We start from the raw sequence: 461,373 nt of genomic DNA, 5'->3' as shown, positions 1-461,373 counted from the left end.
TCGTCGTCGACCGCATCGGTCAGTTCGGTGCTGCGCTGCCGGGTGCGGGTCATTTCGGTGGCGACGCGTTCCTTGAGCCGTTCGGTCGTCATGCCGTCCACAGTGCTCACCTCGGGTCTCAGCATTGCTCTCAGCATTGCGCTGCCGCGCACCGCCCGGCGACGAACGTCGCCAGCCGGCGGGCGACGGCTTCCACACCTTCCACTTCGGACATCCTGCGCCAGGCCAGGTGCAGCACCGGGCGCACCAGCCGCGCCAGCACCGGGTCGGCGAGGCCGTCGCGTGCGGCCTCGGTCCACCGCCCTTCGGCGGGGGCGGTGATCTCGCGCACGGTGTCGACCGTGTCCTCCTCGCGGAACAGCGCTGCCAGCACGGCCACCGGCAGCATCCAGTCGTGCCCGGGTTGGGCGTCGAGGTAGCGCACCTCGAAGTAGCCGTGCGGCCGAACCGGGGGGAACACGGTGGTCAGGTGGTAGTCGAGGTCCTCGGGAACGGGGGCGCGGTCGATCCCGGCGCGGTCGGGGCCGAGCCACTCCGCGAGGCTGATGCCGGCGGGCACGCGCCAGTCGCCGCTGTCGCGGCGGACGCAGATGAGTTCGGTGTCGAGCATCCGCCGCGCCCAGTCGCGGGCGGGCTGCGGGGTCAGCCGCTCCGGCGGACCGTCCCGGGAGGGGTTCATCCGCAGCAGCGAGCGCATCCGCGCCGAAGCCCACCCGGTGCGGGCGCGGTGCAGGCGCGGTGAGTTGGCGAACGCGGCGATGAGCACCGGACCGAGCGTGTGCAGCGCGGCCCACCGGGCGGCGGAGCGGTGCTGCTCCCCCGCGTCCAGGCACACGTGGATGCCGGCGGTGCCGTGCATCATGAGCCGTCCGTGCCGGCCGACGCGGTCGAACGTGCTCGCCAGCGCCGCGTACCGCGGTGCGCGCAGCACGGCGCGCGGCAGCCGCCAGGCGTCCATGGCCTCGTCGGCCATCGCCAGGTCGCAGCGGGCGAGGCGTTCGCGCAGGTAGGCGGCGTCGGCGGCGACGTGGGCGAGCAGCTGCCCCAGATCGGCCGCGGGTGCGCTGGAGATTTCGACCTGCCCGCCGGGTTCGAGGGTCAGCGTCGAGCCGTGCGGCAACGGCCGGTGCGGGCTGTCGTCGACGAGCAGCGCGGGTGCGTGCGGGCCGAGGGCGGTGGCCAGCGCCGCGGCGTCGAGCGGCCGCCGCGGGTCGCGGCGGTGGTGGACGATCCACTCGAGCTCGACGCCGAGCAGTTTGGGCGGGCCGTGCCGCAAGCTGTTCCGGGCGATGCGCTCCTCCGCTTCGCCCCGGTCGCGGACGACCGCTCCGGCGGGATCGCAGGTGCGCGGCAGCGGTATCACGTGCCGGTCGGCCTGCTGCTCGGTGGATGCGGCCATGCGGTCACCGCCAGACGGGGTGTGCGTTGCGGAGAAGTGGGGCCGACAGCGGGCCCCTGCGGACAGCCTCGCCGTGCCACGGGCGGGACGACAGTGCCATTTACGGTGATACGCGAGCACGAAAAGTAACAGTACGTACGTACGGATTGCACTTGTTAACCGCGTGCTGCAAGGATCACCCCATGCCACGGGTCAGTCAAGATCACCTGGACGCGCGACGTCGCCAGATCCTCGACGGCGCCCGCACGTGCTTCGCGCGATTCGGCTACGAAGGCGCGACCGTGCGGCGGCTGGAAGACGCGACCGGGTTGTCCCGCGGCGCGATCTTTCACCACTTCAAGGACAAGGAGTCACTGTTTCTGGCCCTGGCCGAGGACGACGCGGCACGCATGGCCGACGTCGTCGCCGAGCAGGGCCTGGTGCAGGTCATGCGCGACCTGCTCAGCCGGCCGAACGGGCACGACCGCACCCCGGGAGCCGACTGGCTGGGCACCCGCCTGGAGGTCTCACGCCGGCTGCGCACCGACGAGGAGTTCCGCGAGCGCTGGGCCCAGCGCTCCGAACAGCTCACCGCGGCGACCAAGGCCCGCCTGCGCTGGCAGCGCCAGTCCGGGAACCTCCGCGACGACGTGGACGTCGACGTGCTCACCTCCTACCTGGAACTGGTCCTCGAAGGTCTCGTCTCCCACCTGGCGATGGGTTTTCCCGCCAATGACCTGGGACCCGTTCTCGATCTCGTGGAGGAGAGCGTGCGGCGCCACCGCAACAGCTGAGCGGGCCCCACCCGACGCGCGGGAAGAGGCCCCTCGGCGGGCCAGGTGACCGCGCAACGTCAGGGCAATGCCGGGGCGGTGTCGCGGTAATGTCGGGGCCACGGACAGCCGGGGCCGCAGCGACGGCGACGGAGAGGAGCGCGACCGGATGTGGAGCGAGTGGTGGAACCGCTTCCTCGCATCCGATCCAGCCCTGCGGCGGCTGCGCACCGCCTCCCGGGTCGTCCTCGCCGTCGGCGCCGAGCTGCTGGTGATGCTGCCGCTGCTGACGTGGTGGGGGCAGCCGCCGCCCATGGCCCTGGTGGGCGCGGTGGTGGCCATCAACGCCACGCTCGGCGTGCACGACCCGGACCTGCGCCAGCAGCGGATCACCACCCTGCTCATGCCGCTGCCCGCCGGCGCGTCGCTGACGCTGTCCACCTTCCTGAGCCCGTGGCCGGTGGCCCGCATCATCGCGTTCCTCGTGATCATCTTCCTGGCGACGTACGTGCGGCGGTTCGGATCGCGCTACTTCCCGCTCGGGCTGGTCGCGTTCATGGGCTACTTCTTCACCATGTTCCTGCAGCCCCAGCTCGCCAACGTGCCCGCGCTGCTCGCCGCGGCCGTCTGCGGGGCGTTGACGGCCTACGTCATGCGCTTCCACGTGCTCAGCGACGCACCGGAGGGCGTGCTGGAACGCGGCCGGCGGACGCTGCGCGCGCAGGTGCACGGGCTGCTGCACGCCGTGCGCGACGTGGCCGTGCAGCCGGACGTCTCCCGCAGGCGCAAAACCCTGCACAACCGGCTGGTGCGGCTCAACGAGACCGCGGTGATGCTGGAGAACACCGTCCAGCAGCTGAGGCCGCTGGACCAGGCCGGTGAGGAACTGGTGCGGCAACGCGTCCTCGACGTCGAACTGGCCGCGGAGAACCTGCTCACGCCGCTGCTGCAGCTCGTCGACCACCCCAGCGGCGGCACCGAGACCGCCCGCGCCATCGACTCGCTGCTGGTCGTGCTGCGCACCGAACCGGGCGAGGTCCGCGAGGCCGCGCAGTCGGTCGCCGACGGGATCGAACGCTCCGGATCGGTGCAGGTGGCCATGGGAGTGCGCAGGCTCGGCGCCAACCTCGCCGACCTCGCCGACGCCACCGGGGAGCTCGGCGCACACCGCGCGGGCACGTCCGCGCGGACCGAGGACGCCGACTCCGAGCAGGAGGACGAGCAGGACACCGCCACCGGCCTGCAGCGGCTGGAGACGCGCCTGGCCGTGCAGGTCACCACCGCCGCCGGCGCCGCCATCCTCGCGGGCCAGCTCGTCTCGCCGAACCGCTGGTACTGGGCGGTGATCACGGCTTTCGTCGTGTTCATCAGCACGCGCAGCCGGGGTGATCTGCTCGTGCGCGCGTGGCAGCGCACCGCGGGGACGCTGCTCGGCGTCGTCGCGGGCATCTTCGTGGCCATCCAGATCGGCGGCAACCAGACGGCGCAGGTCGCCGTGCTGCTCAGCTGCCTGTTCCTGGCGTTCTACTTCGCCGGCTACTCCTACGCCGCGATGACGTTCTTCATCACCACGCTGCTCGGCGCCCTCTACGACATGCTCGGCACGTTCAACATCAACGTGCTCGAGGTGCGGTTGGCCGAAACGGCCATCGGCGCGGGCGCGGGCATCCTGTCCGCGCTGTTCATCCTGCCGACCCGCACCCGCGACCAGGTGCGGGACAACATCGAGGAACTGCTGCTGTCGCTGCGGACGTTCCTGCGCGGGACCGGCACGAGCATCGACGAGGAAGGCGGCGTGTCCAGCCTGCGCGGATCCGTCCGCGACATCGACGACCGGCTGCAGCAGGTGGTCACCAGCGCGCGCCCGCTGACCACCTACCGGTTCCGCTCGCGGCGCAGCGACCTGCAGCGCTCGGTGACCGTCCTGAGCGGGTGCGCCTACTACGTGCGCAACCTCGCCGTGTCGCTGCCACCCACCGTCGACATGACCGACGCGGACACGCGCGGGCGGCTGGCCGAGCTGCTGTGGGCACTGGCCGATGCCGCCGAGGCGCTGACCACCGAGGCCCAGCAGGAGTTCGGCTCGGCGCAGGAAGCCGCCCGCAACGCCGCGAACTCGCTGCACGACCTGGCCGAAGCCCTGCCCTCCGGCCCCACGTCGCTGCACCGCAGCCTGCACTGGCTCGACCGGATCGAGCAGGTGCTCGAGGACCTGGACGAGGAGCTGTTCGCCCCGGCCCAGCGCTCCGCGGCGTCGCGCACCTGATCCGCGACGCCGCGGGTGATCGACTACGCTGCGGCGCGAGTCGATCACGCACGCCGGAGGGGCAGCCCGTTGTCACGTTCAGCACTCGCCAGGATCGGTTCCGGAATCGCCGCGGTCGCGGTGGCCGCGAGCCTGACCACCGCACCGGCCCAGGCCGCGCCGGACCGGGACGGGCAGCCCCCGCCGCCGGCGGACTTCGGGGCGTGCCCGCAGGACCTGGCCGAGCAGTACCCGCAGCTGCAGTGCGCGCGGGTGGACGTGCCGGTGGACTACGCCAACCCCGGCGGCGAGCACATCCAACTGCTCGTGTCCCGGCTGCCCGCGCGCGATCCCGCGCAGCGCCGGGGCACGCTCGTGGTCAACCCCGGAGGCCCGGGCGGGCCGGGTGCCGCCTTCGCCGGCCAGCTCGCGGGCGAGGTTCCGGGCGCGGTGCGCGACCACTACGACCTGGTCGGCTTCGACACCCGGCACACCGCGCACAGCGCTCCGATCAGCTGCGTCGATCCGGAGGAGTACTGGACACCGCCGCTGCCCGATCCGGACTCGCCCGCCGACCGCGCGCAGAACTGGCAGCGCGCCGAGGACTACGCCGCGGGCTGCGCGGAGCGGGCGGGCCGGTACCTGCCGCACATGACCACGCCGAACAACGCCCGGGACATGGACCGGGTGCGCGCAGCGCTCGGCGAGCAGCGCATCAGCTACCTCGGGTACTCGTACGGGACGTACCTCGGCGCGGTCTACGGTGAGCTGTTCGGCCAGCGCGTCGACCGCATGATCCTGGACAGCGCGGTGGACCCGACGCGCGAGCAACTCTGGTACGACACGATCCTCGACCAGGACGTCGCCGTGCAGCACCGCCTGCAGCGGTACTTCCGCTGGGCCGCCGAGCACGACGACGCGCTCGGCCTCGGCGGCAGCGCCGCGCAGGTGCGCGAGCACTGGCGGGGCGTGCTGCAACAACTGCGGCAGCGGCCGCACGGCCCGCTCGGCCCCTCGGAGTTCATCGAGACCACGTTCAACGCCCTCTACGGCGAGAGCGACTGGGCGCCGCTGGCCGAGGCGATCGGCCGGTTCCGGCAGGGCGACGACCGGCCGCTGGTCGGCATGGTCGAGCCGAAGGACCGCGCCGCGGAGAACGCCAACGCGATCTACAACGCCGTCGAGTGCGCCGACAGCCCGTGGCCGGCGCGCCGCGCCGAGTGGGAGCGCGACGCGGCCGAGATGGCCGAGGAGCACCCGCTGGCCGCCTGGTACAACAGCTGGACCGTGGCGCCCTGCCGGACGTGGGACGCGCCCGCGCGGGAGCCGGTCGAGATCACCGGCGAGGACCTGCCGCCGGTGCTGGTGGTCAACTCCGAGCACGACGTGGCCACCCCGTACGAGGGGGCGCGGGCCATGCACCACGCGCTGCCCTCCTCGGTGCTGATCACCGAGGAGGACGCCGGCAAGCACGGGGTGTTCGCGCTGGCCGGCAACGCGCAGGTGGACCGCATCGGGACGGACTACCTGGTCGACGGGACGGTTCCGCCGCACGACCGCAGCGTGCCCGGGCACTCCCCACCGGATCCCGGCGGGGACTCCGCCAGCGAGCGGTCGGTGGACCTGCCGCTGGTGGGCCCGCTCGGCTGAGCAGCGCGGGTGCCGGCTCATCCGGTCGGCACCCGCTGTGACGCGCTCAGAGCACCCCGTGCATGTAGCGCTTGATCGTCCGGGAGGCGATGAGCAGCAGCACGGCGCAGGCGACGGTGGCCGCGCCGATGAAGCCGAAGTACGCCTGCTGGTTCTCCACGGTGAAGTGGCTGACGACCTGGGCGCCCAGTCCCTGCCCCATCGCCGGGGCGAGGAAGTACAGCGCCATCGCCTGCGAGGAGAACGCCGCCGGCGCGAGCTTCGTGGTCACCGACATGCCCACCGGGGAGAGCATCAGCTCACCGATGGTCATGATCACGAAGACCGCCGCGAGCATCAGCGCGAAGTGGTCGCCGCTGCCAGCGGCGGTCTTGGACAGCACCACCCACAGGAACGCGATGCCGACGAAGGCCAGGCCACCGACGAACTTCTGCGGCGTGTTCGGCTGCCGGTCGCCCATCTTCACCCACAGCGCGGCGAACACCGGCGCCAGCACGATGATGGACAGCGCGTTGACCGACTGGAACCACGAGGCGGGGATGTGGAACAGCCCGAAGAAGCCGAGCTGGGTGTCCTCCTTGGCCAGCGTCGCCAGGGTGTTCGGCTGCTGCTCGAACAGCAGGAAGAACAGCGCCGTGGCCAAAAACAGCGGGATGTAGGCGACCATCCGCTGCCGCTCGGTGCGGGTGATCTGCTTGCTGGAGAGGATCACGGCGAAGTAGCCGATCGGCAGCACCGCGGAGAGCACGCTGATCAGGTCGACCAGCCCGTTGAGGTCGAGCACGCCGGTCGCGGCGAGGCCGCCGAGCACGGCGACGAGCAGCACGACGATGCCGACGACCCGGCCGAGCATGCGGTTGGTGCGTTCGGCCGGCAGCGGGTTGACCGGGTGCAGCCCGGAGGTGCCGAGGTTCTTGCGGGTGAGCACGTACTGGATCAGGCCGAAGGCCATGCCCACGGCGGCCGCGCCGAAGCCGGCGTGCCAGTGGACCTTCTCCCCCAGCCAGCCGCAGACGAGCGGCGCGATGAAAGCACCGATGTTGATGCCCATGTAGAAGAGGGAGAAGCCGGCGTCGCGGCGCGTGTCGTGCTCGCCGTAGAGGCCGCCGACGATGTTCGAGATGTTCGGCTTGAGCAGTCCGCTGCCGAGCACGAGCAGCAGCATGCCGAGCAGCAGGGTCGTCAGACCGCCCGGCAGCGCGAGGCAGACGTGGCCCAGCATGATGATGAAGCCACCGTGGAACACCGAGCGCTGCGAGCCGATCAGGCGGTCGGCCAGCCACCCGCCGAGGATGCCGGACATGTACACCGAGGCGCCGTAGCCGCCGACCACGGCCAGCGCCGTGGACTGCGGGATGCCGAGGCCGCCATCGGAAACGGCGGCGTACAAGTAGTAAGCGAGGATCGCCCGCATGCCGTAGTAGGAGAAGCGCTCCCACATCTCGGTGAAGAACAGCGTTTGCAGCCCGCGGGGATGCCCGAAGAATCCCCGCTGCGGCGCGTCCGCAACCGTGGTGCTCACGATCACGTCCTCTCGTGTCATCAGCGGCGGTAGCCGCCTGTCAGTTCTGCCGCCTGTCGGCTCGGTCCGGCCGCGCCCGAGCTTTTGGACTAGACCACACCGGTCGGTTCACCGCCGGCTCACGCACTCAGGCTTGGTGTGCTGCGTGCGCCGCGGCGCCCCCGGAGCGGCCCGGCCGCACCGATCAGTGATGCCCAGCGGGCACCCCGCAGTCGCGGGGAAGCCCGAGGGGATCACGCAGCGTACTTATACGGTGTGATCAATCCGATTTGTACCCCTGCACGAGTGAGAGAGCTTACTCTGCGCATCGGGCGGACTGTACGCGGCGTTCGGGCAGCCCAGGTTGCGGGGCGGCGGAGATCTCGTAACCGCCCCGTAGAGACGCACCGCAGAGACGCACCGCAGAACGCGACCGCGACGCGTTTTACGCGTCGGACTTTCCCGTTCGTGCACGCCCTATATACTGGGCTCGGACCTCTTCGCCCTTTTCCCGACCCCTCTTCCGACCCCTTGTTCCGACCCCTTGTTCCGACCCCTTATCCCGACAAGGAGTGACAACGTCAGTGCCCGAGGCACCATCCCCGGACGGGGGCAGTACCAAGCCGGGTCATAGACCCGGCGCCCCCGCGATTCCGTCCCGCGCCCTCCCGCGAGGTGGCCGGTGATGGACATTCTCATAGCGATCGGCGGCCTGCTCTTCGTCGTCGTGCTCACCCTGGGCACGGGCGCAGCAGTGGCCGCCGAGTTCTCTCTCACCTCCCTCGATCGCAGCACGGTGGACGCGAACGTCCGCCAGGTCGGCGACCGCCGATCCCGCTCCGTGCGCAAAGCGCACGAAAGCCTGTCGTTCCAGCTCTCCGGCGCCCAGGTCGCGATCACGATCACCACGTTGGCCACCGGTTACGTGGCCGAACCGCTGATCGGAGACCTCATCCGGCCGGTTGCACTGGCCGCGGGCGTGCCCGCGGCAGCAGCGGGAGCCGTGTCACTGGTGCTGGCGATCCTGCTGGCCACGGGGCTGTCGATGGTCTTCGGCGAGATGGTGCCGAAGAACATGGCCATCGCCCGCCCGCTGCGCACCGCCCGCCTGGTCTCCGCCTACCACGGCGGGTTCTCGCACCTGTTCCGCTGGCTGATCAACAGCATGAACAACAGCGCGAACTGGGTGGTGCGCCGCTTCGGCATCGAACCCCAGGAGGAACTGCGCTCGGCGCGCTCCGCCGACGAGCTCGGGGCGATCGTCCACTCCAGTGCCGAACACGGCACTCTCGACGCCGCCACCGCACAGCTGATGGACCGCTCGCTGCGCTTCGGTGACCGCACCGCGGAGGAAGTGATGACCCCGCGCGTGCGCGTGGAAGCGCTGTCCACGGATGCGAGCGTCGTCGAGCTGCTGCAGACCGCGCGCCGCACCGGCCACTCCCGCTTCCCCGTGCACAGCGGGGACCTCGACGAGGTCCACGGCGTCGTCCACGTCAAACAGGCCTTCGGCGTGCCCGCGGCTCTGCGCGCGCAGACGCGGGTGGGCTCGCTCGTGCGGCCCGTGCCGCGCGTGCCCGAGAGCCTCGACGGGGACTCGCTGCTCAACCGCCTGCGCGGCTCCGGCCTGCAGGTCGCCGTGGTCGTCGACGAGTACGGCGGCACCGCCGGCATCGTGACCCTGGAGGACGCGGTCGAGGAGATCATCGGCGACGTCCGCGACGAGCACGACAGCGGGGAAACCTCCCCGGTGCGGCGGCTCGGGGAGAACACGTGGCTCCTCTCCGGACTGCTGCGCCCCGACGAGCTCGCCGAATCGACCGGGTTCACCATGCCCGACGGGGACTACGAAACCGTCGCCGGTCTGATCCTGGCCGAACTCGGACGCATCCCGCACGTCGGTGACTCCGTGGCGATCGGTGACTGGCGCCTGACCGTGCGCCGCATGGACCGCAACCGGGTGGATCGCCTGGCGCTGACCCGAGTCAGCGCACCGGTCCCCGCGCAGGCGCAGGAGGTGCGATGAACACGGCGTCCACGATCCTGCTCGCGCTGGCGCTGCTGCTGCTCAACGCCCTGTTCGTCGGGGCGGAGTTCGCCCTGCTCTCGTCCCGGAAGGACCGGCTGGAAGCACTGCGCGACCAGGGCGTCAGCCGCGCCCGCACGGTGATCAGGGCGAGCCAGGAGGGCTCGCTGATGCTCGCCAGCGCCCAGCTCGGCATCACGCTGTGCTCGCTCGGGCTGGGGCGGCTGGGTGAGCCCGCCGTGGCCGCCCAGCTGGAAACGGTGCTCGGTCCGCTGGGGATCCCGGCGGCGGCGTTGCACGCGATCGCCTTCACCGTCGCCATGGCGCTGGTGGTCGTGCTGCACGTGCTCATCGGCGAGATGGTGCCGAAGAACCTCGCCATCGCCGATCCGGAACGGCTCGCGCTGTGGCTCGTGCCCGCGCTGGTGGGCTTCACCAAGATCGCCCGGCCGCTGATCGCGGTGCTCAACACGCTCGCCAACGGGGTGCTGCGGCTGCTTCGGATCACGCCGAAGGACGAGCTGGAAACCGCCTACACCTCGGAGGAACTGGCCGAACTGCTGGTGCAGTCCCGGCGCGAAGGCCTGCTGGAGCAGGCCGAGCACCGGCGCCTGGCCCAGACGCTGTCCTCGGTGCAGCACCACGTCAGCGACGTGGTCGTGCCGCTGGACGACGTGCGCACGCTGTCCGAGCGGCCCACCCTCGGCGAGGTCGAGCGGGCCGTGTCCGAAACGGGGTTCTCCCGCTTCCCCGTGCGCGGACCCCGCGGCCGCCCCCGCGGGTACCTGCACGTCAAGGACGTGCTGGACCAGGTCTGCAGCTCCGCGGAGACCGCCGTGCCCGTGGAGCGGATCCGGCAACTGCCGACCGTGTCGGCCGGCTCCCGGCTCAACGAGGCCCTGGCCGCGCTGCGCCGAACCGGCAGCCACCTGGGCATCGCCGTCGACGAGGCCGGCACGATCACCGGCGTCGTCGCGCTCGAGGACCTCGTCGAGGAGTACGTGGGCACCGTGCGCGACGGCACGCACGTGGCCGGTGCGGCCGCGGTCTGAGCCGCGCCGCAGGCACCGCCGGGTGCACCACCGCGAAGCAGGGGTGCACCCGGCGAGCCGCGGCCCTTCGCCGGCCCCCGCGACCGGCCGGTCCCCGGGCCCGCCGCCGCGGAGCCCCGCCTAAGCTGGAGGGCGATGCGGGTGCTGAGCGAATCCGACTGGCGCGCGCGGCAACAGGCCCACGGTCAACGCGTCGAGCAGTGGACGCGGCCGCACCGCGAACGGCGGCGCCGCGGCGAGAAGCACCCGATCTGGGACTTCCTCTGGACCTACTACTCCTACCGCCCCGCCAGGTTGGAGCGGTGGCAGCCGGGGGTCGGCATCGCGCTGGCCGGCGGTACCGAGTTCCTCCGACGCTCGGGCTTCACCGAGCTGCCCGAGGGCGTGGCCGTGGACCCGGCGGCGCTGACCACCAAACGGCTGAAAACCGTCGAATTCGTGCACGGCCTGCTGTCAGCCACGTCCGCGCGCCCGGCACGGTTGGGCTGCTTCGGCTTGCACGAGTGGGCCATGGTCTACCGCACGCGGCCCGGCGAGAAGCGGCACGCCGACTGGCCGCTGCGGCTCGGCCACACCGGTACCGACGAGCTCGTCGAATCGATGCGGATCACGTGCACGCACTTCGACGCGTTCCGGTTCTTCACCGAGCAGGCGCGTCCGCGCAACGAGTACCAACCCAGCCGCGCCGACCAAGTCGAGCTCGAACAACCGGGTTGTCTCCATGCGAACATGGATCTCTTCAAGTGGTGCTACAAGATCGACCCGTTCGTGCCGGCGGAGTTGACCGCGGACTGCTTCGATCTGGCGATGCGCGTGCGGGAGCTGGACATGCGCGCCAGCCCGTACGACTTCCGGGATCTCGGGTTCGACCCGGTGCCCATCGAGACCGCTCAGGGGCGTGCGGAGTACGTGCGGCGGCAGCAGGCCTTCGCCGAGGAGGCCGACGGACTGCGGCGGCGGCTCATCGCCACTTGCGCGGACATCCGCACGTGGGCGGAGCACAGCACCCTCGGCTGAGCCCACCCGCGTCCTGGGCCCACCCGCGTTCTGGGCCGACGCCCGCCCGCCGTGGCGCACCGGCCGCACATCGCGCCCCGGACGGGGTGCGCGGTGGCGGGCCGGTGCGGGGAGGCCGTCGGCGGCGCTGCCGGCGGCAACACGCCGCCGACGGCCGGTGACGTCAGTGGTGTCAGTCCTCGCGGACGGCCAGGCTCAGCTCACCGTTGTCGTCGCGTTCCGCGTCGAGCGTCTTGTCCGAGAGCACGGAAGCAGCGTGCTGTTCCAGGAAGACCCGGACCCCCTCCCGCTCGACCACCTGGTCCTGGGCTTCGGGCTCGTTCGCGACCGCGGCCTGCAAACCCTCGCCGCTGGCCGCGATGCGCAGCCCGGAGCCTTCCGGAGAGTCACCGCCGATCAGGACCAGCTTGATGACCTCCGCGGCACTCTCACTGATGGTGAGCATGATTCGCCCCATTCCTATCGGAGCCGTCACGTGAAGGAGCAACCGTGGCATGCTCCGCGTGCCGCACGCAAATCGTCCGCGCGGAGGAATCCGGGATCACCCGCCGGGGCGGGACGCGTGCGCGGAATCCCTGGACAACCGCCTGCACGCGCCCCGCGGGCGCGTCAGCTCTCGTAGGCCGACAGCGGCGGGCACGAGCAGACCAGGTGGCGGTCCCCCCGCGCCCCGTCGACGCGGCGCACCGCGGGCCAGACCTTGGAGGTCACGTTCGTGCCCATCGGATAGGCCGCCTCCTGCCGGGCGTAGGCGTGCGGCCAGTCACCGGCCAGCGAGGCGGCGGTGTGCGGCGCGTGCACCAGCGGGTTGTCCTCGGCGGGCCACTGACCGGCGACGACCTTGTCGATCTCGGCGCGGACCTGGATCATGGCTTCGCAGAACCGGTCGAGTTCCTCGAGGTTCTCGCTCTCGGTCGGCTCCACCATGAGCGTGCCGTTGACCGGGAAGGACATGGTCGGCGCGTGGATGCCGTAGTCGGCGAGCCGCTTGGCCACGTCTTCCACCGAGATGCCGCTGCTCTTGCTGATCTGCCGCAGGTCGAGGATGCACTCGTGGGCCACGTACCCGTCCTTGCCGGTGTAGAGCACCGGGAAGTAGTGGTCCAAGCGCCGCGCCACGTAGTTCGCCGCCGCCACCGCGGTCAGCGTGGCCCGGCGCAGCCCGTCGGCACCCATCATCCGCACGTACGCCCAGGAGATCGGCAGGATCGACGCGCTCCCCCACGGGGTTTCGCTGATCGGGCCGATTCCCGTCTCCGGGCCGGCCTGCGGCTGCAGCGGGTGGTTCGGCAGGAACGGGGCGAGGTGCTCGCGCACCCCGATCGGCCCCACGCCGGGACCGCCGCCCCCGTGCGGGATGCAGAACGTCTTGTGCAGGTTCAGGTGGGAGACGTCCGCACCGAACTCGCCCATCCGAGCCAACCCGATGAGGGCGTTGAGGTTCGCCCCGTCGACGTAGACCTGGCCGCCTGCCTCGTGGACGAGATCGCACACCTCCCGCACGGTGTCCTCGTACACGCCGTGCGTGGACGGGTAGGTGATCATGATCGCGGCGAGGTCCGCAGCGTGCTCGGCCGCGAGCTCCCGCAGGTGCTCCATCTCGATGTTGCCAGCTTCGTCGCAGCGCACGACCACCACGCGCAGACCGGCCATGGTGGCGCTGGCGGCGTTCGTGCCGTGCGCGCTGGCCGGGATCAGGCAGACGTCCCGCTGCTCCTGGCCGCGCTGCCGCTGGTAGGCGCGGATGGCCAGCAGGCCGGCGAACTCGCCCTGGCTGCCCGCGTTGGGTTGCACGCTCACCGCGTCGTAGCCGGTGATGTCGGCCAACCAACGCTGCAGGTCATCGACGATGCGCAGCATCCCCTCGGCGTCCTCCGCGGGCGCGAACGGGTGCAGACCGCCGAACTCGGGCCAGGTGACCGGCTCCATCTCGGTGGTGGCGTTGAGCTTCATCGTGCACGAGCCCAGCGGGATCATGCTGCGGTCCAGCGCGACGTCCTTGTCCGAGAGCTCCCGCAGGTAGCGCAGCAGCGAGGTCTCCGACTGGTGCCGGTGGAACACCGGATGCGTCAGGTACTCGGAGGTGCGCTCGAGCGGATGCGGCAGGGCGTCCGCCGTCTCGGCGTCCAACCGGTCGAGCTCGTCGAGACCGGTGGTGAGCCCGAACGCGGCGCACACGCTGCGCAGGTCCTGGCGGGTCGTCTTCTCGTCGCAGGCGATGCCCACGTGGTCGGCATCGGCCTTGCGCAGGTTGACACCTTCCGCGCGTGCGGCGGCCACGACCTCGTCGGCGCGGCCGGGCACGCGGGCCAGCACCGTGTCGAAGAAGGCGTCCTCGACGATCCCGATCCCGCCCTGGCGCAGGCGGGCGGCCAGCACGGACGCCATCCGGTTCACCCGGGCGGCGATGTTCCGCAGGCCCGTCGGTCCGTGGTAAACGGCGTACATGCCCGCCATGACCGCCAGCAGCACCTGCGCGGTGCAGATGTTGCTCGTGGCCTTCTCGCGGCGGATGTGCTGCTCGCGGGTCTGCAACGCCAGCCGGTAGGCCTGGTTGCCGTCCGTGTCGACGCTGACGCCGACCAGGCGCCCCGGCAACTGCCGCTCCAAGCCCTTGCGCACGGCCATGTACCCGGCGTGCGGGCCGCCGAACCCGAGCGGCACGCCGAAGCGCTGGGTGTTGCCGACGACGACGTCGGCGCCGATCTCGCCGGGAGCGCGCAGCAGCGTCAGTGCCAGCAGGTCGGCGGCGACCACGGCCATCGCCCCGCGCCGGTGGATCTCCGCGATGACGTCCTGCTGGTCCCGCACGGCGCCGGAAGCGCCCGGGTAGGCCAACAACGCGCCGAAGAACTCGCCGTCCGGCAGCCCGCTCGCGCCCTGCGACAGGTCGGCGACATCCAGCTCGATGCCGAGCGGTTCCGCACGGGTGCGCAGGATTTCCACGGTCTGCGGCAGCGTGTCGGCATCGACGACGAACCGCGGCGACTTGGCCTTGCCGCCACGCCGCACGAGGGTCATGCCCTCGGCGGCCGCGGTGGACTCGTCCAGCATGGAGGCGTTGGAGACCGGCACCCCGGTCAGGTCCGAGACCATCGTCTGGAAGTTCAGCAGGGCTTCCAGCCGTCCCTGCGATATCTCCGGCTGGTAGGCGGTGTAGGCCGTGTACCAGGCGGGGTTCTCCAGCACGTTGCGCAGGATCACCCCGGGGGTGATCGTGTCGTAGTAGCCGAGCCCGATCATCTGGGTGCGCGAGGTGCAGCGCTGCGCGAGACCGCGCAGCTCCTCGAGCGCCTGCGGTTCCGTGGCCGGTTCCGGCAGCTCGAGCTGCAGGTCCTGTTCATGGATTCCGCCGGGCACGGCTTTGTTGGCCAGTTCCTCGAGGGAACCGACCCCCACCACGTCGAGCATCCGGGCGAGTTCCGCCGGCGTCGGTCCGACGTGTCGATCGGCGAACGGGGTCCCGTGCTCCAACGCGGCGAGCGGAATGCGGTCGTGGGTCACGTCGGTCATCGCCCAACCTCAATCTTCGCGGCGAACAAGGGGGCGGCAACACCAGCGTGCTGCCGACTCTCCCCCTCTGTCACTGTCCGCTGCGCGAACGCCTGAGAGCTTCGCCCGGCGCTCCGGCCGGACTTGCACCGTCGGCGGGGTGCGCCGCCGTCGCCGCACCCTCTTTCCAGAGGCATCTCGCCCGCGCGGTCCAGTGGCCTGAGAGGTTGATGGGGAGATTTGCTCCTTCGGCGCCGACTCGATCGCTCGAGCCGAACTCTCCCGCACGGGGTCGGTGATAGTGCGTAGCGTACCCGATCAGGCGCTCGTGCCCGAGGGGCTGTCGGCTGACGCACACCTGCTTGACGTCAAGCTCACCCGGTGCGCCGGTCCCGCCGCCTGCGGGAGAGTTCGTCCTCCTCGACCGGTTCGATCAGCGCGCCATCGGCACGTTCGGCGGGGAACTCGTGGATCGTGCCGGTGATCTCGCGCATCGCCCCGCTGACGGCGATGCCGAAGACGCCCTGCCCGCCCTGCAGCAGGTCGACGACCTCTTCCGGGGACGTGCACTCGTAGACGGTGGTTCCGTCGCTGAACAGCGTGAGCCCCGCCAGGTCGCGCACTCCCCTGCTGCGCAGGTGGTCCACGGCCAGCCGGATGTTGTGCAGCGACACTCCCGTGTCCAGCAGCCGCTTGACCACCTTGAGCACGAGGATGTCCTTGAACGAGTAGAGGCGCTGCGATCCCGAGCCGGTGGCACTGCGGATCGACGGCCCCACCAGCTTCGTCCGCGCCCAGTAGTCCAATTGGCGGTACGTGATGCCCGCGATCTGGCAGGCCGCCGCTCCCCGGTACCCGACGAGCTCGTCGGAGACCGAGTCCGCCGGCAGCGTCTCGCCGGCCCGGTGCGCGGACGGCTCGGCCGCACCGCCCCCGTCGACCGCCGGGGGCGCACCGGTCGCAGCGATCCCAGTGGACGGCGCATCCGGCGACTCGTCCCCTCCCCCTGCGGAACCCCGCTCGGGCGCTTGCTCGACCACGCCTGCCTCCCCTCGTCCGGCACGCTGCCGACGAATCCGGTCCGGTGCGTTCGGCGAATCGGCTCCCGCCCACCATCCTGGTGACCCCGCGACTGCCAGCGAAAACGGCACCGGAGCGATTCGCGCAATTCGACAGTAGGCCCCCGGGTGAGGGCGGTCAACGCGACGCGCGGGCCGCGCCGAAGAAGATCAACAACGGGTGGACGTCCCCGCCCGCCTCGAGTCCTCCCGGCCCGCTCCCCGGCGCGCACGAGGACCCGCCGCGCACGACAGCCCCGGCGCACGACGACCGCGCACGACAACGGGGCCCTCGACCGTGCCGAGGGCCCCGTCGCGCCGCAACCAGTTCCGCGCGGTTCACGTGTCCGCGCCGCGGAAGTCCTCCGGCGAAACCGAATCCAGGAACTCGCGGAACTTCTCCACTTCGTCTTCCTGCTCGTCCGGGATGATCAGACCGGCCTCATCCAGGACCGTCTCATCGGCGTGGATGGAGACCCCGGCGCGCAGGGCCAGAGCCACCGAATCGCTCGGCCGCGCCGACACCCGCACGTCCCCGTCGAAGACGAGTTCGGCGAAGAACGTCCCCTCCTGCAGGTCCGTGATCCGGATCTGCTCGACCTCACGCCCCAGGGCGCCGATCACGTCCTTGAGCAGATCGTGCGTCAGCGGACGCGCCGGCCGCACACCCTGCTGCTCCAGCGCGATGGCGGTCGCCTCCACCGAGCCGATCCAAATCGGCAGGTACCGCTCACCCTCCGTCTCCCGCAGCAACAGGATCGGCTGGTTGGCCGGTAGTTCCACGCGCACGCCGACGACGCGCATCTCGCTGCTCATCGTCACATCGCCTCCTCCAGCGCGCCGAAGCGTGATATCCCGTCGAGGATCGCGCACCGACGCTTCCGACGCTACCCGCGATACGGCGGACGCGCCCAGCTGTCCGTCATCCACCGCGCCCGCCCCGACGGTAGACGCGGATCAGCCGCAGCGCCCACCTCTCGGCGGACAGCCGCGGTTTCCGGGGCCGACGGCAGCACCGTCGACCCGCACCGCCGCGCGACCGGGCTCCGCTGCGAACGCCGACCGCGCCGCGCCGCTGCGCGGCGACCCCGCATCGGACGTCCGTCTGTGCCGCCCCGCGCGCAGGCCCGCTGCCGCTCAGCGCGCGTTCTGGCCCCCGTCGGCGGGCCCCGTCAGGAACACCAGCCGGAACTTGCCGACCTGCACCTCGTCACCGTTGGCCAGCACCGACGTGTCCACCGGTTCCCGGTTGACGTAGGTGCCGTTGAGGCTGCCCACGTCGACGACGACGAAGTCGTTTCCCTCGCGCCGGAACTCGGCGTGCCGGCGGGACACCGTGACGTCGTCGAGGAAGATGTCGCTGTCCGGGTGCCGTCCCGCGCTGGTGGTCTCCCGATCCAGCAGGAACCGCGAACCCGCGTTCGGACCGCGCTTCACCACCAGCAGCGCCGACCCGGCCGGCAGCGCGTCGACCCCCGACCCCGCGGACTCGGCCTGAGGGGCGCTCTCGGTGCCGTCCTGCTCCGAGAGGAAGGGCTTGAAGACCGAGGTGGTCTCCGGTGACTGCTCCGGTGGGACGTCACCGGAGCCGCTGTTCTGGCTCACCTGAGCTCTCCTCTACGCGGATAGATCGTGCCAACGAGATTCCAACGTACCGCGCCCGCACCAGCTCCAGTACGTGGGACTCCCGGTGTTCGCCTTGATCAACGCGCGGGGCGGCGCGATCATTCCTGCTCGATCAACCGCTGGTAGGCCTCGGCATCCAGCAGCCCGTCCCACTCGGCGGCGTCCGCCAGGCGCAGCTCAACGATCCAGCCCTGTTCGAAGGGGTCGCTGTTGACCAGCTCGGGTTGGTCCTGCAGCGCCTCGTTGCGGGCGGTGACGACCCCGCTGACCGGGGCGTAGAGGTCCGACACGCTCTTGGTCGACTCGACCTCGCCCATCGTCCCGCCGGCTTCGACGCCCTCGTCCACGTCCGGCGCCTGCACGAACACGACGTCACCGAGTTGCTGCTGCGCGTACTCGGTGATGCCCACGCGCACGGTGTCCGCGCCGGTGCGGCGCACCCACTCGTGCTCCTGGGTGTACCTGATCTCCTCCGAGGCCACTGGTCCGCCTTCCTGCTCGGGATCGCTGTCCAGCCCGGCACCGGCCGGAATCCCAGATCATCCGGCGGCGGGCAGCGTATTGCGCGCCGGTGCAGCCCCGCAACACGGTGCAGTTGCGTCGGCGCGGCCGCGCCGGCGCCGTCGCACATCATGCGTCACCCGCGCACAGCGCGCGCGGCCTGGCGCACCGCGGCGACCACCTGCCCCAGGTAGAGCACACCGGCCCAGAAGTACAGCACTCCGCCCCAGCAGGTCAGCGCGTACGCGATGGGCCGCAGCACCTCGCTGGCCGCGAAGTCCCCCTGCACCAGCAACAGCATCGGGAAGGCGTACATCAGGCAGAACGTGGCCGCCTTGCCCAGGTAGTGCACATCCGGCGGCTGGAATCCGCAGAAGCGCAGCACCGGAACGCACAGCGCCAGCACCACGTCCCGCCCGACGAGCACTGCGGCGATCCACCAGGGGACGATGTCGCGCAGCACGAAGGCGACCAGGGTCGCGACGATGTAGAGCCGGTCCGCCACCGGGTCGAGGACTTCACCGAGACGGCTGTACTGCCCGAGCCACCGCGCGAGCTTCCCGTCGAGCCAGTCGGTGATGCCGCTGGCGATGAGGACGAGCAGTGCCAGCAGATCCGCCTGCGGGCCGAGCAGCAGCCACAGGAACAGCGGCACTCCGCCCAGGCGGATCGCGCTGAGCAGGTTCGGCACGGTGAACCACGGGTCGTGCCAGAGGCCGACGGCGACCTCGCGCATCCGTTCGATGCCGGGTTCGATCGGCACGCCCTCGTCGGAGGCAGCGCTGGCGCCGTCCGCCCGGTCACCGGAGCCGGTGGAACCGTTCGTCGATCCCTCCGGTTGCTCAGCAGGCTCTCGCGCGGTGCCGTTCGTGGTGCTGTCCGCGTCGTGCACCACGTGCCTCCCCCTGTGTCGCGCCGCCGCCGGTACCGAGCACGCCGGTACGACGTCTGCCCCGATGAGGATCGCACATGCGGCCCGCCACCCCGGCGCGGGACCGAGGTGCCCAGTGCGACCGCGAGGGGAATGGACCGCCGTGCGCATCGGCCCCGCCGATGCGCAGCCCCGGCCGCGCCATCCCGCACCACGCCGCCCGGGATCCGTGCGGCCGGGTTCGATGCGGCCGGGTTCGATGCGGTCGGATCAGCGGGACCGAATCAGCGCCGTCAGGCCGCGCGGGCCCGCTGCACGGTGAACCCGCGGCGCCGCAGGTCGGCATCGGTGAGGAAGCACGGCCGACCGCGGTCGTCGACACCCGCCCAACGGGCTCCGCTCAGCCTCTCGAGCACGTAGGCGTGCCCGTGGCTCCACACCACGCTGTACAGCGCAGTGGGTAGGTCGTCGGCGACCCCGCTCTCGTCGACCTCGCTCCCGTGGCTCCCGGAGGCGTCGCGGGCTCCGTCACCTGTCATTGCGGAAACCTCCCGTCCGTACTCACCGGCGAAAGTCGCGGCGCCGAGACCGCACTCCCGTGCGGTGCCGGCCTGTCGCGGAACACCCGCGGGCATCCCACCGCCGATTGTGCGGAGTCCGCCGCCGCGTGTCGCGCCACCGACACGCCCAGTCGCCGTGCGGTCACTGCGCGTCGCCGAACGCGATCACGGCGCCGCTCACGCGAGCGCCGGGCCGAACAGCCGCGCCGAACGGCCGACCGGAGCCCCGCCACCGGCACTGCCGGTGGCGGACGTGGTGGCGCCCCGGCGGACAGGCCGACACCCCTGGCATTACCCGCAGGTGTGCGGTAGGACACGGGCATCCGTTCCCACCGTCCCGCGGAGGTTGTCGATGGCGGGTTATGCCGATCTGCACCGTGAAAGCCTGCACGCCCCCGAACTCTTCTGGCTGCGCGCGGCCCGGGCGATCGACTGGGACGCCGCGCCGACGCGGGCGCTCGACGACGAGAACCCGCCGTTCTACCGCTGGTTCCCCGACGGGCGGATGAACACCTGCTTCAACGCCGTCGACCGGCACGTCCGCGACGGCCGCGGCGACCAGCCCGCGGTGGTGTGGGATTCGCCGGTCACCGCGGCGTCGGAGACCTGGACCTACCGCGAGCTGCTCGACCGGGTCGCGCGGTGCGCGGGCGCGCTGCGCGAGCGGGGAGTGGGCCACGGCGACCGCGTCGTGCTCTACCTGCCGATGATCCCCGAGGCGATCGTGGCGATGCTCGCCTGCGCGCGGATCGGGGCGGTGCACTCGGTGGTCTTCGGCGGGTTCGCCCCGGACGAGCTGGCCGCGCGCATCGAGGACGCGCAGCCGAAAGTGATCATCGCCGGTTCGTGCGGGATCGAACCGCAGCGGGTGGTGCCGTACAAACCCATCGTGGACGAGGCGCTGAGCCGGACGACGCACCAGCCGGACCGCGTGCTGCTCGTGCAGCGCCCGCAGTGCCCGGCCGATCCGGGGCCGCGCGAGCTGGACTGGGAGGAGGCCCTGCGGCAGGCCGAACCGGCCGAGTGCGTTCCGGTGGCGGCCACCGACCCGCTGTACGTGCTGCACACCTCGGGCACCACGGGCCGGCCGAAGGGCATGGTCCGGGACAACGGCGGGCACGCGGTGGCGCTGGTCTGGTCGCTGCCGAACGTCTACGACATCCATCCCGGCGACGTGTTCTGGACTGCTTCCGACGTGGGGTGGGTCGTGGGCCACTCCTACATCGTCTACGCGCCGCTGCTGGTCGGGGCGACCACGGTGCTCTACGAGGGCAAGCCGGTGGGGACCCCGGACGCGGGCGCGTTCTGGCGAGTCATCGCCGACCACGGCGTGCAGGTGCTGTTCACCGCGCCGACGGCGTTCCGGGCGATCCGCAAGGCGGACCCGGACGCCGAACTGATCCGGAACTACGACCTGTCCAGTCTGCGCAGCCTCTTCCTCGCCGGTGAACGCCTCGACCCGGAGACGTACCACTGGGCCTGCGAGAAGGTGCGCGTGCCGGTGGTCGACCACTGGTGGCAGACCGAGACGGGCTGGCCGATCTGCGCCAACCCGCGCGGGCTCGAACCGATGCCGATCAAGGCCGGATCGCCCACGGTCCCGCTGCCGGGCTACGACGTGCGGGTGCTCGACGAGTCCGGTGCGGAGGTGCCCGCGGGCACCGAGGGGGCGCTGTGCCTGCGGCTGCCGCTGCCACCGGGCACGGCACCGACGCTGTGGGGCGATGACGAGCGCTTCCGCGCGTCGTACCTGGCGAGCTATCCGGGCTACTACGCCACGGGCGACGGCGGCTACATCGACGAGGACGGCTACGTCTTCGTCCTCGGCCGCACCGACGACGTGATCAACACGGCCGGCCACCGACTCTCACCCGGGGCGATGGAGGCCGTGCTGGCCGAGCACCCGGCGGTGGCCGAGTCCGCGGTGATCGGGGTGCACGACCCGCTCAAGGGACAGGTGCCCTACGGGTTCGTGGTGCTCAAAGCCGGGGCCGCGGCCCCGGCGGAGACGGTCGCCGCGGAGTTGGCGGAGAGCGTGCGCAACCGGATCGGCGCGATCGCCACCCCGCGCGGGGTGGCCGTCGTGGACGCGCTGCCGAAGACCCGCTCGGGCAAGATCCTGCGCAAGTCGATGCGGGAGATCGCCGACACCGGGCAGGCGGCGGTGCCGTCGACGATCGAGGATCCCGAGGTGCTGCAGGCGCTGCGACCTGCGCTGCGTGCCGCCCAGCAGACCTGAGGCCCCGCCGCGGCCCTGCCACCGCCTCCGGTGGTGGGCCGCGGCGGAACGTGCGCGCGGAGCAACCGGGATCCGACCGCCTGCAACGGGCTCGCGCGGCGCTGCGCGGCACCGCGCCGGACTCGGTGCTGCGCGCCACCGCGCCGGCTCAGAGCCCGAGGACCTCCCACCACTGGCGCAGCGTGGTCGTCTCGCCGAGATCGGCGAAGCCGACCTGCACGCCCCGGGCGCGCAGCTTCTCGACGAGCGTCATGATCCGCATCGAGTCGAGGCCCCAGTCGAGCAGGTCGTCCTCGTCGCCGATCTCCTCGGCGTTCTCCTGCAGCAGTTCGGACACGTGCTCCCGCACCTGCCGGCGGGTCAGTGCACCCGTGTCCGCGGTCCCGGACATCTCGCTCCTCCTCTCGTCGATCGCTCAGGCACGCTGCCCGGCGACGGGTCGCCCGTGTCCGGTGCACGCGGCGGCACCGGCGAGTTCATCGCTGAGCCAGCCGGTCGATGCCACGACGGCGCAGCGCTTGGCCGCGTAGTCCAGCGCCATGCGGTGCTCATGCGCGGAGAAGTCCGCGATCCCGTCGGCGACGAGGAACGCGGGCAGGTCCAGCTGGAAGGCTTCGGCCGCGGTGAGCAGGCACCCGATGTGGCCGTAGATGCCGGTGACGATCAGCTGGTCGCGGCCCCACTGCCGCATCCGCTCCGCCAGCGAGGTGTGCTGGAACGCGCTGTAGCGCCACTTCGTCAGCAGCACGTCGGACTCGTCCGGGGCGAGTTCGGGGATGATGTCGGCCTCGTCGCTGTCGGCCAGGCCGGGCCCCCACCAGTCCCACTGCAGTCCGCGCTGCTGGCGGGTCTGCCCGCCGGGCTGCGCGCAGTACACCACGGGCACGTCGTGCCGGCGGGCCTGCGCGCGCAGCCGTTGGATGTTCGGCACGACCTGGCGCAGCGGGTCGGCGTCCCGTTCGAACGCGCCGACGAAGTGCTGCTCCATGTCGTGGACCAGCAGGACGGCGCGGGCGGGGTCGGGGCGCCACAGGACCCGGCTCGCCGGCAGCTCGTCGGGAACCGGGTACGGTGCGATCCTCGGCAGCGCCACGCTACTTCCTCTCCCGTTCGGCGGAGCGCTGCAGCACGGCTGGCAGCAGGTCCCGCTCGATCACCTCGCGCAACTCCTTCTTGCTGATCTTGCCCACGCCGGTGTGCGGGAACTCGTCGACGAACTCGACGCGGTCCGGCACCTTGTAGCCGGCGAGTCCGCGCTCGCGGACGAAGGAGATCAGTTCGCGCCCCTTCGGCGGGCCGGCGCGAGCGATGACGAACGCGCAGGTCCGTTCACCCAGGTACTGGTCCGGCATGGACACCACGGCGGCATCGCGCACCGCTTCGTGGGCCAGCAGGTGGTTTTCGACCTCCTCGGCGGCGATCTTCTCGCCGCCGCGGTTGATCTGCTCCTTGGCGCGTCCGGAGACGACGATGTTGCCGCCCTCGGTCAGCCGCACCAGGTCGCCGGTGCGGTAGAAGCCTTCCGGGGTGAACGTGCGGGCGTTGTGCTCCTCGGCGCGGTAGTAGCCCCGGATCGTGTAGGGACCGCGGGTGAGCAAGTGCCCGACCTCCCCGGTGGGGACCGGCCGGTCCTCGTCGTCGACGACGAGCACTTCGTCGTCCGGGGAGATCGGACGCCCCTGGGTGGTGCGCACGACCTCCTCCGGGTCGTCCAGCCGCGTGTAGTTGACCAGTCCTTCGGCCATGCCGAAGACCTGCTGCAGTTGCGCACCCATCGCGGGCCGCACTCGGCGGGCCAGTTCCTCGGCGCACTTGGCTCCGCCGATCTGCAGCACTTCCAGGCTCGACAGGTCGTGTTCGGTGGTCTCGGCGGAGTCGAGCCACACCGCGGCCAGCGGCGGCACCACTGCGGTGAGCGTGACGCGCTCGTCCTCGATGAGCGCGAAGGCCACGTCCGGACCGGGTTTGCGGGCGAGCACGACGCGGCCGCCCGCGTGGAACACGCCGAAGCTGCCGGGCGAACTCATCGGGAAGTTGTGCGCCGCGGGCAGGGCCACGAGGAACACCGTCTCCGCGGTCACGCCGCAGATGTCGTTGCTCGCGCGGAACGAGTAGATGTAGTCGTCGTGGGTGCGCGGGATGAGCTTCGGAACTCCCGTGCTGCCACCGGAAAGTTGCAGGAAGGCGATGTCGTGCGGGCGCGGTTCGGGCATCCCCGCCGGTTCGGCGTCCACATCGGACAACTCGTGGAACTCGTGCTCACCGACCTCGCCCGCGATGATCACGTGCCGCAGGCCGGGGACTTTCGCGCGCACGTCCGCCGCCAGGGTGCGGTGGTCGAACCCCGCCTCGTGGTCGACGGTGATGTAGGCCGCGGCTTCGCTGTGCTCGCAGAAGTAGGCGATCTCGGTGATGCGGTGCGCGGGCAGCGCGAAGACGGGCACCGCGCCCGTGCGGAACAGCGCGAAGCACACCTCGAACAGCTCGGCGATGTTCGGCAGCTGGACCACCACGCGGTCGCCGGCGCCGATGCCCAGCTCGTGCAGCCCGGCCGCCAACCGTTCGGCGCGTGCGGCGAGTTCGCCGTAGGTCAGCCGGCGGTGCTCATCGGTGATCGCCAGTCGCTGCGGGTGCTGCGCCGCGCGTTCGGCGAGCATCCGCGGGAAGGTCTCGCCGCGCCAGTAGCCCTGCTCGCGGTAGTAGCGGGCGAACTCCGCCGGCCAGCTCGGGCAACCGGGCAGAACGTCCGGGACGGTCATCGTGCTCCTCGCAGTGCTTCGTGCGTGCCTGGGCCGTGTTCAGCGGGGACGGGGTCACATCGGCGGCGCGTCGCTCTCCCCCTCGAGCCCCACCGCGGACAGCGCGGTCCGCAGCTTCGCGGTGGTTTCGGCGAGTTCCGCGCTCGGATCCGAACCGAGGACGATCCCGGCGCCGGCGAACAGGCGCAGCACCTCGGGTTCGATGTCGGCGCAGCGGATGGCGATCACCCACTCGCCGTCGCCGTCGGCGTCGCACCAGCCGACCAGACCCGCGTAGAAGCCGCGGTCGAACGGTTCGGCGGCGGAGATGGCCTCGCGGGCCTTGTCCACCGGCGTCCCGCACACCGCCGGCGTGGGGTGCAGGGCCGTGGCCAGTTCCAGCGAGCTCACGGCGGGGTCGGCGAGTTCACCGGTGATCTCGGTGGCCAAGTGCCACATCGCTGGGGTGCTGACCAGCTTCGGCGCGGCGGGCACGTCGAGGCTCGTGCAGTAGGGGCGCAGTGCTTCGGCGACCTGCTCGACGACGGCCGCGTGCTCCCGCTGATCCTTGTCCGATGCGGACAGCTCGGTCGCCAGGCGGTGGTCTTCGGCCGCGTCCGCGCCGCGCGGCCTGGACCCGGCCATGGGCTGCGACCGCACGGTCATGCCCCGGCGGGACACGAGCAGTTCCGGGCTGGAGCCGGTGAACGTGCGCGTCAGGTTCGGCGTGGCCACGCCCGAGCGGGTGCCGTCCTCGCCGCGGGCCGGCAGGTCCACGGCGAAGGTGTGCCCGGCGGGGTTGGCCAGGGCGAAGTTGCGCAGCACCCGGCGTGCGTCGACCGCCTCGCGCGTGTCCAGCTCCAGCGAGCGCGCCAGCACGGCCTTGCTCAGCTCGCCGTGCTGCATGCGGGAGAGCACCCGCTGCACACCGCGTTCGTACTCAGCTCCGGACGGCACTTCCCGCGGCGTGCAGCCGGACACGGCGGCGAGCGCCTCCTGCGGCACCACGACGTTCAGCGGTGGTGACCGCACGAGTTCGGTGGGCATCACCAGGTGCGCGGGCAGGTTCTCGCCGAAGGGGATCGCGCCCATCACCACCGGGTTGACCCGTCCGAACTCCCGCGCAGCGGTGAGGAATTCGCGCACCCGGCCGGGCAGGTCGGCGCGTGCGCAGGTCAGTTTGGGCACGGTCGCGTCCACGCCGCGCCCGAGCAGCACGCCTTCCTGCGAGGCGAAGAAGACGGATCCGCCGGGTTCGTACAGCCCCAGCAGGCGCAGTGCTTGCTCGTCGGCGGCCAGTTCGTCGGGCACGGGCCGGTCCTGCTCGGTCGTGGTCGTCATGCGTCCCCTCGTTCTCGCGCCGGTTTCCCGGGGGCCGTCCTCGGTGTGGTCAGACACGGGGAGTCGTTCCCCCATCGACGTAGAGGTCCTGCAGCGTGACGTGCTCAGCGTGCCGCGACACCAGGAACACCACCGCGTCGGCGACGTTGTCCGGCGTCGCGAGACGCCCCAGCGGAATACCGATCTTGTAGGTCTCCGGCGAGCCGGCGATCACCTGGCGCGCGCCGTCCTCGTCCGCCCACAGCGACCGCTGCATGTCCGTGTCCGTCGGCCCCGGGGAAACGACGTTGCACCGGATGCCGTGCTCGGCCAGTTCGAGACCGAGCGATTTGGTGAACTGGGTGGCTGCGGCTTTCGACGCGGCGTAGGCGGCCATGCCGTGCCGGGGAACCCCCGCGGCGTTCGACCCGACCGTGACGATGGCCCCCCGCTGCCGCGGCACCATCCGATCGGCGGCGGCCCGGCAGGTGTGGAACACGCCATCGGTGTTGACCGCGAAGACATGCTCCCAGTCCGCATCGGTGAAGTCACGGACCCGGCCTGCGCGCATGACCCCCGCCACGTTGACCAGGGTGTCGAGCGGGCCACACTCCTGCTCGACCCGGGCGGTGAGATCCTCCACGACGGCGGAGTCGGTGACGTCGGCCGGGTAGTCACGCACCGTGCAACCTCGCTCGCGGGCGGCGGACCCCACCGCCGACAGTCCCTCGGCGTTGCTGTCGACGGCCGCGACGGTCGCCCCGCGCTCGGACAGCGCCCGCACGACGGCCGCTCCGATGCCTTGCGCGGCGCCGGTCACCAGCGCCACGGTGCCACTGATCCCCGAGTCGTCCATGCTTCCTTCTCTAGTCAGGCTAGCCTAACCTTTGTCAGGTAAGCCTGAGTTTAACCCGTCAGAAGGGACACGCCAGCCCCCTTACCAGGTGGCATTGATCACCAGGTGTGTTCACGCGCCGGCAGCGCCGGCGCCACCACCGTGCACCCGGGCAAAACCCAGCTCGGCGAGGTCCTGCGGACGCAGCCGCATCCACCCCGCCAGCTCACCGACCTCGTCGGCGGGGCGTTTGAGGATGCGCGCCGCCGACTCCGGCGCGATCACCGCGAAATACGCCTCCGGTGCGATCCACGTGCACCCGGGCGCGCACAGCGCCAACGCGCCGCCGGAACCGCCCTCGCCGACGACGAGGCTGGTCACCGGCACCCGCGTTTCGGCGACCGCGGTGAACGCCTCCGCGATCGCCGGACCGATCGCGGCGTCCTCGGCAGCGGCGTCGTTGGCCGCACCGGGGGTGTCCACGAGCGTGAGGAGCGGCAGCCCCAGCCGGTCGGCGAGCCGGACCAGGCGCGCGGCCGCCCGGAACCCGGCCGCGGTGTTGGCCGTGCCCGTCTGCGCCGCGTAGGCGACCGGCCGACCGCCGCGTTCGCCGATGCCGCAGCGCATGCCGGGATCCCTGCCGCCGGCCCGGTCGCCGCCGAGTTCCAGCCGGGCGTCGAAGTGCGCGCGGAGGTAGTCCTCGGCGCGGGGCCGGTCCTGCGCGCGGGCGCGCACGACCGCCTCCCACCCGGTCTCCGGCGGCTCCGCACTGCCCAGCACGGCGGGCAGCTCCGCCGGTTCCGGCCGCGGCGGCACCGCGCCCGGGTGCAGCAGGTGCACGCACTGCCGCAGCACCTCCGGCAGATCCGCGTCGGTGACCACCTGGTCCACCTGGCCGGTGGCGAGCTTGCCCTCCGCGGTGAACGACGCCTCCCCCTCCTCCGAGCCGGCACCGCGCGCCCGGCTGCCGCCGAAAGCGACGAGCGCACCCGGCGAGGCCAGCACCACGTCGGCCGAGGCCGCCAACGAAGCCCACATGCCGCCCGTGGTCGGCTGCCGCAGCAGCGTGACGTGCGGGATCCGGTCGCGCCGCGCCCGCAGGCAGGCGTGCGCGATGTGCTGCAGCTGGCCCAGCGCGACGATCCCCTCCTGCATCCGGCTCCCACCGGAGGCCACCAGCGAGACCACCGGAAGCCGCAGCTGGCGCGCCCGGTCGAACGCGTCGACGATGCGCGCTCCGGCACCAGCACCCACGGAACCGCCGAGGAAGGCGAAGTCGAACGCCACGAGCACCGCTTCCCGCGCCCCGAAGCGCCCCCGCCCGCAGCGCACGGACTCGGCGTGGCCGGTGCGTTCGGCCGCGCGATCCCGCTGCTGGGGATAGCCCGGCCAGTCCAGCGGGTTGTCCGCCCCGCTCGCGGTCGGGGCGGGGAACTCCTCGAACCCCCGGCACACGGCGGCGATCAGGTCGTCGGTGGCGGAGCGCGCGGCGTCCTCAGCCATGCGCCAACGCCTTCTTCTGCACCTTGCCCAACTCGTTGCGGGGCAGCGCGTCCACGAACCGCACCGCACGCGGGCGCTTGTGCGGGGTGAGCAGGCGGGCGACGTGCTCGGCCAGCTCCTCCTCGGCGGGCTGCCGCTCGCCCGCGACCACCCAGGCCACGATGCGCTCGCCCAGGTCCGGGTCGGCTTCACCGGTGACCGCGACCTCGGCGACCTCGGGGTGCTCCAGCAGGGCGTTCTCGATCTCACCCGCACCGATCTTGTAGCCGCCGCTCTTGATGATGTCGGTGGCCTTGCGCCCGACGATGCGGATGTAGCCGTCGGCGGCGCGGGTGGCCATGTCGCCGGTGCGGAACCAGCCGTCCTGGAAGGCCTCCGCCGTCGCGTCCGGCCGGTTGAGGTAGCCGGAGAACAGGTTCGACCCGCGCACGAGGATCTCGCCGACCGTGGCGTCGTCGCTGTCGTCGATCACGGCGCCCTCCTCGTCGACCAGCGCGACCTCGACACCGCCGAAGGGGCGGCCGACGTAGCCGGCGCGGCGGTCGCCGTCGGCGCGGACACCGGTGTTCATGATCGTCTCGCTCATCCCGTAGCGCTCGACGACGCGCTGGCCGGTGAGCCGCTCGATCCGCTCGTGCTCGGTGGCCGGCAGCGGCGCCGAGCCGGACACGAGCAGGCGGGCCCGGCCGACCGCCTCCCCGATCCACGGCTGCTCCTCGGCCGCCTGGGCCAGCCTGCGGTACATCGTCGGCACCCCGAACATCATCGTCGCCGGCCCCGACAGCTCCTCCGCCATCCGCTCGGCGTCGAACCTGCCCAGGTGGTGCACCGCGCCGCCGAGCCGGACCGGGCCGAGCGTGCCGAGGATCAACCCGTGCACGTGGAACAGCGGCAGCGCGTGGGCGAGCACGTCGCGCTCGGTCCACTGCCAGGCCTCGGCGAGCGCGTCCAAGTTCGCCCGGATCGCGCGCCGCGGCAGCACGACGCCCTTCGGCGCCCCCGTGGTGCCGGAGGTGTAGACGATGAGCGCGGGCGTTTCCTCGTCCGGTTCGGGCTTTTCGGGCCGGCCCTCGGCGTGCGGGTCGACCTCGTGCCGCGGGATGCCGGTCAGCGCCTCGGGCGGCTCGAATCCGGGCCCGGCCAGCAGCACCTCGGGTTCGCTGTCGCCGACGATGTGCTCCAGTTCGCGCGTGCCCACCTTCGGGTTGATCGGCACGACCGTCGCGCCGGCGAGCAGCCCGCCGAGCGCGGCCACGCAGGTGTGCAGCGTGGGTTCGGCCCAGACCGCCACCCGGCGGGCCGCACCCGCGCGCGCGGCGACGGCACCGGCCGCGCCGGCGAGTTCGCGGTAGGTCAGCACCCCCTCGGCGAACCGCACCGCCTCGGTGTCGTCGGGTTCGTGCAACTTCGGAAACAGCACGGGTGTGCTGTCCATGACCACCTCCACGTCGCTTGCTCGTCACACCAGCCCGGGAACGACGAACACCAGCCACACCAGCGCCGGCCCCAGAGCGGTGATGGCCGCACCATAGATCAGCAGCTGCCGGAAGAACCGGTCCCGATCCACGCCCTTGGCGTTGGCCAGCACGATCGCCCCGTTCGTGGAGAACGGGGAGACGTCCACCACCGTGGACGCCAGCGCCAGCGCCACGACCATGCCGATCGGGGCGACCGCGCCCTGCTCCAGGAACGGGATCGCCAGCGGGATCAACGCCCCCATGATCCCGGTCGAGGAGGCGAACGCGGACACGATGCCGCCGATGTAGCACAGCAGCAGCGCCCCGACCAGCGGGACGCCGATCGCGGCGACCGCCTGGCCGGCGTAGTCGATCGTGCCCATCTCCTGCAGCACACCGACGTAGGTGAGCACACCGCAGATGAGCAGCACCGTGGACCAGTTGACCTCGCTCGGGGCGTTCTTCGCCGAACGCGGCCACAACAGGGTCAGCACCAGGCCCACCGTGATCGCGGCGAAGCCCACGTCGAGCCCGAAGGCCAGAGTCGCGACCACGAGCGCGACCAGGCCGAGCAGCGTGCCCAGGCGCTCCACGTTCAGCGGCACCTTCTCGAAATCGGTCTCGGCGGACTCGGCGGAACCGGTGCGCGCCGCGGCGCCGGGACCGCCGAAGCCGCCAGTGCCACCGGCCCCTCCACCGGGGACCGCACCGGTCCTGGGACGCTCGGCGCGCAGCAGGCGCATCCCGCCGAAGGCGACGTAGACGAGCGCCGCGAGCGCGAGGTTGAGCACGAAACTGCCGAAGAACAGCGTCAGCGGGCTGCTCGGCAGGTCGTTGCCCTCCACGACACCGTTGACGATGACGCCGAAGACGCTGATCGGCGAGAAGCCGCCCGCCTGCGTGCCGTGCACGACCATGGCCCCCATGAGCAGCGGGCTGATGCCGTGCTTGAAGGCGAAGTTCAGCGCGATCGGCGCGATGATCGCGCACGCGGCGGGACTGGCCGCCCCGATCGCGGTCAGCACGGCGGCGATGCCGAACATCACCCAGGGAACGGCTCCCACGCGGCCGCCGACGAGCCGGACCGACCAGCTCACCAGCCAGTCCGTCGTGCCGTTGGCCCGGGCGATCGCGAACAGGTACGTCACACCGACCAGCACGAGGAAAATGTCGCCGGGGAAGCCGGCGAAGATCTGGTCGTCGTCGAAGCCCGCGACGAACTGCCCGACGAGGAACGCGGCGGCGAAGGCGACCACGCCCATGTTCACCGAGATGGTCGTCGCCACGACGAAGCAGCCGACGAGCGCGAGGATCGAGATGATTTCGGGCGACACTGCCCCTCCCGCTGCAAACCTGGGACGCTCCGGGTGCCCCGGAGCGCGTTGGATCGCTGGCTCGTCGGGTGCGCCGAGTCAGCGAGTGTTCTGGATCACTGGTCGAACCACTGTCCCGGTGACACGCCATCCAGTCAAGCGCACGTGGTAGGACTGGTTCATCCAGTACACCTCGCTACGGGGACCTGGCTACGGTCGGTGCTACCGCACCGCCGTCGGCCCGGCGGCCCGCCCACGGCTCGAGGAGAAGGGCGAGGAGAAGATGGCGTCCGAAGCCTTCCGCCCGCTGGCGCGCACGCGGCTGTACGAGCAGGTGGTCGCGCGCCTGCGCGAGCACGTCACCGCGGCCGGGCTGCGCGCGGGCGACCGGCTGCCCTCCGAACGCGAACTGGCCGAGCGCTTCGGCGTCAGCCGCGCCTCGGTGCGCCAGGCGATCGCGACCCTCGAAGTGCAGGGTGTCGTCGAGGTGCAGCACGGCGGCGGCACCTACCTGCGGCGCGACACGGTCGAGACCGAACCCGTGGACGAACTGCTCGCCCGCCGGGACCGCCTGCCCGACGTTCTCGACGCGCGCGAGGCGTTGGAGACGAAGCTCGCCGAACTCGCAGCGCAGCGGCGTTCCGAGCAGGACCTGGCGGCGATCGATGCGGCGCTTGACCGGATGCGCGCAGAGATCGCCGAAGGGGAGTTCGGCCTCGACGGGGACCGGCGGTTCCACACCGCCGTCACCGCCGCGGCGCACAGCGAACTGCTGGCCGAATTCATGCGGCGGCTCGACGAGGACATCGCCGAGAGCCGTGCGGAGTCGCTGCGCCAACCCGGGCGTCCGCAGCGCTCGCTGGGCCAGCACGAACGCATCGCCGAGGCCATCCGCACCCAGCGCGGACGTGCGGCCGCCACCGCGATGCGGCGGCACCTGCGCACCGTCAGCCGCGTCCGGTTGCTGGCGTGGGACCCGAACGTCCCGGAGCAGTCGGACGCGCAGGAGCCGCCGGGCACCTCGGAGTGGCCGGGCACCTCGGGCCAGCCGGGCACCTCGGAGTGGCCGGGCGCCTCGGAGTGGCCGGGCGCCTCGGAGTGGCCAGGCACCTCGGGCCAGCCGGACACCTCGGAGTAGCCGCGGCCACACCGCGGCCTCGCACCTCCGAGCGGCAGCAGCGCGCCCAGTAAGCTCCCGGCACGCACGGACCCCTCGCTGGTCTCCACCCCTGGAGTTCGCAGATGCACCGCTCACCCGCCCCGCCGCCGCGGCTGGCCACGTGATGCCGGGGTGGTTGTTGGCCACCGCGGGCACGGCCGCGCTCGGCAGCGTGTTCCCCCTGGTCAACATCGAGCTCTACCTCATCGGCGTGCTCTCGACGGTGGACGGGTTGAGCTGGTGGCCGCTCGCGCTGGCCGCTGCGGTCGGCCAGGTCGCGGGCAAGACCCTGCTGTACTTCGCGGGTCGCGGCAGCATCACCCTCGGCGAGCGGTTCAGCCAGCGGATGCGGCGCGGGCGCCGGGGACGCTGGTCGGACTGGTTCGACAGGTTCCAGCGGCGCACCCAGCAGCAGCCCTGGTGGGGCGCCGGCGTGCTGATGATCAGCGCGGTCCCCGGGCTGCCGCCGTACTCGGTGATGTGCCTGCTCTCCGGCGCGGCGCGGCTGCCGCTGGTGGCGTTCCTCGCCGCGAGCCTGCTCGGCCGCTCCGGGCACTTCCTGCTCGTGGCCGCGGCTCCGGAGGTGGTCTCCGAGCTGCCCGTGTTCGGGTGAGACCCGTGCCCGAGTGGTGCCCCGTGCTCGAGTGACACCCCGTGCCCGAGTGGCGCCCTGTACCCGAGTGGTGCCCCGTGCCCGAGTGGCTCCCCGTGCCCGAGAGACATGCCGTGTCAGAGTGACGACCCGTGTTCGAGTGACGGCGCGGAGGAATAACAACCTCGGCAGCGGGAAATCCCATCCGTGGAGACTGCAATCACAAGCCGCGTGAAGGGATGCGCAATGGCAGACGGCTCGAACGATGAGAAGCACCGCCAGCTCGACGAGGTCCGCAAGGATCCGCAGGACACCCACCTCACCACCCAGCAGGGCGTGCAGATCGACCACAGCGACGACGCCCTGACCGCGGGGGAGCGTGGCCCCACGCTGCTGGAGGACTTCCACAACCGTGAGAAGATCACGCACTTCGACCACGAGCGCATTCCGGAACGGGTCGTGCACGCTCGGGGGTCGGGGGCCTACGGCTTCTTCCAGCCCTACAGCGGGTGGTTGTCGGACTACACCGCCGCCCGGTTCCTGACCGATCCGCAGGAGCAGACCCCGGTATTCGTGCGATTCTCCACCGTGCAGGGCTCCAAGGGCTCCAACGACACCGTGCGGGACGTGCGCGGGTTCGCGACGAAGTTCTACACCAGCCAGGGCAACTACGACCTCGTCGGCAACAACATGCCGGTGTTCTTCATCCAGGACGGGATCAAGTTCCCGGACTTCGTGCACGCCGTGAAACCGGAACCGGACACCGGCATCCCGCAGGGCGCCTCGGCCCACGACACGCTCTGGGACTTCGTGCAGCTGCAGCCCGAGACGATGCACATGATGATGTGGCTGATGTCCGACCGCGCCATCCCGCGCAGCTACCGGATGATGCAGGGCTTCGGGGTGCACACCTTCCGGTTCGTCAACGCCGAGGGCAAGGCCACGTTCGTCAAGTTCCACTGGAAACCCGTGCTGGGCACGCACTCGCTGGTGTGGGACGAGACCCAGAAGGCCGCGGGCAAGAACCCCGACTTCAACCGGCAGGACCTGTGGGAGGCCATCGAGGCCGGCGAGTACCCGGAGTGGGAGCTCGGGGTCCAGCTTGTCGACGAGTCCCGGGAGTTTGACTTCGACTTCGACCTGCTCGACGCCACCAAGATCATCCCGGAGGAGGAGGTGCCCGTCCAGCCGGTGGGCAAGCTCCAGCTCAACCGCAACCCGGACAACTTCTTCGCCGAGACCGAGCAGGTGGCCTTCCACACGGCCAACGTCGTGCCGGGCATCGACTTCACCAACGATCCGCTGCTGCAGGCGCGCAACTTCTCCTACCTGGACACGCAACTGATCAGGCTGGGCGGGCCGAACTTCTCGTACCTGCCGGTCAACCGCGCCATCACCGAGATCTCCACCCACCAGCGCGACGGTTTCCAGCAGAACCGGATACACACCAGCAAGGCGACGTACCACAAGAACAGCCTCTCCGGCGGGTGCCCGGCGATCGCCGGTGACGAGGAGGTGTTCCGGCACTACCAGGAGAAGGTCGAAGGCGCCAAGATCAGCAAACGCAGCGAGAGCTTCCAGGACCACTACAGCCAGGCCACCCTGTTCTGGAACAGCATGGCCCACTGGGAGAAGGACCACATCATCGCCGCGTTCCAGTTCGAGCTGGGAAAGGTCGAGCACTTCCACATCCGCGAGGGAGTCGTCGAGCACCTCAACCACGTCGATCACGAGCTGGCCAGGTCGGTCGCCGAAGGCATCGGCGTCACACCCCCGGCCGAGGCCGTCCGCACTAACCACGGCAAGAGCTCGCCGGCGCTGAGCCAGGCGAACTCGGTGATGGACACCGTGGCCACGCGGCAGGTCGCGGTGCTGGCCGCCGACGGCGTCTCCGCCGGCGAGGTGGCCGCGATGCGGGACCGGCTGGCCGCGCGGGGCGCGCACGTGCAGGTGCTCGCACCGCACGAGGGCACGCTGAGCGGCGCTGACGGCGACGAAGTGGGTGTGGATGTCGGCGTGCACACGACGGCTTCGGTCGTCTACGACGCGGTGTTCGTGCCCGGTGGCGAGGAGAGCGTGCGGACGCTGTCCGGCGACGGGTACGCGGTGCACTTCATCGCCGAGGCGTACCGGCACCACAAGCCCGTGGCCGCCAGCGGCGCGGGCGTCGCACTGCTTCGGCAGGCCACTGTGGACACCACTCGCACGGCGCAGACCGGCAGCGACGGCGTGGTCGTCGACCAGGGCGCGGTCACCGCCTCGGACACCGGCGGCAGCCTGCCGGACCAGTTCACCGAGGAGTTCATCAGCGCGCTCAGCGGACACCGCGCGTGGGACCGCAACACCAAGCCCGTGCCGGCCTGACCGGCGGCGCACCGGGTTCCGCGCAACGCGGCTCCGCGAAACTCGTCGGCCCCTTCCCCACCGCGGGGAAGGGGCCGACGTCTGCGGTGAGAAGTCGGGGCGCGCCTCGCCGCGCCGGCAGATCGCCGCCGGCGCCGTCGCCCTCGGCTTCGTCGTCTTCTCCGCCAGCGCGCGCTAACCCGCTCGAGGAACCTCCCCGAGCCGGAACACCACACAGGCCCGTCCGCCGGGACCCACCGCTGGCCTGCGCGCCTTGCCCGCGTGACCTACGGTTCCGATGTGGATCTGCTGCGCACGCTCCCCGTCGAGGACGTCCTGGAACGCACCCGCACCGGCACGCTGGTGCGCCGCCTGCGCGGGCGCGACCTCGTCGGGTTCGGCGTCGGCATCATCGTGGGCACGGGCATCTTCACGCTCACCGGTGTCGAGGCGAAGCAGCACGCCGGTCCCGCGGTGGTGCTGTCCTTCCTCATCGGCGGCGTCGTGGCCGCCCTCGCTGCGCTGTGCTACGCCGAACTCGCCTCCTCCGTACCGACCGCCGGCAGCGCCTACACCTACGCCTACGCCACGCTCGGCGAGATCTTCGCCTGGATCATCGGCTGGGACCTGCTGCTGGAGTTCGCGCTGGGTGCGGCCGTGGTCTCCCGCAGCTGGTCGGCCTACGTGGCCAACCTGCTGAACCTGCCGCAGGAGTGGTTCGGCGAGGACGCGGCCGTCAACCTCGGCGCCGTCGCGATCCTCGCCGTGCTGGCGAGCGTCGTCGTCACCGGCATCCGGCAGTCCTCGTGGGCGACCAACTTGCTCGTGGTCATCAAGGTCGCCGTGTGCGTGCTCGTCGTCGTCGCCGGGCTGTTCTTCGCCCGCGCCGCCAACCTGGTGCCGTTCATCCCGCCGTCGCGCCCGGCCCCGGAAACGGCCACGACGCTGGGACAGCCGCTCATCGAAGCAGTGCTGGGCATCGGGCAGACGATGTACGGCATCGGCGGGGTGCTCACCGCCGCCGCGATCGTGTTCTTCGCCTACACCGGGTTCGAAGCGCTCGCCAACCTCGGCGAGGAGACCCGCAACCCGCGCCGCGACCTGCCCGTGGGCCTGATCGGCAGTCTGGCGCTGTGCACAGCGCTGTACATCGGGGTCTCGCTCGTGCTGACCGCGATGGTGGACTACCGCCGCATCGACGAGGGCGCGCCGCTGGCGGCCGCGTTCGACGCCGTCGGCCAGCCCTGGATGGCGGCGGTGATCGCGCTCGGGGCGGTGACCGGCCTGACCTCGGTGATGCTGGTCCAGCTGGTCACCATCGGCCGCATCGGGTTCGCCATGGCCCGCGACGGCCTGCTGCCGCGGCCGCTGGCGCGGGTGCACGGCCGGTGGGGCACGCCGCACCGCGTCACCATCGGCGGCACCGCGCTGGTCATGCTGCTGGCGGGTTTCGTGCCGATCTCCGAACTCGCCGACATGGTCAGCATCGGCGCGCTGTCCGGGATGCTCATCGTGGCCCTGGCGGTGCCGGTGCTGCGGCGGACGAAACCGGACATGGAGCGTCCGGTGCGCATGCCGCTGTCGCCCTGGCTGCCGATCGCTACCGCGCTGGCGTGCCTGTACCTCATGCTCAACCTGGACGTGCTGACCTGGATCCGCTTCGCCGCGTGGCTGGTGCTCGGTCTCGTGCTGTACCTGGCGTACGGCTACCGCAACGCCCGCCTGGGACGGCACGACGACGCTTGAGGCGCTACTGCGGATACGGCCGCACGCTCGCCCGGCTGCCCTTGACGAGGTCCACCACGGCGACGACCAGCGCCGCGGCGACGAACGCCACCGACACCCACAGCCCGTGCGTGATGGCCGTGGTGTATCCGCTCGTGCCCAGGGAGTAGAAGAACACTCCGGAGGCCGCGGCGATCCCCAGGGAGGATCCGATGCGCTGCCCGGTCTGCTGCACCCCGGCTGCCGTGCCACCGGAGGCCGGGTCGATCTCGCTGAGCGTGACCGTCTGGTTCGGCGAGATCACCAAGCCGCTGCCCGTGCCGGCCACCAGCAGCGGCAGCGCGACGGCCCAACCGGCCCACGGGCCCGGGGCGAAGGCCAGCACCGCGTCGGTGACGAGCAGCCCCAGCAGCGCGCTGCACAGGCCGACCGCGACGAGGCGGCGCCCGAACCGCGCGACCAGGCGCCCGCCGATGACCGACGACACCGAGGAGCCCACGGCGAAGGGGGTCAGGGCCAGCCCGGCCAGCAGCGCCGAGTAGCCCAGACCCCGCTGGAAGTACACGGCGAGCACGAAGAAGATCCCGGTGAACCCGGCGAAGTACAGCAGCGCCAGCAGCGTCCCGAACGAGTAGCTGCGGATGCGCAGCAGCCGCAGGTCGACCAGCGGGGAGTTGCCCGCCAGCCGGAAGCGGTGCTCCCAGACGACGAACGCGGCCAGCAGCAGCGGCGCGGCCACCAGCAGGTACCACGGGGTTCCGCCGCCGCTTTCCAGCTCGACCAGCGGCAGCAGCAGGCACACGAGTCCGGCGCCGAGCAGTGCCACGCCGATGATGTCCAGCGAGTTGCCGCTCGTGCTCGGTCGGTCGCGCGGCAGCACCCGCAACCCGTAGAGCAGGGCTATCGCGCCGATGGGCAGGTTGACGAAGAAGATCCAGCGCCACCCGTTCTCCGCGCCGGCGAGTTCGATGATGAGTCCGCCGAGCATCGGGCCGATCGCGGTGGACACACCGATGACCGCGCCGAACAGCCCGAAGGCCTTGCCGCGCTCGTGCCCGTGGAACAGCTGTTGCATCAGCCCGAGCACCTGCGGGTTGAGGATGCCGCCGGCGGCGCCCTGGGCCAGACGTGCGAGCACCAGCCACAGACCGTTCTGCGCGAAGCCGGCGGCAGCGCTGGCGAGGGTGAACAGCGCGAGCGCGAGCAGGAACATCCGACCGCGCCCGTGGTCGTCGCCGATGCGTCCGGCGGGGACGAGCACCAGCCCGAACGTCAGCGCGTAACCGGAGACCACCCAGGACAGCGCGCTGGCCTGGGTGTCGAGCCCCTGCTGGATGGACGGCAGGGCGACGTTGACGATGCTCACGTCCAGCAGGGTGATGAACCCCGCTGCCAGGCAGAGCACGAGCACCGGCCAGCGCTTCGCACCCGTTGCCGTGTCCTCGCGTTCCCTGCCGAACAGCATCCCGGTGTTCCCTTCGCTCGGTTCGCACGTCCGGTCCAGGATCATCCCAACCGGGATGGCGCGCACAGGGCCGCCCGGTCACCGGCCACGCGGCGACCGGACGGCGCGGTCCGGCACGGCGGCGGTGTCAGCGCACCGCGGTGCCCTCCCCAGCTCCGCTGGGCTGCACATCGGAATCCTCCGCATCCAGGGTTTCACCGGCGCCGCGATCCGCCGCGGCGTTCCCGGCGCCCTCGGTGACCCGCGGGTGGTGCGCAGCCGGACCGTCCTCGACCGCGTTGTCCGCCGCCGGGCCCTGCGCCGTGCTCGGCGACTCGGTGCCCGCGCGGTGCTGCGGCGCGGTGTCGATCACGCCGGAGCGCTCGTCGGCCTGCAACGTCCGCCAGAAGGACACGGCGACGAGGGCGAGCACGAAGATCAGCGGGAACGCGGTGACCACGGACAGCGTCTGCAGCGCGTCCAATCCCCCTGCGTACATCAGCACCACGGAAACGCCGGAGAGCACCACGGCCCAGAACACGCGGTGCCAGCGCGGCGGATCGGCCTCGCGCGGCAGGTCCCGACTGGCCGCAGCGGCCATCGTGTAGGCAGAGGAGTCCAGGGTTGTGGCCAAGAACACCATCAGCAACAGCAGGAACACCCCGAGCGCGATACCGCCCCAGGGCATCGCCTGCAATGTCGCCACGATCGCGGCCGTGTCGCCCTGCTCGGACACGATGCCGGCAACCGGCAGGACGTTGCGGAGCTCGTAGAACAGGCCGGTATTGCCCATCAGCATGAACGACAGCCAGCAGCCGAGGCTACCGCCGAAGCACATGGCGGCGATCGTGCCGCGCACCGTGCGGCCCTTGGAGATCTTGGCGACGAACAGGCCGACGAACGGGGCGTAGGAGATCCACCAGCCCCAGTAGAACACCGTCCAGTCCTCCTCGAAGCCGGAGCCCCCGACCGGATCGGTGTAGAAGCTCATCTCCACGAAGTTGTTGAGCAGGAGGCCGACGCTGTTCGTCATCGTGTCCACGATGAACACCGTGGGGCCGGCAACGATGAGGAAGACGGCGAAGAACCCTGCGAGCCCGAGATTGAGGTTCGCCAACCGCTTCAGCCCGCGCTGCAGTCCGAAGTAGAGGCTCGCCCCGAAGAGGATCGTCCACACGGCGATGACGCCGATGTCCAACGCCAACCCCTGATCCACGGGGAAGATGGTGGCCACGCCTTCGGAGACCACCGGAACCTCCAGTCCCAGTGAGGTACCGGCGGCACCGATGACGCCGATGACGAACAGTACATCGATCACCTTGCCGGGCCAGCCGTCGACCCGGTCGCCGAGGACGGCGCGGCATGCCTCGCTCAACCGCAGCGTGTGCCGCTTGCGCACGTGGTACAGGTACGACAGGGCGAGCGCGGGCAAGCAGAACAGCGCCCACGCCGTGGGGCCCCAGTGGAACAACGGGTAGGTGGCCGCCCAGTGCGCCGCTTCGACGCTGTGCGGCTCCATCTGGCGCGGAGGTTCATTGTAGTAGTACGCCCACTCGATGATGCCCCAGTACATGATGCCGCCGCCGATACCGGCGGTGAAGATCATGCTGAGCCAGGACATCAACGAGTAGTCGGGACGGTCGCCGGCATCGCCGAAGCGGACCCGTCCGAAGCGGCTGAAGCCCAAGCAGGCCAGCAGTGCGGCCACGGCGGCGCCGAACAACAGGTACAGCCAGCCGAACCGGCCGCTCAAGAAGCCGAGCACCACGTTCAACGCGTCTGTCCCGCGCTGCGGTGCGAGCATCACGGGGACGCACACGATCGCGACCAGGATCAGCGCGATCCAGAAAACCTGTCTGTCGATCCGGACTTTCCCGGTCCCTCTATCGATGGCTTCCTCCCAGGTCTTCCCTGGCGGGACGGTCCCACCAGGGTGTCTCGCGCCACCGCCCGTCCGGCGTTGCGAGTCGACTGATGAATCAGTCATCAGATCGCACCAGACTGTGAACCTGCCGCCCGGATTCGGTCAATCCAGAAGAAGCATCGGTCACACCAGGAGCGTTACTGGTGCAACACCTCGGCGGCAGGCCGTCAGGCGCGGCACGAGTCTGCACCGGCATTGCGATAATCGCAATACCCTTGCTAGGCTCATCCACCGTGCAGGACACGACAGCCGAACTGCGCCACCGCGTCCGGTGGGTCTTGCGGACCTACCCCGGCAGCCAGCGGGCCTTCGCCGGCGAAGTCGGGCTCGACCCGACGAAGCTGTCGAAGTCCCTCGCGGGCACCCGGCGGTTCACGGCGACCGAGCTCAAGCAGATCGCCGAGGTCGGTGACGTCACGGTCAACTGGCTGATCAACGGTGCCGACGACGTCGAAACCGTCGCGGCCGCCCCGCAGCGCACGGCCCGGGGGGACGGAAATCCCGACGGCCTCGCCGAAGCCGGGCGCTACCAGCAGATCCTCGACGCGGCGTGGACGTTGCTCGCCGAGCGCGGCTTCCACGCGGTGCGCGTGGCCGATGTGGCGCGCGCGTGCGGAACCTCGTCGGCGACGATCCACTACCACTTCCCCGGTCGGGACGACCTGCTCACCGCGACGCTGCGCTACGCGGTGCGGCTGGCCTTCGACCGGCAGGTCGCGGAACTGCACACCATCGCCAACGCGCACGAACGGCTGCTGCGGCTGGTCGAGCTGCAGCTGCCCACCCCGGGGCTGCTCCGGCAGGAGTGGTCCATCTGGTTGCAGGTCTGGAACGAAAGCGCGCTCAATCCGAACCTGCAGGTCCTGCACAGTGACTCGTACTCGCGTTGGCACGACACCATCGCGCGGACCATCCGGGAAGGGCAGCAGCAGGGCGTGTTCGTCGAGCGGGACGCCGACGGGCTCACCACCGCGTTGGCGGCGCTCATCGACGGCCTGGGAATCCAGGTGATGACCGGTCGTCCGGGGCGTTCCGTGGACGGCATGCGCGCAATGCTGCGCGATTTCGTCGAACGCGACATCGTGCGGCACTGAGGCCACCGCACGTTCGGCGAAACACCCGACGATCCGCCACCGCAGCACGAACCGACCGAATCCCGCTTCGGCCGGCAGACCACGTCGTATCCAAGGAGGTCCACCATGGACAATCCCGTTATCCTGACAGCCGCGCTCACCGGCGCCGCCGACACCACGAAGAAGAGCGAGCACGTTCCCGTCACGCCGGAGCAGATCGCCGCGTCCGCCGTCGATGCGGCCAACGCCGGTGCCTCGGTGGTGCACATCCACGTGCGCAATGTGGACACCGGGCAGGGTTCGCGCGAGGTCTCGCTGTACCGCGAGGTCGTGCGCCGCATCAAGGAAACCGGCGTCGACGTGGTCATCAACCTCACCGCCGGCATGGGCGGTGACCTCGTCATCGACCAGGAGGACCCGCTCAAGCCGGTGGACGGCACCGACCTGGTCAACGGGCTCGACCGGCTGCCGCACGTGGAGGAGCTGCTGCCGGACATCTGCACGATGGACTGCGGCTCGATCAACTTCGGCGAAGGCAGCCAGCTCTACATCTCCACCCCGGACATGCTCCGCGCGGGCGCGCGCCGCATCCAGGAACTCGGCGTCAAACCCGAACTCGAGATCTTCGACACCGGCCAGCTGTGGCTCGCCACCCAGCTGATCAACGAAGGCCTCATCGACGACCCCGCGCTGTTCCAGCTGTGCATGGGCATTCCGTACGGCGCCCCGGCCGACCCGGCCGTGCTGCAGTCCATGGTGAACATGATGCCCGCCGGGGCGAACTGGGCGAGCTTCGGCATCGGCCGCAACCAGCTGCCCTGGGTGGGCCTGACCGCAGCGCTGGGCGGCAACGTCCGCGTCGGCCTGGAGGACAACCTGTACCTGAGCAAGGGGGTCAAGGCCACCAACGCACAGCTCGTCGAGCGCGCAGTGACGATCGTCGAAGGCATGGGCGGAAAGATCGCCTCCCCCGACGAGGCCCGCACCAAGCTCGGTCTGCCCCGCGCCTGAGGCCCAGCCCGTTCCCACCGAAAGGAAAGCACGTGTCCGACAACACTCCCGCCGCGGCGTCGGTGCGCCGCATCGCCTGCATCGGCGCCGGCGTCATCGGCGGCGGCTGGGTCGCCCACTTCCTCGCCCGCGGCTACCAGGTGACCGCGTGGGACCCGGCCGACGACGCCGAAGCCAAACTCACCCGGCTCGTCGACGCGGCCTGGCCCGCGCTGACCGAACTCGGACTGGCCGAGACGGCCTCGCGGAAGAACCTGACGGTTGCGTCCACATTGGAGCAGGCGGTCGCCGACGCCGAGTTCGTCCAGGAAAGCGCCCCGGAAGACCTCGAGCTCAAGCGGGACCTGCTGGGCCGCATCGACGCGGCAACCCCGGCCGGCGTCGTCATCTCCTCGTCCACCTCGGGCTACGGGATGTCCGAAATGCAACCGGACAGCCCCCACCCGGAACGGCTCGTCGTGGGACACCCGTTCAACCCGCCTTACCTCATCCCGCTCGTCGAAGTGGTGGGCGGCGAGCGCACCGAGCAGTGGGCCGTTGACTGGGCCGGTCGCTTCTTCGAGATCGCAGGCAAGTCCGTGATCACCATGGACCGCGAGGTCCCCGGCTTCATCGCCAACCGACTGCAGGAGGCGATCTGGCGCGAGGCCCTGCACATGGTGGCCAACGGCGAGGCCACAGTGGACCAGGTCGACCGGTCGATCACCGAAGGCCCCGGCCTGCGCTGGCCCCTGTACGGGCCGTGCCTGACCTTCCACCTGGCCGGCGGAGAAGGTGGAATGGCGCACATGCTCGACCACTTCGGGCCCTCGCTGCAGTCCCCGTGGACCCGGCTGCAGGCCCCGGAACTCACCGCGGACCTGCGCGACCGCATGGTCGCGGGCTGTGCCGATGCTTCCGGTGAGCGCAACATCCCTGAGATGGTGGCCGAGCGCGATCGCGCCGTGATCGCCGTGATGCGCGCGATCGGACAGGTCCGCGAACACCCGGGCAAGCAGGAGGACGCCGCATGACCGGACTGGAACGGTTCCACCAGCAGGTCCGTCCGGAGTGGATCGACTACAACGGCCACTTGACCGAGGGCTACTACGGCGTCGTGTTCGGCCACGCCACCGATGCCGTGCTGGAGCAGCTCGGCTTCGACGCCGAGTACCGCGAGCGCACCGGCTGCTCGCTGTACACGGTGGAGGCGCACGTGCGCTTCCTGCGGGAGGTCCCGCCTGCTTCGGACCTGGTCGTGGCCAGCCGCGTCGTCGGCACGAGCGGGAAGAAGCTGCACGTGTGCCACGAGATGCACGCCGCCGAGCAGCTGCGGGCCACCCAGGAGGCCATGCTCGTGCACGTGGACAGCGCCGCGGGCAGAGCGGCACCGTTCCCCACCGGGATCGCCGAGGAGGTCGCGCAGCACGTCGAGTCGCTGCCCGACTACGCGGGCCGCTCGATAGGTTGAGCCCGCGCCTGTTGCGGCTTCCGGCCGGGGTGCGCGCTCCTCGTGCGGAAAGCGCACACCCCGGCCTCACTCGTTCGGACGTCGATCGCCTCCGGCTCGGCAGTTCGCTACCGTGACGGCAGGAACCGCCACCGAGAGGAGGGCTGATGAACCCGGAAACCCCCGAGGCCGACGCCGCCGAGCAGGCGCGCGAGGAACAGCTGTTCTTCAACGACGAGGAGACTCCCGGCAGCGTGCCCGAAGGCGTGGACGCCGCGGACATGGCGGACCAGGAGCGGACGATCCCCGCCGAAGACGACTACGACTACTAGCCCGAACAGCGGAACATCGGGTAGCCCCGGCCGTCCGGTAGCTGCCCGGCGAGCTCGTTCAGGGCGCGTCGGGCAGCACGCGGGACGGGTTCAGGATCCCGCGAGGATCGAGCGCCAGCTTGATGCTGCGCTGGACGTCCAGCCCCGCCTCGTCCAGCTCCTCCGCCAGCCAGCGGCGCTTGAGGCGCCCCACCCCGTGCTCGCCGGTGATGGTCCCGCCCAGGCGCAGCCCCAGCTGCATGATCGCGTCGAAAGCGCGTTGCGCCCGGGCCGTTTCGGACGCGTCCGTCGCGTCGAAGGCCACCACCGGGTGCATGTTCCCGTCGCCGGCGTGCCCGGCGCACAGCACCCGCACGTCCTGTTCGGCGGCGATGGCGTGCAGTCCGTCGACGAGGTCCACCAGGTGCTTGCGCGGCACGCACACGTCGTCGACGAGCAGCGAACCCAGCAGTTCGTGCGCGTCGCCGACGAGGCGACGGGCACGCATGAGCATCTCCCCCTCGGCAGGATCGTCGGCGACGATCACCTCCGAGGCCGCGTGCTTGCGCGCAACGCGGTCGAACTCCGCCAGTTCGCTCGGTGCCTGCTCGCCCCGGTCGGACTGCACCAGCAGCATCGCCGCCATCTCCTCGGGGAATCCGAGGTCGGCGACCCGCTGCACCGCCTGCACCGTGGGTCGGTCCATGAACTCCAGCACCGAAGGTCGGTGCCCGGTGGCGAGGAAGCCGGTCACGGTGCGGCAGGCGTCCTGCAGCGTCGGGAAGAACGCCACCGCGGTCAACGGCTGCGCAGCGGCCGGGCGCAGCGCCAGCGTCACCTCGGTCACCACGCCGAGCGTGCCTTCGGACCCCACGAGCAGTTGGGTCAGGTCGTAGCCGGCGACGCCCTTGGCGGTGCGCCTGCCGGTCCGGGTGACGCGCCCATCGCTGAGCACCACTTCGAGACCGCGCACGAAATCCCCGGTCACGCCGTACTTGACGCAGCACATCCCGCCGGCGTTGGTGGCAACGTTGCCGCCGATCGTGGACAGCGACTTCGACCCCGGGTCCGGCGGGTAGTGCAGGCCGTGCCGGCCCGCCGCCGCCGCGAGATCGCCGTTGACCACACCGGGCTGGACCACCGCGACCTGCTCGTCGGCGTCGATCTCGACGATGTCGTCCATCTTCTCCAGCGACAGCAGCACGCAGTCGTCGACGGCGTTCGCCGCGCCGGACAGACCGGAACGCGCGCCCTGCGGCACGACCGGGACGCCGTGCTCGTGGGCCCAGCGCATCGTGGCCGCGACATCGGCCGTGCTGCGGGCGCGCACGAGCGCCGCGGGCGTTCCCGCGGGGCAGAACGTCGCGCGATCGGTGCTGACCGCGCCGAGCACGTCGGGATCGATGGTGACCGCGTCGGCACCGACGCGGCTGCGCAGCTCGGAGACGTCAGCGGTGCCCACGTGGTCGCACTCCTCCCGTTCACCGGGCGCCGTTCGGGCGCCGTTCGTGACGGGTGCACGTGCGCCGCGCCCGCCACCGGACCGTGCGGGCATCCTAGTGCCGAGGCGCGTGCGCCGGTCAACACAGCGCACCCGGACAGCGCACCCGGTCGGCCGCCGGCTCATCCCACCCGACCCACAACGCCAGCCGATCCGCGGACTCTCCCGGTTCGACTTATCCGGGCCAGAGCCCGAACATCGACGCGAACCCCTCCCGCCAGCTCGGCCACGTCGGCCGCCAGCCCGCCGTTTCCCGCAGGCGGAAGTTGCTGGCGCCGCGCTGTTCGGACAGTTGGTGCACGGTCCACCAGGACAGTTGCGCGTCCGCCTGCTCCCGGCTGAGCACCACCGGTTCCGGCGCGCCGATCATGCGGGCGTAGGCGGGCAGCCATTCGCCCGACTCCGCGGGCTCGTTGTCCACGACGTTGTACGTGCCCACGTCCACTCCGGCGAGCACCTCGACGATCGCACCGGCGGCGTCGTCCACGTGGGTGAACGAGGTCATGCCGATGCCGCCCTCGACCAGCGGCAGTTCGCTGCCGCGCACCTGCTCGTACTGGACACCCCCGGCTGCGAACCCGGTGCCGGGCCCGTACAGCGCGCCGAAGCGCAGCACCACGCCTTCGATGTCCGGGCTGGTCAGCACCGCGTTCTCCACGTCGGCCACGGCCCCGACCATGTCGCCCCACTCGTGCGGTGCGTCGGTCCACAGCGGTGAGTCCTCGTCGAGCACGTCGTGCCCTTCCGGGCGGTAGGCCGCGGTGAGACCGTGCGTGATGATCCGGCGCGCCCCCGTCGCGATCGCGGCCTGCGCCAGGGTCAGGCTGCCGGTGCCGCGCACCCTCGCGGTGCGGCGGGCCCGTTCGGCGGGATCGCCGCTGCCGCAGTCGCTGAGCAGGTCGACGACCACGTCCGGGCTGGCACCGAGGACGGCGGCGCGCAGGTCGTCCGGCGCGGTGGCATCGGCGATGACGACCTCGTCGGCACCTTCCACCTGCCCGTCCCGGTTCCGGAGCAGCGCGATGACCTGGTGGCCCCGTTTCCGCAGCAGTGGGACGAGCGCGGAGCCCACGACCCCGGTCGCACCGGCCAGAAGAATACGCAGCGGCACACCGACCTCACTTTGTGTTGACAACACCGCGTTCAGGGTAACCATTCGCGCCGGCGGCGCCCGACCGGTCCGCATCCGGCGTGCCCGCTCCCCGCGGCAGCCCTCCGGCGGATCGGTGACGGAGCCGCACCGGCTGCGCGCCCGTCTTCTAGGCTGGTCATGCCGCCGCACGACCGAGGCCCACCGCAATCCGCGGGAACGGCTCCCGAGATCGGCATCGAGCTGGGAGGATGCAGGATATGAGTCAACCGGGATCGCTCGCGCAACCGAACGCACCGCAATCCGACACACCGGGCACTCTGGACCAGGCCGAGCAGCAACGGCTGATCCAGGAGATCGGCCGCCTCGTCGTGCACGCGCTCCCTCCCGGCTGGCAGGAAACGCACGTCGAATACCGCGCCGCCGGTGTGCACGACGAGGTTTCGGCCGTGCTCATCGCGCCCAACGGCACGCAGGTGCCGCTGGCGGCGCCAGTGGACGTCAAGCGGTTGTTCGTGCGCCTGCGCGAGGGGATGTACCAGCCCGAGCGGGGCACCTGGGTCAGCGCCCTGTACCGGTTGCAGCGCCCCGGCAGCTACGCGGTCGACTTCAACGGCGATCACGAACCGACGTGGCAGAACCCGCCACCGCCGCAGGCCTACATCGACGAGCTGCGCATGTTCCCGCGTCCCCCCGAGTCCACACCGGACTGGCTGGCCCGCTACGGCGGCGCGCCGAACGGGGTTTCCGCCGGCGCGCGCCCGGCCGCGCTGCGCACCGCCGATGCCTTCGACGAGACCGGCCGGCCGATCACCGCGCGTCCCGCCGTACCGGCGGCCGAGCGCGAGGCGCTGCTGGCCTACTTGGAAAGCGCCCCCGCGGTCATCCCGGCTCACGATGCCGATGCGGACCGGTTGGCGCCGGAACGCGGCGCGGTCGTGCCGCTGTCGTTCCACACCGACGGCACCTGGGTCTGGCCCGCGGCGGTGCCGTACTACCTGCGGGAGTACGACGCCGCGCCGGATCCGGAGCTGGTCGAGCACGCGCGCAGCAACGACTTCCGCCCGCCGGAGGTCGACGCGGCCACGCGCGACGATGCGGTGGCGCTGATCACGGGCGAACGAGCGCGGTGACCTCCGAGCCAGGACTGCGAGAATGACCGGCATGCGTTCTTCGCACGCCGACGTCGCGTTCCTCGGCGGACCTGTGGCCACCATGGACGCCGCCCGCTCCTGGACGGACGCGGTGGCGGTGCGCGACGGACGAATCGCCGCGCTGGGGCGGACCGCCGTGGACGAGCTCGTCGGCCCGGGCACCGATCTGGTCGACCTGCGCGGCCGGTTGCTCATCCCCGGCTTCTTCGACGGGCACGCACATCCGGTCTACGGCGGGTTGCAGCGGCTGCGCTGCGATCTCACCGACAGCGCCGACGCGCGGGACGCGCTGCGCCGCATCCGTGACTACCTGCGCACGCACGATCCGGACTGGTTGCTCGGCGGCGGCTGGGATCCGGGCCACTTCCCGGCAGGCACGCCGACGCGCGAGACCCTCGACGAGGTCACCGGGGACCGTCCCGCCTACCTCGTCAACGGCGACCAGCACGGCGCGTGGGTGAACACGGCCGCGCTGCGACTGGCCGGGGTCGACCACGCCACGCCGGACCCTCCCGACGGCCGAGTGGAGCGCGACGAGCACGGCCACCCCAGCGGAACGCTGCACGAGGGCGCGACGCGGTTGGTGGCCCGCGCGCTGCCGACGACCTCCACCGAGGAGTACCTCGCCGCGCTCGTGGAGGGCCAGCGCTACCTGCAGGCACGGGGCGTGGTGGGCTGGCACGACGCGATCATCGGTGCCTACCTGGGCTACGAAGACACGCTGGAGACCTACCTCGCCGCCGATCGCCGCGGGCTGCTGACGGCGAAGGTGCGCGGCGCGCTGTGGTGGGACCGCCGGCGCGACATCGAGCAGATCGACGAGCTCCGGCAACGCCGCGAGCGCGCCCGCGGCGAGCGGTTCCGCGCGGACGCGGTGAAGATCATGCAGGACGGCGTGTGCGAGAACTTCACCGCGTCGATGTTGCAGCCGTACCTGGCGCAGCGGGACACGGGGATGGCCTTCGTCCCGCGGGAGACGCTGCTGCGCGCGGTGCCGCAGCTGGACGCCGAGCAGTTCCAGCTGCACTTCCACGCGGTGGGCGACCGGGCGGTGCGCGACGTGCTGGACGCGATCGCGCTGGCCCGGCAGAGCAATTCCTCCGCGGCGCGGCACCAGATCGCGCACGTGCAGGTGGTCCACCCGGACGACCTGGTCCGGTTCCGGGGACTCGGGGTGGCCGCGACGGTGCAGGAGGCCTGGGCGGTCAACGACGCCGCGATGACCGAGCTGACCGTGCCGCACCTGGGCTCGCGGCGCTCGCGCTGGCAGTACCCGTTCCGGTCGCTGCGCGCGGCCGGGGCGGTGCTCGCCGCGGGCAGCGACTGGCCGGTGTCCGAGGCGGAACCGCTGCGCGCGCTGCACGTCGCGGTGAACCGCACGGATCCGGACGTGCAGGCGGAACCGTTCCTGCCGGAGGAGCGGCTCGAACTGGTCGACGCGCTCGCGGCGCACACCGCTGCCACCGCCTGGGTCAACCACATGGAGGGCGGCACCGGCACGGCCGAACTCGGCAAGGCGGCCGATCTCGTCGTGCTCGACCGCGACCCGTTCACCACCGACGCCGCGCACATCGCCGACTGCCAGGTCGATCTGACCATGGTGGACGGGCGCGTGGTCTACGAGCGCCGCACCGGCTGAGCGGCGCTGCCCGGCTCCGCCCTGTCCACCGGTTCGGCCCTGTCCGCCGGATCGGCCTTGCCCTCCGGCTCGACCCTGTTCGCCGGATCGGCCGGGAGGTGCCGCGGTGGCAGCGCGGCGAAGGCCGCGCGCCCGATCCGGGCGATGTGGGTGCACGCGGCGCGTTCGTCGTCGAGCCGGTCGGTCAGCACGGCCACGACGCATTCGGGCTCGTCCCTGCCGAGCAGCGCCACGTCGTGGCGGTGGCCGGCGATTTCACCGGTTTTGTTCCAACTGCGGGCGTGTTCCGGCAACTCGGCGGGCAGCCGGTCGCGCACGTGCTGGCGCGACAGCGTGCGCAGGGCGTAGCGGGCCGCTTCCGGACCGAGCGCGTGGCCGGTGGCCAAGCGGTCGAGCACGCGCGCCTGATCGAGCGCGGTCGTTTCCAGCACGCCCGGCTCGTCGGTGGTCATCAGGTGCCGCTGCGCACGCGTGTCGTTGCATCCGAGTTCACCGGCGAGCTCGTCGACGGCGGTGAAGCCGACGAGGTCGAGCACGGCGTTGGTGGCGGTGTTGTCACTGATCGCGATCATGAGCGTGAGCAGGTCGGCCAGCGGCAGCCGCCGGCAGCGGAGGTCTTTGAGCACACCGGAGCCGCCGACGCGCGCGGTGGGCACGGGCACGTCGGCGCTCAGGCTGAGCTCGCCGCGTTCGACCGCGCGCAGTGCGGCGATCAGCGGCAGCGTCTTGATCGTCGAGGCCGCGTGCACCACCCGCTCCTCGTCCAGCAGCACCGGTTCGCGTTCGCGCAGGTGCCAGGCCGCCAGCGCGAGACGCCCGGGAAACCCCCGCCACGGCGCCTGCTGCACCAGTGCTTCCGCGAAAGCCATGCCCCACTCCGATGTCGACTGCACGTCCCGCGCGACGACCACCACACGAACGAGTGATGCTCGTGGCAGGTGCTTCCGCACCACCCGCGCACAGCCCGCTCCAGCTCGCCCCAACCACGCGGTTTCCCGGCCACGCAGCAGCACCCGCACGGGGCGGAATCGCGAAATCATGCTTCTGGCGCTCCGCGCAGGTCCCCGAAAGGCTATACGGTTCCCACGAGGAGGCGCGCGAGGAGGCTTGCCCCCGTTCGACAGGAATGAGGTGCCCCGGTGCAGTCGACAGTACGCTCCGTAATCGGTACCGACCCGTCCGCCACCGCGCCGGTCGACCGCTATACCTCGTACAACCCGGCGAACCTGCAGGACACGGTCGCCGAAGTGCACCTGGACGGCCCCGCGGAACTCACCCGGGCCGCTGAGGTCGCGCAGCGGGCGCAGCGCGACTGGGCACGCACGCCCGCCCCCGTGCGCGGCCGCGCCGTCGCCGCTTTCGGCCGGCTCGTGGAATCCAACAAGCAGGCCCTGGCCGCGATCGTCACCCGCGAGATCGGAAAACCCCGCACCGAGGCGCTCGGCGAGGTGCAGGAGATCATCGACACCTGCGACTTCTTCGCCGGTGAGGGCCGCAGGCTCTACGGCCACACCGTCCCCTCGGAGATGCCGGACAAGCAGCTGTTCACCTTCCGCGCCCCGGTCGGCGTGGCCGCGGTGATCACCGCCGGGAACTTCCCCGTGGCGGTTCCGTCCTGGTACCTGGTGCCGGCGCTGCTGGCCGGCAACGCCGTGGTGTGGAAACCGGCGGAGTACGCAGCGGCGACCGCGCGGGCGCTGGCCGAGCTGCTCTGGCGCGCGGGGATTCCGCACGGCGTGCTGAACCTCGTCTTCGCCGCGGGCCACGATGCCCAGGAAGGGCTCGAGCAGGCGCTGCAGGCCGGCCACGTGCACAAGGTCGGTTTCACCGGCTCGACCGCGGTGGGCTCGAAGATCGGCGAGCTGTGCGGGCGCCACCTGCAGAGCCCCTGCCTGGAGCTCGGCGGGAAGAACCCCATGGTGGTGGCACCGGACGCGGACGTCGACCTCGCGGTGCAGGGCGCGCTGTTCTCCGGCTGGGGCACCGCGGGCCAGCGCTGCACCTCGCTGGGAAACCTGATCCTGCACCGCGACGTCCACGACGAGTTCCTGGGCAAGCTGGACGCCGCCCTGCGCGCGGCGACGCTGGGCGAGCCCACCGGCGACGTGCTCTACGGCCCGCTGCTGGAGCGCAAGTTCGCCGAGCGCTTCGAGAAGACGCTCGAGACCCTGGGCGAGCACCACGCGGTGCTCGGCTCGGAGTTCACCGGTCGGATCACCGGCGAGGCCCCGCGTGCCGGTTTCGCCGGCGACCCCGCCACCGGGCTGTACTACCACCCGGTGCTGCTGTCCGGGATGCGCACCTCCGATCCGGTCTTCCAGCAGGAGACCTTCGGCCCGATCGTGGGCGCGATCAGCTACACCGCGCTCGACGAGGCGATCGAACTGGGCAACGCGCCGGGCTACGGCCTGTCAGCGGCCGTCTACACCAACGACCCGTCCACCGCGTTCCGCTTCCGGGAGGGCATCAGCGCCGGGATGGTCAGCGTGAACAACTCGACCTCCGGCGCGGAGGTGCACCTGCCGTTCGGCGGCAACGGCGCCTCCGGCAACGGCAGCCGGCTGTCCGGCACGTGGGTGCTCGACCAATTCACCCGGTGGCAGTCGTTGAACTGGGACTTCTCCGGCAAGCTGCAGAAGGCGCAGATGGACGTGTCCACCGTGGAGCCGGAGTGGGACTACGCGTTGCCCACCGAATTCGGAGGTGTGCGGTGATTCCGGCCAGGCGAGGAACCACTCCCCCGCTGCCCGAGCGGACCGACGTCGTGGTGATCGGCGGCGGCGTGGTGGGCGTGAGCATCGCCTTCCACCTCGCCGAGGCCGGCGTCGGCGTCGTACTGGTGGAACGCGACGAGCTCGGCAGCGGCAGCTCGAGCAAAGCCGCCGGCGGCGTGCGGGCGCAGTTCTCCGATCCGGTCAACATCGAACTGGGCAGACGCAGCCTGCAGGCCTTCGAGCAGTTCCACCGGCGCCCCGGAGCTGAGATCGACCTGAAGCAGCCGGGTTACCTGTTCCTGCTGTCCACGGCGGCCGACACCGCCGCGTTCGAACGCAACGTCCGGCTGCAGAACGAGTGCGGCGTGCCCAGTCGCATGCTCTCGGTGACCGAGGCCTGCGATCTGTCGCCGTACGTCTCGGCGGACGGACTGCAGGCCGCGGCGTACTCGCCCACCGACGGGCACTGCACCCCGGAAGCGGTCGTGCAGGGCTACGCCGGCGGTGCCCGCGCGCACGGGGCGGTGCTGCTGCAGCACTGCGCCGCCACCGGCGTCGAACTGCGCGGTGCGGAGATCACCGGAGTGCACACCGAACACGGCACCGTCCGCACCTCCGCGGTGGTCTGCGCCGCGGGCGCGTGGTCGGCGCAGGTGGGCGACTGGGTCGGCATCGACATCCCGGTCCGACCGCTGCGGCGCCAAGTACTGGTGAGCGAACCGATCCCCGAACTACCGGCGGACCTGCCGTTCACGGTGGACTTCGCCACGAGCTTCTACTTCCACGAGGAAGGCCGCGGGCTGCTGATCGGCATGTCCGATCCGACCGAGAAGTTCGGGTACAACACGAGCACCGACGACGGATGGCTGACCGGACTGTCCACAGTGGTGTCACATCGCGCGCCGCTGCTGGCCGAAGTGGGCGTTGCGCACGGCTGGGCGGGCCTGTACGAGGTCACCCCGGACAACAACGCCGTGCTCGGCCGCTCGTCCGCCGTCAGCGGGTTCTGCTACGCCACCGGCTTTTCCGGCCACGGGTTCCTGCAGGCACCCGCGGTCGGCGAGGTCGTGCGCGATCTCGCCCTCGACCGCACCCCCGCGGTCGACGTCACCGGACTCGGCCTCAAGCGCTTCGCCGATGCCGAGGTCCGGCCCGAGCACAACCTCGTCTGACCGGTGTGGATCGATGCGGGAAGCCCGGCGCAGGAGCCCCCGGAGCGCTGCGGTCACACGGGCGGGCCGAAGACCTTGCCCGGGTTGAGCACGCCGTGCGGGTCGAGGGCGTTCTTGACCGCGTCGTGCATGTTCACCACCGGCGCGCTCAGCTCGGAGTGCACGCCCTTGAGCTTGAGCAGGCCGACCCCGTGCTCACCGGTGACCGTGCCGCCGAGGGCGAGCGCATCGGCCACGATCTCGTCGAAGGCGCGCTGCGCGCGCTGCCGGGCGGGCTCGTCGTCCGGCGGAGTGATGATCAGCGGGTGCAGGTTGCCGTCGCCGGCGTGCGCGATGTTCGCGATCGTCGTCTCGTGCCGCCGGGCCGAGCTCTGGATCCGCTCGAGCATCTCCGGCACGGCCGCCCGCGGCACGCACACGTCCTCCGTGAGCACCGGGCCGAGACGTTCCAGCGCCGGATACGCCAGGCGCCGGGCGGAGAACAGCATCTCGGACTCCTGCTCGTCGGTGGAACGGGTGGTCCAGGTCGCGCCGCCCTTGTCGAAGCAGTCGAGCAACGCCTGCGTCTCCGAGTCCCCGGCCGCGCCCGGCGAGTCGGTGCGTCCGAGCAGCAGCACCTCCGCCTCGTCGGACAGGCCCATGTTCTTCCACTCGTCGACCGCGCGCAGGCAGTGCCGGTCGAGCAGTTCCAGGGCCGAGGGCACGATCCCGGCCGCGGCCACTTCCGCCACCGCGTGCCCGGCGTCCACGAGCGAGTCGAAGTAGCCGACGACGGTGCGTTCGGCGGCGCGCTGGCCGGGCAGCAGCTTGACGGTGATCTCGGTGATCACGCCGAGCGTGCCCTCGGAACCGACGAGCAACCCGCACAGGTCGTAGCCGGCCACTCCCTTGGCGGTGCGGCGGCCGAGCCGCACGACCTCGCCGGTGCCGGTCACGACCTGCACCTCGAGCACGTAGTCGCGGGTGACGCCGTACTTGACGCAGCACACCCCGCCCGCGTTGGTGGCGGTGTTGCCGCCGATGGTCGACCAGGGCGAGCTGGCCGGGTCCGGCGGGTACCACACGCCGTGCTCGCGGCAGGCCGCGCGGAACTCGTCGTTGACGACTCCGGGCTGGACCACGGCCAGCTGCTCGCGCGGGTTGATCTCGCGGATGGCGTTCATGCGCTCGAACGAGAGCATGACGCAGCCGTCGAGCGCGTTCGCCCCGCCGGACAGGCCGGTGCCCGCGCCGCGCGGCACGACGGGCGCGCCGGTGCCGATCGCCACCCGCACCACCTCGGCGACTTCCTCGGTCGTGGTGGGGCGAACCACCGCAGCGGGTGTGCCGTGCGGAGCCCACTCGGCGTCGTCGTGGGCGTAGCGGGCCGTCGAGTCGGGGTCGGTCAGCAGCGCCGCGGCGTCCAGCTTCTCCTCCAGCGCCGTCAGCAGCCCGGTGGATCCCGGCATCGTGCCCTCCCGTGCGTGGCCGTTTTCCGCCACCGTATCCCACGGGCGGAGGCATGCCGTCCGGTCCCGAGCGGCCCGCCTACGCCGTCGCGAAGACGCCGTCGACCAGTCCGAGATCGCGCACCACTTCCAGCGTGGCGCGCGACCGGTTGAGGCTGTGGAAGTGCAGGGCGGGCACGCCTTCGGCGATCAGCCGCTCGCACAGCCGCGTGCTGATCTCGAGGCCGGCGGCGCGGAAGTCCGCCGGCTGCTCGCGCAGCGGATCGAGCCGGTCGGACACCTCGGGCGGGATCGGCACGCCGGCGAGCCGGGTGAACTTGTCCAGCACTCGCGGCGTGGTGATCGGCATGATGCCGGGCAGGATCGGCACGTGGCAGCCGCGCTGCGCCAGCCGGTCGCGCAGCCGCAGGAAGTACTCCGGCTGCAGGAACAGCTGCGCCACGGCGTAGTCCGCTCCGGAGCGGATCTTGTTCAGGGTGTGCCGCGTCTCGGTCTCCACGTCCGGCGAGTCCGGGTGCGTGTGCGGCGTTGCGGCCACACCGGTGGAGAAGTTGCCGCATTCGCGCACGAGCCGCACGAGCTCGTCGGCGTGGCGCGGCCCGCCCGGGGTGGACACCCACTCGGCTTCGGGCCCGCCGGGCGGGTCGCCGCGCACGGTGAGCAGGTTGTGCAGGCCTTCGGCGGCGAACGAGCCGAGCACGTGGCGCAGTTCACCGACGGAGTGCCCCGCCGCCGTCAGGTGCCCCACCGGCAGCAGCGTCGTTTCCCGCGCGATGCGGCTGGTCGTGCGCAACGTGCGTTCGCGGCCGCGGGGTTCGGACGGGTAGGTCACCGACACGTAGGCCGGGTCGAGCGGTTCGAGTTCGCGGATGGCCCGCCACAGCCCGCGTTCCTCGTCCGCGCTGCGGGGCGGGGAGAACTCGACCGCGAACGCGGTGCGTTCCGGGGTGAGCCGGTCGATCACGTTCGTCATGCGCGCTCCTCGACGCCGTCGTCGACATGCGGCGAGCAGTGGTCATCCGCCCGCGCACGCGGACCGGCCGCCCGCACCCGCGTCCGCCGCAGCGGCTGCGGGGTGCGAGCGGCCGCGTGTCAGGCGGAGTGCGGGGACCAGTGGTCCAGCATCTCCGCGAAGGTGTCGAATGCTGGCTTGGAATAGCCGTACGGCGCTTCCAGGTGCAGGCTCATGCCGAAACCGAGCCCGTGCACGCCGTCGACGACCCGCTTGTACAGGTCCACCAGCTTCTTCTTGCGGTCGGCGAAGGACAGCTCGGTGAGTTCGGCGACGAACCGCTGCTCGGCCTCCACCGCCGGGTTGCCCGGGTCCTGGATGAGCCAGTCGATGAGCTTCTTGTCGGACTCGAAGCTCGGCACGAACCCGAACGAGAGCAGGACGTCCGGCCGGTGGTCGGTGGTCTTCGCGAATTCCTGCAGGAAGTCGACGATGGCTTCCGAGTACAGCAGCTGGGTCATGCCGAACGTGGCCCCGCTGTTGCACTTGAAGTCGAACCGCCCCTGTTCCCCTTCCCGGGTGGGGATGAGGATGCAGCCGCGGTTGGGCACCGTCTCGCGGTAGCGGCCGAGCGCGTCCGTGGGCGCGACGAGGCCCTCACCGTCCTGCATGGTGCGCGGCACGCCGACGAAGATGATGCCTTCCATGCCGGCCGCGCGTAGGTTCCGCACGCGCTCGTCGAGCTGCTGCTCGTCGTGGAACGGGGTCACCTGCGTGCACAGCGCCCGCACGTCCCCGATTTCCGGCTGCACCGCGCGCCAGAAATCGATCACGTCCATTTTCTGTTTGATGTCGACCGGGCGGTCGTCGTCCTCCGGAATAATTCCGGGCATCATCAAGTGGTCGATCTGACCCGCGAGCCCTGCGGCAGCGCTGTTCTCAGCGACCTTGCGGCCTTCCTCCACGGCCCGCTGCGGACCGCCATCCAAATCAGGCGGAACCAATTCGAGTGCGATCGTGTCCATGTCGGCCTCAGGTTTTCCTTTTGTCGACGTCGGTCACTTCAAGCAGGGACCGTCTTGCTCACCCGTCCGCACAATACGTGCGCGGGACGGGATTCCTGACCAAACGAAAAGCGGTGTCGAAAAGCATACCGGATCTGCCCGGTGCGGTTCGAGCGTCGGCACCGGGATCGACGCGTTGCTCGCACCGGCGTGCTCGCCGTGGCGCGGCGGCGGGGTGGCCGCCGCCGGTGTGCCCGGCGGCGGCCACGGCCACCGCAGCGGAGGCCGCTGCGAGAACCAGTGCGATCAGTAGCGGTAGTGCTCGGGCTTGTACGGGCCCTCCACGTCCACGCCGATGTACTCGGCCTGCTCCTTGGTGAGCTTGGTGAGGTTGACGCCCAGGGCGTCGAGGTGCAGCCGTGCGACCTTCTCGTCGAGGATCTTCGGCAGCATGTAGACGTCCTTGTCGTACTCCCCGGCCTTGTTGAACAGCTCGATCTGGGCGATCGTCTGGTTGGTGAAGGAGTTCGACATCACGAAGCTCGGGTGGCCCGTGGCGTTGCCGAGGTTGAGCAGCCGGCCCTCGGACAGCACCAGGATGGAGTGGCCGTCGCCGAAGGTGTACTCGTGCACCTGCGGCTTGATCTCCTGCTTCTTGACGCCGGGGATCGCCTCGAGGCCGGCCATGTCGATCTCGTTGTCGAAGTGGCCGATGTTGCCCACGATGGCCTGGTGCTTCATGCGCTTCATGTGCTCAGCGGTGAAGACGTCGAAGTTGCCCGTCGTGGTGATGAAGATGTCGGCGAAGTCGACGACCTCTTCCATGGTCTTGACTTCGTAGCCCTCCATCGCGGCCTGCAGGGCGTTGATCGGGTCGATCTCGGTGATGATGACCCGGCAGCCCTGGCCGCGCAGCGACTCGGCCGAACCCTTGCCGACGTCACCGAAGCCGGCGACCACGGCGACCTTGCCGCCGATGAGCACGTCGGTGGCGCGGTTGATGCCGTCGATGAGCGAGTGGCGGCAGCCGTACTTGTTGTCGAACTTGGACTTCGTGACCGAGTCGTTCACGTTGATCGCCGGGAACAGCAGGTCACCGGTCTTGACGAGCTCGTAGAGCTTGTGCACGCCGGTGGTGGTCTCCTCGCTGACGCCCTTGATCTCCTTGGCCGCCTTGGTGAACCGCTGCTTGTCGCCCGCCAGGCTGTCGCGCAGCACCTCCAGCACGACCTTGAACTCGGCCGGGTCGTCCGCGGTGGGCTGCGGGACCGCACCCGCGTTCTCGAACTCGGCGCCCTTGTGGACCAGCATGGTGGCGTCGCCGCCGTCGTCCAGGATCATGTTCGGACCCTGGCCGCCGGAGAAGCCCTGGAACAGCTGGTTGGTGCACCACCAGTAGTCCTCGAGGGTCTCGCCCTTCCAGGCGAACACGGACACGCCCTGCGGCTTGTCCGCGGTGCCGTTCGGGCCGACGACCACGGCGGCCGCGGCCTCGTCCTGCGTGGAGAAGATGTTGCAGGACACCCAGCGCACCTCGGCGCCGAGCGCCACGAGGGTTTCGATGAGCACCGCGGTCTGCACGGTCATGTGCAGCGAACCGGCGATCCGGGCACCCTTCAGCGGCTGCGACGCGGCGTACTCCTTGCGCGTTGCCATGAGGCCGGGCATCTCGTGTTCGGCCAGCCGGATCTGGTGCCGGCCCTGCTCGGCCAGGTTCAGGTCGGCGATGGCGAACTCGAGACCGTTCACCTGTTGCAGCTTCGCGGTCATGATTTCCTTTCTCTGTTTCCCCAACCGCTTTTCGGCGATCTCGCTGTCCCGGGAGGAAGGTGCGAGCGGTTTCGGTCAGGTGTTGAAGTACTTCGCCTCCGGGTGGTGCAGCACGAGCGCGTCCGTGGACTGCTCGGGGTGCAACTGGAGCTCATCGGACAGTTCGACGCCGATGCGTTCGGGCTCGAGCAGGTCGATGAACTTCTGGCGGTCCTCCAGGTTCGGGCACGCGCCGTAGCCCAGCGAGAAGCGGGCACCGCGGTAGCCGAGCTTGAAGAACTCCTCGACGTCGTCCGGGTCTTCCGCGGCCACCGACTGACCGGAGGTGAACTGCAGGTCCTGGCGGATGCGGCGGTGCCAGTACTCCGCCAGCGCCTCGGTCAGCTGCACGCTGAGACCGTGGATCTCCAGGTAGTCGCGGTAGTTGTTGTTGGCGAACAGCGAATCGGCGTAGTCGGCGATCGGCTGGCCCATCGTCACCAGCTGCAGGGGCAGCACGTCGACCTGGCCGGTCTGCTCGGCCCTCTCCCGCGACTGGAAGAAGTCCGCCAGGCACAGCCGGCGCTCCCGCTTCTGCCGCGGGAACAGGAAGCGCGTGCGCTCCTGCGCGTCGGGCTCGTCCTTGTCCAGCACGATCAGGGAGTTGCCCTCGGAGACGACGGGGAAGTAGCCGTATACCAGCGCCGCGTGCTGCAGGATGCCCTTCGTGGACAGCTCGTCCATCCACGCGCGCAGCCGGGGACGTCCGTCGGATTCGACCAGTTCCTCGTAGGTCGGCCCGTCGCCCTTCTTCGTGCCGCGCAGGCCCCACTGGCCGAAGAACGTCGCCCGCTCGTCCAGCAGCTGCAGGTAGTCGTTCGCCGACAGGCCCTTGACGACCTGCGAACCCCAGAACGGCGGGGTCAGCGCCGGCAGGTCCGTGGCCACGTCCGAGCGCACGCTCTCGTCGTAGAGGTCCGGCTCCGGGCCCTGCTCGGCCTTGCGCTGCTCGGCGATGCGCTCGGAGCGCTTGCGCCGCTCCTTGCGCGCCTGCTTCTTCTCCTTCTCCTTCTCGGACTCCTCGACCGCTTCGCCGCGCTTGATGGACATCACCTGGTCCATCAAGGACAGACCCTCGAAAGCGTCCTTGGCGTAGCGGACGTCACCCTGGTAGACGTCGTCGAGATCGTTCTCCACGTAGGACCGGGTGAGCGCGGCGCCGCCGAGCAGAACGGGGTACTTCTCGGAGATCCCCTTGGAGTTCATCTCCTCGAGGTTCTCCTTCATGATCACCGTGGACTTGACCAGCAGACCGGACATGCCGATCGCGTCCACCTCGTTCTCCTCCGCGGCTTCGAGGATGTCGTTGATCGGCTGCTTGATGCCGATGTTGACCACGTCGTAGCCGTTGTTGGAGACGATGATGTCCACGAGGTTCTTGCCGATGTCGTGCACATCGCCCTTGACCGTGGCCAGCAGCAGCTTGCCCTTGCCGCCCGAGTCGTCCTTCTCCATGTGCGGCTCGAGGTGGGCCACCGCGGTCTTCATGATCTCGGCCGACTGCAGCACGAACGGCAGCTGCATCTGCCCCGAGCCGAACAGGTCGCCGACGACCTTCATGCCCGCGAGCAGGTGGTCGTTGACGATCCCCAGCGGCTTCTTCTCCTGCATCGCCGCGTCCAGGTCGGTCTCCAGACCGTTGCGGGCACCGTCGACGATGCGCTTCTCCAGGCGCTCGAACAGCTCGAGCTCGGCCAGTTCCTCCTCGATCGAAGCGCCCGAGGACGATGCCGACTTGCCCTCGAACATGGTCATGAGCTTCTGCAGCGGGTCGTAGTCCTCGCCCCGCCGGTCGTAGACCACGTCGAGCGCGACCTGGCGCTGCTCCTCGTCGATCTTGTGCATCGACAGGATCTTCGAGGAGTTCAGGATCGCCGAGTCCAGGCCCGCTTCCCGGCACTCGTTGAGGAACACCGAGTTGAGCACCTGGCGCGCGGCCGGGTTGAGACCGAACGAGACGTTGGACAGGCCCAGCGTGGTCTGCACGCCCGGGTGCCGGCGCTTGAGCTCGCGGATCGCCTCGATCGTCTCGATGCCGTCCTGGCGGACCTCCTCCTGACCCGTGGTGATCGGGAAGACCAGGCAGTCGATGATGATCGCCGACTCGTCCAGGCCCCACTTCTCGGTGACATCGGAGATGATCCGCTCGGCCACCCGCAGCTTCCAGTCGCGGGTGCGGGCCTGGCCTTCCTCGTCGATGCACAGGCCGACGACGCTGGCACCGTGCTCGGCGACCATGTCCATCACGCGCTGGAAGCGCGAGCCCTCGCCGGCGCCGTCCTCGTAGTTGATCGAGTTGACCGCGCAGCGCCCGCCGAGGTGTTCCAGGCCGACCCGCAGCACGTCGTACTCGGTGGAGTCGACCATGACCGGCAGCGTCGACGAGGTCGCCAACCGGCTGGCCAGCTCCTGCATGTCGACGGTGCCGTCGCGGCCCACGTAGTCCACGCACAGGTCGATCAGGTGCGCGCCCTCGCGGGTCTGCGCCTTGGCGATCTCGACGCAGTCCTCGTAGCGCTCCTCGATCATCGCCTCGCGGAACGCCTTCGACCCGTTGGTGTTGGTCCGCTCGCCGACGTTGAGGACCGTGTTCTCCTGCTGGAACGGCACGGCCTGGTACATCGACGACACCGACGGGACGATCTCCGGCTGCCGCGTCTTCGGCGGGAGCGAGGAGACCGCCCGCACCGTCGCGCTGACGTGCTCCGGCGTGGTGCCGCAGCACCCGCCGACCAGCCGGGCACCGTAGTCGTTGACGAACCCGGCGAGCGCCTCGGAGAGCTCCTCGGCCTGCAACGGGTACCAGGCACCGTTCGGGCCCAGCTGCGGCAGGCCGGCGTTCGGCATCACCGAGATCGGCACGGTGGCGTGGTCGGCGAGCACGCGCAGGTGCTCGTGCATCTCGTCCGGGCCCGTCGCGCAGTTCATGCCGATCATGTCGATGCCCAGCGGCTCGAGCGCGGTCAGCGCGGCGCCGATCTCGGAGCCGACCAGCATGGTGCCGGTCTGCTCCACCGTCACCTGCGCGATGATCGGCAGGTGGCGGCCGGTCTGCTCCATCGCCCGCTTGGCGGCGACGATCGAGGCCTTGGTCTGCAGCAGGTCCTGCGAGGTCTCGACCAGCATGACGTCGGCGCCGCCCTCGATCAGCCCGACCGAGGCCAGCTGGTACGCGTCACGCAGCTCCGCGTACGGGGCGTGGCCGAGCGTCGGCAGCTTCGTGCCGGGCCCCATCGAGCCGAGCACGAACCGGGGCTTGTCCGGTGTCGAGTGCTCGTCCGCCTCCTCGCGGGCCAACGCCGCGCCCTTGTGGGCGAGGTCCTGGATGCGGTCCTCGATGCCGTACTCACCCAGGTTCGGCAGGTTCGTACCGAAGGTGTTCGATTCGATCGCGTCCGAGCCCGCCTCGAGGAACCCGCGGTAGACACCGCGGACCACGTCCGGACGAGTCTCGTTGAGGATCTCGTTGCAGCCTTCGAGCTGGTTGAAGTCGTCCAGCGACAGGTCGTAGGACTGCAAGGCCGTCCCCATGCCGCCGTCCGCGACAAGGACACGTTCGTCGAGCGCCCTGAGGAATCCGCTCGGATCGTTGTTCCGGTCTTTGTTGACCATGACGCTGTTAGCTCTCCCGTCTCAGCGAAGCTTCGACTCGACCTCGGCCGCGGCCGCGTCGCCGTAGGCCTCGGCGAAGCGCGCCACGAACGACCCGCGCTCGACCTCGTACTCCTGCGGCCCGTCGGTTTCCAACGAGACCGTGGCCAACGTGCAACCCAGCTGCAGCGAGCGCTCCAGGCCGAGCTCGTGGTTCAGCCCGGCCAGGAAGCCGGCGCGCAGCGCGTCGCCGACACCGGTCGGGTCGCCCTTCTGCTTCTCCTTCGGCGGTTGCACGCTGACAGTCGCGCCGGTCTTGGACTCCACCTGCACGCCCTCCGGGCCGAGGGAAGTCACCCAGGTGCCGACGCGGTCGAGGACCTCGGCCTCGGACCAGCCGGTCTTCTGCAGCAGCAAGCTCCGCTCGTACTCGTTGGTGAACAGGTACCGGGCATCGTCCACCAGCTTACGGATGTTCTCGCCGTCCATGATCGCCAACTGCTGGCCCGGGTCGGCGAGGAACGAGTAGTTGCGCTGACGCGCTTCCTCGGTGTATTGGACCATCGCGCCCGGGTCGTTGGCGGAGATGACCACCAGGTCGACCCCGCCGAGGCGGTCGGCGATCGTCTTCAGCTCGATCTGCGTGGCCTCGGCCATCGCGCCCGGGTAGAACGAGGCGATCTGGTTGTTGTCCTGGTCGGTGGTGCACACGAAGCGCGCTGTGTGCTTGCGCTCGGACACGTGCACCGAGGCCGTGTCCACGCCGTGGCTTTCGAGCCACCGGCCGTAGTCGTCGAAGTCGCGGCCGACGGCTCCGACCAAGGTTCCGGAGATACCCAGTTGCCCCAGTCCAAAGGTGATGTTGCCGGCGATTCCGCCTCGACGGACTTCCAGTTCGTCGACCAGGAACGACAACGACACCGAGTCCAGCTGGTCGGCGAGGATCTCGTCCTTGATCCTGCCGGAGTAGGACATCAGATGGTCGGTGGCGATCGAACCGGTCACCGCGATCCGCACTGTTCGACTCCTTCACATGGGGCGGGGCGGCCTCGAGGGCCCGTCGGCCGCGAAAGGTGTTTGTGGCACTTCGCACGGGCCGCCCGGCCGCGGTACTGGGTTGTCTGCGTTGTCACGATTGTCGGTGGCGGCGCCGGTCCTGGCCACATGCCGGGAGCCGGCGCCGCCCGCCGACGTCGGGGGCTACGTGCGGATCACAGGCCCGCGGCGCTCTTCAGCGCGGCCACGCGGTCCGTGCGCTCCCACGGCAGGTCCACGTCGTCGCGGCCGAAGTGGCCGTAGGCGGCCGTGGACCGGTAGAGCGGGCGCAGCAGGTCCAGGTCGCGCACGATCGCCGCCGGACGCAGGTCGAAGACCTCGTTGATCGCGGCCTGGATCTTGACCGGGTCCACGTTCTCCGTGCCGAAGGTCTCGATGAACAGACCCACCGGCGCGGCCTTGCCGATCGCGTAGGCCACCTGCACCTCGATGCGCTCGGCCAAGCCCGCCGCCACGGCGTTCTTGGCCACCCAGCGCATCGCGTACGCCGCCGAGCGGTCCACCTTCGACGGGTCCTTGCCGGAGAAGGCACCGCCACCGTGCCGGGCCATCCCGCCGTAGGTGTCCACGATGATCTTGCGGCCCGTCATGCCGCAGTCACCCATCGGACCACCCACCACGAACCGGCCGGTCGGGTTGACCAGCACGTTCATGTCGCCGTTGTTCAGGCCGACGCGCTCGATCTCGGGGTTGATGACCTTCTCGCGGATGTCCTTCGCGAGCATGGTGTCCAGGTCGACGTCCTCGGCGTGCTGCGTGGACAGCACCACCGTGTCCAGCCGCACCGCCTGGTCACCGGCGTACTCCACGGTCACCTGGGTCTTGCCGTCCGGGCGCAGGTACGGCAGCACGCCCTCCGTGCGCACGTTGGTCAGCCGGCGCGAGAGCCGGTGCGACAGAGCCAGCGGCAGCGGCATGAGCTCGTCGGTGTCGTTGCAGGCGTAGCCGAACATCAGCCCCTGGTCGCCGGCACCCTGCTTCTCGATCTCGTCCTCGGAACCACCGACGCGGGTCTCGTGCGCGTCGTCGACGCCCTGGGCGATGTCCGGCGACTGCGCGTCGATGGCCACGTTCACACCGCAGGAGTTCCCGTCGAAGCCCTTGGCCGAGGAGTCGTAACCGATCTCCAGGACGGTGTCGCGGACGATCTGCTGGAAGTCCACGTTCGCCTTGCTGGTGATCTCACCGGCGACCTGCACCTGGCCGGTGGTGATCATGGTCTCGGCCGCGACGCGGGACTTGGGGTCCTTGGCGAGCAGCGCGTCCAGGATGGAGTCGCTGATCGCGTCGGACATCTTGTCCGGGTGACCCTCGGTCACCGACTCGCTGGTGAACAGCCTGCGGTTGATCTCACTCACGACTACTCCTCACCTCACAGCTGACTGCTGTTTCGATCTTTGCGTTCACGAACGTCTGTGTCGTTGCGGGTCGGCCGGTCCGGTCCCGCGGACCTCCCGGCCCGGTCGAGCGCTACGGGGTCAGGCGCGGGCGTGGATGATGCCCCAGGCGAGGTTGCCGCTCTTGCCGCCCTCGACCCAGTTGCGCAGACCGACCTTCATCCGACTGCGATAGTCCTCCCCGATGCGGTCCGCGAGTTCGCCCTCGCGCTTCTCCAGCTCCTCCAGCACTCGGCCGTAGTGGAGGGTCAAGTAGTCTGTCAAGTCCTCGAACTCGACGTTGGTGAGCCCGAGCTTGGACAGCTCCCGCTTGTAGAACTCGGGCGAACCGAGGCTGTCCAAGTGCAGCCGGTCCAGGATCGGCTGCAGGCCCTTCCGCTCCGCGTTGTTCGCCGCCATCGGGTCGGTGAACACGAAGGAGCCCTTCGACTGCAGCACGCGGGTCACTTCCTCCAGCACGCGCTCGCGCTCGCCGCTGTGCAGGATCGCGTCCTGCGACCAGACGAGATCGAAGGCGTTGTCCTGGAACGGGAGGTTCTCGAAGGAACCTTCGTGGACCTCGATCAGCTCGTCGAGCCCCTCCTGCCGGTTGAACTCCCGGTTGCGGTCGTTCTCGACCTCGCTGAGGTTCAGGCAGGTGACCTTGCACCCGTAGGTGCGGGCCAGGTGCCGAGCGGCACCACCGTAACCGGCTCCGATGTCGAGCACACGGGTGTCCGGTGTGATCTTCGCCTTGCTCGACAGGTGCTCCACGGTGCGGTGCGACGCGACGTTGATGTCCTCGTCCTGCGTCTTGTACAGGCCCACGTGGAAGTGGTTGCCACCCCACACGTGGAAGTAGAAGTTGTCCGCGTCCTCGGAGTTGTAGTAGTCGCGGGCCGTGTGCACCGCACCCGAGTACATGTTGGACAGTTCGTCGTCCGGGGTGTACTTCTTCTCCGCGATGTGGATGAAGAAGTCCGGCTCGTCGTCCGAGTAGGTCTCCTGGAAGTCCCCGTAGGTGTCGATGCGCTGGAAGCCCACCTCGCGCAGCAGGCGCCGCGTGTAGTTCTTCCGGAGCGGGAACATGTTCAGGTAGTACTCGGACTTGTCCGGGAACACGTACTTGAACCGGGCGAGGCCGTCGTCGACGTGGTCCGGGTCGGCGGACACGTCCTCACCGGCGTAGTAGTACGTGTGCTTGCTCGAGAACCCGGAGTCCAGGATGGAGTCGTAGTTGCGCTGGTCGATGATCAGCACACCGTCGTGGTTGAGCATCGCGTAGAACTCCGCGAGCGCCTTGCGACGGTCCCGCTCCGAGAACAGGTGGGTAAACGAGTTACCCAGGCAGATGATCGCATCGTACGTGCCGTGCACGTCGCGGTTGAGCCAGCGCCAGTCAGCGTTCACGACGCGCAGGATGTGCCCGCCGTAGGCCAGCCCGTTGCTGAACGCCTGGGCCAGCATCTGCGGGCTGCCGTCTGCACTGACCGTCTCGAAGCCTTCCTCCAGGAGCCGCACGGAGTGGAAACCGGTACCGGTCGCCGCGTCCAGGACGGACTTCACCCCGCGGGCTTTGAGCTGGTCAATGAAGAAGCGGCCTTCGCTCTCCGTGCGCGCCTTCCAGTCGATCAGGTCGTCCCACTTGTCGACGAACCCGCCGACGTACTCGTGCGTGTAGTGATCCGACTCGCGCACTTCCAGCGGGTTGTCGCCGAAGACCTGCTCCTCGCGATGCACCGGATCGATGTCCGCCTCCGACTGATCACTCTGGGCAAGGTCGTTCACGCTCTTGGCCATGCTTCACTCCCACCACTCGCGTTGGTCATGCGCCTCCGCACAACTCGGGTTCGCACGATTCAGTGCCCGAGTCTCGACTCGTGGCCGTGCGGGTCGCCGCTGCGAAATAAGGGCAACTCTTGACCGACCTGGGCGGCCCGAATCAACGGCCGCGCACCAAAGTCGATCCCCGTGCGGTCAGCTTCGTTGCCGACCTCGACGCGAAATCTCTGCGTCGAGTACCCAAACTAGATGAAAAAGATCCTGAAGCAAGCATTTTGCTGCGTGACCCTAATCACACAACTGCGTTGATTGCATGATTCGGCTGGTCGCCGCCGGCGAAAAAACGCCCCATCACCTGCGAATTCGCGGATCTTTTCCCCGCGGCGCAACGATCGCGTAAGTGCATCGGGACACAGGCTTGTGTATACGCGCGCGCACTATTTAACACATTCGGCGCGAAAAAATCAACCGGACGCGCGGGTGACCCTGCACAACCACCGCGCCACCCGGTGGCGCAGAAGTCGGGATCTTGCCTGCTCACCCACTGCATCGCCACCGGCGACCGCAGCGTTACTCCCCCGCGCCGGCGCAGCCGGGAGATCGGGGGGACACTTCCGCCGCTCCGCGACTGAATCGATTACCCCCAGCGCACAGGAACCTCCTGCGGGGAATCCGGCAGCCGGTTGCGCCCCGCGTCCCGCACGTTCGCGGGCATCATGTTTGCCGCTTCGCCGCGATCCAGTCGAACGGCTGTTGACAGCGCTGTCAACCCCGAAAAATCCCACACGATTTTTGCTCCCCGCCGTCGCGACGTCGGGTTGTCGACAAAACAACAAGCCGGGAATCCGTCCGCAGAATCGTGAATCCAGCGAAGATTATCGGCATGCGGAAGAGATTGGCGGGGCGTGTTGCGCAATCAGCAAATCGCGCAGGAGGTGCCGGTCGCGCATTCGTCGGAATTCGGCGCGAGCAGCTCGGTGGCCGGATGCCGCGCCGTCGCACCCGACCAGCGCGGCTGCTCCTCCGGGGCCCGTCCGCAGGAGGTGCGGGAGCACCGGCGGGAGGAACTCGTGCGCGACGTGTTCTCCCTGGCCGACGTCCTGGGGTGGGAGCGCTTCGAGATGCTGCAGGACGTCTCGCACCGGGTCCCGGAAGAGGTCCCCGAGGAGTTCAACCGCCTGCTGCTGCAACACCTGCACGCCCACCCGGGATGACCGGTGGTGCGTTCCTTGCCGATCCGCCCCGCACCCGAGCAACATGGGACCGGTCCGCGCTGACCCCTCCCGCGAAGGAGCAGCTCTTGAAAGGTTCCGAGGGCCTGCTGGCGACGGCGCACGCGGCCGGTGTGCGCACGTGCTTCGCCAATCCGGGCACGACGGAGATCCCGCTGGTCGAAGCCTTCGACGAAGCACCCGGTGTGCGCCCGGTCCTGGCCTTGACGGAAGGAGTCGCCACCGGTGCCGCCGACGGGCACACGCGGATGACCGGCACACCGGCGCTGACCCTGCTGCACCTGGGGCCGGGGCTGGCCAACGGTATCGCGAACCTGCACAACGCGCGCCGCGGCTTCTCCCCCGTCGTCAACGTCATCGGTGAGCACACCAGCTGGCACCAGGCAGCGGATCCGCCGCTGGCCAGCGACATCGACTCGCTCGCCGCGCCCGTCTCCGGCTGGGTGGGGCGCAGCACGTCCCCGAGCGACACCGCACGCGCGTTCCTGGCAGCCCACGAGCAGGCGCTGCGGCTACGCCTTCCCGCGACCCTGATCGCCGCGGCCGACCACATGTCCGGCGAAGGCGGTGCCGTTGCCGACGTGCCGGCTCCGACCGCTCGTCCGGTGGTCGAGGCCGAACGGATCACCGCCGTCGCGAAGCGGCTCACCGGCAACGGCGGTGCGACCCGTCCAGCCCTGCTGCTCGGTGATTCCGCATTGCACCCCGCCGCCATGACCGCCGCCGGGCGGATCGCGGCCGCGTGCGGGGGCGGTGTGTTCACCGAACGCGGCTCCGCACGTGTCGACCGGACGCCGAACCTGCCCGTCTGCCGGGAACTGCCCTACTTCCCCGAGGACGTGGTGGACGCGCTCGAGAGCTACACCGATCTCGTGCTCATCGGGGCGCGCACCCCGGTGTCGTTCTTCGGTTACCAGGGGCGGCCGAGCTATCCGCTGCCGCCGGAGATGCGGGTCCACACGTTGGCCGAACCGATCGAGGACGCCACCGCGGCCGTGCACGAGTTGGCCACCGCGACCGGCAGCGAGTCCGTCGACCCGGTTCGCGCGAAAGCACCGGAGCTCGCGCCGCCGGAGGGCACGCTCACAGCCCAGGACGTGGCGCGCGCGATCGTGTGCACGCAGCCGGAGGACGCGATCATCGTCAACGAGGGGGTCTCGGGCGCCGCGGCCTACCCCGCCCTCGCAGCGTCCGCCCCGCCGCACACCGAGCTGGGTCTCACCGGTGGCGCGATCGGCGGCGGTCCTCCGCTGGCGACGGGCGCGGCCGTGGCCTGCCCCGACCGCCCGGTGATCGACTTCCAGGCCGACGGCAGCGCGGCCTACACCGTCCAGGCGCTGTGGACGCAGGCTCGGGAGGGGCTGAACGTCACCACGGTGGTGCTGGCCAACGCGCGCTACCGCATCCTGGAGGCCGAACTGGACCGCCACGGGGTCGCCGAACCGGGGGTTTCGGCGCGTGACCTGACCGAACTGACCGGCCCCGCCATGGACTGGACGAACGTGGCGCGCGGGTTCGGAGTTGCGGCCGTGCGCGTGACCACCGGTGCGGAACTGGTCGCGGAACTGCGCAACGCGCAGCTGACCGCCGGGCCGCGGTTGATCGAGGCGGTGCTGCGCTGAGCAGCGCGTGGCCGCGCAGACGTGCCGCGGGGCGATCACTGGCCCGTGCGCGTGGCCGCGCCCAGTTCGGGCGCGGCCGCGGGAGTAGTCACGCTGCGGTCCGGACGCCTTCAGACGTTCCAGGTGTCGTTGCCGGTGAGCAGCTTCTGCAGGTCGGCCTGCTTGTCCTGCGCGGCTTCGGCCACCTGCGCGCGCGCCATGTCGTCGTAGGTGTCGCGCGGCACGTTGCGGAAGATCCCGGTGACCGTCGGGTTGAGGTCCTGCCCGCCCAACCGGGACAGCGCGAACGCGTACGACGGGTCGGGGTTCGCCGCGTCGTGCACCACCACGTCGTTCTCGTCCACTTCGGACAGCTTGGCCACGCGCAGGCCCGCGGCGCCGTCGGAGACGACGCCGTAGCGCTCCTCCTCCGGCCCGAAGACGACGGGTTCGCCGTGCCGCAGCGGGATGATCCGCCGCTGCTTCTCGTCCCCGTCCTTGAGGACGTCGAACGCGCCGTCGTTGAAGATCGGGCAGTTCTGGTAGATCTCCACCAGGGCGCTGCCGCGGTACTCGGCGGCGGCGCGGAGCGTCTCGGTCAGGTTCTGCCGGTCCGAGTCGATGACGCGGCCCACGAAGCCGGCCTCGGCTCCCAACGCCACCGACACCGGGTTGAACGGGTGGTCCAGCGAACCGACCGGTGTGGACTTGGTGACCTTGCCGACCTCGCTCGTCGGCGAGTACTGCCCCTTGGTGAGCCCGTAGATCTGATTGTTGAACAGCAGGATCGTCAGGTTCACGTTGCGCCGCAACGCGTGGATGAGGTGGTTGCCGCCGATGGACAGCGCGTCGCCGTCACCGGTGACCACCCACACCGACAGATCGGGGCGGCTGGTTGCCAGGCCGGTGGCGATCGCCGGCGCGCGCCCGTGGATGGAGTGCATCCCGTAGGTGTTCATGTAGTACGGGAACCGGGAGGAGCAGCCGATGCCCGAGACGAACACCATGTTCTCGCGCTTGAGCCCGAGCGACGGCAGGAAGCTCTGCACCGCGTTGAGCACGACGTAGTCGCCGCACCCGGGGCACCAGCGGACTTCCTGGTCTGACTTGAAGTCCTTCGCGGTCTGCTTCTCGTCGGTGGTGGGAACTTCGGCCAAGCCGCCGAGTTCCGGCATTCCCAGATCCGTGGTAGTCACGCGGAAACCCCCTGCACGACATCGGTGAGCACGTGCTGCAGTTCTTCGGCCTGGAACGGCAGGCCGGCCACCTTGGTGTAGGACTGCACGTCCACGAGGTAGCGCGAACGCAGCAGCATTGCCAGCTGGCCGAGGTTCATCTCCGGCACCACGACCTTGTCGTAGGAGCGGAGGACCTCGCCCAGGTTGTTCGGCATCGGATTGAGGTAGCGCAGGTGCGCCTGGGCGACGGGCATGCCCTCGCCGCGCACGCGGCGGCAGGCGGCGCCGATCGGGCCGTAGGACGAGCCCCACCCCAGCGCGAGCACGCGGGCCTGCCCGCTCGGATCGTCGACCTCGACGTCGGGCACCGCGATGCCGTCGATCTTGCCCTGCCGCAGCCGGACCATCTGGTCGTGGTTGTCCGGGTCGTAGGAGATGTTGCCCTTGCCGTCGGCCTTCTCCAGGCCGCCGACCCGGTGCTCCAACCCGGGCGTGCCCGGGATCGCCCAGTCCCGCGCGAGCGTTTCCTGGTCGCGCTGGTAGGGCCAGAACTCCCCGGAACCGTCGGACGCGTTGGCCTCGGAGGCGAAGTCGACCCGCAGGTCGGGAAGCTCGTCCACGTTCGGGATCAGCCACGGCTCGGAACCGTTGGCGACCGCGCCGTCGGACAGCAGCAGCACCGGCGTGCGGTAGGACAGCGCGATCCGCACCGCGTCCAGCGCGATGCCGAAGCAGTCGGCCGGCGAGCAGGGCGCGATCACCGGCACCGGCGATTCACCGTTGCGGCCGTACAGCGCCTGCAGCAGGTCGGCCTGCTCGGTCTTCGTGGGCAGCCCGGTGGACGGACCGCCGCGCTGGATGTCGCACACCAGCAGCGGCAGTTCCAGCGCCACGGCCAGCCCGATCGTCTCGGACTTCAGCGCCAGCCCCGGCCCGGACGTGGTGGTCACGCCCAGCGAGCCGCCGAAGGAGGCGCCCAGCGCCGCGCCGATGCCGGCGATCTCGTCCTCGGCCTGGAAGGTGGTCACACCGAAGTTCTTGTGCTTGGCGAGTTCGTGCAGCACGTCCGAGGCCGGCGTGATCGGGTAGCTGCCGAGGAACACCGGCAGCTCGCTGCGCTGCCCCGCGGAGACGATGCCGTAGGCCAGCGCGGCGTTGCCGGTGATCTGCCGGTAGGTGCCCTGCGGCAGCTGCGCCGGTGCCACTTCGTAGGCCACGGCGAAGGACTCGGTGGTCTCGCCGTAGTTCCAGCCCGCGTGGAAGGCGAGGACGTTCGCCTCGGCGATCTCGGGTTTCTTGGCGAACTTCTCCCGCAGGAACTGCTCGGTGTTGTCGGTGGGCCGGTTGTACATCCAGGACAGCAGGCCCAGCGCGAACATGTTCTTGCACCGCGCCGCGTCCTTCTTGCCCAGCGAGGTCTCGACCAGCGCACCCTGGGTGAGGGTGTTCATCGCGACCTGGTGGACCGTGTACGGTTCCAGCTCGTCGGTTTCGAGCGGGCTCTGCTCGTAACCGACCTTCGACAGGTTGCGCTTGCCGAACTCGTCGGTGTTGACGATGAGAATGCCCCCGTGCGGCAGGTCGCCGATGTTCGCCTTCAGCGCCGCCGGGTTCATCGCCACCAGCACGTCCGGCCGGTCGCCCGGTGTGAGGATGTCGTAGTCGGCGAAGTGCAGCTGGAAGCTCGACACGCCGGGCAGCGTGCCCGCGGGAGCGCGGATCTCGGCGGGAAAGTTCGGCAGCGTCGCCAGGTCGTTGCCGAAGGCGGCCGCCTCGGAGGTGAACCGGTCGCCCGTCAGCTGCATGCCGTCCCCGGAGTCACCGGCGAACCGGATGACCACCCGGTTGAGCTGCCGGATCCCATCCTGCGCGCCGTCACCCCGGTTCGTGGCCGTCGCTGTGGTCGGTGAGCCCGAATCCGCGGCTGCGGACCGGTGCCCATTCGTCGTACCCACGTTGCCCCGTTCCCTTTCCCTGCAGGTGTATGCGTCCCACGGCGAACGATACTCCGCCCCGCGGTCGTTCTTACCCACAGTAGGGTTCGGGATCAACCGCGTCTTCGCCCCGCACACGGTCGCGCGGGGGGCGTGCTGCGCCCCGCCCGAACTCGTCGAAGGCGCCGGACACGGCTCGCGAAACGCCCTATCGCCCCAGGTCACGCGGGAAACGCGCGGTGAACTCAGGCGGACGGGCCGCCCGCGGCGCCCGTGTGCCGCACCGTGCTCGGCACGCTCGGTCCCGCATCGGCGCGGCGGGCGGGTGCGCTACGACACATCCCAGCATGCGAGAGCCCCGCGCGGTGCGGCGGTTCAGCGCTGCTGCCGCTTCCGCTCGTACATGTCGAGGTCGGCGAGGTGCAGCAGCTCGGTGGCCGACTGCTGCGGATCGCGGGTGCTCGCCAGCCCCACGCTGGCCTGCGTCCCCATCATCACTCCGGCGACGGTCAGCTCCGTGTCCAGGTACGACGCCACCCGCTCGCGCAGTGCCGCGGCGGCCTCCTCGTCGGGCACCAGGCTCAGCACCACGAACTCGTCGCCGCCGAGCCGCGCAACCGTGTCCTCGGAGCGCACCGCGCGCTGCAACTGCTGCGCAGCGGCTATGAGCAACTGGTCCCCCTGGGCGTGGCCGTAGCGGTCGTTGACCGGTTTGAGCCGGTCCAGATCGATGACGAGCAGGCCGAGCACCGGACGGTTGCCGCCGACCTGCTTGAGGTACTGCTCCAGCCGGTCGTCGAGCAGCACCCGGTTCGCCAGGCCGGTCAGCGGGTCGTGCAGCGCCAGGTGCGCCAGGCGCGCGTCCACCAGGCGCCGCTCCCCGAAGCTCTCGTACTGGCTGATGATGAACGCCGGGGAGCCCTCGGCGTCGGGCACGACCGTGGCGCGGATGAACATCCAGACGGGGCGGCCGTTCTTGCGCCGGAAGCGCCGCTCGACCGTCGTGGTGTCGACCTGCCCCTTGATGAGTTCGTGGAACTCGTCGCGGCCGCGGTCCTCGTCGAGCTCGTGGCTGATGTCCCAGACCGACACGCCGACGAGCTCCTCGCGCTCGTAGCCGAGGGTCGCGGCGAGTTCCTCGTTGACCGTGATCCACCGCCCCTGCAGGTCGAGCACGGCCATGCCGATCGGGGCGTTGGCGAAGCTGCGGCGCCACAGCTCCTCCAGCTCGCGGCGTTCGGTGATGTCCTGGATCTGCGACAGCAGGTGCGTCACCGTTCCGGAGGAGTCGCGGACGTAGGCGCGGGAGACGAGCGTCCAGATCACCGAGCCGTCGCTACGGATGTAGCGCTTCTCCAGCGGGTCGTCAGCGGCGACGGGGCCTTCCAGGTCGACATCATTCGGATGGGTGAACTCGCGGTAGTCGCGTCCGCACAGGCGTTCAGCCGGATAGCCCAACAGCTCGCACAGCGCCGGATTGACGTGTTCGTACCGGCCCTGCATGTCGATGATCGCCAGTGGAGCGGAGGCCTGCTCGAAAACCTGGTGCCAGAACCCGTCCTGCACTGCTACACCCTCAGCCGCGGACATGGAGTGGTCAGAATAGCGCCGACGCCGCTCCACCCGCAGCGGACCCCGGCCGAGGAGTGCCACCGCCGCACGGCGGAGAAGGCGGGCCGGCCGCGCGCCGCGCGGCACACCGGCCGTCCGGTGGGCGGGCACCGCCGAGCTCGCAGTGAGCTCGACCACACTGCGCTGGGCCGAGCGCGAACACGACGCCGAGGATTGCGAGCATCCCCGACCATCCGCCGCGCTGCGGCGGCATTGCCCGCGAGGAGGCCTTTTGACCACCGAACCCAGGGTCCGCTGCGCCGTCGAGGACCACATCGCCGAGGTCCGGATGGACCGACCGGACAAGCTCAACGCCCTCGACGCGGACATGTTCCACGAGCTCCTGCGCACCGGACGGGAACTCGCCGAGGATCCCGCGGTGCGCGCCGTGGTGCTGCACGGTTCCGGGCGCGCGTTCTGCGCCGGCCTCGACTTCTCCGAGTTCGCCCGCATGGCCGACACCTCCGGCGGCGAGGAAAACCGCCTCGCCGCCGCGGACGCGGAACCCGTCGGCCCGGCGCGCGCGTTGGCCCAGCAGGTCGTGTGGGTGTGGACGACGCTGCAGGTTCCGGTGATCGCCGCGGTGCACGGCGTCGCCTTCGGCGGCGGACTGCAACTGGCCCTGGGGGCCGACATCCGGTTCACCACCGCCGATGCGCGCCTGTCGGTCATGGAGATCAACTGGGGCATCATTCCGGACATGACCGGAACGCAGGTGCTGCCCGAACTCGTCGGCCGGGACGTGGCCAAGGAACTCGCGTTCACCGGGCGCGAGGTCACCGGCACCGAGGCGGACGAACTGGGCATGGCCACCCGCGTGGTCGACGACCCGCTCGCCGAGGCGCGGCGGGTGGCCGGCGAGATCGCGGGCAGGTCCCCGGATGCCGTCCGCCGCGCGAAACGGCTGCTCGAACAGGCCGGGCGCGTCGACCTCGAGGAGGGCTTCGCCGCCGAGCAGCGCGCGATCGGTGAGCTCGTGGGCGGCGCGAACCAGCTCGAGGCCGTCTCCGCCAACTTCGACGAACGCCCGCCGCGGTTCAGCGATCCGGCACGGCCCAACGGCCGGTGAACTCGGGTTCGGTGCCGCCGGTGAACGCCTCGCGCGCGCTGGCGGCGTCCTCCGTGGCGAAGTTGACCGCCTGCGCGCGCGCCTCGCCGCCCAGAGCTTCGGCGAAGCTCTGCTGCGCAGCGGTGTGCAGCAGGTCCTTCGCCTGCGCCACGGCGATCGGCGGCGCCTGGGCCAGCGATTCGGCGGTGGCGGCGGCGAACTCGTCGAGCTCGTCGTCGCCGCGCACCCAGGTCACCAGGCCGAGATCCGCGGCCTCGGAGGCACCGACGAACTCACCGAGCATCATCAGCCGCTTGGCCTGCTGCATGCCGACGATCCGGGGCAGCAGCCAGGAGCCGCCGAAATCGGGTGACAGCCCGCGACGCGCGAAGATCTGGCTGAACCGGGCGGTTTCGGACGCGGCGACGACATCGCAGCACAGCGCCAGGTTCCAGCCCGCTCCGACGCACGCTCCGCGCACCTGGGCCAGCACGGGCTTGGGCAGGTGGAACACCGCCTCGGCGACCGAGTTGACCAGCTCCATGCGGCGCAGCGGGTGCTGTCGACCGGCTCCCGCTGTCAGATCGGCCCCGGCGCAGAAGTCACCGCCCGCGCCGGTCAGCACGACGGCGCGCACCTCGTCATCGACCTCGGCGCGGCGGAAGGCGTCCCGCAGCACCGTCCACGCGCCCGCGTCGAGCGCGTTCTTCCTCCGCGGACGGTTGAGCACCACCGTGAGCACGTTCCCGACGACCCGCGTGAGAACGGGATCCTCCCCGGCCACCTCGGTCGTTTCGTCCGCTGTGGACATTTCGTCCTCCTTGTTCGCGTGGATCACGCCCGACTCCCCCGGCACGGCCGCAGGAGCTGCCCCCGGCGGTGGCCGGAACGTTCCGGGCAGGGCACTTCCGCGACGCGAGTAGATTGGTGCCGGGTTGCGGCCCCGCGGTCCGACCCTCCCGTCGAGGAAAGCGAGCACGATGACCGAGTACAGACAGGCCCGGTTCACCCTGCCGAACGGAGCGACCGACCTGCTGCTCGTGCGGCACGGCGAGTCGGAACCCGCCCGGGCGGGCGCACCGTTCCCCCTGCTCGACGGCCAGAGCGATCCCGCGCTGGCGGAGGCCGGGCAGGAGCAGGCCGAACTGGTGGGTGCGCGGTTGGCCGAGCAGCGGCCCGACGCGGTTTACGTGACGCCGCTGCGGCGCACGAACATGACGGCGCTGCCACTGCTCACCCGCACGGGACTGGACTCGGAAGCGGAACCGGAACTGCGGGAAGTGCACCTCGGTGATTGGGAAGGCGGGGTGTTCCGCCGCAAAGTCGCCGAGGACGACCCCGTGCTGCACCAGATGTACGCCGAGCAGCGCTGGAACGTGATCCCCGGTGCCGAATCGCCGGAAGCCCTCGCCGAGCGGGTGCGCGCGGCGATCGTGCGGATCGCCGCGAAACACCCGAACCAGCGAGTCGTCGTGTTCACCCACGGCGGGGTCATCGCCGAGGCGATGCGCCAGGCCGCCGACGCGCGGGCGCTGGCGTTCCTCGGGGCGGACAACGGTTCCATCTCGCAGATCGTCATCGACGGCTCGTCGTGGATCCTCCGGCGTTTCAACGACACCGCGCACCTGCACTCCGCACCGGACGTTCCAGCAACCCCGCTGAGCTGAGCCGCCCTGAGCTGAGCCGCCCTGAGCTGAGCCGCACTGCGCGGCAGCAGCAGCGGCCCTCCCGATCAGCGCCGCCCCAGCGCGCGCACCGCCGCAGTCGGATCGCCCGGGGCCACCAGCGCGACGACCGGCGTGGTCACGCCGTTGTCGACGTAGGACTGCACGCGTTCGCGGCAGTGCTCCGCCGGCCCGTGGATCACGAGATCGTCGACGACGTGGTCCGGGATCGCCGCCAAGGCACCCTTGCGGTCCCCCTGCTCCCACGCCTGCCACATCGGCGCGAGCTCCTCGCGACCGAGCCATTCGTGGAACTTCCGGTACACCGGCACGTTCAGGTATCCGGCCAGGTGGCGCTTGGCGATCCCGCGCGCCGTGTCCGCATCGGTGTCCGGGATGACGAAAATGCGGGCCGCGATTTCCTTTCCCGGGCCGCCTTCGTGCACGTACGGCGCCACCGTGCGCACATCGGCGGGGGAGAGCATGTTCAGGATCGCGCCGTCGCCTTCCCTGCCGGCCAGCCGCAGCATCCCGGGCCGCAGCGCCGCCACGAGCATCGGCGGCGGGATGTCCGGGACCAGGCCCGGGCGAAAGCCGTTGACGCCGAACGTGTCGTACTGCTCGGTGACCTTCTCCCCGGTGAACGCCGTGCGCAGGAAGCGCAGCGTGTCCCGCACCCGCTTGAACGGCTCGGTGAAGGCGATGTCGTTCCAGTCCTGCACGATGATGTCCGAGGACGTGCCCAAGCCGAGCGTGAACCTCCCCGGTGCGGCGGCGGCCAGCGTCCCCGCGCTCATCGCCAGCGTCGCCGGCCCGCGCGTGAACACCGGGACGATCGCCGTGCCCAACCGCAGGCTCGGCGCCCACGAGGCCGCGAGCGCCAGCGGCGTGAACGCATCGGCCCCGTTGGCTTCCGCGGACCACACGTCGGTGTAGCCGAGATCGGGCAGCTCGGCGATGAGACTCCGCTGCTCGGCCAGCGGGATCTCGGCGAATGGCACGGTGATGCCCCAGCGTTGTGTCACGGATACCTCTCTTCGTCGGGGATTCCTCTCGGGCAGCAGCGGGCGGCGGGATCACGCCTGCTCGGTGTAGCGCTGCCGCAGCTGCTTCTTCAGGAGCTTGCCCGTGGGAGTGCGGGGCATCTCCGCGGTGAAATCCACGCTGCGGGGCGCTTTGTAGTGCGCCAGGTGCGCGCGCACGTGGTCGATGACGGCGCGTTCCAGATCCGGCCCGGAGCGCTCCGGCACCGACGGGGAGACCACCGCCTGCACGAACTCGCCCATCTCCGGGTCGGGCAGGCCGAACACGGCCGCGTCGAGCACCTCGGGGTGTCCGAGCAGGACGTTCTCCACCTCCTGCGGGTAGATGTTCACCCCGCCCGAAATGATCATGTAGCCCTTGCGGTCGGTGAGGTAGAGGAAACCGTCCTCGTCGAGATATCCGAGATCGCCCACGGTGGCCCAGTTCTCGTGCACCGGGTGCCTGCTCGAACGGGTCTTCTCGGGATCTCCGAGGTATTCGAACGGCACCTCGTCCCGGGCGAAGTAGACCGTGCCGATCTCGCCCGTTCCGAGTTCGGTGCCGTCCTCGTCGCACACGCGCGGCTCGCCCACGACCGCGCGCCCGACGGATCCGGGCTTGGTCAGCCACTGCTCGCTGTCGATGAGCGTCATCCCGATCGCTTCGGTCGAGGAGTAGTACTCGTACAGGATCGGGCCCCACCAGTCGATCATGGCGCGTTTCACGTCCGGCGGGCACGGCGCTGCCGCGTGGATCGCGACCCGGTGCGTGGACAGGTCGTAGCGCTCGCGCACCTGCCGGTCGAGCCGCAACATGCGCACGAACATCGTCGGCACCCACTGGCTGTGCGTGACGCCGTAGCGCTCGATCGAGGCCAGGGCGGTCTCCGGCTCGAACCGGTGCATGAGCACCACGGTCCCGCCGAGGGAGTGCACCGCCGTGCTGTAGCGCAGCGGTGCCGCGTGGTAGAAGGGCGCGGGTGACAGGTAGACGCTCGACGCGTCGATCCCGTACACGCCGCCGAGCAGTTCCAGCAACGGATCGGCGAACTCGCCGAGCGCGCATCCGGGCAAGCGCGGCTTGATGCCCTTGGGCAGCCCGGTGGTGCCGGAGGAGTACAACAGCGGCGCGCCCTGCGGTTCGTAGTCCGGTTTCCGCGGCGAAACCTCCGCCAGCGCCTCGTCGAGCGGGCGGTACCCGGCGACCGCGCCGCCGTAGCTCAGCCGCAGGGTCACCGCGGGCAACCGATCGGCGACCGCTTCGGCCACGTCGCGCAGGGCCGCGGACACGACGAGCGCGCGCGCCTGCGCATCGTCGACGATGTAGGCGACCTCGTCGGCGGTCAGATGGCTGTTCACCGCGCACACGTACAGCCCGGTGCGCACACCGGCCCAGTGCACCTCGTAGCCGCGCGGATCGTTGTCGGTGAGCACGGCGATGGCGTCGCCTTCGGCGAGCCCGTGCTCGCGCAGGAGTTCGGCCAACCGGCGAGAACGGTCCTCGAGCGCGCCGTAGCTGAGGATCTCCCCGGTTTCCGCCGCGATCACGGCGGGACGGTCGGGGTTTTCGGCTGCGTGGATTCCTGGGTGCATCACGACCTCCGCGTCATCGCCGAGTTCGGACGTTCCGCCGAGCACGACCGGTTCACCGGCCCGCCTCCCCGCCCCGCGGTCGGCACCGGGGCTCGCCGCTCATTCGCCCCGCCAAACCGGCGCGCGCTTCTCGGCGAAAGCGCGCGCGCCTTCCTGGGCGTCGGCGGAGGCGAACACGGGCGCGACCGCGTCGCGCTGCCGGGAGAACGCCTCCGCGTCGGTCCACTGCGCCGCGTCGGCGACGACGCGTTTGGTGGCGCGCACGGCCAGCGGCCCGTTGCTGGCGATGCGCGCGGCCAAATCCTGCGCCTCCGAAAGGGCTTGGCCGGATTCCGCGAGGGCGGCGACGAGGCCGTGCTCCGCGGCGAACGGAGCGGTGAACGACTCACCGGTGAGCGCGATGCGCATGGCCAGCTGGTACGGCAGCGCCTTCGGCAGCCGCAGCAATCCGCCCGCGGCGGCGACGAGACCGCGTGCCACCTCGGGCAGGCCGAACCGGGCGTCGCGGGCTGCGACGACGAGGTCGCAGGCCAGGGCCATTTCGCAACCGCCGGCGAGCGCCCAGCCCTCCACCGCGGCGATGAGCGGTTTCTCCGGTGGACGTTCGGTCAGCCCGCCGAAGCCGCGTCCCGGCAGCGAAGGCCGTTCGCCGTCGCGGCTGAAGGCTTTGAGATCCATGCCAGCGCTGAACGTGCCGCCCGCCCCGGTCAGGACGCCCACCACGGCATCCGGGTCGGCGTCGAACGCGTCGAGCGCGCCGGCCAGCTCCTCGGCGGTGGCGCGGTCGACGGCGTTGCGGGCACGCGGGCGGTCGATGGTGATCACCGCGACGCCGGCGCTCGTCGTCGTGCGCACGTTCCCCGGTTCATCCTGGTGCCGCATCGCCTCGCCCACATCCCCTCCTGGATCGGATGCCGATGCGGACCGGGCGAACGCGGACACCCCTGCACGGCCACCCGGACCGGACAGACCGACCGTCCGGTCTGCCGACGTCAGCTTGACACGCCGCCGCGGTGCGGTACAACACATCACGCCGGTCGACGAGCGCGCCTACCCCACCGCGCACACGAAACCGGGTGCGCCGGAAGGAATCCGACGCACCCGGTGCACCCCGCCGCGGAGGGGCCTCACTTCATCGGGCGGTCCGCGGGTCCGACGGGCGCCGGCAGCACGTCCCGGCCGGTGAGGTAGCGGTCCACCCCCGCCGCCGCCGCGCGGCCCTCGGAGATCGCCCACACGATCAGCGACTGGCCGCGGCCCATGTCACCGGCGCTGAACACGCCGTCGACCGAGGTCATGAACTGCTCGTCGCGCGCCACGTTGCCGCGTTCGTCGAGGTCGACGCGCAGCTCGTCGAGCAGCCCCACCCGTTCCGGGCCGGTGAAGCCCATCGCCAGCAGGGCCAGCTGCGCCGGCAGCTCCCGTTCCGTGCCGGCGACGGGTTGGAAACCACCGTCGACCCACTCCACGTCGACGACGCCGAGAGCACGCAGCCCATCCCGCTCGTCACCCCGGAACTCCCGGGTGTTGACCGAGTACAGGCGCTGCCCGCCCTCCTCGTGCGCCGAGGAGACGCGGTAGACCATCGGGTAGGTCGGCCACGGCTGGTCAGCCGGCCGCGATGCGGGCGGCGTGGACATGATCTCCAGCTGGGTCACCGAGTTCGCGCCCTGGCGGTGCGCCGTGCCGAGGCAGTCCGCACCGGTGTCACCGCCGCCGATGATGACCACGTCCTTTCCCGCGGCGCTCAACGGCGGTTCGGTGAGGTCGCCCTCCTGCACCCGGTTGGCGAGCGGGAGGAACTCCATCGCCTGGTGCACACCGTCCAGTTCCCGCCCGGGCAGCGGAAGGTCGCGCGCCTGCGTGGCACCGCCGGCGAGCACGACCGCGTCGCACCCGGCCCCGAGCTGCTCGACGGTCACGTCCACACCGACGTCGACACCCGGGCGGAACTCGGTGCCTTCGGCGCGCATCTGCCCGAGACGGCGCTCCAGCCGCCGCTTCTCCATCTTGAACTCGGGGATGCCGTAGCGCAGCAGACCGCCGATGCGGTCGGCCCGTTCGTACACCACGACTGCGTGCCCCGCACGGGTGAGCTGCTGCGCGGCCGCCAGCCCCGCGGGTCCCGAGCCGATGACGGCCACGGACTTGCCGGTCCGCGTCCGCGGCAGGTGCGGACGCACCCAGCCTTCCTGCCACGCGCGGTCGATGATCTCGATTTCGACCTGCTTGATCGACACCGGGTCGTCGTCGATGCCGAGGACGCAGGCCGCCTCGCACGGCGCGGGGCACAACGTCCCCGTGAACTCGGGGAAGTTGTTCGTGGCGTGCAACCGCTCCGCCGCGGTGGCCCAGTCCTCGCGCCGGACGAGGTCGTTCCACTCCGGAATCAGGTTCCCGAGCGGACAGCCCTGGTGGCAGAACGGGATACCGCAGTCCATGCAACGTCCGGCCTGCTCGTTGAGCTCGGAACCGTCGAGTTCGAGGTAGACCTCGCGCCAGTCCTTGATCCGCACGTCGACGGGCCGACGCTGCGGGTTCCTGCGGGGTGTGGTGAGAAAGCCCTTGGGATCAGCCATGAGCGGCCTCCATGATCGCCTCGTTGACGTCGCGCCCGTCACGTTCGGCCTGCTGGCGCGCGGTCAGCACGCGCTTGAAGTCGCGCGGCATGACCTTGCCGAAGCGTTCGACCGCGAGGTCCCAGTCGGTCAGCAGGTCGTGGGCCACCGCGGACCCGGTCTGCTCGAAGTGGCGGCGAACCGCGTCGTGGAGCAGTTCCCGGTCCGATTCGTCGAGCGGGTCGATGTCCACCATGGCCGTGTTGACCCGGTGCACGTCCAGGTCGAGCACGTAGGCGGTGCCGCCGGACATGCCTGCGGCGAAGTTCCGCCCGATCTCACCGAGTACGACGGCGCGCCCGCCGGTCATGTACTCGCACCCGTGGTCGCCGACGCCTTCGACGACGGCCGTCGCACCGGAGTTGCGCACGCAGAACCGTTCACCGACAGCACCGCGCACGAACAACTCCCCGCCGGTGGCGCCGTAGAGGAGCACGTTGCCCGCGATCGTGTTGCGCTCGGCCGCGAACGCGGCCTCGGCACCGGGCCGGACGACGACCCGCCCGCCGGACAGGCCCTTGCCGACGTAGTCGTTGGCATCGCCGTGCAGGCGCAGCGCGACACCCGCCGGCAGGAAGGCGCCGAACGACTGCCCGGCCGAACCGGTGAACGTCACGTCGATCGTGCCGTCCGGCAGGCCGGAACCGCCCCAGCGGCGGGTCACCTCGGCGCCGAGCATGGTGCCGACCGTGCGGTTGACGTTGTGGATCGGCATGTCCAGCCGCACCGGAGCGCCGTCGCGCAGCGCCCCTTCGCACAGCTGGATGAGCGTGTTGTCCAGCGCGCGCCGCAGGCCGTGGTCCTGCTCGGTGGTGCAGTGCAACGGGGTTCCTTCCGGCAGTTCCGGCATGCGCGTGATCGCGCTGAGGTCGAGGCCCGCGGCCTTCCAGTGCCGCACCGCTTCCGAAGTGTCCAGCAGCTCGGAGTGCCCGACGGCCTCCTCCAGCGAACGGAAGCCCAACTGCGCCAAGTACTCCCGCACCTGCTGGGCGATGAACTCGAAGAAGTTCACCACGTGCTCCGCCTTGCCGCTGAACTTCTCCCGCAGCTTCGGGTTCTGCGTGGCCACGCCCACCGGGCAGGTGTCCAGGTGGCACACGCGCATCATCACGCAACCGGACACCACCAGCGGAGCTGTGGCGAAACCGTACTCCTCGGCACCGAGCAGGGCGGCGACGACCACGTCACGTCCGGTCTTGAGCTGACCGTCGGTCTGCACCGCGATGCGGTCGCGCAGCCGGTTCGACAGCAGCGTCTGCTGGGTTTCGGCCAAGCCCAGTTCCCACGGGGCGCCCGCGTGCTTGATCGACGACAGCGGGGACGCGCCGGTGCCTCCGTCGTGACCGGAGACGAGCACCACGTCCGCGTGCGCCTTCGACACACCGGCCGCCACCGTGCCCACGCCCAACTCGCTGACGAGCTTGACGTGCACCCGAGCGCGGTCGTTGGCGTTCTTCAGGTCGTGGATGAGCTGGGCCAGGTCCTCGATCGAGTAGATGTCGTGGTGCGGCGGCGGGGAGATCAACCCCACTCCCGGCGTGGAGTGCCGCGTCTTCGCGATCCACGGGTAGACCTTGCCGCCCGGCAGCTGACCGCCCTCGCCCGGCTTGGCCCCCTGGGCCATCTTGATCTGCAGGTCATCGGCGTTGACCAGGTACTCGCTGGTCACGCCGAACCGGCCGGAGGCAACCTGCTTGATCGCCGAGCGGCGCGAGTCGCCGTTGCCGTCCGGGGTGAACCGGTCCGCGTCCTCACCACCTTCGCCGGTGTTGGACTTGCCACCGAGCCGGTTCATCGCGATGGCCAGCACCTCGTGCATCTCCTGCGAGATCGACCCGTAGGAGATGGCGCCGGTGGCGAACCGCCGCACGATCGTCGAGACCGGTTCGACCTCCTCGAGCGGGACCGGTTCGCGCACCCCGGTGCGCAAGCGGAACAGTCCGCGCAGGGTCATCAGCTCGCGCGACTGCTCGTCGACGGCGTCGGTGTACTCCTGGAACGTGTCGTAGCGGCCGGCACGGGTGGCGTGCTGCAGCTTGAACACCGTCTTCGGGTTGAACAGGTGCGGCTCGCCGTCGCGCCGCCACTGGTACTCCCCGCCGTCCGGCAGTTCGCGGTGCGGTGCCGTGACGCCGTCGTCCGGGTGGGCCAGCCGGTGCCGGTGGGCGACCTCCGCGGCGAGCTCGTCGAAACCCGCACCGGCGAGCCGCGAGGTGGTGCCCGCGAAGCACCGCTGGACGACCTCCTCGCCCAGGCCGACGGCCTCGAAGATCTGCGCTCCGGTGTAGGAGGACACGGTGGACACGCCCATCTTCGACATGGTCTTGCGGACACCCTTGCCCAGGGCCTTGATGAGGTTGTCCGTGGCCTGGTGCGCATCCGGCCCGCGCAGCGCGCCGTTGTTGACCCGGTCCTCGACGGCGGCCATCGCCAGGTACGGGTTGACGGCCGCCGCCCCGTAGCCCAGCAGCACCGCGACGTGGTGCACCTCGCGGACGTCGCCGGCCTGCACGATCAGGCCCATCCGGGTGCGCTTCTTCTCCCGCACCAAGTGGTGGTGCACCGCACCCGTCGCCAGCAGCGACGGGATCGGGGCGCGCTGCTCGTCGGCCCCCTTGTCGGAGAGCACGAGGATCCGAGCGCCGTCCTCGACCGCGGCCGAGACCTCCTCGGCGATCCCGTCCAGGCGGGTGCGCAACGCCGCACCTCCGCCGGCGACGGGGTAGGTGATGTCCACGACGGCCGACCGCAGGTGCTGGTACCGCTCGTCGTCGCGCAGCGCGGTGATCTTGGCCAGCTGGTCGTTGTCCAACACCGGGTAGGGCAGCACGAGCTGGCGGCAGGAGTCCGGCTGCTCGTCGAGCAGATTGCCCTCCGGCCCGACGTGGGTTTGCAGCGAGGTCACCAGCTCTTCCCGGATGGCATCCAGTGGCGGGTTCGTGACCTGCGCGAACAGCTGCGTGAAGTAGTCGAACACGGCACGCGGGCGCTGCGTGTAGCCGGCGAGCGGCACGTCGTTGCCCATCGACCCGACCGGTTCGGCCGCGTCGCGGGCCATGGGGTCGAGCAGCACGCCGAGCTCTTCCTGCGAGTAGCCGAACAGCTGCTGGCGCTGCACCAGCGAGTCGTGGCGCACCGGCTCGTGCTCCGGCTCGGGCAACTCGTCCAGCCGCACCAGACCGTCGTCCAACCACTGCTGGTACGGCGCTTCCGCCGCGAGGCCGCTCTTGAGCTCCTCGTCGTCGACGACGCGGCCCTGCTCGGTGTCCACCAGGAACATGCGCCCGGGCTGGAGCCTGCCCTTGCGCGCCACCCGCTCCTCAGCGATGTCCAGCACGCCGACCTCGCTGGCGAGCACCACCAGACCGTCCTCGGTGATCCAGTACCGCCCCGGCCGCAGGCCGTTGCGGTCGAGCACGGCGCCGATCTGCGTGCCGTCGGTGAACGCGACCAGCGCAGGTCCGTCCCACGGCTCCATCAGGTAGCTGTGGTACTCGTAGAACGCGCGCCGGCTCGGATCCATCTCGTCGTGGTTCTCCCACGCTTCCGGGATCATCATGAGCACCGAGTGCGGCAGGCTGCGCCCACCGAGGTGCAGCAGTTCGAGCACCTCGTCGAACGTGGCCGAGTCGCTGCCGCCCGGCGTGGCCACCGGGCAGACGCGCTGCAGGTCGCCGGGGATGAGATCGGTGTCGAGCAGGCTCTCCCGCGCCCGCATCCAGTTGCGGTTGCCGCCCAGCGTGTTGATCTCGCCGTTGTGCGCGACGAACCGGTACGGGTGCGCCAACGGCCACGACGGGAACGTGTTCGTGGAGAACCGCGAGTGCACCAGGCCGATGGCGCTGGTGAACCGCTCGTCGGTCAGGTCCGGGTAGAAGTCGGGCAGCTGCTGCTCGGTGAGCATGCCCTTGTACACCAGGGTCCGTGCCGAGAGGCTCGGGAAGTACACGTCCAGTTCGTGCTCGGCGCGCTTGCGGACGCAGAAGGCACGCCGGTCGAGGTCCAGCGCGGTGCGGGAGGTCCGTCCCGCGTGTTCGTCGGCACCTTCGTCGGCGCCTTCGTCGGCACCGAGGAAGAGCTGCCGGAAACGCGGCATGACGCCGCGCGCCAGCTGTCCGGCGCGGTCCGCGCGGACCGGCAGCTCCCGCCAGCCGAGGACGCGCAGGCCCTCCTCGGCTGCGATGCGCTGCACGTCCGCGACCGCGGTGTCGGCGGCGTGCGCATCGTCCGGCAGGAACGCCGTGCCCACCGCGTACGACCCGGCGGGCGGGAGGGGGAAGTCGACGATGTCGCGGAAGAACGCGTCCGGGACCTGCGTCAGCAGGCCCACGCCGTCACCGGTCTCCGGATCCGCGCCTTTGGCACCTCGGTGCTCCAGGTTCCGCAGCGCGGTCAGGGCTTGCTCGACGAGCTCGTGGCTTCGTCGTCCGCGCAGGTCGGCGACGAACGCGACACCGCACGCGTCGTGCTCCCGCCGGGGGTCGCGGAAACCCCCGGACGTGCGCGGGGGCATCGCGTGTTCCGAATGCTGCGAGTGGGGCATCGAACCTCCCGAAGTCAGGCCGTGCCGCGCGCGCTTCAGCGCGCGACACAAAATCCAGGGGGCACTGACAAAAGGATGCGCCGTTGCACTCTTGGCCAGTTCCGAGGACTGTACAGATCACCTCCCGCGAACACCATGGGTCGACGAACTCCGATCGACCCAGCACCCGAACGCGCCGCACCTCCAGCGGGAAACCCGGAGTGACCTGCGATGCAGCTGCGATTCAGGGGACGGGCGAAAGCACGGCCGCGCGCGTGCGGCACATCACCGGCCGCGCGCCACGCCCCCAGCAGAGCAAAATCGGGCAGAATTGTTGGACGGCGGAATTCTTCCGCCGCATTTCCGCAGCGGCAACATCCATTGTTTCTGCGCCATGCGGCGGACCGAACGAATCCGGCCGCATCGGACGTTCGCGCGGTGGGAGCACCGCGCCCTCGCCCGACACGGCCGGTCGGTCGGTCGTCGACGTGCTGCGCGCAGCTTCAGGACATCCGCACGTCCGGGGACTCCGCGCTCGAGCCGACCACCGGGGCGCGGGAACGGGCCCCGGTGAACCAGGCCCGCAGCCCCAGCAGCGCCACCAGCAGCGCTCCCCAGAGGAAGTAGGGGTTGCCCACCAGGTGCTGGGTCTTGGTCCACGGGTCGCTCCAGGGCACGTACGTGAACGTGGCGCTCAGCGTCAGTGCCAGGGTGATCGCGGCGACCGCCCACCAGCCGATGCTGCGCCCGCGCACGGCGTAGCCGATCATGACCAGCAGCGCGGGGGCGCACCAGACCCAGTGGTCCGACCACGACGTCGGCGAGACCAGCAGCGACATCAGCGCGGTGGACAGCACGCCCAGCACCGGGTCGAGCCGGTGGACGGCGAAGGCGACGACCGCGACGCACACGAGGCAACCCGCGGCCCACAGCAGCAGCTCGGTGCCCTCCGGCATGCCCAGCCGTGCCAGCGCACCGCGGAAGGACTGGTTGGTGTGGAACGCCGAACCGTTCACGCCGCTGGCCGGGCCCGCGCCGAACCAGTACGCGACGGAGGCCTTCCAGTCCAGCGCGAATCCGAGCAGCGTGCCGGCGGCCGCCGTCACCACGGTCACGACGGCGGCCCGGTAGCGCCGGTTGATCACGAAGAACAGCAGGAACGCCGCCGGGGTGAGCTTGATCGCCGCTGCGATGCCGACGAGCAGTCCGCGCGGCCAGCGGGGCGCGCGGGCGAGGCAGTCGACCGCGACCAGCCCCATGAGGGCGATGTTGACCTGGCCCAGGCCGAACGAGGCGTAGACCGGCTCGAGGAAGGGGGTGAAGGCCAGGGCGCTCATCGCCACGGCCGCGGCGCCGCGCGCGCCGACGCTCGGCCACATGTGCCGGGTCACCAGGTACAGGGTGCCGCCGATCGCCAGCAGGTCGATGAGGAACAGCGCGACGAGGCCGGCCTCGAACGGCAGCAGCCCGAACGGGGCCAGCGGCAGCAGCGCGAACGGCGGGTACACCCACGGCAGGGGTTGCCCGCTGCTCACCACGGGTGCGTTGCCCACGAGCTCACCGCCGGATACCCAGGTCTCCACCGCCCACCGGTACACCTGGTAGTCGATCCCGTAGTCCGCGGAGAAGCCAGCGCGTCCCCACGCCATCATGAGGGCCATCGCCCCCAGGAGCACCGGAACGCTGGCGATGATGAGGGCGTTCGCGTACCGCGTCACGAACCCGCGCATCCGAGCCCGCTCCCCGCCTTTCGGCTCGGGGAGCGCACGGCTCGGCTTGACGTCCACCGTGGCCACCTGTGTCGTCCTCTCGGTCGTCCGCCCGCCCCAGGAACATCCGTTCACGGTCCGTCGACCGGCGGGCCCTGAAAATCACCGTGGAAACCGACAAACTCTAACCCACAGGACGTCCGCGGACGCATCCGACCTGGCGCGCGTGTCCGCACCGCAACCCGCACTTTCCCGCTGCTCGCACGCCTGTGCGCAACCGGTGCCGCGTCCTCGGTCGCCGGCGGCCACGGCGGTGGCCGCCGGGCGAGTGAGAAGCGGCACCAGCGACGGGGCCGGGTCGGGCACCGTCCGCGTTGTCGCAATCACCCGGGGTGTTGGCAACCGCGGATCGACGTGCTCACCACGGGTCGACGGCGACGCGCGCGTGCGGATTGACCCACCCGGTGCGCGGGACGGCCGGCAGCGCGGACAGAACCCACGAACGCGTCTCGGCCGGGTCGATGACCTCGTCGATCTCCAGGTGCGTCGCCGTGTTCAGCGCCCCGCCGAGCTCGTACAGCTCGGCGACGAGCTGTTCGTAGCGGCGCTGCCGCGCATCCGGATCGGCGATGGCCTCGAGCTCGCGGCGATACCCCAGGCGCACGGCACCTTCCAGGCCCATCCCGCCGAACTCGCCGCTCGGCCACGAGACGGTCGCCGCCGGGTTCGCCAGTGACCCCCCGGCCATGGCCATGGCGCCCAATCCGTAGCTCTTCCGCAACACCACCGTGACCACGGGAACGGTCAACCTCGCACCGCGGACGAACAGCCGCCCGAACCGGCGCACGGTCGCGTCCTCCTCGGAGCGCGGTCCGACCATGAACCCCGGGGTGTCGCACAGCGACACGATCGGCAGCCCGAAAACCTCGCACAGCTGCATCAGGCGCGCTACCTTGTCCGCGCCGTCACCGTCGATCGCCCCGCCCGCGACCGCCGGGTTGTTGGCGAGCACCCCCACCGGCCGGCCACCGATCCGCGCCAGCGCGGTGACCACGCAGGTGCCGTAGCCCGGCCGCAGCGGCAGTACCGAGCCGGTGTCGCACAGCAGCTCCACCGCCGCGCGCACGTCGTAGGCGCGAGTGCGGTCCTCCGGCACCACGTGCCGCAGACGCCGCTGGTCCGGCTCGGTGAACCCGGCCAGCTCCCCTTGGAAGTAGGCGAGGTAGCGCCGGGCGGCCTCGGTCGCTTCGGCTTCGTCCTCCACCGCGATGTCGACGACGCCGTTGCGCGTCTGCACACCGATCGGCCCGATCTCCTCCGGGGAGAAGGTGCCCAGGCCCGCACCTTCGACCATGGCGGGACCGCTCATGCCGATGCTGGCGTCGCGCGTGGCGATCACGACGTCGCACGTGCCCAGCAGCGCCGCGTTCCCGGCGAAGCAGCGACCGGCGGCGATGCCCACCGTGGGCACGCGGCCGCTCAACTCCCCCAAGGCGCTGAACGACTTCACGTCGAGACCGGCCACCCCGGGCGCGTCCACGTCGCCCGGCCGGCCACCACCGCCTTCGGCGAACAGCACCACGGGCGTGTCGCGTCGCCGGGCGAGATCGAGCACCCGGTCCGTCTTGCGGTGGTTGGCGAAGCCCTGGGTCCCGGCCAGCACCGTGTAGTCGTAGGCCAGCACGGCGCACGTGCTCGCACCGGCGTCGAACCACGTGCCGTTGACGCTGCCGAAGCCGGTCACCATCCCGTCGGCGGGGGTGTTGACGGCGAGGTCCTCGGCGTCGCGCCGACTGCGCTGCATCGCCACGGCGAACCCGCCGTGCTCCCGGAACGTGCCGGGGTCGACGAGGGCGGCGACGTTCTCCCGCGCCGTGCGCATGCCGCGGGCGTGCCTGTTGTCCACCGCCTGCGGCCGGGCCGCGTCGAACCGCAGCGCGCGCCGGTCGAGCACGCGGCTCAGATCACCGCGCACGTGCTCGGGATCGGGCTCGCTGTCGACGACCTCCTCCGCGGCCCGCTCCTCCGTCGGTTCGAGCACCAGCAGCGGCCGGCCGACGTCCACGACGTCCCCGGCGGCGCACCGCAGCTCGGACACCACGCCTGCGCGGTCGGCGGGCACGCCGTGGCGCATCTTCATCGCCTCGAGCGCGACGAGCTCCTGGCCGGGCCGGACGTGATCGCCCGGTTGCACCGCGAGCGCGGCCACCGATCCGCTCAGCGGTGCCGTCACCGCGTTCGGCACCTCCTCGTGCGCGACGGCCTCGGCCGCGGAGCCGGCGCCCTCGGCGGGGGTGAGCTCTTCGGCCGCCGCGTACTCCTCGGCAGCGGCGAGCAGCTGCGCGAGTTCGGCGTCGACGAAGTCGGTGCGGCACTGCCGCTGCCGGAACGTGCTGCTGTCCAGGATCGCGCGCTGCAGCGCGAGGTTGGTCCCGACGCCGGTCACCGCGGCCTCCGCCAGCGCCCGCCGCGCCGACCGGACGGCTGCGTCGAAGCCCGCCGGGTCGTGCACGACGATCTTGGCCAGCAGCGAGTCGAAGCGCGGGTTGGTGCGCTGCCCTGCACGCACCCCCGATTCCACGCGCACGCCGCGCCCGCTGGGCATGCGCAGCCCGGTCAGAGTTCCCGTGTGGACGGTCGCACCGCCGCCGGGAAGCGGTGTTTCACCGTTGACGCGCACCTGCAGCGCCGCCCCGCGCGGTCGCGGCGGTCCTTCGGCGCATCCGAGCTCGTCCAGGCTCGCGCCGCCGGCGAGGGCGAGCTGGAGGCGCACGAGGTCGATGCCGAGGATCTCCTCGGTGACGGTGTGTTCGACCTGCAGCCGCGGATTGACCTCGCAGAAGACGAACCCCTCACCGGAGACGAGGAATTCGACCGTGGCCACGCCGCGCAGGCCGACGTGCCGGGCCAACCGGGTGGCGGCGTCGAACATGGCCTCCCGCAACTGCTCCGGCAAGTGGTCGGCCGGGGCGGTTTCGAGGAGCTTCTGGTGCCGCCGCTGCACGCTGCAGTCGCGATCCCAGAGGTGCACCGCGTGCGTGCCGTCACCGAGGACCTGCACTTCGATGTGCTGCGCGTCCGGCACCAACCGTTCCGCGTACAGCTGCGCGGAACCGAAGGCGGCCTGCGCCTCCGCCCTGCACGCGGCGAACGCCGCGTCCACCTCGTCGCCGGAGCAGAGCACGCGCATGCCGCGCCCGCCTCCGCCGGAGGCCGCTTTGAGCACCGCGCCCGCCGGTGACTCGGCGACGAACTCCCGCAGCTGCTCCGCCGAAACCGGTGCGGCCGTCCCCTCCGGGATCGGGATTCCCAGTTCCGCGGCGACCTCGCGCGCGGCGGACTTGTCCCCGAACAGGTCGAGCACGTCCGCGGCGGGACCGATGAACGTCAGACCCCGCTTGCCGCACTCGCGGGCGAACTCCGCGCTCTCCGAGAGGAATCCGTACCCGGGGTGGACCGCGTCGGCGCCGCTGCCGAGCGCCGCGTCGAGCAGTTCCGCGATGTCCAGGTACGCCTCCGGACCGGCCTGCGACAGCGCCGCGGAACGGTCACCGCTGCCCGCGTGCGGGGCGTCCGCATCATCGGTGGAGTGCACGACCACGGTCTCCAGCCCGGCGACCTCGGCCGCGCGGGCGATGCGCTGTGCCACTTCGCCGCGGTTGGCGATGAGCACCCGGCTGAACCCTTCCGCGGGCATCGCTCCTCCTCCGGTTACACGCACACCGGCCTCGGCTGCACCCACACCGGCCTTGCCGGCGTGGGCCGCTACTCGCCCAACCGCTCGGCGCGTTCGAGCAGCTGACCTTTCTTGATCTTCCCGGTCGCCGTCATGGGCAGCTCGGGCACGAGCTCGACCCGCGGCACCTTGTAGCCCGCCATGTTCTCCCGCGCCCACCGCGTCAACGCGGCGGCGTCGGCAGCGGCGCCCCGTCCGAGTTGGACGAACGCCACGGGTACTTGCCCGCAACGGGAATCCGCCGCGGGCACGACCGCCGCCCCGAGCACGTCGGGGTGCCGGGCCAACAGGGTCTCCACTTCGGACGGGAAGACGCTCATCCCGTTGACCTTGATCATTTCCTTGTTCCGGCCGAGGAAGTGCAGGCAGCCGTCCCCGTCGACCACGCCGACGTCGCCGGTGCGCAGCCACCCGTCCCGCAGCACCTCCGCGGTCGCTTCCGGATGCCGCCAGTACCCGGTCAGCAACGACGGGGTGCGGATCGCGATCTCCCCGCGGCTGCCCAGCGCGAGCGGCTCGCCATCGGACGGGTCGACCACCATGAAGTCGGTTCCGGGCACCGGCAGCCCGCAGAACACCGGTTCGCCGTTGAGGTCCGCGTCGGCGTCCTGGAACCCGTACGTGATGGTGTCGGCGGTGTGCGTCTCGGTCATGCCGTAGGAAGCTTCACGCAGCACGCTGTGCTCCCCCACGGCTTCGCGCCACTCGCGCCGCAGTTCCGGGGTCAGCTTCCGCACGAACGACATGGCGCGCGGGCAGTCGAGGCTGGACAGGTCGTGTTCGGCGAACCGGGGGTGCCGCATCAGCTCGGCGTAGTTGTCCGCAGTGCCGATCATGTCCGTGACGCGGTGGTGCTGCACCGCCTCCAGCACGGCGTCGGCGTCCCAGCGCGTGAACAGCACCACGGTGTGCCCGTGCACGAGGGGCACGAGGATGCCCATGTCCTCACCGGCGATCCAGAAGACGGGCACGTGCACGGCGCAGACGTCCGGGCCGCTGTGCCTCCGCGGTGGTCGGGCGGCACCTGCCGTGGCCGCCGTGTAGAGCATGTTCCGCTGGGTGTGCACGCATCCCTTCGGCATCCCGGTCGTGCCGCCGGTGTAGTTCAGCGCGGCGGGCGCGTCGAGGTCGGCCTGCACCGGTTCGGCCCGCGGGGACCGGTACACCCGCCACCACTCGTCCTGCCAGGCGTGCTCCGGCGGGGCCCGCAGCGCTTCCGGAACGGGCGTGCGGGGTTCGTCCGGCAGGAACGCGCCGGGGTCGGTGGGCAGGATCGTGCGCACGTTCGTGTTCGCCCTGATCTGCTCCACCGGATCGAGGCGGTCGAGCGCCGCGACGAGCACCGCGGCGGCGGAGTCGGCGAGTTCGTGCTCGAGTTCGTGGTGCTGGAACATGGGGTTGACCGGCACGTGCACCGCGCCGAGCCGCAGTGTTCCCATCATCGCGATGGTGAACTGCGGGCAGTTCGGCAGCAGCAGCGCAACGCGATCGCCGGGGCGCACTCCCACCGAGTCGAGCCAGGCGGCGAACCGGTCGGACAGCTCGTCGAGTTCGGCGTAGTCGATGCTCCGGCCGTAGAAGATGATCGCTGCGCGGTCGGGGGCGTGCGCGGCCCAGTGGCCGAGATGGTCCGGAACCGGGATCTCACCGAGGGGGTAGTGCACCTGCCGCGGGACGTCCGGTGGCCACACCTCGCGCTGCCGGGCGTGGACCTCGTCGAGGTAGGCGGAAACGTCCATGCCACCCTCCCCTTCATACCGACCAGTCGGTCGAGACTCAGCCTGCCCACCGCGCCACGGCGTGTCAACAACACGTCCGCCTGCGGAAACCCGCGCGACCGGTGACCGCTGCGCGCGGGAGCACCGCATCGGCCCGGGGTACGCTGTGCGCATGTCGGCGAGCAGGAACCGTGCGCGGTCGTGATCGAGAAAGTGCTGCCGCCGGGCGTCGCGGCGGCCGAGACCACGGCCGATGCCGAAAAGGCGCACCTGTTCCCGGAGGAAGAGCAGGCCATCGCCCGCGCCGTCGCCGAACGGCGGCGGGAGTTCACCACCGGCCGCTGGTGCGCCCGGCTGGCCATGGCACGCCTGGGGATCGCGCCGCTGCCCGTACCGCGCGGGCACCGCGGAATGCCGGTCTGGCCGCCGGACGTGCTCGGCAGCATCACGCACTGCACCGGTTTTCGGGCTGCGGCCGTCGCCCGCAGCGAGCAGTTACCCGACGTCCTCGGCATCGGCATCGACGCGGAGCCGCACGACGCCCTGCCAGGCGGTGTGTTCGACGTCATCACCACGACGCGCGATCGCGCCCTGCTGCACGAACTGTCTCTTCAGGACAGTTCCTTCCACTGGGGACGAGTGCTGTTCTGCGCCAAGGAGGCCGTCTTCAAAGCCTGGTACCCGGCGACGCACCGCTGGCTCGAGTTCGACGAGGCCGACATCGACCTCCACGAGCGGGGTTTCACGGCACGTCTCCTGCGCGCCCCGGACCACGGAACCCGCATCGAAGGCAGGTGGTTCGTCGAGAACGGCCTCGTCCTCACCGCACTGCTGCTGCCCCGCGCCGCGCTCGCCCGCTCCGCGCCGCCGGACGCGCCCGAGCCGTAGGACATCGCCCGGCATTCCGCCCGTCGCAGCGCTGCGACGGGGATTCAGGCGCGCTGTCGCGCGACGTCGGCCATCCGCATCTGCGACACGCCCGCCTCGGCGAACTCGTCGCGAATCGCGCGGGCGATCTCCACGGCGTTCGGACGGTCGCCGTGCAGGCAGATGGTGTCCGCGCTCACCGGGATGCTCGTCCCGTTGACCGACGTCACCGTGCCGCTGAGGATGTCGAGCGTCTGCTGGGCGCACCGTTCGGCCGACTTCGGCTCCGGAACCGGTTCGATGATGATCTTTCCCGAGTCGTCGTAGTCCAGATCGGCGAAAGCCTCCCGGATCACGGGGAATCCACGCCCGGCCACGTGCTCGGCCGTTTCACCCGCGAGGAGAACGACGGGAACCTCCGGAGCTGTTGCCGCGAGTTCCTCCGCGATCGCGTCGGCCACCGAGTTGTCCCGGAGCGTGAGCCCGTAGAACGCGCCGTGCGGCTTCAGGTGCGTCAACTCCACCCCGAGGCTGTTCGCGATCGCTCGCAGCGCGCCGAACTGGTAGAGGCACGCGTCGGCGGCCTCCCGCGGCGTCATCGCCAGGGCCCGGCGACCGAAACCGGCCAGGTCCGGAAAACCGGGGTGGGCGCCGACAGCGACATCCGCCTGCTGGGCCAGTTCGACCGACCGCCGCATCGTCGCCGGATCGCCCGCGTGCCATCCGCACGCGACGTTGACGGAGTTCACCAACGGGATGAGGTTCGCGTCATCACCGAGCTTCCACCGACCGAAACTCTCGCCCGCATCGGCATTGAGATCAACCACTGTCTGCAACTCCGACACCTCCTGCTAGCGCGTCTCCGCGATTGTCATCCTCCCGTAACAGGCTTATGATCACACGACGCATTCCCAGTTCGAAGACTTCTCGTGACATACTGACTCGATAGGGCGGTTTTCCGGGTTCGGCTCCGACGCAATCCTGCGGTTGCCCGCCGCACGGGGCATCCTCAGTCGGGGCACACCCTCATCGCCGAGGAGGTCGTCATGGCGGAAACGACGGTCGGGCTCCCGCCAGCGCGGTACACCTACGGTGGCGACGAGTTCGTCTCCGTCGAGTTGGACCGGGAAATGAGCCTGGAGGCCAATTTCAAAGCGATGGCGATCACCGGCGCGCTGCGCGAGCAGAACATAGACGGAGTGATCGACATCTGCCCGTCGAACGCGTCGTACATGGTCCGCTTGGACCCGGATCGCCTCCATCCCGCAGAACTGGTCGACGAGCTGCGCCGACTGGAGGAGTCGGTCGGCGACCTGCCGCGGGATTACGTGATCTCCACGCGCGTCGTCGACGTCCCCGTGCTGTTCCAGGACGACTGGACCCACGAAACGCTCATGCGCTTCCGCGACCGCCACCAGGACCCGGAAGCCAGCGACCTCGAATACGCCGCCCGCATCAACGGATTCTCCACCGTGCAGGCGCTGGTCGATGCGATCGGCGCGGCGCCGTTCATCGTCACCATGCTCGGGTTCGTCGCGGGACTGCCGTTCTGCTACCAGATGGTGCCGCGGGAGCAGCAGATCGAAGTGCCCAAATACGTGCGTCCGCGCACCGACACACCCGAACGGGCGTTCGGCTACGGCGGAGCTTTTTCCGTGGTCTACCCGGTACGGGGAGCCGGCGGTTACCAGCTGTTCGGGATCGCCCCCGCACCGGTGTTCGACGCCGCGCAGTCGCTGCCCGACTTCGCCGACGGCATCGCCTTCCCGAAACCGAGCGACATCCTGCGCTACCGACCGATCGACCGCAGCGAGTACGACGAGGTGCGCGGGCAGGTGGAGGCCGGCACGTTCCGGTACCACCAGCGCCCGGTGGAGTTCTCACCGACCAGGTTCCTGGCCGATCCGCACGGCACGAACCGCGAGCTGCTGGAGGTGTTGTACCGATGACCGAGCTGATCGTGCGCTCCGGCGGCCTGTCCACGACGGTGCAGGATTCCGGGCGCCACGGGCACTACGCGATCGGCATGCCGCCCTCGGGCGCGATGGACCGGTTCGCCCACGCCGTGGCGAACATGCTCGTCGGCAACCCCGACGGGGCAGCCGTGCTCGAAGCCACCTACCTCGGCCCGACGCTCGAGTTCACCGACTCCCGCGCAGTGGCGGTGACCGGGGTGCGCTGCACGCTGACGATCAACGACGAACCCGCCTCCCCGTGGGAGACCCTGCACGTGGCGGCCGGCGACGTGCTCGGATTCGGCCCGCTGCAGGCCGGGGCCCGCCCCTACATCGCGATCAGCGGCGGGATCGGCGTATCCGAGTACCTCGGTTCGCGATCGACCTACATGCTCACCGGGATCGGCGGTTTCGACGGACGTTCGATCGCCGAGGGCGACCGGGTGCCGCTGGGCACCGCGACCGGCGCCCCTCCTCCGCGGGGCACGGCCGTCCCCGACGAGTTCCTGCCCGATTTCCCGGATGTCACCGAACTGCGCGTGGTCATCGGGCTGTGCTCCTACCGGATGACCGAACGCTCGATGAACTCGTTCCTCGACACCACGTGGAAGGTCACCAAGGACGCCGACCGCGTCGGTTACCGCCTGCGCGGCGGGGAGATCGAATTCATCGAGCGCGAGCAGCCGTTCGGTGCGGGCAGCAATCCCGCCAACGTCGTGGATCTCGGCTACCCCATCGGTTCCATCCAGATCCCCGGCGGCGACGAACCCATCGTCCTGCTCAACGACGCCGTCACCGGCGGCGGGTACGCCACCATCGGCACCGTCATCTCCGTCGACCACGACCGCATCGCGCAGACCCGCACCGGCAGCCACGTGTCGTTCCGGCCCGTCGACATCGAAGACGCGCTCGCCGCCCGCCGGGAACACCGCGACCGCATCCGAGGCGCCCGCGAAGCGTTGTCCGTCCAGCACGCGTGAGGAGGCAGCTCATGTCCACGGTGAACTCAGAACTGCCCGGTCTGTTCTACCGGCGCCCCGCTCCCGACCAGGAGCCCTACATCGAGCCGGGAACCGTGGTCGAGCCGGGGCAGACGCTCGCGCTGATCGAGGTCATGAAGACCTTCAACGAGGTCAAGGCGGACCGGTCGGGGCGGATCGCCAAGGTCCTGCTCGAGGACGGGGACGAAGTGGAAGCGGGCCAGGAGATGTTCGAGGTCGAGGAACTATGACGCAGCTGCGTCGCGTGCTCATCGCCAACCGCGGCGAGATCGCGGTGCGGGTCATCCGCGCCTGCCACCTGGCAGGGGTGGAAACCGTCGCCGTCCACTCCGACGCCGACAAGAACGCCCAGTGGGTCCGCATCGCCGATCACGCGGAACACATCGGCAAATCGCCCGCCGCGAAGTCCTACCTGGACCGGGAAGCGATCATCGCGGCGGCGAAGGACTCCGGTGCCGATGCCGTGCACCCGGGGTACGGCTTCCTCTCCGAGGACGCCGCGTTCGCCCGGGCGGTGACCGACGCCGGGTTCGCCTTCGTGGGGCCGCCCGCCCAGGCGATCGAGCTCATGGGCGACAAGGCGCGGGCACGCAGCGCCGCCGAGGAGGCGGGCGTGCCCGTGGTCCCCGGCAGCTACGCGGTGACCGGTCTGGAGGACGCGGAACGCGCAGCCGCCGAAGTGGGATACCCGGTTCTCGTCAAGGCAGCGGCGGGCGGGGGCGGCCGCGGCATCCGTCCGGTGCAGGACCGCGCGGAACTGGCCGAAGTGCTACCGGCCGCGCAGGCGGAGGCGCGGTCGGCGTTCGGGGACGGCACCGCCTACGTCGAACGCGCGATCCCCCGGGCGCGGCACATCGAGGTCCAGGCGCTGGCCGACAACCGGGGCAACGCCGTCCACCTGTTCGAGCGCGACTGCTCGATGCAGCGGCGGCGGCAGAAACTGATCGAGGAAGCCCCCGCTCCCGGTTTGCAGGCCTCGACGCGGGCCGCGCTGAACGAAGCCGCGGTGCGGCTGGTGCGGCACGTCGGCTACCGCAACGCGGGCACGGTGGAGTTCCTCGTCGACCTCGACGAGAACTTCTACTTCATCGAGATGAACACCCGCGTGCAGGTGGAACACCCGATCACCGAGGCGATCACCGGCGTGGACATCGTGGCCGAGCAGCTGCGGGTGGCCGCGGACGAACCGCTGTCGATCGCGCAGGAGGACGTCGTGCCCACGGGCGCGGCCGTCGAACTGCGCATCAACGCCGAGGACCCCGCCAACGGCTTCGCCCCCACCCCCGGTGAGGTCACGCGGTTCGACCTGCCCGGCGGCCCGGGTGTGCGGGTGGACACCTGGCTGACGCAGGGGGATCGCATCACGCCGTTCTACGACTCCCTCGTCGCGAAACTCGTGTGCTGGGGAGCCGACCGGGCGCAGGCGTACGCGCGGGCCCGCCAAGCGTTGCGGGAGTTCGACGTCGGGGGGATCGCCAGTACGGTACGGCTGCACCGCGAGCTCACCGAGGACGCGGAGCTGCTCGCCGGGCCCGTGCACACCACCTGGCTGGAGCAGCGCCTCGGTTGACGCGGGTGCCGGGCGGTGCCGCGGAACGAAAGGACCATCCCGCTCGGCCCCTCCCCGACGAGCGCCTTCCCCGACGAGCGCCGATGCGCTCGCGGGCGGGACGCGACCACATCCGCAGCACGACCGCGCCGTGCACGGCGATCCACAGTGGAACGAACGCCGTCGGACGCGCGGCCGGCGCAGCACAGCAGCGCGCGCTCCGCACCGATCCCCGCACGGCGGTCCTTTCGACGCCGTACTCGCGTCCCGCTGAGGACCGCGGTCGTGGCACGAAGAGATCATGGTGCTCCTCGCGCACAGCGGTCTACCTTTCTCGTGGATAGCGAAAATCGCTGCACACAAGGAGGTACACAGCATGTCGGCCCGGCCGACCCCAAGCTGTGCCAGCACCGAACTCGGACACGGTCCCACGACTGCCATACCGGCCCAAGGCTGGGGAACGGCTGCGGCGCTCGGATTCATCCGCGACCACCTGCGTCACGACGTCCCGCCGGACCGCAATCTGGCCACGTTCCTGTCCACCTCGTTCGACGCCGAGACGCGGCAGCTCTACGAGGAGTTCCTGGAGTACAACCTCGTCGACCGCGACCAGTACCCGGGAATCAGCGAGCTCGAGGAGAACTGCCTGCGCATCATCGCCGACCTCTGGAACGCCGACCCCCGCGCTGCCGTCGGCGACGCGACCACCGGGTCCAGTGAGGCGGCCCTGCTCGCCGGCGCGGCGATGCTGCGGAACTGGCTGCACTGCAGCGGCAACGGAGACGCCACCGGGCGCCCCAACCTCGTCCTCGGATCCGACGCCCACGTCTGCTGGCGCAAGTTCTGCCGGTACTGGCAGGTCGAACCGCGAGTCGTACCTGCGGCTGCAGGTCGCATCGGGCTCACCCCGGAATCCGTCGCGCAGGAGTGCGACGCGAACACCATCGGCGTCGTGGCGATCCTCGGATCCACCATCGACGGCACCTACGACCCGGTCCGCGACATCGCCTCGGCGCTGGACGCGGTGGCGGCGAGCCGCGGCATCGACGTGCCGCTGCACGTGGACGCCGCCTCCGGCGGGTTCATCGCCCCGTTCCTCGACCCCGAGCTGCCGTGGGATTTCCGGGTCCCGCGCGTGCGCTCGATCAACGCCTCGGGGCACAAGTACGGGCTCGTGCCCCCCGGCCTGGGTTGGGTGCTCTGGCGGGACCAGGGAGCGCGCACCGGATGGCTGCACTTCGACACGAACTACCTCGGACGCACTCGGACGCACCACGAACTGAGCTTCTCCCGCTCCGCCGCCCCCGTGGTCGTGCAGTTCTACAACTTCCTGCGCTTCGGGTTCGACGGGTTCCGCGACAAGCACCGCGCGAATCGGGACAAGGCGATGCGGATGGCACGCGAACTGCGCGCGGCGAACAGGTTCGAGCTGCTCGGCGACGGCAGCCAGCTGCCGGTGCTGACCCTGGCGCCGCGCGGCGGCGGCAAACTGGCCGGGCTCTCGCTGCACCTGGCCGACCACGGCTGGTCCGTTCCGGTGTACACGCTGCCGCCGGACCTGGAGGAGACAGAAGTCCTCCGCGTCGTGGTGCGCGAGGACATGACGGCGGACGACGTCGGCGCCTTCGTCCGCGCGGTCCGCGATTTCACCGACGTGCAGCAGTGACGGCGGCTCAGCTCGCACGCGGCGGGCTCCGTCCCCGGCGCGGCCGCGGCACGAGCGCGCGGAAACGGCCCGCTGCCGCGGCGCGAACCGAGCCGGCGAAACCCCGGCACGAAACCAGAAGTACGAAACCCGCGACACTCCAGGAGTTCTGCATGCAACCCGTGCGCATCAGCACCAGCATCACGCACACCGCTCCGCCCGCCTCTGGAACGGGCGTGCGCCTGGCGCTGTTCCAGGCCGAGAACCCGGTGGGCACCCAGGAGGCCGTGCGGCACAACCTCGCGCGCATGCGCGATGCCGTCCGCATCGCCGCGCGGTACTCCTGCCACGTCTGCGCGTTCCCCGAGTGCTACAACACCGGTTACTCGCTCGGGCCCGCGGAGTGCCAGGAGCTGGCGGAGAGCGTTGACGGCCCCACTGTGCGGGCGGCGCGCGAGGCCTCCCGGGAGCACGGAACGGCCATCGTGCTGCCCTACGTCGAGCGCGACACCGAGCTGGCGACGGTGCACGACTCGATCGCGTTCATCCTCGACGGCGAGCTCGCGGCGAACTACCGCAAGACCCACCTGTACGGCTCCGCCGAGCGGAAGAACTTCACGCCGGGTGACGCGCTGCCGCCGGTCGTCGACGTCAACGGATTCCCGGTCGGGATCCTCAACTGCTACGAGTGCGAGTTCCCGCCGCTGTACCAGAGTCTGGTGCAGCGCGGGGCGCGGTTGATCATCGGGCCGACAGCTGCCGATCACCACTTCGTCCTGTCCGACGGCAGCCCCACGACGGTTCCGTACCCGGACGCCACCGAGCACATCATCCCCGCCATGGCCGCGGTGTGGCGGACGTTCGTGGCTTATGCGAACCGCCGCGGGTGGGAGATCTCCGAGCGCGGGCAGTGGGAGTACCGCGCCAATTCGGGTTTGTGGGGTCCGGACGGGCGGGCCGTGGTCCGCGCGGGACAGGCGGAACGCGGCACGGACAGCCTGCTGATCGGCGACTGCCTCCCGCAACACGTCGCGCCGTTCAGCCCGGAAGGCAACCACCTGGCGGACCTGCGGTTGCGGCTGGAGGCCAGCATGCTGGCGAGCTGATCCCGTCCCCGGTGCCGGCGCTTCCGCCGGCACCGGGGCGGCTCGGGGCGCGTGGAACCGGACGAGCTCGGCCACCGCGGTGCGGATCACCCGGTAGGCGCCTGCGCCCGGGCCCGCAGCTGCGGGCCCGGGCGCAGGCGCTGGCACGAGCGCGGTTCAGCTCGCGGGTTCGACCATGCCGTTGATCCGCCGGACGAGGGCGAGGTCGCCCTCGGTCACGCCGCCGGCGTCGTGGGTGGTCGTCGTGACCGTCACCCGGTTGTAGTCGTGCACGGTGATGTCGGGGTGGTGGTTGAGTTCGTTCGCGGCGAAGGCGACGACGTTGGCCACCTGCACCGCCCCGTTGAAGCCCTTGCGCTGCCAGGTGCGGGTCAGGCTGGTACCCGTGTACTGCCACTCGCCCAGATCGGCGAGGGCGCTGTGGACGGCGTCGGTGGACAGCAGCTCGGCCATCGTCTCCTCACAGGTCTGCGTCAGCGTCCGCCCGCGAATCTACCTTCCAGCGGCGCGGACCGCGCCCGGTTGCCGTGCCGGTACGCCTTGCGTGAGCACGCCTTGACAGTGCGCGCGCACCGCGGCCTAGAGTAGGCGCGAAGTCCGCCGGGAGCGGGAACTTCAGGCTCGCAGCGGACGTGAGCAGCAGGAGCGGGCGTGAGCAGAAGGAGCGGACGTGACCAGTGCGCCGTTGCAGCGGCTGCGTGACCGGATCGCCCGGGAGGACCGCCTCGTGGTGGCCTTCTCCGGTGGCGTCGATTCCACGCTGCTTGCTGCCGTGACGCACGACGTCCTGGGGCCTCGGATGCTGGCGGTCACGGCGGTCTCGCCGAGCCTGGCCACCTCCGAGCAGCGCCAGGCGCGCTCGTTCGCCCGCGACCGCGGCATGCCGCACCTGCAAGTGCGCACCGACGAGGCCGAGCGGCCGGAGTACCAGGTCAACGACGGGTCCCGCTGCTACCACTGCAAGACGGCGCTGTTCGACGCCGTGCAACCGCTGCTGAACGCGTTCGGTGACGCGCGCGTGGCCATGGGCACGAACACCGATGACTTGGGTGATCATCGGCCCGGGCAACAGGCCGCTGCCGAGCGCGGGGCCTGCACCCCGCTGGTGGATGCCGACTTCTCCAAGGATCTCGTGCGCGAAGTGAGCGCCGAACTCGGTCTGCGCACCGCGGACAAACCCGCCGCCGCATGCCTGGCTTCCCGCGTCGCCTACGGCGATCCGGTCACTCCCGAGCTGCTGGCCTGCATCGAGCGGGCGGAAGCGGCCGTGCACGAACTCGGTTTCCGCGAGTCCCGGGTGCGGGCCCACGCCCAGGGAACCGTCGCGCGCATCGAGGTTCCCGAATCCGAGATCCCGCGCGCCGCCGCAGCGCATTCCGAATTGGACAGTGCAGTGCGCGCGGCCGGGTTCCGGTTCTGCTCGCTGGACATGGGCGGTTTCGCCAGCGGGCGGATGAACGTGCTGCTGGAATTGTCCCCGTCCCGGACCACCTCGTGAGCGGCTACACCGACCTGGGCTATGCCCGGGTGGACACCGACCGGGAAGGGCGGCAGGGACTCGCCGAGGTCATCTACGCCCCGGGCAAGCGCGACGACGAGATCGCCGGGATCGCCGCGCGGCTGCTGTCCGAGAGCAGTGGCCCGGTGCTGGCCACGCGCGTGCCGCAGGCGACGGCGCAGCACGTGCTGCGCGCGGTTCCGGAGGGGACCTACGACGAGGTGGCCGGCGTGCTGGCATGGCGCCCGCGTGCGGCGGGGGACTTCCGCGTGCTGGTGGCGACGGCCGGCACGGCCGACGGTCCGGTGGCGGCCGAAGCGGCCGCGGTCGCCGGCGCCGTCGGTCTGTCCACTGAGGTCGTGCGCGACGTGGGTGTGGCGGGATTGCACCGGTTGCTCGCCGAACGCGAGCGCTTGCAGGAGGCCGATGCCGTCATCGTCGTCGCCGGGATGGAGGGCGCTTTGGCCAGCGCCGTCGGCGGGCTCGTGTCCTGCCCGGTCGTCGCGGTTCCCACTTCGACCGGCTACGGGGCGGCCCTGGAGGGGGTCACGGCGTTGCTGACGATGCTGTCCTCGTGCGCTTCGGGCATCACGGTGGTCAACATCGATTCCGGGTTCGGCGCCGCGATGGCCGTGCAGCGCTTGGCCCGCTCCCGACAGCAGGGGTGAGCGGTGCTGCTGTGGCTCAACCCCACCACCGGCGTATCGGGTGACATGCTGCTCGGGGCGCTGCTCGGCCTCGGAGCCCGGCCCGATGCGGTGCGCGCGGCCATCGCCTCGACGGGGTTGTCCGGCTGGCGCCTCGAGCACACGAGCGCGGAGGTCGGCGGTTTCCAGGCCGACCGGGCCGAGGTGCACGTCGAGGAGACCGGTACCGAGCGGACGGCCGCGGAACTGGTGGAGCTCGTCGGCCGGGCCCGACCGAGTCCGGTCGCCGATCTGGCTGCACGGGCGGTTTCCGCGCTCGGCCGGGCGGAGGCGCACCTGCACGGGCGAACCTTCGACGAGGTCCACCTGCACGAGGTCGGCGGCGCGGACACCGTCGTCGACGCGGTCGGCGTGGCCGCCGCGGTGCACGATCTCGGCATCAGCGCCGTGCACGCGGCCCCCATCGCCCTGGGAACCGGCACAGTCGGGTGCGCGCACGGTGTGCTGCCCGCGCCCGCACCCGCGACGATGCGGTTGCTGCGGCAAGCGGCCGTGGTGGGCTCCGACCTGCCCGGGGAGACGGTGACCCCGACGGGGGCGGCGCTGATGGCGGCGATGGAGGCGGAATACCGGCCGCCGCCGGCGATGAAGTTGCACGCCACGGCCTACGGTGCGGGTTCGCGCCGCTTCGCGCAGCGCCCCAACATGCTGCAGGCGAGCCTGGCCGCGGCGCAGGACGCCGCCGCGGTGGGGCCGTGCGCGGAACCGATGGTGCTGCTGGAGTGCACGGTGGACGACGTCACCGGCGAGGCACTGGGCCACGTGCTGCAACGCAGCCTCGATCGCGGCGCCTGCGACGCGTGGGTGACGCCGGCGGTGATGAAGAAGTCCCGACCCGGCCACGTACTCCACGTGCTGTGCTCTCCGGAGCACGAGGAGGCGCTCGGCGAGCTGGTCCTGGCCGAAACGGGCAGCCTCGGGGTCCGGAGCGCGCCGGTGAGTCGCCGGGCGGTACCGCGCGAGGTCGTCACCGTCACTCTCGAGGGCTACCCGGTACGGGTGAAACAGGGCCCGTGGCAGGCGAAACCGGAACACGACGACCTCGTGTCCGCGGCCGAGGCACTCGGTCTACCACTGCGCACCACCGCCCGCCGCGTGATGGCGCGGTTCGACGCCGGTGGGACCGAAGGCGACACCGCCGGGCACGGCTGAACACCGCCTCAGCCCCCGGATGCGGGATGTTGGTACGCACGTGCCCCGGCTTGCACTCCCCTGCCCTGCCTCGACCGCATCGCCGTTATCGTCCGGATCGCCCTGCGCGTCCTCCTCATCCGCCTCGACCTGCTCGGATGCCGCTACGGCCAGTCGCCCTCGGCCCGGTCACCCGGCAGCTGGTCGGGTTCGGCCTCCGCGTCCGGCTCGTCCTCCTCGGAGGATCCGACGCGTTCGGCGTAGTCCTCCGGCGCGAGCTCTTCGGGTGAACCGGACATCTCGGCTTCGGCGCCGGCGGGCATGTCCGGCCGTTCCTCGGTGAGCTCCTCCTCGAAGGTCTCACCTTCCCGATCCGAGCGGGCCGTCGGCCGCTCCGCGGTGACGACCGTCCAGTCCTCGGGCGGGTCGACACCTTCTTCGACGGGATCGCCTCCGAGCTCGTCGGTGTCGAGGTCCTCCGCGGACTGCAGGTTCGCGGGGTCCTCCGGGCTTTCGGCGGAGGCATCCGTTTCGTCCGGTGTCGGGGTGGTGGTGTCTCGATCGGCCATCGTGACTCCTTCCGGTGTCCTCCCTTCCGGGATGTGCACCCGCTTCTTCTTCCCGATTCCGCGCTTACCCCACAGCCTCGAGGGAGAAACAGCGCGCCGCACCGGATCCGACGCATCGCGACCGGACGAGCGCTTGACTCCACCGTGGAGACTGCGAGAGGGACGGTACGTACACGGTTTCCACCGCTTTACTCACTCATTCGAGTGAAAGCAGGAACCGCAGTTTTTTGCTCAGAGTCATATCGGCGACGGACCGGAGACGAACCTGGAGAGCAACACCATGCAGCACCACGTGCACATCGAACTCGTCGGCGGCCCCGCGGACGGGCGCACCTTCGTCCTGCCCACCGCCCCGGGTGGCGCCGACGAGCAGCAGGCCGCCTTACCGTTCGCGACGTTCACCCTGCCCGGGCCCCTCCCGGAGGAAGGCTGCCCGAGCGTGCGCTACGAGCTGGGCGAACGTCGCCCGGACGGAGTGTGGCGCTACGACTTCGTCGGCGAACAGCTCGCGGCCCGCAGCGAGCGCTGAACCGCGGCGCGGACCGGCTCCACCCTGGCGCGTGATCCCGCGGCGGACGGGTATGCCAGTCTGTTCGCATGCGGATCGCCACGTGGAACGTCAATTCGGTCAGCGCCCGCCTGCCGCGGCTCGTGGACTGGCTGTCGACCCGCGAGCCGAACGTGCTCTGCTTGCAGGAGATCAAGTGCGCCACGGAGTCCTTCCCGATCGACGAGGTCTCCGAGCTCGGCTACGAGGTCGCCGTCCACGGGACGGGACGTTGGAACGGCGTGGCGATCCTGTCCAACATCGGGCTGGTCGACGTGCAGCGCGGCCTGCGGGACGAGCCCGGCTTCCAGGCCGACGAGACGCTGGTCCCAGCGACCGAACCCCGTGCGATCGGCGCCACCTGCGGCCCGCTGCGCGCGTGGTCGGTGTACGTGCCGAACGGTCGTGAAATCGGCCACGCGCACTACACCTACAAACTCGCGTGGTTGCGCGCGCTCGGTGCCACCGTCGAGGGCGAGCTGACGGCGGAGACGCCGTTGTCCGTGCTCGGCGACTTCAACGTCGCCCCCACCGACAGCGACGTGTGGGACATCACCCAGTTCACCGGCTACACCCACGTCACCGAGGACGAGCGCGACGCGCTGCGCTCGCTCGACGAGTCGGGCGTCGCCGAGATCTACCCGCGAGCGCTGAAGTACGAGGTGCCCTTCACCTACTGGGATTACCGCGGCGGTGCGTTCCCGCGCAACATGGGCATGCGCATCGATCTCGTCTACGGCAACGCACCGTTCACCGACGCGCGCAGCGACGCCTACGTGGACCGGGAGGCCCGCAAGGGCAAGAGCCCGTCCGACCACGCCCCGGTGGTCGTCGACCTCGACCTGTGACGAATCCCGCGGAGCAGCGCCGAACACCACCCGCAGCCGGGACCCGGCAACCCTCTCAGGCGCTGAACACGTCCGGCAGCGACCGGCGCGCGGTGACCTGCGCGGGAATGCCCGCGCGCGGGTAGCCCAGGCGCAGCACGACCTGCGGCTCACCCGCCAACCCGAGCGCCCCGCGCAGCCCTTCGCGCACCTCCGGCAGCCGCAACGGCTGCGTCATCACCGATCCGACCAGCCCCAGCCGCGTCGCTTCGAGCCACACGCGCTGCATCGCCTCCCCCACCTGGAAGTGCTCGCGCGGGCGATCACGCGGTGCGCTGAACACGAACACGGTCTCCCGGCGCAACCGGTCGGCCAGCTGGTCCTCCGCAGGCACCGGCACCCCGCGCGCGGCCAGGCCGGATGCCGCAACACCGGTGGTGCCCAACGCATGCTGCGGCATGCCCTCGGCGGGCGCCCGGTCGCTGCGCGCGGAGACCCACGTGGTGAGTTCCTGCTGGTACCGCGGATCGGCGTGGTGCTCGCGCGCTGCGCGCACGAGCAGTGCGGCCACGTCCCCGCGGGTGGAGTCGCCGAGGCGCACGACCGGCACCGTGGCGACCGCGGCGAGCGAGCTCCGGGTCAGTTCCGGGATCGTCCGTTCGGCGAACTCCTCCCGGTGGCTGCTGCGGTGCGCGATCGCCCGCCACCGCGCCCCGTCCGCGGTGCCGGCGCGCTGCCGGTGCGTGGCGAACACGGTCGCGCCCGCATCCGGTTGCTCGTCGTCGACGGACCAGCGCACGTCCGGCATCCACCCCATCCCGCGCATCGCGATCGCGAGGTTCGCGACCGCCGCGCCGCACGAGATCCGCCGGTCGCGCCCGTGCGGATCGTGCGCGGGCACGCGCGCGGTCAACCGCTGACGCAGCGAGACGCTGCGCGTGCGCACCCGGATCGTCCAGGGCTGCGAGTTGTGCACCGACGGAGCACGGCGCACGGCTTCGGCCAGCACGGCCGCTTCGTCCGGGGACCACGGCGGTTGGGTGGCCCAACTGTGCGCGGAGCGGGGAAGGGGGGACCACGTCATCGGCACGCCTTTCGAATGCAACGGATCGACGCCGACGAGCGTGCCGATTTCCCGGCATGCACCGCAGAGGATTAAGTCCCACCGTGACCTGGTACGCACTGCGCGCAGGTCGCGTTGTTCCCGAGCAGATACCGGCGCAGCACCGCGGTGCGAAGGTCGCAGCGGTGCGAAGGCCGGCGGAGTGCACGAGGAGGTGGCGATGTCGGAGCAGCGGCAGGCCGGCACCGCGCTGTGGCATCCGTTCGCGGAGATGTCCGCCGTCGAGCAGGACCGGATGACCCTGGAGCGCGGGGAGGGAGTCTGGGTCTACGACGACCGCGGGCAGCGCTACCTCGACGGCACCGCGAGCCTGTGGTACTGCAACGTGGGACACGGTCGGCAGGAGATCGTCGACGCGGCGGCGGAGCAGATGCGGCGGCTCGAGGCGTACAGCACCTTCGGCGATCTCACCAACGCGCCGGCCGAGCGGCTGGCGCACCGCCTCGCCGAACTCGCTCCGATGGACGGTGCGAAGGTCTTCCTCACCTCGGGAGGTGGTGAGGCGATCGACACCGCGGCGAAGTTGGCGCGCCAGTACTGGGTGCAGCGCGGCATGCCCGAGCGCACCCGCCTGCTCAGCCGCGGTCAGGCCTACCACGGCACGAACGGGTTCGGCACCGCGCTGGGCGGCATCGCCCCGAACCGCGAAGGCTTCGGCGAACTGATCCCCGGTGCCGAGCAGGTGGTCTTCGACGACGCCGCGGACCTGCGGGCGGCAGTCGCTCGGATCGGCCCGGAGAACATCGCCGCGTTCTTCGCGGAACCGGTCATCGGTGCCGGCGGGGTGCATCCGCCGCCGGCCGGGTTCCTGGAGTCGGTGGCCGCGATCTGCCGGGAGAACGGCATCCTGTTCGTCGCCGATGCGGTGATCTGCGGGTTCGGTCGCGTGGGTGACTGGTTCGGCGTCGAGCGGTGGGGCCTGCGGCCGGACATGATCACCTTCGCCAAGGGCGTCACCAGCGGCTACCTGCCGCTCGGCGGTGTGGCGGTCGCGGGCGAGGTCGCCGACCCGTTCTTCAGCGCTGCCGGGGTCGTGTTCCGGCACGGGCCGACCTACGCGGGACATCCGACCGTCGCGGCCGCTGCGCTGGCCAACATGGACATCCTGCGACGCGAGCAGTTGCCCGCGCGGGTGATCGAACTCGAAGCACCGCTGCACGAGACGTTGCGCGAGCTGCAATCACATCCCGCCGTGCGCGAGGTCCGCGGCGGCACCGGGCTGCTCGGGGCGGTGCAGCTGCAGCCCGACCTGCTCACCGCGGACCCCGCCGCCGTGGGTCGGTTGGTCCGGGCGGTGCGCGAGGAGGGCGTCCTCGTGCGCGGCCTGGGCAACGGTGCGGCGGTCTCGCCGCCGCTGACCATCGACACCGAGCAGCTCGAGCTGATCGGCAGCGCCCTGCGCACCGGGCTGGACGCGCTCGGGAGTTGAACAGCCGGCCGCGTCGAGTGGAATTCCTCGCCCCGGGGGCGACACGCAGCGCTGCGCTTGACAGGATACGGGCTTTCGAGGCGAGAGACACGCACGGAGGACGGACCAGTTGAACACGAGCACCGCCCAGGTGGACGACCTGCGGCTCATCGCGCTGCCGAGTGCCGTGAACTGCACGGACATGTTCGTACGGTTCTCGCTGTCCGAATGGTCGCTGCCTTCGCTGTACGAGACGGCCACCCAGGTGGCGAGCCAGCTCGTCACCGCCGCGGTGGACAGCGCCGATCCGAAGAGCCCGGGGTTGATCACGGTCCGATTGCGGCTCAGCGGCGAAGCGCTGCGGATCGAGGTGGAGGACGAGCAGGCGTCGGAAGCCCCCGAGATGTCGCCGCACCTGGCAGGCGGCCGGTGCGGTTCCCGGGCACGCACCGAAGGCGGTTGCGTGGCCTGGTGCGAACTCGACCTGCCGACGGGGCTTTCGGCGGATTCCGTGCCCCTCCCCCGGCGCAATCCGAAACGTTCCGAACAGGCCGAAACGCCCGCCGAGGAGACCTCCGAGATCGATCCGGAGGTGATCCAGCGCCTGCTCACCGGCTTGAGCAAGTTCGACGGTTGATCCCGGGCGACGGCCGTCCCCGGCCACCGCAACTGCGCAGCGGCGCGCTGCGCGATCCGGGGGGCGTTCGCAGAGCCGCACCCCGAGAGCCCCGGGTTCGAAAAGCCGCCCGGGTTCGAAAGCAGTGAGTTCAACAGCACTGCCGCAGCAGCGGGTTTGAGACCCCTGCCGGCCCGGGCATCACCAGAACATGGACCGCACACACTTCCGCACTGAACTCGCCCAGCAGCTCCGGGTGGACTCGGTCCGTGCGGCCGCGGCGGCGGGGTCCGGGCACCCCACTTCCTCCATGTCCGCCGCGGACCTCATGGCCGGAGTCCTCGACGGGCACCTGCGCATGGATTTCACGCACCCCGATGATCCGCGCAACGACCACCTGGTTTTCTCCAAGGGACACGCCTCCCCGCTGTTGTACTCGTGCTTCAAGGCGGTCGGCGCGATCGACGACGAGGAACTGCTGACCTTCCGCTCCTTCGGCAGCCGCCTCGAAGGACACCCGACCCCCGCCCTGCCGTGGGTGGACGTGGCGACGGGATCGCTCGGACAGGGCCTGCCCACGGGCGTGGGTCTGGCGCTGGCCGCGCGCGATCTCGACCGGCTGTCCAGTCGGGTGTGGGTGCTGTGCGGCGACAGCGAACTCGCCGAAGGCTCGATCTGGGAAGCGCTCGAACACGCCGGGTACCAGCAGCTGGACAACCTGATCGCGCTGTTCGACATCAACCGGCTGGGTCAGACGCGTGAGACCATGCACGGCTGGGACCTGGAGTCCTACGCCGCGCGGGCCCGCGCGGCCGGGTGGTACGTGGAGACCGTCGACGGGCACGACACCGAGCAGGTGGAGAACGCGCTGAGCCGGGCCGGCCAGACGAACGGACAGCCGCTGGCGATCATCGCGCGCACGAAGAAGGGCCGCGGGGTGGCCGCGGTCGAGGACCAGCTGGGCGCGCACGGAAAACCGCTGCCGGACCGCGACGAGGCGATCGAAGAGCTCGGGGGTCCGCGCGACCTGCACGTCAAACCGGCCTCGCCCGAGGGCAACGGCACGCGGCACGTGTTCGACACCGCTGCCACCGACCCGCCCCGGTTCACCGTGGGCGAGGAGCTGGCCACGCGGAAGGCCTACGGCCAGGCGCTGAGCGCGCTGGGCAGCAGCCGCGGCGACGTGGTGGGCATGGACGGCGAGGTGTCCAACTCGACGTTCTCCGAGGTGTTCAGCAAGGACCACCCGGAGCGGTACTTCGAGATGTTCATCGCCGAGCAGCAGATGCTGGCCGCCGCGACGGGCATGCAGGCGCGGGGATGGGTCCCGTTCGCCTCGACGTTCGCGGCCTTCCTCACCCGCGCGCACGACTTCATCAGGATGGCGGCGGTCGGACGGGCGGACCTGTGCCTGATGGGTTCGCACGCGGGCGTCGCCATCGGTGAGGACGGGCCGTCGCAGATGGGGCTGGAGGACCTGGCCATGATGCGCGCCGTGCACGGCAGCACGGTGCTCTACCCGTCCGATGCCAACCAGACCGCCGCGCTCGTGCGGCTCATGGCCGACCAACCGGGCATCTGCTACCTGCGGACCTCGCGCGGGGCCGCACCGGTGATCTACGAACCCGATGAGGAGTTCGCCATCGGCGGTTCCCGCGTGGTGCGCGACGGTGCCGACGTGACGCTCGTGGGAGCCGGCGTGACGCTGAACGAGTCGGTCCGCGCCGCCGAGCAGCTCGCCGAGGACGGCATCTCGGCCCGCGTGATCGACCTGTACTCGATCAAACCACTGGACGCCGACACCGTGACGAAGGCGGCGACGGAGACCCGCGCGCTGGTCACCGCCGAGGACCACTGGCCCGCCGGGGGGATCGGCGAAGCCGTGCTGACCACGCTCGCCGAGCGCGGCGTGTCGACGCGACTGCGCCGCCTCGCCGTCACCAGCATGCCCGGCTCGGGCAAGCCTGCGGAACTGCTGCACGAGGCCGGCATCGATGCCGACGCGATCGCGGCTTCGGCCAAGGAGGCCCTCGGCAGCTGACTCCGCCGCGGGGTCAACGGCGGTGGCCGGTGGTGAGGGCGCCGGCCAGCGCCACCGCCACGGCCAGCACCCCCACGGGCACGGCGACCACGGCCATCCCCGCCACGAGGCTGGACAGGGCCAGCACGACGAGCACGGCGACGAGTCCGAACAGGACGGGGAGCCCGAGCGGCTCGCCCGTCCCCTCTCCGGAGAGGGCCTCGAAGCGTTCCACGAGATCCGGGTCCTCGGCGTGCAGGGCGGACTCGATCTCGGCCAGCCGTTCCCACTCGCGTCGACTCAACATAGGGCCGCTCCGTCGCGTCCTCGGGAATGGCTCCCCAGCTTGGCATGCACGACGGCAGGAATGCGTACGCCAATTCGGGCGATAGCGCAACTACGGTGCGTGCCCGACTGGTTGGCGGCATCAGGGCACCCCACCCCTGGCGGAGAGCCCCAGGCGGAGATCCTCAGGCGGGAGCGCAGTGCCGGACGCCGTCGATCATCTCGCAGGCGATCCGCTGCTGGTGGTGCAGCACGTCCAGGTGCGCCTGCGTCTCCAGCACGGCCAGCATCTGGTTGAACGGGTCGAGCTGGTCGACGGTGTACTCGTGCCGGGTCCAGGTCAGTGCCCGCGCCGCCTCGTACGGCGTGTCGGCGCCGCGCTCGACGGCCGCGGCCGTGGCGCGCAGCCGGTCGTCGTGGTGCTCGAGCAGTTCGTCGACGCGCCGGTGCGCGCTGTCGGTGACCGGGCCGTGCGCGGGCAGCAGCCGCATGTCGGGCATGGTGCGCACCCGCCGCAGCGAGGCCAGGTAGTCGCGCAGCGGGGATTCGCTCGGGGCCTGTTCCAGGCCGAGCGAGGGGGTGATGTGCGGCAGCACGTGGTCGCCGGCGAACAGCAGCCCGTTGCGGTCGTCGCAGAACACGAGGTGACCGGTGGTGTGCCCGGGCGTGCTGACCGCTCGCAGCGGGCGGTCGGCCGGGCCGACCTCGGCGCCGTGCTCGAGCCAGGCGTCCGGGTATTCCCAGCCGGGCCGGGGCGCGTCGTCGTCGTAGACCGCCGCGAGCGCCTCGACGACCGGTTTGGCTCCGCATTCGCGGAGCAGTTCGAGCTGCCGCGCCAGCGGCACGTGCTCCGGGTCGGCGAGCCGCTGGACGGTCTCCCGCTCGCCCTCGCCGAGCAGGACGCTGCTGCCGAACTCGCGCCGGAGCGCCACGGCCTGGGTGTAGTGGTCCCGGTGCACGTGGGTGACGAGGAAGCGGTGGATGTCGCCGAGGCCCGCGCCGAGTTCGCCGAGCGCCGCGACGAGCGCCTCGCGGGATTCGTCGAGCGCCCAGCCGCCGTCGATCAGCGTCAGCGCCGACCCGTCGACGAGCGCGTACACGTTCACCGCGCGCAGCCCGTCGTTGGGCAGCGGCAACGGGATCCGGTACACCCCGGCTGCGACCTCCTGGGCTCCCGGTCGCATCCACTCGTGCCGCGCGTCGCCCATGTGCACCTCCCGCGATGTTCCCGTTCAGCCTTACCACACGGAACGGCCGCACCGGACGTGTTCCCCGGCACACCGACCGGTCAGTACTCCGCTCCGCCCATTGACCCGGCCACGCGGAGATCCTAATCTCAAGACATCAGACGTCTGATGTCGAACGAGGTGGCGATGTCCCTGTCCGCGGACCTGGCCGAGCGGATCCTCCGCGCCGTCATCGACGGCACCCACCCGCCCGGTACGGCCCTGCCGCCGGAGTCCGAACTCGCCGAACAGCACGGCGTCAGCCGGCTGACGGTGCGCGAGGCGGTCACGTCGCTGCGGGCGCAGAACGTCGTGCACATCCAGCGGGGCCGCGGCACCTACGTCAACGAACCCGGCAACTGGACGGCGCTGGATCCGGTGGTCCGCGCCGCCAACGCCGGACCAGCGCACGGCGCGCTGTCCGAGAGCCTGCTCGAAGCCCGGCGGCTGCTCGAGGAGGGCGCCGCCGAACTCGCCGCGACCAAGCGCACCGACGAGGACCTGGCCGGGCTGCGCGAGCACGTCGCGGCGATGCGCAGCGCCCACGAGCACTCCGATGTGGATGCTTTCGTGCGGGCCGACCTCGCCTTCCACGACACGCTCGTGCGCGCCAGCGGCAACGTCTTCGTCCCGCTGATGTTCGCGCCGTTCGGCAGGCTGCTGCCCGAAGGGCGGCACGAGACCTCCGCGGTCGCGGCCATCCGGGAGAACGCCACCGCCCAGCACGAGCACATCGTGCGGACCCTCGAATCCGCAGACCCCGCCCGAGCCCGCGCGGCGATGGCCGCGCACATGACGCAGACCGGTGCGGACCTGCGCCGCCACGTGCTGGGCACGGACACCGCCGCACTCTCCTGACCCGTCCGCTTCCCGGTGACCACCGCCGCCACCGGCCATCGCGAAGGAGCACCATGTCGCCACGTCCCGCGGACACCTCCGAGGCCGTGCCCACGGAGCGGTTGCTCGCGGACCTGCCCGCGGAACGCACCGTCGACCCGGACGAGCTCGCCGCCGCGGTCGCCGGCGGAGCCCGCGTCGTCGCCCTCGACGACGACCCGACCGGATCGCAGACCATCGCCGATCTCCCGGTGCTGACGACCTGGTCCGTCGACGACCTGCGCTGGGCACTGCGGACCTGCGAGGCGGGGTTCTTCGTGCTGACGAACACCCGCAGCCTCGCCCCGGCCGACGCGGCCGAGCGCAACCGCGAAGTCGCCGCCGCCCTGCACACCGCCGCCGCAGCCGAAGGCGTGCACTGCGCGCTGGTCAGCCGCAGCGATTCCACGATGCGGGGACACTTCCCGCTGGAAACCGACGTGCTCGCCGACAGCGCCGCGCAGCAGGGCAACCCGGTCGACGGCGTGGTCCTCGTCCCGGCCTTCCCCGACGCGGGCCGGATCACCGTGAACGCGGTGCACTGGACCCGGAACACATCGGAGACGATGCTGCCGGTCGGGCGCACCGAGTTCGCCCGCGACGCCGCGTTCGGCTTCGCCAACTCCGACCTGCGCGCGTGGGTCGCCGAGAAGACCGGCGGCCGCCACACCGCGGAGCAGGTCCGCGCGATCACCCTGACCGACCTGCGCACCCGCGGACCGGAGCACGTCGCCGACATCCTCGCCGGGTTGCGCGACGGCCAGCCGGTGGTCGCCGACGCCGTGCACGACGAGGACCTGCGGGTGCTCGCGCTGGCTTCGCTGCGCGCCGAGGCCCGCGGCAGCCACCTGATCTACCGCGCGGGCCCGTCGTTCATGCGCGCCCGCACCGGGCAGACGAAGCAGCCGCCGCTGTCGGCCGCGCGCCTGGCCGAGCTCACCGGCCCGGGGCACGGGCTCATCGCCGTCGGCTCGCACGTCGGCCTGACGACCTCGCAACTGGACGAACTCCGCGCACTCGGCGGGATCGACGAGCACGAGCTGCACGTGCCCAGCCTGCTCGACAGCGCCGCGCGGGACGAGCACATCCGGCAGGTCGCCGAGCGGGCCGCAGCCGCGATGGCCGAACGCGACGTCGTCATCACCACCAGCCGCGAGCTGGTCACCGGCGCCGATGCGGACGAGAGCCTGGCCGTCGCCCGCGCGGTCTCCGCCGGGCTCGTCGCCACCGTGCGCGCGGCCGTCCGCGCGCGCCGCCCGGCGTTCGTCGTCGCCAAGGGCGGCATCACCTCCAGCGACATCGCCACCGAAAGCCTCGACATCCGACGCGCGATGGTCCGCGGCCAGATGCTGCCGGGCATCATCTCGCTGTGGGAGCCGGTCCACGGGGAATTCTCCGGCGTCGCCTACGTGGTGTTTCCCGGCAACGTCGGCAATGCCGCGGCGCTGGCGCACGTGGTCGGCAACCTCCGCAGTTGAACACCCCGCACCTCTTTGGAGTTGAGCACATGGCCGACGATCACCCCGCCGTCGCAGTGATCGGGCTCGGCGCCATGGGCATGCCCATGGCGCGCCGCCTGTCCGAGACCTTCCCGGTAGCCGCCTTCGACGTCGCCGCGGAGCTGCGCGCGCAGGCCGGCGAGTTCGCCGATGCCACCGCCGCCAGCCCCGGCGAGGCGGCGCGCGACGCCGACGTGGTCGTCCTCGCCGTGCGCGACCACCGGCACGTCGACGCGGCCCTGTTCGGCACCGGCGGCATCGCAGCAACGGCGCGCGCGGGAACCCCGGTCGTGCTCACCTCCACCGTCGGCCCGGAGGAGGTGCGCAGCGCGTCAGAACGGCTGCGCGAACACGGTCTGACCACAGTGGACGCACCGGTGAGCGGCGGACCGGTGCGCGCGGGCGCGGGTGAGCTGCTCGTCGTCGTGGGCGCCGAGGACGCGGCACTGTCCACCGCCCGGCCCGTCCTCGACGCGCTGGCCGCCACACTCACCGTCGTGGGGCCGAATCCCGGTGACGGCCAAGCGCTCAAGGCGATCAACCAGCTGCTCGCCGGTGTGCACATCGCCGCGGCCGCCGAGGCCGTGGCGCTCGCCCGCGAACTGGGCCTCGACCCCGCCGTGGTGGTGGATTCGCTCGGCGAAGGCGCAGCCGGGTCCTTCATGCTGCGTGACCGCGGGCCGCGCATGCTCGAGTCCTATACCGAAGGGGGCGCTCCGGTGCGGTCCCGGATGGACATCTTCGTCAAGGACATGGGGATCGTCACCGAACTCGCCCGGCAAAACCGCGTTCCGGCACCGCTGTCAGCCGCCGCCCAGCAGCTGTACCTGCTGGGCGAGCGCTCCGACATGGGAGCGCGCGATGATGCGGAGATCGTTCGCCTGCTCTCGCCGCGGAATTCCGCGGAGCACGACGGCGGTTGAGCGGGCCACCGCTCTTCGCGGAACGCACCCGCACGGCTCATGCGCCCCTGTCCGGCACCGTGCCGTTCAGAGCGCCCTCGTCGAGGATCTTGATCACGGCCGAGGTGCGGTCGGAAACCCCCAGTTTGATGAACACGGCGCGGAGGTGGTTCTTCACCGTCCGCTCGGTGATGCCCAGCTGGCGTGCGATCTGCCGATTCGCCTTGCCACCGAGCAGCAACGACAGCACCTGCCGCTCGCGCTCGGTCAGGTCGGGGAAGCGTTCTTGCGGCAGCGGGGGCGCACCGGGCCCCAGCGCCCGCCCCGCCGCAGGACGCGCGTCCGAGTGCGCCGTGGTGCGGGCCGCCTCGGGGCGCGCAGCCTCGGAACGCCCAGTACCGGCGTGCGCGGCGTCGGTGTGCACGGCCTCGGAATACGCGGCCTCGGAATAAACCGCTGCCGAACGCACCGCATCGGAATGCGCCGAATCCTCGCCGTTCTCAGTGTCCGCTCGGAGAAGGCCCTCGACTTCGGCGAGCAACCGGTTCGCCCGGCAGGTCTGATCGGCGGCCTCCCGGATCAGGGCGCGGATGACAGCCCGCACGGCCTCGTTCTCCGCCCGCTCACCATCGTTCATCCGTTCTCCGAATTTCGGTCGCGCCGCTTCCCGCACACGAACACCGAGCAACACCGACACTCTAGGTCACGAACGGCGCCGTCGGCCGCTTTCCGCCCGATGTTCCGCCATCCAGCCCACTCCGCGAAAGGAGAAAGCCCCGACGGGCGGACACCTCGCGTCGCCGATCGAATGATCAACCGAACGACGAACGGGCCCGCACGACGCGAGTGCGGGCCCGACGGCGCGAGAAGCGATCAGCCCCGTTCCGCGGACGCCAGCAGCGGGATGAGCCCGCCGTGCCGCACCGCGCGGACTTGGCGCTGCGACAGCGAGTGCCGCAGCTCGTAGCTCTCCCCGCGCGTCAGGTTGTGCAGGGTCAGTTCCCGCCCCGCGTCGAGCGCCTCACCGGGCCGGTCGAGCGCGAGCACGTCGTCGCGCCGGATGCGGTCGTAGTCGCCCGCTTCGGTGAACTCGAGCGCGAGGATGCCGAAATTCGCCAGGTTCTGCCAGTGGATCCGGGCGAAGGACTTCGCCACGACCACGCGCAACCCGAGGTAGCGCGGGGTGATCGCGGCGTGCTCGCGCGAGGATCCCTGCCCGTAGTTCTCCCCACCGATGACGACGTGCCCGCTGCCGTTCTGGTACTCCTGCGCTCGAGCGGGGTAGTCGGGGTCGATCCGGGTGAAGGTGAATTCCGCGAGTTTCGGGACGTTCGAGCGGTACGGCAGGGCACGCGCCCCGGCCGGGGAGATCTCGTCGGTGGACACGTTGTCGCCGGTTTTCAGCAGCACGGGCGCTTCGATGCGCTCCGGCAGCGGGGACAGTTCCGGCAGTGCCGAGATGTTCGACCCGCGTTCCAGGGGCTGCTGCCGCGCCTGCTCGTACGGCAGCGGTTCCACGAGCATGGCGGTGTTGATCGAGGCCTTCTCCGGCAGCTGGGGGCGCGGTGCGGTCATGTCGTACTTGTTCACCAGGTCCCGCGGATCCGTGATCACCCCGGTCAGCGCCGAGGCCGCCGCCGTCTCCGGCGAGCACAACCAGACCGAGTCCTCTTCGGTGCCCGACCGGCCGGGGAAGTTGCGCGGGAAGGTCCGCAGCGAGTTGTGCCCCACCGCGGGCGCCTGCCCCATGCCGATGCACCCCATGCACCCGGACTGGTGGATCCGGGCACCCGCGGCGATCAGGTCGAACGTCGCCCCCATCCGGGTCATGTCCTCGAGGATCTCCCGCGAGGTCGGGTTGACGTCGAAGCTGACCGCGTCGTCGGTCTGCCGCCCGCGCACGATCTCCGCGGTGGCGGCGAAGTCGCGCAGACCGGGGTTGGCCGAGGAGCCCACGACGACCTGGCTGGTCGACTCGCCCGCGACCTCGCGGACCGGAACGACGTTGTCCGGCGCCGACGGCTTGGCGATCAGCGGTTCCAACGCGGACAGGTCGATCTCGTCGGTGACGTCGTAGACCGCGTCCGGATCGGCGTGCAGCTCGGTGAAGTCCTCGGGCCTGCCCTGGGCGGTGAGGAAGCTGCGCACCGCCTCGTCGGCCGGGAAGACCGTGGTGGTCGCCCCCAGCTCGGCACCCATGTTGGCGATCACGTGCCGGTCCATCGCGGTGAGGTCGTCCAGGCCGGGCCCGTAGTACTCGATGATGCGGTTGACACCTCCCTGCACCGTGTGCCGGCGCAGCATCTCGAGCACGACGTCCTTGGCCGAGACCCAGTCGGGCAGCTGCCCGGTCAGCCGCACGCCCCAGATCTGCGGCATCCGGATGCGCAGCGGCTGGCCCGCGATAGCGACGGCGACCTCGAGCCCGCCGACGCCGACGGCCAGCATGCCCAGCGAGCCGGCCGCGCAGGTGTGCGAGTCCGATCCCACCATCGTCTTGCCCGGCTTGCCGAAGCGCTGCATGTGCGTCGGGTGGGACACGCCGTTGCCGGGCTTGGAGTACCAGATGCCGTAGCGCTCCGCGGCCGACCGCAGGAACTGGTGGTCCTCGGCGTTCTTCTCATCGGCCTGCAGCAGGTTGTGGTCGACGTACTGGACGCTCACCTCGGCCCGCGTGCGATCCAGGCCCAACGCCTCCAGTTCCTGCATCACCAGGGTCCCCGTGGCGTCCTGGGTGAGCGTGTGGTCCACCGCCAGGCCGATCTCGGCGCCGGGCGTCATCTCCCCTTCGACCAGATGATCGGCGATGAGCTTCTGAGCGGCGGTGCGCGCCATGACCAACCTCCCGGCGATCAGCGTTTCGTGCGCGACCGGATGCCCGGTCGCCCCCACCCTGCTACCCAACCGCGCGCGCGGCGAAACGATCGCCGACCGGAAACCACCGGCTCGGATGCATAGCGGCGTGCCCGAGCGGGTAGATCACGGGCGGGTCACCGGTTGCCGAGTCACCGGTTGCCGGGTGACCGGGCCGCTGGGCGCACTGCTTTCAGGCGAGGAACGATGAGCACCGCGACGATCACCCGCCACGCCGACTGGCGGACCTACGTGCTGTGGGGCGAGGGCGTGCTGCTCGTGCTGCTCGCGGCCGCGGGGCTGATCGCCAACGGCCCGGTTCCGCTGCTGGGGCGGCCCGAGCAGCTGGTGCTCGGCTTCCACGTCCACGGCCTGCACGGGCTGCTGCTGCTCGTGACCGGCTTGGCTGCCCTGGGCTGCTCCGGACGCGGGCACGGGCAGCGAGGGTTCCTCGGTGCGCAGGCCGTCGCCTACATCGTCGTGTTCCTGTTCACCGCGTCCCAGATGGGCCCCTCCGCGGCCGAGCCGATCGAGCTGAGCATGCAGGACGTGTTCCTGCACGCGGCACTGGCCACGGTGGGTGCGATGCTGTGGTTGTCGCTGTCGCTGGCGCCCCAGGGCGGTCAGCAGCGCAGCTGACCGCCGGAGCCGTCCGCTGTGCACGCGGTTCCCCGCGCGCACCGAGATCACTAGGATCACGAGCGTGAGCCGGGACCGAGCCGACGCCGAACGCGCGCAGACGGCGGACGAAGCCCTGCCGGTGCGCCGCGTGGAGGCGAGCACCGCCGAGCTTCCCCTCGACCCGGCGCGACTGCCCGTGCTCCGCGGCGGCCGACCCCGCAAGCTGTGGAGCTACCTGGGGGTGTTCGGATCCGACGTGCGCCTGTGCGCCGGCGTGGTGCGCATCGCCGGGGCGGTCCAGTCGTTCTGGGCGGTGCACCTGCCCGAACGGGGGATCTTCCGCGAGCACACCGCCCTCCGCACCGCCGTCGCGTTCACCGGCACCCACGTGTGGTTCGAGGGCCGCGGCGTGCGCGCCCGACTCGGCCTCGTGCCCTGCGGCGAGCGCGTGGACGTGGTCAGCCGCCACGGCCGGCACCCGGTGTGGACCCGCAAAACCCCGCTGCACGTGCGCGGGGCGGTCTCCGTCGACGGCACGTCGCTGCCCGTCGACGCCCCCGGCTTGCGCGACGACTCGGGCGGGCACCACGCCCGCACCACCCGCTGGTTCTGGTCGGCCGGTTGCGGCGTCTCCGCCGAGGACCGCGCGGTGACGTGGAACCTGGTGCACGGCCTGCACGACGACCCGGGCGCCTCCGAACGCACGGTTTGGATCGACGGGCTCGCCCAGCACGTCGACCCGGTCTCCTTCGCACCGGACCTCACCGCGGTGCACCACGCGCACGGCACGCTGTCGCTGCAGCACGAGGCCGAGCGCTCGCGGCACGAGCGGCTGCTCGTGCTCGACAGCCACTACCGGCAACCCTTCGGCACGGCCACCGGCACCCTGCCCGACGGCACCGCGCTGCGCCGCGGCGACGGCGTCGTGGAGTGGCACGCCGCACGCTGGTGAGGCCGCCGTGCACGCACGAAGCACGGCGGTCCCAGCGGCGTTCTCCCGCCCCGTCCCAGTCCGGTGGGCAGGGGCCAGTGCGCCCCGACCAGGGCGGCTCGGCCAGGGCGGCCCGGCCAGGGCGCCCCGACCAGGGCGGCCCGGTCAGTGCGGTGCAGTCAGTGCGGCGGGCGCACGTCGTACAGCACGGCGCAGACGACCACCAGCGCGAGCAGCACCAGCACCAGCACGCCGAGCTCGACGAGCAGGCCTGCCATGACGACTCACTCCCTCGACACCGCCTTGCTGCGCTGCGCGCGGAGACTGGCCAGCGTGACCACGCCGAGCACGACCACGATCACACCCAGCGACAGCGGTGTGGGCACATCCGGCACGGCGGGCCACACCTCGTGCGCCCAGTGCAGCACCAGCTTGGCACCGATGAACGCCAGGATGATGGCCAGGCCGTGGTTGAGGTAGACCAACTTGGCCAGGGCCGTGTGCAGGACGAAGTACAGCGCCCGCAGCCCCAGCAGGGCGAACGCGTTCGTGGTGAACACCAGGTACGGGTCGGCCGTGATGCCGTACACCGCGGGCACCGAGTCGACGGCGAAGACCACGTCCGCGCCGAAGACCGCCACGACGACCACCGCCAGCGGGGTCAGCGCGCGCCTGCCGCCCTCGCGCACGAGCATCCGCGCGCCGCGGTAGTCCTCGGTCACCGGCATGATGCGGCGCATCAGCCGCACCGACCGCATCTGCGAGACGTCCTTCTCGAACGACTCGCCCTTGAGCGCTTCCCGCAGGATCTTCACCGCCGTGAAGAACAGGATCGCGCCGAACACGAGGAACGCCCACGTGCCCGCCTGCAGCAGCGCGGCGCCCGCGGCGATGAACACGCCGCGCAGCATGAGCGCGCCGACGATGCCGTACAGCAGCACGCGCTGCTGCAGCGCCGCCGGCACGGCGAAGGCCGTGAGCAGCAGCATGAACACGAACAGGTTGTCCACCGACAGCGACTTCTCCACCAGGAAGCCGGTGGTGAACTCGAGCGCCTGGTCGCTGCCGTAGGTCGGCCACAACCACAGGGCGAACACCAGCGGCAGCGCCAGGTAGAACACGGACCAGCCCACGGCCTCGCGCAGCGAGACCTCGTGCGGCTTGTGCGTCACCGCGAAGTCCGTGACGAGCAGCGCGATGAGCACGAAGATGCTGACAGCCCACAGCCAGGGCGTCCCGATCGACTCCGTTCCCGCTGTCGCGGCGAGCGGGGTGCTGAGCACAGGCCTCCTCCTCAAGCAGGCGAACCGGCTTGAGGTCTCCTTCACCGCAGCGGGTGGCCGTCCGAGGACGCCGTGGGACGTCCGTACTGACCGGGGCGGCCTCGAGAAGTACTCCCCTCAGTTCGAAGTATCTCCGATACGGTGCATCCGCGGCAACGGCGGGCCGACTTCCCGGGCGGGTGATCTCGGCCTCATCGGTCGTGGAACGGCCACGGGCGGGCCGGAAGCGTGCCCGCCAGCTCGGTGAAGTACCGCTGCTGCCCCCACTGCTCGTGGTTTCCGATGACGTAGAAGCGTCGTTTCGCCCTGGAGACGGCGACGTTGAGCAGGTTCGGCTTTCTCGCGGCCCAGCCCTGAGCCCCCTCTCGGCCCTGCGCACCGAGCACGAGCACGATGATGTCGTTTTCCCGCCCCTGCACCGTGTGGATCGTGCCGACTCGGTCCGCCAGCGAACGGCCGAACTGCTGGCGCACCGTGTCCGCAGCTTGCCGAACCACGGCGCGGAACGGGCTGATGATCCGCACGTGCTCGGCGTCCACGCCCTGCTCGTGAAGCTCCGTGAGCAGCTCGACGAGCGCGCTCCCCTCCCGTTCGGACCAGTGGTCGCGGCCCGGTTCGTCCCGCACGTCGACCCAGCAGCTCGGCCACACGCGATCGTTCGGCTTCTCGGCCGTCGCGTAGACCATGAGCGTGCCGCCGTATCCGATGCGGTTCGACAGATCGAACATGGGGCGTTCGCAGCGCCGGTGCACCCGCAGCGGCGAGCCGACCCACACCGAGGATTCCTCGTCCTCGCTCGGCTGCAGCTCGGTACCGAAACGCGCTCGGTCGTCGGCAAGGCTCTGCACCGAGCGCCCGTCGGGTTTCCACCGCGCTCGTACATCGTGGTATTCGCGCAGCCGCTCCTGGACGCCGGAGGGCAACGTGAGAATTGGTTCGAGCTGCTGCGGATCCCCGAGAACGAGGGCGCGCTTGCTGCGCCACAACGCCCCGACAGCAGCCTGCGGCGTGACCTGCCCGGCTTCGTCGATGAACAGCCAGCCGAGCTCCTCCCTGCCGAGACCGGTGAACAACCGCGGAATCGACGCGAAAGTGGTGGACACGGCGGGCACCACGAGGAACAACGTCTGCCAGGCAGCGCGCAGCTGCTCGGGTTCGAGCTGCACCTCGCGTTTCAGGCTGTGCACGAGCGCATTGAGGTTGCTGCGCACTCGCTTCCGCTCGTGCAGCACGAAGCTCTTGTGCAGGCGCAGGGCTTCGAGGAACAGATCATTGCGAGCCGCGGTGAACTCCGCATCGGCCCACGGGGCAATGCGTTCGCTCGCCTCACTACCGGGCGCGTCCCCGCGCTGCGGGACCGCTCCGGGCCACTGCCTCCGCGCCTCGTCGAGCGTTCGCTGGGCTTCGGCGTGCGCCTCGAGCGCAGCATCTCGGCTTCGTTCCTGCTGAGCTCGCTCGCGCCGCAACTCTGCCCGCTGCTCTCTGATTCGATCCAGTCCATGCCCGGCTTCTGCACGATCGGCCACAGCCCGGTCCAGTCGTTCCCGGAAAGGCCGGTGTCGAGCTGCCCAGGTTCGGCGCGGCCTGTTTCCGCGCATCAACGAACGCCAGAAGCCGGGTTTCAGCGCAGCGTGCCCAGCGCAGGCGGTCTCGGCCTCGACCACCGAAGCTGCTGCGTCGTCGCAGCGCTGCTGGGCTTTGTCGATCGCGCGTTCGCACTCGGCCAGTTCCTGGTCGATCCGGTTGAGCTCCGTTTCGCATTCACCGATCCCGCGTCTGCTCCGCGCATCCCGGACGAGCGCGTGACCATACGGTTCCCGCTCCTCGGCCAGGTCATCCACGGTCCGTAGCGCCTCGCGGAACCGGCGCACGGCCTCAGTCCAGCTCCGGGCAGGTGGAGCAGTTTCATCACCGCCCGGCTTCAAATACTTCCCGAGACCGGGAACCGGATCGAAGCTCGGCTCGGCCCGTCCCGACTCCGCCCAATCGGGAACGTCACCTTGGTCTTTCCACAGCCGGTCGGCGAACAGCTTCGTGTTCGAGGCATTGCCCAGCACGGCGGTGATCAGCCCCCAGGACGGTTCGCCTCGCAGCTTCCCGGCCAAATCCGCGAAGTAGTCGGCGGCGAAGGCGTTCTCCTCCCACCCCGAAACCGCGTCGGGCGTCGGCAGTTCCCCCGTGATGTTCTCCGCCGCGGCATTGTTCGCCGTGGCCACGACCATTTCGAACCCGGTCAACTCCGTGCTGACGGCGTGGAGCTTCGGCTTGTTCCGCGGTCCGATCTCGACCTGCCCCAGGTCCGCGACGAACGCCTCCCGTGGATCGTCCAACTCCGCGAGACGCTCGGCGCGGTCGACCACGTTCGCGGCCAGCACGTCGCGCAGCATCGTCGTCTTACCCGTGCCGGGTGGTCCGTTGACGGCGAAAAGCCCCGCAGCACCGCGCAGTTCCGCGCACATCTGGTTGACCGCGAACTGTTGACTGAGCACCAGTGGACGATCCGGACGAACCGGCCACTTCCCGCGAGGTGTCTTCGTCGGGACCACGCGCGACAGAGCCTCCTCAGGATGCTGCCGCACATCGATCCGTTCCGCTTCGGCGCGGGGATCGCGGAGGTACTCATGCAGCGCAGCACCGATATCGCCGTTGCGCGCAGCGCACTCGACGGTCGCCAAATCGGGTGCGACGAAGCTGTTCAGCAAACCGGTATCCGACGCGCCGTCGGCCTGGTTCGGCCGCACAGCGCGGCATTCCACGCGGACACCGGCGGCGCCCACCGCGTCCAGTCCCATCGACGTGGTGAGCTCGGCGACGAAGTCGTTGAGCGCGCGGGCCGTCATCCGCACCCGCGGGGAACGCCGTCCCCCTTCACCAACATCTCCTGCATCGCAGCTCGGCGCCGCACCACCGGCCCCGCCGCCGTCTTCGGCGGTCGCGACCGGCCCCAGCAAACTGCTGACGAAGCTCCCTGCTGCCGCGCCCGCGATCCCGCTGATCGGAACACCGACGACCGAGTCGAGCGCAGTTCTCGCCGCGGTGCCCACCGCATCGCCGGTGTTCTGCGCGGCCGTCTGCCAGGCATCCCGCCCGGCTCCTCGCACGCGCTGGCCGAGCTCTTCCTTGAGCGCTGAGCTCGCACCGGAGCCCTGGCGGACGCGCTTCTCGGGCGGAACGAGCGAATTGAGCGCCTCCGCGAAAGACCGCTGGTCCTCGCCGAAGCCCTCCAACCAGTCTGCGGCCTCGGGGCCGGGATCTACGACAGTACGGCTGACCGCCCACGCGCAGGAGGAGAGTGCGCCGGTGTCCTCGATCAGGTACCCGTCGGCATCGAGCGCGAACGCGAACGTGGCCGTCGTCCCGTCGCGCCGCCCGTCCGGGGAGTTCTCTTCCGACTGGGCATGGAGGTGCTTCTCGAGCACCTCGCGCACGGCCCCCAGTTCGAACAGTCCGCCGTAGACGACGTAGCGCCACGTCGCGTTGGTGTTGGAGCGATTCCGCTGGAGCGGATGTTCGGGTTCCCATGGCGCCGGCTCGTCCTTCGGGACCTCGAACGTCGGAGTCTTCTTCGGATCGAGAGTAGAATTCACCTTGGGCGCGCGGATCGCGGTTCGAACATCTCCACCGACTGCCAGAACCGCACCACCTGCGCTGCATCTTCGTGGTCGCTCACCGAACCCCCGGTTGACGGGTGGGTGCAAGATCAACACGGCAACCTACCGGACGGCGTGCGGGCGGCAAACCCGACGAAGGTGTGACAGGTGCCCCGACGAAGGTGTGACAGGTGCTCAGCCGCACGTCTCCGGAGGACTGCTCCGGGGGCACCGAGCGAGACGTCTCCAGATCCGCGGGGTGACCGCTTCGGCGGACGTCCTCGTGCTGCGCAGAGCCCCGCTCACAGGACGGTGCGCAGCTCCTCCTCGGCCCGCGCGGCGGTGGAGCTGCGCCAGCTGCGAGCTTTCCAGCTCGGCCAGCAGCGCCTTGCCGCCGGAGCAGACGTGCGCGGGCAGGATCGTCCCGCGGCGGTCGCCGACGTGCAGTACCTGCGTTGATCCGACGCTGGCCCGGTGGACGAGCATCGACAGCAGGGGTGGGGCGGTCACCGGCTCCGGCGGGACCGGTTCCGACGGGACCGGGTTCGGCGGGCACGGGCTTACCGCCCGGCCGGTGCAAGCCCGTATCCTCGGGGAGTCCTCCCGGCGTCGCGCAGGGTCGGCGTGCTTGCCGCTGCGACGTCGGGCCTACCGCGTGTCCAGAGGGGTGGAGTGCATGCCGTCGCAGCCGTGTGTGCTGCTCAAGCACGGAGAGCTCGCGATCAAGGGCCGCAACCGCGGCGTCTTCGAGCGGCACCTGCTGCGGAACCTGGAATGGGCGCTCGGCGAGGTCGACTCCCGAGCCCGCGTCGAACGGCGGGCGGGGGTGCTCGTGGTGACCTCCCCGAACGCGCAGGATCCCCAGCGGCAGGCCGCGCTGGTCGAACGCGCTCGGGAAGTGATCGGCATCAGCGTCGTGCAGCCCGGGGTGCGCACGTCGAAGGACCCGAAGGCGACCGCGCAGTCCATGCTCGCACTGCTGACCGAGCAGTTGGGCGCAGCGCCGCGCACGTTCGCCGTGCGGGCGCGTCGGCGGGACAAGAACTTCCGCATGACTTCCTCGGAGATGGCCGCCTACCTGGGCCAGCGCGTGGTGGACGAGCTGGGGTGGCCGGTGGACCTGGACAATCCGGACACCGAGATCACCGTCGAGGTGGACTGGCGCGAGACGTTCGTGTCCGTCCAGCACCTGCGCGGGCAGGGCGGCCTGCCGGTGGGCTCCAGCGGCAGGGCGCTGTCGCTGCTCTCGGGCGGGTACGACTCGCCGGTCGCGGCACACCGGATGATGCGCCGCGGGCTGCACTGCGACTTCCTGCACTTCACCGGTGCGCCGTACACGGGCCCGTCGTCGACGTACAAGGCCTACGCACTGGTGCGCCAGCTCAACCGCTTCCAGGGCGGTTCACGCCTGCACGTGGTGCCGATCGGCAAGGCGCAGCGCGCGCTGGCCACCGCCGGCGCCGGTGAGCTGCAGATCGTGGCGCAGCGCCGGCTCATCGTGCGGGTGGGCACCGCGCTGGCGCAGCGGCTCGGCGACGAGGCCCTGGTCACCGGCGACAGCCTCGGCCAGGTCTCCAGCCAGACGTTGAGCAACATGGCCACCACCGAGCAGGCGGCGGGCCTGCCGGTGCTGCGACCGCTGCTGGCCTGGGACAAGCAGGAGATCATGGGCGAGGCCGCGAACATCGGCACGGCCGAGATCTCCAAGCTGCCGGACGAGGACTGCTGCAGCCTGATCATGCCGCCGAACGTGGCCACGCACAGCCAGCACTCCCAGCTGCACAAGGTGGAGAACCGCGTCGGCTTCGACGACCTGATCGAGGAGGTCCTGGACAACATCCAGGTGCTGGAGGTCGAGGGCGAGCGCGCCCCCACCGCCAGTTGCGAGGCGGATGCCTCGGACGCTGAGGACGTCGAGCGCGCCCGGGCGGCCACGGTCTGACAGGGGCGCCGGCGGGCATGCGCGGATGTGTGCGCCCACCGCGACGCCCGCCCCTCTCGCCGCGCCCGGGACGGGTTTCGCGGTGCGCACGCCCGTCCCGGCAACCCGAATTCGGGGATCTGCTCGACCGCGGGGATCGATCGCGAACTGATCGTGAATCCGTGCGCGACCGCCGCGACCGGCGAGAGCACCGTGGCCGACTGGCTCACCGAGGTCGAGCGCGGTCACAGCTGTGCGGCGGTGAGGCGGGATCAGCCGCTCCACGGGTTGAACAGGTTGTTGCCGGTGGCATCGAAGTCGTCGGTGTTGCGCGTGGCCAGTGTCGCTCCGCGAGATGCGCAGATCACGGCGATCTGCGCATCGGCCGTGGCGACGGGCCGCCCGGCGCTCTCGCGGCTGACGACGATCCCGGCGTACCGGCGAGCCGCAGGGGCGATGCCGTGGTCGATAGGCTCGGCGCGAACGCCGCCGAACCCACCAGGAGATCGCGTGTCCACCGCCGCCCCGGCGAGCATGCCCGCGGAGCTGCTCGCCCACGCCGAGAACACCCCCGGTTTCATGCCGGCCGACGAGGGGATCGCGCTGCACCGGGCGACGATCGAACACCTCGGCACGGGCACGGCGGTCGAGATCGGCACCTACTGCGGCAAGTCCACGCTGTACCTGGCCGCTGCCGCGCGACACACCGGTGGCGCCATCGTCACCGTGGACCACCACCGGGGCTCGGAGGAGCACCAGCCCGGCTGGGAGTACCACGATCCGGACCTGGTCGATCCCGAGGTGGGGCGGTTGGACACGCTCGGCACGTTCCGCCGCACCATGGCCACCGCGGGCCTGGAGGAGCACGTGTTGGCCGTCGTCGGTGATTCGGCCACCATGTCGACCCGTTGGAACACCCCGCTGGGACTGCTGTTCATCGACGGCGGGCACACCGAACGGGCCGCCCGGAGCGACTTCGCCGGCTGGGCGCACTGGGTCGCTCCCGGCGGCGCGCTCGTCATCCACGACGTCTTCCCCGACCCCCGCGACGGCGGGCAGGCCCCCTACCACGTGTACCGGCGCGCGGTGGATTCCGGCCGGTTCCGGGAGGTTTCGGTGACGGGTTCGCTGCGGGTGCTGGAACGCGTCGCGGGCGAAGCGGGCGCGCCCGTCGACGCCGAGTGAACGTCCACAGCGGACCGCGCAGTACGAGATCCCCGCGCAGCACGCTTTCCCGCACCTGAACCCTCTGCACAGCACCATTCCCCGAGCGCTGCGCGAGCCCGGCTCACCGGAGGGGTTCCCTCACGGCGCCGCCGCGGCGGCAGGCGTGCGCACCGGGTGCGCCGATCCGACCGCACCGCGGAAGATCCCGTTCGCCGGTGTGGTGCGCGACAACGCGTCGGCGGCGAGGATCACCGAGGCCGAGGTCCACGTGGTCCGCTCCCAGGGCCACCGCTTGCCGTCGGCGTAGACGTAACCCGTCCAGTACGAGCCGTCCGCATCGCGCAGGTGCTGCATCGCGGCGAACAGCTTGTGCGCCCACGCGTTCTCCCCGAGCGCGTCCAGGCTCAGCACGAGTTCGCAGGTCTCGGCACCGGTCACCCACGGCCGGTCGGCGACGCACCGCACTCCCAGACCGTCCACGACGAACTCGTCCCAGCGGGAGCGCAGCAGCCGCGCCGCGTCGTCCTCGCGCACCGCCCCGCCCAGAACGGGGTAGTACCAGTCCATCGAATAGCGCGGTTTCGGCGCGAACACCGCCGGCTCCGCGCGCACCGCCTCCCCCAGCCGGTCGGCCGCCTCCCGCCAGTGCGGCTGCGGGCTGCCCACGTGCTCGGCCAGGGCGAGCGCGCACCGCAAGCTGTGGTGGATGCTGGAGCACCCGGACAGCAGCGCCTCGTCGAACGGTTCGCCGCAGGGGTCCACCGCCCAGCTGATCTGCCCGTGCGCGCGCTGGGCAGCGAGGACGAACTCGACGGCGGCGCGCACCACGGGCCACATCTCGGCGGCGAAGGCCGAATCACCGGTCAGCAGCACGTGGTGCCACACGCCGACCGCCGGGTAGGCGCAGAAGTTCGTGTCCGCCGCGGCGTCCTCGACGCGCCCGGCGCGCACGCGCAGCGGCCAGGAGCCGTCGGGACGCTGCGTCGCGCGCAACCACCGGTAGGCGCGGGCGGCGCGGGCCCGCTGTCCCGCCGCGGCCAGCCCCATCGCGGATTCGACGTGGTCCCAGGGATCCACGTGCCCACCCGGGTACCAGGGGATCGCCCCGGAATCGAGCTGCACCATGCCGATCGCCCGCGCGGTGCGGCGCACCTGATCGGCGGTGAGGGCGCCGGGGACCGCCGGAACCTCAGGCGGCGGCACCGGGAACTCCCGGTTTGCCGAGGTAGGCCACCACGCTCTTGCCGAGCACCGGGTCGAGCAGCCGTTCGGCGGTGCGCGTGAGCCGCGGAGCCCGCATCAGGTCCCACACGAGCATCCGGTGGTACGCGCGCACGGCCGGGTGCTCGTCGTCGTCCGGCCCCACCGCGCACTTCAGCCACCAGTACGGCGCGTGCAGCGCGTGCGCGTAGTGGTGGAACGCCGGCCGCAACCCGGCCTCGCGGAGCTTGCCGAGCAGCTCGTCGGTGCGGTAGATGCGCACGTGCCCGCCTTCGACCTGGTGGTACTCGTCGGAGAGGGCCCAGCACACGCGTTCGGGGAACCAGCGGGGCACGGTGACGACGACGCGCCCGCCCGGTTTGACCACGCGGACCAGTTCGTGCATCGCCTTCTCGTCCTCGGGCAGGTGCTCCATGATTTCCGCGGCGATGACCCGGTCGAAGTAGTCGTCGGGGAACGGCAGCGACAGCGCGTCCCCGGTGGCCGTGCTGGCACCGGCAGCGGCGGGCACCTCGCCCTCGGCCTCCATCGCGGCGAACAGCGTCGCCACGTTCTCCAGCTCGGCGGCGTCGTGGTCGAAGGCGACGACCTCGGCGCCGCGGCGGTACAGCTCGAAGGCGTGCCGCCCGGCGCCGCACCCGAGGTCGAGCGCGCGCATGCCCGGTGCCACGCCGAGCTTGTCGAAGTCCACCGTCAGCACCGGCCCGCTCCCTTCCGCGGCGTTTCCGCGCACGTTCGTTCGATCGCTTCCGCGTAGCAGTCGACCGTGGCGGCGGCCACGGACGTCCAGCTGTAGCGCTGAACGACCCGGCGCCGGCCTGCCTCGCCGAGCCGGTTCCGGTAGTCCGGCGAGGCCAGCACCGCGCCCAGCGCTGCGGCCAGCTCCTCGGCATCGCCGGGCCGGACGAGTTCCACGGTTTCGCCGTGCTCGCCCGCGACTTCCGGGATGGCGCCGGCGCGGCTGGCCACCAGCGGGGTGCCGCAGGCCATGGCTTCCACCGCGGGCAGCGAGAACCCCTCGTACAGCGAGGGGACGCAGGCCACTTCGGCCGAGCCGAGCAGTTCGGCGATCTCGCCGTCGCTGAGCCCGCTCGCGGTGCGCACCACGTCGCCGATGGCGAGCTCCTCGATGCGGCGCGCCGTGGCCCCGCCGGGGGTCGGTTGGGAGATGAGCACGAGTTCCACGTCGCGTTCGGTGCGCAGCTTCGCGACGGCCTCCAGCAGCGTGCCCACGCCTTTCATCGGGGTGTCGGCACTGGCCGTGGCCACGATGCGACCGGGGACGCGGGGTTTTTCCGGTGGGCGGAACACCGCGGTGTCCACCCCGAGGGGAACGACGCTGAGCTGGTCGCGGTGCACGCCGAAGTCGCGCCGGATGTCGGCGGCGGAGGATTCGGACACCGTCATCAGGTGCGGGATGCGGCGGGCCACGCGGGCCTGCATCCGCAGGAAGCCGTACCAGCGGCGGAGGGTGAGCCTGCGCCACCCGGTCGCGTTCGCGAGGTCGACGCGGCGGTCGTGCGTGATCGGGTGGTGGATGGTCGCCGTCACCGGCAGTCCGGCCGGGGGCAGTCCGAGCAGGCCGTAACCGAGGCTCTGGTTGTCGTGCACGACGTCGAACTCGTGCGCGCGGGCGCGCAACCGGCGGGCCGCGCGCAGCGTGAACGTCAGCGGCTCGGGAAATCCCGCGGTCCACATCGTGCCGAGTTCGAGCAGGTCGACCCAGTTCCGGAACTCGCGCCAGTGCGGCGTGCGGAACGGGTCCGGCTCGCGGTAGAGGTCCAGGCTGGGCACGCGGGTCAGCTGCACCTCCGGATCCAACTCCGGGTAGGGCTGCCCGGAGAAGACCTCCACGTGGTGGCCGAGTTCGGCCAGGCCCCGGCTGAGGTGGCGCACGTACACACCCTGGCCGCCGCTGTGCGGCTTGCTGCGGTAGGACAGCAGCGCTATTCGCACGGGTTCACCTCGCAGACCGGTCGCTGCCGACCGGATCTGGAACCGGATCGTTCCGGTCGGACCTGAACGATCACCCTAACCCGCGTCGGCGGGCGGCGAGCCCGCCAGGTGGCGTCCACCACGACACCGCAACCGCGTTCGCCCGCCGTCGTAGCACCGCTGCCGGGAGCGAAAAGACGTGTGGGCCGTCCGCCGCGGACGGCGGACGGCCCACACTGCCACGGAGCGCGTGGTGGTTGTCCCAATCCCTCAGTCGGGTCCCACAGCCGGGTCCCTCAGCGGGCCAGCTGCTCCAGCCGGGCCTGGCCTTCGCGGAACTGGTTGATGTCGGTGTTGCCACCGATGCCGGGCACCGAGCCCTCGTCCGTGTACTGCCAGAAGTTCCAGTTGTCGAAGCCTTCGGGCACGGAGGGCTGGTCGACCCCGTAGGAGGCGAGCCACAGCGGGTGGTCGTTGTAGCTGTCAGTGCTGCCCATGCACTGGCTCCAGAACGACGGGTTGGCGTAGATGATGGGGTCTTCGCCGGTGCGTTCCTTGACGACCTTGTTGAAGCCGTCCACCCACTGGTGCATCTCGTCGACGGACTTGCCGTAGCAGCCGCCGCTGCTCGGGTCGACCTCGAGATCCAGCACCGGAGGCAGCGTCTTGCCGTCCTTCTGGTAGTCGGCCACGTCGAGGAAGCGGTTGGCCTGCTCCTCCGGTCCGGACGAGCCGGGGCGGGCGAAGTGGTACGCGCCGGCGATCATCCCGGCGTCCTTGGCGCCGTGGTACTGCTCGCCGTAGGTCGGGCTGGCGAAGCTCGTACCGTCCGTGGCCAGCACGAACGTGAACTTCTTGCCGGAGTCGGCGACCTGGTTCCAGTCGACGGATCCGTTGTGGTTGGACACGTCGATGCCTTCCACCGGCGGTCCGACCGGGGCGGGCGCCTCCTGCTGTCCGGACTGCTGCCCGCCTCCCTGCTGCGGGGACTTCTCGGCGTCGGCCATCATCCGCCCGGCCGTTTCGGGCGACATATCGCCCGTCTGGGCCGCTTCCTGCACGTCGTGCTGCTGCGTGCCGGGGCCGGCCAGGCTGGCGATGACGATGCCGATGAGGCCGAGCGCGGCGACGGCGGATCCGGCCTGCATGGCCCGGGCCCGGGTCGGAACGCCTTCACCGCCCGGCAGGTTGGCGGACAGCCGGCTGAACAGCAGCGCCACCCTCTCCCGGAAGCGCTGCACAGCCGGGGCGTCCCACCCCCGCCGGAGAGTCGGCAGCACGGCGGCGATCACGCGCTGCACCGCGGGCCGGACGCGGTCCACGCCGGAACGCAGCGTCGTGTCGACCGAGTGCGCGGTCGAGCGGACCGTGGACCACTGGTCGCGTGTCCCATCGTTCGGGTTCGACGGGGCACCGTTGACGTCTGAATCGGGGGATCGTGTGGAGTCGGGGTCTTCATGTGTCACAAGGCCCCACACTCCAGCGCGGAGCGTAGCCGTGCATCACGGTTTCTACGGGGTTGAGTACTTAGATTTAACCCCTCGGTGCACACACAAAACCACTGATGAGCACGCAACGTGACAAAAATCCGGGAGATCCTCGCATCCCGGACTGCTGCGCACCCCTGCGCTCCACCGGGTCATCAGCAGGGCCGGCCCCGCTGCGGGCGGACCCGCGCATCGGGGCAGCACCCTACTGCAGGCCCGCACCGCTCGGAACACCCCGTCCCGCCATCTGTCCGTGCCCGACACGCCGCCGCGACTGGCGCGCGAACCGCGCGGAGCGTTCCGGCACAATGCGAACGGAGCCAGCGGAGATCGCGAACGAACAGTGTAGGAAGCAGGCAGCGAAGCATCGTGACCACAGCCGTTCACCAGAAGATCGCCGAAGAACTCGGAGTCCAGCAGCGCCAGGTCGATGCCGTGGTCGACCTGCTCGACGGCGGCGCGACCGTGCCGTTCGTGGCTCGCTACCGCAAGGAGGTCACCGGCGGCCTTGACGACACCCAGCTGCGCACGCTCGAAGAGCGGCTGCAGTACCTGCGGGAGCTCGAGGAACGCCGCGAAGCCGTCCTGGAGTCCGTCCGTTCCCAGGGCAAGCTCGACGAAGCGCTCGAACAGCGCATCCGGGACGCCGACACCAAAGCCCGCTTGGAGGACATCTACCTCCCGTTCAAACCCAAGCGCCGCACCAAGGCGCAGATCGCGATCGAGTCCGGCCTGGAACCGCTCGCGGACCGGCTGCTGGCCGACCCGACGCTCGACCCGAACGCCACCGCCGCCGAGTACATCAACCCCGACAACGCAGTGGCCGATGCCGACGCGGCGCTGACCGGAGCCCGCGCGATCCTCGTGGAGCGCTTCGCCGAGGACGCCGACCTCATCGGCGAACTGCGCGAGCGGATGTGGCAGCGCGGCCGGCTCGTCTCCCGCGTGCGCGAGGGCAAGCAGGAGGAAGGCGCCAAGTACTCCGACTACTTCGAGTTCGACGAGGCGTTCACCGCCCTGCCCGCGCACCGCGTGCTCGCGCTGTTCCGCGGGGAGAAGGAGGAGGTGCTCGAGCTCACCCTCGAGTCCGATTCGGACGCGGAGGCCACGGGCGCGGACTACCAGCGGATCATCGCCGCGCACGTCGGGATCGCCGACGAAGGGCGCCCGGCCGACGAGTGGCTCGGCGGCGTCCTCCGCTGGGCCTGGCGCACCCGCGTTTTCACCCGCCTGTCGGTGGACCTGCGCACGCGGCTGCGGCAGCAGGCCGAGGACGAGGCCGTGCGGGTGTTCGCCGCGAACCTGCGCGACCTGTTGCTGGCCGCTCCCGCGGGGACCCGGCCGACGATCGGCCTCGACCCCGGCTACCGCACCGGCGTCAAGGTCGCCGTCGTCGACGGCACCGGCAAGCTCGTCGCCACCGACACGATCCACCCGCACAAACCGCAGCAGCGCTGGGACGCCGCCCGCGACCGCCTGGCCGGGCTGGCGCGCGAGCACGGCGCCGAGCTCGTCGCGATCGGCAACGGAACCGCCTCCCGCGAGACCGAACGGCTCGCGGGCGAGCTCATCAAGACCCACCCGGAGCTCGGACTGCGGAAGCTGACCGTCTCGGAGGCGGGCGCGTCGGTGTACTCGGCTTCGGAATACGCCTCCCGCGAGCTCGCAGACCTGGACGTGTCACTGCGCGGCGCCGTGTCCATCGCGCGGCGGTTGCAGGACCCGCTGGCCGAGCTGGTCAAGATCGATCCGAAGTCGATCGGCGTCGGGCAGTACCAGCACGACATGTCCGAAGCGAAGTTGTCCCGCTCGCTCGACGCGGTGGTCGAGGACTGCGTGAACGCGGTCGGTGTCGACGTGAACACCGCGTCGGTGCCGCTGCTGGCCCGCGTGTCGGGCATCGGCGCGGGACTGGCGGACAACATCGTCCGCCACCGCGACGATCACGGCGCGTTCCGCGACCGCGAGACCCTCAAGGAGGTCACCCGGCTCGGTCCGAAGGCCTTCGAGCAGTGCGCCGGGTTCCTGCGCATCCAGGACGGCGACAACCCGCTGGACTCCTCGGCCGTGCACCCCGAGTCCTACCCCGTGGTGCGACGCATCGCCGAGGCCACCGGCAGCGAGCCGAGCGCGCTCGTCGGCGGTGAAGCGCTGTTGCAGCAGCTGCGCCCGCAGGACTTCGTCGACGACGCCGTCGGCCTGCCCACGGTGACCGACATCCTGGCCGAACTGGAGAAGCCCGGCCGGGACCCGCGCGGCGAGTTCCGCACCGCGAACTTCGCCGAAGGCGTGGAAACGCTGGCGGACCTGCGGACCGGGATGCAGCTGGAAGGCGTGGTCACCAACGTCGCCGCGTTCGGCGCGTTCGTCGACATCGGGGTGCACCAGGACGGCTTGGTGCACGTCTCCGCGATGTCGAAGAACTACGTCAGCGACCCCCGCGAAGTCGCCAAGCCCGGTGACGTGGTTCGGGTCAAGGTGCTCGACGTGGACGAGGACCGCAAACGCATCTCCCTGTCACTGCGGCTCGACGACGAACCCGGTGGTGCGCAGGGCAAGCGCGAGTCCGCCGGGGGCCGCCAGCGCGGCGGCAAGCACAACGGCGGCAAGAGCGGCGGCAGGAACGGCGGCGGCAAGAGCGGCGGCAAACGCCCCCGCGGCGAGCGCCAACAGCAGGAAGCCCCGAACGGCGCACTGGCCGACGCGCTGCGGCGCGCCGGATTCTCCGGCTGACCGCACGGCGACACCTCACGGCCACCGGCCCTGCAACACGCGGGTCGGTGGCCGCGTCTCCCGTGCGGCCACCGCACCACCGGGCTGCGCAGGGGTGTTCCACCCGCACCCACACCCGCACCTGCACAGGTGGGAGCCAGCAAGTCGCGGGGCAGCACCTGCCCGCCCGGAATCAGCCTGGCGAGCGGACGGGGTCGTCGACCCCGCTCGCGGGGTCGACGAGGGCATCCTCGCCCTCCCCCGCCGCCGGCTGCCCGGCCTCCGCCGTCGGTGCGGCATCCACCGGCTGCCCGGCATCCACCGACTGCCCGGCCTCCGCCGTCGGATCGGCCTTCGCGGGCCGCTCGGGCTCCAGTGGCTGTTCGGCCTCGCGTTGCCGCGGCACGCGCACCCGCTCGGACGGCACTCGCCGCTGCTCGGTGACGCGTTCCACGTAGCTGTCGGCGTGCTCCTCCTGCACGCCGTTCTCCGTCGCTGCGAGGAACGGTTCCGCGCTGTCGAGCACGGCCTGCGCCGCGCGGACCTGTTCACCGAGATCGCGGCGCAGCCGCAGCATCGTCGCCGCGTACTCGTCGGCGCGGCGGGTGCGGCGTTGCGCCTCGGCCGTGGCTTCGCGCACCAGGCGCTCAGCGTCGGCACGGCTGGCCCGTTCTCGCTCGGCCAGCACGCGCATCTCCTCGTCGCGGCGAGCGGCCATGGACACCTCGAAGTCGTGCTCGATCTGGCTGCGCCGCTGCTCGGCTTCGGCGTCGAGCCGACGCCGGTGCTGCTCGGCCTCCTCGGCCATGTGCTGCACTTCCTCGCGGGTCCGCTGCAGCATCTCGGTGCGTTGCTGCTCCGACTGCCGCCGCCACTCGTCGGCCTCGGTGACGAGCTGCTCGTAGCGGTTGCGTAATTCGGCGGCTGCCTGCTCCGAGCGGGCCCATTCGTGCTCGGCTGCCGCGCGCGCGGAGGCGGTGATCTCCGCGGCCTCGTCCTTGGCCAGTCGGACCATCCGGTGCAGCCGGTCCGACAGGGCCGTCTCGTCGATCGGAGTCCGGGCCTGCTCGTCGAGCTGCCGCTGCAGGGAGTCGATATCGGCACGTGCCTGCTCCAACTGCTGCGACAGGTCGGCGACCTGGCCCAGTGCCGAGTCCCGGTCCTCGGCGAGCATCCGGATCTCGTTCTCGGCTTGCTGGATGTAGAACTTGACCTGGGAACGCCGGTATCCCCGCCAGACGGTGTCGAAATCCGCTTGCAACGGCACGAGTTCGCGATCCTCTTGCTGGCCCACGGTCTCACCTCGCTCGGGACGGGCGGTCATTGCGCTTCGAGCGAGCCGCACCCGGCGGCACATTCCGTTCTACGCCACGAACCGACGTGAACGAATCACTCCGGGCGGCTGAACCGGATTACACGCACACCAGCGCCACCCGATCAGTCGAGCCGTCGGCGCGGCGGGTCACTCTGCCGGTCGATTCTCCGAGCGGGCTCTGTCCGACAGCAACAGTCGTGATGCGATGTGCATCAACCTGCAACCCGCGCGCCGATGCCGCGCCACCGCCCGGCCCTCCCCGGCGTCGGGCGGTCGAGCGCCCCGGGCATCTGCGGCTGCGCCCGGTCCCTGCGGCACCCTCCCCAGCAGCCGACCCCAGCCGTGCAGCCAGCGGCAGCACTGGAACTCAGGACCGCGCGACTCAGCCGGAGCGCTCCGCACCCGCGGGCTCGGCCGGTGCTGTTCCGGCCGCACCGGGACGCAGGATCCGCTGGAAGGTCGTGAGGATGTCGGCGCGCTCCGGCAGCGTCTCCCGCACGATCCCCTGCAGCAGCAGCCCGCAGAACGCGACCGAGAGGGCGCGACCCGTGGTCGGGTCGGTGTAGTCGGCGAACAGCTCGGCCAGCGCCGAGTCCCACTCCTGGCTCACGTGCCGCAGTGCGGGCCGGTGCAGCGCCGCGATGTAGAGCTCGTGCTCCACGGCGGTGCGGGTGCGTTCCGGTCCGAGGTAGTGCAGCACGAGCTCGGTCAACGCTTCGGCCAGGTCCTGCTGCGGCTGCCGCGTGCGTTCCCACTCGCGCAGCTGCGCGACGTCGTCGGTGGACGCCTGCCGCAGCGCCTCGGCGAGGAGGTCGTCCAGCGTGGAGAAGTAGTAGGTCGTCGAACCCAGGGGCACGTTCGCCTGCGCCGCGACCGCCCGGTGCGTGAGCTTTTCCACCCCGCGCTCGGCCACCACGGTGATCGCGGCGCGCGCGATGCGCTCACGCCGGCCCGGGTCCTTCGCGCGTCGCTTGGGCGCGGCGTTGCTCGCGGCGGCTTCCGGGATCGACATTCCGTTCGACGCTACCCCTTGTGTCGGCTGCCCTCGTGCCGGCTGCCACAGCCTTGCGTGCGCCGGCGCGCAGGCGGCCGGCGATCGTTCGATCAGCGTCCGCACAGCTTGCCACACGCCTGCCGAGCGACGATGCGATCCAACTCACGGCCCTGGCATTTTTGCAGTTCAACACCACCATTTTACGCCGCGGGGAAGAGCGTTTCGCAGCTTTGCGGCGGCTTCGCGGAACGAATCATGTACATCTGTACACAGACGCTGTTAGGCTCCGTACCGCTCGATTGCAGGCGTCGAACTCGACGCGCACAACAACGACGGCGCGAACAACGACTACGGGAAATCACGCATGTCGCAAGCGGAAAACACGAACGCCACGCTGTTCATCGACGGCGTGTGGACGAACGCCGCGCAGGGCGGCAGCCGGCAGATCCGGTGCCCCGCCGACGGCACCCTCGTCACCACCGTGGACGAGGCCGACCGGAACGACGCGGAACGCGCGATCGCCGCCGCACGACGCGCCTTCGACACCGGCAGCTGGCCCCGCACCCCGGCGTGGGAGCGCGGTGACCTGCTGCTGCGGGTCAGCGACCTCCTGGTGCGCGACACCGAGGAGTTCGCCATCGCCGAGTCGCGCGACACCGGCAAGCGGCTCGAGGAGAGCCGCATCGACATGGCCGACATCGCCGCGTGCTTCCGGTACTACGGCAAGATCGCCGGCACCGAGGCCGGACGGGTCGTCGACACCGGCTCGGCGGAGGCCATCAGCCGGGTGCAGCACGAACCGGTCGGCGTGTGCGGCCTGGTCACGCCGTGGAACTACCCGCTGCTGCAGGTCGCCTGGAAGGTCGCCCCCGCGCTGGCCGCGGGCAACTCCTTCGTGCTCAAGCCGAGCGAACTCACCCCGAGCACCGCCGTGCTGCTCATGCGCGTGCTCACCGAGGCCGGCCTGCCTGCCGGCGTGGGCAACCTCGTGCTGGGCACCGGCGCCGAGGTCGGTTCGGTGCTGTCCGAGCACGCCGACGTGGACCTCGTGTCGTTCACCGGCGGCCTGCACACCGGCCGGAAGATCGCCGCGGCGGCGGCCGGCACGGTGAAGAAGGTCGCGCTCGAGCTCGGCGGCAAGAACCCCAACGTGGTCTTCGCCGACGCCGACTTCGACACCGCGGTCGACTACGCCATGCTCGCGATCTTCCTGCACTCCGGGCAGGTGTGCTCGGCCGGCGCCCGGTTGGTCGTGCAGGACGAACTGCACGACTCGCTCGTCGACGAGATCGTGCGCCGCGCGCGGAACATCCGGATCGGCGGTCCGTTCGACGAGGACGCCGAAACCGGCCCGCTGATCTCCGCGGAGCAGCTGAACAAGGTCGCCGACTACGTGTCCAAGGCCGTCGACGAGGGTGCGGTCCTGCGCACCGGCGGTGGCCGCCCCGAGGGCGAACGCTACGCCGCCGGGCACTACTACCTGCCCACCGTGCTCGACGAGGTCCAGCAGGGTTCGCACGCAGCGACCGAGGAATCCTTCGGCCCGGTGCTCACCGTCGAGCGCTTCACCGACGAGGACGACGCGGTCCGCATCGCCAACGACACGCACTACGGTCTCGCCGGCGCGGTGTTCACCTCCGATCCGGCGAAGGCGCAACGAGTCGCCAACCGGATGCGGCACGGCACCATCTGGATCAACGACTTCCACCCGTACCTGCCGCAAGCGGAATGGGGTGGCATGAAGCAGTCCGGCACGGGGCGCGAACTCGGTCGCGCCGGACTCGGCGAATACCAGGAAACCAAGCACGTCTACCAGAATCTGCAGCCGCAGCCGCTGAACTGGCTGTTCACCGGGGAGTAGATCCGCCGGGAGACGCTCCCGCACCGACCGGCGAACACCGGTGCCCGGCGGTGACCCGGCGCCCGTTGCCCCGAGTCGCAGCAGCGCCGCACCACCGGCCGGGCACCGCGCGGTCTCCGCCGAGCACGCCGGCGGAGGTCGCGCGCACTACGGTACAACGGCGTACTCCGCGGTTCCCGCCCATTCGCGGACGGAGCCGCGTGTATCCGCCGGCGGTCATCCGCAGAACCGAAACGCCGCAACGACGCGCACGAACCACCCGGCCCCGAACCTCCCCTGGGGGGCGGGGCGGGAAAAGGAGTTGTCGGGGCATGAGCGCGCCCACGGGCGATACCGAACTCTCCGAGTTCGGCTACACCAACAAGTTAAAAAGAACCCTCGGCGGATTCAGCACGTTCGCCGCCGGAATCAGCTACATCTCGGTGCTCACCGGCACCTTCCAACTGTCCTACTTCGGATTGTCCAACGGCGGTCCCGCCTACTGGTGGTCCTGGCCGATGGTCTTCCTCGGGCAGTTGCTCGTGGCGTTGAGTTTCGCCGAGTTGGCCTCCCGCTACCCCATCGCCGGGTCCATCTACAACTGGGCCAAGAAACTGGGCGGTCAGCACGTCGGCTGGCTCGCGGGATGGATGATGCTGGTCGCCTCCGTGGTGTCCATCGCGGCCACGTCCCTGGCCTACCAGAACACGCTGCCGCAGATCTGGTCCGGATTCCAGATCATCGGCGACGGCTCCACCTCCCAGCAGCAGGCCGTCAACGGCATCCTGCTCGCAACGGCGTTGATCGTGTGCACCACGCTGATCAACGCGTTCGGCGTCAAGCTCATGGCGCGGATCAACAGCATCGGCGTGTTCATCGAGCTGGCCGCCGCGGTCCTGCTGATCGTGGCGCTGGCCGCCGTCGCCGTGCGCAGCCCCGCGGTCGTGCTGGAGACCGGCAACACCGGCGCGGACAACCCGGCCGGCTACCTCGGCGCGTTCCTCGTCGCCGGCATCGCCTCGTCCTACGTGATGTACGGGTTCGACACGGCCGCCTCGCTCGGGGAGGAGTCGGTCAACCCGCACCGCAACGCCCCGCGGGCGATCCTGCGCGCGTTGATCGCCTCCTTCCTGCTCGGCGGGCTGATCATCCTGTTCGGACTCATGGCCGCCCGGGACCTGAGCGCACCGGAGATGCTCAGCGGCGGTCTGCAGTACGTCCTCAACGACGCGCTCGGCCCGATCGTCGGCCGGCTGTTCCTGCTGTCGATCTTCGTGGCGATCACGGTGTGCGTGCTCGCGGTGCACACGGCGGCCATCCGCATCGCCTTCGCCATGGCGCGGGACAACGCGCTGCCCGCGGGGTCGAAACTGGCCCGGGTGAGCCCCCGGTTCCAGACGCCGGTCGTGCCCGCCGTCGTCATCGGTGCGCTGGCGCTGGCGCTGCTGGGGCTCAACATCAACCAACCGCAGATCTTCACCGCGATCACCAGCCTGGCGATCATCCTGATCTACATCTCCTACCTGCTGGTGACCGTGCCGATGCTCGTGGCGCGGCTGCGCGGCAAGTGGTCCTCGGCCAAGCAGCGGGGCCGCTTCAGCCTCGGCAAGTTCGGCCTGCCGGTCAACATCCTGGCCGTGCTCTGGGGTCTGGCGATGACGACCAACCTGGCCTGGCCACGCCGGGCGGTGTACAACGCCGACCCGCCGTACCACTGGTACCTGCAGTACAGCTCGCTGCTGTTCATCGGCCTCGCGGGCGTGGGCGGATTCGCCTACTACTGGTTCGTGCAGCGCCGCAAGATCGGCGTGCTGACCGAACACGCCTCCGCCGCCGACACCTCCGAGACCGAGAACTCCGCGACCGCCCCTGCGGAGGCCGGCCCCTCCGAGACCGGCAGTGCCGAGACCGAGAGCAGCGCGGAGTCCGCACCGCGGAAATCCGCCACGAGCAGCCCTGTTTCCTGACCAGAAACGGAGAACCCCGCCATGACCGAGCAGTTCGACTACGTCGTCGTGGGCGGCGGCAGCGCCGGCGCCGCCGTCGCCGCCCGCCTGTCCGAAGACCCGAACGTGACGGTGTGCCTGCTGGAAGCCGGACCGTCCGACGTCGGCGACGGGAACGTCCTGCAACTCGACCGCTGGATGGAGCTGCTGGAATCCGGCTACGACTGGGACTACCTCATCGAACCGCAGCAGAACGGCAACTCGTTCATGCGGCACGCCCGCGCCCGCGTGCTCGGCGGGTGCTCCTCGCACAACTCCTGCATCGCGTTCTGGGCCCCGGCCGAGGACCTCGACGAGTGGGAGTCCCTCGGTGCCACCGGCTGGGGCTCCGCGGACCTCTTCCCGCTGTACCAGCGGTTGGAGACCAACGACGCACCGGGTGGGCACCACGGCCGCAGCGGCCCGGTCAACATCCGCACCGTGCAGCCCAACGACCCGTGCGGATCGGCGCTGCTGGAAGCCTGCGAACAGGAGGGCATCCCGCGGGCCCGGTTCAACTCGGGCACGACCGTCACCAACGGGGCGAACTGGTTCCAGATCAACGCCCGCGCCGACAACACGCGCTCGTCGTCCTCGGTGTCCTACCTGCACCCGATCATGGGTGAGCGCCCCAACCTCGAGGTGCGCACCGACGTGCGGGCCAAGCAGGTCACCTTCGACGGCACGCGCGCCACCGGCGTGCAGTACCTGGACGCCGACCAGCTGCACACGCGCACCGTGCGGGCCCGGCGGGAGGTCGTGCTGTCCACGGGCGCGATCGACACGCCGAAACTGCTGATGCTCTCCGGCATCGGCCCGGCCGAGCACCTGCGCGAGGTCGGACTCGACGTCCTCGTCGACTCCCCCGGTGTGGGCTCCACGCTGCAGGACCACCCGGAAGGCGTCATCAGCTGGGACGCCAAGCAACCGATGGTCAACGAGTCGACCCAGTGGTGGGAGATCGGCATCTTCCACACCACGCAGCCGGACCTGGACCGGCCGGACCTGATGTTCCACTACGGCTCGGTGCCGTTCGACATGCACACCGTGCGGCAGGGCTACCCCACTTCGGAGAACAGCTTCTGCCTGACGCCGAACGTCACGCGCGCCCGCTCCACGGGAACGGTGCGGTTGCAGAGCCGCGACTTCCGGGACAAGCCGAAGGTCGACCCGCAGTACTTCACCGACCCGCACGACATCCGGGTGATGAGCGAGGGGATCAAGCTGGCGCGGCGCATCGTCGAGCAGCCCGCGATGCGCGAGTGGGCCGGTGCCGAGCTCTTCCCCGGACCGAACGTGCGCACCGACGACGAGATCGCCGACTACCTCAGGCGCACGCACAACACCGTCTACCACCCGGCGGCCTCGGTGCCGATGGGCGCCGAGCAGGACCCGAACGCGCCGCTGGACCCGCGGCTGCGCGTCAAGGGCGTGCGGGGGCTGCGCGTGGCGGACGGTTCGGCGATGCCGTTCCTCGTGGCGGTCAACCCGAACATCACCACGATGGCGATCGGTGAGAAGTGCTCGGACATGCTCTCCGAGGACAACCGCTGACGACCTGCTCCCCGGCGGCACGGCAGCGGTCCCACCCACCGCGGCACCACTGCTCCCCCGGTGGTCGCTGACGGCACCGGTGCGTTCCGCGCACGTCGTGTCGCGGGCGGAAGACGGCGTCCGCGGGGGCGCTGCCGGATGTGACCTCCGGCGGCGCCCGGCCGCCCGCCGCGCGCTACCGGCCCCTCCGCACCCCGATGGCGGAGGGGCCGGTGCGCCTTCGACGCCAGGTTGCCGATCGGTCAGCTCCCGCCGGGGCGGCTTCAGCCGAAGCGGCCGCCCCCGCAAGCCCGGTAGAGATCGCGCAGCAGCAGCACTTCGGCGCCGTGGTGGAACAGCTCGCGGTTGATGTGCAACACGAGCGTCAGGTACGAGCGCTCCGCGTACGGGCCTTCGGCCGCGCCGACCGGACGCAGCCAGCCGTCCTCGTCGAGCTCGCCGATGCCCTCGCGCCACAACCGGTGCTGCTCGTCGAGGTAGTCCAGCGCCGCAGCCGCGCTGCCCGGGTACGCGTTCGCGTCGACGCGGAACTCACCGCCACCGAAGTGGCTGCTCACCCGCATGTCGAACAGGTGCGCCGCGATGTGCGACAGGCGCCAGGCCAGCGTGGTGAACGGCGGTGGAACCGGCTCGGGGTGCTCGAAGTCCATCCGCCACCCGTCCGGCACGGGCCGGATCGACCAGCAGCCGTCGACGGGTTCCCAGAAGTACTCCGCGTCGGTGAGGCCGTCGAGCCTCGGCCGCCACTGCTGCCAGTAGAAGTCCAGTTGGTCCAGGGCTTCGTCGCGCCACACGCTCATGCCCGGAGAGTACGCGGCACCTGCCGCGCGAGGTCGGAGCGCACCGCGAGCCACCTCGCCGGGGTGCACGTCCCGCGCCGGCTGAAAAGCGGCGCCCGCGCGCCCTGGTCACCATACCGTCTAGTCGGTATGGTGCCGCACATGAACGGTGGCGACACGGTGGCACGCGCCACGATCCACGCGGTCGTGTTCGACTACGGCGGGGTGCTCACGACACCGGGCCGCTCCGCGATCGCCGAGTGGACCGAGCAGGAGCGGATCGACCCCGGCACGTTCTCCGCCGTGCTGAAAGCCTGGCTGTCCCGCAGGGCTTCCACCGGCACCCCCGTCCACCGGCTGGAAACGGGCGAGCTCGACCTCGCGGGCTTCAACCGGGAACTCGCCGCGCAGCTGCGCACCGTCGACGGCGGCCCGGTCGCACCCGAAGGCCTCATCGAGCGGATGTTCGCGCGCATGCGCCCCGTGCCCGCCATGTACGAACTGGTCCGCGCTCTCCCGCGCCACGGCGTCCGCACCGCACTGCTGTCCAACAGCTGGGGCAACCCGTACCCGCAGGAGCTGCGGGAGCTGTTCGACTTCGCCGTCATCTCCGGCGAAATCGGCCTGCGCAAACCCGACCCGGAGATCTACCGGCGCACCCTGGCGCGGTTGGCGCTGCGCCCCGAGCACATCGTCTTCGTCGACGACGCCGAGCCGAACACCGAAGCAGCGCGGAAACTCGGCATGCACACCATCACCCACACCGACGCGGACGTCACGCGGCGCGAACTCGCCGGCTTCGTGCCGGCCATCGCTGCGGACACGCCGCCGCTGCCGCAGGAGCACCCGCAGGAAACGGAGCCCCGATGACCGAGGAAACCTCGCACCGGCTTCCCGGGCTCGACCTGGAACGCCTGCGCGAATACCTGGACGACGCGTGCCCGGGCCTCGTGCAAGGCCCGCTGAGCGGCAGCATCGTCCAAGGTGGACGCTCCAACCTGACCTACGTCGTCGATGACGGCCTGCACCGGTACGTCGTCCGCCGCCCGCCGCTGGGCCACGTGCTGGCCACCGCGCACGACATGAGCCGCGAGCACCGCGTGCTCAGCGCGCTGACCGACACCGGCGTGCCAGTGCCGCGCACGCACGTGCTGTGCCAGGACGAGGAAGTGCTCGGCGCCCCCTTCTACGTCATGGAGCACGTCGACGGCACCGTGTACCGCTCCGCCGAGGAGACGACGCAGCTGTCCGTGCCCCAGCGCGCGGACCTCGCCCACCAGCTCATGGACGTGCTCGCCGAACTGCACGGAATCGACCCCGACTCGGTGGGACTCGGCGACTTCGGCCGTCCGGAAGGATTCCTGCAGCGCCAACTGCGGCGTTGGAACAAGCAGCTCGCCGCCTCCCGCGACCGGGACATCCCCGGCATCGACGAACTGTCCGAACGACTCGCCGAACGCGTGCCGCAGACCGCGAACGCGGCGATCGTGCACGGCGACTACCGGCTGGACAACGTGCTCGTCGACGACGACCTGCGCATCAACGCCGTGCTGGACTGGGAGATGGCCACGCTCGGCGACCCGCTGACCGACCTCGGCCTGCTCGTCGTGTACTGGGAGGGATTCAGCGGCATCCAGGGCGATCCGATCACCAAGGGCATCGGCCCGGACTACGGCTTCCCCAGCGCGCGCGAACTGCTCGACCGCTACGCCGCGCGCAGTTCGCTCGACCTGACCGCACTGGACTGGTACATCGCGTTCGGGTTCTTCAAGATCGCGGTGATCCTGGAAGGCATCCACTACCGCTACACGAACAACCAGACCGTCGGCGAAGGGTTCGAGCACGTCGGCGGGCAGGTCGAACCGCTCGTGGCGCAGGGGCTGGCCACACTCGAGGAGGGCTGACATGGACTTCGCCTACGACGAGCACACCGAGCGGATGCGCTCCGAGCTCACCCGGTTCCTGGACGAGTGCGTCTACCCCGCCGAACCGGAGTACACCGCGTGGCTCGCCGACAACGACGACCCGTGGGCCCGGCCGCCCGTGCTCGAGAACCTCAAGGCCGAAGCCCACCGCCGCGGTCTGTGGAACCTGTTCCTGCCCGGCGAGCACGGCGGCGGGCTGACCAACCTGCAGTACGCCCCGCTGGCCGAACTCATGGGCCGTGCGGGCCACCTCGCCTCGGAAGCGACCAACTGCGCCGCACCGGACACCGGCAACATGGAAGTGCTCGCCATGTTCGGTTCGCCCGAGCAGCAACGGCAGTGGCTGACTCCGCTGCTCGAAGGCCGCATCCGCTCCGCGTTCTGCATGACCGAACCGGAGGTGGCCTCCTCCGACGCCACCAACATCGAAACCCGCATCGAACGCGACGGCGAGCACGGCGACCACTACGTCATCAACGGCCGCAAGTGGTTCTCCTCCGGTGCGATGAGTCCGCAGTGCGCGATCCTCATCGTGATGGGCAAAACCGACCCGGACGCCGACAAGCACCGGCAGCAGAGCCAGGTCCTCGTGCCCTCCGACACCCCCGGCGTCGAGATCAAGCGCAGCATGCGCATCTTCGGCTACACCGACGGCGAGGAGGGCGGCCACGCCGAGGTCGTGTTCAACAACGTGCGCGTGCCCGCCGAGAACATCATCAGCGGCGAGGGCGAGGGGTTCGCGATCGCGCAGGCCCGCCTCGGCCCGGGACGGGTGCACCACTGCATGCGCGCGATCGGCATGGCCGAACGGGCGCTGGAACTGATGTGCCGGCGCGTCGAGGACCGCGTCGCGTTCGGACGGCCGCTGGCCGAGCAGGGCGTCGTCCAGCACTGGATCGCGCAGGCCCGCGTGCGCATCGAACAGGCGCGCCTGCTCGTGCTCAAGACCGCCTGGCTGATGGACACGGTCGGCAACAAGGGCGCGCACGCGGAGATCCAGGCGATCAAGGTGGCCGTGCCGGAGATGGCCACGTGGGTGATCGACCGCGCCATCCAGGCCCACGGCGGTGCGGGTGTCAGCCAGGACACGCCGCTGGCCGCGCTGTACGCGCACGCACGCACCCTGCACATCGTGGACGGACCGGACGAGGTCCACCTGCGTTCGCTGGCGCGGCGCGAGCTGAAGAAGTACCGCAGCCGCTGATCCGTCCTGCCCGCTTTCCGACGGGCCCCGCTTTCCGACAGGCCCCGCTTTCCGAGAGGCCCCGCCCAGGGGGCCCGTCCAGTACGCAACGAAAGGGAGTCAGTGACATGGCCGAGAAGAAGACCGCGATCGTCACCGGGGCGGCCCGCGGCATCGGAGCGGCGACGGCGCAGCGGCTCGCGGCGGACGGTTTCGACGTCGCCGTCGTGGACATCGACGCCGACCACTGCGCCGACACCGTCACCGCGATCGAGAAGGCCGGCGGCAAGGGCTTGGCCGTCGCGGCCGACGTCAGCGATTCCGAGCAGGTCGGTTCGGCGGTCGAGCGCGTGGCCAACGAGCTCGGCGCGCCGCTGGTGCTCGTCAACAACGCCGGTGTCATCCGGGACAACATGCTGTTCAAGATGTCCGATGCGGACTGGGACACCGTGATGGACGTGCACCTGCGCGGATCGTTCCTGATGAGCCGCGCGGTGCAGAAGCACATGGTGAACAGCGGATGGGGTCGGATCGTCAGCCTGTCCAGCACCTCGGCGCTGGGCAACCGCGGCCAGGCGAACTACTCCACGGCCAAGGCGGGGTTGCAGGGCCTGACCAAGACCCTCTCGCTCGAACTCGGCAAGTTCGGCGTGACCGCCAACGCCATCGCCCCGGGATTCATCGTCACGGACATGACCCAGGCCACGGCCGAACGCGTCGGAATGTCCTTCGAGGACTTCCGCGACGCGGCCGTGTCCGGCATCCCGGTGGCCCGCGCCGGCAAGCCGGAGGACATCGCCAACACGGTGTCGTTCTTCGTCGACGAGCGCTCCGGCTTCGTCAACGGCCAGGTCGTCTACGTCGCCGGCGGACCGAAGACCTGACTCGGATTGGACGTGTGCCCATGGACACCGCACGGTTGACCGAACTCGTCACCGAGTTCCTCGCCGAGCACGATCCGGCGGCGGAGGACCCGCGGGACTTCCTCCGCGCGCGCTTCGACGCGGGCCTGGCCGCGGTGCACCACCCGCCCGGCCTGGGCGGAATGGACGCGCCGCGGGAACTGCAGGAACACGTCGACGCGCTGTTCGCGCAGGCGGGTGCGCCGGACAACAACTCGCGGCTGAACACGATCGGCCTCGGCATGGCCGCCCCGACCGTCCTGCGGTTCGGCGACGAGGAGCAGCGCAGTCGCTACCTCCGTCCGCTGTGGACGGGCGAGGAGATCTGGTGCCAGCTGTTCAGCGAGCCGGGGGCTGGTTCGGATCTCGCCGCGGTCGCCACGCGCGCCACCCGCGACGGTGACGACTGGATCGTGGAGGGCCAGAAGGTCTGGACCTCGCTGGCCCACCACGCCCGGTGGGCGCTGCTGCTGGCCCGCACCGACCCGGACCAGCCCAAGCACGAGGGGCTGACCTACTTCATCTGCGACATGACGGCGCCGGAAGTGGACGTGCGCCCGCTGCGCCAGATCACCGGTGAGGCGGAGTTCAACGAGATCTTCCTCAACCGGGTGCGCATCCCCGATTCGCAGCGGCTCGGCGAGGTCGGTCAGGGGTGGCAGGTCGCCCTCGGCACGCTGATGAACGAACGCGTCGCGATCGGTGGCAGCAACAGCGAACGCGAGTCCGGCATGATCGGCGCGCTGGCCGAGCTGTGGCGCGCGGACCCGAGCGTGCGCGGTCCCGCGCGGCAGGACCGGATGCTGCAGCTGTGGGTCGAGGCCGAAGCGGCGCGGTTGACGAGCCAACGGCTGCGCCAGCAGATCGCGGTCGGCGCGCCCGGCCCGGAGGGCTCGGCGGCGAAGCTCGCGTTCGCGCGGCTGAACCAGGAGATCTCCGGCATGGAGGTGCAGATCCGGGGCGCGGACGGGCTGCACTACGACGACTGGACGTTCCGCCGTCCCGACCGCACCACGTTCACCGACCGGGGGTCCGGCTACCGGTACCTGCGGGCCAAGGGCAATTCCATCGAAGGCGGCACGTCCGAAGTGCTGCGCAACATCATCGCCGAACGCGTCCTCGGACTGCCCCGGGAACCGCGCAGCGACAAGGACGTGCCGTGGAAGGAGCTGCCGCGATGAGCACTCCCGACCTGCTGTACACCGAGACCGAAGAGGACCTGCGCTCGGCCGTGCGCGGGTTGTTCGAGAAGCGGTGCGACTGGACCGATGTGCTCGCCCGCTGCGAGACCGAACAACCCTACGACCTCGGCCTGTGGCGCACTCTCGCCGACGAGCTCGGCCTGGCCGGGTTGCTCGTCGCCGAGGAGCACGGCGGTGCCGGAGCGGGTCCGCGTGAACTCGGCGTGCTCGCCGAGGAGATCGGCCGGCACGTGGCCCCCGTTCCGTTCCTCGGGTCGGTGTTCACCACTGCGCTGCTGCGCGAGTGCACCGCGGACGCACGCGTGCGCGAGCTGCTCGGCGAGGTCACCGCGGGCACGCGGTGCGCCACCCTCGCCGTCGGCCTGGCGCGCTCGCCGTACGCGGAATTCCCGCGGGACGTGACCGCCGAGGGCGGTGAGCTCTCCGGCAGCGTGCAGACCGTGGTGGACGTCGAGGTGGCCGACACCGCGGTCGTTCCGGCCGTCGAGAACGGCCGGCCCGCGCTGTACATCGTGGACACCGCGGCCGCGGGAGTGACCCGCGAGGCGGCGACCCCGCTGGACCTGACGCGGCGGTTCGGCACGCTGCGGTTCGAGCGCGCTGCGGCCGCTCCGATCGACGCCGGGATCGATGCGGCAGCACTGCTGCGGCGCGCCCTGGTCGCGGCGGCGGGCGTGGTGTCCTGCGAACAGGTCGGCCTGGCGCAGCGCTGCCTCGACGCGACCGTGGAGTACGCCCTGACGCGGTACCAGTTCGGCCGTCCCATCGGCTCCTTCCAGGCGGTCAAGCACCGGCTCGCGGATCTGTGGACCAGCGTGAGCAACGGGCGGGCCGTGGCGCGAAACGCCACCGACGGTCTGGCCCGTGATGTCGAACCGGAGCTGGCCGTGGCCCTGGCGCAGAGCCACGGCTCGGACGTGGTCGTGCTCGCCGCGGAGGAGCACCTGCAGCTGCACGGCGGTATCGGCATGACGTGGGAGCATCCCGCGCACCTGTACCTGGGGCGGGCGAAGTCCAGCCAGCTCACGCTCGGCTCGGGTGAGCAGCACCGGGCCCGCATCGGCGAGATCGTCGATCTCCCACCGAACTGAGCAACCGCGCAGTGCTGCGCGTGTGGTCGCTCACCGCAACGCCCCCGATCGCAGAGGTAGCAGTACGCACGAGTCGACGGATGTCGAAAGGTGTTGTCATGCGCGTGTTCTCCAGCAAGGAGGAACTCCTCGCCGCGGAGGGCGAGGAACTCGGCTACAGCGACTGGCTGAGGATCAGCCAAGAGCAGGTGAACCAGTTCGCCGATGCGACGCTGGACCACCAGTGGATCCACGTGGACGTGGAACGCGCCGAGCAGGGACCGTTCGGCGGGCCCGTGGCGCACGGGTACCTGACGTTGAGCCTGCTGCCGAAGCTCAACGCGGAGACCTACAGCGTGCGGGGCGCGCGCATGGGCATCAACTACGGCCTGGAGAAGGTGCGCTTCCCCAGCCCGGTGCTCGTGGGATCGCGGGTGCGCGTGCACACGAAACTCACCGGGGTGACCGAGATCAGCGGCGGTCTGCAGCTGGCCATCACAGCGACGATCGAGATCGAGGGGCACGACAAGCCGGCCTGCGTGGCGGAAACGCTCTCCCGCGTGATGTTCTGATCCGCGCGCGAATACCGCGCGGGGCCGTTCGCGGCGCTGCGCGGCGTTCGTCGTGGCACGGTTCGCACCGCGGACGAACCACCATGCCGGTTCACGGTCCGACGTGGATGCCCATGCCGGGCCCGAGCGGCAGGTCGGCGACGTAGAACGCGGTCATGATCGCCGCCCAGACCAACCAGAACGGCACCACGAACGGCGCCATCCGGGACACCAGCGTGCCGATGCCGGCGCTGGGCTCGTACCGGCGCAGGTAGCCGAGAATGATGATCATGTAGGGGTTCAGCGGTGTCATGATCTGCGTGGCGGAGTCGCCCACGCGGAACACCGCCTGCGCGAAACCCGGTTCGAAGCCCAGCAGCAGGAACATCGGGACGAACACGGAGGCCATCAGCGTCCACAGGCTCGAACCGGAAATGATGACCAGGTTGAGCAACGAGGCGATCACCATGAATCCGAGGAACGCCGGGTAACCGGTCAACCCCACGGTGCGCAGCGCTTCGGCGCCACCGACCGCCAGCGCCGTGCCCAGGTTCGTCCAGTCGAACAGGGCGATGAACTGCCCCAGCATGAACGCCAGCACGAGGAAGCCGGTGAGGTTGCGCAACGCCTCACCCATCAGGCGCGGCACGTCGGACGGTCGCGCGATCGTCGCCGCCCCGACACCGTAGGCGATGCCGGGGACCGCGAAGGCCAGCAGGATCAGCGTCGTGACCGAGTCCAGCAGGGGTGATTCGGGCAAGAACGCCCCCTGCTCGTTGCTCAGCGGGGAGTTCGGCCACAGCACCGCGGTCAGCGCTGCGGCCGTGAGCACGCCCAGGGCGATCCCCGCCTGCACGAGACCGCGGCGCTCAGCTGCCGCGAGGGTGACCTCCTCGGCTGAGAAGTCCTCCTGCACCGGTCGGCGCGGCACCTGCAACCGGCGCATCCGCGGTTCGAGGACGCGGTCGATCAGCAGTCCCGCCAGCAGTCCGAGCACGAGCGCGGAGACGAGGTTGAAGTAGTAGTTCGACACCGGCGTGACGGTGGTGGCCTGCTGCGGCAGCGACTGCACCACGGAGTTGCTCACTCCTGCGAACAGTCCGTCCAAACTGGTCACCAGCGGTGAGGTGGAATAGCCGGCTCCGGTGGCGGCGAACGCGCCGAGCAGTCCGGCCACGGGGTGCCGCCCGGCCGCTTGGAACACCAGCGCTGCCAGCGGCGGGACGATGATCATCGACGAGTCCGCCATCACGCTGGCGGCGACGCCGACCAACCCCACCGCGTACGGCAGCACCCAACGCGGCGCACTGCCGAAGGCGGCGCGGATCAGCGCGGTGAGCAGACCGCTGCGTTCGGCGAGGCCGACGCCGAGCATGATGGTGATCACGGTGGTCAGCGGCGGAAAACCGAGGAAGTTGTCCGGGATCGAGGTGAGCAGGAACTCCAGTCCCGGACCGCTGAGCACCGCGCGCACCGGTGTTTCGGAGTCGGCGCCGGGGACCTGCACGCTCACCCCGAACAGCGCGACCACTGTGGAAACCACGGCGACCGCACCCACGAGGATCCCGAAAAGGAGGAAAGGTTCCGGAAGTCGGTTTCCGACGCGTTCGATCAGGTTGAGCACCCGATCGGTCCGCGTCGTGGGCTCGGACGTCCCGCTCATTCTCACTCCCCACCCGGCGCGCTTGCAGCAGCGCCCAGCACATCGCGCCGAGTGCCCGGAGCACAACCACCCGCGGGGCGGTTCACGGATCCGTCCACGCGGCTTCCCGCGCCGGCTGCTGGGACGCGCGGATGGCTCAGGCCGGGCGCAGCGCGGCCAGCAGCAGGTCGGCGAAGTGCTCGCCGACCTCCTCCCCGCTGAGTTCGCGGTCCTGGCGGAACCACGTGCCCAGGTGGTGCACCGCGCCGAAGTAGAAGTCCACGACGAGTTCCGCGGGCTTGTCCCGCACGAACACACCCGCTTGCTGCCCCTCGGCGATGAGTTGGCGCACTCGCTCGTGGTAGCGGCGGCGTTGCGCGCGCACTTCAGCCTGCTTGTCGGCGCTGAGCAGATGCATGGAGCGGAAGAAGATGACGGTGTCGTCCAGGTTCGCCACCGTGGTGGCGACCACGTCCGCGGCGACTTGGTGCAGCCGCTGCTCGATGGGCAGATCGCTGTCCACGGCCTGCTCCATCCTGGCGGTCTGCACGCGGAGCACGCGGGCGTAGATCTCGTAGAGCAGATCGTCCTTGGAGCCGAAGTAGTGGTACATGGCCCCTTTGGTCACGCCCGCGGCGTCGACGATCTGCTGCACCGAAGTCGTTTCGAAACCCTGCTCGGCGAACAGCCGCGTGGCGACGGACAGCAGCCGACGGGGGACCGCCTCCACGTCCGAGCCGGCCACTGCCGCCTCGTCGCCCGTGCTCTTTCCCGCGGCCCGCACCATGCCCACCTCCGTCGTCGGTCACACCGGCACTCGCGCCCGCTGCGTCAAGCGTTCGGCAAACCCGTTGCCGGCCGCGCACGCCGCTGCGCACGCGCGGCCCCGGCGCACGATATCGACCCGGCGGGTGTCGGCTCGGTGCCACCGGTCGGCGCCTTCACAGCGGGCTCAATCGGCTTCGCTGCGCAGTGCGCGTTGCAGCTTCCGCATCCCACTCTGCCACCGCTGGGGGTCGGTGGCGCGCCGCGTGTAGTAGTCGGCGACCTCCGGATGGGGCAGGATCAGGAACCGACCGTCATCGAGCGCCTGCAGCACCATCTCGGCCACCTGGTCGGGTTCGACCGCCTCCGCGGCCAGCAGGCGGTGCGCCTCCGCATCGGGATCGCCGAGCATGGCCGTGCGCACGCCCTGCGGGCACAGCGCCTGCACGGTGATGCCCTGGTCGGCGTAGGTGATGGACAGCCATTCGGCGAAGGCCAGCGAGGCGTGCTTGGTCACCGAGTACGGCGCCGAGCCGAGCATCGTCAGCAGCCCGGCGGCGGACACGGTCGCGAGGAAGTGCCCCTGTCCCCGGGACAACCAGTGCGGCAGCACGGCACGCGCTGCGCGCACGTGGGCCATCACGTTGATCTCCCAGGAGCGTTCCCACAGCCACTCGTCGGCCTCGGGGCCGCCGGAATCGGCCACACCGGCGTTCGCGCAGAACAGGTCGATGCGCCCGTGTTCGGCCAGGGCGCGGTCGACGAGCTGCTGCACGCCGTCCGCCGTGGCGGCGTCGCCGGCCACGGCGGTGCCGCCGACGTCGTCGGCCACCTGCTGCACAGCCTGCTCATCCACATCGCCGAGGACGACGCGGCTACCGCGCGCGGCCAGCGCGCGGCTCAGCGCGGCACCGATGCCGTTGCCCGCACCGGTGACGATCGCGACCGTGCCCGTCCGGTCCATGTCACACCCCTCCGGTCAGCGTTCCGCCGCCGTCGAGCACGAGCACCTGCCCGGTGACCCACGCCGCGTCGGCGGACAGCAGGTAGGCCGCGGCACTGCCGATGTCGCTGGGAAAGCCGAGTCGCTTCATCGGGTACTGCTCGGCCGCTTCCGACTCGTTGCCTTCGAACAGCGCCGTGGCGAACTGGGTTTTCACCACGGCCGGGGCGACCGCGTTGACGCGCACCGACGGCGCGAGTTCGACGGCCAGCTCCTGGGTGAGGTGGGTCAGCGCGGCCTTCGTCGTGCCGTAGAAGCCGATCCCGGGGGCGGGACGCTCACCGGCCACTGAGGACACGTTGAGCACGGTTCCGCCGTTGTCGGCCATCCACAGGCGGTGCACCTGCTGGGCCCAGGACAACGCGCCGAGCACGTTGACTTCGAAGATCTTCCGCGCGGCGCCGAGGTCCAGCTCCATGAGGTCGCCGTAGACGGGGTTGATGCCGGTGTTGTTGACCAGCACGTCCACCCGGCCCCACTGCCGCAGCACGCGACCGACGGTGTCGGCGTGGTGTTCGGGATCGTCGCCCTTGCCCGCCACGGCCATCGCGTGCTCGGAGCCGCCGAGCCCCTCGACCGCCTCGTCGAGCGCCTCCTGCTTGCGTGCCGTGACGCAGACTTTCGCGCCTTCGGCCACGAGGCGTTCGGCGACGGCGTAGCCGATTCCGCGACTGGCGCCGGTCACCAGCGCGACCTGTCCTTCGAAGCGCTTGCTCATCGGCGTTTCCCTTCGACGTTTTCAGCGTGTCGTTGCTTCACCGCTGCGGGCTTCGTCCCGCAGCTGCCGGCGCAGTATCTTGCCGGTAGCGGTCTTCGGCAGCTCGCCGACCACCAGGATGGAACGGGGGTACTTGTAGGCGGCGAGGCGCTGCCGGCAGTGGTCGACGAGGTCCTGTTCGGACACCTCGTGCCCGGCCCGCGGGGAGACGTAGGCCCGCACCGTCTCACCGCGGTACTCGTCGGGAACGCCGACGACGGCGGCCTCCTGCACCGCGGGGTGCCCGTAGAGCACGTCCTCGACCTCCCGCGGCCAGACCTTGAACCCGGAGGCGCTGATCATGTCCTTCTTGCGGTCGACGACGTAGAACCAGCCCTGCTGGTCCATGAAACCGACGTCGCCGGTGTGCAGCCGTCCTTCCGGGATCCCGCGGACCGTTTCATCGGGCTTGTTCCAGTACTGCGGCACCACCATGGGACCTTCGATGACGATCTCGCCGACGTCCCCGGCGGGCAGGTCGGCTCCGTCGTCGTCGACGATGCGCAGCACGCTGTTGAACGTGGGGATGCCGACGCTGAGCGTGCCGGACGCCTCGTCGACGGGTGCTTCCAGGTGCGCGGGCACCGAGGTGGCGGTGGCGGTGGTCTCGGTGAGCCCGTAGCCGTTGCGGATGTAGTGGCCGAAGCGCGTGCGGAAGTTCTCCACCACGGCCGAGGGCAGCGGAGCGCCTCCCGAGTAGACCTGCTCGAGCGAGGCGAAGTGCTCGGCACCGGCCTCGGGGTGGTTCATCAGCGCGACGTAGGCGGTCGACGGTCCGATCACGTACTGCGGCCGGTGTTCGGCGAGCGCGTCGAGCACGACCCCCGGTTCGAAGCGGCGGACGAGGTCGAGCCGACCGCCCACGGAAATGGCCGCGCCGAGCTGGCAGACCATGCCGGTGATGTGGAAAAGCGGTGCGAGGCCGAAGATCCCGCACCCCTCGGGCCTGGCCAGCCGCTGCCGGAAACCGGCGGCGTTGAAGGCGAAGTTGCCGTGGGTGGTCGTCGCGCCCTTCGGCACGCCGCTGGTGCCCGAGGTGTACACCAGCAGCGCGATGTCCGACTCGCCCGGGCGCGGCCGCGCCGGCAGGCGGCCCGCGCGCTGCCGAGCGACCTCGAGCAGGTCGGCGTCGGCGGGGTCCCGCTGCGCGGTGGATTCGCCGAAAACCCGCTCGTCGTCGCGGGTTTGCAGGTCCCCCTCGTGCGTGGTCACCACGCGCCGCACACCGACCGGCCCGACCAGCTCGGACAGCACGTCGCGGTGGCCGCGCTCGGAGCTGACGACCACGGCGGGCTCGCTGTCGGCGAGGATCGTCGTCAGCTCGTGGCTGCGGTACATCGGGTTGAGCGGGACGACGATCGCGCCGGCTTTCCAACCGCCCAGCAGGGCGATGACGAACTGGGGCGTGTTCTGCAGGTACAGCGCGACCCGGGTGCCGGGCTCGACGCCCTGGTCGACGAGGTACTCGGCGAACCCGTCGCTGAGTTCGTCGAGATCGCGGTAGGTGAGGCGACCGTCGAAGTAGGTGACGGCCACGCGATCCGGATGGGCCTGCCTGGCGACGTCGAACAGTTCGATCACGGTGCCGTGCTCCGGCGTCAGTTCCGCCGGCGCGCTCTCCTCGTACAACGCCAGCCACGGGCGTTCGTCGTACACGCTGCCCACGCGTCACACCTCCTCGTGCTCCGAGCACCATGGCGACCGACCAGTCGGTACGCATCAGTCAACGTGCCACCGGCGAAGCACGTCAAGAGCACCGGAGCCGACCGGCCGAGTCTCCCGCGACCGGACTGTGCGCACGCTAACGCACACCATGCCGCTTTTCGCGTTATCCTCAGCTCATGACAGCCGCTCTGGAGACCGTGCTCGCGCGCGCCGGCCTGCGGATCACCGCCACCGAGTTCCTCTCCCTGGTCGAGGACGCCGCCAAGCGGCTCACCACCCCGCAGGCCGACCCCGCGGCGCACTTCACCGACGACGAGCGCGCAGCGCTCGCCGAGGCGGGACTCGACCTGAACCCGCTCGGCGGGACGGAACCCGACCCCCGCGCTCGGACCGTGGCCGAACAGGCGGTCCTGCGCGACACCGCCCTGTCGGTCGGCCAGGCCGCCGAACGCCTCGGGGTCGACGCCAGCCGCATCCGTCACCGCATCGGCGAGCGCAGGCTGATCGGCTGGAAGGACCGCGGGGGGTGGCGGCTGCCCGCCTGGCAGTTCGGCGACCGCGACGTGCTGCCCGAGCTGGAGAGCGTGCTCACCGCGATGCCGCTGGACCAGCCCGCCCTCGTGCTGGCCAACTTCATGACCACACCGCAGCAGGAGCTCGAACTGGGTGAGACACCGGTGAGCCCGCGCGAATGGTTGCTCGCCGGGGGGGACCCGCGGCCGGTGGCCGCGCTCGCCGCACACCTGGGCGAGCCCGCCTGAGGCGACCGCCCCGCACCCGGCCCGCCCCGTCGATCCCGGACACGACACTATGGCTCGGCTTCCCCAGCCGCCGGCGCCTGCCACGTTGCAGGCCATGCTCCGCCGCACCGAGGACGTCATCGCCGTCCCCGCCGGTACGCGGCTCGTCCGCGTGTTCACGGCCGCCGGCAACCACCCCCAGCAGTGGGACAGCTTCCGCTACGCGGGGCCGCTGCCGCACGCGAGGTTCGACCCGCACCAACCGGCCGCCCGCGGCGACCGGCCCGTCACCCGGGAGCACGGCGTGCTCTACTTCTCGCTGGCCGTGCGCACGTGCATCGCCGAAGTGTTCCAGGCGACGTCGACGGTGGACCGGCGCACGCGGGAACCGCACCTGGTGCTGTTCCGCCCGCGCCGCACGCTGCGGCTGCTCGACCTGTCCGGGCTCTGGCCCACGCGCGCCGGAGCCTCGCAGGCCATCAGCAACGGCCCCAAGGAACGGGCGCAGGCCTGGGCCCGCGCGATCCGCGCGGCCCACCCGGAACTGGACGGGCTCTGGTACCGGTCGTCGATGGACGCGGGCAACCCGTCGATGTGCCTGTGGGACCCGCCCGCCGCGAACGCCGTGCCGGAATCGCCGGACGTGCTGCTGCCGCTGAGCCACCCCGGTCTCGACGTGCCGCTCGGGCGGGTGTGCTCCGAGCTCAGCTACACGATGCTCGGCTGACGACGAGCTCCGCGGTCGCGCCTCACCGGCCGCTTCCGGACTGGTGCTGCTGCTCGCGCTGCCCGTCGCGGTGCGACCTGGCCAGGCTCGCCCACGTCGTCACGCCCAGCACGACCACGATGACCGCCAGCGACATCCAGTTCTGGATCTCCAGCCACGCCGGCACGAGGTGGTACTCGTGCAGCGCGTGGATGACGAGCTTGCTGCCGATGAAGGCGAGGATGACCGCCAGGCCGGTGGACAGGTAGACGAGCTTGTTCACCAGACCGCCGACGAGGAAGTACAGCTGCCGCAGCCCCATCAGGGCGAAGGCGTTGGCCGCGAACACGAGGAACGGATCCTGGGTGATGCCGAAGATCGCGGGGATCGAGTCGACGGCGAACAGCAGGTCGGCGCTGCCGATGGCCACGATGACCACGAACATCGGCGTGAGGTAACGCTTGCCCTCGAGCTTCACGGTCGACATGGCGCCGTGGTACTCGGAGGTCACGGGGAAGATCTTCCGCGTCCAGCGGACGACGGCGTTGTCCTGGTACTGCTCGTCCTCGTCCTTCTTGCGCAGCATGCTCGCCGCCGTCCACAGCAGGAAGGCGCCGAAGATGAAGAACACCCAGACGAACTGCGCGATCAGCGCGGCGCCGACGGCGATGAAGACACCGCGCATGACCAGCGCGAGCAGGATGCCGACGAGCAGCACGCGGTGCTGGTGGATCGCGGGCACCGCGAAGCTCGACATGATGATCATGAAGATGAACAGGTTGTCCACGCTCAGCGAGTACTCGGTGATGTAGCCCGTGAAGTACTCGAGCGCGAAGTGCCCGCCGCCGAAGAACCAGACCCCGAGGCCGAAGACGACCGCGCAGGCGACGTAGAAGACCACCCACCTGGCGGCTTCCCCCGTGCTGACCTCGTGCGGCTTGCGGTCGACGATGACGAGGTCGAGCAGCAGCAGCACGGCGAGACCGCCGAGTGTGCCGAGCCAGATCCACCACGGCACGTGCATCGTGTCGTCACCCGCTGCTCGCTGCGCGAGCAGACCCACTTCGGCACTCATCCAGCAACCTCCGGCTCAACGGCACACGCCAGCAACCGGAGGTCTCTTCCACCGACGCGGGTCGGCCGAGGGCGCCGGGCCAGCGCACGCGGACCTGCCCGCCGGCACGGCGGCAGGCGGGTCGGGGGCGAGCGGCTCCGAGTTGACGACGCCTCGCGAGGGAGTACTCCCCTCCACAGTTCGGGCGGGATTATCGCCGATACAGGCTAGCCGCCTCCACACGTCGTGACGATCCGCACGCGGGGGCCGCACGCGGTGTGCACACCCGCGAAGGCGAACCCGCGGATCACGGTCGGTGCGTCAGCTCACAGCATCCCGCTGCTCGGATTGCTGTTTGGTCTCCGGTTCATAGCGTCTTCATTGTCACCGGCCGTTGACGGCCTCCCGGAGGGATCACGTCGCCTAGTCTCGGGCGCGTGCCATCCCCCCGCGAGCCCGTCCGGCCCCGCCCTCGCCCCCGCAGCGACCAGCGCACCCCGCGCCGGCGCCGCGCGGGCACCGGGATGATCGCGCTCGCCCTGGTGGCGATCGTCGTGCTCGCCGCTTTCTGGTGGGCCGAGGAGGACCCGCGGCCGACCGACCCGCCGGCGCCGCGCGAAGCCCGGGTGGACGTGCTCGACGGCCCGGACCGCGAGACCCGCGTGCAGCTCGACGTCACGCTGCACGCCCCCGCCGAGACACCTGCGCCGGCCATCCTGCTCGCGCACGGTTTCGGCGCGGACAAGACCAGCGTCGCAGACCAGGCCCGGGAACTGGCCCGGCGCGGCTTCACCGTGCTCACCTACTCCGCGCGCGGGTTCGGCGCCAGCACCGGCCGGGTCGCGCTGAACCACCCGGACTACGAGGTCACCGACGCGCGCCAGCTCGTGGACTGGCTCGCCCGCCAACCCGAAGTGCTCCGCGATGACGACGACCCGCGCATCGGCGTCACCGGAACCTCCTACGGCGGTGCGCTCGCGCTGTCGTTGGCGGGCTCGGACCCGCGCATCGACGCGCTCGCCCCGGTGATGGCCTACAACGACCTGGAAGAGGCGCTGCTGCCCAACCGCGCCTCGGCCGTGCCCCTGGACCGCAGCACCCCGGCCGCCGACAGCGACACCACCACCCCCGGGGTGTTCAAGCAGGCGTGGGCGGGCCTGCTGTTCACCGCCGGGACCGGGCCCGCACCGCAACCGTCCGCCGACGGCTCCAGCGGCCCGGCCGGGCAGCGCAGCAAGCTGACCTGCGGTCGCCTCTCCCCCGCCGTGTGCCGCGCGTACACCCGCATCGCGCGCACCGGCGAGGCCGACCCGGCCGCCCGCGCCCTGCTGGAGCGCGTCTCGCCGAAGCGGTTCACCGGCCGCATCCACGCGCCGACGCTGCTGGTCCAGGGCGAGCAGGACACGCTGTTCGGCCTGGATCAGGCCGATGCGAACGCGCGCCAGATCGCGCGCGCCGGCGGGGACGTGCGGATGCTCTGGTACGCGGGCGGGCACGACGGCGATGCTCCCGACGCCGAGGTGCGCGGCCGGATCGCCGACTGGTTCGCCGAACGCCTCGGCGGTGTGCCACCGCCCGAGGAACCGGTGCCGGCATTCCGCTACGACGTGACCGGTCGCCCCGAGCGCGACGGCGAGCGCGCCGAGCGCACGGTCCTCGCTCCCGAGTACCCGGGGTTGCGGGACGGCCGCACGGCTCGCTTCGACATCGGACTGCGCGGTGGACCGGCCCCCGTGGTCACCCCGCCGGGCGGGGCGCCGGCGGCGACGAGCACGCTGCCCGGAACCCGCGCGGCGCGCACCTCGGCGCGCGACCTGCCCGAGCAGACGGCCGTGTTCCGCTCGGAACCGCTGCGCGAACCGCGGCTGATCTCCGGCATGCCGCAGACCCGGCTGTCGGTCTCCGCCGTACCCGGCCAGCCCGGCGGGGACGAGGCGGTGCTGTTCGCCAAGCTCTACGACGTCGGCCCCGACGGGGAACGCACCATGGTCGGCGACGCCGTGTCACCGCTGCGGGTAACGGGACTGCCGCAGGACGGCAGCCCGGTGGAGGTGCACGTGGCCCTGCCCGGCGTGGTGCACTCGGTGGAGCCTGGGCACCGCCTGGAGCTGGCGGTGACCACCACGGACAGGGCCTACGCCGCATCTCGCGAGCCGGCGGTGCACCGCGTCGGCCTGGCCGGTGCCGGTGCGCTGTCGGCCCCCACGGTGCGCGGGACGGACGTCTCGGCGGGCAACGTGCCGACCGCCCCGCTCGCCGGGAGCGGCTTGATCATCGCTGCCGCCGCGCTGGCCTGGGGTGTTTCCCGCCTCCGGCGCCGCGGTGCGGGGCCGGTCGCCGCGCTGACCGACACGCCCTTGGCGATCGACCGGTTGTCCAAGTCGCACGCGGGCACCGCGGGCGGGGTGCGCGAGCTGTCGCTGCGCGTGGAACGCGGGCAGATCGTCGGGCTGCTCGGACCGAACGGGGCGGGGAAGACGACCGCGCTGCGCATGCTGCTCGGCCTGGTCCACCCCGATGCGGGCACCATCCGGGTGTTCGGCCACCGCGCGCGCCCGGGCGCGCCGGTGCTCTCGCGGGTGGGGGCCTTGGTGGAGAACCCGGGTTTCCTTCCGCACCTGTCCGGCATCGACAACCTGCGTTCGTACTGGGCGGCCACGAGCCGGCCGGTCCAACAGGCGCGTTTCGACGAGGTGCTGCGCATCGCGGGGCTGGACGAGATCGCGCGCAGCCCGGTGCGCACCTACAGCCAGGGCATGCGGCAGCGGTTGGCGATCGCCCAGGCGATGCTCGGCCTGCCGGACCTGCTGGTGCTGGACGAGCCGGCGAACGGGCTCGACCCGCCGCTGATCCAGCAGCTGCGGGAGATGCTGCACCGCTACGCCGCCACCGGCCGGTCGGTGCTCATCTCCAGCCACCTGCTGTCCGAAGTGGAACGCACCTGCACCCACGTGGTGGTGATGCACCACGGGCGGCTCGTCACAGCGGGCAGTGTTTCCGAGGTGGTGGGCGCCGGAGGTGAGCTGAGCATCCGGGTGGACGACCCCGCCGCGGCGACCGGGGCACTGCGGGCGATCGCCGGGATCGGTCTGGTGCGCCGGGACACCGCCGACGGGCAGGTGCGCGTGGATCTCGGTTCGGTCTCCGCCGGCAGCGTGGTCAACGCGCTCGTCGCGGCCGGGGTGGCGGTGCACCAGGTGGAACCGCGTCGCCGGCTGGAGGACGCGTTCCTCCAGCTCGTCGGAGAGGAACACTGTTGACCGAACAGGCGGATGAGAACGAGCTCGCCGTGGTGCGGTCCACGCGGCCGCAGCCGGCTCAGCCGGACGGCTCCGTCGAGGGTTACCGGGCGCGGCGCACGCTGCCCGTGCGGGTGGAGTTCGCGCGGCAGCTGCGGCGCCGCCGCACGCGGATCACGCTCGGCGTGCTGGCCGCCACGCCGCTGGTGCTGCTGCTCGGGTTCGTCCTCAGCGACGACAACGGTCCGCCGCACGGGTCGACGTTGGTGGACAGCGCCACCGGTGGCGGGTTGAACTTCGCCGCGTTCACCCTGTTCGCCGCGACGAATCTGCTGCTGGTCGTGGTGGTTGCGCTGTTCTTCGGCGACACGGTCGCCAGCGAAGCGGTCTGGTCGAGCCTGCGGTACCTGCTGGCGGCTCCGGTCCCGCGCACCCGACTGCTGCGGCAGAAGGCCCTGGTCGCGGCGCTGCTGTCGCTCATCGCACTTGCCGTGCTGCTGGCCGTGTCGCTGGCGGTGGGGTTGATCGTCTACGGGCCGGGCGAGATGATCACGCGGACGGGCGAGACGGTGCCGTTCCCGGCGGGGCTGCTCAGCCTGGTGCTGTCGGGGCTGTACCTGGCGCTGCACCTGTCGTGGATCGCCGGGTTGGCGCTGTGGTTGAGCGTGAGCACCGACGCCCCGCTGGGAGCCGTGGGCGGTGCGGTGCTGGTGTCGATCCTGTCGCAGATACTCGACCGCATCCCCGCACTGGGCGGCCTGCGCAACTACTTGCCGACGCACCACTCCACCGCCTACGTCGACCTGCTACGCGTCGAGCTGGACTTCTCGGCGGTGTCCTGCGGCGTGTTCTCCGGCCTCGCCTACGCCGCGGTGTTCGGTGCGCTGGCGGTGCACCGGTTCCGGCGCAAGGACATCATGAGCTGAGCTCCACGAGGACCGGGCGGACAGCTGCCGGGGAGCAGAACTGATGACCACATCGGCAAGACGTCGATCCGCGCGCACGAGGAAGCGGCGGCGCATGATGGAGCACCTCGGCTCCGGCGTGGCGCAGCGCCCAGCGCGATCGGCGAGCACCTCGCACTCGACGCTGCGCTGCGCAGCGCCGCCCAACGCTGAACCAGGAGGGTTCCATGCCCGAGCAGGCGAACACCGACCCGGACTTCTTCGGCTACGCCGATCGCCTCGACGAATCCGAGCGCGCCGAACTCGCCGAACTGCGCGCACACCTGGAACGCGAGATCAAGCCGATCGCGGCGCGTGCCTGGGAGAACGCGCAGTTCCCCTTCGAGGTCGTCGAGAAGTTCGCCGAGCTGCAGCTGGCGAGCTACCAGTACCCCGAGTACGGCGACGGGCGCCAGCGCAGCTCGCTGTTCAGCGGCTTCCTCAGCCTCGAGCTCAACCGCGTCGACCCGTCGCTGGCGGTGTTCTCGGGTGTGCACACAGGACTGGCCATGGGAAGCATCTACGGCGGCGGGGATCAGGAGCAGCGCGACCGGTGGATGCCGGACATGGTCAAGCTGAACCGCATCGGTGCCTTCGCGCTGACCGAGCCCGAAGGGGGCTCGGACGTCGCCGGCGGCATGCGCACGACCGCGCGCCGCGCGGGTGACGAGTGGGTGCTCAACGGCGCGAAGCGGTGGATCGGCAACGGCACCTTCGCCGACCTCGTCGTCGTCTGGGCGCGCGACGAAGCCGACGACCAGATCAAGGGCTTCGTCGTCGAGAAGGGCATGCCCGGATTCAGCGCCAGCAGTTCGGCAAACCCATCGGTTCGTTCCAGATGGTCCAGGACCTGCTGGTGAAGATGCTCGGCAACATCACCAGCGTGTTCGGCGTGGTCGTCCGGCTCAACGAGCTCACCGCCGAGGACCGCGCCGGAGCGGATCAAGCCGCACTGGCCAAGGCCGTGGCCACCACGCGGATGCGCGAGGTCGTCTCCTGGGCCCGCGAACTGTTCGGCGGCAACGGCATCGTGCTCGACTACGAGGTGGCGAAGCTGTTCGCCGACGCCGAGGCGATCTACTCCTTCGAGGGATCGCGCGAGATGAACACCCTCATCGTCGGCAAGTCCGTGACCGGGCTGAGCGCCTTCGTCTGACCGGCTCCGCATGACCGGCGCCGGCTCGAGTACCTGGATGTCATCACGCGGTCCTGGTCCGAGGAAAAGCTGTCCTACAACGGGAAGTTCGTCTCGTTCGAGGATGTCGCGACCGGCCCGCTGCCGCACCGGAAGCCACCGGTCTGGGTGGGTGGCGCCAGCCGGGCCGCGCTGCGCCGGGCCGTCCGGTTCGGCGACGCCTGGCATCCGGTCGGCGCGGGCACGACGTGGATCCGCGAACGGGGGCTGCCGGGGCTGCGCGAAGCCGCGGACGAGGCCGGACGACCGGAGCCCGCGCTCGCCCCGCGCCTGCAGCTGATGATCACCGACACCCCGCTGGACGACGATGCCCGCACCGCCGGGCAGGGAACTCCGGACCAGGTGAGCCGGGACTTGGACGAGCTCGCCGAACTCGGCGCCACGCACGTGTTGCTCGACACCTACCGCGGCACACCGGACCGGATGCGGCCCCTTGAGGAGGACCAGCGCGCACTGGACGCCCTGATGGCGCGCTTCCGCGGAAGCTGAGCCCGTCGGACCGCTGCGGCCCCGTCACGGCTGGGACCCGGCCGGGAGGGATCCCGGCCGGGCCCCAGCCCGCGCATGCCGGGCTCGCCCACCGGGCCTCGTCTACTGGATCCCGGCGGCGTCCATGCCGCGCAGCTCCTTCTTCAGGTCCTCGATCTCGTCGCGCAACCGGGCGGCCAGCTCGAACTGCAGCTCGCGGGCAGCGTTCATCATCTGGTCGTTGAGCTGCTGGATCAGGTCGGCCAGTTCGGCGCGCGGCATCTGCTTGGGATCGCGATCGGAGACCAGTCCGGAGCTGGTGGCCACGTTCTCCCCGCTGGGCTTCTTGCCGCGCGACTGGTTGCGCCCGGAGCCGCCGACCTCGACGCTCTCGTCGGTGTCCTCTGCCTCCCGGTAAACCCGGTCGAGGATGTCGTCGACCTGCTTGCGCAGCGGCTGCGGGTCGATGCCGTGCTCTTCGTTGTAGGCCATCTGCTTGGCACGGCGCCGGTTGGTCTCGTCGATGGCGTTGCGCATCGAGTCGGTCGTCTCGTCGGCGTACATGTGCACCTGGCCGGACACGCTGCGCGCGGCGCGGCCGATCGTCTGGATGAGACTGGTCTCCGACCGCAGGAACCCCTCCTTGTCGGCGTCCAGGATGGACACCAACGAGACCTCCGGCAGGTCCAGCCCCTCGCGCAGCAGGTTGATGCCGACGAGCACGTCGTAGTCGCCGAGCCGCAGCTGCCGCAGCAGCTCCACCCGCCGCAGCGTGTCCACCTCCGAGTGCAGGTAGCGCACGCGGATGCCGAGTTCCAGCAGGTAGTCGGTGAGGTCCTCGGCCATCTTCTTCGTCAGCGTGGTCACCAGCACCCGCTCGTCGGCCTCGGCGCGCTTGCGCACCTCGTGCACGAGGTCGTCGATCTGGCCCTCGGTCGGTTTGACCACGACCTCGGGGTCGACCAGTCCGGTCGGGCGAATGACCTGCTCGACGAACTCGCCGCCGCTGCGCGCCATCTCGTACGAACCGGGCGTGGCCGACATGTGCACGGCCTGGCCGATCCGGTCGCTGAACTCCTCCCAGGTCAGCGGCCGGTTGTCCATCGCGCTGGGCAGCCGGAAGCCGTGCTCGACGAGCGTGCGCTTGCGCGAGGCGTCGCCCTCGTACATGCCGCCGATCTGCGGCACGGTCACGTGCGACTCGTCGATGACGAGCAGGAAGTCCTCCGGGAAGTAGTCCAGCAGCGTCGCCGGCGCCGACCCCGCCTCGCGGCCGTCGATGTGCCGCGAGTAGTTCTCGATGCCCGAGCAGAACCCGACCTGGCGCATCATCTCGACGTCGTACTGGGTGCGCATGCGCAGCCGCTGCGCCTCGAGCAGCTTGTTCTGCTGCTCGAGCGTGGACAACCGCTCCTGCAGCTCCGCCTCGATGCCGCGGATGGCCTGCTCCATGCGTTCCGGCCCCGCCACGTAGTGCGTCGCGGGGAAGATGCGCAGATCGGACACCTCCCGGACCACGTCCCCGGTCAGCGGGTGCAGGTAGTGCAGCTTCTCCACCTCGTCGCCGAAGAACTCCACTCGCACGGCCAGTTCCTCGTAGGCGGGGATCACCTCGACCGTGTCGCCGCGCACGCGGAACGTGCCGCGCTGGAAGGCCACGTCGTTGCGCTGGTACTGCACGTCCACGAGCGCGCGCAGGAACACGTCCCGGTCGACCTCCGCGCCCACCTCGAGCGCGATCGACCGGTCGAGGTAGGACTGCGGCGTGCCCAGGCCGTAGATGCACGACACGGAGGAGACGACCACGCAGTCGCGCCGGCTGAGCAGGTTCGACGTGGCCGAGTGCCGCAGCCGCTCCACGTCCTCGTTGACCGAGGAGTCCTTCTCGATGTAGGTGTCGGTCTGCGGGACGTAGGCCTCGGGCTGATAGTAGTCGTAGTAGCTGACGAAGTACTCGACCGCGTTGTTCGGGAAGAACCCGCGCAGCTCGTTGGCGATCTGCGCCGCCAGGGTCTTGTTCGGCTCGAGCACCAGCGTGGGCCGTTGGACCCGCTCGACCAGCCAGGCCGCGGTCGCGGACTTGCCGGTACCCGTGGCCCCGAGCAGCACCACGTTGGTCTCCCCGGCCTTGATCCGCCGTTCCAGATCGTCGATGGCCTGGGGCTGGTCGCCGGCCGGCTGGTAGTCGCTGACGACCTCGAAGGTGCCGCCGGCCCGCGGGATGTCGCTGACCGGCCGGAACTCGGATTGCGCCAGCACGGGGCGCTCAGTCGCGAATGCCACGGTCCCAGCGTACGAGGTCGCACCGACATCGTGTGCCGCGTCGGCGCTCACCCGTCCGCGACACGCCGAGCGGTGGGGTCGGTGCCGGCACACGTCCTCGTGATTCCAGGTGATTCCGGAACGACTCGTTTCCCCTCGTCGCGCGTCCACCGACCCTGCGCACCGGAGCGCTCACCGACCCCGGGTCCGGGAGTCAAGGACTGCCCTGCGCAGGGTGCTGCCCCTACAGTTGTTGCCGTGACCACTCAGCGCGCGATCAGCGATCGGTCGGGCCCGGCCGTGCACCCGCCGAAGGTCGAGGTGTTCGACCTGCCCGCCCGGACCAACACCGATCCGAAGCGGCAGGTGCGGCGGGTCCACGAGTACCGCCGCACCCCGTTCGGGTTGTACGTGGCCCGGTCCATGCCCGGACATCCGCGGCTAGCCGGCCTCCGGTCCTGGCTGCTGCCCGATCTCGGACTGCGGGTGACCCGGTGGGCCTGGCACCCCGGGCACGAGCGGGACCTGGATTTCTACTTGGACGTGGTCGGCATCGAAACCGGTGACATCCGGTGGCGCAGCACCGACTACTACCTGGACATCGAGGTCCGCCACCGCAGCGACGCGCAGGTGCTCGACTACGACGAGTTCGTCCTGGCGGTGCAGTCCGGCCTGTTGAGCACGGAGACGGCGCAGCGCGCCCTGCACGTCGCCTGCACCACGGTCGACGGGCTGGCCCGCTACGACTACGACCTGCCGCGCTGGTTGCACGACCAGGGCATCGAGCTGTCCTGGCCGGAACAACCCACCGGGGATCCCGCATCACGCAAACCGCTGATACCACCAGCACGATGATCACGCGGTGCTCATACGGTGCTCACGCATAGCGGGACTGAATCGAGACCACGAGGCCGCGGAATGGTTATCGGAACGCAGGCTCGACGTATCCTTTAACACGATCGGGAGCGTTACGGTCGCAAACCGTGACGCCGACGATTTCCCCTGAACTCGTGGAAGTGATCGATGTGCACGGCGCCCGGCGGCGGCACGCCAGCGGCATCGACGACCTGCAGCAGTGCCGCGTCGAGCAGTGGGGCTTGGAAGTCGAGTACGACACGCCCCACGCCAGCGACCACGCGGCCGAGCACGTCTGGCTGTTACCCGAGATCGGTCTGCGCCTGACCCGCTTCCGCCCGCGGCGGCGCCACTCGCGGCCGAGCGCCAGCCTGCTCACCGCCGCCCACATCGAAGCGGACACGTCCTCGTGGGCCTGCGCCGACCTGCTGCTCGGGCTCGAACTGCCGGAGCAGCGCCGCCCCCGGATCGTGCGCTCGGAGGAGTTCGGCACCGCCGTGGCGGCGGGCAGGATCCGAAGCCACGAGGCCGACACCGCCCTGCGCACGATGCACCGCATCCTCGCCGAACTCAGCACGCACGGCGATCTGGACAGCTGGCTGGCCGCGAACGGCATCGGCGGCGGACCGGCGGGGCTGCCCGCACCCCGCAGACCGCTGCAGATGCAGGCGCACCGCACGCCCCGGTGAGCACCGCGCCGGCCGCTGCGACCGACCACGACCACGGACGCCGGCGCGCCGGTCACTCCGGTTCCGGCACGTCCCGTCCGGTCTCCCGCATCCACTGCCGGACCTTGACCAGAGCCTGCGCGAACCAGGGCTCCTTCGCCGCGGCGTAGCGCCCGCCATCGGCATCGGCGGCACAGCGCTCGGCCAGCCGGCGCTTCAACGCCGCGTAGTCGGCGCGCTCGTCCGGGAACGCGCGCAGCCACTCCGGCAGCAGCAGCGCGAACCACCACTGCTCGGTGCCCTGCACCGCCACCCGCAGGTGCACCGGGCGCTGCGGATCCGCGGCCACGTGCAGCCGCACGCCCCCGTCGCCGGGCGCCTGCTGGCCCCGGGCGGGCGGATCGGCCGGCGGGAATCCGGCGGCGGCGAGGGGCTCGGCGAGCCGTTGCGCCTGCTCCGGCGAGCCCACTGTCAACTGCAGGTCGAGCACGTCCCGGGCGGGCAGTTCGCCGACCGCGGTGGAACCGACGTGGTCGACGCGCAGCGCGGCCTGCCCCGCGGCTTTCCGCGCGCGGGCCGCCAGGCGCCGGGCCTGCTGCGGCCACGCCGGGTCCGGCTCCACCAACCGCGGCGGGCCGAAAGCCGCGGGGCGACGCAGCCGCACGTCCCGCTCGAACGGCCGCAACCGGTGCGCGTGCACCTCGTCGACAGCGGCTCGGAGCTCCTCGGTGGTGCCCGTGTTGTCCAGCCACACGTCGGCGGCGGCGCGGCGCTGCTCGGTGGTGGCCTGCGCGCGGATGCGCGCCCGCGCGTCGTCGGCGTCCAGACCGCGTTCGACCAGCCGCTGCACACGCGTGCCCTCGGGTGCGTCCACGACGAGCACGAGGTGGTAGTCCGCTTCGGTACCGGCTTCCACCAGCAACGGCATGTCGTGCACCACCACGGCGTCGTCCGGGGCTTCGGCCATCCGCTGCCGGGTCAGTTCGCCGATGCGCGGATGGGTGATCGCGTTGAGATCAGCACGGGCCTCCTCGTCCCGGAACGCCCGGGCGGCCAGCGCCGGGCGGTCCAGCGCCCCGCTGCCGTCGAGGATCTCCTCGCCGAACCGCTGCACGAGCGCGGCGAGCCCGTCGGTGCCCGGGGCGACCACCTCCCGCGCGAGCGCGTCCGCGTCGACGACCACCGCGCCGTGTTCGGCGAGCCGCTGCGCCACCGTCGACTTGCCCGAGCCGATGCCTCCGCTGAGTCCCACGCGCAACACGGCGATCATCCTGCCAGCAGCCCGACGCGCCCCGCACCCCGCACGCAACGGGGCCCGTGTCCGAACCGTTCGGACACGGGCCCCGTGCAACCGTGCGGACCGTCACCCCACCGTGATGCGGAGGCGGTCACGAGCGCTCAGCGGCTCACGCACCGCCGGAGAGCTTCTCCCGCAGCGCGGCCAGCTGGGCGTCGCTGGCCAGCGAACCGGAGGTGTCCTGCTGCTGGCCACCACCGCTCTGCTCCTCGGAGCCCGAGGAGTAGTCGCCGGAGGTCTGCTCCTCCTCGACTTCCTCGGAAGACGAGGTAGCACCGCCGCCCGCGGCCTCGGCGGCCGCCGCCTCGGCGTCGGCCTGGCGGGCCTTGGCCACCTGCGCCATGTGCTTCTCGTACCGGGTGTAGGCCTCCGAGTACTGGCGCTCCCACTCCTCGCGGGCCTTCTCGTAGCCCGGCTTCCACTCGCCGGCCTCCGGGTCGAAGCCCTCGGGGTAGATGTAGTTGCCCTCGTTGTCGTACTCGGCCTCCATGCCGTACAGGCTCGGGTCGAAGTCCGAGTCCGGCACGAAGCCCTCGTTGGCCTGCTTCAGCGACAGCGAGATGCGGCGGCGCTCCAGGTCGATGTCGATGACCTTGATCATCACCTCGTCGCCGACCTGGACGACCTGCTCCGGGATCTCCACGTGCCGCTCGGCCAGCTCGGAGATGTGCACCAGGCCCTCGATGCCCTCGTCGACGCGGACGAACGCGCCGAACGGGACCAGCTTGGTGACGCGCCCGGGGACGATCTGGCCGATCGCGTGGGTCCGCGCGAACTGCCGCCACGGGTCCTCCTGCGTCGCCTTCAGCGACAGCGAGACCCGCTCGCGGTCCATGTCCACGTCGAGCACCTCGACGGTGACCTCCTGGCCGACCTCGACGACCTCGCTCGGGTGATCGATGTGCTTCCAGGAGAGCTCGGAGACGTGCACCAGTCCGTCAACGCCACCGAGGTCCACGAACGCACCGAAGTTGACGATGGAGGACACGACGCCCTTGCGGACCTGGCCCTTCTGCAGCTGGTTGAGGAACTCGCTGCGGACCTCGGACTGGGTCTGCTCGAGCCAGGCGCGGCGGGACAGCACCACGTTGTTGCGGTTCTTGTCCAGCTCGATGATCTTCGCCTCGAGCTCCCGGCCCACGTAGGGCTGCAGGTCCCGCACGCGGCGCATCTCCACCAGCGAAGCGGGCAGGAAGCCGCGCAGGCCGATGTCGAGGATGAGGCCGCCCTTGACGACCTCGATGACGGTGCCGCGCACCGGCTCGTCCTTCTCCTTGAGGTCCTCGATGGTGCCCCAGGCGCGCTCGTACTGGGCGCGCTTCTTGGACAGGATCAGACGGCCTTCCTTGTCCTCCTTCTGCAGAACAAGGGCTTCGATGAAGTCGCCGACGGCAACGACATCAGCGGGATCGACGTCGTGCTTGATCGACAGCTCGCGCGAGGGGATGACGCCCTCGGTCTTGTAGCCGATGTCAAGCAGCACCTCGTCGCGGTCGACCTTGACGATGGTGCCCTCCACGATGTCGCCATCGTTGAAGTATTTGATGGTCTGGTCGACGGCGGCGAGGAAATCCTCCTCCGTCCCGACGTCGTTCACTGCGACCTGAGGGGCCTGGGCGGTAGCAGTCGGGACGGTGGTGGTGTCGATGGGCATCAGGTGGGTTGCTCCGGTACGGATAGGTTGGTCGCTGGTTTACAATTCCTGCTTTGCGCTGGATCTTTCCGCGGTGAACACGGTGCGTGTCCACCCCGCGACGACCAGCGGCTTCCGCGGCCGCAGACCGCGGGATGAACCACTGGAGATTTCCCGCCCGGCGGGTGTCCGACGCAGAAGGAGACCCCAGGGGGATACCGATAAGGATCCGCGAAAGACCCGTGGCGCGGCCGGTATCGTACGCGGTCCCTCGATCGCCGGGCAAACCGCGGTCCACCCGACCACCAGTGGCTCTGCGCATCCACGATACTCCACGGTGACCTGGTACCCACAATCGGTGGAGGACATCGGTGTCAGACCCCCATGAGCGGGCCGCGGAACACGCGCTCGGAACCGTCGGTGTGTCCCAGCGCACCGTCAGCGCGGCCGAATCCCGCACGGCGAACAGGTCGTGGTGGGACGCCGACGCGGACGAGTACCAGGCCGAGCACGGCGGGTTCCTCGGCAGCCGCGACTTCCTCTGGTGCCCGGAGGGCCTCCGCGAGCAGGAGGCCGGCCTGCTCGGCGACATCCGCGGCAAGGGCGTGCTGGAGATCGGGTGCGGTGCGGCCGCGTGTTCGCGGTGGCTGGCCGAGCAGGGCGCGCATCCGGTCGGGATCGACATCTCCGCGGGCATGCTGCGGCACGCCGCGGTCGGCGCGGAGAGCACGGGCACCGCGGTGCCGCTGGTGCAGGCGAGCGCCGACTGCCTGCCGTTCGCCGCGGATTCCTTCGACGTGGCCTGCTCCGCCTTCGGCGGCGTGCCGTTCGTGGCCGACTCCGGCGCGGTGATGCGCGAGGCGGCCCGGGTGCTGCGCCCGCGCGGCCGCTGGGTGTTCGCCGTGACGCACCCGATGCGGTGGATCTTCCCGGACGACCCGGGGCCGATGGGGCTGACGGCGACGCAGTCCTATTTCGACCGCACGCCCTACGTCGAGGTGGACGCCGAGCAACGGCCGACGTACGTGGAGCACCACCGCACCCTCGGCGATTACGTGCGCCAGCTGCACGAGGCCGAGTTCGACCTGCTGGATCTGGTCGAACCGGAGTGGCCCGAGGGCCACACCGGGGTCTGGGGGCAGTGGAGTCCGCTGCGCGGACGGTTGTTCCCGGGCACGGCCATCTTCGTGTGCCGGCGCAAGGACTGAGGTGTTCCCGGTGGCGGGCCGGCACGTGGTGAGGTGGGCCGGCGCAACCGACCGGCCGTCGACGGGAGGGGCATGTCGTTGAGCAGTGCGCGCGAGCTGTGGGAGACCCAGTGCCGGCGGTTCACCGAGCTGGACCGGGCGCTGCCCGACCGGTACCTGCTGCCGGAGGGCGAGCCGCTGCTCGCGCGCACTCCCTCCGGGCAGGACGTGGCGGGCACGGTCACGCGCACCGTCAACGAGCCGGGGTCGTTCCGCAGCCTGTGGCAGGCCCGCGAGGTCTTCGAGCTGCACCCCCTCGTCGGTCGCCTCCCGCAGGAGGGGGTGGACACGCTGCTGCGTGCCTGGCGGGCCCGCCTGTCCGAGCGCGAGCACATCGATCCGGACTCGGCGTGCGTCATCGCGTGGCCCAGCCGGGACGTCGCGGCGACCAGGGCTTTCCTCGACCACGGGTGCATCCCGCTGACGCAGGTGGCGATCCGCGCCACGGACCCCGCACGAGATGCGGAACCAAGTGGTACCGTAAAAATGCGTCGGGCGGGCCTGGCCGATCTCGACGCCGTGGTCGAGCTCGGGCTCACCGAACTCGCCTACGCCGCGCTGGTCGGCGCCTCGGTGTACCGGCCGAACGCCCCGCACCTGAAGCGGGTCGCCGCGCAGATGAGGTTGCGCTCGCCCGACCCCGTCTGGCTCGCGGAGCGGGAGGACGGCACACCGCTGGCGCTCGCCGAGTGCGGCTGGGTCGACGCCGCCACCTCGCCCGCGGGCAACCGGCTGCGCCCGGGCACCTGGGGCTACGTCAACTGCGTGGCGGTGCACGAGACGGCGCGGGAGACCGGCATCGGCCGCGGGCTGATGGCCTTGGCACACGCGGAATTCGCCCGCGCCGGGGCCGTCGGCAGCTTTCTGCACTACAACCCAGCCAATCCGCTGTCCTCGGTGTTCTGGCCCCGGCAGGGGTACCGGCCACTGTGGACGCTGTGGGAGGTGCGCCCGGCTTCCGCGTTGCGGTGACCACGCGCGGCCGGCACACCTGGGAAAGGAGCCGGCGTGGAAATCATCGCGGAGGGGGTCGAGGTCGTCGGGGCGCACGGCCCGCTGCTCGCCCCCACCTCGCTGCGCGTGCGGGACGGAGAGCCGCTGCTGATCACGGGCGAGGACGCCACCGCGCGCACCGCACTCGCCCTCGCGCTGTCCGGGCGGATCAAACCCACCCGGGGAACCGTGCGCCTGGGCGGGGCCCTCGACGCCCGCGCGCTGCGCCGCCGAACGGGGATCGTGGACGCCCCCGGAATCACCGCACCCGAACAGGCGGTGTCCGTCCGGCAGGTCACCGCCGAAGGGCTCAGCCTCGCCGGCCGCAAGTCCGGACGCAGAGCCGTCCGCGCCCGACTCGCCGAACACGGGCTGAGCGGACACGCCGAGCAGCGCTTCGAGAACCTGCCCGCCGCGCACCGCACGCGACTGCTCGCCGAACTCGCCCGCACCGGGAGCGGCACCCGCGCGCTCCTCTTCGACGCGCCCGACCGGCACGGCGGCCCGCCCGAGCACTGGCACGAGCTCGCCCGCGAAACGGCCGCGCACGGGCTGGCCACCGCGGTGCTGTGCAGCCCGCACTCCGCGGAGAAGCTCGACGCTCCGACGGCGCTGCTCGGCGCCGACAACCGAACCACCACACCGTCCACTTCGGAAACCGCGGAAGGCACCGAATGAGCACGTTACGCATCGCAGCGACCGAACTGCGGCGGCTGACCTCGGGCAAGCTCCCCAAAATCGCCCTGGTGGCGGTCACGCTCGTGCCCCTGCTGTACGGCGCGTTGTACATCTACGCCAACTGGGACCCGTACGGACGCCTGGACAGCGTGCCCGCGGCGGTCGTCATCGACGACACCGGCGCGCAGCGCGACGACGGCAGCCGGTTGCAGGCCGGGCAGAAGGTCCACGACGAGCTCGACTCCTCCGGCATGTTCCAGTGGGAGAAGACCACCGAGCAGCAGGCGCGCGACGGCGTCGCGAACGGCGACTACTCGTTCGCCCTGGTCGTGCCGCGCGACTTCTCCGCGGCACTGCTCTCACCCGGCGACTTCGAACCGCGCCAAGCCCAGCTCGGCGTGCTCACCAACGACGCCAACAACTACCTCGTCGGCACCATCGCCGACCGCGTCGCCTCCGAGGTGCAGCGCGCCGTCGCCACCGACGCGGGCAGCGAAGCCGCCGACCAGCTGCTCATGGGCTTCGGCACCGTGCACGACAAGACCGCCCAGGCCGCCGACGGCGCGGGCCGGCTCGCCGACGGCGCGGGCCAGCTCGACAGCGGCATCGACCGGGCGCGCCAGGGCAGCGGGCAGCTCTCCAGCGGTGCGCACGAACTGCTCGACGGGCAGCAGCAGCTCGCCGACGGCACCGACCAGCTCGCCGACGGCAGCGCCGAACTGCGTACCGGCCTCGGGCAACTGACCGAGCGCACCGGGGAACTGCCGCAGCAGACCCAGCAGCTCGCCGACGGATCGGCGCGGGTCGCCGAGGGCAACGAGGAACTCGCCTCGCGCGCCGAAGAACTCGGCGCCGTGTCGCAGCAGCTCGCCGCGCACACCGACGACGTGCAGCAGCGCACGGCGGAAACGCTGCACGACGCCGGCGTGGACGAGGAACAGGTCCAGCGCATCATCGCCGATCTCGACGACAACCCCGTCTCCAACGCCAACGACCGGGTGCAGCAGCAGATCTCCCGGATCCGCGCGCTCGCCGACGGCGCCCAGCAGGTCGCCGACGGCAACCAGGCCCTGGCCGAGGCCGCACCGCAGATGACCGACGCCATCCAGCAGGCGCACCAGGGCGCGGGTCGGCTCGCCGACGGGGCCGAAGAACTGCAACAGGGCCAGCACGAGGCGCTGTCCGGAACGCGGGAACTCACCTCCGGCGCGGACCAGCTGCACGACGGCACCGGCCAACTGGCCGCCGGCTCCGACCGCCTCGTCGACGGTTCCGACGAGCTGGCCGCGCAGTTGCGTTCCGGCCTCGGCGACATCCCCAACCCCGACGCGCAGACCCGCACCGCCACGGCGGACACGATCGGCGACCCGGTCAGCATCGGCAAGGCCTCCCAGGCCGACGCGGGCACCTACGGCGCCGGACTCGCCCCGTACTTCCTCGGGCTGGCGCTGTGGATCGGCGGGTTCGTGCTGTTCTTGCTGATGCGTCCGCTCTCGCAGCGCGCCCTCGCCGCAGGCACCGCGTCCTGGCGCGTCGCGCTCGGCGGCTGGTTGCCGGCGGCGGCCGTCGGCGCGGTGCAGGCGGTGCTGCTGTACCTCGTCGTGGTCCACGGGATCGGAGTCACCCCCGCGCATCCCGGGTGGACACTCGGTTTCCTGCTGCTGACGTCGTTCGCGTTCACCGCGGTGGTGCACGCGCTCAACGCGGCCTTCGGCCCCAAGGGCAAGTTCATCGCCCTGGTGGTCCTCGTGCTGCAACTGGTCACCGCGGGCGGCACGTTCCCCTGGCAAACCACGCCCGAGCTCCTGCACCCGCTGCACAAGGTGCTGCCGCTGAGCTACGTCGTCGACGCGCTGCGGCACCTGCTCTACGGCGGCACGCTGGCCGATGCGGGCACCGCCGCGCTCGTGCTCGGCGGCTACCTCGTCGCCGGACTGGTGCTGAGCTGCATCGCCGCCTGGCGGCAGCGCGTGTGGACGCCGCAGCGGCTCAAACCCGAACTGGCCCTTTGAGCTGGCCCGCGACGGGCCGTGACCCCGGGCGGCACGATCGTCCGGCCGGGGCCGCGGCCGCCGACGGCCCGCACGCGGACCGTTCTGCTGCTGTCGCGTCGGCCGCTACGCCGGCTCGTCGTAGCGGGCGATCTCGAGGAGGTTGCCGTCCGGATCACGCACGTACAACGACGTGATGACACCGCGCGCACCGATGCGGCTGACCGGTCCTTCCTCGATGCGCACGTCGTTGTTGCGCAGGTGCTCCTGCACTTCGCTGAGCGCGTTGGCGGTGATGAAGCACAGGTTCGCCGATCCCGGCACGGGGTGCGTCGCCGTCGGCGACACCAACTCGTTGGCCGCGTGCAGCTTGATGGTCTGCGCACCGAAGCTCACGCCTTGCCGGCCCTCCGGGAAGCTTACCGGCGTCATCCCGAGCATCCGCTCGTAGAACTCGATCGCCCGATCGACATCCGCGACGGTGAGGACCAGATGGTCCACTCTGTCGATACTGATCATGATCCTCCTCCGCGGGTCGCCTGGCAGGGTATCCGGCCTCGCCCGGAGCGAGTGAGGCGGTCCGCGGTTGCCGAGGCGCCGCTCGTGCGCAGGCGCGCAGAACCGCGATGTCGCACGAGCGGCGCGCAGGGCGCAGGCGCAGGCGCGCAGGCGCAGGCGCTCAGTGCGCGGCGCTGTCCCAGGAACGTCCCACGCCGACGGAGACCTCCAGCGGCACGTCCAACTCGTAGGCCGCGGACATCTTCTCCCGCACGAGCCGTTCGACGTCCTCCCGCTCGCCCTCGGCGAGCTCGATGATGAGCTCGTCGTGCACCTGCAGCAGCATCCGCGAGCGGAACCCGCCCGCTGCCAACGCGCGGTGCACTCCCAGCATCGCCACCTTGATGATGTCGGCGGCGCTGCCCTGGATGGGCGCGTTCAGCGCCATGCGCTCGGCCATCTCCCGCCGCTGGCGGTTGTCACTGAGCAGGTCCGGCAAGTACCGGCGCCGCCCGAGGATCGTCGAGGTGTAGCCGTCCCCGCGCGCCTGGTCGACGACCTCCTGCAGGTAGTCCCGCACCCGGCCGAACCGAGCGAAGTAGGCGTCCATGTGCTCGCGCGCCTCCTCGGCGGAGATGCGCAGCTGCTGGCTCAGCCCGTAGGCCGACAGCCCGTAGGCCAGCCCGTAGGACATGGCCTTGACCCGGCGGCGCAGTTCCTGGTCCACCGCATCCACCGGCACGCCGAAGGCCTGCGCGGCCACGAAGTCGTGCAGGTCCTCACCGGACCGGAAGGCTTCGATCAGCCTGCTGTCGCCGGACAGGTGCGCCATGATCCGCATTTCGATCTGGCTGTAGTCCGCGGTCATCAGCTCCGCATAGCCCTCGCCGACGACGAAGGCCTCGCGGATCCGCCGCCCCTCCTCGGTGCGGATCGGGATGTTCTGCAGGTTCGGCTCGGTCGAGGACAGCCGCCCGGTGGCCGCGATCGTCTGGTTCAGCGTGGTGTGGATCCGGCCGTCGTCGGCGACCTCCTTGACCAATCCGTCCACAGTGGTCTTCAAACGCGCGGCGTCGCGATGCTCCAGCAGGTGCTGCAGGAACGGGTGCTCGGTCTTCTCGTACAGCGTCTGCAGCGCCTCGGCATCGGTGGTGTAGCCGGTTTTGGTGCGCTTCGTCTTCGGCATGGCCAGCTTGTCGAACAGCACCGTCTGCAGCTGCTTCGGCGAGCCGAGGTTGACCGGCCCCATCTCGGCACCGGCCTCGTCGAGCACCCGGTGCGCGTCCTGCTCCGCCTGCTTCACCCGCGCGGCGAAGTCACCGCTGAGTTCGGCCAGCTGCGCGGTGTCCACCGCGATGCCGGCCTCCTCCAGCTCCCCGAGGACCAGCAGCAACGGCAGCTCCAGGTCGGTGAGCAGCCCGCGCGACTCCATCCGGTCGAGCTCGGTGTCCAGGACGTCCGCCAGCTCGGCGATCGCCCGCGCCCGCACGATCTCGCCGGCGGCGATCCGCTCGCGCTCCTGCTCGCCGTCCTCCAGCAGCGACATCTGGCCGTCCCCGCCGGAGTCGTCCGAACGCAGCTCGCGCTGCAGGTGGCGCACCACGAGGTCGGACAGCGCGAAGGACCGCTGGCCCGGCCGCACCAGGTAGGCCGCCAGGGCCGTGTCGCTGCTCAGGCCGGCGAGGCTCCACCCGCGGTGGCGGATCGCGTGCAGCGGGCCCTTGACGTCGTGACCGGCCTTGAACGCCTCGGGATCGGCCAGCCACCGCGCCAGCGCCGCGTCGTCGTCCTCGGTCAGCTCAGCGACGTCGATGTACACGCCCGCGCCCTCAGCAGTGGACAGCGCGATGCTCTGCAGATCACCGCCGTGGCTGCTCCACCGGCCGGTGCAGGCCAGCCCGAGGCGGCTGCCCGCCGGGGCGTTGCGGGCCAGCCAGTCGGCCAGCGCGCCCGGCTGCAGCACGCCACCGGAAACGTCGAAACCGGCATCCACTTCGGGTTCGGTGGTGGACAGCGAGGCGAACAGGCGATCGCGCAGCACTCGGAACTCCAGGTCGTCGAACACCCGGTGCACCGCGTCCCGATCCCACTGCTGCATCTCGAGCTGCTCCGGCGTCGCCTCCAGCGGAACGTCGCGGACCAGCTCGGTGAGCCGGCGGTTGGTCAGCACCTGCGAGACGTGGTCGCGCAGCGCGGCACCGGCCTTGCCCTTGACCTCGTCGGCGCGGTCGACCAGCCCGCCCAGCGAGCCGAACTCGCGGATCCACTTGGTCGCCGTCTTCTCCCCCACCCCGTCGATCTTGGGCAGGTTGTCCGAGGGGTCGCCCCGCAGGGCCGCGAAGTCCGGGTACTGCTGGGGGGTGAGACCGTACTTCTCCTCCACCGCCTCCGGGGTGAACCGCGTGAGTTCCGACACGCCCCTGGTGGGGAAGAGCACGGTGACGGTGTTGGTGACCAGTTGCAGCGAGTCGCGGTCGCCGGTGCAGATCGACACGGCGAAGCCCTGCTGCTGCGCCTGCGTGGCCAGCGTGGCGATCACGTCGTCGGCTTCGTAACCCTCCCGGCTGAGCACCGGGATGTGCAGGGCGCCGAGGATCTCCTGGATGAGGCTGACCTGCCCGCGGAACTCGTCCGGTGTCTCGCTGCGGTTGGCCTTGTACTGCGGGAAAGCTTCGTTGCGGAACGTCTGGCGGGAGACGTCGAAGGCAACAGCGAGATGTGTAGGTTGTTCATCGCGAAGAAGGTTGATCAGCATCGACGTGAAGCCGTACACGGCGTTCGTGTGCTGGCCCGTCGCCGTCCGGAAGTTCTCCCTCGGCAGGGCGTAGAACGCGCGGTAGGCCATCGAGTGGCCGTCGATGAGCAAGAGCCGTCGCTCGCCGGAGTCCATCACGCGGTGAGTCTAGGCTGAACGTCCGACGGTGCGTGAACAGGTGCGAAGGAGGAGCCAACGTGCGCGATACGACCTCGGAGGAAGTCATGCCCAGCGAAGGAGCTTCGCTCAACCAGGTGCTGGCCGCCGCGGAGGAGCAGCTGAGCGATCGCCTGGGCATCGAGCTCACCGAGTGGTCACCCGAACGTGTGGTGGGAACCATGCCCGTGGCGGGGAACCGCCAGCCGTACGGACTGCTGCACGGCGGGGCCAACGCGGCGCTCGCGGAATCCCTCGGATCGATCGCGGCGGCCCTGCACGCCGGCAACGAGCGGGTCGCCGTCGGGTTGGAGCTGTCCTGCACCCACCACCGCGCGGCCACGGAAGGCAAGGTCACCGGTGTGGCCACCCCGGTGCACCGCGGACGGCGCACGGCGACCTACGAGATCGACATCGTCGACGAGAACGACCGCCGCACCTGCACGGCGCGGCTGACGTGCATCCTCCGCGACGCGCCACCCGCGTGACCGCAGGCGGCACCGGCGGCCGCGCACGGCGCCGCCCTCGACGGCAGCGCCGGCGCGGCCCGCGGGCGATCGCGGCGCCCGCGTCCGCGGTCCTCACTCCTGCGGCAGGTTGTCCAGCACCGCCTGGGCGACCGCCTTCATCGTGGTGCGCCGGTCCATGGCCGTGCGCTGCAACCAGCGGAACGATTCGGGTTCGCTCATGTCGTGGTTCGTCATGAGCAGCCCCTTGGCGCGCTCGATCGTCTTGCGCGCCTCCAGCCGCTCGTTGAGGTCGGCGACCTCCGACTCCAGCGCCTGGACCTCGGTGAACCGGGACACGGCCAGTTCGATGGCCGGCACCACGTCGCGCTTGGCGAACGGTTTGACCAGGTACGCCATCGCACCCGCGTCGCGGGCGCGCTCGACGAGGTCGCGCTGGCTGAAGGCGGTGAGGATCACCACCGGGGCGATCCGCTCCCCCGCGATGTTGGACGCCGCCTCGATGCCGTCCATCTTCGGCATCTTCACGTCGAGAATCACCAGGTCGGGGCGCAGCTGATCGGCCTGTCGCACCGCTTCTTGTCCATCGCCGACCTCACCGACGACCTCGTAGCCTTCCTCGCGGAGCATCTCCACCAGATCAAGCCTGATCAACGCCTCGTCCTCGGCGATGAGGACGCGGCGTTGCGCGGCCTGGTCCTCCTGTGGCTGGTCGGCAGCCGGCGTCGTCACCGGATTCCTCCTGGTCGGTCTCGCTGGTCGGTCCTCGGGACTCCCCGATGTGTTATCAGCACCGGAAACCGCAGCTTACCGTGCCTGCCCCAGCGTTGACCCGGACCGTGCACGTGACCGCAACGACATCGAACGCACGCGCGGCTCTGCGCGGATCGCCGCACGTCCGGATTGCTCCACGTCCGGATCGCCCCCGCTCAGCGAAGGTGATCATGGGTGTCGTACGATACCACCAGCGCCAGCCCACGTAGCCCAAATGGCAGAGGCAGCGGACTCAAAATCCGTACAGTGTCAGTTCGAATCTGACCGTGGGCACCCTTCTCACCTGCGAAAAAACGGGTCGCAGAGATCGCTTCGAAGGCACTGCAACCGGCCTCATCCCTCCCAACGGAACCCCGCTCGCCCTCGCCCGTGCGGGGTGGACGCCGCGTCGAGCGCGTCCGCCGAGCGACTCGACACAGACCCCCGAGCGTGTCGGCCACCTCGCGCGGGTGAACCCGCCCCTCGAGCATCTTCGAACTGGCACTGGGCGGATTTTGAGTCCGCTGCCTCCGCCACGGCTCTGACCTGCAGCAACTCCTTGAGCACATCGATGGAGACATTAGCGGCCCACTCGCCGATCGCGGCAAACGAGCGGGCTCCAAAGATCACCGCACACACAGCCACCGCGAGCACCGCCGACGGGAAAAACCGCAGACTGAAGTGTTCCCGCTTGAGCGGACACTTCAGGGTTCACCGCTCACTGAGCTGAGCGTTGCCTGCTGCACCCGGCCACCGGGGCGCCTGAGATGCGCGGGATGGCCGTGCAGGCACGTGGGGTTGAACCCGCACGACCTTGACCAAGCCAGTACCCGGGTAGCCGGCCCAGCCCGCTCGAAGGATAACCGTCACCATCACGAGCCAAACCACCCTGCGAGGCCGTGTCGCGACCACGACCGCTCTCCCGAACGCCCGGAGCTCGAACGAGGGGCGCGGTGCGGACGGAGCGCCGAGGACACGACCGGTTTGGGACTTTCGCCTCGACCGCTGGATGTCCCCGTCTGGTTGTCTGAGGACCGAAGCAAGGGGGTGGTCGCATGCTCCGCAGCCGTCACGAGGTGCGCATGGCCTCGCAGGTTCCTCGTTCCGGAGAGGCGCCGAGCAGTGCAGGGGTTCGCGGTCTCGACCGCGTCGACCTGCACCAGCGGTCCCAGTGCGTGCAGGCACACCTGGCCGAGCTTCGCGCCCCGCTGACCGGGATCGAGCTCACGACCCGGGACCACGCCGTGCTGACGTGGCTTGCCGACCAGGACCTCAGTACTGTGGAGGCGGTCGTGAGCCTGCTGGTCCGCGCTCGCAGCTGCGGACACCAGGACCAGCGCTGAACGCGGCCGGCCGGACGGGTCCCGTCGACCGCTGAGGGCGGGGTGGCCGTATCGTGCCAGCGGCGAGGGTGTCGTGGGAGTCGGTGTGCGAGCAGGCTGCGGGGCCGGTAGCCGTGCTCGACCTCCAGGGGCGGTACCTGTACGCCAACCAGGCCTTTTGCCGTCTGGTCGGTTTCGATCACGCGACCCTGCTGCAGCACCGGCAGGAGCAGCTGACGCACCCGGACGACCGGGAGGCCGACCGGGCCGCCCTGGAGGTGATGCTCGCCTCCGGAGTCACGAGCACGCGGGTGGACACGCGCTTCGTGCGCTCCGACAGCACCGTGCTGCGCGTGCGGGGTTTCCTGTCGCTCATCGCCAGCTCCACCGGGCGTCCGGATGTGCTGCTCACGCAGATCCACGAGATCATCGAGGGTGAGCAGCCGGAGCGCGACTGGCGTGCGGCGTTCGTCCGCGCTCCGGTCGGCATGGCCGTGCTGGACCTGGACGGGCACTGGACCGACGTCAATGACGCGCTGTGCGAGCTGCTCGGCTACTCGCAGGAGGAGCTGCTGACGGCCTCCGCTGCCGATCTGACCTTTCCGGACGACAATCCGCCGGGAACGGTGGTGCGACCGCTGGTGGACGGCCACGAGGACCGCGTGGTGTTGGAGCGCCGCTACCGGCACCGGGATGGGCGAGTCCTGTGGATGCTCGTCCGCGTGGCCCTTGTACGCGGCGGACCCGACGAGGAACCTGCCTACCTCATCAGCCAGTACGAAGAGATCGATGCGCGCCTGCAGGAGAACTCGCGCTGGATATACCTGAGCCTGCACGATCCGCTCACCGGGCTGGCCAGCCGCGCGCTGCTGCTCGACCGCCTCAGCAGCACGCTCACCGCGCTGCCGCAGCACGGGAGCGTGCTGGCGGTGCTCATGGTCGATCTGGACGGGTTGAAACCCGTCAACGACCACTACGGACACCTCACCGGCGATCAGCTGTTGGTGGCGGCCGCCGAGGAACTGCTCCGCACCGTCCGCGCCGGGGACACCGTCGGCCGCCTCGGTGGGGACGAATTCGTCGTGCTCAGCACGGTCACCGACCAGGAAGCAGCCGACAGGCTGCGCCTGCGCATCGCACGGCAGCTGCACCACGCCCACATCGAAGTTCCCGACGGGCGCATCGTCGTCCGCGCCAGCGTCGGGCTCGCCACCACTGAGGACTCCGACACGGACCCCGAAACGTTGCTGCACACCGCCGACATGGACATGTACCGCCGCAAACGCCAGCAGCGGTAGCTCCCGCCCGCGGTGCTGGCGCTTCGGTTGAGGAGCGGGACCATGCTGGCGAGGATTCGCCAAGCACCGGGCAGCCTGAGGGCCGATACTGCAACAGGTGACTTTGCTGCGACGCGGGCGAATTTCCCTTCTGGGACGCGTCTACGTGGTGGTTGCGGTTCTGGTCGTGCTGCTGGGCATCGTCGCCGTGGGTACGGCCTTCTTCCGCCAGCGGGCCGACACCGCCAGCACCAAGCTGACCACCGAGACCGTTCCCACGCAGACAGCGACCAGCGACCTGACCGCGGCCTACACCGACCAGGCCAGCGCAGTGCGCGGGTTCCTGGCAGACCGCAACCCCGTGTTCCTCGGCGTGTACGCGGACAGCAAGGGTGAGGCCGAACGCCTGCAAGCAAACCTCGATCGACAGCTGGCCGACCACCGAGCTGCGAGGAGCCTGTTGACCGAGGTTCGCCAGGCGGCTCAGGAATGGCGCACGCAATCCGTCGAGCCGGAAATCGCAGAAGCGGACGATCAGAGCCCCCCGAACCTCCCCTCGGAGCCGTCGCCCGACAAGCAGCGCTTCGACACGGTGCGGGACAAGCTGGCCGCTCTGCAGAACCACGTCAACGAGATTGCGGCGTCACAACAAGCAGAGGCCGGAGCAGCTCGCAGGGCTGCAAACTGGCTCACCGCCGCCACCGTCCTGACCAGCCTCGTTGCCGCGACTGGTGCCCTTCTCTTCCTGCGCCGGTCACTCATCCACCCGCTGCGCACCCTCGTCTCCCAGGTCAACCAGGTGGCCGCGGGCAATCTCGACCGGCCCGTCGGGGACGTGGGACCGTCCGAGCTGAGCATGGTCGCGCGTGCGGTGGAGGCCATGCGCGGACGGATCCTGGAGGAAACTCAGCGCAGAGAGCAAGTGCAGGAGAACTTGGCTCGCCACGAGGCGGCGGAGCGCGAGCGGGCCGAGCAGGACTACTCCACCGTGGTGGCCGCGCTCGATGAGGGCGTCGTCGTAGTCGATCCGGCAGGGATGATCGAGTCGGCCAATCCCGCAGCCCAGAGCATCTTCGGGGTTTCCGAGAACGAAATCGTCGGCTCCTCCGCCGGGGCTTGGGCGTTGTTCGACGAGTCCGGGCAGGCGCTGGGCCCGAAGGAACATCTGGCGATGCCGACCCAGCACACCGGCCAGCCGCAACCTGCCCGCGTGCTGCACTTGGCGCGCAGCACCGGACCCGGCGTGTGGCTCTCAGCCACCTCCGTTGCGCTGCACCCGCAGGAGCAGCCGCCACACACCGTCGTCGTGTCGTTCACCGACATCACCGAGAGCCGAGCCGCCCGGCAGCGCCTGGAGTACGAAGCCACGCATGACCCGTTGACCGGGCTGGCCAACCGTACCCTGGTGCTGCAGCACTGCGACGAGCGTTCACGCATGCATCCGATGGCCGTGCTGTACCTGGACCTGGGCAATTTCAAACGCATCAACGACTCGCTCGGTCACGCTGTCGGCGACGACGTGCTGCGCCTCGTCGGCCACCGGCTGGTGCAAGCCACCACCGCCGACACCGTGGTCGGTCGTCTCGGCGGCGATGAGTTTGTGCTCCTGACCGCCGAGGGCGATCACACCCTCCTCGCCGAGCTCGGCCAGCACCTCCTCGAAGTGCTCAGCCAGCCGCTGCAGGTACAAGCCAGGCAACTGCACGTTCAAGGGAATCTCGGGATCGCGATCTCCACACCCGACGATGCTCGAACGGGGGAAGACCTGCTGCGCGATGCCGACGTGGCTCTGTACCGAGCCAAGAGCCGCGGCGGGCGATACGCGTTCTTCGACGTGCAGCTCCGCGAACGCGTGCAGCGACACATGGCTCTGGAACAAGACCTCCGCCGAGCCATCGCCCACGATCAACTCTGGGTGGCCTACCAACCCGTCGTCGAGCTGTCCACCGGTCGCACCGTCGCCGTGGAAGGCCTGCTGCGGTGGACGCACCCGGAGCACGGCGCCGTCTCGCCCGGCGAATTCATCCCGATCGCCGAGGAAAGCGAGCTGATCCACCCCATCGGCGCGCACATGCTGCACACGGCCGCCCATCAACTCGCCGCCGAACGCGAGCGGCACGAGCTCGACGTGCGCCTCAACGCCAACCTCTCCCCTCGCCAGCTCGACGACCCCCACCTGCAGACCGTGATCCAACAAGCCCTGGACGTCGCCAGTCTGCCTGCCACAGCCCTGTGCCTGGAGATCACCGAAGAAGCCATCATGCGGGACCCCGCTGAAGCTGCCCACGTGCTGCGCAGACTGCACGCGCTGGGGGTGTGGCTCGCCATCGATGACTTCGGCACCGGCTACTCCTCACTGGCCCAGCTGCGGCACCTGCCGCTGGACATCCTCAAAATCGACCGGTCCTTCCTCACCGATCTCGGCACCTCCCCCGACCTGGAGGCCATCGTCACCAGCATCATCGCCATGGCCCACGCCCTCGGCCTCACCGTCGTCGCCGAGGGCGTCGAAACACCCACCCAACTGCACCTGCTCACCCATCTCGGCTGCGACAAAGGCCAGGGGTACCACTTCGGCAAACCCGTTCCCATCGACGAACTCGGCACCCCGCATCGCTTTCCCCGTCCCGGCTGCTGACAGCCGACTCCACCTGTTGCGGGATCGCGGTGGAAGCAGTCCCCGGCGCGAGATCAGGTATGTACAGCTGTACAGATGCTGTGCTAGCTTCTTCCACCAACCATGAGCCGCCACTTCGACAGGGGAGGCTGCAGCAGAACCGAGTCCGCGTGGCCGGAGGTCCCTTCCGGTGCTCGCCGAACCTCGTTCGCCTCCGCGGCCGGGTTCGGCGGGCACCCGGGGCGATCCGCCGGTGTCCCTGCTACAGCGCGGACTCCCCACCGGAGGAAGACGGGAAACTACTATGTCGAGCACTGAAATTACTGCGCACGGTGCTGCCGGCACCGGGCCGGCCTCGTCCGGGACCGGCTCGCTGTTCTTCGCCGGAGACCGTGCCAAGCCTGCAAGACACGGCGATCCTGAAAAGCACGGCGACGTTGCCTCCTGCGGGGGTGCCGTGCACCGGAGTGCAATCTCGAAGGCGGAGAGCTCACCGACGAACGCTCCTGCCCGTCCATCGTGCTGAACAGGATTCAGCACCGTTCTGCGGCGTGCCGATCGAACACCGCCCGGCGATGCCGACCTCGAAGGGCGGAGACCGCGCGACGCGCACGTGTCTCCGGGATCGCCTGAACGTGCCGGTGGACGAGGCCTGCGGATCGCCGGCGGCTCGGCGGTGCCGCTGCTGACGACGGTGGTTCCGAACGTCGCTGCCGCAGCTGTCGACGAGACGTGCCCGAGCTCGCTCGCACCAGCGGTGCGAGGCGCCCCGCGAGGCAGCCGAGGCGATCCGTCGCACCAGCGAGTGGCGCTGATTCTGCAAACGGGTCAACGAGGACCTTCGCCGAACGCGGTCGCGAAGTGTCCGGATTGGACACCTGCGGAGTTGCCGGATCGTTCGCGCGAAAGCGCGGAAATCGCAGTGACTCAACGGCACGTTGGCTGCCCGTATCGGGCACCGCGGCCCTGAACCGTCGGCAGTATCCGCCGAACTCGCATGTCTCCAACCTCAGAAGATCGTGGTTCCCATGCAAATTCCAAAACCGAAGCATACGACGAGCAGAACCGTCTTCGCCGTGTCCGTAACGGCGACGTCGCTGATCGTCCTGTGGGGCGTGGCGGCACCGGCGAACTTCCAGTCCGTCACCAATCGACTGTTCAACGGTGTCGTGGCGAACCTGAGCTGGTTCTTCCTGCTCGCGGCGAGCGTTATGCTGGTGTTCGTCGTCTACCTGGGTGTGAGCAGGTACGGAAGGGTCAAACTCGGCAAGGAGGAGGACGAGCCGGAGTTCAGCCGCCCGAGCTGGTTCGCCATGATGTTCCAGGCGGGAATGGGGCCCGCCATCATCTTCTGGGGTTTGGCCGAACCGCTGTCGCACTACGTGGACGTGCCCTTCGACCTCGCACCCGCCGGTACGGACGAGGCCGCTGGCGTGTCCATCCAGTACACGTTCTTCCATTGGGGGCTGCACCCCTGGGCGATCTACGCCATCACCGGCCTGGCCGTGGCGTACTTCAGCCACCGCAAGGGTGAAAAGGGACTGCTCAGCGCCATCTTCCGCCCGTTGATCGGTGACCGCGTCGACGGCCCCGCGGGCAAGGCGATCGACGTCCTGGCCGTGCTGGCGGTGGTGTTCGGCATCGCCGTGGCCCTGGGGCAGGCCGGTCTGCAGATCACGGCCGGGCTCGGTGAGACGTTCGGAGCCCCCACGGGCGTGTTCATGCAGCTCGTGGTCATGGGGATCACGGCTGTGGCGTTCATGATCTCGGCGTCGACGCGGATCGAGCACGGCATCAAGTGGCTCGCGAGCACCAGCATGCTCGTCGCCCCGCTGCTGCTCGTGTTCTACTTCGTCGTCGGACCGACCATCACGCAGCTCAACGTCTTCACCGAAGGCGTCGGCAACTACCTGACCAACCTCGTCCCGATGAGCTTCCGGCTGGACGCGTTCAGCCCGCACACGGAGTGGATGGGCAGCTGGACCGTCTTCTACTGGTCCTGGTGGATCGCCTGGGCGCCGTACGTGGGGCTGTTCATGGCCCGCATCTCCCGCGGACGCAGCATCCGCGAGTTCGTCGCGGCCACCGTTCTCGTCCCCAGCGTGCTCAGCATGATCTGGATCTCCGTGTTCGGCGGGGCTGCGCTGTCGCTGGCCCGTGGCGGGCAGGCCGCCGACATCGCCACGACCGTGCAGCAGAGCCCGGCGGCCGGCATGTTCGTCTTCATCCAGGAGTACCCGCTGCCCGTTCTGCTGTCGATCACCACGCTGGTGCTGCTGTGGATGTTCTTCGTCGCCAGCGCGGACTCCGGAACCGTCGTGCTGGGTGAACTGTCCACCGGTGGCTCCCCGAACCCCAAGACCTGGGTCCGACTCCTGTGGGGCGTCTTGCTGGTCGGCGTCGCGTCCGTCCTGCTGCTCTCCGGCGGCCTCGGCGGGCTCCAGAAAGCCTCGGTGCTCATCGGAGCGCCGTTCGCGATCATCCTGATCATCGCCTGCGTGTCCTTCTGCAAAACCCTCAGGCAGGAGAACGGGCCCTCCGGACAGGACCACCCGTCCCCGACGGAGGAGAACGAGTCCTCAGTGGACGGAAGCGGTGCCGGTCCGGACGGGGATGCTCGGTCTCCGGGCGTGGACGACGAGCGCGACGACGCGTCGCAGCACGCGACCTCCTCGGCTGGGGATCGCGGTGCGGTCGCGACGGCCGGGGCGCCGGATCGCTCCGAGGGCGAAACGGTCTGACGAATTGTGGTTCCGGATCCGAGGAGTGGCTACCACGGGCGGAACCGCTGCGTCCCGGCGTGCCGCCCCTCGGAGTCGAGGAGGTGTCCCATGCGCTTGACCGTGCGCAGGCCGATGATGCGGTCCTGCACGGCAAGTGACGGGACCTGGCTGCACACGGACCGTTCCAGGCGTTGCACGTCGCCGAGGTCGTGCGCCCAGAACGTGGCGAGGACGTTGGCAGGTCCGGTCACCGCCGCTGCCACCCGGCACTGCGGAAGCCGCGTCAGCACCCGGTGCACGGCCGCCACGTCGGCAGCCGGAACGTTCGCCATGAACGACACCGGAACTGGCCGTCCCGCCAGCGGAGCTGCGACGTCGCAGCGGAAGGCGACGACGCCCGATGATTCCAGCCGACGCAGCCGGCGCCGCGCGGTCGCCGTGCTGGTACCCGTGCGCTGCGCCAGCTCGACCCAGGTCAGCCGCCCGTCCCGGACCAGCTCGTCCAGCAGCGCGCGGTCGACGGAGTCGAGCACGAACCCGGGCCCGCCCTCGGCGGAGGTGTCGGACTCGTGCAGCGCCGTCTGCTGCGCCGGCTCGAGGGAGCGCAGCCGCCAGCGACTGCCCTCGACGTACAGCGAGGTGGCGAACATGCACAGCACCTGCGTCACGCCCTCGAGTTGATGCAGTTCCTCGGTCAGCAAGCGACCGAGGGAGGGGAAGTCCGGCATGAGGACGTCCAGCAGCAGGTCCCCGCCGCCGGAGGTCACCTCGACCGTGGCGACCTGCGGCCAACCGGCGAGTTCGGCCGTCAGCTGCTCCAGCGCGCCGGGGCGGCAGCGAAGCAGCACGAACCCCGTGCAGCGGCTGCGCGAGTAACCGCGTCCCGGCGCCGCGGAGACCCACGCGAGTCCAGCGCCGCGCAGCCGCTCCCAGCGGCGCGCCAGCGTTCCCGCCGTCACTCCCAGCGGCGGCGCCAGTTCGGACCAGGAGGCGCGCGGCCGCAGCTGCAGCGCGTGCACCAGCGACAGATCCAGTTCACTCGCCCTGGCAGGCGTGTCCTCTTCTCGCATCAGACCCCGTGTGCGCGTCCGTTCCCCGCAAATTCCGCACAGCTGTGCGTGGCCGTCGCACAGTAACCCGCACCACTGGAGCAGCGGCAGAAGACGAGGTGAGGCCATGATCCCGCACGGGCGGGGAGTCCGGACGCACCCGTTGCGTCCCCGCGTGACGCAGACCGGTTCGGGGATGCTCACGGCGATGGTGATCGTGGTGCTGTTCAGCGGCATCGTTCAGGGCTACCTGACTCCCCTGCTGCCGGCCCTCGGCAGCGAGCTGCACATCGGTAGCGTCGGTCAGACCAACATCTACCTGCTGGCGCAGCTCTCCTTCGCGGTGATGACGCCGCTGCTGTCGCGGTTGGGCGACCTGTACGGGCACCGGCGGCTGCTGCTCGCGGCGTTGACGACGGTCGCCGCCGGATCCCTGCTGATGGCGGCGCTGCCGACGACGGTGACGCTGGCGGTCGGCGTGGTCCTGCAGGGCTGCGTCGTCGGGTTCTTCCCGTTCCTCGCCGGCATCCTCAAGCACCGGGCACCGGAGCGGAACCGTTCCGGAATCGCGCTGCTGGTGGGCGTGCTGCTGGTCGCCATCGGCGTCGGCGGCCTGGTCGCCGGCATGCTCAGCGAGGGCCATGCGAAAGCCGGCCTGTGGACCGCCGTTCCCATCGGGTTGCTGGCCCTGTGCGCGGGACTGCTGCTGCCGGACGGCGGCTCCGCGCGGAGTGGTCGCTTCCCCCTGGTGCCTGCGGTGCTGCTGACCATCGGGCTCGGGTCGGTGGTGCTGGTCCTCACCCGGGGCGGCGAGTGGGGATGGTCCGCTCCGCTCTCGGTGTGCACCGCGGCCGGCGGCGCGGCCGCACTGGTGGGTTGGGTGTTCGTGGAACGCCGCGCCAAGCACCCCCTGGTCAGTCTGAGACTGCTGAGCAACCGCAGACTGGCCGTGGTCAGCGGCTGCACCTTCTGCGCCGCTTTCGGCACGATCGGTTTCCTCGGTTCCAACGCCACGTTCCTCGACACCTCCCCGACGCAGGCGCACTACGGGATGGGACTCGGGCCGCGGACGATCGCCGCCGTCGCGCTGGCCGTCGTCATCGCCGGTTTCGTCAGCTCAACGCTGACACCGCGGTTGACCCGACTGGTGGGGGATCGGGCCGTCCTCGCCTCCGCCGGCCTCCTCACCGCAGCGGGCTTCACCAGCATGGCGATCTTCCACGAGACCCTCGGCCAGTACTTGGCGGGAGCTCTCGTCGTCGGCCTGGCGACCGGCCTGTTCGAGTCGATCACGCGCACGCTCTCCTCGGAAGTCGTCGACGACGACCAGACCGCGCTGGCCGTGGGGATCAACGAGCTGTCCCTCTCGCTCGGCGCGGCCATCGGCGCCGCCGTGATCAGCGCCGTCCTCGCCGCCCATCCCGCGCCCGGCACCAACCACGTGCAGCTCTCCGGTTACTTGTGGGCTTGGACCGCGTGCGCCCTCCTCGGCGTGCTGGGCGGGGCTCTCGCCCTGTGCTACCGGCGCCCGGCGCCCGGCGGCGCACCTCGACGGCTCGCGGCAGCGGGCCAACGAGCCGGTACCTGACCGCGCACCCGGCAGCGGCCGCGCCGCGCGACACCCCAGCGGTGACGCGTCGGCGACCGGGCGGCGGGGAGATCGCTGAAGCACCCCAGGAGAAGGAGCGAGAACACATGAGCACCGCACCCCGTGCGGAGGACCCCGTCCGCCAGCGCATGGCGTCGGCGGTCGCGGAGTGGTCCGACAGGCTCGTGGGACTGAGCCACAGCCTGCACGCCGAACCCGAACTCGCCCTGTGCGAGCATCGGTCCGCCGCGAAGGTCGCGGAACTGTTGGATTCGGCCGGTTTTCACGTCACACGCGGAGTCGGTGAGCTGCCCACCGCGCTGACGGCGGCCGCCGGCACCGGCGAGCTCGTCATCGGCCTGTGCGCCGAGTACGACGCCCTCCCCGGCCTCGGCCACGCCTGCGGGCACAACGTCAACGGCGCCGCTTCGGTGGGCGCTGCCATCGCTCTCGCCGCGGTCGCCGACGAGCTCGGCGCGACTGTCAAGCTCCTCGGCACGCCCGCCGAGGAGGAGTTCGGCGGCAAGGTGGCGCTGCTGGAGGCGGGCGCCTTCGACGACGTCGCCGCCGCGATGATGGTGCACGCCGCCCCGGAGGACAGCGTCGGCGCGTCCTCCCTGGCCATCGGGGCGTGGGACCTGACCTACCAGGGGCAGCCCTCGCACGCGGCGCTCGCCCCGTGGGAGGGGGTCAACGCCCTGGACGCGATGACCCTCGCCCACACCGCCGTCGGACTGCTGCGGCAGCAACTGCCCGGCGGCGCGCTGGTGCACGGCATCGTCACCGAAGGCGGTCAGGCCGTGAACGTCATCCCCGCCCGTGCACGCGCGCGCTACGAGGTCCGCGCCCCCACCGTGGAACACCTCAACCAGGTGCAGCAGCGCGTGCGTTCCTGCTTCGAGGCCGGCGCCCTGGCCACCGGTGCGGAACTGCAGCTGGACCCGCACGGGCGGGACTTCGCCGAGCTGCGGCAGGACCCGTACCTGACCGATGCGTACCTCCGCGCCGCGCGCTCCCTCGGCCGCGAAGTCACCGAGCGCCGAGGGGAGGTGCTCGCCTCCACCGACATGGGCAACGTCTCCCACCACCTGCCTTCGATCCACCCGACGATCGGCTACGAGACCGGCGGAGCGCTCCAGCACACGAGCGCGTTCGCCCGGTGCGGAACGAGCGGGAGCGCGGACCGGGCCGCGCTCGACGGCGCCCTCGCGCTCGCCCTGACCGGTGCGGAGGCGGCCACGTGCGATGAACAGCGGTTCCGGCTGTTGAACGGCGTCGCCGAACGCCGAGCACAGCACGGGAGGTAGCGCTGCATGGACCTCTGCCCGCCCTCTCGGTACGAATCCGTTGACAGCGCCGTTGGAACGGCACTCCCCTGCTGCGCCACCGACGTGGCGGGTCACGTGGTCACCGATTCACCGGTGTGGTTTGCGAAGCTGCGGCGGTCCGGTACTGCCGATCCCGCAGATTAATCTTGGACAGCTCACAGTCGCTGTTGCCACAGTGGTCTGCATCTCGCGCTGATCCGCCGCAGCAGCCGGGGCCGGACCTCCTCGACCGCGCAGCCGACCACGACCACGTCCACCTCGCAAGCCTGACCGGAGGAGGGGCTCATGAACTTCGCAGAGCAAGATCCCGCGCTGCCTCGCCTGCTCGACCGCTTCCTGTCCGCTGAGGACCGCGCGCGCATCACCCCGGTGCTGACCGAACTCGGGGCGATGGCCGCCGGCGAACTGGACGAGCTCGCCGCCACCGCGGACGCCAACCCGCCGCGGCTGCGCCAGTACAGCGCTCGCGGCGAACGCATCGACGAAGTCGACTTCCACCCCGCCTACGCCCGATTGACGCAGGTGGCGTTCGAACGGTTCGGGTTGGCGGCGATGTCGCACCGCTCGGGTGTGCTGGGCTGGCCGACACCCGTACCCCACACCGTGAAGTACGCGCTGTCCTACGTCTTCGTCCAGGCCGAGTTCGGGGTGGCCTGCCCGCTGTCGATGACCGACTCCGCCGCCCGCGTCCTGCGCCTGTTCGACCCGGAGAACTACGCGGACGAGATCGCGGCGCTGAGTTCACCGAGCGTGGACGGCCTCGCCACGGGCGCGATGTTCATGACCGAAAAGCAGGGCGGCACCGACATCGCCCAGACCAGCACCGAAGCCGTCGACCACGGCACGCACTGGACCCTGCGCGGGCACAAGTGGTTCGCCTCGAACGTTTCGGCCGACATCATCCTCACCCTGGCGCGCGTACCCGGCCAGGGAGAGGGGACCCGGGGACTCGGCATGTTCCTCGTCCCGCGACTCCGACCGGACGGCAGCCGCAACGGCTACCGCATCGACCGGCTCAAGGACAAGCTCGGCGCCCGGTCGATGGCCAGTGGTGAGGTCACCCTCGACGAGGCCTACGCGCGCCCCGTCGGCACGCTGACACGCGGCTTCCATCAGATGGCCGAGATGCTCAACGTGTCCCGCCTGTCCAACGCGATGCGCTCCACCGCGCTCATGCGCCGCGCCGTGCTCGAATCGGTCGAACACACCCGTCAACGCGTCGTCTTCGGCGAGGCCTTGTTCGATCAACCGTTGATGCGGGCGACCCTGCTGCCGATGATCCTCGACGCCGAGGCGGCGCTGAGCCTGGTGCTCGAGTCGGCCGCGCGCCTGGACGAAGCCGATGCCGGCGACGCGAACGCCCACCGGCTCGTGCGCGTACTCACCCCGCTGGCGAAGCACACCGTGTGCAAGCGGGCCCGCTCCGTGACGGGCGAAGCCATGGAGATCCGCGGCGGCAACGGCTACGTCGAGGACTGGGTCGACCCCCGCCTGCTCCGCGACGCCCACCTGGGCTCGATCTGGGAAGGATCGTCCAATGTGATCGCTCTCGACGTCCTGCGTTGCATGCGCCAGGATTCGGCCCACCGCCTGCTCGCGGATACTTACCTGCGCCGTCTCCGAACCATCGAGGACGTGCAGGTCAAAGCACCCGTGCACACCGTTGTCGAACGCTGGGGGGCTCTCGCGCTCGAAGGTGACCAACTGCTCGCCGACGACCGCCGGAACCAGCAAGCGCGCATCGGCGCCTACGCCGCAGCACTGACGCACACCGTCATGGCCTCCCTGCTGCTCGAACAGGCCGCCTACGAATCCGCCACCGGACGGGGCCGTCGCACGGCAGTCGTAGCCGCCACCTACGTCGAGCAACTCCTCGGAACACCGACCGCCCCCGCGCACGAACGCGCGCTGGCGCACCTGGGCGAGCTGGTCGACGGCAGCGACGTTCCACCGCCGGACGAGTAACGCACCGGGCACCTGCGCACGCCCCCGCGCCACCGAAGGGGGGCACCGTGCGCTGCTCCGAATCCGCCAACGCCGCCTCCGCGGCATCGGCGGAACGAAGAGTGTACGTTCGTCCGCTTCGGCGGTAGGGTGCCGCGCATGCCTGTTGACGCAGCGGACCGGCCCGCCCTGGCCGAACGGCGAGCACGCGCCGCCGTTGCCGTGCTGTTCTTCACCAACGGGGCGCTGTTCGCCAACCTCGTGCCGAGGTACCCGGAGATCAAGGCCGACCTCGGTATCGGCAACGCCGCTTACGGAATGGCCGTCGTGGCGTTTCCGGTGGGCGCGATCGCGGCAGGTCTGACGGCCGGGAGGCTGATACGCCGGTGGGGGTCGGCGCACGTGGCAGTTGCCAGCACCGTGCTGACCGGGGCGGGCATCCTCGCAGCGGGCCTGGCCGACTCGGTGGTGCTGTTCGCGGCAGCGCTGCTGCTGGCCGGAGCCATGGACGCGGTCACCGACGTCGCGCAGAACGCCCACGGACTGCGGGTGCAACGGCGCTACGGGCGTTCCATCATCAATTCGCTGCACGCCATCTGGTCCATCGGTGCCGTCACCGGTGGCTCCATGGCTGCCGCGGCGATCTCGCTCGACCTCTCGCGGGGCCAGCACCTGGCGATCTCGGCAGTGGTGTTCGCGATCGCCGCCGGTATCGCCTGGCGGTTCTGCCTGCCCGGTCTCGACCCGGAACGGAGCGCAGGAGCTGCCGGCACCACCCGCGCGGAGCGACCGGAACGCGCAACGCCCGGCCTGCGCACGGTCTTCGTGCTGGCGGCGCTCGTCGTCATCGCCACGGCCGGCACGCTCGTCGAAGACGCGGGCAATTCCTGGGCCACGCTCTACCTGTCCACCTCGCTGCACGCGGCGGGGGCGCTGGCGGCCGCGGGGTACGTGGCCCTGGTGGGAGCTCAGTTCGTCGGCCGGCTCCTCGGCGACCGGCTGGTCGACCGGTTCGGCCAGCGCGCCGTGGTCCGCGCGGGCGGCCTCATCGCCGCAGTCGGCATGGGACTGTCCTTGGCCGTGCCCACGGTGCCCGGCACGATCCTCGGTTTCGCCGCGGCCGGGCTCGGGGTGGCGACGCTGGTTCCCGCGGCGATGCACGAAGCCGATGAGCTGCCCGGCCTCAAACCCGGTTCGGGCCTGACGATCGTTTCCTGGCTCATGCGCCTGGGATTCGTGCTGTCCCCGCCGGTCGTCGGAATGGTCGCCGATGCCGCCAGCCTTCGCGCGGGCCTGCTGGTGGTGCCGTTCGCCGGCCTGCTGGCCCTGCTGCTCGCCGGCGTGCTGCGGACTCGGCGCCACTGAGCGGCAGTCCCGAACCGCTCTGAGAGCCCGTTGCCATGGCCACCGGACACGCCGACCCGCAGCGCCGCGAGCGCATCATCACGGCCACCCTCGACCTCATCGCCGACGAGGGCATCGCCAGCGCCTCGCACCGCAGGATCGCCGCACGTGCCGGTGTCCCGCTGGGTTCGATGACCTACCACTTCACCGGCCTCGAGCACCTGCTCCGGGAGGCGTTCACCAGGTTCGCCGAGCGCATCGTCGCCGTCTTCGACGCCCACCTCACCGCCCCGACCGATCGCGAACAGGCCGCGGAGGCGGTGACCGACCTCGTCCACGCGCTGTCCGAGGACCAGCGCGACCTGGTCCTCACCCAGGAGCTGTACACCCTCGCCGCCCGCCAACCCGGTTACCGGGAACTCACCCACGAATGGACGCGACGCAGCCGCAGCCACTTGGAAAGGCACTTCGACCCGGAGACGGCCCGCCAGCTCGCCGCCCTCATCGAAGGCCTGGCCCTGCACCGCGCCCTGGACCGCGAACCCCACGACCGCGCCCTGGCCCGCGAGGCCATCGCCCGCATCACCGCAACAGGCCAGCAGGAGCAGTAGGACTTTGTTGGGTTGTTTTGCGTGCGACCTCTTGTGGCGGAACCTCCTGCACGGCTCTCGCTCCGGGTGCTCGACATCGAGCAGCGACACGGACCCAGCTACACAACAGAGCTCTGCTGTTCACACGTGCAACACCAGCCACGCTGCGCTGCGCCCACCCGTCGCTGCAGGCGGACGTGCGACTCCACCGGTGTTCCGGCTCGGCGCCAGTACCATCGGATTGCCGACCGGCCCGAACCGCGCCGGAGGCAGGATCGGCTGCCGCAGGCAGCGAATCCGCCCCGCGCGTGCTCCTCGGGAGTTCGGAGCAGGCATACTTGGCGCGTCAGCTTTCGCCCGCAGGCTCGCGCCGAAAGATACTTCCATGTCCAAGATTTTCATGTCCACCGCGTTCGCCGCGGCGTTCCTCGTGGTATCCGGGTGCACCGCCGGACAACCGCCCCCGGCCGACCACGCTCCCGGGGCCACCGAAACTCCGACGGAAGTGCGCAACTGGGGCGAAACGGTCGACAACGAGCAGGGCTTGTTCTTCAGCGCGGCCCAACCGCGGTGGGTGCAGGACGCCGCCGGGCGCCCGGTGTTGCAAGTCACCACCACCGTCACCAACCACGGCGACCTGGAACTGGCCGACGTCGGGGTACGCACTTACGGCACCGACCGGGGCCCGGCCACCGTGCAGCTCAGCAGCCGCGGGGAGAACGAGGCGAGCCTGGTTCCGGGGGAGACAACGCGGGACACGACGTCCCTGCACGTGCCCGAAGGAGCGCGCAACCTGCGGGTCGTCATGGCGCAGGGCACGGCACCGACGGCCCGGCCGCCCGCGGTGAACATCCACTTCACCGGCTCGATCCCGCCCCCTCCGGCCGGCGGTGATCCGAACACGCACGGGGCGAGCGCCACCGCCACCACCGATGGCGGCGAGACGGAGGCCTCCGGCGATTCCGGCGTGGCCTCCAGCGGTTGAACGCCGCCCACCGACAACTCACCGCCCCACCGACAACTCACCGCAGGCGTTCACCGCGGTGCGGGCCGCTTCGGCGATGAGGACGTCGCCGTACGCGGCGTCCCGTGCCCGGCGACCGCGGTGGAGCCGACGTGGCGGCGCGCGGCCTGCGCGCTCGCGCAACCCGCGAGGACGAACAACGCCGTCAGGACAGCGATTGCTCGCTGAAAGTTCCGAAACACCAGTACTTTCCTCCCTCGGATGTGCATCTTCGAGTCCGAAGTGGACAAACTCTGAAGATCGCGGAGGTGCCGTCCGCGGCGCTGCCCTCGATTGCACGTCGTGCGCAATTGCAGTAGCGTGTTCCGCGCCCCTCGTCCGGTGCGCACCGCGCGTGCGCCACCGCCGACGGGGTCACCGCTTTCGGGCACGATGAGCAGTGGAACCGAAGGGGCGCGAGATGCACGACGGACTCCGCCGCACAGCCGCGTCCGCGCACCCCGCGAACACCGGGTCCTCCGCACCCTCCGCGTCTCGCGCGAACCCGACGGAGCCGCGGTTGCGCGTGATCGCCGACGATCTGTCCGGCGCCGCCGAAACCGCCGCCGCCCTGCTTTCCGGGTTCGGCACGGCGCGCATCGACCTGTCCACCCCGGCCCGCACGGGACCCCGCTGCGGTGCCGTGGATCCCGCGCAGCACGCGCACTCGCCCCCGCCGCTATTGGTGTCCGATGTAGACTGCCGCTACTGCTCGCCCGCCGCGGCCGAAAGCGCAGTTCGTGCCGCGCTCGGAACGCACCCGGAACGGCAGGCCTTCGTCAAGATCGATTCGCTGCTGCGCGGCAACCCCGCCGCCATGCTGGCCGCGGTGGACGGTCCAGTCGTGCTCGCCCCCGCCTTGCCGGCCGGTGGCCGCACCGTGCGCGACGGGGTGCTGCACGTGGACGGCGTGCCACTGCACCACTCGCAGTCCTGGGCCGCCGAGGGCACTTCCCCGCCGCCCTCCGTCGCCGCTGCGACCGCATCGGGACGCTGCCGAACCGTCCCGCTCTCCGCGGTGCGCTCGACGGGACTGCCGGAGGTGCTGCGCGAATGCGTTGCAGCCGGCGAGATTCCCGTCTGCGACGGCGAAACTGAGTCCGATGTGGACGCCGTTTCCGGTGCGGCGGTCGACGTGCCCGGAGTCCGGCTCGTCGGCTCCGGCGGTCTTGCTGCAGCCCTCGGCCGCCGCTTCAACACCTCGGAAACTTCCCCGCGCAGCGCGCCGAACCCCGAGCACGCGCTGCTGTTCGTCATCGGAACGGCCCACGCGGGCGCCGCGGAGCAGGTTCGCCGACTCGGTCCGCACGTGCAGCGGTTCCCGTTGGACGTGTCCGACCTGCTCGCAGGCTCCGACTCCGCCGAGCGGATCGCGCAGGCGCTGCGGCACCGCCCGGTCGCGCTGATGCTGCACGCCCCCGACGGAACCGACCCGGCGCGCTCCCGCGAGATCGTGCAGCTTCTCGCCGCCGCGACGAGCCGCGCGGTGCGCGCCGCAGCGGTTCCGGTGGACCTGGTGCTCACCGGCGGCGAAACCGCCCGCCGGGTGCTCGACGCGCTCGGCGTCACCGCCCTCACCCCTGTCGGGCAGGTGCATCACGGCGCTGTGCACAGCCGCACGCCCGCGGGCACCTCCGTGGTGACCCGCCCCGGCAGTTTCGGCGGAGCGGACAGCCTCGCACGCATCGCCACCGCACTACGTCCCGCGACGGAAGGTTGAACATGACCACTCCCCTCATCGCCGTCACGATGGGCGACGGCGCCGGCGTCGGTCCGGAGGTCACCGTCGGTGCGCTGCTCGACCCCGCGACGGCCGCGCAGTGCCGTCCCGTGGTCATCGGCGATGCGCAGCGGCTGCGCACCGCCGCGCAACTCATCGGCCGCGACGCGCAGGTGGTCGCCGTCGACTCGGTCGCCGACGCCGTGTTCGCCCCCGGTCGGATCAACGTGCTCGACCTCGCCCTGCTGCCCGCGGACCTGCCGTGGGGCGAGGTCTCCTCCGAGGCCGGCGAGGCCGCCTACCAGTACGTCCGCGTCGCCGCCGAACTGGCCTCCGAGCGCGAAGTGCAGGGCATCTGCACCGCGCCGCTGAACAAGGCGGCCCTGCACGCCGCAGGGCACCAGTTCCCCGGTCACACCGAACTGCTGGCGCACCTCACCGGTGTCGAGGAGGTGTCGATGATGCTGTCCACGTCTTCGGTCAAGGTCGTGCACGTGACCACGCACCTCGGACTGCTCGACGCGGTGGAGCGGATCGAACCGGGACTGGTGGAGCGGACGGTGCGCCGCGGCCACCGGGCCATCCGCGGGTCCGGCGTCGCCCGGCCCCGCATCGGGGTGTGCGGGATCAACCCGCACGCCGGCGAGAACGGCCTGTTCGGACGCGGCGAGGAGGACGCCAAGATCGTCCCGGCCCTCGAACAGCTGCGCGCCGACGAGATCGACGCGCACGGCCCGCTGCCCGCGGACACCGCGTTCTTCCTCGCCTCCCGCGGCGAGTACGACCTGATCGTGGCGATGTATCACGACCAGGGGCACGGCCCGGTGAAGGTGCTGGGCATCGACGCCGGGGTGAACATCACCGTGGGGCTGCCGGTCATCCGCACCTCGGTGGACCACGGAACGGCGTTCGACATCGCCGGCACCGGCGAGGCGGACGTGCGCAGCATGGTCGAGGCGCTGCGCCAGGCCGCCGAACTCTCCGCAGCTGCGCGGTGAACGGTTCGGAGCTCACTCGCCCGGCACGTGCTGGACGGTTTCGTACTCGTACCGGTGCGGCTGCTCCGGCCCGTAGACGGCCTGGGTGGTGCTCTGCGCGATCCACGCCAGCGCCCCCAGCACGATGAACACGACGACCAGCGCGCGGCCGCCCTTGCCGAGCACGAGCGGGCGGGTGCCCTGCGCCCGCGCGCCGGGAGCGGGCACGGCCGGTGCGTCGCCGAACAACCGCCGCGGGTAGGTGCCGGTCAGCAGGTACGTGTACGCCTGCAGCCGGAACTGGAACCGCAGTACCGCCGCACCGCCGTCGAAGATCGGCCGCGGCGTGCGCCCCGCGACGAGCACGATGAGCCAGAAGAAGAACGCGAGCACTCCCCAGCCGTAGTTGAGCAGTGAGGCGAGCAAACCGGCGGGGATGGCGAGGATCCCGCGGAAGAACACGGTCCACCGGTTCAGCCGGCCCTGCCGGATGTCGAAGCGCATCGGGTAGTCGGGCTCGTCGGTGACGAACGGCGGGTAGGTGTCCACCAGCAGCATCGAAGAAGCGCTGACCCGGGCCTGGTAGGTGATGAACAGTTCGAGGAACCCGGAGATCCAGTGCGGCAGTCGGCCCAGGAACAAGGCGGCGAACCAGCCGATGACGACCGTGACGAACGCGGCGATGCCGAGCACGCTCACGACGATGAAGTGCGGCACGAGCAGCAGCAGTCGCAGCAGGACGGTCCAGCGCCGTTGCCGCTGCGGCTGGTGGATGTCCACATCCGGACGGAACATGCCCGGCTTGGGTTGCTCCGGTTCGGGGTGCTGTTCGGCGGGCGCAGTTCGCTCGGTCATGCTGCCTCCGGGCTGCCGCTGGACTGGATCATCGGATTGAACGTAGCACTGCGATGCCCGCACCGCGGGGCGCGCCAGCAGCGCGGGCTCACGGGGGACCCCGACCTCACCCCTTCGTGGAACCGCTGCCAGCGCTCGACGACTCCGGGGTCCGGGGATCGAGTCCGGGGATCTCCGCCTGCGGGAATCCGGCGTCTAGGATCGTGCCGCCGCGCGGTGCGCACCGCGCGGCGGCACGATCCGCACGGCGAAAGGACACCTGAGGTGGAGGCGTTCTACGAACTCCTCGGCGAAGGGCGCGTGCGCTCCACCGAGCACACCGTCGGCCCGTGGTCACCGGATGCGCAGCACTTCGGCCCTCCCGGCGCCTTGCTCACCCGCGCGTTGGAGAACTGCGAGCCGCAGGACGGCACGCTGCTGGGGCGCATCACCGTGGAGATCCTCGGCCCGGTGCCGGTCGCGGACCTGCGGATCACGGCCGAGGTCTCCCGCCCCGGCAGGTCGGTGCAGCTGCTCACCGCCACGCTGAGCACCGCCGAGCGCCCGGTGGCGCGGGCGAGCGCGTGGCGGTTCGCGCGCACCGACACGGCCTCGCAGAGCGCGGGCGCGGCCGCGCCGCTGGCCCCCGGGACCGGTCCGCGCAAGCAGGAGCCGGTCACCGGGTACCTGGCGGCGATGGAGTGGTCCTACGCATCCGGCAAGTTCGACGAACCGGGGCCGGCGCAGGTGTGGATGCGGCAGCGGGTCCCGCTCGTCGAGGGCGAGGATCCCACGCCGCTGCAGCGGCTGATGACGGCTGTGGACTCCGCCAGCGGCGTCTCCAGCAGGCTCGACATGCGCAGCTGGTTGTTCATCAACACCGAGCTCACCGTGCACGTCCAGCGCCCGCCCGCCGGGGAGTGGATCGGGCTGGACGCGAACACCGTGATCGGGCCGGAGGGTGCGGGCACGGCGATGTCGGTGGTGCACGACGCGCACGGCCAGGTCGGCAACAGTGCGCAGGCGCTGCTGGTGCGGCCGCGGTGACCGGCCCGGTCACCGCGGTTGTTCGAAGATGAACCGGACCTTGCCGATCCAGAGCTCGTCGCGGTCGTGCAGCTCGGCGGTGGTGACCGGGTTGCGGTTGAGGAACACGCCGTTGAGCGAGCCGACGTCGTGAATCCGGTAGTGTCCGTCCGCCTCGCGGGAGATCTCGGCGTGCTGAGCCGATACGGTCGTGTCGTCGAGCACGAGGTCGCAGTCGTGGTGGCGGCCGAGCACGACGCGCTCCCCGCTCAGGTCGAGGGTCCTGCCCGCGTCGGATCCCCGCATGATCACCAGCCGTGCCGGGGTGTGCTCCTCCCCCGCGCGTTGCGCGGGCAGGGCGGTCGCCGCCGCGTCGGGGACTTCGCTGACGCGTGCGGGCCCGCCGGGCGTTTCGGCGTGCGGGTGCGCGCGCTGCGCGCCCGCGGGAAACGGAAATCCAGGCATGGTGCACTCCGAAGGAACGTGAAGTCCGAGAACGCCGGTTATCTCTCCAGGAAACCCGGCGTGCGGTGGTCTGTCCAGGAAGTCGCGCGCCGCCGCGGCGAGACGGCCCGCTCTCGGCGGCCGCCCGGCGGGACCAGCGCGCGGGTGCTGCGATCGCTCCGGTTACCGTCATACCTCAGCACTTGGTGTTACTCCGCTGGGGGTACTGATCCGGAGGTCGTTGGATGCGTGTCGTGCTCGCCCGCCGCAGGCGGCCCACCAGCGGTGGGTCTCCGCCTGCCGTGCACGCCTACCGAGTGCCGGAGCAGGGCAGCACGACGGTACCGGTCTGGCGCGCCGCTTGCGGGGACGAGATCGCGCCGCACGAGGCGGAGGTGGTGCCGCGGTTCGTCGGCGCTCCGTGCTCGACCTGCATGCTCGCCGCGCTCGGCGGTGACGGCGACAGGGAGGCCACCGTGGGCACCTCGACGCGCTCCAAGCTGACCACCTACCCCGCCCGCGCGCGCATCTCCCCCACCGGCCGCTACGCCACCGCGTTATGGGGTGAGCACACGATCCACTTCGTCGGCCCGGACGCCCCCGAGGGGCGGCTCGACGGTTACCGCGTGGTGCAGGCGCTGTGCGGTCACCTCGGGTGGGGGCCGCTGGCTCCCGAGTCGGTTCCGCGTGGCTGGCCCGCGTGCGCCGAATGCACGCGTGCCGCGCCCTCGTCACCGCAGACGCTGCCGGCGTCGTGAGCGCTCCGGCGCGGGCGGCTCCGCGGGTTGCCGCACGCCCTCACCCGCCGCGGATCCGTCCGCAGCGGGTGAGCCCGACAAATCACTCACGCGGATGAATCTTCGCCCCGTTCGTCACCTGTCCAGGGCACCTCGAGTGGCTGAGCGCCTCTGTTCGTGATGTGAAGCGCCTGCAACCGATCAACGATCTCGCGGACGACTACGGGGTGGTTTCGTGTCCAAGCCGAAACATCGGGCGCCCTCCGCCGACCGGCGGCAGTGGCTCCTGTGGACGATCACCGCCGTCGGAATACCGGTGGTGTGCACCGCACTCGCCGGAGGCGGCCTCCCGCTGTTCACGGTGCTGGCCGCGTGTTTCGCCGCCGGCACGCTCGCCGCCGACGTCCTGCTCGGCCGTCCGATGCGGCGCTCGCCGGTGCACGGTTCCGCAGCATGGGCGGTGCACCCGCCGCCGGCAGTGCGCCCCCGGGCCCTGCCGGTGAAGGCGTCGGACGGGGACGCGCCGGCGCCCCGGTCGCACCGGCGCTGCAGCGACGACTCGGTCACGCTGCTGCGCACCAGCGACCACATCCCGGAGATCACGCTGGTGCCCGCCGAGCACGCGCGCGTTCCGGACCCGGCGGAGACCGCCACCGCCCCACCCGCCTCGCACGAGCGCGGACGCGCCGAACCCGGCGAGAACGCCGGCGGCAACGGGATCGGGACCGGTGAGTGGCCGCACGTCGCGCCACCCGCTCCCCGCGAGCCCGAGTCCGAGCCCGACGAGCAGCGCACGTTCGCCCCGGATACCGCTCCGGTGCACCCCGCCGAACCGCAGCCCGAACCGGACGGGAACGGCCAGCACCCGTTTCCCGGCGCCGTGTGGGCGAAATCCGACGGGCGGTCCCCGGACAAGGGCCACCGGATCAAGGGCAACGTCCGTTCCAAGCGCTACCACACCATGCAGTCGCCGTACTACGAGCGCACCAAGGCCACCGTGTGGTTCCGGAGCGTCTCCGAGGCCGAGCAGGCGGGGTTCTCGCCGTGGCACAAGCGGCTGCAGAACAACAACTGACCCGGCGATCGCGCACCGGTTGCGGGGCCACCTCCGCAGCGGGGACCGAACAACCCGCAACCGCCCCCGCCCGCCGGCCGGGCAGCTGCACCGGGCCGATGCCCGTGCTCTGCCGCCGAACGACCGCCGCGCCCGCTCTGAGCCGGGCGCGGCACCGTCCGATGTCGAGTTCACCGGCGAGCGGTCGTTCGGTCAACTCGTCCGGATACCGCTGATCGACCCGAGCGTCGAACGCCAACCGTCCACTGCGGACGCGCGCGAGCAGCGCGGGATCGAACTACCGGAAGAGCTCTGCGAGGCTGTTCGGCAGCTGCGCGATCGTGTCGTCGATCTCGCCCTCGGGCGCCCAGTCGCGCACCACCTGCAGAGCGCTGCGGACCTCGCGCTGCACCTCATCGCCGTCCACGGTGTCGATCTCACCGCTGATCCGGTCGAGGAACCCCGTGAGATCGAACCGTTCCGCCTGTCCGGTGCTGGCACCGATCTCGAAGTGGAGTTCCTCCGGCAACCCGGCCCCGAGCTCGTTCGCCTGCCCGGAGGTCACCGCCTCGGACAGCGCGGAAATCGTCGCACGCGCGAGCCGCTCGGCTTCCTGCGCCGACGACAGGCCCGCCTCCTCGCGCACCTGCTGCAGGAAGCGCTGCATGTCCTCGCTGTGGTCGCTCGGCAGCGTCATCACCGAACCTCCGTTCGCTGCGGCTGGACACGTCTCCTGCTCGGCGCACCGGCCGAGCCCACCAGCTGTTACCCGTTGGCGCGCTCGGCCACACCTCCCCCCGGCGCAGCGCCCGCAACGCGGCTATTGCCCCTCCTCGGCGCCCACCTCCTCGGCGAGCGCGGCGGCGAATTCGTCCACGGCGGACTCGGTGGTGTCGAACGTCGTCATCCAGCGGACCTCGCGGGTGCGCTCGTCCCACGTGTAGAAGCGGAAGCGCTTCTGCAGCCGCTCGGCCACCGACCCCGGCAGCACGGCGAACACCGAGTTCACCTCGGGTTCGCGCACCAGGCGCACACCGGGCACGGTGCGCACCGCGTCCGCGAGCCTGCGCGCCATGGCGTTGGCGTGCCGGGCGTTTCGCCACCACAGGTCGCCGGCGAGCAGGGCTTCGAACTGCACCGACAGGAAGCGCATCTTCGAGGCCAGCTGCATCGAGGACTTCCGCAGGTAGTCGACTCCGCGCACGACTGCCGGGGTCAGCACGACGACCGCGTCGCCGCACATGGTCCCGTTCTTCGTGCCGCCGAACGACACGACGTCGACACCGGCGTCCGTGGTCAGCGCGGCCAGGCCCACGTCGAGCGCGGCGGCGGCGTTCGGCAGTCGCGCGCCGTCCACGTGCACCGCCATGCCCCGCTCGTGCGCGCGGGAGCACAGCGCGCGCAGCTCCTCGGGGGTGTAGCAGGCGCCGCCCTCGGTGGGCTGGGTGAGGGACACGACTGCCGGCTGCGCCCGGTGCGCGTCGCCGGCGTCCGCGGTGCACCGGTCGATGTCGTCCGGGCGGAGCTTGCCGGTCCCGTTCGGCACGGGCAGCAGCTTCATCCCGCCGATCCGTTCGGGCGCACCGCACTCGTCGGTGTTGATGTGCGCTCCCTCGGCGCACAGCACCGCCTGCCAGCGCTCGGTCATGGCCTGCAGCGCGACGACGTTCGCCCCGGTTCCGTTGAACGCGCAGTACACCTCGGCATCGGGGCCGAAGTGCGCGCGGAAGACCTCGCCCAGGTGGTTGCTGTAGGCGTCCTCGCCGTAGGCGATCTGGTGTCCGCCGTTGGCCCGCTGGATCGCCGCCAGCACCTCGGGGTGGATCCCGGAGTAGTTGTCGCTTGCGAACTCGCAGCGCTGCGGGTCGTGGCGCATCGCGGAGGACGGGTGGGCCGAGGTCACGACGTTCTCCTTCCGGCGTGTGCCGCTGCCGTTGCCGCTCCAGCTTAGGCCGTGCACCACCTGCGGCGACCACCACCACGTGCGGAACAGCCGCTGCTGCTTGCGGAACAGCAGCTGCCGAGGCCCACCGCACGGTGCGAACCGGGCATCCGCCCACCGGTCGGTGCGGGCTCAGCGGCGCGCCGAGGCGCAGGAAACGCACTTGCGCGCAGCCGGCAGCGCCTCGAGGCGTTGCGGCCCGATCGCGCCGGAGCAGCGTTCGCACGTGCCGTAGGTGCCGGCCTGCAGGCGTCGCTCAGCTTCGTCGAGTTCGCTCAGCTCGCGGCGCGCGTCGTCGAGCAGCCCCTGCAACTGCGCGCGTTCGAAGGCGAGCGTGCTGCCTTCGGGGTCGTGCTCGTCGTCGTGGGTGCCCCACTCGGAGGTTTCGATGATCGAGGTCACGTTGCGCTGCAGCCCGTCGATCCGCGCGCCGGTTTCCGCGCGCTGCTCGGACAGGCGGGCGCGGGCCGTCGCCTGATCGACGGCGCCGAAGCGGTCACCGGGTGTCATACGGGGACAACGCGCCGATCACGTGCCGAGTTCCCGCGGCCTGCCGGCGAGACGGCCGTCCGGCCACCACTCGCGCGTCGCAGCCCGCGCGTCACAGCCCTTCGAACAGGAAGCTGCCGGTGGTGGAGTCGGGGAACCGGTGGGCCATGAACTCGAGCACGCGGCTGAGCGCGCCGCGCCAGAACTCCCAGCTGTGCGCACCCGGGTGCGTCACGAACTCGTGGTCGACGCGTTGATCGGTGAAGGCTTCGCGCAGCTCGGTGTTGGCGACGAGCGCGTGCTCGTCGCTGCTGCCCACGTCGAGGTAGAAACCGGTGTTGCCCAGCTGCTCCGGCGGGGTGCGGTGGATGATGTCGACGAGGTTGTAGTGCCGTTCGTGTTCGTTGAACCGCTCCGAGCCCTCGAGACCGTAGCCCCAGGCAGCGCCGAACAGGTGGTCGTACTCCTCCTGCGACATCTCCATGAGCTGTTCGTCGGTGCGGTGCGAGGAACTTAAGCCAGCTGCCGCGGCGAACATCCCGGGGTACAGGGTGGCGTACAGCAGGGCGCCGTAGCCGCCCATGGAGTAACCGGAGATCCCGCGCTTGGCCGGCTGCCCGCCGATGCCGTAGCGCTCCTCCAGCTTCGGGACGAACTCCCGGACGAACATGTCCTCCCAGCGGAAACGCCCGTCCAGATCGTTCATGTAGTAGGTGCGCTGCTGCCGGTCGGCGAGCACGGCCGGGTCGCGGCGGGCGTCGGGGCAGAGCACGGCCATCGGCGGGATGCGGCCGGCCGAGATCATCGTGTCGAGCGTGGTCTGCAGCTCACCGGAGCGCGCCCAGGTGGTGTTGTCGTCGGTGGTGCCGCCGTGCAGCAGGTAGACGACGGGCAGGCCGTCCTCCGCCGAGTGGTCGGGCGGCAGGTACACGGTGTGCAGCACGTCCATGTCCAGGATGTCGCTGCGCATGGGAACGTTCATGCGCAGCGTTCCGCTGGTTTCGGCGGAGGTCCGGTTCAGGCCCAGCGCCACGCCGCCGCCCACGACGGCCGCGGACGCGGCGAGCAGAAAACGCCGCCGGTTCACCAGGACCTCCCGTTCTCAGTGGCCGCCACCGATGCTCTCGCCCTGTTCGCGCGCGGCGGCCGCACCGGGCCACGAATACTACGAGATGGTGTTGCGTCTTCCGCCGGGGACGGGATCGGTCCGCGTGTCCCCGGGCACCAGCTCAGCGGCGGCCGCCTCTCAACCTCACCACGATACCGAATGCAATTCGGAAATAGCCGGACCCCGCGGACTGCTCCATTCCAGTGGAAAACCCGGAACGGGAGGATTGCCCTCCTGGAGTGATCATCCCTCCTGGATGAGCACCCGACACCGTAGGCTGCTCGCTGACGCCGAGCGCCGGTTCGGACACGAAACGGTAACGACCGCGCGCCGCGGGCAACCCCTGTGATCTCCAACCCGTCTCCGCGAGTGAGAGCAGAGCAGAACGACGACCGGGGAGCCGGTTGAAGGAGGATCAGCATGCGTTTTCGCGCATTCGCCACGGGCGCTGGGCTGGTCATGGCCGGAACGCTGACGACGGTGTGCGCGCCGATCGCGGGCGCGGTCGGGACCGCCCCGGCGGAACCGGCGGCCGGGACGAGCGCGGTCACCCCGCCACCGCAGTGCGGCCCGGACTGCGAACGGGTCGTGGACCTGGACCTGCCGAACAACGCCCGCCTCGTCGGCTGGCTGTCGGAGAATTCGCTGAACAGCCACCTGGCCTACTACGCGGACGGCGTGCAGCAGGACGCGGCGACGCTGGAGTACGAGCGGCTCACCGATGCCGCCTGCGGCTGGGAGAACGACGCGCAGCGCTGCGCGATCACCTACGACACCGGGGCGCACTCCAGCGGCGCGAAGTCGTTGCTGCTCACCGGAAACGGTGGCATCGAGGTCACCGACGAGGTCCTCGGCGCCGCGGGCGGTGCGGCCCTGGTGTCGCTGGACCACAACGACCGGCCGGACGTGGCGCTGCGGCAGAGCACGATGGAGCCGAACTTCGCGGAGGCCCCGCAGTACTGGGAGACCTACCTCGAGGCCGGCGGCACGTTCGCCCGCACCGGCTGCACCGAACCCGAGCAGGAGCCCAGCGAGGCGCCGAGCCAGCCGGCCTACGGGCTGTGCACCGCGGCGTGAATCCGGACGGCTTCCGCGGTGCGCGCCACTGCACGCACCGCGGAACGCGCGCCGGTCGGCCGCCGGTGGCGAACCCAGACTAAGTGACTCGCATCACTTCCGACGGGCGGAGTCCCGAGAGCGAACCCCCGACCGGCGGTCCCGAAAACAGGACGAAAGTCCTTACAGCTCAACACTTTTCGTCCGAACGGGAGGGAGTACACTACTGCTCCCGCAGCGCGCGCGAATTCGCCAGCACGAAGCGCAACAATTTAGTCACGATGCGCTCACAACCCAGGTCGGCCGCGCAATCCGCCACGAATCAACGCACCCGCCGGTGGCACAACGCATTGCCGTGTGGCACAGTGGGAACCGTTCCGGCCTTCGCCGACCGTTCCAACGGATACCACTTTCACGTTTCACGGATCTCGGTGTGTGCTGCGGTGGTTGAACACCACCCTGCAACATCGATCTGCCCCGTGCTGTCCAGAGAACGCCTCGACGGTGAATCCACGTACGGGCCAACGAAGTTCGGTAACACTCCCCTTCCCCGCCGCGATGAACCAGTGTGATCACGAACGAATGATCACGCCATCGCGTCGGGTGCTCCCGTGAACACGACGACTGGCCGAAGTGAGGTGAAAGGCGAAGTGGCTGCGGTGGATATCGTGATCGTCATCCTGGCCGGGCTCATCCCGATCACGGCGGCAAGCCTGTATTCCCTGATCGGCCGCGCCACGAGTACCGCCGATACCTCGCAACCGGCCCGGAAACGGCCCGACGCGGAGGAAAGCACGATCCCCGAACAGGGCGTTGCGGCAGCGGACGAGACGCGGCGGGACACGCAGGCGGCCACCGCGGAGGATGATCGCCCGACCGAACAGGAACAACCTCCCTCGGAGGAACCCGCGTCCGGCCTCGACTCGCTGACCGCGGTGACCATCCACCATTCCGAAGTCCCGTCCGCGACTCCCGAACCGGAAACGGTGCGGTGAACCGCGACATCAGTCCCGCAGGGTGATATCCGCTCACCGCGCGGCTTCCGGTCACACGAGGCGTTCCACCGTCATCTCCGCCGCGGCGCGGCGCGCGGCGGAGATGACGTCCAACCCGGCGACCGCGTCGGCCGGATCGACCGGCGGCTGCCCACCGGTGCGGACCGCGTGGGCAACGGCGCTGTAGAAGGCCGGGTAATCCCCCCGCAGCGTGGGCACCGGGCGCTGATCGTGCACCGTGCCGAGCACGCCCCACCACTCGCTCGGTTCCGCGCCCCAGTCGCTCGCACCATCAGGGCGGTGCCCGGCGCGCAACGCGTCCTCCTGCGGATCGAAGCCGCTTTTGACGTAGCCCGCTTCGGAACCGAGCACGCGGAACCGCGGCCCGGTCTGCGCGGTCGTCTTGCTCATCCACAGGTGGGAGCGCACACCGCTGGTGTGCGTCAAGCCGAGGAACGCGTCGTCGTCGACCTCGACACCAGGACGGCGGTAGTCGATTTCCGCGTACACGGCAGCGACCTGGCCGAACATGGCCAGCGCCTGGTCGACGAGGTGGCTGCCGAGATCGTAGAGCACGCCGCCGGCCTCCTCGGCACCGCCGGATTCCCGCCAGCCCGGTTTGGGCGTGGGTATCCAGCGTTCGAACCGGGACTCGAACCGCTGCACCGAGCCGAGCGCGTCGTCCTCCACCAGGGACCGCACCGTGCGCATGTCGTTGTCCCACCGGCGGTTCTGGAACACGGTCAGCAGCAGACCGCGCTGCCGGGCCAGGTCGATGAGGCCGCGCCCCTCGGCGGCGGTGGGCACGAAGGGCTTGTCCACGACGACGGCCAAGTCCGCTTCGAGCACTGCGCAGGTGTGGGCGTAGTGCGCGCGGTTGGGGCTGGCGACAACGACGAGGTCGAGCGCCTCGCTGCGTGCCAGCAGCCCGTCCACGTCGCCGACGACCTCGGCACCCGGGTGCTTCGCGCGCACCTGCTCGGCGCGTTCGGGGTTGGCGGTGACGACGACGTCGAGACGCAGGTCGGGATCGGCGGCGATCAACGGGGCGTGGAACCCCGCGCCGGCCACGCCGAAGCCGATCAGTCCCACCCGCAGCGGTTCCTGTGAGTTCATGCCCCCATTACACCGCACGCCCAGCACACCGCCTGCCCGTACACCCGCCCGCCCATACACCGCCCGCACCGAGGAAGCCGGGCGTCTCGTCCACCGGCCGCGGTTCCTACCAGCCGCGGGCGGCCCAGTCGGCGATGTTCTCCCGCGCGTGGTCGATCGTGCCGTTCTCGCCGTGGCCGGGGCGCACGGTGGTGCCGTCGGGCAGGGACAGCAACCGGTCGCGGATGGAGCCGATCAGCACCTCGAAGTCCGAATAGGACCGGCCGGTCGCCCCCGGCCCACCGGCGAAGAGCGTGTCGCCGGTGAACACCGTCTGCAACTCGGGCACGGAGAAGCACACCGCTCCGGGGGCGTGCCCCGGTGTGTGCACCACCTCGATCGCGGAGCCGGCGAGCTCGAGCCGCTGCCCGTCGGCGAGTTCCCGGTCGGGTTCGCGATCCGGGTGGGTCATCCGCCAGAGCACGAGGTCTTCGGGGTGCAGGTGCAGCGGCGCGCCGACCGCATCGGCCAGCTCGGGCGCGGCGCGCACGTGGTCGTCGTGCGCGTGGGTGCACAGCACGGCGCGCACGGTGCGCTCACCGACGAGACCGCGGACGGCCTGCGCGTCGTGCGGCACGTCGATGACGACGCATTCCCGGTCGTCGCCGAGCACCCAGGCGTTGTTGTCCACGTCGAACGACTGGCCGTCGAGGGAGAAGACCCCGGAGGTCGTGGTGTGCTCGATGCGCAGGCCCATCAGAGCACCACCACCGAACGCAGGACCTCGCCGCGCTCCATCTTGGCGAAGGCGTCCTCCACTCCGTCCAGCGCGATGCGTTCGGAGACGAATTTCTGCAACGGCAGCCGTCCCTGTCCGTAGAGTTCGGTCAACATCGGGAAGTCGCGTTCCGGCAGGCAGTCGCCGTACCAGCTCGGTCTGATCGCACCGCCGCGGGCGAACACGTCGAGGAACTCCAGGTCCAGGCGCGTGTCCTGGTGCGGAACGCCGACGAGCACGACGGTTCCCGCGAAGTCGCGCGCGTAGAAGGCCTGCGTGAACGTCTGCGGCACGCCGACCGCGTCGACGACGACGTCCGCGCCGAACCCGCCGGTCAGTTCCCGGACCGCCGCGGGCGTGTCCTGCCGGCTGGCGTCGACCACGTGGGTGGCGCCGAACGCGTGCGCCCAGTCGAGCTTGCGCGGGTCCTTGTCGACGGCGATGATCCGCCGCGCACCCGCGATGTCGGCGCCGGCGATGGCACCGTCCCCGACGCCGCCGCAGCCGATGACGGCGACCGTGTCCGCCGGGCCGACCTGGCCGGTGTTCATCGCGGAACCGATCCCGGCCATCACGCCGCAGCCGAGCAGGCAGACCACCGCCGGGTCCGCCTGCGGGTCGACCTTGGTGCACTGCCCGGCGTGGACCAGTGTCTTCTCGGCGAACGCTCCGATGCCCAGCGCCGGGGAGAGCGCAGTGCCGTCCTCCAGCGTCATCGGCTGGTGCGCGTTGTGGGTGTCGAAGCACAGCTGCGGGCGGCCGCGCTTGCAGGCGCGGCAGACCCCGCACACCGCACGCCAGTTGAGCACCACGAAGTCCCCGGGCGCGACCTGCGTGACGCCTTCGCCGACGGCGTCGACCACACCGGCGGCTTCGTGTCCCAGCAGGAACGGGTACTCGTCGCTGACACCGCCGTCGCGGTAGCTCAGGTCCGTGTGGCACACCCCGCAGGCCTGCACGCGAACGACGGCCTCCCCCGGCCCCGGATCGGGGACGTCGATCGGCACGACCTGCGCCGGCTGCTGCTTGCTCGTGGCCACGACACCGCGCACTCGCGTCACGCATCCTCCTCGTCCGCTCGACAACTCCGCGGTGGCGTTGTCGAGCTCTCGCCGGACCGCGGACCAGGACCATCCTGGTACGCGCGCACGACGAACGGCAATGGCGGCGCGCGGGCCCCACCCGGCCGGGTCAGCCGCGCGGGCGCGGGACGAACAGCAGCAGCCCCGCAGCGAGGACGGCGGCGACGCCCGCGGCGCACCACGCCCAGGAAGTTCCGGCGTGCTGGGCCAGCACGCCGAACAGCAGCGGTCCGAGGCTGCCGCCGAGGTAGATCCCCGTCTGCGTGAACGAGGTGGCGCTGGCGACGCGGCCCGGGGCGATCGTGGCCACGGCGAAGTTGAGCAACCCCGGCCAGGCCCACCCGGCACCGAACGCGATCACCACGCCGAGGAGGAACACGGCGGGCACGGACACCGCCATGCAGCCGTAACCGATCGAGCCGGCGACGAGCATCACCGTGATCACCCGCACCAGGTCCGGTGCGGTGCGGTCGGCGGCGATCCCGGCGAGCAGCCGGACGGACAGGCCCACCAGCGAGCCGAACGACAGCACCAGGCCGGCCGCGGCGGGCGCGAAACCGATGTCCACCGCCGTGGTCGTCACGAACGCGCCGAGCGCGTTGGCGGCGGCCGAGGCGAGCCCGCCGGCGATCGCCAGCAACAGCAGCGGGCGCAGCAGTCCTGCGGGGCGGCTGTGCCGACTCCCGCTCGCGGCGGCAGGACGTCCGGCCCGCGGGACCTTCGGGACGGCCGCGGCGGCGAGCAGGGCCAGCAGCCCGCCGAAGACGAACACCCAGCGCCACCCGAGGGTCAGTGCGACCGCGGGCACGGCGATGCCGGCGAGCAACGTGGCCGCCGGTATGGCCGACTGCTTGACGCCGAAGCCCGTGCCACGCCGGTGCTGCGGGACGCCTTGCGCGATGAGCAGGTTCGACGCGGGCTGGCCCAGCGCGTTCGGCAGGCCGGAGGCCCACAGCACCGCCAGCAGCCAGGACTCGTTGGTGGCCGGTGCCAGCGCGAGCAGGCACAGGGCGCTTCCCAGCGCGGCCAGGCGCATGCCGGTGCGTGCTCCGATGCGTTCGACGATCCACCCCATGCCGCGTGAAGCGGCCGCGGCCACGCCGAAGAACCCGGCTGCGGCGATCCCGAGCAGCGCCGCGCCGAAGCCGAGGTCGCGTTGGAGTTGCACGCCGAGACCGCCGACGAAGAACACGGGGAACACGCCGACGGTGACGACGCCGGCCACCGCGGAGAGCACGCGCGTCATGCCGACGGGAAAGGACCGGCGGTCGAGGGTCGCGGTCGACATGCGCCTCCTCCTGCAGCCTCGGCGGCGTCCGCCGACCGCACCGGCGCACGCCGCGAAGGCCGCCTGTCCGACCACAGTGGAGCACTCAACGCGGGCACGTCGTGTCCACGTCGCTCCAGCCTGCGCGCACCCGGTTACTTTTAGCAACGCTAACGTGACGCAGAACTCCTCCTCGGCGGTGTCGCGCGTCACCGTGTTGACTCGGATGTGCCGGGCGGGTGAAGGTCGATCCGACAGTGCCGAGCTGTGGAGGTCAGCGGTGGACGTCGCCGGAGGATCCGACATCGCCTCGTCCCGCGTTCCCGAACCGGTTCTGCTCGACGCGGCGGAGCTGTCCGGAGCGATCCGGCGCCGGGACATCTCCTGCGCGGAGGTCATGCGCGCCTACCTGGAGCACATCGACGCGCTGAACCCGGCGCTCGGCGCGATCGTCAGCAGGGCCGACACCGAGTCGCTGCTGCACGAGGCGCGCCGCTGCGACGAGGAACTCGCCCGCGGCGACTACCGCGGATGGCTGCACGGCTTCCCGCTGGCGATCAAGGACCTGGCCAACGCCGAGGGGTTCGCCACCACGCACGGTTCACCCGCCTTCGGCGGCGAGATCGCCAAAGCCGACGACCCGTTCGTCCGGCGCGTCCGCGCCGCCGGCGGCATCGTCATCGGCAAGACGAACGTCCCCGAAGCCGGGCTGGGATCGCACACCTTCAACAGCGTCTTCGGCACCACCACCAACCCGTACGACCGCACGCGCACGGCCGGCGGCAGCAGCGGGGGCGCCGCGGCAGCGCTGGCGGCGCGGATGCTGCCCGTCGCCGACGGCAGCGACTTCATGGGCTCGCTGCGCAACCCGGCGGCCTACTGCAACGTGGTCTCGCTGCGCCCCGGCTTCGGACGCGTGCCCACCCCGGGGTTCGTCAGCCACCCCTCGGTGATCGGCCCGATGGGGCGCACGGTGCGCGACATCGCCATGCTCCTGTCCACAATGGCCGGTCCGGATCGCACCGCGCCGCTGAGCCTGCGCGATGATCCGGCCGCCTTCGCCGCACCCCTGCAGTCCGACCCCAGCGGCACGCGCATCGGCTGGATCGGCGACTTCGACGGGAAGATCCCGACCGAACCGGGCGTGCTCGAAACGTGCCGGGACAGCTTCGCCACCTTCCGCGGGATCGGCTGCACCGTCGAACCGGTGACCGACCCGCCGCCACCCGAGCAGGCCTGGGAGACCTTCCTGCTGTGGCGGCACTGGATGCTCGGCGTGCAGTGGGACGGCGTGGACACCGCAGCTCTGCAGTCCGCCAAACCCGAACTGCGCCACGAACTCGCCGGCTACGAGGAGCTGAGCACCGCCGACATCACGCGGGCCCTGCAGGGGCGCAGCGAGTGGCACGCCGCGGTCGACGCACTGTTCGACCACTACGACTTCCTGCTCGCCCCGAGCGCGCAGGTGTTCCCGTTCGACGCAGCACAGCGTTGGCCGGAGGAGATCGCCGGCGTGCCGATGGACACCTACCACCGGTGGATGGAGATCGTCGCTGCCTGGTCGCTGTCCGGACACCCCGTGCTGAACCTGCCCGCGGGGTTCCGGGACGGCCTGCCGATGGGCGTGCAGGTCATCGGACGGGACCACGACGAGTGGTCGCTGCTGCGGCTCGGTCGCGCCTACGAGCAGGCCAGCGACTGGGTGCACCGGGTGCTGCCGCCCGTGCTGCGCTGAACCCGCCCGGCCGCCGCGTCCGAGCACCTCAGCCGCGGAACGCGGACTCGCCGGTGAGCGCCTGCCCGATCGTCAGCGTGTGCATCTCCGGGGTTCCCTCGTAGGTGAGCACCGACTCGAGGTTGGTCATGTGCCGGATCACGGGGTATTCCAGGGAGATCCCGTTGGCCCCGAGGATCGTGCGAGCGGTGCGGGCGACCTCGGCGGCCCCGCGCACGTTGTCCAGCTTGCCGAAGCTGATCTGCTGCGGCAGCAGCGTTCCCGCGTCCTTGCGCTTGCCGAGGTGCAGCGCCAGCAGCCGCCCGTTCTGCACGCGCACGGCCATGTCGGCCAACTTCTGCTGCGTCATCTGGAACCCCGCGATGGGACGGCCGAACTGCTCGCGCTGCACCGCGTAGTCGCGCGCGGCGCGCAGGCAGGCCTCACCCGCGCCCGTGGAACCCCAGACGATGCCGTAGCGCGCCTCGTTCAGGCAGCTCAGCGGCCCGCCGAGCCCGGAGGTCTCCGGCAGCCTCGCCGTATCGGGCACCCGGACGTCGTCCAGCACGAGCTCGCTGGTCACCGAGGCGCGCAGGGACAGCTTGTGCTTGATCTCCGGCGCGGAGAACCCGGGGGTGTGCGTCGGCACGAGGAACCCGCGCACACCGTCCTCCGCGGATGCCCACACCACCGCGACGTCCGCGACGCTGCCGTTGGTGATCCACATCTTGCGGCCGTTGAGCACCCAGTCGCCGCCGTCGCGGCGCGCCGTGGTGCGCATCGACCCCGGGTCGGAACCGCGGTCCGGCTCGGTCAGGCCGAAGCAGCCAATCGCCTCGCCCGCGGCCATCGCGGGCAGCCACTGCTGCTTCTGCTCCTCGGAGCCCCAGCGCCAGATCGCGTACATGGCCAGCGATCCCTGCACCGACACGAGCGAGCGCAGCCCGGAGTCGCATGCTTCGAGTTCGGCGCACACCACTCCGTAGTCCACTGCGGACATCCCGGGGCAGCCGTAACCGTCCAGGTGCATGCCGAGCACGCCGAGCTTGCCGAGCTCGCGGGCGATCTCGCGCACGCGCGGGAACTCGCCGTTCTCGAACCACTCCGCGATGTGCTCGTCGACGTAGTCGCGGCACAGCGCGCGGACCGAGGAGCGCATCGCGAGCTGCTCGGTGCTGAGCTCGGCGTCGACGCCCAGCGGATCGTTCGGGTCGAAGGGGGGCTTGCTGCCGCTCATGATCGGTTCCTCCTCGGCGTGGTCCGCGCGAACGGGGTCCCGTCGCCTGGCACGGGTCCGCAGTGGGCCCCGGAGGCCGCATGCGCCAGCCAGGACCGGATCTCGTCATCGTGCTCACCGAGCCGCGGCGGGGCGAGCGCCTCGTCGAGCCGCGCGTCGTACTCGGAGAAGTCGATGGGCATGCGCGCCTGCGGGCTCGCGCCGTCCTGGCACACGGTGGGACGAAGCCCCAGGGTTTCGGCGTAGTCGACGGCACCGGCGAGATCGTTGACCGGACCGCAGGCCACGCCCACCTGGTTCAGCCGCTGCTGCCAGTCCGCGGCCGTGCGGGCGCCGAGCACGTTCTCCAGCTCCGCCACGAGCTCGCCGCGGTTGGCCACGCGCTGCGCGTTCGAGCAGAAGCGCGGATCGTCGGCCATCCACACCAGCCCCAGGGTGTCGGTCAGGCGGCGGAACTGCGCGTCGTTGCCCACTGCCACGGCCAGGTGGGCGTCCGCGCAGCGCAGCGTTTCGTACGGCGCGACGCTGGGATGGCGGTTGCCCATCCGCTCCGGGCTCGCGCCCGTGGCCAGGTAGCCGCTGAGCTGGTTGACCAGCCCGCCCAGCAGGCTGGACAGCAGGTTCACCTCGATGTGCTGGCCGCGACCGGTGCTTTCCCGCTGGCGCAGCGCGGCCATGATGCCCAGCGCCGCGTCCTTGCCGGTGAGCACGTCGACCAGCGCCACACCGACCTTCGTCGGCGGGTCTTCCGGCGCGCCGGTGATGCTCATCAGACCGCCCACGGCCTGCACGACGAAGTCGTAGCCGGGCAGGTCCGCGCCCTCGGCGCTGCCGAAACCGGAGATGGAGGTGTAGAGCAGCCCCGGGTTGAGCGCGCTCGCGCTGTCGTGGTCCAGGCCGTAGCGCTGCAGCGAGCCGGGGCGGAAGTTCTCCACGAGCACGTCGGCGCGCCGGACGAGTTCGCGGGCGAGTTCCCGGTCTCCGGGATCTTCGAAGTCGAGGGTGATGCTGCGCTTGCCGCGGTTGAGCGCCTCGAAGTAGGAGGACTCGCGTTCCGTCCACGGCGGCCCCCAGCTGCGGGTGTCGTCGCCGGTTCCGGGGCGCTCGACCTTGATCACCGTGGCGCCGAGATCGGCCAGCAACATCGTCGCGTAGGGACCTGCCAGCACCCTGCTGAAGTCCGCGACCACGAGTCCTGCCATGGGCTGCGTTCCGGGCACGGTGACTCACCTCCCTGGTGCCGGTGCGCCTGCGCCGCGTCCGGCAGACGGGCACCATCGGCCGCTCATCCTCGCCGAAAGTTGGATCCAATATACAGTTCGTGACCGTGCGGTCAACAGCGCGCGAGACGCGTTGTCCGGGGCCCGTTCCGCAGCACGGGCCCCGGGAACAACAACCCGGCAGCAGCGGCCCGGCAACCCCGGGGCCGCACGAACGCGGCCGGTTCAGTACTCGTAGAAGCCGCGCCCGGACTTCTTGCCGGTGATCCCCGCCTCGACCATCCGCCGCAGCAGCGGCGGAGCGGCGTACTGCGGCTCGCCGAACTCCTCGTGCAGGCAGTCCGCGATCGCCTTGAGCGTGTCGAGCCCGACCATGTCGGCCAACGTCAGCGGCCCCATGGGGTGCGCGCAGCCGTAGACCATGCCCGCGTCGATGTCCTCGGCGGTGGCCATGCCGTTCTCGTACATCCGGATCGCCGAGAGCAGGTACGGCGTGAGCAGCGCGTTGACGATGAACCCGGCGCGGTCCCGAGCCTGGATGACCCGCTTGCCCAGCTGTTCGGTGGCGAACGCCCGAGCCGCGGCGACCGTGTCCTCGCCGGTCAACGTGCTCGGCACGAGCTCGACGAGGTGCAGCACGGGCACCGGGTTGAAGAAGTGGACACCGAGCACCTGCCCCGGGCGCCCGGTCACGCCCGCCAGCTTCGAAATCGGGATCGACGAGGTGTTCGACGCCAGGATCGCCTCGCCGGCGACGACCGAATCCAACTCGCGGAACAGGTCGAGCTTGACGGACTCGTTCTCCGAGGCCGCCTCGATCACCAGCTGCCGGTCCGCCAGCTCGGACGTGGCGGTGACGAACCGCAACCGCTCGAGCGCCGCGTCCCGGTCGGCCTCGGCGATCTTGCCCGCCTTGACCCCCTTGTCCAGTGACTTCGTGATCCGTTCTGCGCTGGCCTCGGCGGCCTCGTCGTTGATCTCGCGGACGATGACGTCCGCGCCCGAGCGGGCTCCCACCTCGGCGATGCCCGCACCCATCTGGCCGCCACCGACCACTCCCAGGCGTGCAATCTCGCTCACCAGTGCATCCCCTTCCGTACGCCTGCGACATGCCGTACCGCAGATCATGGCAAACCATGCGGTTACTCATGGGTAAACCGTGCAGGAGCACACCACATCCGAACGCCTCGCCACCACCCCGGGTGCTGCCCTCCTACTCCTCCGGCTGGCAACGGGAGCACCACACGGTGCTGCGCCCACCGATCCGGGCGCGCGACACGTCGGTCCCGCACCGCGGGCAGACCGCGTCCGCTTCGTCACGCTGCCCGGTCAGCCAGGAGCTTCCCGCGGGAACCCGGCCCGCGCGCACCGCGGGCCCGAGCACACCGGCGATCGCCCGGTGCAGCTGGCCGACCTGCGCCTGGGACAGCTGCGCACCCGCGCGGCGCGGCGGGATGCGCGCCCGCCAGAGGATCTCGTCGACGGTGAGATTGCCCAGCCCGGCCAGCACCGCCTGATCCATCAGCTCCGGTTTGAGCTGCCTGCGCGATCGCCGCAGCCGCTCGGCCAGTTCGCCGCGCGTGATCGTGCGCGCATCCGGCCCGAGCTCACCGAGCTGCGCATCGACCCCCTCCTGGTCGCGCACCAGGTGCAGGCCGGCGAGCTTGCGCATGTCCCGGTAGCGCAGCTCCCCGGCGGCGAACGCGAACACCACGCGGTCGTGCGGGTGTTCGGCCTCGCCGGTCTCGTGCCACTCGAAACTGCCGGTCATGCCGAAGTGCGCCATGATCCAGGGAAAGTCGTTGCGCGCCTGCGGACCCGACCGGGTCGGCAGCATGAGCCACTTGCCGTGCCGCGCGGGATCGCCGAAGCACCTGCCGCTGACCGCCTCGCGGAACTCCTCGGTGCTCGCACCGTGCACCACCCCGGAATCCCGCAGTCGGACGGACTGGACGCGCAACCTGGCCGCACGCGCCGCAACACGGCGAAAGCCCTCCACGTCCGGCAGTTCCGGCATGTCCGCGGTCTACCCCGTTGCGGCAGCGCGCACTCCCGGCGCGGAGCATGCAGAACGCTCCACGAAGTCCAGCCCCGGCGGACCTGGTGAAACGCCCCGGCTGACCCGCTGCGCCGGCGCCCTCATCCCCCGGGGCCGCGTCGACGCGTGCCGCGACCTCGTCGAGCCGGTCCCGCGCCGTGCCGTAGCCGTCCGATGCGGGTGGCGCGCACTGCGGCGTGCGTGAAAAGCGGATCACTCCGGTGGTTTCGCGCAGGCGGGGTGCAGCAGCCGCTGCACGTCCGGCTCGTCGATGTTGTCCCGCGTGATCACCGTCGAACCCGTGTCCGTGTCCCAGTCGGCCGACTGCCCGTGGGCCTTGGCCACTGCCGCGCGCACGGAGGAACGTCCCATCTCGAAGGGGTTCTGCGCGATCAGGCCGCTGATCACGCCCTGCCGCAGCGAGGCGATCTGCTCCTCGGAGGTGTCCCAACCGATGATCTTGACGTCCCCGCTCTTGCCCGCCTGGCGGACGGCTTCGGCCGCGCCGAGCACGCTGGGTTCGTTGCCGGCGTAGATGCCGTCCAGCTCCGGATGGGCGGTCAGGACGTCCTGCGTGACCTGCAACGCCGTGTTGTAGCTGCTCTCGCTGGACTGGCGCGCGACGAGTTCGAGACCGGGATGCTTGCGCAGACCGCGCTGGAACCCCTCCACGCGGGTGTCGTTGGTGTTCGTGCCCGGCTGGAACTCGACCAGCGCGACCTGGCCCCGCCCGTCGAGCTGCCGTGCCAGCAGGTCGGTACCCTGCTCGGCCGCAGCGACGTTGTTCGTGGCGAACACGGGAACATCGGCGGGCTGCGGCGTGGTGCCCGAGTCCATGTTCACCACCTGCGTGCCCTGCTCCAGCGCGGTGGTGCTCACCTGCGCCATGGCGCGCGCATCGGTGGCGGCGTAGACGAGCGCGTTCAGGTCGCCCTGCGCGAGCAGGTTCTGCAGCAGGTTCTGCTGACCGCTCACGTCGGTCTCCTCGGTCACGCCGTCCCAGTGCACGTCCACGTTGCGGTCCCGCGCGGCGCACTCGGCACCGACGCGGACCTTCTCCCAGAAGCTGAAGCCGATGGCCTTCGGCACGACCGCGACCTTCACCGGGCCGCTGCCGGGCTCGACCGTGCTGGAGCGTTCGTAGATCCCGACCTGGCAGCCGGCGACGAGCAGCATCGCCGCCAGCGCGCCGGCCAGGGTCTGCCACTTGCGCATCTGCCCGCCTCTCGTCTCGCCGAGCCCTGCGTTTCCGCGGCCGGAAGCCGGCCGGAGGTCATCCGGGTTCGCGTCCCAGCTTGCGGCGCTGGTAGATGTCCCACCACACGGCGAGCCAGATGATCACGCCGATGAGCACGTTCTGGTAGAAGGTCCCGATGTCGAGCTGGACCGCGCCGTTGCGGATGACGGCGACGAGGAAGGCGCCGATCAGCGATCCGAGCACGGTGCCGCGTCCGCCCATGAGGCTGGCGCCGCCGATGACGACCGCAGCGATGACGTCGAGTTCGAGGCCTTCGCCGAAGTTCGGCTGCCCCGAGTTGATGCGCGAGGCCGCGATCATGCCGCCCAGGCCGGCCAGCGCGCCGGAGAGGACGTAGACGTAGGTGGTGTACAAGCGCACCGGTACGCCGGACAGCCGAGCCGCCTCCGCGTTCGAGCCCATGACGTAGGCGTAGCGGCCCAGGCGCGTGCGGGTGAGCACGAGGTGGCCTGCGACGGCGACGAGCACGATCACCAGGATCGGGATCGGCAGCACACCGATGACGCCCTGTCCGAGCATCCGGAATCCGTCGGGCGCGCCGAAGACCGCCACCGCACCGGTGATGATCAGCACGATGCCCCGGGCGACGCTGAGCATGCCGAGCGTGGCGATGAACGGTGGTAGCCCGACCACGGACACGAGCACTCCGTTCACGAGCCCGGCGAGCGCGCCGATCACGACGCCGCCGAGGATGCCCAGCAGCGGGTGCATGCCGAACTGGGACATGAGCAGCACCCCGGTCACGCCGGAGAGCGCTGCCACTGACCCGACGGACAGGTCGATGCCGGCGGTGATGATCACCAGCGTGACGCCGATGGCCATCACGGCGTTGACGGAGGTCTGCGAGCCCAGGTTGAACAGGTTGTCCGCGGTGAGGAACGACGGCGCCACGATCGACAGCACGACGAAGATGACGATCAGCGCGCCGGCCGCCGCCACCTGCGACACAGCACCGGAAACCCGGTCGGGCAGCGCGCGGAGGAAGCTGTCGGAGCGTTCCGGTGTCTGCTCAGTCATGGTTGTCCTTCGCTCCCGTGGCGAGTGCGATGACGCGTTCCTCGGAGAAGTCCTGGCGATCGACCTCCCCGGTGATGCGCCCGCCGCGCATCACGAGGAGGCGATCGCACATGTTGAGCAGTTCGGGCAGGTAGCTAGAGATGAACACGACCGCTTTGCCGCGGCGCGCGAGTTCGTCCATCTGGCCGAACATCTCGGCTTTCGCACCCACGTCCATGCCCCGGCCGGGTTCGTCGAAGAACAACACCTCCGCCCCGGTTTCCAGCCAGCGCGCGAGCACGACCTTCTGCTGGTTGCCGCCGGAGAGCATGCTCACCGGGCGGCCGATCCACGGCGCGCGGATCCGCAACGTGTCGCGGTACCGTTGCGCCACGCGGCGTTCCGCACCGAGGTTGATCGTGCCGTACCACATCGGCAGGTTCGCCAGGGTGATGTTCTTGTCCACGCCGAGCTGCAGCGCGAGCCCGTCGTGCTTGCGGCTCTCGGTCAGGTAGCCGATACCCGAGTTGATCGCGTCGGACGGTCCGCGGATGCGCAGCCGGCGACCGTCCAATGTGATCTCCCCGGTGTCGCGTTCTTCGGCGCCGAAGACCGCGCGGGCCAGTTCGGTGCGCCCCGCGCCGACGAGACCCGCGAGTCCGAGGATCTCCCCGGACCGCACGTCGAAGGAAGCGTCCTGCACGTGCGGTTCGCGCGAGAGCCCGGACACCCGCAGCCGCACCTCACCGGGCTGTCGTTGTGAGCGCGGGTACAGGTTCTCCACGTCGCGGCCGACCATCGAGCGCACCAGTCGTGCTTCGTCCATCTCGGACACCGGCTGCGTGGCGACGACCGCGCCGTCGCGCATGACCGTCACCCGGTCGCCGATGCGGAAGATCTCGTCGAGCCGGTGCGAGATGTACAGCACGGCGATGCCCCGGTCGGTGAGTTCACCGACGAGCTCGAACAACCCCTCGGCCTCCTGCTCGGTGAGCGTGGCCGTGGGCTCGTCGAGGATGAGCACGCTCGCGTCCACCGCCAGGGCTTTCGCGAGTTCGATACGCTGCTGCTGCGCTGTGGGCAGACTGCGGACGCGCCGCTGCGGGGAGACGTCCAGCCCCACGCGGCGCAGCAGCTCGCGCGCGGCGCGCCGCTCGGCCGCGCGCGAGATCCAGCCCGCCCGCCCGGGTTCCCGTCCGATGAACAGGTTCTCGGCCACCGACAGGTCGCCGGCCAGGGCGAACTCCTGGTGCACCATCGACACGCCGAGGCCCCGCGCCGCTGCCGGACCGTGGTAGCTCACCGGGGTGCCGCCGATCGCGATGCTGCCGCTGGTGGGCGGCTCGGTCTGGGCGATGAGCTTCATCAGCGTGGACTTGCCCGCCCCGTTCTCGCCGGCGAAGACGTGCACCTCGCCGGCCGGGACGTCCAACGTCACGTCGGAAACGGCCACCACTCCGGGGAAGCGCTTGCCCACCCCGCGCAGCGCCACCGCGGGAACTGGCTCAGCGGACGGGGACCGCGCCTGGTCACTCACCCGGGGCCTCCCCTCTGACGTCATCGCCACCCGCTCGAAGTGGTATGGATCATACTCACACGCGCCACGGCGGGAAAGGGAACGAGCACGTGCAGTATTCGCCCGGAGTCGCAGTCCCGCACGCCGGGGCTCCCGCGGTCGGGTGCGGACGCGGAGTGCGCGAAACCGTAAGCTCGGAACCGGACGAGACCGCTGATCGGAGGGACGGACCATCGTGCAGCCGCTGCTGACAGGCGACCCGCAGCGCGCCGGGGACTACCGGCTCGTCGCTCGGCTCGGCCGCGGCGCCATGGGAGGCGTGTACCTGGCCCGTTCCAAGGGCGGGCGCATGGTGGCGGTCAAGGTGGTGCGCCCCGATCTCGCCGAGGACCCCGAGTTCCGCGAACGCTTCCGCCGCGAAGTGGACATGGCCAGTTCGGTCGGCGGGTTCTGGACGGCGGCCGTCGTCGACGCCGCCCCGGACGCCGAAACGCCGTGGCTGGCCACCGAGTACGTCGCCGGTCCCACCTTGCACAACGCCGTGGCCGAGCACGGCCCGCTGCCCGAACCCACGGTCCGCGCGCTCGGCGCCGGCCTCGCCGAGGCCCTCACCGCGATCCACCAGCGCGGCCTGGTGCACCGCGACCTCAAGCCCGGCAACGTCCTGCTGGGCCAGGACGGCCCGCGCGTCATCGACTTCGGCATCTCCCGCGCGATGACCGGCAGCACGCTCACCGCCACGGGCATGTTCCTCGGCACGCCGGGTTTCTTCTCACCCGAGCAGACCACTGGCGAGAAGGTCGACCAGCAAAGCGACGTGTTCTCCCTCGGGGCGGTCCTCGTGTTCGCCGCGAGCGGTCACGGCCCGTTCGAAGCGGACAACACCGCCGCCCTGCTGTACCACCTGGCGCACGGCGAACCCGATCTCACCGGCGTTGCCGAAGGCCTGCGGCCGCTGCTGGCCGCGTGCCTGGGCAAGGATCCGCAGGTGCGGCCGTCGCCCGAGGCGATCGTCTCCCAGCTGGGCGATCTCCACGGCGGGCAGGAGTGGCTGCCCGCCGCGCTGACCGCCGCGGTCGCCGACCACGCCAGCCGGTCGCGGCAGCTGGCGGCCACCGGCTCGGACGCGCAGGTGGCGAACCCGCACGCCCTCGTCGCGCCCGGCGCCGCCGATGCCGCGAGTGCCGGGCAAGCCCCCGGCGCCGCCGATGCCGCGAGTGCCGGGCAAGCCCCGGGAGCGGACGAAGCCGCGGATGCCGGGGATGCGGCACCGCAGTCCGAAGCCCCCGCGGCGCCCGCCCGCGGCGACTGGCAGGCCGCGCCCGCTCGTCCCGCGACGAAGCGGCAGCCGGTCCCCGACCGGAAGGCCGCCGAACCGGCCGAGCGGAACCGCCCGCCCACCCCGGCCGTGCGCGTGCACGAGCCCGGCCCGGTGTTCCGCACCGCCGGACGTGTCTCGTCGCTGCTGACGGCGCTGCTGTGCGGCCTGTGCCTGTACGTGGTGTTCTGGTCCGTCCGGAACAACGGCGTGCTCGACGAGGTTCGCCCGCTGCTCACCGCGGGCGTGGTCCTGCTCGTCATCGCCGCGGTCGGTTCGGCGTTGAGCGTGCTCGTGCCGCGGCTGCGCATGAAGATCAACGCCGACGGTGTGGTGCTCTCGCGCGGCGGGCTGCGTCGGTGCATCCCCTGGGCGCACGTGCGCCACGTGGCGATCGCGGGGCGCGGCAAGCAGCAGGCGGTGACGATGTGGTTCGCCGACGGCGTGCCGCTGCCGCGCACGCGCCTGTGGCACCGGGTGCGGCACTACCAGGGCGGTGCCCGCGTGTTCCCGCTCGGCGCCACCGGCGGATGGTGGGCCCGGCGGCAGCAGACCAAGCGCATGCGCAGCGCACTGCACCAGTACGCGCGGGGGCGCTACGACGAGCGCCTGCACTGAACCCGCCCACCCGCTGCCACCGACCGCGGGTGCGCAACGAACCCGGAGTTCGACGTCGCCAGGACGCAAGGATGCGGCGACACGCACAACGCGCCGCGGCTGAAGTCGGCACCGCATCCGACCTAGCCTGGGGCCATGACGGCCGCCGAGCTGCACACCGAGCGCACCGCGGGCTACCTGCGGCTGGACGAGCGCTACGGCGCGCACAACTACCACCCGCTCCCCGTCGTGCTGCACTCCGGCAGCGGCGCATGGGTGACCGATGTGGACGGCCACGCGTACCTGGACTTCCTGGCGGGATACTCCGCGCTCAACTTCGGCCACCGCCACCCCGCCCTGACCGCGGCGGCCGCGGAACAACTGGACCGGATCACGCTGACCAGCCGCGCATTCCACCACGACCAGTTCGGCCCGTTCTGCCGCGAACTGGCCGAGCTGACCGGCACCGAGCGGGTGCTGCCCATGAACTCCGGGGCCGAAGCCGTGGAAACCGCGCTGAAAGTCGCCCGGAAATGGGCCTACCGGCACAAGGGCGTGCCGGACGGGCAGGCCGAGATCGTCGTCGCCGCGGGGAACTTCCACGGGCGGACCACCACGCTCGTGTCGTTCTCCTCCGACCCGAGCGCCCGCGCGGACTACGGGCCGTACACGCCCGGGTTCGTGAGCACGCCCTACGGCGATGCCGACGCGGTCGCCGCCGCGATCACCGAGCGCACCGCAGCCGTCCTCGTCGAACCCGTGCAGGGCGAAGGCGGCGTGGTCGTGCCGCCGGGGGACTACCTGCCGCGGCTGCGCGCGCTCTGCGACCAGCACGACGTGCTGCTCATCGCCGACGAGATCCAGTCCGGCCTGGGCCGCTGCGGGGACACGCTGGCCAGCGACACCTGCGGTGTTCGCGCCGACCTGTACACCCTCGGCAAGGCGCTCGGCGGCGGCATCCTGCCGGTCTCGGCGGTGGTCGGTCGCGACGAGGTGCTCGGCGTGCTGCGCCCCGGCGAACACGGCTCCACGTTCGGCGGCAACCCGCTGGCCTGCGCCGTCGGGCGCGCGGTGATCCGCATGCTGCGCACCGGCGAGCACCAGCGGCGCTCGTGGGAGCTCGGCGAACACCTGCACGCGCGGCTGGCCGAGCTGGTCGGCAGCGGGGCCGCGGCGGTGCGCGGAAGGGGCCTGTGGGCCGGCATCGACCTGGCGGAACGCAGCAGCGCCCGCGCGGTCAGCGAGGCGCTGCTGCGGCGCGGTGTGCTGTGCAAGGAGACGCAGGACAGCACGTTGCGGCTGGCGCCGCCGCTGGTCATCGACCCCGCCGACCTGGACGCGGGATTGGACGCCGTGGCCGCGGTCCTGCGCGGCGAGTAGGAGCACTCCGGCGGGGACGACCGCGCCGCGGCACGCGATCCGTTCCCCGCGCGCCGGGCACCGGGCCCGCCAGCTCGCCTCAGTCCCGGGCGAGCGCGGTGAGCCGGCTCAGCGCCCGCAGGTACTTCTTCCGGTAACCGCCGCGCAGCATCTCCTCGGTGAACAGCGAGGACAGCGGCTGCCCGGACACGCGCACGGGGATCGCCCGGTCGTAGAGGCGGTCGGCGAAGGCGACCAGCCGCAGCGCCACGTCCTGGTTGGGCGCGGAGCGGACGTTGCGCAGGTGCACGGCGGTCGCGCCGCCGACGAGCACCCCGTACTTCGACGGGTGCAGACCGGCCAGGTAGTCGCACAGCTCACCGAACTCGTCGAGACTCGCCCCGTCGGTGGCCTCGGCCAGGCCGAGCAGTTCGTCGTCGCTCATCGGATCGGGCGCCGAGGGCATGCCGCGGTGGCGGTAGTCAGGTCCGTCGACGCGCACCACTTGGAACCGCGCGGCCATCGCGTGGATCTCGCGGAGGAAGTCCTGGGCGGCGAACCGGCCTTCGCCGAGCTTGTCCGGCAGCGTGTTGGACGTGGCGGCGACGTGCACCCCGGCGTCGGTGAGCTTGGCGATCAGCTGGGTGACCAGCATCGTGTCGCCGGGATCGTCGAGCTCGAACTCGTCGATCGCCAGCAACCGGTGGTCGGACAGCCGCTGAACCGTTGCGGCGAACCCGAGCGCGCCGACGAGATTGGTCACCTCCACGAAGGTGCCGTAGGACTTCGGGCCGCTCGCCTCGTGCCACAGCGAAGCCAGCAGGTGCGTCTTGCCCACGCCGAACCCGCCGTCGAGGTAGAGCCCCGTCTTGCGGTCCGACGAGGGCTTGGAACGGCTGAACAGGCTCCGCAACCACGAGCCCTGCCTGACCGGGGCGCTGCACTGCTCGGCGAACGCGCGGCAGCGCTCCACCGCCTCGGCCTGGCTCGGCTCCTCCGGGTTCGGCACGTAGTTGTCGAAGCGCACCGCGTCGAATCGCGGGGGCGGTGTCATCGCCTGGACCAACTCGTCCGGTGTGATCTCGGGCCGACGATCGACCAGGCGGGGGATGCTCATAACCGCGACTGTATCGCCGCTTCGCAGGGCATCGAAGGCGACCGCGCGTGCTTCACATCACCCGGGTTGCCGCGACGGTGCACCACGTGCGTGGTGGGATGACGGGATGCACGAACTCGGTGTGGACCAGCTGTGGCCGACCGGCGAGGCAGGCATCTCCGTTGATCACCTCGAACGGTTCTACGCCTATCCGGAGGAGCTCTCCCGACCGTGGGTGCGGGTGAACTTCGTGTCCAGTCTGGACGGGGCGGTCAGCCTGCAGTCGACCTCGCGCGGGTTGTCCGCGCCGATCGACCAGCGGGTGCTGGTGCTCGTCCGCGACCTGTCCGACGTGGTGCTCGTCGGTGCGGGCACCGCGCTGGCCGAGAACTACCGCGGGGTGCGGCGCACCGAGGTGCGCGCACAGCGGCGGCAGCGCCACGGGCTGGGGCCGGTGCCGCCGATCGCGGTGGTGACCGCGCGGTGTTCGATCTCGCCGGAGGACCCGCTCATCACCGACGCGCTGGTGCCGACCATCGTGCTGACCACCGCGGCCACCCCGCGGCAGCGGCGCGCGGACCTCGCCGCCGCGGGCGCGGACGTGGTCATCGCGGGCGAACAGGAGGTCGAGCCGCAACGAGTGCTGGCGGCGCTGGCCGAACGCGGCCTCTACCGCGTGGGGTGCGAGGGCGGCCCGCAGTGGTTCGGCACGCTCGCCGAGGCGGGCTTCGTCGACGAACTGTGCCTGACGATGTCACCCGTACTGGTCAGCGGGGAGTCCGGACGCATTGCCCAGGGCCCGGGTGTGCAGCCCCCCACCCGGATGAAGCTGGCTTCCGCACTGCATTCGGAATCGCTGCTGCTGCTGCGTTACCTGAGAATGGTGGAGTGAGGCGCGGCCCGGCCCGCGGCGAGCGCGCGTCGGGACCCCTCGCCTCGCGACAGCACAGCGCATCGGCTTGGAGACCAGCCATGGCACAGACCAGCAGCACGCAGTCGGGTGAGCAGCAACAGCAGCACGGCGCGTCCGGTTCGAGCTCGACGGAAGCAGAACAGCGCATTCCGCAAACCCGCCCCGGTGAGTCCCCCGCCCGGCTCGCCGATGAGACCTCGCAGGGCAGAACCGCCATCGCCAGTTCCGTGGTGCAGAAGGTCGCGAGCATCGCCGCGCGCGAGATCGCAGGAGTGCACGCCATGGGCGGGGGCGTCTCCCGCGCCTTCGGTGCACTGCGGGAACGCATACCCGGAGGCAGCAGCGGCACGCCCACGTCCGGCGTGCAGGTGGAGGTCGGGGAGAAGCAGGCGGCGATCGACATCGACATCATCGTCGAGTACGGCGCGTCGATCGTGGAGCTCGCCCGCGCCGTGCGGCGCAACGTCATCACGTCGGTGGAGCGGATGTGCGGGCTGGACGTCACCGAGGTCAACATCTCCGTCAACGACATCCACCTGCCGGAGGAGGGCGAGAGCAGTGAGTCGGGCGGCGATCGGGGATCCGCATCCTCCCGCGTGGAGTGACGCGCACCGCGACCGGAGGCGGCCGCACCGGCGTCCCGGTACCTCCGCGGTGCTCCTTCGCCGTCCCGTCGTGCACGCGGCCGGCTTCCGCAGCGGCCGTGCGAGCGGAACGGAGGGTTCCATGGCGTCATCACCGTCGACCCCCGCCGATCCGGGTGCCGCACGCGGCGTTCCGCAGGAGGGCGAGCTCGCCGACCGCATCAGCGCGCTGCTCGACGAGCACCCCGATGTCGCCGCGGCGCACAGCGGCCGGTTCGGCGACATCGCCGCGTACCTGCCCGGGCGCCGCGTACCCGGCGTGCGCATCTCCGACGAGCGCGTCGAGATCGGCGTGACGGCGCGCTGGTCGCGTCGGCTGCCCGCGCTCGTCGCGGAACTGCGCGCGGCGGTGCTCGACCTGCTCACCCGGGCCGACTCGGCCGTGCGCGCCGTCGACGTGACCGTGGCCGACATCGAGTCCCCGGACGAGAGCGACCCCCCGGACGACAGCGAATCCCGGAACGGCTGAGTCGTTCCCGGCCACCGCAGCAGGAGCTTCCATGGCCAGCCCGCCCGAGGACCCGGCCGCGCGTCGCGCGGTGCGGGAGTTCGCCCGCCGCCACCACCCCGATGCGGGTGGGGACCCGGCGGTGTTCGCCGCCGGGATCGAGCGGATCCGCCGCGGGAGCGCCGCAACCCGGCGACCAGGTGACTTCGACGGCCCGGTCTTCTTCGTCAGCAGGCCTGTCGGCCTGATCACGCGTCTGCGCCGGTGGTGGGCGCGGCGCAACCGCACCCGCGTGGAGTAGCTCCCAGGAGGGCGCCATGAACAGCACCCAGATCGGCCTGCTCGCCGGGCTCGTGCTCGGCACGGCCGCCGTGGCCGGCGGGTTCGTCGGCTTCCTCGTCGCGCTCGTCATCGGCCTGGTCGGCCTGGTCATCGGCCGGATGGTGGACGGCGAGGTGGAGTTCGGCGACCTGTGGAACCGCGTGCGGGGGCGCAGCCGATGAGCACCACACCTGTCGAGGCCGCCGAGACCGCGGTCTCCCCTCCCGCGCCGCGCGCCCCCGTCGAGGACGGGGCTGAGCGCGGAAGCCTGCACATCGACCGGTCGGTGCTGCGAGCGCTGGCCGAGTACGCCGCCGACCAGGCCTGCGGAGGCGTGCGCCCGCGTTCGCGGGTGCCCGGGCGCAGCGGCCGCGGCCCGCGTGCGCAGCTGTTCGGTCCGGACTACGCGCTGCGCGTGCGAGTGCAGACGGCAGTGCGCTACGCCGAATCGGCGCCGGAAGCGGTCGCCCGGATGCGCGAGCGGATCCGCACCGAGCTGCGCCGGCACGCCGAGGCGGAGGTGCGCAGCGTCGACATCGCGATCACCGAGCTGGTGCCCGCCGCCGAATCCCCCCGAGTGAGGTGAGCATGCGTTCGCTGACCCGGATCATCGCCGCCGTCGCAGGACTCGCCGTCGCCGCGCTCGGGCTGCTCGCGGTGGTCGAGGCCGTGGCGGCCCTGCTGCGGCCGGCCGTGGACGGACTGCTCGTGCCCTGGCGCCCGCTGGTCGCCCAGCTCGGGGCCGTTCCCTGGTCGGAACCGTGGGTGCGCGGAGTCGGCGCGGGGCTCGCCGTGCTGGGCCTGCTGCTGCTCGCGCTCGCCACGACCGCGCAACGCCGGCACATCCCGCTGCACGACCCGGCCCCCGGGGTCAACGTGGTGACCGACCGGCGCTCCCTCGCCCGAGTGGTGGCGCACGAGGTGCGCGAACAGCCCGACGTCGAGTCCACCGCGGTGACCGCGCACAGCCGGCGCGTGCGCGTCAAGGCCCGCACGATCGGGGATCCGCAGCGCACGCGGCAGCAGGTCACCGACAGCGCGCAGCAAGCACTGTCCGAACTACCGCTGCCCCGCCGACCGCACGTGTCCGTGTCGGTCTCCGAAGTCAAGGAGCCGCAGTAGCCAAGGAGCCGCATTGACCGCAACGCCCGAACACCCCACCGCCCCGCCCGCGACGGCACCGCAGGCAGCCACGGGCAGGCAGGTCGCCGCACACCCGGCTCCGCTGTCGCGGATGCTCGGCTTCGAACGCGCACTGGTGGGCTTCCTCGGCCTCCTCGTCCTGGTGGCCGGCGCGGCGGTCCTCGCCGTGGGTCAGGGCTGGTTCGGTGCGGGGCGGGCGCAGCGGCCGATGGCCGATCCGCTCGCAGTCGGCTGGATCAGCGGCAACACCGCCTGGGCAGCTGTCGCGGCCATCGCCGGCGGGGTCGTGCTGCTCGCCGTCGGCCTGTGGTGGCTGGTCCGCACCCTGCGCCCGGAACGCAAGCCCGACGTGCGGCTCGACCAGAGCCCCGCGGGCCGCTCCCGGATCACCGCAGATGCGCTCGCCCGGGCGGTGCGCAACGACGCGGCGAACGTGACCGGAGTGACGCGGGCGAACGCGCGCATGGCCGGCACCCCGCGCAGCCCGGGCCTGCGGCTGCGGCTCGGGCTGGAGGAGGGCACCGATGTGCGCCGCGTGTGGGAAGAGCTGGACGCGCAGGTGCTCTCCCGAGCGCGGGACACCCTGGGCAGCGACCCGCTGCCCACGGCGGTGCGGCTGGATCTGGACCGCGCGCCGCGGCAGCGGGTCCAATGATGCGGCGCTGCGCAGCACGAACTCTCCGGCAGGTTCGATCAGCGGGCGTGCTCGCCGGACGTGCCCGGCGGGTAGCCTCCCCGCCGTGAGCACTCGACGAATCGCGATCATCGGATCCGGCGCCGTGGGCGGGGTGTTCGCCCTCGCCGCCCGCCGCGCCGGCCACGCCGTCACGCTGTGCGTGCGCACCCCGTTCGACCGGCTCGACGTGGAAACTCCGGAAGGCACGGAAACCGTGGCCGCGGACGTGGTCACCGACCCCGGGCGGATCGGACCGGTCGACTGGGCCGTGCTCACCACGAAGGTGCAGGACGTGGCCCGCGCGGAACCGTGGCTGCGCGCCCTCGACTCCCCGGACACGCCGGTGGCCGTGGTGCAGAACGGAGTCGAGCACCGCGCCTCGGTGGAACCGTTCCGGCTGCGGGCACCGGTCCTGCCGACGCTGATCTACGTGGCCGCCGAGCGCCGCAGCCCGGGGCACGTGCAGTGCCGCTCGGTGCCTTCGGTGATCGTGCCGGAGGGGGACGACGGGACGCGTTTCCAGCAGCTGTTGCGCGGCTCGGGGATGCGGCTGCGCGCCACCGAGGACTTCCGCACGGAGGCGTGGCGCAAGATGCTCACGAACCTGGCGGCCAACCCGATCACCGCGTTGACGCTGCGCCGCCTCGACGTCTTCGACTCGCCGGACGCGCGGCAGCTGGCCTCGAACGTGCTCGAAGAGGCGGTGCAGGTGGCCCGCGCCGAAGGCGCCGCCCTCGACCGCGGTGATGTCGACGCCGTGGTGGCCAACTACGGCCGGGACTACTCCACGGAGAACGGCACCTCGATGCTCTACGACCGGCTCGCCGGGTTGCCGACCGAGCACGAGCACATCACCGCACCGCTGGTGGACGCCGCGCGGCGGCACGGGATCCCCGTCCCGCACAACGAAACGCTGCTCGCACTGCTGCGCGCGGTGCACCCGGGGGCGGTGCCCCCGAGCTGGTGCCCCTGAGCGACTGACTTCCTCCCCGCACCGGCTGCGCTTCCCGGCGGCTCGACCCGCACCCCGCGACCGTTCGTCCGCAGCTCACCCCCGTCGGGTGCGGGTCACCCCCGGCGGGTGCGGGTCGCCCCGACCGAGGCGGCGACCACGCAGACGATGGCGACCCACTGCCACGGCCCGAGCCATTCGCCGAGCACGGCCAGCCCGGCCAGGGCGGCCACGGCCGGTTCCAGGCTCATCAGCACGCCGAACACGCCCGGTGGCATGCGCCGCAGCGCTTCCAGCTCGAGCGAGTACGGGATCACCGAGGACATCAGCGCGACCACCACGCCGGCCAGCAGTATCTCGGGCCGCGCGATCTCCGCGCCGGCCTGCCCGGCGCCGATCGGTGTCGCCACGAGCGCACCGAAGGCCATGCCCAGCGCGAGTCCAGCACCACCCTGGGTGTGCTCGCCGAGCTTGGCGCCGATGATGATGTAGAACCCCCAGCACGCGGCGGCCAGCAGGGCCAGCAGCACACCGATCACGTCGAGACCGCCGTCGCCGCGCGCCAGCAGCAGCACCCCCGCGGCGGCGAGCAGGGCCCACACCAGGTCCAGCTTGCGCCGCGAACCGAGCACGGCCACGGCCAGCGGACCGAGGAACTCGATGGTGACGGCCACGCCCAGCGGTATGCGTTCGAAGGAGTGGTAGATCGCCATGTTCATGCCCGCGAGCACGGTTCCGTAGCCGGCGATCACCAGCCACGTGCGCGGACTCCGCCGGCGCAGCGCGGGCCGCCAGACCGCGAGCAGGACGAGCGCGGCGAACAGCAGCCGCAGCCACACCATGCCGCCGGCGCCGACGAGGGCGAACAGGTGCTTGGCGAACGCGGCGCCGACCTGGAGGCTGATGACTCCGCACAGCACGAGCAGCGGCGGTGGGATCGCGCCGAACGCCCGGCCGAAGCCGGACGGCGGACGGTCCGTCGATGGTTCTCGGCGCCCCTGCGCAGCTCGCACGGTGCAGTTACCTCCGGTTCACTCGGCTCGTACCGTTCCAACATCTCACCTCGTCCGTGGAATGCTGGATCCGCGGGAGGCCGGGTCCGTGGGAAGCTGGGCGCTCACCCGTTCCGCCGCATCGCTGAGGAGTCGTCGTGCCGCGCTACCCCCGACGGGTTCTGGCCATGCTGCCGCTGCTCGCGCTGCTGGCCGTGACCGGGTGCTCCGCGGGGCCGTCGCAGCGTCCCGCCGTGGCCGTGCGCGGCGGCGGCGAGCAGCAGGTGCCTCCCGAACGGCCGGCGCCCGAGCCCCCGTCCGTGCCTCCGCTGGGGCCGCCCTCGCAGGACGTGCTGCACTGGGAGGACTGCACCGACCGGACGCTCGCGGAGATCGACCGCGCCGAGTCCTCCCCGCTGCGGTTCTCCTGCGCGCGCATGCTCACCCCGCTGGACACGCCGGAGCAGCCGGTGCAGGGGATCACCCAGACCGCGCTGACCAAGACCGGCAGCGGCGACGTCCCCCTGGTCCTGCTGAACGGTGTGCGCGGCGAGCCCGGCACGGCTGCGGCCGCGCGGCTGGCCCACGAACTGCCCGCGGAGCTGCTGGAGACCTACACGCTCATCGGGCTGGACCGGCGCGGCACCGGCGAATCCGACGCGGCCGAGTGCGTCCCGCCGCACCAGCGCGACGCGATCGCCGGTTTCGACCCGAAGGCGACCGAGCGGTCCCGGTTGGACGAGCTGCTGGCTTCGGTGCGCAACGCGAGCCAGCAGTGCCTGCTCACCCTCGACGAACGGTTGCAGGCCTACGACACGCAGCGCACCGCCGCGGATCTGGAGTCGCTGCGCCGCGAACTCGGTGTTCCGCGGCTGCACATGCTCGCGGAGGGCGAGGCCTCCCGGGTGGCGTTGACGTACGCCGAGCAGCACCCGAACTCCACCGGGCGGATGGTGCTGGACGGGGCGTTCGACCCGCAGCGCGACGCCGTCGGTCGCGCCGAGGACGAAGCGCGGGCGAGCGAGGCCGCGTTCGACGCGTTCGCCGAGAACTGCACCTCCGCAGGGGACTGCGCTCTCGGACCGGATCCGCGGGCGGCGGTCAGCGGGCTGGTGGAACACACCCGGCAGCAGCCGCTGAACGCCGACGGCACCGAGGTCACCGCCGGGGACGTGGTCCGCGCGCTCCAACTGGGACTCACCGACCGCGCGGCGTGGCCGCGGCTGGCCGAGGCGATGAGCGCGGCCGTGCGCGGCGACGGCAGCGGGATCGCGGAAATCGTCGCGCCGCTGGTGCGGGGACGGGCCGACACCCCGCCGCGCCTCGACGCCGAGTTGATCACCACGTGCAACGACACGACGCAGCGGGTGCCGCCGGAGCGGGTGGCGCACCACGCGGCCGACTGGGTGGAGCGCTTCCCCCTGTTCGGCGGGATCGCGGCGCAGCGGTTGGCCTGGTGTTCGCAGTGGCCGGTTCCGCAGCAGCCGCTGCCGGAGCCGGACGGGCAGGCGCTCGGGCCGGTTCCGGTGATCAGCACCGCCGCCGACCCGTACCTGCGGCAGCTGGGCAGCGAGCACATGGCCCGGCGGCTGCCCAGCGGCGTGCTGCTCCGCTGGCAGGGAGCGGGGCGCGGTGCCGTCGCCGGTTCCTCCTGCATCGCCCGCGCGGTGACGCAGTACCTGGTGTCGGGCACGCCCCCGCCCGATGACATGGTCTGCCCGGGATGATCCCGGGCCCGCTCAGCAAGGCGACGGGCACGCAGCCCGTCAGCAGCTGCCGCAGCAGCCGCACCCGGGGCCGGTGCAATCCCCGCAGCAGTTGCAGCCGCCGAGGTTGATGTCGTGGGTTTCGGTCTCGGTGCGGACCATGGGAGCACCTCCGGCTCGCGGTTTCTCCGACGCCGTTGATCATGGGTCTCGCGGTGCCGCTCCGATACCGCCGCTCGGGGGAACGTGCCGGCAGCTCCGGTCGACGTACCGGGGGCTGCCGCGGCGGGCAGCTGCAGTCCCGGGCGTACGTGCGCGTGCAGCTCCCGGGCCGGGCCGTGGTGCTGCACTCCGGGTGATCTTTCCGGTGCGCGGGATCACCGCGGTGCGCGGCGGCGTCCCGCCCGGTGCTCGCCTGCGTTACCTTGAGGTGATGGGACGGCGTTGGCAGGACCCCGCCGAGCAGTTCGCCACCGAGCTGGAAGGGCTGGACCACGACGACCCGGAGGTGCGCGCGTTCGCCGCACACCTGCAGCGCATGCACTGCACGTACTCGCGCGCCACGGTCGAGGACATGCTGCGCGGCGTGGACGAGTTCGCCGATCACGCCAACAGGGCCCAGGGCCATCGCCGCGTGGTGGTCGTGCTCGTCGTCGGCCTGATCCTGCTCGCGGTGACGGTGACCGTGTGGAACGCGCTGGTGTACATGGCCCAGACGTTCCTCTGACGGGGCGTTGCGCCGCCGGCGCGTCAGCTGCGCCCGGCAGTTCCGGTAGGCGGCAGGCCCCGCGAACTCCTGCCACCGCCCGCGGCGCGCGGGCGTCTCGTCCTATTAACGTGGTGGCATGGATTCGGAAACCCGCGACACCGCGCCCGTGAACAAGTCCGAGCAGGAGTGGCAGCAGCAGCTGGACCCCGCCGAGTACGCGGTGCTGCGCAACGCGCACACCGAACGGCCGTTCTCCGGTGAGTACGTGGACACCGAGACCGAGGGGGTGTACCGCTGCCGCGCCTGCGGTGCGGAGCTGTTCCGCAGCGAGACCAAGTTCGCGTCGCACTGCGGATGGCCTTCGTTCTACGATCCGACGCGCACGGAGGCCGTGATCCTGCGCAAGGACCGCTCGATGGGCATGGTGCGCACCGAGGTGCTGTGCGCGAGCTGCCACAGCCACCTGGGGCACGTGTTCGAGGGCGAGGGCTACCCCACCCCTACCGACCAGCGGTATTGCATCAACTCGGTGGCGCTGAGCCTCGAACCGACACAGCGTTGAGACGCCGCTGAACGGAGCAGCCGCGTGCAGCGGCCGTGCGCGTTCAGCGAGTTCGGCCAACCGGACTCGGCCCCGGGTCACGGCCGAGTCCGGGCATCGCCGCCCACCTCAGGCGAGGCGCTGGACGAGGTCTCCGATCGCCACGCGGCGTCCGGTGTAGAACGGGATCTCCACGCGCACGTGGCGCCGCGCCTCGGTGTAGCGCATCCGCCACATCAGGTCGACCACGCGGTGCGCCTCGTCCGCCTCGAACGCCAGCACCCACTCGTAGTCGCAGAGCCCGAAGGCCGGCACCGTGTTCGCCCGCACGTCCGGGAAGTCCCGCGCGGCCTTGCCGTGGTCGGCGAGCATCGCGCGCCGCTCGTCGTCCGGCATCAGGTACCAGTCGGAGGAGCGCACGAACGGGTAGACGCACACGTAGTCGCGCGGTTCCTCACCCGCGAGGAACGCCGGCACGTGGCTCTTGTTGAACTCGGCGGGCCGGTGCAGCGCCGTCGCGCTCCACACCGGGGCGATGCACCCGCCCAACGTGGTGCGGCGCCGCAGACCCGTGTAGGCGTGCTGCAGGGCGTCGAGTTCACCCGAGTGCCACCAGATCATGAAGTCCGCGTCGGCACGCAGGCCGGACAGGTCGTAGACCCCGCGCACGGTCACGTCCGAGTCCGCCAGGGAGTCCAAGTAGGCCTGCGCGTCTTTCGCCGCCTGCTCCCGGTCCTCCGGCAGTGACCCCTGTTCGACCCGGAACACCGACCACATGGTGTAGCGGATCGTGCTGTTGAGCTCCTCGTAGTTCAGCCGCGCCATGTGCCCATCCTCCCACCGCGCGCGCACCGCTCGCGGCGGCCCCGCCGCGGGGCGGTACCGGGGTCGCACCTGCCACGTCTCGCGGGGATCAACCTGCGACGCGGTCGCGCACGAGCGCCCGGGCGGCGCGTTCTCCGGTGGACACGCACGCGGGCACGCCCACGCCGTCGAGCCAGGATCCGGCGACTTCGAGCCCGTCGAGGCCGGCGACCCGGTGCCGCACCGCGGCCACGAGCTCGGCGTGGCCCACGCCGTACTGCGGCAGTCCCCCGCCCCAGCGCACGACCGCGGTCTCGGCGGGTTCTGCGTGCACACCGGCGACTTCGGCCAGGTCGCCGCGGACGCGGCGCACGAGTTCGGCATCGGTGAGCCGCAGCTGCGGGTCGTTCTCGGTGCGCCCGATCGAGGCCCGCAGCAGCGGTTCGCCCCGCGCGCCGCGCAGGTGCGGCCACTTCACGCTGGAGAAGGTGAACGCCTTGGCGGTGAACGGTGTCCCGTCGGCGCGCCGCTCCCCGCGGGCGACGAGGATCCCGGAGCGTTCCGGCAGCACCGCCTCGGGCGGTAGGGCGATGCCCACGAGCACCATCGATGCCAGGGCGATCCCGGCCAGCTGCTGGGCCGCGTCGTCGAGCACGCCCTGCAGCAGTCGCGCGGCCACCGGCGCGGGCACGGCGAGCACGACGCCGTCCACGTCCACGTGCTCGGGGCGCGGCGCGGCTCCGGTTTCCACCTGCCAACCGCTCCCGGTCCGCTGCAGGCCGCGCACCGTGGTGCCCAGCTGCGCGCTCGGGGCCGAGGCGGTGCGCAGCCGCTCGAGCAGCCGCTGGTAGCCGGTGCGCAGCGCGCCGAACACGGGACCGGAGCGGGGTTCGCCGCCCGCGGGGCTCGGCGCGGCCGCGCGTGCCGCTGCCTCGGTGATCGTGGCAGCGCCGGCGTCGAGAGCACCGGCCAGGGCGGGCATGGTGGCGCGCAGGCCGAGCCCGTCGGCCCCGCCGCCGTAGACCCCGCCGAGCAGTGGGTCGACGAGCCGGTCGACGACCTCGTCGCCGACCCGTTCGCGCAGCAGTGCGCCCGCCGGGACGTCGGAGCCGCCCCAGGACACCGGCGGCAGTTCGGCCTCGGCCCGCACGGCCGCCACGCCGGCTGGTGAGAGCACGCCGCTGACCGCGTCCGCGGAGGTCGGCACCCCCATGACCGAGCCCGCTGGGATCGCGCGCGGGACTCCGTCGGCGCGGATGAGCGAGGAGGCCCCGCTGGGGTGCACGATCTCCTCGCGGATGCCGAGCTCCGCGGCGAGGTCGAGCACTTCGGGGCGGCGCGCGAGGAACGCCTCCGCACCCAGGTCGAGGTGCCCGCCGGCCAGCGGCGCGGTGTGCAGCTTGCCGCCGAGCCGGTCGGCCCGGTCGAACAGCAGCAGCTCGGCGCGCGCGCCCAGTTCGGCCCGCAGCCGGTGGGCCGCGGTGAGCCCGCTGATCCCGCCGCCGATGATCGCGATGCGCGGTGTCACCGCGTCGTCTCCGCGTGCACGAATTCGACGATCCTGCTCAGCACGTCCGGGTCGGTGTCCGGCAGGACGCCGTGGCCGAGGTTGAGCACGTGCCCGCCCGCGGCCTGGCCTTCCGCCAGCACGCGGCGCACCTCCTCGCGCACCACGTCCCATCCGGCGAAGAGCACCGCCGGATCGAGGTTGCCCTGCACCACGGGTGTCCGCCACGTCGGTTCGGCCGCCTGCAGCCGGCGTACGGCCTCGTCCAGCGGGACGCGCCAGTCGACGCCGACCACGTCGGCGCCGGCCGAGCGCATCGCTGTCAGCAGCTCACCGGTGCCCACCCCGAAGTGGATCTTCGGCACGTCGCTGACGTCGGCGAGTTCGGCGAAGATGCGGCGCGAGTGCGGCAGCACGTACTCGCGGTAGTCCCGCAGCGACAGGGCCCCCACCCAGGAGTCGAACACCTGCAGCGCGTCGATGCCGGCACCCACCTGCACGCGCAGGAAGGCGAGCGTGCTGTCGACGAGCCTGGTCATCAGCTGGTGCCACACCTGGGGCTGGCCGTGCATGAGCGCCTTGGTGCGTTCGTGGTTGCGGCTCGGCCCCCCTTCGACGAGGTAGGACGCCAGGGTGAACGGTGCGCCTGCGAATCCGATGAGCGGGGTGTTGCCGAGTTCGCCGAGCAGCGCGGTCACCGCGTCGCCCACGGACGCGATCTGCTCCTCGGCCAGCACGGGCAGTCGGGCGACGTCCTCGCCGGTGCGCACCGGCGACTCCACGACCGGGCCGGTGCCGGGGACTATGTCGAGCTCGACCCCTGCGGCGTACAGCGGCAGGACGATGTCGCTGAACAGGATGGCCGCGTCGACGCCGTGGCGGCGCACCGGCTGGGCGGTCACCTCGCAGACGAGTTCCGGGGTGAGGCACGCCTGCAGCATCGGCACGCCCTGGCGCACGCGCCGGTACTCGGGCAACGAGCGGCCCGCCTGGCGCATGAACCACACGGGGGTGCGGCTCGGGCGCTCACCGCGCGCGGCGGTCAGCAGCGGGGTGTCGGCGAGGTCGCGGCGAGCGGAGGCCGGAGCGGGGTTCGTCATCGCGGGCACGTCCGTAGTCGATGTCGGGGTGGCGAAGCACCTGTTCGCCGGGTCATCTTCGCACGCCCGAGATCGTGATCGTCGTCGTGCCCGGCCTCCCCGGGCGGATGCGACGCGGCGGGCGCGGCGGTCGCCAGGGCGGCGGCGAAGATCAGCACCGACTCGGCGTGGCAGCGACAACGCGCACGGTGCACCCCCGTAGAGTCCCCGGAGTGACGGAGATGTCGGAGGTTGAGGAGTACTTTCGGCAGGCGGTGACCGCGTTGCTGTCGCCGCCGGTGCGCGCCGAAGTCGCGTTGACCGAGATCACGCCCCCGAAACGCCTGGCCCCGTGGAGCTACGCCCTGGGCGCCGAGGCCACCGGACCGGCCGAGGAGCAGGCGACCGCGCGGCTGGTGCTGCTCTACGACCCGGAGGGGCAGCAGGGTTGGGACGGCCATCTCCGTCTTGCGCTGTACCTGCTGGCGGAACTGGACCCCGAACTGGCGGCGGACCCGCTGCTGCCGACGGTCGGGTGGTCGTGGCTGACCGATGCGCTGGAGGAAGCGCAGGCGTCCCACCGCGCGCTGGGCGGGACGGTGACGCTGACGTCGTCCTCCCGCTTCGGCGCGATCACCGGACCGGCGCGCAGCCACGACCTGGAGCTGCGCGCGTCGTGGACCGCTCCGGACGCGCACCTCGAGCCGCACGCGCGGGCGTTCCACGCGCTGCTGGGCTACGCCAGCGGTCTTCCCCCGGAGGGCGTGGCCGTGCTCGGCCGGCGCAGCGACGGGTAGCGGCACGCCGGCGGCGGCCGCAGCGGAGGTGACCGCTCGACCGCCCCGGTTGATCTCGTTGCATACGCAAGATCTTGTAATGAGCGTATTGTTGTACGTCGATCAGACACGGAGTGGCGTTAACAAGGTCGGCCGAGAACACCTGGAAGAGTGAACTCGTGCCGAACTCATCACAACTCGATCGGGATACATACCCGATTGATCGTCCCACTGATCCGCTCGGACGGTTACGCTTCCTCCGACGACACCACTTTCGGTCGATCAGTGGCGCGGCTGATTGGTCGAAAGTCCCGGTGCCGGTCGGGGGGCACGACCGACTCCAGGGAGGTAGTGACGTGGCTGCCGTCGGCTTAGGTCAGGCCGCTCGTTCCACGCCGGCCGGCGCGTTGCCGGCCAACATGGTCCCGCACCCGCGGGAAGAGCTGTTCACGGTGCTCGTGGTGGACGACCACCCACTGCTCCGGGAGGCGATATCCTCCCGGCTGCTGCAGATGGGTGCCGGCACGGTGCACGAGGCCGCATCAATGGCCGAGGCGAGAGCGCGAGCTCTGGCCACCGGCCCGTGCGACCTCGCGATCCTCGATCTCGGGCTCCCGGACGGGACCGGTATCGAACTGGTCAACGAACTCCGCGGCCAGGGATGGCCGCGGATCGTGGTGCTCGCCTCCTCCGACGACCCGTACGCGGTGCGGGCCGCGTTCCAGGCAGGCGCTCAGGCCTACCTGCTCAAGTCCGCCTCGCCGATGGTCGTCACCGACGGGGTGCGACGGGTGCTCGACGGCGGTGTGTACGCCGATCCCAGCGTGGCCCCGGTGCTCGCCGCCGGCACGCGCGTTCCCGGAACGGACAACACACCGCGGGAGCTGTCCGCCCGCGAGGTCGAGGTTCTCCAACTCGTGGCCGACGGCCGGTCCAACAAGGAGATCGGCGAAGCGCTCAACCTGTCCGCGCTCACGGTGAAGAGCCACCTGTCGCGGATCGGGCGCAAGCTGGGAACCGGGGACCGGGCGCAGATGGTCGCATTGGCCATGCGGGCCGGCGTCATCCGCTGATTCGTGGAGACCGAACCCGACGGGCCGAGGGCACGGCCCCACGGAAGCCGACCGAACACGTAAAGTCTGGTTCCCGTGGAAGCTGCTCGTCCCGAGTCCGTCGGGTCCGGCCCCGCCGAACCCGTTGAACCCGAACCGCTGCTGGAACCGGCCGACGGGGTCCCGCCGGTGATCGACACCGTCGAGGCCCTGCACACGGCTGCCCACGCACTCGCCTCCGGCACCGGACCGGTCGCGGTCGACACCGAACGGGCCTCCGGGTACCGGTACTCGCAGCGCGCCTACCTCGTGCAGCTTCGCCGCGAGGGAGCGGGCTCGCTGCTGATCGACCCCGTCGCCCTGACAGGTGAGCTGCACCCGCTCGTCTCGGCGCTGCGCGGGACCGAGTGGATCCTGCACGCCGCTTCCCAGGACCTCCCGTGCCTGGCGGAGCTCGATCTGCACCCGCAGCGGCTGTTCGACACCGAGCTGGCCGGGCGCCTGGCCGGCTACGAGCGCGTCTCGCTCGGCGCGCTGGTCGAACGCGTCCTGGGCTACCGCTTGGAGAAGGGCCACAGCGCGGCGGACTGGTCCCGCCGCCCCCTACCGCACGACTGGCTCGTGTACGCGGCGCTCGACGTGGAGATGCTCGTCCCGCTGCGGGCGGCGATGCGCGCCGAACTCGAACAGCAGGGCAAGCTCGCCTGGGCCGAGCAGGAATTCGAAGCGCTCCGCACGGCCGAGCCCGCACCGCCGCGCGCGGAGCCGTGGCGGCGCACCTCCGGTATCCACAAGGTGCGCGGCCGGCGGGAGCTCGCCGCGGTGCGCGCGCTGTGGCAGGCGCGCGACGAGTACGCGCGGCAGCGCGACATCGCTCCCGGCCGGGTGCTGCCGGACTCCTCGATCGTCCGGGCGGCCCGGGCGAACCCCGCGACGGAGGCCGAGCTCACCGCGCTGCCGGTCTTCGGCGGCCGGCAGCAGCGGCGGCGCGCTTCGCTGTGGCTGCGCGCGCTGCGCAGTGCCCGGCGGCTCGGTGCGGACGAACTGCCCGCGCAGGCGAGCGGTGGCGACGGACCACCGCCCGCGAACCGCTGGTCGGATCGCGACCCGGAGGCCGCGGCGCGCTTGGCGGCGGCCCGCTCGGCGTTGAACGAGATCGCCGAACGCCTCGAGCTGCCGGTGGAGAACCTGCTGCTGCCGGATTCGGTGCGCCGGCTGTGCTGGCAACCGCCGCAGCAGCGGGACACGGCCGCGATCGCCGAGTGGCTGCGCGCGAGCGGTGCGCGCGAGTGGCAGGTGGAGCTCACCGCAGCGGCGTTGGCGCGGGCGCTGAACGATTAGTGCGTGGTGCGGGTCTCCCCGCGCCCCAGGTGGTTACCAATGAGTAATCAGCGCTAGAGTGCGGTTACCGGTCGGTAGCGCCCCGATCGTCACCGCGGTCCGCTCCGCGGCGTCGAGGCTCCGACCGGGTCGCCAGAGTCCACCCGCATCGAGTGAGGAGCACGCCGTGGCCGCACCAGCGTCGGCGAGCGCCGACAGCCGCAGCCGCCCGAACCGGGCCGCGGCACGGGATGTGGTCTTCGTCGACGGTGTCCGCACACCGTTCGGCAAGGCCGGTGACAAGGGCATGTACGCCCAGACCCGTGCCGACGACCTCGTGGTCAAGGTGATCCGCGAACTGCTGCGACGTCACCCGGACATCCCGCCGGAACGCATCGACGAGGTGGCCGTCGCCGCCACCACGCAGATCGGTGACCAGGGGTTGACCATCGGGCGCAGCGCCGCCCTGCTGGCCGGACTGCCGAAGTCCGTCCCCGGCTTCGCCATCGACCGCATGTGCGCCGGCGCCATGACCGCTGTGACCGCGGTGTCCAGCGGCATCTCCTTCGGCGCCTACGACATCGCGATCGCGGGCGGCGTCGAGCACATGGGCAACCACCCCATGGGCGAAGGCGTCGACCCCAACCCGCGCTTCGTCTCCGACAACCTCGTCGACACCTCCGCCCTGGTGATGGGCTCCACGGCCGAGAACCTGCACGACCGGTTCCCCGGCGTCACCAAGGAACGCACCGACGCCTACGCCGTGCTCAGCCAGCAGCGCTACGCCGAGGCGGCGCAGGCGGGCAGGTTCGACCAGGACTTCGTGCCGGTCGCCACCCGCTCGGACAGCGGCTGGGGCCTGGCGACCGAGGACGAGCAGCCGCGCCCGGGCACGGACCTGGACTCGCTGTCCGGACTGAAGACCCCGTTCCGCTCGCACGGGCACGTGACCCCGGGCAACGCCGCAGGGCTCAACGACGGCGCCACCGGTTGCGTGCTCACCGGCGCCGACACGGCCGAGGAGCTGGGGCTGCCGGTCGGCATGCACCTGGTCGGTTACTCCTTCGCCGGAGTCGAACCCGAGGTCATGGGTGTCGGCCCGGTACCGGCGACGGAGAAGGCCCTGCACCGGGCCGGGCTGAGCATCGACGACATCGGCCTGTTCGAGATCAACGAAGCCTTCGCCGTGCAGGTCCTGGCCTTCCTGGACCACTTCGGCATCGCCCAGGACGATCCCCGGGTGAACCCGTGGGGCGGTGCGATCGCCTGCGGCCACCCGCTGGCCTCGTCCGGTGTCCGCCTCATGACGCAGCTGTCCCGGCACTTCGCCGAGCACCCGGAGGTCCGCTACGGCCTGACCACCATGTGCATCGGCTTCGGCATGGGCGGCACGGTCATTTGGGAGAACCCGAACTACCGCGGAGGTGACCGGTGACCGTCACCAGCAACAACGCGACGAGCCGCACCAGCGGCGACTTCGCCTCGCTCTTCCCGAACGAGGTCGTCACGCACGCCCACACCCGCCTGATCGACGCGCCGGGCCTGGACCGCCCGATGGCACTGGTCACCGTGGACAACGGGCACGACCACAAGCGCCCGTCGACCTTCGGTCCCGGCGGGCTCGCCAGCCTCGACGCGGCCCTCGACGAGGCCTTCGCCGCCGAACCGGCCGCGATCGCCGTCACCGGCAAGCCGTTCGTCTTCGCCGTGGGCGCCGACCTCGACGGCATCGCGGAGATCACCGAGCGCGAGCACGCGCACGCGGTGGCCCGGGGCGGGCACGACGTCTTCCGCCGGCTGACCGAGGCATCGATCCCGACGTTCGCCTTCGTCAACGGCGCTGCGCTCGGTGGCGGGCTGGAACTGGCGCTGTCCTGCCACTTCCGCACCGTGTCGGCCTCGGCGGGCACGATCGCCTTCCCCGAGTGCTTCCTCGGGCTGTTCCCCGGGTGGGGCGGCACCCAGCTGCTGCCGAACCTCATCGGGGCGGACAACGCGGTCACGGTCATCGTGGAGAACGCGTTGAACCAGAACCGCATGCTCGATCCGAAGAAGGCCCGCGACCTCGGCGTCTTCGACGAGTTGCTGGACAGCGCCGACTTCCTCGAGCAGTCGGTGCGCTGGGCCGCGCGGGTGGTCGACGGCTCGCACGCGGTGCAGCGCCCCGCCGTCGACCGCGGCCAGGCCTGGGACGACGCCGTCGCCCGTGCCCGCGGGATCGTGCAGAGCAAGACCAAGGGCGCCGCACCCGGTGTGAACACGGCCGTCGAGCTCATCGACCGGGCCCGGCACAACGATCTCGACGCCGGCTACGCCGCCGAGACCGAGGGGCTGGCCGACGCGCTGATGACCGACGAGCTCCGGGCCGGGCTGTACTCGTTCGACCTGACGCAGAAGCGCGCCAAGAAGCCGGCCGGCGCGCCGGACAAGTCCCTGGCGCGCAAGGTGACCAAGGTCGGCGTCGTCGGCGCCGGGCTCATGGCGGGGCAACTGGCGCTGCTTTTCGCGCGCCGCCTGCAGGTGCCGGTCGTCATCACCGACGTCGACCAGGCGCGCATCGACAAGGGCGTGGCCTACGTCCACGGCGAGATCGACAAGCTCGCCGAGAAGGGCCGCGTGTCGCCGGACCAGCGCAACCGGCTCAAGGGCCTGATCCGGGGCTCGCTGGACAAGTCCGCCTTCGCCGATGCCGACTTCGTCATCGAGGCCGTGTTCGAGGAGATGTCGGTCAAGCGGACCGTCTTCGCCGAGCTCGAGCAGCACGTCAGCGCGGAGGCGGTGCTCGCGACGAACACCTCCTCGCTGTCGGTGACCGAGATGGCCGCCGAACTGGCGCACCCGGAGCGCGTGGTCGGTTTCCACTTCTTCAACCCGGTGGCCGTGCTGCCCCTGCTCGAGGTGGTCCGCGCCGAACGCACCGACGACGCGGCGCTGGCGACGGCGTTCGACGTGGGCAAGCAGCTGAAGAAGTCCTGCGTGCTCACCGCCGACGCGCCGGCCTTCGTCGTCAACCGGGTGCTCACCCGGTTCCTCGGCGAGATCATCGCCGCGGTGGACGAGGGCACTCCGTTCGAGGAGGCCGACGCGGCGCTCGACCCGCTGGGCCTGCCGATGACGCCGATGGAGCTGCTCGAGCTCGTCGGTCCGGCCGTGGCGCACCACGTGGCCGAGACGATGCACGCGGCCTACCCGGACCGGTTCGGCCTGTCCGAGAACCTGCGCCGCTTCGTCGAGGCCGGGCACACCGGCGTGTGGAGCACCGGCGAGTCCGGCGAGCGCGTGCTCGACCCGGCCGTGGCCGAGCTGTGGAAGCAGGGCGACGTCCCGTCGACGGCCGAGCAGGTGCGCGAGCGCGCGCTGCGCGCCGTGGCCGAGGAGGCCCGGATCATGCTCGACGAGGGCGTGGTGACCGAAGCCCAGGACCTCGACCTGTGCATGCTGCTCGGCGCCGGCTGGCCGTTCTGGTTGGGCGGCATCACGCCGTACCTGGACCGCTCGGGCATCGCCGAAGCCGTCACCGGCGAGCGGTTCCTCAGCCCGGGAGTGGCGTCCGTGCCGCGGTGACCGCACCGCACCGAGCATCGGGCCGGGGTGGCTACGCGCCGCCCCGGCCCGTTGTCCTTCCGCGGCCCGTTGTCCTTCCGCGGCCCGGACGGCCACGCGCGGCCTCCGGCCGGGCCGAACCCGCACGCACCACCGGGAACGCAAGTTCCACCGCTGCCGGCACCAATCCCTCAAAAAGTGATATCATGATGATAGGAATCGGACAGCAGCGCAGGCTCCGCTCCGAGCGCGGAGCGCTGCGCGCGGACAGCGCGGCGCGTCCCGGCGGGTGAACTGGCCCGCGGACGGCACGCGCGGTAGAACAGGAGCGCACATGACGGACCAGGGCGAGAAGGCGGCCCCGAGCCGGGAACGTGGCACGCGGGCGATGAGCGGGTGGGGCGTGCTGGGCGCCGTCGTGCTGCTCGTGCTCATCGCGGCCGCGACGTATCTGTTCGGCGGCATGAACCTCGCCGCCTCCCCCGGTTCCGCCCCGGGCGTCGTCCTGCTCGTGGCCGCCAGCCTCGTGCTGCTGCTCGGGCTGTTCCTCTCCGCCGGGCTGACCCCGGTCGCGCCGGGCGAGGCGCGCGTGCTGCAGCTGCTCGGCCGCTACGTCGACACCCTGCGCACCGACGGCCTGCAGTGGGTCAACCCGCTGACGACCCGGACGAAGATCTCCACCCGCGTGCGCAACCACGAAACCAACACCAGCAAGGTCAACGACGCGGACGGCAACCCGATCGAGATCGCCGCCGTGGTCGTGTGGAAGGTCGACGACACCGCGCAGGCGATGTTCGACGTGGACGACTTCGAGGAGTTCGTCGGCGTCCAGGCCGAAGCGGCCGTTCGGCACATCGCCAACAGCTATCCCTACGACGCGCAGGGCCGCGACCGCCTGTCGCTGCGGGACAACGCCGCGGAGATCACCACTCGCCTGTCGAGCGAAGTGGCCGAACGCGTGGAGCAGGCGGGCATGCGGATCATCGAAACCCGCATCACCCACCTCGCCTACGCTCCGGAGATCGCCTCGGCGATGCTGCGGCGGCAGCAGGCGGACGCCGTGGTGGCGGCGCGACAGCGCATCGTCGAGGGTGCCGTCGACATGGTGGAGTCGGCGCTGACCCGCCTCTCCCAGGACGATGTCGTCGAGCTGGACGAGGAGCGCAAGGCCGCGATGATCAGCAACATGCTCGTGGTGCTCGTCGGTGACCACGACGCCCAACCGGTCGTGAACACCGGCTCGCTCTACACCGGATGACCGTGGCTTCCGAGCGGAAGAAGCTCCTGCTGCGGCTGGACCCCGCCGTCCACGACGCGTTGGCCCGCTGGGCAGCCGACGAACTGCGCAGCACCAACGCCCAGATCGAGTTCCTGCTGCGCAAGGCGTTGAGCGACGCGGGGCGGCTGCCGCGGAACACCAGCGCGGTGCGCCGGCGCGGCCGCCCGCCCAAATCGGCGGCGGGCGGCGAGTCCGCAGCGGAGGAACCGGCCGAACCGGAATGAGGTGGCGCGGCACCGGGGCACGTGCGGCGGTGCGCACCTGCCCGCGCGGTCAGCTCGCGGCCGTGCCCGACTGCTCGCCCTCCACGGTCACCGGCAGCGCCGGCACCTCGTCCTGGGGCTCCACCCGGTCGGCGACCCATTCGGTGATGCGCCGAGCCACGTCCTGCTCGGTCAGGCCGCAGTCGGCCAGCACCTCGTCGCGCGAGCCCAGCTCCGGGAACGCGCTGGGCACGGCGAGGTCCCGCAGCGGCACCTCGACGTCGGCATCGCGCATGGCCGTGGCCAGCGCCGAGCCGAACCCGCCGTGCCGGCCGCTGTCCTCGAGGCTGACCACGAGGCGGTGCCGCGCGGCCTGCTCGACGATCGTCCGCGGAACCGGGTAGACCCACCGCGGGTCGACCACGGTGACGCCGATGCCCTGCGCGGCCAGCCGCGAGGCGGCCGCCACGGCGAGCCCGCCGAAAGCCCCGACGGCCACGAGCAGCACGTCCTGCCGGTCGTCGTCGCCGCGGTGCAGCACGTCGACACCGTCGATCCGCTCGACCGCCGCGACCTCGTCGATGACCGACCCCTTGGGGAATCGCAGCACGGTCGGACCGTCGTCGACCTGCACGGCCTCGCCGAGCTCCTCGCGCAACGTGCCCGCGTCCCGCGGCGCCGCCACGCGCAGCCCGGGCACGATCCCGAGGACCGACAGGTCCCACATGCCGTTGTGGCTGGGCCCGTCGTCACCGGTGATCCCGGAGCGGTCGAGGGTGATGGTCACCGGCTGCCGGTGCAGCGCCACGTCCAGCAGCAGCTGGTCGAAAGCGCGGTTGAGGAACGTGGAGTAGACGGCGAACACCGGGTGCATGCCGCCCATCGCCATGCCCGCCGCCGAAGTCATCGCGTGCTGCTCGGCGATGCCCACGTCGATGCAGCGGTCCGGGTAGGCGTCCTGGAACTTCGTCAGCCCCGTCGGGCCGAGCATCGCCGCGGTCATCGCGACCAAGTCCCGACGCTGCCCGCCGAGGCGGACGAGCTCGTCCGAGTACACGTCCGTCCACGAGGTGCCCGCGGGTTTCGTCGGCGCACCGGTCTCCGGGTTGATCGTCTTGACCTGGTGCATCTGCTCGGCCTCGTCGTTCTCGGCCGGGGCGAAGCCGTTGCCCTTGCGAGTGACGGCGTGCACGATCACCGGCCCGCCGTACGAGCGGGCCATGCCCAGGGCGTGCTCCAGCGCCCGCAGGTCATGCCCGTCGACCGGGCCGAGGTACTTGATGCCCAGGTCGGAGAACATCACCTGCGGGCTGAGGGCGTCCTTCAAACCGCTCTTGGCCGCGTGCAGCCCGGTGTACAGCGACCGGCCCACCACCGGCAGGTTGCGCAGCGTGCGGCGCCCGTTCTGCAGCGCCCGCTCGTAGCTGGGGTTCAGCCGCAACGCGGCCAGGTGCTCGGCCACGCCGCCGATCGTCGGTGCGTAGGAGCGACCGTTGTCGTTGACGATGATCACGACCGGGCGTTCCGGATCAGCGGCGATGTTGTTCAGCGCTTCCCAGCACATGCCGCCGGTCAGCGCGCCGTCGCCGACGATCGCGCACACGTGCTGCTGCTCGCCGTTGAGCTGGATCGCGCGGGCGAGCCCGTCGGCGTAGGACAGCGCTGTGGAGGCGTGGCTGTTCTGCACGAAGTCGTGCTCGCTCTCCGCCCGCTCCGGGTAGCCCGCCAGCCCGCCGCGCTTGCGCAGGCGGTCGAAGCCCTCCTGCCGGCCGGTGAGCATCTTGTGCACGTACGACTGGTGCCCGGTGTCGAACACGACGCGGTCGCTGGGCGATTCGAACACCCGGTGCACCGCCAGCGTCAGCTCGATCGCGCCGAGGTTCGGGCCGAGATGTCCGCCGGTGCGCGAGACCTTGTCGATCAGGAACGAGCGGATTTCGTCGACCAGCTGTGCCAGTTCGTCCTGCTGAAGCTTCTTGAGATCAGCCGGACTGTGTACGGACCCCAGCAGTGTCACCGCGCCACCTCGCTTGTCTCGTTCCGGGTCGTACCGGATCGGGGTTTGTCCTGCCACGTGGAGTGCCATCCGCGCACCGGGCAGCCGGTCCTCGCGGCCCCCTCCGGCCCTCGGCGGAGCCCAGTCTACGGGCGGGCCGGGAGCTCGCGGACCCGCCGTGCGGGCTGCCGCCATGGTGCGGGGACCGCCGGAGGAACGCACCCAGTCGTCGCACACGGCTGCCCACGCCACCGTGCCGCACTGCGTCAGCGCAGGTCATCCGCACGTCAGCGCTGCAACAGGGCGATGCACTCGATGTGGTGCGTCATGGGGAAGGCGTCGAAGACCTCCAGCTCGGCCAGCCGGTAACCGTGCTCGGCGAACAGGCTCACGTCGCGCGCCAGCATCGCCGGATCGCACGCCACGTGCACCACCCGCGCGGGTTCGCGCGCCGCGACCGCGGTGACGACGTCCTTGCCCGCACCCTTGCGCGGCGGGTCGAGCACGACCACCTCGGGGGCGGGGAGGTCTTCGTCACCCAGCACCCGCTCCACCTTGCCGGCTCGGCACTGCACCTGCGGCAGATCGGCCAGGTTCGCCGTCGCGTCCGCCACGGCCCGCCGGGAGGACTCGACCAGCAGCACCTCTCCCCGCGAGCCGACCTGCTCGGCGAGCCCCGCCGCGAACAGGCCCGCGCCGCCGTAGAGGTCCCAGGCGGCCGCCCCGGGCGATGCCCGGGCGAACCGGCGCACGGTCGCCGCGAACGTCTCGGCCGCGGACACGTGCACCTGCCAGAAGCCGTCGGCCTGCACGTGGAACGTCCGCCCCTCGGCGTACTCGCGGGCGATGCCGCTGCCGCGCACCTGACGGACCACGGGGTCCGCGCGCCGACCGCGCTGCCGCCGGGGTTTGCTGTCGGTCGCGCTCACGTGCACCTCGCCGCTGGCGTCCTGCGCCGCGTTCAGTTCGGCGCCCGGGCGCCAGCGGCGGCTCGTCACCGCGGACACGGCGTCGACGGCGGTGATCGGGCAGTCCTCGATCGGGATGATGCGGTGGCTGCGGTGCGCCCGGAAACCGGCGTTGCCCGCCCCGTCGACGGCCAGCCGCATGCGGTTGCGCCACCGCAGCGGCCCGCCGGGCAGCTGCTGCACCTCCACCGGCCAGCTCAGGCCGGCGATGCGCTCGAGCTGCTCGCGCACGACGGCGGCTTTCAGTTCGCGCTGCGTGTCCGGTGCGGCGTGCTGCCAGTCGCAGCCGCCGCAGCGGTCCGGGCCGCGGGAGATGTCGGCCAGCGGGCAGGGCGGTGTCACCCGGCCTTCGGCGGCGACCCGCACCTCCACGGCGTCGGCGCGGCAGAAGGAGCCGCCGTGGTCCTCGGTCACCTCCGCGACCACTGTCTCGCCGGGCAGGGCGTGGCGCACGAACACGACGCGCCCCTCGTGCCGGGCGACGCAGTGCCCGCCGTGGGCCACCTGCCCCACGTCCACGACGAACCGCTGACCGGTCCAGTTCGGCCGGGTCCGCTTCGCCGCCGCTTGTTCACTCAACCTGCTGCTCCTCCACTCGCCGCGCAGCGCCGCGCTGCCCGTCCACATGTCCACCCGCACACGTCCCGAGGTCCGGTACGTCGCTGCGCCACCGGGACGTCGCTGCGCCACCGGGACGTCGCGCAGGCGTGCGCGTGGCGTCGCCGGTACCGTCCGCGCGCCGAGCGGGCTCGGCGCCGCGGGAGTTCGCCGCGGGCTGCGCCTTCAGCGTACGGACCGGTACCGGCGACGGTGCAGCAACCGGTCGTGCGCGATCCGGATCAGCGCGCGGGCCCCGTCACCGGGCTGCCGTCCGCGGCGTCCTGGAGCTCCTTGCCCGCGCGACGGATCGCCCACACGGTCACGAGCAGGGCCAGGCCGGTGAGCGGATAGCCCATCGCGATCCGGGCGAACGCGAGCCACCCGGTCTGGTCGGTGTCGTAGAGCCACTCCTGCACGACGTACTTCGCGCCGAACACGGCGACCCAGGCCAGGGTGGCGATGTCGTAGCCGTGCAGCGCCGAGCGGTGTTGCCGCCAGGTGTTGCGCTGGCCGTTGAGCAGCGACCACGCCACACCGACGAGCGGCCACCGCACCACCACCGAGGCGAGGAACACCGCACCGTAGATGAGGCTGGTCCAGATCCCGAGCAGGAAGAAGCCCTTGGCATCACCCGAGCGGTAGGCGATGAACGAGCACACCGCCACACCCAGCACACCGGAGATCGCCGGCTGCACCGGTTCCCGGCGCACCAGGCGCACCACGGCGATGAGCACCGCGATGCCGAGCGCACCCCAGATCGCCGGCATCAGCCCGGCGATCGAGTTGATCCCGACGAACGCGACGATCGGGACGGCGGAGTAGGCGAGCCCGGCCACGCCGCCCATCTGCTCGAGCAGGGTCTGCTCCGGATCGCGCCGACCGGACTCGTCACCGCCCTGCGTCGCGGACGCGCGCGCGGCGGGACCGCCGCCGTCCTCCGGCTCGTGCGCCGCGCGCGCGTGCTCTGGTTCCACGTCGTTGTCCTCCGGCGAACATGTCCGGCCCGCGTGACCTCGAAAGGAGGCGCGGCACCACCCGCTGCGGCGCCGTTCCTCGCGGTGTCGTCCACTGGGGTCTCACTGGGGTCTCTGCCGCGAGCCGCCGGAACCGGTTCCGGACGAGCTCGTGCTTCCAGCGTAAACGGCCTACGCGGGGTAGCCGCACCCCCGAGCGGGCAGTCCACGTCGATCACCCGGCCGAGGGGTCGGGCAAGCCCGCGATCACGCGCCGCGCTGCTCGTCCCGCGGCATCACCGATGCGCCCACGTTCACGCGACCGCGCGCTGGGTCGCCGCAACCGCCCCGCCCAGTCCGATCAGGGTGAGGCCGCTGGCCATCTGCTGCCGCCGCCACCAGCGCGGGTGGCGCGCGATCCAGCTCGCCACCGGGCCCGCGAGCAGCGCCAGCACGACATCGGCGAGCGAGGCGCACACCACGAACACCGTGCCCAGCGCGAAGAACGCCGGCACCGTCGAACCGCGCTCCGGGTGGACGAACTGCGGGATGAACGCGAGGAAGAACATCGCCGTTTTCGGGTTGAGCATCTCGGCGATGAAGCCCTGCAGCACGGCCGACCGCTCCGTCCGCTGCCCCGCCCCCTGCGGCTGCGCGGCCGAACGGCGCAACTCCCACAGCGCCCGCACCCCGAGCCAGACGAGGTAGGCCGCCCCGGCGAACTTCACGACGGTGAAGGCCACGGCAGAGGCCGCCAGCACCGCGGAGAGCCCGAGCGCGGCGGCCACCACGTGCACCGAAGCGCCGCAGCCGTTGCCCAGGGCCGAGCGGATCCCTTCGCGCCGCCCGCCGCGCAGGCTGCGCGCGAGCACGTACAGCAGTCCGGGGCCGGGGGCGATGGCGATCAGCACCACCGCCCCGAGGTACACCCACCATTCCGTCGCCGTCGGCACAGCGAGCAGCTTAGGGAACGCACCCGGCGGCGATCCACCCGGTGCCGATCCGCCCCGCGGCGCCGTCAGCCCCGCGGCGCGGTCAGCCCTGCGGCACGGTGGGCCCACCTGCCGCCGCGGGGGATTGTTGATCCTGCTGCTGGCCCTGCGCCTGCTCGATGTGCTGCCGGATCGACTCCGGCAGCTCGATGGGCAGCGGGGTGCGCACGGGAAGCGGGTCCTCACCGCGCACGACGACGGTGTCGTCGAGCACCGCGTACAGCTGCTTGGCGCACTCGTCGGCCTGCTCGGCGGGCCCTGCCGCGACCCCGCGCACCAGCCAGCGCGGACCGTCCACCCCCACGAACCGCAAGGTCGCCTTCGGCGTGTCGGCGGAGAGTTCCAACCCCCAGTCGCCGCGCTCCGTGCGCACCGTCGCACCGTCCTTGCGCAGCTGATCGGCGAGCTCGGAGCTCACGTCCGGCCAGAGCCCGCCGCTGCGCGGGGCCGCGAAGGCGCTGACGGTCAGCCGACCCGCCGAGGTGACCATGTGCACCGCGCGCACCGGCCCCGCCGGATCGACCTCGACCTGGAGTTGGCCGCCCTCCGGCACGGGCAGGCGCACCGACCCGAGGTCCAGCCGCTCGACGTCGTCGTCGGGGGCCTCGTCGACGTCGAAGGGGCCGCCTTCGACGAGCTCTTCCGACTCCTCCGCCGGCGCACCGGCTTCCGCTTCGGCCTCGTCGTCCTGCCGACGTCGACGGCCAAAACCGAACATCTCAGACCTCCGTCCTGTGCCGCGCCCCGGTTTCGCCTCCGGACACCGCCAGCGCCGCGTGTCCGCCTGTCGAACCGTAACCGCCGGCTCCGCGCTGCGACTCCGGCAACTCGGCGACTTCCTCGAACACGGCTCGTTCGACCCGTTGCACCACCAGCTGTGCGATGCGTTCACCGCGCGCGATCGTGACCGGCTCCGCGGGGTCGTGGTTGATCAAGCACACCTGCACCTCACCGCGGTAACCGGCATCCACCGTGCCAGGCGCGTTAACGATTCCCAAACCGGCGCGCGCCGCCAATCCGGAGCGGGGGTGCACGAACCCGGCATATCCTTCCGGCAGGGCCAGCGCGATGCCGGTGCCGACCACGGCGCGCTCCCCCGGCTGCAGCACCACGTCCCGCGTGGTGGCCAGGTCGGCGCCCGCATCACCGGTGCGAGCATAGCTCGGTACGGGGACGTCTGGGCTGAGTCTCGTCAGCAGGACCTTCACATCGGACACGGTCGGCGAGACTACCCTGAACACGTGCCGGAAAGCGCAGATGCAGGTCCCACCGTCGCGGACTCACCCGAACAGGGACGAACAGTGACATCAAGCAACGAACCGGTGGCGCACACCACCTACAGCGCCACCTACAGCGAGCGCCTGTACGCGTCGTGGTGGACGTGGCCACTTCCGCTGGCCATGGCCGTGCTGCTGGCCGCGGAAGTGCACATGGGCTATCCGGGCGTGCGCGCCTGGCTGCCCTACCTCGTCCTCGTGCCCTGCGCCGTGGGCGTCCTGCTGTGGCTCGGCCGCACGCGGGTCGAGCTGCGCGACGGCGAGCTCCGGGTCGGCGACGCGCACCTGCCGCTGCGCTACATCGAGGACGTGGAACCGGTCCCGCCAGCGGAGAAGCGCCGCTCGCTCGGCCCCGACCTCGACCCGTCCGCTTTCGTCGTGCACCGCCCCTGGGTGCGCGAGATGGTCCGCGTGTGGCTGGACGACCCCGAGGACCCGACCCCGTACTGGGTCATCAGCACCCGTCGGCCCGAGCAGCTGACCGAGGCCGTCCGCGCAGGATCAGCGCCCGGTTGACCGGGCGGCTCCGCGCCCGCTCCGCCGGCGAAGCCGGCACGCGAGCGGGTGCGACACACGACTGGGCACACGCTCGCCACGTGTGCCCAGTCCGAAGCGGACGCCACCCGCGCCCGCGCGGTCGTATCCGGCGTGTCCGCACAACCATTCCCGCCGCACCTGAATCCGGTCAGGGTCGCGACGAGCGGTCAGGCGGCACAGTCCCGGCAGACGAGCTGCCCGTTGCGCTCCTCCGCCAGCCGACTGCGGTGGTGCACGAGGAAGCAGCGCGTGCACGTGAACTCGTCGGTTTGCTTCGGCAGGACCTTGACGGTCATCTCCTCGCCGGAGAGATCCGCACCCGGCAGCTCGAAGTTCTCCGCGATCGCGCCCTCGTCCTCGTCGACGACGCCGGATTGCGCGTCGTTGCGCCGCCCCTTGAGTTCCTCCAACGAGTCCTCCGCGAGGTCGTCGGACTCGCGGCGCGGAGCGTCGTAGTCGGTCGCCATCGTGATTCACCCCTGCGTTCAGTGAAGCTTGCAATGGTGTGCCGCTGGTCAACGTTCGGGGGTCCGAATTTGTGCCCGACGATCGCGTGATCGTGGTCTCTCCAGCACCGGCCTCGGACATCCCGGATCAACGTGTTCCCTCCCGGCACGCCCTCCAGGCGCGGCGAGGGTAGCTCATAGACCTCCTGAACACGTGGTTGGTCACCGAAGCGTGTGATGCCGGTGCAGGCCCGCTGAGCTGGGCGCCGCGCGAGAGCGCACCGACGGCCTCGGCCGCACCCGCGACACGCCGGAGGGGGCATGTCACTGCCGTGATCGTCCCCACTCCCGCCGGCCCCTCCGGCCGCTGCCGAGCGGGATGTTGCTCCCAGCAGCAACGCACGTCGGAGGCCGAGGATTCCGGCAAGGCGCACGAACTTCGAAAGCCGTGCTCACCCGCCGGCGACGGCTCGGCATCGTTCCGGCCACAACCCGCTCGCCCACTCCGCACGGACGCGTCCGACCACCTAGGCTGAGGAGTGCGGATGGCGCATCCGTTGACGGGTTGCCAGGCGACAGGGAGGGGCGGGACGTGTCTGCCGTGAGCTCGAAATGGGGCCAGCGGGGCCCCCGCTACCGGCGCCGCCGTCCACTGCCCGGACTGGTGCTGCTCGCCGTGCTCGCGGTACTGGCCGGGTTCTTGTGGACCAGGGTGTTCGAGTCGGTGGAGAACATCGACCAGGCCACGCAGTGCAACGCTCCGAACCTGTCCGGTGAGCCCCCCTCCGACCAGCAGGCCGAGGGCCGCGCCCAGAGCGGCGCCGTCGCGCACGCGGCGGAAGCGGGCACGAAGCAGCAGGTCCCGGGGCTGGGCACGATGATGCCGCGGGAGGCGCTCGACCGCACCACTCCCCTGCCCCCGGGGGAGGGGCAGCTGCGCGTGCTCAACGGCAACGGGGAGAGCCAGCAGGCCTCGCTGGTCACCGACCAGCTCACCACGCTCGGATTCGACACGTGGGGACAGCCCGGTGACGACCCGGTCTACCCGGAGTACAACCTCACGTGCCACGGGCAGATCCGCTACGGCGAGGGCGGCGAGCGGGCCGCCCGCACGCTGAGCCTGGTCGTGCCCTGCGCCCAGCTGGTGCGCACCGAGCGCTCCGACGGGCGCGTCGAATTCGCCCTGGGCTCGGAGTTCGACGACGTGCAAACGACCCAGCAGGGCAAGCAGGTCCTGCAGGAACTGCAGAACTGGGTGCCGAGCGAGCACGGCGGCGATCCGCCCCGCATCGACCCCGAACTGCTGGAAAAGGCGCGCGACGTGCACTGCTGAACGGCCGCGGCCCGCGCCGACCGCGCCCGCTCACCCATCCGCGGCGAGCGGGCGCGGGACGATCACACGCGCGCCGCGTCGAGCCGCACGAGCGCGTCGGCCAGTTGCCCAGCGATGCCCGGGCAGGCGCACACGATCGCCTCCGGACCGAGACCGTCGCCGTGCTCGTGCCCGGGCAGGCGCACGTGCGCACCCGCCTCGGCGGCGATGAGCGCACCCGCCGCCCAGTCCCAGCGGTTGAGCCCGACCTCGTAGTAGGCGTCCATCCAGCCCGCCGCGACGGCGCACAGGTCGAGCGAGGCCGCTCCGTTGCGGCGGATGTCACGCACCTGCGGCAGCAGGTGGCGGACCACCTCGGCCTGCGCGGAACGGCGCTGCTGCACGTAGGCGAAGCCGGTGCCCACCAGAGCCAGGTCCAGCCGCTCGGTCGCGGCCGCCCGCAGCGGCTGGCCGTCCAGGAAGGCGCCCTGCCCGAGCCCGGCGCTCCACACCCGACCGCTGGCGGGTTCCACCACGGCCCCCGCCACCGACGTGCCACCCTGCTGGGCCGCCAGCGACACCGCGTACCACGGGTAGCCGTACAGGTAGTTCACCGTGCCGTCGATCGGGTCCACCACCCAGCGCAGGCCGTCGGGGGAACGTTCGCCCCCTTCCTCCTCGCCGAGCACCGACTCGCCGGGGCGCGACTGGGCCACGCGGTCCCGCACGAGCCGCTCCACCGCCCTGTCGCCTGCGGTGACGACATCGGTTTCGGTGCTCTTGGTGTCCACGGCACCATCGGACACAGCTTCCGCCCGCACCGTGCGCGCCAAGTCCCCCGCTTCCCGGGCGATCCGGACCGCTGCGGTGCGCAATGCTTCCACGTCGCTCTCGTTCGGCAATCCCACGTACACACCCACGTACACATCGCACCACAGGGCGGTTAAAGTCTGCACAGCTCGGTCTGAATCGAATTGGAAAGGATCAGCCATGGGCACTGCTTGTGGTTTCGGCGTCGACGTCGGCGGATCGGGCATCAAGGGGTGCCCAGTGGACATCGACGGCGGTGAACTCGCCGAGGAGCGCATGCGCGTCTCCACGCCGCAGCCGTCGACACCGGGGGCCGTCGCGGACGCGGTCGCGGAGATCGTCGACAAGTTCGGTTGGCAGGACCGGATCGGCATCACGCTGCCCTGCGTGGTCAAGGACGGCACGGCGCTCACCGCGGCCAACGTCGACCACGCCTGGATCGGCACGGACGCGCAGGGGCTGTTCGCCGAGCGCCTCGGCAAGTCCCGCGAGGACGTCGTCGTGCTCAACGACGCCGACGCCGCCGGCATGGCGGAGCTGCGCTCCGGCGCCGCCGCGGGCCACAGCGGGCTCGTGCTCGTGCTGACGTTCGGCACCGGCATCGGCAGCGCCCTGTTCATGGACGGGCACCTGATCCCCAACACCGAATTCGGACACACCGAGCTGGACGGCGAGGACGCCGAGAACGTCGCCGCCGCCTCCGTGAAGGAGAACCTCGACCTCAGCTACCAGGAGTGGGCGCCGCACGTGAACCGCTACCTGCAGAGCCTGGAGCGGTTCGTGTGGCCGGACCTCATCGTCGCTGGCGGCGGTGTGAGCAAGAAGGCGCACAAGTGGGTGCCGCTGCTGCAGAACCGCACCCCGGTCGTGGCCGCGGGACTGCGCAACGACGCGGGCATCATCGGCGCCGCCACCGCGGCCGCGGCGGGAATCTGAGGACCGGCCCGGCGCGAAGATCGACATCCTCCGAGCGAATCGATCCCCAGCGAAATACCCGCAGGGCACGTGGCGTTGTTCGCGGCGCTGCACGCGGCGATCGCGGCGCGCTCCGCCTTGCGGCGGAACGGCACTCACGCGATGTCGTTACAATGGAACACGAGCCGTTTGAACCGATGTTCCCCGCCGAGGACCGCGTCGTTCTCCCGATCGGGAAAATCCCGATGCGGTTCTCCGTGGGCGACACGGGACGAGCGGTCCGCAGTTCCCGACCTTGGCGGCCGAGGTGACGCGCCCTCAGGCCAGCCCCGATCGACCGTCGCGAAAGGGCGTACGTGGCAGCCGCAGAAACCGCAACCCGACGCTCCGGCTCCGCCGAAGAAACCGAAGGCGGCGCCCCAGCTGAGTCGGCTCACACAGAATCGGCCCCCTCCGGAACCGCCGCGCCGGCGGAGTCCGGTGCGGAAGAGCCGAAGAAGTCGTCGACGCGGAAGAGCACGACGAAGAGTTCGAGCAGCGCGAAGTCGTCTTCGGGCCGCAAGAGCACCTCCGGCAAGTCGACGTCCAAGAAGGGCGCGAAGTCGACGCAGTCCTCCTCCCAGGAGGCGGACAACGGTGACGGCCTCGGCATCGACGAACCGATCGAGGCCGACCTGACGTCCCCGGACGTGGGCGACTTGGCCGATGAAGTGCCGGACGTGGAGATCCCCGAAGAACCGGTCCCGGAAGAGGGCGAGGACGGCGAGGCCAAGGACGCCGACTTCGTCTGGGACGAGGAGGAGTCGGAAGCTCTCCGTCAGGCGCGCAAGGACGCCGAGCTGACTGCCTCCGCCGACTCGGTGCGGGCCTACCTCAAGCAGATCGGCAAGGTCGCCCTGCTCAACGCCGAGGAGGAGGTCGAGCTCGCCAAGCGCATCGAGGCCGGCCTCTACGGCGCCGAACGCCTCCGCCAGGCGCAGGAGAACAGCGAGCAGTTGGCCACGCAGTTCCGCCGGGACCTGCGGTGGATCGTTCGGGACGGCGAACGCGCGAAGAACCACCTGCTGGAGGCCAACCTCCGGCTCGTGGTCAGCCTCGCCAAGCGCTACACCGGCCGCGGCATGGCGTTCTTGGACCTGATCCAGGAAGGCAACCTCGGCCTGATCCGCGCGGTGGAGAAGTTCGACTACACCAAGGGCTACAAGTTCTCCACCTACGCCACCTGGTGGATCCGGCAGGCCATCACGCGCGCCATGGCCGACCAGGCCCGCACCATCCGCATCCCGGTGCACATGGTCGAGGTCATCAACAAGCTCGGCCGCATCCAGCGCGAGCTGCTGCAGGACCTGGGCCGCGAGCCCACCCCGGAGGAGCTCGCCAAGGAGATGGACATCAGCCCGGAGAAGGTGCTGGAGATCCAGCAGTACGCCCGGGAGCCCATCTCGCTGGACCAGACCATCGGCGACGAGGGCGACAGCCAGCTCGGCGACTTCATCGAGGACTCCGAGGCCGTCGTCGCGGTGGACGCGGTCTCGTTCACCCTCCTGCAGGACCAGCTGCAGTCGGTGCTGCAAACCCTGTCCGAACGCGAAGCCGGCGTGGTGCGCCTGCGCTTCGGGCTGACCGACGGTCAGCCGCGCACCCTGGACGAGATCGGGCAGGTCTACGGTGTGACGCGGGAACGCATCCGGCAGATCGAGTCCAAGACGATGTCGAAGCTGCGGCATCCGTCCAGGTCCCAGGTCCTGCGCGACTACCTGGACTGAGGCCCCGGGCTGATACCCCCGGATTGAGACCCCCCGGATTGAGACCTGGAGTCGGGCTGCAACGACTTCTCGCGGAGCCGCCGTCCCCGCTGGGGCGGCGGCTCCGTCGTGTTGCACCCGGGCCGGTCGTGTCACCCGGTGCGCTCTCGGCAGGCCCTGCGGAGCGCCGCTCGGCGTTCCACGTGGTGGGCGCGGACGGGCAAGCGGTGTTCGCCCGCAGCGGAACGGCATGCTCTCCACGCCGTGGCGATGCACACCTTTCGTCCGTTTCGCCGGTAAGCACCGCGTGCTGCGCCCCACTGGCCGCACCCGCGAAATACCTGGTCAGGCGAGCACGCACGAACCCCTTCCCCCGGCTCTGGCACATTTCGTAGTCAACCTCGCCGACTCGGCCGCACGACGTGACGACTGTCGCGTCCCCGCTCGGGAAGACTGACGCGCGGCTGTGCGTCTGCAAGAGTGGAGACCGACGCACCGACCCGACAGCCAGCGGACCACCGGTGGTCGTAGCAATCGAGGCGTCGGAACCCCCGACGCCGGGACGGAGGGAGACCACGATGCCCCAAACGCTCACCCGCCCCGAGCTGACCGCCGCCGACCGCTGCGACCGCTGCGGCGCCGCCGCCAAGCTCCGCGCCGTGCTGCCCTCTGGTGGCGAGCTGCTGTTCTGCGGCCACCACGCCCGTGAATACGAAGACGGCCTGCGCCAGGCCGAGGCCGACATCGCTCAGGACGAGCGCGCGGTCTGACGCTGCGAACGCCCGAGTCGAACGTGCCCCGCGGGAATCGGAATTCCCGCGGGGCACGTTCACGTCGCCGGCCGCGCACTCACCCTGCCGACGCAGCGGACGCCACCGGCGCGGGTCACCAGGACCGCAGCGTGGCGATGCGCTCCTCCAACTGATCCACCGTGGCCATCGCCGTGGGCGGGCCGCCGCAGACGCGCTGCAGTTCGTTGTAGATCGCGCCGTGCGGCTTCTTGGTGCGCTGGTGGTGCAGCGACACGAGCGTGTTGAGCTCCTTGCGCAGGGTCCGCTGCCGTTCCTGCACGCTCTGCGGACGGCCCTGCTCCTGCCGCTGCTGCTCCTGCCGCTGCTGGGCCTGCTCCTGCTTGCGCTGCTCCTCGGCCTTGGCCTGCTGCTCGCGCTGGTCCACCTCCTGCAGCTGCTCCTGCTGGCGCTTGCGCAGCAGGGCGCGCATCTGGTCCGGTTCCAGCAGCCCCGGCAGGCCCAGGTACTCCTGCTCCTCCTCCGTCGTGGAGAAGGCCGCGGTACCGAAGGACGAACCGTCGTAGATGACCTGGTCCAGTTCCGCGTCGGCTCCGAGCGCGGTGTAGGCCTTCTCCTCCTCGCCCGGCTCGTCGCGGGTCCGGTTCGCCTCGGCGACGAGTTCGTCGTTCCAGCCCTCCTTCTCCCGGTGCGGCTTGCCGAGCACGTGGTCCCGCTCGGCCTCCAGCTGGCTGGCCAGCTCGAGCAGCACCGGAACGCTCGGCAGGAAGATGCTCGCGGTCTCCCCCGGCCGCCGGGACCGCACGAACCGGCCGACGACCTGGGCGAAGAACAGCGGCGTCGAGGCGCTCGTGGCGTACACGCCCACGGCCAGGCGGGGCACGTCGACGCCCTCGCTGACCATCCGCACCGCGACCATCCAACGCTCGTCGGATTCGGCGAACCGGGCGATGCGGTCCGAGGCACGCGGATCATCGGAGAGCACCAGCACCGGATCGTGGCCGGTGAGCTGCTTGAGCGTGCGCGCGTAGGCCCGCGCGTGCTCGTGGTCGGAGGCGACGACGAGCCCGCCCGCATCGGACATGCCGTCCTTGCGCAACTGCGTCAGCCGCGTGTCCGCCGCCTTGAGCACCGACGGGATCCACTCCCCCGAGGGGTCCAACGCGGTGCGCCAGGCACGGGTGGTCTGCTCCGCGGTGAGCGGCTCCCCCAGGCGCGCGGTGAACTCGTCCCCGGCGTTGGTGCGCCAGCGGGCCTCACCCGAGTACGCCAGGAACACCACCGGCCGCACCACCCCGTCCTGGAGGGCGTCGGAATAGCCGTAGACGTGGTCGGCCTTGCTGCGGTCGGCCCCGTCGCCGTCGGGTTCGTAGGTGACGAACGGGATCGGGTTGTCGTCGCTGCGGAACGGCGTGCCGGTGAGCGCGAGCCGCCGCACCGCGGGGGTGAACGCCTCGCGGATCGCATCGCCCCACGACTTGGCGTCACCGGCGTGGTGCACCTCGTCGAGGATCACCAGCGTCTTGCGCCGCTCGGTGCGCACGCGGTGCAGGGTGGCGTGCGTTGCCACTTGTGCGTAGGTGACGGCCACACCGCGGTAGTCGCTGGAGGTCACACCATCGGTGTTGCGGAACTCCGGGTCGATGGGAATGCCCGCGCCCGCGGCGGCCATCGCCCACTGGTGCTTGAGGTGCTCGGTGGGGGTCACCACCGTGACCGCATCGATCGTGCGGTCGGCGAACAGTTCGGCGGCCACGCGCAGGCCGAAGGCCGTCTTGCCCGCACCGGGCGTGGCCACCGCCAGGAAGTCGCGCGGATTCTTCGCCAGGTACCGGGTCAGGGCGCGCCGCTGCCAGTCGCGCAGCGGCCGGGACGACACCTGCGACGGGTCGCTGAGCACGGACCGGACCGCTTGGTCCTGCTGCGTTTCGGACACGCCGGCTCGCCACTCCTTTCGCCTTCGCATTTCCAACCGGAAACGAGGAGCCCCCACGGCCACCGCCAACACCGCAGCACCGCCGCGCGCCGCGCGCGGGCCGCCGTGCAGCCTACCTGCGAGCCGCGCGTCGCCCCTGCCACACCCAGCAGCGGGCGCCGGCCCCGGCAGCGGCGTCACACCCGGCAGCGACACAGCGGGTGCCCGTTGCCCGCCCGAGCGCCCGATGAACCATGCTGAACACTGCCATGACCGGTCCGAGTCGCGATGCCCAGCAAAGCCGCACCCCACGGCCGCCGTGCCCGCGGCGGGGGCCGTTGCGGCTCGTCGCGCGCACCGCGTCGAAGGCGTGGTGGGACAACATCTTCTCCGAATCGGCCGCCGCAGCGTTCTGGCAGACGCTGTCGCTGCCGCCGCTGCTGCTCGGACTGCTGGGCAGTCTCGGGTTCCTCGGCGGTTGGTTCGGTCACGACTTCGTCGCCGACGTGCAGGGCGAGATCATCGGCCTGGCGGAAACCGTGTTCAGCGCCGCGGTGGTGGACCAGATCATCGGCCCGACCGTGTTCGACGTCCTCACCGAGGGACGCGGCGGCATCGTCTCGATCGGCTTCGTGCTGTCGCTGTGGGCTGGTTCCTCCGCGCTGGCCTCGCTCATCGATTCGATCACGCTGGCGCACCGCCAGGAGCTGGTGCGCAACGTGGTGTGGCAACGGGCGTTCACGCTGCTGCTGTACCTGGGATCACTGGCGGCGGCCGTCATCGGCCTGCCGGTGCTCACTCTCGGACCGGGCCTGCTGGCCACGCTGTTCCCGCGGGTGGTGCAGGACGACATCGCCTGGCTGATCCACCTGCTGTACTACCCCGCCACCGGGATCGCGTTGATGGTGGTGCTCACCACGCTGTACAAGCTCGCACTGCCGCAGAAGCTGCCCTGGCACCGGGGCGTACCGGGTGCGCTGCTGGCGATGCTGGTGTTCCTGTGCTCCAGCGCGGGCCTGCGGTTCTACTTCGGGTGGGTGACAAGCACCGGCTACACCTACGGTGCGCTGGCCGCACCGATCGCGTTCCTGCTGTTCGCGTTCTTCCTGGGTTTCGCGATCATCCTCGGTGCCCAGTTCAACAACGCGCTGCAGGAGATGTGGCCGGCGCGGATGACTCGACGGGAACGCCGCCGGTGGCGGCGGCTGGAGATGAAGCGTCTCGCGCAGCGCATCCACACCGAACGGGGCTACCAGGAGTGGCAGCGCGCTGCGGACGAGGAGAGCGCGCAGGCGGCGCCGGAGTTCGGCTCCGATGCGGATGCGGGCGTGCGTGCGGCGGTCGGCGCGGAACCGGACGAACAGCTCCCCGGCCGCGACGGCACCGTCGGTGATGACACCGGTCCGGACGAGACCGGCCGCGCGGGATCCGTGGACGGCAGCACCCGTCCTGAACAGGACGGACCGGCGCCGTGGCTGGCGCGGCGCGGCAGCCCTGAGGAGTGAGGACTGAGGAGTGCGGACCGAGGAGTGCGGGCCGGGGAGTGAGGACCGGGCCGGGGGTGAGCGGCCCCGGGGGGACGGACAGGCGCCGCGGGCTGACCGGTGCCGACGCATGCCGGCGCACGACCGGCGGCGATGTGCGAGCGGCCGACCGCGAGCGCGGTCCGCGGCCCGCTCGCGGTTCGGCATCATGGAGCTCCCGGACGCGACCCACCGCGCCTGCGGCCGGGTCACTCGTTCCTGGGCGCTCGCCCCGGGTCACTCGTCGTCGTCATCGCCGCCCGAGGGGAGCCCGTCGAAGACCTTCTTGCACTTCGAGCACACCGGCGAGTTCGGCTTCGGCGACTTGGTCACCGGGAAGACCTCCCCGCACAGCGCGACCACGTAGTTCCCGGTGACCGCGCTCTCGGTGATCTTGTCCTTGCGCACGTAGTGGAAGACTTCAGGCCGGTCGTCACTGGTCTGGTCGGTGGTATCCGGCCGGACATCGGTGTCAGGCATCGTCGTCGTGCTCATGTGACCATGATGCCCTACGCGGGCCGCGAACGGTCACCGCGTGGCCCTTCGATCGCGGATGATCAGGCGCTTTCCACCACGCGGTGGCTCTGCGAGTCGATCCCGCGATGCGAACGCCGGAACCGGTGCACGTTCTCCTTCTTCCGGGCCGGCCGGTCGTTGGCGATGAGCACCGCCATCCACGGCAGCGGGATGGAAACCGCGATGATGATCAGCGCCAGCCACCACAGCTGGGTGAAGTGGAACACGAGCGCCGCGCCGACGAGGCACGGGAAGCGCGAAGCCATCATCCACCCGTACCTGCGACGCCGCGAAGCCTGTTGATCGTCATAGGACGGCTGCGCCTCGGTGATCAGCACCGGGGTGTCGTCTCTGCGTGCGTTGGTCACGACACTACCTCCGGTTGCGATGCTGCCACTTCGCCTCGCCGCGCTGCGGCTGGGACTGCGGATCGGGTGGACGGCACCGGACGGGGACGGGATCCACATCCATGGTGTTCTTCCAACGTCGTGAACGCGACCCCCTGAACGCGGCCCCCCTGAACGCGGCCCGGTCCTCCGGGTGACCCGCCGACCACCGCGCCGAAACCTCCGCGGGTTAGATTCCGGACGGACCACAGCTGGGAGGCGAAGCATGTTCTACACGGCGAGCAAGCGCATCCTCGGAGCGGTCGCACGCTGCGTGTACCGGCCGACGGTGATCGACGCGGACAAGGTGCCGGCGGAGGGGCCGGTGATCCTCGCGCCGAACCACCTCGCCGTGCTCGACAGCTTCATCGTGCCGCTCGTGGTGCCGCGTCCGGTGGCTTTCCTCGCCAAGGCCGAGTACTTCCAGGGAACCGGCACCGCCGGGCGGACGAAGCGCTGGTTCTTCAACGCGATCGGGGCGATCCCCGTGGAGCGCGGCCGGGGCCGCGCCGCGCAGGCCGCCATCTCCGAAGCCGAGCGGGTGCTGCGCGCCGGCGGGGCGTTCGGCATCCACCCCGAGGGGACGCGCTCACCGGACGGCCGCCTCTACCGAGGCCGCACCGGCGTGGCGCGGCTCACCCTGGGCACCGGCGCTCCCGTCGTGCCGGTCGCACTCAGCGGGACCGACGAGCTTCAGCCCAGCGGTGTGAAGATCCCCCGTCCGCGTCCCGTGACCGTCCGCTTCGGCGACCCCCTGGACTTCTCCCGCTACCACGGCATGGACGGTTCGCTGCCGGTGCTGCGCTCGATCACCGACGAGATCATGTACGCGATCTCCGAGCTGTCCGAGCAGGAGTACGTCGACAAGTACCAGCAGCCCGGTTCCGCGGCGGCGTGACGCGGCCGGCAACTACCGTCCGCTCGGCCCCGGGGCGTTGGTCGCCGCTTTCTGCTGCTTCTTGAAGGCCCGCACCTCGGCGAGCGTCTGGCGGTCGACGACATCGGCGATCGAGCGGCGCGCGTCCTGCTCGCCGTAGTTCCCCGCAGCTTCGCGCCAGCCCTCCGGTTCGACACCGAGCTGCTTGCCGAGCAGCGCGAGGAAGATCTTCGCCTTCTGCTCACCGTAGCCGGGCAGGGCTTTGAGCCGCTTGAGCACCTCCTTGCCGTCCGGATCGCCCTCGGCCCAGATCCGCTCGGCAGCACCGTCGTAGTGCTCCACGACATGCCCGGCGAGGGTGTGGATGCGGCGCGCCATCGACCCCGCGTAGCGGTGCACGGCTGGTTTCTGCGCGCACAGGTCGGCGAAGGCCTCCGGATCGGACTCGGCGATCCGTTCCACGTCGAATCCGTCCATGCGCTCGGCTATCTTCTTCGGCCCGGTGAAGGCCAGCTCCATGGCGACCTGCTGGTCCAGCAGCGCACCGGTGAGCAGCGCGAACGGATCCCGGCTGAGCAGGGCGTCGGCCTCGTCGTCGCCGGTCAGGTTGAGCGTGTACGACATGCCCTCATCCTGGCAGCCTGCTCCCCGGCCGGAGAGCGGCCGCCCGCGGCTGCCCGGCCCGGCTGTCCGCTCCGGTTCGCGTCAATCGATCCAGTACCGCAGCAGGACGCCGCCGTCCGGCTCCGAGGCCCGCTCGGGCTGGCTGCCACCGCAGGACTCGACCACCGCGCGGGCGTGTGGTGTACCGCACAGCGCTGCGGACGTCGCGCGCCGGGCGGGACCCGCGGCGTGTGAGCATCAGCAGGTGACTGTTGAACTGACCAACGACCGCATCGACCGCCTCCGGGAGGCGCTGCAGCGGAACCGGTACGACACCGGCGGGGTGCTGGAGCTCGTCGGTCCGCACGCGCAGGCGGCCCTGGGCCGCGGCGAGCCGGCTCCCGCGTTGCGCGCCAGCGCCGACGGCGGGGCCCTCGGCGTGCTCGTCCGCGTGTTCATGCTGGGCGAGACCGAACCGCGCAGCGCAGTGGAGGCGGCGCTGCACCCGCTTCCGCTGGAGGAGGCCCGGGCCGGCGGCATCGTGCACACCGACGGCGACGAGGTCCGCGCCGCACTGGACATCCGCCCGCACGGGGCCGGCGACCGGTCCTGGTGGGTCGTCTCGGACTTGGATTCGGAGGCGCGCGGGTCGGGCGTGCCTGCCCACCGCGAGCACGTCCTCGGCGTGGGGCACGCCTCGATGAGCCTGGTGCGGGCCACACCGCGCCGTCCCGTCGACGCGGTGCTCGACGTGGGCACCGGCTGCGGGGTGCAGGCGCTGCACGCCAGCGCGCACGCGCGCCGGATCACCGCCACGGACGTCTCGGAACGGGCGTTGCAACTGGCCTCGGCGACCTTCCGCCTCAACAACATCGAGGTGGATCTGCGGCAGGGCGAGTGGTTCGACCCGGTGCGGGGCGGTCGCTTCGACCAGATCGTGTGCAACCCGCCGTTCGTCGTGGGGCCCCCGCGCACCGAGTTCGTCTACCGCGACTCGGGCCTGTCCGGCGACGATGCGAGCGCGTTGCTGGTCCGGCAGCTGCCGCCGCTGCTCACCGAGGGCGGGACGGGTCACGTGCTGGCCGCGTGGCTGCACCGCGCCGGTGAGGACTGGCGGGACCGCGTCTCGTCCTGGCTGCCGGGCGGCGGGGTGGACGCGTGGTTCGTGCAGCGCGATGTGGCCGATCCGGCGTTGTACGTGGGCACGTGGCTGCGCGACGCGGGGTACGACCCGCGTTCCGCCGCGGGCCGTCGCGCGGGCGAGGAGTGGCTGCGGTGGTTCGAGGACAACGGGGTCGAGGCCGTCGGCTTCGGCTTCGGCACGCTGCGCCGCACGGACGGGCGCGCGGGGGAGGTCGTCTGCGAGGACCTGCGCCAGGCCTACGACGACCCGCTCGGGCCGGAGGCCGATGAGTGGTTGGGCCGCGTGCAGTGGTTGGCCGAGCGCGGCGACGAGGCCCTGCTGCGCAGCCGCCTGGCCACGGCCCCGAGCACGGTTCTCGAGGAGGTTTCCGAGCACGGGGACGAAGGCTGGCAGCCGGTGGTGCGGCGCCTGCACCGCACCGACGGCCCGGGCTGGCAGCACGAGGTCGACGAGCTCGGGGCGCTGCTGCTCGCCGGTTGCCGGGGCGGACTGCCCCTGGAGGAGGTCCTGGAACTGCTCGCGCTCGGGCACGGGCGCGATTCGGAGGAACTGACGCGCTCCGCGTTGCCGGTTCTCCGGGAACTGATTCGGCACGGAATGGTCGTTCCGGCGGAATGGGTGGAGGAAGCGGATTGAGGGCGGTGGTCAGCCGCGTCACCCGCGCCTCGGTGGCGGTCGGCGGCGACGTCGTCGGCGAGATCGGCGAACCGGGACTGCTGGTGCTTTTGGCCGTGACGCATTCCGACGGGCCGGAGCAAGTCGGCACAATGTCCCGGAAGCTGCACGAAATTCGGGCGCTGCGCGACGAGGAGTCCTGCGCTTCCACGGGGGCGCCGCTGCTCGTAGTCAGCCAGTTCACGCTGTACGGCTCCACCCGCAAGGGGCGGCGGCCCTCGTGGAGCCCCGCGGCACCCCCGGACCAGGCCGAACCGCTGGTGCAGGCGGTGGTCGACGCGCTGCGCGAGCGCGGTGCGCGGGTGGAAACGGGCAGCTTCGGGGCCGCGATGGAGATCGAGAGCGCGCACGACGGGCCATTCACACTTTTGGTGGAAGTCTGAATGTAACGCGGGCTCTCAGCGAATACTCAGGAATCCCGCGCAACGGATGTGACGGGGATGACGTCCACGGGACGGAAACAGCGGGAACGAATTCGAACCCGCACACGTTTTACGGGTACGAAGCTTCGTCGGCAGGCCGCACGAGGAGGAAGCACGAGCAATGACTCGCGCGGCCCGCCACCCGATGACGCGTCATCGGTCCTAGTACCGACCGTACGCGTCTTGCACAGCGTGTAATGGCCCGTCGGTGTGACGTGCGCCCCTTCAGTAAGCCCGTCAGGGAGGAAGCTCCATGACCGTCCCGCAGACCGCCAACCCGGATGTCGCCGTCACCGAGGCGGACCTGGACAACCAGGGACCGTCCGCGGACCTGGTGCGGGTCTACCTCAACGGCATCGGGCGCACGGCTCTGCTCTCCGCGCAAGACGAGGTCGACCTGGCCAAGCGCATCGAGGCCGGGGTGTACGCCAAGCACCTGCTGGACACCGAGCAGGACTCCATGAGCCGTGAGCGGCGCTCCGATCTGAACGCCGTGGTGCGTGACGGACGTCGCGCCAAGAACCACCTCATGGAAGCCAACCTCCGCCTCGTGGTGAGCCTGGCCAAGCGCTACACCGGCCGCGGAATGCCGTTGCTCGACCTGATCCAGGAGGGCAACCTCGGCCTGATCCGCGCGGTGGAGAAGTTCGACTACACCAAGGGATTCAAGTTCTCCACCTACGCCACCTGGTGGATCCGGCAGGCCATCACCCGGGGCATGGCCGATCAGAGCCGCACGATCCGGCTGCCCGTGCACCTGGTCGAGCAGGTCAACAAGCTGGCCCGGATCAAGCGCGACCTGCACCAGAAGTACGGCCGGGAAGCCACCGAGGAGGAGATGGCCAAGGAAGCGGACATGTCCGTGGACAAGGTCACCGACCTGCTCGACCACTCCCGCGACCCGGTGAGCCTGGACATGCCGGTCGGCAGCGAGGAGGACGCTCCCCTCGGCGACTTCATCGAGGACGGGGAGAGCGCCAACGCCGAGAACACGGTGATCTCCGGCTTCCTGCAAGACGACCTGCGCCGGGTCCTGAGCACCCTGGAGGAGCGGGAGCAGGCCGTGATCCGCATGCGGTACGGCCTCGACGACGGCCAGCCGCACACGCTCGACCAGATCGGCCGGGCCTTCGGGCTGTCCCGCGAACGGGTCCGCCAGATCGAACGCGAGGTCATGGCGAAGCTGCGCCAGGGCGACCGGGCCGACCGGCTGCGCTCCTACGCCAGCTGACCGCGCTCGCGACGTTCGCGGTGGCCGCCGACCACCGCCCGTCCCGGGGAGGCCGGACTCGCTGCACGCGGGTCCGGCTTTCCGTTCGCCCGGAACCGCACCACGAACGCGCGTGGCGGGCACCAGTGGAGAGCCACCTCACTCCCAGGGCACCTCGGGGCCTGCCACCTCGGTGGTGAACCGCTCCTGCCACCGGGTCAACTCCGCGTCGGTGACACCGCGTTCGCGCAGCCAGCCGGCCGCGCCGTCCGCGTAGGAGTCGAAACGCTCCAGCACCGTCTCGATCGCTTCGGTGGGGGTGGAGATCAGCTCCAGAACCGCCTCCTCGTCCACGCCGGGCGGCATTTCCGGGGCCGCATCCAACCGCTGCAGCACCCGGAGCATGTTCCGGTCGGTGCGCATGTAATCGGCGACGATCGCGTCGGAGCGCACACCCGCCGCGCTGAGCAGCATCGCCGTGCTCACACCGGTGCGGTCCTTGCCCGCGGCGCAGTGGATCAACACCGGCCCCTCGGTCTCGAGCACCAGGCGGAAGACCTCGACGAGCTTCTTCGGCGCGTCGTTGAGCATCCCCTCGTACAGCACGGTCAGCTCGTGCCGCGAGCCGTCATCACCTGCCACGGTGGGGCCTTCGTGCACGTCCTCGATCAGCGGCACGGAACGCACCGTGCAGCTCTCGGACAGCGGATGCGGTTTGCCGTTGAGCTCCGCGGGCTGCCGCAGATCCACCACCACCGAGGGCGGCCACTCCCCCACCGCGTCCGGCGTCTCGTCCCCCGCGTAAGGAGCATCCGCGCGGTAGAGCACGTTGTGGCGGGTCACCGCCCCGGACGCAGTGGGGATTCCGCCGACGTCCCGCAGGTTGACCAGACAGTTCATCTCTTCCCCGGTGTGTGACAACTCGCCTCCCTCGCCTGGATCCAGGCGTCGGACCCGGTTCGCTCGACATGCCGGGGCGGAGCACGACAGGCCGTGCCCGCCCCGCCTCGAGCTTCCCAGCCGCACCGCCGCGCCCGCCACTACTGCGGGCGCACGGCCCGCCACGGCCAGGCGCGCTGCCGGATCCGGTGGGGTCAGCCGCAGCGCCACCGGGGAAACGTCCGCCCCGGAGGGTGCTGGTCACCGCAGACAGCTGGTCACCGCAAGCAGCCGTTCATCGGGGCACGTGCACCTCGTCCTGCTGCAGCACGACGGTGCGCTCGCCCAGTGGTTCGGTCAGCGGCACCGCCACCGGCGGGTAGCGCAGGTCCATCGTGCAGTACGCCGGCGGTTCGGGGGTCTCTTCGACGAGTTTCACGGTCACGTGCTCGTCGTTCTGCTCGACCAGCTGGGCGTGCACCTCGCCGCACCCGCCTTCCTGGCCGGTGGCCACGAGGACGCGCCCCCGGTCCTGCGTCCACACCTGGACCGGATAGCCCTCGGGCAGCTGCGCATTGACGCGCGGAGGCCGCACCGGGCTGCGTTGTTCGACCGGTTTCGGTTCCGGATTCGCCGGCGGACGCGACGTCGGGGGCGGCTCCGGAGCCGGTGGAGGACCCCCGAAACCGACGTCGTTGGACTGCCCGCAGGCGGCCGTCGCGAACAGTGCCGCGGCGAGCGCGGCGATCATGCCGTGTCGTCTCATGCCCTCAGGACGGACGTGGCCGCCGCCGCGGTTGCCTGCGCACCGCCCGGCGTTCCCGAACACCGGCTGTTCCGAACACCGGCGTTCCCGGATTCCGGGAAGCGTGGCTGCAACCGTGCTCCGATGGTTGACTCGACGGGCGAGAGAAACTGCGGGGAGGAAGGAAACGACCATGTCCGCGACCGCCACGTCCGACTTGCGGTCAGCACCACGGCACGCTCCGGAGACGGAACGGCCGAGCCGCCCCCGATGGCTCCCCCTCGGCGTCGGCGGACTGGCCGCCGTCGCGCTGATCATCACCGCGGGGGCGGTGGCCGATGCCGAATCGGCCGTGCTGGCGGTCCTGGGACTGGCGCTGGGGCTGACGCTGTTCCACTCCCGGTTCGGCTTCACCTCGGCCTGGCGCCAACTGGTCTCCGTCGGCCAATCCTCCGGATTGCGCGCGCACCTGCTCATGCTCGGGGCGGCCTCGATCCTGTTCGCACCGGTCCTCGCCGGCGGCGTCGGACTCTTCGGCAACACGCCGGAAGGCAACGTCGAACCACTCGGCTGGGGCCTCGTCGTCGGCGCCGTGCTCTTCGGGATCGGCATGCAGCTCGGCGGCGCCTGCGCCTCCGGCACCCTGTTCACCGTCGGCGGCGGCAACACCCTGATCGTGGTGACCCTGTTCTTCTTCATCTGCGGATCGGTGCTCGGTGCCCTGCACATGCCCTGGTGGAGCGCCGACGCCCGCACGCTGGGCTCGTTCTCCCTGGCCACGGACACCGGCCTGGGCTACGGCGGGGCTGCGGCGCTGCAGGTGATCCTGTTCGCCGCGCTCGGCTACGCCGCCTGGCGCTGGACGCGGCGCCGCGGCGCACCGCCGGCCGGCCGCCCCTCCAGCTCTCGCGGCTGGTTGCGCATCATCCGCGGCTCGTGGCCGATGTGGGTGGGTGCACTGGCCCTCGCCGTGCTCAACGTGGTCGTCCTGCTCACCCGCGGCAGCCCGTGGGGGATCACCTCCGCGTTCGTCCTCTGGGGCTGCAAGGTGCTGCAGGCGCTCGGCGTGGACGTGGCCAGCTGGGGCTACTGGCAGGGGGAGAAGGCCTCGGCGCTGAGCGAACCGGTGCTGGCCGACTCCACCTCGGTGCTCAACTTCGGCATCATCATCGGCGCCCTGGTCGCCTCGGCCGCCTCCGGCGCGTTCGTCCTCGTCAAACGCCTGCCGGCGAAGGCGGTCTGCGCCGCTGTGCTGGGCGGGCTGCTCATGGGCTACGGCGCCCGCCTGGCCTACGGCTGCAACATCGGTGCCTACTTCTCCGGCATCGCCTCGTTCTCGCTGCACGGCTGGGCCTGGGCCCTGCTGGCGCTCGCAGGCACCTGGATCGGCCTGAAACTGCGTCCGCTGTTCGGTCTCGGCGTGCCCAAGCCGGCGGATTCAGCCTGCTGACGCGACCCGGGCGCCGGCCCACTCGCCCACCCACCGGGCGAGTTCGGCGCCGCCGCGGCGCGCCCACCTGAAGTGCCCCAGCTCGGAGACGCCCGCATCCCCGGTCGCGTAGTGCGCAACGGTGCGCGGTGCGTCGGCGGCCCGGTGCGCCAAGGCGGACACGGACCCCGGCGGAGCGAACCCGTCCCCGTCGATGCTGACGGCCAGGATCGGCTTGGCGAACGCCCGCATCGCGCTGTCGTCGTCCGCGGTCGCGCCGGTGAGCCGGTACCGGCCCGTACGTGCCTGCCGGGCCCAGTCGCGCATGACCGGCTCGGGTTGCCGACCACCGAAGCCGAACCGGTGGCCCGGCCAGTAGCCGATGCCCCGGGACACGCCGGCCACGAGCTGACTGCCCAGCAGCAGCGGCAGTCGCTGCGCCCGCGGGAAGCTGCGGAACCACACCGTGCCGGCGGCGATCAGCGCCACGCCCGCCACGTGGTCGGGCCGACGGCCGGCGTGCAACATGGCGAGGTGCCCGCCCAGGCTGTGACCGAGGTTGAACACCGACCTGCCCGGGAAGTGCTCGGCCACGAGCTCGTGGACCGCTTCCACGTCGGTGACCAGCTCCTCGTAGCCGAACCGGACGCCACGCCGCGGTGCGGGCGCGGCCTCCCCCTGGCCGCGCAGGTCGAACGTCACGACGGACACACCGCACGCGCGCAGTTCGGCGACGAACGGCGCGTAGTAGCCGGCGGGCACGCCCATCGCCGGCAGCAGCACGGCCACCGGGCCGGCACCGCCGGCGACATCCGCCCGCACGGTCAGGGTGTGGGCACCGGCCCGCAACGTGCCGAGCACCTGCCGATCATCGCGTGCGTCCATGCGCGCAACAATAACGGAACCGATCGGTTTCGCCGTCGTGCGGTGAGCGCCCCCACACCGGTGCACGCGGGCCGAACAGCCTGCCGACGCGCACGAGGCGGCCACCGTGCCCTCTCCCGGGCCGCAGGCGATCCGCGACGCAACAGCCTTCCCGCACGGCTCACCCGACCGTGACTCCGCACGCGCGAGCCAGCTCACCGCAAGCGCCGCGGCCCCGAATCCGGCTTCGCCGCCGAAGCCGCCAAGCCGGCCCGAGCACCGAGGACATCCACCCCCGCCGAGGACGCCAGCACCGGCTGCAACACGAGCTCCCGCACTTCCGGGAGGTCCTCGGCCAGCGTGGCCACCCGGTTGACCAGGTCCTCCAACGCGTCCGCATCCGCCGGAGCCGCACCGTGATAACCGGTCAACAGCGGCGCGGCGCGCGGCGCCCGGAGCAGCTCGGAGACGTCCTGATCGGACAGCGGAACGGCCCGGTAGGCGGTGTCCCCCAGCAGCTCACTGGCCACACCGGACAGCCCGAACGAGACGAGCGCGCCGAACGAGGGATCGTCCGAGAGGCCGACCACGCAGGACGTCGCCCGCTCGGCCATCCGCTGGACGTACACCTCCTCCCCCGCGGAATCCCCCTGCACTTCCGCGTAGGCGCGGCGCACCACCTCCGGGTCGCTCACATCGAGCCGCACGCCGACGAGATCGGAACGGTGACGCCCCCCTCCGCGCGCCGCTTTGACCGCCACCGGAAACCCCAGTTCCTCCGCGGCCGCCACCGCGGCCTCGGCGCTGCCGACGCGCCGGAACGGCACCACGCGGATGCCGTAGCAGTCCAGCAGTTCCACCACCCGCTCGTCCCCCAGCTGGTGCGGGGCGCCATCGGCCGCGCGCACCCACTGCTCGACCAGCTCACGCGCCCGTGCCCGATCCGTGCCGGAGGGGCGCACGAAATGCCCCTGCGGCTTCGCCCGCCACTGCGCGTACCGGTTGACCCGGGCCAGCGCGGCCACCGCACGCTCCGGACTCGGATACGACGGAACCGATCCCCGGCCGAAGGTGCCCTCGCTGCCGGGAACTGCCAGCTCGTCCGGGACGCCTTCGCCCGCCAGGAACGTCGTCACCACCGGTTTCGCCCCCAACGCTCCCGTGTCGTCGAGCACGCGCCGCAGCGCTCGGGCGTACTCCGCACCAGGCACCGCCACCGGGGGTGAGAACACGACCACCAGCGCATCAACGTCCTCGCGCAGCGCAGCTTCGCGCACCGCACCGGCGAACTCCTCCGGTCCTGCAGCAGCGCCCACGTCCACCGGCTCGCTCGCCAAGCGCAGGTCCTGGGCCCGCACCATGTCCGCCGCCAGCATGCCCAGCGCCGACGAATTGCCCACGACGGCCACCCGGTCGGATCGCGGCAGCGGCTGGTGCTCCAGCAGCAGGGCCACGTCGAACATCTCCGGCAGCGTCTCCACCCGGATGACACCGGAATGCTCGAACAGCGCCTGCACACCTGGTTCGTCGATGCGCGCCGAGGTCGCCGCCAGCCCGGCTCGCACCGCGTTGCGCCCGGACTTGACGGCCACCACGGGCTTGCTGCGCGCCAGCCTGCGCGCCAGGCGGGCGAACTTGCGCGGATTGCCGAACGACTCCAGATACAGCAGCACCACATCGGTGTCCGGGTCCGTCTGCCAGTACTGCAACAGATCATTACCGGACACGTCGGCCCGGTTTCCCGCGGAGACGAACGTCGACACCCCCAGACCGCGTTCGGTGGCCGCATCGAGGATCGCCACGCCCAGCGCACCCGACTGGCAGAAGAACCCGGTGCGCCCCCGCCCCGGCAGTCGCGGTGCGAGGCTCGCGTTGAGCCGCTGCGAAGGCGCCGTGTTGACCACGCCGAGCGCGTTCGGTCCCACCACGCGCATGCCGTGCACCCGGGCGGCGCGCACCATCTCGCGTTCCACCTCGCGGCCCTCCGCGCCGCGCTCGCCGAAGCCCGCGCTGAGGATGACCAGCGCTTTCACGCCTTTGGCCAAGCAGGCGTCCAACACCTCGGTGACCCCGGCGGCGGGGATGACGATCACCGCCAGGTCGACGTCGTCGGGAACGTCGAGCACCGAGGCGTAGGCGCGCACCCCGGACACGGCCCGGTGCTCGGGATGCACCGGGTAAACCGGTCCGGTGAACTCGGCCATGAGCAGGTTCGACAGCACCGCGTGACCGATCTTGTCCGGCTCGGCGGAAGCACCGATCACCGCCACCGAGCGCGGATGCAGCATGTTGTGCACGCTGCGGGCTTCCGCGGCCTGCTCGCGCTCGCGCGCGACGGCAACGGACTCCTCGGTGGGATCGATGTCGAATTCCAGGCGGACGACCCCTTCTTCGATCGCCCGGCTGATCTGGTAACCGGCGTCGCGGAAGACCCGCACCATCCCGCTGTTCTCGGCGAGCACTTCGGCGACGAACCGGCGCAGGCCGCTTTCGCGCGCAGCGGCCGCGAGGTGTTCCAGCAGGATCGACCCGATCCCCCGCCCCTGGTGGTCGTCGCGGACGACGAACGCCACCTCGGCCGAGTGCTCCTGCTCCAACTGGTCGTAGCGCCCCACGGCGACGATCTCGTCGCCGAGCACCACGACCAGGGCGACGCGCCGGTTGTAATCCACCAGCGTGAACCGGTCGACGTCGCGCCGCGGCATCCGCGGATACGGGCCGAAGTAGCGGTAGTAGCGGGTCCGCTCGCTCAGCTTCCCGTGCAGGGCCACGATCCGGTCGGCGTCAGCGGGGATGATCGGGCGCAGGTGCACCGTCCCGCCGTCGCTGAGGACGACGTCCGCCTCCCAGCGGCGCGGGTAGTCCTCCGGCAGCTCCTCCTGTTCAGCCCCCACCTGCTGCTGCGCGGCTTCTTCCACCTCGAACTCCTTCAGTCACGGACGTCCGCCGGGTCGAGACCGTGCAGCGGGAACACCACGCGCCGAGCGTCGCGGATCGCCGTGTCCACCGGTCGTTCCGTCACCCCGGACCACCGGTCGAACCGCGGGTCAGCGCCGTCCGTCAGGCTCGTCGGCACGGCACCGTCGGGCAGAGCCCGCGTGACGTGCGCGATCCAATCCGCCGGGATCGTGGTGCTCGGCGCCAGGTCCCGGTCCAACACTGTGGCCAACAGATGCGTCCAAGCACGGGGCACGACACGGACCAGCGAATACCCCCCACCTCCGAGCGCGAGCCACTTACCTCCCGCATACCGCTGGGACCAATCCCGCAGCGCCTGGTAGCAGGCCCGCTGGCCGTCCACCGACAGCGCCAGGTCAGCGAGCGGATCGTCCTCGTGCGCGTCCGCACCGCACTGGGTCACCAGCACCTGCGGCCCGAACGAGGACAGCAGCGAGGGCACCACCGCCGAGCAGGCGCGGAGCCAGTCGGCATCCCGCGTCCCAGGCGGCAGCGGAAGGTTCACCGCCGCCCCGTCAGCCGGTGGCCACCCGACCTCCTGGGAGTGGCCCGTGTGCGGCCACAGCGAATTCGGGTGCTGGTGCAGCGAGATCGTCAGCACGCGCGGGTCGTCGCGGAAGGCTTCCTGCACGCCGTCGCCGTGGTGCACGTCGACATCGAGGTAGGCGATCCGCTCGACCCCTTGTTCGAGCATCCGCGCGATCGCCGCGGCACCGTCGTTGTAGACGCAGAACCCCGAAGCCCGATCCCGCATCGCGTGGTGCAGTCCGCCCGCCAGGTTGACGGCGCGATCGGTCTGCCCCGACACGATGAGGTCCGCCGCCAGCGTCGAACCGCCGACGACCCGCGCGGAAGCCTCGTGCATGCCCTCGAAGATCGGGTTGTCCGCCGTTCCGAGGCCGTGCCCCACCGCAGAACCGGTGTCCGGGGCCGAACGCACCGCCTGCAGGTACTCGGCGCTGTGCACCCGCAGCAGATCCTCCTCGCCGGCGATGCCGGGACGGTGCGGTTCGACACCGTCGAGCAGGCCGAGTCCCCGCGCGAGCCGCATCGTCAGATCGAGCCGCACCGGGTGCAACGGGTGGTCCCCGCCGAGGTCGTAGTCGAGGAGCCCGTCGTCCCACACCACCGCTGATCGGTTGCCCATGTCGGCACGCTACCGCCCGAGCAGGACAGGACAAAGGGATCCGCGCAGCGGGCAACCTGCGACCTGCAGTGGAACAGCACGACCGGGTTACGCAGCCGAAACCCGGTGCGTGCGCACAACGCACGCTCTCGGCCTGCCCGGCCGCGGAAACCGGACGCAACTGCGCCTGCCCGGGACGAGCAGGGCCGGCCCCGGGACGAGCAGGATCAGCGCGGGTGCTCCGTGCCCGTGGCCACCGGGCGCTGCGCATCGGCGACCCATTCCGACCACGATCCGGGAAACAGAGCCGCCGGCCGGTCCGGTGCGGTCACCCCGGCCTGTTCGAGCGCCAGCACCACCGAGCACGCGGTCACCCCCGAGCCGCAGTAGGCACCTGGTACCTGCCCACTGCGCACACCGCGTTCAGCGAACCACTCGGCCAGCGACGCCGCGTCGCGCCAGCCTCCCGCCTCGTCGGTGAGCTCGCCGAACGGCGCGTTGACGGCGCCCGGAACGTGCCCCGCCCGCTGCTCGACCGGGTCGCTCTCCCCGCGGTAGCGTTCCGGGGTGCGCGCATCGAGCAGCGTGCCGTCCCGGGCGAGCCGCGCGGCCTCGTCGGCGTCGAGCACCGGCATGCCGCCGGGCTGGACGGTGAAATCCCCCGGTTCGGGCGCGGGCACCACCGTCGTGGTCGGCAGCCCCGCGCTCCGCCAGGCCGCGCAACCGCCGTCGAGCACCCGCACCGCGGCGTGCCCCGCCCACCGCAGCAGCCACCACGCGCGCGCCGCGGCCGAGCCGTTGTCGGCGTCGTAGACGACCACCGGCCGGGAGGTGCTCACCCCCGCCCGCCGCAACACGGCTTGCAGGTCCGCCGGTTCGGGCAGCGGGTGACGGCCGGTGCCCGCGCCGGGCGTACCGGACAACTCCGCGTCCAGGTCCACGAACACCGCGCCTGGCAGGTGCCCCGCCGCGTAGACTTCCCGGCCGGGCGGCCCGAACAGAGACCAACTCACGTCGAGCAGAGTCGGGCGCGGCTCGTGCTCGAGCGCGGACGTGAGATCATCGGGGCTGATGAGCGGATGCATGACGGCCCTTCGTGACTGACGAGGTCTGTCGGAATCCTGTAAGTCCACTGCCCAGCCACTGACGGCTTGTCGCGGAACCGGGCTAGCATCGGGGTTGGGACTGAATGGGGAGCCGACGTGAACGATCTCATCGATACCACTGAGATGTACCTGCGCACCATCTACGACCTCGAAGAGGAAGGGGTCGTGCCGCTGCGGGCGCGCATCGCCGAGCGTCTGGAGCAAAGCGGTCCGACGGTGAGCCAGACGGTGGCCAGGATGGAGCGGGACGGCCTGCTCACCGTAGCCGATGACCGCCATCTCGAGCTCACCGAAGAGGGGCGGGCGCGCGCGGTCAGCGTGATGCGCAAGCACCGTCTCGCCGAACGTCTCCTCATCGACGTCGTCGGCCTCGAATGGGAAGAGGTCCACAACGAAGCCTGCCGGTGGGAGCACGTGATGAGCGAGGCCGTGGAGCGCAAGCTCGTCAAGCTCCTCGGACATCCCGCCACCTCACCGTACGGAAACCCGATCCCGGGCCTCGAAGAGCTCGGTATCGAACGCGTGACGAATCCCGCCGACCGCGAACTGCAGCGCGTCGACGAGTTCGCCCGCGCCGGTGGCGGCAAGGCGACGGTCCGCCGCATCGCCGAGCACGTCCAACTCGAACCGGAGATCATGAGCCAGATCAAGCGGATCGGAGTCGTCCCCGGCAGCGAGGTGGAGATCATGCCGGTCGTCGGTGCCACGAAACCGATCGAGGTGCACGGCAACGACGGCTCCACCAAGCTGCCCGCCGGGATCGCGCACGCGGTGATGGTGTTGCCGAAGTGAACGCGCTCGGCTCCACCGCGGCCGCGGACACGAGCCCCGCGGAACGCGCGGTCCGCGTCTTCACCGACCACCACGGCAGCTCCCCGGAAGCGGTCTGGTCCGCACCCGGCCGCGTGAACCTCATCGGGGAGCACACCGACTACAACGACGGGTTCGTCCTCCCGTGCGCGCTTCCCCACCGCACCGCCGTCGCCGCCCGTGGACGTACCGACGGCGGTTTCAGCCTGGGCACGCTCGACGCCGATGGACACCTGCACACCGCCTCCCCATCTTCGCTCGACGCCTCCCCGCCTTCACTCGACGCCTCCCCGGCCGCGGACTGGACCGCCTACCCGCTCGGTGTCGCCCGGGCGCTGAGCGCCGCCGGCTACCCGAACACCGGAGCCGACCTGATCATCGCCGGTGATGTGCCGCACGGGGCCGGCCTGTCCTCCTCGCACGCGCTGGAGTGCGCGACCGCGCTGGCGTTGCTGGACCTGCTCGGACTCTCCCCCGGAGAACCGGGCGCACCGGGGATGGACGAGATCGCCGTTCTCGTCCAACGCGCCGAGAACGACTACGTGGGTGCTCCCACCGGGCTGCTCGACCAGACCGCGTCCCTGTGCTGCGTCGCGGACCACGCCCTGTTCTACGACGTGCGCACGGGCACGCGCGAGCACGTTCCGTTCGCCCCGCACGCGAACGAGCTGGAACTGCTCATCATCGACACCCGGGTGAGCCACTCGCACAGCGAATCCGCCTACGGGAAGCGCCGTGCGGGCTGCGAACGGGCGGCGGAGCTGCTGGGCGTGTCCGCGCTGCGCGATGTCGCGCCCGCCTCGCTGGAGGACACCTTCGCGGTGCTGCCCGCGGAACTGGGCCCGCTGGTGCGCCACGTGGTCACCGAGAACGAACGCGTCCACCGGACGGTCGAGCACCTGCGCGCGGGCGACTACGCCGCCCTGGGCCCCCTGCTCAACGCTTCGCACGAGAGCCTGCGCACGGACTACCAGGTGTCGTGCCCGGAACTCGACCTGGCCGTGGCGGCAGCCGTCGACGCCGGTGCGGTCGGTGCCCGGATGACCGGCGGCGGGTTCGGCGGCTCCGCCCTCGCGCTCGTGCCCGCCGACGCGCGCACCGATGTCGAACGAGCGGTGACGAATCGCTTCGACCAGCACGAATGGCGTCGGCCCCGGTTGTTCACCGCCGTGCCCGCAGCCGGTGCGGGCAAGGACGGCTGACCGCTCGGCCAGCGGTCCGGTGGCCGACAACGTCCCCCAGGAAAGGGAGAACGCAGGTGAAACTGCTCGTCACCGGTGGCGCCGGCTACATCGGGAGCGTGTGCGCCGCCCGGTTGCTCGAAGCGGGACACGAGGTCGTCGTCGTCGACGACCTGTCCACCGGGCACGCCGACGCCGTTCCGAACGACTGCCGATTCGTGCGCGGCGACATCGCCGAGTGCGCCGACGAGGTTCTCGCCGAAGGTTTCGACGGGGTGCTGCACTTCGCCGCCAAGTCGCTCGTCGGCGAATCCATGCAGGAACCGAACAAGTACTGGCAGGGCAACGTGGTGACCTCGCTGCGCCTGCTCGAAGCGGTCCGCGCACGTGGTGTACCACGTCTGGTGTTCTCCTCCACGGCCGCGACCTACGGCGAGCCCACCGAAGTACCCATCACCGAGAACGCGGCGACGAGGCCCACCAACACCTACGGAGCCACGAAACTCGCGATCGACCACGCGATCACCTCCTACGCCGCGCACGAACTCGGCGCCGTGAGCCTGCGCTACTTCAACGTGGCCGGCGCCCATGGCGGGTTCGGAGAGCGACACACGGTCGAGACGCACCTGATCCCGCTGATCCTGCAGGTTCCGCTGGGGCAACGCGAACACGTGCAGATCTTCGGCGAGGACTGGCCGACCCCCGACGGCACGTGCGTACGCGACTACATCCACGTCGTGGACCTGGCCGACGCGCACCTGCTGGCGTTGCAGCAGGCGACACCGGGAACCCACCACATCTACAACCTGGGCAACGGGACCGGGTTCTCGGTGCGCCAAGTCCTCGAAACGTGCCGGACGGTCACCGGGCACAGCATCCCCGCGCACGTGGCACCACGCCGCCCCGGCGACCCCGCAACCCTCGTGGCCTCCAGCGACGCCGCCCGCAACGAGCTCGGATGGCACCCGCGACGAGCCGAGTTGGATGTGATCGTGCGGGACGCCTGGCAGTTCGCCCAGCGAGGCCTGCCGACCTGAGTCCGTACGCCGGTGCTGAGATGTCGCCAATCGGCCGCCGGTGCTGATCATTCTGCACCGTCCTCTTCGAGACCGATCTGCGCATCCGCAGCGGAGTCCTCGGCGATGCGGCGCAGCTTGTCCGGCGGCAGGCCCGCGTTGATCGCCTGGCGCAACAGCAGCCCCAGCGTGTGCTCCGGTCGACAGTGCTCGATGCGTTCGAGCGCCACGCTCGCCAATGCGCCATCACCGCGCAAGTAGGCCGAGAAGGCCAGCAGTGCGGCCACATCGGCCACCTCCGGTTCGGGGGCTTTGCGGACGAGCGTGAGCCACAACTGCTCGGCCGCTGCGGCCTTCGGGCCGAGTGCCGTTCCCAGCACGAGATCGCGGACCTGCGACTGCGACACGGCGAGCAGCACCCGCAGCAGGTCCTCCTCAGTAAGCGCACCACCCTGGCCGGTGCGTTCGATGGCGCCGAAGACCGTGCGAACCTCCTCGCGCATCGGACGCTCGCCCATGTCCTCGTACTCGCGCAGCATCGTGTCCAGGCGGTCCGAACGCCACTGCCGGATCGCCGTGGATTCGGGAGCGACCAGATCGGCCAGCTCGTCCCGGTCCCGGAAGGCCACTACGCCAGCCGCGGTCATGGCGGCCGCCACGGAGGAACTGCGCACGTCCGGCAGCTCGCCCTGGCAGGCACTGTCGCGGAAGCAGCGCCACAGGGCGCCCGTGGTGACCTCCGGAGCCCACAGTCCGTGCACAAATCCCATGCCGGCTTGGTGCGCGGCCTGCTCGAGGCAGCCGATGAGTTCCGCGTGCGGTAGATCTGCGTGCTCGTCTCGCCCGGCATCGACGGAGAGCTGCTCGTTCGCCTCCGCGGCGGCCACGCACCCCGGCGAGCAGTGCGCGCGGCAACTGCGGGGCCGGCGCGCCCCGATGACGATCGCGAGCAGCGCGTCCGTGCGCTGGGCGGCCAGCGGTCCGTCGAACAGGTACCGCACGGCCTCGGCGTGGCGGGTCACGCACGGCAGGTCCATGCGCAGAGCCGAACCGAGGGAACTGTCCCCCTCCTCACCGCGGAGGGTGAGCACGACCAGCGAGTCCACGGGCGTGAAGCCGACCAGGTGCGGCAGCGCGGCGAGCAGTTCTTCCGGGCGGGATACCGATACCGAAATGTTCAGCGGTGTCGTCGTCATGTCTTCACGATGGAAAACAGTGCGACTGAACGAAAGGACGCAATCGCAAACTGTGGACAGATAAGGCCCTTGTGGACAGACCCGCCAGAAGCAGGCGTCGCCTCACTCGAGGGTGCGTCACTCGTTCAGGGTCTGCAGCCTGCACCGACGTTCGCATTGCTCACCGCCGCGCACGAACGCCGTGGCGCACCGTGCGGTGCACGCGCCGCGCTCCGCCGCGGTGGTGGAGGCCGCGGCGGTGGAGGCCGTGCCAGTGGAGACCGCGGCGGCGGAGGTCGGCCGCGGCGGCGGAGACCGCGGCGGTGGATGTAGCCGACACGCCGAGGCATCGGCCGCAGCCACCGCGAGATAAGGTCGCCGCGAAACCCGACCGCGGAGCGAACCCGCCCAAGGAGCGGACCCCGACCAAGGAGCGGACTATGCCCCACCCCGCCGCACTGACCTCAACAGGACTCATCGGCGGTTTCGCCGTTGCGCAGAAGGCCGGTCACCGCTATGCGGGCGGAAGCATCGCTGCCGCCGCCGGTTTGGGCGCGATGGAACTGTGCCGACGCCGACGCGGGCTCACCTCGGCCCTCGTGCTCGGCACGACTTACGCCGCATCCCTCGCCGGCTCGCACCCGCTGGCGAAGAAGCTCGGCGCGTGGCCCTCGGTGTGCGCCGCCACCGCGGCGACCGCGGTGGCAGGCCACGTGCTGTCCCGGCCACGACGCACGTGACTGGCTCACCGGACAGGCCCGGGACAACCGCGAAGAAGGGGAGCCGCCCCGGTGGGCGACTCCCCTTCCTGCACAGCTTCCCGCGCCGGAAGTTCACCGGCCGGTGCGGCGAGTCCGATCAACTGCAGCCGGACGTCGAACCGCAGCCCTCGCAGACGTAGCAGGATCCGGACGGACGCATCTTCGTTCCGCAGGTCATGCACAGTGGAGCGTCCGCGGCCTTGCCGAGCTGCAATTCCAGCAGGTCCGTGGAACTGCCGACCGACCGGTCACTCGAATCCTGCGCGTCCCCCTCCCCGGACTCCCGGGAGTTCAGGCCTGCGCTCCGCTTGTCGTAATCGACCGTGGACCGCAGGGTGTCCAGGTCGACCTCGCCCTCCGCGGGCTCCGCCGACTCCTCGCCGTTGACCTGAGCCTCTCGCTCGGCGATCGTGAAAATGCCGAGCTGCGCCCGCTTCTCGTACGACAGGTAGTCCAGCGCCAGGCGCCTGAACAGGTAGTCGAGCACGCTGCTCGCCATGCGCACATCCGGGTCGTCGGTCATCCCCGCCGGTTCGAAGCGCAGGTTCTGGAACTTCGAAACGTAGAACTCCAGCGGAATGCCGTACTGCAACCCGACGGAGATGGACATCGAGAAGGCGTCCATGACACCGGCCAGCGTCGAACCCTGCTTGCCGAGCTTGACGAAGATCTCACCGAGCCCGTCATCCGGGTACTCACCGGCGTGCAGGTATCCCTCGGCACCGCCGACGGTGAACGACACCGTCTGGCTCGGCCGCTTCTTCGGCAGCCGCTTGCGGACCGGGCGGTACTCGATCTGCTTCTCGACGGTCTTCTCCTCGGAAGCCTTCTCGCTCTTGCCGGCCGAGAGGGGCTGGCCCACCTTGCAGTTGTCCCGGTAGATCGCGAGCGCCTTGAGGCCGAGCTTCCAGCCCTCGAAGTACAGCTGCTCCACATCCTCGACGGACGCCTCCTCCGGCATGTTCACCGTCTTGGAGATGGCACCGGACAGGAACGGTTGCACCGCGGCCATCATGCGCACGTGCCCCATCGGAGCGATCGAGCGCTTGCCCATGGCGCAGTCGAACACCTCGTAGTGCTCCGGTCGCAGGCCGGGCGCGTCCACGACGTGGCCGTACTCGGCGATGTACTCGACGATCGCCTCGATCTGCTCGTCCTGGTAGCCGAGCGCGCGCAGCGCCCGCGAAACCGTCTGGTTGACGATCTGCATCGAGCCGCCACCGACGAGCTTCTTGAACTTCACCAACGCGAGATCCGGCTCGACCCCGGTGGTGTCGCAGTCCATCATCAGCCCGATCGTGCCGGTCGGCGCGAGCACGGAGGCCTGGGCGTTGCGCCACCCGTTGCGGGAACCGATCTCGAGCCCGTCCTGCCAGACCCTCGTCGCGAGCTTGTGCACCGAGGCGTCGTTGTGGTGATAGGTCCGCACCAGGTCGTTGGCGGCGGCGTGCTTGCGCATGACCCGCTGGTGCGCCTCGGCGTTGCGGCTGTAGCCCTCGAACGGGCCGACCGCACCCGCCAACTCCGCGGACCGCTTGTAGGCCGTTCCGGTCATCAGCGAGGTGACGGACGCGGCGAGCGCGCGACCACCGTCGGAATCGTAGGCGTGGCCGGTGGCCATCAGCAGGGCGCCGAGATTGGCGTAGCCGATGCCCAGCTGCCGGAACTTCCGCGTGGTGTCCCCGATGGCTTCGGTCGGGAAGTCCGCGAAGCTGATCGAAATGTCCATCGCGGTGACGACGAGCTCGACGGTCTTCTGGAACAGCTCCGCGTCGAACGTCAGGTCCTCGCGCAGGAACTTCATCAGGTTCAGCGACGCGAGGTTGCAGCTCGAGTTGTCCAGGTGCATGTACTCCGAGCACGGGTTGGACGCCGTGATCCGCCCGGTCTCGGGAGCGGTGTGCCAGTCGTTGATCGTGTCGTCGTACTGCAGGCCGGGATCGGCGCACTCCCACGCGGCGTGCGCCATCCCGCGGAACAGGTCTCGCGCTCGGACCGACTCGATGACGTCACCGCTGGTGCGGGCACGCAGTCCGAACCGGCCGTCGCTTTCCACCGCACGCATGAACTCGTCGGAGACGCGGACGGAGTTGTTCGCGTTCTGGTACTGCACCGACCAGGAGTCGTTCCCGCCGAGGTCCATGTCGAAGCCGGAGTCACGCAGGGCGCGGATCTTGTGCTCCTCGCGCGACTTCGTCTCGATGAACTCGGCGACGTCGGGGTGGTCGACGTCCAGGACGATCATCTTGGCCGCCCGCCGGGTGGCCCCGCCGGACTTGATGGTGCCGGCCGAGGCGTCCGCACCGCGCATGAACGACACCGGCCCGGAGGCCGTACCGCCGGAGGAGAGCAGTTCCTGCGACGAGCGGATGCGGGAGAGGTTCAGCCCGGCTCCGGAACCGCCCTTGAAGATCAGGCCCTCTTCCTTGTACCAGTCGAGGATCGACTCCATCGTGTCGTCGACCGACAGGATGAAGCACGCCGAGACCTGCTGCTTCGACGTGGTTCCCACGTTGAACCACACCGGCGAGTTGAAGCTGAACACCTGGTTCAGCAGCATCCAGGTCAGTTCGTGCTCGAAGACCTCGGCGTCCTCGTCGGTGGCGAAGTAGCCGTGCTCCATGCCGGAGGCCACGTAGGTCTTGACCACCCGGTCGATGAGCTGTTTGAGGCTGTTCTCCCGCTCCTCCGAGCCGGCGGCCCCGCGGAAGTACTTGCTGGTGACGATGTTGACCGCGTTCACCGACCAGAAGTCGGGGAACTCCACCCCCCGTTGTTCGAAGTTGACCGAACCGTCCCGCCAGTTGGTCATCACCACGTCACGGCGCTCCCAGGTCACCTCGTCGTAGGGATGCACCCCCTCCGTGGTGTAGACGCGCTGCACCCGGATGCCCTTGTCCCGGGCATCTGTGTCCGGTTCCCCCGCTGTACCGGCCGGGCTACCAACGGTCTCCGTCATGACCTGACCCTCTTCCTTGTCGCTCGCTCGTCGTGCATTTCCCCGTCCGGTCACGCCGTCCGGTTCGGTCGTGTCACGCGCGGCTGCGCCGCGCGCTGCTTGGTCGGAAGTCCGCCGCTGGGACGTGCGTCGCCGGGACCTACCCACGACCGCGCTCCTCCCCGCCCACCTCGGCGGCGGGCGCATCGCTGCGCACGGTCCGCAGGTCGGCGATCTCCTCGTCGAAGTCCTCGACAGAGGAGAAGTTGCGGTAGACGCTGGCGAACCGGAGGTAGGCGACCTCGTCGAGGTCGCGCAACGGCCCCAGGATCGCCAGGCCGATCTCGTGGCTGGGCAGCTCGGCCACACCCAGCGACCGCACCTGCTCCTCCACCTGGTGGGCCAGCTGCTGCAGGGCGTCCTCGGCGACCGGACGCCCCTGGCAGGCGCGGCGCACGCCGCGAACCACCTTCTCCCGGCTGAAGGGCTCGGTGACACCGGAACGCTTCACCACCGAGAGAACAGGTTCCTCGATGGTGGTGAAGCGGCGACCGCACGTCGAGCACGAACGTCGACGGCGGGTCGCCTGCCCTTCGTCGACCTCGCGCGAGTCAACCACCCGCGAGTCCTCGCAACGACAGAACGGACACCGCACCGGTAATGCACCCCCTGCCCAGCACCAACCGCGCGAACCGCCGGACGCGCTTCGCACCGCTGGACCGAGAAAACTTAATGAACCCAAGCTGTTGATTAACTACATGGGCGTAACTACTAGATGTTGTGGTCGACTCTAGACAGCTTTCCGGGTGGACGCAAACCGACACGCGCGGTCCGCACCACCCGTCGAATCGATCTTCGCGCCCCGCGGCGACATGCGTTGCCGACGAGCCGCGAAGCGCGAGCCGAACCCTGTCGCACCCCGCGCGCAACCCCTGCGCACACGCCCGGAAAATCCGATCGCGAGCTGACTCACCGCACCGAGACGACTTCAGCCCGCCCCGCGGAGTGCAGCGCCGCCGTCCCCGAACAACCCCAGCAGGACGACGGCGAGGGCGACGAACACCAACACAGCACCCAGCACCGGCCACTCACCCCTGTTGCTGCAGCCGCCCCGACGAGCGCCCCGACGAGCCGCGGAGGGACCGGACGGCTCCTCGGCGCGCGAACATCGCGCCGGCCCGGACCGGCCGCACGTTCCCCGTGCACCCACCTTCTCATCCGACCCGGCGGCGCCGATCAAGCCGTCCCAGCGCCTCCGACGCCTCTTGAGCGCCTCCGTGCACCCCCGGGCGGACACCACTTCCGAGGAACGCTCGCGCACCACAGCACTCCTTTCGCACGCCACAGCTCCTCCTTCCGCACACCACAGCGCTGGCCCGCCACCGGAGGCATCCAGCGGGCGAACCCTGGCGGGTACACCTCGACGCCGCCGAACACTGCATTGACCGGAGCTTCCCGGGACCATCCGAAGCGGACCCGGCACAGGCGCGACCGGATCGAAAGGACGCCCCGATCGGGAAGAGCGCCCGGACGGGAAGCACCAATCGAAAATTCGTTCGATCGAACCTGCGTGCGATTCTGCACCAAGACGCCGTGCAGCGCGAGCACCAGGCACCGAAATTCGCTCGAACAGGTGTTTTGATGCGCCGTGAACATGCGTCTACTGTGGAAACCGCAGAGCATGGGAATGTGGAGCCACAGGAAACGCTCGACCAGCGGACGCGGCTACCGCACGTGACCGGGCTGTCCGCGGGACCGGGCTACCCACGTGACCCGGCCGCACCGCGTGAACAGGAGGCAGTGGTGACAAGCGACATGGTGAGCGCTCTTCCCGACCGCACGGAGGGCACGCGCGAGGAGGCCCGCGAGGAAGCCGAAGCGCAGGTCGAGCTGCCGACGGTCCCGGAACAGACCGACCCGGAGCAGGCCGACTCCGAGGAGGACCTGAGCGAGCGTCAGCGCAAGGTGCTCGAAGCCATCCGGGATTGGATGCGCGAGCACGGCTACCCGCCGAGCGTGCGCGAGATCGGCACTGCGGTGGGCCTGACCTCGACCTCGTCGGTGGCCTACCAGCTCCGCGTCCTGGAGCGGAAGGGTTACCTGCGCAAGGACCCGCACCGCCCGCGCACCGTGGGCGTGCTCGTCGGCGGCGACACCGAATCCGCGTGGGCCGCGCAGGCCAACCCGGCGTACGTACCGCTCGTGGGCCGCATCGCCGCCGGGGGGCCGATCCTGGCGGAAGAAGCCATCGAGGACGTCTACCCGATGCCGAAGGAGATCGTCGGCGACGGGACGCTGTTCCTGCTGCGCGTCGTTGGGGACTCGATGGTCGACCTGGCCATCACCGATGGCGACTGGGTGGCCGTGCGCCAACAGCCGGAGGCCGAGAACGGCGACGTCGTAGCCGCGATGATCGAGGGCGAGGCCACGGTGAAGACCTTCAAGCGGTCAGCGGACCACGTCTGGCTCGTGCCGCACAGCTCGAGCTACGAACCGATCCTCGGCGACGAGGCGACCATCCTCGGCAAGGTCGTCGCTGTCATGCGCCGGCTCTGAACCACGTCAACCCTGCCCGCTGCACGCCGCCCGCAGGAGGCGTGCGCCCTGCGGCCGCGCCGTTGCCACCGCGGGTGCTCTCATGAGGACGCGTGCGCGAATTCGCGCAGCGCATCGGCGAGTTCCGGCCGCACCTTCACCCGCATCCGGGTGCCATCCGGCGTGTGCTCCTCATCGATGACCGAGCCTTCCGAGTAGGCCCGGGAGACGAGCTCCCCCCGGTGGTACGGCACGAGCGCGTCCACGAACACCTCGGGCCGCGGCAGCCGCGAGGCGATCTCCTCGCGCACCTCGGCGATGCCGGAACCGTCCTGCGCGGAGACGAACATCGCCTCCGGCAGCAGCTGGCGAAGCTCCGCGATGCGCGTGTCGTCGACCGCGTCGGTCTTGTTGACCACCAGCAGTTCGGGAGGCACCGGAACACCCTGTTCCTGGGCGATGTCGCCGATCACCTCGCGCACCGCCGCGACCTGTGCTCCCGGCTCCGTTTCCGAACCGTCGACGACGTGCACGAGCAGGTCCGCACCTGTGACCTCCTCCAAGGTCGAGCGGAACGCCTCGACCAGTTGGTGCGGCAGGTGCTGCACGAAGCCCACGGTGTCGGTCAGCGTGAACGGATATCCGTCCGGGGTCGCCGCGCGGCGCACCGTCGTGTCCAGCGTCGCGAACAGCTCGTCCTCGACGAGCAGGCCCGCCCCGGTCAGCGCGTTCAACAGGCTCGACTTGCCCGCATTGGTGTAGCCCGCGACAGCCACGCTGGGCACGGCGTTGGCGTTGCGCCGACTGCGCTTGGTCTCGCGGACCTTGCGCATCTCCTCCAACTCCTTGCGGAGTTTGGTCATGCGCTTGTGCACGCGCCGCCGGTCGGTTTCGAGTTTCGTCTCACCGGGACCGCGGGTGCCCACGCCCCCGTTGCCGCCGCCCGCGCGGCCGCCGGCCTGGCGCGACATCTTGTCACCCCACCCCCGCAGCCGGGGCAGGAAGTACTGCAGCTGGGCGAGTTCGACCTGCGCCTTGCCTTCCCGGGAACGAGCGTGCTGCGCGAAGATGTCCAGGATCAACGCGGTCCGGTCGATGACCTTGACCTTGATCTTCTCCTCGAGCCGGCGCAGCTGTCCGGGAGCGAGCTCACCATCGCAGATCACCGTGTCGGCCCCCGTTGCGAGGACCGCCTCGCGGAGCTCCTCGACCTTGCCCGCGCCGATGAACGTGCCGGGGTCGGGCCGATTGCGTCGTTGGACGAACCCTTCGAGCACTTCCGAACCGGCCGTCCTGGCCAGGCGGGAGAGCTCCGCCAACGAAGCTTCGGCGTGCACGGCGTCCCCGTTCGTCCACACCCCGACGAGCACCACGCGCTCGAGACGCAGGCGCCGGTACTCGGCCTCGCTGACGTCGGTCAACTCGGTGGACAACCCGGTCACGCGCGTGAACGAGGCACGCTCGGCCCGGTCGAGCTCACCCGCGGACGGAGTCTCGGCGGGGAGGAGTCCTTCGTTCCCGTCGGCCTCGGCCGCGGGGCCGGAAGCACCGGTGTGCTCGAGGTCGGCGGTGTGCTCGAGGTCGGCGGAGGGCGCAGAATTTCTCATATCACCGCCCATTGTTCCACGCCCGGCCACCGAATTTCACCGTTGCGGAGCGGCGGACCACAGTGCCGGCGTGACGCGCCCCTCGGCGACGAGCACCGCTGACCCCGTGAGCACGGCTGCCTCGGCGGTGACGGTGACGCGCACCGTGCCACCGGGCACGTGGACGGTTCGCTCGCCGGCCCCCTCCCCGTCGGCGTGCAGCGCGGCGACGGTCGCGGCGACCGTGCCGGTGCCGCAGGACCGGGTCTCACCCACGCCTCGTTCGTACACCCGCATCCGGATCTCCTCGGTGCTGATGCGCTCCACGAACTCCACGTTCACGCCGCGCGGGAAGACGCCGGGGTCGTACTCCGGCCCGGTACTCAGGTCGAGGGTGCTCACCCAGTCGTCCAGTACGCAGGCCAGGTGCGGGTTCCCGACGTCGATGGCCAGCCCCGGGCAGGTGACGGCGCCGAGCGTGGCCGCCGAGCGGTCGAAGACCTTGGCCAGACCCATGTCCACCGACACCCGGCCGTCGTCGTGCACGACCACCGGACGCATGCCGGCGCGGGTCCCCACGCTGATCTCACCGGGGGCGGCGTAGCCGGCGGTGACGAGGTATCTCGCGAACACCCGCACGCCGTTGCCGCACATTTCCGCCAGCGATCCGTCGGCGTTGCGGTAATCCATGAACCACGAGTGCCCGCCGACGTCCTGCGGAGCGTCGGCCACCTCGCTCGCCCGGACCACGCGAAGCACGCCGTCCGCCCCTATCCCGGAGCGGCGGTCGCACAACGCGCGGACGCGCTGCTCGGTGAGGTCCAGCTCGTCGTCCGGGTCCGGAAGCAGCACGAAGTCGTTCTCCGTGCCGTGCCCCTTCACGAACGCGGGGCCCTGTTGTGACTGCACACCGCCAGTCTACGGCGAGAGCAGCTCCCGGATCGGCCCCACCGGCTCCTCCCCGGCGGGGAACCAGTGGATCCGCCGGTCACGTCGGAACCACGAGCGTTGACGACGCACGAACCGGCGGGTGTGCTTCGCCGTCTCCGCAGCGGCCGCGGCCATGTCGCTCTCACCGGCGAGCTCGGCGAGCACCTGCTGGTACCCGAGAGCGCGGCTCGCGGTGCGCCCCGAGCGCAGCCCCCGCTCCTCCAGTCGGCGCACCTCCTCGACCAGACCCTTGTCGAACATGTCCGCCACCCGCCGGTCGACGCGTTCGTCGAGATCGGCGTTGGCGCGATCCAACCCGACCAGCACCGCGCCGTACCTGCCCGGACCGGGTCGGGGCAGGTTCGCCGAGAACGGCTGCCCGGTGATGTCGATCACTTCGAGTGCGCGCACGATGCGCCGACCGTTCGTCGGCAGGACGGATTCGGCGGCGGCCGGATCGCGCTCGCGCAGCAGGTCGTGCAGCAGCTGCGGGCCGACCGAGGCCAGTTCCCGCTCCCATCCGGCTCGCACGTCCCGATCGGTGCCGGGGAAGTGCAGCTCGTCGACCACCGCCTGCACGTACAACCCCGAACCGCCGACGAGCACCGGAATGCGAGCGCGGGAGCGGATGTCCTCCACCGCCGCCCGCGCCTGGGGCTGGTACGCGGCGACCGAGGCCGTTTCGGTGACCTCGAGGACGTCGATCTGGTGGTGCGGGACCCCCCGCCGCTCCTCCACGGGCAGTTTCGCGGTGCCGATGTCCATGCCCCGGTAGAGCTGCATCGCGTCCGCGTTGACCACTTCACCGCCGAGCTGTTCGGCGATGGTCACGGCGAGCTCGGACTTGCCGGTCGCGGTGGGGCCGACGATCACGAGCAGCGGTGGCGCACCGGAATTCACGGACACGCCTCGACGGTACTGTCCCGGAGCGCGCTGCCGTGCTGCGGCCAGCGGCCCGCACAGCTGAACACTCGGCGACTCGCAGCACTCGGCGACTCGCAGCATTCGGCAACTCGCGGCACTCGGCGACTCGCGGCGTCGGCTGCTCCGCGACATCACCCGTCGTCCTCGCGGCACCACACGGCGACGTGGTAAGCGACGCCGAACGGGGCGGCGGAGTACTCCACGCGCGGCGTCCACGACTGCCCGGACTGCTCGGCGGCGGCAGCAGCGGCCCACAACGCGGGCACGCCGTAAACGCCCAGCTCGCTGCCCGTACCGGCGTCGAGCGCGCGCAGCCCGGCAACGTCGGCAGCGGCCAGCAGCGAACGCACGCGCTCGTCGAACGCGGGCGCGCGGAGGTCCGGTGCGTACGGGGAGCGCCCATCGCGACGGTTGGAACCGTCGGCGAACACGAGCAGGGCGCGGGGGCTCGAGCCGCTCGCGATAGCCGCGCCGACGCGCCACGCCCGATCGGCCGAGGTGTTCGGCCCGAGCAGCCGCACGTCGACCGAGGGGTGCCCGGCCTGTTCGCGCAGCAGCCCCGCCACCAGCGCCTGCAGCGGCAGCTCGCGGTCGACCTGCCCAGCAGCGGCGCGCTCGCGGGAGAGGGTCACCACCCGGTCCACGCCGAAGCCGGCGAAACTGCCGGCGCTCTCGGGCGCGCACCGACGTTCACCGGACTGATCCACACCGAGAGCCACCCATTCGGTGGCCTCGTCAGTCAGACTGGACACAGCCCGCGAGCACGCGTCCCTGAGCTGCTGGACCTCCGGGGTGGACCGGACGGTCAACTCGGGCGCCAGCAGCGGTGGGAACGGCAGCACGACGATGTGGGAGAGCACGAGGCGAACCGTAACGGTGAGCACGATGCGGGTGCGCACCGCGCGGAGATCCGCTCCCGCTCGCCACCGGCCGGGCGCTCCGGGTTACCTTGCCCGAACAGCTGGCTGAGCAGCTGTCAGGGCACGCACAACCGAACGATGCGGGTTCCGCCGCCTCGGTCGGCACGCCGACCGAGGAGTACCGGTTCCCGAACCGACCTGTTCGAATGCGCCAGCGGACACCGGACACCGCCGCCGCGGTCCCGGCGCCGCTTGCTGGGCCCCGCGAGCACCGCGGGGCGCCCGTTGCACCCGCGAGCGGGCACGCGAGGAGGAAGCCGGCCATGACAAACCAGGACACCAACCCCCAGGCCGCCGGGCACGCCGCGGACCCGGGAGAACCGTCCCACACGCCGCCAGTCGTCCCGAGCGCGGCCGCCGACCCGACCCGCTGGGGGCGCGTCGACGACGCGGGAACGGTGTACGTGCGTACCTCCGATGGTGAGCGTTCCGTCGGTTCCTGGCAGGCCGGCGAAGCCACCGAAGGCCTGGCGCACTTCGCGCGGAAGTTCGACGACCTGCGCACGGAGGTCGAACTGCTGGAGTCCCGGCTGAGTTCGCAGGCGGGTGACCCGAAGCAGGCTCTCACCAGCGCCCGCCACCTGCACGAACGGGCCACCGGCGCGGACGTGGTGGGCGATCTCGACGCGTTGCACCGGCGGATCGAGCACGTCATCACCCGGGCCGGGCACGCAGTGGAGCAGGCCAAGCAGGCCCGCGAGCAGGCTCGTGCGGAGGCGACGGAGCGGAAGGAAGCCCTCGTGACCGAGGCCGAGCAGATCGCCGCCGAGTCGACCAACTGGAAGTCCGCCGGCGACCGGCTGCGGGAAATGCTCGACGAGTGGAAGAGCATCCGCGGCGTCGACCGCAAAACCGACGAACAGCTGTGGCGGCGGTTCTCCAAGGCGCGGGACACCTTCAGCCGGCGGCGCGGTTCGCACTTCGCCGAGCTGGATCGGCAGCGCGCCGCGGCCAAGGCGCGCAAGCAGGAACTCGTCACCGAGGCCGAGTCGTTGACCGAGTCGACCGACTGGGTCGAGACCGCGCAGCGCTACAAGCACCTCATGTCCGAGTGGAAGGCGGCCGGCCGCGCGCCCAAGGACAGCGAGGAAGCCCTGTGGAAGCGGTTCCGCACTGCACAGGACCGGTTCTTCAGCCGCCGCTCCGAGGCCTACTCCGCCCGCGATGCGGAGTTCCAGGAGAACGCGCGGCAGAAGGAGGCGCTGCTGAGCGAGGCCGAGCAGATCGACCCGTCGGCCGGGTTGGAGGCGGCGCAACAGCAGCTGCAGCGGATCCAGCAGCAGTGGGACGGGATCGGCAAGGTGCCGCGGGACCGGATGCGGGAGTTGGAGGGGCGGCTGCGTGCCGTGGTGGACCGGGTCCGTTCGGCTGCCGACGCCCGGTGGCGCCGCACCGATCCGGAGGCGCAGGCGCGCGTGGATCAGTTCCGCGAACGCGTCGAACAGTTCGAGTCGCAGGCCGCCAAGGCGCGGTCGGCAGGCGACGAGAAACGCGCGCAGCAGGCCGAGCAGCAGGCGCAGCAGTGGCGGGAGTGGCTCGCCGCCGCGGAGCAGGCGCTGGCCGACCGCTGATCACCCGTCGGGGCGGCCCGTGCGCCGTGCCGCTCCGACGGCGAGCCGCCGGCCCGGCAGTGAGCCTGCTTCTCCGACGGCGAGCTCGCCTCGCGTGGACGGTCGTTCGCGCGTCCAGCTCGGCCCGTCCTGCCCGCACGCCTCGCCGTGCTCCCGGCCTTCCCGCAGTTCGGACGCGCTTGCGCCAGCCAGCCGCCCTGCCCGCGCAGGCGGACTCAGTCGCGGCTCCACATGATGCGCACCCACTGCACGGCCAGCACGATCATGCACAGCGCGGCGAGCACCAGGCCCACACCGGGGCCCTCCTGCGGGTTCGTCTGCCGCGACCAGATCGCGACCACGCCCTCCAGGCCCACCACGGCACCGAGCACGCCGGTGAGGAACGACAGCGCCCAGCGGCGCGTGATCAGCGCCAGCGCACCCAACCCGAGGCCGACGATCGTCGAGTTGATCGCGAACAGGTGCGGCAGCAGCCCCACGTCCAGCGACTCCGCGGTCTGCCCGATCAGCACCTGCCAGCCCGTGGCACTGCCGATCCAGGGCAGCACCCACGACAGCACGAGCACCAGCATGACCACGGCGATGGTCAGCGCGCGCCTGCCCGGGTCGACGTGCCGCAGCACGTCCTTCTCGGCGCGGGAGAGCTCGCGGGTCGTCCGCCGCGCGGGATCGTCCGGGCCCGCTGCCCGCGATGCGTTCGGCTCGTCACCGGGTCCTTGCTCGCTCAACACCCACACCCCTGTTGACTGCTCGTCGTCTCGGCCGGCGCACCGACGGTGGGCAGGCCCAGGCTGACGCCCGAGGTCTTCGGTCGGACGCCTTCCTCCCAGTGGTCGCCGGCACGGGTGCGGCGGTGCGTCAGCACATCGGTGTCCGCGACCAGGTGGTGCGGCGCTGCGCGGGTGACGGTGGTGTGCACGACATCGCCGGGGCGCACCTGCCCGTCGACGTTCCCGGTCGGGGTGAAGTGCACGAGGCGCCCGTCCCGGGCCCGCCCCGTCAGCCGGTGCGTCTCGCTGTCCTTGCGACCCTGCCCTTCGGCCACGAGCAGTTCGACGGTGCCGTCGACGAGCTTCTGGTTCTCCTCGGCGGAGATGCGGTTCTGCAGCTCGACCAACCGGTCGTAGCGTTCCTGCACGACCTCTTTCGGAAGGTGCCCGGGCAGTTCGGCCGCAGGCGTGCCGGGACGCGGGGAGTACTGGAACGTGAAGGCGCTGGCGAACCGGGCCTGCCGCACGACCTCCAGCGTGGCTTCGAAGTCCTCGTCGGTCTCGCCGGGGAAACCGGCGATGATGTCGGTGGTGATGGCCGCGTGCGGCATCGCTTCGCGCACGTTGCGCACGATGTTGAGGAAGCGCTCCGAGCGGTACGAGCGGCGCATGCTCCTGAGCACCCGGTCCGAGCCGGACTGCAGCGGCATGTGCAGCTGCGGGCAGACGTTGCCGGTCTCGGCCATGGCCGTGATCACGTCGTCGGTGAAGTCCCGCGGGTGCGGGGAGGTGAACCGGACGCGTTCCAGGCCGTCGACCTCGCCGCACGAGCGCAGCAGTTTGCCGAAGGCCTGGCGGTCGCCGAACTCGACGCCGTAGGCGTTGACGTTCTGCCCGAGCAGGGTCACCTCGAGCACTCCCTCGGAGACCAGCGCGTCGACTTCGGAGAGGACCTCACCCGGCCGGCGGTCCTTCTCCTTGCCGCGCAGCGAGGGAACGATGCAGAACGTGCAGGTGTTGTTGCACCCGACGGAGATCGACACCCAGCCGGAGTAGGCGGATTCGCGACGTGCGGGCAACGTGGACGGGAACGTCTCGAGCGCTTCGCGGATCTCGACCTGGGCCTCGTCGTTGTGCCGGGCCCGGTCGAGCAGCGTGGGCAGCGCGTCGAGGTTGTGCGTGCCGAAGACCACGTCGACCCACGGGGCGCGACGCGTGATCGCGTTCCTGTCCTTCTGCGCCAGGCACCCGCCGACGGCGATCTGCATGTCGGGGTTGCGCTGCTTGGCCGGGCGCAAGTGGCCGAGGGTGCCGTAGAGCCGGTTGTCGGCGTTCTCCCGCACCGCGCAGGTGTTGAACACGACGATGTCGGCCTCGGACTCCGGCTCCGCTCGGACGTATCCAGCGTCCTCGAGCATGCCGGCGAGGCGTTCGGAGTCGTGCACGTTCATCTGGCATCCGAACGTGCGAACCTCATACGAACGGGCAACGGTGCGCTCGGCCATGCACCCACGGTATCCCCTGGTGAAACGGCCACACGAGGTGGCCCGTGCCCAGCGGGACCGCCGTCTTCCGCGCCCGCAGCACCCGCCGGCGCGCTCCGCGCGAACGCCGCCACCGGGCGCGCCGCCGCTGCGGCCGCGTAACCGATCCGCAACGTCCCGTCACCGCGCAGGTATGGACTCACCCCGGCTGCACGCCTAGATTTCGGTGATCACCGGCTCCGGGCCGCCGAGCCACCACGTCGCGGGAGCGCGCATGAGCACGAACGCAACGGACACGCCCATGATCAGCATGTCCGGCGTGGACAAGCACTTCGGTTCCGCGCACGTCCTGCGCGGCATCGACCTGGACATCCCGGCCGGGCAGGTCGCCGTCGTCCTCGGTCCCTCCGGGTCCGGCAAGTCCACGCTGTGCCGCGTGGTCAACCGGCTCGAAACGGTCGACGCCGGAACGGTGGCGATCGACGGCACACCGCTGCCCGCCGAAGGACGCGAACTCGCCCGCCTGCGAGCCGATGTCGGCATGGTCTTCCAGCAGTTCAACCTGTTCGCGCACAAGACCGTGCTGGACAACGTGACGCTCGGCCCCGTCCGGGTGCGCGGCCGGGACCGCGCCACCGCCCACGACGAGGCCATGCAGCTGCTGGAGCGCGTCGGCATCACCGACCAGGCCGACAAGCACCCGGCGCAACTGTCCGGCGGGCAGCAGCAGCGCGCCGCGATCGCCCGCGCACTGGCGATGCGCCCGAAAGTGATGCTCTTCGACGAACCGACCTCCGCGCTCGACCCGGAGATGGTCACCGAGGTGCTCGACGTGATGACCGGGCTCGCCAACGAGGGCATGACGATGCTCGTGGTCACCCACGAAATGGGTTTCGCGCGGCGAGCCGCCCACCGCGTGCTGTTCATGTCCGACGGGGAGATCGCCGAGGACGCCGCACCCGAGGAGTTCTTCACCGCTCCCGCGAGCGCGCGCGCCGGGGAGTTCCTCGACAAGATCCTCGTCCACTGAACGAGCGGTGACCAACGTGCTGACCCAGTTGACTCGCACGCCCCGGCAGTGCAGCCGTGCGCACCGCTTCCGGTGCGCCGTCGTGTTCGCGGCCGTCCTCGCCCTCGTGCTCAGCGGCTGCGGCAACCCGGAGAACCGGCTGGACCAGGGGTTGCAGGACCGCCCCCGGGTGCAGGTGGCGCAGAACCCGGACTTCGCGCCGGGAACGACGATGGCGCGGTTGCACGAGCAGGGCAGCATCCGCGTCGGCGTCAAGTTCGACCAGCCGCTGTTCGGCCTGCAAACCGCGGAGGGCGCGATCGGGTTCGACGTGGAGATCGCCCGCGTCATCGCCGGTCGGCTCGGCATCTCCCCGGACGACATCGAGTGGGTCGAGGCGCCGAGCAAAACCCGCGAAGAGATCATCGAGCAGGGCAAGGTCGACATGGTCGCGGCGACCTACACCATCAACGACGAGCGCCGCGAGCGCATCAGCTTCGCCGGACCGTACTACGAAGCCGGCCAGGACCTCATGATCCGCGCCGGGGACACGAGCATCACCGGTCCGGAGTCGCTGCGCGCGACCGACGCGAAGGTGTGCTCGGTGACCGGATCGACCCCCTCGGAGGAGATCCGCGAGTACGTCGACGACGACCAGCTCGTGCTGTTCGACGTCTACTCCAAGTGCGCCAACGCACTGCGCACCGGCCAAGTGCAAGCGGTGACCACCGACAACGTCATCCTCATGGGCCTGGTCGCCGAAAGCGGCGGGGAGTTCGAACTCGTCGGCAACACCTTCACCTCCGAGCCGTACGGCATCGGCATCCACCGCGGCGATCGGCAGTTCTGCGAGTTCATCAACCGCAGCCTCGCCGAAGCAGCGCGGGACGGCACCTACCGCCAGGCCTGGCAAGCCACGGCCGGTGCGGTCGCACCGGAGACGCCGCGGCTGCCGGAGCCCGACCCCTGCACCTGAGCGACGCCGACCTTCTGCCCGCAGACCGCCCGGCTGCCCGCGAGCACCGCACGTTCCGGAGCGCCCATGCACTTGATCACCGACAACCTCCCCGAATACCTCAGCGGGCTGATGCAGACGCTGCGCATCTGCGTGTACGCGGGGGTGCTGGCACTGCTGCTCGGCGTGGCCGCCGCCGCGTGCCGCGTGTCCCCGCTGCCGCCGCTGCGCGCCGTGGGCACGGCGTGGGTGACGGTGCTGCGCAACTGCCCGCTGACGGTCGTGTTGTTCTTCATGGCCTTCGGCCTGCCGGAGCTGGGCATCAACGGGTCGTACTTCTGGTTCGGCGCCGCCGGACTCGCGCTGTACACCTCGGCGTTCGTGTGCGAAGCGGTGCGCAGCGGTATCAACTCGGTGTCGCCGGGTCAGGCGGAAGCGGCGCGGGCGCTCGGGCTGCGCTTCGACCAGGTCCTGTCGCTGGTGGTGCTGCCGCAGGCGGTGCGCACCGTCATCCCACCGCTGGGCAACGTGCTCATCGCGATGATCAAGAACTCGGCCATCGCCGGTGCCTTCGGCGTCGGCGGTGACCTCTTCGCCGTCGGCGAGTCGCTGACCTCGGCGCAGGGCTACGCCGCGCTGCCGGTGCTGACCGGCGTCGTCCTCGGCTATCTCGTCCTCACGGTCCCGGCGGGACTGCTGCTCGGCGTCGTGGAACGAAAGGTGGCGCTCGCCCGATGACCGACTCGGTGCTGTACGAAACCCCCGGCCCCCGCGCACGGCGGCGCTCACGGCTGTGGAGCATCGCCGTCAGCACCGTGCTGGCCCTCGTGCTCGCCTGGGTGATCGTCCGGCTGGCCCTCGCCGGCCAGTTCACCGTGGACAAGTGGGGCCCGATCATCGACCCCACCGACGGCACGTTCCTGCCGCTGTGGCGGCTGATGGGGCTGGCGCTGGTCAACACGCTCACCGCGGCCGCACTGGCCATGGCGTTCTCACTGGTCGTGGGCACCGCGCTGGCGCTGACGCGGATCACCGGCGCCGCCTGGTACCGCTGGATCGTCGTCGGCGCGGTCGAACTGCTCCGCGGCGTGCCAGTGGTCATCGCGATCTTCTTCGCCTACCGGGTGCTGCCCGAGATCGGCCTGGACCTGCCGGCGCTGTGGTTCCTCGTCATCGGACTGACCGCGTACAACTCGGTGATCATCGCGGAGATCATCCGCGCCGGGGTGCTCGCCGTCCCCCGCGGGCAGAGCGAAGCGGCCTCCGCACTGGGCATGCGGCGCGGCCAGGTGCTGCGCAGCATCCTGCTGCCGCAGGCCTTCCGCGCGATGCTGCCGGCCCTGATCAGCCAACTCGTCGTCATCGTCAAGGACACGTCGCTGGCATTCATCATCTCCTATCCGGAGACGCTGCGGCAGGCCCAGATCATCATCCAGAGCCTGCACAACCCGATCCCGATGTACCTGACCGTGGCCGCGCTGTTCATCGCGATCAACTACGCGCTCACGCGGCTGGCCGCCCACGTGGAACGGCGCCTGAGCCGCTCCAGGAGCACCCGCACCGCCGAACGCGACCTCGAACCGACGGGCAGCTGACCGACCGAGGCATCACCGGGGTTCGGCGGGAACGCCCTGCTCGCCCAACGTCGCGTCGTAAGCGCGCTGCCACGCACCGCCGGTGATCAACTCGTCGAGGTGGCCGCCCAGTTCCGCACGGAAACGCCGGTCCCCGGGCGGCACGGTGAGCACCCGCGGCGCGCCGTCGACCACGGCGTAGGTCCCCGCCGCGGGCAAGCCCTCCTGCGGCGGCCCCAGCAGCAGGTCGACGTTCCCGCCAGCGACCCCGTCGCGGAGCATGCTCGCGGGCAACCGGCGGAACGACACCTGCGTCCCCGGATCGAGCCCGAGCCGCTCGGCCAGGAGCTTCGCGATCTCCACGTCGAACCCGCCGTACTCGCCGGCGCCTTCGCGGGTGACGAATTCGGGCGCGTCGGCGCTGACCCCCACCAGCAGCTTGCCCCGCTGCCGGATCTCCGCCAACCGCGGCGAGGAGGACAACCCGACATCGGTGTCCGGGGCCGCCGAGGGCGTCCCGCTGCTCTCGGTACTTCCCGCGGACGGCGGGGCCGAAGAGGCCGGCGGCGGGCCCTGCGCCGCGTTCTCCGCACCGCACGCCGCCCCGCAAACCGCCACCGCCGCGACCGCGGGGATCACCACCGCCCGTGCCGCTCCAATGCGCATCCTGCCCAGTCCCGCCGGTTCTCCGTCGTTGCCGATCGTTCTCGCGACTCGATCAAGCCTGGCACAGCACCCCGGCGGGCACCATGGCCGGCGTGCACATGTCCGTGTTCAGCAGGAACGGAACCTGCGCGCCGGGAGCTGCCGCACGACGGCGCTGCGAGAACGCCGTGACGGTTTTGCCCCACTGGATCGTTTGGGGAAACGGACGTTCACCACTAGTGTGGTCGCAGCCATAGGCGCCAACGACGTCGCCACGCATCCACCACGAACGGAGGCGATCTATGTCGTCGGATGGCAGCCCCCGCCGCGTCGTCGCGGAAGTCACCCAGCGGATCGCGGAACGCAGCGAGCCGACCCGCCGCGCCTACCTCGACAGGATGCGCGCCGCCGCGTCCACCGAACCCGTCCGCGCCGACATGCCGTGCAGCAACCTCGCCCACGGCTTCGCCGCGTGCAGCGGCACCGACCGGTTGAGCATCCGCGGCGCGCGCAAACCCGGCGTGGCGATCGTCTCCGCCTACAACGACATGCTCTCCGCGCACCAGCCCTTCGTCGACTTCCCCGCGTGGATCAAGGACGCCGTGCGCGAAGCCGGCGGCGTCGCCCAGTTCGCCGGCGGCGTCCCCGCCATGTGCGACGGCATCACGCAGGCGCGCACCGGTATGGAGCTGTCGCTGTTCTCCCGCGAAGTGATCGCCATGGCCACCGGCGTGGCGCTGTCCCACGAAATGTTCGACGGCGCACTGCTGCTCGGCGTGTGCGACAAGATCGTGCCCGGGCTGCTCATCGGCGGCCTCTCGTTCGGCCACCTGCCGATGCAACTGGTGCCCGCCGGCCCCATGCCGTCCGGCCTGCCGAACAGCGAGAAGAGCCGCATCCGCCAGCAGTTCGCCGAAGGCAAAGCCACCCGCGAGGACCTCCTCGACGCCGAAGCGGCCTCGTACCACTCCCCCGGGACCTGCACCTTCTACGGCACCGCGAATTCCAACCAGCTGGTCGTGGAGGTCATGGGGCTGCAACTGCCCGGCACGAGCTTCGTACCGCCGAACACACCGCTGCGCCGGGCGCTGACCGAGCACGCCGGCCAGCGCGCCGTCGAACTCGACACCCCGCTCGGCGAAATGCTCAACGAGCGCTCGCTGGTCAACGGCATCGTGGGACTGCTGGCCACCGGCGGATCCACCAACCACACGCTGCACCTCGTGGCCATCGCCAAAGCTGCAGGCATCGAACTGACCTGGGACGACTTCAACGACCTGTCCGCGGTGGTGCCGACGCTGGCGCACGTGTACCCCAACGGCAAAGCCGACATCAACCACTTCGCCGCCGCCGGCGGTGTGCAGACCCTCGTCAGCCAGCTGCTCGACGCCGGCCTGCTGCACGCCGACGTACCCACCGTCGCCGGGCACGGACTCGACCACTACCGCAGGCAGCCGTTCCTCGAAGACGGCCAGCTCGTCTGGCGCGACAGCCCGAGCACGAGCCAGGACACCACCGTGCTGCGCAACATCGACGAGCCCTTCGCCCCCGACGGCGGGCTGCGGGTGCTCACCGGCAACCTCGGCCGCGGCGTGACCAAGATCTCCGCTGTCAGCCCGGAGCACCGCGCGGTCACCGCGCCCGCGCGGGTCTTCGACGACCAGCAGTCGTTCACCACCGCGTTCGAACAGGACGAACTCACCGACGACGTCGTCGTCGTGATCCGCAACCAGGGCCCCAAGGCCAACGGGATGCCCGAGCTGCACGGGCTCACCCCCGCACTCGGCGTGCTGCAGGACCGCGGGCAGCAGGTCGCACTGCTCACCGACGGACGCATGTCCGGCGCATCCGGCAAGATCCCCACGGCCATGCACGTGACCCCGGAAGCGAGCGCCGGCGGCGCACTGGCGAAACTGCGCGACGGCGACATGGTGCGCTTCGACGCCACGCGTGCCGCGCTGGAAGTGCTCGTCCCCGACGACGAACTCGCCGCCCGCGAACCCGCACCGGCCGCGCCCAGCGTCCAGTACGGCACAGGGCGGGAACTGTTCGCCGCCTTCCGCGACGTCGTGGGACGTGCCGACCAGGGCGCCAGCGTGTTCACCGCGTTCCAGCAGCACACCAGCGACCAGCCCGCATGACCGACCTCACCGGACGGAGGATCAGCAGGACCATGGACAGCACCGACCTGCTCGAGCTGAGCCCGGTCGTTCCCGTCGTCGCCCTCGACGACACCGCGGCCGCCGCGCCACTGGCCAACGCGCTGCTGCGCGGCGGCATCACCACCATCGAAGTCACCTTGCGCACCCCGGCCGGGCTGCCCTCGATCGAACGGATCGCCCGCGAGGTCCCGGGCGTCGTCGTCGGCGCCGGCACCGTCACCGAACCCGGTCAGGCCAGGCGAGCCGTGGACGCCGGAGCGCGCTACATCGTCACCCCGGCGGCCACCGACCGGTTGCTCGACGACGTCGCGGCCACGGGCCTGCCGTACCTGGCCGGGGTGAGCACCGCGTCCGAAGCGATGCGGGTGGCCGAACGCGGAGTCAGCGCGATGAAGTTCTTCCCCGCCGGCCCCAGCGGTGGTGTGCCCTACCTCAAAGCCCTGACCGGGCCGCTGCCGCACCTGCGGTTCTGCCCCACCGGCGGCGTCACCGCGGACAACGCGCGGGACTACCTGGCGCTGCCGAACGTCGGCTGCGTCGGCGGCACCTGGCTGACGCCGAAGGAATCGCTGCTCTCCGGCGACTGGGCCACCGTGGAATCCCTCGCGGCACAGGCAGCCGCGCTGCGGTAGGCCCGCTGCAGCGGGGCCGGCTGCAGTGGGGCCGGCTGCAGCGGGGCCGGCTGCACCGCGTGCGGCACGGCGGCGGGCCGGATGCGAAACCTGCACGACCCGCACCGGCCCGCCACGCCGCTGCGAGCCCGTTCCCCGTCGTGGGCCCGTTCCTACCGCGAAGTCGTTTCCGCTGCGAGACGTCTTCCCGCTGCGCGCTGGCGTGATCGTCAGCGGCTGCCGTTCAGCCGGTGCTCATCGGCGACGTGCGCCACCGCCTCGTCCACCGAACCGCACACGGGAACACCGGTCTCCACCAGCGACGCCCGGCTCATCACCCCGGTGCTCACGAGCACGCAGTGGGCACCCACCTGTTCAGCTGCCGCGGCGTCGTCGACGACATCACCGATGAGCACCGCCTCGTGCGGCTTTCGGTCGAGGCGTTCCAGGTGGCGCTGCAGGTACGTCGCCTTGGAACCACCACCGACCTGCTCGCGGATCCCGTCGATCCGGTCGAACAGCTCGGACAGGCCGAGCTCGTCCACCAGCGGAACGAGTTCCTCGTGGAACCACATGGAAAGCAGCGACTGGCTGCCACCCGCCTCGGCCCAGGTGTGCAGTCGTTTCGGAACCCCTTCGGCCAGTCCGCAGGTGTGCAGCTGCTCGCGGTAGGCCTCGTGGTACAGCGCATCGATGCGGGCCCAGTCCTCCACGCCGAGGGACCGCTCGAGCAGCCGCTCATAGCAAGCCTGCAGCGGACGGCTGAAGATCGCCCGCCAGTGCTCCAAGTCGATCGGTGCGCGGCCGAACGCACCGCACACCGCGTTCACCGCAGCGAGGACGGCATGGTTGTCGGCCAGCAGCGTGCCGTTCCAGTCCCAGACGATATGCTGGATCTCGTTATCCACGCGCAAGAGCGTAAACGATGCAAAGCGGCACCCCGAGACGCCCCGAGGTGCCGCTCAGCCTGCGAGGTTCAGACGAACCGGTCGGTCTTTACCGCCGCGATGAACGCCTGCCACTGGGTCTGGTCGATCGTGAAGTAGCCGAGGCTGCGGTCCTTGGTGTCACGCACGGCAGCGCCGCTGTCGGTACGGCCGACCTCAACGCAGTTGTGCGCGCCCTGGCTGCGGCTGGACTTCCGCCAGTTGCTCGGGGAAGGCACGTCAGCTCCTTTCAAGTTCCTCCGCGTCCACCTGCGATGGCGTTGTAAGCGCGACGGACCGGGCCATGCGACAGCGTGGCGTCCGCCTTCCCCGCGGAGAGGTCAGCCGGGAGGAGCGGAATCAGCTGCAGACGCTGGCGCACTTGGTTCGCACATATCAGACACCTGTGCTGACCGAGTACAGCGAAAATGACCAGGCGTGATGCCCCGTGCCCCCTATGAGTGGCATTACGCCTCGGGGCCGGACGGTGCGTACCCCCGAGCGCATCGTCCGGCCTCGCGCTATCGGATACCGAACCCTGTTCAGGGGAGAGCTCTGAAGAGCTGGAGAGGGTCAACCGGACGATCACGTCCGCACCGCGGAGCATTCCTCCGCACCGAGACCCGCACGTACAAGGGGACAGCATGACTAGCACAACGCCGCTGCTCGAATCGGCCGACGTGATCGTTTCGCCGGAGATCGACGCCGAGGAGCTCGTGCGCGAGCTGTGCGATGCTGATCGGGAACGACGCAGCGACGACGCCGGAATAGTGTGGTTTCTGCAGCACACGGCCGGCGAGTACGAGCCGAGTCTGACGGTGGGTGTGCGCGGCGACGTCGGAGCGCTGACGTGGTTCACCGCGACCGATGTTCACGTACCTGCTGGCGGCGCCTACTCGCACTGGGTGGACTACTTCAGCCGATACGGCCATCACATGGCCGTGCCGTCGGGCGCGGAAGTCCCGGTTGCGGCGGCACACGCGGCGTTGTACGAGTACGCCCGGACAGGAACCCGCCCGCGGTGCGTGGACTGGGTACGGCTCGACGACGTTCGTCCACCTTATCCTGAGCAGGACGCGTAAGAGGCGGAAGCACAAACGAACGCCCCGGCCGAACCAACGCCGGCCGGGGCCGAATAATCGCCAGCAACGGAGACATTCGCCGTCGGTCGAGCTAGTAGTGCAGGGTCCGGCTACCTCGGATTCGCGTCAACCGACGCCATTACCCTCGGTCGCAACACTCCACCTGCGGCCTTGCCCAGGTCCCGCTTTGCCGGGGTCTTGGAGATTACTTCACTTGGGGGCCCTGCGATCGGGTCGCACGTGCTTTACGGCGAACGCGCACCCCACGACGGTCAGCCCCAAAGCTACGGAGATTGCTCAACAGAGCGCGCTTCTGGATTCGGCAAGGCCGGGGGCGAGCATAATGAGACCTACCGCTGCCAGCACCATGCCGATTAAGAAGGCGAAGAAGAGTCGGTAAGAACTCCTAGGCATCGCTGATCACCTCAGAAGCAGCTCGCGACGGCGCCGATCGAAGTTCCGCCGACGGCCGCGAACCCACCGATGCACACCGCGCAGACCGGGCCGGTGACGGGGGTCATGGGAACGGCGCATGAATCGGCGCAGGCATATGCCATGGCAGCAGCTACCCCACCGCTTACACCGAGCACCGTGGCCAGGCACGCAGTCGTGTTTCGGGCAGCGGTCCCTGGTCCGGACCCCCTCCAGGTTGCTGGTAGCCGTACTGCGCCTGGTCCACGGCAGCCTCTCAGAAGCCCGTGTTGCCGCTACAGTTGACCATCGAGTACGCCCCGGTGGACGTGGCTTCATCGACCACCTGACCGTCGATCGAGATGCGGCACGTCACCTCGCCACCGTTATCGCCGTTCTGCGCAGTCAGGGTGTAGAAGTCGAATCCTTCACCGGCGGGTTCCTCCGCACTCCACGGAAAAGTGGGGTCAGTGTCCTGCGAGGTCGATCCGTTCGCTCCGTAGGTCACGCTCATACCGGAGCCGCTGCCTTCGACCGTGTACACCACGGTTCCGCCACCGTCCGCGTTCTCAGCGCTCGGTGACGCGCCCTCGGTTCCGTTCGTTGCACCCTGAGGCGTTCCCTCGATGTTGTTGAACGACTCGTCCAACTGGTTCATGAACGCCTGTTGCACGAGCACCGTGAACACGACCGCCAGGACGGATAGCCCGGCCCCGATACCAGCAACAACCTTCTTGGTGCCGAACAGACCGATGATGGCCAGGATCAGCCCCACGAACGCCGCGACGGCAGTCAGGTTGTTCAGGATCGGGATGATCGACCCGACTACACCGACGATGCCGAGGATGAGTCCGGACCACGCTAGACCCTTGAACTTTTCCCGCGGAAGCTGCGAGGGCGCAGCGTATCCCGGCGGCGGAGGTTGGTACGTCATAATCTCCCCAGAAGTACGACTTGATCGCTTTGCCGTGATCATACCAGTTGTGCTGCCCAACCAGTACGTCACACCGTGCGCTGTTTGTCACAGCGCGTGCATGTAACACCTGCTGCTCCAGCGTCACTCTGTGACTTTTCGCCGGCGGGAAGAAGCGTGTGGAGACGAGGGATTACACCACTGTGGACAGTTGTTTCCCGCTGTCGACCAATTCCCGCCCGATATCGCGGATGACTCGTGCCAGACGGCGGATTCCGCCTCGCCGGATGGTGCGTTCGCGGGTGTCGCCGGGCTGGCTGTCGCGGTCAGCGATCGTGTCCAGGGTCGCCGGGGTCAGGCTGCTGCGGGACAGGGTGCGGTCGGTGTCGTCGCCGACCAGCAGCAGTGCGCGCAGCCGGTTGATCTGGCTGGTTCGGGTGGTGGTCAGCTCGTGGTGGGGCTGCTCGATTTCGATCACGGTCAGCCCGGCAGCGTGCAACGCTCCGCTCAGGCCGAGACCGTAGCTGCGGATGCCCTCCACTGCCACGGCCACCACCCAGGCCGAGGCCACCGCACCGCCCACACCCCGACACGCTCGACAACGCAACCCTGGCCCGGATCCGCAACCACTACCCCGGCGCACTGGCCCGCGAGGAGGACGAGCAAGAGGCGAAGGAACCTTCAACGGGGACGTTGGCGATGTGATGGAGCTGCCGAGGAAGTAGGGGTGACTGCCGTCGCACCATTGGCGGTGGCGCGCTCCTGTGCCGATTGGCAGACTGAGCTGCGCCGGAAGCACACCGCTTCAGGGCTGTTCGACATTAGTGGAGCAGTATCCATGGCCGCATGGGTTGAGGTTCTGCCTGTCTTTGTGGTCCTGGCAATCACAGTGATTGCCACTGAAGTGCACCGTCGGCGAAACGACGATGACGACAGTCATCATACGCCGAACCGCGTTCCCGGTCACTGGAAGCAGACACCGCCAGCCTTGACGGGTGGCTTCCTCCACGGGCCTGACAAGCCCTGAGAAACGAAAAGCCCCTCCCCACAACCCTGACGTGATGGTTCTGGGGAGGGGTTTTTCGTGTACCAGGCAGAACAGTCACGTGCACCCACTCCAGCGACCCGGGGGCGATCACGGTGCGGACGCCCTCACGGGCTCTCCGCCTCCGACTCCGGACCGTCCACATCGGATGACTCGAGCTCTTCGCGCACCACGCGGAGAGCCAACCCCTCCGGGTATCCCCGCCGTGCGAGCATGCTCACCAGCCGTCGGGTCACCGCGGTCGCATCGCCACCACGCGAGGTGGCCAGCTTGCGGCGCACGAGTTCCCGCGCCTGCTCTTCTTCGTCATCGCTGTCCACAGCGTCCAGAACTGAGGCGATGATCTCCTCGTCGATACCCTTCTTGCGCAGCTCGTGCCGCAAGGCGCGACGCCCCAGGCCCCGCGAACGTCGGCGAGAGGCCACCCATTCCTCGGCGAACGCCGCATCGTCGACCAATCCGGCGGCGACGAACTTGCCCAGCACGCTGTCGATGATCCCGGTCTCGACCTCCTTGCGCGCCAGCGCCTCGCGCAGTTCCGCGCGGCTGCGGGCACGGCTGGCCAGCAGTCGGTAGACCGCCTCCCGCGCGAACTGCTCCGGATCGTCCGCATGCTGCTGCTCTGCGGTGTCGCGGCGACGGGAAGGTCGCGTGCCCTCCCCGTCGCCGCGGTACTCACTGCCGCCTGCCATGGCCGGAATCAGAAGTCGACCGGAGCGGCCTCGTCATCACCGCCGCCCTCGGTGGCCTCGCCGGAGGCTCCCGCATCGGCGCCGAGCCCGATCTTCTCCTTGATCTTCTTCTCGATCTCGTTGGCGGTGTCGGGGTTCTCCCGCAGGTTCTTCCGCGCGTTCTCCTTGCCCTGGCCCAACTGATCGCCTTCGTAGGTGTACCAAGCCCCGGACTTGCGAATGATGCCGTGCTCCACACCCATGTCGATGAGCGAGCCCTCGCGGCTGATCCCGATGCCGTAGATGATGTCGAACTCCGCCTGCTTGAACGGCGGTGCGCAGTTGTGCACCACCACGTCATCGGCGACGAAGTTGTGCAGCTCATCCACCTCGATGTCGAAGGTGCGGCGGGGCTCGAGCGGCAGCACCTCGGCCACCTTGGAGTACCACAGCTGATCACTGAGCACGTCCAACAGGAACGGATCCTCCAAAGCTGCGGCCAGGACCTCGAGACGATCGCGGCGCATCCGCGGCGACCCCAGGACGGCCCGCATTCCCAGCTTGGGGTCACCGGCCTTGTCGCCGATCAGCTCCGCTGCCCGGCGCGGATTCACCTCCAGATCGCGCAAGCGCCACAGCACCGGCTTGATCACTTCGTCCGGCACGTAGTTGCGCTGCGACGCGCGGTACCGACCGGAGAACTCCGCGAGTGCCTGCGTCAATGCGGTCCCGCGCGGACCCCACATCGGAACGAACTCGGCGAATCGCTGGACATTGTCGATTCCGGAGACGCGGATCTCCCAGATGTCGTTCTTGCCGAGCACGGTGCGTCCGTCGATCGTCCCCCCGGCGCGTCCGGCTGCGCGCTTGCGAACGACACTGCCGATCTCCCACCGCAGCAGCAACCAGTGCAGCTGGTGCGCGAGTTGCTCGGAAACGGTGGTGAACCCGAGCCGCAGGCCGCCGGTCTCCTCCTGCGAAACGTGGCCGTCGGATTCGAAGATCCCGAAGACCAGGTTTCCGAGCACGTCGCTGTCGATGTCCTCGTCGAAGAACGCCGACGGAATTGCCTTGTCCTGCGCCGTGGTACCCCGGATCTCGTGCTCCCGGCACAGTTCGAGCAGACGGTTCTGCACGCCCGGTGCGTGCGAAAACGTCACGGACAGCGAGCCTTCTCGACAGTGGGCGCGGCAACCCAGGCTTTCCGCGATCCGGGTGGCATCCGCACGCAGGGACTCCTCGGCATTGAAGAATTGGATCGGGGTCTTGCCGCCGACGTAGCCGTCGCCGATCAGGTAGCCGAGCATCCTGGCGTGCTCAGCCGGCACTGGAGCGGAGGAACCGCACTGTCCGAACCGCCGCGGACGCGCCACCCGGTCGCCGGGTTCCAGATCCTGCGCCAAGCGCCACCCCCGGTCGGTCAGCACCTGGTGATCGGGGGTGACCCGCAGCTCGCCGCCATCCCGGAGGCGGAGCCCCAGGGTGTCCTGCTCCCCTTGGTCGAACCAGGCCACCACCGGCTGCGCCGACAGCTCGCCCTTCTTGTTCGCGGCCACGACGTGCACGGGCAGCTGGTTGTCGACGATGTCCTCGACGTGGTGCGTCACGCCGGTGACCGGGTCGTGCACCCGCGTGCCCTCCGCGACGCACTTGTTCTTCACGACCTTCACGCGCGTGCGGTTGCCGACCGCCTCGGACCCGTCTTTGAGCGTTTCGATCCGACGCACGTCCAGCCGCACCGAGGAGTAGAACTTCAGCGCCTTACCACCCGTGGTGGTCTCAGGAGAGCCGAACATCACGCCGACCTTCTCGCGCAGCTGGTTGATGAAGATCGCCGTCGTCTGCGAGCTGTACAGCGCCGAGGTGAGCTTGCGCAGCGCCTGGCTCATCAGGCGGGCCTGCAGGCCGACGTGGCTGTCGCCCATCTCGCCTTCGATCTCGGCGCGGGGCACGAGCGCGGCCACCGAGTCGATGACGATGGCGTCCAGCGCACCGGAGCGGATCAGCATGTCCGCGATCTCCAGCGCTTGCTCACCCGTGTCTGGCTGGGCCACCAGCAGCGAGTCGGTGTCCACACCGATGGCCTTGGCGTAGTCCGGGTCGAGCGCGTGCTCGGCGTCGATGAAGGCCGCCGTACCGCCCTGCTGCTGGGCGCCGGCGACCGCGTGCAGCGCCACCGAGGTCTTCCCGCTGCTCTCCGGGCCGAAGATCTCCACGACGCGCCCCCGCGGCAGCCCGCCGGTACCCAGCGCCACGTCCAGCGAGATCGAACCGGTGGGAATGACCTCGACGGGAGCCCGCGTCCCCTCGCCGAGCCGCATCACCGAACCCTTGCCGTACTGCTTGTCGATCTGCGCGAGAGCCAGCTCCAGCGCCTTGTTCTTGTCCTGGTTCTTGTCCGACTTGTCGGCTGCCATCGGGGTCCACCTCGGAGTACGTCAAGTCCGTTCATCGCCACGCTAAGCGGAGGGACCGACACCGCCGCCGTCGGGCACTACCGGCGCGGCGATCCCACGCCCTCCATCCTAGGGGAAAATCTGTTCGATCACCTGGCCGACACACCCTCGTTGTCGCCTGTTCGTGTCATGTTGGCGATCACCCTCGTCAACGCGGATACTCAGCGGTGCCTCAGCAGTGCCCCCAGTGGTGCCCCAGCGGTTCCGCCACCGGCGTCCGTCCGGCGGGCACCGCGACGAACCCACCGCGCACCCGAGGAGGTGCCGATCATGCGGATGGATCGTTACATGCCGGCAGACCACCCGTTGAGTCGAATCTACCGGGTCGGGGCCGCGATCTTCGGAGTCGGACTGGTCGTGTTCGGGGCGCTCGGCCTGTCGAACAGCGTCCCGCTGTTCGCCACCCGCGGCATCGACATCCTCGGCCTGTCCAGCAACGGACTCCTGGCGCTGATCTCCGTGGTGGTCGGTGTCGTGCTGGTCGGAGCCGCGGCCTGGGGCGGCATCGTGGCCTCCACCACCACCGTGACCATCGGCGGGTTGTTCTTCCTGTCCGGGTTGGTCAACATCGGGCTGATCAACACCCCGTGGAACGTGCTGGCGTTCCGCTTCGAAAACGTGGTGTTCAGCTTCGTCGCCGGGCTGCTGCTGCTGTTCCTCGGCACCTACGGACGGCTCAGCGGCGGGCTGCCCGAGGACAACCCGTTCGTGCGCTACCGCCACCGCGAACCGCCCACCCGGGAAGTGCCGGAGCAGCGCACCTCCGAGGAACGCCGCGTCGAGGAACTCACCTCGATCGCACGTGCCGAGATCGCCTTCGGCGAAGGGCACCCCACCCCCGAGCAGGACCGGCTCGTGCGGGCCCGGGCACGTCAGCACCAGCTCGCGGAGCGGCAGCGGGCCTACGAACACCACGCCTCGCACGGGCACAGCCAGGAGCAGCAGATCAGTTCGCAGAACCCGTGGGCCGACTACTCCGAACCGGAGCACCCGAACGCTCCCCCGCGGTGACCGCAGCTCGCCGACCGCAGCTCTGCGAACACCTACCGGTGCGATTGGGGAACGCCGAACTCCTCGCACACCGCGTTCCAGACTTCTTTCGGCGGCATCCCGGCCTCGATCGCCTCGTTGACGGTGCGCTCCCCCAGCGAGGTCAGCACGTGGTCGCGCGCGAGCATGTCGGCGCGGAGTTCACCGAACTCGGCCGTCATCCGCTCGCGGAACAAGGTGTGACGCATCGCCGACCACCTTACGGGTGCTTCGTACGCTGGAGGCATGGTGCTGCTGCTCGCCCAGGCCGATCCCACTGGTCTGACCTCGCCGCTCGGCAAGCTCGTCATCGGTGCGGGTCTCCTCGTCGTCGTGGTGCTGTCCCTGAAGTTCCTGTGGGATCAGCGCAACCGCTGATGCCCTGCCACTGATGCCCTGCCGCTGCTGCCCTGCCGCTGCTGCCCTGCCGCTGAACTCCGCCGGCAGTTCCGCCGGCTGAGCCCCACCGCTGAGTCCTGCCGCTGAGTCCTGCCGACTGGCCCCACCGCGCCCCGGCGCGTCGGCAGCGGTTGCCCGGCACGCCGCGCACCACCGATGCGCATCGAGGCGGTGTCGTGCCCGTGCGCCAGCATGGGGGCATGGACGACGTACTGGAGGCGTTCTCCCCGGTCACCCGGGACTGGTTCCGCGGAGCGTTCGCCGCTCCCACCCGCGCCCAGCACGGCGCGTGGAGCGCCATCGCGGCCGGCGAGCACACCCTGGTCGTCGCCCCGACCGGTTCCGGCAAAACGCTGGCGGCGTTCCTGTCGAACCTGGACCGGCTCGCTGCCACCGGCCCACCGGAGGATCCCCAGCACCGCTGCCGCGTGCTCTACGTGTCGCCGATGAAGGCGCTCGCGGTGGACATCGAGCGGAACCTGCGCTCGCCGCTGGCGGGGATGCGCCAGGCCGCGCAACGCCGCGGTGCGGAGCCTCCGGAGATCACCGTGGGGGTGCGCACGGGGGACACGCCGTCCGAGGCCCGCCGCTCGTTCGCCCGCAAGCCGCAGGACGTGCTGGTGACGACCCCGGAATCGCTGTTCCTGCTGCTGACTTCGGCGTCGCGGGAGGCGCTGCGCGGTGTGCAGACGGTGATCGTTGACGAGGTGCACGCCGTGGCCGGCACGAAGCGTGGCGCGCACTTGGCGCTGTCGCTGGAGCGGCTGGACGCGCTGCTGCCGCAGCCGGCGCAGCGGATCGGCCTGTCGGCGACGGTCCGCCCGGTCGACGAAGTCCGCACGTACCTGGCCGGCGGACGTCCGGTGCGCCTGGTGCAGCCGGAGCACCCCAAGCAGGTGGAAGTGCGGGTGGAGGTGCCGGTTCCGGACATGGCCGAGCTGGGCGGCTCGGAGCGCTCCACCGGAGCGGAGCTGGCGGGGGGAACCGCGGCGGGGGGAGCTGCGGCGGGGGGAACCGCGGCGGGGGGAGCTGCGGCGGGGGGAGCTGCGGCGGGGGCGGACCAGCACGCGTCGATCTGGCCGTCGGTGCGCGAACGCGTGCTCGAACTCGTCCGGCAACACCGGTCGACGATCGTGTTCGCCAACTCGCGCCGGCTGGCCGAACGCCTCACCGCGGGGCTCAACGAGCTCGCCGAGGAGCAGGACGGGGCCGAGCGCTCGGTGGAGGAGTTCCCCGCAGCGGCTCCGGGCGCGTCCGGCGTGACGGTCGGCAGCGATCGCGCGGTGGCGCGGGCGCACCACGGCTCGATGTCCAAGGAGCAGCGATCGCAGGTGGAGGACGAGCTCAAGTCCGGCACGCTGGCCTGCGTGGTGGCCACTTCCTCGCTGGAGCTGGGCATCGACATGGGCGCGGTCGACCTGGTGATCCAGGTGGAGACGCCGCCGAGCGTGGCCTCCGGGTTGCAGCGCATCGGACGTGCGGGCCACCACGTGGATGCGGCTTCGCGCGGAGTGGTGTTCCCCAAGTTCCGCGGCGACCTCATCGGCTGCGCCGTGGTCAGCGAGCGGATGTCCGACGGGCTCATCGAGGAGCTGTCCTACCCGCGCAATCCGCTGGACGTGCTGGCCCAGCAGGTCGTGGCGATGGTGGCGATGGCCGACTGGGGGCTCGCCGAATTGGCCGGCGTCGTGCGCAGAGCCGCGCCGTTCGCGGGGTTGCCGGATTCCGCGCTGCACGCGGTGCTGGACATGCTCGCGGGCCGCTATCCGAGCGAGGAGTTCGGCGATCTGCGGGCGCGCCTCGTGTGGGACCGGGTCAACGACGAGTTGCGGGCCCGCCCCGGGGCGCAGCGCCTGGCGGTCACCTCCGGGGGCACGATCCCGGACCGGGGGCTGTTCCTGGTGACCACACCGGGTGAGGGAGACGGCCGCGGCGGTACGCGCGTGGGCGAGCTCGACGAGGAGATGGTCTACGAATCCCGTGTCGGGGACACGTTCCTGCTGGGGACCTCGGCGTGGCGGGTGGAGGACATCACCCACGACCGGGTCGTGGTCGTGCCCGCTCCGGGGCAGGCGGCGCGGATGCCGTTCTGGCGCGGCGATTCGCCCGGACGACCGCTGGAACTGGGGCGCGCGGTGGGGGCGTTCGTCCGGGAACTCGTTTCCGCGGAGGAGGACAGCGCCCGCGAACGCATCGCCGCAGCCGGGTTGGACAAGTGGGCGCAGGACAACTTGCTGTCCTACGTGGAGGATCAGCGGCAGGCGACGCGGCACGTGCCGAACGACCGCACCGTGGTGGTCGAACGCTTCCGCGACGAGCTGGGTGACTGGCGGCTGGTGGTGCACTCGCCGTTCGGCGCACCGGTGAACGACCCGTGGGCACTGCTCATCGGCGCGCGACTGCGGGAACGCCGCGGGGTCGACGCCCAGGTCGTCGCCTCCGATGACGGCATCGTGCTGCGGATGGCCGACGCGTGGGACGAATCGGGGGGCGAAGTGGTGCCCGCGGCCGAGGACGTGCTGTTCGACCCGGACGAAGTGCAGCAGGCCGTCACCGACGAGGTCGGCGGTTCGGCGCTGTTCGCCGCGCGTTTCCGGGAATGCGCCGCGCGTGCGTTGCTGCTGCCGCGGCGCGATCCGGGGCGGCGCACCCCGCTGTGGCAGCAGCGCCAGCGGGCGGCGCAGCTGCTGTCCGTGGCCTCGCAGTACGAGGAGTTCCCGGTCGTGCTGGAGGCGATGCGGGAGTGCCTGCAGGACGTTTACGACGTGCCCGGGCTGACCGCGATCATGCGGGACGTGGCGGCGCGGCGGATCCGCACGGTCGAGGTGGAGACGCCGAACCCGTCGCCGTTCGCGCGGAACCTGCTGTTCGGCTATGCGGGAATGTTCCTCTACGAGTCGGACGCGCCGCTGGCGGAGCGGCGGTCGGCCGCGTTGAGCCTGGATTCCACGCTGTTGAGCGAACTTCTGGGCTCGGAGGCGCTGCGCGAACTGCTCGATCCCGACGTGGTCGTCGAAGTGGAGCAGCGGCTGCAGCGCAGCAGCGAGGATCGCCGCGCCTTCGACGTCGAGTCCACGATGGACATGCTGGCTGCGCTCGGCGATCTTTCCTCGCACGAGGCCGAGCAGCGGGGCGCTCGGGTGGAGTGGTTGGAACAGCTGCAGGCTCAGCACCGGGTGCTGCACGTGCGCATCGCTGGAGAACCGCGGTGGATCCCCGTCGAGGACGCGGGCAAGGTGCGCGATGCTCTGGGGGTGGCGCTGCCGGTGGGAGTTCCGGAAGCGTTCACCGAACCGTCCGCGCATCCGCTCGCCGAGCTGCTGATCCGCTATGCCCGCTGCCGCGGACCGTTCACGGCCGAGTCCGCGGCTCAGCGCTTCGGTCTCGGTGTCAGCGTGGTGCACAGCGTGCTCGACCAGTTGACGACGAGCGGTCGACTCGTCACCGGGGAGCTGCGTCCACTGCAGGCGGGCGGTGGGGGCACGCTCGAGTACTGCGACAGCGAAGTGCTGCGGCGGCTGCGACGGGCGTCGCTGGCGCGGCTGCGAGCCGAGGTCGAACCGGTCGACCAGCGCGCCCTGGCGCGGTTCCTGCCGTCGTGGCACGGCATCGGTGTGCGGCAGCGGCACGCGCCGAACGTCGAGGAGGCCTACGCGGTCGTCGAACAGCTCGCCGGCATTCCGGTTCCGGCCAGCGCTTTGGAGTCGTTGATCCTGCCTTCCCGGCTGCCGGGATACCAGCCGGCGCTGTTGGACGAGTTGACCTCGAGCGGCGAAGTGACATGGGTCGGTTCCGGGGCTCTGTCCGGTGGGGACGGCTGGATCGCGGTGGCACCGACGGATGTGGCGGACCTGCTGCTGCCGGACCTCCCCGAGGAGCCACTCGACGCACCGCTGCAGCAGGCGGTGCTGACGTCGTTGCACGGTGGAGCGTTGTTCTTCCGGCAGCTGGTCGAGAGCATCGGCCGGGAGAGCACAGCCCGGGGCGAGGCCGCCCCGTCCGACGAGGAGGTCGCCGCGTCGCTGTGGGACCTGGTGTGGGCAGGACGGGTCACCAACGACACCCTCGCGCCGCTGCGGGCGAGCCTCGGCGGCGGGGCGGCGAAGCACCGCTCCCAGCGTTCCGCTCCGCGCGGGCGCTACGCGGGCCTGCGCGCGGGGCGCCCGAACATGCCGAGCCGGACCGGTCCGCCCACGGTGTCCGGGCGGTGGTCACTCGCTCCGCTGCCCAGTGAGGAGGCCACGCGGCGGGCGCAGGCGCGCACCGAGTCGTTCCTCGAGCGGCACGGGGTGCTCACGCGTGGAGCGCTCGACATCGAACGCCACACCGGTGGGTTCTCCGCCGTGTACAAGGTGCTGCGCACGATGGAGGAGTCAGGCCACTGCCGGCGCGGTTACGTCGTCGAAGGGCTCGGTGCCGCGCAGTTCGCCGTATCCGGGGCGATCGACCGCCTGCGGTCCTTCTCCACCACCGAGGAGTCCGCGGAGAACGAGGACGCGGCACTCGTTCTTGCCGCAGCCGACCCGGCGCAACCATTCGGTGCGGCGCTGGACTGGCCCGCGCCGCAAAGCGGGACGCGGCACCGCCCGGGGCGGAAAGCCGGGGCGCTCGTGGTCCTGGTGGCAGGCCAAGCCGTGTTCTACCTGGAACGCGGCGGCCGGTCGCTGCTGTCCTTCACCACGGACGAGTCGCTCCTGCGCGCAGGGGCGACCGGCCTTGCCGAAGCGGTGCGGCACGGGTGGTTGGAACAGGTGACGGTGCGCCGCACCGATGGCGAGGGCGCTTGGGGAACGCGGTTGGCCGAGATCCTCACCGAGGTCGGCTTCCGCGTCACGCCGAAAGGACTGCGGCTGCGCTCCTGACGCCGAGCCGCTCACGGTCAGGACGCTCCGTGCGTGGACAATCGGAGCAGGCCCCACAGTTGGGCTGCGGCTCGCAGATCGCCGGCGATGGTCACCGCCCGGTCCGGCAGTCGCCCCCACAGCCACAGGTAGACGCGATCCGGATCGCCCGTGACCACGGCGTCCGCACCACGCGGGCAGTCGCGTGCTGGTCGCAGCGCGACACCGCGCTCATCGGCGCAGGCCATCCAACTGTTGCCGCCGGTGCGCACGTGCACCGCACCGGCGTGCGTGCCGGCTACGCCGAGCACGGGCAGTCGGTAGGCGAACCACAACCGCAACATCTCGTCGATGCCGTCCTCGGCGATCGCAGCGGGAACGGGGTCAAAGCCCGCACCCGTGGCCGACTGCACGTCGACGCGTCCGAGGAGCGTGGCGTGGGTCAGCCGCCGCAGCCAGAAGCGGACCGTCCCGTCCGCGGGCCACCAGGTGGAGCACGATTCCCACGGCGACCGCGTCCCGAGTTCGGCAAGCAGTGCCGCCAGCCGGTCGACGAAACGTTCCACCGAGACGGCCACCTCAGTGCGTGCCGAGCCGGTGCCCGCGGACGCGATACGCTGCCGCGAGTCCAACCGGGACAGTGCACCGTCGTACTCGCGGACGAGGTGGCGGACCGTTTCACCGGCCGTTCTGCCGGACGCGCCGACGACCGGCGCGTCCGGCCGGGACTGCCGCGCGCTGTCGGCGAAGGATCGGCCCTCCCTGCCGAGGGTTTCGCGCAACTCCTCGGGCGCCGGGGTGCGCACCGCGCATGACGCGGGCACCGGGCGGTCGGTGGTTTCGGCGCGTCTGCCACGTCCGGTGCATCCGTCCCCGCCCCGGCCAGGCGGTCGGAGACCGTCCTGCGCCCTCGCAGAGACGTGCGCGCGCTCCGGGCTCACGACAAGACCTCCAGCAGGCTGCGTTCGGCAACCTCCAGGAATTCGCCCGAGCGGAGACGCAGCTCGTCGGCTTCCTCCGCGGACGCCCGGGCACCCGCCTCCACCGCGGCCCGGCGCTCCGAACGCGCGGCGAAGTACCCAGCCCATTCGCGCAGTTCGGGAACGGTCTCGGTCAGCAGCGACCACACGCTGGCGGGTTTCGCGCTCGTGCGGTACCGGGACCGCGCCAGCACCAGCGCCGTCGCCGCCCGGAACGCAGCGATGTGCGCCTCCACGTACCGCTGCTCGGTGGTAGCGGCGTCCTGGGCGATCTCGCAGCAGCTGCGCGCCTGGGCGAGCAGCGAGAGCGGCCCCGAGGGGCATGCGGCGTGCCGCGGTGCACCCGCAGGCCGTTCGGCACTGCGCTGGACGGGGATCAACGGCGGCTGAGTGGCGGATTCGAGCGATGACGCCATGGCGGACCTCCAGACGAGTACTCCGGTTCACGGACTCCGACTCATGTGCGAGACGGGCGCATGTACGAGACGGGCTCACGAACGAGGTGCGTTCGAATATCCGTTCGACACGTTCGACTGTAGAGTCCTCGCCATCGCGACTCAAGAGTTTTTCGATCACCAGTTCGAGTGACTGGGGAACTGCTCCGCCCGAGCGCAGCTGTCCCCACGCAGCCCTGAGAAGCGCTAGTGTGCGGGCCGTGACCGCCGCACCATCCCCCCGCTGCGCCCGGCTCGCGGAGTTCTCCGCGCACGACCTCCGCGCCCGGCTGGCTGAAGCGCTGTCGCTGTACGTCGCCGCGATGGACTATCCCGAGACCACGGCCCAGCAGCGCGCCCCGATGTGGACCGCGCACATGCTCCGTCCCGGCTGGCGCTGCGTCGGCGCGGTCAGCGATGACGACGAACTCGCCGCCATCGGCTACGGCTACCTCGGCACGCCCGGGCAGTGGTGGCACGAGCAGGTGCGCCGGGGGCTGATGCACGCGGGGGCTTCCCCGGAGAGGTGGCTCGACGACTACTTCGAGCTCACCGAGCTGCACGTGCACCCGGACTGGCAGGGTTCCGGACTCGGCGAGGACGTGGCCCGCCGGCTGCTCTCACCCGCGCCCGCGGCAGCGGTGCTGCTGTCCACTCCGGAAGGGCCGACACGCGCGTGGCGGCTGTACCGGCGCATGGGGTTCCAGGACGTGCTGCGCCAGCACCGGTTCGCCGGGGATCCGCGGCCCTTCGCCGTGCTCGGGCGGTCCCTGCCCCTCGACGACGCCGAGCAGCAACGCCCCGGGCTGTAGCGCCCCGAGCAGCAGCGCGGCGCACCGGTCGACGCACTTCGCACCGGACAGCGGAACCCGCGCGCACCGCTGCCGCACGCCGAGCACGCTGCGGCACGCCGAGCACGCTGCCGCCGCGCAGCGCGGCCGCGCGCCGGCCCCCACTGCGCACGGCGGCACGGCGTCAGATCCGCGCGAGCTGCTCGCGCAGCGTGTCCAACCCCATCGGCCCGAGCTCGAGCGCACGGCGGTGGAACTCCTTGCGACTGAAGGCCGTCCCGTGGCGCTGGTGCGCCTCGTCCCTGGCGGCACGCCACAACCGCTCCCCGAGCTTGTACGACGGGGCTTGCCCCGGCCACCCCAGGTAGCGGTCGATCTCGTCGCGGACGTGCTCCGGATCGGCCACGGTGCGCTGCAGCATGAAGTCCCGACCGAGCTCGGGCGTCCAGCGCTCCCCTTCGTGGAAACCGGTGCCGCGGGGGATCTCCAGCTGCAGGTGCATGCCGATGTCCACGATCACCCGGGCCGCGCGGAACAACTGCTCGTTGAGCATGCCCAGCAGGTACGCGGGATCCTGCAGGTAACCGAGCTCGCGCATGAGCCGCTCGGCGTACAACGCCCACCCCTCGCCGTGGGCCGAGACGAAGCACGCCAGCCGCTGGAACCGGTTGAGCCGCTGCGCCTCGTGCACCGCCGTACCCACCTGCAGGTGGTGCCCCGGTACGCCTTCGTGGTAGACGACGGTGACCTCGCGCCACACGGGGAATTCGGTGCGCTCCTGCGGCAGCGACCACCACATCCGCCCGGGGCGCTGGAAGTCCTCGGTGGGGGCGGTGTAGTACGCGCCGACACCGCCGCCAGGCGGCGCGATGTGGCATTCGAGGGTGCGCAGCTGTTCGGGGATGTCGAACTCCGCGCCGGCCAGCTCGCCGATCGCCGTGTCGGCGAGCTGCTGCATCCAGTCCCGCAGCGCGTCCTGGCCGCGGATCCGGTAGCGCTCGTCCTCGTCGAGCGAGCGCGCGACCTCGGCCACCGATGAGCCGCTGCTGATGCTGTCGACCAGCTCGTACATCTCCCGTTCGAGCGCGGTGAACTCGTTCCAGCCCCACTCGTAGGCCTCGCGCAGGTCGAGCCGCGCCCCGAGGAAGTACCGCGACCACAACCGGTAGCGCTCTTCGCCGACAGCGTCGGTGTCCGGCGCCTGCGGCAGCAGTTCGGAGCGGAGGAACTCGGCCAGCTCGCGGTAGGCGCCCGCGGCGAGTTCAGCGCCACGCTCCAGTTCCCGGCGCAGTGCGGGCTCCTGGTCTCCGCCACGGTTGATCATGGCGGTGAAGAAGGATTCACCGCCGTCCTTGCCGGACCAGGTGTCGCACTGCTCGGCTACCCGGCGAACCTGGCGCGCGGCGGCCACGTCGCCGGCGCGGGCGGCTTCGCGCAGGCTCGCGCACAACCCGCCGACGGCCTCGGGCATCGCCGCGAGCCGCCGCGCGATGGTGTGCCACTGCTCCGGGGTCTCGCCGGGCATGAGGTCGAAAACCTGGCGCAGGTCCTGCACCGGGCTGGCGATCACGTTGAGCGCGGACATGTCCGCACCTGCCTCGTGCAGCTCGACGTCCAGGCCGACGCGTTCCCGGAACACGGCCTGCGCCACGCGCTCGCTCTCGTCGCGTGGTTCGGCGCCGCTGACGCGGGCGAGCGCGCGCTTGGCGAGATCGGCGCGGGCGCGGTGGCCGTCCGGGGAGTAGTCGGTGAGCCTGTCCTCACCACCGGAGACGCCGAGCGCGGTGCCCGCGATCGGGTCGAGCGCCACCAGATCCGCCACGTACTGGTCACTCACGGCATGGACGCCGTCGCGATCATCTGCCATGCGGACACGCTACCGCGCAGGGCCCGCGCGGGCCCGTTCTCTGCCCGCGGCCCCTCCCCGCGGCGGGCACCGCCGAACGAGCCTGCACGGGGCGCTCCCGCGCAGGGCATCCGGCGTTCACCGGCGCGTGGCGAGCACACGGCGAAGCCGACCTCCTCGTGCCACTCTTCTTGCCGTGGACATCACGAACCGCCGCCGACGTCCGCGGGGTGCGCGCAACGCGCTGTTCGCGGTGCTGCTCACCGCGATGACCGTCGCGCTGACCGGCTGCCTGCACCTGAGCGCGTCGATCAACATCACCGACGAGGACCGCGCTTCCGGCGAACTGCGCGTTTCCACTCGAACGGCCGCGGGGCAGGAACCGTTCCGGTTGAAACCGCCGCCGCACCTGGCCGATCGGGTGACCGTCGAGCCCTACACCACCGACGGGCGGCACGGCTCGCACCTGTCCTTCCACGACCTGACCTTCCACGAGGTGGAAGCGCTCGCGCAGGAGCTGAGCCCGAGCGACTCCCGCTACGAGGTCACGCTGCGGCGGCACGGCACGCTCGTCGACGCCAACGCGCGGGTGGACCTCACCCCGCTGGCCAACACCGATTCATCAGTGCTCGTGCGGATCAGCGCGCCGGGCCAGATCACGAACAGCAACGGCCAGGAAAGCGCGGGAACGGTGACCTGGAACCTCGAACCCGGCGAGGTCACGCACATGGCGGTGACCTACCAGTACTCGAGCTCGGCCGTCGGGCCGTGGACGGTCTGGGCGAGCGCGGTGGCCCTGGGCACGCTGGCCGCGGCGGCACTGGTGGGGCTGTTGGCGCTGCGGACGCATCTGCGCAGCCGCGTCTCCCCCGAGGACGCCGCGGCCCCGGCGCCGGGGTCGCGCACGTGACCCCGCTGGACGCGCAGCGCAGCCGACTCGGCACTCATCCGGACCGGCCCCGCCGACCGCGCCGCGCGCGTATCACGGAGGATGGAACCGTGTCCGCCCCCCGCATCCGATCCGCACCCGACGACCCACCGCGCAGCGTCGGGTTCGACGAGGACCTGCCCGAGCACGTGCACCGCGCGCTGACCCACTACCTGCAGCGGCGCGTGCGCGAGGTGGACGGGTTCAGCGCGGCCTTCCGGGAAGCCACCGCCGAGCTGGACGGCTTCGTCCTCGGTGGCGGGAAGCGACTGCGGCCCACGTTCGCCTGGTGGGGGTGGCGCGCCGCCGGCGGCGCGGGGCACGGCCCCGCCGCGGCGGCGATGCTGCAGGCGGCCAGCGCTCTCGAGCTGCTGCAGGCCTGCGCACTGGTGCACGACGACCTCATCGACGATTCCGACACGCGGCGCGGCAATCCGACGGTGCACCGCGTGTTCGCGCAGTCCCACCGGCAGGCGCAGCACCGCGGGCGGTCCGACCGGTTCGGGATGGCCGCCGCTGTGCTGCTGGGAGATCTGGCGCTGGCCTGGGCCGACGACATGTTCTTCGACGCCGGGGTGGGCACCGAGTCGCTGCGGCGCGGCATGCGTCCGTGGCAGGCGATGCGCACGGAGGTGCTCGGCGGGCAGTACCTGGACGTGCTGGGGCAGGCCAGCGGGGACGAGTCGGCTGAGGCCGCGCTGCGCGTGTGCGCGCTCAAATCGGCCTCGTACACCGTGCAGCGGCCGCTGGAACTGGGCGCGGAGATCGCCGGCGGCACCCCGGAGGCGGTGGCGGCGCTGCGCCGTTTCGGCTCCGACATCGGGGTGGCCTTCCAGCTGCGCGACGACCTGCTCGGCGTCTTCGGCGACCCGGAGGTGACCGGCAAACCCGCCGGGGACGACCTCCGCGAGGGCAAGCGGACCGTGCTCGTCGCCGAAGCGTTCGACGCGGCGCAGCGGCGCGACGACACCGCCGCTGCGGAGGAGTTGCGCACCGCGCTCGGAGAGCCGAACCTGAGCGACGGCGATGTGCAGCGCGTGCAGGAGACCCTGCGCAACGTCGGAGCCGATGCGGCGGTGGAGCGGCGGATCAGCGACCTCACCGGCTCGGCGATGCACGCCCTGCACAGCGTCGACCTGGCCGAACCCGCCGCGAGCCGGCTGGCGGAACTGGCGGTGACCGTCACCGACCGGACCAGGTGACGCGCGTGCGCACGGTAGCGGGGCCCACCGACCGGGTGGTGATCATCGGCGCCGGGCTGTCCGGCTTGGCGGCGGCGCTGCACCTGGCCGGGGCCGGCCGGGAAGTCACGGTGGTGGAACGCGCGTCAGGGCCCGGCGGTCGCGCCGGTCGGCAGGAGAGCGGCGATTACCGCATCGACACGGGCCCGACCGTGGTGACGATGCCGGAGCTGTTCGACGAAGCGCTGGCCGCGGTGGGCGATTCGCTGCGCGAGCGGGTGGAGCTGCTGCCGCTGCACCCCGCCTACCGGGCGCGGTTCGCCGACGGCAGCGCCCTCGACGTGCACAGCGACGCCGAAGCGATGGAGGCGGAGGTGCGGCGGTTCGCCGGACCCCGCGAGGCGCGCGGGTACCGCCGGCTGCGCCGCTGGCTCACCGCGATGTACCGGGCCGAGTGGGGGCGGTTCATCGACGCGAACTTCGATTCGCCGGCCGACCTGCTGCGTCCGGAACTGGCCCGCGTCGCCTGGTTGGGCGGGTTCGGGCGGCTCGAACGCGCCGTGCGCCGCTTCCTGTCCGATCCGCGCGTGGTGCGCGTGTTCACGTTCCAGTCGCTCTACGCGGGACTGGATCCGCGGCAGGCGTTGGCGCTGTATTCGGCGATCCCCTACATGGACACGGTGGGCGGCGTCTGGTTTCCCCGCGGCGGCACCCATGCGCTGCCGCGGGCCCTGGCCGAGGCAGCCGCGCAGGCAGGCGTCCGGTTCCGGTTCGGCGAGCAGGTCACCGGTGTGCAGCGCCGGGCGGGACGTGCCGCGGCGCTGCACACCACGTCCGGTCGCATCCCCGCCGACGCGGTCGTCAGCACCGCCGACCTGCCGGAGACGTGGCAGCTGCTGGGGCGGGCGCCGCGGCGCGAGCCGACCTGGGCGCATTCGGCTGTGGTGTGGCACGTGGGCAGTTCCACCCCGCTGACGGACGCGCACCACACGATCTCGTTCGGCGCCGCCTGGTCGGACACGTTCGCGGAGCTGAGCCGCGGACGCCTCATGAGCGATCCCTCGCTGCTGGTGACGCGGCCGACGGCCACCGATGCCGCACTCGCCCCCGCGGGCCGCGAGTTGCAGTACGTGCTCGCGCCGTGCCCGAACCTGCGCACCGGTGCGATCGACTGGGACCGGGTGGGCCCCGCCTATCGGGACGAACTGGCGGGAACGCTGCGCCGCCGCGGGTTCCTCGCGGACGGTGACGAGCCGCTGAGCCTGTCGCTGGTGACTCCGGCGGACTGGGCCGCGCGGGGCTACGCGGCCGGAACACCGTTCTCCGCGGCGCACACGTTCGCGCAGACCGGACCGTTCCGGCAGCGCAACCTGGTGCACGGGTGGGAGAACGTGGTGCTCGCCGGTTCCGGCACCACGCCCGGTGTCGGTGTGCCTCCGGTGCTGCTGTCCGGCAAGCACGCGGCGCAGCGCATCACCGGCCAGCGCATCACCGGCCAGCGCGCCACCGGCCGTTGACCGGTGCGGCACGCGTCGACCCCCAGCAGTGGTGCTTGCCGCCCGTGCGCACGCGGACAGGCCCGGCGATCGGTCCCGGCCGAAGCACCTGTCCGCACCCGCCGTGCCGGGGGTGCGGACCGCGCACCGATCAGAAGCCCATGGCTTGGGCCCGTCGCTTGACCTCGCGCCCCCGGTTCTCGCGCAGCGCCTGGATGGGACTGCCGGGGAGGGTCTCGTCCTCGGTGAACAGCCACCGCAGGATCTCGTCGGGGTGGTAGCCGGCGTCGCTGAGCAACGTGAGCGTGCCGGGGAGCCCTTTGACGATGCCGTCCTCGGTGAGGAACGCGGCCGGGATGCTCAGCTCGCCGTCGCGTCGCATGGCGAGCAGCTGGCCTTCGCGGATCAGCTGGTGCACCCGGGTGGCCGGCCGGTTGAATCGCTTCGCTACTTCGGGGACCGGGATGAGCTCCACGTCGGGAGCGAGTACATCCGGAGCTGCAGGAATCGCACTCACGCCGCCCACGATGCCACACAGCTCCCGCCCCTGCGTTGCACCGGACGGGCTACGCGGCGGGCGGCCTCCGCTGGATCGTGCCACCGGACACGGACCGGTGAACCGCGCCGCCTACGATCGACTCCGTGATCGGAAAGCAGACCGGTTCCGCGTGCCGCGGCGCGGGCGCACAGCACCCGTCGTGCCCTGGATCACCTGCCACAATCAGCCGGACACGACGACTCGGGTTGGCGACTCATGACTCCTGACGCAGATTCCGGTCGCAGCGGACCCGCGCCGTTACCGGGTTCCCTGCTGGAAGGCCGGTACCGGGTGGACGCGGTGCTCGCGCGCGGCGGCATGTCCACCGTGTACAGCGGTGTGGACACGCGCCTCGACCGCCCCGTGGCGATCAAGGTGATGGACTCCCAGCACTCGGGGGACCGCTCCTTCGTGGAACGCTTCGAGCGGGAAGCGCGTGCCGCCGCCCGGCTCGACCACCCGAACATCGTCGGCGTCTACGACCAGGGCGTGGACCGCAACCCCGCGGGCGATCACGTGTTCCTGGTGATGCAGCTGGTACGCGGCTGCACCCTGCGCGACCTCATCCAGCAGCACGGCGGCCTGTCGCTGCCGGTTGCCTTGAGCGTGCTGGAACCGGTGCTGTCGGCGCTGGGTGCGGCGCACCACGCGGGAATGGTGCACCGCGACGTGAAGCCGGAGAACGTGCTGATCGGAACGGACGGAACCGTGCACGTGGCCGACTTCGGCCTGGTGCGGGCCGCCGCCTCCGCCGGCACCACCAGCGGCAGCGTCATCCTGGGCACGGTCGCCTACCTCTCGCCCGAGCAGGTCACCACCGGTGACGCGGACCCGCGCAGCGACGTGTACGCGGCCGGGGTGGTGCTCCACGAGATGCTCACCGGCCAACCGCCGTACGTCGCCGACAACGCGCTCTCGGTCGCCTACCGGCACGTCAACGAGGACATGCCCCCGCCCGGGGAGCAGCTGCCCGAGCTACCGCCGGCGGTGGACGCGCTGGCCGTGCGCGCTACCCGGCGCGACGCCGCGGAGCGACCTGCCGATGCGGAGGCCTTCCGCACCGAGCTGGTCCGGCTGCGCCAGGACCTGGGCATCGCCCCGGTTTCCGTTCCGGTGCCCGCCGATGCCGAACGCACCGAGCGGATGGCCCCGGCCGAACCACCGCTGCGGGACACGCGCGCCCACCAGGCCGGCGCGGCCGAATCGCCCGGCCCGCGCGGGACGCGGGCACTGTCCCGGCCTGCGCAGGAGGCGGGCACCGAAGCCGAGGACACGCGGGAGATCGCCGCGGTGGGATCCGACCGTCGGCGCGGGCGCCGCCGCGGACTGCTGTGGACCCTCGCGGTGCTGGTGCTGGTCGGCCTGCTCGGGGCGGGCGCGTTCTACCTCGGGGTGGCGCAGCAGATCGACGTGCCGCGCGTGGCCGGCCAACCGGAGCAGCAGGCCACCGCCACGCTCCGCGAGGCGGGGCTGCAACCTGAGGTCTCGCGGGAGCACAACGACGAGACCGCGGAAGGACTCGTGCTGCGCACCGAGCCGAACGCGGGCTCGCGGGTCTCCGACGGCGGCTCGGTGCAGGTCGTGGTCTCGCTGGGCAAGCCGCGGGTACCGAACATCGAACCGGGAACGAGCGTGTCCGATGCGGAAAGCGCGCTGCGCAACGCGCAGCTGCGCCCGCAGCAGGCCGGCGAGGAATACCACCGCTCGGTGCCCGAGGGGCACGTCATCCGCGTGGATCCGCAGCCGGGCACGCGGTTGTCCTCCAGTTCCGAGGTGCGGCTCGTCCTCAGCAGGGGCCCGCGCCCGGTGCCGGTCCCGGACGTGTCCGGAGCCGCGCAGGACGAGGCCTTCCAGGCGCTGCAGCAGGCCGGGTTCACGCCGTACGTGGCCGGCCAGGAGTTCAACGGCGATGTCGAAGGCGGCCACGTCGTCCGCACCGACCCCGGAAGCGGCACGACCGTGCAGCAGTCGGGCGAGGCCCGCGTCGGCGTGGTCGTGTCCAACGCCGTGTCGGTGCCGAACTTCAACGGCAAGTCGGTGCAGGAAGCACAGCAGATGGCGGCCGACGCGGGACTGCAGTTGAAGGTGCGCAGCCTCTTCGACCGTCAGGGCGGGCTCGTGCTGGGGCAGCTGCCCATGGCCGGGCAGCGCGTGGAACCCGGCTCGACCGTCTCGGTCAACGCGTTCTGACCCGCTGCGGCCCGCAGCAGCAGTCCGCACAACAAGCCCGCGGCGACACCCTCGCGGCAGCACCCGGTGTGACGTTGCTCGCGTCGCAGCTTCGCCGCCACCTCCGCACCGCTGCGACCAGTTCGAATCCGATCTCGGTGCGAGGCGGCGGCGTTCTGCGGCGACACGGACGTACCGCCGACGCCGCCATGATCGGGACGATGTGGAACTATGGGGCATGCCATGGCCCCGATGACTCCCCCGATGCCGTCCCCCGGCGCCACTGACTCCGCCCGAGCTGCACCACTGCGGTGGTACGAGCTGCTCCGCGGCCCCCTGCCGCTGCGCACGATCGCCCTGGGTGCGGCGGGCTCGCTGCTGATGCTGCTGGGCTCGCTCGGCGCCGGCGGCACGCTCATGCGTGATCCGGTCCTCGCCGACGGGCCGCTGTCGCTGATCCGGTACGGGCACGGCCGGGAACTCGCCTTCGCGGCCACCTACATCGGGTTCGCGGTGCTGCTGTGGGCGTGGATCCGCCTCGGACGCGGAGTGCTGACGCACCTGGTGTCCGCGCGCAGCGTGCTGCTGGCCGGGGCCGCGTGGATGGCTCCGCTGCTCATCGCCCCACCGCTGTTCACCCGGGACGTGTACAGCTACCTCGGCCAGGGGATGCTGGCCGTGCACGGCCTCGATCCGTACGCCCTCGGACCCGCAGTGCTCGACGGACCGCTGCCGGACAACGTCCACCCCACCTGGCACACGACGCCAGCACCGTACGGGCCGCTGTTCGTCGCCATCTCCGCAGCCATGGCCTGGGCCGTCGGCAACCACGTGCTCGTGGGTGTGATCGCGTTCCGGTTGCTCGTCCTGCTCGGCCTGGTGCTGTTCGCGGCCGTGCTGCCGGGTCTGGTGCGCCACCTCGGCGGACGGCTGCCCGTGGCGTTGTGGATCGCGGTGGCCAGCCCGCTGACCGTCACCCAGCTCGTCGGCGGGCCGCATAACGACCTGCTCGTGGTCGGGCTGCTGGCGGCTGGCACGCTGCTGGCGCTGCGCAACTTCCACGCCAGCGCGGTCGCCGTGGTGACGGTGGCCATGGCGATCAAGGCGACCGCCGGTGTGCTGCTGCCGTTCCTCGTGTGGATGTGGGCCGGCCGCTACGGAGGATCGCTGGGGTGGCGGTTCCTGCGCGCGGTGGTGCCGGCGCTGGGCGTGTTCGGCGCCGTGTTCGGCACGTGCATGGCCCTCGCCGGTGTCGGGTTCGGCTGGCTGCCCGCGCTCTCCGCGCCCAGCATCATCGTCAACTACCTCTCGGTGCCCACCGGCCTCGGTCAGGCCGTGCACGGCGTCGTCTCGCTCTTCGTCGACGTCCCCGGCGCCGCGTTCATCGAAACCGGACGCGCCCTCGGGATGCTCGCCCTCGCCGGCGTGCTGGTGCACCAGTGGTGGCAAGCCCGAAACGGCGGTGTCGAGGCGGTCCACCGTGCGGCGATCGCCCTCTGCGCGGCGGCTCTGCTCGGCCCGACCGTGCTGCCGTGGTACCTGAGCTGGTCGATGGCCCTGGCGTGCGCGCTGCCCTGGTCCGAGCGAGCCCTGACGGTGCTCGTGGGCGGGCAGGTCGTGCTCATCCTCGCCTACTACCCAGATGGCGAGCAGGCGATGTTCAACTGGCCGTACATGGCCGGTGTGGTCGCGTTGGCGCTGCTGGCCGCCGCTTCCCTGCTCCGGTTCGATCCGCTGAACCTGCACGAGCCGCGAACGGGGCGCAAGGTCGTGAGCGCACCGGACGACGCGCACCCGGAGACGGGCATCACGCTCGACGACGGACCGGCCGCCACGCAGACCGGCGAGCACCCCGACCGGCGCGGCTGACCCGGCACCGCAACAGGCCGGCACCGCAGCAGGCCGGCACCGCAGCAGGCCGGCACCGCAACAGGCCGGCACCGCAGCAGGCCGAAGCCGCAGCAGGCCGGCACCGCAACAGGCCGGCACCGCAGCAGGCCGAAGCCGCAGCAGGCCGAAGCCGCAGCAGCACGCCGCGCACCGCACAGCCGTGCCGACCGACCACTCCAGCAGACCACCGCTCCCGCGGGCCGCCGTCGCGGAGGCCGCACGGCTCGGGTGCGCGCGAAACGGCCGCGCCCCGCGGGGCGCGGCCGCCGTGTGCCGGCAACGGTTCAGTTCCGCAGCATCTCCGCCACGAGGAACGCCAGCTCCAGCGACTGCTGGGTGTTCAGTCGCGGGTCGCACGCGGTCTCGTACCGGCCGCTGAGGTCGGTGTCGGAGATGTCCTGCGCCCCGCCGAGGCACTCCGTGACGTCCTCACCGGTCAGCTCGATGTGCACGCCACCCGGGTGGGTGCCCAGTTTGTGGTGCACCTCGAAGAAGCCCTGCACCTCGTCGACGACCCGGTCGAAGTGCCGCGTCTTGTAGCCGGTGCTGGACTCGTGGGTGTTGCCGTGCATCGGATCGCACTGCCAGATCACGTCGTGCCCGGAGGCGGTGACCTTCTCCACGATGGCCGGCAGCGCATCCCGGATCTTGTCGTTGCCCATGCGGGTGACGAGCGTCAGACGGCCCGCCTCGTGGTGCGGGTCGAGCCGTTCGACGTACTCCACGGCCTGCTCGGGCGTCGTGTCCGGGCCGATCTTCACGCCGATCGGGTTGGCCAGCAGTTCGGCGAAGGCGATGTGCGCACCGTCGAGCTGACGCGTCCGCTCCCCGATCCACAGGAAGTGGCCGGACAGGTCGTACAGCCGGGGTGTGCCGTCGCGGTTCTCCAACCGCAGCATGGCCCGTTCGTAGTCGAGGACGAGCGCCTCGTGACTGGCGTAGAACTCGACGGAGTGCAGGCTCGAGTCGTCGACCCCGCAGGCCGACATGAACCGCAGGCCGCGGTCGATCTCGGCGGCCACCGACTCGTAGCGCTCCCCCGCCGGGGAGTTGAGCACGAAATCCTTGTTCCAGTCGTGCACCTTGGCCAGCGCGGCCATCCCGGCGCTGGTCAGCGCGCGGGACAGGTTCATCGTCGCGCTCGCGTTGGCGTATGCGCGGATGAGCCGGGAGGGATCGTGCTCGCGCGCCTTCTCGTCCGCGGCGAGCGAGTTGACCATGTCGCCGCGGTAGGCGGGCAGACCGAGGGCGTCGGTGTCCTTGGACCGCGGCTTGGAGTACTGCCCGGCGAGCCGGCCGACCTTGACCACGGGCATGCTCGCGCCGTAGGTCAGCACCACGGCCATCTGCAGCAGCGTACGGATGTTGCCGCGGATGTGCGGTTCCGTGTTGTCGGCGAAGGTCTCGGCGCAGTCACCCCCCTGCAGCAGGAACGCCTCACCGCGGGCCACGGAGGCGAGGTTCTCGCGCAGGCGGTCGACCTCGGAGGCCACAGTGACCGGCGGCACGCTTTCCAGCACCTTCCGGACCTGCTGGACCTGCTCCGGGTCCGGCCACCGCGGCTGCTGCGCGGCGGGCCGGGCGAGCGCGTCGTCGAGGCGCGCCCGCAACTCCGGCGGCAGCGGTGGAAGGTCGGGGAGCTCGTCAACGGGTACGTCTACGGTCCAGTTCACGCACCCCAGAATAGGCGGCGCCGCCACGGATTTTTCCTCCGGGAGAAGCGCGTCACAGGTGAGGCGCTAGCCGAACAGCACTTCGGCCTCGGCGTAGCGCTCCAGCGGCACGGTCTTGAGCGCCGCAGTCGCCTCGCGCAACGGAACGCGCACGATGTCGGTGCCGCGCAGCGCGACCATGCTGCCGAACTCCTCCCGGGTCACCGCTTCGATCGCGTGCAGCCCGAACCGGGTGGCCAGCACGCGGTCGTAGGCCGTGGGCGACCCGCCGCGCTGGGTGTGCCCGAGCACCACCGCGCGGGACTCGCGCCCGGTGGCTGCGGCGATCTCGTCGGCCAGCCACGTGCCCACGCCGCCGAGGCGGACGTGTCCGAACGCGTCCCGCTCTCCGGTGGCGAGCAGCTCCTCGCCACCTTCGGGAACGGCGCCTTCGGCCACGACGATGATCGGTGCGTACTCGCGTTCGAAACGCATCCGCACCCAGTCGCAGACCTTGGCCACGTTGAACTCCTGCTCGGGCACGAGGATCACGTTGGCGCCCCCTGCCAGCCCGGAGTGCAGCGCGATCCAGCCGGCGTGGCGGCCCATGACCTCGACGACGAGCGCGCGGTGGTGGGATTCGGCCGTGGTGCGCAGTCGGTCGACGGCTTCGGTGGCGATGTGCACCGCGGTGTCGAACCCGAAGGTGTAGTCGGTGGCCTCGAGGTCGTTGTCGATCGTCTTCGGCACTCCGACGACGGGTACCCCGTCGCGGCCCAGCCGTTCGGCCACACCGAGCGTGTCCTCACCACCGATCGCCAGCAGCGCGTCGATGCCTTCCCGCTCGAGCGTGCGTTGAAGACGCGGTACGCCGTCCTCGACCGAGTACGGATTCGTCCGCGAGGACCCGAGGACCGTGCCGCCGCGGTCGAGGATGTGCTCGACGTCGTCGAGGCCGAGCGGCTGCACCGCCCCTTCGATCGGGCCTTGCCACCCGTTGCGGAACCCCACGATCTCGTGACCGTACTCGGACACGCCGCGCCGCGTGACCGCGCGCAGCACGGCGTTCAACCCCGGGCAATCACCGCCGCCGGTGAGCACGCCCACCCGCATTCCAGTCGGCATCTGCGCCGCCTCCCAACCGAACGGACCGGACAGCAGTGACTCAGGTCTCACCGCGGAGTCGCCAGCGTGACACGGGCTGGATCGGTGCAGCAAGCACCGTCGATCACCTGGGGTAACCGAGCGGCCGCCCGGCCTGTTCGATCACCCTCCAGCGGCGCAGGTTGTGCCGCGCATCGGCCAGCGCGTCGTGCGCGTTCTCCGGCGTAGCGGGAAGCCGCGGTTTGCCGACGTCCTCCCAGCGTTGCCGCAGGTCGCGCGTGAACTTCGGGATCTGCGCGGGCAGTGCGGGCATCGGACCCCACAACTGGGCCAGCGCGACGTGGTCGTAGGCGGCGTACCAGGCCCACAGCTCGACGTCCCCGGAGCCGTCCGCGGTCACGAACCGGAAGAGGTCCTCGCGGATGCGCGCCCGCGAGCACCACGCCGAGTCGGACGGCGGCGGCAGCTGCGGCAGCACGTACCGCCGCACCCACGGGCCCGCGCGCGCCTCGTCGAACTCGGTGGACACCGCGTAGAACTCGCGGCCGGACTCGTCGACCACGCCGATCGACACCAGGTCGATGGTGTTCCCGTCCTCGATGAACTCGCAGTCGTAAAAAAACCTTCTAGGCAACGATCCTGGCCTGCACTTTCTGTCCGATCCTGCTGCGAGCCGCCGGCGGGCCACCGCTGCGGCGCCCGACCCGGACCCTCATGGTGAACCAGGCGTCAGCAGCGCCGCGCAGCGCATCCCGCGCACTCCGCACCGGGCAGCACCAGGGCGCGCTCGCCGCCCGGACCGGCCGGCGGCGCGCGTTCAGCCGGCTTTGCGCTCCGGTGCGCTCCAGCCGGCCACCCCGCGCCCGCCGGCGGCCATCTCGTCCTTGACCTTCGCGGCGTAGACATCGACGTAGCGCTGCCCGGACAGTTCCATCAGCGCGTACATGAGCTCATCGGTGATCGCCCGCTCGACGAACCGGTCACCGGCCATACCGGCGTACCGGGAGAAATCCAGCGGCCCTCCCACGTGCACCCGCACCTTGCGCGGATGCCACATCCGCGAACCGGGCGGGTTCACCCGGTCCGTGCCCCGCATCGCCACCGGGATGACGGGCACGCCCGCTTCCAGCGCCATCCGGGCCACACCGGTCTTGCCCTTGTACAACCGGCCGTCCGGGGAGCGCGTGCCCTCCGGATACACCCCGAGCAGGTGCCCCTCGCGCAGCAGCCGCACCCCGGTGTCCAGGGCGGCGCGCGCGGCGGCCCCGCTAGTGCGGTCGATGGGGACCTGGCCGATACCGGTGAAGAAGAACTTCTGCAGCTTGCCCTTCAATCCGCTGCCCGTGAAGTACTCGCGTTTGGCCAGAAACGTCACGCGCCGCGGCATCATCAGCGGCATGAAGAACGAGTCGGCGACCGCGAGGTGGTTGCTCACGAGGATCGCGCCCCCTCGGGCGGGCACGTTCTCCGCACCCTCGACCGCGGGGCGGAACGCGACTCGGAGCAACGGACCCAGCAGGACGTGCTTCATCAACCAGTACAGCACCGTACTGCCCTTCTAGACGCCGACGTACCCGGATCGTAAACCACGAAGCCCGCTGCACAGGCACAACGGCGGGCCTCCCCCGGAACCGACCGCTCCGCGCAGGAGGGGACACGTGCGACCATTGCGGCGTGTCCGACACGCGCGTGGAGGTGGCGATCCCGTGTCCGAGTCGATCCCCGGCGCGCACAGCCTACTGCCCGAAGCCGCCCCGTTCACATGGGACGGCACGCGGGAGATCGGTGTCCTGCTCTGCCACGGCTTCACCGGTACGCCGCAGAGCATGCGGCCGTGGGGCGAGCACCTGCACGCCGCGGGGCACACCGTCGCCTGCCCGCTGCTACCGGGGCACGGCACCCGGTGGCAGGAACTCAACCGCACGCGCTGGACGGACTGGTACGGCGCCGTGGAGCACGCGCTGCTGCGGCTGCGCGCGCGGTGCTCCGCGGTCGTCGTCGCAGGCCAGTCGATGGGTGGTGCACTGGCGCTCCGGCTGGCCCAGCAGCATCCCGACGTCGCCGGCGTGCTGCTGGTGAACCCTTCGGTGGCCACCTGGCAGCGGGGCAACCGGCTCCTTCCCGCCCTCTCCCGCGTCGTGCCGTCGCTGCGGGGGCTCGGCGGGGACATCGCGCAGCCGGGAGCGCACGAGGTCGCCTACGCCCGGTTGCCGCTGCGGGCTGCGAACAGCCTGCGGGGCCTGTGGCGGCAGGTGCGTGCGGACCTGCCCGCCGTCCACCAGCCGGTGGTCGTGTACCACTCGACGGTCGACCACGTCGTGGAACCGGCCAACGCCCGGATTGTGCTGAACGGCGTGGGCAGTCAGGATCGCAGCGAAGTCGTGCTGCCGAACAGCCACCACGTCGCCACCCTGGACTACGACGCGCCGACGGTGTTCAGCGGTAGCGTCGAATTCCTGCACCGCATCCACCGCGAACGCGCCGAGGAACGCTTATGAGCACGCGCCAGAACGATCCCGACGGACCGGAAGACATCGACGCGGCGTTCGCGGAGATCGTCGCCGGGCTGGAAGACGACCCCCAGTTCGAGCGCTGGTCCGCCTCGTCGTCCGAGACCGCGACCGATGCGGCGGACTCCTCGGCCGCACCCGCGGACACACCGGACGAGGGATCCGGGATGGCGACCGGGAACGGGCCGCGCGACTGGAGTCCCGCCGAGGATCCGGAGGACGAGCACTTCGTCCCGCCGGAACCCCCGCCGTTGAAAGCTCCCAGCGGCGGCGCCATCGGCGGGGTCACCGTGATCGCGTTCGGGGTGCTGATGCTGCTCGTGCCCGGCTTGGCCGGGTTGGCCTCACCGGTCACGTTGCCGCTGGGGCTGGTGCTCGTCAGCGCCGGGATCGGCTGGCTGCTGTTCCGGCTGCGCCGCGGCCCCTCCGATCACGACGATGACGACGGCGCGCGGCTCTGACCGCAGTGCGGATGGAGGTGCGTGCCGCGGCGGGGGCGGTCACGAGCAGGCGCGGGTGGCTGGCTCCCCCAACTCGGAAAGCACGTGCGAGCGAGCCAGCGCGGCGGCGCCGATCATCGCCGCCCGATCGCCGCAGCGGGCCACCCGGACGTCCGCCAACGGCCGGTGCCCCGCCCCGGTGGCCACGTCGGCGCAGTGCTGCCGGGCGGTGTCCAGGAACAGCGGTGCCGAGTCCGAGACACCTCCGGTGATCACCACGACCTCGGGGTCGTACACATCGGCGATGAGGGCGAGCCCCTCGCCGAGCCATCGTCCCAACTCGTCCATGGCGCGGCCCGCGGCCGGATCACCGCGCTCCGCGGCGCGTGCCACGGCCGTTCCGGTGAGCTCCGCACCGGAGGCCCCGGCCGCCGCTGGCACGCCGAGTTCGACGGCGGTGTCCACCAGCGCCGTACCGCTGCAATACCGCTCCCAGCAGCCGTGCTTGCCGCACGAGCACGGGCGCCCGTCCGGCACGAGGCGCAGGTGCCCGAACTCCGGGGCCACTCCGTAGGCCCCGCGGAAGAGCTCACCGCCGATCACCAGGGCACCGCCGATGCCCGTGCCCAGTGCGATGAGCACGCTCACCCGGGAATCCGTGGCGGCGCCGAACCGCTGTTCCGCCATGGCAGCGGCGTTCGCGTCGTGCTCGAGCACCACCGGCAGGCCCAGCCGTTCGTTCAGCTCGTCGGCCACCGCCACCTGCCGCCAGGGCAGGTGCGGGGCGAAGCGCACGACGCGCTGGTCCGCGCTCACGAAACCCGCGACGGCGAGTCCGACGGCGGACACCGGGTGTTCGGCCGCCAGCGCTCCCACCGTCTCCGCGAGGCCGGTGGTCAGTCCGTCGCTGGTGTCGGCCGTGGGGATGCGCTGCGTCGCGTGGATCGCGCCGTCCGCGTCGACGACGCCAGCGCGCAGGCTCGTACCTCCGATGTCAACGCCAATGGTCAGCAACGCGTCACGTCTCTCGTCCGGATGCCGAGCTCTCCGGCGCGGTGACCGGTCCGTCGACCCGTCGCACGGTGATGCGCTCGGCCTTGCTCGTGGGCTCCGCGCCCGCGGAGTCCGCCGGGCACGCAGCAGCGGCCGCACCGGTGTCCGCTTCGGCCGCGCTCGCCGTGGTCGCGTCTTCCGAGATCCGTTCGGCCACCGCGGTCCGCAGCACGCGCAACGCCTCGGCGAGCTGGACCAGCAGCTCCGGATGGCGCTGCCGCAGCAGCCCCGCGAGTGCGCACAGCGGACACCAGCTGCACCCCCCGGCCCCGCTCTCCCCCTCGCCGTCCGGCCCAGCCGCTGAGTCCTGCCCAGTCGCTGAGTCCTGCCCAGTCGCTGAGTCCTGCGCAGCCGATGAGCCCTGCGCATCCGGTGAGCCGCCCTGCCCAGCCCGGGGTTCGGCCCAGGCACCGAGGGCTTCCAGCAGTGCGCGCAGCTCGGCGGAGAGCCGCTCACCGCCCGCGGTGCCACCGGGTTGGCTCTCCCCTGCCGGGGCTGTGCCGTGTTCGTGGTGGGCATCGCCTCGCGGGGCCTCACCGCCGGAGGGCCCGGTTTCCCGGCCGTGCGTCATGTTCTCACCGCATCCACAGGTTCGGGTCGGGGTGGAAGTCCACGACCAGTCCGTCGTCACCGGCCACGGCCGCACCGACGTTGCACCGGCGCAGCACCGAGGGCAGCGCGATCAGACGGCGCCGCCCGTCGACCGTCACGGCCAGCTCGTCCCCGATGCGCGCGAGTTCCACCTCGGTCCGAGCGGGCAGCGGCAGCGAGAGGCACAGCGCGTAGCGGGCGTCGAGTCCGGTTCCCGAGCGCTCGACCCGCATCCCCGGTGCGCTCGCATCGACGTGCAGCGGATCGCCCGCCCAGGCGGAATCGGCGGTGTAGAGCTGTTCACCGAGGTTGCCGAGCGGTTCGGCACCCACCGGGCTGTCCGGGCGGTGCGGCGCGGTCACCACGGGCACGTCGGTGCCGGCGCGCAGCTCGGCGATGACGCGGTCCTGCTCGCGGCGCCGCGCCCGCAGCCACGCCGCGGCGTCACCGCGCGCGGAGCCCGGGTCGGGCACGACGCGATTGACCAGCACCGCGTCCACGCGCAGCCGGTGCAGCGCCAGTGCCGTGAGGGTGCGGCGGGTTTCGGCGGCGACGACGGGTTCGGCGGTGGCGACCACGCGCACTCCGGTCTCGGGCGCGGTGAGCATCCCGCGCAGCGCGGTGAGGCGTTCGGCGAGACGGCCCACGGCATCGGCCACGTCGTTGAAACGCTGGACCTGGTCGCTGCCGGCGATACCGGCGAGCATGCCGCGCACCGCGCGTCGGTGTTCGGGGAACAGGCGCGCCAGGTAGCTGTGCAGAGCCTCGGGCAGACTGAGCAGGCGAAGCGTCTCGGCGGTCGGCCCGCAGTCGACGATGACGGCGTCCCACACGTCGCCGGTGGTGAACCGGTGCACTTCGGCGAGGGCGAGCAGGTCCTCCACACCGGGCAGCACGGTCAGTTCGGACGCGTCGATCTCGTCGACCCCGGCTGTCCGCAGCACGGTGCGCAGGTGGTGGCGCAGCTCGTCCCACGAGTCGTCCACCAGGCGGCGTCCGTCGATCTCCGCGGCCCACAGCACTGCGCCGCTGCGCAGGGGCACTTCCTCGGGGTCGGCCGAGAGCTCGGCGCCGAGCGCGTCGCCGAGGGAGTGGGCCTGGTCGGTCGACACGACGAGGACCTTGCCCCCGTCGTCGGCTGCCTTCGCGGCGCTGGCGGCGGCCAAGGTGGTCTTGCCGACTCCCCCCTTGCCGGTGAACAGCAGGATTCGCAATGGCGGCCCTTTCCTGGACGATCGCGGGGTCACGCACGTAATCCGCCCCGGTTGGGACGGTCACACGCCTTCGACGCGCCGCTTGAGCTCCTTCAGGGCCGTATCCATGATCATCTTCTCGGCCTTGCGCTTGAACAGGCCGATCATGGGCACGGACAGGTCCACGGCGAGGCTGTACGTCACCTCGGTGCGGTCGTCGTCGAGCGGTCGGAGCCGGTAGGTGCCGTGCTGCGCCTTCTGCACCTGGCCCTTGACGAGGCTCCAGCTCACCGAGAGCCCGTCCGCGGCCCATTCGTAGGAGTTGACGTAGGTGTCGCGCACCACTCCCGCGTCCAGGACGAACCGGACCTGTTCGGCGGCGCCGTCCGCAGTCCTGGAGAGCACCTCGGTCTCCTTCACCGCTTCGGCCCACTCGGGATAGGCCGGGAAATCCGCGATGACAGCCATGATCCGCGATGCCGGTGCCTCGATCACGATGGACTGGGTGGACTGATCGACCATAGTCGCAGGCTACCGGGTCGAATCGCGCCACCGGTCCGCGCCCGAGGGGTGTCCTGGGCGGCAGCTCACCACTCGAGCACGTGCGGCCGCTCGGTCTGCTTGAAGTGACCGACGTTGATGCATTCCGTGTGACCGACACGCGCGCGCTGCGCCAGCGGTTGGTGCACGTGGCCGAACAGCGACCACCGCGGCCGGTCGCCGCGGATGCGGTCGACGAGCGCGTGCGATCCCTGCTCCAACCGGCGGGCGTACACGTCGTAGGTCAGCTCCGGCAGCGCAGGTGGGACGTGCGTGCACAGCACGTCGGTCGCCGGCAACTGCGCCAAGGCCGCGTCGTACTCCTCCCGGGGCCGGATGTAGGGCACCCAGGCCGCGTGGCGCCGCAGTGCCGCCCCGGACGGTAGCACAGTGCCGCCCACGAAGCCGAAGCGCAAGCCTCCGATCACGGCGCTGTCGCCGTCGAGCACGTGCACTCCCTCGCCCGCGAACTCCGGCCACAGACGGGGCGCGTCCACGTTGCCCGGTGTCGCGTACGTGGGAGCCGGCAGCGCGGCGAACAGTTCGTCGTACTGCTCGCGAACCGCTTCGTCGACCACGCGGGCGGGCTCGGCCAGGCTCTCCCACAGCGAGCGCGCGTAAGCGCCGAGCTCGGTGCCGCGCCGGTTGCGCCGCAGTTCGGCGAAGCGCGCCACCTTCTCCGGACCGAAGATCCGGCCGAGGATGCCGCCGCGGTGGTCGTGGTAGTCCACGAAGTCGATGAGATCGCCGAGCACGACGAGGGCGTCCGCCCCGTCCCCGGCCCTCTTGAGCGCCTCGACGTTGCCGTGCACGTCGGACACGACGTGGACCCGCACCGCACCGAACTCCTTCCGCAGTCTTCGCGTACCGTGCTGTCCACCGTATCCGCTCCGGGCCGCCGACCGCGCCGGCGACCCGGAGGACTGCATCCCGCACCGGGATCGTCGCTGCGCGAGCAGGCGGGACTACCCTGAAGGCAGGCTGCGGGGCGGGCACCTCGAGGATCGGACGGGGCCCATCTTGTCCTCCGGGGGAGACACCGCTCGTTCGGGTGTTGACCTTCGGGAGCAAATCTGGGACTACCGCTGAGTAACTATCAGCGTTAGGTTTGTGCTCACGACGGCGTGTTTTCGGAGGTTTCGAGGTGCGAGAGTTCAACGCCCCCGCCACGGCCACAGTGGCCGATGACGAGAACCTCACCGGGATGGTGTGGGAGAACGCGGAGCGGTACGGCGACAACGTGAGTTTCCGCCGCCAGGTCGGCGGCGAGTGGGTCGGCATCACCGCCGCGGAGTTCGCCGAGCAGGTTCTCGCCGTCGCCAAGGGGTTCATCGCCGCCGGCCTGAACCCCGGCGACCGCATCGGGCTGATGTCGCAGACCCGCTACGAGTGGAACCTCTTCGACTTCGCCATCTGGGCCAGCGGGTGCGTCACCGTCCCGATCTACGAAACCTCGGCCGCCGACCAGGCCGAATGGATCATGAGCGACTCGGGTGCGCGCGCGGTGATCGTGGAAACCGAACAGCACCGCGCCGAGCTCGCCAGCGTGTGGGAATCGCTGCCCGAGGCGACCCACCTGTGGCAGATCGAACCCGGCGAGGACGCCTCCGGCGCCGTCTCCGAGCTCACCGCCCGCGGCGCCGACCTCGCCGACGAGGACGTGCACCAGCGCCACCGCACCGTGGGCGCGGACGATCCGGCCACGCTGATCTACACCTCCGGCACCACCGGTCGCCCCAAGGGGTGCGTGCTCACCCACCGCAACCTGCTGGCCGAGGTCCGCGCGGACTCCACGGCGTTCCCGCAACTGATGCAGCCGGGCAACTCGATGCTGATGTTCCTGCCCATGGCGCACGTGCTCGCCCGCGTGATCACGATCACCTGCGTGTACACGCGGATCACCCTCGGCCACACCGGCGACATCAAGAACCTCGTCGAAGACCTCGGATCGTTCCGCCCGACTTTCGTGCTGGCCGTTCCGCGGGTGTTCGAGAAGGTGTACAACTCCGCCAAGCAGAAGGCGCACTCCGAGGGCAAGGGGCGCGTGTTCGACACCGCCGAAGCCACCGCCGTCGAGTACAGCAAGGCCAAGGTGGCCGGCCGCATCGGCCTGGGACTGCGCCTCAAGCACGCGGTCTTCGACAAGCTCGTCTACACCAAGCTCCGCTCGGCCCTCGGCGGCAACTGCATCGCCGCCGTCTCCGGCGGGGCACCGCTGGGCGAGCGCCTCACCCACTTCTTCCACGGTGTCGGCGTTCCGGTGCTCGAGGGCTACGGACTCACCGAAACCACGGCCGCAGCCACCGTCAACGTCGAAGACGCCTACCGCATCGGCAGCGTCGGCCGACCGATCCCCGGCACGTCGGTGCGCATCGGCGAGGACGGCGAGGTCCTCATCAAGGGCGACATCGTCTTCGACCGCTACTGGAACAACCCCACCGCCACCGAGGAATCCCTCGCGGACGGCTGGTTCCACACCGGCGACCTGGGCAGCCTCGACGAGGACGGCTTCCTGCACATCACCGGTCGCAAGAAGGAGATCATCGTGACCGCGGGCGGCAAGAACGTCGCCCCCGCCACGCTGGAAGACCGGATCCGGGCGCACCCGCTGATCAGCCAGTGCATGGTCGTCGGTGACCAGAAGCCGTTCATCGGCGCGCTCATCACGCTCGACCCCGAGTTCCTGCCCACCTGGCTGACCAACCACGGCCGCTCCGCGGACACACCGGCCGAGCAGATCGTCGACGATCCGGACCTGCGGTCCGAGGTGCAGAAGGCCGTCGACGACGCCAACCAGCTCGTCTCGAACGCCGAGCAGATCAAGCAGTTCCGCATCCTCCCGCAGGACTTCACCGAGTCCACCGGGGAGCTCACCCCGAGCCTGAAGGTCAAGCGCGGCAAGGTCGCCGAGAACCGCGCCGGTGAGATCCAAGCGCTGTACTCCTGAGCGCTCCGAGCGCAGGACCGGGAAAGCACTGCGGGTCGCCTCCACGTGGAGGCGACCCGCAGTGCTTTTTCGAAACCTGCCGGACGGCGGGATCAGCCCGCGACGCGCCGCATATCCGTCACCGGGCCGATGCTGTCGTAATCGGAAACCTTGACGACGTCGCCCTCGGTGGGCGCGTGCACGGCCTTGCCGTTGCCGATGTAGATCGAGACGTGGCTGACCGGGCTGTAGTAGAAGATGAGGTCTCCCGGCTGGAGCTCGCTCTCGCTGACGCTCTTGCCGTCGGAGACCTGCGTCTTCGTCGAACCACCGATGCTCACCCCGGCCTGCTGGTAAGCCCAGTAGGTCAGACCCGAGCAGTCGAAGGTGTCCGGCCCCTTCGCGCCCCAGACGTAGGGCGATCCCTGCTTGCCGAGCGCTGCGTTGACGGCCGTCACCGCCGCACCCGAACCGGCGACCTCGCCCACGTCCGTGGATCCCTCGGTGACCAGCGACTCCTGCTCCTGCTGGCTGAGCTCGTCGTAGCGCTGCTGGACCTCGGCGACGCGCTGCTGCATCTCAGCGCGCTTGCGCTCCATGTCCTGGGCGATCCGCGCGGCGTCGTGTTCGGCCCTCACCGCGCGGTCCCGCGCTTGTTGCGCACGTCCCTCGGCGCTTTCGGCCCGATCGGTCGCCGCGGAGAGCCGCCGGATGACTTCGTTGTTGTCCTTGGCGAGCACGTCCAGCGTGGCGGCCCGGTCCAGGAAATCGTTCGGGGATTCGCTGGCCAGCAACGCGGAGAACTTGTTCAACCGCGCACCCTGGTAGGACGCGCTCGTGAGCTCGTCGACCCGGCCGCGGAACCGCTGCTCCTCGGTGCGCGCCCGGTCGGCGACCCGCTCGGCCCGTGCCGCTTCGGCATTGGCCCGGTCGAGTTCCTCCTCCTTGGCTCGGTGATCGTCCGCCGCCTTCTTCGCCTCTTCGGTGACCTGCTCGGTCCTGTGCGACAGTTCGCGGACTTCGCGGGCGGCATCCGTCGCATTGTCGGGAAGAGGCGGATCCGCCAGCGCGGGCGTGGAACCCATCCCGACGGCGGTTGCCACCACCGTCGCTGCAAGAGCACCCAGCATGGAACGCTTCGATCGGTGCGACGCCACGTCGCGCACTGCTCCTTCGCTCTCCTCGAACCGCTGCACGGGCACCCACGCCCGACCGGCTCGGCGCCCCGTCTCCCGGGACGTCCGACACGGCCCCCGACCAGCCGATTCAGCGGCGACGCGCGGGCCGTCCCGGATGGACGACGATCGCCGCGCGGTCTCGCGCAAGGCTACGAAAGGTGAACGCAGGCGTCCACAAGTGGGACGCAAAATGTGGGCACACCGGCACCGCCTACACAAAAAGAGCAGCACTGATCACTGATCGTGTCGACAACTCCGGGAAATGCGCGGATGCGGTGACAACGCCGCGGGTCACTCGGCTCCACCGCCACCCAGAGCGAACGGCACCGCGATCGCGCCACACCACCCGGTGATTCCGCGCCGCACGTGCCGGATCAGATGCGTCCGACGTGCTCCAGCAGCACGGCCGCGGACACCACGTAGGAGCGGTGCGCCACGACCGAGTCGACGATCTCGCGGTCCGAAGTGGCCACGACCACCTGGCGCCCCCACGGTTCCGCCGCGACGACCTCCCGGATCACGTCATCGGCCTGCACACCGGGATCGCTGAACAACACGCGCACGCCGCGCGGTGCCGTCGTCGGCACCGCGAGCACATCGGCACCGTCGAAGACCGCCGTCACCTCCGCCCCCGTGCGCGCGGCCAGCGCCGCCAACTGGTGCGTCAGCCGTTCGCGCTGCTCTGCCAGCGGCAGCTCGGGATAGCCCGTCTTGGTCACGTTGTAGCCGTCCACGACCAGATGCACCTCCGGCAGCCGCAGGACGCGGTCGAGCATCGACCCCTCGGACAACGCCATCGAGCCGGCCGCGGTGCGGTGGGTGCGCTCCACCAGATCCGCCGGACGCGGACCAGCACCACCCGGCGCCAACTCCCGCCGCAGACCCGCGGTCACACCGTCCAACGTGTCCAGCAGCAGGGCGAGCCGCATCTCGTCGCCCTGACGCGCCTCCCGCGCGGACTGACGCGCCACCTCGGTCTCGGCGGCCGCGTGCTCGGCGCGCCGCCGCTGCTCGTGCTCACGCGAGCGCGCGCGTTCCACTTCGGCGCGCAGCCGGTCACGTTCCTCCTGCTGCTCCTGCCGGAGCTGCTCGAGCTCGGCGCGCGCACGTTCCGCGTCGTCCTTCGCCTCCTTGAGCCGCACCCCCTGTTCGCGCAGCCGCTTGCGCATGCGCTGCGCGTCACCCCCGTCGTCCTTGGCCCGCTCGACCTCGTGCCGCGCCTGCTCGAGCTCGGCGCGCAGCTCACGGGTCTCCGCGTCCAGACGTTCGCAACGGCGGCGTTCGGTGTCCAGCTCATGACGCAACTGCCCCTGCCCGGTGCGGAACGCGACGAGCTCGACGCAGTGGTTCGCCACCGGGGAGTCCCGCAGCAGCCCTGCTGCTGCGGCCACGATCGGATCGGGGTCCTCCAGGTGCACCGCTTCCGGACGGTTCCGGCGACACCACTCCACCACGGCGGCGCGGAACACCGCGGAATCGTGCAGCGCCGCCAGCAGCGGCGCCTCGCCGAGGCGCGCACGCTTGGCAGGGGCGAAGCGCATCACCGGTCGCAGCGGAACGGGAGCGTCCGCCGGGCGCATCGCGTCCAGCGCCGCGGCGGCGAGCTCGGCGAGTCGACGGCGGATCGGCGTGGGCGCCGCCGACCAGTCGACGTCCGCGCCGGCGGCGTGCTCCTCCTCCGGAGCAGCGGACTCCTCCGGGGCGAGCGACTCGTCCTCGGCGCTGTCCTCGGCGCTCGAGCTTTCCACCCCCACAGGTTAACCTCGGCGTGCCGCCAACCCCGCAGGGCCGCCAACCCCGCAGGGCCGCCAACCCCGCAGGGCCGCCAACTCCGCAGGGCCGCGGATCCCCGCCCGCACCACCGGTGGGAACCGCCGCCAGCCGCGCCACGCACCGCCCCGCCCCGGCCGTCGCGGCTTCCCCGGTCCTCGCGGCTCACGGAGTGTCGCAGCCCCGCAGTATCGTGTCCGCCGATGGCCACCCGTCCTCCCGCGCCGACCCAGCTGCGGCTCGACGACCCCACCGACGCGGACACCCCGCTGCACACGACCACGTTCGTCGTCGTCGACCTGGAAACGACCGGGACCAACCGCACGGACGACCGCATCACCGAGATCGGCGCGGTGAAGATCCGCGGCGGACGCAACCTCGGCGAATTCAGCACGCTCGTCGATCCGCAACGCCCGATCCCACCGGCGGTCACCTCCATCACCGGCATCACCGACGCGCTCGTCGCAGGCGCGCCACGCATCGACACCGTGCTGCCCGCCTTCCTCGAGTTCTGCCGCGGCTGCGTTCTCGTCGCGCACAACGCGCCGTTCGACACCGGTTTCCTGCAGGCGCAGTGCGAACGACTGGAGATCACCTGGCCGAAACCCGCGTCGATCTGCACCGCCCGGTTGTCCCGCCGCGCGCTGCTGCGCGAGGAAACGCCGAACCACAAACTGGCCACCCTGGCGCGCGTGCTGCGCGCCGCGAACCAGCCGAACCACCGCGCCCTCGACGACGCCCGCGCCACCGTCGACGTGCTGCACTCGCTGCTCGAACGCGTCGGCACCTACGGGGTGCGCACGCTGGAAGAACTGCACTCGTTCCTGCCCGCGGTCACCTCGCAGCAGCGCAGGCAACGCACGCTCGCCGACGAGCTGCCGCACGCCCCCGGCGTGTACCTGTTCCGCGGCCCCAACGACGAGGTGCTCTACATCGGCACCGCCGGAGACCTGAAAAAACGCGTGCGGCAGTACTTCACGTCAGCCGAACGCCGCTCCCGCATCCGGGAGATGGTCGGCCTCGCCCACCGCGTCGAACACGTCCGCTGCGCCCATCCGCTGGAAGCGGAAGTGCGCGAACTCCGGCTGCTGGCCGCGCACCGCCCCCGCTACAACCGCCGCAGCCGGCACCCGGAACGCGCCTGGTGGGTGGTGCTCACCGAGGAGCCCTTCCCGCGGCTGTCCGCGGTGCGCAACCCCCGCCCCGAGGCACTCGGTCCGTTCTCCTCGCGCGGTCGCGCGCAGCAGGCCGTCGACGCGCTGCACGACGGCACGATGCTGCGCCGCTGCACCCAGCGCCTCCCGCGCACTCCGGCGGACTCGCCGTGCGCACTGCACGAGCTCGGTCGCTGCCACGCGCCGTGCGCCGGCCTGCAGAGCACTGCCGACTACGGCACCGAGGTGGCGGCGGTGCGCGCGCTCATGCGCGGCACCGGCGACGAGCCGCTGCGCCAGCTGCACGACGAACTCGCCCGCCTCGGCCGCGACCAGCGCTTCGAAGAAGCCGCCGCGCACCGCGACCGGATGGCCGCGCTCATACGGACGCTCGACCGGGGACACCGGAACGCCAGCCTGTGCGCCGTTCCGGAGCTCGTCGCCGCCCATCCCGACGGCGCGGGCGGTTGGCAGCTCGCCGTCATCCGCTACGGCCGACTCGCCGCCGCCGGACACGCGCAGCGCGGAGTACCGCCGATGCCCGTCGTCGACCAGCTGCAGGCGGCGGCGCAGACCGTGCGAGCAGGTACCGGTCCGCTGCGCGGCGCCCCCGCCGAGGAAGCGCAGATCATCCACCGATGGCTCACCGCGGACGGAACCCGGCTGGTGCGCTGCGCGGAGCCGTGGAGCGAACCGGCGCACGCCGCGGGGACCTGGCGGCGCTGGGCCGAGCAGGCCGACGCCGGCCGCACGCCCTACGGCGCGGCCGACTGAGCGCCGCCGGGACGCAGCCCGGGATGCGGGGTTGTCAGGCGACCATGTCGAACACCGCGTTGATCTTGCTCGGGGCCAGCCGCACCACGAGCTCACCAGCAACTCCGTTGCGCCGCCCGAACTCCTCGGCGCGCTCGTCACCGACGTAGCGGCGGGCGATCTCCGTCGCGGTGCGCAGCAGATCCGCCGGCTCCTCCGAGGTGCGCACCCGCCCCTGCACCTGCACGAACGCGTACGGCCACTGCGCGTCGTCGACGCACAGCGTCACACGCGGATCCCGGGCGATCGCCCTCCCCTTCGCCGTGTCCGCCCCCGTGTTGAACACGATCTCGGAACCGTCCACGAGGAACCACACCGGAGCGACCAGCGGACGTCCGTCGGAGGCGGTGAAGCCGAGCATCCCCGTGCGGGTCCCGGCGCTGAGGAACTCCCGCACGTGTTCGTCCTGAAGAGAGTGCATGGCACCACGGTAGGCGGTGCCCGCGGGCAACATCGCCGACGCGCTGCGCCCACTGTCCGGCCTCACCCGAACGAACCGCACCGCGCGGCACCGCCCCTCGAGCGCGGTGAGGCCCGACCCCTTCCGGGGCCGGGCCTCGTGTCCAGGGTCGATCCTGGTTTGCAGGTCGATCCTGCGGCTGCGGCGAGCCGCTACTCCTCCGAGCGCGACGAGCCGCCGGAGGTCACCCCCCGCTCGGGGCCTTCCTCCTCCTCGTGCTGCTGCGCATGCGCCCGCTCCAGCGCTTCCGTCTCCTCCGGCGGATCCGGCCGCAGCAAGCTCCCCGAACGCGGTTTGCCCGCAGCGCCGATCTTGTTCATGCGCTTGGGCACCGGTGCGCCCTGGTACGACAGCGGCTCGGGATGACCGTGCTCGTCCGTCGGTCCCAGCGGCTGGTGCACCTCGATGAACTCGCCGTGCGGCAGCCGCTTGATGACGCCGGTCTCGATGCCGTGCTCGAGGACCTCGCGGTCGGACCGCTGCAGACCCAAGCAGATCCGGTAGGTGATGTAGTAGGCGATCGGAGGCACGATGAGCACCCCGATGCGGCCGGCCCACGTCGTCGCGTTCAGCGAGATGTCCAGTTCGAACGCGATGATGTCGTTGATACCGGACAGCAGCAGCAGCACGAAGAACGAGATCGCCATCGCACCCAGGCTCGTCCGCACGGGCGCATCACGCGGACGTTGCAGCAGGTTGTGGTGCGCGTCGTCCTTGGTCAGCTTCCGCTCGAGGGCCGGGTAGGCCGCGGCGACGCCGAAGATGAGCCCCATGAACAGCGCGGTCGGGAAGAACGCCGCCGGAATGGTGAACGGGCCGAGGTAGACCTCCCACGCCGGCCACAACCGGCTCGAGCCCTCCGTCCAGAGGATGTACCAGTCTGGCTGGGAGGCGGCGGAGACCTGCGAGGCGAGGTACGGCCCGAGGTTCCACACGCCGTTGATCTGGAAGACGCCGGCCATGATGGCGCAGATGCCGGTCACGATCGCGAAGAAGCCGCCGGCCTTGACCGCGAACACCGGCATGATCCGCACGCCGACCACGTTGTTCTCGGTGCGCCGCACGCCCGGGAACTGGGTGTGCTTCTGGTACCAGACCAGCGCCAGGTGCACCGCGATCAGCAGCAGGATGATCCCGGGCAGCACGAACACGTGTATCAGGTAGAACCGCGGGACGAACTCGGTGCCGGGGAACTCCGACCCGAAGAGGATCCAGTGCAGCCAGGTTCCGACCACCGGCACCGACATCGTGATGCCCGAGGCGATCCGGACACCGGTGCCGGACAGCAGGTCGTCCGGCAGCGAGTAGCCGGTGAAGCCCTCGAACATGCTGGTGATGAACAGCAGGATGCCGATGATCCAGTTCGTCTCGCGCGGGCGGCGGAACGCTCCGGTGAAGAAGATCCGGAACATGTGCACCACCATCGACGCGAGGAACAGCAGCGCCGCCCAGTGGTGCAGCTGCCGCGCGAAGAGTCCGCCGCGCACCTCGAAGGAGATGTCCAACGTGCTCTCGAACGCCCGGGACATCTCCACGCCCCGCAGGTTCGTGAACACGCCCTGGTATTCCACTTCGGCCATCGACGGGTCGAAGAAGAAAGCCAGGTAGGTACCCGTGATCAGCAGCAGGATGAAGGTGTAGAGGGCGATCTCACCGAGCAGGAAGGACCAGTGGTTCGGAAAGACCTTGTTGAGCTGCCTGCGCAAACCGGGCGCGAGCTGGAACCGGCTGTCCAGCTCATCGGAAGCCTGGGCAGCTTTCCGGTAGGCAGCGCTCTCCGGCTTTGTGGGCGTGGTGATCGAACTCATGACTTGCGCTCCCAATATGCCGGTCCCACGGGCTCGGTGAAGTCGCCCCTCGCCACGAAGTACCCGTCCTCGTCGACCGTGATCGGCAGCTGCGGCAGCGCGCGCGTCGCCGGCCCGAACACGGGTTTGGCGTAGGTGTTGACCACGTCGAACTGCGACTGGTGACACGGGCACAGCAGGCGTCCGGTCTGCTGCTCGAACAGCGACGTCGGGCAGCCCAGGTGGGTGCAGATCTTCGAGTAGGCGTAGTAGTCGCCGTAGTTGAAGTCTTCGTGGCCCTTGCGCTTGACCGGGGCTGACCCGGGGCGCAGCCGGATCAGCATGACCGGCGCGTCACCCTTGTGCATCGCCTCGCTGAGCTCTTCTTCGTTGTGCCGCATCGACTCGCGGAACGGGAAGACCGTCTCGAAGCCGCCCGCATCGATGTCCTCCGGGCGCAGCAGCGAGATCTCGTGCGTGTTGCCGGTGTCGCGCCGCAGGTAGGTCTTCTCCCCGTGCGGGGAGGCCCAACCGGTGTGTTCCAGCGTGTCGGCCGGCGCCTCGTTCCACGGGTTGCGGACCAGTCCACCGAGGGCGTAGACGCCGGCGCCGACGCCGAAAGCGCCGAGGCCGAAGCCGGCGGAGCGCTTGATCATCGACCGGCGGGCGATCCCGCTGCGGGTGCCGGCGTCCGCGAGCAGGGCCGCGGTCGTCTGCCGGTCCGTCTCGCTGGAAGTGTGGCCGTCGTGCCGCTGCTGCACCGCCGTCTCGTGCGGGATGAACTTCTTCTGGTACAGCACCACGCCGATGCCGACCGCGAGGATCGACAACCCGAGGAAGAAGCCGATCAGCGGGTTGTACATCGAGTAGATGAAGTGCCCGCGCTCGTCCTCCAGCGGATTGACGTACTCCCACGGCCAGAACAGGAACACCGCGATGAACGCCAGAGCGGACAGGCCCGCGATGGAGAACCACAGCGCGACCCACCGCTCGGCACGCCGTTCGGCGCGGGTCCCCTCCACCGGCCAGGGTTCCGGGTAGTCCACGAGCTCGACGTCGTCGAGCGCCAACCCGAGCCGCACCTTCTCGTCGCGGCTCATCTCGGCCAGTTCGGCCTCCGTGTATTCCCTCTTCTGCTCGCTCATGCCCTGGCTCCGATCCACAGGGTGACGCCGATCAGCGCGCCGATGCCGACGACCCACGCCACGATCATCTCCGGACCGGGCCCGTAGCCGCCGAGGCTGTTACCACCCGGGTTGTTCGGGCCGTTGGTGACCGACTTCACATAGGCGATGATGTCCTGCTTCTCCTCCGGGGTCAGCTGCCGGTCGGAGAACTTCGGCATGTTCTGCGGACCGGTCTTCATCGCCTCGTAGATCTCGCGCTCGCTGGCCTCGTCCAGACTCGGGGCGTACTTGCCGGAGGACATGGCGATGCCCCGGCCCGTGAAATTGTGACACGACGCGCAGTTCAACCGGAACAGCTCACCACCGCGGGCGGGGTCGTCGCCGCGCAGGGCCTCGCCGCTCTCCTCCGGGGACTTCGGACCGCCGCCGTGCCGCTGCACGTAGGCGGCGATCGCGTCGATCTCCTCCGGCGAGAACTTCGGCGGCTTCCGGCTCGCCTGCGCTTCCTGGCGCACCATCGGCATCCGACCGCTGGCCACCTGGAAGTGCGCGGCGGCCTCACCGACGCCGACGAGGCTCGGGCCGCGGTTTTCGACGCCTTCCAGGTTCGAGCCGTGGCACGTGATGCACGCGTTGTTGTACAGCTGCTCTCCCTCGCGCACCAGAGCCGGCTCTCCCTGGGCTTGGGCGGTCTCCGGTTCGGGAGTCACGACGGAGTAGAGCCCACCGGCGCCCACCAGGGCGATGCCCAACGCCAGTACACCGGAAAGCCGCCGCCGGAGCTTGGAGCCCGCGCGGTTCCGTTTCTTCTTGGTGGTCATGAGTGCGGCAACCCTTGCTGTCCGGTTCGGGTGATTCGAGTACTTCCTCTACCTACGGCACGAGGTAGATCACGGCGAACAGGCCGATCCACACGATGTCGACGAAGTGCCAGTAGTACGACACCACGATCGCGGAGATCGCCTGGGCCGGCGTGAACTTGCTGAGCTTGGTCCGGATGATCAGGAAGGCGAACGCGACCAAACCACCGATCACGTGCAGACCGTGGAAGCCGGTCGTCATGTAGAAGACCGTGCCGTAGGCCGACGAGGCGATCGTCGTGTCGTGCTGCGTTATCAGCGTGAAGTACTCACCGGCCTGGCCGATCGTGAAGATCGTCCCCATGATCAGCGTGATCACGTACCAGCGGCGAAGACCGTAGACATCGCCGCGTTCCGCCGCGAACACACCCCACTGGCAAGTGAGCGACGAGGCCACCAGGATGGTCGTGAACGGGAGGGCGTAGGCGAGGTTCAGCTCCGCGGGCGGTGGTGGCCACTCGCCCTCGTTCTGCGCCTTCACCGTGAAGAACATGGCGAAGAGCCCGGCGAAGAACATCAGCTCGCTCGCCAGCCACACGATGGTCCCGACACTGACCATGTTCGGCCGGTTCAGCGAGTGCACGCGTTGACTGATTGAGGGCGCTGCCGTTGTCACGCGACGCATTATGTCTTGCACGTTTTCCACGCGCGCTTTCGGGTCCGGCGAGTCGCCGCCGAGTGATCGGACCGCACTGCTCGAGTGACAGTCGGTACACACGACCGCGGACAGAACCCCTGCCCACGCGACAGCGCACGCAACAGTAATCACTGAACGTGATTCCAGAGTGGACACGCGCGGACGCCTGCGGCCGCCGACCGCGCGTGCGCCACCGCAGTCGCCGGCTGACCCGCCAGGAGTGTGATCTTTCACGTGTGTGATCCACACCGAGGCTGTGATCCGGACAACCGGTCGGCTACCGTCGGTACGCAGCAGGCCACGCCCGCCGCACGTGGTGCCGAGCTAAGGAGCGCCCGATGAACACCCCGAGCACCGTTGTCGTGTTCAGCCACCGTCCCGAGACCCGCGAGGCGATCATCTCCGCGATCGGCCGCCGTCCCGCTCCCGACCTGGCGCGCCTGACCTACGTGGAGGCCGCCGGAGTGGCCGACGTGGTCGCCGAGGCCGACGCCGGGCGCGCCGACCTGCTCGTCCTCGACGGGGAAGCGCAACCCACCGGCGGCATGGGCGTGGCGCGCCAGCTCAGGCACGAACTGGCCCACTGCCCGCCGATGGTGGTCACCGTGCGGCGCAGGGACGACCGCTGGCTGGCGACGTGGTCGCAGGCGGACGCCGTGCTGGTGCACCCGCTCGACCCGCTGTCGGCGGCGCAGACGGTCGCCGATGTGCTCCGCGGCCGCAGCCCCGCCGCGGCCCGCGCCTGACGCACCCTCTCCGACCACGCGGCCGACGTCCGCGCGCCACGACCGCAGCCCGATCCGAGGTGTTCTCGCAGGTCCGCGGGGACGAGCGCAACTGCCGGGCAGCAGCGTTGCCGCCGGGTTCCGGTACCGTTCGAGGCACAGGCGAACCCCGGAAGGAAGCGACGACTGTGGCGACGATGGCGGGAAGTTGGGCGGAGCTGCTGGGCACTCTGGTCTCGGGCCGTGATCTGTCCGGCGAGGACACCGCCTGGGCGATGGACCTGATCATGTCCGGCGAGGCCTCACCGGAACGGATCGCCGCCTTCGCCGTCGCGCTGCGCGCCAAGGGGGAGACGGCAACGGAAATCCGCGGGATGGCCGATGCGATGCTCGACCACGCCCGGCCCCTGCTCGTCGAGCGGGAAGCGGTCGACATCGTCGGCACCGGTGGTGACCGCAGCGGCAGCGTGAACATCTCCACCATGGCCGCACTCGTCGCCTCCGCGGCAGGTGCACCGGTGGTCAAGCACGGCAACCGCGCCGCCTCCTCCAGCTGCGGCACGGCCGACGTGCTGGAAGAACTCGGCGTGGCCATCGACCTTCCGCCGGAATCCGTCCGGCGGTGCATCGACGAACTGGGAATCGGCTTCTGCTTCGCCCCCGTGTTCCACCCCGCGTACAAGCACACGGCCGCTCCCCGCCGCGAGATCGGCATCCCGACCGCGTTCAACATGCTCGGACCGCTGACCAACCCCGCACACCCTTCCAGTGGACTGATCGGCTGCGCGGACGCGCGGCTCGCCCCCGTGCTGGCGGACGTGTTCGCCGCGCGGAACAGCTCGGTCCTGCTCGTGCGCGGCGACGACGGCATGGACGAGATCACCACCACCGCCCCCAGCACGCTCTGGGTGGTGCGTGACGCCGCCGTGTCGCAGCACCGGCTCGACCCTCGTGAACTGGACGTGCCGCTGACCGAGCCGGAGCAGCTCCGCGGCGGCGCTCCCGAGGTGAACGCGGGCTCGGTCCGCGCACTCGTCGCGGGAAGCAGGGGCCCCGTGCGCGATGCTGTGCTGCTCAACGCCGCCGGCGCCATGATCGCCCACGAAGGCCCGGCGGATGACCTGCACGAGCAGTTGCGGGGGGCTGTCCAGCGGGCGGCGGCCACGATCGACTCGGGCGCCGCCGCCGCGCTGTTGGACCGCTGGGTGGCGCGGACGGCGCAGCTGCGCACCGAGCAGGAGCATCGCCGCCCGTCCTGACGGCGGCCGCACCGGCCGCTTCCACCGCCCGCACGCCCACCTGCGCGCTGCCCCGGTGGCAGGCCGGTGCCCCGATGGCAGGCCGGTGCGCCGCCGGAAAGCAGTGCGCAGCGTTTACTCCGCCTCCATGCCGAGGGAGAACGTCGCTTCGGTGTCACGCCGGGAATAGGAGCGGAACGCGATGTGCGTCGTCGTGTGCCGCACGCCCGCCACCTTGTTGATCCGCCCGGGAACGATCTCGGCCAGGTCCTCGTGCTGCCGAACCCGCAGGATCGCGATGAGGTCCACGTCCCCGGCGCAGGAGTAGACCTCGTTGACCGCCTCCAGGTCCGCGATGGCCTCCGCGGCCTCGCTCACCTGGTCCGCAGCGGTGTGAATCAGCACGATCGCGGTGATCACGGGCAACCTCCTGTTGTCTCTGCGCCGCACGAGGGGACGCCGCACGCGCGGCGATGCGAGTGGGCCGCGCTCCATGGTGCGCTACCGACGCGAACGCGCGGTCCCGAACCCTCGGCTCAGGACCGCGCGCCGCCGGGGCTGAGGTCAGTCGCGGTTCGGGCCGGCGTGGTACTCGAAGACGAGCCCCGCGACCGTGATCAGCACGAAAGCCCAGGCGAAGACGATCATCCACACGTGGAAGAACGCGATCGCCACCCCGACGAACGCGCAGGACAGACCCAGTGCGAAGGGCCAGTAGCTGCCCGGGCTGAAAAACCCCAGCTCACCGGAACCGTCACTGATCTCGGCTTCGGGATCGTCCTCGGGCCGCGCTTCGATGCGCCGAGCGACGAACTGGAAGTAGGTACCGATGAGCAGCGCCAGGCAGCCCACCAGGATCAACGCCACTGTCCCGACCGGTTCCGTCGACCAGAAGCCGTAGACGATCGCCGCCAGGAAGAAGAAACCCGTGATGTAGTTGAAGATCTTCGCTTCGACCTTCATGGAGTCCTCGCTCTCACGCCGTCCGCCCTACCGGGCGCCCTCGTCAGCCGTTCAGCCCGCCGCGCCGGAAGTGCGGTCCTCGTTGAACGGGACGCCGGTGACCGCTCGCGGGCTGCACAACTCACCGCAGTCCATCTGATTCAGCGCTTCCGCAGCGGTGTAGGGCTCGTCGGTCTGCGGGTTGACCTGCGTCCGCAGCTGCATGTACTGGTCGAACCTGTCCGGCGACAACGCGCGGACCTCGAAGTTCATCATCGCGTGGTACGTGCCGCACAACTCGGCGCAGCGACCGACGAAGGCGCCTTCCCGATCGATGGTGTTCTGGAAGGTGTTGTCCTGGTCGTTCTTCTCCGGGTGCGGGAAGGTGTCCCGCTTGAAGTGGAACTCGGGAACGAAGAACGAGTGGATGACGTCGGTGGAGCGCAGCTGGTACTCGATGTTCTGCCCCGTCGGCAGCACCAGCAGCGGGATCTCGTCACTGCTGCCCACGGTGCTCACCGGCTCACCGTCAGGAGTCCGATAGCCCGGGTACTCGAACTCCCAGTTCCACTGGAAGCTGGTGACGTTCACCGTCTGGTCCGGCTCCTGCTCGTCGGCCAGGACGTAGTTCTGGCTGACCGCGGTGAAGTAGAACAGCACCACGATGGCCACGAACGGCAACGCGGTGTAGATCATCTCCAGCGGCACGTTGTACTGGAACTGGCGCGGCAGCTCCTCGTCCGTGCTCTTCTTCCGGTGGAAGGCGACCGACCAGAAGATCAAGCCCCAGACGATCACGCCCACCACGAGTGCCGCGATCACCGACCAGGTCCACAGCTGGCGCATCGACTCGGCCTGCGGGGTGACTCCCTGGGGCCAGCCGAACCGCAGGACCTCGTCGGTCGTGCAGCCCGTTGCCGCGACGCCTACCAGGCCGATCAGCCCAGCGACCTTGACCAGCCGTGGCACTCGGGTCCCCTCCTTCAGGCCCACTGCGCGACGCCTCCTCAGTGTGAAACTCACCGACGCAGACGTGACCGCCCCACTCGCGCGGGCCGATCGCCGCCGGAATTCTGCGCCAGAGCGTAGCCCAGGTGTAGTCGCCATACTGCTTCGGGGGCCGCCACGCGCGGACGTTTTTCGTCTCCGACGTCGGAGACGTCGGACCCCCTTCTGCGGCCTTCGCATCGCTGCCCAGGAGCCTTGCGCACGCGCATCCGCGTCGACGGGAAAGCGCCTCGCGCGAGCGCGGGCGCGTCGCGCGCCCTTCGCGCTGATCGAGACCGAGATCACTCTTCGGGGTGCTCCTCGCGCGCGAGGCCCCCGCCTGTCGGGCCACCGTTTCCGGTGCGGGCATACTGACGTGCAGGACGCGCGCCGAGCGGGGTTCGGTGCACACGTCCCGACACGAGCAAGCTGAACGACACCGCCGACGGGAGAGGTGCGCAGAGGCGTGTGCGGCCTACTTGGATTGATCTGCCCCAGCGAGCAACACGCTCGAAGCGCAACCGACGCCGTGGCCCGGGCACTGCCCTGCCAACGCCACCGCGGACCCGATGAGAGCGACACCTGGCAGGGCGACGAGGTCGTCTTCGGGTTCAACCGGCTGTCGATCATCGATCTCGAGCACTCCCACCAGCCCCTGCACTGGGGACCGCCGGAACATCCGGGCCGCTACACGATCCTGTTCAACGGTGAGATCTACAACTACCTCGAGCTGCGGGCCGAACTCAGCGAGCAGCACGGGGCGCAGTTCAACACCGACGGCGACACCGAAGTCATCGTGGCCGGGTACCACTACCTCGGTTCCACGATGCTCGAGCGCCTGCGCGGGATGTTCGCCTTCCTGATCTGGGACGACGAACGCCACGAGGTCTTCGGCGCGCGCGACCCGTTCGGGATCAAACCCCTGTTCTACGCCGCCGGCCCGGGCGGTGCGGCCTTCGCCAGCGAGAAGAAGAGCCTGCTGACGTTGACCGGCGCACTGGGGCTGGAGCAGAGCGTGGACCACCGCGCGTTCCAGCACTACCTGCTGCTGCAGTACGTGCCCGAGCCGGAGACGCTGCACCGTTCCATCCGCCGCATCGAATCGGGGACCTGCTTCACCGTCGCACCCGGCGGACAGGTGCGCACGGAACGCTACTTCCACCCGACGTTCACGGCGCGCACCATCAACAGCGAGGTCGAGGAGCGCAGGCTGCACGACGAGATCGCCGACGTGATGCGCGATTCCGTGTCCAAGCACATGCGCGCGGACGTGACCGTCGGCGCGTTCCTCTCCGGCGGGATCGACTCCACCGCGATCGCTGCCCTGGCCAAAGAGCACAACCCGAACCTCGTCACGTTCACCACCGGGTTCGAGCGGCAGGGCTATTCCGAAGTGGACGTCGCCGCCGAGTCCGCCGCGGCGATCGGGGTCAAACACGTGGTGCGCACGGTCTCGGCCGAGGAGATGATGCGCACGCTGCCGCTGATCGTGTGGTACTTGGACGATCCGGTCGCCGACCCGGCGCTGGTGCCGCTGTGGTTCATCGCGAACGAAGCGCGCCAGCACGTGAAGGTCGTCCTCTCCGGCGAAGGCTCGGACGAGCTCTTCGGCGGTTACTCGATCTACCGGGAACCGCTGTCGCTCGCCCCGTTCGAGCGGGTACCGGGAGCCTTGCGCAAGGCGATGGGCAAGGTTTCCACGGCCATTCCGGAAGGCGTGCGCGGCAAGGACCTGCTGCGGCGCGGCTCGCTGAACCTGGAGGACCGCTACTACGGCAACGCGCGGATCTTCCGGGACGACCAGCTGCAAGGGCTGATGCGCGCGTTCGACCCGGGTGTGGCCCACCAGGACGTCACCCGCGAACCCTACCGGCGCTCGGAGGGCTGGGACCCGGTGACCCGGATGCAGCACGTCGACCTGTTCACCTGGCTGCGCGGCGACATCCTGGTCAAAGCCGACAAGATCACCATGTCGAACTCGCTGGAACTGCGCGTGCCGTTCCTGGACTCCGAGGTGTTCGGCGTCGCGCGCACCATCCCGCTGGAGCAGAAGGTCACCAACGAGACGACCAAGTACGCGCTGCGGCAGGCCTTGAGCAAGGTCGTCCCCTCGCACGTGCTCAATCGGCGCAAGCTCGGTTTCCCGGTGCCGATCCGGCACTGGCTCAAGGACGAGATGCACGACTGGGCGCGCGAGATCGTCCAGCAGTCGCAGACCGACCACCTGCTCGACCGCACGGCCGTGCTGAGCCTGCTGGAGGAGCACCGCTCCGGCGTGCTCGACCACAGCCGCCGGTTGTGGGCGCTGCTGGTGTTCATGATCTGGCACGGGATCTTCGTGGAAGGGCGGATCCGTCCGGCGGTCCCGGAACCGCAGTTCCCCGTCCGGCTCTGAGTTGCCCCTCCGACGCTGGGGCGGCCCATCCCACTGCTCCAGCCTGGGCCGTGCGGTACGTTCACGCAGGTGAGCGCCGTTTCGCTGGACTCCGGCCCCGTCGTGCTTGACGGCGGACTGGCCACGGAGCTGGAAAGCCGCGGACACGATCTGCACGACCACCTCTGGGCGGCGCGGCTGCTGGCCGACGCCCCCGAGGAGATCCACGCCGCGCACCGGGCGTTCTTCGCGGCCGGCGCCCGGATCGCCACGACCGCCAGCTACCAGGCGAGCTTTGCGGGGTTCGCCCAGCGGGGCTGGGACCGCCGCCGAGCTCGCACCCTGCTGCACCGCAGCGTCGAGCTGGCCAGGAGCGCGGGGCGGACGGTGGCGGAGCCGTGCTGGGTGGCCGCCTCGGTCGGCCCCTACGGTGCCGTCCTCGCAGACGGGTCCGAGTACCGCGGCCGCTACGGTCTGAACGTGCGGCAGCTCCGGGACTTCCACCGCCCCCGTGTGGAAGCGCTCGCCGAAGCCGGGCCGGATCTGCTCGCGCTGGAGACCGTGCCCGACGTGGACGAGGCCGAGGCGCTGCTCGACGCGGTCGCCGGCACCGGAGTACCGGTGTGGCTGTCCTACAGCATCGCGGGCGAGCGCACGCGGGCGGGCCAACCGCTGCGCGATGCCTTCTCCGCGGTGCGGGGCAACGACGCCGTGCTGGCCGTGGGGATGAACTGCTCGGACCCGGGGGACGTGACCGACGGGGTGGCCCTGGCGCACCGGATCAGCGGCAAACCCGTCATCGCCTACCCCAACAGCGGTGAAGGCTGGGACGCCGTGCGCGGGCAGTGGCAAGGCCCCGCCCGATGGGACCCCGCCTCGGCCCGCACCTGGTACGCGGACGGCGCACGACTCGTCGGCGGCTGCTGCCGCGTCGGCAGCGCCGGGATCGCCGCGCTCGCGCGCGTGCTGCACCCCGCCGAGTGAACCGCTCGAAGGTCGCCGTTGGTGACGCCGTCCGCAGCTCGGCGCCTCAGCAGAGCGCAGCTGCGACGTCGACAGGTCCGCCTCGCCAGCATGGTGCGAGCGTGCTGTGCCGAGTCGGCTCGCCCGGTGGGACCGCGGTGAGCCGGCGCACGGGCCCGCACCCGCGTCCGCGCCCCGCCTGCGCATCGGGAGAATGGGGGCCATGCGGGACGTTCCCATTCACAGCGACGAAATCCGGCTGGGTCAGCTGCTCAAGCTCGCCGCGCTGGTCGAGCACGGCGGTGAGGCGAAGGCGGTGATCGGCGAGGGACTCGTCGCGGTCAACGGCGAGACGGAGACCCGGCGCGGCCGTCCGCTGCGGGTCGGCGACGAGGTCACCGTGCACGGCGAGACGTTGCGGGTGGCCGCGGACTCGTGACGAGCGGCCCCTGGCACGCGTCGAGGGCCGGCGCAATGCGCTCCGGCCCTCGCACGGGATCCGGCCTCGTCAGTGGAACGAGTCGCCGCAGGCGCAGGAACCGCCCGCGTTGGGGTTGTCGATCGTGAAGCCCTGCTTCTCGATGCTGTCCACGAAGTCGATCACCGCACCCTGCAGGTAGGGGGTGCTCATCCGGTCGACGACGACGCCGAGGCCGGCGAAGTCGACGCGGGCGTCCCCGTCCAGCGAGCGCTCGTCGAAGAACAGCTGGTACCGCAGACCGGCACAACCACCGGGCTGGACCGCGATGCGCAGGTGCATGTCATCGCGACCCTCTTGCTCCAACAACGCCTTGGCCTTCTGGGCGGCCGGGTCGGTCAGCGTAACCCCGTGCGCCGGCGCCTCCGTCGTGGTGTCCTGGGCGGTCATGGACTCTCCCTAGCGGTCTCGTTCAATCCGAATCCGGCAGCTGCTGCAACCATACCGCTGATCCGGATATTCCTGCGGTCCATGGTGACACAGACATCCAGACCGCAGCTGCGGCGAGCCCTGCCGAATTGCCCGCAGCGGGCTAATGACCAGGGAACTTGCTGCTACCCGGTCTGCTGACGTGCGGACGTACCGGTCGAATACCCTGTTGGTGTGAGGTTCCTCCGCCGTAACAACACTGCGCAGACCGCGCCCGCCACCGCCGGGGACGAGCACTCCGACGCCGAGGCTGCCCAGTCCGCCGAGGAGGGCCGCAGCGGGTACACCCCGAAGAAGGGCCGTCCGACGCCGAAGCGCCGCGAATCCGAGGTGCGACGCGGTCCCGTCGCCCCGCCGCCGAAGAACCAGCGGGAAGCGATCAAGCGGTCCCGCGGAACGAAGCAGGAGCGCAAGAAGGCAGCGGCCGAACGTCGGGAACGCATGATGCAGGGCGACGACCGCTACCTCATGCCGCGGGACAAAGGCCCGGTTCGGGCGTACGTGCGCGACATCGTGGACACGCGGCGGCACATCATGGGCCTGTTCATGCCCCTGGTGCTCGTGGTGTTCGCCATCACGCTCACCCAGAACGTGCTGATCCAGCAGTACGCCACCCTGCTGTGCCTGATCCTGCTGCTGACGATGGTGTTCGAGGGCACGCTGCTCGCGCGGCACGTGAACAAGCGCGTGCGTGCGAAGTACCCCGATTCGAAGGACCGCCCGTTCTCCCTCGGCTGGTACGCGTTCACCCGGGCGATGCAGCTCCGGAAGCTGCGCGTACCGCGGCCGCGGCTCGCGCCGAAGGACGCCCACCAGCTCCGATGAGGGCGCGCACCCGTGCGGCGGCGGAGCTGCCCGGCCCGGTGTGGCGAACCGGATCACATCGCGGCACCGGGTGCTGCCGACCTGCTGCCCGCTCCGGGTAGCGTTGCCAAGCGGTCGAGACGGGAGGTCTGCGGTGGCGGAACGCACCCTGGTCCTGGGCGGTGCCCGCTCGGGCAAGTCCGCGCACGCCGAAGGCCTGGCCTCCGCCGCCGACCGGGTGGACTACGTCGCGACCGCGCGCCGGGACCCCGGCGACGAGGAGTGGACCGCACGTATCGAGCAGCACCGCGCTCGCCGTCCCGAGCACTGGCGCACCGTGGAAGCGCCCGACTCCGATGCCCTCGTCGACGCCCTGCGCACTGCTGCTGCCCACCGGACCGTGCTCGTCGACGACATGGCGACGTGGTTGACCGGGGTGCTGGACGACGCCGGCGCCTGGGACCGGGAAGCAGCGGCCCTGCACCAGGTGCAGCGGCACCGCGCGGCGGCGTTCGAAGCGGTGCGGGCGAGTCCCGCGGACCTGGTGTTCGTCTCCGCCGAGGTCGGTCTCGGAGTCGTCCCCGGAACACGCGCGGGCAGGTTGTTCCGCGACGAGCTCGGCGCGTTGAACGCGCAGCTGGCCGAACTGTGCACGCGAGTAGAGCTGCTGGTGGCCGGAGTTCCGCTGCGGCTGCGCTGACCCTGCTCGCACCCGACCCGGGAGGTTGTGTCGGTTGTCCCCCGAACCCCAGTTGCCCCACGAACCAGCCGGCGGCATCGCGCCGCCCGTGTCGTTCCCCGCCGTCCCCGAGCCCGATGAGCAGGCACGCCGCCAGGCCGTGTCGCGCCAGGAGCAATTGACGAAGCCGGCGGGCGCTCTCGGCCGGTTGGAGGAGCTCGGCGTGTGGGTCAGCGCGCGGCAGGGCGTGTGCCCGCCGCGTCCGTTCTCCCGGCCGCGCGTGGTCGTGTTCGCCGGCGATCACGGTGTCTCCACCAGCGGCGTGTCGGCCTACCCCCGGGACGTCACCGCGCAGATGGTGCACAACATCCTCGCCGGCGGTGCTGCGGTCAACGTGCTCGCCGCGAACGCGGGGGCGGGCGTGCGCGTGGTGGACATGGCTGTGGACGCCGACACGCCCGCTGCGATCAGCGCGCACAAGGTCCGCCGCGGTTCGGGGGCGATCGACCGCGAGGACGCTCTGGGCCCCGAGGAAGCCGAAGCGGCCGTGCGGGCGGGACGCGCGGTCGCCGACGAGGAGGTCGATTCCGGTGCCGATCTCCTCGTCGGCGGGGACATGGGCATCGGCAACACGACTCCCTCCGCGGTGCTGATCGCCGCGCTGACCGGCCGCGAACCGGTGGCGGTCGTGGGCCGCGGCACCGGCATCGACGACCAGGCGTGGATGCGCAAAACGGTGACGATCCGGGACGCGTTGCGCCGCTGCCGGCCGGTGCTCACCGATCCCCTCTCCTTGCTGCGCACGTCCGCCGGTGCGGACATCGCCGGACTCGCCGGTTTCCTCGCGCAGGCGGCGGTGCGCCGCACGCCGGTGGTGCTCGACGGCCTGGTCATCGGAGCGGCCGCGCTCGTCGCCGAGGAGTTCGCACCGGGCGCGCACCGGTGGTGGCTGGCCGGGCACCGGTCGGCCGAACCGGGTTCGGACGTGGTGCTCGAGCACCTCGATCTCGAGCCGCTGGTGGATGCGCGGATGCGGCTCGGCGAGGGTTCCGGGGCCGTCACAGCACTGCCGATGCTCACCGCCGCCGTCCGGGTGCTGCGCGAGATGGCGACGTTCGCCGAAGCGGGGGTCGGTGGCCCCGGCACGACGGAGGCGACGGGACCGAGCGCGCAGGACCAGCAGCTGTGATCCCCGCAGGTGACGGCCTCCGGTTGTCGGTGTCCTGGCTGAGCGTCCTACCGGTCGGAACCGGCCGCGTGGACGAGCGCACCGCGCGTCAGGCCATCCTCTTCGCCCCCCTGGTGGGCGGGCTGCTGGGCGGGATCGCCGCGCTCGTGCTGTTCGTGCTCGGCCTGCTGGCAGCGCCGGGTCTGCTCGGGGGGTTGCTCGGTGTGGCCCTGCTGGCGCTGCTGACGCGGGGCATGCACCTCGACGGGCTCGCGGACGCTGTGGACGGGCTCGGCTGCTACGGATCACCGGAACGCGCGCTGAACGTGATGCGGGACGGCAGCACCGGCCCGTTCGCGGTGGTGGCGCTGGTGCTGGCCGTGGGGATCCAGGCGGTGTCGCTGGCCGCGCTGGCCGGGGCCGGGCAGTGGTTGTTCATCGTCGTCGCCTGCGCGGTCGGCCGCGCGGGGTTCGTGCTGTGCTGCCGGCGCGGAGTGCCGGCTGCCCGCCAGGAGGGCATGGGGGCGCTGGTCGCGAACACGCAGCCGAGGTGGGCCGTCGCCGCTTGGTGGGGCGTCCTGACGGTGCTCGGTGCGCTGGGCGCGGCCTGGTCCGGTGCGCTCGCCGTGGTCCTCGCGGGCGCGGCTCTGTGGGCGCTGGTGCGCCACGTGCACGCCCGCTTCGGCGGAGTCACCGGCGACATCCTCGGCGCCACCAGCGAGCTGGGTGTCACGGTCGCGCTGGCCGTCGGCTCGCTCGCCTTCTGAGGACCTTCGCAGGTCGGCGGCCGCACACGCGGCGATACACTCGAACTCCAGTTTCACTCGATGCGATGGCGGAACGCGTTTTCGGTGGCACCTGCCGGCACACCAGCGGCATGGTGTGCACATGAGTTCGACGGAGATCCCCCTCGCCAAGCAGTCCCAGCCGTACACCCAGTCCCAGCCGTACACCGCGCACGCCACCCCTGCGGCGAAGATGCGAGCGGCACCGCGGCGACTCGCAGGCGCGGGCTCCTCCGTGGACACACAACGCACCGCATCCGCTCCGCCGACGGCGCGGCTCCGCCCACTCGACCCACTGCGATGAGGAAGGCTCCTCGCAGCAGCCGATCATCATCCGTGCGCTGGCATCGCAGTCCCGGCACTGCTCGGCACAGGCCGTACCTCCGAACAACCGCGGCTCTTTGACAAGTCCACAGTGGAAGAACGGCCCATCGACGGAGGCGCCGCACCAGGCGGACCGCACTGCGGCGCCTCTGACGGGTGGGCAGGACCGCACCGCTCCCCTCTCCGGATTCGGTCCTGCCCACCTGCCACTGGTGGACGGGAATCAGAGCAGACGGGTCATCCACCCGTGAGGGTCCGCGACCGCCCCTTGCTGGATCCCGGTCAGGTACTCACGCAGCTTCATGGAGATCTCGCCCGGGTTGCCATCACCGATCGTGAACGCGCCGTCGCGGTGCTTGACGTGGCCGACCGGGGTGATCACGGCAGCGGTACCGCAGGCGAACACCTCGGTCAGTTCTCCGCTGTTGGCCTGCTTCTCCCACTCGTCCGTGGTGATGCGGCGCTCCTCCACCGACATTCCCAGGTCCCGGCCCAACTGCAGCAGGGACTCGCGGGTGATGCCGGGCAGCAGACTTCCGCTCAGTTCCGGGGTCACGAGACGCGCCTCGGACCCCGAACCGAACACGAAGAACAGGTTCATCCCGCCCATTTCCTCGACCACCCGCCGCTCCGCGGCGTCGAGCCAGACGACCTGATCGCAACCCTGCTCGACGGCGGCCTGCTGCGCCGCGAACGACGCCGCGTAGTTCCCGGCGAACTTGGCGGCTCCCGTCCCACCCGGCGCGGCCCGCACGTATTCGTGGCTGAGCCAGACGGTGACCGGCTTGACGCCGCCGGCGAAGTAGGAACCGGCCGGGGATGCCAGGAGCACGTAGAGGTAGCTGTTCGACGGACGGTTGACACCGAGGCTGACCTCCGTGGAGATCATGAACGGCCGCAGGTAGAGCGCGCTCTCACCTTCCTCGGGAACCCACTCGCCGTCCACGGCGAGCAGTTCGCGCAGCGAGGCGAGGAACAGTTCCTCCGGCATCTCCGGCATCGCCAAACGCCGCGCCGAGGACTGGAAGCGGCGTGCGTTGGACTCGGGCCGGAAGGCCGCGACGGAACGGTCGGGCTGCCGGTAGGCCTTGAGCCCCTCGAAAATCGCCTGGCCGTAGTGCAAGACCGTCGTCGCCGGCTCGAGCGTCAGCGACCCGTACGGTTCGACGCGCGCGTCGTGCCAGCCCTCGTCCTGGGACCAGCGGATCGTCACCATGTGATCTGTGAAGAACTGCCCGAATCCCGGGTTCTCGAGTACCTCCGCGCGCCGCTCCGGCGAGGTCGGCTGCTCGTGCTGAATCCGGGTAAAAGACAGTGCTCCACTCATGTGCGTACCGTATCGCGCCCGTTCGTCCCCTGAAAAGCGCAGTCCCGAGGCAGAGGTGCAGGGCAGGCCGCCGCAAACCGGCATCCGAGATCTTCGCGTCTCGGCATGGCGCTCAGGACAGGAACTCAGCGGGGAGTTCGACGGGCGGCCAATCGGGGTCGGGATGCGCCGTGCAGTACGTACCGTCGAACGGGAACTGGCCGGCTTCGGCCAGGACGATCATCCGCTCGGCCTCGAGGCGGAGTCGGTCGAGGTGCGCGCGCCCGAGCCGTCCGGCGGCCAACGCGGGTGCGAGTTCGTCCTCGTCCTTCCAGCGCCAGCTGCGGTCCGCGAAGACCTCGACGTCGAGCACGCCATCGGCGCGATCGACCCCGGCCGCGTCGCGTCCGAGCGGAACCTCGAGGTTGACGTACCAGTTGCGGAAGGATCCGTCCGCGTTGAAGAACCACCACACCGATGCCCACCGATGGCTGTAGACGAGCCGCAGCGTCGACGTGCCGGACCACGTCGAACGCACGGGAACACGGGACACGCGGAATCGTTCGTCCACGGGGAGCTGCCGCGGTGTGCGCCCGTCGGGCGAGGTGGTGATACGGATCGGCGTACCGGCCACGACCCAGCAGAGCATCCGGTCACCGTCGTCCTCGAGCACGCGTGCCGGATGCACCGTGCCGAGCGATCCGTCCAGACGGCGGAACCGGTACAGGATCTGGTCGCCGTAGTCCCAGGTAACGCTCGCCGCTGTGGCGGCGGCTCCGCCCGGATGACCGTTGTCGAGCATGGACCTCAACTCCAGCGGCGTGTGTACATCCCGGCGACGACCGGCCCCGCCGACGCGGTCACCGCCGTCGCCAGCAGCGTGTGCACCGGCATGCTCATGAACAAGACCACCGACAGCCCCATTCCCGCACAGGTGGTGCGCGCTGCCCACACACGTGGCGTGCTCCGGTCGTGCAGGCTCAAGCGTGCACTCGCGTTCACCAACGCGCTGTGCACGAGCAGGCAGCATGCCGCGAACACCATCGCAGGTACCGGTTCCACGAGCATTCCGAGACACGCCGCGAGCACCCCGCCGGAGAGATCGAGCAGGTAGGGCGTTCCCGAGTTTCCGGTGCGGCCCAGCACCCCGGGCAGCTCGCGGTGCTCGATCATTGCCCGCGCGGTACCGCGCATCCCTTCCAGCGCCGCGAACAAGGCGGGCACGAGCCCCGCTGCGGCCAACGAGCTGATCAGTGGGACGAGATCGGCGGCGGCGGCTGCGATGAGCACGTCGCGCAGCGGATTCTCCGACAGGGCCAACCGAGCGGCACCGAGCTGGTACACGCATGCGGCGAGGAAGGCCACGAGCACGCCGGCACTCGCCAGCAGCGCCACGCCGGCGACTCGTCCCGCGACATCACCGGAATCCCTGTTCTCATCCGGCGTGGACGCTCTTCCGCCCGCGAAGAACGCGAAGCAGAGCACTCCGGCGGCTCCGGTGATCCCGAGGGCTCCGGTGATCCCGAGGGCTCCGGTGGAGTCCGGTGCGGCCGAAGGCACTTCCGGCGGCGCGATCGCGAATCCGGCGACCGTCGCGAGCACGGGTGCCGCGAGAGTCACCGCGAGCCAGGCCCACGCCACCCCGCCGCGCATGCGCAGTCCCGCCACAGCAGCGACGACGACCCCGAGGATCACCATCGGTGCCATCGACGCGGGAGCGCCCGGGAACAGCAGCTCGGCGATGAACCGGCCGAGCACAGCCATGACCGCGATCTGCCCCACCAGCGACGTGCTCGCAGTGATGCGACCGGGCACCACGCCGAGGCGGTCACGGGTACAGGTGTAGGCCGGGGCCGGCGAGCGGTAAGTCGCCCCCTGGTGCGTCGCGGCCACCGCAGTGCAGGCCATGGTGACCACCGCGATCAGCACGCTCAGTGGCAACCACCGTCCCGCTTCCGCCATCGCGGGAGCGGGAGCGAGCAGCACCCCGGCTCCGAGCATCGCGCCAAGCGTGCGCGGAAGGAGCCGTGCGACGCGAGACCGGCCGCGGGAAGTGCCAACAGCACCGGCACAAGGGGACACTGGACCACCCTCGCAGAGCACATCGGGCCTGACAGCCACCTGTCGGTTGATCCCCTGTCGGTTGATTCCGCGCTGCGTGGCCCACGCCGCAGCCGCTCAGTTCAGCCTACCGAGCGCCTGCCACGCGGTTGCCGCCTCGACTGGCGAGGACGACGCCCGTCCTCGTTCTACAGTGCGGGTGGACATCCGATACCGCGATGCCCGGGAGCGCGACTCACCGCAGCGCTTCGCCTGCGCACAACCGCGTTCCCGGACACGCGGATCGGCAACAGCGCATGTCGTGATCCGGAGGACGTCACGTGAACACGCCAAACCTCACCCTGACCGATGCATCGCTGGACAAGCTGGCTGTCCATGTGCTCGTGTTCGGCATCGTCCAAGGCGAGGACGGGCCGGAACCGGCCCCTGGAAGCGAGGCCGTCACCGACTGCTTCGAGGGAGCGTTGGGCGAAGTGCTCAGCACCATGGGAGCCACCGGCAAGGCCGAGGAAGTCACACGGCTGCCCGCCGGCTCCCGCTGCCAGGCCGATGTGCTGCTCGGGGTGGGGCTCGGTGCGCCCGGTGAGAACGGCGTGAGCGCCGAGGCCGTGCGGCGTGCCGCCGGTGCCGCCGCACGCGCGCTGGCGGGCACGGAACGCGCGGCCACCACCCTGTCGGCCCTGGACCTCTCGGCAGCGGTGCAGGGGACCGTGATGGGGGCCTACTCGTACCGGGAGTACAAGTCGAGCTCCGAGGAGGCTCCGGTGAGCTCCGTGGAGTGCGTCGTGCCGGACGTGCAGGAGCAGGATCGTTCCACGCTCAAAGGCGCCGGAGCGATCGGCGAGGCCGTCAACCTCGCGCGGGACCTGGTCAACACACCGCCGAACGATCTCTACCCGGCCGCGTTCGCCGAACGCACCAGCGACCTCGCCAAGAGCGCGGGGCTCGAGGTGGAAGTACTGGACGAAAACGATCTCCGCAAGCACGGTTGCGGAGGTGTGCTCGGGGTCGGCGCCGGTTCCGCCCGCCCACCGCGCATGGTGCGATTGCGGTACTCGGGCCCGAAGGCCACATCGAAGGTCGCGCTCGTCGGCAAGGGGGTCACGTTCGACACCGGCGGGATCTCGCTCAAGCCGGGGCCCGGCATGCCCGACATGACCTCCGACATGGCCGGTGCGGCGTCGGTGGTCGCGACGATGGTCCTTGCGTCCAAGCTGCACTATCCGCTGGAGATCACCGCTACGGTCCCGATGGCGGAGAACATGCCGTCCGGTAGCGCCTACCGCCCGGGTGATGTGCTGCGCATGTACAACGGCACGACGGTCGAGGTGCTCAACACCGACGCCGAGGGGCGGCTAATCCTCGCTGATGCGATCAGCCGTGCCTGCGAGGACGGCCCCGACTACCTCGTGGAAACCTCCACGCTCACCGGCGCACAGGTGGTCTCGCTGGGCAACCGCACTCCGGGCGTCATGGGTAGCGACGAGTTCCGGGACCGGGTGGCGCAGAAGTCGCGCGCCGTCGGTGAGAACGGTTGGGCGATGCCACTGCCCGAGGAGCTGCGCGGAGAGCTGGACTCGAAGTTGGCGGACATGACGAACGTGACCGGGCAGCGCTGGGGCGGCATGCTCGTGGCCGGGCACTTCCTCAAGGAGTTCGTCACCGAGGGGGTCTCGTGGGCGCACATCGATGTGGCGGGCCCCGCGTACAACACGAACTCGGTGTGGGGCTACACCCCGAAGGGGGGAACGGGCGTACCGGTGCGCACGTTGGCCGCCGTGCTCGCCGACATCGCCGACCGGGGCTGATCCGTCAGCGGTTGGGCCGCTGGGCCGGTCCGGAGCACCCGCCGCGACCCTGGCGTCTGTTCCGGGATCGCGGTTGTTCCGGGGTCGCCGGTGCAGCGGCTCAGTCCTCGGACTGCAACCCCCGTTTGCGCAGGATGCGCTGCCGCGCCTGGTAGTCGCGCATGCGCTGCGGGTATCCGACTTTGGTCACTTCGTAGCAGGGCACACCGATCTTGCGGGTGAGTTTGAACCCCGCGCCAGGCCCGTTGACGCGTCGCCGCGTCCACTCACCGTCATGGGCGATGAGCATGAGAGTCGTCTCGGTGACTGCGGTGCGTGGTTCGAGGTAGCCCTCGACGCCGTGCCGTTGCCCCGCCCAGGCGACGAGGTGGTCGACATCCTGCGAGTCCGCCGACCGCACGCCGCGTGACCGGCGTTTCCTCCGCAGGCGATCGAACAGACCCACGATTGCCTCCTGCTGCTCGCACTGCCGTGCCGTCTACCGGGCGCGCATCCGCGTGCCCACCGCCACGGAACCGTACGTTGCCCCTGCACGGCCAACTGCTGTGCGGCTCGCCACTCCGAGGCGGATGTTCTGGAACAATCCGCCCGTCCCGTACGTTGATGATGCCATCGGCGATCGGGGCCCCGAACAGGGTTTATGCCCGCGTTTGACCAGATCACCCGATGGTCGGCCGTTGAAAGCGACGGTCGCGGGCTCACCGAGCCCACATCGCACCCCGCTGCGCCGTGGTGACAAGATGTCGTATGGGCCGGTGACCTTCAGGGTCCGGTGGTTGACCCGTGGTCCGCCGGACACCAACAGCGAGTCAACGATGCCTGTCGAGGAGAGCAAAGTGACCGACACGTCCGCCGATCTGGTCATTCTCGGCGGCGGTTCGGGGGGCTACGCCTGCGCATTCCGCGCGGCAGAGCTCGGCCTGTCCGTCGTCCTCATCGAAAAGGACAAGCTCGGTGGGACCTGCTTGCACCGCGGGTGCATCCCCACCAAAGCGCTGCTGCATGCAGCGGAGATCGCGGATTCCTCCCGTGAAGCCGACCAGTTCGGAGTCAAGGCCTCCCTCGAAGGCATCGACATGGCCGGTGTCAATTCCTACAAGGACGGGGTTGTCGGGGGGCTCTACAAAGGTCTGCACGGGTTGGCGAAGGTGCACAACCTGACCTACGTCGAGGGCGAAGGCCGCCTGGTGGACAGCCACACGGTCGAAGTCGGCGGTGAACGCTACACCGGCAAGAACGTCGTTCTCGCCACCGGCTCGTACTCCAAGACACTGCCGGGGTTGGAGCTGGGCGGTCGCATCATCGCCAGCGAGCAGGCGCTGAACCTCGATTACGTCCCGGACAAGGTCGTGGTGCTGGGCGGCGGCGTGATCGGCGTGGAGTTCGCCAGCGTCTGGCGTTCCTTCGGGGCCGAGGTCACCGTGATCGAGGCGCTGCCGAATCTCGTGCCGAACGAAGACGAGTTCCTCTCGAAGCGCCTGGAACGCTCGTTCCGCAAACGAGGCATCAAGTTCAAGACCGGCGTGAAGTTCGCCGGCGGGGAGCAGACGTCCGACGGCGTCACCATCAGCCTCGAAAACGGTGAGCAGCACGAGGCCGATCTCATGCTCGTGGCTGTCGGCCGCGGCCCGACCACCACCGGACTCGGCTTCGAAGACGCAGGCATCCAGATGGAGCGCGGGTTCGTCCGCACCGACGAACGACTGCGCACGAACGTTTCCGGGGTGTACGCCCTGGGCGACATCGTCCCGGGGTTGCAGTTGGCGCACCGCGGTTTCCAGCAGGGCGTGTTCATCGCCGAGGACATCGCGGGACTCAACCCGCCCGCGATCGACGAGGCCGGGGTCCCACGGGTGACGTACTGCCGTCCGGAGGTCGCCTCGGTGGGCTTGACCGAAGCCGATGCCAAGGAGAAGTACGGCACGGTGGAAGCGTTCACCTACGACCTCGCCGGCAACGGCAAGAGCCAGATCCTCAAGACGGCGGGCGCGGCCAAGGTGGTGCGGGTCGCCGGCGGGCCCGTGGTCGGTCTGCACCTCATCGGCGACCGCGTGGGCGAACTGATCGGTGAGGGACAGCTCATCTACAACTGGGAAGCGCTCCCGGAGGACGTTGCGCCGCTGGTGCACGCGCATCCCACCCAGTCTGAAGCTCTGGGCGAAGCGCATCTCGCCCTGGCCGGCAAGCCGCTGCACGTGCACGGCTGACCTCGGCACCGGATTCAGCCCGCACCCCGCCACATCACGAGGAGTCAACAGACGATGGCCTTCTCAATCCAGATGCCCGCGCTCGGTGAGAGCGTCGCCGAGGGCACGATCACGCGGTGGCTCAAGCAGGTCGGCGACACCGTCGAAGTCGACGAACCGCTCCTCGAAGTCTCCACCGACAAGGTCGACACCGAGGTCCCCTCCCCCTCGGCCGGCGTGCTCCAGCAGATCGTGGCCCAGGAGGACGACACCGTTGAGGTCGGCGCGGAACTCGCGGTCCTCGCGGACAGCTCGGAGGACTCCGGCGGTGCGCCCGCCGAGCCTCCGGTCCAGCAGGAGCAACCGGCCGCCGAACCGCAGCCCGCTGCGCAGGAGCAACCTCAACAGCAGGAGCAGCCCCAGCAGCAGGAGCAGCCGACTGCGCCGGCCCCGGCACCCGCCGCTGCCGAGGGCGGCGAAGCCGAAGGCACCGATGTGACCATGCCCGCGCTCGGTGAGAGCGTCGCCGAGGGCACGATCACGCGGTGGCTCAAGCAGGTCGGCGACACCGTCGAAGTCGACGAACCGCTCCTCGAAGTCTCCACCGACAAGGTCGACACCGAGGTTCCCTCCCCTGTCGGCGGCACGATCCTGGAGATCGTGGCCAGTGCGGACGACACGGTCGAGGTCGGCTCGAAGCTCGCGGTCGTCGGCACGGAGGAGGCCGCGTCGAGCACCCCGGCCGCTCCGACACAACCGGAGCAACCCGCCCAGCCAGAGCAACCCGCCCAGCCAGAGCAACCCGCCCCGTCCGAGCCTTCCGCTCCTGCTCCGCAGCAACAGGCCCCGCAGCAGCCCGCACCCGAGGCCGAACAACCGGCTGCGCCGCAACCTGCCTCGACAACGGCTCCCGCGGAAGCTCCTTCGGCGCCAGCCGCCCCGGCGCAGCAGGAGACCGACACCGCCTCCTCCGGCAGTACCCCGTACGTGACACCGTTGGTCCGCAAGCTCGCCAATGAGCACGGCGTCGACCTGTCCACGATCAGCGGTAGCGGCGTCGGCGGCCGAATTCGCAAGCAGGACGTGCAGGCGGCGATCAACGCGAAGCAGCAGGCTCCCTCCGCGGCAGGTGCTCCGCCGAGCGCGCCCTCCGCACCGAGCTCTGCCGAGCCGTCGCCGGAGGACCAGTCGCTGCGCGGTACCACGCAGAACATGTCCCGCCTGCGGCAGGTGCTGGCGCAGCGCATGGTCGAGTCGCTGCACACCGCGGCGCAGTTGACCACGGTGATCGAGGTGGACGTCACCCGGATCGCCTCCCTGCGGGAGCGGGCCAAGGACAGCTTCGCCGCCGCCGAAGGAGTGAAGCTCAGCTTCCTGCCGTTCTTCGAGAAGGCCACGGTCGAGGCGCTCAAACTCCACCCGAAGCTCAACGCCTCGATCGACGAGGAGAACAAGCAGATCACCTACCACGGTGCGGAGCACCTGGCGGTGGCTGTCGACACGGACCGCGGCCTGGTCTCCCCGGTGATGCACGATGCCGGCGACCTCAACCTCGGCGGTCTTGCGCGCAAGACCGCCGACCTCGCCGACCGCACGCGGAACAACAAGATCAAACCGGACGAACTGTCCGGCGGGACGTTCACGATCACGAACACGGGCAGCCGCGGTGCCCTGTTCGACACGCCCATCCTCAACCCTCCGCAGGTGGGCATGCTCGGGACCGGTGCCGTCGTCAAACGTCCGGTCGTCGTCTCCGACGAGACCGGTGGAGACACCATCGCGATCCGCTCCATGGCGTACCTGGCGTTGTCCTACGACCACCGCCTGGTCGACGGTGCCGACGCGGCCCGCTTCCTCAACACGGTGAAGCACCGCCTGGAGGAAGGAGCGTTCGAAGCCGACCTCGGCTTGTGAGCGGTATCGACCTCTGCACAGCACCGATGCCGGTGCTCAGCCTGCGCCCCGTGGAATCACCGATTCCACGGGGCGTTCGCTGTCGCACGAACGGACGCAGTACGGGACGATCGAGATATGCGCGTGATTGTGGCCGGCTCCTCCGGACTGATCGGGACGCGTCTGGTCCCCGCCTTGCGGGCCGGCGGGCATGATGTCCTTCGCCTCGTCCGCCGTCCCGCCCACGCCCCTGATGAGCAGGAGTGGGATCCGGATCGGGGGGAAGTTCCCCCAGAGGCGCTGGTCGGGACGCATGCGGTGGTGAACCTCTGCGGCGCCGGCATCGCCGAACGCCGCTGGAGCGCTGCGCGCAAGCGCACGCTGCTGCATTCCCGGCTGCGCCCCACGGCGGTGCTGGCCCGCGCGGTGTCGCGCCACGACATCCCCGTCCTGGTCAACGCCTCGGCAGTGGGTTTCTACGGAGACGCGGGCGCCCACCCGGTCACAGAGTCGAGCCCAGCCGGAACGGGCTTCGTCCCCGAGCTCTGCCAACGGTGGGAGCATGCTGCCCGGGAAGCGCAGGCGCGTGTAGTTGCGCTGCGCACCGGACTGGTACTCGCTGCAGACGGCGGCTTGCTGGCAAGATTGCGCCCGCTGTTCGCCTGCGGGCTCGGCGCCCGCTTGGGGACGGGGACCCAGTTCATGCCGTGGATCTCCCTCGAAGACGAGGTCGCGGCGATCCGGTTCGTGCTGGAACGCCCGGAGGTCTCCGGCCCGATCAACCTGACGGGACCTGCACCGGTCACCAACGCCGAGTTCACGCGGATCCTCGCCGAGAACATGCACCGACCCGCGCCATGGGCGATTCCCGGCTTCGCCCTGCGGGCCACTCTGGGGGAGCTCTCCGGTGAACTGCTCGGTGGGCAGCGAGCGTTGCCCACCGCGTTGGAAGGTCACGGGTTCACTTTCGCGCATCCCACGCTCTCCGCGGCGCTGGCCGCGGGCCTGGGAGCTCGCTCCGCCGCGCAAGCACAGGATTCGAACACCTGAGCACGCCCTGGGCCGGCCTGGCGCATTGCGGTGCGAGCGTAAGCTAGCGCACGTGAGCAACACGGCGAAAACCTGTCGCGCCTCGCAGGAGCCCGTTGAGGTGCGCGCACTCGGCTTGATCGACTACCAATCGGCATGGGATCTCCAACGGGAACTGGTTCGAGGGCGCGGAGCCGGAGAAGCACCGGACACCCTGTTGCTGCTGGAACACCCGTCGGTGTACACGGCGGGCAAGCGCACCGAGCCCGCGGATCGCCCGGACGACGGGACGCCTGTGATCGACGTCGACCGTGGGGGGAAGATCACCTGGCACGGGCCCGGGCAGCTGGTGGGGTATCCGATCATCGCGCTGACCGATCCGATCGACGTGGTCGACTACGTCCGCCGCCTGGAGCAGGCGTTGATCTCGGTGTGCGATCAGTACGAGCTCCCCTCCGGGCGGATCGAGGGCCGCAGCGGCGTGTGGCTGCCCGCGGACGGCACGCGGCCCGAACGCAAGATCGCGGCGATCGGCATCCGTGTCCAGCAGGGCGTGACGATGCACGGCATCGAGTTGAACTGCAACGCTGACCTGAGCGAGTTCGACCGGATCATCCCCTGCGGCATCCGAGACGCCGGCGTGACGTCCCTGTCCGCGGAAGTGGGCCGCGAAGTGACCACCGAGGAGGTCACTCCGCTGGTGCGGCGGGCCTTGCTGGACGCTTTCGACGGTGCGCTACCGGTCACTGACCGGGACATCCAGCGGGCCGAGCCGAGCGCGGCCGGTGCCACTCTGGAGCTCGATCCACGCCTGCAGTGACGCGTGCACGGCACGGGTGCGGCCGTTCCCCGCTCGAGCTGTGAGCATCTGCCCGGTGTGCTTCTCGCGCCGAGTCAGCCCCATCGGGCGCGCAGTGCGGACGCGAGGCCAAACAGCCGCTGCCGGTCCGCCTCGTCAAGCGACGGCAGACGCCCACGTGGTGAGGCGGACAGCGGGGCGGTGCTCAATGCCGTAGAAGGGCGCTCTGCAGCAGCTCGGCGAGATGCGTCCCGCGCCGCTGCGTTCCCTGCGCGATCTGCGTTCGGCAGGAGAACCCGTCGGCGAGCACGAGGTCCTCCGCACCGATCGCTCGTACCTTGGGGTACAGCTCGAGCTCCGCGCAGCCTTGGGACACCTCCCAGTGCCCCTGTTCGAAACCGAAGTTGCCTGCCAGCCCGCAGCAGCCGGCGGAGACGAGGTCCGGGCTGATGCCCAGTGCGCTGAGCACCTCCCTGTCCGGTGCGTGCGACCCCTTGGCTTCCTGGTGGCAGTGCACCTGGCAGACCGCGTGCGCGTCGATCCGCTCGAACGGCCACGGGCCATCGTGCCCGGCAACGAGTTCGGCGAGCGTCACCGTGTGCTCGGCCAACTTCCGCGCCCTGGGGTCGTGCGGGAGCAGTTCCTCGGCTTCGGCGCGGAGCGTGATCGTGCAGGAGGGCTCCAACCCCACCACCGGCAGGCCGGCGGCCAGGTGCGGTGCGAGTGCGTCCAGGGAGCGTTTCAGCACGCGGCGGGCGACGTCGAGCTGCCCGGTGGAATGCCAGGTCAATCCGCAGCAGACGTTCCGCCGTGGAAGCACGACCCGGTAGCCGAGGGCTTCGAGCACTTCCACGGCGGCTTGACCTACGTGCGGTTCGTGGAAGTTGGTGAACGTGTCCGGCCACAGCACAACGGTGCGCCGACCACGGGAGCCGCGGCGCCGCAGCCACCGGGTGAACGGCCGGGAGGCGAAGCGGATCATGTCGCGGCGCGGCTCGATACCGCCGAGCTTTTTCACTCCGTTCGCGACCTGTGGGCGGGACAGCAGCGCGTTGACCAACCGCGCCGTTCCGGGAACCGCCGTGACCAGCCGCGACCACAACGGCAACCATCCCATGGCGTAGTGCGCCCGCGGGCGCAGGCGCCCGGCGTAGTGGTGGTGCAGGAACTCGGCCTTGTACGTGGCCATGTCCACGTTCACCGGGCAGTCGTTGGCACAGGCCTTGCACGACAGGCACAGGTCCAGGGCTTCGCGGACCTCCTCCGAACGCCATCCGTCCTGGATGGTTTCGCCGCGGAGCATTTCGGCGAGCACACGCGCCCGCCCGCGGGTGGAGTGCACCTCGTCGCGAGTGACCTTGTACGACGGACACATGCTGCCCCCGCTCATCGAGCGGCACGCACCCACTCCGACGCAACGGTGCACCGCGTCGGGAAACGAGCCGTTGTCACTCGACAGCGCGTGCACCGGGGTGAGGTCGAAGGTGCGGTCACCGGGGCCGGGACGCACGTCCGCGTCCAGCGGGGCCGGGTCGACGATTACCCCCGGGTTGAGCAGGCCGTCGGGATCGAACTGGTGCTTGAACCCGGCGAAGCACGTGAGCATGTCCGGGGAGTACATGGTGGCGAGCAGCTCGGAGCGCGCGCGGCCGTCCCCGTGTTCACCGGAGACCGACCCGCCGTAGCCGACGAGCACCCCGGCGGCCTCGTTGAGGAACGAGCGGTACCGCGCCAACCCCTCGGACGTGCCCAGTTCGAAGTCGATGCGCAGGTGCAGGCACCCTTCACCGAAGTGCCCGTACGGCACCCCGCGCAGTCCGTGCTCGTCGAGGAGCCGGTACAGGTCGTACAGGTAGTCGGCCAGGTGCTCCGGCGGCACGGCCGAGTCCTCCCAGCCGGGCCAGGCCGCGCCCCCGTCCGGCAGCCGGGTCACGGTGCCTGCGCCCGCTTCGCGGATGTGCCACAGCGCGCGCATCGCCGTCGGGTCGGTGACCACGATGCCGGTCACCGACTCCGACTGCCGGCTTGCTCGCCGCTGCAGGTCCCGGGCGCGCTGGTAGGCCTCGTCGTGGGAGGCACCTCCGGTTTCGCAGTACAGCCACGCACCGCCCTCCGGGAGTTCCGCGCCGACCTCGGCGCGGCCCGGACGGGTGCGCAGCGCGGCGAGCAGGTCCGCTGCCATGCCTTCGACGGTGCGGGCTCCCGCGGCGGCCAGGGTCGGGGCGGCGGCCGCCGCGGCGTAGACGTCTGCGAAGCCGAGCACGAGCAGGGCACGTGCTGCCGGACGGTGCACGAGCTGCACGGTGGCTTCGGTGAGCAGACCGCAGGTGCCTTCGCTGCCGACGAGGGCCTTGGCCGTGTCGCTGCCGTTCTCCTCGAGCAGGTAGCTCAGCCCGTAGCCGGAGACTTGGCGGCTGAACCGGCTGAGTTCGGTGCGCAGCAGTGCGCGGTTGTTGTCCCGGAGGGCGCGCAGGCCCCGGTCGGTGCGCTCGTCGCCGGTGCTGCCGCCGCGCACGTCGAGTTGCGAACCGTCGGGGCGCAGCAGGGTCAGCGAGGTCGTGTTGTCGGCGGTGGTGCCGGTGAACACCGAGCGTGCGCCGCAGGCGTTGTTGCCGATCATGCCGCCGAGGGTGCATCGCGAGTGGGTCGACGGGTCGGGCCCGAAAGCCAGTCCGTACTGCCCGGCGGCGGCCTGCAGGTCGTCGAGCACGACTCCCGGTTGCACGCGGGCGGTGCGGGCGTCCGGGTCGATGCCGAGGATCCGGTCGCTGTTTCGGGAGAAGTCGACGACGATGCCGGGGCCGAGCGCATTGCCCGCGATGGAGGTACCCCCACCGCGCGCGGTGACGGGGGTCCCGCTCTCGACCGCCAGGCGCAGCGCCTCCCGGGCGTCCTCGTCGTCGCGCGGGTACACGACGGCGAGGGGAACCTGCCGGTAGATGGAGGCATCCGAGGTGTACGCCGAGCGCGTGGTCAGATCCGTGCTCACCAGCCCCGGAAGGGCGGTGGCGAGCTTTTCCTGCAACGTCGCGGTCGTTGCCATACTCGCCGGTTTCCTCCTCGGATCACAGCTGGGCGTTCACAGCTGGGGCGCCACCCGTTCGGCCACCAGATCGAGGTGTTCGAGATCGGTCAGGTCGAGCACCTGCAGGTACAAGCGTGACAGGCCGGTGCGTTCGCGCCAGGTGCCGATGCGGTCGACGACTTCGTCGGGGGTGCCGCACAGTCCGTTCTGCCGCAGCTCGTCGACGTCGCGTCCGATCGCGTCGCCGCGCCGTTCGATCTCCTCCTCGTCCTCACCGACGCACAGCACGAGCGCCGCGGAGCGGGTGATCTCGTTCTGGTCGCGTCCAATTTCGGAGCACGCTGCGGCCACCCGCTCGTACTGCGTGGTGGCCGTGTCCATGTCCACGAACGGCAGGTTGAACTCGTCGGCGTAGCGCGCGGCCAGCAGCGGGGTGCGCTGCTTGCCGGTACCGCCGATGATCACCGGTGGACGGGGGTACTGCACCGGTTTCGGCAGTGCCGGCGAGTCGGACACTTGGTAGTAGTCGCCGGTGTACGAGTACGGCCGGCCCTGTTCCGCGTCCCAGAGACCGGTGATGATCTCGAGCTGTTCGGCGTAGCGGTCGAACCGCTCCTGGAGGCTCGGGAAGGGAATGCCGTAAGCGGCGTGCTCCCGCTCGTACCACCCGCTGCCGATGCCGAACTCGACGCGACCCCCGGACATCTGGTCGACCTGGGCCACGGAGATCGCCAAGGGCCCGGGCAAGCGGAACGTCGCGGCACTCATGAGCGTTCCCAGGCGGATACGTGCGGTTTCGCGGGCGATCCCGGCAAGTGTCAGCCAGGCGTCGGTGGGACCGGGCAGGCCGCTGACGTCGCCCATCTTCAGGTAGTGGTCGGAGCGGAAGAACGCGTTGTACCCGGCTTCTTCGGCGGTTTTCGCGACACGCAGGAGGTCGTCGTAGGTCGCGCCTTGCTGCGGCTCGGTGAAAATTCTGAGTTCGACGTTGCCATGCACGGCTCACGAGACTACGTCCGCGGGCGGTGCACTCGCGATCCGCTCGGGCGGGCCACGCCGCCACGGTCTGGACCACGTCGGGGGCGCTGGCCCTACCAGCGCGACCCCTACTCTCGGTAGGGTCCGGAAGATGGCGCACTGGACGGAACTCGACATGCCTGCTCAACACGGGCGCACCGTGCTCATCACCGGAGCGAACTCCGGGCTCGGCCTGCACAGCGCTCGCGTCCTCGCCAGCGCCGGAGCGCGGGTGCTCATGGCGTGCCGCGACCGCGAACGCGGGAAAAGCGCTCGGGACCAGGTCGCGTGCACGTCGGCCGTGGAGCCCGAGCTCGTCGAACTCGACCTCGCCGACCTCGCCAGCGTGCGCAGTGCCGCGGCCGAGGTGCGGGAACGCACCGGGGACGGCGTGGACGTGCTGATCAACAACGCCGGAGTGATGGCCACACCCCGACGGAGCACCCGGGACGGGTTCGAACTGCAGCTGGGGACGAACCACCTCGGGCATGCGCTGTTGACGTGGCTGCTGCTGCCCGTGTTGCGCCACGACGCCCGGGTGGTGACCGTCTCGAGCCTGGCGCACCACCGCGGCGGGCTCGACCTGAGCGATCCGAACTTCGAGCGGCGCTCCTACTCACCGGTGCGCTCCTACGGGCAGTCGAAGCTGGCGAACCTGCTGTTCACGCTGGAGCTGTCCCGCAGGGCCGAGGCCAGCGGGCGCAGGCTCACCAGCGCCGCCGCGCATCCGGGCATGAGCGCGACGGAACTCGTGGCGAACACGGCGCGCATGCGCAGACTGCCCAGGCAGTTCGACCGCGTGATCGATGCGGGTACGCGTGCGCTCACCCAGCCGGTGGAGCTGGGCGTGCTGCCTCAGCTGCTCGCTGCGACCGCACCGAACGTGCGGGGTGGTGATTTCTTCGGTCCGAGCGGTTTCGCGGGGATCCGCGGCTACCCGACCCGCGCCCGGATGAGCCCCCGGGCGCGGGAGCCGCAGACCGCGCAGCGGCTGTGGGAGTTGACTGCGGAGCTGGTGCAGCACGAGCCCGTGTTCCGGTGATGACGCTCACGGTTTCACTCGGGGCGGGGCGAACGCGTAGCCTGTGAGCTGTGAGTGTGGCGCCAGAAGGGCGAAAACTGCTGCGACTCGAGGTCCGCAACAGCCAAACGCCTATCGAGAAGAAGCCGTCGTGGATCAAAACACGCGCGCGGATGGGCCCGGAGTACAAGGAGCTCAAGAGCCTCGTCCAGCGCGAAGGGCTGAACACCGTCTGCGAGGAAGCGGGCTGCCCGAACATCTTCGAGTGTTGGGAGGACCGGGAAGCCACGTTCCTCATCGGCGGGGATCAGTGCACGCGCCGCTGCGACTTCTGCCAGATCGACACCGGAAAACCAGCCGAGCTCGATGTTGAAGAGCCTCGCCGTGTGGCCGAGTCGGTGCAGGCCATGGGTCTGCGCTACTCCACGGTGACGGGTGTGGCGCGGGACGATCTGCCGGACGGCGGCGCCTGGTTGTACGCGGAGACCGTACGCCGCATCCACGAGTTGAACCCGGGCACCGGGGTGGAGCTGCTCATCCCGGACTTCAACGCAGAGCCGGATCAGCTCGCCGAGGTCTTCGGCTCACGCCCGGAGGTGCTCGCGCACAACGTGGAGACGGTTCCGCGCGTGTTCAAGCGCATGCGCCCCGCGTTCCGCTACGACCGGTCGCTGCACGTGATCACGCAGGCTCGGGAGGCCGGCTTGGTGACCAAGTCGAACCTCATCCTGGGGATGGGTGAAACGCCGGACGAGGTCGGCCCGACGTTGCGCGATCTCCACGACGCCGGGTGCGACATCATCACGATCACCCAGTACCTGCGGCCGAGCCAGCGCCACCATCCGGTGGACCGGTGGGTCAAGCCGGAGGAGTTCGTCGAGCACACCAAGACCGCCGAGGAGATCGGCTTCCCCGGTGTCATGGCTGGGCCGCTGGTGCGGTCCAGTTACCGCGCCGGGAGGCTGTACGCAAAGGCCACGGTGCACCGCGGCATGCCGCTGCCGGAGAACCTGCAGCACCTGGCTCAGGCCGGCTCGGCCGCGCAGGAAGCATCGCAGCTGGTGCAGTGAGCGTCGTTGCGCCACGGGCGTAGCTCATCGCGGCGGCAAGCTGCGGGCACGTCCGTGCGCGCCGGCGTGTTCGCACCACACGTGCCCACTGCGCGTGGACAGTCGATCCCGTCGAATCCACCGGAAGTCCCGCCTGCTCGTTTCCGGAGCGCGTCCGTATCCTGAGGAATATGGCCAAGCAGGAGAAGGCCGCGAAGGGCGCGGCCAAGAAGAAGCGCGGGTCGGGCCGGTTCAGCCAGATCCTCCAGGCGTTCAACATGCAGCGCCGGGAGGACAAGCTCCTCGTCCCGTTGATGCTGGCGATACTCGTCGGTGTCACCGCCGTGGTCTTCCTGCTGGGCATGATCTGGGGACTGCACTGGATCTTCCTGCCCATGGGGATTGCGCTGGGAATTCTCGGCGCGGTCGTCGTCTTCGGACGCCGCGTGCAGGCCACCGTGTACCGCAAGGCCGAGGGCCAGCGCGGTGCCGCGGCTTGGGCGTTGGACAACCTCCGCGGCCGGTGGGTGGTTACGCAGGCGGTCGCAGGGACGGCCCAACTGGACGCGGTGCATCGGGTGCTCGGCCGACCCGGCGTGGTGCTCGTCGGCGAGGGCGCATCGCATCGGGTCAAAACGCTGATGAACCAGGAGAAGAAACGCATCGCCCGCGTGGTCGGCGACACCCCGATCTACGAGGTCGTCGTGGGTGACGAGGAAGACCAGGTACCGCTGCGCAAACTGCAGCAGCGGTTGATGAAATTGCCGCGCAATATCAACAGCGGCCAGGTCGACCAGCTGGAGAACCGTCTTTCGGCGCTGGCCAGCCGCGCCAACGGTGGTCCGAAGGGCCCGATGCCGCAGGGTTCGCGGATGAAGAGCGTGCAGCGCGCCGCCCGCCGGGCGAAATGAGCGCAGGCCGGCCGTCGGGCGTGCGCGCCGTCGGGCGTGCGCGCCGTCGGGCGTGCGCGTCTGAGGGCACCTGCAAGCGGCCGGCCAGCTCACACCACCTGAGGCGGCACCACCCGGGGCGCGCTTCCCCTCCGGGTGACCTCTGCGCTTACCGCTGCAGCACCACGGTGCCGGAGAGGCGGTCGTGCCAGGAGCGGTTGTCGTAGTTCCAGATCACCGCGGGAACGATGACCGCGGTGAGCACGCAGCGCAGAACAGCTCGCAGGGGCCCGACCGTGCGCGAACCGTCCACGCGGGCGACCCAGATGCGCAACAGCATCATCCCCGGGGTGGCCCCGGCGAAGCTCACCGGAACGACGGTGATCACCGCCCAGGCGAGCAGGCTCCAGTCCCGCGGCAGGTCGGGAGCGGTGAAGAGCCCGGCGATCAGCGCCGCGAACACTATGTCCAGCAGGAATGCGAGCGCGCGTCGCCCCGTGCCTGCTGCGGCTCCCGTCCCGCTCTGCGGAAGACCGAGGCGCTGCCCGCGCCATTCGGGCCGTTCATCCGCCCCCCGCTCGCGCGCGTGCGTCAACGCCGCGCGGGGCCCGTCCAACCATGAACCGAGGATCTCGCGCACGTCACCAGCATACGTGCCCACCGTCGTTGCACCCTGCCCGCCTCGTTCCGCGTATGCTGGGAACGTGAGCCTCCGGTACCGGTGGCGCGCAGCAGCGGCCGTCGCTGCGCCACCTGCACCCTCCGCGTGCACTCCGCCACCTGCTGCTCCAGCCCGCAGAGCTGTGTTAACGCGCGTGAAACACACGAGTGACGAAGGGGCAACAGCGACGCACTAGGCTCGAACCCGAGCCGACGAGACCAGGCCACGCCACCGACCGGTGGTCGTGCCCGTGCTCCCGGGCAGTACTGCCGCCCCGCTGCATGCGCGCGGAGGTCAGCGGCAACGTTGTCGGCACTGGCGTCGGTGAGCTGAACGATTCCGAAGGAGCCGCCGAAGGTGTTCAAGAATCCAGACGAGGTCCTGCGCTACATCGCAGAGGAGAACGTGCGTTTCATCGACGTCCGCTTCTGCGACATGCCGGGCGTGATGCAGCACTTCACCATCCCCGCAGATACTTTCGACCAGGCCACCTTCACCGAGGGGCTGGCGTTCGACGGCTCATCGGTCCGCGGCTTCCAGTCGATCCACGAATCGGACATGCTGTTGCTGCCCGATCCCGTCACGGCGCGCATCGACCCGTTCCGCGTGGAGAAGACGCTCATCCTGAACTTCTTCGTCCACGACCCGTTCACCCGAGAGCCCTACAGCCGGGATCCACGCAACATCGCCCGCAAGGCCGAGCAGTACCTGGGTGAGTCGGGCATCGCCGACACCGCCTTCTTCGGCGCCGAGGCCGAGTTCTACATCTTCGACTCGGTCCGCTTCGACGAGGACGCGAACAAGAGCTACGCCGAGGTCGACTCCGTCGAAGGCTGGTGGAACACCGGCCGCTACGAGAACGGCGCGAACCTCGGTTACAAGAACCGCTACAAGGGCGGCTACTTCCCCGTCCCGCCGTACGACCACTACGCCGACCTGCGCGACGAGATGAGTCGGCGTCTCATGGACGCGGGTTTCAGCATCGAACGCGCCCACCACGAGGTCGGCACCGGTGGCCAGGCGGAGATCAACTACAAGTTCAACACGATGCTGCACGCCGCTGACGACGTGCAACTGTTCAAGTACATCGTGAAGAACACCGCCTGGCAGAACGGCAAGAGCGTCACCTTCATGCCGAAGCCGCTGCTCGGTGACAACGGCTCCGGCATGCACAGCCACATGTCGCTGTGGAAGGACGGGACGCCGCTGTTCCACGACGAGGCCGGCTACGGCGGCCTGTCGGACACCGCCCGGCACTACATCGGCGGCATCCTGCACCACGCGCCGGCCGTGCTGGCGTTCACCAACCCGTCCGTGAACTCGTACCACCGGCTCGTCCCGGGCTTCGAAGCACCGGTGAACCTCGTGTACTCGCAGCGCAACCGCTCCGCCTGCATGCGCATCCCGATCAGCGGCACGAACCCGAAGGCCAAGCGCGTCGAGTTCCGCTGCCCGGACCCGTCCGGCAACCCGTACCTGGGGTTCGCCGCCATGTTGATGGCCGGCCTCGACGGAATCCGGAACAAGATCGAGCCGAGCGAGCCGATCGACAAGGATCTCTACGAACTGCCACCCGAAGAGGCCAAGAACGTTCCGCAGGTGCCGAGCAGCCTGGAGAGCGCGGTGAACAGCCTGGAAGAGGACCACGAGTTCCTGCTCGAGGGCGGAGTGTTCACCGAGGACCTGATCGAGAACTGGATCACGTTCAAGCGCGAGAACGAGATCGACCCGATCCGGCTGCGCCCGCATCCGTACGAGTTCGCCATGTACTACGACGTGTGATGCGACCGGGAGGACGGCGAAGCTCCGGTGGTTCCGAGCGGGCACCGGGGTTTTCCGTCGTCAGAACACGTCCAGCACGAGCTTGCCGCGTACGTGGCCCTCCTCGAGCAGGCGGTGCGCATCAGCGGCCTGCGCCAGCGAGTAGGTCTGCTGCACCTCGATGCGCAGCCGGCCGTTCGCGGCGAGCTCGGCCAGCCAGGCCAGCTGTTCCGCGTTCGGCCGCACGAACACGTACTGGCCGCCCAGCTGCAGCACGTTCTCCGGTTCGTCGGCCACGGACGCGAACCGGTGCGGCTCGTGGAGCATCCGCGGCGCATCCGCCAACGACTGCCCGCCGACCACATCGATCACGGCGTCCACTTTGCCGTCACCGCCGACGAGTTCGGCAACGCGTTCCGGCAACCACTCGCCGTAGGTGATCGGTTCGGCGCCGAGCTCGGCCAGGAAGTCGTGGTTGCGTTCCGATGCGGTGCCGATGACGCGGGCCGCACCGAGCTCCTTGGCCAGCTGCACCGCGAAGTGCCCGACGCCGCCGGAGGCGGCGTGCACGAGCACGGTGTCTCCTCGTCCCACGTCGCAGGCGTGCAGCAGCTGCAGCGCGGTCAACCCGGCCAGCGGGAGCGCCCCGGCACGTGTGAAGTCCAAACCTGCGGGTTTGTGCGCGATCCCCCGCAGCGGGGCGCTCATGAGCTCGGCGTAGGCACCGTTCTGCACGTGGTCCTCGCGGACGTAGCCGAGCACCTCGTCGCCCGCGCGGAACTCCGTCACCGCCGGTCCGACCGCGCGGACCACACCCGAGACGTCCCATCCAGGGGTGAGCGGCGTGTGGTGCGGAATCATGCCGCTGAGGTAGCCCCGGCGGATCTTCCAATCCACCGGGTTCACCCCGGCCCCGCGCACTTCCACGAGCACCGCGTCCGGGCCCAACAGCGGTTCCGGCACGTCCCGGATCGCCAGCACGTCCGGTTCACCGAATTCGGTCAACGCAATCGCCTGCATGCCCGCATTCAAACATCGCGGGGCGCTCTACGCGCGGGCCCCGGCCAATGGTGCTGTACAGTCACGACTCGTAGAACACCCGCTCCACCACGGCTCGGGCGCGCCGCGTCACGCGCAGGTAGTCGTCGATCACTGTGCCCGGATCGGTTCCCGCCGGATACCCGAGCGCAGTGGTCACCATCGCCAGTTCCCGTCCCTGGCTCTGCTTCGGCAACTGGTCACCGGGTTTGCCCCGCACCAGGGTCACCGCGTTGCGCACCCGCATCGCCCACGCCCACGCGTCCACCAAACGCTCGGCGTCAGTTTCGGACAACACTCCCACCTCGGCCGCGGACCGCAATCCCTCCACGGTGGAGGGCGTTTGCAGCTCGGGATGGCGGTGCGCGTGCTGCAGTTGCAGCAGCTGCAAGGTCCATTCCACATCGGCCAGTCCCCCGCGCCCCAGTTTGGTGTGCATGGCCGGGTCCGCGCCGCGCGGCAGCCGTTCCGAGTCGACCCTGGCCTTGATCCGCCGGATCTCGCGGGTTTTCGCCGCGTCCAACCCGCCTTCCGGGTAGCGGAACGAAGCGATCATCGCACGGAACCGCTCACCGAGTTCAGCATCGCCCGCGACGGGGCGGGCGCGCAGCAGCGCCTGCGCCTCCCACACGTGCGCCCACCGCTCGTAGTAGCTGCGGTAGGAATCCAACGTACGCACCAGCGCGCCCTGCTTTCCCTCGGGTCGCAGGTCGATGTCCACTTCCAGCGGTGGGTCCTGACTGGGCGAGCCGAGCAGTGCACGGACCTGCTCCACAACGGCGCTCGCGTATCGCACGGCCGCGTCTTCGGGCGCCTCACCACGCGGTTCGCAGACGAACACGACGTCGGCGTCCGAGCCGTAGCCCAGTTCAGCACCACCGAGCCGTCCCATGCCGATGACGGCGATGCGCGCCGAGTGCGCATCCGTGCGTTCCGCGACGGAATCGGCGGCCACGGTCAACGCGGCCTCCAGCACCGCCACCCAGATGGACGACAATGCCGTGCGCACCGATTCCGGCGACATGAGGCCGAGCAGATCGCCGCAGGCGATGCGCAGCAGTTCGTGCCGGCGCAGGGAGCGCGCCGCCGCCACGGCCCGCTCCGGTTCCTGGTACCGAGCGACCGTGGCGTGCAGCGACTCGGCGATCTCCGCGGGGTCGCGTTCGCTGAAATCCCAGGTGTCGACGAGCAGGCGCAGGACTTCCGGGGCTCGCGCGAGCAGTTCCGGCACGAACCGGGAGATGCCGAGCAGATGGGCCAGCCGCTGCGCCACCGCTCCCTCGTCCCGCAGCAGGCGCAGGTACCACGAGGTTTCGGCCAACGCCTCGGACACCTTCCGGTACTCGAGCAGCGCGCCGTCCGGGTCGGGGGTGCGGGCGAACAAGTCCAGCAGCATCGGCAGCAACGTGCCCTGGATGCTGGCGCGCCGCGACACCCCGCTGGTGAGCGCTGCGATGTGCCGCAGCGCCCCTTCCGGGGAGGTGTAGCCGAGCGCCGCGAGGCGTTCGGTCGCGGCGCCGGTGGCCAGGCGCAGTGCTTCCGTGGGCACCTGAGCGACCGATTCCAGCAGCGGTCGGTAGAAGAGCTTCTCGTGCAGGCGCCGCACCCGCGTGCGATGCCTGCGGAACTCGGTGATGAGGTCTTCGCTGGCGGTGCTGCGGCGTCCGGACCGCATCCCGGCGGCACGGGCGAGCACGTCGAGTGCGGCCTGGTCGTCGAACGGCGGGAAGACGTGGGTGCGGCGCAGCCGGCGCAGCTGCAATCGGTGTTCGATCACGCGCAGGAACCGGTACGACTCGACGAGATCGGTCACGTCCGCCCGCGCCACGTAGCCGCCCTCGCCGAGTGCGCGCAGCGCGTTCAACGTGGACTTGTCGCGCAGCGATCCGTCGGTGCGGCCGTGCACCAGCTGCAACAGCTGCACGGCGAATTCGACGTCGCGCAGACCGCCGCGGCCGAGTTTCAGCTCACGGTCGGCGACATCACCGGGAACGTGGTCTTCGACGCGACGTCGCATCGACCGCACATCGCTGACGAATCCTTCGCGTTCCGCACTGGTCCACACGAACGGCAGCACCGCGTCGGCATACTCCTGGCCGAGTTGTTCGTCGCCGGCCACGGGTCGTGCTTTCAGCAGTGCCTGGAACTCCCATGTACGGGCCCAGCGGCGGTAGTAGGCGATGTGGCCGTCCAACGTCCGCACCAGCGCACCGTTCTTGCCCTCCGGGCGCAGCGCGGCGTCGACTTCGAAGCACGCGGCCCCGGCCACGCGCATCAGCGTGGTGGCCATCCGCGTCGCCCCGGGCACGTCGGCTTCGCTCCTGGCTGCGAAGACCACGTCCACGTCGCTGACGTAGTTGAGCTCCCGACCGCCGCACTTGCCCATCGCTATGACGGCCATGCGGGGTGTCGTCGCACCTTCCGGAGCTGTTGAGCGCCATTCGGTTTCGGCCACGGCCCACGACGCGCGCAACGCGGCGACAGCGGCATCGGACAGCAGGGTGACGATGTCCTCGTACTCCACCACCGGCAGATCGGGTTCCGCGGTGTGGGCGAGGTCCCAGCTCGCGATGTCGAGCAGCATCGCACGGTAGACCCCGCGCAGTACGCTGATCGCCTGTTTCGCCCCCAACGTGGCGCTTTCGGAGTCCCCTTCGCGTACCGCGTCGAGCAGTTCGGTCGTGTAGGTCTCCGCGAGTTCGGCCGGCGCTTCCCAAGTGCGGAGCCGCCGCCAATCCCGAGGGTGGGCGACCAGGTGGTCGCTGAACGCCGAGGAGGTACCGAGCACGCCGATCAGGCGTCCACGCAAGCACGCGTTCTCCGCGAGCTCCGCGGCCAGGGCCGCCCAGTCTTCCTGCGAAGTGTCGCGCAGGCGGTCGAGGGCGTGCAGCGCCAGATCGGGGTCCGCGGTTCTGGAGAGGGCCGCAACGATCGGTTCGGATTCCTCGGGGCCGGTGTCGGACCACCATCCGGCCGCTCTCAGTCGTGCTTCGGCCCAGTCGGTGTTGCTGAACCCGTACCGGGCGGACGAGACGACGGTGGGACGGCCCGAACCACTGGAGACCATGTTCGAACGGTAATCCTCAGCACCTCGGAAAACCCATGCGCATCGCTGAGACTCACACGACGGGCAGCAACCGGTGTTCGCTGCGTTCCTGCGGCGGCAACGAGGCGATGTGGGCGAAGCGTTCCGCGACCGGTCGCCAGGTTTCAGCGGCTTCCTCGTGGAACCGGTCGAGCACTTCTGCGCTGAGGGGCTGACCGTGCGCTTCAGCCAGTTCGGGGTGGTGCTCGAGCCACCGCAGAACCGTGTCGGTGGTGGTTTCGATGTGGAACTGCAGACCGTACGCGAACGGGCCGATGCGGAACAGCTGGTGGTCGCACCCGGGTGAGGAGGCGAGCAGCTCGGCGGTCGGCGGGAGCGTCGCGAGCTCGTCGGTGTGGAAGCACAGCACGTCCGGGGTGAGCGGCACCGAGCCGAACAGCGGGTCGTCCGCAGCCGAGTCGCGCTTCGCGATCAACCCGGGGCCGATCTGCGGGCCGTGCGGAACTGCGCGGATTCTGCCTCCGGTGACGCTGGCGAGGATGTGCGCTCCCAGCCCCAGGGCCAGAACCGGTGCTTGTTGTGTCACCGCACTGCTGAGGAGCGTCCGCACCTGGGCGAGCCACGGATGCTCAGCATCCTCGTAGGGCCCCATCGGGCCGTCGAGCACGATCAGGGCGTCGTACTCGCCGAGCTCGGCGGGCACCGATGCGGAGTCGCAGGCGAGCGTGTCGACCACGGCCCCCGCCTCAGTCAACCAGTTGCCCAGTGTTTCGGGCGGATTGTCTGGCCCGGGTTGCACGGCCAGGATGCGCGGACTTGCCATGACTCCGAGCGTACGTCGCAGCGCGGCCTGCGCCCAATGTGCACGGGCGCATCCGAGGCCCCGCGCGGGTACGTGTCACCGTCCTGACATGAAAAGGAGGGGTTGGGGTGGGACCCGTGGCACCCGAATGTCGGGTGGCGGGCTCTCCCAGCCCCAACCCCTCCTCTCCTTTTGGTGTGTGTCGGCGGCGACTTACTCTCCCACACCCCACCGGGTGCAGTACCATCAGCGCTGGGAGACTTCGCTACCGGGTTCGGTATGGGATCCGGGCCTACCCCTCCCGCTATGGCCACCGACAACTCACAAACCCCTCACACCCGCACCGGGGTGGGGGGTGGGTGGTTGAGAAGCCGATCAGCAGGTGTGAACACCCCACCACCAGCAATACTGGCGCGTCGTGTCCGTGATGCTCGAGGATTGTGCCCTCACAAGAGGGGGTAAGCCGCTCGGCCGTTTAGTACCGGTCGGCTGAACTCGTTACCGAGCGTGCACCACCGGCCTATCCACCCAGTCATCTCCTGGAGGCCTTAACCCACATGGGGCGGGACACCTCATCTTGAGGCTGGCTTCCCGCTTAGATGCTTTCAGCGGTTATCCGTACCGAACGTAGCTAACCAGCCGTGCCCCTGGCGGGACAACTGGCACACCAGAGGTCCGTCCGTCCCGGTCCTCTCGTACTAGGGACAGCTCCTCGCAAGTGTCCTCCGCGCGCGGCGGATAGGGACCGAACTGTCTCACGACGTTCTAAACCCAGCTCGCGTGCCGCTTTAATGGGCGAACAGCCCAACCCTTGGGACCCACTACAGCCCCAGGATGCGACGAGCCGACATCGAGGTGCCAAACCATGCCGTCGATACGGACTCTCGGGCATGATTAGCCTGTTATCCCCGGGGTACCTTTTATCCGTTGAGCGACACCCCAGCCACCTGGAAGTGCCGGATCACTAAGACCTGCTTTCGCACCTGCTCGACCCGTCAGTCTCACAGTCAAGCCCCCTTGTGCCCTTGCACTCACCACCTGATTCCCAACCAAGCTGAGGGGACCTTTGTGCGCCTCCGTTACTCTTTGGGAGGCAACCGCCCCAGTTAAACTACCCACCAGGCACTGTCCCCAATCCGGATCACGGACCTAGGTTAGATGCCCGGAACGGCCAGAGTGGTATTTCACCAACGACTCCGCGCACACTGGCGTGCCCGCATCACCGTCTCCCACCTATCCTACACAAGCCGCACCACACACCAATGCCAAGCTGCAGTAAAGGTCCCGGGGTCTTTCCGTCCTGCCGCGCGAAACGAGCATCTTAACTCGTCGTGCAATTTCGTCGAGTCCGTGGTCGAGACAGCGCCCGATTCGTTACGCCATTCGTGCGGGTCGGAACTTACCCGACAAGGAATTTCGCTACCTTAGGATGGTTATAGTTACCACCGCCGTTTACCGGCGCTTCGGTTCAGAGCCTCGCCCCCCACAGGGGGCTCACCCCTCCCCTTAACGTTCCGGCACCGGGCAGGCGTCAGTCCATATACTTCGCAACCACGCTTCGCATGGACCTGTGTTTTTAGTAAACAGTCGATCAGGCCTCGTCACTGCGGCCGGCCCGCGCTTCCGCCGCCACGGGCGTACACGCCAACCGGCTCCCCATCTCCCGAAGTTACGGGGACAATTTGCCGAATTCCTTAACCACGGTTCGCTCGCTCGCCTCGGTATACTCTACCTGGCCACCAGTGTCGGTTTCGGGTACGGACCACCGACGCGTCCGCTAGAGGCTTTTCGAGACAGCATGGGCTCACCCACTTCGCCACTCAGGCTCGGCATCAGGTCTCAGGCACCCGGTGCACGGATTTGCCTGTACACCGCCCTACACCCTTACCCCGGCACAACCACCGGCCGGGCTGGACTACCCTTCTGCGTCCCCCCATCGCGGGCCCGCACACCCAGCGCGGCGCCACGGCCCGCCACGACGCGCAGCCCAAAGGCCACACGCCGCACGAACGATGACACCACCACCACGATGCCGGGCGGATCAGCGCCGGCAGGTACGGGACTATCAACCCGTTGCCCTTCGACTACGCCTGTCGGCCTCGCCTTAGGATCCGACTCACCCAGGGCGGATCAACCTTCCCCTGGAACCCTTGGCCATCCGGCGGAGGAGATTCTCACTCCTCAAACACTACTCATGCCTGCATTCTCACTTCCGGCTCCTCCACACCCGGTTACCCGGCATGCTTCACCGTCACCGGAACGCTCCCCTACCCAAACAACCCCCCACCAGGGGGCTGCTTGTCGCGGCTTCGGCGGTGTGCTTTCCAGCCCCGCTGAATTTTCGGCGCAAAGTCGCTTAACCAGTGAGCTATTACGCACTCTTTCAAGGATGGCTGCTTCTAAGCCAACCTCCTGGCTGTCCCAGCGACCCCACATCCTTTCCCACTCAGCACACACTTCGGGGCCTTAGCCGACGATCTGGGCTGTTTCCCTCTCGACCATGGAGCTTTTCCCCCACAGACTCACTGCCACGCTCAAACCCAGGCGTATTCACCGTTTAGCTGATCTCGGTAACCCACCGGGCCCCTCGACCAACCAGCGCACTACCCCACCCAGGAACCACGCAACGCTGCACCTAAATGCATTTCGGGGAGAACCAGCTATCACCGAGTTTGATTGGCCTTTCACCCCTGCCCGCAGCTCATCCTCCAGGTTTGCAACCCTGGTAGGTTCGGGCCTCCACCCGGTATTACCCGGGCTTCACCCTGACCACGGGAAGATCACTCGGTTTCGGGTCCAGAGCACGCGACTCCACCGCCCTCTGCAGACTCGCTTTCGCTGCGGCTACCCCACACACGGGTTAACCTCGCCACGCACCACTAACTCGCAGGCTCATTCTTCAAAAGGCACGCCATCACACCCCGCAGGTGCTCTGACGGCTTGTAGGCGCACGGTTTCAGGAACTCTTTCACTCCCCTCCCGGGGTACTTTTCACCATTCCCTCACGGTACTGATCCACTATCGGTCACCAGGGAGTATTTAGGCTTACCAGGTGGGCCTGGCAGATTCACACGGAATTCCACGGGCACCGTGCTACTCGGGAACAACCCAGACTTCCACGACAACTTTCACCTACGGGGGTCTCACCCACTCCGCCAGCGCCTTCCAACGCCTTCGGCTAGCCACGCTTCCATCCCCCGGAGCGGCAGCCCCGGAACAAGCCGTCCCAACAACCCCGGACACGCAACGCCTGCCGACTCTCCCACGCACCCGGTTTAGCCTCTTCCCCTTCCGCTCGCCACTACTCAGGGAATCGCTCTTGCTTTCTCCTCCTGCAGGTACTGAGATGTTTCAGTTCCCCGCGTTACCACCCACTGCCCTATACATTCAGACAGCAGCGACCGGACAACACTCCGGCCAGGTTCACCCGTTCGGACACCCTGGGATCACAGCTCGGTCGGCAACTCACCCAGGCTTATCGCAGCCACCCACGTCCTTCAACAACTCCTGGTGCCAAGGCATCCACCGTACGCCCTTCACAACTTACCACCACGAAGGACCACAACCAACAACACCACGACAGGATGTTCACACCCACTATCCACTTCTCAAACACCCAGAAACACCACCCCAGCCGGGCCGTGTTCCCTCACAACCCGACAGCGAATGCCTGTGCCACCACGCGCACGAACCCCAAAACACCACAAAACCAACACGAAACCCACACCACACGCTCCGAGGACACTCCCCGAAACACTCGCGGGCTTCTCCTTAGAAAGGAGGTGATCCAGCCGCACCTTCCGGTACGGCTACCTTGTTACGACTTCGTCCCAATCGCCAGTCCCACCTTCGACCACTCCTGCCGGACGCATCCGGTTGGGCCATGGGCTTCGGGTGTTACCGACTTTCATGACGTGACGGGCAGTGTGTACAAGGCCCGGGAACGTATTCACCGCAACGTTGCTGATCTGCGATTACTAGCGACTCCGCCTTCACGGGGTCGAGTTGCAGACCCCGATCCGAACTACGACCGGCTTTGCGAGATTCGCCCACCCTTGCGGGATCGCCACCCTCTGTACCGGCCATTGTAGCATGTGTGAAGCCCTGGGCATCAGGGGCATGATGACTTGACGTCGTCCCCACCTTCCTCCGAGTTACCTCGGCAGTCTCCCGTGAGTCCCCAACCACATTGCTGGTAACACGGGACAAGGGTTGCGCTCGTTGCGGGACTTAACCCAACATCTCACGACACGAGCTGACGACAGCCATGCACCACCTGTCCACCGGCCCCAAGGGAAACCCCATCTCTGAGGCGATCCGATGGATGTCAAACCCAGGTAAGGTTCTTCGCGTTGCATCGAATTAATCCACATGCTCCGCCGCTTGTTCGGGCCCCCGTCAATTCCTTTGAGTTTTAGCCTTGCGGCCGTACTCCCCAGGCGGGGCGCTTAACGCGTTAGCTGTGGCACGGAAACCACGACGGTCCCCACACCTAGCGCCCAACGTTTACGGCGTGGACTACCAGGGTATCTAATCCTGTTCGCTCCCCACGCTTTCGCTCCTCAGCGTCAGGCACGGCCCAGCAAGCTGCCTTCGCCGTCGGTGTTCCTCCCGATATCTGCGCATTTCACCGCTACACCGGGAATTCCGCTTGCCTCTACCGCCCTCAAGTGTGCCCGTATCGGCCGCCCGTCCGCGGTTGAGCCGCAGGATTTCACGGCCGACGCGACACACCGCCTACGAGCCCTTTACGCCCAGTAACTCCGGACAACGCTCGCGCCCTACGTATTACCGCGGCTGCTGGCACGTAGTTAGCCGGCGCTTCTTCTGCCCCTACCATCACCTTTGTCAGGGCTGAAAGAGGTTTACAACCCGAAGGCCGTCCTCCCCCACGCGGCGTCGCTGCGTCAGGCTTTCGCCCATTGCGCAAGATTCCCCACTGCTGCCTCCCGTAGGAGTCTGGGCCGTGTCTCAGTCCCAGTGTGGCCGATCACCCTCTCAGGCCGGCTACCCGTCGTCGCCTTGGTAGGCCCTGACCCCACCAACCAGCTGATGGGCCGCGAGCCCATTCCGGACCGGGCACCGCACCTCACAGCACGGCACCTTTCCGTCCCCCCGGATGCCCGAGAAGACGGCTATCCGGTATTAGCCCCGGTTTCCCAGGGTTATCCCCGAGTCCAGAGTAGATTACTCACGTGTTACTCACCCGTTCGCCGCTCGGTTATCTCCCGAAAGAGACACCTCGCTCGACTTGCATGTGTCAAGCGCGCCGCTAGCGTTCGTCCTGAGCCAGGATCAAACTCTCCAACAACAAATCCCAGCAAAAAAACAAGGGCCACGCACACGCGTGGACACAAACATCCGCTGTCGAGTTCTCAAAGAACACGCCACCACAACCCCGCGGCGGCACCACACAACCCTAGCACCGTTCACTGCTGCCCGATCACCGGGGGCCCCACAAGGAGGCCGAGGACGTTGCTTCAGGTTGTCAATATTGGCGCAACTCGAAGTTGCACCGCTTTGTCACTTTACTCGGTGCATTTCGCTGTGTCAACCGAAGTTCACCCGCATGCCCCGATCAGTTTGTGTTGCGTCCACTCTAACCAACCCGGCTCCGGCCCTTGCGAAGGGGGTCCTCCGCCCGCGAGCACACCCGTGCCCTCCTGGTTGGCGAGCCCGTGTCGTCCGTGCCGGGGAGCGCTCCCGCCGGCCGACCGCGCGGACGGGGCCGGTCGAACGGGGCCGGTCGGACGGCTGGCAGCCCAAACCGGCGGCCGCTGGAAGCGGCGGGAACGAACGCAGCACACCACGAGCAGCCCTCCAGCAGCCCGATCAGATCCGCCCGGGCCAACCGGGATTCACGCCGGCCGCAACCACAGCTTCACCGTGTGCGCCCCGGAACTGCGCACCGCCGCGAGCAGGTCCTCGGGGCCCACAGCTGCGTCGCGCCCCACGGGCACGAGCTCGTAACCGTGCTCGGCGATCCCGCGCAACACCACGAGCGGGTCGGCGCCGTCCCGCGCGACCCCGTCCGGGGCGAAGGAGCACACCACTGACGGCCGGTGTTCGGCGAGCAGCTCCGCCATGCCCGCGACGACCCGGTGCAGCTGCCCCGCCACGTCCACGTGCACCGCGGAGATCCGCAGCCCTCGGGCAGCGGCCAGTTCCGGCCGCGCCGCCCACGTCTCGTCGAGCGGCAGCGCGCGCACCCGTTCCGCGGCGCCGGCCGCGGCCCCGTCCGCTTCCTGCTGCACGTCGAGCCCGCTCACGGCTCCCGGCCATCCGATGAGTTCGGCAGGAGCGTCCCAAGCCGCGCCCGCGAGCAGCGCGAACCGGTCCCGCACCCGCTCCGGCACGTTCGCGGCGACGTTGCGGCGCGCCAGCTCCGCGGCGCGGGCGCTCGGTTCCACCGCCACGACGGCTCCGAGTTCGTGCGCGTTGAGCATCCGCACCGTCTGGTAGCCGACGTAGGCGCCGATGTCGAGGAACGCGCTGCCCGGCTGCACCAGCGCATCGAGCAGGCCCGACACCTCGCCGTCCCAGGCGGCGTGCTGGGACAGCCACGGCAGCAGGAACGTGTCGTCCGCGGGCAGGCGCAGCACCCCCGCATCGCACAACACCGGTGTCGTCCGCCCCGCGGCGTCCGCGACGTCGCCCTCGGTGGCCCGCTCGTGCTCCTGCAGGACGACGCGCTGCACCATCTCGGTGCGTCGCAGTGCGTTCGCCGCGTCCAACGAGGCCGCGCGCACCGGCGGCTCCCACTCCTGTTCGCGGCTCTGGCGCTGTTCCAGGGCGTCCACCCGGTCCACCACGCGTTCGAGGGCTCCGGTGAGCCCGTCCAGGCGCTGCGCCACGGCGTCCCACCGATCGTCCTCGGTGCTTTCCCGCTCCACCGCGGCCTCCTGCTCCAGCGCGCGGAGCCGGCGCTGCTGCTCGGCGAGTTCGGTGCGGGTGCGCACCACCGCGTCATCGGCGTGCAGCACCTGCTCGGCGAGCTGTTCCTGCTGCCGCGCCAGCCGCGCGATCTCCACCCGCAGTACCTCCGGATCGGTGCCGTCCGACTGCTCCTGCCTGCGCAGCAGCTCCGTCGCGGTGCGCTCCACCCCGTCGACGACGGAGCGCAGCACGTTCCGCAGGTGGTCGTCGTAGTGGCCGAGCGCCTTGAGCACCGCTTTCCGCAGTGCTGGTGTCATCGCACCGCGCGTGCCCTCGGCCACGTCCGGCGCGCGGTGCAGCGCGTGGCGCGCGACCAGCAGCGGGCGCAGCGGGTCCTCCCCGGCGGGTGCGCCCGAGCGCTCGTCCGAACCAGTGCTGCGCCAGCTGCGGTAGGCCTGCTCCACGCGTTCCCGCAGTCGCGCGCCCACGTCGCCGGGAGCGTGCTCGGCGCGCACGTGCTCGCGCGCCCGCAAGCCGAAATCGGCGAGTTCCGCCCGGTCCGCGGCCGCAGCACGCAGCGCCTCCACCGCCCGCTCCGGATCGGGAGCACCGCTCGTCGAGCAGGGCACGAGCCACGCGCCGGCGGAGCCGAGCACCGCACCGATGCCGCCGGCGTCCGCGGCGATCACCGGAACGCCGCGCGCGACGAGACGCACCAGCCCGGGGACGTGCCGGTCCGCTTCGGCCCGCGGCAGGGCGAGGACGCAGTCGGCCGCGGCGAACGTGGTCTCCGCCTCGTACGGCACCGCGTCCGCCTCGGGGCGTTCGACCAGCAGCACGCGCGGTTCGGACGCCGTGGCCAGGCGCAGGCGTTCCGCGGCTTCCGGGTGGCGGGCGGCGCCGGCGACGAGCAGCAGCAGGCGCGCGTCCGGATCAGCGGCGAAGGCGGAGAGGAATCCGTTCACCAGCCCGAGCGCGTTGTCCGCGTGCTCGGCGGCGTGGTCGACCGCGGCGGCGACGACGAACTCGTCGGACAGTTCCCACCGCGCGCGTTCGCCCTTGCGGGCGGCCAGACCGAGCGGGTCGCGCTGCGGAACCGGTGCCGGCAGCACGCGCGAGACCGGCCCCGCGGCGCTGCGGGCGGCGATCCGCGCCTGCTCGGAGAGGTACCAGGCTTCGGCGGCTTCGGGCGGCGGAGGGGCGGAGGTGAGCACCACGTCGACGATGTGCCGTCCGGCGGGCACCGGCGTGTCGGCGCGGCAACGCAGCACGACCGGGTAGCAGGGCGTGTCGGAGGTGGGCAGTCCGGAGGCCCGCGCGGTCTCCGCCAGCAGTTCGGCGAGCGCTCCGGTGCCGAGCACGGAGACGCCGAGCTGGTCGAGCAGTGCGGCCTGCCGCCCGGCCGGGGCGCGGACCGTCCCGTCAGGTACCCGACCGCTGGCGCGTCCGGTACCGAGGCACCACTCGTGGAACGCGGCGGCGTCGGAACCGAACGGGTCGGGGAAGTCGCGCCGCAGCTCCGGGTCCGCGGTCCACACGGCGGCGGTCCAGCGCGAGCCGCCCGCCTCGCGCTGCCGGTCGTCGGCGGGTTCGCCGGCCCAGCGCAGGAACTCCGCGGCGGGGTCCTCTTCGGGCCCCGGGGCGAACGGGCTCGGCGGTGGTTCGCCCCGCTCGCGCCAGGTGCGCGAGTACGCGCGCCGCAGCGGCTCGGGCAGCGGTGCGCCGCCCGGCAGGTGGTCGTAGGGATGCGGGGCGGCTGCGGTGTGGCCGTGGTGGACGAGCGCGTTGCGGTAGTGCGCGCACAGTTCCGCCAGCAGCGGGTGTTCGGAAAGCAGCACGCGCGGGTTGTCGGCGAACGCCGTGGACAACAGCCACGGCCGTGCCGGCTGGAAGCCGGCGAAGTGCACGGTGCGCAGCGGCGCGCCGTCGACCGTGTAGCTCTCGCCGTCCCGCGCGAGCTGCCGGTGCGCTGCGTTCCAGGCGGACAGTCCGAGCCCGGGGTCGCGGAGCACGCCGTGGTCGGCGAGGACTGCGAGACCGTCCACGCGGTTCGCGGCGCCCGCGGGGTCGCGGTCGAGTTGCGCCTGCCACTGCTCGAGCGCGCTGTCGGCACCTGCCGCGGCGACGAGCAGGTGCGGGTCGAACATCCCGGCCTCGGCGAGGTCGTCCGGCCCGGGACGCAACCCGTCGGCGGTCAGCGGGCGCAGCACCCGCGGCACGAGCCGCACCGGGCTGTCATCGGTCGCGAGCACGTCGTCGAACGGGTGCAGCACCCGCACCTCGGGTTCGCAGCACACCACGGTCGCGGCCGCGCCGCGCAACCGGCGCAGCAACCGGGGGCGCAGCACGGCGCGCAGCTGCTCGGCGGTGCAGGCCGTCGCCAGTCGGGCGAACTCCTCCGCCGACAGTCCCAGCTCGGTCACGTCGACCGCGTCCGGTTCAGTCGGGTCGACGAGATCGGGACGGTCGACGACGAGCAGCGCGAAGCGCGCCGCGGGGTGGTGCTGCAGGAACGACTCGCGCAGCACGCGAGCGGCCGGCAGCTGGTCGCGGCGGGCGAGTGTGCAGCCGATGAGTTCTCGGGAGGCGCCGCCGGTGTTGCCGGACGGCGCGTGCCGGTGGCCGGTGGACCCCGCCGCCGACGCGGAACCGCTCGCGTCGGCGGTGGACTCAGCAGCGTGGTCTGCATCGCTCACGCACGCAACGTACCGCCGCCCGAGCCGCGTGATCCGCGTGCCCCGGCGCGCCGGAAGCGGTTCAGAGCATCGGCATGAGCGTCCGCAGTTCGTACGGGGTGACGTGGCTGCGGTAGGCGTCCCACTCGTCGCGCTTGTTGCGCAGGAAGAAGTCGAACACGTGCTCGCCGAGGGTTTCGGCGACCAGTTCGGAGGACTCCATGTCGCGCAGCGCCTCGTTGAGGTTCTGCGGCAGGTTGTCGTACCCGGCGGCCTTGCGTTCGCCCTCCGTCAGCGCCCACACGTCGTCCTCCGTGGCCGGGGGCAGTTCGTAGCCCTTCTCCACCCCGGTGAGCCCGGCGGCCAGGGTGACCGCGTAGGCCAGGTAGGGGTTGCAGGCGGAGTCGACGTTGCGGACCTCGACGCGGCGCGAGGAGGACTTGCCGGGGGAGTACATCGGCACCCGCACCAGCGCGGAGCGGTTGGCATGGCCCCAGCACACGGCGGTGGGGGCTTCGCCGCCGACGACGAGCCGCTTGTACGAGTTCACCCACTGGTTGGTCACGGCGCTGATCTCGCGCGCGTGGTGCAGGATGCCGGCGACGAACGCGCGTCCCGTGTCGGAGAGTTCGTAGGGGTTCTCCGGGTGGTAGAAGGCGTTGCGGTCGCCTTCGAACAGGCTGACGTGCGTGTGCATGCCGGAACCGGGGCGTTCGCTGAACGGTTTCGGCATGAAGGACGCCCGCACCCCTTGGGTCATGGCGACTTCCTTGACCACGTACCGGAACGTCATCACGTTGTCGGCCATGGTCAGCGCGTCGGCGTAGCGCAGGTCGATCTCCTGCTGGCCCGCGGCGGCCTCGTGGTGGCTGAACTCGACGGAGATGCCCATCGCCTCGAGCGTTTCGATGGCGTTGCGGCGGAAGTGCGGTGCCGCGTCGTGGCTGGCTTGCTCGAAGTAGCCGCCGGAGTCGGCCGGCGTCGGTTCGCTGCCGTCCGTGGGCAGGTCCTTGAGCAGGAAGAACTCGATCTCCGGGTGCACGTAGCAGGTGAATCCGGACTCGGTGGCCCGGGCGAGGGTGCGGCGCAGCACGTGCCGCGGGTCGGCCCAGCACGGCGAGCCGTCCGGCATGTGGATGTCGCAGAACATCCGGGCCGAGTAGTGCTCCCCGTCGGGGGTTTCCCAGGGCAGCACCTGGAACGTCGTGGGGTCCGGCTTTGCGACCATGTCCGATTCGAAGATCCGCGCAAACCCTTCGATGGCCGAGCCGTCGAATCCGATGCCCTCGGCGAAGGCCCCTTCGAGCTCGGCCGGCGAGATCGCCACCGATTTGAGGATGCCGAGGACGTCGGTAAACCACAGCCGCACGAAGCGGATGTCGCGTTCCTCCAGGGTGCGGAGCACGAACTCCTGCTGGCGGTTCATGTCCGGCAGCCTAGGAGTTCGTCGGGACCGATGCGTAACCGGCGGGTCGAGCCCGCGAATCGGCGGGCCGCCGTCCGCGCCGTTCGCGGCGTCCGTGCGGCCCGCCCCACCCGGCGGCCCGGCCCACCCGGCGGCCCGGCACTCGGCTGCGGTCAGCCGCAGCGCGTGCCCTCCTCCGGCAGCTCGCGGTCGACGAAGTAGTCGACGCCGGCCTCGTCGACGCAGGAATCGCCCTGCAGGAAGGCGGTGTGCTGGGTGCCCTCGTAGGTCAGCAACCGCCCGTGCAGCGCGCGGGCGAGCCGGACGCCGGCCTGGTAGGGCGTGGCCGGGTCCCCGGTGGTGGACACGACCAGGGTCGGCGGCAGGTCGCGCACCTGCGGCTGCTCGGTGTCGCCGCTCGGCGGGACGGGCCAGAACGAGCACATGTCCCGCGCGGGGTTCGCTACGCGCCCGTCGTCGAGGAACGGCGCGGCCTCGCGGTAGCGCCGGTCCGCTTCGCGCGCTTCCTCCCTGGAGCTGAGCCGTTCGTCGTCGACGCAGTGGATCGCGTCGAACGCGTCGATGGTGTTCGAGTACGAACCGTCCGGGTCGCGGCCGTAGTACACGTCCGCCAGCGCCAGCAGCACCCGGCCCTGGCCCCGCCGCAGCTGCATCAGGCCCTGGTTGAGCTGCTCCCACATGTCCGGCGCGTACAGCGCCTGGATCACCGCGGTGGTCGCGTCGTCGTAGGACAGCGCGCGGTCACCGACCGGCACCGGGCTGTCCACCAGCGGGCGGGTGAGGCGCTGGAACTCGGCCACTGCACGGGACGGGTCGTCGCCGAGGGCGCACTCGCCCCGGTCGGCGCACCAGCGCGCGAAGTCCGCGAAGGCGCGCTGGAACCCGTCGCCCTGCCCCACCAGCGATTCGGTGGTGGACTGCTGCGGGTCGATCGCGCCGTCGAGCAGCATGGTCCGCACGTTGCCGGGGAACTGCTCGGCGTACTCGGAGCCGATGCGCGTGCCGTAGGAGAAGCCGAGGTAGTTGAGCTCGTTGTCGCCGAGCGCGGAACGCAGCACGTCGAGGTCCTTGGCCACGTCGTCCGTGCCGATGTTCGCCAGCAGGTCGCTGCCGCTGCGTTCCGCGCACTTGCGGGCGTAGGCGCGCTCTTCCCGCTCGGTCTGGGCGACGCCCCGCGGCGAGGCGTCGGCGTCGGAGTCGAGCCGTTCGGCGTCGCGTTCCGCGTCGGTCAGGCACTGCACCGCGGGTTCCGACGCGCCCACTCCGCGCGGGTCGAACCCGACGAAGTCGAAGCGCTCCCCCAGTTCCGAGCCGGACACCGCGCCGGCCATGCCGGCCGCCGCGCTCATGCCGGAGGCGCCGGGCCCGCCCGGGTTCATCATGAGCGACCCGATGCGCTCGTCCTGCCCGCCGGTGGCCGGGCGCCGCAGGAGTCCGAGTTGGACGGTGTCGCCACCCGGGTCGGAGTAGTCGAGCGGGACGGTCAGGCGGGCGCACTCCAGCCCCGGAGCCGCGTAGGCCTGCCGGTCCTGCTCGGTCTCGGCGTACTGCGGGCAGGCCTGCCACCGCAGCGACTGGCCGTAGAACCGCTCCAGACCCTGCGGCACGGGGCCGGCGGGGCCGTTGCGTTCGGTGTGCGGAACGTTCGTGTCCGGTTGCTGCGGCACGCACGCAGCCGTGGTGACCGTGAGCAGTGCCGTCGCGAGAACCGTGGGTGCGCGGAACACCACCGGATCCTGACATGCGGGTGTGGGCACTCCCACGCCGGGCGGCTCCCCGTCCGCCGGGACGGGACGCCGTCCGATGCGCGATGATGAGCGCATGCCGCAGTTGCGTCTCGGACTCGCCCAGATCAACACCACCGTCGGCGACATCGCGGGCAACAGCGCGTCCGTCGTGGACTGGACCCGCAAGGCCGCGGAGGACGGAGCGCACGTCGTCGCCTTCCCGGAAATGACGCTGTGCGGTTATCCGGTGGAGGACCTCGCCCTGCGCCAGTCGTTCGCCGCCGCCAACCTCTCCGAGCTCGAGCACCTCGCCGAGCGGCTGCGCACCGCCGGCTGCGGCGACGTGCTCGTCGCGGTCGGCCACTTGGGCCGCGACGACGAGGGGCTGCGGAACTCGGCGTCGTTGCTGTACGGCGGCGAGGTGGTCGCCACCTACAACAAGCACCACCTGCCGAACTACGGCGTGTTCGACGAGGCCCGCTACTTCGCGCCCGGTTTGGACCTGCCGATCGTGCGCGTCCACGGCCTGGACGTCGGCGTCGTCGTCTGCGAGGACGTCTGGCAGAACAGCGGGCCGGTCAGCGCCCTGGGGCAGGTGGGCACGGACCTCGTGCTGTGCCTGAACGCCTCGCCGTACGAGCGCGCCAAGGACGACCGGCGCGCGCCGCTGGTGCAGGCGCGTTCCGCGGAGGCGGGCGCACCGATCGCCTACGTCAACCTGGTGGGCGCGCAGGACGAGCTCGTGTTCGACGGCGGTTCGATGATCGCCGCTCCGGGCGGGGAGATGCTCGCCCGCGGACCGCGGTTCACCGAGACGCTGCTGGTGGCCGATCTCGACCTGGCGGCCGGTGGTCACACGGCCACGACCGTGTCCGAGGAGGTCGTGTCCGAGTCGCAGGGGCTGTCGTTCACGACGCGGCCGCCGGCTTTCGACGTCCAGCGGTACACGCTCAGCCCCGACCCGGTGCCGAAGTACGAACCGCGGAAGCAGCCGGGCCCGGCCGAACCGCTCGACTCCGCTGAAGAGGTGTGGTCGGCGCTGGTGACCGGGCTGCGCGACTACGTGCACAAGAACGGTTTCCGGTCGGTGGTCTTCGGCTTCTCCGGCGGCATCGACTCGGCCGTGAGCGCGGCGCTGGCCGCCGACGCGTTGGGCCCGCGAGCGGTGCACGGTGTTTCGATGCCTACGCGCTACTCCTCGGAGCACTCCCGTTCGGACGCGGCCGAGCTGGCGCGGCGGCTGGGCTGTTCGTTCGAGGTGCGCTCGGTGGCCGACGTGGTCGACGCGTACGTGCAGAAGCTGGAGCTGACGGGGCTGGCCGAGGAGAACGTCCAGGCGCGGTGCCGCGGGATGCTGCTCATGGCGCTGTCCAATCAGCACGGGCACCTCGTGCTGGCGCCGGGGAACAAGACGGAGCTGGCCGTGGGTTATTCGACGCTCTACGGCGATGCGGTCGGCGGGTTCGCGCCGATCAAGGACGTGCCGAAGACGCTGGTGTGGCAGTTGGCGCGGTGGCGCAACGCGCAGGCGGAGAAGTACGGCCAGGTGCCGCCGATCCCGGAGAACTCGATCAGCAAGGAACCCTCGGCCGAGCTGCGGCCGGGGCAGACCGACCAGGATTCGCTGCCGCCGTACGACGTCCTCGACGCGGTGCTGGACGGCTACGTGGAGGGCGACCGCGGCTACGCCGACCTCATCGGGGAGGGTTTCGACGCGGACCTGGTGCAGCGGGTGCTGCGGATGGTCGACGGGGCCGAGTTCAAGCGGCGCCAGTACCCGCCGGGCACGAAGATCACGTTCAAGTCCTTCGGCCGCGACCGGCGGCTGCCGCTGACGAACCGGTGGCGGGAAGTCCGGCCCGGTTGATCCCGGCGGCGTGCGCGCAACCCGGGTGAGCTGCCTCGGGCCGCGCAGGTCTTCGTGCGGCGTGCGGAGCTGCGTCCGCCCCCGAGCGACGCCGCTCCTCGCAGGATGCGGTCGCGGGGCGGCTTCTTCCCTCCCCGCGCGACGTGCTCGCGGGTGCGGCGAGCGGACCGCTGCCGCTGGTGCTGCTGCTCGGCGACTCCCGTCGCGGGCCTGCCGAGCAGGTGGCGCGGTGTGACGTTGCCCGGAGCCGTGTCCACCGGGCTCGTCGTCGTGCCACGCTGGGTCTCGTACCAGACGTCACATGACCCGGGGACCCGTGCAGGGCCTCGAGGACGAGGACGGTTCACATGACTGATACGGCGACTCACGCGGCTTCGACCGGGACACCGGCGGAAACCGCCGCTCCGCACGGCACCGCCCGGACACCTTCGCGGGTGCGCGTGCACCACCTGCAGCAGTTCAAGGAGCGCGGCCAGCCGTGGCCGATGCTCACCTCCTACGACACGTACACCGCGCGGATCTTCGACGAGGCGGGGATCCCCGCGCTGCTCGTGGGCGATTCGGCGGCGAACAACGTCTACGGCTACGAGTCCTCGCTGCCGGTGTCGGTGGAGGAGATGCTGCCGCTCACGCGGGCGGTGACCCGCTCGGTCGAACGAGCGCTCGTGGTGGCGGACCTGCCGTTCGGCTCCTACCAGGCTTCGCCGGAGCAGGCGCTGCACACGGCCGCGCGGTTCATGAAGGAGGGGCGGGCGCACGCGGTCAAGCTGGAGGGCGGTGCCGAGTTCGCACCGCAGGTCGAAGCGCTGACGACCGCCGGCATCCCGGTGATGGCGCACCTCGGGTTCACCCCGCAGAGCGAACACGGTCTCGGCGGCTACCGGGTGCAGGGACGCGGGGACGCCGCGGACGCGCTGCTCGCCGACGCGCAGGCGGTGCAGGAGGCCGGTGCCTTCGCCGTGGTGCTGGAAATGGTTCCGGCGGAGACGGCCAAACGGGTCACCGCCGAGCTGCACGTGCCGACCGTGGGCATCGGCGCCGGCCCGCACTGCGACGGGCAGGTGCTGGTGTGGACCGACATGGCGGGGATGAACACCGGGCGCACCGCGCGGTTCGTCAAGCGCTACGCCGAACTGGGCCAGGAGCTCTCCCGCGCTGCGCAGGAGTTCGCCACCGACGTGCGCGACGGCGGATTCCCCGCCGAGGAGCACAGCTTCACCGGCTGAGGCCTCCCCGCGGCCGCGAGCGCGCTGCTCCTGCCCGAGCCCGCTCACCAGGGGTGTGCACATTTCGCGAAATGTGCACACCCGGCCGGTCCCGACTTCAGAGGCACACCGCTGCGGATGCAGTTCCCGGCTTCTGCAGTTCCCGGCCTTCGGGGCTCAGCCGGCCAGCGGGGTCGCCGGGTCGGGCGGGGTGCCCGCGCCGAACGGCCGACCACCGAGGCGCTCCCGCCCGTGTTCGGCGTCCCACTCGGACTCCTCCGGCCCGAGCGGGACGACGCCGCTCGGGTTCAGGCCCGGGTGGGTGCGGTAGTAGTGCTGCTTGATGTGCGCGAAGTCCACCGTGTCGCCGAAACCGGAGGTCTGGAACAGGTCCCGCGCGTAGTCCCGCAGCACCGGCATCTCGCTGAGCTTGCTGCGGTTGCACTTGAAATGACCGTGGTAGACCGCGTCGAACCGGACGAGCGTGGTGAACAGCCGGATGTCGGCCTCGGTGACCGCGTCCCCGACCAGGTAGCGGCGCTGCCGCAACCGGTCCGCCAACGCGTCCAGGCGGGCGAACAGGCGCTCGTAGGCGCGTTCGTACGCGCGTTGCGAGGTGGCGAACCCGCACCGGTACACGCCGTTGTTGACGTCGGTGTACACCGCGTCGTTGACGGCGTCGATCTCCGCGCGCAGCGCCGGCGGGTACAGCTCCGGCGCGCCCGGTCGGTGGTGCGCGCGCCACTCGGTGCTCAGATCCAGCGTCAGCTGCGGGAAGTCGTTGGTGACGACCTGCCCCGAGTGCAGGTCCACCACGGCCGGCACCGTCACGCGCCCGGCGTAGGCCGGGTCGGTGGCCAGGTACGCCTCGGACAGGAACGCCAGCCCGGTCGCGGGATCGCGACCCTCCGGGTCGAGGGTGAAGCGCCAGCCGCGCTCGTCCCGCAGCGGGTCGACGATGCCCAGCGACAGCACCGGCTCCAACCCGAGCAGGCGACGCACGATGAGCGAGCGGTGCGCCCACGGGCAGGCCAGGCTCACCACGAGGTGGTAGCGCCCGGGCTGCACCGGCCATCCGGAGGAACCGTCGGCGGTGATGCGGGCGGTGAACCGGTTGCCCTGACGCACCCACTCCCCGCCGGCGGAGGTATCAGCAGCGGACCGTGCCGTCATACCGCGAGCCTACGGTCCGTTCCACGAGCGGTGCAGCCGCTTGTTCTGGCGCTTGTTCTGGCGCTTGTTCTGGCCGGCCTCGCTGCGCAAACCACATTTGAAACACTTCCCAGAACCGCCGCGGCTGCGCAGACCACCGGATGCGGCGGCCGCACCGGCCCGGCCGCGGCCCGGTTTAGGGTCTGTGCCCATGGATCTCGAACTTGCCGGACGCTGCTACATCGTGACCGGGGCGAGCAAAGGTCTCGGCTTCGCCACGACCCAGTGCCTGGTGCGGGAAGGCGCCACCGTCGTCGTCTCCTCCTCGTCGCAGGAGAACACCGACGACGCCGCCGCCCGGCTCGGCGACCGCGCGACGGGTGTGGCCGCCGACCTCACGGCGGCCGACGCACCGCAGAAGCTGATCGACGCGGCCCGCGACCGCTTCGGCCGGCTCGACGGGCTGTTCGTCAGCCACGGCGGCCCACCACCGGGCATGCCGACCGCGATGGACGACGGCGCGCTGCGCGCGGGATTGGAGATCGCCGCGATCGCGCCCATCCGCACCGCCCGCGCGGTGGCGACCGAGCTCGGCGAAGGCGGCGCGATCGTCGTGCTGACCTCCACCTCCGGAGCGGAACCGCTGACGGGACTGGCCAGCTCCAACGTGGCCCGGCCCGCCACGCAGGGCTTCGTCAAGGACCTCGCCGACGAGGTGGGCCCGCGCGGGGTGCGGGTGAACGCGGTGCTGCCCGGCCGTTTCGACACCGAGCGGGCCCGCTCGCTGGCCGAGCACAACCCCCGGTCGCAGACCGAAGCGGAGCAGGCCACGCCGCTGCGCCGGTCCGGGTCCCCCGAGGAGCTCGGCGACGTCGCCGCGTTCCTGCTCTCGCCGAAGGCGGCGTTCGTGACCGGTGCGGCCTGGACCGTCGACGGAGGCCGCCGCGCGACGATGTGACCGGTGACCGATGACCGGTGAGCGGCTCAGACGTCGGTGATGCGCACCCCGGCGTGCGCCTTGTAACGGCGGTTGATCGCGATGATGTTCGCCGTGAACGCCTCCACCTGGTGCGCGTTGCGCAGCCGGCCGCCGTAGATACCGCGCACGCCGGGGATGACGGCGGCGAGCTCGCGGACGACGTCGGTGGCCTCCCGGTCGTCGCCGAGCACGAGCACGTCCAGGTCCACGTGCGGCACGTCGAGGTCCGCCAGCGTCACCGCGGAGACGTGGTGGAACGCGGCGGTGACGCGGGAGTCCGGCAGCAGCTGTTCGGCCTGCTGCGCAGCACTGCCCTCGGCCACCTCGAGCGCGTACGGGCCCCGCTTGTCGAAGCCGAGCGGGTTGACGCAGTCGACGACGATCTTGCCGGCCAGCTGCGGCGCCAACGCGCTGAGCGTGTCCCGGTGCGCCTCCCACGGCAGCGCGGCCACCACGAGATCGGCCTCGGCGGCGCAGCCCGCGTTGTCCCGGCCGGCGACGCTGCCGCCGCTCCGCTCGGCGATGCCCTCGGCGGTTTCGACCGCCCGCTCGGCCTTGCGCGAGCCGATGAGCACCCGCAGTCCCGCCTGCGCCCACCGGGTGGCGAGCCCGTTGCCCTGAGGACCCGTCCCCCCGAGCACCCCGATGGTCATGTCCCGCACGCCAGCCACGCGAACCCCTTTCGATCGGAGGACGACACCGTTACCCAACGATCACCGCTCGGCCGGCGCTGCGCTACCGGCGCGGACCGTGCCGGTCGTCACACGTGCAACTGAGCGCGGGCGGGGCGGTTCAGTTGAGTTCGAAGGCGACGTCGCGCTCCGCGGGATCCGCCGCCGCCAGCCGCACCCGCACGTGCTGGCCCTCGGACAGTCCCGCGCCGGTGCAGCGGGCGATCACCGGCGGGTCGGCGACGAACACCTCGCCCGCCTCGCCGTTCGGTGCGCGCAGCACAGTCGCCGGGAAATCGTCCCCCACGCGGCCGGCCAACGACCAGGCCTGCGCCTGGGCGATGCACGCCCGCTCCACGCGGGTGGCCACGCGGTCCGAACTTCCCATGGCCGAGGGCAGTTCGCCGAGCGCGTCCCGCACCCACGAGGGAACGGACCTGCCGTCGAGCACGGCCAGGCACACTTCCGCGCTGTAGCGGTCGACGAGGCGCCGCAGCGGCGCTGTCACGTGCGCGTAGGCCGCGCCGATACCCGCGTGCGTGGCCTTGCGCGGCACCTGCGCGTGGAACGCGGTGTAGCCGGCGCCGCGCAGCAGCCGCGTGGCGGCCACGTGCACGGCCAGCGCCGCGGGTCGCGCGGTGTCCAGCTCGGCCAGCGCGGTCGCCACCGGCACGTGCTCGGGCCAGTCGACGCCGAGTTCCGCGGCCGAGCGGCGCAACGCGGCGACCGCGTCCTCGTCGGGCTCCGGAACGGTCCGCAGCACCCCCACCTCGGCCGAGAGCATGAGTTCGGCCGCGCACATGCCGGTGAGCAGGGAAATTTCCGCGTTCCACTCCTCGACGTCGGTGCGCGGCCGCAGCATCGGACGCCACCCGCCCGCGCCGTCCGGTTCCACCTGCTGCTCCGGCAGCCCGAGCTCGATGGCGCCGCGCAGCATCGCCTGCCGCCGCCGCAACCGCCCCACCTCGGGCAGCAGCGCCACCGAGGGGTGCGGGCGACCGGCCCGCAGGTCGTGCTGCACACCCCGGTAGTCCAGCAGTGCGGTGGAGCGCACCAGCGCGCGCCGCGCGTCGAAGTCCTCGACCGCGCCGTCCTCGGCCAGGTCGATGCGCCACAGCACGGCGGGGCGCACGCGGTTCGGCAGCAGGCTGCCCGCGTCCTCGGACAGCACCCGCGGATGCAGCGGGATGTTGCCGTCGGGCAGGTACAGCGTCTGCCCGCGGCGGCGGGTCTCCCGGTCGAGCGCACCACCGGGACGCACGAACGCGGCCACGTCGGCGATGGCGTAGTGCACGCGGAACCCGCCCCGACCGCGGCGTTCGAGCAGCACGGCCTGATCGAGGTCCCGGGCACCGGGCGGGTCCACTGTGACGAGCGGGAGGTCGGTGGCATCGCTTCGGGACACGACGTCCGGGCTGGCGGCGGCGGCCCGCTCGGCCTCGGCCAGCGCCGCGGCGGGGAACTCCCCGTGCAGCCCGAGTTCGCCGCGCACCGCCGAGAAATCCAGCGGTGCGCGGGCGCGCGGCGGCACGTACTCCGCCGCGAAGCGCACACCTGGCGTGTCAGCAGCGAGTTCGGCCCCGCCGAAAGGTCCCCGCGCCGCTGCCACGGGAGCTCACTCCTCCTCGTTCCAGCGCTCGTCGGCCTCGTCAGCGGCTCGCGTCCGTTCCCCGGCTATCTCCAACGCGCGCGCGGCCGTGTCCGGATCGGGGTACGGGCCGAGCCTGTCGGATGCGCGACAACCCGCCTTCGGCTCCACCTGTTCGTGCCGAAGGCAGTAGTACCAGCGCCCACGCGGCATGGCGCCAGCCTCGCATGCGTCGGCACACATGTCACGCTTCAGTGTGCGAATCGCTCGGACGCGTGCACGCGCATCACCAGGCGGGCGGCGCGGCGGCCGGCGTGGGACCCTCCTCGTCCGGCCGGGCCACCGGGTCCAGGCAGGAGACGAGCACCCGGTGGGTCTCCGGGGCCTCGATGCGTTCGCCGTTGCTCATCCGGTACTCGAACTCGCCGTCGTCGGCGACCTCCACGGTGCATCCGATCTCCGCGAGCTGGTCGTCGTCGAGGTCGGCGACGCGCTCGTAGCGGGACGGCACCACCCGGTACGTCGGCCACGGCACGTGCCCGTACGCCTGGTGGAACTCGGCGAGCAGGTTGCGCATCTGCTGCTGCCACGGCAGGGGCATGGACTCCACCAGCGAGCGGGGCAGCACGGCGTAATCGGCGTCGACGCCCTGCTCGGCCGCGGCCAGGTAGTCCCCGAGCGGTGTGCTCGAAGCGCGCGGGCCGCTGGGTCGTTGGATCGGATCCGGCGTGAACATGATCGACCTCTCCGGGACGTGCGGCTCAGGCGCGGATGATCGAGGCGCCCCTCGTCATTCTCACCCGCTCTCACCCGCCGGGGGCAATCCCGCTTCCTGCTGCGGGGCGTCCGACGCGGGACGCACGGCGTGCGGCAGCAGCTCACCGCCGTCCCACAGCTGCGTGCGTTCGACGTCCTCCCCCGGCTGCGGGGCGTGCAGCACCTCGTCGTCACCGAGGTACAGCGCCACGTGATGGATTCCGTGCGGAGCCCGTCCCTTTCCCCAGAACACGAGGTCACCGGGTTTCGCCTCGGACAGCGGCACCCGCTCGCCGCCGTCGAAGTACTGCGACTGCGAGTACTTCGGGATGGTCACCCCGGCCGCGTGCCAGGCCTGCTGGGTCAGCCCGGAGCAGTCGAACTCGTCGGGGCCGGCCGCCCCCCACTCGTACGGCTTGCCGAGCTGGTCCTCGGCGTAGCTGATGACCTGCTGGACCATCGCGCCGGAATCGGGCAGGTCCTCGCAGCCGCTGACGCCCTGCACCTCGCCCTCCACGTTGACCAGGTGCGCGGCCAGCGGCTCCCACTCGTGGTAGCGCATCGGAAACGCCGAGCGCTCCACCCGCTGGGCCGCCGTGCCCGGACGCATCTCCTCCCAGCCGGGGACCTCCTGCAGCACGTCGTAGAACTTGTTGATCTGATATTCGACGTCGGTGACCTGCTGCACCGTCCCCCACCCCATGGAGGGGCGCATCTGGAAGATCCCCAGCGAGTCGCGGTCACCGTAGGTCAGGTTCGCCAGGTCGGACTCGGTCTTGCCGGCCTGGATGGCGATCTGCCAGGCCCGCGGCGGGAGGTTGCGCTGCTTGCCGATCTCGATGATCCGCTTGGCGATGCCGCGCGAGTCGCGGTCCAGCGCGGCCGCCTGCTGCTCGCCGTTCTCGGCGCCGCTGCCCCACGGCCCCAGGGAGCTGCTGCAGCTGGACCACCGGGCCTCTCCGCGACCGCCGCCGAGCCCGCCGGCGAACAGCGCGGTCAGCGCACCGACTCCGACGAGGCCGCCGAACCCGACGGCGAGCACCAGAACCACGGCGAGTTTCCGCATCTCAGCCTTCCCCGGTGTAGTTGGCCACGCGCCAGCCCTCCTGCGTGCGCACCGCGGTCACGCGCAGAGCGCCCGCGTCCGTGGGCAGGCGCACGACCATCGAGCTGCGGGTCGACTCCACCGGTTTCGGCGCACCCGTGATCGCCTCGCCCGCGTTGGCCGGATTCACCGACTCCATGACCGTGACGAACTCGTCGGTGGTGTACGGGCGCAACCCGTCGAGCCACTGCTGCTGGTCCCCGCCGCGGTAGTCCACCCAGCGCTCGCCCCACGCGCGCACGGCGTCCACACCCGCCGGGTCAGCCGGGGCGGGCCGCGGGGGTCCGGTCGGCACGGACAGGCTCGGCGGGGACTTCGACGCGAGGTCCTCCTCCGACGTGGGCGCGGGCGCCTGCGCCTGGCGCTGCGCGGAGCGCTGGGCGGTCGAGCTCGGCCCGGGCGGCGGGTCCGGCAGCAGGAAGCCGACGACCGTGCCCACCACGGCGACCACGAGCACCGCGACAGCCAAGTGCCGGGGCGAGCGCAGCGGCCAGCCCCACAACCTGCGGTACACGGCCGCACGGCCCCGGTGCGTGCGGATCGGCATCACGCGCCTCCTCGAGAGCGGTGGTCGGTGCCGTCGGCGACCTCCAAGCCCCGGGACGGCCGGTAGACGACGTTGACCGGGCGTCCCGCGACGACTTCGCGGTCGGCACTGGTGCGGTCGGGGCCGGTGCGGTCGGAACTGCCGGGTTCACGCGCCGGGGCGGGACGGACGCCGCGCGACTCGCCGTCCACGCGCGACGGGACCAGTACGGGATCATCGTCGATGTTGTCCCACTGCGCATCCGCCACCGGGACGGTGTCGACGATCCGACTGGTCGAACCTGCCTCCGGCAGCGCTCCCGCACCGGGACGCCGCCCGCCGGCGGCGCTCGCCCCGCCGGCATCGTCCGCCGTCCCCGACCGGTCCTGGTCCAACCGCACCGCGGTGGCCGTCACCGACGGGTGCGAGGCCTCGGGCCGGCCCGTGCGGTTGTCGCCGGCCGCGGCCGTGGACGCGCCGTCGCCGCGCAGCTGGTCCCAGAAGTCGCCGCCCTCCTCGGAACCGCCCCCGTCGGCTCGGCCCCTGTCAGCTCGCCCGCGAAAGCGGGAGAACAGGCTGGGCGGCACCCGCGGCACGGCGCTGCTCATCCCGCCGACGGACAGCTCCACCATCTGGCCCATCCGGCGCACGGGCTTGCACACCATGAGGAACACGAGCGTGACCAGCCCGGCGAGCATGATCTGCGTCAGCGCCGAAAAACTGCGCGCCGGCTGGAAAATCCACGTCAGGATCAACGTGTGCAGCCCGGCCATCGCGGAGATGAGCACGACGTTGAGCACGGCCGCGCCCGCGATCTTGCCGATGCCGCGCAGCACCTGGTGGTACACGATCGACACGAGTCCGAGCAGCGGCCCGGCCAGGATGAGCACGCGCAGCAGCACCTGCGCGAGCAGGATCGCCGCCTTCGCCAGCAGCTGGAACACCGCGTAGGCGAAACTCTGCAGCATCGCCAGGGTTCCGGCCCCCACCCGGCTGCCGTCGATGCCCTGGATGTAGCTGCGCGCGCTGCCGGAACGGTCCACGACCTGCTCGAACTGCTGCTTCTTCGACTCCGGCGAACCGGAGTCCTCCCCGGCCGCGGCCTCCTGCTTGGTCCAGGTCTGCGCGCGCAGCAGATCGCGGCCGAGTTCCTGCGCCTGCGGCGAATCCGGCGAACCGAACTCGCCGCGCAGCCAGTTGGTGTAGATCACCTGGTCGTGCAGCAGCGTCGGCAGCGCGTGCGTCTGGTCCACCCCGACCTCGCGGAGGAACCCGGCCTGCACCGAGGAAGTTCCGGTGACCACCACGTCATCGAGCACGTGCGTGTACACCAGCGGCGTCAGGTACGTCGCCGAGGCGAACCACAGCGCGGCCAGCCCCCACATGGTGCGCCGGCCGATCGTGGCCAGGTCGCCCTGCCAGATGTAGCGGAACAGCACCACGGCCAGCACCACGGCGACCAGGCCGAACCACGGGGAGAACACGCTGTCGTACAGCGCGACGGTGCCGGTCGCGATGAGCTCGTCGAGCGGGTCGAGCAGCTCCCCGTCCAGCAGTGCGTAGTGCAGCCCGTTGGTGGCGCCGACGATGTTCTTGGCGATGTTGAACAGCTCGTTGCCCAGCCACGTGTCGACCACCGCGTGCGGGCTCGTCACGCCCTGCGGCCCGCACCCCAGGTCGTAGGTGTGCCAGACGAGCCCGGCGTAGCCGACCTCGTCGTAGGTGCTGCCCGGCTCGCCGGTGCCGATCGGCGCGGGGTCGAGCGCGCCGACCATGCCCGACCCCGGGCGTTCCGGGTTCGGCGGTTCGGAGCAGTCCAGGCCCTGCGCCGCAGCCGGCACCGCGAACAGCAGCAACCCGCTGACCACGGCCACGAGCACGGCCAGCGCACCGCGCGGCCGCCGGCCGGCGCGGTGCTCGTGCGCGCGCTGCGTCCGAGTCCGCCGCATCACCGCGTCTCGTCCCCACCCGGCTCGCCGCCCGTCCGGCGGGTCGGGCGGTCACCGCTGCCGTTGCCGTTGCCGTCTTCCTGGGAAGGTCGCCACGGCGGCTCGGCGCCGGTGTCCCGCGCGGTCCCGTCCCCGCCGACGCCGACGGTTTCCAGCTCGAGCTCGTCGAAGGAGTCGAAGTCCGCGGCCTCCTCCTCCGGATCCGGTGCGAGTCCGACCTCGGAGGTGTCGGCACCGGTGTCGGCGAGGTCGGAATTGGCCCCGTTGGCACGGGCGGGCGTGTGCCGCTCCTGCGGCGCGTCATCGGCGGCCGGGGTGGTGTCCAGCGCATCGCGCATGTGCTCCAGGTGCTCACCGGAGAAGTCGATGCGGATCTTCTCCACACCACCCGCGCCGTCACCGAAGATGAACTGCCGCGGCGAGCGGTCCCGTTCGGTGCTGTTGCGCGCCGGCCCGGGACGCCGCCCCAGCGCCGAAACGACCTGCTCGTAGCCGGCGTCGACCGGCACCTTCAACAGCCGCAGCGCGTCGGACTGCGCCTGCTCGTCGTCGAGGCGTCCGATGAACACCGAGTCCAGCAGCGCTGCGAAACCCTGGATGCGCAGGAAGTCCGCGGGGATCTGGCTGGACAGCAGCACCCGGACGTTCCACTTGCGCGAGTCGCGGGCGAAGCGGTTCATCAGCACCCGGCCGGTGGGCACTTCGGACAGGAAGAACGCCTCGTCGATCCACACGCCCTTGCGCTCGTTCTTCGGGCGTTCGTAGAGGGTGCGCTGGGTCAGCCACGCGGCGAGGTTGAGCAGCTGCACGCCGAGCGCTTCGGCGTCGGTCCACTGGTCGCGGCCGGTGCCGTCCTTGGGCAGGGTCAGCCCGGCCATGGTGAGCACGGTGAGCCGGTCGTCGCGCCCCTCCGAGTACGGGTCCGCGTCCGATTCCGGGATGAGCAGCGACATCCGCTCGCGCATCTCGTCGAGGAAGTCGGCCACGACGACCGCGTGCTCGTGGTGCTCACTGGCATCGCGCCGCAGCGCTTCGAACACCATGCCGGGGTGGGCGTCCGCGTGCCCGCCCACCGCGCGCACGGCGCGCAGCAGCACGATCCGCGTCTGCGGCAGGCGCGCGACCTCGTACGGCAGCAGTCCGGTGAGCACGTCCAGCACCAGCCGGCGCCGGGTCGCCGCCGCCAGCGCCCGTTCGCGCCGCCAACTGCGCTCCGGGTCCTCCTCGTCGACGAAGTGCTCCAACTCCGGTTCGGCCACCACCCGGTACGGGTTGAGGATGCCGGGCTGGGCGTTGAGCAGGTGGATCGGCCGGGCGTAGGGGCGCAGTTCGGGCAGCGTGCACAGCTCGGCCAGCGGCCCCGACGGGTCCAGCAGCGTCCAGTGCGCCCCCGCCCGCAGCGTCTTGTACACCAGGCCGCCGCCCAAAAAGCTTTTTCCCCCGCCCAAACCGGCCACCATGGCCGTCAGGCCGGAAGCATCGCGGATCTCCTGGGACATCCACGGATCCCAGGCCACGGGGCGCCGGGTGGCGGTGCACGTCTCGCCGAGCAGGACACCGCGCCGGTCGCCGACCTCGGCGGTGGCCTGCGGAACGGCCGATGCGGCCCACACGACCGAACCGCGCCGCAGGTAGGCACCGTTGGCCAGCGGCTCGCCCGGCACGAACTCCCGGGCCATCGAGTACTGCGCCTCCGGGTGCTCGATGGCGATCTTCGGCTTGTACAGGTCGAGCAGCTGCTGGGCCAGGCGCAGCGCGTCCCGCTCGGTCGGGCCGGACACGGCCATGCGCCACCACGACTTCACCCGCGTGGCCAACGCGGTGAAGCCGGAGGTCATCTCGTCGTCGATCTCGAGCACCCGGCTGGCCTGGCGGGCCAGCGACGTGGGCGGTTCCAGCCCGTGCTCCTCGGTGTAGTGCCGCACCTGGGAGCGGACCTTGTTCATCTGCCGCTGCAGTTCGCCGGAGACGTCCTCGGGGCGGCGCACGTAGATCCGCGCGGACCACTCGACCGGGGCGGACAGCCGGTCGGAGTGCTGCATCCACGGGTCGTCGATCTCCGGGATCTGCAGCCCGTGCGACTGACCGAGGGTGAGCACGGCGACGTTGCGGGACACCCCCGCGTTGGAGCCGGTCCGGCCGCGCACGGTCACGGTCGGCGCGTACGGCTCCTGGTGCATGTCGGAGGCGTCGGTGAACGACGCGAGGTCCTCCGGTTCCCACGGAGCGCCGGGCACGGCCGGCAGGTTCCGCGGCGCGGGCAGCCCGAGCGAGCACGACCGGTGCATCAACCAGGAGATCTCCTCCGCGGTGACCGGCCGCCCGTCGAGGCCGGCCGAGCCGATGACCTGGTCGAGGTGTTCGATCTCGCTGTCGAGCGCGACGAGCTCGGCGTCCACGGCCTCGGGGAAGACCTTGCGCACCAGCGGGGCCGCGCGTTCCACCGCGCGGTCGACGACGTTGCGGGTCTGTACCTGCACGCCGAGGTAGACCTCTTTCTCGGCCATCGACCGGCCCATGAGCTGCTGCTGCTCACCGACCATGTAGTCGTCGAAGGACAGCGCGCCGGACACGTCCGGCAGCGCGTTGCGCGCGTTGTGCACGTGCGCCTCGGCCCACATCCGGATCGGGTACGGCCGGGTGGTCACGCGCAGGTGCATCCACCGCCCCTGCAACTCGGCGTACTGCCCCGCGATCGCGGCGATGAGGTCCTGGCGCTGCCCGTCGGAGCGGAACGACCACCGTTGCGGCGACAACCGGTACCAGGCGAAGACGTCCTGGTTGGTGCGCAGGATGTGCCCGTCGATGGAGCGCGCGGCGATCGAGGGCGTGTAGGTCGGGACGGATTGCTCGCCCCCACCGCCCCCGCCGCCGCGGCGGCGCTTGCTCTTGGGCTTGCGGACGGACGGACCACGCTGCGACCCCGGGGCCTGCCCGGCGGCCTGTTGCGCGGTGCGCTCACGGTCTCGCCGACCGAACACCGCGGACCTCCTTGCTACGCGCACGGCTGCTGCTGGTGGCGTTCCGGGTGCGCGACGAGGCGGGCTGCCGCCGGCCGCGCTGCGCGCGCTCGGTCTGCTGCGCCCGCTGGGTGCTGCGCTGGGTGCTCTGCGTGCGCCGGTCGCCCTGCGCACGTTGGGCGCGCTGGGCACTTTGGGCACGTTGGGCGCGCTGGGCACGAGCAGCGCGGGAACGCCTCCGCGAGGACTGTTTGGGCTGGGGGCGATGCGAGTTCACCCGGATGCGTGCAGCACTGGCCGCTCCTCCCTGTCCCGACGTCTTCTCCCCGGGGGCGGTGAGTTCGCGCAGCCACATCGCCATGACCGCGCCGAGCGGCCGCTCGTGGCTGATCCGCGAGCAGATCACCCGCGTGAGCAGGATGGTGATGACCACGGCCCACGCGGTGGAGAAGAACCCGAATCCGATGTTCATCCGCCGCTCGATGCCGAGCACCAGCAGGAACACGACGATGCCCACCCCCCAGGCCACGTAGCGGGCCCGCCAGGGGAACGTGGCCTTCGGTGGACCGAGCCAGACGGCGTCGACGCGGTAGACCTCGTCGTCGGTGCGCACCCGCACTGCCGATCACCCGCCCGTGCTGAACAACCCGGCGATGAACGTGCCGATGTCCACCCCGGCGCCGGTGACCGCCAGTCCGATGATCGCCAGTGCGACGAAGACACCACCGACACGCCGCATGACGCCCGCGTTGTCGCCCTTGCCGCCACCGAGCCACAGCAGCAGCAGCGCCACGGCCAGCAGCAACAACGGCAGCAGGTTGTCCAGGATCCAGTCGCGCAGCCCGAACGTGTCGAGCTGCGTCTGCTGGGCGACTATGTCCAGTTGTGTGGCCAGCGACATGGCGGTCATCGGTTACCCCTGCGTGCGCACGAAGTCATCGGAGCTCCTCCACCTGCCGGAGGAGATCCGGCAGCGCCACGAGTAGAACATGACATCGTGCTTGGAAGTAGTGGTCTGCAGGCCCGGATGTCGGGTGATCCTGGTGATCTCGGCACTGATCCAAGAGTAGCGTTCGCCACGGCACCGCCCCCAGCGGGGCGCGGGGCCGTGTGACCCGATCTGCCGTGGGCGTTCGGGGGTTTTTCGCCCGAAACGACGCATCAGTTCCGGAACCTCGCGCGCCGCGCGCCGTTCAGGAACCGTCCGCGCGGCCGCCGCTGCGGCATTCGTGCGAGACCAACGCCATTCCGCCGCTGTTCCGCCGGCGCCCGACATGCGGGCGCGCGCCGACAGGCCGACCGGGTCGGCGGAGGGGAAGCGGGTCGGCGGAGGGAAGAACGCGGGAGCGGGATGAGTCGGCCTGTAAGCCGGATTCTGTGCCCGATCCGCGCGGCGCGCGGGCCGGGCGGTGACCATCCATCTCGGCCTGCCGTTGCCGACAGGCTCCAGCGGCCTACCCGCGGACATCGGGCGGGCAGCCCTCGAGCGTCCGCGCAGGTGCCGGCGGCACCCTCTTGGCCTTGCTCCGGGTGGGGTTTACCGAGCCACCCCGGTCACCCGGGGTGCTGGTGGTCTCTTACACCACCGTTTCACCCTTACCCGGTCCGAAGACCGGGCGGTCTGCTTTCTGTGGCACTTTCCCGCGGGTCGCCCCGGGTCGCTGTTAGCGACCACCCCGCCCTGCGGAGTCCGGACTTTCCTCGACGGGTCCGCTGCGCGGCCCGACGCGGCCACCCGGCCAACTCATCCCGTTCGTCCAGTGTAGCCCGCACCTGGCGGGCGACGGTCACGCCCAGTGCGAGATGTCGTTGACCAACCGGACCGACGCGTTGCCGTCCGGGTAGTGTTCCGCCACCGACAGCGAGGCCAGGTCCAGGTGCAGCCGGTAGAACACGCCGGGTCCGACGTTCAGCGCGCGCCGCAGCACGGCCTTGATCGGCGTGACGTGGCTGACCACGACGACCGTGCGGCCCGCGTACCGCTGCAGCAGCTCGTCGCAGGCGGCCGAGACGCGCTCCGCGACGCGCTCCAGGCTCTCCCCACCGGGAGGTGCCACGGTCGGATCGCCGAGCCACCGTCCGTGCAGCTCGGGGTAGCGTTCACTCGTCTCGGCGAAGGTGAGGCCTTCCCACTCGCCGAAGTCGGTCTCCACCAGCCCGTCGTGGAACTCGCAGGCCCCGCCGGTCGCGGCGGCCACCTCGACGGCCGTCTGCCGCGTGCGCACCAGCGGCGAGGCCACCACCGGTGCAGGCCCCGCGTCCGCCGCGGCCACCCCGGTCATCTTCGCCAACCGCTCGCCCGCGGCCGCCGCTTGGCTCAGCCCCAGCTCCGTCAGTTCGACTTCCCCGCGGCCGGAGTAGCGCTTGTCCACCGACATGGACGTCTGCCCGTGGCGCAGCAGCAGCAGCCGGGTCGGCGCGCCGACGGCCCCGAGCCAGTCGCCCGCCCGCTGCTCCGGGGCGGGCCGCGGCGCCACCCCGGAAGCGGGCGCGGTGGTGGCCGGCGCGGCTGCGACCTCCGGTTCCGCCTGCTCCCGCTCGGTGCTGTCCGCGCCGTCCATGGCGGCGTTGGCCAACCGGTCGGCGTGCTTGTTCTGCTCCCGCGGTACCCAGACGAACTCCGGCGCCGGCAGTTCGGCGGCGAGCTGCTTGGCCTGGGCCGCCAGCGGCTGCAGGTTCCCGTGCTTGACCCGCCAGTTCCCCACCATCTGCTCGACGACGAGCTTGGAGTCCATGCGCACGGTCACGGCCGCGGGATCGCAGCCGCGGGCCGCGCGCAGACCTTCGATGAGGCCCTGGTACTCGGCCACGTTGTTCGTGGCGACGCCGAGCTGTTCCGCTCGTTCGGCGAGCACCTCACCGGTGTCGGCGTCGCGCACCACGGCCCCGCACCCGGCCAGTCCCGGGTTGCCGCGCGAACCGCCGTCGGCTTCGACGATCAGCCGCCGCCCCATCAGTCCCCCTTGGTCCGCACCAGGATGGCGCCGCAGTCCTCGTGGCGGACCACGTCGTCGGCAGCGGCTTCGCGCACCTCGGACAGCGCCGCGCGGTCGAGCTCCAGCCGGCAGGCACCGCAGCGGCTGCCTTCCAGCGGGCCCGCACCGGCACCGCGCTGGCCGCGGATCCGCTCGTAGAGGCCCAGCAGCTGCTCGGGCACCTGCTGGGCCACCGACTCGCGCTCCGCGGTGCTCCTGGCCTCCGCACTGTCCAAATCGGCCACCTCTGCGTCGCGGCGCCGCTGGGCTTCTGCCAGGCGTTCCTCGGCTTCGCGCACCGCTTCGTCCGCTTTGGACACGTTGGTCTCCAGCGCCTCGCGGCGCTCCATCACCTCGAGCAGCTCGTCCTCGAGCACGCCCTGCCGCCGCGCGAGCGACTGCAGTTCGCTCTCCAGGTCCTCGGCCTGCTTGGCCGACGTGCTCGACTCCAGGACCTGGCGGTCCCGGCTCTCCCGGGAGCGGACCTGCTCGACCTCCTCCTCCAGCCGCTTGGCCTCGCGGTCGATGTCGCCGTACGAGGTCTGCGCCACGACGAGGTCGTCGCGCTTGGCGCGGAGATCCCCTTCGGCCGCACCGATCTCCTCGAGTTCGGGCAGCGTTCGGCGCCGGTGGTTGATCCGGTTGAGTTCGGCGTCCAGCCGGGCGAGGTCGAGCAGCCGGCGCTGAACGGCGGGATCGGCTTTCAAGCGGACGTCCTTCCTGTACTCGCTGTATCGGCGGCGACCGCACCGGCGTGCACCGTCCACGGATCGGTGCGGCGAGCGGAGACCTGGACCTCGACACTATCGGCCAGGGCCGCGCGCAGGTCGTCGGCGGCCCGGCCGCACCACGGCCACTCGCTGGCCCAGTGGGCCACGTCCACCAGGGCGGGCACCTCGGTGCTCGGAACCTCGGCCTGCGCCAGGTGCTCGGCGGCGGGGTGGTGCCGCAGGTCCGCGGTGACGTACGCGTCCACACCCGCGCGGTGGGCCGTGGCCAGGTGCGCGTCGCCGGAGCCGCCGCAGACGGCCACGGTGCTGATGACGCGCTCGGGATCACCGCCCCCGCGCACGCCCCACGCGGTCGCGGGCAGGCGCTCGGCGACCCGCTCGACGAACGCGGCGAACGGTTCCGGTTCGGACAGCCCGCCGATGCGGCCGAGCCCCGTCGTCGAGTCGTCGGCGTGCGGCGCCAGCGGCGCGCTCGGCGCGATCCCGAGCGCCTCGGCCAGCGCGTCGGACACGCCGCCCCGCGCCGTGTCGGCGTTGGTGTGCGCGCAGTACAGCCCGACGCCCTGGCGGATCAGCCGGTGGACGAGTCGCCCCTTGTGGTCGTCGGCCGGCACGCCGTGCACCCCGCGCAGCAGCAACGGGTGGTGCGCCACGAGCAGGTCGGCACCGGAGTCGACCGCTTCGGCCACCGTGGTCTCGACCGGGTCCACGCAGAACAGCACGCGCCGCACCGGCGCTTCGGGATCGCCGCACACCAGGCCCACGGCGTCCCAGTCCTCCGCCAGGCGCGGCGGGTAGGCGGTCTCCAGCGCCCCCACCACGTCCCGCATCCGTACCGCCATCCGATGTCCTTTCACCGCCCGAGGATCTCCCGCAGCGCGGAGGTCAACGACGCGTTGTCCGCCGCGCCGCGCACCGCGACCCGGAAGTGGTCCTCGTCCAGGCCGGGGAACGTGTCGGCGCGCCGCACGGCGATGCCGCGTTCAGCCAGCGCCGCCCGCACCTTGGCACCATTCTCCGCCCGCACCAGCAGGAACGACGAGGTGGCCGGCTGCACCACGCGGACCCCGGCGATGTCGGCGAGCTCTGCCCGCAGCTGTTCGCGCGCACCGGCGATCTCCCGGGCCGCCCCGGCGGCCTCGGCGACCGCCCCGTCGGTGCAGCAGGCCTGCACCGCCTCGAGCACGAGCGTGCTGACCGGCCAATGTGGACGGGCGGTGTGCATGCGGGCGAGCACCTCCGGCGAACCCAGCGCGTAGCCGGCGCGCAGCCCGGGCAGGCCCCACATCTTGGTGAGGCTGCGCAGCACGAGCAGGCCGCCGTCCGCGCAGCCGGCCACCGACTCCGGTTCGCCCGGCACGGTGTCGGCGAACGCCTCGTCGACCACCACGATCCGCCCCGGTCGCAGCAGGCGGCGGATCTCCTCCGCGGGGTGCAGCACCGAGGTGGGGTTGGTGGGGTTGCCGACGACGACGAGATCGGCCTCGTCGGGTACCTGCTCGGCACGCAGTCGGTAGCCCTCGGCGGCGTCCAGCGTCACGCGGGTGACCGGCACGCCCGCCGTCCGCAGCGCCACCTCGGGTTCGGTGAACGAGGGGTGGATCACCGCTGCCAACCGCGGCCGCAGCGCCGCCAGCAGGGTGAAGCCCTCGGCGGCACCGGCCAGCACGAGCGCCTCGTCGGGGTGCCGGCCGTGCCGGTGCGCCGCGGCCTCGCGCGCCGCGCGGTCCGCGGCGGCCGAGGGGTACTCGCCGAGCCGGCCGATCGCCGCGGCCAGGCGGGCGCGCAGCCACTCGGGCGGTTGCGGCACGCGCACGTTCACCGCGAAGTCGACGAGTCCCGCCGCGGCGTCGACGTCGCCGTGGTGCCGCAACAGGTCCAAGTCGTCTTCGCTGGTCATCCACGGCAGTCTAACGGCAGCGCGCGGACCCCACTCCGCCGGCGCCGCCGCGGGCACCGCGCGGGCGGCTGCGTATCCTCGGGCGCCGTGCAGGTCTCATTCATCTGTTCGGGCAACATCTGTCGCTCCCCGATGGCCGCCATCGTGTTCCGCCGCCACCTGCAGGACGCGGGCCTGGACGGGTTCGTCGAGGTGACCAGCGCGGGCGTCGGTCCGTGGCACGAGGGCGAACCGGCCGATCCGCGCACGGAGGAGGTGCTCAGCGAGCACGGCTACCCGGTCGAGCACACGGCCGCGCAGATGGACCGGCGGCACCTGTCGGCGGACCTGCTGCTGGCCATGGACCACGGTCACCTGCGCGCGCTGCGGCGCGCCGTCGACGATCCCTCCAGGGTGCGCCTGCTGCGCTCGTTCGACCCGGACGCCGAGGCGGACGCGGAGATCCCCGACCCCTACTACAGTGGCCCGCGCGGTTTCGACGACGTGCTGGAGATGGTCCGGGCGGCCGTGCCGGGCCTGCTCGAGTGGGTGCGCGCCCGCCTGGCCGGCTGAGCGGCCGCTCCGCGGCGCGGGAGGGAAAGCATGCGGTCCGACGAAGCCATCGCCGAACTCACCGGAGTGCCCGTCCGCTCGGCGCGCCCGATCGGGGGCGGGGACACGGCTGCCGCCTTCACCGCCGAACTCGACGACGGGCGCAGCGTCTTCACCAAGCACGTGCCGCAGTCGATGCCGAACGCCGCCGCGGCCGAGGCCGCCTCGCTGCGCTGGCTGGCCGAACCGGACGCGGTGCCGGTTCCCGAGGTGCTCGGCTCGAACGAGGAGTGGCTCGTGCTCGAGCACGTGCCGTCCGCCTCCGCCTCCCCCGAAGCCGCCGAAGAGCTCGGCCGCGGACTCGCCCGCCTGCACGCCGCCGGGGCTCCGGCGCACGGGGCGCCGCCCGCGGGCGGTCCCGCGGACGCGTGGATCGGACTGGCGCCGATGCGCAACGAGCCGTGCGTCGACTGGCCCACCTTCTACGCCCAGTTCCGCATCGAGCCGTACCTGCGGCGCGCCGTGGACACGGGCGCGCTCAGCCGTTCCGACGGCGAGACGGTCGAGGAGGTGTGCGCGCGGCTGCCGGAACTGGCCGGCCCGGCAGAACCGCCGGCACGGCTGCACGGCGACCTGTGGAGCGGCAACGTGCACTGGTCGCGGCAGGCCTGGCTCATCGACCCGGCCGCGCACGGCGGGCACCGCGAGACGGACCTGGCGATGCTGCACCTGTTCGGTTGCCCACACCTGGAGCGGATCATCGCCGGCTACGAGCAGGTGAGCCCGCTCGCCGACGGCTGGCGCGACCGCATCGGACTGCACCAGCTGTTCCCGTTGCTGGTGCACACGGTGCTGTTCGGCGCCGGGTTCGGCCGGCAGGCCGCGGCCGCCGCGCGGTCGGCGCTGCACGCCTGAACAACGCCCCTTCGCCCGAGCCGCCGGGCCCGCGCCGTACCTTGGGGACGTGCGCCTGAAGTTTCTGCTGCGACCGGGTTGGCTCGGCACGATCGCGCTGGTCGTGGTGTTCGCAACGCTGTGCTTCACGGTTCTCGCCCCTTGGCAGTTCGGCCGCAACGACGAGCGGCAGCAGCGCAACGACGCGATCTCCGAGTCGTTCCACTCCCCGCCGCGACCGCTGCACGACGTCCTCGCCCCCGGGGAGAGGCCGAGCGTGCACACCGAGTGGCGGCAGGTCACCGCCTCCGGCCGGTACCTGCCGGAGGCGGAACGCCTCGCCTGGCAGCGCACCGTGCAGGGCGAGCCGGCGTTCGAGGTGCTCACCCCGTTCCGCACCGATGACGGCAGGGTGCTGCTGATCAACCGCGGCTTCGTGCGCCCGGTCAACGGCACGCACGCACCGGACTACGCCGCTCCCCCGCGGGGCGAGGTCTCGCTGACCGCGCGGGTCCGCGCCAACGAGCACGACAGCGAGAACCGGTCCGCTTTCGAGCACGACGGGCACCGCTGGGTGTACGCGATCAACTCCGGCACGGTGGCCGAGGACACCGGACTGCCGCTGCAGCCGGGCCACTTCACCCTCGCCGAGGGGCAGCCGGGCGTGCTGTCGCCGCTGCCGCTGCCGCGCCTGGAGTCCGGTCCGTTCTTCTCCTACGCGCTGCAGTGGATCGCCTTCGGCGTCATGGCGGTCATCGCGGTCGGCTACCTCGTCTACACCGAGTCGCGCGCCGGTCCGACCGGGGCGTTCGGTTCCAGCGCGCGCGGTGGCGAGCGGAGCGGCTCGGGCGCGGGCGGTTCCCGCGGCGGCACTTCCGGCGCGCGCGGTGCGCCGGCCCCCGGCGCGAGCGGCAGCAACCGCCGGCGCAGCAAGAAGCGCGCCGTGGCGCAGGCCATCGCCGAGGAGGAGCGGGCCGAAGCCGAGAGCGCCGAAGCCGAGCGCGGTGGCGGAGGGGCGAGCGCCGACCGCGCCGAGCGGTGACGGAAGTCCCAGTGAACGCGCACCAGTGCACGGCCACCGCCACGCGTGCGGGCACGCGGTGAGCAGTGCAGGTCGACGAGTTGGGGACGGCTCAGGCGCGCAGCGTTGCGGAGGCGCGCACGATGGCCCGGAACTCGGCAGCAGCCGTGCTCGACGTGCCGCTCACCGATGTCGACGTGACCGTGACCTTCGAGGTGGGCGGCGCACTCGAGCAAGAGGTGCAGCAAGCTCGCGAAGCCACCTACGAGGCCGAACTGGCTCAAGCGGAAGCCGCTCGGACGTATCGCAAGGTGGTCGCCGACATGAAGGCCAGTGGCTTGTCGGGCGCTGACATCGCCGCGATCCTCGAGTTGTCCCCGCAGCGCGTGTCGCAACTGGCGAAGCAAACCCCGGAGCAGAGCCGCGAGCGCACCGCGGCACTGCAGGACTGGGCCCGTCAGCGAGGTCTGGACGCACCCGGGCACAAGCGCACACCAGCATGACCCGCACCCGTCGGCGGTGATCCCCGCGATCAGCACGTGCGCGCCGGCGCGCTCCCGTCAGCGCCCGCGGCGGAGCGTTCCTGCCGCCAGCGCCACCCCGGCGGCCAGCGCTGCCGAAGCCGCACCCACAGCGCGGGACAGCCGCACCGCGCGGGCGACGTCACCGGTGCCGGCGGTGCGTCCCCGCCCCATGACCGGCCGCTGCTCGGCGCGTTCGGCCGCTTCGCCGGAGGATTTGCCGGCCGCTTCCGCAGCACCACCGGTAGCAGCACCACCGGTAGCAGCACCGCTGGCAACCCCGCCGTCGGCAGCGCCGCCGGCAGCCGCACCCTCGGCAACCGGCCCTCCGGCCGGGGCGTTGCGGTAAACGGTGCGCCCGCCGAGGCGCACGTCGAGCGCCCCGGCGAACGAGGCTTCCAGCTGCCCCGCGTTCGGGCTCGGGTGCGCGGCCGCGTCGCGGTGCCGCGTCCGCAGGGCCCGGGCCACCGAACCGCCGACGAGCGGGGCGCACACCGCGGTGAGCGCAGCGCCGGCCCGGGCGGGCAGCGCGTTCGCCGCGTCGTCCAGGCGCGCCGCGGCCCAGCCGAAGTTGCGGTAGCGCGGCGAGACGTGCCCCACCATCGCGTCCAGCGTGTTCACCGCCCGGTAGCCGATCAGCCCGGGCACGCCCGCGACCGCGCCCCACAGCAGCGGGGAGACGACCGCGTCGCCGGTGTTCTCCGCGAGCGATTCGACCGTGGCGCGCGCCAGGCCTTCCTCGTCGAGCCGGGCCGCGTCGCGTCCGCACAGGTGCGCCAGCCGCTGCCGCGCGCCGGGAACGTCTTCGCCGGTGAGCAGGCGCGCCATCACCGCGGCCTCACCGGCCAGCGAGGCACCGCCGAGCACGGCCCAGGTGGCCGCGGCGGTCAACGCCGCCTCGGCGGCCGGCCACCTGCGGGTGCAGCGCTGGGCCGCGGCCCCGGCGGCGACGCCGCCGCCGACGAGCACGGCCGCGTAGCCGGCTCCGACCGCCCGGTGGTCGCGGTGGATGCGCTGCTCCAACGCGTGCGCGGCGCGTCCGAACAGCGCGACCGGATGCCCCCGCCGCGGGTCGCCGAGGGCCGCGTCGGCCGCTGCGCCCACCAGCAGCCCGACGGCGCGTGCCGTGCTCACGTGCTGTCCTTCCGTCGACGGGGTCGGCGATCGCCGGAGCCGGCGACCGCGCGCTCACGCTACCCGGCCGGGGGATCACCAGTGCGCACGCCTGACAGGTGCGCGGCGGCAGCCCCGGCACCCGTTATCGTGGCGGACCGTGACGGCCCCGGATCACGAAGCGGACGTGCTCCGCGCGGGCGTGGCGGGCACGACCGCATCGGATTCCTCCGGTGCCTGCACCGCGCACGCCCCGGAGCAGGACGCCGACGGCGCGCGCCGGCTGCACCTGTTCGCCTACCTGCAAGCCCCGGAGCACCGCACGTACCTGGCGATCATGCGGTTGTTCACCTCGACGCTGCTGGCGGACCTGTCGGCCGGCGAGGTGGCCGCGGCGTTGGCGGCTGCCGAGCGGGAAGGGCGCATCGCACCCGGCGAATCGGGCACCGACACGGTGCTCGACCGCTTGCGGCAGCTCGTGCGCTGGGGAAACCTGGTCGTGGGGCGCCGGGAGACGATCGCGTCGAGCATTGCCGAGTTCCAGCACGGCAGCGTGCGCTACCAGGTGAGCAAGCTGGCCGTGCGGGTGCAGCGCGACGTGGACGCGCTGCTGCGCGTGCCGGAGGGCGCCCGCGAGATCTCCCGCGAGCTGCTGCCCGCGATCGACCGCGGTCTGGGCGCGATCCGCGCGCGGTTGGCGGAGGCGCTGGCCGCCGAGCAGCGCGATCCCGGCGGCGTCGAGGCGGAGCAGGCCACCGAGCGGTTGTCGGAGCAGGTCACCACGGTCTTCCTGCAGCACGCGGAACTGGCCGCCACCGTCCGCGACTTCTACGCCTACCTCGGGCAGGTGGTCACCCGGCACCAGCTCGCCCCCGAGGAGATCTCCGGGTTCCGCAACCTCCTCGTCGACTACATCCACCGCGTGGTGGAGGACGTGCTGCGGCACACCGAGACGATCGGCGCCGCGCTGGCCGCGTTGGCCGCCCAGCGCGGCGACCTGCTGCGACTGTTGGGCCCGGCGGAGGGCTTGGGCGCCGACACCGAACGGGCGCGCGGGCGCACCGCGGCCGACTGGCAGGAACTGACCGACTGGTTCGTCGACGCGCCCGGACGGCCCAGCCAGGTCGCCGCGCTGCGGGAGGCGACCGCCCGGGCGATCGGTTCGCTGCTGGCGACGGTCAAGCGCGCAACCTCCGGCGGCGGGATCGTGCCGGGGCGGCGCGCGGAACTGCTCACCCTGGCGCGGTGGTTCGCCGAGGCCGGCACCGAGCAGGCGCACCGGTTGGCCTCCGCCGCGTTCGGCCTGCACTCGGCGCGGCACCTGCTGCCCGCCCCGGACTACGACAGCGACAACGAGTCGGTGCCGTGGCGGGACGGCCCGGTGCTGGACGTGACCGTCAGCGTGCGCGGCCGCGGCGACCGGGGCGCGCGGGGGCGCACCTCGCGGGTGCTGGACGACCCGATGACCGAGCACACCCTGCTGGCCGAGGCGCGCGAGGCGGACCAGCGGCGGGGTGCCGCCGCGGCGGAGCTGGCCGCGGCCGGGCAGGAGCTGCCCGCGCACACGCTCTCGTCGGAGGCGTTGAGCATGCTGTGCGAACTGCTCACCCTCGCCATGGCCCAGCGGGAGACGCCGGAGGAGACCGGTACCGCGGTCGACCCGGTGCACCGGCTGCGGGTGGTGGTGCGGCCGCGGCCCGGGCAGCACACGCACGTCCGCAGCGGGGCGGGGACGCTGACGCTGGCGGACACGGAACTGGACGTGGCCGGCGAGACCGGAGCGCAGCAGGAGGCGGCATCATGAGCGGGGCGGCGTCATGACCGCCGGCGAGGTCGACCCGGTTCCCGGTTTCGCCGAACTGTCCGACATCGACGCGGCGAACGTGGTGCGCTGCGTGCGCGTGCTGCTGCGCCGTCCGCTGGTGCGGGCGGGCGGCCCGGACGGCGACCTGCTGCCGCTGATGTACCACCACCGCTCGGTGCTGCAGGAGCTCTTCGGCGCACTGCTCGGCTACCGCCTGGTCGTGGAGCGCCGGTTCGCGCGGTTGGTCAAGGCGGGCGCGGGTTCCGACGGCACTCGCGGCGAGGCGTCGTTGACGCCGCGCGGCTACGCCTACGTCGCCCTGGCGCTGGCCGCGTTGACCGGCATCGGCCGCCAGGTGCTGCTGTCCCGGCTGGTCAGCGACATCCGCGCGGCGGCGGTCGAGGCGGGCGTGCCGGTCACCGACGACCAGGCGGACCGCCGGGTGCTCACCGCGGCGTTGCGGCACCTCGTCTCGCTGGGCGTGATCACCGAGACGGAGGGGACGGTCTCGGCCGAGTCCTCCTCGGAAGCGCTCATCACCATCGATACCGACCTGCTCGGTCAGATCGTGGTCGGCCCGGTCGGCGCGGTCTCCTCCCCGGTGGAGTTGATCGAGACCACCGCCGCGCCGTCGTCGGACGAGGTGGAGCACGCGGTGCGCCGGCGGTTGGTGGAGGACCCGGCGGTGCTCTACGCCGACCTGCCCGCCGAGCAGGCCCGGTGGCTGCGCAACCGGCTGGGGCGGGAGGCGCACCTGCTGGAGCGGTTCTTCGGCCTCGTCGCCGAGACCCGCTGGGAAGGCGTCGTAGTCACCGACCCGGAGGACTACCTCACCGATGTCGTCTTCCCCGGACCGAGCACCGTCGCCCGCATCGCGCTGCTCGCGCTGCCGCAGCTGCTGTCCGACGAGCCCCGCGGCGACGGCCGCCACCCGGTGACCCGGCGAGAACTGTCCGAGGCCTGCCGCGAGCTCGTCGAGCAGCACCCGTCGGCGTGGTCGCGGCAGGCGACGGAGGACCACGAGCAGCTGGTGAACGGCGTGCTGTCGCTGCTGCGGCGCCTCTCCCTGATCACCGCGGGCGAGCAGGACTGGCTGCTGAGCCCCGCGGCGCACCGGTGGCTGCCGCGGGCGGACGCGGCACCGGCGACGCGCGAGGCGGAACCACCGCCCGAGCCGGAGCCGGAACCGGCCGACCTGCCGTTGTTCGACGCCACGGAATTGGCCGCGACGAAAGAGGACACGCAACGTTGAGCCCAGATTCGGTGTCGTCCGCCCTCGAGCGCTCCGACGGGCGGGGGCCGTCCCCCGGGGAACCCGCCGGGGAGTCCGCCGGCGAGTCCGCCGTCCCGGCGGACCGGTGGCGGCTGCACCGCGGCGGGATCGTGAACATCTGGCAGTACGCCGAGGCGACGTTCGACCTGTCCGGTGGCCGCGGGATCTTCCAGGGCACGAACGGTTCGGGCAAGTCGCGCACGCTCGAGCTGCTGCTGCCGCTGTGCCTCGACGGGGACCTGCGCCAGCTCGGGTCGAAGGGTTTCGACACGGTGAGCGTGCGGCGACTGATGCTGGACGAGTACCCCGGCGGGCCGAACCGCATCGGCTACGCCTGGGTGGAGCTGCGCCGCGTCACCGAGGCCGGCGCGGAGGAGTTCCTCACCTGCGGCGTCGGGGTGAAGGCTTCGAAGTCCGCGCAGGCGATCAGCGATTCGTGGCGGTTCATCACCCCCCGCCGGGTGGGCGGGGATCTGCAGCTGGTCACCGCTGATCGGGTGCCGTTGAGCGCGGCCCAGCTGCGCGAGGTGATCGGCGCGGACGGCGTGCTCGACGAGCAGTCGTTCCGCGCCCGCGTGGCGGCCGCGGTCTACGGCATGCCCGCCGCCCGCTACGGCGACCTGCTGCACCTGCAGCGCACGCTGCGCAACCCGGACGTGGGGCTGAAGGTGCTGGAGGGCCAGTTGGAGAACATCCTCTCCGACGCCCTGCCGCCGCTGGACCCGACGTTGGTGGAGCGGCTGGCCACCTCGTTCGACGATCTCGAGTCGATCCGGGAGAACATCCTCGGGCTGGCCGAGTCGGACGAGGCGCTGCGCGCGTTCCTGACGACCTACTCCTCCTACGCCTTCGGCGTGCTGCAGGGCCGCGCGCAGGGGGTGCGCGACACCCGGGAGAAGCTGCGCAGGCTGCGCGGCGAGATCGCCGAACTGGAGCGGACGTGCACCGAGCAGCGCCGCAAGCGGGCCGCGGCCGAGGAGACCGCGGCGGAACTCGAGCAGCGCGACGGCGAGCTGGAGTCGAGCATCGACGCGCTGCAGGCGCACCCGGCCTACCGGGAGCTGCAGAGCGTCCGCGACCGGGAACGCCTCGTCGCCAGCACGCGGGCGGCGGCGATCACCGCGCTGGACACGGCGAGCAAGCACCGCACGCAGGAGAACCGCTCGGCCGAGTCGGTGGTGGGCATGCTGCGGCGGCTGGGCACCGACGCCGAGGCCGCGGGCGAACGCGCCGAGCACGCCGCGCACTGCCTGCGGGCTGCCGGGCTGGGCGGTGAGCTGGTGCCGCGTCCACCGGCGGTGACCGCCGCGGAAGCCGGGACCGAACGGGTGGCGGTGCGCACGGCCGTCGAGGCGGACGCCGAGCCGCTGCACGTGGACCGGCTGCACCCGCCGCGATCGGACGCCGACGGGCTGGCCGCTTCCTTCCGCACCGTCACCGGCGCTACGCAGCAGGTCGCCGAGGCCGCGCGGGAACGCGCCGCGCTGGCGCTGAGCCTGCACGAGCGCGCCCGGCGGTTGGACGGCGAGCGCGAGGAGGTCGTCGAGCTGCAGCGGCGGGCCCGGCAGGCGCAGCTGAGCGCGACGGAGGCGGTGGGCCGGCGCAACCAGGTCGAGCAGGACCTGGCCACGGCAGCGGCCGTGTGGGTCGAGCAGGTGCGCAAGTGGATCGCCGAGTGGCCCGCCGGTGACGCCGAGGACGCGCCGGAACCCCCGGCGGTGGACGACGTTCTGGGCGAGCGCGCGGTGGCGCGGCAGGCGCGCGACCGCGCCCGCGAGTGGGCGCGGCCGCGGTTGAACCGCCAGCGGCAGCACGTCTCGGGGCTGGAGCAGCACATCGCCGAGCTGTACGTGCAGGCGCGCACGTGGGAGGACGAGCTCGCCGAGCTGCGCTCCGGCTCCGAGCGCGTGCCGGACCGCCCGCAGTGGGCCGCGGCCGAGCGGAACCCCCGTGCCGGCCGGCCCTTCTACGAGCTGGTCGATTTCCGCGCCGATCTCGACGCGGCGGCCCGCGCCGGGCTGGAGGGCGCGCTGGCCGGCAGCGGACTGCTGACGGCGTGGGTCACCGCGGACGGCGCGGTGCACGGCGGTCCGGACCTGCTCGCCGTCGAACGGGGTGCGCGCAGCTGCGCGGGACTGGACACCGCGCTGGTACCGGCGCCCGCCGAGGACGGTCCCGTGCCGGCGCAGCGGGTCGCGGAACTGCTCGCCCGCGTGGGTGTGGCCGCCGCGGTCGGTGGCACCGAGGAGGTCCTCGTGGTCGGCACCGACGGCAGCTGGCGTGCCGGGGTGCTGTGCGGATCCTGCCCGAAGGAGGCGGCGGAGTTCGTCGGGGCCGGAGCTCGCGAGGCCGCCCGCACGCGGCGCATCGCCCAGCTCGAGGACGACCTGGCCCGGCTGCGCGAGGACATCGGCGCTGCGGAGCGGCAGCACCGCGACACCAGCGAGCACGTGTCCCGTCTGGAGCGGCACGTCGAAGCTTTCCCGGACGACGACGAGCTGCTGACCGCGCACGCCAAACTGGACGGTGCGCGGGAGGCGGTGGAGTCGACCGGCGCGGCCGCGACCGATCTGCGCCAGGAGCACGACCAGGCCGAGCGGCGGTGGCAGGCGGAGCACGCCGAGCTGGTGCAGGAGGCTTCGCAGGCGGAGCTGCCGTCCGAGACCGGGGCGCTGGAGGCGGCGCACCGCGCGGCCACCGAAGCGGTGTCGGCGATCGAGGAGCTGCGCACGACGGTCGATTCGCGCTGCCTGCACACCGTGGTCGAGTTGCACGAGCTGCTGCTGCGGCACGACGCCGCGGTGGCCGACCGGCTGGAGGCCGAGTCCCAGGCGGAGCAGCGCTGCACCGAGCACGCCGAGCAGGAGTCCGGGCTGGCCGAGCTGAGAACCGCGCTGGCCGACGACACGCAGGACATCGACGGCAAGATCACCGAGCTGGAGTCCGAGCGCGGCGAACTGCGGCGGCGCCTGCCCGCGCAGCGGGAGGAGGTCAGCGCGCTGCGCGAGTCGACGGCGCGGTGGGAAACCCAGTTGGAGCACGAGCGCTCCCAGCTCGAGGGCCGGGAGGAGGCGGCGCAGAAGGCGCTCGAGTCGCTGCGCGCCGCCCTGCGCACCCCGGGGTTGTGGACGGCGGCGTTCACCCCGCAGGACGGTGCGGAGAACCCCGATCCGCAGGCAGCACCGGAACCGGAGCAGGCCGTCGAGGCGCTGCTGGCCATCTCGCGGCGCTCGGCCTCCGAGGCGGCGGTGCTCAACCGGGTGCAGGCGCTGCAGCAGTCGCTGAGCGCGGGTTACGACATCGCCGCCGGCGAGCGGGACGGGGTGCTCACGGTGACCATCACCGGTGACGAGGGGCCGCAGCCGGTGGCGGAGGCGGCGCTGCGCATCGCTGAGCGTCTCGCCGAGCAGCGCGGCTACCTCAACGAGCGCTACCGGTCGATCTTCGCCGACTACCTCGTCCGCGATCTCGCCGACCGGCTGCGCGGGCAGATCTCCACGGCGGAGCGGTTGTGCGAGCGGATGAACGAGGTCCTCGAAGGCGCCCGCTCCAGCCAGGGCGTGCACGTGCAGCTGGACTGGCGCCCGTCGACGGCGCTGGACGAGGACCTGCGCCGGGCCCTCGACGCGGTCCGCACCCCCGCCGCGCAGCGCGGGCAGGACGAGGACGCCCTGCTGCGCCGCGTGTTCACCAAGCTGATCGAGTCCGAACGGGACAGTGCCGCCGGCGGTTACGCGGAGGTGCTGGCGCGGGCGTTGGACTACCGGTCGTGGTTCACCTTCACCGTCCGGGTGCGCGACACCGGCCCGGACGGGTCGGCGCGGGTGCGGCGGTTGCGGCAGCTCTCCTCCGGGGAAACGCGGCTGATCTCCTACGTGACGTTGTTCGCCGCGGCCGCCGCGTTCTACGACGCGGTGAGCGTCTCGGCGGCGGATCTGCGGCCGCTGCGGCTGGTGCTGCTGGACGAGGCCTTCGAGCGGCTCGACGAGCCGACCGTGGCGCGGATGCTGGAACTGCTCGTGGATCTGGACATGGACTGGCTGATCACCTGGCCGAGCGGGTGGGGCGTGTCGCCGAAGATCCCGCGGATGCACATCTACGACGTGCTGCGACCGCGCAGCGGGCACGGCATCGCCTGCACGCACACCACCTGGGATGGTCAGCAGCTCGAGCGCTCCGACCGGTAGGCGGACCCGTACCCTGGGGACGATGGGCATCGAACAGGACCTGCGGGCCGAATGGGACGTTCCGCCGCTGCGCGGTCTGTGGCAGCGCGCCCGCGAGGCGCTGGAGTCACCGTCCGCACCGCCGACGTTCCGGCTGGAGCTGCCGGACGACGAAACGCGCCGGATGGTGGGCGAGCTCTACGGCCGTCCACTGTGGGGCGAGGGCACGCGCATCAACGTGTCCAAATTGGACGCCGCGGTGCGGGCGAGCAAGTTCGGGGTGGGCCTGCACGAGGTCGTGGAGATCCTGCACGACTCCCCGCTGGAACGGGCCGAGGACGCCGAGACCCTGGCCGAGCGGCGCTACGCCGCCCAGTACGAGACGTTCCGCCGGGCGCTGGCCGCGCACGAGCTCGACCGCGCCGCCTGGGCCGCGACCTGGTGCACCTGGGTGTGCCAGTTCGGCCGCGTCGCCGAGGCAGATCAAGAACCCGTGGCCCGGCAGGCGGCCGCGGTGCTCGCCGCGACCGCGGGCGAGCCGGCGCAGCGGGGGTGGACCTGGCGCGCCGAGCTCGCCGCGCGCGCCGGGGCGGCCGACCTGCTCGACGAGGGAACCGCGCTGAGCCGCGTGGTGCTGCGCGGGCTGGCCGAGGCCCACGGGTTGGCGGCGCCGTCGAGCGAGCGGGAGCGCCGGGCGGTGTGGGAGCACGCCCGCGTCGCCGCCGACGGGATCAGCGACCCGGTGCTGTGCTGGGCGCTGCCGTGGGAGTCCGCCGAGACCGCGGCGCTGCGCACCGGCTCCGGCGCACCGGCGCACGTGACGCTGGCGGACCTGCGGGCCGCGCCGGACCCGCTCGTGGCCGCCGGGACGACCGTGGCGGTGTGCGAGAACCCGCGGGTGCTCGAAGCCGCGCTCGCCGCCGGGCTGCACCACCCGCTCGTGGTCGTGGGCGAGCACATCTCGCCAGCGGCGCGGGAGCTGCTCCGCCGCTTGTTCACCGCGGGCGCCCGGGTGCGGGTGCACGCCGACTTCGACTGGGTCGGCCTGCGCGTCGCCGGCGCGCTGCACGCCGAGGGCGCGCGGCCGTGGCGGCTCGGAGCTGCCGACTACCGCGCCGCCCTCGACCGGGCCGCGGCCGAACGCCGCGACCTGGGCGTGCTCTCCGGAGAGCCGGTGCAGACCCCGTGGGATCCGCAGCTGTCCGAGCTGCTGGGCACCGCAGGACGCACCGTGGCGGAGGAGGCGGTGCTGCCCGATCTGCTGGAGGACCTGCGCACCGGGTTGGATCAGCAGTAGGGTTTGCAGCGGGGATTGCTGAGTCGTCGTGCCGGTCGAGGCGTTCGGCTGCGGCCGGCTGGGAAGGTCCTCCTGCACAGCTCTCGTTCCCGGTGCTCGACCTCGAGCAGCCGCGGACGGGGCTGGGAGCCTCAGCCGGTCAGGTTCTGCATGAACGTGACCACGGACTCGGCCGAGCCCCGCAACCAGTCACCGACACCGCCGACCATGTCCGCGGATCCGACGGGGTTGGTGAACACCGCGTAGCCCACCAGCACGAGCACAACGATTCCTGCGACCTTCTTCGGTTTCACACCGGCCTCCGTGTCTGACCTGCTCGTTCACGGCTCGCCCCGGGGCCCGGGGAGGCTGCGCGCACGCCGCGTCGCCCGCGGGGAGAGTACCTTCCCGGGGACCAGCGCGGTCCGGCCGCGGCGGAGATCACAACAGCGGTCCGCCGGAGCTGCGAGGTCGCGCGCCTCGGCTCCCGCGGGCGCAGCACCTGCTCACCACTCGGCGAACGACCCGTCGTCGTGGCGCCACACGGGGTTGCGCCAGCGCGGGGCGCGCTGCTCGGCCTCGGCCACGACCTCCTCGTCGATCTCGATGCCCAACCCGGGTCCCGTCGGGCGCGAGACGTAGCCCGCCGAGTAGTCGAACACCGAGGTGTCGGCCAGGTAGTCGAGCACGTCCGAACCCTGGTTGTAGTGGATGCCCAGACCGGTCTCCTGGATGAGCGCGTTCGGGCTGGCGAAGTCCACCTGCAGGCTGGCGGCCAGGGCGATCGGGCCGAGCGGGCAGTGCGGGGCGAGGCCGACCCCGTGGATCTCGGCCTGCGCGGCGATGCGGCGGCACTCGGAGATGCCGCCGGCGTGCGACAGGTCCGGTTGGGCCACGGCGATGCCGGAGCGGAGCACGTCGGCGAAGTCCCACCGGGAGTACAACCGCTCGCCCGTCGCGATCGGCACGGTGGTGCTGCCGACGATGCGGGGCAGTTCCTCGGAGAGCTCCGGCAGCACGGGCTCCTCGACGAACAGCGGCCCGACCTGTTCGAGTTCGCGGCACAGCCGCCGCGCCAGCGGCGGTGCGACGCGGCCGTGGAAGTCGACGGCCACATCGCCGTGCGGGCCGAGTTCGTCCTTGACCGCGCGGGCGCGTTCGACGGCCGCGTCGATCTCCGCGGTCGTCTCCAGCGGCCGCATCCGCCCGGCGACGTTCATCTTCACCGCGGAGAAGCCCTCCCGGACCCGCTGCGCGGCGTGCTCGACCGCCGCGGAGGGCTCGTCGCCGGCGATCCAGGAGTACACCCGCATGCGATCGCGCACCGGACCGCCCAGCAGCTCGTGCACGGGCACGCCGAGCGCCTTGCCCTTGATGTCCCACAGCGCCTGGTCGATGCCGGCGACCGCGCTGGACAGCACCGGTCCGCCGCGGTAGAAGCCGCCCTTGGTCAGCACCTGCCAGTGGTCCTCGACGCGGCCCGGGTCGGTGCCGACGAGGTAGTCGGACAGTTCGTCGACGGCCGTCCGGACCGTCTCGGCGCGGCCTTCCACGACGGGTTCGCCCCAGCCGACGATGCCCTCGTCGGTGTCGATGCGCAGGAACAGCCAACGCGGCGGGACCTGGTACGTGCGCAACCGGGTGATCTTCACGCTTCCTCCTCGATTCCGGCGACCGCCGTGCCCGGCGGAGCGGGCGTCAGTGGCGCGGGGACGTGCCGAGTTCCGCGCCGAGCATCGCGGCGGTCTCGCGCAGTTTGGTGACCACCGCGTGCTGCTCCTCGGGTTCCGGGCGGGCGCGCACCGTGGTCACGGACACGGCGGCGGCCACCTGCCCCGGGTTGGCGGGCACTGCCACGCCGACGCAGTGCACCAGCGGTTCGAATTCGCCGTCGTCGGTGGCGTAGCCGCGTTCGGCGACCCCGCGCAGGTGGCTGCGCAGCGCCTCGGCATCGGCGAGGGTGTGCTCGGTGTAGCGGGTGAAGCCGTGCTGCGCGAGCAGGTCGTCCCGGCGCCGCTCCGGCAGGCGCGCCAGGATGGCCTTGCTGGCCGCGGCGGTGTGCAACGGCACCGTCCTGCCGACGCGCGACCAGGTGCGGATGGACGCGGGGCTTTCGATCTTGTCCACGTAGAAGATCTGGCCGTCGACGAGCTGCGCCAGGTGCACCGTGGCGCGCACGTCCTCGGCCAGGGCCACGAGCCGCGGCCGCGCGATCGCGCGCAGGTCCATGTCTTCGAGCACCTGCTGTCCCAGGTCGGCCAGCCGCAGCCCCAGCCGGTAGCGGCCGTCGGCGCCGCGTGCGAGCACTCCGGAGTCGACGAGGGGTTGCAGCATGCGCAGCGCGGTGGAGCTGTGCACGTCCAGCTCGCGGGCGAGTTCGGAGATCTTCATCGGCCCGCGGGTCAGGACCTCCAGCGCGCGCACCGCTTTGTCGACGGTCTTCGACATCGTTCCCCTCCCCGCGACCAACCGCTCGTGCAGCATGAACATACACTTTGCACATGCTGCAGCAGCAGCGGTGCCGGTGGAGGACATTTCTCGAGAAACGTCGGCGGTGGGCTTTGGGGGTTATGTGGCTGCTTCGGCCCAGGCTTGGTGGATGGCGAGGGTTTCCTGTGGGGTGGGTGTGCGCTGGGTTTCTGGTTGAAATTGTGCGGCGATGATCAGGCGGCGGAGCTTGACGAGCATGTCTTGGTAGGCGGGTTCGGTCTTGCTGGTGTACCAGGGGGCGGCTTGGCGTCGTTGTTGCACATCGCTGGGGTTGTGGCCGGCCAGCGTGTACCACACGGTGGTGAGGCTGTAGGTGATCAGTCCGAAGGGCACAGTGCGTTCCACGGCGTGGGTGACGCGGTTTTCGGCGTGGCCGACGCCGGCGAGGTGTTTGGCGTCGTGGAAGGTGACTTCGATGGCCCACCGGGCGGCGTACCGTTCGATGAGGAGCTCGGCCGGGCTGTCGAGGTCGGTGGTCACCAGCGCCACATCGTGGTTGCGGCTGCGCGTGACTGTGGGTTCGCGGACGCAGATGAGGCGGATGTGCTGGTCGCGGAGCACGCCGGGCCAGAGGCACCGGCGTTCACAGATGTCGATGGCCGCGGTGCGGCCGTAGCGGGTGACGGTTCCGGTTCGCCAGGGCCCGGTTGCGGCGATCGCGGTCGGTGTGCCGATCTTGGGGCCCTTGTAGCGCGGGCGACCGACCCCGGGTTGGGGGGTGTGCACCGCGTAGAAGGCGGCGTTGCTCCGGGGCCGCACGGTCACCGTCACCGTGGGGGGCATGCCGCGCCAGTAGCGGGTGCCGTACAACGCATCAGCGACGACATGCACCCGGCGTTGCGGATACGCACCCGCGATCTGTGTGATCAACTCGCGGGCGAGGGCGGGTTTGGACGGGGCCTGCTCGGCACGGGGGTTCCACAGCCGTGCCAGGATCGGCAGACACACCGGGCGGGTGGCGAAGGGCAGCGTGATCAGCACGCCGGCCACGACCCAGGTGTGGCCCCACGCGCTGGCCGCGCCCGGGCTGGCGCTGGTGGGATCTCGGTGCCACGCGGTGCCATGCGTCTTACGCCCCGCCCGGCGGAACAGCGTGTCATCGACGGCCACCCGCACCGGCTCCTCCGGGCCCAGCACCCGGTCGACGATCACCGACAGCAGCTTCAGCCCGACCCGGTCGACACTCCACACCGCGCGGGAGAAAAACCAGTGCGCCCGCTCATGGCGCCACCGCCGGGCCAGGCCGGCCGCGGTGAGCATGCCGCACACCGTGGCCCGACCGGTCTGACTGATCATGCCCGTCACCAGCACGACAAACGTGGCAAACGACGGCGCCGTGAAACACGGCCGGAACACCTCCACCAACACCGCGAACGAACCGGGTAACCTCACCGGCCGGAGCATCGGCGGCACTCTCCTTACCGAGACGTGATGAGCAACCGCCGATGCTCCTTTCCATGATCAACCCACGTCACGCTGACACGCCGAAACCCAAAAACCCCAAAGCCCACCGCGGACATTTCTCGAGAAATGTTCCCCACTACCCGGGAGGTGAGGACGGGCGGAGCTGTCGTCGCCGCGCTCAGGCGGTCGCCAGGCCGGTGAAGCCGCTGGCCAGCAGCCACGCCCCGGCGAGGCCGAACAGCGCGGCGGCGCCGTAGCGCACGGCGCGCTCCGGCAACTTCCTGCCGAGCACGAGACCGAGGCCGACGGCCAGCGCATCGGCGAGCACCATGCCCACGGTCGAGCCGAGCCAGGTGCCGAACCAGTCGTGCTGCGTGGCGAGCGTGACCGTGGCCAGCATCGTCTTGTCCCCCAGCTCGGCCAGCAGGAACACGGTGGTCACCAGCAGCAGCGCGGACATCGCGGGGCGGCGCGCGCGGCGCTCGTCGTCCTCGGTGAGGCGATCACCCCGCAGCGTCCACAGCGCGAAGCCGAAGAACGCCGTCCCGGCCAGCACGGTGACCCAGTCACCCGGAACGACGTGGCCGACGCCGAAGCCGAGCACCACCGACAGCGCGTGCACCACGGCGGTGGCGAGAGTGATCCCGAGCAGCACCTGCCACACGCGGTACCGGGTCGCGAACGTCATCGCCATCAACTGCGACTTGTCGCCGAGCTCGGCGACGAAAATCGCACCGGCGCTGACCGCGAAGCTGACCAACATCGCCCGTGCTCTCCTCACTGCACCGGCGGGCGATCCCGCATTTTCCGCCCGCACCCGGTCCGCGTTCCGCCAGCCGCACAACATCCCGCGTGGATACCGAACTACCTGCTGCGCAGCGGATTCCCCACGGCGACGAACGCGGTCCGACCCCTTTCGAGAGCGAACTGTACAGGCGTTCCCGAGAAATTAAAAACATTGCACGGCAGCACCCGGAGAACCTGTTTATCGGCCCATTCAAAACATTTCTTTCGGCGCGCCGAGAAAAATTGTGACCCGTGCCTGGGCTTTCCTTTTCGGCAACTGCTCGCGCAGCCTTCCGCCGCCCGCGGACCCCTTCCCCGCGACCACCAGGACGAAGCCACCCCCGAGACGGGCCCGCCATCCCGCCCTTGCACCCACCCCTGAACCCGCCCGCGAAATGCACACACCCCGATCAGCTGAGACGTTTGCGGAACCGGCGCGGAGCTGTTCTCGCAGCCTCCCGGACACCCCGGTACCCGCCGGCCGCACACCCTCCGAGCAGATCACGGCGCCGAACGTCCTCGACGGGACGCAGGGCCGTCTTCGACGTGTTCGGTGTCACATGCGCGCCGGGAAGCTGCGCTCACCGCGCCGTGTTGTACGAACCGGCCGGTGCGCCCGTGTCCCCCGGGCCTCACCTATTGCCTTCGCGGAATACCGTCCGGCTGGAACCGCGTCGCGCCACAACGCCGAGAGGCGACCGGCGCACCGGTCCTTCCCACGACACGCGGTCCCCCGCTCTTTCTCCTCGGGCGGGGGACCGCGTGGTTCGGCCCGGCTCGGGCGCTGCGGCTGTGACCGGGATCAGCACCGCCGCCCCGGACGCTGCGGCTCGGCGGGGCATGCACGGTTTCAGGGCACGAGGAACGCGCTGTCGACCTCGTCGGTGATCGCCATGTGCCCGGGCGCGTGCGCGATCGCGAAGGACGGCCGCGAGTGCATCACCGCGGCCTGCGGGGTGACGCCGCATCCCCAGAACACGGGGACCTCACCTGGTCGCACCTGCACCGGATCGCCGAAGTCGGGCCGCTCCAGGTCGGCGATGCCCAGCTGCTGCGGGTCGCCGACGTGCAGCGGCGCGCCGTGCACCGCCGGATAGCGCGCGGTGACCCGCACCGCGGTGGCCACCTGCTCGGCCGGGATCGGCCGCATCGACATCACCACGGGCCCGGCGAGATCGCCGGCGGGCCGGCAGCGGCGGTTCGTGCGGTACATCGGCACGTTGCACCCGTCCTGGAGGTGCCGCACCCCGACGCCGGCGGCGAGCAACGCGGCCTCGAAGGTGAAGCTGCACCCGATGAGGAAGGCCACGAGGTCGTCCCGCCACAGGTCGGCGACCTCGTCGCGTTCCTCGGCGAGCTGCCCGTCGCGGTACACGCGGTAGGCCGGCAGGTCCGTGCGCAGATCCCCGGCGAAGCACTCCGCGTCCACCGCGCCCGGTTCGGCGACGTCGATGATCGGGCAGGACCGCGGGTTGCGCTGCCCGAACAGCAGGAAGTCGTAGGCGTGCTCGCGCGGCACGGCCAGCAGGTTCGCCTGCGTGAACCCGGAGCTGTAACCGGCGGTGGGCACGCGCCGGCCCGCGCGGAACACCGCCCTCGCCTCGCGCGGCGTCATCGCCTCCGGACCTGCCGTCTCAGCCGGACCTGTCATCTCGCGTCCTCCTTCCGCACCGGAGCGGTCCCGGTGGCGCGGCGGAACCGCACCGCCTGCCCGGGGCGCGCCTGCGCCGCCCGGTCGACGTCGGCAGCGGGCACGACGGCGATCACCGGGTACCCGCCCGTGACCGGGTGGTCGGCCAGGAACAGCGTGGGCGTGCCGGACGGCGGCACCTGCAGCGCACCGGCGACCATGCCTTCACTGGGCAGCTCCCCGGGACGGTCGCGGGTCAGCTGCGGCCCGGACAGGCGCATGCCGACCCGGTCGCTGTCGGCGGTGACAGCGTATTCCGCGCTGAACAGCGTGCGCAGCGCGTCCGCGGTGAACCAGTCGGCACGCGGGCCGGGCACTGCGCGCAGCTCGAGCGGCCCGTCCGGCGGGCCGGGCACCGGTGCCTGCTCCACGCACGGGAACGCGGCCGGAGCCGGCCCGACCGGCAGCCGGGTGCCTTCGGTGAGCCGTTCCGGACCGAGCCCGGCGAGCACGTCGGTGGCGCGCGATCCGAGCACCGGTTCGACCGCGATCCCGCCGCGCACGGCCAGGTAGGTGCGCAGGCCGCGGTCGGGCCGGCCGAGCCGCAGGGTGCTGCCGGTGTCGAGCCGTAGCACCGCGTGCATCGCGGCGCCGCGCCCGTCGACGCTGAGCGGGCAGGGCGCGCCGGTCAGCGCCACCGTGACCGCTCCGCGGGCCACGAGTTCCAGACCGCCGAGGGTGACTTCCACGGCCGCGGTGCCCTCCGGGTTCGCCAGCAGCCGGTTGGCCAGGCGCAGCGCACCGCGGTCGGCGGCACCGGAAGTGCCGACGCCGATGTGCCCCAGCCCGGGCCGTCCGAGGTCCTGCACCGTGGCCAGCGGTCCGGCCGAGCGCACCCGCAACTCGCTCATCCGGCCTCCTGGAACCGCACGCGCACTCCCGGCCGCAGCAGTGCGGGCGGGTCCCGGTCGACGCTCCAGATCCGAAGCTCGGTGCGGCCGATGAGCTGCCACCCGCCCGGGGATTCGCGCGGGTAGATGCCGCTGAACTCCCCGGCGAGGCCGACCGCGCCGGCCGGCACGCGGGTGCGGGACTCGGCGCGGCGCGGCACGTTCAGCTGCCAGCCCTGCCCGGCGAGGTAGCCGAAGCCGGGGGCGAAACCGCCGAAGGCGACGGTCCACTCGGTTGCGGTGTGCCGGTCGACGAGCTCGCGTTCGGTCAGTCCGGTCGACCGGGCCACTTCGGCTAGGTCTTCACCGTCGTAGAGCACGGGCACCTGCAGCACGTCCGCGGTGCGCTGCCACCCGCCTGCGGGTCGGGTGGCGCGCACGCCGCGCTCGACCGCGGCCGCGTCCGCGGTGCGCGGGTCGAGGTGCAGCAGCAGCGTGCGCGCGGCGGGCACCAGGTCGGTCACCCCCGCGGGCGGGTCGGCCGCGAGCGCGGTGTAGAGCGCGTGCACCTGGTCGAGGTCGTCGAGTTCCACGAGCAGACCGGAGTCCGCGCAGGGCAGGAAACGCATCGGCGGCCTCACCGGGTTTCCGGTGCGAACGGGCGCAGCGGCACTCCTGCCTCGGCGAGCCGGTGCCGCACCGTGCGGGCGATGGCCACCGCGTCGGGGCTGTCGCCGTGCACGCAGATCGACTCGGCGCGCACCGTGATCTCCGTGCCGTCGGCGGCTTCGATCGGCTCCCCGCGGGCGAAGCGGACGCACCGCTCGGCGATGCGTTCGGGCTCGTGCAGCACCGCGCCTTCCTCGCGGCGGGGCACCAACGTGCCTTCGGGGGTGTAGGCGCGGTCGGCGAAGGCCTCGCGCTGCACCCGCAGGCCCGCGCGTTCGGCCTGGTCGAGCCACTCAGAACCCGGCAGGCCGAGCACGGCCAGGCCGGGGTCGAACGCGCGCACGGCTTCGACGAGCGCGCCGGCCTGCTCGGCGTGCCGCACGATCGCGTTGTACAGCGCCCCGTGCGGTTTGACGTAGCGCAGTTCGGTTCCGGCCACGCGGGCGAAGCCGGCGACCGCGCCGAGCTGGTAGAGCACGTCGTCGGTCAGTTCCGCCGGGGGCATGTCGATGTAGCGGCGGCCGAAGCCGGCGAGGTCGCGGTAACCGACCTGCGCGCCGACGGCGACGCCGCCGGCTGCGGCGCGGTCGACCGCGCGGCGGATGACCGAGGGGTCGCCGGCGTGGAAACCGCAGGCCACGTTGGCACTGGTGACGATGCCCAGCAGCGCGTCGTCATCGCCCAGTTCCCAGTGGCCGAACCCTTCGGCGAGATCGGCGTTGAGATCCATGTCAGCTCCACAACTCCGCGATTCCGGTCAACGAGTTCGCCCCCAGATACACCGTCAGCAACCAGGCCAGCACGCCGATCACGAGCAGCCACCGGGGGTAGCGGTAACCGCCGAGCAGGTCGGTGCGCCGCAGTGCGACCCACATGAGCACGCCGAACCCGACGGGCAGGATGAGGCCGTTGACCGCGCCGGCCAGCACGAGCAGCGTCTTCGGGGGTTGGTCGAGCAGCAGGTAGACCGCCGCGGACACGGCGATGAACGCGCCGATCAACCAGTTCCGCTTGGCGGCGAGTTTCGGCGAGAAGGTCACGAGGAACGACACGGAGGTGTAGGCGGCGCCGACGACCGAGGTGAGGCTGGCGGCCCAGAGGATGACGCCGAACAGGCGCATGCCGGCCTCGCCGGCGGCGTGCCCGAAGGCCGCGGCGGTGGGGTTGCCGCCGGTCAGCACGGCCCCGCCGGCGACGACACCGAGGATCGCGAGGAACAGCACGATCCGCATCACGCCCGTGACCAGCAGCGACACCACGGAGCTGCGGCTGACTTCGGAGACGCGCTCGGGGCCGGTCAGGCCGGCGTCGACGATGCGGTGCGCTCCGGCGTAGGTGATGTAACCGCCGACGGTGCCGCCGATGAGCGTGGTGATGGCGAGGAAGTCGACCTGTTCGGGCAGCACCGACTGGCGCAGCGCCTCGCCTGCCGGCGGGGAGGAGGCGATGGTGACGTACAGGGTCAGCAGGATCATCGCACCGCCGAGCGCCACGACGATGCGGTCCACGGCCACCCCGGCGCGGCGGCTGAGGAAGATGCCGATCGCGATCAGCGCGGAGACGGCACCGCCGATCTTGACGTCGAGCCCGAACAGCGCGTCGAGGCCGAGCGCGGTGCCGGAGACGTTGCCGATGTTGAACACGAGGCCGCCGAACACGACGAGCGCGGCCATCGCGTAGCCCAGCCCCGGCAGCACGCGGTTGCCGAGGTCCTGCGCGCGCAGCCCCGAGACGCCGATGACGCGCCAGACGTTCAGCTGCACCGCGATGTCGACGAGGATGGACACGAGGATCGCGAAGGCGAACGCCGCGCCGAGCTGCACGGTGAACTCGGTCGTCTGCGTGAGGAAGCCGGGGCCGATGGCGCTGGTGGCCATGAGGAAGACCGCGCCGAGCATCGCTCCGCGGCCGCCTGCCCGTCCGGCGGTGCTCGTGGAGAGGTTCCGACCCATGCCGCTCCGATCACACACGGTCCTCACCGCGGTGGTGAGGAGGTTCGATGGCATCACCCAGTGCGACGTCGGGCGGCAATCTAATAGATTGTTCAACAATCCTGCAATAGATCATCGCGGATAGACTGCGCGGACGAAGATCGTGAAGCGACACGGGAGTTCGGCCATGACCGGAAGCGAGACCCGGGACTGGGGCGAGGTGCTCGCCGCCGATCGCGCCCTGCTCGACCGGACGAGCACCGCGGAACGCGTCGCCGATGTCCTGCGGCAGCGGGTCATCGAGGGAGCGCTCGCCCCCGGCACGCGCCTGTCCGAGGAGACCGCCGGACGCGCGCTGGCCGTATCCCGCAACACGCTGCGCGAGGCGTTCCGCCTGCTCGTGCACGAACGGCTGCTCGTGCACGAGTTCCACCGCGGGGTGTTCGTCCGCGTGCTCAGCGCCGCCGACGTCATCGACCTCTACCGGATGCGGCGCATGCTGGAGACGAGCGCCCTGCGCACGGGCGACCCCACCGCCGAGGGCGCGGCGGCGGTGGACGCGGCGGTCTCCGACGGGCAGCGCGCCGCGTCCGAGCAGCGCTGGTGGGACGTGGGCACGGCGAACATGCGGTTCCACCAGGCCGTCGCCGCGCTCGCCGGCAGCGAGCGCGTGGACGAGACGATGCGCCAGCTGCTGGCGGAGCTGCGCCTGGCCTTCCACGTGATGTCCCGGCCGCGCGAGTTCCACGAGCCTTTTCTCCAGCGCAACCGCGCCATCGCCGACCTGCTGCTCGCCGGGCGCCCCGCCGCGGCGGCCCAGGCGCTGGACGAGTACTTCGACGTCGCCGAGGACCAGCTCGTCGCGGCCTACCGCGACGCCGCCCCCTCCTGAGCCCACCCGCGTCCTGAGTCCACCCGCCAGGTCACCCGGCCAGGGGTTTGTACGTTTCTCGAGAAATGTACAAACCCCTGCGCAACGGGGCCTCTTTCGAGTGATGCGGCCTCGGGCTGCGCGGAAGTGGTACCTCCAGCTGGGTGACTGCCCTCGGATTTGGGCGCGGTCGACGACACCGTTCGCGAGCGTCTCGCGGAGCACCTCGCGTTGACACGGCGTTGGCCCGGACCTACCGTGATCACGATGCCAACAATCGTCCGATATTTCGGACACCTACGGATGCCGAGGCCGGGCGCTCGCACCGTCGGACGGTGTGGCACCGCTCCACGAACCCGGCCCCCACGAGCATCCGGCCTGCAGTGACCCGCACATCCCGACGGGGGCGCCATGTCGACCGCCGCGAGCACGCCCAGCCTCATCCACCTCCGGGACGTCGACGACGTCGCCATCGCCGGTGACGTCCTCGCTCCCGGAACGCCCGCACCCCTCGGCACCAGCACCATCGCCGCGCGCGGAGAGATCGACCGCGGGCACAAGATCGCCGTGCGGGACCTGCACGAGGGCGACCCGGTCCGCCGGTACGGGCAGATCATCGGGTTCGCCAGCACCGACATCGCCTGCGGCGAGCACGTCCACGAGCACAACCTCGAATACCGGGAGTTCCGCCGCGACTACGAGTTCGCCGTCGAAGCGCAGCCGGAGCAGCTGCTGCCCGAGGCGCAGCGCGCCACCTTCCAGGGCTACCGCCGCAGCGACGGCAAAGTCGGCACGCGCAACTTCCTCGGCGTGCTCACCAGCGTGAACTGCTCGGCCACGGCGGCCAAGAACATCGCCCAGCGGATACGTTTCTCCGGCGCGCTCGAGGACTTCGACAACGTCGACGGCGTCGTGGCCCTCACCCACGGGACCGGGTGCGGCATGTCCCCGGACGGCGAGGGCATCGAGGTGCTGCGCCGCGTCCTGCGCGGCTACCTCACGCACCCGAACTTCGCGGGGTTCCTCGTGCTCGGCCTGGGCTGCGAGGACAACCAGATCGTCAAGCTCACCCAGGACGTGCCGATGCGCGCCGACGTGCCCGTGGTGACCAGCACGATCCAGGAGCTCGGCGGCACGGCGAAGACCGTGCGCGAGGGCGTGGCCCGGATGACCGAGATGCTGCCGGAGGCCGACAGGGCCCGGCGCGAGACCGTTCCCGCCTCGGAACTCGTCCTCGGCGCCGAGTGCGGCGGCTCCGACGCGTACTCGGGCATCACCGCCAACCCGGCCCTCGGCTCGGCGGTCGACCGGATCGTCGCCCACGGCGGCACCGGCATCGTCGGGGAAACACCGGAGATCTACGGCGCCGAGCACATGCTGCTGCGCCGCGCCGCCTCCCCGGCCGTGGCGCAGAAGCTCGTCGACCGCATCGCCTGGTGGCAGGACTACACCGCGAAGAACGGCGGATCGATGGACAACAACCCCTCGCCCGGCAACAAGGCGGGCGGGCTGACCACGATCCTGGAGAAGTCGCTGGGCGCGGCGGCGAAGGCCGGCACGACCACCATGCGCGACGTCGTCGAGTACGGCGAGCCCGTCACCGAGCGGGGTTTCGTGTTCATGGACACGCCGGGATACGACCCGGTGTCGGTGACCGGCATGGTCGCCGGCGGCGCCAACCTCGTCTGCTTCACCACCGGCCGCGGGTCGGCGTTCGGCTGCGCCCCGGTGCCGAGCCTGAAACTGGCCACCAACACCCCGATGTACGAGCACATGCACGAGGACATGGACGTCAACTGCGGGCAGATCGCCGACGGCACGGCCACAGTGGACGATGCCGGCGGGGAGCTGTTCGAGCACGTGCTGCGCGTGGCTTCCGGCGAGCGGACCAAGAGCGAGGAACTCGGCTACGGCGAGGAGGAGTTCGTCCCCTGGCACATCGGCACCGTCATGTGACCGCGGCCGGGCGCCGGCTCAGCCGGCCGAGCCGCTCGCAGGGCGTCCTGGCTCGACGGTTCAGTCGAGCACCCCGGTGCGCAGGAACGAGTGCAGGCGCTGCAGCGGCGGTTCGATGTCGATGCCCTCCTCGGCGAGCCACGAGTCCGAGTAGTACTTGTCGAAGTAGCGGTCGCCCGGATCGCAGAGGAACGTGACCACGCTGCCGGTGCGGCCCGCGGCGAGCATCTCGGCGACGATGCGGAACGCCGCCCACAGCCCGGTTCCGGTGGAGGCGCCCGCGCGGCGGCCGAGCATCTCCTGCAGCCGGCGGATCGCCGCGATCGCGGCGGCGTCCGGCACGCGCATCATGCGGTCGATCGCGGTGCCGAGGAAGCTCGGCTCCACCCGCTGGCGGCCGATGCCCTCGATGCGCGAACCGATCTCGGTTGTCACCAGCGGATCGGCGGTCTCCCACGCCGGCAGGAACGCCGAGTTCTCCGGATCGGCCACGCAGATGCCGGTGTGCCGCCCGGTGTAGGTGACGTAGCGGGCCAGGGTGGCCGACGTTCCGCCGGTGCCCGCGGTGGCCACGATCCAGTCCGGTTCCGGGTGGCGCTCGGCCGACATCTGCGCGAACAGCGACTCCGCGATGTTGTTGTTCCCGCGCCAGTCGGTGGCGCGTTCGGCGTAGGTGAACTGGTCCATGTAGTGGCCACCGGTTTCGTCGGCCAGCCGCGTCGCCGCGTCGTAGACCTCGCTCGCGCGGTCGGTGAAGTGGCACTCGCCGCCGTAGAGCTCGATCAGCTCGATCTTGTTGCGGCTCGTGCCCCTGGCCATGACGGCGATGAACGGCACGCCGATGAGCTGCGCGAAGTACGCCTCGGAGACCGCGGTCGAGCCGCTGGAGGCCTCGATGACCGGGCGGCCGCGGCGGATCCACCCGTTGCACAGCCCGTACAGGTACAGCGAGCGGGCCAGGCGGTGCTTCAGCGAACCGGTCGGGTGCGTCGACTCGTCCTTGAGGTAGAGGTCCACACCCCATTCGGCCGGCAGCGGCACCGACAGCAGGTGCGTGTCCGAGGAGCGGTTCTCCTCCGCCTTGATCCGGGCGATCGCGTCGACGACCCACCGCCGGTGCTCGGGGTCCGCGCGGTTGATGTCGATCTCGGCCTCGCCGCCGGTGCGCGTTCCGCTCCTGCTCTCCGCCATGCCTGCCTCCAAAGCCGGATCGGCGCAGTCCCCCACCGGCCGGTTCCGCGCGGCGTGCGACGTCGTTCACGCACCGCCGGCCGCCCGAACCGCGGCCGCCCGAGCTGCCGCGGAATTCAACTCCCGTGGATTCTCCCAGGTGGGAGGGCGACACCGGGCCTCCGGTGAGCTCGGCGTCCTCGCCGTCCCGGTCTCCGCGGGCGTCGGCGCGTGCCAGTGCTGCTTCGATGGACGCTGCCGCGGCCATCCGCTGCGGGATGAGCAGTTCACCGCAGAGCTCTTCGGTCATCGTTGCGGTTCAGTTTCAGCTGCGTTCACGTTCGTCGAGGACGGTGGCTGGTGATCGTGTTTTTTCTCGCCCGACCGATTCGACGGACCGCGGCGTCGTCCGACCGCGGCCATTCCGCACCCCCGGCGTGCTCCTGCGCGGGATCTAGCATCATCTGCCCGAGACGCAGCAGCCGAATCACGCCCGATTTGAGCAGTGAGGACGCCGGAATCGTGACGGGAGAGCGGAAAATCCGACAAACACGCTCGCGGAGGCGGCCGCTGCCGCCATCCGCAGTGCTGCCTCGCGTGGCCGACGACGAGCTCTCGCGGGACACGACCGCCACGCATGTCCGCGCCGGCGAGCTGCGCTCACGCGCGAGCGCGGTTCCGTCGGACTCCCGGGTGCTCCCGGCCGAACCGCCCGCGTCCGCGGAGCGGTCCAACGACGGTGCTCCGCTCCAGTGCAGCCAGCCTATGGGCAGCCAGCCGATGCGCAACGCAGTTCCGCAGCTCACCCCGACCGGAGGAGGTCGATCGTGACCGAAACCGTGCCGCGCCCGGCGGCGGCCGATCCGAGCGCGCCGGAGGAGCCGCGCCGCACTCCGTCGACGCAGCGGCCGGTGCTCAACACCGTGCTCGAGCTCGCCGCGGGCTCCGTGCTCGCGGTCGTGGTGAGCATGCTGCTGCAGTTCGGCATCGCGCATCTGGGCTTCGGCGAGCCCGGCCACGCACCGGAGAAGCTGACGGTGGCGGGCTGCTCCGCGGTCCTGGTCGTGGTGGTGCTGCTCGCGATGTACGGCTACCGGCATCGGCCGCGGTGGCTGCTGCTGGGCGGGACCTGGGCGACGCTGTCCACTTTCGCCACGGTGGCGCTGGCGACACCGTTGCAGGGCACGCGCTACTTCTTCGGCGGATCGGGAGGCGACAACGCCTTCCGGATGCAGTACATGACCCGGATGGCCGAAACCCCGGGTCTGGCCGACATGAACTACGTCGACGCCGCGCCGTACTACCCGGCCGGGTGGTTCTGGTTGGGCGGGCGTTTCGCCAACCTCCTCGGCTGGCCGGGCTGGGCGGCGTACAAGCCCTACGCCATCGTGTGGATCGCGGTGGCGGCGGTCGTGGCGTTCACGCTGTGGAGCCTCCTGGTGAACCGCCGCCTCGCGCTGCTCGCGGCGTTGGCGACCACGCTGATCGGGATGGCGACCGGTGAGTTCGTGTGGACCCCGATCGGCGTCGGCGAGCCCTACGCCTGGCCAGCGGCGTCCTGGCTGCCCCCGGTCGCGGTGCTGACCTGGCGCGCGTTGGGGCGCGCCTCCCGCCCCTCGCACTGGACGCTGGTCGGCATCGGTGCCTACCTGGGCTTCGCCGCGGCCACCTACACGCTGTACTTCGGGTTCGCCGTGCTGCTCACGGTGAGCATGGCCGTCGTGCTGGGGGTGCTGCGGGTGCGCGGTGGCGAACGGGCAGCACCGGTGGTGGGCGAGCAGTTCAGGCGGCTCGTGCCGATCGGGGCGGTCAGCCTCGCGATCGCGCTGCTCGTGTGGACCCCGTACCTGCTGGCCACGAACTTCATGCTGAGCGCACCCCCGAGCGCTGCGCAGCGCTACCTGGCGGAGGGGAGCGCGTACCTGCCGGTCCCGATGACGGACGCCGGTGCGTTCGGGGCGATCTGCCTGGCCGGGCTGGCTTGGCTGGTCCTGCGGTGCCGCCGCCACGAAATCGCCGCCGCGCTGCTGTGCGCGGCCATCGCCGTGTACGGGTGGTTCGGGCTGTCCGCGCTGGCCCTGTTCGCCGGCACCTCGCTGCTGTCCTTCCGGCTGGACCCGGTGTTCGAGCTGGTGCTGGCCACGGCCGGGATCTTCGGTCTGGCGGAGTTGCTCGACCACCTGCGGCGCACCACCACGATCCAGCGCGCCGCCCTGCCCGTCACCGCTTTCGCCGCCGCCCTCGGCCTGCTGGGCGCGATCAGCCTGGAGCACAAGGCGCTGCAGGGGAACTTGGCCGGCGGTATCCAGCTCGCCTACGAGGACTACTACCCGACCGGGGTCAACGCGCAAGGCGGGAGCGATCCCACCGCCGACGGCGCCCACAACGACGAGCTCACCGCCGCGATCGACGAACTCTCCGGGCGGCAGCCCGAGGACAACATCGTGCTCACCACCCACTTCGAGCCGCTGGTGTTCCAGCCGTACTGGGGCTTCCAGCACAAGACGCCGCACTACGCCAGTCCGCTCGCGCACTACGGCCAGCGCAACGCCGAGATCACCGAGTGGTCGCAAGCGCGGGACAGCCAGCAGCTGCTGAACATGATCGACCGCAGCAACTTCGCCGGGCCGAACGTGTTCGTCCTGCGCAACCCCGCCGCGCCGGGGGAGGCGAACATCGATCCGGCCACCAAGGAGCAGGCCACGCCGCAAACCTCCGACGACTTCACCATGACCATCAGGCAGGACGCCTTCCCCCACATGCCCGGCCACAACGAGTACCAGGCGCACTTCGACCCCGCCGCGTTCCACTCGCCGGAGTTCAGCCACCGCCAGGTCGGACCGTTCACCGTCATCGCCCGTCGCTGAACCACGTCAGGTGCGCGTCCGCTCGGCAGGCCCGGAATCACGCCGGGCCTGCCGCTCGCAGTTCCGGCCGCGCATCACCGGCTGTGCATCACCGGTGTGCAGCTCCGACTGCGCAATTCCGACTGCGCAGCTCCACCGCCGGTGGGGTGCGACCGCCGGCGGACGTCACCCGGCGGATGTCACCGGAATCTCGGTACATCCGCCGGCCCGCTCCGCATAGCGTGCGTGCATGCACTGCCCACGCTGCGATCTGCGCACGCGCAGGACCAAACCGCGGAAATCCGAGCCACCGCGAATCCCGCGGCACTACGGTCTGGAACTGAAGTGGCGGCTGTTCTCCACCTCGTACGAGCAGGACCTCTGCGCCGCTTCCGGAAACCCCGCCACCGGTGCTCTCCGCAGCAACGGCAGCAACAACCAGATGCGCTGCCCCGCCTGCGGGGAAACGCACGGACGCAAGAAGCGGGGGCGCATCAAGGACCACCAGCACAACGGGAAGCGGTGCGACGGCGCCGAGGCCAATCTCGGCTGAATGCACCACGAGCTGCACGGCGCTGAGCCCGTATGCACTGGGACAGCTCGAACCACCCCCGCGTGCGCGGGGAGTACGGGACCCATCCGGGCCATGATCTGTGCGCCCACGGACCACCCCCGCGTGCGCGGGGAGCACCCTTGATGACCAGGCACGATAGCAGTCTGAATCCCGTTGTGCTTTCAGTTCGTGAGCAGCAACCGGTAGAGCACGAGTCCGGCGAGCACCGCCAGCGCCAGTCCGAGCAACTCGGGCCGGAACTGGTAGATTGCCCCGAACACGACAGCAACGACCAGCAGCAACATCCACGCGGTCTGCTCGGGGACCCTGAGCCCCCTGCCGGCGCATCGCCTCGAAACCGGACCGCAGCCGCAGCATCCCGGCCGCGACATTGTCCACCCTCCGCTGGGCCACCCCGGTTACGCGTGCTCGGTGCTGCCGGCGTGGGAGGTGGCCGAGGTTTTGCACCCGATGGCAGCGCGGGTGGACCAGGAGGCGGGGATGCTCGTCGGTGGCGCGGTGTGCGCGTGCCAGTGCGTGGTGGGCACGATTCCCGGTTCGATCAATTCCAGCCCCTGGAACAGCTCGGCGAACTGGTCCGGGGTGTGCAGCCGGTAGGGCACGACCTCGCCGCTGTTGTACTGCTCCTGGGCCTGGGCGTGTTCCGGATTGGTGTTGGTGGCGTCGTTGATGACGAGATAGCTGCCCACCGGTAGCGCACCCAGCAGCCGATGCACGATCGCCTGGGTGCTCGCGTGATCGGGCATGTGGCCCAACACCGCGATGAACAGCAGCCCCACCGGGCGGGTGAAATCCAGTGTCTCGGCGGCGCGGCGCAGGATCGTCGCGGGATCGCGCAGGTCGGCGTCCAGGTAGTCGGTGGCACCGGCTGGAGTGCTGGTGAGCAGTGCACGAGCGTGGGTCAGCACGAGCGGGTCGTTGTCGACGTAGACGATGCGGGATTCCGGCGCGAACCGCTGAGCGATCTCGTGCGTGTTCTCCGCAGTGGGCAGACCGGTGCCGATGTCCAAGAACTGGCGGATGCCGCACTCGCCGAGGAGATACTGCACGGCCCGCGCGAGAAAGCTCCGACTGTCGCGGGCTTGCTGGGTGATGTCGGGAAACATCCGCTCGTACTGCTCGCCCGCCTCGCGGTCCACCGCGTAGTGGTCCTTACCACCGAGCCAGTAGTTGTACAGCCGCGTCGAATGCGGCATGGTCCCATCCACCCCCGTGTGCGGCTGCTGGCTGTGCGGTAACGCCGATTCACTCATCCTGGCCTCTCTTTCCCGGCGGCACGACAGCACGCGATGCGAGCAAGATCGTACTTGCTCGGCAGTGGTGTGTCCTGTCTGTACTTCTGGCTCCCGCTCGCCGAGGCAGGCGTGCGGCGTGCCTTCGGCATCAGTGCGGCGGTGGAGAAGAGAAACGACCAACCAGACGAAGACCACGACCACTGTGGCCTGCCCCAGGGGCAGGTCCAGCTGCACGCGCACTTCAGACCGCTTCTCGGGGACCGCACAGATCACCCCCGCGTGCGCGGGGAGCACATCGTGCACGAGCTCAGCGAGCCCCTGCACGACAGATCACCCCCGCGTGCGCGGGGAGCACACTTGATGACCAGGCACGGTAGCAGCCCCAACCTCGTTGTACTTTCAGTTCGTACGCAGCAACCGGTAGAACCCGAGCCGCTACGTGCGCCGAAAGATCCGGAATCACTCCCCGCGGCGATCCTTGCGCCGCAAGGCGGCGATGGCACCGCAGCAGACGAGCCCTACCAGCAGCACGATCCCGGCGAGCACCGCCAACGCCAATCCGAGCAACTCAGGCCGGAACTGATAAATCGCCCCGAGCACGACTGCAACGACCAGCAGCAGCGTCCACACGGTCCGCTCGGGGACCCTGAACCGTTCCTCCCGCCGACGCATCGCTTCGAAACCGGGCCGCAGTCGCAGCATCCAGCCGAACCACACGCCGCGCAGCTCGACGTGGGTCAACGCGTACGTGTCCACCCACTTGCGGTTGACCCGCAACCAGTCGGCTCCCGCGACGAGCTTGATCCCCCACTCCCGGAACAGGGTGATGACGAAGACCGCACCTCGGCGGAGAAGGTCGGCCACGCGCTGTCGGAGATCACGAAAACGGCCGCGGGTCTCATCGCCAGTGTGGAGGAGACCGCCGGGAAGATCGACGCCAGTGACAGCAGCTACGGCCAAGCCGACAACACCAGCGCCGAAGAGTTGCAGCGGCAGGGCCAAGAGCTCGGCCCCGACTGAACCCGACCGGTCACAACCTCTTCTGAAATGAGCACGGGCAGTTCACGAAGCAGCAGGAAAGGACACTGGGGTCGATGGCAGGCGAGCTCAACACGGAGGTGCTGGACGATCCGGCCTCGTGCCGGACCACCGCCGACTGGCTGAAGCAGGTCAAGCCCGGGGTGACCCACGTCGGCGACGTCGTCTACAGCAAGCGGGGCGCTTCAGAAAGCTTCTGGCAGGGCACGGCCGCCGATGCCGCCCGGCAGACGTTGACCTCTCAGGGCAAGGACGCCGACACCCTCGAAGAGCTCGTCCAGCAGGTCAAAACGGCGCTGGAGACCTTCGCCGGGGAGATCGACACCATGAACCAGCGGATGCGCCAGGCCCGGACCGTGGCACGCGAGGGTCAGCTCACCGTCACACCGACCGCCATGCTGCCACCGGGACCGGCTCCCACCGGCAACCTTCCTCCCGGCCCAGCGGGGCACCCGGCAGGCGTGCACCACGGCCAGCAACCTGGTCCGGCTGATGCCGCCGTGGCCGCTCACGAGGCCAAGAAGCGCGCGTTCCGGGAAGCCCGAACGACCGTCCAGGACGCCCGCGCCAAGCAGGAGGAGGCCCACACGGCCCTGGACAAGGCCATGAAGGACCCCCTCGCGGTGGTCAAGGCCACCAAGACCTACTCCACGATGGTCGCCAGCGGAGCCCTGAGCAGCATCAAGAACGCCCACGAGGAAGCGGGCCGGCTCTTCGAAAAGGCCGGTCGATACGACTCCGCTGCCTCCACCATGCAGGCCCGGGCCAAGAACAAGACCGGAAACCTCAGCCGGATCGGCAAGAACGCCGCCGCCGAAGGCGAGAGGCTCGCCAACGAAACTCGAGCAAAGGCCACCAACACCAGCAAGTTCCACGGTCCTCTCGGTGAGCGAGGGCGGAGCTGGGTTGCTGCTGATCCCAGCCGCTGGGTCACGGGCAGTTCGAAAGCCGCCAAAGTCGGGTCGAAAGCGCTGCGCGGGGTCCCGTTCGTCGGTACGACGTTCACCGTGGTTTCCGGTGGCATTGATGTTGCTATGGGCAAGGACGTGGGCGAAGCCGTCGAGGACACCGGCGCCAACCTCGCCGGCGGTGCCGCCGGCGGCTGGGCCGGTGCCGCCGTCGGCAGCGCGATCTGCCCTGGCGTCGGCACCGTCATCGGCGGCGTCGTCGGCGGCATCGCAGGCGGCATGCTCGCCAGCTCGGGCGCGGACGCTGCCACCGGGGACTGAACCCTGCTTCGCACGGACTCGTCGATGATTTCCAGGAGGAGGTTGGCATGAAGGACGGGCTGTTCATGGCCACTTCCGAGCTGCCGCCCAAACCCGACCCGGTATCGGGCGAACCTCGCCCCCCGCGCGCCCCGGGATTCAACAAGGGGGACAAACCACCCAAGGACCAGGACCGGGATCGCGACCAGAGCATCCGTCGCATGCCGAGCCCGCCGGAAGGCGAAGGACGCATGCTGGAGTGGTATCGCCACAGCCAGCGCAACGCCATCCTCGGCGGACTGCTCGGGTTCGTCTTCATCGTGATCGGGGTCACCCTCCTGCAGGGCTTCAACCTCACCTGGATGACCATCTGGTGGATGTGGCCCCTGATCGGCCTATTCGCCCTCGGCGTGTACTCCTCGTTCCGGTCGGTCGAATGCGCGGCCGGTGCGGAATGGCTCAAAGTCGGCAAGAGCTGGGTCCGGATGTACGAGCTCACCGAGATCAAGGCGCGGCACCGCAGTCACTCGATCCACCTGGACTTCAAGGACAGCACCGGACGCGAGCTCATGGTCAAGTCCGACGACATCCAAGAGGACCGCGACATCTGGGACCTCGTCTACAACGGGATCCTGCACTCCGTCATCGCCGGCGGCGCGAAAACCAACGGCACGGTCCACAGCGCGTTCAAGGTGCCACGCCCCGAAGGCTGGCAGGGGTGACGACGTTGCGGAGAGTTGGACGCGGCCACGCGGCACAGGCGTGACCGAGAGCGTCTAACTGCAGCAGACCCGCCCCCGAAGAAACCGCGGTCACCGATGCCGCAGCCGAGCCGAGACGCGATCACCCGGTCTCGTTCGACCGCCGCGACCGCCGCTACGCCACCCGGGCCGTGCGCACCGGGGAGGTGCCCGTGCCTTCGGATCCAGTCGATGGAGCTTTTCGATGTTCCTGAGCAAACTCCCGGTCAACACCGCCTCCCGGAACTTCCGCCGCGACGTCGCGAACGTGCACGACATGCACCGGACCGTGATGACGGCGTTCCCGGACACCGACCAGTCCTCCGCGCGCAGCGAGCACGGTGTGCTGTGGCGGCTGGACGGCACGGCGGAGGGGTACGTGCTGTACGTGCAGAGCCGAACCCGGCCGAACTGGGACGCGCTGCCGGAGAACTACCTCCGCGAACGCGGGAAGGTGCGCTGCTTGCAGCCCGTGCTGCAGGCCGTCCGACCCGGTGCCGCGTTCCGGTTCCGGATGGTCGCGAACCCGACGCGCCGGCTGCACCCGAACAACGACCAGCGCAACGACGGGACCCGCCGGCACAACCGCCGGGTCCCCCTGCAGCACCCGGAGGAGCAGCTGTCCTGGCTGGCTCGGCAGGCCGAACAGCGCGGGTTCGTCCTCCTGGCCGCGAGCACCGGGGATCCGGACGGGGCGGCCACGCCGCTTCCCGAGCTCAACGGACGGCAGCAGGAAGCGGCCCGGGAGGCCAAGGGCCGGCGCAACAAGATCACCGCCGCGCCGGTGCGTTTCGACGGGCGCCTGGTCGTGACCGACCCGGACCAGCTCGTCCGGGCGATCACCGACGGCATCGGCCCGGCGAAGGCCTACGGCTGCGGGCTCATGAGCTTGGCACCCGTGACCAGTGGTGCGGAGAGCAGCTGAAGGAACAGCCGCCGACGACCAGCTCGGCCTGGACCAGAAGCCGTGCAGGTGCCCATCGCCCGGGACCGCAGCCCGCCCCGAGCACGGCGGCCCACAGCCCGAGTGATCACCCGGTCGGTCAGGCCCCGTTCCGCTGCTGCCCGACGGTTCCCCGATTTCGAACAGCTCCGCTGGCAGGGCAGAAGGTTCAAGCCCCGTGGTGGTTCTGGCCGTGTGACTCGGACTCGTTGGTGGTGAGCTTCAGGATGATCCAGAGCACTCCGA

384 protein-coding genes, 1 tRNA gene, 3 rRNA genes, 1 other RNA gene, 2 pseudogenes and 2 riboswitches (2 of these 393 cut by a window edge) are annotated in these 461,373 nt (G+C 70.9%); of the genes and pseudogenes, 186 read left to right on the top strand and 205 right to left on the bottom strand.

Going from position 1 to position 461,373, the window contains the following annotated elements; genetic code table 11:
- Together egtB and ACVGV2_RS07975 are read right to left on the bottom strand one after the other, a co-directional pair.
- Positions 1-125 carry the 5' portion of an ergothioneine biosynthesis protein EgtB gene (gene egtB, locus ACVGV2_RS07980; RefSeq protein ID WP_459165406.1) on the bottom strand. It extends 1,213 nt beyond the left edge of the window, so 125 of the gene's 1,338 nt are visible here — the first part of the coding sequence; it begins with the start codon at positions 123-125; the stop codon falls past the left edge of the window.
- Between the two features lie 5 nt (positions 126-130).
- Positions 131-1,399, bottom strand: a complete 1,269-nt coding sequence (locus ACVGV2_RS07975) for a glutamate-cysteine ligase family protein (RefSeq protein WP_459165405.1) — start codon at positions 1,397-1,399, stop codon at positions 131-133.
- Positions 1,400-1,581: 182 nt separating this feature from the next.
- Between ACVGV2_RS07975 and ACVGV2_RS07970 the strand changes: the two genes are divergently transcribed.
- From ACVGV2_RS07970 to ACVGV2_RS07960, 3 genes are all read left to right on the top strand, one after another.
- Entirely contained in the window at positions 1,582-2,172 is a 591-nt protein-coding gene (locus tag ACVGV2_RS07970; protein ID WP_459165404.1) for a TetR/AcrR family transcriptional regulator, read from the top strand.
- 148 nt (positions 2,173-2,320) lie between these two features.
- Positions 2,321-4,417 (top strand): FUSC family protein, encoded by a 2,097-nt coding sequence (locus ACVGV2_RS07965; protein WP_459165403.1) that lies wholly within the window; start codon positions 2,321-2,323, stop codon positions 4,415-4,417.
- 69 nt (positions 4,418-4,486) lie between these two features.
- Positions 4,487-6,046 (top strand): alpha/beta hydrolase, encoded by a 1,560-nt coding sequence (locus ACVGV2_RS07960; protein ID WP_459165402.1) that lies wholly within the window; start codon positions 4,487-4,489, stop codon positions 6,044-6,046.
- Between the two features lie 46 nt (positions 6,047-6,092).
- Here the strand turns inward: ACVGV2_RS07960 and ACVGV2_RS07955 are convergent, their stop codons facing one another.
- On the bottom strand, positions 6,093-7,589 hold the full coding sequence (locus tag ACVGV2_RS07955; RefSeq protein ID WP_459165401.1) for a peptide MFS transporter: 1,497 nt from the start codon (positions 7,587-7,589) through the stop codon (positions 6,093-6,095).
- Between the two features lie 643 nt (positions 7,590-8,232).
- Here ACVGV2_RS07955 and ACVGV2_RS07950 point away from each other — a divergent pair.
- From ACVGV2_RS07950 to ACVGV2_RS07940, 3 genes are all read left to right on the top strand, one after another.
- Positions 8,233-9,573 (top strand): hemolysin family protein, encoded by a 1,341-nt coding sequence (locus ACVGV2_RS07950; RefSeq protein ID WP_459165400.1) that lies wholly within the window; start codon positions 8,233-8,235, stop codon positions 9,571-9,573.
- Positions 9,570-10,625, top strand: coding sequence for a hemolysin family protein (locus ACVGV2_RS07945; RefSeq protein WP_459165399.1), 1,056 nt, complete (start codon positions 9,570-9,572; stop codon positions 10,623-10,625). Before ACVGV2_RS07950 ends, ACVGV2_RS07945 begins: the two co-directional genes overlap by 4 nt.
- Before the next feature lie 135 nt (positions 10,626-10,760).
- Complete coding sequence (locus ACVGV2_RS07940; protein ID WP_459165398.1) at positions 10,761-11,642, top strand: 3-methyladenine DNA glycosylase; 882 nt, start codon at positions 10,761-10,763, stop codon at positions 11,640-11,642.
- A 172-nt stretch (positions 11,643-11,814) separates the two neighbouring features.
- On the opposite strand, the gene ACVGV2_RS07935 is transcribed toward ACVGV2_RS07940, so the two are convergent.
- The 8 genes from ACVGV2_RS07935 to ACVGV2_RS07900 form a co-directional block, all read right to left on the bottom strand.
- Entirely contained in the window at positions 11,815-12,087 is a 273-nt protein-coding gene (locus ACVGV2_RS07935) for a HesB/YadR/YfhF-family protein (protein WP_459165397.1), read from the bottom strand.
- A gap of 164 nt (positions 12,088-12,251) precedes the next feature.
- On the bottom strand, positions 12,252-15,155 hold the full coding sequence (gene gcvP / locus ACVGV2_RS07930; RefSeq protein WP_459165396.1) for an aminomethyl-transferring glycine dehydrogenase: 2,904 nt from the start codon (positions 15,153-15,155) through the stop codon (positions 12,252-12,254).
- A 63-nt stretch (positions 15,156-15,218) separates the two neighbouring features.
- Positions 15,219-15,331: riboswitch (glycine riboswitch) on the bottom strand.
- Positions 15,332-15,429, bottom strand: a riboswitch (glycine riboswitch). It abuts the riboswitch before it with no gap.
- 79 nt (positions 15,430-15,508) lie between these two features.
- Positions 15,509-16,024: a MerR family transcriptional regulator gene (locus ACVGV2_RS07925; protein WP_459165922.1), complete on the bottom strand. Its 516-nt coding sequence runs from the start codon at positions 16,022-16,024 to the stop codon at positions 15,509-15,511.
- 507 nt (positions 16,025-16,531) lie between these two features.
- Positions 16,532-17,008, bottom strand: a complete 477-nt coding sequence (locus tag ACVGV2_RS07920; protein WP_459165395.1) for a bifunctional nuclease family protein — start codon at positions 17,006-17,008, stop codon at positions 16,532-16,534.
- 321 nt (positions 17,009-17,329) lie between these two features.
- The gene (garA, locus tag ACVGV2_RS07915) at positions 17,330-17,797 is read right to left on the bottom strand and encodes a glycogen accumulation regulator GarA (RefSeq protein ID WP_459165394.1); all 468 of its coding nucleotides are present in this window, start codon (positions 17,795-17,797) and stop codon (positions 17,330-17,332) included.
- Positions 17,798-17,916: 119 nt separating this feature from the next.
- Positions 17,917-18,300, bottom strand: coding sequence for a glycine cleavage system protein GcvH (gene gcvH, locus ACVGV2_RS07910; RefSeq protein WP_459165393.1), 384 nt, complete (start codon positions 18,298-18,300; stop codon positions 17,917-17,919).
- A 155-nt stretch (positions 18,301-18,455) separates the two neighbouring features.
- Complete coding sequence (locus ACVGV2_RS07905) at positions 18,456-19,055, bottom strand: CDP-alcohol phosphatidyltransferase family protein (RefSeq protein ID WP_459165921.1); 600 nt, start codon at positions 19,053-19,055, stop codon at positions 18,456-18,458.
- 428 nt (positions 19,056-19,483) lie between these two features.
- The gene (locus ACVGV2_RS07900; protein WP_459165392.1) at positions 19,484-19,729 is read right to left on the bottom strand and encodes a hypothetical protein; all 246 of its coding nucleotides are present in this window, start codon (positions 19,727-19,729) and stop codon (positions 19,484-19,486) included.
- Between the two features lie 373 nt (positions 19,730-20,102).
- Here ACVGV2_RS07900 and ACVGV2_RS07895 point away from each other — a divergent pair, with 373 nt between their 5' ends.
- On the top strand, positions 20,103-21,989 hold the full coding sequence (locus ACVGV2_RS07895) for a propionyl-CoA synthetase (protein WP_459165391.1): 1,887 nt from the start codon (positions 20,103-20,105) through the stop codon (positions 21,987-21,989).
- Between the two features lie 148 nt (positions 21,990-22,137).
- On the opposite strand, the gene ACVGV2_RS07890 is transcribed toward ACVGV2_RS07895, so the two are convergent.
- The 8 genes from ACVGV2_RS07890 to ACVGV2_RS07855 form a co-directional block, all read right to left on the bottom strand.
- Positions 22,138-22,380 carry a phosphopantetheine-binding protein gene (locus ACVGV2_RS07890; protein WP_459165390.1) on the bottom strand — a complete coding sequence of 81 codons (243 nt, stop codon included), beginning with the start codon at positions 22,378-22,380 and terminating at the stop codon, positions 22,138-22,140.
- Positions 22,381-22,404: 24 nt separating this feature from the next.
- Positions 22,405-23,082 carry an isochorismatase family protein gene (locus ACVGV2_RS07885; RefSeq protein WP_459165389.1) on the bottom strand — a complete coding sequence of 226 codons (678 nt, stop codon included), beginning with the start codon at positions 23,080-23,082 and terminating at the stop codon, positions 22,405-22,407.
- A gap of 1 nt (position 23,083) precedes the next feature.
- Positions 23,084-24,748, bottom strand: a complete 1,665-nt coding sequence (locus tag ACVGV2_RS07880; protein WP_459165388.1) for a (2,3-dihydroxybenzoyl)adenylate synthase — start codon at positions 24,746-24,748, stop codon at positions 23,084-23,086.
- A 54-nt stretch (positions 24,749-24,802) separates the two neighbouring features.
- Entirely contained in the window at positions 24,803-26,068 is a 1,266-nt protein-coding gene (dhbC, locus tag ACVGV2_RS07875) for an isochorismate synthase DhbC (RefSeq protein ID WP_459165387.1), read from the bottom strand.
- A 49-nt stretch (positions 26,069-26,117) separates the two neighbouring features.
- Entirely contained in the window at positions 26,118-26,903 is a 786-nt protein-coding gene (locus ACVGV2_RS07870; RefSeq protein WP_459165386.1) for a 2,3-dihydro-2,3-dihydroxybenzoate dehydrogenase, read from the bottom strand.
- A gap of 111 nt (positions 26,904-27,014) precedes the next feature.
- On the bottom strand, positions 27,015-28,385 hold the full coding sequence (locus ACVGV2_RS07865; protein ID WP_459165385.1) for a carboxyl transferase domain-containing protein: 1,371 nt from the start codon (positions 28,383-28,385) through the stop codon (positions 27,015-27,017).
- On the bottom strand, positions 28,378-29,820 hold the full coding sequence (locus tag ACVGV2_RS07860) for an acyl-CoA synthetase (protein ID WP_459165384.1): 1,443 nt from the start codon (positions 29,818-29,820) through the stop codon (positions 28,378-28,380). Before ACVGV2_RS07860 ends, ACVGV2_RS07865 begins: the two co-directional genes overlap by 8 nt.
- Before the next feature lie 24 nt (positions 29,821-29,844).
- On the bottom strand, positions 29,845-31,176 hold the full coding sequence (locus ACVGV2_RS07855; RefSeq protein WP_459165383.1) for an SLC13 family permease: 1,332 nt from the start codon (positions 31,174-31,176) through the stop codon (positions 29,845-29,847).
- Between the two features lie 262 nt (positions 31,177-31,438).
- Here ACVGV2_RS07855 and ACVGV2_RS07850 point away from each other — a divergent pair, with 262 nt between their 5' ends.
- From ACVGV2_RS07850 to ACVGV2_RS07835, 4 genes are all read left to right on the top strand, one after another.
- The gene (locus tag ACVGV2_RS07850) at positions 31,439-32,293 is read left to right on the top strand and encodes a FadR/GntR family transcriptional regulator (protein ID WP_459165382.1); all 855 of its coding nucleotides are present in this window, start codon (positions 31,439-31,441) and stop codon (positions 32,291-32,293) included.
- A gap of 160 nt (positions 32,294-32,453) precedes the next feature.
- Positions 32,454-32,927: a VTT domain-containing protein gene (locus tag ACVGV2_RS07845; protein WP_459165381.1), complete on the top strand. Its 474-nt coding sequence runs from the start codon at positions 32,454-32,456 to the stop codon at positions 32,925-32,927.
- Between the two features lie 225 nt (positions 32,928-33,152).
- A complete protein-coding gene (locus ACVGV2_RS07840; protein WP_459165380.1) occupies positions 33,153-35,270 on the top strand; it encodes a catalase in 2,118 nt (705 codons plus the stop codon).
- 279 nt (positions 35,271-35,549) lie between these two features.
- Positions 35,550-36,995 (top strand): APC family permease, encoded by a 1,446-nt coding sequence (locus tag ACVGV2_RS07835; protein WP_459165920.1) that lies wholly within the window; start codon positions 35,550-35,552, stop codon positions 36,993-36,995.
- A 4-nt stretch (positions 36,996-36,999) separates the two neighbouring features.
- Here the strand turns inward: ACVGV2_RS07835 and ACVGV2_RS07830 are convergent, their stop codons facing one another.
- Together ACVGV2_RS07830 and ACVGV2_RS07825 are read right to left on the bottom strand one after the other, a co-directional pair.
- Positions 37,000-38,439 carry an MFS transporter gene (locus ACVGV2_RS07830; RefSeq protein ID WP_459165379.1) on the bottom strand — a complete coding sequence of 480 codons (1,440 nt, stop codon included), beginning with the start codon at positions 38,437-38,439 and terminating at the stop codon, positions 37,000-37,002.
- Positions 38,440-38,566: 127 nt separating this feature from the next.
- Complete coding sequence (locus ACVGV2_RS07825; protein ID WP_459165919.1) at positions 38,567-40,261, bottom strand: BCCT family transporter; 1,695 nt, start codon at positions 40,259-40,261, stop codon at positions 38,567-38,569.
- Positions 40,262-40,575: 314 nt separating this feature from the next.
- Here ACVGV2_RS07825 and ACVGV2_RS07820 point away from each other — a divergent pair, with 314 nt between their 5' ends.
- The 5 genes from ACVGV2_RS07820 to ACVGV2_RS07800 all read left to right on the top strand — a co-directional run bounded on the left by ACVGV2_RS07820 (position 40,576) and on the right by ACVGV2_RS07800 (position 44,187).
- Entirely contained in the window at positions 40,576-41,436 is an 861-nt protein-coding gene (locus ACVGV2_RS07820) for a TetR family transcriptional regulator C-terminal domain-containing protein (protein WP_459165378.1), read from the top strand.
- Between the two features lie 105 nt (positions 41,437-41,541).
- Positions 41,542-42,426: a beta-keto acid cleavage family enzyme gene (locus ACVGV2_RS07815; RefSeq protein ID WP_459165377.1), complete on the top strand. Its 885-nt coding sequence runs from the start codon at positions 41,542-41,544 to the stop codon at positions 42,424-42,426.
- 32 nt (positions 42,427-42,458) lie between these two features.
- Positions 42,459-43,439 (top strand): 3-hydroxyacyl-CoA dehydrogenase NAD-binding domain-containing protein, encoded by a 981-nt coding sequence (locus ACVGV2_RS07810; protein WP_459165376.1) that lies wholly within the window; start codon positions 42,459-42,461, stop codon positions 43,437-43,439.
- Entirely contained in the window at positions 43,436-43,876 is a 441-nt protein-coding gene (locus tag ACVGV2_RS07805; protein WP_459165375.1) for a thioesterase family protein, read from the top strand. The genes ACVGV2_RS07810 and ACVGV2_RS07805 overlap by 4 nt, the downstream gene beginning before the upstream one ends.
- Positions 43,877-44,022: 146 nt before the next feature.
- Complete coding sequence (locus ACVGV2_RS07800) at positions 44,023-44,187, top strand: hypothetical protein (RefSeq protein WP_459165374.1); 165 nt, start codon at positions 44,023-44,025, stop codon at positions 44,185-44,187.
- Between the two features lie 58 nt (positions 44,188-44,245).
- Here ACVGV2_RS07800 and ACVGV2_RS07795 read toward each other — a convergent pair whose 3' ends face one another.
- Together ACVGV2_RS07795 and ACVGV2_RS07790 are read right to left on the bottom strand one after the other, a co-directional pair.
- Positions 44,246-45,628 (bottom strand): FAD-binding oxidoreductase, encoded by a 1,383-nt coding sequence (locus ACVGV2_RS07795; RefSeq protein WP_459165373.1) that lies wholly within the window; start codon positions 45,626-45,628, stop codon positions 44,246-44,248.
- A 214-nt stretch (positions 45,629-45,842) separates the two neighbouring features.
- A complete protein-coding gene (locus ACVGV2_RS07790; protein WP_459165372.1) occupies positions 45,843-46,805 on the bottom strand; it encodes an NAD-dependent epimerase/dehydratase family protein in 963 nt (320 codons plus the stop codon).
- A gap of 212 nt (positions 46,806-47,017) precedes the next feature.
- On the opposite strand from ACVGV2_RS07790, the gene ACVGV2_RS07785 reads away from it, so the two are divergent.
- Positions 47,018-47,890, top strand: a complete 873-nt coding sequence (locus tag ACVGV2_RS07785) for a hypothetical protein (protein WP_459165371.1) — start codon at positions 47,018-47,020, stop codon at positions 47,888-47,890.
- Between the two features lie 31 nt (positions 47,891-47,921).
- Entirely contained in the window at positions 47,922-49,550 is a 1,629-nt protein-coding gene (locus ACVGV2_RS07780; RefSeq protein WP_459165370.1) for an amidohydrolase, read from the top strand.
- On the opposite strand, the gene ACVGV2_RS07775 is transcribed toward ACVGV2_RS07780, so the two are convergent.
- On the bottom strand, positions 49,529-50,419 hold the full coding sequence (locus ACVGV2_RS07775; RefSeq protein WP_459165369.1) for a serine hydrolase: 891 nt from the start codon (positions 50,417-50,419) through the stop codon (positions 49,529-49,531). The genes ACVGV2_RS07780 and ACVGV2_RS07775 overlap by 22 nt on opposite strands.
- A gap of 270 nt (positions 50,420-50,689) precedes the next feature.
- Here ACVGV2_RS07775 and ACVGV2_RS07770 point away from each other — a divergent pair, with 270 nt between their 5' ends.
- Together ACVGV2_RS07770 and ACVGV2_RS07765 are read left to right on the top strand one after the other, a co-directional pair.
- Complete coding sequence (locus tag ACVGV2_RS07770) at positions 50,690-52,264, top strand: aldehyde dehydrogenase family protein (protein ID WP_459165368.1); 1,575 nt, start codon at positions 50,690-50,692, stop codon at positions 52,262-52,264.
- A 29-nt stretch (positions 52,265-52,293) separates the two neighbouring features.
- Positions 52,294-53,436 (top strand): NAD(P)/FAD-dependent oxidoreductase, encoded by a 1,143-nt coding sequence (locus tag ACVGV2_RS07765; RefSeq protein ID WP_459165918.1) that lies wholly within the window; start codon positions 52,294-52,296, stop codon positions 53,434-53,436.
- Positions 53,437-53,489: 53 nt separating this feature from the next.
- Here ACVGV2_RS07765 and ACVGV2_RS07760 read toward each other — a convergent pair whose 3' ends face one another.
- From ACVGV2_RS07760 to ACVGV2_RS07725, 8 genes are all read right to left on the bottom strand, one after another.
- On the bottom strand, positions 53,490-54,884 hold the full coding sequence (locus tag ACVGV2_RS07760) for an FAD-binding oxidoreductase (protein ID WP_459165367.1): 1,395 nt from the start codon (positions 54,882-54,884) through the stop codon (positions 53,490-53,492).
- Positions 54,885-54,963: 79 nt separating this feature from the next.
- A complete protein-coding gene (locus tag ACVGV2_RS07755; RefSeq protein ID WP_459165366.1) occupies positions 54,964-55,857 on the bottom strand; it encodes a methylenetetrahydrofolate reductase in 894 nt (297 codons plus the stop codon).
- Between the two features lie 119 nt (positions 55,858-55,976).
- On the bottom strand, positions 55,977-56,861 hold the full coding sequence (locus ACVGV2_RS07750; protein WP_459165365.1) for a mycobacterial-type methylenetetrahydrofolate reductase: 885 nt from the start codon (positions 56,859-56,861) through the stop codon (positions 55,977-55,979).
- Positions 56,862-57,146: 285 nt separating this feature from the next.
- The gene (gene ahcY, locus ACVGV2_RS07745; protein WP_459165364.1) at positions 57,147-58,610 is read right to left on the bottom strand and encodes an adenosylhomocysteinase; all 1,464 of its coding nucleotides are present in this window, start codon (positions 58,608-58,610) and stop codon (positions 57,147-57,149) included.
- 75 nt (positions 58,611-58,685) lie between these two features.
- Complete coding sequence (metH, locus tag ACVGV2_RS07740; RefSeq protein WP_459165363.1) at positions 58,686-62,261, bottom strand: methionine synthase; 3,576 nt, start codon at positions 62,259-62,261, stop codon at positions 58,686-58,688.
- A gap of 21 nt (positions 62,262-62,282) precedes the next feature.
- Entirely contained in the window at positions 62,283-63,257 is a 975-nt protein-coding gene (locus tag ACVGV2_RS07735; protein ID WP_459165362.1) for a carbohydrate kinase family protein, read from the bottom strand.
- A 194-nt stretch (positions 63,258-63,451) separates the two neighbouring features.
- Positions 63,452-64,591 (bottom strand): methionine adenosyltransferase, encoded by a 1,140-nt coding sequence (metK, locus tag ACVGV2_RS07730; RefSeq protein WP_459165917.1) that lies wholly within the window; start codon positions 64,589-64,591, stop codon positions 63,452-63,454.
- A 183-nt stretch (positions 64,592-64,774) separates the two neighbouring features.
- Positions 64,775-66,472: a glycine/sarcosine N-methyltransferase gene (locus ACVGV2_RS07725; protein ID WP_459165361.1), complete on the bottom strand. Its 1,698-nt coding sequence runs from the start codon at positions 66,470-66,472 to the stop codon at positions 64,775-64,777.
- 119 nt (positions 66,473-66,591) lie between these two features.
- Between ACVGV2_RS07725 and ACVGV2_RS07720 the strand changes: the two genes are divergently transcribed.
- The 3 genes from ACVGV2_RS07720 to ACVGV2_RS07710 all read left to right on the top strand — a co-directional run bounded on the left by ACVGV2_RS07720 (position 66,592) and on the right by ACVGV2_RS07710 (position 69,308).
- Positions 66,592-66,771 carry a hypothetical protein gene (locus ACVGV2_RS07720; RefSeq protein WP_459165360.1) on the top strand — a complete coding sequence of 60 codons (180 nt, stop codon included), beginning with the start codon at positions 66,592-66,594 and terminating at the stop codon, positions 66,769-66,771.
- 588 nt (positions 66,772-67,359) lie between these two features.
- Positions 67,360-67,668, top strand: a complete 309-nt coding sequence (locus tag ACVGV2_RS07715; protein ID WP_459165359.1) for a hypothetical protein — start codon at positions 67,360-67,362, stop codon at positions 67,666-67,668.
- An 86-nt stretch (positions 67,669-67,754) separates the two neighbouring features.
- Positions 67,755-69,308, top strand: coding sequence for an acetolactate synthase large subunit (locus ACVGV2_RS07710; protein ID WP_459165358.1), 1,554 nt, complete (start codon positions 67,755-67,757; stop codon positions 69,306-69,308).
- A 110-nt stretch (positions 69,309-69,418) separates the two neighbouring features.
- Here ACVGV2_RS07710 and ACVGV2_RS07705 read toward each other — a convergent pair whose 3' ends face one another.
- The 3 genes from ACVGV2_RS07705 to ACVGV2_RS07695 form a co-directional block, all read right to left on the bottom strand.
- Positions 69,419-70,483: a 2-oxoacid:ferredoxin oxidoreductase subunit beta gene (locus ACVGV2_RS07705; RefSeq protein WP_459165357.1), complete on the bottom strand. Its 1,065-nt coding sequence runs from the start codon at positions 70,481-70,483 to the stop codon at positions 69,419-69,421.
- A complete protein-coding gene (locus ACVGV2_RS07700) occupies positions 70,480-72,324 on the bottom strand; it encodes a 2-oxoacid:acceptor oxidoreductase subunit alpha (RefSeq protein WP_459165916.1) in 1,845 nt (614 codons plus the stop codon). The genes ACVGV2_RS07705 and ACVGV2_RS07700 overlap by 4 nt, the downstream gene beginning before the upstream one ends.
- A 450-nt stretch (positions 72,325-72,774) precedes the next feature.
- Positions 72,775-73,989, bottom strand: coding sequence for a PAS domain S-box protein (locus ACVGV2_RS07695; RefSeq protein WP_459165356.1), 1,215 nt, complete (start codon positions 73,987-73,989; stop codon positions 72,775-72,777).
- A gap of 253 nt (positions 73,990-74,242) precedes the next feature.
- Here ACVGV2_RS07695 and ACVGV2_RS07690 point away from each other — a divergent pair, with 253 nt between their 5' ends.
- Positions 74,243-75,079, top strand: coding sequence for a crotonase/enoyl-CoA hydratase family protein (locus tag ACVGV2_RS07690; RefSeq protein WP_459165355.1), 837 nt, complete (start codon positions 74,243-74,245; stop codon positions 75,077-75,079).
- Here the strand turns inward: ACVGV2_RS07690 and ACVGV2_RS07685 are convergent.
- Complete coding sequence (locus tag ACVGV2_RS07685) at positions 75,048-75,869, bottom strand: enoyl-CoA hydratase/isomerase family protein (RefSeq protein WP_459165915.1); 822 nt, start codon at positions 75,867-75,869, stop codon at positions 75,048-75,050. The two genes, ACVGV2_RS07690 and ACVGV2_RS07685, sit on opposite strands and share 32 nt — an antisense overlap.
- Positions 75,870-76,038: 169 nt before the next feature.
- Here ACVGV2_RS07685 and ACVGV2_RS07680 point away from each other — a divergent pair, with 169 nt between their 5' ends.
- Positions 76,039-76,725, top strand: coding sequence for a histidine phosphatase family protein (locus ACVGV2_RS07680; RefSeq protein WP_459165354.1), 687 nt, complete (start codon positions 76,039-76,041; stop codon positions 76,723-76,725).
- Positions 76,726-76,790: 65 nt separating this feature from the next.
- Here ACVGV2_RS07680 and ACVGV2_RS07675 read toward each other — a convergent pair whose 3' ends face one another.
- The 8 genes from ACVGV2_RS07675 to ACVGV2_RS07640 all read right to left on the bottom strand — a co-directional run bounded on the left by ACVGV2_RS07675 (position 76,791) and on the right by ACVGV2_RS07640 (position 93,661).
- Positions 76,791-77,747 (bottom strand): LLM class F420-dependent oxidoreductase, encoded by a 957-nt coding sequence (locus ACVGV2_RS07675; RefSeq protein WP_459165353.1) that lies wholly within the window; start codon positions 77,745-77,747, stop codon positions 76,791-76,793.
- Positions 77,748-77,798: 51 nt separating this feature from the next.
- The gene (locus tag ACVGV2_RS07670) at positions 77,799-79,337 is read right to left on the bottom strand and encodes an acyl-CoA synthetase (protein ID WP_459165914.1); all 1,539 of its coding nucleotides are present in this window, start codon (positions 79,335-79,337) and stop codon (positions 77,799-77,801) included.
- Between the two features lie 99 nt (positions 79,338-79,436).
- Positions 79,437-80,219, bottom strand: a complete 783-nt coding sequence (locus ACVGV2_RS07665; RefSeq protein WP_459165913.1) for a crotonase/enoyl-CoA hydratase family protein — start codon at positions 80,217-80,219, stop codon at positions 79,437-79,439.
- Between the two features lie 245 nt (positions 80,220-80,464).
- Entirely contained in the window at positions 80,465-81,916 is a 1,452-nt protein-coding gene (locus ACVGV2_RS07660) for a glutamate synthase subunit beta (RefSeq protein ID WP_459165352.1), read from the bottom strand.
- Positions 81,909-86,498 carry a glutamate synthase large subunit gene (gene gltB / locus ACVGV2_RS07655; RefSeq protein ID WP_459165351.1) on the bottom strand — a complete coding sequence of 1,530 codons (4,590 nt, stop codon included), beginning with the start codon at positions 86,496-86,498 and terminating at the stop codon, positions 81,909-81,911. The genes ACVGV2_RS07660 and gltB overlap by 8 nt, the downstream gene beginning before the upstream one ends.
- Positions 86,499-86,980: 482 nt before the next feature.
- A complete protein-coding gene (locus ACVGV2_RS07650; protein ID WP_459165350.1) occupies positions 86,981-88,273 on the bottom strand; it encodes a glycosyltransferase family 87 protein in 1,293 nt (430 codons plus the stop codon).
- Positions 88,274-88,604: 331 nt separating this feature from the next.
- Positions 88,605-91,883 (bottom strand): acetyl-CoA carboxylase family protein, encoded by a 3,279-nt coding sequence (locus tag ACVGV2_RS07645; protein ID WP_459165349.1) that lies wholly within the window; start codon positions 91,881-91,883, stop codon positions 88,605-88,607.
- A gap of 68 nt (positions 91,884-91,951) precedes the next feature.
- A complete protein-coding gene (locus ACVGV2_RS07640) occupies positions 91,952-93,661 on the bottom strand; it encodes an AMP-binding protein (RefSeq protein ID WP_459165348.1) in 1,710 nt (569 codons plus the stop codon).
- Between the two features lie 180 nt (positions 93,662-93,841).
- On the opposite strand from ACVGV2_RS07640, the gene ACVGV2_RS07635 reads away from it, so the two are divergent.
- Positions 93,842-94,528 (top strand): 4'-phosphopantetheinyl transferase family protein, encoded by a 687-nt coding sequence (locus tag ACVGV2_RS07635; RefSeq protein WP_459165347.1) that lies wholly within the window; start codon positions 93,842-93,844, stop codon positions 94,526-94,528.
- A gap of 44 nt (positions 94,529-94,572) precedes the next feature.
- On the opposite strand, the gene ACVGV2_RS07630 is transcribed toward ACVGV2_RS07635, so the two are convergent.
- Positions 94,573-95,334, bottom strand: coding sequence for a LamB/YcsF family protein (locus tag ACVGV2_RS07630; protein ID WP_459165912.1), 762 nt, complete (start codon positions 95,332-95,334; stop codon positions 94,573-94,575).
- Positions 95,335-95,553: 219 nt separating this feature from the next.
- On the opposite strand from ACVGV2_RS07630, the gene ACVGV2_RS07625 reads away from it, so the two are divergent.
- From ACVGV2_RS07625 to ACVGV2_RS07600, 6 genes are all read left to right on the top strand, one after another.
- Positions 95,554-96,456: a 5-oxoprolinase subunit B family protein gene (locus tag ACVGV2_RS07625; RefSeq protein WP_459165346.1), complete on the top strand. Its 903-nt coding sequence runs from the start codon at positions 95,554-95,556 to the stop codon at positions 96,454-96,456.
- Complete coding sequence (locus ACVGV2_RS07620) at positions 96,453-97,442, top strand: 5-oxoprolinase subunit C family protein (protein ID WP_459165345.1); 990 nt, start codon at positions 96,453-96,455, stop codon at positions 97,440-97,442. The genes ACVGV2_RS07625 and ACVGV2_RS07620 overlap by 4 nt, the downstream gene beginning before the upstream one ends.
- 11 nt (positions 97,443-97,453) lie before the next feature.
- Complete coding sequence (locus ACVGV2_RS07615) at positions 97,454-97,693, top strand: acetyl-CoA carboxylase (RefSeq protein WP_459165344.1); 240 nt, start codon at positions 97,454-97,456, stop codon at positions 97,691-97,693.
- On the top strand, positions 97,690-99,033 hold the full coding sequence (locus ACVGV2_RS07610; protein ID WP_459165343.1) for an acetyl-CoA carboxylase biotin carboxylase subunit: 1,344 nt from the start codon (positions 97,690-97,692) through the stop codon (positions 99,031-99,033). Before ACVGV2_RS07615 ends, ACVGV2_RS07610 begins: the two co-directional genes overlap by 4 nt.
- Positions 99,034-99,388: 355 nt before the next feature.
- Entirely contained in the window at positions 99,389-100,678 is a 1,290-nt protein-coding gene (locus tag ACVGV2_RS07605; protein ID WP_459165342.1) for a glutamate decarboxylase, read from the top strand.
- Between the two features lie 152 nt (positions 100,679-100,830).
- Positions 100,831-101,763, top strand: coding sequence for a nitrilase-related carbon-nitrogen hydrolase (locus tag ACVGV2_RS07600; protein ID WP_459165341.1), 933 nt, complete (start codon positions 100,831-100,833; stop codon positions 101,761-101,763).
- A gap of 156 nt (positions 101,764-101,919) precedes the next feature.
- Here ACVGV2_RS07600 and ACVGV2_RS07595 read toward each other — a convergent pair whose 3' ends face one another.
- Positions 101,920-102,216, bottom strand: a complete 297-nt coding sequence (locus tag ACVGV2_RS07595) for a 4a-hydroxytetrahydrobiopterin dehydratase (protein ID WP_459165340.1) — start codon at positions 102,214-102,216, stop codon at positions 101,920-101,922.
- Positions 102,217-102,433: 217 nt separating this feature from the next.
- Here ACVGV2_RS07595 and larE point away from each other — a divergent pair, with 217 nt between their 5' ends.
- The 3 genes from larE to larC are packed head-to-tail and all read left to right on the top strand — an operon-like array spanning position 102,434 to position 105,120.
- The gene (gene larE / locus ACVGV2_RS07590) at positions 102,434-103,261 is read left to right on the top strand and encodes an ATP-dependent sacrificial sulfur transferase LarE (RefSeq protein WP_459165339.1); all 828 of its coding nucleotides are present in this window, start codon (positions 102,434-102,436) and stop codon (positions 103,259-103,261) included.
- The gene (larB, locus tag ACVGV2_RS07585) at positions 103,258-103,929 is read left to right on the top strand and encodes a nickel pincer cofactor biosynthesis protein LarB (protein WP_459165338.1); all 672 of its coding nucleotides are present in this window, start codon (positions 103,258-103,260) and stop codon (positions 103,927-103,929) included. The genes larE and larB overlap by 4 nt, the downstream gene beginning before the upstream one ends.
- Positions 103,930-103,932: 3 nt before the next feature.
- Positions 103,933-105,120, top strand: a complete 1,188-nt coding sequence (larC, locus tag ACVGV2_RS07580) for a nickel pincer cofactor biosynthesis protein LarC (RefSeq protein WP_459165337.1) — start codon at positions 103,933-103,935, stop codon at positions 105,118-105,120.
- A gap of 143 nt (positions 105,121-105,263) precedes the next feature.
- On the opposite strand, the gene ACVGV2_RS07575 is transcribed toward larC, so the two are convergent.
- A complete protein-coding gene (locus tag ACVGV2_RS07575; protein WP_459165336.1) occupies positions 105,264-105,668 on the bottom strand; it encodes a hypothetical protein in 405 nt (134 codons plus the stop codon).
- 280 nt (positions 105,669-105,948) lie between these two features.
- On the opposite strand from ACVGV2_RS07575, the gene ACVGV2_RS07570 reads away from it, so the two are divergent.
- Together ACVGV2_RS07570 and ACVGV2_RS07565 are read left to right on the top strand one after the other, a co-directional pair.
- Positions 105,949-106,197, top strand: a complete 249-nt coding sequence (locus ACVGV2_RS07570; protein ID WP_459165335.1) for a hypothetical protein — start codon at positions 105,949-105,951, stop codon at positions 106,195-106,197.
- Positions 106,198-106,265: 68 nt separating this feature from the next.
- The gene (locus tag ACVGV2_RS07565) at positions 106,266-107,063 is read left to right on the top strand and encodes an exodeoxyribonuclease III (RefSeq protein ID WP_459165334.1); all 798 of its coding nucleotides are present in this window, start codon (positions 106,266-106,268) and stop codon (positions 107,061-107,063) included.
- 55 nt (positions 107,064-107,118) lie between these two features.
- Here the strand turns inward: ACVGV2_RS07565 and ACVGV2_RS07560 are convergent, their stop codons facing one another.
- Complete coding sequence (locus ACVGV2_RS07560) at positions 107,119-108,126, bottom strand: Acg family FMN-binding oxidoreductase (RefSeq protein ID WP_459165333.1); 1,008 nt, start codon at positions 108,124-108,126, stop codon at positions 107,119-107,121.
- 199 nt (positions 108,127-108,325) lie between these two features.
- Here ACVGV2_RS07560 and ACVGV2_RS07555 point away from each other — a divergent pair, with 199 nt between their 5' ends.
- From ACVGV2_RS07555 to ACVGV2_RS07545, 3 genes are all read left to right on the top strand, one after another.
- Positions 108,326-109,594 (top strand): aminotransferase family protein, encoded by a 1,269-nt coding sequence (locus tag ACVGV2_RS07555; RefSeq protein ID WP_459165332.1) that lies wholly within the window; start codon positions 108,326-108,328, stop codon positions 109,592-109,594.
- Positions 109,595-109,703: 109 nt separating this feature from the next.
- A complete protein-coding gene (locus ACVGV2_RS07550; RefSeq protein WP_459165331.1) occupies positions 109,704-110,210 on the top strand; it encodes an ATP-binding protein in 507 nt (168 codons plus the stop codon).
- A 190-nt stretch (positions 110,211-110,400) separates the two neighbouring features.
- Complete coding sequence (locus ACVGV2_RS07545; RefSeq protein WP_459165330.1) at positions 110,401-112,230, top strand: transketolase; 1,830 nt, start codon at positions 110,401-110,403, stop codon at positions 112,228-112,230.
- A gap of 13 nt (positions 112,231-112,243) precedes the next feature.
- On the opposite strand, the gene ACVGV2_RS07540 is transcribed toward ACVGV2_RS07545, so the two are convergent.
- A complete protein-coding gene (locus ACVGV2_RS07540; RefSeq protein ID WP_459165329.1) occupies positions 112,244-112,516 on the bottom strand; it encodes a DUF3040 domain-containing protein in 273 nt (90 codons plus the stop codon).
- Positions 112,517-112,679: 163 nt separating this feature from the next.
- Positions 112,680-113,702 carry an MBL fold metallo-hydrolase gene (locus ACVGV2_RS07535; protein WP_459165328.1) on the bottom strand — a complete coding sequence of 341 codons (1,023 nt, stop codon included), beginning with the start codon at positions 113,700-113,702 and terminating at the stop codon, positions 112,680-112,682.
- 147 nt (positions 113,703-113,849) lie between these two features.
- On the opposite strand from ACVGV2_RS07535, the gene ACVGV2_RS07530 reads away from it, so the two are divergent.
- From ACVGV2_RS07530 to ACVGV2_RS07520, 3 genes are read left to right on the top strand one after another with little or no spacing between them, the layout of a single operon-like run.
- A complete protein-coding gene (locus tag ACVGV2_RS07530; RefSeq protein WP_459165327.1) occupies positions 113,850-114,578 on the top strand; it encodes a FadR/GntR family transcriptional regulator in 729 nt (242 codons plus the stop codon).
- A gap of 53 nt (positions 114,579-114,631) precedes the next feature.
- On the top strand, positions 114,632-116,074 hold the full coding sequence (locus tag ACVGV2_RS07525) for a four-carbon acid sugar kinase family protein (protein WP_459165326.1): 1,443 nt from the start codon (positions 114,632-114,634) through the stop codon (positions 116,072-116,074).
- 29 nt (positions 116,075-116,103) lie between these two features.
- Positions 116,104-117,018: an NAD(P)-dependent oxidoreductase gene (locus ACVGV2_RS07520; protein ID WP_459165325.1), complete on the top strand. Its 915-nt coding sequence runs from the start codon at positions 116,104-116,106 to the stop codon at positions 117,016-117,018.
- Positions 117,019-117,055: 37 nt separating this feature from the next.
- On the opposite strand, the gene ACVGV2_RS07515 is transcribed toward ACVGV2_RS07520, so the two are convergent.
- Together ACVGV2_RS07515 and ACVGV2_RS07510 are read right to left on the bottom strand one after the other, a co-directional pair.
- A complete protein-coding gene (locus tag ACVGV2_RS07515; RefSeq protein WP_459165324.1) occupies positions 117,056-117,634 on the bottom strand; it encodes a helix-turn-helix transcriptional regulator in 579 nt (192 codons plus the stop codon).
- 236 nt (positions 117,635-117,870) lie between these two features.
- Positions 117,871-119,832: an aconitate hydratase gene (locus ACVGV2_RS07510; protein WP_459165323.1), complete on the bottom strand. Its 1,962-nt coding sequence runs from the start codon at positions 119,830-119,832 to the stop codon at positions 117,871-117,873.
- Between the two features lie 225 nt (positions 119,833-120,057).
- Between ACVGV2_RS07510 and ACVGV2_RS07505 the strand changes: the two genes are divergently transcribed.
- Positions 120,058-120,489, top strand: coding sequence for a DUF4383 domain-containing protein (locus tag ACVGV2_RS07505; RefSeq protein ID WP_459165322.1), 432 nt, complete (start codon positions 120,058-120,060; stop codon positions 120,487-120,489).
- Positions 120,490-120,553: 64 nt separating this feature from the next.
- Positions 120,554-121,423 carry a DUF2804 family protein gene (locus ACVGV2_RS07500; protein WP_459165321.1) on the top strand — a complete coding sequence of 290 codons (870 nt, stop codon included), beginning with the start codon at positions 120,554-120,556 and terminating at the stop codon, positions 121,421-121,423.
- A 263-nt stretch (positions 121,424-121,686) separates the two neighbouring features.
- On the opposite strand, the gene ACVGV2_RS07495 is transcribed toward ACVGV2_RS07500, so the two are convergent.
- Together ACVGV2_RS07495 and ACVGV2_RS07490 are read right to left on the bottom strand one after the other, a co-directional pair.
- A complete protein-coding gene (locus ACVGV2_RS07495; RefSeq protein ID WP_459165320.1) occupies positions 121,687-122,685 on the bottom strand; it encodes a TerC/Alx family metal homeostasis membrane protein in 999 nt (332 codons plus the stop codon).
- Between the two features lie 191 nt (positions 122,686-122,876).
- Positions 122,877-126,272 carry a DEAD/DEAH box helicase gene (locus ACVGV2_RS07490; RefSeq protein ID WP_459165319.1) on the bottom strand — a complete coding sequence of 1,132 codons (3,396 nt, stop codon included), beginning with the start codon at positions 126,270-126,272 and terminating at the stop codon, positions 122,877-122,879.
- A 315-nt stretch (positions 126,273-126,587) separates the two neighbouring features.
- On the opposite strand from ACVGV2_RS07490, the gene ACVGV2_RS07485 reads away from it, so the two are divergent.
- Positions 126,588-126,734, top strand: a complete 147-nt coding sequence (locus ACVGV2_RS07485; protein WP_459165318.1) for a hypothetical protein — start codon at positions 126,588-126,590, stop codon at positions 126,732-126,734.
- 217 nt (positions 126,735-126,951) lie between these two features.
- The gene (gene thiI, locus ACVGV2_RS07480) at positions 126,952-128,217 is read left to right on the top strand and encodes a tRNA uracil 4-sulfurtransferase ThiI (RefSeq protein ID WP_459165317.1); all 1,266 of its coding nucleotides are present in this window, start codon (positions 126,952-126,954) and stop codon (positions 128,215-128,217) included.
- A 251-nt stretch (positions 128,218-128,468) separates the two neighbouring features.
- Here the strand turns inward: thiI and ACVGV2_RS07475 are convergent, their stop codons facing one another.
- On the bottom strand, positions 128,469-128,714 hold the full coding sequence (locus tag ACVGV2_RS07475; RefSeq protein WP_459165316.1) for a PIN domain-containing protein: 246 nt from the start codon (positions 128,712-128,714) through the stop codon (positions 128,469-128,471).
- Positions 128,715-128,730: 16 nt separating this feature from the next.
- Here ACVGV2_RS07475 and ACVGV2_RS07470 point away from each other — a divergent pair, with 16 nt between their 5' ends.
- Positions 128,731-129,381, top strand: coding sequence for a class I SAM-dependent methyltransferase (locus ACVGV2_RS07470; protein WP_459165911.1), 651 nt, complete (start codon positions 128,731-128,733; stop codon positions 129,379-129,381).
- A 120-nt stretch (positions 129,382-129,501) separates the two neighbouring features.
- On the opposite strand, the gene ACVGV2_RS07465 is transcribed toward ACVGV2_RS07470, so the two are convergent.
- The 4 genes from ACVGV2_RS07465 to ACVGV2_RS07450 all read right to left on the bottom strand — a co-directional run bounded on the left by ACVGV2_RS07465 (position 129,502) and on the right by ACVGV2_RS07450 (position 133,841).
- Complete coding sequence (locus ACVGV2_RS07465) at positions 129,502-130,566, bottom strand: prenyltransferase (RefSeq protein ID WP_459165315.1); 1,065 nt, start codon at positions 130,564-130,566, stop codon at positions 129,502-129,504.
- A complete protein-coding gene (locus tag ACVGV2_RS07460) occupies positions 130,553-131,284 on the bottom strand; it encodes a class I SAM-dependent methyltransferase (protein WP_459165314.1) in 732 nt (243 codons plus the stop codon). The genes ACVGV2_RS07465 and ACVGV2_RS07460 overlap by 14 nt, the downstream gene beginning before the upstream one ends.
- Entirely contained in the window at positions 131,278-132,540 is a 1,263-nt protein-coding gene (locus ACVGV2_RS07455) for a glycosyltransferase family 4 protein (protein WP_459165313.1), read from the bottom strand. Before ACVGV2_RS07455 ends, ACVGV2_RS07460 begins: the two co-directional genes overlap by 7 nt.
- 275 nt (positions 132,541-132,815) lie before the next feature.
- Positions 132,816-133,841 (bottom strand): GH25 family lysozyme, encoded by a 1,026-nt coding sequence (locus tag ACVGV2_RS07450; RefSeq protein ID WP_459165312.1) that lies wholly within the window; start codon positions 133,839-133,841, stop codon positions 132,816-132,818.
- Between the two features lie 534 nt (positions 133,842-134,375).
- Here ACVGV2_RS07450 and ACVGV2_RS07445 point away from each other — a divergent pair.
- On the top strand, positions 134,376-136,739 hold the full coding sequence (locus ACVGV2_RS07445; RefSeq protein WP_459165311.1) for a Tex family protein: 2,364 nt from the start codon (positions 134,376-134,378) through the stop codon (positions 136,737-136,739).
- A 172-nt stretch (positions 136,740-136,911) separates the two neighbouring features.
- Here ACVGV2_RS07445 and ACVGV2_RS07440 read toward each other — a convergent pair whose 3' ends face one another.
- Complete coding sequence (locus ACVGV2_RS07440) at positions 136,912-138,012, bottom strand: cellulose-binding protein (protein WP_459165310.1); 1,101 nt, start codon at positions 138,010-138,012, stop codon at positions 136,912-136,914.
- 403 nt (positions 138,013-138,415) lie between these two features.
- Positions 138,416-139,045, bottom strand: a complete 630-nt coding sequence (locus tag ACVGV2_RS07435) for a TetR/AcrR family transcriptional regulator (RefSeq protein WP_459165309.1) — start codon at positions 139,043-139,045, stop codon at positions 138,416-138,418.
- A 346-nt stretch (positions 139,046-139,391) separates the two neighbouring features.
- Here ACVGV2_RS07435 and ACVGV2_RS07430 point away from each other — a divergent pair, with 346 nt between their 5' ends.
- The 3 genes from ACVGV2_RS07430 to ACVGV2_RS07420 all read left to right on the top strand — a co-directional run bounded on the left by ACVGV2_RS07430 (position 139,392) and on the right by ACVGV2_RS07420 (position 144,406).
- Positions 139,392-140,888, top strand: a complete 1,497-nt coding sequence (locus tag ACVGV2_RS07430; protein ID WP_459165308.1) for an aldehyde dehydrogenase family protein — start codon at positions 139,392-139,394, stop codon at positions 140,886-140,888.
- A 311-nt stretch (positions 140,889-141,199) separates the two neighbouring features.
- A complete protein-coding gene (locus ACVGV2_RS07425; RefSeq protein ID WP_459165307.1) occupies positions 141,200-142,834 on the top strand; it encodes an APC family permease in 1,635 nt (544 codons plus the stop codon).
- A 21-nt stretch (positions 142,835-142,855) separates the two neighbouring features.
- Complete coding sequence (locus ACVGV2_RS07420; protein ID WP_459165306.1) at positions 142,856-144,406, top strand: GMC family oxidoreductase; 1,551 nt, start codon at positions 142,856-142,858, stop codon at positions 144,404-144,406.
- A 263-nt stretch (positions 144,407-144,669) separates the two neighbouring features.
- Here ACVGV2_RS07420 and ACVGV2_RS07415 read toward each other — a convergent pair whose 3' ends face one another.
- On the bottom strand, positions 144,670-145,206 hold the full coding sequence (locus ACVGV2_RS07415) for a DinB family protein (RefSeq protein WP_459165305.1): 537 nt from the start codon (positions 145,204-145,206) through the stop codon (positions 144,670-144,672).
- A 141-nt stretch (positions 145,207-145,347) separates the two neighbouring features.
- Here ACVGV2_RS07415 and ACVGV2_RS07410 point away from each other — a divergent pair, with 141 nt between their 5' ends.
- The 7 genes from ACVGV2_RS07410 (at position 145,348) to ACVGV2_RS07380 (ending at position 152,039) form a co-directional block, all read left to right on the top strand.
- Positions 145,348-146,055 carry an HAD family hydrolase gene (locus tag ACVGV2_RS07410; protein ID WP_459165304.1) on the top strand — a complete coding sequence of 236 codons (708 nt, stop codon included), beginning with the start codon at positions 145,348-145,350 and terminating at the stop codon, positions 146,053-146,055.
- Positions 146,052-147,089: a phosphotransferase family protein gene (locus ACVGV2_RS07405; RefSeq protein WP_459165303.1), complete on the top strand. Its 1,038-nt coding sequence runs from the start codon at positions 146,052-146,054 to the stop codon at positions 147,087-147,089. Before ACVGV2_RS07410 ends, ACVGV2_RS07405 begins: the two co-directional genes overlap by 4 nt.
- Position 147,090: 1 nt before the next feature.
- On the top strand, positions 147,091-148,314 hold the full coding sequence (locus ACVGV2_RS07400) for an acyl-CoA dehydrogenase family protein (RefSeq protein WP_459165302.1): 1,224 nt from the start codon (positions 147,091-147,093) through the stop codon (positions 148,312-148,314).
- Between the two features lie 107 nt (positions 148,315-148,421).
- Entirely contained in the window at positions 148,422-149,177 is a 756-nt protein-coding gene (locus ACVGV2_RS07395; RefSeq protein ID WP_459165301.1) for an SDR family oxidoreductase, read from the top strand.
- A 20-nt stretch (positions 149,178-149,197) separates the two neighbouring features.
- Complete coding sequence (locus tag ACVGV2_RS07390; RefSeq protein WP_459165300.1) at positions 149,198-150,376, top strand: acyl-CoA dehydrogenase family protein; 1,179 nt, start codon at positions 149,198-149,200, stop codon at positions 150,374-150,376.
- Positions 150,373-151,488 carry an acyl-CoA dehydrogenase family protein gene (locus ACVGV2_RS07385; protein ID WP_459165299.1) on the top strand — a complete coding sequence of 372 codons (1,116 nt, stop codon included), beginning with the start codon at positions 150,373-150,375 and terminating at the stop codon, positions 151,486-151,488. Before ACVGV2_RS07390 ends, ACVGV2_RS07385 begins: the two co-directional genes overlap by 4 nt.
- Before the next feature lie 98 nt (positions 151,489-151,586).
- Positions 151,587-152,039: a MaoC family dehydratase gene (locus ACVGV2_RS07380; protein WP_459165298.1), complete on the top strand. Its 453-nt coding sequence runs from the start codon at positions 151,587-151,589 to the stop codon at positions 152,037-152,039.
- A gap of 91 nt (positions 152,040-152,130) precedes the next feature.
- On the opposite strand, the gene ACVGV2_RS07375 is transcribed toward ACVGV2_RS07380, so the two are convergent.
- The 5 genes from ACVGV2_RS07375 to ACVGV2_RS07355 form a co-directional block, all read right to left on the bottom strand.
- The gene (locus ACVGV2_RS07375) at positions 152,131-153,681 is read right to left on the bottom strand and encodes an AbgT family transporter (protein WP_459165297.1); all 1,551 of its coding nucleotides are present in this window, start codon (positions 153,679-153,681) and stop codon (positions 152,131-152,133) included.
- A 136-nt stretch (positions 153,682-153,817) separates the two neighbouring features.
- Positions 153,818-154,447, bottom strand: coding sequence for a TetR/AcrR family transcriptional regulator (locus ACVGV2_RS07370; protein ID WP_459165296.1), 630 nt, complete (start codon positions 154,445-154,447; stop codon positions 153,818-153,820).
- A gap of 165 nt (positions 154,448-154,612) precedes the next feature.
- Complete coding sequence (locus ACVGV2_RS07365) at positions 154,613-155,389, bottom strand: SDR family oxidoreductase (protein WP_459165295.1); 777 nt, start codon at positions 155,387-155,389, stop codon at positions 154,613-154,615.
- A 1-nt stretch (position 155,390) separates the two neighbouring features.
- Positions 155,391-156,146, bottom strand: a complete 756-nt coding sequence (locus tag ACVGV2_RS07360) for an SDR family oxidoreductase (protein ID WP_459165294.1) — start codon at positions 156,144-156,146, stop codon at positions 155,391-155,393.
- 21 nt (positions 156,147-156,167) lie between these two features.
- The gene (locus tag ACVGV2_RS07355) at positions 156,168-157,850 is read right to left on the bottom strand and encodes a class I adenylate-forming enzyme family protein (RefSeq protein ID WP_459165293.1); all 1,683 of its coding nucleotides are present in this window, start codon (positions 157,848-157,850) and stop codon (positions 156,168-156,170) included.
- A 176-nt stretch (positions 157,851-158,026) separates the two neighbouring features.
- On the opposite strand from ACVGV2_RS07355, the gene ACVGV2_RS07350 reads away from it, so the two are divergent.
- Both ACVGV2_RS07350 and ACVGV2_RS07345 read left to right on the top strand, forming a co-directional pair.
- Positions 158,027-158,611: a DNA-binding protein gene (locus ACVGV2_RS07350; RefSeq protein WP_459165292.1), complete on the top strand. Its 585-nt coding sequence runs from the start codon at positions 158,027-158,029 to the stop codon at positions 158,609-158,611.
- A 49-nt stretch (positions 158,612-158,660) separates the two neighbouring features.
- Positions 158,661-159,317: an RES family NAD+ phosphorylase gene (locus tag ACVGV2_RS07345; protein WP_459165291.1), complete on the top strand. Its 657-nt coding sequence runs from the start codon at positions 158,661-158,663 to the stop codon at positions 159,315-159,317.
- A 22-nt stretch (positions 159,318-159,339) separates the two neighbouring features.
- Here ACVGV2_RS07345 and ACVGV2_RS07340 read toward each other — a convergent pair whose 3' ends face one another.
- Positions 159,340-160,320, bottom strand: coding sequence for a TerC family protein (locus ACVGV2_RS07340; protein WP_459165910.1), 981 nt, complete (start codon positions 160,318-160,320; stop codon positions 159,340-159,342).
- A gap of 554 nt (positions 160,321-160,874) precedes the next feature.
- On the opposite strand from ACVGV2_RS07340, the gene ACVGV2_RS07335 reads away from it, so the two are divergent.
- The 4 genes and pseudogenes from ACVGV2_RS07335 to ACVGV2_RS07320 all read left to right on the top strand — a co-directional run.
- Positions 160,875-163,610 carry an alpha/beta fold hydrolase gene (locus tag ACVGV2_RS07335; RefSeq protein ID WP_459165909.1) on the top strand — a complete coding sequence of 912 codons (2,736 nt, stop codon included), beginning with the start codon at positions 160,875-160,877 and terminating at the stop codon, positions 163,608-163,610.
- Positions 163,607-164,515: an ABC transporter permease subunit gene (locus tag ACVGV2_RS07330; RefSeq protein WP_459165290.1), complete on the top strand. Its 909-nt coding sequence runs from the start codon at positions 163,607-163,609 to the stop codon at positions 164,513-164,515. The genes ACVGV2_RS07335 and ACVGV2_RS07330 overlap by 4 nt, the downstream gene beginning before the upstream one ends.
- A gap of 206 nt (positions 164,516-164,721) precedes the next feature.
- A pseudogene (locus tag ACVGV2_RS07325) lies at positions 164,722-165,689 on the top strand (acyl-CoA dehydrogenase family protein).
- A gap of 27 nt (positions 165,690-165,716) precedes the next feature.
- Positions 165,717-166,217: pseudogene (locus ACVGV2_RS07320) on the top strand (LLM class flavin-dependent oxidoreductase); the annotation flags it as partial.
- A 102-nt stretch (positions 166,218-166,319) separates the two neighbouring features.
- On the opposite strand, the gene uvrB reads toward ACVGV2_RS07320, so the two are convergent.
- Complete coding sequence (gene uvrB / locus ACVGV2_RS07315) at positions 166,320-168,479, bottom strand: excinuclease ABC subunit UvrB (protein WP_459165289.1); 2,160 nt, start codon at positions 168,477-168,479, stop codon at positions 166,320-166,322.
- Between the two features lie 237 nt (positions 168,480-168,716).
- On the opposite strand from uvrB, the gene ACVGV2_RS07310 reads away from it, so the two are divergent.
- Both ACVGV2_RS07310 and ACVGV2_RS07305 read left to right on the top strand, forming a co-directional pair.
- Entirely contained in the window at positions 168,717-169,313 is a 597-nt protein-coding gene (locus tag ACVGV2_RS07310) for a DUF402 domain-containing protein (protein ID WP_459165288.1), read from the top strand.
- Positions 169,314-169,441: 128 nt separating this feature from the next.
- On the top strand, positions 169,442-170,002 hold the full coding sequence (locus tag ACVGV2_RS07305) for a hypothetical protein (protein WP_459165287.1): 561 nt from the start codon (positions 169,442-169,444) through the stop codon (positions 170,000-170,002).
- A 52-nt stretch (positions 170,003-170,054) separates the two neighbouring features.
- On the opposite strand, the gene coaE is transcribed toward ACVGV2_RS07305, so the two are convergent.
- Positions 170,055-171,242 carry a dephospho-CoA kinase gene (gene coaE / locus ACVGV2_RS07300; RefSeq protein WP_459165286.1) on the bottom strand — a complete coding sequence of 396 codons (1,188 nt, stop codon included), beginning with the start codon at positions 171,240-171,242 and terminating at the stop codon, positions 170,055-170,057.
- A 145-nt stretch (positions 171,243-171,387) separates the two neighbouring features.
- Positions 171,388-172,932, bottom strand: coding sequence for a 30S ribosomal protein S1 (gene rpsA / locus ACVGV2_RS07295; RefSeq protein ID WP_459165285.1), 1,545 nt, complete (start codon positions 172,930-172,932; stop codon positions 171,388-171,390).
- Between the two features lie 350 nt (positions 172,933-173,282).
- Here rpsA and ACVGV2_RS07290 point away from each other — a divergent pair, with 350 nt between their 5' ends.
- From ACVGV2_RS07290 to ACVGV2_RS07275, 4 genes are all read left to right on the top strand, one after another.
- Entirely contained in the window at positions 173,283-174,119 is an 837-nt protein-coding gene (locus ACVGV2_RS07290; protein ID WP_459165284.1) for a class I SAM-dependent methyltransferase, read from the top strand.
- Between the two features lie 72 nt (positions 174,120-174,191).
- A complete protein-coding gene (locus tag ACVGV2_RS07285) occupies positions 174,192-175,130 on the top strand; it encodes a GNAT family N-acetyltransferase (RefSeq protein WP_459165283.1) in 939 nt (312 codons plus the stop codon).
- Positions 175,131-175,166: 36 nt separating this feature from the next.
- Positions 175,167-175,829 (top strand): P-loop NTPase family protein, encoded by a 663-nt coding sequence (locus tag ACVGV2_RS07280; protein WP_459165282.1) that lies wholly within the window; start codon positions 175,167-175,169, stop codon positions 175,827-175,829.
- Positions 175,826-177,841 (top strand): YhgE/Pip family protein, encoded by a 2,016-nt coding sequence (locus ACVGV2_RS07275; RefSeq protein WP_459165281.1) that lies wholly within the window; start codon positions 175,826-175,828, stop codon positions 177,839-177,841. Before ACVGV2_RS07280 ends, ACVGV2_RS07275 begins: the two co-directional genes overlap by 4 nt.
- Before the next feature lie 105 nt (positions 177,842-177,946).
- Here ACVGV2_RS07275 and ACVGV2_RS07270 read toward each other — a convergent pair whose 3' ends face one another.
- Positions 177,947-178,339, bottom strand: a complete 393-nt coding sequence (locus ACVGV2_RS07270; protein WP_459165280.1) for a VOC family protein — start codon at positions 178,337-178,339, stop codon at positions 177,947-177,949.
- A gap of 160 nt (positions 178,340-178,499) precedes the next feature.
- The gene (gene polA, locus ACVGV2_RS07265) at positions 178,500-181,208 is read right to left on the bottom strand and encodes a DNA polymerase I (protein WP_459165908.1); all 2,709 of its coding nucleotides are present in this window, start codon (positions 181,206-181,208) and stop codon (positions 178,500-178,502) included.
- Positions 181,209-181,297: 89 nt separating this feature from the next.
- Between polA and ACVGV2_RS07260 the strand changes: the two genes are divergently transcribed.
- Positions 181,298-181,717, top strand: coding sequence for a PaaI family thioesterase (locus tag ACVGV2_RS07260; RefSeq protein WP_459165907.1), 420 nt, complete (start codon positions 181,298-181,300; stop codon positions 181,715-181,717).
- A gap of 93 nt (positions 181,718-181,810) precedes the next feature.
- Here ACVGV2_RS07260 and ACVGV2_RS07255 read toward each other — a convergent pair whose 3' ends face one another.
- Entirely contained in the window at positions 181,811-182,428 is a 618-nt protein-coding gene (locus tag ACVGV2_RS07255) for an ANTAR domain-containing response regulator (protein WP_459165279.1), read from the bottom strand.
- A gap of 241 nt (positions 182,429-182,669) precedes the next feature.
- On the opposite strand from ACVGV2_RS07255, the gene ACVGV2_RS07250 reads away from it, so the two are divergent.
- The 5 genes from ACVGV2_RS07250 to ACVGV2_RS07230 all read left to right on the top strand — a co-directional run bounded on the left by ACVGV2_RS07250 (position 182,670) and on the right by ACVGV2_RS07230 (position 190,406).
- Positions 182,670-182,743, top strand: a tRNA-Leu gene (locus ACVGV2_RS07250).
- Positions 182,744-183,504: 761 nt separating this feature from the next.
- Positions 183,505-183,792 carry a hypothetical protein gene (locus ACVGV2_RS07245; protein ID WP_459165278.1) on the top strand — a complete coding sequence of 96 codons (288 nt, stop codon included), beginning with the start codon at positions 183,505-183,507 and terminating at the stop codon, positions 183,790-183,792.
- A 53-nt stretch (positions 183,793-183,845) separates the two neighbouring features.
- Positions 183,846-185,069 (top strand): diguanylate cyclase domain-containing protein, encoded by a 1,224-nt coding sequence (locus ACVGV2_RS07240; RefSeq protein ID WP_459165277.1) that lies wholly within the window; start codon positions 183,846-183,848, stop codon positions 185,067-185,069.
- Between the two features lie 103 nt (positions 185,070-185,172).
- On the top strand, positions 185,173-187,686 hold the full coding sequence (locus tag ACVGV2_RS07235) for an EAL domain-containing protein (RefSeq protein WP_459165276.1): 2,514 nt from the start codon (positions 185,173-185,175) through the stop codon (positions 187,684-187,686).
- Positions 187,687-188,741: 1,055 nt separating this feature from the next.
- On the top strand, positions 188,742-190,406 hold the full coding sequence (locus ACVGV2_RS07230; protein WP_459165275.1) for a BCCT family transporter: 1,665 nt from the start codon (positions 188,742-188,744) through the stop codon (positions 190,404-190,406).
- Between the two features lie 29 nt (positions 190,407-190,435).
- On the opposite strand, the gene ACVGV2_RS07225 is transcribed toward ACVGV2_RS07230, so the two are convergent.
- Positions 190,436-191,458: an Lrp/AsnC family transcriptional regulator gene (locus tag ACVGV2_RS07225; protein WP_459165274.1), complete on the bottom strand. Its 1,023-nt coding sequence runs from the start codon at positions 191,456-191,458 to the stop codon at positions 190,436-190,438.
- A 154-nt stretch (positions 191,459-191,612) separates the two neighbouring features.
- On the opposite strand from ACVGV2_RS07225, the gene ACVGV2_RS07220 reads away from it, so the two are divergent.
- Both ACVGV2_RS07220 and ACVGV2_RS07215 read left to right on the top strand, forming a co-directional pair.
- Positions 191,613-193,025, top strand: a complete 1,413-nt coding sequence (locus ACVGV2_RS07220; protein WP_459165273.1) for an MFS transporter — start codon at positions 191,613-191,615, stop codon at positions 193,023-193,025.
- A 107-nt stretch (positions 193,026-193,132) separates the two neighbouring features.
- Positions 193,133-194,332, top strand: coding sequence for an amidohydrolase (locus tag ACVGV2_RS07215; protein ID WP_459165272.1), 1,200 nt, complete (start codon positions 193,133-193,135; stop codon positions 194,330-194,332).
- Positions 194,333-194,508: 176 nt separating this feature from the next.
- Here ACVGV2_RS07215 and ACVGV2_RS07210 read toward each other — a convergent pair whose 3' ends face one another.
- Positions 194,509-194,640: a hypothetical protein gene (locus ACVGV2_RS07210; protein ID WP_459165271.1), complete on the bottom strand. Its 132-nt coding sequence runs from the start codon at positions 194,638-194,640 to the stop codon at positions 194,509-194,511.
- Here ACVGV2_RS07210 and ACVGV2_RS07205 point away from each other — a divergent pair.
- The 6 genes from ACVGV2_RS07205 to pdxA all read left to right on the top strand — a co-directional run bounded on the left by ACVGV2_RS07205 (position 194,639) and on the right by pdxA (position 201,952).
- Positions 194,639-196,318, top strand: coding sequence for an acyl-CoA dehydrogenase family protein (locus tag ACVGV2_RS07205; protein ID WP_459165270.1), 1,680 nt, complete (start codon positions 194,639-194,641; stop codon positions 196,316-196,318). The genes ACVGV2_RS07210 and ACVGV2_RS07205 overlap by 2 nt on opposite strands.
- A 138-nt stretch (positions 196,319-196,456) precedes the next feature.
- Positions 196,457-197,662 (top strand): MFS transporter, encoded by a 1,206-nt coding sequence (locus tag ACVGV2_RS07200; RefSeq protein ID WP_459165269.1) that lies wholly within the window; start codon positions 196,457-196,459, stop codon positions 197,660-197,662.
- Positions 197,663-197,697: 35 nt separating this feature from the next.
- Positions 197,698-198,252, top strand: a complete 555-nt coding sequence (locus ACVGV2_RS07195) for a TetR/AcrR family transcriptional regulator (protein ID WP_459165268.1) — start codon at positions 197,698-197,700, stop codon at positions 198,250-198,252.
- A gap of 364 nt (positions 198,253-198,616) precedes the next feature.
- Complete coding sequence (locus ACVGV2_RS07190; protein WP_459165267.1) at positions 198,617-199,216, top strand: hypothetical protein; 600 nt, start codon at positions 198,617-198,619, stop codon at positions 199,214-199,216.
- Between the two features lie 544 nt (positions 199,217-199,760).
- Positions 199,761-200,954, top strand: coding sequence for a four-carbon acid sugar kinase family protein (locus ACVGV2_RS07185; RefSeq protein ID WP_459165266.1), 1,194 nt, complete (start codon positions 199,761-199,763; stop codon positions 200,952-200,954).
- A 2-nt stretch (positions 200,955-200,956) separates the two neighbouring features.
- The gene (pdxA, locus tag ACVGV2_RS07180; protein ID WP_459165265.1) at positions 200,957-201,952 is read left to right on the top strand and encodes a 4-hydroxythreonine-4-phosphate dehydrogenase PdxA; all 996 of its coding nucleotides are present in this window, start codon (positions 200,957-200,959) and stop codon (positions 201,950-201,952) included.
- Between the two features lie 12 nt (positions 201,953-201,964).
- On the opposite strand, the gene ACVGV2_RS07175 is transcribed toward pdxA, so the two are convergent.
- On the bottom strand, positions 201,965-202,786 hold the full coding sequence (locus ACVGV2_RS07175) for a DUF4389 domain-containing protein (RefSeq protein WP_459165264.1): 822 nt from the start codon (positions 202,784-202,786) through the stop codon (positions 201,965-201,967).
- A 216-nt stretch (positions 202,787-203,002) separates the two neighbouring features.
- Here ACVGV2_RS07175 and ACVGV2_RS07170 point away from each other — a divergent pair, with 216 nt between their 5' ends.
- Positions 203,003-203,812, top strand: coding sequence for a thioesterase family protein (locus ACVGV2_RS07170; RefSeq protein ID WP_459165263.1), 810 nt, complete (start codon positions 203,003-203,005; stop codon positions 203,810-203,812).
- A gap of 9 nt (positions 203,813-203,821) precedes the next feature.
- Here ACVGV2_RS07170 and ACVGV2_RS07165 read toward each other — a convergent pair whose 3' ends face one another.
- Complete coding sequence (locus ACVGV2_RS07165) at positions 203,822-204,256, bottom strand: FHA domain-containing protein (RefSeq protein WP_459165262.1); 435 nt, start codon at positions 204,254-204,256, stop codon at positions 203,822-203,824.
- Positions 204,257-204,480: 224 nt separating this feature from the next.
- Between ACVGV2_RS07165 and ACVGV2_RS07160 the strand changes: the two genes are divergently transcribed.
- Positions 204,481-204,993, top strand: coding sequence for a hypothetical protein (locus ACVGV2_RS07160; protein ID WP_459165261.1), 513 nt, complete (start codon positions 204,481-204,483; stop codon positions 204,991-204,993).
- A gap of 214 nt (positions 204,994-205,207) precedes the next feature.
- Positions 205,208-206,047, top strand: a complete 840-nt coding sequence (locus ACVGV2_RS07155) for a sunset domain-containing protein (RefSeq protein WP_459165260.1) — start codon at positions 205,208-205,210, stop codon at positions 206,045-206,047.
- A 277-nt stretch (positions 206,048-206,324) separates the two neighbouring features.
- Here ACVGV2_RS07155 and ACVGV2_RS07150 read toward each other — a convergent pair whose 3' ends face one another.
- The 4 genes from ACVGV2_RS07150 to ACVGV2_RS07135 all read right to left on the bottom strand — a co-directional run bounded on the left by ACVGV2_RS07150 (position 206,325) and on the right by ACVGV2_RS07135 (position 209,544).
- Complete coding sequence (locus ACVGV2_RS07150; RefSeq protein WP_459165259.1) at positions 206,325-206,723, bottom strand: DUF2267 domain-containing protein; 399 nt, start codon at positions 206,721-206,723, stop codon at positions 206,325-206,327.
- 123 nt (positions 206,724-206,846) lie between these two features.
- On the bottom strand, positions 206,847-207,902 hold the full coding sequence (locus tag ACVGV2_RS07145) for a threonine aldolase family protein (protein WP_459165906.1): 1,056 nt from the start codon (positions 207,900-207,902) through the stop codon (positions 206,847-206,849).
- A 198-nt stretch (positions 207,903-208,100) separates the two neighbouring features.
- On the bottom strand, positions 208,101-208,478 hold the full coding sequence (locus ACVGV2_RS07140; RefSeq protein ID WP_459165258.1) for a TraR/DksA family transcriptional regulator: 378 nt from the start codon (positions 208,476-208,478) through the stop codon (positions 208,101-208,103).
- A 91-nt stretch (positions 208,479-208,569) separates the two neighbouring features.
- Positions 208,570-209,544 carry an alpha/beta hydrolase gene (locus ACVGV2_RS07135; RefSeq protein WP_459165257.1) on the bottom strand — a complete coding sequence of 325 codons (975 nt, stop codon included), beginning with the start codon at positions 209,542-209,544 and terminating at the stop codon, positions 208,570-208,572.
- A gap of 441 nt (positions 209,545-209,985) precedes the next feature.
- Here ACVGV2_RS07135 and ACVGV2_RS07130 point away from each other — a divergent pair, with 441 nt between their 5' ends.
- Together ACVGV2_RS07130 and ACVGV2_RS07125 are read left to right on the top strand one after the other, a co-directional pair.
- On the top strand, positions 209,986-210,642 hold the full coding sequence (locus ACVGV2_RS07130) for a hypothetical protein (protein ID WP_459165256.1): 657 nt from the start codon (positions 209,986-209,988) through the stop codon (positions 210,640-210,642).
- Between the two features lie 629 nt (positions 210,643-211,271).
- Complete coding sequence (locus ACVGV2_RS07125; protein ID WP_459165255.1) at positions 211,272-211,616, top strand: hypothetical protein; 345 nt, start codon at positions 211,272-211,274, stop codon at positions 211,614-211,616.
- 51 nt (positions 211,617-211,667) lie between these two features.
- On the opposite strand, the gene ACVGV2_RS07120 is transcribed toward ACVGV2_RS07125, so the two are convergent.
- The 4 genes from ACVGV2_RS07120 to ACVGV2_RS07105 form a co-directional block, all read right to left on the bottom strand.
- Positions 211,668-212,732 carry a Gfo/Idh/MocA family protein gene (locus ACVGV2_RS07120; protein WP_459165254.1) on the bottom strand — a complete coding sequence of 355 codons (1,065 nt, stop codon included), beginning with the start codon at positions 212,730-212,732 and terminating at the stop codon, positions 211,668-211,670.
- A gap of 106 nt (positions 212,733-212,838) precedes the next feature.
- Entirely contained in the window at positions 212,839-213,468 is a 630-nt protein-coding gene (locus ACVGV2_RS07115) for an MBL fold metallo-hydrolase (RefSeq protein WP_459165253.1), read from the bottom strand.
- Entirely contained in the window at positions 213,468-214,550 is a 1,083-nt protein-coding gene (locus ACVGV2_RS07110) for an S-(hydroxymethyl)mycothiol dehydrogenase (RefSeq protein ID WP_459165252.1), read from the bottom strand. The genes ACVGV2_RS07115 and ACVGV2_RS07110 overlap by 1 nt, the downstream gene beginning before the upstream one ends.
- A gap of 130 nt (positions 214,551-214,680) precedes the next feature.
- On the bottom strand, positions 214,681-215,859 hold the full coding sequence (locus tag ACVGV2_RS07105) for an MFS transporter (protein ID WP_459165251.1): 1,179 nt from the start codon (positions 215,857-215,859) through the stop codon (positions 214,681-214,683).
- 259 nt (positions 215,860-216,118) lie between these two features.
- Here ACVGV2_RS07105 and ACVGV2_RS07100 point away from each other — a divergent pair, with 259 nt between their 5' ends.
- Positions 216,119-217,573 carry an amidase gene (locus ACVGV2_RS07100; protein WP_459165250.1) on the top strand — a complete coding sequence of 485 codons (1,455 nt, stop codon included), beginning with the start codon at positions 216,119-216,121 and terminating at the stop codon, positions 217,571-217,573.
- 28 nt (positions 217,574-217,601) lie between these two features.
- Here ACVGV2_RS07100 and ACVGV2_RS07095 read toward each other — a convergent pair whose 3' ends face one another.
- The 7 genes from ACVGV2_RS07095 to ACVGV2_RS07065 all read right to left on the bottom strand — a co-directional run bounded on the left by ACVGV2_RS07095 (position 217,602) and on the right by ACVGV2_RS07065 (position 225,838).
- Positions 217,602-218,789, bottom strand: coding sequence for an acyl-CoA dehydrogenase family protein (locus tag ACVGV2_RS07095; RefSeq protein ID WP_459165249.1), 1,188 nt, complete (start codon positions 218,787-218,789; stop codon positions 217,602-217,604).
- On the bottom strand, positions 218,786-219,991 hold the full coding sequence (locus tag ACVGV2_RS07090) for a CaiB/BaiF CoA transferase family protein (RefSeq protein ID WP_459165905.1): 1,206 nt from the start codon (positions 219,989-219,991) through the stop codon (positions 218,786-218,788). Before ACVGV2_RS07090 ends, ACVGV2_RS07095 begins: the two co-directional genes overlap by 4 nt.
- 243 nt (positions 219,992-220,234) lie before the next feature.
- Complete coding sequence (locus tag ACVGV2_RS07085; protein WP_459165248.1) at positions 220,235-221,137, bottom strand: 3-hydroxybutyryl-CoA dehydrogenase; 903 nt, start codon at positions 221,135-221,137, stop codon at positions 220,235-220,237.
- Positions 221,138-221,222: 85 nt separating this feature from the next.
- Positions 221,223-222,026, bottom strand: a complete 804-nt coding sequence (locus ACVGV2_RS07080; RefSeq protein ID WP_459165247.1) for an Fpg/Nei family DNA glycosylase — start codon at positions 222,024-222,026, stop codon at positions 221,223-221,225.
- 234 nt (positions 222,027-222,260) lie between these two features.
- Positions 222,261-223,262 (bottom strand): sugar ABC transporter substrate-binding protein, encoded by a 1,002-nt coding sequence (locus ACVGV2_RS07075; RefSeq protein WP_459165246.1) that lies wholly within the window; start codon positions 223,260-223,262, stop codon positions 222,261-222,263.
- A gap of 58 nt (positions 223,263-223,320) precedes the next feature.
- Complete coding sequence (locus ACVGV2_RS07070) at positions 223,321-224,322, bottom strand: ABC transporter permease (protein ID WP_459165245.1); 1,002 nt, start codon at positions 224,320-224,322, stop codon at positions 223,321-223,323.
- Positions 224,315-225,838 (bottom strand): sugar ABC transporter ATP-binding protein, encoded by a 1,524-nt coding sequence (locus ACVGV2_RS07065; protein WP_459165244.1) that lies wholly within the window; start codon positions 225,836-225,838, stop codon positions 224,315-224,317. The genes ACVGV2_RS07070 and ACVGV2_RS07065 overlap by 8 nt, the downstream gene beginning before the upstream one ends.
- Positions 225,839-226,052: 214 nt before the next feature.
- Between ACVGV2_RS07065 and ACVGV2_RS07060 the strand changes: the two genes are divergently transcribed.
- Together ACVGV2_RS07060 and rocD are read left to right on the top strand one after the other, a co-directional pair.
- Positions 226,053-227,753 (top strand): serine/threonine-protein kinase, encoded by a 1,701-nt coding sequence (locus ACVGV2_RS07060; RefSeq protein WP_459165243.1) that lies wholly within the window; start codon positions 226,053-226,055, stop codon positions 227,751-227,753.
- 135 nt (positions 227,754-227,888) lie between these two features.
- Positions 227,889-229,112: an ornithine--oxo-acid transaminase gene (rocD, locus tag ACVGV2_RS07055; RefSeq protein ID WP_459165242.1), complete on the top strand. Its 1,224-nt coding sequence runs from the start codon at positions 227,889-227,891 to the stop codon at positions 229,110-229,112.
- A gap of 79 nt (positions 229,113-229,191) precedes the next feature.
- Here rocD and zapE read toward each other — a convergent pair whose 3' ends face one another.
- The gene (gene zapE, locus ACVGV2_RS07050; protein WP_459165241.1) at positions 229,192-230,208 is read right to left on the bottom strand and encodes a cell division protein ZapE; all 1,017 of its coding nucleotides are present in this window, start codon (positions 230,206-230,208) and stop codon (positions 229,192-229,194) included.
- Between the two features lie 106 nt (positions 230,209-230,314).
- Between zapE and ACVGV2_RS07045 the strand changes: the two genes are divergently transcribed.
- The 9 genes from ACVGV2_RS07045 to ACVGV2_RS07005 all read left to right on the top strand — a co-directional run bounded on the left by ACVGV2_RS07045 (position 230,315) and on the right by ACVGV2_RS07005 (position 235,305).
- Positions 230,315-231,079, top strand: coding sequence for a pyrimidine reductase family protein (locus tag ACVGV2_RS07045; RefSeq protein WP_459165240.1), 765 nt, complete (start codon positions 230,315-230,317; stop codon positions 231,077-231,079).
- Positions 231,080-231,159: 80 nt separating this feature from the next.
- The gene (locus ACVGV2_RS07040) at positions 231,160-231,705 is read left to right on the top strand and encodes an Asp23/Gls24 family envelope stress response protein (protein ID WP_459165239.1); all 546 of its coding nucleotides are present in this window, start codon (positions 231,160-231,162) and stop codon (positions 231,703-231,705) included.
- Between the two features lie 121 nt (positions 231,706-231,826).
- Positions 231,827-232,213 carry a hypothetical protein gene (locus tag ACVGV2_RS07035; protein ID WP_459165238.1) on the top strand — a complete coding sequence of 129 codons (387 nt, stop codon included), beginning with the start codon at positions 231,827-231,829 and terminating at the stop codon, positions 232,211-232,213.
- Positions 232,214-232,244: 31 nt separating this feature from the next.
- Positions 232,245-232,493: a hypothetical protein gene (locus ACVGV2_RS07030; RefSeq protein WP_459165237.1), complete on the top strand. Its 249-nt coding sequence runs from the start codon at positions 232,245-232,247 to the stop codon at positions 232,491-232,493.
- A gap of 16 nt (positions 232,494-232,509) precedes the next feature.
- Positions 232,510-232,695, top strand: coding sequence for a hypothetical protein (locus tag ACVGV2_RS07025; protein ID WP_459165236.1), 186 nt, complete (start codon positions 232,510-232,512; stop codon positions 232,693-232,695).
- Complete coding sequence (locus tag ACVGV2_RS07020; protein ID WP_459165235.1) at positions 232,692-233,099, top strand: Asp23/Gls24 family envelope stress response protein; 408 nt, start codon at positions 232,692-232,694, stop codon at positions 233,097-233,099. Before ACVGV2_RS07025 ends, ACVGV2_RS07020 begins: the two co-directional genes overlap by 4 nt.
- Before the next feature lie 2 nt (positions 233,100-233,101).
- Positions 233,102-233,635: a DUF6286 domain-containing protein gene (locus tag ACVGV2_RS07015; protein WP_459165234.1), complete on the top strand. Its 534-nt coding sequence runs from the start codon at positions 233,102-233,104 to the stop codon at positions 233,633-233,635.
- Between the two features lie 13 nt (positions 233,636-233,648).
- A complete protein-coding gene (gene amaP, locus ACVGV2_RS07010) occupies positions 233,649-234,311 on the top strand; it encodes an alkaline shock response membrane anchor protein AmaP (protein ID WP_459165233.1) in 663 nt (220 codons plus the stop codon).
- Positions 234,312-234,396: 85 nt separating this feature from the next.
- Positions 234,397-235,305, top strand: a complete 909-nt coding sequence (locus tag ACVGV2_RS07005; protein WP_459165232.1) for a 2-dehydropantoate 2-reductase — start codon at positions 234,397-234,399, stop codon at positions 235,303-235,305.
- A 95-nt stretch (positions 235,306-235,400) separates the two neighbouring features.
- Here ACVGV2_RS07005 and ACVGV2_RS07000 read toward each other — a convergent pair whose 3' ends face one another.
- Positions 235,401-236,297, bottom strand: coding sequence for an EamA family transporter (locus ACVGV2_RS07000; protein WP_459165231.1), 897 nt, complete (start codon positions 236,295-236,297; stop codon positions 235,401-235,403).
- 137 nt (positions 236,298-236,434) lie between these two features.
- Here ACVGV2_RS07000 and ACVGV2_RS06995 point away from each other — a divergent pair, with 137 nt between their 5' ends.
- The 3 genes from ACVGV2_RS06995 (at position 236,435) to msrB (ending at position 239,253) form a co-directional block, all read left to right on the top strand.
- Positions 236,435-238,003, top strand: coding sequence for an alpha/beta hydrolase (locus ACVGV2_RS06995; protein WP_459165230.1), 1,569 nt, complete (start codon positions 236,435-236,437; stop codon positions 238,001-238,003).
- A gap of 412 nt (positions 238,004-238,415) precedes the next feature.
- Positions 238,416-238,709, top strand: a complete 294-nt coding sequence (locus tag ACVGV2_RS06990) for a hypothetical protein (protein WP_459165229.1) — start codon at positions 238,416-238,418, stop codon at positions 238,707-238,709.
- Positions 238,710-238,827: 118 nt separating this feature from the next.
- Positions 238,828-239,253: a peptide-methionine (R)-S-oxide reductase MsrB gene (gene msrB, locus ACVGV2_RS06985; protein WP_459165228.1), complete on the top strand. Its 426-nt coding sequence runs from the start codon at positions 238,828-238,830 to the stop codon at positions 239,251-239,253.
- Between the two features lie 108 nt (positions 239,254-239,361).
- On the opposite strand, the gene hemQ is transcribed toward msrB, so the two are convergent.
- From hemQ to hemE, 3 genes are all read right to left on the bottom strand, one after another.
- Positions 239,362-240,057, bottom strand: a complete 696-nt coding sequence (gene hemQ, locus ACVGV2_RS06980) for a hydrogen peroxide-dependent heme synthase (RefSeq protein ID WP_459165227.1) — start codon at positions 240,055-240,057, stop codon at positions 239,362-239,364.
- Positions 240,058-240,145: 88 nt separating this feature from the next.
- Positions 240,146-241,564, bottom strand: a complete 1,419-nt coding sequence (gene hemG / locus ACVGV2_RS06975) for a protoporphyrinogen oxidase (protein WP_459165226.1) — start codon at positions 241,562-241,564, stop codon at positions 240,146-240,148.
- The gene (hemE, locus tag ACVGV2_RS06970; RefSeq protein ID WP_459165225.1) at positions 241,561-242,643 is read right to left on the bottom strand and encodes a uroporphyrinogen decarboxylase; all 1,083 of its coding nucleotides are present in this window, start codon (positions 242,641-242,643) and stop codon (positions 241,561-241,563) included. The genes hemG and hemE overlap by 4 nt, the downstream gene beginning before the upstream one ends.
- 212 nt (positions 242,644-242,855) lie before the next feature.
- Between hemE and ACVGV2_RS06965 the strand changes: the two genes are divergently transcribed.
- From ACVGV2_RS06965 to ACVGV2_RS06935, 7 genes are all read left to right on the top strand, one after another.
- Positions 242,856-243,419: a DUF3000 domain-containing protein gene (locus ACVGV2_RS06965; protein WP_459165224.1), complete on the top strand. Its 564-nt coding sequence runs from the start codon at positions 242,856-242,858 to the stop codon at positions 243,417-243,419.
- Positions 243,420-243,754: 335 nt separating this feature from the next.
- On the top strand, positions 243,755-244,471 hold the full coding sequence (locus ACVGV2_RS06960) for a response regulator (RefSeq protein ID WP_459165223.1): 717 nt from the start codon (positions 243,755-243,757) through the stop codon (positions 244,469-244,471).
- Between the two features lie 75 nt (positions 244,472-244,546).
- Positions 244,547-245,791: an HRDC domain-containing protein gene (locus tag ACVGV2_RS06955; protein WP_459165222.1), complete on the top strand. Its 1,245-nt coding sequence runs from the start codon at positions 244,547-244,549 to the stop codon at positions 245,789-245,791.
- A 166-nt stretch (positions 245,792-245,957) separates the two neighbouring features.
- The gene (locus ACVGV2_RS06950; RefSeq protein WP_459165221.1) at positions 245,958-247,205 is read left to right on the top strand and encodes a thiolase family protein; all 1,248 of its coding nucleotides are present in this window, start codon (positions 245,958-245,960) and stop codon (positions 247,203-247,205) included.
- Positions 247,202-249,334, top strand: coding sequence for a 3-hydroxyacyl-CoA dehydrogenase NAD-binding domain-containing protein (locus ACVGV2_RS06945; protein WP_459165220.1), 2,133 nt, complete (start codon positions 247,202-247,204; stop codon positions 249,332-249,334). Before ACVGV2_RS06950 ends, ACVGV2_RS06945 begins: the two co-directional genes overlap by 4 nt.
- A gap of 313 nt (positions 249,335-249,647) precedes the next feature.
- A complete protein-coding gene (locus ACVGV2_RS06940; protein WP_459165219.1) occupies positions 249,648-250,571 on the top strand; it encodes an SPFH domain-containing protein in 924 nt (307 codons plus the stop codon).
- A gap of 2 nt (positions 250,572-250,573) precedes the next feature.
- A complete protein-coding gene (locus ACVGV2_RS06935; protein ID WP_459165218.1) occupies positions 250,574-250,816 on the top strand; it encodes a type II toxin-antitoxin system antitoxin in 243 nt (80 codons plus the stop codon).
- A gap of 49 nt (positions 250,817-250,865) precedes the next feature.
- On the opposite strand, the gene dxs is transcribed toward ACVGV2_RS06935, so the two are convergent.
- From dxs to dut, 6 genes are all read right to left on the bottom strand, one after another.
- Positions 250,866-252,812 (bottom strand): 1-deoxy-D-xylulose-5-phosphate synthase, encoded by a 1,947-nt coding sequence (gene dxs / locus ACVGV2_RS06930; protein ID WP_459165217.1) that lies wholly within the window; start codon positions 252,810-252,812, stop codon positions 250,866-250,868.
- Between the two features lie 266 nt (positions 252,813-253,078).
- Positions 253,079-254,338, bottom strand: coding sequence for a class I SAM-dependent RNA methyltransferase (locus ACVGV2_RS06925; protein ID WP_459165216.1), 1,260 nt, complete (start codon positions 254,336-254,338; stop codon positions 253,079-253,081).
- Between the two features lie 260 nt (positions 254,339-254,598).
- Positions 254,599-255,204 carry a DUF3159 domain-containing protein gene (locus tag ACVGV2_RS06920; RefSeq protein WP_459165904.1) on the bottom strand — a complete coding sequence of 202 codons (606 nt, stop codon included), beginning with the start codon at positions 255,202-255,204 and terminating at the stop codon, positions 254,599-254,601.
- Between the two features lie 422 nt (positions 255,205-255,626).
- Positions 255,627-256,265, bottom strand: a complete 639-nt coding sequence (locus ACVGV2_RS06915) for a LysE family translocator (RefSeq protein WP_459165215.1) — start codon at positions 256,263-256,265, stop codon at positions 255,627-255,629.
- A gap of 82 nt (positions 256,266-256,347) precedes the next feature.
- Positions 256,348-257,022, bottom strand: coding sequence for a DUF3710 domain-containing protein (locus ACVGV2_RS06910; protein WP_459165214.1), 675 nt, complete (start codon positions 257,020-257,022; stop codon positions 256,348-256,350).
- A gap of 1 nt (position 257,023) precedes the next feature.
- Positions 257,024-257,521 (bottom strand): dUTP diphosphatase, encoded by a 498-nt coding sequence (gene dut, locus ACVGV2_RS06905; RefSeq protein WP_459165213.1) that lies wholly within the window; start codon positions 257,519-257,521, stop codon positions 257,024-257,026.
- An 84-nt stretch (positions 257,522-257,605) separates the two neighbouring features.
- Here dut and ACVGV2_RS06900 point away from each other — a divergent pair, with 84 nt between their 5' ends.
- On the top strand, positions 257,606-258,097 hold the full coding sequence (locus ACVGV2_RS06900) for a DUF3093 domain-containing protein (protein WP_459165212.1): 492 nt from the start codon (positions 257,606-257,608) through the stop codon (positions 258,095-258,097).
- Between the two features lie 188 nt (positions 258,098-258,285).
- Here the strand turns inward: ACVGV2_RS06900 and ACVGV2_RS06895 are convergent, their stop codons facing one another.
- Positions 258,286-258,585 carry a DUF4193 domain-containing protein gene (locus ACVGV2_RS06895; RefSeq protein WP_459165211.1) on the bottom strand — a complete coding sequence of 100 codons (300 nt, stop codon included), beginning with the start codon at positions 258,583-258,585 and terminating at the stop codon, positions 258,286-258,288.
- A gap of 571 nt (positions 258,586-259,156) precedes the next feature.
- On the opposite strand from ACVGV2_RS06895, the gene cei reads away from it, so the two are divergent.
- A complete protein-coding gene (gene cei / locus ACVGV2_RS06890; protein ID WP_459165210.1) occupies positions 259,157-259,897 on the top strand; it encodes an envelope integrity protein Cei in 741 nt (246 codons plus the stop codon).
- 62 nt (positions 259,898-259,959) lie between these two features.
- Here cei and ACVGV2_RS06885 read toward each other — a convergent pair whose 3' ends face one another.
- Positions 259,960-260,790 carry an inositol monophosphatase family protein gene (locus ACVGV2_RS06885; RefSeq protein WP_459165903.1) on the bottom strand — a complete coding sequence of 277 codons (831 nt, stop codon included), beginning with the start codon at positions 260,788-260,790 and terminating at the stop codon, positions 259,960-259,962.
- A gap of 76 nt (positions 260,791-260,866) precedes the next feature.
- Here ACVGV2_RS06885 and ppgK point away from each other — a divergent pair, with 76 nt between their 5' ends.
- The 3 genes from ppgK to ACVGV2_RS06870 all read left to right on the top strand — a co-directional run bounded on the left by ppgK (position 260,867) and on the right by ACVGV2_RS06870 (position 264,116).
- A complete protein-coding gene (ppgK, locus tag ACVGV2_RS06880; RefSeq protein WP_459165209.1) occupies positions 260,867-261,622 on the top strand; it encodes a polyphosphate--glucose phosphotransferase in 756 nt (251 codons plus the stop codon).
- A gap of 335 nt (positions 261,623-261,957) precedes the next feature.
- Positions 261,958-263,367 (top strand): RNA polymerase sigma factor, encoded by a 1,410-nt coding sequence (locus ACVGV2_RS06875; protein WP_459165208.1) that lies wholly within the window; start codon positions 261,958-261,960, stop codon positions 263,365-263,367.
- Positions 263,368-263,924: 557 nt separating this feature from the next.
- Positions 263,925-264,116 carry a DUF7455 domain-containing protein gene (locus ACVGV2_RS06870; RefSeq protein WP_459165207.1) on the top strand — a complete coding sequence of 64 codons (192 nt, stop codon included), beginning with the start codon at positions 263,925-263,927 and terminating at the stop codon, positions 264,114-264,116.
- Between the two features lie 115 nt (positions 264,117-264,231).
- Here ACVGV2_RS06870 and ACVGV2_RS06865 read toward each other — a convergent pair whose 3' ends face one another.
- On the bottom strand, positions 264,232-266,031 hold the full coding sequence (locus ACVGV2_RS06865) for a DEAD/DEAH box helicase (RefSeq protein ID WP_459165206.1): 1,800 nt from the start codon (positions 266,029-266,031) through the stop codon (positions 264,232-264,234).
- Positions 266,032-266,279: 248 nt separating this feature from the next.
- Here ACVGV2_RS06865 and ACVGV2_RS06860 point away from each other — a divergent pair, with 248 nt between their 5' ends.
- Positions 266,280-267,515, top strand: coding sequence for a YihY/virulence factor BrkB family protein (locus ACVGV2_RS06860; RefSeq protein WP_459165205.1), 1,236 nt, complete (start codon positions 266,280-266,282; stop codon positions 267,513-267,515).
- A gap of 255 nt (positions 267,516-267,770) precedes the next feature.
- On the opposite strand, the gene ACVGV2_RS06855 is transcribed toward ACVGV2_RS06860, so the two are convergent.
- Both ACVGV2_RS06855 and ACVGV2_RS06850 read right to left on the bottom strand, forming a co-directional pair.
- On the bottom strand, positions 267,771-268,028 hold the full coding sequence (locus tag ACVGV2_RS06855; protein WP_459165204.1) for a DUF3039 domain-containing protein: 258 nt from the start codon (positions 268,026-268,028) through the stop codon (positions 267,771-267,773).
- A 62-nt stretch (positions 268,029-268,090) separates the two neighbouring features.
- Complete coding sequence (locus ACVGV2_RS06850; RefSeq protein WP_459165203.1) at positions 268,091-268,417, bottom strand: DUF3099 domain-containing protein; 327 nt, start codon at positions 268,415-268,417, stop codon at positions 268,091-268,093.
- Between the two features lie 244 nt (positions 268,418-268,661).
- On the opposite strand from ACVGV2_RS06850, the gene ACVGV2_RS06845 reads away from it, so the two are divergent.
- Positions 268,662-269,333, top strand: a complete 672-nt coding sequence (locus ACVGV2_RS06845; RefSeq protein ID WP_459165202.1) for a lysophospholipid acyltransferase family protein — start codon at positions 268,662-268,664, stop codon at positions 269,331-269,333.
- A gap of 12 nt (positions 269,334-269,345) precedes the next feature.
- On the opposite strand, the gene ACVGV2_RS06840 is transcribed toward ACVGV2_RS06845, so the two are convergent.
- Positions 269,346-269,936 (bottom strand): HhH-GPD-type base excision DNA repair protein, encoded by a 591-nt coding sequence (locus ACVGV2_RS06840; RefSeq protein ID WP_459165201.1) that lies wholly within the window; start codon positions 269,934-269,936, stop codon positions 269,346-269,348.
- 244 nt (positions 269,937-270,180) lie between these two features.
- On the opposite strand from ACVGV2_RS06840, the gene ACVGV2_RS06835 reads away from it, so the two are divergent.
- The 3 genes from ACVGV2_RS06835 (at position 270,181) to ACVGV2_RS06825 (ending at position 273,387) form a co-directional block, all read left to right on the top strand.
- Positions 270,181-271,695 carry a DUF7782 domain-containing protein gene (locus tag ACVGV2_RS06835; protein ID WP_459165200.1) on the top strand — a complete coding sequence of 505 codons (1,515 nt, stop codon included), beginning with the start codon at positions 270,181-270,183 and terminating at the stop codon, positions 271,693-271,695.
- A complete protein-coding gene (gene dtd / locus ACVGV2_RS06830; protein WP_459165199.1) occupies positions 271,692-272,117 on the top strand; it encodes a D-aminoacyl-tRNA deacylase in 426 nt (141 codons plus the stop codon). Before ACVGV2_RS06835 ends, dtd begins: the two co-directional genes overlap by 4 nt.
- Before the next feature lie 292 nt (positions 272,118-272,409).
- Entirely contained in the window at positions 272,410-273,387 is a 978-nt protein-coding gene (locus ACVGV2_RS06825) for a sigma-70 family RNA polymerase sigma factor (RefSeq protein WP_459165198.1), read from the top strand.
- A 138-nt stretch (positions 273,388-273,525) separates the two neighbouring features.
- On the opposite strand, the gene ACVGV2_RS06820 is transcribed toward ACVGV2_RS06825, so the two are convergent.
- Complete coding sequence (locus ACVGV2_RS06820; RefSeq protein ID WP_459165197.1) at positions 273,526-274,287, bottom strand: tyrosine-protein phosphatase; 762 nt, start codon at positions 274,285-274,287, stop codon at positions 273,526-273,528.
- Positions 274,288-274,540: 253 nt separating this feature from the next.
- Entirely contained in the window at positions 274,541-275,011 is a 471-nt protein-coding gene (locus ACVGV2_RS06815) for a hypothetical protein (protein ID WP_459165196.1), read from the bottom strand.
- 172 nt (positions 275,012-275,183) lie between these two features.
- Between ACVGV2_RS06815 and ACVGV2_RS06810 the strand changes: the two genes are divergently transcribed.
- Entirely contained in the window at positions 275,184-276,440 is a 1,257-nt protein-coding gene (locus tag ACVGV2_RS06810) for a YeeE/YedE family protein (protein ID WP_459165195.1), read from the top strand.
- Here the strand turns inward: ACVGV2_RS06810 and ACVGV2_RS06805 are convergent.
- From ACVGV2_RS06805 to ACVGV2_RS06790, 4 genes are all read right to left on the bottom strand, one after another.
- On the bottom strand, positions 276,429-277,304 hold the full coding sequence (locus ACVGV2_RS06805) for an alpha/beta hydrolase family protein (protein WP_459165194.1): 876 nt from the start codon (positions 277,302-277,304) through the stop codon (positions 276,429-276,431). The genes ACVGV2_RS06810 and ACVGV2_RS06805 overlap by 12 nt on opposite strands.
- Before the next feature lie 194 nt (positions 277,305-277,498).
- On the bottom strand, positions 277,499-280,201 hold the full coding sequence (locus tag ACVGV2_RS06800) for a bifunctional acetate--CoA ligase family protein/GNAT family N-acetyltransferase (protein ID WP_459165193.1): 2,703 nt from the start codon (positions 280,199-280,201) through the stop codon (positions 277,499-277,501).
- Between the two features lie 11 nt (positions 280,202-280,212).
- Positions 280,213-281,388, bottom strand: coding sequence for an acetoin utilization protein AcuC (locus tag ACVGV2_RS06795; RefSeq protein WP_459165192.1), 1,176 nt, complete (start codon positions 281,386-281,388; stop codon positions 280,213-280,215).
- Positions 281,389-281,594: 206 nt separating this feature from the next.
- Complete coding sequence (locus ACVGV2_RS06790) at positions 281,595-282,452, bottom strand: sulfurtransferase (RefSeq protein WP_459165191.1); 858 nt, start codon at positions 282,450-282,452, stop codon at positions 281,595-281,597.
- A gap of 117 nt (positions 282,453-282,569) precedes the next feature.
- Here ACVGV2_RS06790 and ACVGV2_RS06785 point away from each other — a divergent pair, with 117 nt between their 5' ends.
- The 3 genes from ACVGV2_RS06785 to galE are packed head-to-tail and all read left to right on the top strand — an operon-like array spanning position 282,570 to position 285,501.
- Positions 282,570-283,265, top strand: coding sequence for a metal-dependent transcriptional regulator (locus ACVGV2_RS06785; RefSeq protein ID WP_459165190.1), 696 nt, complete (start codon positions 282,570-282,572; stop codon positions 283,263-283,265).
- Complete coding sequence (gene galK / locus ACVGV2_RS06780) at positions 283,262-284,485, top strand: galactokinase (RefSeq protein WP_459165189.1); 1,224 nt, start codon at positions 283,262-283,264, stop codon at positions 284,483-284,485. Before ACVGV2_RS06785 ends, galK begins: the two co-directional genes overlap by 4 nt.
- Positions 284,486-284,541: 56 nt before the next feature.
- Entirely contained in the window at positions 284,542-285,501 is a 960-nt protein-coding gene (gene galE, locus ACVGV2_RS06775) for a UDP-glucose 4-epimerase GalE (RefSeq protein WP_459165188.1), read from the top strand.
- 47 nt (positions 285,502-285,548) lie between these two features.
- Here the strand turns inward: galE and ACVGV2_RS06770 are convergent, their stop codons facing one another.
- On the bottom strand, positions 285,549-286,676 hold the full coding sequence (locus tag ACVGV2_RS06770) for a DUF4192 domain-containing protein (RefSeq protein ID WP_459165187.1): 1,128 nt from the start codon (positions 286,674-286,676) through the stop codon (positions 285,549-285,551).
- Between the two features lie 419 nt (positions 286,677-287,095).
- Between ACVGV2_RS06770 and ACVGV2_RS06765 the strand changes: the two genes are divergently transcribed.
- Complete coding sequence (locus ACVGV2_RS06765; protein WP_459165186.1) at positions 287,096-287,395, top strand: hypothetical protein; 300 nt, start codon at positions 287,096-287,098, stop codon at positions 287,393-287,395.
- A gap of 118 nt (positions 287,396-287,513) precedes the next feature.
- Here the strand turns inward: ACVGV2_RS06765 and ACVGV2_RS06760 are convergent, their stop codons facing one another.
- Both ACVGV2_RS06760 and nrdR read right to left on the bottom strand, forming a co-directional pair.
- On the bottom strand, positions 287,514-290,375 hold the full coding sequence (locus ACVGV2_RS06760) for a vitamin B12-dependent ribonucleotide reductase (RefSeq protein WP_459165185.1): 2,862 nt from the start codon (positions 290,373-290,375) through the stop codon (positions 287,514-287,516).
- 139 nt (positions 290,376-290,514) lie between these two features.
- Complete coding sequence (nrdR, locus tag ACVGV2_RS06755) at positions 290,515-291,009, bottom strand: transcriptional regulator NrdR (protein WP_459165184.1); 495 nt, start codon at positions 291,007-291,009, stop codon at positions 290,515-290,517.
- A 1,160-nt stretch (positions 291,010-292,169) separates the two neighbouring features.
- Here nrdR and lexA point away from each other — a divergent pair.
- A complete protein-coding gene (lexA, locus tag ACVGV2_RS06750; RefSeq protein WP_459165902.1) occupies positions 292,170-292,910 on the top strand; it encodes a transcriptional repressor LexA in 741 nt (246 codons plus the stop codon).
- 80 nt (positions 292,911-292,990) lie between these two features.
- Here lexA and hflX read toward each other — a convergent pair whose 3' ends face one another.
- The 4 genes from hflX to ACVGV2_RS06730 form a co-directional block, all read right to left on the bottom strand.
- Positions 292,991-294,496, bottom strand: coding sequence for a GTPase HflX (hflX, locus tag ACVGV2_RS06745; RefSeq protein WP_459165183.1), 1,506 nt, complete (start codon positions 294,494-294,496; stop codon positions 292,991-292,993).
- Between the two features lie 36 nt (positions 294,497-294,532).
- A complete protein-coding gene (dapF, locus tag ACVGV2_RS06740; protein WP_459165182.1) occupies positions 294,533-295,384 on the bottom strand; it encodes a diaminopimelate epimerase in 852 nt (283 codons plus the stop codon).
- Positions 295,385-295,393: 9 nt separating this feature from the next.
- On the bottom strand, positions 295,394-296,305 hold the full coding sequence (miaA, locus tag ACVGV2_RS06735; RefSeq protein WP_459165901.1) for a tRNA (adenosine(37)-N6)-dimethylallyltransferase MiaA: 912 nt from the start codon (positions 296,303-296,305) through the stop codon (positions 295,394-295,396).
- Between the two features lie 155 nt (positions 296,306-296,460).
- Positions 296,461-297,189 carry a class III extradiol ring-cleavage dioxygenase family protein gene (locus ACVGV2_RS06730; protein WP_459165181.1) on the bottom strand — a complete coding sequence of 243 codons (729 nt, stop codon included), beginning with the start codon at positions 297,187-297,189 and terminating at the stop codon, positions 296,461-296,463.
- 323 nt (positions 297,190-297,512) lie between these two features.
- On the opposite strand from ACVGV2_RS06730, the gene ACVGV2_RS06725 reads away from it, so the two are divergent.
- Positions 297,513-298,820, top strand: a complete 1,308-nt coding sequence (locus tag ACVGV2_RS06725) for a DUF349 domain-containing protein (RefSeq protein WP_459165180.1) — start codon at positions 297,513-297,515, stop codon at positions 298,818-298,820.
- A 215-nt stretch (positions 298,821-299,035) separates the two neighbouring features.
- On the opposite strand, the gene ACVGV2_RS06720 is transcribed toward ACVGV2_RS06725, so the two are convergent.
- A complete protein-coding gene (locus ACVGV2_RS06720) occupies positions 299,036-299,551 on the bottom strand; it encodes an Rv2732c family membrane protein (RefSeq protein ID WP_459165179.1) in 516 nt (171 codons plus the stop codon).
- Entirely contained in the window at positions 299,545-301,035 is a 1,491-nt protein-coding gene (gene miaB, locus ACVGV2_RS06715) for a tRNA (N6-isopentenyl adenosine(37)-C2)-methylthiotransferase MiaB (protein WP_459165178.1), read from the bottom strand. The genes ACVGV2_RS06720 and miaB overlap by 7 nt, the downstream gene beginning before the upstream one ends.
- 253 nt (positions 301,036-301,288) lie before the next feature.
- Here miaB and ACVGV2_RS06710 point away from each other — a divergent pair, with 253 nt between their 5' ends.
- The 4 genes from ACVGV2_RS06710 to ACVGV2_RS06695 all read left to right on the top strand — a co-directional run bounded on the left by ACVGV2_RS06710 (position 301,289) and on the right by ACVGV2_RS06695 (position 304,573).
- Positions 301,289-302,044, top strand: a complete 756-nt coding sequence (locus tag ACVGV2_RS06710; protein WP_459165177.1) for an amino acid ABC transporter ATP-binding protein — start codon at positions 301,289-301,291, stop codon at positions 302,042-302,044.
- 16 nt (positions 302,045-302,060) lie between these two features.
- Complete coding sequence (locus ACVGV2_RS06705; protein ID WP_459165900.1) at positions 302,061-302,999, top strand: glutamate ABC transporter substrate-binding protein; 939 nt, start codon at positions 302,061-302,063, stop codon at positions 302,997-302,999.
- A gap of 66 nt (positions 303,000-303,065) precedes the next feature.
- Positions 303,066-303,716, top strand: coding sequence for an amino acid ABC transporter permease (locus ACVGV2_RS06700; protein WP_459165176.1), 651 nt, complete (start codon positions 303,066-303,068; stop codon positions 303,714-303,716).
- Positions 303,713-304,573, top strand: coding sequence for an amino acid ABC transporter permease (locus ACVGV2_RS06695; protein WP_459165175.1), 861 nt, complete (start codon positions 303,713-303,715; stop codon positions 304,571-304,573). The genes ACVGV2_RS06700 and ACVGV2_RS06695 overlap by 4 nt, the downstream gene beginning before the upstream one ends.
- Positions 304,574-304,585: 12 nt before the next feature.
- Here the strand turns inward: ACVGV2_RS06695 and ACVGV2_RS06690 are convergent, their stop codons facing one another.
- A complete protein-coding gene (locus ACVGV2_RS06690) occupies positions 304,586-305,218 on the bottom strand; it encodes a transporter substrate-binding domain-containing protein (protein WP_459165174.1) in 633 nt (210 codons plus the stop codon).
- A 281-nt stretch (positions 305,219-305,499) separates the two neighbouring features.
- On the opposite strand from ACVGV2_RS06690, the gene edd reads away from it, so the two are divergent.
- Together edd and eda are read left to right on the top strand one after the other, a co-directional pair.
- A complete protein-coding gene (gene edd / locus ACVGV2_RS06685; protein ID WP_459165173.1) occupies positions 305,500-307,338 on the top strand; it encodes a phosphogluconate dehydratase in 1,839 nt (612 codons plus the stop codon).
- Positions 307,339-307,370: 32 nt separating this feature from the next.
- A complete protein-coding gene (gene eda / locus ACVGV2_RS06680) occupies positions 307,371-307,991 on the top strand; it encodes a bifunctional 4-hydroxy-2-oxoglutarate aldolase/2-dehydro-3-deoxy-phosphogluconate aldolase (protein ID WP_459165172.1) in 621 nt (206 codons plus the stop codon).
- Between the two features lie 209 nt (positions 307,992-308,200).
- On the opposite strand, the gene ACVGV2_RS06675 is transcribed toward eda, so the two are convergent.
- The gene (locus tag ACVGV2_RS06675; protein WP_459165171.1) at positions 308,201-308,884 is read right to left on the bottom strand and encodes an HAD family hydrolase; all 684 of its coding nucleotides are present in this window, start codon (positions 308,882-308,884) and stop codon (positions 308,201-308,203) included.
- A 62-nt stretch (positions 308,885-308,946) separates the two neighbouring features.
- Positions 308,947-309,135, bottom strand: a complete 189-nt coding sequence (locus tag ACVGV2_RS06670; protein ID WP_459165170.1) for a DUF397 domain-containing protein — start codon at positions 309,133-309,135, stop codon at positions 308,947-308,949.
- Positions 309,136-309,540: 405 nt separating this feature from the next.
- Here ACVGV2_RS06670 and ACVGV2_RS06665 point away from each other — a divergent pair, with 405 nt between their 5' ends.
- Positions 309,541-309,978 (top strand): Imm1 family immunity protein, encoded by a 438-nt coding sequence (locus tag ACVGV2_RS06665; protein WP_459165169.1) that lies wholly within the window; start codon positions 309,541-309,543, stop codon positions 309,976-309,978.
- Between the two features lie 688 nt (positions 309,979-310,666).
- On the opposite strand, the gene ACVGV2_RS06660 is transcribed toward ACVGV2_RS06665, so the two are convergent.
- The 4 genes from ACVGV2_RS06660 to recA all read right to left on the bottom strand — a co-directional run bounded on the left by ACVGV2_RS06660 (position 310,667) and on the right by recA (position 315,435).
- Positions 310,667-311,323 carry a hypothetical protein gene (locus tag ACVGV2_RS06660; protein ID WP_459165168.1) on the bottom strand — a complete coding sequence of 219 codons (657 nt, stop codon included), beginning with the start codon at positions 311,321-311,323 and terminating at the stop codon, positions 310,667-310,669.
- Between the two features lie 172 nt (positions 311,324-311,495).
- Positions 311,496-311,885 carry a hypothetical protein gene (locus ACVGV2_RS06655; RefSeq protein WP_459165167.1) on the bottom strand — a complete coding sequence of 130 codons (390 nt, stop codon included), beginning with the start codon at positions 311,883-311,885 and terminating at the stop codon, positions 311,496-311,498.
- Positions 311,886-312,454: 569 nt separating this feature from the next.
- The gene (locus ACVGV2_RS06650) at positions 312,455-313,039 is read right to left on the bottom strand and encodes a regulatory protein RecX (RefSeq protein WP_459165166.1); all 585 of its coding nucleotides are present in this window, start codon (positions 313,037-313,039) and stop codon (positions 312,455-312,457) included.
- An 8-nt stretch (positions 313,040-313,047) separates the two neighbouring features.
- A complete protein-coding gene (gene recA, locus ACVGV2_RS06645; protein WP_459165165.1) occupies positions 313,048-315,435 on the bottom strand; it encodes an intein-containing recombinase RecA in 2,388 nt (795 codons plus the stop codon).
- A 309-nt stretch (positions 315,436-315,744) separates the two neighbouring features.
- On the opposite strand from recA, the gene ACVGV2_RS06640 reads away from it, so the two are divergent.
- Positions 315,745-316,485 carry a DUF4383 domain-containing protein gene (locus tag ACVGV2_RS06640; protein WP_459165164.1) on the top strand — a complete coding sequence of 247 codons (741 nt, stop codon included), beginning with the start codon at positions 315,745-315,747 and terminating at the stop codon, positions 316,483-316,485.
- A gap of 32 nt (positions 316,486-316,517) precedes the next feature.
- On the opposite strand, the gene ACVGV2_RS06635 is transcribed toward ACVGV2_RS06640, so the two are convergent.
- Entirely contained in the window at positions 316,518-316,712 is a 195-nt protein-coding gene (locus tag ACVGV2_RS06635; RefSeq protein WP_459165163.1) for a DUF3046 domain-containing protein, read from the bottom strand.
- A gap of 37 nt (positions 316,713-316,749) precedes the next feature.
- Between ACVGV2_RS06635 and ACVGV2_RS06630 the strand changes: the two genes are divergently transcribed.
- Positions 316,750-316,881 carry a hypothetical protein gene (locus ACVGV2_RS06630; RefSeq protein WP_459165162.1) on the top strand — a complete coding sequence of 44 codons (132 nt, stop codon included), beginning with the start codon at positions 316,750-316,752 and terminating at the stop codon, positions 316,879-316,881.
- A 221-nt stretch (positions 316,882-317,102) separates the two neighbouring features.
- Complete coding sequence (locus ACVGV2_RS06625; protein ID WP_459165161.1) at positions 317,103-321,764, top strand: ATP-dependent helicase; 4,662 nt, start codon at positions 317,103-317,105, stop codon at positions 321,762-321,764.
- A gap of 17 nt (positions 321,765-321,781) precedes the next feature.
- Here ACVGV2_RS06625 and ACVGV2_RS06620 read toward each other — a convergent pair whose 3' ends face one another.
- Both ACVGV2_RS06620 and ACVGV2_RS06615 read right to left on the bottom strand, forming a co-directional pair.
- Positions 321,782-322,567, bottom strand: coding sequence for a maleylpyruvate isomerase N-terminal domain-containing protein (locus tag ACVGV2_RS06620; protein ID WP_459165160.1), 786 nt, complete (start codon positions 322,565-322,567; stop codon positions 321,782-321,784).
- Positions 322,568-322,680: 113 nt separating this feature from the next.
- Positions 322,681-323,139: an SAV_6107 family HEPN domain-containing protein gene (locus tag ACVGV2_RS06615; protein ID WP_459165159.1), complete on the bottom strand. Its 459-nt coding sequence runs from the start codon at positions 323,137-323,139 to the stop codon at positions 322,681-322,683.
- 239 nt (positions 323,140-323,378) lie between these two features.
- Here ACVGV2_RS06615 and ACVGV2_RS06610 point away from each other — a divergent pair, with 239 nt between their 5' ends.
- Positions 323,379-323,969, top strand: coding sequence for a GNAT family N-acetyltransferase (locus ACVGV2_RS06610; protein ID WP_459165158.1), 591 nt, complete (start codon positions 323,379-323,381; stop codon positions 323,967-323,969).
- 163 nt (positions 323,970-324,132) lie between these two features.
- On the opposite strand, the gene ACVGV2_RS06605 is transcribed toward ACVGV2_RS06610, so the two are convergent.
- Complete coding sequence (locus tag ACVGV2_RS06605) at positions 324,133-325,815, bottom strand: DUF885 domain-containing protein (RefSeq protein ID WP_459165157.1); 1,683 nt, start codon at positions 325,813-325,815, stop codon at positions 324,133-324,135.
- 175 nt (positions 325,816-325,990) lie between these two features.
- On the opposite strand from ACVGV2_RS06605, the gene ACVGV2_RS06600 reads away from it, so the two are divergent.
- The 3 genes from ACVGV2_RS06600 to crtI all read left to right on the top strand — a co-directional run bounded on the left by ACVGV2_RS06600 (position 325,991) and on the right by crtI (position 329,420).
- Positions 325,991-326,704, top strand: coding sequence for a DUF3153 domain-containing protein (locus tag ACVGV2_RS06600; protein ID WP_459165156.1), 714 nt, complete (start codon positions 325,991-325,993; stop codon positions 326,702-326,704).
- A gap of 89 nt (positions 326,705-326,793) precedes the next feature.
- The gene (locus ACVGV2_RS06595; RefSeq protein ID WP_459165155.1) at positions 326,794-327,924 is read left to right on the top strand and encodes a polyprenyl synthetase family protein; all 1,131 of its coding nucleotides are present in this window, start codon (positions 326,794-326,796) and stop codon (positions 327,922-327,924) included.
- Positions 327,925-327,929: 5 nt separating this feature from the next.
- Positions 327,930-329,420, top strand: coding sequence for a phytoene desaturase family protein (gene crtI, locus ACVGV2_RS06590; protein ID WP_459165154.1), 1,491 nt, complete (start codon positions 327,930-327,932; stop codon positions 329,418-329,420).
- 130 nt (positions 329,421-329,550) lie between these two features.
- On the opposite strand, the gene ACVGV2_RS06585 is transcribed toward crtI, so the two are convergent.
- Entirely contained in the window at positions 329,551-329,916 is a 366-nt protein-coding gene (locus tag ACVGV2_RS06585; protein ID WP_459165153.1) for an Rv2175c family DNA-binding protein, read from the bottom strand.
- Positions 329,917-330,153: 237 nt separating this feature from the next.
- On the opposite strand from ACVGV2_RS06585, the gene pknB reads away from it, so the two are divergent.
- Positions 330,154-332,127: a Stk1 family PASTA domain-containing Ser/Thr kinase gene (gene pknB, locus ACVGV2_RS06580; RefSeq protein ID WP_459165152.1), complete on the top strand. Its 1,974-nt coding sequence runs from the start codon at positions 330,154-330,156 to the stop codon at positions 332,125-332,127.
- Positions 332,128-332,358: 231 nt separating this feature from the next.
- Positions 332,359-333,975, top strand: a complete 1,617-nt coding sequence (gene mptB, locus ACVGV2_RS06575) for a polyprenol phosphomannose-dependent alpha 1,6 mannosyltransferase MptB (protein WP_459165151.1) — start codon at positions 332,359-332,361, stop codon at positions 333,973-333,975.
- A 305-nt stretch (positions 333,976-334,280) separates the two neighbouring features.
- On the opposite strand, the gene ACVGV2_RS06570 is transcribed toward mptB, so the two are convergent.
- The 4 genes from ACVGV2_RS06570 to ACVGV2_RS06555 all read right to left on the bottom strand — a co-directional run bounded on the left by ACVGV2_RS06570 (position 334,281) and on the right by ACVGV2_RS06555 (position 338,298).
- Positions 334,281-335,681: a class II 3-deoxy-7-phosphoheptulonate synthase gene (locus tag ACVGV2_RS06570; protein ID WP_459165899.1), complete on the bottom strand. Its 1,401-nt coding sequence runs from the start codon at positions 335,679-335,681 to the stop codon at positions 334,281-334,283.
- A 54-nt stretch (positions 335,682-335,735) separates the two neighbouring features.
- A complete protein-coding gene (locus tag ACVGV2_RS06565; protein ID WP_459165898.1) occupies positions 335,736-336,761 on the bottom strand; it encodes a 6-phosphofructokinase in 1,026 nt (341 codons plus the stop codon).
- Positions 336,762-336,876: 115 nt separating this feature from the next.
- The gene (locus tag ACVGV2_RS06560; protein WP_459165150.1) at positions 336,877-337,386 is read right to left on the bottom strand and encodes a polyadenylate-specific 3'-exoribonuclease AS; all 510 of its coding nucleotides are present in this window, start codon (positions 337,384-337,386) and stop codon (positions 336,877-336,879) included.
- A 183-nt stretch (positions 337,387-337,569) separates the two neighbouring features.
- Positions 337,570-338,298, bottom strand: a complete 729-nt coding sequence (locus ACVGV2_RS06555) for a lysophospholipid acyltransferase family protein (protein ID WP_459165149.1) — start codon at positions 338,296-338,298, stop codon at positions 337,570-337,572.
- Positions 338,299-338,458: 160 nt separating this feature from the next.
- On the opposite strand from ACVGV2_RS06555, the gene ACVGV2_RS06550 reads away from it, so the two are divergent.
- Together ACVGV2_RS06550 and ACVGV2_RS06545 are read left to right on the top strand one after the other, a co-directional pair.
- Positions 338,459-339,250: an alpha/beta hydrolase gene (locus ACVGV2_RS06550; RefSeq protein ID WP_459165148.1), complete on the top strand. Its 792-nt coding sequence runs from the start codon at positions 338,459-338,461 to the stop codon at positions 339,248-339,250.
- Positions 339,247-339,723: a DUF308 domain-containing protein gene (locus ACVGV2_RS06545; protein ID WP_459165147.1), complete on the top strand. Its 477-nt coding sequence runs from the start codon at positions 339,247-339,249 to the stop codon at positions 339,721-339,723. The genes ACVGV2_RS06550 and ACVGV2_RS06545 overlap by 4 nt, the downstream gene beginning before the upstream one ends.
- Positions 339,724-339,762: 39 nt before the next feature.
- Here the strand turns inward: ACVGV2_RS06545 and ACVGV2_RS06540 are convergent, their stop codons facing one another.
- The 5 genes from ACVGV2_RS06540 to ACVGV2_RS06520 form a co-directional block, all read right to left on the bottom strand.
- Complete coding sequence (locus ACVGV2_RS06540; RefSeq protein ID WP_459165146.1) at positions 339,763-340,716, bottom strand: ROK family protein; 954 nt, start codon at positions 340,714-340,716, stop codon at positions 339,763-339,765.
- Between the two features lie 4 nt (positions 340,717-340,720).
- Positions 340,721-341,326, bottom strand: a complete 606-nt coding sequence (locus ACVGV2_RS06535; protein ID WP_459165145.1) for a hypothetical protein — start codon at positions 341,324-341,326, stop codon at positions 340,721-340,723.
- A gap of 4 nt (positions 341,327-341,330) precedes the next feature.
- Positions 341,331-342,560 carry an ArsA family ATPase gene (locus tag ACVGV2_RS06530; protein WP_459165144.1) on the bottom strand — a complete coding sequence of 410 codons (1,230 nt, stop codon included), beginning with the start codon at positions 342,558-342,560 and terminating at the stop codon, positions 341,331-341,333.
- A 60-nt stretch (positions 342,561-342,620) separates the two neighbouring features.
- Entirely contained in the window at positions 342,621-343,061 is a 441-nt protein-coding gene (locus tag ACVGV2_RS06525) for an SRPBCC family protein (RefSeq protein WP_459165143.1), read from the bottom strand.
- A 65-nt stretch (positions 343,062-343,126) separates the two neighbouring features.
- Entirely contained in the window at positions 343,127-343,915 is a 789-nt protein-coding gene (locus ACVGV2_RS06520) for a metallophosphoesterase family protein (protein ID WP_459165142.1), read from the bottom strand.
- 308 nt (positions 343,916-344,223) lie between these two features.
- On the opposite strand from ACVGV2_RS06520, the gene ACVGV2_RS06515 reads away from it, so the two are divergent.
- On the top strand, positions 344,224-346,026 hold the full coding sequence (locus ACVGV2_RS06515) for an AMP-dependent synthetase/ligase (protein ID WP_459165141.1): 1,803 nt from the start codon (positions 344,224-344,226) through the stop codon (positions 346,024-346,026).
- Between the two features lie 92 nt (positions 346,027-346,118).
- Here ACVGV2_RS06515 and ACVGV2_RS06510 read toward each other — a convergent pair whose 3' ends face one another.
- Positions 346,119-347,162: a C40 family peptidase gene (locus ACVGV2_RS06510; RefSeq protein ID WP_459165140.1), complete on the bottom strand. Its 1,044-nt coding sequence runs from the start codon at positions 347,160-347,162 to the stop codon at positions 346,119-346,121.
- A gap of 395 nt (positions 347,163-347,557) precedes the next feature.
- Entirely contained in the window at positions 347,558-348,931 is a 1,374-nt protein-coding gene (locus tag ACVGV2_RS06505) for an NYN domain-containing protein (protein ID WP_459165139.1), read from the bottom strand.
- Between the two features lie 225 nt (positions 348,932-349,156).
- Here ACVGV2_RS06505 and ACVGV2_RS06500 point away from each other — a divergent pair, with 225 nt between their 5' ends.
- Positions 349,157-350,881: a DEDD exonuclease domain-containing protein gene (locus ACVGV2_RS06500; RefSeq protein WP_459165138.1), complete on the top strand. Its 1,725-nt coding sequence runs from the start codon at positions 349,157-349,159 to the stop codon at positions 350,879-350,881.
- Between the two features lie 34 nt (positions 350,882-350,915).
- Here the strand turns inward: ACVGV2_RS06500 and ACVGV2_RS06495 are convergent, their stop codons facing one another.
- From ACVGV2_RS06495 to ctaE, 5 genes are all read right to left on the bottom strand, one after another.
- Positions 350,916-351,341 carry a PPOX class F420-dependent oxidoreductase gene (locus ACVGV2_RS06495; protein ID WP_459165137.1) on the bottom strand — a complete coding sequence of 142 codons (426 nt, stop codon included), beginning with the start codon at positions 351,339-351,341 and terminating at the stop codon, positions 350,916-350,918.
- A gap of 191 nt (positions 351,342-351,532) precedes the next feature.
- Positions 351,533-353,188: a cytochrome bc1 complex cytochrome b subunit gene (gene qcrB / locus ACVGV2_RS06490; RefSeq protein ID WP_459165136.1), complete on the bottom strand. Its 1,656-nt coding sequence runs from the start codon at positions 353,186-353,188 to the stop codon at positions 351,533-351,535.
- Positions 353,185-354,312 (bottom strand): cytochrome bc1 complex Rieske iron-sulfur subunit, encoded by a 1,128-nt coding sequence (qcrA, locus tag ACVGV2_RS06485; RefSeq protein ID WP_459165135.1) that lies wholly within the window; start codon positions 354,310-354,312, stop codon positions 353,185-353,187. Before qcrA ends, qcrB begins: the two co-directional genes overlap by 4 nt.
- Complete coding sequence (qcrC, locus tag ACVGV2_RS06480) at positions 354,309-355,115, bottom strand: cytochrome bc1 complex diheme cytochrome c subunit (protein ID WP_459165134.1); 807 nt, start codon at positions 355,113-355,115, stop codon at positions 354,309-354,311. The genes qcrA and qcrC overlap by 4 nt, the downstream gene beginning before the upstream one ends.
- Before the next feature lie 52 nt (positions 355,116-355,167).
- Complete coding sequence (gene ctaE / locus ACVGV2_RS06475; protein ID WP_459165133.1) at positions 355,168-355,779, bottom strand: aa3-type cytochrome oxidase subunit III; 612 nt, start codon at positions 355,777-355,779, stop codon at positions 355,168-355,170.
- 350 nt (positions 355,780-356,129) lie between these two features.
- Here ctaE and ACVGV2_RS06470 point away from each other — a divergent pair, with 350 nt between their 5' ends.
- Positions 356,130-356,537, top strand: coding sequence for a response regulator (locus tag ACVGV2_RS06470; protein ID WP_459165132.1), 408 nt, complete (start codon positions 356,130-356,132; stop codon positions 356,535-356,537).
- A gap of 176 nt (positions 356,538-356,713) precedes the next feature.
- On the top strand, positions 356,714-357,775 hold the full coding sequence (trpD, locus tag ACVGV2_RS06465; protein WP_459165131.1) for an anthranilate phosphoribosyltransferase: 1,062 nt from the start codon (positions 356,714-356,716) through the stop codon (positions 357,773-357,775).
- Positions 357,776-357,889: 114 nt separating this feature from the next.
- On the opposite strand, the gene ACVGV2_RS06460 is transcribed toward trpD, so the two are convergent.
- From ACVGV2_RS06460 to ctaC, 3 genes are all read right to left on the bottom strand, one after another.
- Positions 357,890-358,174, bottom strand: coding sequence for an Lrp/AsnC family transcriptional regulator (locus ACVGV2_RS06460; protein WP_459165130.1), 285 nt, complete (start codon positions 358,172-358,174; stop codon positions 357,890-357,892).
- 144 nt (positions 358,175-358,318) lie between these two features.
- Positions 358,319-358,717, bottom strand: a complete 399-nt coding sequence (locus tag ACVGV2_RS06455) for a cytochrome c oxidase subunit 4 (RefSeq protein ID WP_459165129.1) — start codon at positions 358,715-358,717, stop codon at positions 358,319-358,321.
- A 51-nt stretch (positions 358,718-358,768) separates the two neighbouring features.
- Positions 358,769-359,689, bottom strand: a complete 921-nt coding sequence (ctaC, locus tag ACVGV2_RS06450; RefSeq protein ID WP_459165128.1) for an aa3-type cytochrome oxidase subunit II — start codon at positions 359,687-359,689, stop codon at positions 358,769-358,771.
- A gap of 460 nt (positions 359,690-360,149) precedes the next feature.
- Here ctaC and asnB point away from each other — a divergent pair, with 460 nt between their 5' ends.
- From asnB to ACVGV2_RS06435, 3 genes are all read left to right on the top strand, one after another.
- A complete protein-coding gene (asnB, locus tag ACVGV2_RS06445) occupies positions 360,150-362,078 on the top strand; it encodes an asparagine synthase (glutamine-hydrolyzing) (RefSeq protein WP_459165127.1) in 1,929 nt (642 codons plus the stop codon).
- A gap of 69 nt (positions 362,079-362,147) precedes the next feature.
- Positions 362,148-363,041, top strand: a complete 894-nt coding sequence (mmuM, locus tag ACVGV2_RS06440) for a homocysteine S-methyltransferase (protein ID WP_459165126.1) — start codon at positions 362,148-362,150, stop codon at positions 363,039-363,041.
- 202 nt (positions 363,042-363,243) lie between these two features.
- A complete protein-coding gene (locus tag ACVGV2_RS06435; protein ID WP_459165125.1) occupies positions 363,244-363,459 on the top strand; it encodes an RNA-binding S4 domain-containing protein in 216 nt (71 codons plus the stop codon).
- Between the two features lie 69 nt (positions 363,460-363,528).
- On the opposite strand, the gene ACVGV2_RS06430 is transcribed toward ACVGV2_RS06435, so the two are convergent.
- Positions 363,529-363,888: a HesB/IscA family protein gene (locus ACVGV2_RS06430; protein ID WP_459165124.1), complete on the bottom strand. Its 360-nt coding sequence runs from the start codon at positions 363,886-363,888 to the stop codon at positions 363,529-363,531.
- 213 nt (positions 363,889-364,101) lie between these two features.
- Here ACVGV2_RS06430 and ACVGV2_RS06425 point away from each other — a divergent pair, with 213 nt between their 5' ends.
- From ACVGV2_RS06425 to ACVGV2_RS06410, 4 genes are all read left to right on the top strand, one after another.
- Positions 364,102-364,752 (top strand): DUF3043 domain-containing protein, encoded by a 651-nt coding sequence (locus ACVGV2_RS06425; protein WP_459165123.1) that lies wholly within the window; start codon positions 364,102-364,104, stop codon positions 364,750-364,752.
- 133 nt (positions 364,753-364,885) lie between these two features.
- Entirely contained in the window at positions 364,886-365,431 is a 546-nt protein-coding gene (gene cobU, locus ACVGV2_RS06420; protein ID WP_459165122.1) for a bifunctional adenosylcobinamide kinase/adenosylcobinamide-phosphate guanylyltransferase, read from the top strand.
- Positions 365,432-365,465: 34 nt separating this feature from the next.
- A complete protein-coding gene (cobT, locus tag ACVGV2_RS06415; RefSeq protein WP_459165121.1) occupies positions 365,466-366,599 on the top strand; it encodes a nicotinate-nucleotide--dimethylbenzimidazole phosphoribosyltransferase in 1,134 nt (377 codons plus the stop codon).
- The gene (locus ACVGV2_RS06410) at positions 366,599-367,345 is read left to right on the top strand and encodes an adenosylcobinamide-GDP ribazoletransferase (RefSeq protein ID WP_459165897.1); all 747 of its coding nucleotides are present in this window, start codon (positions 366,599-366,601) and stop codon (positions 367,343-367,345) included. The genes cobT and ACVGV2_RS06410 overlap by 1 nt, the downstream gene beginning before the upstream one ends.
- A gap of 565 nt (positions 367,346-367,910) precedes the next feature.
- Here the strand turns inward: ACVGV2_RS06410 and ACVGV2_RS06405 are convergent.
- The 3 genes from ACVGV2_RS06405 to ACVGV2_RS06395 all read right to left on the bottom strand — a co-directional run bounded on the left by ACVGV2_RS06405 (position 367,911) and on the right by ACVGV2_RS06395 (position 370,994).
- Entirely contained in the window at positions 367,911-369,014 is a 1,104-nt protein-coding gene (locus ACVGV2_RS06405) for a branched-chain amino acid aminotransferase (protein ID WP_459165120.1), read from the bottom strand.
- Positions 369,015-369,126: 112 nt separating this feature from the next.
- Entirely contained in the window at positions 369,127-369,795 is a 669-nt protein-coding gene (locus ACVGV2_RS06400; protein ID WP_459165119.1) for a DUF402 domain-containing protein, read from the bottom strand.
- 5 nt (positions 369,796-369,800) lie between these two features.
- Complete coding sequence (locus ACVGV2_RS06395) at positions 369,801-370,994, bottom strand: APC family permease (RefSeq protein ID WP_459165118.1); 1,194 nt, start codon at positions 370,992-370,994, stop codon at positions 369,801-369,803.
- 380 nt (positions 370,995-371,374) lie between these two features.
- On the opposite strand from ACVGV2_RS06395, the gene ACVGV2_RS06390 reads away from it, so the two are divergent.
- On the top strand, positions 371,375-372,862 hold the full coding sequence (locus tag ACVGV2_RS06390; protein ID WP_459165117.1) for a leucyl aminopeptidase: 1,488 nt from the start codon (positions 371,375-371,377) through the stop codon (positions 372,860-372,862).
- 100 nt (positions 372,863-372,962) lie between these two features.
- On the opposite strand, the gene ACVGV2_RS06385 is transcribed toward ACVGV2_RS06390, so the two are convergent.
- Positions 372,963-373,307: an oxidoreductase gene (locus ACVGV2_RS06385; RefSeq protein ID WP_459165116.1), complete on the bottom strand. Its 345-nt coding sequence runs from the start codon at positions 373,305-373,307 to the stop codon at positions 372,963-372,965.
- Positions 373,308-373,698: 391 nt separating this feature from the next.
- On the opposite strand from ACVGV2_RS06385, the gene lpdA reads away from it, so the two are divergent.
- From lpdA to lipB, 4 genes are all read left to right on the top strand, one after another.
- The gene (gene lpdA / locus ACVGV2_RS06380) at positions 373,699-375,069 is read left to right on the top strand and encodes a dihydrolipoyl dehydrogenase (protein WP_459165896.1); all 1,371 of its coding nucleotides are present in this window, start codon (positions 373,699-373,701) and stop codon (positions 375,067-375,069) included.
- A gap of 54 nt (positions 375,070-375,123) precedes the next feature.
- Positions 375,124-376,962 (top strand): 2-oxoglutarate dehydrogenase, E2 component, dihydrolipoamide succinyltransferase, encoded by a 1,839-nt coding sequence (sucB, locus tag ACVGV2_RS06375; RefSeq protein ID WP_459165115.1) that lies wholly within the window; start codon positions 375,124-375,126, stop codon positions 376,960-376,962.
- A 117-nt stretch (positions 376,963-377,079) separates the two neighbouring features.
- Entirely contained in the window at positions 377,080-377,991 is a 912-nt protein-coding gene (locus ACVGV2_RS06370; RefSeq protein WP_459165114.1) for a TIGR01777 family oxidoreductase, read from the top strand.
- Positions 377,992-378,043: 52 nt separating this feature from the next.
- Positions 378,044-378,790 (top strand): lipoyl(octanoyl) transferase LipB, encoded by a 747-nt coding sequence (gene lipB, locus ACVGV2_RS06365; protein ID WP_459165113.1) that lies wholly within the window; start codon positions 378,044-378,046, stop codon positions 378,788-378,790.
- 184 nt (positions 378,791-378,974) lie between these two features.
- Here lipB and ACVGV2_RS06360 read toward each other — a convergent pair whose 3' ends face one another.
- Entirely contained in the window at positions 378,975-381,812 is a 2,838-nt protein-coding gene (locus ACVGV2_RS06360) for an FAD-binding and (Fe-S)-binding domain-containing protein (RefSeq protein WP_459165112.1), read from the bottom strand.
- A gap of 36 nt (positions 381,813-381,848) precedes the next feature.
- Entirely contained in the window at positions 381,849-382,793 is a 945-nt protein-coding gene (locus ACVGV2_RS06355) for an LLM class F420-dependent oxidoreductase (RefSeq protein ID WP_459165111.1), read from the bottom strand.
- 130 nt (positions 382,794-382,923) lie between these two features.
- Here ACVGV2_RS06355 and ACVGV2_RS06350 point away from each other — a divergent pair, with 130 nt between their 5' ends.
- The 3 genes from ACVGV2_RS06350 (at position 382,924) to ACVGV2_RS06340 (ending at position 385,792) form a co-directional block, all read left to right on the top strand.
- A complete protein-coding gene (locus tag ACVGV2_RS06350; protein WP_459165110.1) occupies positions 382,924-383,853 on the top strand; it encodes an oxidoreductase in 930 nt (309 codons plus the stop codon).
- A 50-nt stretch (positions 383,854-383,903) separates the two neighbouring features.
- The gene (gene lipA, locus ACVGV2_RS06345) at positions 383,904-384,902 is read left to right on the top strand and encodes a lipoyl synthase (RefSeq protein ID WP_459165109.1); all 999 of its coding nucleotides are present in this window, start codon (positions 383,904-383,906) and stop codon (positions 384,900-384,902) included.
- Positions 384,903-385,072: 170 nt separating this feature from the next.
- Positions 385,073-385,792 carry a DUF4191 domain-containing protein gene (locus tag ACVGV2_RS06340; protein ID WP_459165108.1) on the top strand — a complete coding sequence of 240 codons (720 nt, stop codon included), beginning with the start codon at positions 385,073-385,075 and terminating at the stop codon, positions 385,790-385,792.
- Positions 385,793-385,940: 148 nt separating this feature from the next.
- Here ACVGV2_RS06340 and ACVGV2_RS06335 read toward each other — a convergent pair whose 3' ends face one another.
- On the bottom strand, positions 385,941-386,411 hold the full coding sequence (locus tag ACVGV2_RS06335) for an RDD family protein (RefSeq protein ID WP_459165107.1): 471 nt from the start codon (positions 386,409-386,411) through the stop codon (positions 385,941-385,943).
- A 378-nt stretch (positions 386,412-386,789) separates the two neighbouring features.
- Here ACVGV2_RS06335 and glnA (ACVGV2_RS06330) point away from each other — a divergent pair, with 378 nt between their 5' ends.
- Entirely contained in the window at positions 386,790-388,214 is a 1,425-nt protein-coding gene (glnA, locus tag ACVGV2_RS06330; RefSeq protein WP_459165106.1) for a type I glutamate--ammonia ligase, read from the top strand.
- 60 nt (positions 388,215-388,274) lie between these two features.
- Here glnA (ACVGV2_RS06330) and ACVGV2_RS06325 read toward each other — a convergent pair whose 3' ends face one another.
- The 9 genes from ACVGV2_RS06325 to ACVGV2_RS06285 all read right to left on the bottom strand — a co-directional run bounded on the left by ACVGV2_RS06325 (position 388,275) and on the right by ACVGV2_RS06285 (position 405,783).
- The gene (locus ACVGV2_RS06325) at positions 388,275-389,213 is read right to left on the bottom strand and encodes an NADP-dependent oxidoreductase (protein WP_459165105.1); all 939 of its coding nucleotides are present in this window, start codon (positions 389,211-389,213) and stop codon (positions 388,275-388,277) included.
- 61 nt (positions 389,214-389,274) lie between these two features.
- A complete protein-coding gene (locus ACVGV2_RS06320; protein ID WP_459165104.1) occupies positions 389,275-392,298 on the bottom strand; it encodes a bifunctional [glutamine synthetase] adenylyltransferase/[glutamine synthetase]-adenylyl-L-tyrosine phosphorylase in 3,024 nt (1,007 codons plus the stop codon).
- A gap of 52 nt (positions 392,299-392,350) precedes the next feature.
- On the bottom strand, positions 392,351-393,100 hold the full coding sequence (locus ACVGV2_RS06315) for a type 1 glutamine amidotransferase (RefSeq protein WP_459165103.1): 750 nt from the start codon (positions 393,098-393,100) through the stop codon (positions 392,351-392,353).
- 179 nt (positions 393,101-393,279) lie between these two features.
- Positions 393,280-393,397, bottom strand: a 5S ribosomal RNA gene (rrf, locus tag ACVGV2_RS06310).
- A 136-nt stretch (positions 393,398-393,533) separates the two neighbouring features.
- Positions 393,534-396,628, bottom strand: a 23S ribosomal RNA gene (locus ACVGV2_RS06305).
- 226 nt (positions 396,629-396,854) lie between these two features.
- Positions 396,855-398,390, bottom strand: a 16S ribosomal RNA gene (locus ACVGV2_RS06300).
- The 16S, 23S and 5S rRNA genes sit together here, the layout of an rRNA operon.
- A gap of 547 nt (positions 398,391-398,937) precedes the next feature.
- Positions 398,938-402,651 carry an FkbM family methyltransferase gene (locus ACVGV2_RS06295; RefSeq protein ID WP_459165102.1) on the bottom strand — a complete coding sequence of 1,238 codons (3,714 nt, stop codon included), beginning with the start codon at positions 402,649-402,651 and terminating at the stop codon, positions 398,938-398,940.
- Between the two features lie 61 nt (positions 402,652-402,712).
- Positions 402,713-404,056, bottom strand: a complete 1,344-nt coding sequence (gene glnA / locus ACVGV2_RS06290; protein WP_459165101.1) for a type I glutamate--ammonia ligase — start codon at positions 404,054-404,056, stop codon at positions 402,713-402,715.
- A 152-nt stretch (positions 404,057-404,208) separates the two neighbouring features.
- Positions 404,209-405,783, bottom strand: coding sequence for an alpha/beta hydrolase (locus ACVGV2_RS06285; protein ID WP_459165100.1), 1,575 nt, complete (start codon positions 405,781-405,783; stop codon positions 404,209-404,211).
- Between the two features lie 94 nt (positions 405,784-405,877).
- On the opposite strand from ACVGV2_RS06285, the gene ACVGV2_RS06280 reads away from it, so the two are divergent.
- Together ACVGV2_RS06280 and panB are read left to right on the top strand one after the other, a co-directional pair.
- Positions 405,878-407,650 (top strand): NAD+ synthase, encoded by a 1,773-nt coding sequence (locus ACVGV2_RS06280; RefSeq protein WP_459165099.1) that lies wholly within the window; start codon positions 405,878-405,880, stop codon positions 407,648-407,650.
- 347 nt (positions 407,651-407,997) lie between these two features.
- Positions 407,998-408,876 (top strand): 3-methyl-2-oxobutanoate hydroxymethyltransferase, encoded by an 879-nt coding sequence (panB, locus tag ACVGV2_RS06275; protein WP_459165098.1) that lies wholly within the window; start codon positions 407,998-408,000, stop codon positions 408,874-408,876.
- Positions 408,877-409,032: 156 nt separating this feature from the next.
- Here panB and ACVGV2_RS06270 read toward each other — a convergent pair whose 3' ends face one another.
- Positions 409,033-410,028, bottom strand: coding sequence for a glutathione S-transferase family protein (locus ACVGV2_RS06270; RefSeq protein WP_459165097.1), 996 nt, complete (start codon positions 410,026-410,028; stop codon positions 409,033-409,035).
- Between the two features lie 190 nt (positions 410,029-410,218).
- Between ACVGV2_RS06270 and ACVGV2_RS06265 the strand changes: the two genes are divergently transcribed.
- Positions 410,219-410,965, top strand: a complete 747-nt coding sequence (locus tag ACVGV2_RS06265) for an SDR family oxidoreductase (protein WP_459165096.1) — start codon at positions 410,219-410,221, stop codon at positions 410,963-410,965.
- Between the two features lie 26 nt (positions 410,966-410,991).
- Here the strand turns inward: ACVGV2_RS06265 and npdG are convergent, their stop codons facing one another.
- The 15 genes from npdG to cobC form a co-directional block, all read right to left on the bottom strand.
- Positions 410,992-411,657: an NADPH-dependent F420 reductase gene (gene npdG / locus ACVGV2_RS06260; RefSeq protein ID WP_459165095.1), complete on the bottom strand. Its 666-nt coding sequence runs from the start codon at positions 411,655-411,657 to the stop codon at positions 410,992-410,994.
- A gap of 121 nt (positions 411,658-411,778) precedes the next feature.
- Complete coding sequence (locus ACVGV2_RS06255) at positions 411,779-413,266, bottom strand: RNB domain-containing ribonuclease (RefSeq protein WP_459165094.1); 1,488 nt, start codon at positions 413,264-413,266, stop codon at positions 411,779-411,781.
- A gap of 6 nt (positions 413,267-413,272) precedes the next feature.
- Positions 413,273-413,458, bottom strand: a complete 186-nt coding sequence (locus tag ACVGV2_RS06250) for a hypothetical protein (RefSeq protein WP_459165093.1) — start codon at positions 413,456-413,458, stop codon at positions 413,273-413,275.
- Between the two features lie 73 nt (positions 413,459-413,531).
- Positions 413,532-413,981 (bottom strand): hypothetical protein, encoded by a 450-nt coding sequence (locus tag ACVGV2_RS06245; protein WP_459165092.1) that lies wholly within the window; start codon positions 413,979-413,981, stop codon positions 413,532-413,534.
- A 60-nt stretch (positions 413,982-414,041) separates the two neighbouring features.
- Positions 414,042-415,067, bottom strand: coding sequence for a C40 family peptidase (locus ACVGV2_RS06240; protein ID WP_459165091.1), 1,026 nt, complete (start codon positions 415,065-415,067; stop codon positions 414,042-414,044).
- Between the two features lies 1 nt (position 415,068).
- Complete coding sequence (locus ACVGV2_RS06235; RefSeq protein ID WP_459165090.1) at positions 415,069-415,653, bottom strand: hypothetical protein; 585 nt, start codon at positions 415,651-415,653, stop codon at positions 415,069-415,071.
- Positions 415,653-417,581, bottom strand: coding sequence for a hypothetical protein (locus ACVGV2_RS06230; protein WP_459165089.1), 1,929 nt, complete (start codon positions 417,579-417,581; stop codon positions 415,653-415,655). The genes ACVGV2_RS06235 and ACVGV2_RS06230 overlap by 1 nt, the downstream gene beginning before the upstream one ends.
- A complete protein-coding gene (locus ACVGV2_RS06225) occupies positions 417,581-420,562 on the bottom strand; it encodes an ATP-binding protein (RefSeq protein ID WP_459165088.1) in 2,982 nt (993 codons plus the stop codon). Before ACVGV2_RS06225 ends, ACVGV2_RS06230 begins: the two co-directional genes overlap by 1 nt.
- Positions 420,540-421,160 carry a hypothetical protein gene (locus tag ACVGV2_RS06220; RefSeq protein WP_459165087.1) on the bottom strand — a complete coding sequence of 207 codons (621 nt, stop codon included), beginning with the start codon at positions 421,158-421,160 and terminating at the stop codon, positions 420,540-420,542. Before ACVGV2_RS06220 ends, ACVGV2_RS06225 begins: the two co-directional genes overlap by 23 nt.
- A 6-nt stretch (positions 421,161-421,166) precedes the next feature.
- A complete protein-coding gene (locus ACVGV2_RS06215) occupies positions 421,167-421,451 on the bottom strand; it encodes a hypothetical protein (protein WP_459165086.1) in 285 nt (94 codons plus the stop codon).
- Positions 421,452-421,889: 438 nt separating this feature from the next.
- Positions 421,890-422,288, bottom strand: an RNA gene (gene rnpB, locus ACVGV2_RS06210) — RNase P RNA component class A.
- 40 nt (positions 422,289-422,328) lie between these two features.
- Positions 422,329-423,495 carry a bifunctional RNase H/acid phosphatase gene (locus tag ACVGV2_RS06205; RefSeq protein WP_459165085.1) on the bottom strand — a complete coding sequence of 389 codons (1,167 nt, stop codon included), beginning with the start codon at positions 423,493-423,495 and terminating at the stop codon, positions 422,329-422,331.
- Positions 423,495-424,223 (bottom strand): zinc ribbon domain-containing protein, encoded by a 729-nt coding sequence (locus ACVGV2_RS06200; protein WP_459165084.1) that lies wholly within the window; start codon positions 424,221-424,223, stop codon positions 423,495-423,497. Before ACVGV2_RS06200 ends, ACVGV2_RS06205 begins: the two co-directional genes overlap by 1 nt.
- Positions 424,220-425,089 carry a Nif3-like dinuclear metal center hexameric protein gene (locus ACVGV2_RS06195; protein WP_459165083.1) on the bottom strand — a complete coding sequence of 290 codons (870 nt, stop codon included), beginning with the start codon at positions 425,087-425,089 and terminating at the stop codon, positions 424,220-424,222. Before ACVGV2_RS06195 ends, ACVGV2_RS06200 begins: the two co-directional genes overlap by 4 nt.
- A gap of 11 nt (positions 425,090-425,100) precedes the next feature.
- Positions 425,101-426,147 carry an Rv2231c family pyridoxal phosphate-dependent protein CobC gene (gene cobC, locus ACVGV2_RS06190; RefSeq protein WP_459165082.1) on the bottom strand — a complete coding sequence of 349 codons (1,047 nt, stop codon included), beginning with the start codon at positions 426,145-426,147 and terminating at the stop codon, positions 425,101-425,103.
- An 87-nt stretch (positions 426,148-426,234) separates the two neighbouring features.
- Between cobC and ACVGV2_RS06185 the strand changes: the two genes are divergently transcribed.
- The 4 genes from ACVGV2_RS06185 (at position 426,235) to ACVGV2_RS06170 (ending at position 429,096) form a co-directional block, all read left to right on the top strand.
- Positions 426,235-426,699 carry a low molecular weight protein-tyrosine-phosphatase gene (locus tag ACVGV2_RS06185; protein WP_459165081.1) on the top strand — a complete coding sequence of 155 codons (465 nt, stop codon included), beginning with the start codon at positions 426,235-426,237 and terminating at the stop codon, positions 426,697-426,699.
- Between the two features lie 30 nt (positions 426,700-426,729).
- On the top strand, positions 426,730-427,593 hold the full coding sequence (locus tag ACVGV2_RS06180) for a fructosamine kinase family protein (RefSeq protein WP_459165080.1): 864 nt from the start codon (positions 426,730-426,732) through the stop codon (positions 427,591-427,593).
- 49 nt (positions 427,594-427,642) lie between these two features.
- Positions 427,643-428,614 carry an SURF1 family cytochrome oxidase biogenesis protein gene (locus ACVGV2_RS06175; protein WP_459165079.1) on the top strand — a complete coding sequence of 324 codons (972 nt, stop codon included), beginning with the start codon at positions 427,643-427,645 and terminating at the stop codon, positions 428,612-428,614.
- A 65-nt stretch (positions 428,615-428,679) separates the two neighbouring features.
- A complete protein-coding gene (locus tag ACVGV2_RS06170) occupies positions 428,680-429,096 on the top strand; it encodes a hypothetical protein (protein ID WP_459165078.1) in 417 nt (138 codons plus the stop codon).
- A 57-nt stretch (positions 429,097-429,153) separates the two neighbouring features.
- Here ACVGV2_RS06170 and ACVGV2_RS06165 read toward each other — a convergent pair whose 3' ends face one another.
- Entirely contained in the window at positions 429,154-430,248 is a 1,095-nt protein-coding gene (locus tag ACVGV2_RS06165) for a cobalamin biosynthesis protein (protein WP_459165077.1), read from the bottom strand.
- Between the two features lie 262 nt (positions 430,249-430,510).
- Between ACVGV2_RS06165 and ACVGV2_RS06160 the strand changes: the two genes are divergently transcribed.
- Genes ACVGV2_RS06160 through ACVGV2_RS06145 form a run of 4 tightly spaced genes read left to right on the top strand, consistent with a single transcriptional unit; the run spans position 430,511 to position 438,767 of the window.
- On the top strand, positions 430,511-432,031 hold the full coding sequence (locus tag ACVGV2_RS06160; RefSeq protein WP_459165895.1) for a TIGR02677 family protein: 1,521 nt from the start codon (positions 430,511-430,513) through the stop codon (positions 432,029-432,031).
- 13 nt (positions 432,032-432,044) lie between these two features.
- Positions 432,045-433,283: a TIGR02678 family protein gene (locus ACVGV2_RS06155; RefSeq protein ID WP_459165076.1), complete on the top strand. Its 1,239-nt coding sequence runs from the start codon at positions 432,045-432,047 to the stop codon at positions 433,281-433,283.
- Positions 433,280-437,491 (top strand): TIGR02680 family protein, encoded by a 4,212-nt coding sequence (locus ACVGV2_RS06150; RefSeq protein ID WP_459165075.1) that lies wholly within the window; start codon positions 433,280-433,282, stop codon positions 437,489-437,491. The genes ACVGV2_RS06155 and ACVGV2_RS06150 overlap by 4 nt, the downstream gene beginning before the upstream one ends.
- A gap of 22 nt (positions 437,492-437,513) precedes the next feature.
- The gene (locus tag ACVGV2_RS06145) at positions 437,514-438,767 is read left to right on the top strand and encodes a DUF2399 domain-containing protein (RefSeq protein ID WP_459165074.1); all 1,254 of its coding nucleotides are present in this window, start codon (positions 437,514-437,516) and stop codon (positions 438,765-438,767) included.
- Positions 438,768-438,898: 131 nt separating this feature from the next.
- Here the strand turns inward: ACVGV2_RS06145 and ACVGV2_RS06140 are convergent, their stop codons facing one another.
- From ACVGV2_RS06140 to ACVGV2_RS06120, 5 genes are all read right to left on the bottom strand, one after another.
- A complete protein-coding gene (locus ACVGV2_RS06140; RefSeq protein WP_459165073.1) occupies positions 438,899-439,060 on the bottom strand; it encodes a hypothetical protein in 162 nt (53 codons plus the stop codon).
- A gap of 192 nt (positions 439,061-439,252) precedes the next feature.
- Entirely contained in the window at positions 439,253-440,398 is a 1,146-nt protein-coding gene (gene dgoD / locus ACVGV2_RS06135; protein WP_459165072.1) for a galactonate dehydratase, read from the bottom strand.
- A gap of 46 nt (positions 440,399-440,444) precedes the next feature.
- Positions 440,445-441,194 (bottom strand): IclR family transcriptional regulator, encoded by a 750-nt coding sequence (locus tag ACVGV2_RS06130; RefSeq protein WP_459165071.1) that lies wholly within the window; start codon positions 441,192-441,194, stop codon positions 440,445-440,447.
- 120 nt (positions 441,195-441,314) lie between these two features.
- Complete coding sequence (locus ACVGV2_RS06125; RefSeq protein WP_459162755.1) at positions 441,315-442,640, bottom strand: IS701 family transposase; 1,326 nt, start codon at positions 442,638-442,640, stop codon at positions 441,315-441,317.
- Positions 442,641-442,818: 178 nt separating this feature from the next.
- Entirely contained in the window at positions 442,819-443,403 is a 585-nt protein-coding gene (locus ACVGV2_RS06120; RefSeq protein WP_459165070.1) for a TMEM165/GDT1 family protein, read from the bottom strand.
- An 89-nt stretch (positions 443,404-443,492) separates the two neighbouring features.
- On the opposite strand from ACVGV2_RS06120, the gene ACVGV2_RS06115 reads away from it, so the two are divergent.
- Positions 443,493-443,675: a hypothetical protein gene (locus tag ACVGV2_RS06115; RefSeq protein WP_459165069.1), complete on the top strand. Its 183-nt coding sequence runs from the start codon at positions 443,493-443,495 to the stop codon at positions 443,673-443,675.
- A gap of 601 nt (positions 443,676-444,276) precedes the next feature.
- Here the strand turns inward: ACVGV2_RS06115 and ACVGV2_RS06110 are convergent.
- Genes ACVGV2_RS06110 through ACVGV2_RS06090 form a run of 5 tightly spaced genes read right to left on the bottom strand, consistent with a single transcriptional unit; the run spans position 444,277 to position 448,567 of the window.
- Entirely contained in the window at positions 444,277-445,041 is a 765-nt protein-coding gene (locus ACVGV2_RS06110) for a putative hydro-lyase (protein ID WP_459165894.1), read from the bottom strand.
- Between the two features lie 32 nt (positions 445,042-445,073).
- Positions 445,074-445,967: a 5-oxoprolinase subunit C family protein gene (locus ACVGV2_RS06105; protein WP_459165068.1), complete on the bottom strand. Its 894-nt coding sequence runs from the start codon at positions 445,965-445,967 to the stop codon at positions 445,074-445,076.
- Complete coding sequence (locus tag ACVGV2_RS06100) at positions 445,964-446,575, bottom strand: 5-oxoprolinase subunit B family protein (protein ID WP_459165067.1); 612 nt, start codon at positions 446,573-446,575, stop codon at positions 445,964-445,966. The genes ACVGV2_RS06105 and ACVGV2_RS06100 overlap by 4 nt, the downstream gene beginning before the upstream one ends.
- 8 nt (positions 446,576-446,583) lie before the next feature.
- Positions 446,584-447,345 (bottom strand): LamB/YcsF family protein, encoded by a 762-nt coding sequence (locus ACVGV2_RS06095; RefSeq protein ID WP_459165066.1) that lies wholly within the window; start codon positions 447,343-447,345, stop codon positions 446,584-446,586.
- A gap of 1 nt (position 447,346) precedes the next feature.
- The gene (locus ACVGV2_RS06090) at positions 447,347-448,567 is read right to left on the bottom strand and encodes an NRAMP family divalent metal transporter (protein WP_459165065.1); all 1,221 of its coding nucleotides are present in this window, start codon (positions 448,565-448,567) and stop codon (positions 447,347-447,349) included.
- A 166-nt stretch (positions 448,568-448,733) separates the two neighbouring features.
- On the opposite strand from ACVGV2_RS06090, the gene ACVGV2_RS06085 reads away from it, so the two are divergent.
- Together ACVGV2_RS06085 and ACVGV2_RS06080 are read left to right on the top strand one after the other, a co-directional pair.
- Entirely contained in the window at positions 448,734-449,438 is a 705-nt protein-coding gene (locus ACVGV2_RS06085; protein ID WP_459165064.1) for a GntR family transcriptional regulator, read from the top strand.
- Positions 449,439-449,828: 390 nt separating this feature from the next.
- The gene (locus ACVGV2_RS06080) at positions 449,829-451,373 is read left to right on the top strand and encodes a UxaA family hydrolase (protein ID WP_459165063.1); all 1,545 of its coding nucleotides are present in this window, start codon (positions 449,829-449,831) and stop codon (positions 451,371-451,373) included.
- Between the two features lie 60 nt (positions 451,374-451,433).
- Here ACVGV2_RS06080 and ACVGV2_RS06075 read toward each other — a convergent pair whose 3' ends face one another.
- Positions 451,434-452,564 (bottom strand): PLP-dependent cysteine synthase family protein, encoded by a 1,131-nt coding sequence (locus ACVGV2_RS06075; protein ID WP_459165062.1) that lies wholly within the window; start codon positions 452,562-452,564, stop codon positions 451,434-451,436.
- An 806-nt stretch (positions 452,565-453,370) separates the two neighbouring features.
- Between ACVGV2_RS06075 and ACVGV2_RS06070 the strand changes: the two genes are divergently transcribed.
- A complete protein-coding gene (locus ACVGV2_RS06070) occupies positions 453,371-455,410 on the top strand; it encodes an arabinofuranosyltransferase (protein WP_459165061.1) in 2,040 nt (679 codons plus the stop codon).
- 229 nt (positions 455,411-455,639) lie between these two features.
- A complete protein-coding gene (locus tag ACVGV2_RS06065) occupies positions 455,640-455,942 on the top strand; it encodes a hypothetical protein (protein WP_459165060.1) in 303 nt (100 codons plus the stop codon).
- A gap of 182 nt (positions 455,943-456,124) precedes the next feature.
- Here ACVGV2_RS06065 and ACVGV2_RS06060 read toward each other — a convergent pair whose 3' ends face one another.
- From ACVGV2_RS06060 to ACVGV2_RS06050, 3 genes are all read right to left on the bottom strand, one after another.
- A complete protein-coding gene (locus ACVGV2_RS06060; protein WP_459165059.1) occupies positions 456,125-456,247 on the bottom strand; it encodes a hypothetical protein in 123 nt (40 codons plus the stop codon).
- A gap of 114 nt (positions 456,248-456,361) precedes the next feature.
- On the bottom strand, positions 456,362-457,216 hold the full coding sequence (locus tag ACVGV2_RS06055; RefSeq protein WP_459165058.1) for an SAM-dependent methyltransferase: 855 nt from the start codon (positions 457,214-457,216) through the stop codon (positions 456,362-456,364).
- A gap of 441 nt (positions 457,217-457,657) precedes the next feature.
- Positions 457,658-458,062: a hypothetical protein gene (locus tag ACVGV2_RS06050; protein WP_459165057.1), complete on the bottom strand. Its 405-nt coding sequence runs from the start codon at positions 458,060-458,062 to the stop codon at positions 457,658-457,660.
- Positions 458,063-458,292: 230 nt separating this feature from the next.
- On the opposite strand from ACVGV2_RS06050, the gene ACVGV2_RS06045 reads away from it, so the two are divergent.
- From ACVGV2_RS06045 to cas6e, 3 genes are all read left to right on the top strand, one after another.
- Positions 458,293-459,465: a hypothetical protein gene (locus ACVGV2_RS06045; RefSeq protein WP_459165056.1), complete on the top strand. Its 1,173-nt coding sequence runs from the start codon at positions 458,293-458,295 to the stop codon at positions 459,463-459,465.
- Between the two features lie 47 nt (positions 459,466-459,512).
- On the top strand, positions 459,513-460,166 hold the full coding sequence (locus ACVGV2_RS06040; RefSeq protein WP_459165055.1) for a hypothetical protein: 654 nt from the start codon (positions 459,513-459,515) through the stop codon (positions 460,164-460,166).
- Positions 460,167-460,389: 223 nt separating this feature from the next.
- Positions 460,390-461,109 (top strand): type I-E CRISPR-associated protein Cas6/Cse3/CasE, encoded by a 720-nt coding sequence (gene cas6e / locus ACVGV2_RS06035; RefSeq protein ID WP_459165054.1) that lies wholly within the window; start codon positions 460,390-460,392, stop codon positions 461,107-461,109.
- Positions 461,110-461,296: 187 nt separating this feature from the next.
- Here the strand turns inward: cas6e and ACVGV2_RS06030 are convergent, their stop codons facing one another.
- Positions 461,297-461,373 carry the final stretch of a hypothetical protein gene (locus ACVGV2_RS06030; protein ID WP_459165053.1) on the bottom strand. Its footprint extends 163 nt past the window's final position, so only the last 77 of its 240 coding nucleotides appear in the window; the start codon falls outside the window, past its right edge; its stop codon occupies positions 461,297-461,299.

Source organism: Bounagaea algeriensis, assembly GCF_054491375.1.
The sequence above is the reverse complement of the archived record's forward strand: the minus strand, read 5'-3'. Positions and strand labels throughout refer to the sequence as shown.

Bases quoted from the DNA above. Each gene is read 5' to 3' on its own strand.
- ACVGV2_RS07975 (WP_459165405.1), bottom strand. From the start codon at position 1,399: ATGGCCGCATCCACCGAGCAGCAGGCCGACCGGCACGTGATACCGCTG.
- ACVGV2_RS07970 (WP_459165404.1), top strand. From the start codon at position 1,582: ATGCCACGGGTCAGTCAAGATCACCTGGACGCGCGACGTCGCCAGATC.
- ACVGV2_RS07965 (WP_459165403.1), top strand. From the start codon at position 2,321: ATGTGGAGCGAGTGGTGGAACCGCTTCCTCGCATCCGATCCAGCCCTG.
- ACVGV2_RS07955 (WP_459165401.1), bottom strand. From the start codon at position 7,589: ATGACACGAGAGGACGTGATCGTGAGCACCACGGTTGCGGACGCGCCG.
- ACVGV2_RS07950 (WP_459165400.1), top strand. From the start codon at position 8,233: ATGGACATTCTCATAGCGATCGGCGGCCTGCTCTTCGTCGTCGTGCTC.
- ACVGV2_RS07945 (WP_459165399.1), top strand. From the start codon at position 9,570: ATGAACACGGCGTCCACGATCCTGCTCGCGCTGGCGCTGCTGCTGCTC.
- ACVGV2_RS07940 (WP_459165398.1), top strand. From the start codon at position 10,761: ATGCGGGTGCTGAGCGAATCCGACTGGCGCGCGCGGCAACAGGCCCAC.
- ACVGV2_RS07935 (WP_459165397.1), bottom strand. From the start codon at position 12,087: ATGCTCACCATCAGTGAGAGTGCCGCGGAGGTCATCAAGCTGGTCCTG.
- gcvP (WP_459165396.1), bottom strand. From the start codon at position 15,155: ATGACCGACGTGACCCACGACCGCATTCCGCTCGCCGCGTTGGAGCAC.
- ACVGV2_RS07920 (WP_459165395.1), bottom strand. From the start codon at position 17,008: ATGAGCAGCGAGATGCGCGTCGTCGGCGTGCGCGTGGAACTACCGGCC.
- ACVGV2_RS07905 (WP_459165921.1), bottom strand. From the start codon at position 19,055: ATGCGCGAGGTCGCCGTCGGCCTCTGGCACGACCCGTGGTTCACCGTG.
- ACVGV2_RS07900 (WP_459165392.1), bottom strand. From the start codon at position 19,729: ATGACAGGTGACGGAGCCCGCGACGCCTCCGGGAGCCACGGGAGCGAG.
- ACVGV2_RS07895 (WP_459165391.1), top strand. From the start codon at position 20,103: ATGGCGGGTTATGCCGATCTGCACCGTGAAAGCCTGCACGCCCCCGAA.
- ACVGV2_RS07890 (WP_459165390.1), bottom strand. From the start codon at position 22,380: ATGTCCGGGACCGCGGACACGGGTGCACTGACCCGCCGGCAGGTGCGG.
- ACVGV2_RS07880 (WP_459165388.1), bottom strand. From the start codon at position 24,748: ATGACCGTCCCGGACGTTCTGCCCGGTTGCCCGAGCTGGCCGGCGGAG.
- dhbC (WP_459165387.1), bottom strand. From the start codon at position 26,068: ATGACGACCACGACCGAGCAGGACCGGCCCGTGCCCGACGAACTGGCC.
- ACVGV2_RS07870 (WP_459165386.1), bottom strand. From the start codon at position 26,903: ATGGACGACTCGGGGATCAGTGGCACCGTGGCGCTGGTGACCGGCGCC.
- ACVGV2_RS07865 (WP_459165385.1), bottom strand. From the start codon at position 28,385: ATGGCTGAGGACGCCGCGCGCTCCGCCACCGACGACCTGATCGCCGCC.
- ACVGV2_RS07860 (WP_459165384.1), bottom strand. From the start codon at position 29,820: ATGGACAGCACACCCGTGCTGTTTCCGAAGTTGCACGAACCCGACGAC.
- ACVGV2_RS07850 (WP_459165382.1), top strand. From the start codon at position 31,439: ATGGCGTCCGAAGCCTTCCGCCCGCTGGCGCGCACGCGGCTGTACGAG.
- ACVGV2_RS07840 (WP_459165380.1), top strand. From the start codon at position 33,153: ATGGCAGACGGCTCGAACGATGAGAAGCACCGCCAGCTCGACGAGGTC.
- ACVGV2_RS07830 (WP_459165379.1), bottom strand. From the start codon at position 38,439: ATGCTGTTCGGCAGGGAACGCGAGGACACGGCAACGGGTGCGAAGCGC.
- ACVGV2_RS07815 (WP_459165377.1), top strand. From the start codon at position 41,542: ATGGACAATCCCGTTATCCTGACAGCCGCGCTCACCGGCGCCGCCGAC.
- ACVGV2_RS07805 (WP_459165375.1), top strand. From the start codon at position 43,436: ATGACCGGACTGGAACGGTTCCACCAGCAGGTCCGTCCGGAGTGGATC.
- ACVGV2_RS07800 (WP_459165374.1), top strand. From the start codon at position 44,023: ATGAACCCGGAAACCCCCGAGGCCGACGCCGCCGAGCAGGCGCGCGAG.
- ACVGV2_RS07785 (WP_459165371.1), top strand. From the start codon at position 47,018: ATGAGTCAACCGGGATCGCTCGCGCAACCGAACGCACCGCAATCCGAC.
- ACVGV2_RS07780 (WP_459165370.1), top strand. From the start codon at position 47,922: ATGCGTTCTTCGCACGCCGACGTCGCGTTCCTCGGCGGACCTGTGGCC.
- ACVGV2_RS07775 (WP_459165369.1), bottom strand. From the start codon at position 50,419: ATGGCTTTCGCGGAAGCACTGGTGCAGCAGGCGCCGTGGCGGGGGTTT.
- ACVGV2_RS07760 (WP_459165367.1), bottom strand. From the start codon at position 54,884: ATGCCGGGATCCACCGGGCTGCTGACGGCGCTGGAGGAGAAGCTGGAC.
- ACVGV2_RS07755 (WP_459165366.1), bottom strand. From the start codon at position 55,857: ATGACGAACGTGATCGACCGGCTCACCCCGGAACGCACCGCGTTCGCG.
- ACVGV2_RS07750 (WP_459165365.1), bottom strand. From the start codon at position 56,861: ATGGACACGATCGCACTCGAATTGGTTCCGCCTGATTTGGATGGCGGT.
- ahcY (WP_459165364.1), bottom strand. From the start codon at position 58,610: ATGACCGCGAAGCTGCAACAGGTGAACGGTCTCGAGTTCGCCATCGCC.
- metH (WP_459165363.1), bottom strand. From the start codon at position 62,261: ATGGTCAACAAAGACCGGAACAACGATCCGAGCGGATTCCTCAGGGCG.
- metK (WP_459165917.1), bottom strand. From the start codon at position 64,591: ATGTCCGACGCGATCAGCGACTCCATCCTGGACGCGCTGCTCGCCAAG.
- ACVGV2_RS07725 (WP_459165361.1), bottom strand. From the start codon at position 66,472: ATGGCCAAGAGCGTGAACGACCTTGCCCAGAGTGATCAGTCGGAGGCG.
- ACVGV2_RS07695 (WP_459165356.1), bottom strand. From the start codon at position 73,989: ATGTCCGCGGCTGAGGGTGTAGCAGTGCAGGACGGGTTCTGGCACCAG.
- ACVGV2_RS07685 (WP_459165915.1), bottom strand. From the start codon at position 75,869: ATGTCCACAGCGGACGAAACGACCGAGGTGGCCGGGGAGGATCCCGTT.
- ACVGV2_RS07680 (WP_459165354.1), top strand. From the start codon at position 76,039: ATGACCGAGTACAGACAGGCCCGGTTCACCCTGCCGAACGGAGCGACC.
- ACVGV2_RS07670 (WP_459165914.1), bottom strand. From the start codon at position 79,337: ATGCACCCAGGAATCCACGCAGCCGAAAACCCCGACCGTCCCGCCGTG.
- ACVGV2_RS07665 (WP_459165913.1), bottom strand. From the start codon at position 80,219: ATGCGGCACCAGGATGAACCGGGGAACGTGCGCACGACGACGAGCGCC.
- ACVGV2_RS07660 (WP_459165352.1), bottom strand. From the start codon at position 81,916: ATGGCTGATCCCAAGGGCTTTCTCACCACACCCCGCAGGAACCCGCAG.
- gltB (WP_459165351.1), bottom strand. From the start codon at position 86,498: ATGCCCCACTCGCAGCATTCGGAACACGCGATGCCCCCGCGCACGTCC.
- ACVGV2_RS07645 (WP_459165349.1), bottom strand. From the start codon at position 91,883: ATGCCCGCGGAAGGGTTCAGCCGGGTGCTCATCGCCAACCGCGGCGAA.
- ACVGV2_RS07640 (WP_459165348.1), bottom strand. From the start codon at position 93,661: ATGGACGTTTCCGCCTACCTCGACGAGGTCCACGCCCGGCAGCGCGAG.
- ACVGV2_RS07625 (WP_459165346.1), top strand. From the start codon at position 95,554: ATGGCGGAAACGACGGTCGGGCTCCCGCCAGCGCGGTACACCTACGGT.
- ACVGV2_RS07620 (WP_459165345.1), top strand. From the start codon at position 96,453: ATGACCGAGCTGATCGTGCGCTCCGGCGGCCTGTCCACGACGGTGCAG.
- ACVGV2_RS07615 (WP_459165344.1), top strand. From the start codon at position 97,454: ATGTCCACGGTGAACTCAGAACTGCCCGGTCTGTTCTACCGGCGCCCC.
- ACVGV2_RS07610 (WP_459165343.1), top strand. From the start codon at position 97,690: ATGACGCAGCTGCGTCGCGTGCTCATCGCCAACCGCGGCGAGATCGCG.
- ACVGV2_RS07605 (WP_459165342.1), top strand. From the start codon at position 99,389: ATGTCGGCCCGGCCGACCCCAAGCTGTGCCAGCACCGAACTCGGACAC.
- ACVGV2_RS07600 (WP_459165341.1), top strand. From the start codon at position 100,831: ATGCAACCCGTGCGCATCAGCACCAGCATCACGCACACCGCTCCGCCC.
- ACVGV2_RS07595 (WP_459165340.1), bottom strand. From the start codon at position 102,216: ATGGCCGAGCTGCTGTCCACCGACGCCGTCCACAGCGCCCTCGCCGAT.
- ACVGV2_RS07575 (WP_459165336.1), bottom strand. From the start codon at position 105,668: ATGGCCGATCGAGACACCACCACCCCGACACCGGACGAAACGGATGCC.
- ACVGV2_RS07570 (WP_459165335.1), top strand. From the start codon at position 105,949: ATGCAGCACCACGTGCACATCGAACTCGTCGGCGGCCCCGCGGACGGG.
- ACVGV2_RS07565 (WP_459165334.1), top strand. From the start codon at position 106,266: ATGCGGATCGCCACGTGGAACGTCAATTCGGTCAGCGCCCGCCTGCCG.
- ACVGV2_RS07560 (WP_459165333.1), bottom strand. From the start codon at position 108,126: ATGACGTGGTCCCCCCTTCCCCGCTCCGCGCACAGTTGGGCCACCCAA.
- ACVGV2_RS07555 (WP_459165332.1), top strand. From the start codon at position 108,326: ATGTCGGAGCAGCGGCAGGCCGGCACCGCGCTGTGGCATCCGTTCGCG.
- ACVGV2_RS07545 (WP_459165330.1), top strand. From the start codon at position 110,401: ATGGACCGCACACACTTCCGCACTGAACTCGCCCAGCAGCTCCGGGTG.
- ACVGV2_RS07540 (WP_459165329.1), bottom strand. From the start codon at position 112,516: ATGTTGAGTCGACGCGAGTGGGAACGGCTGGCCGAGATCGAGTCCGCC.
- ACVGV2_RS07535 (WP_459165328.1), bottom strand. From the start codon at position 113,702: ATGGGCGACGCGCGGCACGAGTGGATGCGACCGGGAGCCCAGGAGGTC.
- ACVGV2_RS07530 (WP_459165327.1), top strand. From the start codon at position 113,850: ATGTCGAACGAGGTGGCGATGTCCCTGTCCGCGGACCTGGCCGAGCGG.
- ACVGV2_RS07525 (WP_459165326.1), top strand. From the start codon at position 114,632: ATGTCGCCACGTCCCGCGGACACCTCCGAGGCCGTGCCCACGGAGCGG.
- ACVGV2_RS07520 (WP_459165325.1), top strand. From the start codon at position 116,104: ATGGCCGACGATCACCCCGCCGTCGCAGTGATCGGGCTCGGCGCCATG.
- ACVGV2_RS07515 (WP_459165324.1), bottom strand. From the start codon at position 117,634: ATGAACGATGGTGAGCGGGCGGAGAACGAGGCCGTGCGGGCTGTCATC.
- ACVGV2_RS07510 (WP_459165323.1), bottom strand. From the start codon at position 119,832: ATGGCGCGCACCGCCGCTCAGAAGCTCATCGCCGATCATCTGGTCGAA.
- ACVGV2_RS07505 (WP_459165322.1), top strand. From the start codon at position 120,058: ATGAGCACCGCGACGATCACCCGCCACGCCGACTGGCGGACCTACGTG.
- thiI (WP_459165317.1), top strand. From the start codon at position 126,952: ATGCCGTCGCAGCCGTGTGTGCTGCTCAAGCACGGAGAGCTCGCGATC.
- ACVGV2_RS07470 (WP_459165911.1), top strand. From the start codon at position 128,731: ATGCCCGCGGAGCTGCTCGCCCACGCCGAGAACACCCCCGGTTTCATG.
- ACVGV2_RS07435 (WP_459165309.1), bottom strand. From the start codon at position 139,045: ATGTCGATCCCGGAAGCCGCCGCGAGCAACGCCGCGCCCAAGCGACGC.
- ACVGV2_RS07430 (WP_459165308.1), top strand. From the start codon at position 139,392: ATGTCGCAAGCGGAAAACACGAACGCCACGCTGTTCATCGACGGCGTG.
- ACVGV2_RS07425 (WP_459165307.1), top strand. From the start codon at position 141,200: ATGAGCGCGCCCACGGGCGATACCGAACTCTCCGAGTTCGGCTACACC.
- ACVGV2_RS07420 (WP_459165306.1), top strand. From the start codon at position 142,856: ATGACCGAGCAGTTCGACTACGTCGTCGTGGGCGGCGGCAGCGCCGGC.
- ACVGV2_RS07415 (WP_459165305.1), bottom strand. From the start codon at position 145,206: ATGAGCGTGTGGCGCGACGAAGCCCTGGACCAACTGGACTTCTACTGG.
- ACVGV2_RS07410 (WP_459165304.1), top strand. From the start codon at position 145,348: ATGAACGGTGGCGACACGGTGGCACGCGCCACGATCCACGCGGTCGTG.
- ACVGV2_RS07405 (WP_459165303.1), top strand. From the start codon at position 146,052: ATGACCGAGGAAACCTCGCACCGGCTTCCCGGGCTCGACCTGGAACGC.
- ACVGV2_RS07400 (WP_459165302.1), top strand. From the start codon at position 147,091: ATGGACTTCGCCTACGACGAGCACACCGAGCGGATGCGCTCCGAGCTC.
- ACVGV2_RS07395 (WP_459165301.1), top strand. From the start codon at position 148,422: ATGGCCGAGAAGAAGACCGCGATCGTCACCGGGGCGGCCCGCGGCATC.
- ACVGV2_RS07390 (WP_459165300.1), top strand. From the start codon at position 149,198: ATGGACACCGCACGGTTGACCGAACTCGTCACCGAGTTCCTCGCCGAG.
- ACVGV2_RS07385 (WP_459165299.1), top strand. From the start codon at position 150,373: ATGAGCACTCCCGACCTGCTGTACACCGAGACCGAAGAGGACCTGCGC.
- ACVGV2_RS07380 (WP_459165298.1), top strand. From the start codon at position 151,587: ATGCGCGTGTTCTCCAGCAAGGAGGAACTCCTCGCCGCGGAGGGCGAG.
- ACVGV2_RS07375 (WP_459165297.1), bottom strand. From the start codon at position 153,681: ATGAGCGGGACGTCCGAGCCCACGACGCGGACCGATCGGGTGCTCAAC.
- ACVGV2_RS07370 (WP_459165296.1), bottom strand. From the start codon at position 154,447: ATGGTGCGGGCCGCGGGAAAGAGCACGGGCGACGAGGCGGCAGTGGCC.
- ACVGV2_RS07365 (WP_459165295.1), bottom strand. From the start codon at position 155,389: ATGGACCGGACGGGCACGGTCGCGATCGTCACCGGTGCGGGCAACGGC.
- ACVGV2_RS07360 (WP_459165294.1), bottom strand. From the start codon at position 156,146: ATGAGCAAGCGCTTCGAAGGACAGGTCGCGCTGGTGACCGGCGCCAGT.
- ACVGV2_RS07350 (WP_459165292.1), top strand. From the start codon at position 158,027: ATGACAGCCGCTCTGGAGACCGTGCTCGCGCGCGCCGGCCTGCGGATC.
- ACVGV2_RS07345 (WP_459165291.1), top strand. From the start codon at position 158,661: ATGGCTCGGCTTCCCCAGCCGCCGGCGCCTGCCACGTTGCAGGCCATG.
- ACVGV2_RS07340 (WP_459165910.1), bottom strand. From the start codon at position 160,320: ATGCACGTGCCGTGGTGGATCTGGCTCGGCACACTCGGCGGTCTCGCC.
- ACVGV2_RS07335 (WP_459165909.1), top strand. From the start codon at position 160,875: ATGATCGCGCTCGCCCTGGTGGCGATCGTCGTGCTCGCCGCTTTCTGG.
- rpsA (WP_459165285.1), bottom strand. From the start codon at position 172,932: ATGCCCATCGACACCACCACCGTCCCGACTGCTACCGCCCAGGCCCCT.
- ACVGV2_RS07285 (WP_459165283.1), top strand. From the start codon at position 174,192: ATGTCGTTGAGCAGTGCGCGCGAGCTGTGGGAGACCCAGTGCCGGCGG.
- ACVGV2_RS07275 (WP_459165281.1), top strand. From the start codon at position 175,826: ATGAGCACGTTACGCATCGCAGCGACCGAACTGCGGCGGCTGACCTCG.
- ACVGV2_RS07270 (WP_459165280.1), bottom strand. From the start codon at position 178,339: ATGATCAGTATCGACAGAGTGGACCATCTGGTCCTCACCGTCGCGGAT.
- polA (WP_459165908.1), bottom strand. From the start codon at position 181,208: ATGGACTCCGGCGAGCGACGGCTCTTGCTCATCGACGGCCACTCGATG.
- ACVGV2_RS07260 (WP_459165907.1), top strand. From the start codon at position 181,298: ATGCCCAGCGAAGGAGCTTCGCTCAACCAGGTGCTGGCCGCCGCGGAG.
- ACVGV2_RS07245 (WP_459165278.1), top strand. From the start codon at position 183,505: ATGCTCCGCAGCCGTCACGAGGTGCGCATGGCCTCGCAGGTTCCTCGT.
- ACVGV2_RS07225 (WP_459165274.1), bottom strand. From the start codon at position 191,458: ATGCGAGAAGAGGACACGCCTGCCAGGGCGAGTGAACTGGATCTGTCG.
- ACVGV2_RS07215 (WP_459165272.1), top strand. From the start codon at position 193,133: ATGAGCACCGCACCCCGTGCGGAGGACCCCGTCCGCCAGCGCATGGCG.
- ACVGV2_RS07205 (WP_459165270.1), top strand. From the start codon at position 194,639: ATGAACTTCGCAGAGCAAGATCCCGCGCTGCCTCGCCTGCTCGACCGC.
- ACVGV2_RS07210 (WP_459165271.1), bottom strand. From the start codon at position 194,640: ATGAGCCCCTCCTCCGGTCAGGCTTGCGAGGTGGACGTGGTCGTGGTC.
- ACVGV2_RS07200 (WP_459165269.1), top strand. From the start codon at position 196,457: ATGCCTGTTGACGCAGCGGACCGGCCCGCCCTGGCCGAACGGCGAGCA.
- ACVGV2_RS07195 (WP_459165268.1), top strand. From the start codon at position 197,698: ATGGCCACCGGACACGCCGACCCGCAGCGCCGCGAGCGCATCATCACG.
- ACVGV2_RS07190 (WP_459165267.1), top strand. From the start codon at position 198,617: ATGTCCAAGATTTTCATGTCCACCGCGTTCGCCGCGGCGTTCCTCGTG.
- pdxA (WP_459165265.1), top strand. From the start codon at position 200,957: ATGACCACTCCCCTCATCGCCGTCACGATGGGCGACGGCGCCGGCGTC.
- ACVGV2_RS07175 (WP_459165264.1), bottom strand. From the start codon at position 202,786: ATGACCGAGCGAACTGCGCCCGCCGAACAGCACCCCGAACCGGAGCAA.
- ACVGV2_RS07165 (WP_459165262.1), bottom strand. From the start codon at position 204,256: ATGCCTGGATTTCCGTTTCCCGCGGGCGCGCAGCGCGCGCACCCGCAC.
- ACVGV2_RS07160 (WP_459165261.1), top strand. From the start codon at position 204,481: ATGCGTGTCGTGCTCGCCCGCCGCAGGCGGCCCACCAGCGGTGGGTCT.
- ACVGV2_RS07150 (WP_459165259.1), bottom strand. From the start codon at position 206,723: ATGACGCTGCCGAGCGACCACAGCGAGGACATGCAGCGCTTCCTGCAG.
- ACVGV2_RS07145 (WP_459165906.1), bottom strand. From the start codon at position 207,902: ATGCGCCACGACCCGCAGCGCTGCGAGTTCGCAAGCGACAACTACTCC.
- ACVGV2_RS07140 (WP_459165258.1), bottom strand. From the start codon at position 208,478: ATGACACCCGGTGACCGCTTCGGCGCCGTCGATCAGGCGACGGCCCGC.
- ACVGV2_RS07130 (WP_459165256.1), top strand. From the start codon at position 209,986: ATGCGTTTTCGCGCATTCGCCACGGGCGCTGGGCTGGTCATGGCCGGA.
- ACVGV2_RS07120 (WP_459165254.1), bottom strand. From the start codon at position 212,732: ATGAACTCACAGGAACCGCTGCGGGTGGGACTGATCGGCTTCGGCGTG.
- ACVGV2_RS07115 (WP_459165253.1), bottom strand. From the start codon at position 213,468: ATGGGCCTGCGCATCGAGCACACCACGACCTCCGGGGTCTTCTCCCTC.
- ACVGV2_RS07105 (WP_459165251.1), bottom strand. From the start codon at position 215,859: ATGTCGACCGCGACCCTCGACCGCCGGTCCTTTCCCGTCGGCATGACG.
- ACVGV2_RS07095 (WP_459165249.1), bottom strand. From the start codon at position 218,789: ATGAGCGGCAGCAAGCCCCCCTTCGACCCGAACGATCCGCTGGGCGTC.
- ACVGV2_RS07090 (WP_459165905.1), bottom strand. From the start codon at position 219,991: ATGGCAGGACTCGTGGTCGCGGACTTCAGCAGGGTGCTGGCAGGTCCC.
- ACVGV2_RS07085 (WP_459165248.1), bottom strand. From the start codon at position 221,137: ATGATCTGCGGTACGGCATGTCGCAGGCGTACGGAAGGGGATGCACTG.
- ACVGV2_RS07080 (WP_459165247.1), bottom strand. From the start codon at position 222,026: ATGCCGGAACTGCCGGACGTGGAGGGCTTTCGCCGTGTTGCGGCGCGT.
- ACVGV2_RS07075 (WP_459165246.1), bottom strand. From the start codon at position 223,262: ATGCGCAAGTGGCAGACCCTGGCCGGCGCGCTGGCGGCGATGCTGCTC.
- ACVGV2_RS07070 (WP_459165245.1), bottom strand. From the start codon at position 224,322: ATGACTGAGCAGACACCGGAACGCTCCGACAGCTTCCTCCGCGCGCTG.
- rocD (WP_459165242.1), top strand. From the start codon at position 227,889: ATGACGGCCGCCGAGCTGCACACCGAGCGCACCGCGGGCTACCTGCGG.
- zapE (WP_459165241.1), bottom strand. From the start codon at position 230,208: ATGAGCATCCCCCGCCTGGTCGATCGTCGGCCCGAGATCACACCGGAC.
- ACVGV2_RS07045 (WP_459165240.1), top strand. From the start codon at position 230,315: ATGCACGAACTCGGTGTGGACCAGCTGTGGCCGACCGGCGAGGCAGGC.
- ACVGV2_RS07040 (WP_459165239.1), top strand. From the start codon at position 231,160: ATGGCACAGACCAGCAGCACGCAGTCGGGTGAGCAGCAACAGCAGCAC.
- ACVGV2_RS07035 (WP_459165238.1), top strand. From the start codon at position 231,827: ATGGCGTCATCACCGTCGACCCCCGCCGATCCGGGTGCCGCACGCGGC.
- ACVGV2_RS07030 (WP_459165237.1), top strand. From the start codon at position 232,245: ATGGCCAGCCCGCCCGAGGACCCGGCCGCGCGTCGCGCGGTGCGGGAG.
- ACVGV2_RS07025 (WP_459165236.1), top strand. From the start codon at position 232,510: ATGAACAGCACCCAGATCGGCCTGCTCGCCGGGCTCGTGCTCGGCACG.
- ACVGV2_RS07020 (WP_459165235.1), top strand. From the start codon at position 232,692: ATGAGCACCACACCTGTCGAGGCCGCCGAGACCGCGGTCTCCCCTCCC.
- ACVGV2_RS07015 (WP_459165234.1), top strand. From the start codon at position 233,102: ATGCGTTCGCTGACCCGGATCATCGCCGCCGTCGCAGGACTCGCCGTC.
- ACVGV2_RS06990 (WP_459165229.1), top strand. From the start codon at position 238,416: ATGGGACGGCGTTGGCAGGACCCCGCCGAGCAGTTCGCCACCGAGCTG.
- msrB (WP_459165228.1), top strand. From the start codon at position 238,828: ATGGATTCGGAAACCCGCGACACCGCGCCCGTGAACAAGTCCGAGCAG.
- hemQ (WP_459165227.1), bottom strand. From the start codon at position 240,057: ATGGCGCGGCTGAACTACGAGGAGCTCAACAGCACGATCCGCTACACC.
- hemE (WP_459165225.1), bottom strand. From the start codon at position 242,643: ATGACGAACCCCGCTCCGGCCTCCGCTCGCCGCGACCTCGCCGACACC.
- ACVGV2_RS06940 (WP_459165219.1), top strand. From the start codon at position 249,648: ATGACGGACCAGGGCGAGAAGGCGGCCCCGAGCCGGGAACGTGGCACG.
- ACVGV2_RS06920 (WP_459165904.1), bottom strand. From the start codon at position 255,204: ATGGGCGGCGTGGCCGGGCTCGCCTACTCCGCCGTCCCGATCGTCGCG.
- ACVGV2_RS06910 (WP_459165214.1), bottom strand. From the start codon at position 257,022: ATGTTCGGTTTTGGCCGTCGACGTCGGCAGGACGACGAGGCCGAAGCG.
- ACVGV2_RS06895 (WP_459165211.1), bottom strand. From the start codon at position 258,585: ATGGCGACCGACTACGACGCTCCGCGCCGCGAGTCCGACGACCTCGCG.
- ppgK (WP_459165209.1), top strand. From the start codon at position 260,867: ATGGGCACTGCTTGTGGTTTCGGCGTCGACGTCGGCGGATCGGGCATC.
- ACVGV2_RS06870 (WP_459165207.1), top strand. From the start codon at position 263,925: ATGCCCCAAACGCTCACCCGCCCCGAGCTGACCGCCGCCGACCGCTGC.
- ACVGV2_RS06860 (WP_459165205.1), top strand. From the start codon at position 266,280: ATGACCGGTCCGAGTCGCGATGCCCAGCAAAGCCGCACCCCACGGCCG.
- ACVGV2_RS06855 (WP_459165204.1), bottom strand. From the start codon at position 268,028: ATGAGCACGACGACGATGCCTGACACCGATGTCCGGCCGGATACCACC.
- ACVGV2_RS06845 (WP_459165202.1), top strand. From the start codon at position 268,662: ATGTTCTACACGGCGAGCAAGCGCATCCTCGGAGCGGTCGCACGCTGC.
- ACVGV2_RS06840 (WP_459165201.1), bottom strand. From the start codon at position 269,936: ATGTCGTACACGCTCAACCTGACCGGCGACGACGAGGCCGACGCCCTG.
- ACVGV2_RS06825 (WP_459165198.1), top strand. From the start codon at position 272,410: ATGACCGTCCCGCAGACCGCCAACCCGGATGTCGCCGTCACCGAGGCG.
- ACVGV2_RS06815 (WP_459165196.1), bottom strand. From the start codon at position 275,011: ATGAGACGACACGGCATGATCGCCGCGCTCGCCGCGGCACTGTTCGCG.
- ACVGV2_RS06810 (WP_459165195.1), top strand. From the start codon at position 275,184: ATGTCCGCGACCGCCACGTCCGACTTGCGGTCAGCACCACGGCACGCT.
- ACVGV2_RS06805 (WP_459165194.1), bottom strand. From the start codon at position 277,304: ATGGACGCACGCGATGATCGGCAGGTGCTCGGCACGTTGCGGGCCGGT.
- ACVGV2_RS06795 (WP_459165192.1), bottom strand. From the start codon at position 281,388: ATGGGCAACCGATCAGCGGTGGTGTGGGACGACGGGCTCCTCGACTAC.
- ACVGV2_RS06790 (WP_459165191.1), bottom strand. From the start codon at position 282,452: ATGCATCCGCTCATCAGCCCCGATGATCTCACGTCCGCGCTCGAGCAC.
- ACVGV2_RS06770 (WP_459165187.1), bottom strand. From the start codon at position 286,676: ATGACGACGACACCGCTGAACATTTCGGTATCGGTATCCCGCCCGGAA.
- ACVGV2_RS06765 (WP_459165186.1), top strand. From the start codon at position 287,096: ATGCCCCACCCCGCCGCACTGACCTCAACAGGACTCATCGGCGGTTTC.
- ACVGV2_RS06760 (WP_459165185.1), bottom strand. From the start codon at position 290,375: ATGACGGAGACCGTTGGTAGCCCGGCCGGTACAGCGGGGGAACCGGAC.
- lexA (WP_459165902.1), top strand. From the start codon at position 292,170: ATGGTGAGCGCTCTTCCCGACCGCACGGAGGGCACGCGCGAGGAGGCC.
- hflX (WP_459165183.1), bottom strand. From the start codon at position 294,496: ATGAGAAATTCTGCGCCCTCCGCCGACCTCGAGCACACCGCCGACCTC.
- ACVGV2_RS06725 (WP_459165180.1), top strand. From the start codon at position 297,513: ATGACAAACCAGGACACCAACCCCCAGGCCGCCGGGCACGCCGCGGAC.
- miaB (WP_459165178.1), bottom strand. From the start codon at position 301,035: ATGGCCGAGCGCACCGTTGCCCGTTCGTATGAGGTTCGCACGTTCGGA.
- ACVGV2_RS06710 (WP_459165177.1), top strand. From the start codon at position 301,289: ATGAGCACGAACGCAACGGACACGCCCATGATCAGCATGTCCGGCGTG.
- ACVGV2_RS06700 (WP_459165176.1), top strand. From the start codon at position 303,066: ATGCACTTGATCACCGACAACCTCCCCGAATACCTCAGCGGGCTGATG.
- ACVGV2_RS06695 (WP_459165175.1), top strand. From the start codon at position 303,713: ATGACCGACTCGGTGCTGTACGAAACCCCCGGCCCCCGCGCACGGCGG.
- ACVGV2_RS06690 (WP_459165174.1), bottom strand. From the start codon at position 305,218: ATGCGCATTGGAGCGGCACGGGCGGTGGTGATCCCCGCGGTCGCGGCG.
- edd (WP_459165173.1), top strand. From the start codon at position 305,500: ATGTCGTCGGATGGCAGCCCCCGCCGCGTCGTCGCGGAAGTCACCCAG.
- eda (WP_459165172.1), top strand. From the start codon at position 307,371: ATGGACAGCACCGACCTGCTCGAGCTGAGCCCGGTCGTTCCCGTCGTC.
- ACVGV2_RS06665 (WP_459165169.1), top strand. From the start codon at position 309,541: ATGACTAGCACAACGCCGCTGCTCGAATCGGCCGACGTGATCGTTTCG.
- ACVGV2_RS06660 (WP_459165168.1), bottom strand. From the start codon at position 311,323: ATGACGTACCAACCTCCGCCGCCGGGATACGCTGCGCCCTCGCAGCTT.
- ACVGV2_RS06650 (WP_459165166.1), bottom strand. From the start codon at position 313,039: ATGGCAGGCGGCAGTGAGTACCGCGGCGACGGGGAGGGCACGCGACCT.
- recA (WP_459165165.1), bottom strand. From the start codon at position 315,435: ATGGCAGCCGACAAGTCGGACAAGAACCAGGACAAGAACAAGGCGCTG.
- ACVGV2_RS06640 (WP_459165164.1), top strand. From the start codon at position 315,745: ATGCGGATGGATCGTTACATGCCGGCAGACCACCCGTTGAGTCGAATC.
- ACVGV2_RS06635 (WP_459165163.1), bottom strand. From the start codon at position 316,712: ATGCGTCACACCTTGTTCCGCGAGCGGATGACGGCCGAGTTCGGTGAA.
- ACVGV2_RS06630 (WP_459165162.1), top strand. From the start codon at position 316,750: ATGGTGCTGCTGCTCGCCCAGGCCGATCCCACTGGTCTGACCTCGCCG.
- ACVGV2_RS06625 (WP_459165161.1), top strand. From the start codon at position 317,103: ATGGACGACGTACTGGAGGCGTTCTCCCCGGTCACCCGGGACTGGTTC.
- ACVGV2_RS06615 (WP_459165159.1), bottom strand. From the start codon at position 323,139: ATGGCGTCATCGCTCGAATCCGCCACTCAGCCGCCGTTGATCCCCGTC.
- ACVGV2_RS06605 (WP_459165157.1), bottom strand. From the start codon at position 325,815: ATGGCAGATGATCGCGACGGCGTCCATGCCGTGAGTGACCAGTACGTG.
- pknB (WP_459165152.1), top strand. From the start codon at position 330,154: ATGACTCCTGACGCAGATTCCGGTCGCAGCGGACCCGCGCCGTTACCG.
- mptB (WP_459165151.1), top strand. From the start codon at position 332,359: ATGACTCCCCCGATGCCGTCCCCCGGCGCCACTGACTCCGCCCGAGCT.
- ACVGV2_RS06565 (WP_459165898.1), bottom strand. From the start codon at position 336,761: ATGCGGGTGGGCGTGCTCACCGGCGGCGGTGATTGCCCGGGGTTGAAC.
- ACVGV2_RS06545 (WP_459165147.1), top strand. From the start codon at position 339,247: ATGAGCACGCGCCAGAACGATCCCGACGGACCGGAAGACATCGACGCG.
- ACVGV2_RS06535 (WP_459165145.1), bottom strand. From the start codon at position 341,326: ATGACGCACGGCCGGGAAACCGGGCCCTCCGGCGGTGAGGCCCCGCGA.
- ACVGV2_RS06525 (WP_459165143.1), bottom strand. From the start codon at position 343,061: ATGGTCGATCAGTCCACCCAGTCCATCGTGATCGAGGCACCGGCATCG.
- ACVGV2_RS06500 (WP_459165138.1), top strand. From the start codon at position 349,157: ATGGCCACCCGTCCTCCCGCGCCGACCCAGCTGCGGCTCGACGACCCC.
- ACVGV2_RS06495 (WP_459165137.1), bottom strand. From the start codon at position 351,341: ATGCACTCTCTTCAGGACGAACACGTGCGGGAGTTCCTCAGCGCCGGG.
- qcrB (WP_459165136.1), bottom strand. From the start codon at position 353,188: ATGAGTTCGATCACCACGCCCACAAAGCCGGAGAGCGCTGCCTACCGG.
- qcrA (WP_459165135.1), bottom strand. From the start codon at position 354,312: ATGAGCGAGCAGAAGAGGGAATACACGGAGGCCGAACTGGCCGAGATG.
- qcrC (WP_459165134.1), bottom strand. From the start codon at position 355,115: ATGACCACCAAGAAGAAACGGAACCGCGCGGGCTCCAAGCTCCGGCGG.
- ctaE (WP_459165133.1), bottom strand. From the start codon at position 355,779: ATGCGTCGCGTGACAACGGCAGCGCCCTCAATCAGTCAACGCGTGCAC.
- ACVGV2_RS06470 (WP_459165132.1), top strand. From the start codon at position 356,130: ATGAACACCCCGAGCACCGTTGTCGTGTTCAGCCACCGTCCCGAGACC.
- trpD (WP_459165131.1), top strand. From the start codon at position 356,714: ATGGCGGGAAGTTGGGCGGAGCTGCTGGGCACTCTGGTCTCGGGCCGT.
- ACVGV2_RS06455 (WP_459165129.1), bottom strand. From the start codon at position 358,717: ATGAAGGTCGAAGCGAAGATCTTCAACTACATCACGGGTTTCTTCTTC.
- ACVGV2_RS06435 (WP_459165125.1), top strand. From the start codon at position 363,244: ATGCGGGACGTTCCCATTCACAGCGACGAAATCCGGCTGGGTCAGCTG.
- ACVGV2_RS06430 (WP_459165124.1), bottom strand. From the start codon at position 363,888: ATGACCGCCCAGGACACCACGACGGAGGCGCCGGCGCACGGGGTTACG.
- ACVGV2_RS06405 (WP_459165120.1), bottom strand. From the start codon at position 369,014: ATGAGTGGAGCACTGTCTTTTACCCGGATTCAGCACGAGCAGCCGACC.
- ACVGV2_RS06400 (WP_459165119.1), bottom strand. From the start codon at position 369,795: ATGCTCGACAACGGTCATCCGGGCGGAGCCGCCGCCACAGCGGCGAGC.
- ACVGV2_RS06395 (WP_459165118.1), bottom strand. From the start codon at position 370,994: ATGCTCGGAGCCGGGGTGCTGCTCGCTCCCGCTCCCGCGATGGCGGAA.
- sucB (WP_459165115.1), top strand. From the start codon at position 375,124: ATGGCCTTCTCAATCCAGATGCCCGCGCTCGGTGAGAGCGTCGCCGAG.
- ACVGV2_RS06370 (WP_459165114.1), top strand. From the start codon at position 377,080: ATGCGCGTGATTGTGGCCGGCTCCTCCGGACTGATCGGGACGCGTCTG.
- ACVGV2_RS06360 (WP_459165112.1), bottom strand. From the start codon at position 381,812: ATGGCAACGACCGCGACGTTGCAGGAAAAGCTCGCCACCGCCCTTCCG.
- ACVGV2_RS06350 (WP_459165110.1), top strand. From the start codon at position 382,924: ATGGCGCACTGGACGGAACTCGACATGCCTGCTCAACACGGGCGCACC.
- ACVGV2_RS06340 (WP_459165108.1), top strand. From the start codon at position 385,073: ATGGCCAAGCAGGAGAAGGCCGCGAAGGGCGCGGCCAAGAAGAAGCGC.
- ACVGV2_RS06325 (WP_459165105.1), bottom strand. From the start codon at position 389,213: ATGCAGGCGATTGCGTTGACCGAATTCGGTGAACCGGACGTGCTGGCG.
- ACVGV2_RS06320 (WP_459165104.1), bottom strand. From the start codon at position 392,298: ATGGTCTCCAGTGGTTCGGGCCGTCCCACCGTCGTCTCGTCCGCCCGG.
- ACVGV2_RS06315 (WP_459165103.1), bottom strand. From the start codon at position 393,100: ATGGCAAGTCCGCGCATCCTGGCCGTGCAACCCGGGCCAGACAATCCG.
- glnA (WP_459165101.1), bottom strand. From the start codon at position 404,056: ATGAACCGCCAGCAGGAGTTCGTGCTCCGCACCCTGGAGGAACGCGAC.
- ACVGV2_RS06280 (WP_459165099.1), top strand. From the start codon at position 405,878: ATGCCGCAGTTGCGTCTCGGACTCGCCCAGATCAACACCACCGTCGGC.
- panB (WP_459165098.1), top strand. From the start codon at position 407,998: ATGACTGATACGGCGACTCACGCGGCTTCGACCGGGACACCGGCGGAA.
- ACVGV2_RS06270 (WP_459165097.1), bottom strand. From the start codon at position 410,028: ATGACGGCACGGTCCGCTGCTGATACCTCCGCCGGCGGGGAGTGGGTG.
- ACVGV2_RS06265 (WP_459165096.1), top strand. From the start codon at position 410,219: ATGGATCTCGAACTTGCCGGACGCTGCTACATCGTGACCGGGGCGAGC.
- ACVGV2_RS06250 (WP_459165093.1), bottom strand. From the start codon at position 413,458: ATGCCGCGTGGGCGCTGGTACTACTGCCTTCGGCACGAACAGGTGGAG.
- ACVGV2_RS06245 (WP_459165092.1), bottom strand. From the start codon at position 413,981: ATGTTCACGCCGGATCCGATCCAACGACCCAGCGGCCCGCGCGCTTCG.
- ACVGV2_RS06240 (WP_459165091.1), bottom strand. From the start codon at position 415,067: ATGCGGAAACTCGCCGTGGTTCTGGTGCTCGCCGTCGGGTTCGGCGGC.
- ACVGV2_RS06235 (WP_459165090.1), bottom strand. From the start codon at position 415,653: ATGCCGATCCGCACGCACCGGGGCCGTGCGGCCGTGTACCGCAGGTTG.
- ACVGV2_RS06230 (WP_459165089.1), bottom strand. From the start codon at position 417,581: ATGCGGCGGACTCGGACGCAGCGCGCGCACGAGCACCGCGCCGGCCGG.
- ACVGV2_RS06215 (WP_459165086.1), bottom strand. From the start codon at position 421,451: ATGACCGCCATGTCGCTGGCCACACAACTGGACATAGTCGCCCAGCAG.
- ACVGV2_RS06205 (WP_459165085.1), bottom strand. From the start codon at position 423,495: ATGGGGCGGCGGCTGATCGTCGAAGCCGACGGCGGTTCGCGCGGCAAC.
- ACVGV2_RS06195 (WP_459165083.1), bottom strand. From the start codon at position 425,089: ATGGCGGTACGGATGCGGGACGTGGTGGGGGCGCTGGAGACCGCCTAC.
- cobC (WP_459165082.1), bottom strand. From the start codon at position 426,147: ATGACCAGCGAAGACGACTTGGACCTGTTGCGGCACCACGGCGACGTC.
- ACVGV2_RS06180 (WP_459165080.1), top strand. From the start codon at position 426,730: ATGCGGTCCGACGAAGCCATCGCCGAACTCACCGGAGTGCCCGTCCGC.
- ACVGV2_RS06155 (WP_459165076.1), top strand. From the start codon at position 432,045: ATGACCGCCGGCGAGGTCGACCCGGTTCCCGGTTTCGCCGAACTGTCC.
- ACVGV2_RS06145 (WP_459165074.1), top strand. From the start codon at position 437,514: ATGGGCATCGAACAGGACCTGCGGGCCGAATGGGACGTTCCGCCGCTG.
- ACVGV2_RS06130 (WP_459165071.1), bottom strand. From the start codon at position 441,194: ATGTCGAAGACCGTCGACAAAGCGGTGCGCGCGCTGGAGGTCCTGACC.
- ACVGV2_RS06125 (WP_459162755.1), bottom strand. From the start codon at position 442,640: ATGCTCCGGCCGGTGAGGTTACCCGGTTCGTTCGCGGTGTTGGTGGAG.
- ACVGV2_RS06120 (WP_459165070.1), bottom strand. From the start codon at position 443,403: ATGTTGGTCAGCTTCGCGGTCAGCGCCGGTGCGATTTTCGTCGCCGAG.
- ACVGV2_RS06110 (WP_459165894.1), bottom strand. From the start codon at position 445,041: ATGACGCCGCGCGAGGCGAGGGCGGTGTTCCGCGCGGGCCGGCGCGTG.
- ACVGV2_RS06105 (WP_459165068.1), bottom strand. From the start codon at position 445,967: ATGAGCGAGTTGCGGGTGCGCTCGGCCGGACCGCTGGCCACGGTGCAG.
- ACVGV2_RS06100 (WP_459165067.1), bottom strand. From the start codon at position 446,575: ATGCGTTTCCTGCCCTGCGCGGACTCCGGTCTGCTCGTGGAACTCGAC.
- ACVGV2_RS06095 (WP_459165066.1), bottom strand. From the start codon at position 447,345: ATGGATCTCAACGCCGATCTCGCCGAAGGGTTCGGCCACTGGGAACTG.
- ACVGV2_RS06090 (WP_459165065.1), bottom strand. From the start codon at position 448,567: ATGGGTCGGAACCTCTCCACGAGCACCGCCGGACGGGCAGGCGGCCGC.
- ACVGV2_RS06085 (WP_459165064.1), top strand. From the start codon at position 448,734: ATGACCGGAAGCGAGACCCGGGACTGGGGCGAGGTGCTCGCCGCCGAT.
- ACVGV2_RS06080 (WP_459165063.1), top strand. From the start codon at position 449,829: ATGTCGACCGCCGCGAGCACGCCCAGCCTCATCCACCTCCGGGACGTC.
- ACVGV2_RS06075 (WP_459165062.1), bottom strand. From the start codon at position 452,564: ATGGCGGAGAGCAGGAGCGGAACGCGCACCGGCGGCGAGGCCGAGATC.
- ACVGV2_RS06065 (WP_459165060.1), top strand. From the start codon at position 455,640: ATGCACTGCCCACGCTGCGATCTGCGCACGCGCAGGACCAAACCGCGG.
- ACVGV2_RS06060 (WP_459165059.1), bottom strand. From the start codon at position 456,247: ATGTTGCTGCTGGTCGTTGCTGTCGTGTTCGGGGCAATCTACCAGTTC.
- ACVGV2_RS06055 (WP_459165058.1), bottom strand. From the start codon at position 457,216: ATGAGTGAATCGGCGTTACCGCACAGCCAGCAGCCGCACACGGGGGTG.
- ACVGV2_RS06045 (WP_459165056.1), top strand. From the start codon at position 458,293: ATGGCAGGCGAGCTCAACACGGAGGTGCTGGACGATCCGGCCTCGTGC.
- ACVGV2_RS06040 (WP_459165055.1), top strand. From the start codon at position 459,513: ATGAAGGACGGGCTGTTCATGGCCACTTCCGAGCTGCCGCCCAAACCC.
- cas6e (WP_459165054.1), top strand. From the start codon at position 460,390: ATGTTCCTGAGCAAACTCCCGGTCAACACCGCCTCCCGGAACTTCCGC.